The following is a 454,579-nucleotide window of genomic DNA, read 5'->3' as shown; positions in this document are numbered from 1 at the left end:
GCTCGCCCAGCGCGCCCACCCGCGCCTCTTCGTCCGTGCGGCCATAGCCGTTGCCGTGCAGCACGGAGCCCGGCCCGCCCCCCAGCGCCAGGCTGGCGGAGGCCACCGGAATCCCCAGCCGGTCGATGGGGTCGATGCGGAACATCTGCAGGGCGCCGGTGGACACGGCGTGGTGATACGCGTCGATGGCTCGGGCAATGCTCATGACAGTTCCTCCAGGGGAAGGGGACGGGTGTGCGGCATGCCCGAGAGCAGCCGGTCGAACAGCGCCAGCGCGTGCCGGCGGGTGACGCCGCGCGCGAACTCGAACGAGGTGAAGACGTTCTCGAACGGGAGCTCCTTGAGCACCGCGCGGTAGCGGCGCAGCTCGCCGTGGCTCAGCGGAATCGCGGCGTGGAAGCCCTTGTGGCACGACAGGCCCGTGGGCCTGCCCCGCGCGTCCAGGTCCACCTTCAGCGCGTCGCCGCAGAACAGCGAGCGGGTGCGCGCGTCGTACAGCACCATCTGGCCCTCGTAGTGGCCCCCCACGCAGTGCAGCGTCAGGCCCGTCGCCAGCTCGTGCTCGTCATCCACCGGCCAGCGCACCTGGAAGGCCTTGCTGTAGGGCACCGCGTCCCGGTGCAGCACGAGCAGCGGGTCGAAGTGCTCCTGCAACTGCCACAGCGCCCCGAAGCCGTGCGGGTGTGACGCGGACAGCCTGTGGATGCCGCCCATTACGTCGATGAACTCCAGCGCGGGCCGCGAGTACCAGGGCGCGCCCTCGAAGCAGACGTTGCCCTCCGGCCTGCGCAGCAGCCAGCCCGTGGAGCCCAGGCCGAAGGTCGGCGTGCAGGTGAAGCCCCAGACGCCGGGCAGCGTCTCCTCCCAGCGCGTGGTGAGCCGCTCCGACACCTGGCCCGCGGTCTGGAAGTCCCAGCCGTCGCGCGGCAGCGCGTTGCGCACGTCCAGGCAGGTGGGACAGCCCGTGGGCCGCTCGCGCGGGAAGCCCGGCTGCCACGTGCCGCAGTGGGTGCAGGCATAGCGGGTCAGTGGCATGACGGAAACGCCCTCCCTGCCTGCGTCGCCTGCGTGAGCAGCCCCACCAGCCGCACGTCGCGCTCCGGCGCGAACGGCTGCGGACGGCCCTCCAGCACGCACGCGGAGAAGTTCTCCACCTGGTGGAGGAAGGGGCTCCGGTCTTCTTCCGGCGAGAGGGGGACCCACGTCTCCTCGCCCGTCTTCGCGTCGGTGAGCGACAGGGAGCCGCCGGGCGTCTGGCCCATCGTCTTGTACGCCAGCGCTCGCGCCCGGGTGCCGATGAGCTCCAGCGTGCGCCGGGGGTACGCGTCCGGGCAGTTGTAGGCCACCTGCAAGAGGCCCAGCGTGCCGCTCTTGAACTGGCCCATCAGCACCGCGCCGTCGTCCACGGCGTAGCGGTGCACGCGCCGCTGGGTCATGGCGATGAGCGACTCCCACTCGTCGCCGAGCACGACCTCCAGCAGGTCCAGGCCGTGCGGCGCCAGGTCGATCATCGCGCCGCCGCCGGCCTGCTCCGGGTCGATGCGCCAGTTGTCAGGGGCCCAGTCCTCGGGCAGCCAGCAGGCGTAGTGGATGCGCGCCTGGGTGACGGTGCCCAGCACGCCCTCCTTCACCAGCGTGCGCAGCTTGCGGTGCGCCGCGTGGTGGCGCTGGTCGAACGCGGTGGCGTAGTGCACGCCCGCGCGCTGGCACGCGGACACCATGCGCAGGCCGTCCCGGGGCGTGACGGCCATGGGCTTCTCGCACAGCACGTGCTTGCCCGCGGCGGCGCACGCCTCCGTCATCGCCGCGTGCAGGTGGTTGGGCGTGGCGATGTAGACGGCCTGCACGTCCTTGTCCGCCAGCACCGACCCCAGCGCGGTGTAGCGCTTCACGTCGTCCGCCGGGATGCGCATCAGCGCCTCCGCGTTCGCGTCACACAGCGCCACCAGCCGCGCGTTGCTCGCGCCCTGGAGCGCCGGGATGACGTAGTCCCGCGCCACCCAGCCACACCCCACCACCGCCCAGCCCAGCCTCCGGGCCTTCGGCTTCGCCTCGAACATGGTCACCGCCTGTTGGGAAGGTTCAGGAATGGCCGCCCGCTCATGGCCACACCGCCGCGTCGCGCAGGACTGCGTTGCCGAACGTCTGGAGCGGGCCGGGGTGGATGAGCTCCAGGTCCTCCATCGCCTGGCGCAGGGTGAAGCCCGCCGCGCGGGCGTGGGCGTCCAGCTCCAGCACCCGGTCCAGCGCGTCCGCGGCGTTGAAGGCGCGCGCCTCCGCCGAGTCCACGTTGCCGGTGAGCGCCAGCGCCTGCCGCACGACCCCGGCCAGCCGCTCCGGCAGCGACGCCAGGGCCTTCTCCGTGAGGCGCTTCATGACGGGCTCCAGCAGGTCCCCCAGCAGCGCCTCGCCGCCGTAGCCCGCGTCCGGCAGCGCCGCGTTGAAGAGGTGGTGGGAGAGCCCCGCCACGAAGGGCAGGGCCGGGGACGCGCTGAAGCAGGGCGCGACGAGCACCGCGCCCACCGCCACCGCGTAGCAGTGGTCCGCGTGGCCCTCCTGCGGGGACACGAGGATGCGCGGCCGGCCGGGGAACGTGGCCCCGGCGCGGGGCTGGCGCACCAGCCGGTCCACGAACGCGGGCGGAGGCACGTGACAGGCCTCCTCCCGCGTCTGGGAGAGCGCCACGGCCAGCCGCTCCCGCAGGCCGGGGTCCAGCGGCCCGGCGACCGCCTCCAGCCCCCGGTGCAGCACCCGCGTCGCGTCCAGCGGGGACAGCCCCGCCCGCTGGAGGACGTCCATGTCCAGGCCGCCCAGCCGCACCGCCGCCAGCGCGCGCGCCGTCTCCTGCAGCGCCACGCCGCGAGGGTCCATGCCGGAGGCCAGCGCGGCCCACGCCCGGCGGAAGCCGTGCGCCGCCAGGCCGTCCGGATGGTCCGGGGTGCGCAGGCGCTTGAGGTCCATCAACTCCGACAGGAGCGGGCGGAGCTCCGCCAGACGGCTCGGGGAGGCCGTGTCACGCGCGGGTGCGTTCATGGCTTCAGCCCCTGATGCGTTCCGGCTGGCGCTCCACCTGCTGAGCGCGGCTCTTGCCCAGCCACGCCATCAGGCGGCGCTGCTGCTCCGGCATGGCGTGCTCCACGGGCTGGCCGTCCTGCGACATGGGGGCCTTGAAGAAGCAGCCCAGCGCGTCGATGACGCCGCACTCGCCCCGGCGCTTCGCCAGGTCCAGCGTGCGCGCCAGCTCCACGACGAGCGGCGCGGCGAGGATGGAGTCCTTGCAGAGGAAGTTGAGCTTCAACTGCATGGGCTGCCCCAGGAAGCCCGTCACGTCGATGTTGTCCCAGGCCTCCTTGTTGTCCCCGCGCGGGCGGTAGTACTGGATTTGAACGACGTGGTCCTGGACCTTGTAGCCGAGGATGCTGTCCAGCGCGGCGCCCTTGGTGTCGAGCTTGTTCTGCCGCGAGGCCGGGTCGTTGAGGGCCTCTCCGTCGCGGTTGCCCAGGATGTTGGTGGAGTACCAGCCGTCCACGTGCAGCGCGCGGTCGCGCAGCGCGGGGGCGAGCACCGTCTTGAGCAGCGTCTGCCCCGTCTTGCCGTCCTTGCCGGCGACGGGCGCGCCCGTGCGCTTGGCCAGCAGGAGCAGCGCGGGCACGTCCGCGGCGACGCTGGGCGTGAAGTTGGCGAACGGGATGCCGTCCACGATGGCCGCGTACGCGTAGAGCATCGCGGGGCCGATGTCCGGGTCGTTCGCGTCCAGGGCCTTCTCGAAGGCCTCCGGCGTGGCGAACTCCGGGCGGGTGAGGTCCACGGCCTTCTCCGTGGAGGCCAGGTTCACCACCACCACGCGCTCCAGCCGCTCCCGCTCCTTGAAGCGGGCCAGGTCGTCACGGATGGCCCGCACCTGGTCGCGCAGGGTGCGCGCCTTCTTCTCCGCGGTGCCCACGACGTTCTTGCAGAACTTCGCGTTGGAGGCCGCGGGCCACGGCCGCATGCGGCCCAGCGTGGGCGCCACCGCCTCCAACTGTCCTTCCGTCAGCACGGCGTGGTTGCGCGCCGCGTGCGCCAGGTCGTCCTCGAACAGGTCCCAGCCGCCGAACGTCAGCGCGCCGTACTCCACCAGCCCCATGCCCTGGGCGTCCGCCAGCGGCAGGCCCCGGGTGTCCACCCGTCCCCGGCGCAAGAGCTCCATGCCCGCCACCGCCGTGGTCGCCACCGCGCCACCCAGTCCCACCACCGCCACGCCCAACCGCTCATTGCCCGCCATGTGTGAAGCCCCTCCCCCACCGTTGTGCCCCGTGCTCTCGCGATGACACCTTGGCGGCGCCCCGGGGTGACGGGAGCCCCGTGGCTGGAAGCGCTTCCTGCGCCCACCCGCTGCGAGAGTTTCGGGAAAGTCCGCACTCCCGGAGGGCTTTCAACTCAGCCCCCGGACGGTGCGAACTGTCGGCTGGAGGAGGGTCGTCTCAGACGTGGCGCAGCTTCCAGCCGCCGCGCCGGAAGAGGGCGGCGCTCGCCAGCCCGAGCGCGCCGTAGGTGACGGCGATGGCGATGAACGCGCCCGAGGGCCCCAGGCCCAGGGGATGGGAGAGGACCCACGCGAGCGGCAACTGGAGGCCCCAGGAGAAGAGGGCGTTCACCACGGTGGGGGTGGTGGTGTCGCCCGCGCCGTTGAAGGCGTGGGGCAGCACGGTGACGAAGGCGTAGAGGGCCAGGCTGCAACTGACGATGCGCAGGCAGCGCACGGCGTGCAGGCCCACCTCCGGCTCGGTGGTGAAGCGGTGGATGAGGGGCTCCGCGAAGAGGAGGAAGCCCACCGCCACCACGCCCAGGAACGCGAGCGTGTAGAAGCTGGCGCGCCACGCGGCCCGCTCCGCGCGGTCGGTGTCGCCCGCGCCCAGGCTCTGGCCCACCAGCGTGCCCGCCGCGTGGGACAGGCCCCAGGACGGCTGCTGCGCGAAGAGCAGCACGCGCATGGCCAGCGTGTAGCCCGCGAGCGCGGTGCTGCCGAAGGTGGCGACGATGCGCATCAGCACCAGCCAACTGGACATGCCCAGCAGCGACTGGAGCGTGGCGCCTCCCGACAGCTTCAGCAGCGAGCGCAGCGCGGACGGCTCCACGCGCAGGTGGCGGCGGCGCAACTCCAGACGTCCGCTGCCCTTGAGCAGGCGGTACACCTGATACAGCACGCCGGTGGAGCGGCCCAGGGTGGTGGCCAGCGCGGCGCCGGTGACGCCCATGGCGGGCACGGGGCCCAGGCCGAAGATGAACAGCGGCGCGAGCACGATGTTCACGGAGTTGGCCAGCCACAGCGCGCGCATGGACGTGGCCGCGTCCCCCGCGCCGCGCAGGATGGCGCTGATGAGGAACAGCAGCATGATGATGGGGAAGCTGGCCAGCATCAGCCGCGTGTAGCCCGCGCCGTGCTCGACCACGCCGGGCGCGGCGCCCAGCGCCAGGAGCAGCGGACGCGCGAAGTAGCTGCCCGCGAACGCCAGCGGCACGGCCAGCGCGAGCCCCAGGCCCAGGGCCTGCACCGCGGCGCTCGCGGCGCGCTCCGGGTCCTTCTGCCCGATGCGCCGCGCGATGAGCGCGGTGGCGCCGATGGACAGGCCCAGCGGCAGGGTCTGCAGCAGCGTGAGCATGGACTCGGTGAGGCCCACGGTGGCGATGGCGTCCGCGCCCAGGCGCGACACGAAGAGCACGTCCACCAGGGCGAAGACGGACTCCATCACCATCTCCAGCACCATGGGCACGGACAAGAGCAGGAAGGCGCGGTCCACGGGCCCGGTGGCCAGGTCCTCGGTGGAGCCCTTCAGCGCCAGCCACAGGGAGGCGAGGAGGCCCCTGGCTCCAGCGGCAGGAGGGGCGGCGTCCCGGGCGAAGGTTTCAGGCGGGGGTTGCGTCATGGATTGCGCGTTGCAACGGGACACCTTCCGGCTTTCATCCCTCGCGGTTCCCCGCCTGCCGGCGCGCGCGGGCGGGTAGATTCAGGGCATGGCTTCCGGTCCCCGCGTCCTCCTCCTCGCCGAGCGCTTTCCCCCTGACATCGGAGGGCTCGCGCGCAGCGGGGCGCGCACCGCGGGCTCGCTCGTGCGGCTGGGCGCACGCGTGGACGTGGTGGCCTGGACGCGCACGGCGCGGCCGGGGGCGCTGGAGACGGCGCCGGACGCGGGGGACGTGTCGCCGTTCGCGAAGGGCGTCACGCTGCACCGGCTGGGGTTGTTCGGCAGCGCGGACCTGTCCATGCAGCACACGCTCGACGTGCTCGGCCACCTGCACTCGCGGCGCAAGTACGACCTGGTGTGGGGGCACTACCTGTACCCGCCGGGCTTCCTCGCGGTGGTGTTCGCGCAGAGCGCGGGGCTGCGCTCCATCCTCAGCGCGCGGGGCAATGACGTGGACCAACTGATGTTCCCGCCGGGGGACTTCGCCCGCCTGCTCTGGACGCTCCAGCGGGCGGACGTGCTCACCGCGGCCTCCGCGGACCTGGGCCGGAAGATGGCGATGCTGCTGGGCCGCGACCCGGGCGTGGAGGTCATCCCCAACGCGGTGGACACGGCGCTGTTCTCACCGGGCCCGGCGGACGCGGCCCTGCGGGAGCGGTTGGGCATCCAGCCGGGCGAGGCGGTGCTCGGCTTCTCCGGGGAGCTGCGCCACAAGAAGGGGTTGCCGTTCCTGCTGTCCGCGCTCACGGAGGTGCGGCGCGTGCGGCCCGCGTGCCTGCTGGTGATTGGCGAGGTGCGCGCCCGGGACGCGGAGCACCTGGTCGCCTACCGGGCGGAGCACCCGGAGGACGCGGCGCGCGTCCTCATCTCCGGCGCGCTGGAGTCCCCGGAGCTCATCGCGGAGCACCTGCGGTTGTGTGATGTGTATTTGCAGCCGTCGCTGTGGGAGGGCATGCCCAACGCGCTGCTGGAGGCGATGGCGTGCGCGCGGCCGGTCATCGCCAGCGACGCGGGCGGCATCCCGGAGGCGGTGGAGTCCGGGGTGAACGGCTTCATCGTGGAGAAGGCGCTGCTCAACCACCTGGGGCAGGCGTGCCTGGACGTGCTGGGCCTGCCCGAGGCGAAGCGCGCGGCGCTGGGGGCGGCGGCGCGCGCGCGGGTCGAGGCGGGCTTTCAGGCGGACGCGGAGGCCGCGGTGTTGTCGCGCGTGCTGACGCGCGCGATGCCCAGGTCGTCCGAGTAGGCGTTCACCAGCGCCTCCTGCGCGCGGCCCCAGGGGAAGTCCCGCTCCACGCGGGCGCGGGCGTTGGCGCTCAATGAAGCGCCGAGCGCGGGATGGGCGATGAGGTCCCTCACGGCCTCGGCGATGGCCTTGGGGGAGCCGGGGCGGATGCGGTAGGCCTCGGTGGCCTCCGCGAGCGCGCGGGTCACGGGCAGGTCGCTGACGACGACGGGCGTGCCGGTGGCCATGGCTTCGAGGAGCTTCAGCGGGCAGCAGCCCTGCACGCAGTTGCGGTCGTTCACGGGCAGCGGCACGAGCACGACGTCGCAGGCGTGGTGCAGCCGGGCGAGTTCTTCCTGGGGCAGGGGTTCGAGGATTTCGACGGCGCCCTGGAGCACGAGGTCGCCGCAGCGGTCCAGGAGGGCGCGGCGCGCGTGCTTGCGCAGGGGGCCCACGAGGGTGAGGGTCACCGGCAGGTCGCGGCGCAGGAGGCGGCAGGCCTCGATGGCGTGGTGCACGCCCTGCCACGCGGTCATGGTGCCGCTGTAGAGCATGCGAAAGGGGCGGCCCGCTTCGGGGGGGCGTGGGGGCGCGTGGCGGAACACGTCCAGGTCCACGCCGTTGGGGATGACGCGCAGGCGCTTCGGGTCCGCGCCGCGGGAGCGCAGGTACTCGGCGGTGACGGCGCTGGGCGTGACGAGGAGGTCCGCGGCCTGGAGGCAGGCCTCTTCCTGGGCGAGCAGCTTGCGCATCAGCTCCGCGTCATCCGCGACGTCGGGGTGGTGGTACTTGAGCTCGATGGAGGGCAGGCCGTTGACCTCGTAGACGAGCGCGTCGGTGAGGGCGGCCTTGCGCCGGGCGATGGGGTAGCCCTCGAAGATGGAGCGGACGTGGACGACCTTCGCGCGCGGCCGACCCCGCCACCACGCACCCAGGTGCGAGCGGAACGTCAGCGCCTGGGCGACCAGGTCTTTCCCGCGGGCACCCAGCGGGTGGTAGGTGACGTGGGAGCCCAGGGCAGGCGGGGGAGCCCCCGGCGCATCGCCGATGGCCACCAGGTCCACCGGGCCGAACGCGGCGCCCAGGGCCTCCACGAAGGCGCGGATGTGCACGGCGGCGCCCTTGGGCGCGGGGAAGCGGTCGAAGGACGCGTAGACGATGCCGGAGGTGCCCACGGCCCGGTGCTACCGCGACACGGGGCCGGCGGCAAACGGGGCACGTCCGCCGATTTCAGGGAAGCGAGCGTAGGCGCGCAGCAGGGCGTCGAGGTGGGCGGGGTCGTCCAGGTCGAGCGGTGCCTCCGTGAGCTGGACGAGCCACCCTCCGCTCGCGGTGCGCCGTGAGCGGGTCAGAAGCTCCGCGTCACGCGTCGCATCCGGGAACCCGAGCAGCCGCGCGGTGGCGGCGGACCAGTAGTTGAGCCAGCCGAGATAATGCGGAACGTCCGGGGAGCGGAGCTCCCAGGGGAGCTTGAGCGATGGCAGGCCCCGAGGGGGGGAATGTGGCTCATCCCCGCGGTGGTGGAACTGCCGCGCCACGATGAGGGCGAGACCTTCGGGGAGCACCCGTGCCCAGAACGCATCGGCCGCCTCCGATACCGAAACCAGCGCGTCCCGTAGCGATGAGGTGGTTGCGATGGCCGGCGGGACCTCTGCGTGGATCTCAAAGACGGGGAGGCCTCCCGGTGAGCTGCCCGCGGAGCCATCCAAACCGTAAAATGTAACGAGGGCGTCCTCGTCCCCATTGCAGAGCATGGGGAGCTCCATGCGCGCGGCGGCATCCGTGAGCCACGCATCACGTTGGGGAAGGGCGAGGACCGTCCCGTCGTCGGAAATCGTCCGGTCCAGGCGCAGTCCAGGAACCGCCCGCTCCATGGCATGGGTCGCGGCGAGCGTCCGACGGTCACCCCTCACGAGCGCGGGCGCATAGGCAATCAAGACGCAGGTCTTCCGCGGGTCCGCCATCTCAGCACCAATCCATGACCACGATATCGAGAGAAGCATCTTGTTCGAGAAGCGCGGCCGCATGCGCGGCGCTCCGAACACCGACCCGAAAGTCAAATCCGCAAGCCTTCGCGATATCGCGTTCCCGGCGCAGTTCGAGCAGTTGCTTCCCTACGACGATCTTCCGCAGCGCGGACGTGAACGTGTCGAAGTTGTCAGTCTTGATCTCCCACAGCACGCGCGCGCGGAGCTGCATCGCGTCGAAGCGCTTGCCGTTGATGAGCACATCCGAGCCGGCGAAGTCGTTCGAGGGCACCCGGTCCGCGCACTGGTTGTGCAGGGCATCACCGCCCAGGTGCGCCAAGGGCTGAGGCCGGCACTCCGGGCGTCGCTCGTGCGGGTCTCCCGAACTGGGAGGCCCTGGCGGAGGAAACCAGTCTCGTCCGGAGGCGCTCCCCTGGGGTTCCGGGCTGTGCTCCGCCACGGGCTGCCGCGCGAGAGGCCGTGTCCGGGGTGCATCTTCATCCGGATACGCGTGCCGCAGTTCATACGCCTCCAGCGCATCCGCGATGGCGACCGCCACGGCCACCGCGCCAATGACGACCACGGCGCCCACCGCGATCTCCGGCTGCGTCAGCAGGCAGACGCCCACCACCATTTGCAGACTCGCTGCGTCCGCCGTGGCCACGGGACATCGCTGCTCGACGTCCCGGAACCGGACCCGCCGCGTGTCCAGCGCGGGAAAGCACTGCTCCACCACTTCGGACCAGGGCCGGGATGCCTCCCGCACCACGCACCGCCCTTCGTCCCTCCAGGGCAGCGCCGCCGCGCGCTGGAGGTTGGCGAGCCTTGGGCTCCGGGACTCGGGCGGCTGCGTCGTCGCGCAGGCCGTGGCGACGAGGAGCAGCAGTGCGACGCAAGTGCGGAAACACATGGCCTGTCTGCCATAGCACCTCTTCCGTCACCTGGGACGTGACGAAGCCGCATGGCGCCTTCTCCCTGCTGGACGTGTTCCCGGAGAAGGAGGTCGTCAAGGCCCTCAAGGCGGACGGCTTCGTGAAGCAGCACGTCTCCGACGACGAGGCCTTCAAGAAGGCCAGGACCGTGGAGGCCCTGATGGAGAGCCTGGAGCAGGGGGACGACTGCGTGGGCTTCAACTCCTCCGGCACGGAGAGCATGAAGCGCTCCGTCGCGTTCCACCACGTCAGCGGCGACAAGGTCGCCGTGCGCATCGCGTTCAGCTACGACAACGAGTCCTGCCGCGGGAACATGTTCGTGGTGGGCGTGCTGCTGCCCATCCCCGCCTCCCTGAAGCCCGCCCTGGAGCGCGCCCGCACGCGCCAGGAGGGCTTCCTCATGAAGGACGCCAAATCCGTCAAGGCGCCCTCCATCCAGTTCGACTGGGAGGGCCACGCGCCCGACAAGCCCTGACTCAGGCCGGCCGCTCCACCTTGCCGTCCGCGTGCCGCGCGAAGCGGCCCTCCTCCCGCGCGTGCACCGGGTCGTGGCTGGGCCACGGCCAGCCGCCGAAGCCCGTGCGCTGGTAGTCCGCGAAGGCCTGTTGGATCTCCTGCCGCGAGTTCATCACGAACGGGCCGTACTGCACGACCGGCTCGCCAATGGGCTTGCCCTGGAGCAGGAGCAGCTCCGCCGTCTCCGGCCCGTTCTCCAGCACCACGTCCACGTCCGCGCGCAGCTCGACGGCGCTCCTCGCCGGCACCGCCCGGCCGCCCACCTTCATCCCCGCGCCCAGGAAGAAGTAGAGCATCCGGTTCGTGCCGCGCTTCGCGGCCGGCAGCGTCCAGCGCGCGCCCGGCTCCATCTTCAGCGTCCAGATGGCCACGTCCGCGTCCGGGTTCGCGGCCCACGACCGGGGCGGCGACGGCGGCGCCTGGAGGTCCCCCAGGTTGCCCGCCACCACGGTGACGTTCGTGACGCGGCCCGCGTCGTCCTTCGCCACGTGGCGCGGGATGACGTGGTTCCACAGCATGGAGAAGTGCGCGGGCACCATCTTGTTGGCGCGCGGCAGGTTGAGCCAGATTTGAAACAGCTCGATGTGGTTGCCCTGGTCCTGCTTGAGCAACGGGAACATCTCCGAGTGGTTGATGCCGCCGCCCGCGGTGAGCCACTGCACGTCGCCCTCGCCGAAGCGCGCCGCCGCGCCCAGCGAATCCGAGTGGTCCAGCAGCCCGTTGCGCACGATGGTCACCGTCTCGAAGCCCCGGTGCGGGTGCTGCGGGAAGCCCGGCACCACGGTGCCGTGGTACATGTTCCAGCCGTCCCGCCCCGCGAAGTCCTGGCCGATGTCCCGGCCCGCGAGCGACGCCCTGGGCCCCAGTTGCTCGTTGCCCTGGGGGTAGCGGTCGTCATGGTGCACGCAGAAGAGGAACGGATCCGGCGTGCGCCACGGGGTGGGGGACGGCCCCAGCGCGTCCACGCGGACCACGGCCTCCGGTTGCTGTGCCTGCTGCTGACCCATCTTCGACTCCTCCGCCTTTCCCGAGCCGCGTGAACACCCCGCGACGGTGGTGACACCCGCCGCCGCGATGAGCTTCAGCGCTGCCCTCCGGCTCACTTCATCCACGGTCCACCTCGCGCTCCATGCCGTTGGGGCCGCCCATTCTACCTAACGTCGCCGCCTTCCCGGCGCCCGGCCTGCCTGCATGGCCGGCGGTTCACCCCTGGTGGGACGCCCCGGAGGCCCCTACGCTCCCGCGCGGGTCCGCCCGACGGGCATCGCACGGAGTCCACCGCCTTGGCGGTCAACGTCAGCCGCTTCCACGAGGTCTTCCGCTACCAGTCCCGCGCGCCGGTGCCGGCGCTGCTCGAGGACCTGGAGGTCCTTGCCCACCTGGACGCCCGCGCGGAAGGGCAGCGGCGCGCCTTGCTGTGGGGCGGCGGGCTCGCCGTGATTCCCGGCGGGGTGATGGCCCTGCTGGCCTACGGCGTGTGGGCGGGCAACGTGGAGGCGGAGACCAGCGCCTCCGAGGCCGCGGAGCAGCTCCTGGCGCTCACGGGCGCGGTGGGCGGAGCGCTGCTCGTCGTGGGGCTGCTCCTCTTCCTGTGGCGCTACACCCTCAGGCCGCGCGACCTGGACAACCGGCGCTACGGCCTGGCCCAGGTGCTGCTCCGGCGCCTGGAGCTGGACCTGGCCCCGGACGCGCCGGTGCGGCTCAAGCTGGACCTGCGCCCGCCGGACGCGCTCGACAAGCGCGTGAAGCAGGACCTGGTGGGCTGGTGGAGCACGGACTTCTTCGTGGACCCGTGGTTCATGCTGGAGACCCGGTTGGCGGACGGCGCCTTCGTGCGGATCCGCATGGTGGAGCGGCTCCAGAAGCGCGAGCGCTCCAAGACGAGCGCCAGCGGCAAGACGAAGACGAAGACGAAGCGCAAGGGCTTCGCCCGGCTGGAGGTGTCCGTGCGCGTGAAGCCGGAGCGCTACCCCGGTCTGGAGCGGCTCAAGGTGCGCGCCACCGCCGCCACGCGCCTGCCCCGGAAGGTCGAGCTGGAGCGGGTGCGCGTCGCCGCGGGCCGGCTGTCCCTGCGCGCCCGGCTGTCCGACCAGTGGGTGGCGCGGGCCGGCCGCGAGCCGGGCTCGCCGGAGACGCCCGCCTTCTGGAAGCAGGCGCTGGAGCAGGACGACGCGTCCCGCACCGCGACGATGATGCTCCTGAGCATCTACCAGGTGCTGGGCTCCACCCGCGGACGCGCGAAGCAGCGGGCCGTGCTCCGCCGCCAGCCGGTTTGACCCGCCCGGGAGCGCCTCCTACGCTCGCGCGCGGCTTTCCCTGAACAAGGCTCCTCTCCCGTGGCGTTCGACCCCTCCGCGTTCCAGAAGACGTATGTGTACGAAGCCCGCGCCACGGTGCCGGAGGTGCTGGCCGACCTGAAGGCCCTGGGGGAGCTGGACGCGCGAGCGGAAGGGAAGCGGCGCACGCTGTGGATCGCCGCCTGGGGCCTGCTGGCCTTCAGCGTCGCCGGCTGCGCGCTGCTGTCCGTCGTGGTGGGACAGCTCTCGTTCGCCCGGCAGGACGCGCTGGCGGGGATGCCGTGGCTCGTGGGCGTGGCGAGCTTCGTCGCGGGCATCGTCCTCTTCATCGTCCGGGGCAGCACGAGCCGCACGGACCTGGACAACCGGCGCTATGGATTGCTGGCCACGCTGCTGAAGCGCTTCCAGGTGGACCTGGACGCGAGCGCGCCGGTGGACGTGAAGCTGGACCTGGCGCCCGTGGACGACGCGCGCAAGTGCGTGGGCAAGCGCAAGCGGGGCCGGTGGGACAGCGAGGACTTCACGGACACGTGGCTGTCTTTGCACGGGCGCTTCGCGGACGGCACGCACCTGCACCTGTCCGCCGTCGAGCACCTGCAGAAGCGCAGGCGCACCGGCCGTGGCAGCAGCGGCAAGACGAAGCTCAAGACCAAGCGCAAGGGCAAGACGCTGCTCCAGGTGGGGCTGCGCGTGAAGCCGGAGCGCTTCCCCGGGCTGGCGGAGCAACGCGCGAACGCGAAGAAGGCCGCGAAGCTGCCCCCGGGCGTCGCGCTGTCGCGGCTGGACGTGGCGCAAGACCGGGTGGCGATGCGCGCGGTGCTGGATCAGGAGTGGACCGTCCTGACGACGAAGCCCGCCCCTCCCGCCGGCACGACGCCCCAGGCGGGGAGGCTTCCGGCGCGCCAGGACGCGGCGCGCGCCGCTACGATGATGCTCTTGAGCCTCTACCAGGTGCTCAACCACTCCCGCTCCCGGAGCCAGCCCGGGAAATCGAGGTCCACGCCGTGAAGCTTCGTGTCCTGTTCCTCGTGGGCCTGGGAGTGCTGGGGGCCTCGGCGTGCCAGCAGGGAAGTGCCCCCGCCCCCGCGCCGCACACCCAGGCGATCCCCGCCAACGCCGCCGCTTCCGCCGCCGAGCCGAAGGAGGCGGGCGCCAAGCTCAAGTTCAAGGATGGCGATGACCGCGAGCGCTTCTCGCTCAAGCCCAAGGACGACGGCGCGAAGCTCGTCGACGGCTCGGACCAGGAGGTCGCCCGCTACAAGTGGAAGGGCGGCGAGCTCAAGGTGTCCGGTCCGGACGACACGGTGCTGGCCTATGTGACGGGCGGCCCGGACGCGTACCAGGTGAAGGACGCCGCGCGCTCGGCGGTGCGCTACACGCTCGCGCGCGAGGGCGCCGGGTGGAAGCTCACGGATGCGCAGGGCGCGGTGCTCTACACCGTGGCCCCTGACGGCGGCGGCGCGTCCGTGAAGGGCGCTTCCGGCGCGGAGGCGGTCCACGTGAAGGTGCGCGACGGCAAGCTGTCCCTGCGCGACCCCTCCGGCAAGACGGTGCTCGCCACCAAGCAGCCGGTGTCGCCGGAGGCCGCCGCGTGCCTCGGCTTCGATTCGCTGGACCTGCCCCTGCGCATGGCCCTGCTGTTCCGCCTCCAGACCCCCGCGGGCGCCGCGTCGCCCTGAGCCTCCCAAGCCATGTCCCCTTCCTTCGCTTCCGCAGAGCAGTGCCAGGAGACCTCCGGCTTCCTCTTCTCCCACCCGTGTGAGCGGGGGGCGACCACGCAGTGCATGCGCTGCCAGAAGGCCATCTGCCTGCTGCACATGCGCACGCTCGACGGCGAGGAGACGGTCTGCGTGACGTGCGCGCGCGCCGCCGACAACGGCGACGAGAACCGCGACCCCTCCGACACCTCCGACTACGACGAGGACGACCCCAGCTACTACTACGAGGACTACGGCTACTACGGCCGCGACGCGTGGCGCGGCTCCGGGTCCTCGTCCTCCGGCAGCGACCCCAACGACTTCACCGAGGCCGACGGCGAGAGCGTGCGGCGCGAGGACGACGCCTCCTTCGAGGAGGACCTGGGCGGGAGCTGAGCGTGGCCGCGCGACGCCGGCACTGGCGCCTCTACGCGCTCGGCGGAGGCCTGGGGCACCTGACGCGCGCCGCGGCCCTGGCCCGCGCGGCCGTGGCCCGGGGCCACGCGGTGGACCTGCTCACCAACAGCCCGTTCGCCCCCGGCCTGCCCCTGGAGTCGTGGCTGGGCCCCGGCGCCACCGTGCACCGCGTGGACGCGCGGCTGGACAAGGCCGCCACCGTGGCGGCGGTGGGCGCGTGGCTCGCGGAGTCCACGCCGGACGTGCTGGTGGTGGACACCTTTCCCCGAGGGCTCGCCGGGGAGCTGGTGGCGCTGCTGCCCACGGTGCGCGCGCCGCGCGTGTTGGTGCACCGCGACCTGAACCCCGTCTACGTGGAGCGCTTCGACGTGGCCCGCGCCGTGGACGCGTTCGACCTGCTCGTCGTGCCCGGTGAGGACGCGCCCTTCATGCACCACCCGCGCGCGGTGCGCACGGCGCCGTGGCTGCTCCTGGACGCGGACGCGTGCCTGTCCCAGGTGGAGGCCCGGCGGCGGCTGGGGCTGGATGACGGGGACTCGCGGCCCCTGGTGGCGGTGATGGGCTGTGGGCGCCCGGAGGAGGTGGCGGAGGCCGGGGAGACGGTGGCCCGGCTGCGCGCGTCGCTCACCCCCCATGCGGAGGTGCTGTGGCTCGTCCCCACTCCCCACGAAGGCGGGCTGACGGTCTGGCCCGCGCTCGAGGTGCTGCGAGGCGTGGACGTGCTGGTGGGCGCGGGGGGCTACAACACCGTGCAGGAGGCCCGGGCCACCGGGACGCCGCTGGTGGCCTGGGCGCGGCCCCGGCTCTATGACCGGCAGGCCCTGCGGTTGAAGGCGGCGGAGCGGGTGGAGGACGCGGCGGAGCTGGAGGCGAAGGTCTCGTCCCTGCTCCTGCACCAGGCCGGGCCCCCGCGCCCCTCGACCTGGGTCAACGGCGTCCACGCGGCGGTGGAGGCCATCGAGCGCGTCGCGCGCTAGTGCTTGAAGCCCTGGTGGCCGGTGGCCGGCTCGATGCCGTGGGCCATGATGAAGTGGTACATCACCTGCGGGTCCTCCTTGGGGCCGCCCATCAGCTCCACCAGGAAGTGGCCCGCCTGCGGATCCGCGTCCGGATCCGGGGAGATGGTGACCTCGGAGACCTCGCGGCCCACCATCACCATCTCGCCCACCAGGGACTTGCCCTTGATGAGCTGGAGGACGTGCTGGCGCTCCTCTTCCATCAGCATCCAGTGGAAGTCGTCATGGTCGAACAGGGTCATGTCGGGGGAGCCACACCGCAGGATGCAGTTGGTGTGCTCCTGGAGCCAGCGCCAGAAGGCATCGAAGTTCAGGGTGCGGGCCGGTGGTGCGAGCAGATCCATCGGGTGACCTCATCGAGAAGAGCAGGCGCCCGAGCGCCGGGTGCGCATCGGGCCGCGTGTCCGTGCTGACTAACATGGCCGGGCCTCGGGAGGCCGGCTCCTTTTGGGGGCCCCGTCCGGGGGCGGCGGCCCGCCAGCAGCCGGGGCGCGAATCCACGAAATCGGACGCTTGTTGCTTTCCTGGGAAGAGGGCGGCGACCAACTGGGTTGGCGCGGCCCGGAGGGAGGATGCGCGACCATGACGAAGCGGGACGCCAGCCGGAGGTTCGCGCGGAGGCCGCGATGAGCCTTCGCGCCTTCTTTTCCACCGTGGTGGGTGGGTTGGTCCTGCTCACGACGGTGTCCGCCACCCTGCTCGTGGTGCTGACGACCGCCCTGGAGCACATGGCTTCCACGCTGAGTGAATCCGTGGAAGGCGTCCGGCAGGCCGAGGAGCTGGAGGTGGACCTGCTCGTCCACTCGCGGCTGCTGGCGTCGCCGGGGACCCCCATGGTGGCGGACCCGTCGCGCGGGCGCTCGCCTCCCCAAATCGAGTCCGACCTGCGCCGCCAGATGGTGGAGATGCACGCCATCGCGTCCACGGACGAGGAGCGCCAGACCGTGACGGAGGTGCAGCGGCAGGTCTACGCCTACCTGGCCGCGCAGCATGCGCCGCTCGGTCCGGGGGTGACCGCGGCCCAGCACGACGCGTCCGCCATGGCCTCGCTGGACGCGGCGCTGCGCTCGCTGGAGCGCCTCATCCAGATCAACGTGGACCAGGCGCAGGAGGCCCGGCAGAGCGCGGCGCGCTGGAGCGAGATGGCGGACGTGCTGGGCCTGGTGCTGGGCCTGCTGGTCCTGTCGACGCTGGGCCTGGTGGTCTTCTGGCTGAGGCGCTTCGCGCTGCGCCCGGTGACGGCGCTGCGCAGCGCGATGGCCGGCTTCGGCCGGGGCGGGCGGCACCTGCGCGCGCCCGAGGAGGGCCCGCTGGAGATCCGCGACATGGCCCACACCTTCAACGAGATGGCGGACAGCCTGACCCACCAGCAGGAGCAGCAACTGGCGTTCCTGGCGGGCGTGGCGCACGACCTGCGCAACCCCCTGTCCGCGCTGAAGCTGTCCACCGCGCTGACGGGCCGCGGAGAGGTCACCCCGGAGCGGATGCAGCGCACGCTGGCGCTGGTGCGCCGTCAGGTGGCGCGCCTGGACCGGATGGTGGGGGACCTGCTGGACGCGACCCGCATCGAGGCCGGCAAGCTGGAGCTCCAGCCGGAGGTGCGCGACACGCGCGAGCTGGCGCGCTCCGTGGTGGAGCTGTACCAGTCCAACGACTCCGGGCACACGCTGGAGCTGGTGGTGCCGGACAGCCCGGTGCTGGTGCGCGCGGACCCCGCCCGGCTGGAGCAGGTGCTGAACAACCTGGTGAGCAACGCGCTCAAGTACTCCCCGTCCGGCAGCCGCGTGGAGGTGTCCGTGCGCGGAGAAGCGGAGCACGTGGTGCTGGCCGTGGAGGACCAGGGCATCGGCATGTCGCCGGACGAACTCCAGGGGCTCTTCATCCCGTTCCAGCGCGCGGGCAACGCGAAGCAGCGCGCCCCGGGCGTGGGGCTGGGGCTGTCGGTGTCGCGGCGGATCATCGAGGCGCACGGCGGCCGCATCGAGGTGCAGAGCCAGCCCGGCCAGGGCTCCGTGTTCCGCGTCCACATGGCCCGGGTGTCCGCCGGCCCGCCGAAGTCGCCCGTGCCCTCCGACGAGGAGGAGCCCGCCAGCGAGGGCCCTGGCGCGATGCACTGAAGGCCAGGGCAACCGTTGCCTGAAGCGGGCCCGGGTGAAGTGGAGGGATGCGCCCGGGCGGGGCAGGGCGTACCTTGCGGCCCCATGTCAGGAGCCGTCTGGATGATGAAGCGTTCCTACCGGGTCGTGCCGCTGGCCGCCGCCCTGCTGGTGCTGGGAGGGTGCGCGGGGCGCACGCGGACCGAGCCCCCCGTGTCCCCCGCCGCGCCCGTGCGGGAGGCGCCGTCCTCCGTCGTCCAGTCCCAGGAGGGGGGCTTCAGCGTGACGTTCCCCGGCCCCGTCACCGAGGAGCGGCGCGTGCAGCCCACGGACGTGGGCGAGGTGACGTTGCACACGTTCATCGCCGCGCGCACGCAGGAGGACACCGCCTACTACGTCTCCTATACGGACTTCCCGCTCGCGGCGGTGGCGCAGGTGCGCCCGCGCGACGTGGTGGACCGCGCCAGCCAGGGCGCGCTGGAGGCCCTGGGGGCGACGGCCATCAGCGCGAAGCCGCTGGAGATGGAGGGCGGCTTCCCGGGCCAGGAGGTGGGCGGCGTGTCCGGTTCGCGCCGCCTCCGGGGCCGCTTCTTCATGGTGGGCCCGCGCCTGTACCAGCAGCTCCTGCTGCACCCGGAGGGACGCGCGCCCGAGGACGCGGACCGCTTCTTCGACTCGTTCCGCCTGGACCCGGCCGTGGTGGGCCAGTTGAGTCAGCGCACCACCGGCGGCTGAGGGGCTCGCGTTTCTTCAGTGCAGCGGGTGCACGAAGCGGCGCACCCCGGCGAGCAGGGCCTCGCGGTCGAAGGGCTTGGAGAGCACCTCGCGGATGGCGGGGTGGCGCTCCTCGCTGGAGCTGATGGCCATCACGGGGAGGTCCGCGAAGCGGGGCTCGCGGCGCAGCGTGTCCAGCAGCCGCCAACTGTCCTTGCGCGGCGTCCACATGTCCACCAGCACCAGCGCGGGGCTCGGGTGCGCTCCCAGCCACGCGAGCGCCTGGTCGCCGTTCTCCGTGGCCGCGACGGTGTGCCCTTCGGCGAGGAGGATCTCCACGAGCGCGTCGCGCAGGTCGCTGTCTTCCTCGACGAGGAGGAGGGTGGGGGGCGCGCGGCTCATGGGCCCGACGCATAGGGCAATCGCGTGGGGAGTGACAGGGAACATCTGCCGGGTGTGACCGGCAGCGCACGGCGCGTGCTTCAGCGCTCGTCGAACATGGCCTGGAGCACGCGCCAGGCGAGCTTCAACTCGGAGCCGGAGCGGCACGCGAGGAAGTCGCAGATCTCCGCCACGCCGTCCGTGCGCTCCAGGTCGAACGAGTGGAAGAGCGTCTTGAGCGACACGTCCAACCCCACGGACAGCTTGCCCAGCGTGTCGAGCGATGGAGAGAAGGCGCCCCGCTCGATGCGGCGGATGGCGTCCACCGACAGGTCACAGCGCTCGGCGAGAGCCTCCTGCGTGAGCGCACGGCTGTTGCGCATGCCTCGCACGTGATTGCCAAACCGCCGGTGGAGCTTCGTCCACGTCGTGAGCCTGTTCTTCGCCATATTCGCGGCGGATAATTTGGGGGCGCGCCGCGCCATGTGAAGGGAGCATGTTCGCGGCCTGACCCTGCATTTGCACTGGGGTACGGGAAACCGGTTCTTCCACCGGGGGGGCTGGCCAGGACGTGTGCTCCCGGACGGATTCAATGTCCGGGAGGTCACGCCGGGGCGGCTCGCGAGGCGGCCAGGCGTGGGGTCCAGAACATGCGTGTCCCCGGGCTTTCGTCTACGCTCCCGGGCCACATGACGGTTCTCGATGTCTCGCGCGGGCGCTGGCGGGCGGGGTTGCTCGCTGTCCTGGCGGGGGCCCTGCTCCCCGGGTGCGAGTCCCGCACACCCCCTCACCGCTTCCCCCTGACGCTGCCGCCCGCGACGGACTCCGTGCCGCCGCCAGGAGCGGGTGTCTCGCGGCCCGCCTCCGAGGAGGCGCGACCTTCCGAGGCTCCCGGGTCCCCGGTGACGGGTGCGGCTTCGCCCCGGGTGGTGCCCGCTTCCGCGAGCCTGCCCGCGCAGGCTCCCAGCAAGGCGCGGCCGGTGGCGCGCTCCGCGTTCCGCGCGCTGCCGCCCACCACCGAGCGCGCCGGACACCTGCACGCGCTGGCCACGCGGCTGAAGGCCCCGGGCGGCGCGGTGGAGGACCCCTGTCTGGAGCAGGGGGACGCCGGCTGCGCGCGGTCCGCGCTGACGCCGTTCTTCACCGCGCTGGACGGGCTCGTCCAGGCTCCGGGGGCGGCGCCCACGGTCATCGCCGCGTTCGGCAACTCGCTCATCGCGGGGGACCGCATCGTGGACGTGGTCCGCGAGGAGCTGGTGGCGGGCTTCGGCGGCGCGGGGCGGGGTGTGCTGCTGGTGGACCGCATGGCCCCGTACGGCGGACGGGGGCGCACGGCCGCCGTGAGCCACGGCTGGCAGCCGCGCACGCTGGGCGAGCTGAAGGCGCCGCCGCACCCGTTCGGCATCACCGGCGTGTATCACCTGGCCACGGAGGACCGCGCCCGGGGCCGCTTCAAGCTGGAGGGCGAGCCGCGCGGGACGCTGTGGTGGAAGGACGTGAAGGGCGCGGGCCGCCTCGTCGTGTCCGTGGATGGCGCGGTGCTGACTCGCACGGAGCCCCAGGAGGACGGGGCCAGCCGCACCACGTCCTTCGATTTGCCCGCGGGCGCGAAGTGGCTGGACATCACCGCGGAGGGCAAGGGCGCCATCGTGCAGGGCGTGGTGCTCCAGAAGGACGGGCCCGGCATCGTGCTGGACATGCTCGGCGTGCCGTCCGCGGACGCCACGCTGTATGCCCGGCTGGAGGAGGACGCGCTGAAGGCGCAGCTTGCCCAGCGCGACCCGAAGCTGCTGCTCTTCTTCCTGGGCGGCAACGAGTCCAAGCGCCTGGAGTGGAAGCGCACGGACCTGCCCACCGTGCGCCAGGACCTGGCCGCGCTGCTGCGCCGCGCCCGCGCCGCCGCGCCCGGCAGCGCGTGCCTGGTGGTGGGCCCCATGGACGCGGTGCGGGACGGGCACGCGAAGGGCAAGCCCCTGACGCAGCGGCTGTTCCTGGTGGCCGCCATCCAGGCCGAGCGCGAGGTGGCGCTCGCCGAGGGCTGCGGCTTCTTCGACCTCTACGCGGCGATGGGCGGCGCGGGGTCGCTCGAGCGCTTCAACCAGGCGGGGTTCATGCACGATGATTTGGTGCATCCGCGGGGGCAGGGATTGGACCTGCTGGGGCAGGTGGTCTCGGACGCGCTGCTCGCGGGCTGGGTGAACGAGGGCGCGGTGCCGGCGCTCACGACCGCGAGTGAAGAGGCCGCGGACACCGGCGCGAGCAGCGAGACCGCGGAGGTGGTGCCATGAAGCGGCTCTTCGTCGCGCTGTGGGTGTTGCTGGAGGCGGGGCCCGCGTTCGCGCAGGCGACCGCCGTGAAGCCCCCGCTGGAGGCCAGCGCGAAGGCCGCGCCGGAGCCGGACGCGAAGGCCTCCGAGTTCCCTCCGGAGGTGCAGCGCGCGCTGGACGCGCTGGTGCGCGCGGACCTGAAGCAGGGCCCCACCGCGGGCCTGTCCGTGGGCGTGATGCGGGGCGGCCAGCGGTGGATGAACGGCTACGGCTACCGCGACCTGGCGAAGAAGCTGCCGGCCACGGTGCGCACCACGTACCGCATGGCGTCCATCACCAAGTCCTTCACGGCGGTGGCCGTGATGCAGTTGGCGCAGGCGGGCAAGCTGGACCTGGACGCGGACATCCACACGCTGGTGCCCGAGTACCCGGTGAAGCAGTGGCCGGTGACGGTGCGGCAGTTGCTGGGCCACCTGGGCGGGGTGCCCACCTACGACAGCCCGAGCGCCGGCAACAACACGAAGCCGGTGACGACGAAGGAGGCCATCGGGCTGTTCGCGGACCGGCCGCTCGTGTCGGAGCCGGGCACGCGCTACCTGTACACGACGTGGGGCTTCAACCTGCTGGGCGCGGCGGTGGAGACGGCCTCCGGCCAGTCCTACCGCGAGTACCTGCGCGACCACGTCTTCGGCCCCGCGAACATGAGCCACGCGGACGTGGACGAGATCAGCACGCGCGACGCGCAGCAGGCGGTGGGCTACCGGGTGTCGGGCGCCACGCTGAAGCCCTCGCGCTTCCTGGACGTCACCAGCCGCTTCGCGGGCGGCGGCACGCGCGCGACGGTGGAGGACCTGCTGGGCTTCGCGCGCGCGGTGCTGGACCACAAGCTGGTGTCGCGCGAGACGATGGGCCGCATGCAGGCGACGATGGTGACGCGCGACGGGCACATCACCGACTACGGCATGGGCTTCGCGACCTATCCGCTGCGCGGCCACTACATCGTCGCGCACGCGGGCGGGCAGCCGGAGACGACGACGCTGCTGGTGCTGCTGCCGGCGGAGGACACGGCCATCGCGCTCGCCACCAACGTGGAGGACGAGGCGAAGCGGCTGCGCCGGCTGTCCATCCGGTTGATGGAGACGGTGCTGGACGAGGGCGCGCCGGCCCGGGGCGGACACTTCACGGACCCGGTGGACGCGGTCGTCTACGAGGGCATGGGGCGGCTGGCGAGCTACGGGCTCGCGTACCACGACTGGGCCACGCGCGGGCCGGGCACGCTGCCGCCGGAGACGGACCTGGCGGGAGCGTTCGCGAAGGTGTCGTCGCTCTTCGACCGGGCGGCGATCGCCCGGGACGGCCGGGGCGCGATGGAGCGGATCCGCGGCGCGCACGAGCCGCGCGCGGAGTCGCTCTTCATCCGCGTGGGCGCGCATATGGCGGCCACGGTGGAGAAGGCGATGGGCGCGGAGCGGCTGCGCGCGTACCGGACGCAGGGCGCGGCGGGCTTCTTCGCGGACTACCTGTCGGCGTGTGAGACGCTGAAGTGTCCGGAGGCGGAGCGCTTCAGCCCGTCCGTGCGGAGCGACGTGGCGCGCTTCGTCGCGGGGTGGAGGCGCGCGGAGGTGCCGGCGCTGAAGCGCACGCGCCTGGAGGCGATGAAGGATCCGGAGCGGCTGTGGCCGGCGCTGAAGGAGGCGGCGGTGCGCGCCCCCGCCGTGCGACCCGACTACACGGACGAGCTGCTGACGCTGGCGGACCGCGCGAAGCGCAAGCCGGTGGACCGGATGCGCTGGTTGGAGCGAGCGACGGAGCTGCATCCGGAGTCGATGGACGCGCACCTGGCGCGGGCGGTGGGGTTGATGGAGGCGGACCGGGAGCCGGAGGCGATTCCCCACGTGCGTGAGGCGTTCGAGACGCCGGAGGGGTCGCTGGTGCTGTCGCCCACGGGGTTCCTGAAGCGGCTGTTGGACACGCGTTCGCCGAAGGTGGCGCGGGGCCTGTTGCGCGCGGCGGTGACGCTGCATCCGGACGCGCCGGAGCTGTGGGACGCGCTGGCGAAGCGCGAGCGGGCCCTGGGCGACGCGGGCGCGGCGAAGGCGGCCCTGGCCCAGGCGAAGCGGGCCCGTCAAGTCCGGGCCGCGCAGGAGGCCCGGGCCCCGAAAGCGCAGCCAGGCGTCGTGGCACCCGCGGGCAGCGCGCCGGCACAGGACAAGGCTGGGAGCACGTCCCCCACGGTGCCGGTGGATCCGGAGTCCGCGCCAGAGCCGTAGCGCCCGCGACCGGGCATCCCGGGACGGCACGACTCCCAAGCCTCCGGACACGGAGGTTGTCCCTGGCGCTGAGAAGGTGAGAGCCCTGCCGCGTCCACCCGGCGGAGGCGGGCCGTGGAAACCTGTCCGACAGTCGGACAGGTTTTGAGACCGCGCGGCCGGGAGCTCCGCTCCATCGGCTGTGCTCATGACGGGGTCCGAGCCGTGCGAGGATGCGCGGCGATGACGCCTTCCTGTCCTTCCTGTCAGGCCCCCTTCACCCCCGGCGCGGAGACGTGCGCGCGGTGCGGGGCCTCGCTGCTGGTGGCCCCGGCTCCCGGCGGCGCCGAGCCCGTCTGCGCCGTGCACCCTGAGTGGCTCAGCGTGGCCACCTGCCCTCGCTGTGGCGTGTTCGCCTGCGCCCGCTGCATTCGACAGGGGCCCGAGGGCACCGTCTGCGCCACCTGCCTTGACCGTGAACCCCTGGGCCAACTGCCCTGGGACCAGCGCGCGGAGCTGGGGACGCTCAAGGCCTTCTGGCGGACGTGCTTCGGCATGCTGATGCGGCCCACGGAGACCCTCCGGGGCGTCAACCCCGACGCGCCCGTGAGCAGCTCCATGGGCTTCGTGATGCTGTCGGCGATCGCCGGCTTCCTGTCGACAGGCCTCGTCTACACCGCGCTCATCGGCGTCATCATGGGCTTCATCCCGGAGACGGAGACGGGCGGGAGCGGCGCGGATCCAAAGACCGTCAAGCTCTGGATGACCGTCGGCATGGCGGCCTGGACCGTGCTCATGCCCGTGTTCAGCACCGGCATGACCCTGGTGAACGCGGGCCTGGACCACCTCATCCTCCGCATGGGCGGCGTGGAGCGCGGCTTCTCCGTGACCCTGCGCGCGCACGCCATGTCCCAGGCTCCGTACATCGTCGGCGTCATTCCCTTCGTCGCCGTGTACGCCGCGCCCTTCTGGGCCATGGGCCTGCGCGCCTTCACCTACCGCACGCTGCATCGCACCAGTTGGGGCACGGCGCTCGCGGGCGCGCTCCTGGTGCCCGTGCTCTCCTGCTGCCTCTGCGGTGGCGTCTACGGCGCCATCGTGCTCGCGGCCCTCAAGAGCACGGGGCAGATGTGAGGAGCGGCTCGCGCGCCTACGGTTGACCGGACGCCGCCGTGGCTCCGCGCGGCACCCTCGAGCCCGGCTCCGGCCAGAAGCGCACGCTCCGGAAGCCGTCGAAGGACGCCGCCAGGCGCCGCGAGCCCAGGTCGTAGACGCGCGCCTGCGTCTCGCCCGCGAGCAGCAGCAGGTCCCCGCGCGCCAGCGCCCGCACGGGGCTGTGGGCGGGCAGGGCGAGTCCCTCGGGCTCGCCCAGGTGGCCGTCCTCCACCTCCCAGCGCACCGGCATCATCAGCGCGGTCTGCTCACCCGCGGTCTGCCACGCGAACAGCGGACCGCCGCGCGACTCCACGCGCGCCCAGCCGCCGAACACGTCGTGCCCCCGCTCGGGCACCACCGCGTCCAGCCGGGCCGCGTCCTGACTGCCCTCATCCAGGCCCTGCGCCGCCAGCGCGTCCACGTCCCCGGCCACCGTGGACGACACCAGCATCTCCGTGGTCGCGAGCGCGAACACCGCGTCCGCGTCACCGCGCGTGGCCACCGTCTCGATGCGCTTCCACGCCCCCGCCTCCAACCGGTACGCGTGCGCGAGCCCCGCGCCCTCGTCCAGCTCCGGGATGGGGATGCGCCGGCCCTCGAAGAGGAAGACGTCGTCACGCCGCACCAGCTCGCCCGTGTGCGCCGTCAACGCCACCAGCCGCCCCACCGAATCAAACCCCACCGCGCCCGTCAGCCCCTCCTCCGGCAGGAGCTGCGCCGAGCCCTGTCCGGACGACAGGTCCACCATCCACACCCGCCCGGGCCCCCGAGCGCTGCCGGCCGGGTCGCGCACCGCCGCGTGCCTGCCGTCCGGGCTCCACGCGAGCTGCAACCCGTCGCACGCCGCGTCCACCGTGACGAGCGCCCTGCGTCTGCCGTCTGACTCCAACCGCAGCCAGGTACAGCCCGACGGCGCCACGTCCCGCAGCGCCGACAGCGAGAACGGCGCCACCTTCACCGGCGCGGCCACCGGCGCGGCGGCGGTCGCGGCCGGGGAGGCCTCCGGGGGCTTCTGGCAGGCGCTCAGGAGGAGCAGGGCGCTGAAGAGGCTCGAGGTGCGGACCATGTTGAACTCCTCCCGGAAAAAGATGACCTCCATGGAATATGCCAGAGCCCCGGGTGCATGCGGAAGGCACCCACGGCCCTCACAGTGAGGTCCGGCGTGAACCCATCAATTCCTCTCCAGCCCGGGTCTCCTCCCCGCAATCCCTCACCAGACGGCGTGGAATGGGGCCGTGTGACACCGGGTCTGGATTGACGTTGGCGGGTCCGGGCGGATGTGACTGACGCGGGCCGACAATTCCTTGCGTCAATCCAGCATTTCCCCTGTTTGAGTATATCTCATGGCTGTTATTGACTTGTGATTTGATGAGACTATTCTCGATATCGGCACGGCGCCATCGTGGCCCGAAAGCCAATCCAGGAGAGTCTCATGAACAGCACTTCGACGCAGCCGGCGATGAAGAAGTTCACCATCCGCGAGATGGAGACCGTGAAGACGACCGCCGCCTACTACGACATCTGGTGCATCCTGACGGGCGCCGGCGCCAACTAGTCTCTTCTGTGACCGGGATGGAAGGGTGGACCCCCATTCCTTCCATGCCGGGTTGGAGTTCCCTTTCGCGCTGCTCCACGGGGGCCGGGTGTGAGCCACTACGCCGCGACGTCGACGTTCATCGTGGCTGCCTTTACCCGGCAGCAGGAGGGCGGAGAGGTCATCATCGGCCTGCCGGCGCAGGGCGTCTTCCTGGCGCTTCCTCCGGATGCCGTGGAGCTCCTCGACCAGTTGCGCGAAGGAAGGACGCTGGCGGAGGCGGAGGCCTTCTACGTCTCGAAGTACGGCGAAGTGCCTGATGCGCAGGGGTTGATTGAAGCGCTGGAGCCGCGGGGCTTCCTGCGCGACGCGACGCGCGCCGTGACGGCGCAGCCGCCTCCGGAGTCCGCGCCGCGGACGGATCCGGTGCGCTACCACTTCGCGGGCTTTCCCCGGGGGCTCGCGCAGGCGCTCTTCGGACCGTGGGCGCTCGGGGCCTATGGCGCGCTCATCATGGCGGCGGTGGCCTCGGTGGTGCTGCGGCCTTCCATCCTCCCCGGCTGGTCGTCCCTGGCCGTGTCCCAGCACATGACGGTCACCCTGCTGGTGCTGCTGGCCCTGAACTACGGGATGCTCTTCCTGCATGAGATGGCGCACCTGGTGGCCGCGCGCGCCGTGGGCGTGCCGTGCCGGCTGGGCATCAGCCACCGGCTGTGGATCCTGGTGGCGGAGACGGACATGACCGGGGTCTGGGGCATCCCCCGGCGCCAGCGCTACCTGCCCTTCCTGGCGGGCCCGCTGCTGGACCTGGTCCTCATGGCCCTGTCGTTGCTGACGCTCTTCGCGCAGGCGCAGGGCTGGGTGTCCCTGGCCTTGCAGACGCAGTGGCTGCTGCGCGCGTCGCTCCTGATGCTGGCGTTCCGCGTGCTGTGGCAGTTCCAGTTCTTCCTCCGCACGGACATGTATTGCGTCTTCGTCAACCTGTTCGGGTGCAAGAACCTGATGGGGGACACGGAGGCGCTGCTCAAGCACCGGGTGCGCGGGCTGCTGCGCTCCCGCCCTCCAGAGGGGGACCCCCTGGAGGCGGTGCCCCCGGCCGAGCGCCGGGTCATCCATGTCTACGCGGGCTTCTGGGTGCTGGGGCGGCTGCTGGCCTTCGCCCTGCTGTTCGGCGTCCAGCTCCCCGTCGCCCTGGCCTACGTCCGCTCCATCCACCACGCGCTGGCTTCACCGGGGGACCACGTCTACGCGGTGGTGGACGCCCTGGTGCTGGGCACGGTGGGCCTGGGCACGCTGGGCGTGGGCCTCTTCCTGTGGCTGCGCGGCATCGCGCGGGACCGCTCCGGCCGCAAGCGCGCCGCGGCGGCGCTTTCCCAGACAGTGGCGCTGGAGTGACCATGACACGAGCGAACGACGTCTTCCCGGTGGTGATGGAGTCCCCGTCCGTGCTGCTGCTGGAGTGCGAGCCCGGTGCCCGGCGACAGGCGCTGCTGGCCCGGTGGGCCGACGAGGCCGGGCGCGGCGGCGCCCGCGTCTGGTCCACGAACGGCGACATGGCCTGGGGCGGCCCGTGGGCGGGCCTGCGGGACCTGCTGGCCGCGAGCATCCCCGCGCTCCGCGAGGAGGCGCCCGGGCTGCTCGTCCAGCACGACTACGAGCTGCTCGCGGTGCTGCCCTCCCTGCGCCGGGAGATGAAGGCGCGCCACACCACGCTGACGGACGGCGCGCTCAGCCACGAGAAGGTCCGCAACTTCCCGGCGGACCGCGTCTTCCGCATCTCCCACGGGCTCATCGACCTGATGGCCGCCTGGAAGCGGCACGCGCCGCCGGCGCCCTGGGTCATCCTGTGTGATGCGTTCGACCAGGCGGGGAAGCTGGTCCAGCACTTCTACCTGGAGCTGCTGCGCCGCCGCGCCGCGCCGCTGGGCCTGCGGCTGGTGCTCGCGGTGGCGCCGGGGCAGGCGGAGCCGCTGATGGCGCGGCTGCCGCGCACGGTCCCCATCCACCATGTGCGCGAGGACTTCCCCCGGGAAGCGGCGCCGGCCGCGCTGGCGCCGGACGAGGCCTCCCGGCGCGCGGAGGCGCTGGAGGCCGAGCTGCGGGAGGACCCCATCGCGCTGGAGATGCGCCTGCCGGAGCTGCTGCGGCTGTGGGAGGCGAGCGGCCGTGAGGCGCCGCTGTTCGAGGCCCGCGTGACGGCGTTCCGGCTGGCCAGCCACTACGGGCTGTACTCGGACGCGCTGCACTACGGCGAGCCCCTGCGCGAGCAGGCGGAGCGGATGGCGGAGGACGCGCCGGGGTCGTACTGGACGGTGATTGGCCTCTTGTTCAACAGCTACTCGGCCCACCGGAACACGGATGCCATCCTGGCCCTGGCGACGCGCGTGGGCGCCCAGCGGACCTCCCCGCTCATCCGCACCAAGCTCCACTACACGCTGGGCATGCTGCATGGGCGGTTCCTGGCCCGGCCGGACCTGGAGCGCGCCGAGCACTACCTGGACCTGGGCCTGGAGGACATCGACGCGGCGGACATCCCGGAGGAGGAGCGCATCTTCCTGCGCGTCTTCAACCGCAACGCGCTGGCGTTCGTCCGCCACCGGCAGGGCCGCTCCGAGGAGGCCATCGAGCTGTGCAGGGCCGGCTTCCAGCAACTGGAGTCGCACCTGCACCCGGAGCGCCACCGGCTCCACCGCTCCGTGCTGCTCTACAACATCGCGCAGGTGCTGGCGGGGCTCGGCTCGGACGCGCAGGCCATCGAGTACTACACCGCGGCCATCCAGATGGACCCGGACTACTCCGAGTACTTCAACGAGCGCGGGAGCCTGCTGATGCGCGGGCGCCGCTACGCGGAGGCGCTGGAGGACTTCCAGCGGGCGCTCCAGTTGAGCCCGCCGTACGCGGAGGTCCACATCAACCGGGGCCAGTGCCTGCGGGCCATGGGGCGCATGGAGGAGGCCGCGGAGGCGTACTCCACCGCGCTCGACCTGGAGCCCTCCCGGCTGCTCGCCCTGCTGGGCCGTGCCCAGGCCCACGAGGAGCTGGGGCGCGTCGAGGCGGCCATCGCCGACTACTCGGGGGCGCTCGCGCTCCAGCCGTCCCAGCCGACGGTGCTCGCCAACCGCTCCCTGCTCCACTACTCCCAGCAGCGGCTGCCGGAGGCGCTGGCGGACCTCAACGCGGCCATCGCCCTGGCCCCGACCGTCGCGGACTTCTATACGAACCGGGCCATCGTGCTCGCGGAGCTGAAGCGGCGCGACGAGGCGGCGTCCGACCTGCGCGCCTACCTGGACATGGCGCCGGAGGCGGAGGACCGGGCCAGCGTGCAGGAGCGGCTGGCGGCCCTGACGGCGTAGCGGGGGCGCGAGGCCCGGGGCCCGCGGCGCCTCACAGCGCCATGTACGCGCGGGCCGCGGGCACGGAGTAGAACCGCCCCTCCGGCAGGACGTACGCGGTGAGCTTGCCGCCGTAGACGCAGCCGGAGTCCAGGCCCACCGCGAAGGGGTGCCGCTGCAGGCCGCGCATGGCGTCGTGGCCGAAGATGACCAGCTCCGGGCCCTGCCACAGGCTGCCCCACGGCTCGCCCGCCTCCAGCCGCTTCGACGGTGTCCCGTCCGCCGCGATGCTGCGCAGGTTGAAGAGGAACTCCTCCCGCTGCTCCTCCAGCGGCACCCCCGGCACCAGCCCCGCGTGCACCGCCAGCGCGTTCAGGTCCGGGAAGCGCAGGTAGGAGGGCAGCGTCCCCATCCAGGCCCAGTCCGCCGCCGTCAGCGTGTCCAGCACCTGCCGGTGCTCCGGCTTGAGCTTCTTGCCCTTGGACGCGTGGCCCCCGTGCCAGCGCAGCACGTGCGCGTCGTGGTTGCCCTTCACCGCCTGGAAGCCGTGCTCGCGCGCCCGCCGCACCACGCCCGCGGAGTCCGGCCCCTTCGCCACCAGGTCGCCCACCAGCACCACCCGGTCGCCGGGCGTCCAGTCACACGCCTTCAGGAGCGCGTCCAGCTCGCTGGAACAGCCGTGCACATCTCCGATGAAGAGCGTTCGCATCTCTCCCCTCTTTAACGCACTGGCCCCGGATGCCCCGCCGGGATTCTCGGACGCCTCGCCTGGGGACGGGGCGTCGCGCGCCGCGTTACTCGGAGGGCGTGCGCAACAGCCGGCTCAGGCTCACGTCCAACTGGCTGGAGATGAGCCGCAGCACGCTGTCCAACTGGGAGCGCGTCAGCCGCAGCCGCTCCGTCAGCCGCTGCCGCGTCCCGTCCAGCAGCTCCTCCTGCGCGCCCACCACCCACCGCGCCGCCGTGGAGCGGTGCACGCCGTACAGCGCGCCCAACTGGTCGATGCCCAGCCCGTCCAGGTACTTCAGCCGCAGGAAGTTGCGCTGCCGCGCGGACAGGGCCGCCAGCGCCGCCTGGAACGACGCGCTGAACTCCGCGCGGTACGTCTGCTTGAGGTACGCCAGCTCCGGGTCGTCCCCCGGCGCCACCAGCATGGACAGGTCGCCGTCCTCCGACTGCGCCTGCCCGGAGCGCTGCCGCTGCCAGTCCAGCGCCAGCCACAGCGCCGCCGCGCGCACCCAGCCCGCCAGCGGCCCCGTGCCCGGGTACGCCGCCAGCCGCGCCGGGGCCTCCGCGCTGCCCACCAGCATCCGCTGCCGCAGCGCCTGCCGGACCTCGTCCAGCCCGGCCGGGGGCAGCTTCAGCCGCGCCACCGCCGCGTCCACCTCCGGCATCAGGCGCTCCTCGAACGTGGCCAGCGCCGCCGGCACCCCGTCCGCCGCCGCCCGGGCCAGGTACACGTCCGCCATGTGCAGCCGGCCCCAGGCGTCCTCGTGGCCGTCCGCGGGCACCAGCCGCGCCAGGTGCGCCGCGAAGCGCGGCCCCTCCAGGGGGATGTCCGGCCACGATTGACGGGCCGCGTCCAGGGCCTGGGCCAGCCGCTCCTGGAGGACGGAGAGGGCGCCTGCCGGCTCCGTCTTTCCTCGGGCGGTCATGAAAGCCTGGGCTAGGGGCAATTCAGGTGCGGCCACGGCAGGGAACACTACCACCGGCCCCTGTCGCGCCGCCGGGTCACCCGACATGTCGCGCGGAGGCTCCCACCCGTCAGGTGTCCCCCGGGACACGCTCCCTCGCCGCGCGTGTCCACCCGTGCACGCCCCCCTGGCCGTGCGGGGTGGCCCCCCTTTTTCCGCCCTCGTCCGCCCGAGTGGCATGCGGCCCCCGTGGCCCGCCGGCCACGGCCGCCCATGGCCCGCGCTTTGCTGGTAGAGGCGTCAGGCAACATGGGCAGGCGCGGAGGTGTGAACGTGGGAGAAGTCGGTGTGGGGCTCGGGGCCGGGCCTGGTGACGCGGTGTACTCCTCGTGGCTGGAGGTGAGCGCGTCCCACCTCCGGCACAACGTGGCGGCGTTCCGCGCGCTGGAGTCCACCGGCCCCACCCCCCGTGCGCTGGGCGCGGTGCTCAAGGGCAACGCCTACGGCCACGGCCTGGCCCAGGTGCTGCCCGTGGTGCACGCGGGCGTGGACGTCCTCTACTTCATCGCGCCGCAGGACGCGCTCACGGTGCGCGCGCACGAGTCCGCGCACGGCCTGCCCGCGCGGCAGGTGGTGGTGCTGGGCGCGGTGGCCCCGGAGGAGGCCGTCGTGCTGGCGCGCCAGGGCATCGACGTGGTGGTGGCGGACCGCTCCTGGGCGGACGCGGTGCCGGCCCTGCGCGCGGCGAACCTGCCGCGCCCCCTGCGCGTGCACGTGCACATCGACACGGGCCTGGGCCGCGAGGGCTTCACGTTGGATCAACTGCCGCGCGAGACGGCGTTCCTCGCGGAGGCGCCGGACGTGTTCGAGCCGGTGGGCGTGCTCAGCCACTTCGCGAACACGGAGGACGTGACGGAGCAGGCGTACGCGCTGGCGCAGTTGGACGCGTTCGAGACGGCGCTGGGGCACCTGGCCGCGCAGTTGAGGCCCGCGAAGCCGTTGCAGCGGCACATCGCCGCGAGCGCCGCGGCGCTGGTGCTGCCCCGGGCGCGCTACGAGGCGGCGCGCGTGGGCATCTCGCTGTACGGCCTGTGGCCCTCGCCGGAGACGCGGCTGTCCGCGCGGCTGGTGCTGGGCGAGCTGCCGGTGCTCAAGCCGGTGCTGTCGTGGCGGTGCAAGAGCCAGGTGGTGAAGTGGCTGCCGGCGGGCGCGTACGTGGGCTACGGCTGCACGTACCGGACCTCGGAGCCCACGCGCATCGCCGTACTGCCGGTGGGCTATTACGACGGCTACCCGCGCCTCGCGTCCGGCAAGGCGCACGTGCTGGTGAACGGGCGGCGGTGCGCGGTGCTGGGCCGCGTGATGATGAACCACCTGATGGTGGACGTGACGCGCGCCACCGCCGACGAGCGCCCGGTGACGGCCACGCTCCTGGGGCGCGACGGTGAGGAGTCCGTGTCCGCCGAGTCCCTGGCCGGCTGGGCGCAGACCATCCACTACGAGCTGGTGACGCGCCTGGGCGCGCACCTGCGCCGCGTCGTCGTGGAGTAGCGCGGGCTACTTCGGCGGAGTGCCTTCCGTGAGGCCGGGCGCGGGCGCCGTCGCGAGCGCCGGGGGCTGCACCTTCCAGCGGCGGTGCAGCCACAGCCACTGCTCCGGGTGGCGGCGGATGGCGCGCTCCAGCGCGGCGGTGACCCGCGCGGTGTGCTCGGTGATGGGGTCCGCGCACTCGCCGGGCGTGGGCGGGAGGATGGGGCCCTCCACCTCCAGCTTGTAGCGCGCGCCGGGGCCCGGAGGCCGCACGCCCATCACCACGAACACCGGCACGCCCGTGCGCTCGGCGGCCACCGCCATGGCGGGCGTCGTGGACGCGAGCCGGCCGAAGAAGGGCACGAACACCGCGGACTTCGCGGGCAGCGCCTGGTCCAGCAGCATGTACGCGGACTCGCCGCGGTTCACCGCGTCCGTAATCTCTTGAATCGCGCCCTTCGGGTAGATGAGCCCCGCGCCCGCGCCCAGCCGGTTCTCCGCGATGCGCGTGTTCAGCGCGCCCTTGAGCGGACGCACCAGCGCGTTGAGCGGGATGCCCCAGCGGATCAGCATCTGGCCCACCAGCTCCCAGTTGCCGAAGTGCGCCGTCACCAGCAGCGCGCCCTTGCCCGTGGCCACGTGCGCCTTCAGCGCCGCGAACGCCTCCTCGCCCTCGATGCCCTGCTGGTCCCAGTCCGGCGTCATCCGGTCCCCGGACGGCAGGGACTCCACCACCACGCGCGCCATGGTGAGGTACGCGCCCCGCGCGATGGCGTGGCGCTCGGCTTCACTCTTCTCCGGCATCGCGTGGGCCAGGTTGTCCAGCGCCACCTTGCGGCGGATGCCCAGCGTGTAGGCCAGGTTCGCCACGAAGCGAGCGAGCGCGTCCCGCGCCTTCGGTGACAGCGTGGTGAGCAACGCCCAGACGCCGCGCGTCAGGAACGCCACGAGGGGGCCCGGCGGCGAGCCGATGATGCGGCGCAGGTGCTCCGGCGGCCTTTTCCCCTCGGGAGGGGTGTTCGTTTGCGGTGGCAGCGGATGCGAGGAGAGGGGAGCGGACACGGCCGCGCACTCCACCGCGAACACGACCTGACAGCAAGGCCACGCACCGCGCGCGCGTCGCTACCTTGCCAGGCTGCTCTGGTCCACACTGCGCGGCCATGCCCAACCTGCTCCGTCCGGTGGCCCTGGCCACCGCAACCTTCCTTGCGGCATGTGGTGCCCGACAGGGCAACGCTCCCGCTCCCGGTGCCGTTGAAACGCCCCCCGTTGTCTCCGAGCTCAGTGCAGCCACCGCGCCCAAGCCTCCCGAACTGCGGCTGCCGGACGACGTGCGGCCCACGAAGTACGCCATCGTCCTGAAGATGGATCCGAAGGCGGAGGCCTTCGAGGGCACCGTCGACGTGACGCTGGAGGTGGCCCGGGCCACGAACGTCATCTGGATGCACGGCAAGGACCTGGCCGTGAAGGAGGCCACGCTGGAGCAGGGGGGCGTCACCCAGAAACTCAAGGCGTCCTCCGCCGGCGAGGACCTCCTGGGCCTGACGCTGGAGAAGCCGCTGGCCGTGGGCGGCGCGAAGCTGCGCCTCGCGTACACGGGCACCGCGTCCGAGCGCGAGAACTCCGGCGCCTTCCGCGTCAACGAGGGCGGCGACTGGTACATCTACACGCACTTCGAGCCGTTGGACGCGCGCCGCGCCTTCCCGTCCTTCGACGAGCCCGGCTTCAAGGTGCCGTGGCAGCTCACCTTCCACGTGCCGGAAGGCAACGTGGCCGTCACCAACACGCCGCAGTTGGCGGAGGAGAAGGGCGCGGACGGCTGGCGCATCTTCCGCTTCGCCCCCACGCAGCCGCTGCCCAGCTACCTCATCGCCTTCGGCGTGGGCCCGTTCGACTTCCTGCCCGCGCGCGACGCGGGGCAGAAGCAGGTGAAGACGCGCATCATCACGCCGCGCGGCCGGGCGAGCGAGGCGGCCTGGGCCGCGAAGGTGACGCCGGACATCCTGGAGCGCCTGGAGGCGTACTTCGGCATCCCGTACGCGTACGAGAAGCTGGACGTGCTCGCGGTGCCGCTGATGCCCGGCGCCATGGAGAACCCGGGCCTGGTGACGTTCAACTCGCGCCTGGCCCTGGCGAAGCCGGAGGAGGACGCCGTCTGGCGCCAGCGCGCGTTCGCCAACGTGCAGGTGCACGAGCTGGCGCACCAGTGGTTCGGCGACCTGGTCACCCTGGCGTGGTGGGACGACCTGTGGCTCAACGAGTCCTTCGCGTCGTGGATGACCCCGCGCATCGTGGAGTCCTGGCAGCCCACGTGGGACGCGCCGGTGGAGCGCGTGCAGGACCGCAACGGCGCGCTGGACGCGGACAGCCTGGTGGCCGCGCGCTTCATCCGCCAGCCCATCCAGGACGCGGGTGACATCGAGAACGCCTTCGACGGCATCACCTACGGCAAGGGCAGCGCGGTGCTGGCCATGGCGGAGACGTGGCTGGGCCGGGACGTCTTCCAGAAGGGCATCCAGCGCTACATCCGCGCGCACGCGGGGAAGAACGCCACCGCGAAGGACTTCCTGGACGCGCTGGCCGCCGAGTCCGGCAAGGACGTGGCCCAGGTGATGAACAGCTTCCTGGACCAGACGGGCGCGCCCTTCATCACCGCGACCCTGCTGTGTGACGGCGGCAAGCCGCGCGTGGCGCTCGCCCAGGAGCGCTACGTGCGCCTGGGCTCCAAGGCCCCGGGGGCGCAGTCGTGGAAGGTGCCGGTGTGCGTGAAGTACCCGGGCGCGGGCAAGGACGCCACCGCGTGCACGCTGATGACGGAGGCGAAGGCGGAGGTCGAGCTGCCGGAGGCGAAGGCGTGCCCGGCGTGGGTGTTCCCCAACGCGGACGGCGCGGGCTACTACCGCCTGCGCCTGGCGGACGACACGCGGGCCCGGCTGATGAAGTCCGGCCTGTCGAAGCTGTCGCGCGCGGAGCGGGTGGTGCTCTTGAGTGACTCGCTGGCGCTCGCGCAGGCGGGGCTGATGCCCGCGGCGGACGCGCTGCCGCTGCTCACCGGCGTGGCGCAGGACCCGGACCGGCAGGTGCTGGAGGCGGGCCTGGAGCTGATGGACCTGGTGTCGTCGCGGCTGCTCACGCAGGCGCAGGAAGCGGACCGCGCCCGCTACGTGCGCGACACCTTCGGGCCGCGCGCGCGCAAGCTGGGCTTCAAGCCGCGCGCCGGTGAGAGCGAGGACCTGCGCCTGCTGCGCCCCCGCCTGCTGGAGCTCGCCGGCAACGAGGGCAACGACCCGAAGCTCGTCGCGGAGGCGCGCACGCTGGCGGAGGCGTGGCTCAAGGACCGCAAGGCGGTGGCGCCGGACGTCGTGAGCGCGGTGCTGGCCATCGCCGTGGAGCACGGGGACGCGGCCCTGCACGGCAAGCTGATGGAGGCCCTGCGCGCGGAGCAGAGCCGCTACCAGCGCCAGCAGTTGCTGGGCGGCCTGTCCCACACCACGGACCCGGAGCTCGTGAAGGTGAACCTGGCGCTGCTGCTCGACCCGAAGCAGGACCTGCGGGAGAACCTGTGGCTCCTGATGGGCGCGTCGCGCGACCCGCGCACCCGCGACACCGCGGTGGAGTTCCTGAAGGCGCACTACGACACGCTGGTGGGCACCGACGGCAAGCCGGGCCTGCTGCCGGACGGCATGGCGTCCCGGCTGCCGTACCTGGGCGCCGGCTACTGCGACGCGTCCAGGCGCCAGGAGGTGGCCGCCTTCTTCGAGCCGCGCGTGGCCCGGGAGCCCGGCGCCGACCGCGTGCTGCGGCAGGTGCTGGAGATCGTCGACCAGTGCATCGCGCTGAAGGAGGCCCAGGGCGCCAGCATCGGGGCCTTCCTGTCCGGCAAGCCGGCCCAGACGCCGCAGGCGCCGCCCGCGCCCCGGTAGTCCGTCCCTGGAACGACACCGGGTCCGCGTGACAGGCACGCGGACCCGGGAGGGAGGCCTTCGTCGCGGCGGGGAGGGCTACTTCCGGCCGCGCGACATGAAGGACATGAAGGCCTCCCTGGCCTCGTCGGAGCCGAGGCGCTGGACGAACTCGGCGCCCTCGCGCTTGAGGGCGGCGTCCACCTGCTCGCGCAGCGGGCCGCGGATGAGCGCCTTGGTCACCTTCAGCGCCTGGGCGGGGCGCTGGGCCAGGGCGCGGGCGCGCTCGGTGGCCACGTCCTTCAACTGCGCCTCCGGGACGGCCTTGTTGATGATGCCGGCGCGCAGCGCGGTGGCCGCGTCGAACGGGTCCCCGAAGAGCAGCAGCTCCGACGCCAGCGCGAAGCCCGCCGCGCGCGGCAGGAGCAGGCTGCTGGCGCCTTCCGCGCACAGGCCCAGGTTGACGAAGGGCATGCTGAAGCGCGCCTTCTCCCCGGCCACCACGTAGTCGCAGTGCAGGAGCATGGTGGTGCCGATTCCCACCGCCGCGCCCTCCACCGCCGCGAGCACGGGCTTGCTCAGCCCGGCCAGGGCGCGCAGGTAGCGGAACACCGCGCTGTCCTCGCCCGTGGGCGGGTGCTCCAGGAAGTCGCCAATGTCGTTGCCCGCCGTGAACGCGCCGCCCGCGCCGGACAGGAGCACCACCCGCACGTCGTCGCGGCGCTCCGCCTCCTGGAGGGCGGCGGTGGCGGCCTCGTACATGGCGTGGGTGAAGGCGTTCTTCTTCTCCGGCCGGTTGAAGGTGACGGAGAAGACCCCTGCGTCGAGCTGCGTCAGAAGCGTGTCGGACATGGCCGGGCAGCCTAACGCGCGTCGGGCCGCAGTGCGCGCAAGAGCAGCGGGGCCAGCGTCACCACCTGGTGGGGGAAGGGCAGGTCCTCCCGGTGCTCCACACTGTCCGTGCTGAACAGCCGCTTCACGGGCACGCCGCGCAGGCGCTCCAGCGCGGGGCCCACCAGCAGGGCGTGCGTGGTGGCGAGGATGAAGTCGTCCACGCAGCCCTCGCCCTTCAGCTCCTTCGCCGCTGCGGCCAGCGTGCCGCCGGTGGACACCATGTCGTCCACCAGGATGGGGCGCATGCCGCGCACCTGGCCCAGGAGGCCCAGTGTCTCCACGTCCTTGCCGCTCAGCCGCGCCTTGTGCACCACCGCCCACGGGCGGCCGAGCAGCTTCGCCAGCGCCTCCGCCCGCTTCACCGCGCCCAGGTCCGGCGCCACCACCACGGTCGTGTCGGTGACGTGGGGGCGCAGCGCGTCCGCCAGCAGCGGCAGCGCGGACAGGTGCTCCAGCGGGGCGCCGAAGCAGCCCTCCAGCGCCGGGTTGTGCAGGTCCACGGTGAACACGCGCGTGAAGCGGCCGTGGGACACCATGTCGGCCACCAGACGTCCGCCCAGGGGCTCGCCCGGCCGCGCCCGCCGGTCCTGGCGCGCGTAGCCCACGTAGGGAATCACCGCCTCCAGCGAGGCCGCGCCCGCCCGCCAGCACGCGTCCGCGAGCAGCAGCAGCTCCATCAGGTTCTCCCCCACGGGCGGGGCGGAGGACTGGAGGATGACGACGCGGCGGCCGCGCACCTCCTCCGGGGGCACCTCGATGTGCAGCTCTCCATCCGGAAAGCGCTCCCGCTTCACTCCCACCGGCTCCGCGCCGAACGCCTGGGCGAGCGCACGGCCGAGGTGGGGACTGGCACTGCCGACGACGAGGGCGATGGGCGTCATGGGGGGACACCCTAGCGCGGGAGGTGCTCGCGGTGCCCTGGCCCCCCGGGCATGCCGACAGGAGAGCCACTGAACGTGCCTCCGCCGACACACTCCGGAGGGAAGACCACCTTCCGGGGGTGGAGGCTGGCCAATGCGTTTCCGGGACAGGGCGGAGGCGGGACAGAAGCTCGCGGGGGTGTTGACGCCCTACCGCTCCGGGGACGTGTGCGTCCTGGGGCTGACACGCGGCGGGCTGCGCGTGGCGTACGAGGTGGCCCGGGGGTTGAGGGCCCCCCTGGACCTGTGGGTGGCGCGCCGGCTGCGCGTGCCGGGGGGCCGCCTCACGCTGGGCGCGGTGACGGAGGGCGGCGGGCTGTACCTGGACCCCCAGGCCGTGCTCCAGGCGAAGCTGTCCGGGGAGATGCTCCAGCGCTTCGTGCGCGACGAGGTGGACGACGTGGAGCGGCAGGCGCGGCAGTTGCGCGGCGGCCTCACGCCGAGGATCCGCGGGTGCCTGGCGCTGCTGGTGGACGACGGGATGGTGACGGGCGCGACCATGGCCGCGGCGCTCCTGGCGCTCAAGCAGCAGGGCGCGCGCCAGCGCGTCGTGGCGGTGGGCGTGGCGACGCCGCGCTCGCTGGAGCTCATCCGGAGCCGCGCGGACGCGGTGCACGCGCTGACGCTGGACCCCGCGCTGCGCGAGGTCTCCGAGGCCTACGACAATTTCCCCGCGCTCAGCCAGGACGAGCTGCGGCGCTGGCTCACCCGCGCCCGGGAGGCCAGCCCCGCCCGGGCGCAGGGCCCGGCGCCGGACGTGGCGGGCGGGTGGTGGTTCTGACGCGGGGGCGTGGATTGGGAAGCAGGCGACGACGAGGACAGGAGGAGGACGTATGGACGTGGAGACCGTGCACGCGGAAGACCGCAGGCCCCGGACGCACTGGGAGCACTTCACGCACGATGAGCTGCTCGGGGTGCGGGGCGTGGGCCGCTCCATGGAGCAGGCCTTCGAGATGGCGGCGCTGGGACTCTGCGCGCTGGTGACGGACCCGCGCAGCGTGGAGGCGCACGAGGAGCTGGAGGTGGACTGCCAGTCCGCGGACCACGACCAGTTGCTCGCGGACTGGCTGCGGGCGGTGGTGGGCGCGATGGCCGGCGGACGGCGCCTGCGCTTCCAGTGCTTCGTGGTGCGCCTGGACGGGCTGAACCTCTTCGGCCACGGCTTCGGCGAGCGCGCGGGACAGGCGCGCCACGGCACCCACGTGGCGCTGACGGGCGCGTCGTTCACCCAGGTGTCCGTGCGCCAGGGGCCGGAGGGCGTGTGGACCGCCGAGGCGCTGGTGGACTTCTAGGGAGGCAGGCGGGCGCGGCGGGCGGATTCGTCCACGCGAGGGATGCACCGGGGCTCCGGGCTGCTATAGGGACGTTTCCCTCTTCGCGACCAGGACCCTTCCGGACATGGCTTCCCGTGACATCCGCTTCGTGTGGCTCGACCTGGAGATGACCGGGCTGGACCCCAATACCTGCGGCATCATCGAGGTGGGCATCATCGTCACCGGCCCGGACCTGCGGCCGCTGGGCGAGTTCGAGCGCGTCGTCTGGCAGCCGGAGGAGATGCTCCAGCGCATGGAGCCCGTCGTGCGGGAGATGCACACGAAGAACGGCCTGCTGGAGAAGGTGCGCGCGTCCACGTCGTCCCTGCGCGTGGTGGAGCGCGAGGTGACGTCCTTCATCGCGGACTACTGCGACCTGGGCGAGGGCATCCTCGCGGGCAACTCCATCCACACGGACCGGCGCTTCCTCATCGACCACATGCCCATGGTGGACCGCTACCTGCACTACCGCATGGTGGACGTGACCAGCCTCAAGGTGATTACGCGCGCCTGGTACCCGGCGCTGGTGGAGCCGCGCAAGCCGCCCAGCGGGCACACCGCGCTCGCGGACCTGCGCTCCAGCATCAGCGAGCTGCAGTACTACCGGGACGTCCTCTTCCGCGCGACGCCGGGCTGAGCGCCGTTCAGGCGCGGGCCTCGTCCGCGGGCAGTTGCTTCTGGAGGGTGCCCAGCAGGTCGTCCAGCTCGAAGGGCTTGGCCAGGAAGTGGGAGCTGGCGCGGCGCTCCTCGTCCGTGAGGCGGCCCGCGCTCATCACCACCACGGGCAGGTCGCACAGGTCCGGGTGGGCGCGGATGCGGCGCAGCAGCTCTCCGCCGTCCATCACCGGCATCATCAAGTCCAGCAGCACCAGGTCCGGCTTGGAGGCCAGGAGCCGCTGGAGGCCCTCGTCGCCGTTGTACGCGGTGACGATGTCGTAGCCCTCCAGGGACAGGATGTCCTCGAGCGCCTCCACGATGGCGAGCTCGTCGTCCACGATGAGCAACCGCTTCATGCGCGGCCCCCCTCCACCGCTCGCACGGGCCCCGGGACCCCCGTCGGCCCGGAGGCCCGGGGTGGGAGGGACGGGATGCGGGCGGGGTGGGACTTCACGCGGTGGCTCCATTTTCTCTCGCCGCAGAAGGTAGGTCCGCGCGCCAGTTCGGCCAGGGGCCGGTGTGGGTTCTGTTGGTCAGGTGGCGGTGGATGTGTCCTGGGCGCCAGCCAGGCGCTCCTTGAGGATGTGCTTCTGGACCTTTCCCAGGGCGTTGCGGGGAAGGGCGTCGGTGAAGACGACGCGGCGGGGCTTCTTGAAGGCGGCGAGCCGTTCGCGGCACCAGTCCACCAGGGCCTGGGCGTCGGTGGGGGCGCCGGGGTGGGGGACGACGACGGCGACGACCTGCTCCCCGAAGTCCGGGTCGGGGAGGCCCAGGACGGCGGCCTCGGCGACGGCGGGGTGCGCGGTGAGGACCTCTTCGACTTCGCGGGGATAGATGTTGAAGCCACCGCTGATGATGAGCTCCCGGGCCCGGCCGGTGATGCGCAGGAAGCCGTCCGGGTCCCATTCGCCCAGGTCACCGGTGCGGAACCAGCCGTCGGCGTCGAAGGCCTCGGCGGTGGCGTCCGGGCGGCGCCAGTAGCCGGTGAAGACGTGGGGGCCGCGGACCTCGATTTCGCCTGTCTCGCCGCGGGGCAGGGGCTGGCGGGAGCGCACGTCCACGACGCGGGCCTCCTGGCCGGGGAAGGGCATGCCCACGGTGCCGGGGCGGCGCTCGCCGTCGTAGGGCTGGGTGGTGTTCATGAGGGTCTCGGTCATCCCGTAGCGCTCCAGGATGCGGGCGCCGAAGCGCGCCTCGATGTCCAGGCAGAGCTGGGGGCTCAAGGGGGCGGAGCCGGAGACCCACAGGCGCAGGGGGTGCGGCGTCACGCCGGTGCGGCGGGACTCCTCCAGGAGGCGGCCGTACATGGTGGGCACGCCGAAGAAGAGGGTGAGGGACGCGTCGTCATGCAGGGCGGTGAGGGCCTCGGAGGCGACGAAGCGGCGGCGCAGGTCCACGCTGGCGCCGGAGAAGAGGGTGCCGTGCAGGCCCACCATGAGGCCGTGGGTGTGGAAGAGCGGGAGGGTGAGCAGGAGCCGATCCGCGTCGGTCCAGCGCCACGCCTCGGTGACGGCGCGCACGTTGGCGAGCAGTTGCCGGTGCTGGAGCATGGCGCCCTTGGAGCGGCCGGTGGTGCCGGACGTGTAGCCGAGCACGGCCAGGTCCTCCGCGCGGGGCAGGGGCAGGGCCGCGGTGGACGCGGCGCCCTGTGCGAGCACGTCCGCGAAGGCCACGGAGGGCAGTCCGGGAGGAGGCGGCTCCACGGTGATGAGCCATTGCAGGGAGGGGAGTTGGTCGCGCAGCGGCACCAGCTCCGATGCACCGGAGGTCCCGGTGACGCAGACCTTCACCTCCGCGTCGGAGAGGATGTGGGCCAGCTCGACCTGGCGGTAGGCGGTGTTGACGAGCACGGCGACGCAGCCCGCGACCTGGACGCCCAGCCAGGTGACGACGAACGCGTCGCTGTTCTCCAGGAAGAGCGCGACGCGGTCGCCAGGAGCCAATCCCCGGGCCTTGAGCCCGCGAGCGAACGCGGTGACCCGCTCCGCCAGTTGTCCGCGCGAGTACGTGGTGCCCTCGAAGGAGAGCAGCGGGCGCGAGGGTTCGTGACGGGCATGGTCCAGGAACACTTCAAGCAGGGAGGCCGGCATGGCGCGCGAGCCTACCTGGGACGGGATACGCCAGGCGCGGCGTTCCTCGACGCCTCAGAACAGCGACATGCCCAGCGTGACGCTGCACAGGAAGCCGCCGTGCTGGCTGGTTCCGATATCGAGCGCGTCGAGGAGGTTCGGGTCGCGGCCGTCCGACGTGTTCCAGTTGTCCTCACGCAGGCGGAAGCCCCAGCCCGCGCGCAGACCCAGGTACATGGGGCCCATCGACTGGCGCATGCCCACCGCCAGCGTCGCCACCGGCGTGAACAGCTTCTCCGTCGTGTACACCTCCGACTCGTCGCCAATCGTGAGCGTGGTCGTCGACGTCGTGCCCATGTTGAAGCTCATGCCCGCCTCCAGGAACGGGCTCGTGCGCACCTCGCCCAGCGGATACAGGCGCGCCACCGGACCCACGCGGAAGCCCCAGGCCCCCGTGCCCGCGCTCAGGTTGAGCCCCAGGATGGGCGCCACCCGGTACTCCAGCTCACCGCCAAAGATGCCGGACGGGCTGTTGAATCCCAACGCGAGGCCCAGGTCCAGGTTCGTCCGGCCACCGCGCCGGGGAGGCAGCCGCGGGCTCTCCGTCTCGCGCCCCATCGAGTCCCCGTCCATGCCCTCATAACGGGACGCGTCGTTGCTCAAACGCTCCGACACCAGCGAGTCCGAGCCCGCCGCGGCGGGCACCTCCGCCGCCGCCACCGGCGTCTCCTGGCTCGCGGCCTCCAGCTTCTGGGCCTCGGCCAGCACCGCCTGCGCCATCACCACCGAGCCCTTGTCGCTCAGGCTGGGATTGACGAAATCGTACGCCAGCGTCTTGGTGCGCACCGGCGTGTGCGTCGTGGCCAGTTGATACGTCAGCCGGTACTTCTCCCCGGCCCGCGTCACCTTCGCGCTCACCGTCACGTCGGGTGAACCCTCGTGCTGGGCGTCCAGCAGGATGGCCTCCGTGGTGGCGCTCTTCAGCGCCTCGCCAATGCCATAGCGCGTGCGCTCCGCCACGGTGCTCGCCGTCAATCCGCTGGCTTCCACCTCGCTGCCCACCTCCGTGAGCTGGAGGTACAGGGCATCGGCGAAGGCGGAGAAGGGCAGCAGCGTCGCGGCCAGCAGCATGCCGGCGCGCGTCCGCAGAGCGGTGGAGCGCATGAGGTGTTCCTCGAAATTGTGTGGGAATTGAACCGAGCAGCCAGACGGCCTGACGCTGTTTCTATTCAGCCCCAGCACACGCCTTCGCGGTGTCCGTTCCTGGGACGCGCGCTTCGCGCAAGCGGTCAACGCGGCCGGACAGCCCTCCGCCACCTTCGTGTTTCCAGGGGCTTGGCCCGGCTCGAAGCCCTGGCACACGGCTCGCTATGGCCCGGGGCGTGGACATCCCGAAGCCCCGCGCACCCCGCCGCAAACCCTACCTCCTGGCCGCCCTGGGCCTCGCCGCGCTCGTGGCGGTGACGGTGGGCCTGTCCCGGCTGCGCCCCGCCGCGCCCACCGTGGACCGGGCCTCGGTGTGGCTGGACACGGTGAAGCGCGGCCCGCTGGTGCGCCAGGTGAAGGGCACCGGCTCGCTCGTGCCTGAATCCATCCGCTGGCTCACCGCCGACACCGCCGGCCGCGTGGAGCGCATCCACGTCCGCCCCGGCGCCACCGTCACCGCGGGCACGCTGCTGCTGGAGCTGTCCAACCCGGACGTGCAGCTCCAGGCCCTGGAGGCCGAACGCCAGCTCGCGAGCGCCGAAGGCGACTTCCTGGAGCTGCGCGAGGTGCTCCAGACCCAGCGGCTGTCCCAGCAGGCCACCGTGGCCACCCTCACCGCCGAGTCCGCCGACGCCACCCGCCGCGCCCAGGCCAGCGCGGCCCTGTTCGAGAAGTCCTACGTCGGCGACTTGGAGACGCGCCAGGCCCAGGAGAAGGCCCGGGAGGCGGGCCAGCGTCTGGAGTTGGAGCGCCAGCGCCTGGACGTGATGTCCCAGAGCCTGCGCCAGCGCCTCGCGTCCCAGCAGGAGCAGGTGGAGCGGCTCAAGGCCGTGGCGCGCTTCCGCCGCCAGCAGGTGGAGTCCATGAAGGTGCTCGCGGGCGAGGACGGCGTGCTCCAGGAGCTGCCGCTGGAGCTGGGCCAGTGGGTGACGCCCGGCGTGCTCCTGGCCAAGGTGGTCAAGCCGGAGCGGCTCAAGGCGGAGCTGCGCATCGCGGAGACGCAGGCGCGCGACATCCTCCCGGGCCTGAAGGCGCGGGTGGACACGCGCAACGGCGTGGTGGAGGGCACCGTCGCGCGCGTGGCCCCCGCGGCCAGCCAGGGCACGGTGCGCGTGGAGGTGTCACTGCCGGACACGCTGCCCAAGGGCGCCCGGCCGGACCTCACCGTGGAGGGCACCGTGGAGCTGGAGCGGCTGGACGACGTGCTGTCCGTGGGCCGCCCCGCGGGCGCCCAGGCGGAGAGCACGCTGGCGATCTTCCGCCTGCTGCCCGGCGGCGACGAGGCGGTGCGCATCCCGGTGAAGCTGGGCCGCGGCTCGGTGAACGCGGTGGAGGTCGTGCAGGGACTTTCGGAAGGCGATCAGGTGGTGCTGTCGGACATGACCGCGTGGGATGCGGTGGAGCGCGTGAGGCTGCGATGATGACGACGATGACGAACGACGGCGAGGCGAAGGCCGTGGCCCCGGGCGCGGTGCCGGGCAGGGCGCTGCTCCAGCTCGACGGGCTCACCAAGGTGTTCGAGACGGAGGAGGTGGAGACGCACGCCCTCTCCAACATCCAGCTCACCATCCGCCAGAACGAATGGGTGGCCATCGTCGGCCCGTCCGGCTCCGGCAAGTCCACGCTGCTCGCGGTGCTGGGGCTGTTGGACACCGCCACGCGCGGCAGCTACCTGCTGGATGGCCGCAGCGTGCTGGAGCTGTCGCCCACGGACCGGGCGAAGGTGCGCAACCAGCACATCGGCTTCATCTTCCAGAGCTTCAACCTCATCGGAGACCTGACCGTCTTCGAGAACGTGGAGCTGCCGCTCACCTACCGGGGCCTGCCCGCGCAGGAGCGCAGGCAGCGCGTGGAGCGGGCCCTGGAGCGCGTGGGCATGGCGCACCGGGCGCGGCACCTGCCGGGGCAGTTGTCCGGCGGCCAGCAGCAGCGCGTGGCGGTGGCGCGCGCCGTGGCGGGCGACCCCCTCATCCTCCTGGCGGACGAGCCCACGGGCAACCTGGACTCGAAGAACGGCGAGGCGGTGATGCAGCTCCTGTCCGACCTGCACAAGGCGGGCTCCACCATTTGCATGGTGACGCACGACCCGGCGCACGCGCGCATCGCCACGCGCACGGTGAGCCTGTTCGACGGCCGCGTCGTGCAGGACGAACAGCTTCGCTGAAGGACGGGGGACACGGCCATGGAACACCTGCTCGGTGACTTGCGCTACGCGTGGCGCTCCCTGAAGAACGCCCCCGGCTTCGTGGCGGTGGCGGTGCTGACGCTGGCGCTGGGCATCGGCGCGAACAGCGCCGTGTTCAGCGTGGTGAAGGGCGTGCTGCTCACCCCGCCGCCGTTCACGCGGCCGGAGGAGCTGGTGCTTCTGGCCCCGAACTTCGACGCCTTCGGCCTGAAGGAGGTCTCGAACTCCGTCCCCGAGTACCGGGACCTGACCACGCACACGAAGGCCTTCGCGTCGCTCGCGGCCTTCCGGCCCGACGACATGACGCTCACCGGGGGGGACTCGCCCCGGCGCCTGCGCGTCGTCGCCGCCACGGCGTCGTTCCTGCCCACGCTGGGCGTCGCGCCGGTGCTCGGCCGGGGCTTCACGCGGGAGGAGGAGACGCCGGGCCTGGACGCGGTCGTCATCCTCACGGACACCGCGTGGCGCACCCTCTTCGCGAAGGACCCGGAGGTGCTGGGGCGGGCGCTGCGGCTGGACGGCGTGCCGCGCACGGTGGTGGGCGTGCTGCCGCCGGGCGGCGTCCATCCGGAGGACATGGAGGCGGTGCTGCCCTTCGCGCCCACGCCGGAGCAGCAGGAGGAGTCCCGGCGCGGCAACCGCTTCCTGAGCGTGATGGCGCGGCTCAAGCCGGGCATGACGCTGGACGCGGCGCGCGCGGACCTGGTGCGCATGGGCAACGCGCGCCCCGCGGACCTGGTGGACCAGTACCGGCGGTGGGGCTGGTCCATGAGCGTGAAGTCGCTGGAGGAGCAGGTGGTGGGCGGGGTCCGCGAGACGCTGTGGCTGCTCTGGGGCGCGGTGGGCTTCGTGCTGCTGGTGGCGTGCTCCAGCGTGGCGAACCTGCTGCTCGCGCGGGCGGTGTCGCGCGGCCGCGAGGTGTCCATCCGCGCGGCGCTGGGCGCGGGCCGGCTGCGGCTGGTGGCGCAGTTCCTCACGGAGAGCCTGGTGCTGTCGCTGGTGGCGGGCGCGGTGGGGCTGCTGCTCGCGCTGTGGGGCACGGACGCGCTGGTGGCCACGGTGGGGGACAGCCTGCCGCGCGCGCAGGACGTGAAGCTGGACCTGGCCTCCGTGTTCTTCACCCTGGGGGTGTCGGTGCTCACGGGCGTGCTCTTCGGGCTCGTGCCCGCGCTCCAGGCGAGCCGCGCGGACCTGCACGCGGCGATGCGCGAGGGCGCCCGCGCCACGGGGAACCACCGCACGGGCCGGCTGCGCGCGGCGCTGGTGGTGGCGCAGGTGTCGCTCGCGCTGGTGCTGCTGGTGGGCGCGGGCCTGTTCGTGAAGAGCTTCCTCGCGCTCCAGCGCGTGGACGCGGGCTTCGAGCCGGACGGCGTGCTCACCGGGCAGCTCGCGCTGCCCCGGGTGCAGTACCCGGACCGGGCGAAGCAGGCGGCCTTCCTCCAGGCCTTGCTGCCCCGGCTCCAGTCGCTGCCGGGCGTGGAGTCCGCGGGGCTGACGAACGTGCTCCCGCTGGGCGGCTCCACGGACAACAGCTTCGACATCGAGGGGCGTCCGCGCCAGCCGGACGAGCTGTGGAAGGCGGTGGAGTTCCGCGCCGTCACGCCGGGCTACCTGCGCGCGCTGCGCGTCCACCCGCGGCAGGGCCGGCTCCTGGAGGACTCGGACGGGCCGGAGGCGCCCTGGGCGGTGGTCATCAACCGCTCCTTCGCGGACCTCTTCTGGCCGAAAGGTGACGCGCTGGGGCAGCGCCTGAAGCTGCACGGCAAGGACATGCAGTGGACCACGGTGGTGGGCATCGTGGACGACCTGCGCGAGTGGGGCCTGGACGTGCCGGCGCGCCCGGCGGCGTACTATTCGCTGTCGCAGTTGCCATCCGTGTCCATGGGCCTGGCGGTGCGCGTGAAGTCGGGGAACCCGGAGGCCCTGCGCGCCCAGGTGGAGGCGGAGGTGCGCGCGGTGGACGCGGACCTGCCGCTGTTCGACGTGTCCTCGCTCACGCACCGGATGGACCAGTCCACGGGCCCCCGGCGATTGTCCGCGCTGGTGATGGGGCTGTTCGCGGGCGTCGCGCTGCTGCTCGCGGCGCTGGGCCTGTCGGGCGTCATCGCCTTCTCGGTGACGCAGCGCACGCGGGAGCTGGGCATCCGCATGGCGCTGGGCGCGGCGCGGGGGGACGTGCTGCGGCTGGTGCTGGCGCAGGGCCTGCGCCTGTCGCTCACGGGCGTGGGGGTGGGGCTGTGCCTGTCCCTGGGGCTGGCGCGGCTGTTGGGGTCGTTGCTGTATGGCGTGTCGGCGGCCGACCCGTGGACGTTCGGCGGGGTCGCGCTGCTCTTGACCGGGGTGGCGCTGGGGGCGTCGTGGCTGCCTGCCCGGCGGGCGACGCGCGTGGACCCCATCATCGCGCTCCGGGCCGACTGAGTTCCCTCCTTTCTGGCACAGTCCCTCACCGTGGCGTCCCCCGTGTCCGAACCCACCGCTCCCTCCCCGCGCACCACCCGCATCCTCGTGGCCGACGACCAGCCGGACGTGCTGGAGGCGTTGCGCCTGTTGCTCAAGCGCGACGGCTACACCGTGGTGAGCGCGCAGTCCCCCGCGGGCGTGAAGGCCACGCTGGACGCGGAGGACGTGGAGCTGGTGTTGATGGACCTGAACTACGCGCGCGATACGACCTCCGGGCGTGAGGGCCTGGACCTGCTGGGCGAGCTGCGCGCGCGGGACGCGCTCCTGCCCGTGGTGGTGATGACGGCGTGGGGCAGCGTGGAGGGCGCGGTGGAGGCGATGCGCCTGGGCGCGCGCGACTACGTGCAGAAGCCCTGGGACAACACGCGCCTGCTGGCCACGCTGCGCACGCAGGTGGAGCTGTCCCGGGCGTTGAGGCGCGGCCGGCGGCTGGAGGAGGAGAACCAGCACCTGCGCCGCGAGCAGGGCGGGCGCTCCCCGCTGGTGGGAGAGTCGCGGGCGATGCAGCCGGTGCGCAGGCTCATCGAGCGGGTGGCGCCGTCGTCCGCGCCGGTGCTGGTGACGGGGGAGCACGGCACGGGCAAGGAGGTGGTGGCGCGGCTCATCCACGCGGCGAGCACGCGCGCGGACCGGCCCTTCGTCGCGGTGAACTCCGGCGGCCTGTCCGAGGGCGTCTTCGAGAGCGAGCTGTTCGGCCACGTGAAGGGCGCCTTCACGGACGCGAAGACGGACCGCATCGGCTGCTTCGAGCTGGCGGACGGCGGCACGCTCTTCCTGGATGAGATTGGGAACATGCCGCTCACGCAGCAGGCGAAGCTGCTGCGGGTGCTCCAGACGGGGGAGCTGCACCCGGTGGGCTCGTCGCGGACGCGGCGCGTGGACGTGCGCGTGGTGAGCGCGACGAACGTGGACCTGGGCCGCGCGGCGGCGGAGGGCCGCTTCCGCGAGGACCTGCTCTACCGGCTCAACACGGTGGAGGTGCAGTTGCCGCCGCTGCGGGAGCGGCGCGAGGACATCCCTTTGCTCGCGACGCACTTCCTGGCGGCGCAGGGGCAGCGCTACGGCCGGCCCGGCATCCACCTGGCGCCGGGGGCCATGGAGGCGCTCATCGCGTATCCGTGGCCGGGCAACGTGCGCGAGCTGGAGCACGCGGTGGAGCGCGCGCTGCTGATGGCGGTGGGGGACCGCGTGGAGGCGGAGGACCTGCTGCTCAAGCGGATGGGCCCGCCGGGCGGAGCGGGCACGCGCCTGGAGGAGATGACGCTGGAGGAGGTGGAGCGCTACCTCATCGAGCGCTCCCTCGGCCGGCACGACGGCAATGTGAGCGAGGCCGCGAAGGCGCTGGGCCTGTCGCGCAGCGCGCTCTACCGGCGGCTCCAGTACTACGGCATCAAGGGCGCAAGGTGAGCCGCGGCGCCGCGCACGACAAGGACGCGCACGAACCGCGGTCCCTGGTGCCGTACGACCTGCGCGTGACGTGGCTCGCGGTCCTCGCGGGGCTGCCCGCGGTCGTCGTGACGCTCGCGCTCCTGTGGACGGGGGACTTCACCGCCAAGGTGCGCTGGACGCTGTCCGTGCTGGTGGTGGGCGTCCACGCCGGGGTCTGCCTGGCGCTCCGCGAGCGCGTCGTGCGGCCCCTGCACACCGTCGCGGGCCTGCTGGCCGCCCTGCGTGAGGGCGACTACTCCGTGCGCGGCCGGGGCGGACGCGCGGGGGATCCGCTCGGGGAGGTGCTCCTGGAGGTCAACGCCCTGGGGGACACCCTGCGCGAGCAGCGCCTGGGCGCGATGGAGGCCGGCGCGCTGCTGGGCCAGGTCATGGAGGCCATCGACGTCGCGGTGCTCGCCTTCGACGCCGCCGGCACCCTCAAGCTGGTGAACCGCGCGGGCGCCCGGCTCGTGGGCCTGCCTCGCGCGCAGTTGTTGGGCCAGCGCGCGGACGCCCTCGGCTGGAGCGACCTGCTGGAGGGCCCCGCCCCCCGCCGCCTCACGCGCGTCTTCGCGCAGCAGGACGGCGGCCCCTACGAGCTGTGGCGAGGCACCTTCCGCGAAGGCGGCCAGCCCCACCAGCTCGTCGTGCTCACCGACCTGCGTCTGGCATTGCGCGAAGAGGAGCGCGAAGCCTGGCGCCGGCTGGTCCGCGTGCTCAGCCACGAAATCAACAACTCCCTCACCCCCATCCAATCCATCGCGGACGCCCTCCGGGACACCGTCGCCCAGGTGCCGCGCCCGACGGACTGGGAGGAGGACACCCGTCACGGCCTGGGCATCATCGCCCGCCGCGCGGAGGCCCTGTCCCGCTTCATGTCCGCCCACGCGCGGCTCGCGCGCCTGCCGCCCCCCACCCCGGGCCCCGTCGAGGTGGAGCCCTGGGTGCGCCGCGTGGTGGCCCTGGAGCCGCGCCGCCCCGTCGCCGTGCGCCCGGGCCCCGTCCTCACCGTGTCTGGCGATGGCGACCAACTGGAGCAACTGCTCATCAACCTGGTGCGCAACGCCGTGGACGCGGTCCTGTCGGACGGGGGCGCGGGCGGTGTCTGGGTTTCCTGGGCGGTGCACGCGCCGGGCGCCGTGGAGGTCTGGGTGGAGGACGAAGGCCCCGGCCTCGCGGACACCGCGAACCTCTTCGTGCCCTTCTTCACCACCAAGCCCCAGGGCAGCGGCATCGGCCTGGCGCTCAGCCGGCAGATCGCCGAGGCGCACGGAGGCAGCCTGCGCCTGGAGAACCGCACGGACGGCCGGGGCTGCCGCGCGAGGCTCAGGCTCCCGCTGGACGCTCCGCGCGCGTGAAGCCCTTCTTGCCGGAGGCGGCCCCGGGCCCCGAGGGCGCGGCGGGAACGGCCTCCGGCTCCGGCAGGGGCGCGGCCAGCCGGTAGAGCAGCGCGGTCGCCGCCCAGAAGAACAGCACGGTGAAGCCCACGTGGATCCACCGCGCCCCGGACCACTGCTGGAGCGAGCGCGGCAGCGCCTCCAGCGCGACGAAGCCGCCCAGCCACTGCCCCAGCCAGCACAGCGCCGTCACCCACAGCACGCGCTGCCACGACGCCACCCGCGAGCGCCCGAAGGCATAACGGTGCAGGGCCCACAACAGCCCCACGGCGCAGCCCCACAGCGCCAGACGTGTCAGGGAAAGGCCCCGGTGCGAAGGACCCCATGGGTCCAGCTCCAGCACCCCGAAGCTCGGCGCCAGGATGAGCACCTGCACCAGCACCACCCGGCGCACCCGCTCCGTCAATCCCTTGAGGAGCTGCCCATACGTCCAGGTCAGCGCAATCATTGGAGCCCTCCTCGGGCACGAATGAGCGGTGCTGCAGGAGAAGAACGGTTCGCCCTTTATTTCTTGATTTATTTGTTTGGGATGAACTCCCGGGCTCCACCCCGTGAACAACTTCCGTGGGTTGGAGGGTCGCCCGCAATGACTATTCAAAGATGGACAATTCGGAGAGGGAATAGAACCCAGCGGGTGGGGTGGTGCCGTCGTAGGTAAGGGATTCCACGGAGAGCCGCACGAAGCGCACGGGCCCGTCGCCGTAAGGGGGAGTCTCCCCCCGGACGGCGGACCGCGAGGCGAATCCCGGGAGTGCCTTTTCACGCGATGTCCATGGGATGCGGCGCCAGGACTCGCGGGGCCTCACGAGACACCGCCATTGCCCTCGCGGCGCGCCACTCCGTCCCCAGGGGCGGCGCGCTGTGTGAACGCGCACGGCCTTCTGTCCCGAGGTGCCGCCCACTGGAGCCGCGACCTGGGCGGTCGTTACACTTTTTCATGTCGAGCGGAAGCCACGGCCAGGGTTTCGCGGGGAGGGCGCATGCGCACGCCGAAGGACGAACTGCTGCTCCGGGCGATGGACCATGCGTTGTCAGCGCGGACGATGGACGCGGTGGAGACGCTGGCCTCGCTCTATCGGTTGTTGGATGCGGAGCGCATCCCCGAGGACGAGAACTACGCGGTGTTCGCCACCGCGTTGTCGCGCCGGTTGGAGGGGGCGACGGGGGCGCTGCATCCGTACCGGGCGTCGGAGGTGGACGGCGGCGCGCCACAGATTGAGTTGTTCCGGCGGTTGATGAAGCACCTGCCGCTGGCGTCGGCGGCGGACGCGGTGGCGAACGCGCTGCTCGCGGACTTCCTGCGAGGACACGCGGAGGTGACGCTGCTGGACGTGGGCATCGGGCAGGGGCGGCAGGAGTGCAACCTGCTGCGAGCGCTGGCGAAGGCGGGCGCGCTGCCCCGGCACCTGACGGTGGTGGGGGTGGACCCCAGCGGCACGAGCCTGGTGGAGGCGCGCGACGCGGTGCTGGCGGTGGCGGAGGAGGTGGGGCTGTCGCTCGAGTTCGTGAAGCTGGAGTCGCCGGTGGAGGACCTGGACCTGGCGACGTGGGCGGCGCTGCGAGCGGTGCGCCGGCCGCTGGTGGTGAACGCGGCGTTCGCGCTGCACCACGTGGCGGAGAAGGAGACGAAGGGCCTGGAGGCGCGCGACGCGGTGTTGGAGCGGCTCGCGTCGCTGGGCCCGGTGGGCGTGGTGATGTGCGAGCCCCACGTGGATCATCACCGCGCACCGGCGCGTGAGCGGTTGAAGAACGCGTGGAATCACTTCTCCCGGGTGTTCCAACTGCTGGATACGCTGGAGATCCCGAGCGCGGAGCGCCGCGCCATCAAGCGGTTCTTCGGCCGGGAGGTGGATGACATCGTGGGCACGGTGAACGAGTCGGAGCGGTGTGAGCGCCATGAGCCGGCCCTGGCCTGGTGGGAGCGGTTGCGGCGCGCGGGCTTCGCGCCGCGAGGCGGGCTGTCGGCGGTGTGCCCCCGCGACGTGCACCCGGCGGTGGGGCTGTGCGTGGAGGAGGGCACGGTGGGCATCACGTTCCGGGGGGATGTGCTGGTGTCGGTGTTGGCGGCGGTGCCGGGGGAGGGCGCGTGAGCGACCTGGAGGCGTTGGCGCCGAAGGTCATCGCGAGGTGCCGTGAGGCCGGGGTGCGGCTGGTGTTGGCGGAGGCGTGCACGGGAGGGCTGATGACGGCGGCGCTGACGGAGGTGCCGGGGGCATCGGCGGTGGTGGAGCGCGCGTTCGTGCCGTATTCGAACGAGTCGAAGGGGGAGCAGTTGGGGGTGCCGCTGGCGTTGTTGCAGGCGCACGGCTCGGTGAGCGCGGAGGCGGTGGGGGCGATGGCCGCGGGAGCGCTGGAGCGTTCGTGGGCGGACTGGGCGGTGGCGGAGACGGGCATCGCGGGGCCCGGGGGCGGGACGGAGGCGAAGCCGGTGGGGCTGGTGTTCATCGCGGTGCAGCGGCGCGGGAGGGCCGCGGTGGTGGAGCGTCACCGGTTCCAGGGGGACCGGCGCCAGGTGCGGCAGGCCGCGGCGGCGCGAGGGCTGGCCCTCCTTTGGGAGCAGGTGGGAGTGGAGTCCTGAATAGGGGACTCATCCCGCCGGACGTTGGCACGCGCGGGGCGGATGGAGGAGAAGGTTTGACGCAGTCTCACGAAGGGGGCCTCGATGTATCGAATCGACGTGGACCGGGCGGAATCCATCGTGAGCTTCGCGCTGGAGGGCTACATCCGGCTGGAGGAGATGCAGCGCTTCGTGGAGGAGCTGCGCGCCGCGACGGATGAGGTGGCGGGGCAGCCCATCAAGATCGAAGCGGACCTGCGCACGTTCCGGCCGGCGTCGCCGGAGGCGGCGGACCTCATCCGGAGGGTGCAGGAGTACGGGTTGCGCTCCGGGGTGACGCGGGTGGCGGAGCTGGTGCAGAACCAGATCGTGGCGTTGCAGTTGAACCGGGTGGCGTCCGGGAGCGGGACGGACAAGATCCTCCGTCGTTTCTGGCAGGAGTCCGCGGCGAGGACCTGGCTGAAGCACGGAGACGCGGAGCTGGGCGTGGCGCTGCAAGGCTGAGCGGAAGCGAACATGCCAGCGCGCGGGTGGTGCGTGCTGTGGGTGTTGTTCGTGACGGGCTGCGCGACGTCACGAACGGTGCGGTTGGACACGGGAGAAGGCCGGGCGCGTGAGTACACGCCGCGCACGGACACGCGGCCCGTGACGCTGGAGTCGGACACCTTCGAGCAGGCGGTGCGGACGCTGGCGCGAGGAGCGCCGCCGGGAAGGGAAGCCCTCCGGCTGTTGAATCCCGGGACAGCGCGTCCGAGGACCTCCCTGGGCGTCGTGTCCGTGGACGACCCGAGCCAGGGGCGCGTCCGGGTGGCGCAAGGGAGCACGGAGCTGGAGGCCGCCTACGGACGCTGGTGTGAGCGCAAGCGGCTGTCCGGAGACTGTCTGCACCTGTTGGACCGGGGACTGACGCTGGATGAGGAGGGCAAGCGGACGCTGGCCTTCCGCATCGCGTTGGACTCGGTGTGGGAGGAGACGGCCGAAGCGCTGGAGGGGATGGTGGACCCCGAGGCGATGGTGTCCCTGCTGGTGACGACGGGAGCGGTGTACTTCAGCCTGTGGCTGGTGCCGGAGCCGCTGCTGACGAAGGGAGTGGCGGCGACGCTGACGGTGGCGCTGATTGCATACCTGGGCTGGGACACGGTGTGGAGTCTCATCCAGGGCTGGAGGGCGCTGGCGGCGGAGGTGAAAGAGGCAGAGACCTTCGACGGCATCCGGGACGCGGGAGAGAAGTACGGCGAGGTGATGGGGAAGCAGGCGGCCCGGGCCTTCGTGATGCTGGCGATGGCGGCGCTGGGCAGCACGGCGCAGACGCTGGCGAGCCGGGTCTCGACACTGCCGGGCTCAGCACAGGCCGCGCTGGTGGGAGCGGAGCAAGGAGGCTTCCGGCTGGTGGCCGCCGCGGAGGTCTCAGCCATCGCGGTGTCCGCGAGCGGCGAGGTGACGATTGCCCTGGCACCCAACGCGGTGGCGATGGGCACGAAGGGCCCGAATGTCCCAGCGCCGGTCGAAGTGCACGTGCACCACATCGCCACGAACAAGTGGTGGGAAGCGACGCGCGATGGTGGCCCCTGGTCGCCCCAGTTCCAGAAGCTCTTCGACCGGGCAGGGATGTCCCTCGATGACGAGGTGAACACCGTCCGTGTGCCCGGTCATAAAGGCCCGCATCCTCGGGAGTATCATGAGGCAATCTACGAACGCCTGAGCAAGGCGCTGGGAAGGTGCAGGAGCATTCAGGCGTGCAGCAAGGCGCTCGTGAAGGAGCTTGAGTCACTGGGAGCTGAGATCTCCACGCAGAACACCCACCTCAATTTGCTGGTCACGCAACCCTGACGCCCAGGAAGGCTCATCCCGATGAGGTACTTCAAACTTCTCGACGACATGGATATCCGTGACCGCTGGCTCCCAGGCGAAGCAACGAACGCCCAGGGGCAAGAGATCGATGACATCTGGCAGTTCGCGGATGGCTGCCCGGTCCAGGTCGATGAGCGTCTGACGATTCCCATTGGGCATCCGGGAGTGGTTCAAGACTTCTCAACGTCGAGTGTGGGAGGGACGCCTGTTGTCCACAGGCGCGTCGCGAATGTGTTCGCGGAACTGGCTCAGGACGACGTGCAGCTCATTCCCGTCGAGGTCGAAGGACAGTCCGAGCCCTACTTCATCCTCGTCGCGACGCGGACCGTCCGATGCATTGATGACGAGCAGTCCGCCGAGGTGAAGTACTGGCTGCCAGAGGATGACCGACCTGAACTGACAGGGACTTATCGAGCCGTCTACGGCATGCGCATCGATCCGACGAAGGTGGGCGATGCCAAGGTCTTCCGTCCCTGGGGGTGGACCGTTGCGCTCCTCGTCTCCGAGGACATCAAGGATGCGCTGGAGCGTTCAGGCGCCACGGGAATGGCGTTCAGAGAGGTTACCGGGCCCAGTGAAGTCACCCCGGAACAGCGCGAGCACAGTCGCAAGCTCAAGGTGCTCTACGACCGGACCGAAACGGCCCGCACCGCGTTCTGGCGCACCCTGGGCACGTTGGATGACAAAGCCATCCTCCCCATCGTCGTCGGAGGAGGCTGGCCCGCGAGGCGCCAGGTCTGGCGCGTCATCCACCGTCCCGAAGGGCGCACCCTCTTCGTGACGGACGGCCTCTCCGACTTCTTCGTGGACACCGTGGAGCCCTCCGTGGGCTTCGGCCTGGAGCTGGCGCTGGAAACCGACGAGCCGAAGGCCACCTGGCCCGTGACGTTGCTGGAACGAATCGCCAACGAGCTCGTGGGCCACGAACACCTGCGCGAACCCGCGAGGACCGGCATCCTCTCCATGGAAGTGGACGGAGAGCGCATGCCCGAGCCGCTCCTGACGAAAGAAGGCCGCGTGGCCGTGCTCCTGGGCATGGACACCCCAGCGCTCCCCAGCCACTTCACGATGCCGGACGGACAGGTCCGGCTCGTCACCGTGAAGACGCTGATGCCCCGGGAGCTCACGTACCTGCTGGAGCACGGCCGGGAGGAACTGCTCCACCGCTTCAACCGGACCCACCCCGGCCACCTGTCCAAGGCCTGGCGCCAGCCCGTGGTGTAGCTACCGCATCCCCAGCACCAGCCACACCGCCAGCGCTCCATACAGCGGCACGTTGAGCGCCAGCGTCAGCCGGTTGATGCGCCGGAACCGCTCCTGCTCCGCGTCCGCGAACCACACGCCGTCCTCGCCGGTGGTGCGTCCCTCCACGGCCTGGTGGAACAGCGCCGCGTACGCCACCTCCACCATCAGGCTCACCAGCACCAGGCCCACCAACGCCAGCGCCCACACATCGCGCCCATCGAGCACCCCGGCCCACTTCTCCCCGGTGTACACGAGCCCCGCCCCCACCAGCGCGACGCACCCCAGGTCATGGCCCACGCCATACGGCGGCCGCCAGTTGCGCGACACATAGAGCATGTAGAGCTCCGCCGCACCGCGCAGCCACATGGACACCGCGAACGCCCCCAGCACGAGGCGCGCCTCCACCGGCACGGACGCATCCAGCGCCACCAGCGGGCACACCAGGAACCAGAGGAACACCGCGTACAGCAGCCACGCCAGCTTCGGCCCGGAGATGCGCCCACCCCGGCCGCCCTGCGCGTTCTGCCGGCGCCGGAACCCCAGCGCCACGCTCGCGCACGCCAGCAACGCCACCACCAGGAACACCCGCGTCGACGAAGTGAGCATCAGGAGGAACGGGGCCGGGGATAGTGGTGGGGAAACCGCTCGACGTACCACGCGCGAAGCCGGGGCAGGTGCGTGAGGGACACCTGCGGGTGCAGGTGATGCACCACGTGCATCCCGATGTGCCGGGGCGCCAATGCCAGCCGCCCCCACCACCCGAGCCCATGGTCGCGGGTGCACGCGAACACATCCCCCAGCGTCCGCCCCTGTACGGGCGCGGCGGTGTGCTCCGCGAGCAGCCGGTACGCATTGAACCCGGACGCCACCAGCAACGGCACCCCATATCCCCACAGCACCGCCGAAGGCCACCGCACCGCCAGCGCCAGCACGCCCAGGTGGAACAGCACCTGCCCCGCCTCCGCCCGGGCACACGCCGCCACCTCCGCGTCGCGTGAAAGCACCCGCCCGGAGCGGTCCTGGAGGAACACGCGCCCATACGCCGTGCGCAGCGAAGGCAGCACCCACGCGCAGAGCCCCACCGGTCCCCGCAGCACCCAGCCGGGAATCACGCTCAGGAGCAGGAACCACCGCCACGCCGTGCGCAGCGGTCCTCCATCCGGAGGCTTGCGGTACGGATCCGACGGCAGCCCCGCGTCGCGGTGATGGCGAAGATGGTGGTAGCGCATCGCCGCCAGCGTGGACGCGATGGGATATCCCGCGACGGCCTCCAGCAGACACAGTCTCCATTCGCGTCTTCGCGAAGGCAGGTGGACCGCGTCATGAAGCAGGACGCCCAGGGCATGCAGCCGTCCCGCGACGGCGAGCACCGCCAACGGCCTCAGCACCGGAGGAGCCCAAGCCATGACCGCCCACCCCAGGGCCATCCCCGCCCACTCCACGGCCGCCAGGCGCAGCAGTCCGGGGGGCGTCGCGGGAACGAGCAGCTCGCGAGGCACCGCCGCGCGGCGAGGCAGGGAAGAGGACATCGGGTGCCAGGACTCCACGCATGGGCGCCGGACGCAAGCCCCGCGCGGATTGGACACCCGGAGACGGGCGCGGCACGCTCCGCGCGTGCACCGGGACGGTCAATCATGAGTGTGGATGTGCCGACGCAGCCGGCCCTCGCGGGCACGCGCGTGGAGTGGGGCGGCTGGGTCTTCCCCCGCTGGAACGACCCGCGGCTGCCCTTCGCGGCGCTGCTCACGCTCTACGGCGTGCTGGGCTTCACCTTCTTCGGCTTCAACCGCAGCCCCGGGCAGATGGCCTTCCTGGTCGTCTCCGGCACGCTGCTGGACGCGGTCCTGGGCCAGGTGCTCAAGCGGCGCAAGGAGCTGCCGCTCTCCGCGTACATCTCGTGCTGCTCGCTGGCGCTGCTCCTGAACTACTCGCACGCGAGCACGCTCTTGTGGCTGCCGGTGTGGCTGGCCATCGGCTCCAAGTACGTGCTGACCTTCCAGGGGCGGCACGTCTTCAACCCGTCGATGTTCGCGGTGGCCGTGTCGCTGCTCACCACGCGCGAGCTCATCACCGCCGCGCCCGCCTACCAGTGGGCCAACGGCGAGGTCGCGCTGTCGGCCTTCATCGTGATGGCGGCGCTGGTGCTGTTCTTCTTCCGCGTGGGGCGCGGCTGGCTGGTGGTGAGCTTCCTGACCTTCTACTCGCTCCAGACGGCGCTGCGAGCGTTCATCCTCCGCCACCACCTGCCGCCGGAGGTGCTGTTCCTGGGCACGCTGGGCGCGCCGTCGTTCTTCATCTTCGTCTTCTACATGCTCACCGACCCGGCGACGTCGCCCGCGACGCCGAAGGCCCAGGTGCTGGTGGCGCTGGCCATCACCTGCGTGGACCTGGTGCTGCACCTGAAGGAGAGCGTCTACACGTTCTTCTACGCGGCGCTCACCGTGGCCACCTGCCGCTTCGTGTTCATGCACGCGCGCGAGCTGTGGCGCACCCGGGGCGCGTCGCTGCGCCGGCTCCTGGCCCCGGACATGCTCAAGCGCGTGGGCGTGGTGGGGGGACTCGGGGCGGCGCTGGCCACGGGCTACTCGGTGTCGGCGGCGCAGGGGGAGCGTCAGGCGCCGCTCGCGTTCCACCTGGACGCGCAGGACCTCCAGCAGGCGGGCCTGGACTCGCGGATGGGACACACGCTGGAGGAGCTGGATCCGCGAGTGGCCCACGTCGCCAAGTGGCTGGTTGCCGTAGGCGACGCGGTGGCCACTGGCGACTTCGACGGGGACGGCAGGCTGGACCTGTTCCTCACGCACCCGCTGGGCACGCCGGAGCACCACGCGGGCCTGTACCGCAACCTGGGCGGGCTGCGCTTCGAGCGCGTCTCCGTGCCCGCGCTGGAGCGCTTCGCCACCCGCTACAAGGAGGAGGGGCTGGCGGGCGGCGGGACGTTCGTGGACTGGGATGGGGACGGGGACCTGGACCTCGCGGTGGCGGTGGCCTTCGGGCCGGTGCGCCTGCTGCGCAACACGCTGCGCGAGACGGGCACGGCGGGCTTCGAGGACGTGACGGAGTCCGCGGGCGTGACGGACCACGCGGTGAGCCTGGGGCTCACGTTCCTGGACTACGACCGGGACGGGCACCTGGACCTGCTGGTGCTCAACGCGATGGCCACGCACCTGCCGGACTACCCGGAGCCCGCGCCGCCGCTCAACCTCTTCAAGCTGCCGGAGCCGGAGTCCGCGGGGGACCGCCGCATGCTGCGCTTCATGCATGACGGCTGGCACAACGCGAGCAACGGCGGGAAGAACGCGCTCTACCGGGGCCGGGGGGACGGCACGTTCGAGAAGCAGGACGTGGACGCGCTGGGCCTGAAGGAGACGCACTGGTCGCTCGCGGTGAGCACGGTGGACCTGAACCACGACGGGTGGACGGACCTCTACGTGGCCAACGACTTCGGGCCGGACGACCTCTACCTGAACGAGGGCGGGCGGCACTTCCGGCACCTCGTGGGCGACCGCTTCGGGGAGATTGGCCGCGACACGTACAAGGGCATGAACGCGAGCGTCGCGGACTTCGACCGCAACGGTTGGTTGGACGTGTACGTGTCCAACGTGCACCACTCGCTCCAGGCGGAGGGCAGCCTGCTGTGGATGGTGGGGCCGGGCGAGGACGCCTTCGTGCCGCGCTTCCAGGACGAGGCCACCTTCCGGGGCGCGCTGAACGAGCGCCGCTTCGGTTGGGGCGCGGCGGCGGGGGACCTGGATGATGACGGGTGGCCGGACCTGGTGCAGGCGAACGGCATGGTGGACGCGCGCCTGGACGCGGAGAAGTGGCGCATCCCGGCGGGGCAGCGCAACGACTACTGGTACGTGAACCACAAGCTGATGCAGTCCGGCCCGGAGGTGCACACGTACGCGGACAAGTGGGGCGACATCCGGGGCCGCGTGCTCTATCCGAACGAGGCGCGCCGCGTGTACCTCAACCTGGGCGACGCGAGGCCGGGGCACTTCGTGGACGTGGCGAAGGAGGTGGGCATCGAGGCGCCGGACAACTCGCGAGGCGTGTTGATGGCGGACCTGGACGACGACGGCGACCTGGACGTGCTCATCACCAACCAGCACGCGCCGGTGTCGCTGTACCGCAACACGCTGCGAGCCAGCGCCACGGACGCGAAGCCGGACGCGCACTTCGTGGGGCTGTCGCTGGTGGGGGACGGGCAGCGCACGCACCGGAGCGCGGTGGGCACGCGCGTGGTGGTGTCCTACGAGGAGAACGGCCAGCGCGTGGAGCAGGTGCGCGAGGTGGGGCTGATGGGCGGGTTCTCCGCGTCGGCGGATCCGCGGCTGCACTTCGGTCTGGGGCGTCACGCGGGGCCGGTGAAGGCGGTCATCCACTGGTATGGCGCGCCGCCGCAGGAGGTGACGTTGGAGGCGGACCGCTACCAGGAAGTGCGCCAGCCTCCCGCGCCCACGGCGCTGCGGGGAGGGCCCTGAGGCGATGCTCTCCGCGATGAAGGGCACCACGGTGCGGCGGGAGGACCTGGACGCCGGCACCCGGGCGCGGATGTTGGCGCTGATGCAGTGCTGCTACGTGGGCGTGAGCGCAGAGCGCTTCCACGCGGACCTGGACGCGAAGCAGTGGGTGTTCCTGCTGCACGCCCGGCGCACGCGGGAGTTGGTGGGGTTCAGCACGGTGCGGGTGGCGGAGGAGGACGGGGCGGAGGTGCTGTACTCGGGAGACACGGTCATCCACCCGGACTGGTGGGGCCACAAGACGTTGCAGGTGGTGTTCGGGAGGTTGTTGCTCGCGCGCAAGCTGCGCCGGCCGTGGAGGCCGCTGTACTGGCTGCTCCTCTCGGGCGGATACAAGACGTACCTGTTGGCGGTGAACTACTTCCCGCGCACGCATCCTCGCCGGGACTGGACGCCGCCGGAGGGGCGCTCGGAGTTCCTGCACGGGCTGGCGACGCGGTGGTTCGGCGCGCAGTACGACGCGGCGAAGGGGACGCTGCGCTTCGATGGCGAGCACTACCGGGTGCGGGACGGCGTCTCGCCCATCGACCGCGACGCGGCGGCCCATCCGCACATCGCCTGGTTCGCGGAGCGCAACCCCGGCCACGCCGAGGGCGAGGAGCTGGTGTGCCTGGTGGAGATCCGCGGCTGGGACCTGGCGAGGGCGCTGGCACGAAGTGTCTGGGGCCAGCTCCGCCGCTGGGCACGCAAGGAGCGGGACACCTCGCGGGTCCGCGTGGGGACGTGACGTGCTGACCGCGACGATGGCTCGGCTGACACCGTCCGCGCGGCTCGCTGCTCCGTGCGGAGGTGAGGCGTGCTGACTTCCCGCGCGATGCTCTCCGCGACGATGGCGGCGCTGACGCCGTCCGCGCTGCGCTTCCGTCATGCGCTGCGCGAGCCCGAAGCCGCGCAGGCGGAGTGCCTCACACGCGTCCTCCGCGCCGTGGAGGGCACGGCACAGGCGGCGCGGGCGCCGCACTTCGGTCGCATCCGCACCGCTCGGGAGTTCCAGGACGCGGTGCCCATCGCCACGCCGGACACGGTGGCGGAAGACGTCGAGCGCGTCGCGCGAGGAGAAGCGCGGGTCCTCACGCGCGAACCCGTGCTGCGCTTCGAGCTGTCCGGTGGCTCCTCGGGCGCGTCCAAGCGGGTGCCGGTGACACAGGGCCTGCTGCGCGAGTTCCAGCGCGCGCTCGCGCCCATGCTGCACGAGGTCTTCCTGCGCCGTCCCGCCGTGCGCGAGGGCCCCAGCTACTGGTCCATCTCCCCGCTGGGCCGGAGACTGCACAGGACCTCGGGAGGCATCCCGGTGGGCTCGGCGGAGGACAGCGCGTGGTTCCCGCGCCCGTTGCAGCCGCTGCTCTCGCGCGTCTTCGCCGTGCCGGGCTCGGTGGGCCAGGCTCCCCACGTCGAACCGTGCCGTTACGTCACGCTGTGGTACCTCGTGCGGTGCACGAGCCTGTCGTTGATCAGCGTCTGGAACCCCAGCTTCCTCACGCTGCTGATGGACGCACTGGAGCGGCACGGCGAACGGCTCGCGGAGGACCTGGAGCGCGGCACGCTGCGGCCCCCTGAACATGACGCGGAAGGCGCGCCCGTGGGCAATGACCCTGCCTGGACAGCGCTCGTACAGGGGCTCCAGGGCATACGAGACATCCCGAGTGCCCAGCGACTGCGTGACGGACTGTCCTCCACACGCACGCTCTGGCCAGGGCTCGCGCTCCTGAGCATGTGGACGGACGCCCAGGCCTCGCACGCCGTGGCCGGCGCATGCCGCCGCTTCCCGGGCGTCGAGGTCCAGGGCAAGGGCCTGCTCGCCACGGAGGGTGTCCTCACGGTGCCCCTCTTCGAAGCACCCGCGCCGGTGCTCGCGGTCCGCAGCCACTTCATCGAATTCATGGATCCGGAGCACCCGGACGCACGCCCACTCCTGGCGCACGAGCTGACGGCGGGACGCACCTACGCGGTACTCCTCTCCACGTCCGGCGGGCTGCTGCGCTACCGGCTGGGGGACCTCGTCCGCGTGGAGGGCTTCGTGCACGCGACGCCCTGCCTGCGGTTCCTCGGCCGGGCGGATGCCGTGTCGGACCTCGTGGGCGAGAAGCTCTCCGCCGCGCGAGTGGGCACGGTCCTGGATGCCGCGCTGGGCCCCACACGTCCCGCCTTCGCCATGCTCGCGCCGGAGTGGGGGACACCGCCGGCCTACCGTCTGTTCGTCGAGACGGATCAACCCACCGACGCACTGGCCGCGAAGGTGGAGCGCGCCCTGTGCGAAGGCCATCACTACCGCTACGCACGGGAGCTGGGACAGCTCGGCCCGGTGCGCGCGGTGCGCGTGACACAGGGGGCCCGGCGTTACGAGGCCCGATGCATCCATCTCGGACAGCGCGCGGGCGACATCAAGCCCGTGGACCTGCACCGTCAGGCCGGCTGGGCGGAGTGGTTCGGAAGAGGGACGTCATGACGATGCCCACGGTGGATCTGGACGCGGAGGCGGACCTCGCCCGCTGCGGCGCGCTGAAGGACTTCTGGTACGTGGCCTGTCTCTCCACGGAGTTGCCCGCGAACAAGCCCGTCGCGCGCACCGTGTTCGGCACGGGGCTGGTCCTCTTCCGGGGACCCGACGGCGCCCCCTCCGCGCTGAGAGATCGCTGCCTCCACCGCAACGCGCGTCTGTCGAAAGGAGACGTCTTCGACGGACGGATCGGCTGCCCGTACCACGGCTGGGTCTACGACGCGTCCGGCGCGGTGGTGGAGATCCCCGCGCTGGGCCCGCCCCAACGCGGCGAGAAGCTGGACACGCGAGCCTGCGCGCACGAAGGGCTCAAGCCAGCGCCCTGTGACGTGGGACAGCTCGCGCGCTTCCCCACGCGAGAACAGGACGGGCTCGTCTACGTCTACCTGGGCAAGGACGTGACACAGGCCCGAGCGGAGCCCTTCCGGGTCCCCTACTGGGGTGAGCGCGGCTGGACCGTGTACTTCATGGTCACGCGCTTCGCGAACGGCGTGACGAACCTGGTGGAGAACTTCATGGACGTGCCGCACACGTCCTTCGTGCACCGGGGCTGGTTCCGCAATCCCACACGCAAGCGCGTCCCCTCCACCGTGAAGCGTCACGCGGGCCGGGTGCGCATGACCTACCACCAGGAGGAGGACGCGCTCACCGGCCTGGGGCGGTTGTTCAACCCGCGCGGCCTGCCACTCGTGCACACGGATGAGTTCATCGTCCCCAACGTCACGCGCGTGGACTACCAGTGGGGAGACAGCGGCTTCGCCATCAACTCACAGTGCACGCCCATCGGGCCCACGGACACGCTCGTGTACACGGCCATCAGCTACCGGCTGCCGGTGGACGTGCCGGGCGCATGGGTGGGCCGGGCGCTGACCCCGCTGGTGCGCTGGTACACGCGGCAGGTCATCCAGCAGGACGTCGTCATCATGGAGACGCAGCGCCAGGGACTGACGGACGGCCCCGGCGGCGGCGTGTACTCCAGCACGGAGGCGGACCTGCACCACGCGGACATCGAGGCGTACCGCCGCTGGCTGCGCGAAGGCGCGCACGGCCCCGGCCCCGAGGACGCGGAGCGCGACGTGGTCTTCTGGGTCTAGACCGTGCTGGCCTGCGTCTCCTCGGCCCCCGAGGACGGAATCAGGGCCAGGCAGTAGCCGGAGAAGAAGGTCGCGCCCAGGAAGACCCAGTGGATCAGCCCCAGGGTGAGCGGGAAGGGCATCGGCGGCAGGTGCTCATGCAGCCACATCAGCGTCGCCATGGCGTTGGACGCATGGCACGCCGCCGCCAGGCCCAGCAGCAGCGGGCCCGCGATCTCGATGAGGGAACTGACGGAATCCATGGCCGCGACCCTGCCAGAGGGCGCACGGCCGGTGCAAACCCTCTCACCCCATGCGCCGCAGGCCCGGCAGGTCCTCCGGCCTGAGCACCCAGCGCGGCGGCTCAGGCGGCGACGTGCGCGTGCCCACCTGCGCCGCGGGGAAGCCCTCCACCAGCGCGTAGTCCGGGAACACCGCGCGCGCCTTCACCAGGCTTCCGGCCGCCACGTGGCAGCCTTTGCCCAGGTGGCTGCCCTCGCAGAGGATGGCGCCGGGCTCCACCACCGTGCCCGCGCCCAGGTTGCACGCGTGCAGCACGCAGCCCGGGCCCACCACCACGCCTTCATCCAGCACCAGCATGGTGTCCGGCTGCAGGTGCAGCACCGTGTTCTCCAGGATCTGCACCCGCGCCCCAATGCGCACCGGGCCGTTCAGGTCGCCGGTGATCTTCACGCCCGCGCCAATGATGGCCCCCGCGCCGATGACCACGTCACCGGACACCTCCGCGGAGGAGAAGAGCGTGGCGGTGGGGTGGACGAAGGGGTGACGGTCGCGAAAGGCATACAACTGTCCCATGGGGGCGTCCTCGGCGCGGTCCCGCGCGGAGAAAGGAGTCAATGGAGCGGCGGGGAGCGACAGGTCACCGCCCCGTCGCTGCTGCAGGTGGGTCAGGTCCTCGGAGGAGAGCATCCGCAGGACCTGTCCCGGCCGGCCCAGCACCACGGATTGATCCGGCACCGTCATGCCCGGCGGCAACACCGTGCCTTCGCCCACCAGGCAGCGGTCGCCCAGCGTCACGCCGGGCATCAGGATGGCGCCGTCCCCGATGTCGCACAGGGACCCCACGCGCGCGCCCATCACCAGCGAGCGCGGACCGAGCAGGGTCTTCTCGCCAATGGATGTGGGCCGTTCGGGCGTGCCCACCACCACCGCGTCCTCGCGCAGCGTGGAGAAGGCTCCCAACGTCACGGAGCCCCCCACCGAGCGCACCACCGCGCCGCGGGAGATGATGGCCCCGGGCCCCACTTGCGTGGTGCCCAGCAGTCGCGCGGACGAGGCGAGGGTGAAATGAGGACCTACCGCGGTGGGCAGGAGAGAGGCGGTCGCGGATAGGGAACTCATCGGGATGCAGCAAGCTACTCCTGGCCCTCCCAAGGGCATGTTGTCCAAAGGCACGACGCCCCCGTCCAACAGCGGACGCTCGCCCGCCGGGCCGATGAGGGTGGGTGCGGCACCTTCAGATGTCAGGAGTGGGGAGCCAGCGGCGTAGGAAGCGGCGTCGCTGGGCGCCACGTGTGGGCGTTTCGCGGTAGGAAGTCCCCTCGCTCTCGAAAGGCCTCACCCCGTGGAAGAGACACCGCTGGCGGACCGCCACGCCCAGGCGCCCGAGCCCGTGGCCAGCCGCGACGCCGTGAAGCAGGGACTGGGGTCCCTGGTGAAGGAGGCCCTGCACGGCTCGGAGCAGGACCTGACCCGGCTGCCGCTCGGGAGGGCCATCTTCCTGCTGGCCGTGCCCATGGTGCTGGAGATGTGCATGGAGTCGGTGTTCGCCGTGGTGGACGTCGCCTTCGTCGGCCGGTTGGGCGCGGAGGCGGTGGCCACGGTGGGGCTCACCGAGGGCATCCTCACCATCATCTACGCGGCCGGCATGGGCCTGAGCATCGGCGCCACGGCGATGGTGGCCCGCCGCATTGGAGAGAAGGACGCGGAGCGGGCGGCGCGCACGGCGGTGCAGGCCATTGGCCTGGGCGTGGTCATCTCCACGGTGCTGGCCGTGGCGGGCATCGTCTTCGCCCGGCCGCTGCTGGCGGCGCTCGGCGGCTCGCCGTGGGTGCTGGAGCACGGCGTGGGCTACACGCGCGTGATGATGGGCGGGGTGGTGAGCATCCTGCTGCTCTTCCTCATCAACGCCATCTTCCGGGGCGCGGGCGACGCGGCCATCGCGATGCGCGTGTTGATGCTGGCCAACGGGCTCAACATCGTGCTCGCGCCGTGTCTCATCTTCGGCTGGGGGCCGTTCCCGGAGCTGGGCGTGGTGGGCGCGGCGTGGGCCACCACGCTGGGCCGCAGCGCGGGCGTGGTGTACCAGCTCTTCCGGCTGGTGCGGTCCAACGGCCGGCTCCAGGTGCGGCGCGAGCACGTGTCGCTGGAGCCCGCGACGATGCTCGCGATGCTGCGGCTGTCCGGCGCGGGCATGGTGCAGGCGCTGGTGACCACGTCCAGTTGGGTGGTGCTGGTGCGCATCGTGTCGACGTTCGGCAGCACGGCGCTGGCGGGCTACACCATCGCCATCCGCATCGTGATGTTCGCGCTGATGCCCGCGTGGGGCCTGGGCAACGCGGCGGCCACGCTGCTGGGACAGAGCATGGGCGCGGGGGACCCGGACCGGGGCGCGAAGGCGGTGTGGCTCGCGGGCAGGTACAACCTGATGGTGCTGGGCAGCATCGGCGTGGCGTTCTTCCTCTTCGCGCATCCGCTGCTGGAGGCGTTCACGACGGACGCGGCGGTGGTGGACGAGGGGGCCAAGGCGCTGCGCATCTTCTCCTTGAGCTTCCTGTCGTGCGCGTACGGCATGGTCATCACCTCCGCGTTCAACGGCGCGGGGGACACGCGCACGCCCACGCTCATCGACCTGGGGTGTCTCTGGGCGCTGGAGCTGCCGCTGGCGTGGGTGCTGGCCCATCCGGTGGGCCTGGGCTCGGCGGGCGCGTACTGGGCGGTGCCGGCGGCCTTCGCGTTGATGTCCGTGCTGGGCATCGTCCTGTTCCGGCGCGGGCGCTGGAAGACGCGCGTGGTGTGAGCGTCAGGGCAGGCAGATTTCGAAGCCGGTGCGTCCCCCGGGGAAGGTCCTCGGGGGGCGCGAGGCGGGCGTGACGGCGTAGAGGTGGAAGTCGAGCCTCCGCTGGATGAAGCCGTCGAACGCGGGGGCCAGCGGATCCCCGGCGTCCTGCTGCACGGTGAAGAAGTGGAAGCCCCGGCCGTGGAACGCGGCGTAGACGGCGTCCAGCAGCGCGCGCAGGACGGCGGGGTCCTCCGACGGGATGCTGGTGTTGCAGAGGTAGAAGTAGCGGAAGTCGCCGCCGGGCGCGGGAAGGCGGGGCGCGCCGGTGACGGTGGCGAGCGCGTTGAAGCCCCGGCGCACCCACCTCATGCCGCCCCGGTACGCGAGCACGCGGTAGCGCTTCACGGCGTCGGGGTTCCAGGCCGAAGTGCAGCCGGCGAGCCGCCCGGCGGAGTCGAACGCGAGGAACGAATCCTCCACGCGAAGCCCCGGCCAGTGCGCGAGCCGGTGCTCCAGTTCGCCGGTGTCGAAGCGGTAGCCGAAGGGGCGCGAGCGGTGGTCCGCGTCCAGCAGCGCGGCCATGGCGGGCACGTCCGCGGCGGTGGCCCGGCGCACGGAGTAGCGGCTGGGGCGCGGCTTGCGGCGCAGGACGAACTGGAGCGAGACGGCGGAGAACGCGCGCATCAGGTGGTAGTGCGGCTGCGCCTCCCGGGACGCGCCCCGGCGCACCAGGGCCTGGAGCGCGGCGGCGTTGGAGGCCATGACGGCGGTGAGGAACACGTCCACGCCATGGCGGCGGGAGGTCTCCTCCAACACGGGCCCATAGAACCGGGCCAGGCCCCGGGCGCGGCGCGCGGAGAAGCGGGTGCGCAAATCGCCCAGGTAGCCCACGCGGCACGGTCTGCCGTCCAGCCACCCGTCGCGGACGTGGATGGCGCCCATGCCATCCAGGCGGGACGGCTCCCCGTGGGCCCAGACCTCCGCGTCCCCGCGCTGCATGGCGAAGAGGCCGAAGTAGTCCGGCGAGCGCTGCGTGCTGAGCACCAGGTCCCCGGTCATGGGCACGTCGCCGAACAGGTCCAGCAGCGCGGCGTTGTCGTCCCGGGTGGCTCGGCGGAGGGGGCTCATGGGTCGCGCGGCAGCCTATGCGACGGGGTGGACTTCCGCCCCCGCCTCCCGTGCGCCACATTGCGGGCCAGTTCACACGCCGCACACGGAGGACGTCATGGGGCTGCTGGGGTGGATCATCTTCGGCTTCTTCGCGGGGCTCATCGCCCGGGCCGTGCTGCCCGGGAACCAGCGCCTGGGGTGCATTGGCACCACGCTCCTGGGCGTCGCCGGGGCCTTCGTGGGCGGCTTCCTCACGTCCGTCTGGCGGGGCACGAACTGGCGCGACCCGGAGCCCACCGGCTTCCTGGGCGCCATCCTGGGCGCCATCGTCCTGCTCCTGGTGTCCCAGGCCGCCTTCGGCGGGCGCTCCCGGTAGGTCCCCCTCCCGCCGGGAATCCCGGGACGTCCCACCGGTTGGGGGGCCGGCGGCCGGTTGTCCTACCTGCATGGACCCCCTTCCGGGGAAAGCACGGTTCCCAAGAGGATGCCGGGCACTTTCTGTAGTAGACCGCGCCCCCAGGCATGCAGCGGGGGGCGGTCGGCCGCCGCTGAGCCAAAGGAAAGGCGACGACATCATGATGAAGAAGACGATCCTGATCGCGGCGATGCTGAGCCTCACGGCCTGCCAGGGCCAGGGCGCGAAGCCGGGCGAGACCTCCGCCACCGGCACCACGACGGCGGGCGCCGCCGGTGCTCCCCAGACCGAGGAGCAGAAGACGCTGTACGCGCTGGGCCTGTCCATCGGCCGCAGCATCAGCGTGTTCGACATGACCCCGCAGGAGCTGGAGTTCGTGAAGGCCGGCCTCACCGCCCAGGTCACCGGTCAGAAGACCGACGTGGACCTGGAGACCTACGGCCCCAAGCTCCAGGACCTCGCGCGCGAGCGTTCGCTGCGCAAGGCCAACGCGGAGAAGGAGAAGTCCGCGAAGTTCCTGGAGGAGAAGGCCAAGGAGCCCGGCGCCGTGAAGACCGAGTCCGGCCTCATCTACAAGGAGACCCAGGCGGGCACCGGTCCCCAGCCCCAGGCCACCGACATCGTGAAGGTGCACTACAAGGGCACGCTCGCGGACGGCAAGGAGTTCGACTCCTCCTACAAGCGCGGTGAGCCCACGCAGTTCCCGCTCCAGGGCGTCATCAAGTGCTGGACCGAGGGCCTCCAGAAGATGAAGGTCGGCGGCAAGGCGCAGCTCGTGTGCCCCTCCGACATCGCCTACGGCGACCGCGGCGCGCCCCCGAACATCCCCGGCGGCGCCGCCCTGGTGTTCGAGGTCGAGCTGCTCGAGATCGTGAAGCCCCCCGAGGCTCCCCCGGGCATGCCCGGCGGCATGGGCGCCCCCCCGGCCCCCGGCGCGAAGCCGCCCCCGGCCGCCAAGCCGCCCCCGGCGACGAAGTAGTCACCCCCTCCCTCTCGCGGGAGCGGCGGTAACGAGGGCCGACGTGAGGGACACCCCCTCGCGCCGGCCCTCTTCGCGTCCGGGGCTCAACGCGCTGGCGCGTCCGCCTCCACCGCGCTACGCCCCCAGGGCACGCGGGGAGCGGCCCGGACTGCCCGGGCCCCGAAAGGACACGGACGATGAAGCCGGACATGAAGAGGCTCACGTGGGTGCTGGCGGCGGCGCTGATGCTGGGCGCCTGCGCGACGAGCAGTCCGGCGGAGGTGGCGCGCGCGCCGTCCGCCACGGGCGCCGTCTCCGAGGAGGAGTTCAAGGCCATGCACACCCTGCGCACGGACGCCGCCCCCGAGCGCAAGGGCCAGCCGGTGGAGCTGTCCGACGGCTCCAAGGCCTACCTGAGCCTGCCGCCGGGCGCGAAGGGCCCCCTGCCCGCCGTCATCGTCATCCACGAGTGGTGGGGCCTCAACGAGCACGTGCAGGCCTGGGCGGACCGGCTGGCGGCCGAGGGCTACGCGGCGCTCGCGGTGGACCTCTACCACGGCAAGGTGGCCACCACGCCCGACCAGGCGCTCGCGCTGGTGAAGGCCGCGGACGACGACGAGGCCACCAAGACGCTGCTGGCCGCGCACGCGTTCCTCAAGAGCGACCCGCGCATCCAGGCCCCGCGCACCGGCAGCATCGGCTGGTGCTTCGGCGGCGGCTGGTCGCTGCGCACCGCCATGGCCATCCCGGAGCTGAGCGCGGCGGTCATCTACTACGGCCACCCGGTGACCGACCCGCAGCAGCTCTCCACCATCAAGGCGCAGGTGCTGGGCATCTTCGGCACGAAGGACAAGTCCATCCCGCCAGCGACGGTGAAGGCCTTCGAGAAGGCGCTGGACGAGGCCGGCGTGCGCAGCCGCATCGTGGAGTACGACGCGGACCACGCCTTCGCGAACCCCTCTGGCGCCCGCTACGACGAGCGCGCCGCCGCCTCCGCCTGGGCGGAGACGTCCGCGTTCCTCGCGCGCACGCTCAAGCGCTGAGGCGGCACGGGGCCCTCAGTAGGGACGCTGGCCCGTGAAGTTGCCCGGGGGCGCGTAGTTGCACACCCAGAAGTCCCACGGGGAGGAGCCACCAAAGGGAGAGTTGGTGGTGCAGCGCTTCGTGGCGCAGCCCAGGCGGCGGGTGTTGCGCCACACCACCTGCGTGTAGTGGCCGCAGACCTCGCCCGCCTTGCAGGTGTTGCTCGCGTAGTCGTAGTCCGCCGCCTCGTCCACCCAGCCCTTCACCGCGCCCTTCGCGTCCCAGAGCCCCGGCGTGGCGGCGGCGATGTTCTCCCCCGCGTTGCCCCGGCCGTCGTTGTGCTTGAACTGGCACTGCTCCACCCACTTGCGGGCCGTCTCCTCCACCGAGGGGTCCCACGTGAGCGGCTCCAGCGCGGGGGACGGCGTGGGCTTCGCGGCGGCGCGGGCCGCGTTGTGGGCGTCCAGCATGTCGCGGGCGAACTGCGTCAGCTCCACGCCGCCGCCGTCCGCGCCGGTGCCCCCGTCCTCCAGGACGCCCGCGTCCTGGGGCGTGTCGTCCGGGTCCCCGTCGGGGATGCAGGCGAGCAGGAGGAACGGGCTGAGCAGGGACAGGGCGCGGAGGAGGGAAGGGCGTCGCATGGCGGGGATTATCCGCGCGCGGGTGGGTGTGCGGGCAAGCGGACAGGGGGGCCGCGAGGATGGGGAGGCGCGGGCGCCCCGTGATAGGGTCGGGGGCCGGTCAGGAGACGCGACATGAGCCACGATGAATCCCGCGCGCGGAAGATCCAGACAGCCCTTGAAGGGAACGATGAGTTCAGCACCTTCTCCATCGACCCGGACCTCAAGAAGCTGAAGCAGAAGCTGGACCTCCAGTCGGAGGCGCAGCACCAGCAGTCCGGCCGTCCGGAGACCGCCCCCAAGTCGGGCATGTTCATGCGGCTGTTCCACAAGATGTTCCGGGGTTGAGGAGCACGATGGTCAAGGAGTCCTACCGCGCGCAGTGGGAACGCTCGCGGGCGTATCTGGAGACGGGGGACCTGGGGCTCGCGCTCCAGGAGCTGCGGGACGCGCTGACGCTGGCGCCGGACGACGCGGTCCTCTGGGAGGAGATCTTCAACCTGTCGCTGCTCGGGGGCCTCACGCAGAACGCCCTGGCCGCCGCGCTGCGGCTGCGGCAACTGGCGCCGGAGAACCCCAACTTCATCGGCCTGCACGCCATGGCCGCGCTGCTCGCCGGCAAGCTGACGGAGGCCCTGCCCCTCTTCGAGGAGGTCCTCCAGCGCGACCCCGAGTCGGTGGAGGCCCGCCGGCAGCTCGCGCGCGCCCTGGACATCGCGGGCCAGCGCGGCCGGGTGCGCACGCTCCTGGAAGAGGCCGTCGCGCGGGCGCCCAAGGACCCGGGCGCGCCCAACGACCTGGCGGTGCACTACCTGGAGCACGTGCCCCAGGAGGGCCCGGCGCTCGCCGCGTCCATCCTGGCGCCGGTGCTGGAGGCGCACCCTCGGGACCCCACCACGCACTTCAACCTGGCGCTGGCGCTGCGCCTGGCGGAGCCGGCGAAGGCCCGTCACCACGCGCAGCAGGTGCTCCAGGGCGGTGACAAGGAGCTGAGCGCGAAGGCCCAGCAGTTGCTGTCCATGATCCCCGCCTGAAGCGTCAGGCCGCGCCGGGGCCCCCCGTCCCCGGCGCCATGGATTTCCAGAGACAGACCTTGAAGACCCCGGGCGCCGTGTCCTCCCTCTGCTGGAGCGGCGACGCCCTGGTGGACCCGGTGGGTGGCATGGTGCGCTACCACCTGGACGGCAGCACCTTCGACCCGCACCTCCGCTACGCCTACCGCTTCGACCGCGCGGTGATGTCCCCGGACGGCCGCTACGGCGTGCTGTACGAATCACTGGGGACGGCGGGGCTGTTGCTCGAAGGCACGCGCGTGGTGCGGCAGCTCACGCGCGACTTCTACCAGGCGCACGTCTACGACTACCCCGTGGCCCTGCACACGCTCCCCAGCGGACGCACGCTGCTGGCGCACTGCCCGGAGTCGTACTGCGTGGTGGAGCTGGAGGACGCCGCCACGGGCGAGCGCCTCACGAAGCGCGACAACACCCCGGTGGACATCTTCCACTCGCGGCTCCAGTTCAGCCCGGACGGGCGCTACCTGGCGAGCGCGGGGTGGATGTGGCACCCGGTGGACGCGGCGTCGGTGTTCGGCGTGCCCCGCGCGCTGGAGGAGCCCGCGTCGCTGGACAGCGCCGCGCTGATGGAGGGCGTGGAGAACGGCCTCTTCCTCACGGCCGTGGCCTTCGGCGCACGCGACACGCTCGTGTTCGTGCGGCTGGAGGAGTCCCGCGATGACGCCCGGTTCTTCCTGGGCACGTACTCGCTGACGGAGAAGAAGGTGCTGACGGAGGTGGCGCTGGAGGAGCCCGCGGGCCCGCTGATGGTCGTGGACGCGGAGCACGTGGTGGACTTCTTCGGCCACCCGAAGCTCGTGTCGCGCTCCACCGGCCGCGTGGTGCGGCGCTGGGAGGACCTGGACACGGGGCAGGTGCTGGCCAGCATCCGCCACCACCTGCCGCCCCCGCCGCCCTTCGCGCTGGACGCCGCGCACCGCCGCTTCGCCGTGGGCACGGCGAGCGGCATCGAGGTCGTCACGCTCGCGGCTCAGTAGGGCTTCTCGCCCACCCAGTTGCCCGGCGGCGCGTAGTTGCACACCCAGAGCTGCCACGTCTTCACGTCGCCGCCGAAGGGCGAGTTCTTCGTGCACAGCCGCGTCGCGCAGCCCACCGCCTTCGTGGTGCGCCACACCACCTGCGTGTAGTGGCCGCACATCTTCCCGGCCTTGCACCTGCCGGTGGCGTGGTCGTAGTCAGCGGCCTCGTCCGCCCAGCCCTTCACCACCTGCGCGGTGGTCCAGGTGTCCGGCGTCGCGGCGGCCAGGTTCTCTCCGAAGCGGCCCCGGTCCGGGTTGTGCTCGAAGCGGCACTCCTTCACGTAGGCCTCCGCCTTGCGCGCCGCCTCGTCGGACCAGGTGAGCGCGGGCAGCGCCGGCTTCGGCGTGGGACGCGAGGCCTTCGCCCGCGCCTCGTTGTGCGCGGCCACCATGTCGCGCTTCAGCTCCGCGGCGGACGGCACCGGCTTGCGCGTGCCCTCGGAGGGCGCGGGCGCGGGGGCCTTGCGCGCGGCGGCGGTGGCCGCGGCCTTCTTCGTGGAGGCGGAGACGGGCCGCTGCGCGTTCGCGCTGGAGCCACAGCCGAGCAACGGGGCCAGCAGCCACACGGCGAGCCCGCGACGGAACACAGGAGGTGCCATGCGCGGAATCATTCCGCACCCGGGCCCCGCGTGCTGGAGAACCGAACGGGGCAGGCGGCCCCCGGGGGGCCCGAGCCCCCTCCTGCCCTACGCCCCCAGTCCCGTCAGCGGCCCGGTGCCGTCGTCACCGAAGGTCGTCGTGGGCACGCCGAACATGTTCAGCAGCGCGATGTAGAGGTTCGCCAGCGGCTGCCCCCCGTAGCGGATGTGCCGGCCCGGGGCGAGGGCGCCGCCCGCGCGGCCCGCGAGCAGGATGGGCAGGTTCTTGTGCTCGTGCATGTTGCCGTCGGCGATCTCACTGGAGAAGTACACGGCGCTGTGGTCCAGCAGCGTCCCGCCCTCCTCCTGCACGCCCTTCATGCGCTGGAGGAGGTACGAGAACTGCTCCACCTCCCACTTGTCGATTTTGGCCAGCGCGTCGTAGTTGGCCTGGTCCCGCTGGTGGTGCGAGTACGTGTGGTGCTCGCCGGACAGCCCCAGGAACGAATACACGCGGGTGCTGCGCGCGTTGCCCAGCATGAAGGTGCACGTGCGGGTCAGGTCGCATTGGAACGCGAGCACGACGAGGTCCAGCATCGCCTTCGTCTTCTCGCGCACGTCCTCGTCGTCCGAGGGCGTCACGGCCGTGCCGCACGCGGGGCCGCCGCTGTCCATCGCGTTCACGCGCAGCTCCAGCTCGCGCACGCCGGTGAAGTACTCGTCCAGCTTGCGCCTGTCCGTGGTGCCCAGCTTCCCCTGGAGCGCCTTCGCGTCGTCGCGCACGGCGTCGATGATGCTCAGGCCGTACGCCTTGCGCTTCGCCAGCTCCGCCTGCGTGGCGTCCGGGTCGAAGTCCGCGAACAGCCGCTCGAAGGCCGCGCGGGGCTTCGTCTCCTTGGGCACGGGCGTGGATGGCCCCGCCCACGCGATGTTGTTCGCGTACGGGCACGCGTAGCCGGAGTCGCAGTTGCCAATGCCCTTGCCCTGGTCGATGCCCAGCTCCAGCGACGGGAAGCGCGTGGCCTTGCCCACCGCGTTCGCCAGCACCTGGTCCATGGAGATGCCGGTGCGGATGTTGGTGCCCTCCGTCTTGTGCGCCTTCACGCAGGACAGGAACGCGGCCGTGGCGGCGGCGTGGTGGCCGTCGCCGTCCGGCCTGCCGGGCAGGTTGTCCAGGCCGCTCAACACCAGCAGGTCGCCCTTCACCGGCGCCAGCGACGCGAGCGTGGGCGTCAGCGAGTAGTCCGCGCCCTCACCGCCGGGCGTCCACTTGGGCATGTGGATGCCGCAGGGCGTGTAGAAGGCCACGAAGCGGCGCGGGGCCGGCGTGGCGGCGCGGGCCGTGCGGGGGCGCATGACGTCCAGGAGCGGCAGCGCCATCAGCGCGCCCATGCCGCGCAGGAGCGTCCGGCGGGAGAGGGCAGGGGTTCTCATGGCTTCGTTCCCTCCGCTTCGCCACGCCGCTGCAGGAACGCGTCGCTGCGGACGATGGCGAGGATGTAATCGGTGAGCCGGCCGCCCCGGCCTTCCGCCTTCTGGGAGATGTCGCGCACGGTGCAGCGGTCCTGTTCCTCCGCGCCGCGCCCGAGCGCGTAGGTGAGCAGGTGGCGCGTCATGCACGCGGACAGGTCCGGGTCCTGCTTCACCACCACGCGCATCTCCACCACGCCGTTGAACGTCTTGCCCCCGGGCAGCTCGCCGCTGGGGTCCACCGCCGCGCCGCCCTCCTCCTTCGTGCGCCAGCGGCCCACCGGGTCGAAGTTCTCCATGCCGAAGCCCAGCGGATCCATCAGCGTGTGACAGCCCGAACAGGAGGGGTTCACGCGGTGCTGCGCCATGCGCTCCTTGATGTTGAGCGTGGGGTCCACCGCCGGGGCCAGCCCGCCCGCGTCGGGCGGTGGCGGGGGAGGGCCCTTGCACAGCAGTTGCTCCAGCACCCAGACGCCGCGCTTCACCGGCGACGTGCGGTCCGGGTTGGCGGTGACGGTGAGCAGCGCGCCCTTGCCGAACAGGCCCGCGCGCTCCGGGTGGTCCTTCAGCTCCACGCGCGTCATCGCCGTGGTGCCCGGCTTGCGCAGGCCGTAGTGCGAGGCCAGCCGGTCGTTCACGTAGGTGAAGGGCGCGTCCAGCAGGTCCTTGAGGCGGTGGTCCCCGGTGACGAACTCCTGGAAGACGAGCTGCATCTCCTGGCGCATGGCCTGGCGCAGCGGCTCGTCGAAGCCGTAGCGCGACTCCGGCTGGGCGAAGTCGAGCGCGCGCGTGTAGAGCCACTGGCCCGCGAAGTTGTCCACCAGCGCGTGGGCCTTGGGGTCCGCCAGCATGCGCCGCACCTGCGCCTCCAGCACCTCCGGCTCGTGCAGGTGGCCGGCCTCCGCGGCCTGCAGGAGCGCCTCGTCCGGCATGCTGCTCCAGAGGAAGTAGGACAGGCGGCTCGCCAGCTCCAGGTCGCTCACGGCGTGCGGCGCGGTGGACGTGGGCGCGGGGTCCAGCTCCACGCGGAAGAGGAAGTGCGGCGACACCAGCACCGAGCGCAGCGCCAGCTTCACGCCCACCTCCGGCGCGTCGCCCTGCCGCCGGGCCAGCGAGACGAACGCGACCAGCCGCTCGACTTCTTCCGGCGTGACGGGCCGGCGCCAGGCCTTGCGCGCGAAGGTCTTGAGCAGCTCGCGCGCGCACGCCTCCGGGCGGGCGGGGTCGAGCGCGCACGTGTTGAACACGCCTCGCGTCCACGCGGCCTCCACCAGCCCTTCCGCCGCGTGGGAGTACTTCTCCATCAGCAGCGGGGACATGCTGAGCACGTCCGCGTTGTTGTCGAAGCCGAAGCCGTGGTCGTCCGGCGGGAAGCTGCTCGCGGGCGAGCCCGTCTCGCCCAGGAGGTCGCGCACGGTGTTGTTGTATTCAGCGCGGTTGAGGCGGTGCAGCGTGACGCGGCCCGGGTCGCGCGCCGCCGAGCGGCACAGCACGTCCTGGGGATCCACGTTGCCGGGCGCGTCCGGCCCCGGCAGCACCCGCGCCTTGGGGGGAGCCTCGTTGCAGCCCGCGGCCAGCACCGCCGCCACCGCCGCGAGGCCCACCCTCCGCCATCTCCGACCGCAGGCCGTCACCGCGCGCACGCCTCCTCCGGGCCGTGAAAGGGCCCTGGCGAGCGCTCCAGAAGCAAGACGCTCACCAGCCGCGGCGTGACGACAGGCCGACGCCACGCTCCGTCCCCGGGGTGGAGATGGGCACGCGCGGGGGACCCGTGTGGAAGGGGAGTTCCGCGACCGGGCAGCGCCCGGGATGCGCGAGGGTACCGCGCGCGCCGACTCCTGCCCCGGAGGGCGGGTCAGGCGGCGCGGCGGGTCCCGGAAGCGGGCAGGAGCGACGCGGCCCGCCTCCGGGGAGACGGCGGCGCTACTTCGCGTCCTTCGCGGTGCCCGTCGTCTTCGCGGCGCCGTCGAGGTATGCGCGGTAGGCCTCGAAGCCGTACGGCCGGCCGAGGAAGTCCTTCACCTGCTCCGCGGCGGGCTTGGAGCCGCCGGGCTCCAGCACCGTCTTGCGGTAGTGCATGGCCGTGTCGCGGTCCAGGTAGCCGTTCTCCTGGAACTTGGACTCCAGGTCCTTCGCGATGACGGAGGACCAGAGGTACGTGTAGTACGCGGCCGAGTACCCATCCAGGTGCCCGAAGGCGAGCTCGAAGTGGGTGCCGTCGCGGTACTCGTGGCGGAAGGGGGACAGCTTCTTCTGAAGCTCGGACAGCACCGCGGACGTGTCGAAGCCCGGCGTGCGCGAGTAGTACTGGAGGCTGACCGCGGACAGGAACAACTGCCGGCGCGCGTACAGGCCCTGGCCGAACTCCTTCGACGCGCGCAGCTTCTCCACCAGCTCCGCGGGGATGGGCTCGTTGGACTCGTGGTGCTTGGCGAAGCTCTTGAGCACCTCCGGCTGCTCGGCCCACTGCTGCAGCAGCATGGACGGCGTCTCCACGAAGTCGCGCTCCATGGAGATGCCGGAGATGGGAGTCCACTTCTGGTGGCCGGAGAAGATGGTGTGCATCAGGTGGCCGAACTCGTGGAAGAACGTGCCCACCTCGTCGTGCGTCATCAGGTCGCCGGGGCGCGGGAAGTTGCACACCAGCACGCCCTCCGGCAGCCGCTTGTCCTGCTCACCCGTGACCAGGTCGAACTGCGCCGCGTGCTTGTACTTGTCGTCACGCGGGTGCATGTCCAGGTAGATGCGGCCCAGCGGCTTGCCGCCGTCCAGGACGTCATACGCCTCCACGTCCGCGTGCCACGTCTTCGCGTCCTTCACCGGCTGGAAGGCCACCCCCCACAGGCTGGAGGTGATGCCCATCACGCCGTCCTTCACCCGCGCGTACTCCAGGTAGGGCCGCACCGCCTGCGAGTCGAACCCGAACTTCTCCGCGCGCAGCCGGTCCTCGTAGTAGTCCTGGTCCCAGGGCTCCACCACGGTGGCGCCCTTCACGTCCTTCTTCTTGCGCGCCAGCAGGTCCGCCATCTCCTTCTTCGCGCGCGCCTCCGTGGCCAGCGCCAACTGGTCGATGAAGTCCGCCGCGGCCTGCTGCGTGCGCGTCATGCGCGTCTCGGTCGTGAAGGCCGCGTAGGTGTCGTAGCCCAGGAGCTTCGCCAGCTCGTTGCGCTTCTCGATGAGCTGCGCGAGCACCGCCTGGTTCTTGGGGAACGCGCGCTGGCGGTAGGTGCGCCAGAGCTTCTCGCGCGCCTTCGCGTTCTTCGCGTACGTCATGAACGGGAAGTAGTCCGGGTAGTTGCTGGTGATGACCACCTTGCCGTCCGCGCCCGGCGCGTGCGCCTTCTTGTAGTCCTCCGGCAGCCCGTCCAGGTCCTTGGGCGTGAAGGCCACGCTGCGCGTGTCCTCCGCGATGTTCTGCCCGAACTGCTGGCCCAGCTTCAAAATCTCCTCGTTGAGCGTCTTCACCTTCGCGCGCGTGGCCTCATCCCGGTCCACGCCCGCGCGGCGGAAGTCCAGCAGCGTGCGGTCCACCCAGTGGCGCGTGACCGCGTCCGCCTTGGACAGGTCCACCAGCGACAGCGCGTCGTAGACGCCGCGGTCCTGCGACAGCGCCACGTTGGCCGCGTCCACCTGCTGCTCGCACTCGCGGGACGCGTCGCGCATGGCGGCGTCCGGGTGCACCTCATGCGTGAGGCTGGAGCGGTTGGCCGCGTTGATGAGGGCCGTCTGCGCCTCGTCGTAAGCCTTGAGGACGCCCATGCCGTTCGTCTTGGGGTCCAGCTTCTTCAGCGCCGCCACCTGCGCCTGGGCGCGCTCCAGGTCCGCCTTGCACAGGGCCTTGAAGGCGTCCGGCGTGCCGGCCAGCGCCTCCGAGCCCTTCATGGGCGCCACCTGCGGCTTCGCCGCGTTGGCGGCGACGCGGGCCATGGCCTCGCGGTTCTGCGTGATGCTGCCGTTGGAGCAACCCGTCGCGGCGAGCGCCGCCACCACGGTGAGCGCGGGGATTCTCAAGGGGACTTCCTCCACATGGGGAACGACCTGCTTCGCGGGCCCGTCATGCCACATCCCCGCCCCTCCGCGCCCGTCCGCCGTGAACAGCCAGGCCGCCCTCCGGTGCAGGCCGGATGCTGGGAGGCCCTGGCTGACGCACCCCGCCTTGTTCCCCGTCCAGCCGCCCGGTAATCCCGCACTCGCCTCGAATTCTTGGAAGTTGTCCTGGCCGGAGGGTGAACACGGATGCGCAAGGCACTGGGTGGTGCGGTCGCGGCGTTGTTGCTGTGGGGCTGTGGCGGGGCGGGCACGGAAGCGCCCCCGGCGTCCGCGGAGGGGCTGTCACTCACCTCCGGCACGGGGCTCACCGAGGGCACCTGGTCGCACGACGGTCAGACGGTGTCCTTCGCCTCGCGCGAGGTGGAGCCCGGGGTGTACCGCCTGGAGGTGCGCATGCACGGCATGACGCTGACGGGCCTGATGGACCCGGCGTCGGGCGTGTCCACGCTGGACGGCTTCGCGGACGCGAACGTGCAGGACACGCAGGTGGTGGACGCGGACCGCCAGGTGCTGAGCGCGCTCTACGGCGCCCTCAACCAGGGGCTGCCCCAGGGTGACGCGGCGGCGCCGGAGGCCATGTACCTGCGCCGCGCGGTGGGCATGTGGGCGCAGCAGCCCACGAGCGTCACGCTCAAGCGCACGGTGATGGGCGAGCAGGGCCGCGGCTATACGATGCTGTGCAGCTACGCCAAGTGTGCCGGCAAGTGGACGGGCAGTTGTGGCGGCACGTACAACTGGTACTCGTACGCGAAGCACGACTGCAACGTGGGCGGCTTCGACAACGCTCGCAACCAGCAGATCGCCCAGTTGGGTGACCACACGACGTGCAGCGGTGACGAGTACTACCTCAACGGCAGCACCTGGGTGTGCGGCGAGCCGGACCACTGGTCGCGCCCCAAGGTGATGGGCAACTGCTTCGGCCGCTGCGGCGGCGGCTGCGGCGGCGACACGCAGTACACGCTGGACGCCACCAACCACGACGGTTGCGTGCGCAACGGCCACATGCTGGCCTCCGGCTACTGCGATGATCAGTTCATGTCCGCCACGGACGACGAGCTGTTCGCGCCCAACTGCTACTGAAGGCCGGATGGGACGACGCGCGGTGAGACACGCGGTGGGGGCGGCGGGGCTGTGGCTCGCCGCCGTGGGCTGCACGTCCACGACGTCCTCCAAGGCGGAGGCCGGAGAGGCGGCCGTGCGCCGCTTCTTCCAGGCCCTGCCGTCCGGGGACTGCGCGGTGCTGGGCCCCCTGCTCGTGACGGGGCAGGGCATGCCTTCGTGCGAGGAGACGGTGAAGGACCTGCATGAGCACGGCATGGGGCTGGTGGACGTGCTCGACGCGAAGGTGGATGGCCGCGACCCGGACGCGGTGGTGGTGCGGGCGCGGGTGTCGCAGGGAGGAAGGGAGCGCGCGGAGCCGTTCCTCTTCCGGGTGGAGCGCCAGGGTGACGGCTGGCGCCTTCGGTTGTAGGGGGCATGGACGATGCGGAACCGTGAGCGGGTGATGCTGGGGAGCGCGGCGGTGCTGGTGGCCGCGCTCATCGCCGTGGCGTTCTGGCCGTCGCGCGAGGCCTCTTCGCCCGCCGCGCCGCCTCCCGCGCGGAGCGTGGGCCCCGGCCCGGTGACGGCGGCCCAGGTGTCGCCGGAGCGCGCGGAGCCGGTGCGCACTCCGGACCCCGCGCCGCCCCACGCCACGGTGGTGCCGCCCTCGCCCGGGGACGTGCCGCCGGAGCCGGAGGTGGCCAACGCGCCGCCGCAGCCGAACGACGCCATCGAGGAAGAGAAGCCCCAGACGGCGCGCTGGAAGCTGGAGAAGACGGAGCACATCGCCACGCTGCTGGGGCGGGACGTGTCGCGGCTGGAAGGCGAGCGGCAGGAGGCGAAGTCGCGCGGGGACAAGGCCCGCGTGGAGCAGGTGGACGCGCTGCTCCAGCGCCACCGCGTCCGCCTGGACGAGCTGCGCGAAGAGGCCCGCACCCTGGCCGAGGCCGCGCGCGACGAGCCGCCGGAACCCTGACGGCTGGGGTTGCCCGCCTGGCTGCCCTCCGGCCGGAGCGCCGCGCCCGCTTCACGCGAGGACCCCGCCGCTTCGCGCTGGGAGTACAAGCGCTTCTGCCGGACGCGGCGCGGCCTTCACACATGCGTGACAGGCACGGTGCCGCGTGCGCATAGAAAAAGACGTGTCCGTTTCCACCGCGACCGCCTCCACCGCGCCCACGAGCACCCCGTCCACCCGAGGCTCCCGGCTGGCATCCATCGCGGTGGCCAGCGCGCTGTTCATGGAGTTCCTGGACTCCACGGCGCTGTCCACCGCGCTGCCCACGCTGTCCGTGGCGTTCGGCACCGACCCCGTCCACCTCAAGCTCGCGCTGACGTCGTACATCGTGGCCCTGGCGGTGCTCGCGCCCGCGAGCGGGTGGATCGCCGACCGCTTCGGTCCGCGCCGCGTCTTCATGACCGCCATGGTCGTGTTCCTCGCGGGCTCCGTGCTGTGCGGCTTCTCCCAGACGCTCGCGCAGCTCGTCGTCTTCCGCACGCTCCAGGGGCTGGGCGGCGCGCTGATGGTGCCCGTGGGCCGGCTCATCGTCGTGAACTCGGCGCCGCGCGAGAAGCTGGTGTCCGCGATGAGCTGGTTCACCATGCCCGCGCTGATGGGGCCGCTGCTGGGCCCGCCGCTCGCGGGCCTCATCCTGGGCGTCGCGGACTGGCCGTGGATCTTCTTCATCAACGTGCCGGTGGGCCTCCTGGGCATGTGGGCCGTGGCGCGCTTCGTGCCCCCGCTGAAGCAGCCGGACCCCGGCCCCTTCGACACGAAGGGCTTCGCCCTCGCCGTGGTCGCCATCACCGCGCTGATGGGCGCGGCGGAGACGGTGGGCATCGGCCTGGTGCCGTGGCCCGTGCAGGCGGGCATCACGTGGGTGGCTGTGGGGGCGCTGGTGGCCTACGTGCGGCACGCGCGGCGCACGCCGCGCCCGGTGCTCAACCTGCGCCTGTTCCAGGTGGACACCTTCCGCGCCAGCATGATGGGCGGCGCGCTGGTGCGCATCGGCCTGGGGGCGACGCCCTTCCTCCTGCCGCTGCTCTTCCAGGTGGCCCTGGGCTGGGGGCCGCTGGAGGCGGGGCTCGTCACCATCGGGACGGGGCTGGGGGCCTTCGCGTGCAAGCCGGTGGCGCCCGCGCTCATCCGCCGCGTGGGCTTCCGCCAGACGCTCATCGCCTCCAACCTGCTCACCGCCGCGCTGACGGCCGTGCCCGCCTTCTTCGGTGTCACCACGCCCATCCCGCTCATCATCGGCACGCTGATGTTCAGCGGCTTCATGCGCTCGCTGCAGTTCACCGCCACCAACACGATGGCCTACGCGGACCTCCCCCGGGAGTCGGTGAGCAACGCCTCCACCGTCGCGGTGGTGACGCAGCAGATGGCGCTGAGCGTGGGCATCAGCTTCGGCGGCCTGATGCTGCACGTGGCGCGCGGCGGCGGTGACGTGCGCCTCACGCCGGACCGCTTCCTCCTGCCGTTCCTCGCCATCGGCCTCGTGTCGTCGCTGGCCGGGCCGCTCTTCCGCCGGCTGCGCCCGGACGCGGGCGAGCACATCGGCGGCCGGGCCGCGGCGCGCGGCTGAAGCGTCCGGCGCGCGACACCGCCGCCGCTCCTTCGTAGGGCAGGCGGGCAGGCGGAAACCCTTTTTCCCACCTTCTTTCATCCCTCCCTCCCCACCAGTTTCCCGGCGGGGAATCCAACGGATGGGGGTGGGAATGGGTTGGGCTGCACTCACAGGACTGCTGCTCGCGGGCATGACGGCGGCGACGCCGCCCACGGCCATCCCGGTGCGGGGGGGCAACGCGCTGACGCTGCCCGCGCACCGGCACATCGTGCGCGTGTCGCGCAGCGAGGGCTCCGTGCTGCTCACGGCCGTGCAGCAGGGCGGACAGGACGGGCACGGCCTGCGCCTGTTCCGCAGCGACAACGGCGGCGGCACCTGGAAGCAGGAGGGCGTCATCCACGACGGCTCCACCTACGACCGCGCGGACCTGGTGGCGGTGGGCAGGGACGTGGCGCTCGTCTACGCGGTGGAGACGCCGGACAGCACGGGCATCAGCGGCTCCACGGCTCGCGACGTGTACTTCCAGTGGTGGCGCTACAGCGCGTCCAAGAACCACTGGCTCCCGGACAAGCCCGTGCGCGTGTTCGACTCCACCAGCTCCAGCACCGCGTACTACCGCGCGGAGCTGGCGCGCGACTCGAAGGGCCGGCTCTGGGTGCAGGCCTTCTTCCGGGAGAAGGACGCGAGCAACACGCTGGTCATCTCCGTGAGCAGCGACGGCGGCTCCACCTTCCGCACGCAGTCCGCGCTCGCGCGGGACATCCCGAAGCGCGGCGGCGGGCGGCTCATCAGCCTGGGCAGCCGGCTGATGATGCTGTGGAGCTCGCACGACGGCCGCGACACCACGCACTACCGCATCCGGGATGACAGCGCGTCCGTGTCCACCTGGTCCTCCACGCGCACCGCCTTCTCCGACGGCATCTACCACGGCGCCGCGATGAGCGCGGTGGCGGACGGGAAGGGCGGCCTGCACCTGGTCTACAAGGACAACTCCGAGCGGCTGAGGTACCGCCGCTTCGACGGCTCCAGCTTCGGCTCCGCGGTGAAGGTGCTGGAGGACGGGGACTGGGCCACGCAGCCGGCGCTCGTGCGCGCGGGCAGCAGCCTGTACCTCTTCTACAACCAGCCCCGGAGCGACGGCTCCGGCTACCGGCTGTGGGTCCGCGCGCTGTCCTCCAGCGGCAAGCCGGGCGCGGGCAGGGAGCTCGCGTCGGTGTCCGGCTTCGCGGGCTACCCGGCGGCGCCGGACGTGCTGCCCTCGGGCGTTCCGCTGGTGTGCTTCTTCGGCATCGAGCCGTCCTCCGGCTCCAGCTCCCGGCTGTCCTTCTTCTCCACCAGCGCGTCGTCGCTCAAGTCCCAGACCGTGGCGGCGAGGCAGGCCCCGGCGACGGAGGACGAGGACGGCGAGCGGTTCACCGCCACCGGCGGCCCGGCCGCGTCCCCGCCGCCCCAGGACCCTGGCGCGCTGGTGAGCGCCGCGACAAGCCCCTCCCAGCAGGCGATGGCCGCCGGGTGCGGCGGTGCCAGCGCGATGCTCGCGGTGGGGGTGACCTTCAGCCTGATGGAGTGGGGCCGCCGCCGGCGCGCCCCGGTCCTGCCCGGCTAGCAGGGCAGGCCTTGCGTCGCGGGCCGCGGAAACGAACGCGGGCGGTCTCCCCGGGACATGCTTCCCGAGGGGCACCGCCCGTGGGCGCGTCCCCCGGCGAGGGGAGACGCGAGCCTGCACGCGGCTACGTCGTCGCGGGCGCGGTGTCCGGCGCTTCGTCCGGCGTATCGTCGTCGGCGTCGCTGGCTCCGTCGGACTCGACCGGGGCCGTGGAGGCACCGTCCGCGCCGGGAGCACCACCAGCCGCCTGGGGCTTCTTGCCAGCACCCGGGGGCGGGGACTTGCGGGCGGCCGCCGCGGCCTGCCGCGCCTGTTCGCGCGCCTTCTGCGCGACCTTGGGCGTGGGGGCCAGGATCATGTACATCTGCCGGCCTTCCATGCGCGGCAACTGCTCCGCCACGGCCACGTCCTTCAGGTCCTTGATGACGTCATCGAGGATGGCGCTGCCCAGCTCCTTGTGCGTGATTTCACGCCCGCGGAACTGGATGACGACCTTGGCCTTGTTGCCCTCTTCGATGAACCGGCGGGTGTTGCGCACCTTGAACTCGTAGTCGTGCTCCTCCGTCTTGGGACGGAGCTTCACTTCCTTGAGCTGGATGACCACCTGGGTGCGCTTCGCGTCCGAGGCCTTCTTCTTCTCCTCGTACTTGAACTTGCCGTAGTCCATGATCTTGCAGACTGGCGGCTTGGCCATGGGGCTGACTTCGACCAGGTCGAGCGACTCGGAGCGAGCCCGCTCGAGCGCGGCCTCGATGGGCATGACTCCGAGCTGCGAACCATCGGAGCCCACGACACGGACTTCCCGCGCGCGGATGCGGCGGTTGGTTCTCTGGTCCCGGTTGGGACCGCGGCTGCTGTTTCTCTGTTCGCGAATGATGTGAACATCCTCCAAAAAGGGTTAGCGGACCCACCACCCGTGAAGATGTGGCGGACCCTCCAATGTGTCAGTCCCCTCCGGCGGAGAAGGCAGGCGGGCGGCCTTCCGCCCCTCGGGGCAGGGAGACGTGCAACGGACTCTATCCGGTTCACGTCCCCCAGGGGCAAGGTAACGCGGGGCACCCCCCATTCCCATGACCCCCTGTTGCCTATGATGCGCCCCATGGTGAAACGGTCCGCCGCGTCCGCCAGGGAGAGGACAGGATGCCGACCCTGGAGGGAGGTTGCGCTCGGGGCCGGGCTGGTGCTTGCCTGCCTGCCCGCCTGCGGGCCGGTGGACGGCGGCCCTGGGGGGCCCCCCACCCCTGACAGCGCCCGGGGCCAGGCCCTGGTCCAGGGCACGGACGCGCCTGGGGACCCGGCGGCGGTGGCGCTGGTGGCCCGGCGCGCGCGCTGTGGAGGGGAGGCGCCGGTGCTCCTCTGCTCGGGCGCCCTCATCGCCCCGGACGTGGTGCTGACGGCGGCGCACTGCCTGGCCGTCTTCGGGGAGGCGGGCCCCTACGAGGTCTTCCTGGGCTCCACGCTGCTCCCGGAGCCCGGCCCCGGCGGGCGGTTCGTGCGGGTCACCCGGGCGGTGGCCCACCCCGGGTTCGTCCCGGCCACGCACGCCTGGGACGCTGCGCTCCTGCGGCTGGCGGTGCCCGTGACGGACGTCCCGCCCTTCCGGCTCCCCCAGGCGGGGGACGCCCCGGTGGCGCCGGGGGAGCTCGTGCGGGCGGTGGGCTACGGCGACACGAAGGACGCGGCCCGGCCCGCGGGCCAGCGGCGACAGGGGCTGCTCCAGGTGACGGCCGTCACCGGCGGCGCCTTCCAGGCCGGCCCCGCCCCGGCCATGACCTGCGTGGGGGACAGCGGAGGCCCGGTGCTGGGCGGCCCGGCGGGGAACGAGGTGCTCCGGGGTATCACCGTCAGCGGGGACGTGGCCTGCCGCACGGAGGCGGTCCAGGTGCGGGTGGACGCGCTGGAGGACTTCCTCCGCCCCTTCCTGGAGGAGGCCCCGCCCCCCGCCCCCACCGGGACGCTCCCCCTGGACGCCCTCTGCGAGGAGGCCTGCGCGAGCGACGCGGACTGTCCCTCCGGCCTGCAATGCGTCACCGCCGGCGCGGCTCCCGCCCGGTGCCTCCTGCCCGCGCTCCAGGCCGGGACCTACGGCGCGGCCTGCACGGAGGACGCGGCGTGCGGCGCCCGGGGCGTGTGCGCCCGCCTGGAGGTGGACGGGGACGGCGCCTGCCGCTGCTTCACCCCCTGCGAGGCCACCGTCGACCCGCCAACACCGGACCTGGACCGGCCCGACGTCAGATGTGGCTGCGGCAGCGGCCCCGGCGCCCTGGGCGCTACACTCGCCGTCCTGCTGGGGCTGTTCTGGCGACAGTCCCCTCGCGGGCTTCCAGGAGGCCGGTTCCGGGTGTGACTCCGCGTGAAAGCGCCTACAGAACCGCAAGTGTAGGCGAAACTCCGCGAATCCATTTCCGAGAATCAGGCATACACGTTTTCGGCAATCGCGAAGGTCCTTCCCCCCATGGACTACAAGATCAAGTCGGGCGACACGCTGAGCGCGCTGGCCAAGCGCTTCAACACGGACGTGGATTCGCTGGTGAAGGCGAACCCGAACATCACCAACAAGGACCTCATCTACGCGGACGCGACCCTCAACATCCCGGGCAGCAAGGATGAGTTCCAGGCGCAGGGCGTGTCCAAGGGGCCGGACCTGACGGGCGGGGCGCAGCAGACGCAGGGCGCGCAGCCGGTGGGGGACGTGCCGCCGGGCCAGGTGGGGGACTGGATCAAGCAGGCCATGGACATCCTCAAGGCCAACGGCGTCCCCACGGACAAGATGAACCCCCAGGACATCGCGAAGATCATCCAGCACGAGTCCAGCGGGAACCCGAACGCCATCAACCTCTGGGACTCCAACGCCCAGAAGGGCACCCCGTCCATCGGCCTGATGCAGACCATCCAGCCGACGTTCGACGCGTACAAGCTCCCCGGCCACGACAACATCCGCAACCCGGTGGACAACATCATCGCGGGCGTCCGCTACTCCATCGAGCGCTACGGCTCCGTGTCCAACGTCCCCGGCATCCAGGGCCTGAACAGCGGCAGCGGCTACGTCGGTTACTGACCGGCGCTGACAGGGCCCGGACGCACCGCGCCCCGCGGTGGAAGACGGTCGTCGCCGTCTCCCACGCGGGGCGTCGTCATTTCCGGAAGCGGGCCGTCAGCCCCCGTGCAGCGGAGAGCGCTCCCGCGGGCCACCCGCGCTCTTGATGTGGATCTGGCTGGGCGCCTTCTTGCGCCCCCGGAGCCCCGTGCCCCGGTTGTTGCGCTTGGGGCCGTGGTCGCCAGCGGCGGGGCCCAGCGTCACGCGCTTCAGCTCCTTCTGCCGCAACAGCGCCGCCGCGTCGTCATGGGCCAGCGTCTTCCGCCCATTGCTGGCCTGCACACTCGCCTGGGCCGCATGGGGATCCACGCGCCGCCTGTTCTTGATGCCTGCCACTCGGGTCCGCACGGACATGAAGTCCTCCTTTGAGTTGAGGTAGGGACCCCGGCGGGGTGTTGCCATCCCTGGCGACGGGCGGGACAGGGGCCGCCCCGTGAGCATGCGGGACGCGGGCGCCCGGTGGCGCGGGATGACAGGGGGCACGCGGGCTGGCGGTCTCCCGGGAGCGGGAATCCCGCCTGGACCGCGCCGCGGCCTCAGGTCAGGTCTTCGTTGTCGCGGCGGGCGCGCTTCTTCGCCTTGGGCTTGCCAGGCCTGGCCGCCTTGGCCTTCTTCTTCTCCGTGGTCTCCGGCGGGAACAGCCAGCCGTCCTCGGGGCGGGGCTGGGAGGCGTTCACCGGCTCCAGGTGCTGGCCGCGGCAGCCCCGGCACCAGGACTGCGGACGGCGCTGGCCCTGGCTCATGATGCGGAAGCCGAAGTCCTGCTCCGTGGGCCCCACGTGGCCGCAGCGCGGGCAGCGCGTCATGGACGTGGTGCCCGTCTCCCGGGCCTTCTCCTTCCCGTGCTCCACCACCAGGGCGAGCGCGGCGGCGAACCCCAGCTTGCGCTCCGAGGGCACGTGGAACTGACGCGCGCGCTTGCGGGCGCCCCGGCCCATCACGGGCAGGAGGTCCAGGCCTCCCAGGAGGTTGCGCTGCTCCAGGACTCGCGACGGAGACGATGGCGGGGTCGAGTGGCTCACGCGATCATTTCTACGCGAGGGGTCTGACATGCCCGATTCACGCGCCGGGTCGCCAGGTCCCGCTCCATTCGGAGGTCTGGACACATGTTCAGTAACCCCTGGCATTTCCAGGGGATTCCCCCCGGCGGCCGGGTGGGGGTGGGGCGCCGGGGGGCGGGGCCCGCCTGCCTGCCGGGCGCGGACCGGGGTGGGGGTGCCCACCTTCCAGGAGGTCCCGTTCCCCCCCTTCACCCGCCGGAGGTGTGCCCATGGCCCAGGCCCACGACACCGAAACCGAGAAGCAGGAACGCCAGGCGCGGCGGCACGAAGCCCACGTGCGCTCCACCTACGCGGCGTTCATCCACCACCTGTGTGACTTGAGCGCCCTGCCGCCCGCGCTCGCGGAGTCCGCCGCCGTGTCGGTGCTGAGCGCGCTGGAGCGCCGGCTCATGCCCAACGGGGCGCGCAACCTGGAGTCGCAGTTGCCGAGGATGCTGGTGGAGTTCCTGCCGCCTCCGGAGGCGCGCCCCCCGCGCCCGCACCGCTTCGGCCGCGAGGAGTTCGTCGCGTCCGTGGCGGAGGACCTCCAGATGCCGGCGGACCAGGCGGAGCTGGTGGTCCGCGCGGTGCTGCGCGCCTTCCAGGACCAGATTTCAGAAGGCGAGGCGGACAAGGTCGCCAGCAACCTGCCCGCGGACCTGCAGGCCCTCTGGCGCCTCACGCAGTAGCCCAACGTGAGGCGCGTCCCTGGGGGCCCTTGGCTACTCCGCGGGGCCGCTGCCCGCGCCGTCCCCGGTGGTGAACACCGGGGTGCCGCCGGGGATGCTGGGGTCGTGCGGGAGGCTGCCGCGCGGGCTGCGCAGGTAGACGAACGGCGTGGCGAAGAGGAAGTTGCTCACGCGCGACGTGTAGATGTCCGCGTAGCGCTCCACCTGCCGCGCCAGGTGGCTCTTGTCGTTGCCGGCGCGGGTGAGCAGGCCCCAGTGCGGGTTGGACAGCTCGCTGGCCGCGCGGGCCATGGGGCCCAGCTCCGCGTCCAGCGCCTCCAGCTCCGCGCGCAGCTCCGTGAGCCGCGTCACCAGCTCGCCCTCCGTCACGTCCGAGCGGGGGCCGTACTGGTGCCTGCGCCGCTGGAGCTCCAGGCGCACCTGGCAGCTCTCCGCCTCCAGGCGCTCCTTCTTGAGCATGCGCTCGCCAATGCGCACCTCGGTGGCGCGGAAGGCGGCGATGGCGCGCACCTCGTCCTCCAGCTCGCGCAGGATGAGCGCGGTGCGCCAGCGCAGCACGTTCTTGCTGACGTGCACGTCGCCGAACATGTGGTCGCCCACGTAGAGGATTTCGTCGCCGGACAGGCCCAGGTGCCGCTCCAGCTCCAGCGCGCTGCCGCCGAAGTAGGGCTTGCTCTTGTCCAGCGGTCCGGAGTGCGGCCGCAGCAGCGCTTCACCATTCGCCTCCACCACCTCGAAGAGGGTGGAGCGGGTGGTGAAGAACTCGGGCTTGCGCGCGCTGACGATGACCACGTCGAAGAGCTGGCGCCAGGTCATGCCCTCGGGCAGGTGCCGGTCGAAGGCGAAGTGCATCATGGGCTCGGTGTAGGCCCACTCGCTGTTGGTGATGAGCAGCACCTTCTTGCCGGCGTTCTTCTGGTCCAGCAGCGCGAGCGGCGTCTCCGGGTCGTCGATGACGTAGCGCTCGGGGTCCGCGATGATTTCGGCCTTGAGGCGCCCCTGCATGTGCGTGGCGTCCAGGTTCTTGCGCACGTGCTCGTAGAGGTCCGCGTAGCCCATGGGGCCCGGGAGCTGGCCGGCGTCCAGGCGGTCCACGAGCTGCGCGTAGATGCAGGCCTCGGAGAGGGAGAACAGCGTGTTGAGGAACACCCAGCGCCGGTCCGCCAGGTCGATGACGGTGCGGGTATAGGCCTCGCGCTGGGACTCGAAGTCCATGGGGCGGCTGCCGTGCAGGGCCTTCTTCACGAAGCCGAAGCGGTTGGCCTTGAGGAGGTTGCCCTTGGCGGTGTCGATGATGAGCCCGCGGATGGCGAGCATCGGGTCGAACGTCAGGTCAGCGACGGGCCAGCCCTGCTCCACCAGCCGGTCGCGAATGTATTCGTACGCGCGGCGTTCCCACGCTTCCACGCGGTAGTGGATGAGCGTGTAGTCCATGTCGTAGCCCACGGCCTTGATGGCGCGCATGTTGAGGGTGCGGTTGCAGAACAGGCCGCGTTCGGGCGGGGGACCGGAGAAGTGAGGAGCCATGGGGGCAAGGCTTGCCAAGGCTTGCACGCAAAGTCGAGCGGCCCGTGTGCCCGGGTCGCCCCGTGGGCAGGCCCGGGGCGTCCGGGTGTCGGAAAGATGGGATACAGGTGACGCACGCGCCGCGAAGGCCGGGCACGCGCGGAACCAAAGGGCAGACACATGTCGGGAATGACGCGGCGCTGGGGCCTGGCCCTGGCGGTGGTGCTGGCGGCGGGCGTGGCGGGGGCTCAGGAATGGGAGACGGTGGCGACGAAGCCCTTCGTGATCAAGGTGCGGCCCCGTCCGGGGACGAAGGCGAAGGACATCTGGGCGGAGGGCGAGCTCAAGGCGAGCGCGGCGCAGATTCAAGCGGCGCTGGAGGACCAGGGCTCGTACCGGCTCTTCATGCCGTACGTGAAGGAGTCGCGGGTGGTGCGGCCCACGGATGACGGCGGGCGGCTCACGTACACGCGGCTGGACCTGCCGGTGGTGTCCTCGCGCGACTACATCTGTCACGTGGTGACGGACTCGAAGGTCGCGCCGGACGGGACGGGCGTGTACCAGCAGCACTGGAAGGCGGAGCCGGACGCGTTCCCCGCCAGGCGGGACGTGGTGCGCCTGCGGCTGAACGAGGGCAGTTGGAGGGTGGAGCCGAAGGGCGAGGGCACGTCCTGGGTCGTCTACAAGTTCACGGTGGACCCCGGGGGTTCCGTCCCCGGGTTCCTGGCCAGCGTGGGGCAGAACGACGCGGTGGTGGACACGCTGCGCGCGGTGGAGAAGCGGGCGAGGTCGCTGCCCGTGGAGCCGCCGCCCACGAAGTAGAGGTTGGAGGCGGAGGGGATGGAGGCAGGCGGCCCGGGTGTTCCTCCCGGACGCCATGGCTGACAACTCCAAGATTGAGTGGACGGACGCGACGTGGAACCCGGTGCGCGGCTGCGTGAAGCTGAGCCCCGGGTGCAAGCACTGCTACGCGGAGACGTTCGCGGAGCGGTTCCGGGGCGTGCCGGGGCACCCGTACGCGCAGGGCTTCGACCTGAAGCTGATCCCGGGGAAGCTCGCCGAGCCGCTGCGCTGGAAGGCGCCCAAGCGCGTGTTCGTGAACTCGATGAGCGACCTGTTCCTGGACGACGTCCCGGAGGCGTACATCGAGGCGGTGGCGCGGGTGATGGCGCTGGCGGACTGGCACACGTTCCAGGTGCTGACGAAGCGCGCGGAGCGGATGCAGCGGCTGTTGTCCACGCGGCTCGCGTTCGCGGCGAGGCTGCCCAACGTCTGGTGGGGCGTGAGCGTGGAGGACCGCAAGTACGGCCTGCCGCGAGTGAAGCACCTGCAAGCGGCGCCCGCGCGGGTGCGCTTCCTGTCCATCGAGCCGCTCCTGGAGGACCTGGGCCCGGTGGACTTCACGGGCATCGACGGCGTGATTGTCGGAGGCGAGAGCGGCGCGAAGGCGAGGCCGCTGGACCCCGAGTGGGTGCGCTCGGTGCGCGAGCAGTGTGACGCGGCGGGCGTGGCCTTCTTCTTCAAGCAGTGGGGCGGCAAGCGCAAGGCGGCGGCGGGGCGCGTGCTGGACGGGCGCACGTACGACGCGCTCCCCCGGAGCACGGCGGCCCCGTTCCCGGAGGACGCGCGGCGCCTGCGCCTGCTGGAGGAAGCCGAAGCCCTGGCCGCGCCGTGGCTGATGCCGCCCGGGGAGCTCAGCGCCGCCGCTTCAGCTTGAAGAAGTCGATGAGGGCCTTGAGCTTGGGCGCCACCTGGACGCGGCTGGGGTAGTAGAGGAAGAAGCCGGGGAGCGTGGCGGAGTACGGCTCGAGCACGCGCACGAGCCGCTTCTGCGCGAGCAGCTCCCGGACGCGGCTCTCCGGGACATAGGCGAGCCCCAGTCCGGCGACGGCGGCGTCCAGCACCAGCTCCGCGTCATCGAACGTCACGCGGCCCTCGACGGCGGCCTCGATGCGTTTTCCGCCGTCGCTCAGCCCCCAGCGGAGGAGCCCGCCGGTGGTCCGGCTGCGGTAGTTGATGCAGTCGTGGTCGCGCAGGTCGCGAGGGTGCTTCGGCTTGCCACGCGCAGCGACGTACGACGGCGACCCCACCACATGCATGACGATGTCACCGCTCACGGGGATGGCGATCATCTCGCGGTCCACGAGCTCCCCGACGCGGAAGCCCGCGTCGAAGCCCTGCTGGACGATGTCGACCAGCGCGTCCTCCAGGTGGATGTCCACGCGGATGTCGGGATGGGCGGTGAGGAACTCCGCCAGCCGGGGCCCAAGCACCTCCTGATAGCCATACCGGGGCAGGGTCAGGCGCAGGAGCCCCGTGGGCCGGTCGCGAAGCTCGCCCAGGGACTCGAAGGCGTCCTGCACGCCGTGCAGCGCGGGTTCGAGCCGCGACAGGAAGCGCGAGCCGGCCTCGGTGAGCCCCACGCTGCGGGTGGTGCGCTGGAGGAGCCGCACGCCGACGCGCTCCTCCAGGGCGCGGAGGCTCTGGCTCACCGCGGAAGGGGTGACCCCGAGCTCCGACGCGGCGGCGGTGAAGCTGCGTCTGCGAGCCACCGCGAGGAACGCCATCAGGCCGGAGAGGTCGTCGCGCATTCCTTAGCGTAGCTACAAAGTGCTTCCAGAGACGACGCGTTTCGGAGCGGAGGCCCGGGGCGTACTTCATGGGTCACGGAGGCAGTCATGAACGCACAGGGCAAGGTCTGGTTCGTCACGGGGTCGTCGTCTGGGTTTGGCCGCAACATCGTGGAGGAGGTCATCGCCCGGGGGGAGCGAGTCGTCGCGACGGCGAGAGACCCGCGCACGCTGGAGGACCTGGTGGCGAGGGCCCCGGACCGGGTGCTCGCGGTCCGGCTGGACGTGACGAAGCCGGAGCAGGTGCAGGAGTCCATCACGGCGGCGCTGAAGCGCTTCGGCGCCATCGACGTGCTGGTGAACAACGCGGGCTACTCGGTGTTGGGAGCGGTGGAGGAGACGAGCGACGCGGAGCTGCGAGCGGTGTTCGAGCCGCTGTTCTTCGGAGCGGTGGCGATGACGCGAGCGGTGCTGCCGCACATGCGCGAGCGGCGGACGGGCATCCTCGTGCAGGTCTCGAGTCTGACCGGGCTGGTCGGGTACCCGGGGGCGGGGGCGTACAGCGCGGCGAAGCACGCGCTGGAAGGCATCTCCGAAGCGCTGGCGAAGGAGGTCGCGCCCTTCGGCGTGAAGGTGCTCCTCGTGGAGCCGGGAATGTTCCGCACGAAGCTGCTGGGCCCCGGGTTCCGGCCGATGCCGGAGCTGCCGGCCTACGCGGAGTCGATGGGCCCCACGAGAGCCTGGGTGGCGCAGGCCGCCGGAGCGCAGCCCGGGGACCCGGTGAAGGCCGCGAAGGCCATCGTGGACGCGGTGGCCGCCGGAGCCCCGACGCTGCGCCTGTTCCTGGGGTCGGACGCCCCCGGAACCATCCGCGAGAAGCTCGCGCAGGTGCAGGACGACGTGAACCGCACGGAGCAGCTCGCACTGTCGATGGACTTCTGATCAGCGGGCCAGTGGCTCATCGTCCCATCCGGCGCGGGAGCGGCCCGCGTGGATGCGTCTGACGTCCATCCATGCAGGCGCGTTCCCACTATCAGGGGATGGGAGCGTGGCGCTCACCGGGCGATGAAGCACCAGAGGCGTACAGCCCAAAGACCCAGGCTGCCCAGGAGGCCCGGACGCAGTCTGGCCTCCCGGGGATTCACCGCATGGGTGTGTTCGAGGTCCGGACACAAGACGCCAGAACCTGCCGGACAGGCGGACACGTTCTCCAAGACCGCACCCGCCACTGGCCCATCGCACGCTCCACCGAGCGCGGAGGGGACCCCAGGTCTCTCAATGTCCCCAGAAGCCGGCGCAAGATCGCCCAGGTCCTGTCCTTCCACGCCAGGGCATACCTCCGGCCTCCCGTCTTGTGCGGTGGCTGGCGCGAGGCGGCCAGGGACGCATGCCTCGTCGTGAGGGTCCTCGGGGGATGCGTGGTGCTGGGGGACGGGGGCAAAAGCCTGCAACAAATGCTCATCGCACGCCTTCATCCGCGTCGGCAGCTCGTGCTGAAGCGCTCGCGTGTCGCGCTCCGTCAGGGCATGCATTGCACAGAGGGCCCACTCGCGCAGCGCCCCGCCGCCCATGAGGGGCTGCAGTCGGTCCGCGACGCCCAGGAAGGCCCGCTGCAGGGACTGAACGAGGAGCACGTACCCGGGACGCTCCGCCACGCGGGCCGCCAGTCGCAGCAACTCGAACTCCACCTGCGCGCACCAAGCCCCCGACTCCCAGCGCGCCACGTCCTGCAACTTGAAGCACAGGTCCGCCAGCCGGTTCAGGTCCCGCGCGGAGGCTTTCGCGCAGCAGTCAACCAGGAGCTCCGCCAGCACCTGCCGCTTGAGGCTGAAATAGCCCTCCAGGAGCCACCGGGCGTCCGGGGAGCGCACGTCATGCAGCGCCACGCCCAGGTTCTCCAGGGTCAGTGATTCATCCAGAGCCACCGCGCGCGTTCTGCGCCCTGCGCGTTGCACCACCAGCCCCCGCGCCGCCAGACGCCGCAGGGCCTCGCGGATGGTGCCCCGGCATACTCCATAGTGACGCGCCAGCTTCGCTTCCGAGCCGAACCCCCCGCTCGGGTGCAGCCGCCCCAGCGCGATGTCGCGCTCGATTTGCGCTTCCACGTAAGTCACGAGCCCGCCCCGTCCCATCCCCATCCCCTCCTCCGTTTCAGCATCGCCATCCAACCATGGGGGTCTGACACGGACGCGAGGCCCGCATCGCCCGCCGGGGGGGCGCCCCCCGGCCCCGGTCGATGAAAACCTGTCCGACAGTCGGACAAGTTCACGGCTTCGGGCTTCAGGCTGTTTGAACCTGTCCGACTGTCGGACAGGTTTCCCGGTTGCGCGCCCGGCGGGCGGCCTCCGTCCGTGGCGTTGCTTCGCGTCCGATGAGTCACTGAGAGGCGGAGGTGCCCTGCCCGGCGTAGGTTGATCAGATGGTGGGAAATCGCACTCCTGGCAGGACGAGCAGTTGTGTGCCTGCCGCGTCCTGGAGCTCCAACGTGTAGACGCCGCGAGCCTCCCGGAGCTGTGCTTCGGCTTCCACGATGATTCGCGCGGTTCTGGCTTCGGACCTGGGGGGCACCTCAATGACTTCCACGACCCGCAGGGTCTGATGATTCGAACCGCCGAGAATCGCCCTGGTGACCGTGCCGGGCAGGAGCGTACTTCCTGGGAACTCCAACTGCACTGCGACCCGTCGCGCGGAACGGAAGGTCCTGACCTGGAACCCTGCGTTGGAAGGACCCTCGAGCTGCAACGCCTGGACTCCCCTTTGCTCCAGGAGCGCCGCGGAGAGCATCGCCGCCAGTCCTACGTCGGGACAGACTTGCTCGGGAGGGGGGATGACCGCGTCGCCGGACGTGCCTCCATCAGCGACTGCCAGGAACGGAAGCAGGAACAGGAGCACTTGTCCTCCTATTCGTCGTATCGCCACACTCCCCGCACGGACATCATGTTGGGAACGACGGCGGTGTTCTCGTCTCCTCCCTCGCTGCGAGGAACGCCCCGCGTGCGGTCATCCAGGAACCAGAGCTCGATACAAACGGGGAGTGTTTCACCTGTTTTGTTCTGACGCAGTTGGGTGAAACGACCGTAGACCCGTTTGGAACCGACGTAGAGCGTGCCGGTCAACATGGAGCCGTGCCGCACCTCCCCCTCACTGCCGAGGGTGTAGACAGCGGCGCGTCCCTCACGGACGGTCACGAACTGGGAGTGTGTGTTCGGATCGAATTTGGCGGCCCACTGCATGCCCTCGATCTCCAGCTTCTGCATGGCCGCCTGCGCATCCAATGGACAGTCCTCGGCGGGAGGCGTGGGCCGGTCCACCAGGGGCGCGCTGGCGCAGGCCATTCCCGCCATGCAGGACGCAAGCGTCGCGGCCTTGAGCGCACGGACAGGTTTGGGAGACGGCGGGGCAGGGGGCTTGATCGTCACGGGAGTGTGTTCCTCTTTCTTCGCCGCCACGGGGGCGGCGACGGGAACACTGTGCGGGCGGTCTGGCGGACTCGCCAGTTTATGACCAACAGGGGCGGAAACACTCTCCGGGACCCGTGGGGTTGTATGGCGAGTCCAGCCCCGCAGCAGGACCTCCCAGGTCCGGGGGCCCGCGAGCAGCAACCCCAGGCAGGCCACCACTCCCACCCAGCCCCAGGCCGGGAACCGGCGCGGAGCCGCTGGCTCGGGCGCGGGCCGGGGCCTGGGCGCGGGCGTCAGGTACGGCTGCGCCGGCCACGCCGGACGGCGGATCTGATTCGGGGTGCCCGGAATCTCGTCGAAGAGGTGCGCCTCGAACGCCGCCGCTCCCCCCGAGAGCAGCCCCCGCATCAGCTCCGAGTGCGCCGCCTCCCCCGTGCGCGGGCGCTGCTCCGGCTCCTTCTCCAACAACCGCAGGATGGCCCTCGACAGGGGCTCCGGCACCTGGGGGTTGATGTCCCGGGGAGACGGCGGCAGCCGCTCCGTGATGGCCACCGCCAGCAGCTCCGGCTCCTGCCCCGGAGGGAACGGGTAGTGCCCTGTCACGGTCCGGTAAAGGCACACACCCAGGGCATACAGGTCATCCGACTCCCGGTATGGGTAGCGCAGCTCCGGCTGCCTCCAGTGACGCTGCTGGAAGCGGATGGCCTCCGGACTGCGCAGGTGCAGCGTCCCCGGGGGCAGGGTGGTGGTCGTGAGCGTCGCGGCCCCCGCCTGGTCCCCGGCCCCGAAGTCGATGAGCACCGGCACCTGCTCCCTCGCGCGGACCAGGATGTGCTCCGGCTTCAGGTCGCGGTGCAGCACGCCTCGCGCATGCAGCACCCCCAGCGTCATCGCCACCGAGCCGCCCACCATCGCCACCTGCCGGAACGTGGGGTTGACCGTCTCCGCCCAGAGGTGGAGCGCCAGCCCCTCCACGCAGTCCATGACGAAGTACGGCAGCCCCTCCACCGGATCCGGCCACCGCCCCGTGGCATGCACCCGCACCACGTTCGGATGCCACGCCCGGTCCAGCAACAGCGCCATCTCCCGCAGCGCCCGGGCCGGGTCCGGGTGCAGCGACAGCTTGAGCGCGAAGCCGCGCCCCGGCGCGGCCAGCGGCTCCACCCGGTAGACCGCGCCGTACCCGCCCACCCCCAGCGTCCCCTGCACCCGCCAGCCCCCAACCACCGCGCCCGGCTGGAGCGCCCCCGGGAACACCTGTGACCCGTCCTGACCCATGGACCCGGAGGGTCGCATGAAGGGTACTCAACCTGGAAGGTCACCCGGGGCCAGGTGCCGGAGCCAACCCTGCGTCTGTGTGTTCCTACGTCAGGAAGTCTCGCCTCATGGATCCGGACGGAATGGTCCCAGCGGAACTCAGGGGCAGTGACTGAAATGTGACAGGGAATCGGCGCGCATCAGGCCAGTGCTGTCAGACGGATTTGATGTATTAAGCCGCGCCTCATCGCAGCTCTCCCCCCATTCAGGAGTTCCTGATGCGTCGTATTGGCTCAGCCCTTCTTGCCGTGAGCATGCTCGTTGGTTGCGGTCCGGGTACCCAGGCGGAGACTCCCTCCGAGTCCGCCCCGGCCGCCGAGCAGCAGCAGCAGGCCCCCATCCTCACGACGACGAACGTCGACGTGGCCATCGAGTGCTCCGGCATCCTCGAGTTCGCGAACACGGCGTCGTACGCCATCCTGGACCGCTACCTGCCCAGCAACGTGGTCACCAACATCGTGAACCGCCGCGCCACCGCGCCGTTCACGTCGCTGGCGGACCTGTCCTCCGTGCCGCTCGTCGGCCCGACCCGGCTCAAGCAGTTGGAGGGCGGCGCCCGGACGCTGGACTACATCGACGCGGACTGTGTCGGCATCATGGATGGCCTGGCCATCTCCCGTGACGACCAGACCGCCATCGTCGCGCTGGTGAACAGCATCGACGACTCGGAGCTGCACGACGTGCTGCCGGACGCGTGGAACGGCGCCGTCAACCTGCTCAACACCCGCCCCTTCACCACCGCGCAGCAGATCGCCGACACGGCGGGCATCGGTGAGGTGAGCTTCCGCAACATCCGCAACTCCGCCACCCTGAGCCGTCCGCTGGAGGCGCTCTTCACCGCCATCAACGCCATCCCCTCCAACGGCTCGTATGGCGCCACCACGCTGCGCCACTTCGACTGGTGGAACATCGCGTCCGCCGGCCACTACTACCGTGACGACAAGACCTGCTTCGGCCTGGAGCCGAGCAGCGTCCCCTCCGGCGCCGCCATCCGCCCGAACCTGGCCGACGCCGCCGAGGTGCGCGCCGAGGTCCAGCGCGCCTTCGCCTACGTCAACGGCAACGGCCACATCTCCACCGCGGTCCGTGACGCGGGCTTCGCGAACCTGGACGCGCTGACCCAGGGCCGCTCCTTCAAGGGCTGCATCATCACCTACGAGAACGACCCCTGGAGCCGCAACACCGTCCACATCTACGTGGACACCGTGAACGGCTTCAGCGTGATGACCGAGACCTGGTGGGCGGAGTAGTCCTCCCCACCTGACGTCCCCGCCGTCCCGAAGCCCCGGGTTCCCGCATGGAGCCCGGGGCTTCGTCGTGTCCGGAAGCAGGCGGGCCCCTGGAGGGCAGGCGCCCGGCCAGCGCGTGGCCCGGGAAGGAAACCGTGCATCCCCGCGTGTCTATGGGTATAGACACGCCCCATGTGCCCCCTGGTGAACACGAAGGACCTGATTGACGCCCAGGAGGTGGCGGGCCTCCTGCGCCTGGCCCACCCCAACAGCGTCAGCACGTACCTGCGCCGGTACCCGGACATGCCCCGTCCGGTGCTCGACCTGGGCGCCGGGCGCCCGCGCCTCTGGCTCAAACCCCAGATGCTCCGCTGGGCCCGCGCCCGCCAGGCCGCCGCCACCACCGACACAAGCTCCCGAGGCTCCCGATGACCACCGCCACCCCCCGAACCGCCCCCGCCGTCCTCCCCGGGCCCAATGACGCCTGCTGGTGCGGCAGCGGCTCCAAGTACAAGAAGTGCCACCGCGGCGCGGACACCGTGGAGGCGCGCCGCAAGGGCTCCGACACCAATCGCAAGGGCGTCCGCCCGGGCATCGTCAGCCCCCGCCGCGTGGTGCCGCTCACCATCGGGCGGCCGGACTACGCGGACTCCGTGAGCGGCCGTCCCTCGCGCTCGCGCAACGAGCCGGACGTGAAGTCGCCGGACGTCATCGCCCGCATGCGCCGCGCCTGCCAGGCCGCCGCCCAGGTGCTGGTGGAGACCGCGCAGCACGTGCGCGAGGGCATCACCACGGACGAGCTGGACGCCATCGCGCACGAGGCCTACCTCAAGCGCGGCGGCTACCCCAGCACGCTGAACTACCACAAGTTCCCCAAGTCGCTCTGCACCTCCGTCAACGAGGTCATCTGCCACGGCATCCCCGACAGCCGCGCGCTGGAGGACGGCGACATCGTCAACCTGGACATCACCATCTACCTGGATGGCGTCCACGGCGACTGCTCGGCCACGTACCTGGTGGGCAACGTGGAGCCCCAGCACCAGCGCCTGGTGCAGATCGCCAGGGAGTGCCTGGACATCGGCATCGCCGCGGTGAAGCCGGGCCGGCCCATCAGCGACATCGGCCGCGCGGTGGAGGCCCACGCCGTGAAGAACGGCACCAGCGTGGTGCGCGCCTACTGCGGCCACGGCATCGGCGAGACCTTCCACACCGCGCTCCAGATTCCGCACTACTACGAGCCGGAGGCCGACACCGTCATGCAGCCCGGGATGGTCTTCACCGTGGAGCCGATGATCAACCAGGGCCACTGGGACCACCGCACGTGGAACGACGACTGGACCGTCGTCACCGCGGACGGCATGCGCAGCGCCCAGTTCGAGCACACCCTGCTCGTCACCGACACGGGCGCGGAGATCCTCACCGTCCCCTGAGTGAGGCCTCCCCCCTGAAACAGCTCGGGCCCCGGACGCGCTTCGCCTCCGGGGCCCGCTTCATTTCCAGACGGAGCCCTGAGCCCTTACGCGCGGCGGCGGCGCAGCTTCAGCGCCAGGCCGCAGAGCATCAGCAGGCTGACGGCGCCCAGCGGACCGGGCACCGTGCTCTGGCAGCCGCAGCCGTCGGACTCGTCCGGGTCCTGCGGATCCGGATCCGGATCCGGGTCCGTCGCGTCGTCGGTGACGAACACGGCGGTGCTGCGCGCGGGCACCGTGAAGCCGCCCGTGGCCGCGTCGTACGCGGACGTGCGCACCACCGGGTCCGTGGAGGCCTGCAACACCGGGTGCAGCTTGAGCTTCAGGGACTTGTACCCGTCCGCCTTGAAGGTCTGCGCGTCGTCCGTGCCGTTGAACAGCACGATGGCGCGCTTGCCCTCCGTGTTGGTGCCGTGGTCCTGCATGGCCATCACGATGAGGCCCGGGATCTGGTCCGGACCGGTGTTCTCGAAGCGAACCAATTGCTTCACCTCGTCACCGGTGCGCAGGCGGAACAGCCGCGAGCTCTTGCGGATGGTCAGCATCTCCTCGAAGTGGTCGCGCGCCCGGAGGATGTCCGCCGACGCGGGCTTGAGCGCCGCGTCCGCCAGCAGCGGCCCGAAGAGCCCCCAGTTGCCCTGGTTGTCCGCGGCGGGGGGCAGGCCCACGCCCCAGTTGTTGGACTGGTAGGTCCAGTCCACCTTGTTGAACCAGTCACCTGAGTTGTAGCTGTTGCGGTCCAGCGACTTGGAGCGCAAGAGCTCGTCACCCGCGTGGAAGAAGGGGATGCCCTGTCCCAGCGCCACCAGCGAGATGCCCAGGTTGTGCATGCGCACGCGCTCCGCCATGGGCAGGTCGCGGCGGGCCTTCAACTGCACCGCGTCGAACAGGGTCTCGTTGTCGTGCGCGGAGACGTAGGTGATGACCTCCTGCGGGTCCAGCGTGTAGCCGGCCTTGGCCCCGTTGTAGTCCACCCCTTCACCCGTGACGGTCGCGCCGGTGCGGTCCACCAGCGAGTAGTCCTTCAGGTTGCCGGCGAGGCCCACGCGGATCCAATCGCTGTAGCGCAGGAGCTTGTCCTTCTGCTCCGCCGGCGTGCCCTGGTTCGTGCTGTTGGGGTCGGAGAGCAGGCCCGTGATGAAGCCCTGCTCCTGCAGGCCGCTGAAGGGGCCACCGCCGCGAGCGCCGTCGCGCAGGCGGTCGTTGAACGAGCCGATGCCCGTGCCCGCCATGTTGGCCTGCGTGGCGTTGGTGCCGCGCGCGTTGCCGGCCACCTCGCCGAAGTCCCAGCCCTCGCCGTAGACGTAGATGGCCTTGCCGTCCACGCCGTCCTTCTCCAGGGTGAGCGCGTCCAGCGTGGCGCGCAGCTTCACCATGTTGGACTTCATGTGGTGGCCCATCAGGTCGAAGCGGAAGCCGTCCACCTTGTACGCCTTGGCCCACGTCACCACGGAGTCGATGAGCAGCTTCTCCATCATCGCGTTCTCCGACGCGGTGTTCTGGCAGCAGGTGCTCATCTCCACGTTCCCGTCGTCGCTGAGGCGGTGGTAGTAGCCGGGGACGATGCGGTCCAGCACGCTCTTGGCGTCCTGCCCGGCGGAGTTGGTGTGGTTGTAGACCACGTCCATCACCACGCGCAGGCCGTGCTGGTTGAGCGACTGCACCATCTCCCGGAACTCCACCGTGCGCGTCGTGCCCTGCGCGTTGGTGGAGTAGCTGCCCTCCGGCACCGTGTAGTGGAACGGGTCATAGCCCCAGTTGAAGCCGTCCAGGTCCGCCACGGCCTTCACCGCCGCCTGCTGCTGGTCGGAGTCCGGCGGCAGCGACACCAGGTCGCCCTGGGGGTGCTGCTGCGCCGCGCGGTCCTCGTTGATGGTCGCGATGTCGAACACCGGCAGCAGGTGCACGTGCGTGAGGCCCGCCTTCGCCAGCCGGGTCAGGTGCTTCATGCCGTCTGATTCGCGCGTGAAGGCCTTGAACGTGCCGCGCTCGTTCTCCGGCACCGTCAGGTCGTTGATGCTGAAGTCTCGCGCGTGCAGCTCGTAGAGGACGATGTCCTCCGGGGCCTCCAGCGCGGGCTTCGCCAGCGTGCTCCAGCCCTGCGGCGCGAGCGCCGGGTCCGTCAGGTCCACGAGCTGGCTCAGCTCGCTGTTGGTGGAGAGGGCCACGGAGTAGGGGTCGGTGACGCGGTTGGTGACGACCTTGCCCTCCTTGCGGGCGTAGACCTCCACCTCGTAGAGGAAGAAGCGGTCCTTCCACGACGCGTCGCCCGTGGCGCTCCAGACGCCCTTGTCGCCGGCCGTCATGGGCACGCGGGTGAAGGTGGACGTGGGGCTGCCGTCCGCGAACAGGAGCAGGTTCACGCTCTTCGCCGTGGGGGCCCACAGGCGCAGCGTGGGGATGCCGTTCTCGAACGTGGCGCCCAGCGGCCCGTCATACGCGTCCAGGTCGTCCAGCGCGCCCGCGAGCTGCGCGCTGGTGGCGTCCAGCATCACGCCCTCCGCGTTCGTCGCGGACACGGCCACCTGGCCCTTGAGCCACGTGGCCGCGTTGGCCACGTCCGCCGCGGCCAGCTTCAGCACCGTGCGGCCCACCAGGTGCGGGAAGCGCGCGGCCTGCGCGGCGGTGAGGCCCGCGGCGTCCACCGTCAGCGTCACGGAGGTGCCGCCCTGCACGCCGGTGCCGCCCAGCGTCAGGCCGCCCGTGGGCGACGTGTGCAGCTTGTACACCGTGCCAGCGGGCGCCGAGACCTCCGGACTCCACACCACGGTGTCGCGCGAAATCCAGTGCGCCCGGGCCAGCAGCAGGTTGCCCGCCGGAGCCCCCGCGGCCCGGATGGTCACCTTCTTGGACGTGCCGGAGTCGAAGGTGATGATCATCTCCTGGTTGTCCGTCTCCACCGTGAACGACGCGTTGCTGCCCGGGTAGGCGGTGGACCAGTTCTCGTCGAGCGCGACCTTGCACTCGTAGTTGCCCGCGGGCAGCGCCTTCGTGGTGAAGGTGTAGACGCCCTTGTCGTCCGGGTACTGCATCATCGAGCGCAGGCACTCCGGCTGCCAGTCACCGGGACAGCCCAGCTCGCTCTGGAACGAGCCCGCCACCGTGGCGATGACGCCGGAGCGGCTGCTCGTCACGTACAGCGAGGTCGCGTCGAAGTAGAACTTCACCGCGCCCGCCGTCGTCTGGTTCAGCACCACGTCCGCGCCGCCCGGGCCGCCGTACGTCTGCGACAGCGAGCCGTCCAGCGCGACCTTGAAGTGCCAGGTGCCCGCCGGGACGTTGAACGTGCCCTGCCACTTGTCGTCGTCCGCGTCGTACGTCAGCGCCGTCTGCGCGCAGGTGGGGTCGTTGTTGGCCGCGCAGCCGGCGGCCGTCTGCAGGTCGCCAATGACAGTCACGGACGTGGGCGCCGCCAGCGATGACAGTGGCACGAGCGTGGCCAACAGCCCGCTGAACGCGAGCGCTCGCGTCATGCGGGGAACCGCGAATGGAACTCTCAGGGGAAACCTCCAGGGGGGATGGAATCCCGGGCACGGTAGCAGCCGGTCCTGTCACGGAAACCCCTGGGGCATTTTCGCGGTTTGCCTGACCCGCTGGATGATCGCGTCGGGACCGGCGCATCCACCCCAGCACGTCGGATGGGGAAGGGCGGCCAACCAAGACGCGGTGCGGCAGGAACCACGCGCTCCGTTGAGTCCGCTCACGCCATGCGTCACACGGGTGTGCAGAGGAAGACATTGGGCACATGGCGCGTTGCGCCATCAGCCGATTGTTCCGACGGCCCTTCACCCCTTTCAAGACTGTTGGATACAGTGCCGCGCCCAGATGTCCTCCAGCCTCCCCTGCCCACAACCGAACGCTGTCTCCCACCGCGGTCGGTGGCGCCCGATGCTCCGGGGCCTTGTCGCCCTGTGTCTGGCGGGGTGCGCCACGGCCCCCACCCCGACGCAGCCCGCGACACAGCCCGCCGCGACACAGCCCGCCACGCAGGCGGCGCCGGCGCCGGCCCCCGAACCCGTGAAGGAGGCCGCGCCCGCGCAGCCTGCTCCGGCTCCGGCGAAGAAGGAGCCCGCGCGGCCCTGGGCGGATGAGGTCCTGTACTTCGTGGTGGTGGATCGCTTCGCGGACGGCGACCCCTCCAACAACGAGAAGGGGGACGTGAAGGCGCCGGGCACCTTCCACGGCGGCGACCTGAAGGGGCTCACCGCGAAGCTGGACGAGCTGTCCTCGCTGGGCGTGACGGCGCTGTGGGTGACCCCGCTCTTGAAGCAGATCCCGGGCTTCGTCACCGGCTCCGGCTTCCCGGACTGGGGTTACCACGGCTACTGGGCGGACGACTTCCACGCGTTGGATCCGCGCTTCGGCACGGAAGAGGACTTCAAGGCGCTGGTGGACGCGGCGCACGCGCGCGGCATCCGCGTGCTGCTGGACGTCGTCTACAACCACCCGGGCTACAACTCGCGCTACCTGAAGGACCACCCGGACTGGCTGCGCTCGGAGGACAAGGGCTCCTGCGGTTCGGATGACCTGACGACGTGCGTGGCGGGCCTGCCGGACTTCAAGACCGAGCGCCCGGACGTGGCGAAGTACCTGCTGGACGCGCAGATCGACTGGGCGAAGCGCTCCGGCGTGGACGGCTTCCGGCTGGACACCGTGAAGCACGTGTCCCACGACTTCTGGAAGGAGCACCGCCGCCGCACGCGCGCTGAAATCTCCCCGGACTTCTTCCTCCTGGGCGAGGTGTGGGGCGGCGACGTGCAGGTGCTGGAGCCGTACTTCACCCCGGACGAGATGGACGCCGGGTTCGACTTCGCCTTCCAGGGCAACGCGCTGGGCTTCGTCCAGGGCCGTGGCCGCGCGGTGGCGTTCGACCGCTATCTCCAGTCGCGCGCGAAGGTGACGCCGGGCCACCACCTGTCGCATTTCCTCTCATCGCACGACGTGGACGGGGCGCTGCATCAGTTGCAGGGCAACGTGCCCCTCTTCCGCCTGGCCGCCACGCTGCAGCTCACCACGAGCGGCATCCCCGTCATCTATTACGGCGAGGAGGTGGGCCGCGCGGGCGGTGACTGGCCGCAGAACCGCAGCGACATGCCGTGGGGCAAGCAGGCGGTGAAGCCTGGCGCGGGGAAGAAACGCGACGAGGCATTGCGCGAGTATTACAAGCGCCTCATCGCCATCCGCCGCGCGCACCCGGCCCTGTCGCGGGGCACGCACGCGCCGCTCTCCACCGAAGGTGATGTGTATGTCTTCCAGCGGCGCGACGAAGCGTCTGGCGACACGGTGGTGGTGGCGGTGAACCGCGGCAAGGCGAAGGGCACGGTGTCCGTGCCGTGGCCGGAAGCGTGGACGGGCGTCGGCGAGGTGGAGGACCTGCTGAACGGAGGGCGGACGAAGGCTGGCGCCACGCTGGACCTGGCGCTTGCGCCGCTGTCCGCGCGCATCCTCGGACGCGTGCCGTGAGGCACCCGGCGGTGCATGCGCAGAACCTGACCCGGACGTGCTGTTGTCACCGGCGCGAGCGGGGCTCTTGCTGGAGGGCCTGATGGCCGGCGTGTCGTTCAAGGACGTGGCGAAGCGGTACGGAGACGTGTCGGTCATCGAGGGGCTCAACCTCGATATCCGCGACCATGAGTTCATGGTGCTCGTGGGGCCGTCCGGTTGCGGCAAGTCCACGGCGCTCCGGATGATCGCCGGCCTGGAGGAGATTTCCGGAGGCACCATCTCCATCGGTGAGCGCGCGGTGAACGCGCTGCCCCCGAAGGACCGGGACGTCTCCATGGTGTTCCAGAACTACGCGCTCTATCCGCACATGTCCGTGCGGCAGAACCTGGAGTTCGGCCTCAAGATCCGCAAGACGCCCAAGCCGGAGATGGACAAGCTGGTGGACGAGGCGGCGGAGATTTTGGGCATCACGCACCTGCTGGACCGCAAGCCCAAGGCGCTCTCCGGCGGCCAGCGTCAGCGCGTGGCCCTGGGCCGCGCCATCGTGCGCAAGCCGGCGGTGTTCCTCTTCGACGAGCCGCTCTCCAACCTGGACGCGAAGCTGCGCGTGCAGATGCGCTCGGAGATCAAGAAGCTGCAGCACCGGCTCCAGGTCACGTCCGTCTACGTCACGCACGACCAGATCGAAGCGATGACCATGGGCCACCGCATCGCGGTGATGAAGGACGGCAAGCTCCAGCAGCTCGGCACCCCGCTGGAGGTCTACGAGAAGCCGGTCAACGTGTTCGTGGCGCAGTTCATTGGCACGCCGCCCATCAACATGCTCACCGCCACGCTGGACGCGGACGGCGCGTCGCTCACCGGTGACGGCTTCAAGCTGCCGGTGCCGCAGAAGCTGCGCGCGGCCACGGCGGGGAAGGGCGGGCGCAAGGTGAAGGTGGGCCTGCGCCCGGACAACGTCCTGCCCGCGGGCAGCGTCGCGCGCGGCGAGTCCGCCCCCGCGGAGGCGCGCGTGGAGCTGGTGGAGCCGCTGGGCAACGAGCTCATCGTGCACGCCCGCCTGGGAGACAACCCGCTGGTCTTCCGCCTGCCGCCCCAGGCCACCCCGGAGCCCGGCGCCGCGCTCCCCGTGACGGTGGAGCTGGAGTCCCTGCACCTCTTCGACGCTGAATCCGAGCTTCGGCTTTCCGTTTGATATCCCGGAGGATTTTCCCAATGACGCACCTGCGAACGCTGCTCGCGGCCCTCTGTCTGTGCGCAGTCGGCCTGTTGCCCGTCCCGTCCTTCGCCGCCACGGAGCTGGTGCTCTGGCACGCCTACCGCGCGGAGGAGAAGGCCGCGCTGGAGAAGGTGGTCGCCGAGTACAACAAGGCCAACGAGGGCAAGGTCAAGGTCACCACGCTGGCGGTGCCCTACGACGCCTACGCGGACAAGATTTCGGCCACCGTGCCGCGCGGCAAGGGCCCGGACCTCTTCATCTTCGCGCAGGACCGCCTGGGCGGTTGGATTGAAGCGGGCAACACGGTGGAGCCCATCGACTTCTTCCTGGATGACGCGACGAAGAAGCGCTTCATCCCCACGACGATGGAGGCGATGACCTACCGCGGGACGGCGTACGGCCTGCCGCTGAACTACAAGGTCATCACGCTCATCTACAACAAGAAGCTGGTCCCCACGCCGCCCAAGACGTCCGGCGAGATGGTGACGATGGCCAAGAAGCTCACGGACGCGAAGGCGGGCCGCTTCGGCCTGGCGTACGCGTACAACGACTTCTACTACCACGCGTCGGTGATGAACGGCTTCGGCGGCGGCGTGTTCGACGCGAAGAACGCCCCCACGCTGAACTCGCCCGCCAACGTGAAGTCGGTGGAGCAGGTCCTCAAGTGGAAGAACAAGGACGGCATCCTCCCCGCGGAGCCCTCCAGCGCGCTCATCACCTCGCTCTTCAACGAGGGCAAGGCCGCGATGGTGTTCTCCGGCCCGTGGTTCCTGGGCGAGGTGGCGAAGAACGTGGACTACGGCCTGGCGCGGCTGCCCACGCTGGATGAGAACAAGGGCACGCCGATGAAGCCCTGGATGACGGTGGAGGGCGTGTACGTGGCCGCCCCGTCGAAGAACAAGGAAGCGGCGTACGACTTCGCGAAGTTCCTCACCGACGCGGGCCCCGGCAAGACGCTGGCCCTGGAGGGCCGCCAGAGCCCCGCGAACCAGGCGGTGTACCAGGACGCGAAGGTGGCCGCGGATCCGCTGCTCAAGGCGATGAAGGACCAGGTGGACGTGGCGGTGCCCATGCCCAACCTGCCGGAGATGTCCATGGTCTGGACCCCGGCCACCAGCGCGATGAACACCGTGTTCAAGAACACCGCCACCCCCAAGGCGGCCCTGGACGCGGCCCAGAAGAGCGTGGCGAAGGACGTCGCCGGCCTGCGCAAGAAGTAAGTGAGGAGCTGAAGTGAGCCAGAACGCCCCCCAGCAGCCTCCTTCCGCGGCCGGCGCCCCCACGCCGGCCCGTGTCTCTCCGAACGGTTCAGCGCCGGATCCCTCGACGCCGGGAGCCGCTGGCCGCGCGGGCGGCTACCGGGGGCGCGTGCTGGTGGGGCTCGCCCTGGCGCTGGGCGTGTCCCTGTTCCTGGCGCACGGCCTGCTCCAGCGCGCCAACCAGGAGCGCGCGGCCGAGCGCGAGCAGCGCACGGCCACCGTGGCCCTGCTGGGGCTGACGGACCTGGTGCAGCGCGCGGGCGGCACGGGCGACGCCGTGAAGGCCGTGGTGGCGGGCTGGCCGGGCATGCCGGGCAGCTCCGTGCGCGTCATCGCCTTCAGCGGCATCCGGCTGGAGGCGTCCACCTTCCCGGATGACACCGGGGACAAGGCGGCGCCGCGCCGGCTGTCGCGCGACGAGAAGCCGCTGTACGACCGCGGCCAGCGCCTGCGCGCTGCCGTGGAGACGAACCGCGAGGAGGGCGGCGCGCGCAAGGCGGAGGTGGAGTCGGAGCTGCTCGACAACGGCGCAAGCCGCCTGTTGTCCGCGCCCGTGGAGGTGGACGGGCAGGTGGTGGGCTCCGTGGAGTCCCTCACCCCGGTGGTGGTGAAGGGCCAGGCGCCCTCCTGGACGCCGGTGCTGCTGGCGTTCCTGCTGCCGCTGGCGGCGTGCGCGGCGGCGGTGTTCGCGCTGTCGCGCCAGGGCGTGCGCGTGGCGGTGGCGGCGGCGCTGTTCCTGGCGGGCCTGGGTGGCTACACCGTCTATTCGCTGCGCGCGCTGGACGCGGAGCTGCGGCAGACGGAGGACGCGGTCAGCGCGGAGCTGCGCACGCGCGGCGAGAAGGCCCGGGCGCTCATCGCCGCCAACAACCTCAACGCGGAGCCCGCGCTCAAGCCCGGCGCGTGGGACGCGGACGCCATGCGCCGCCCGCTGGGCAAGCTGACGGAGTCCGGCGCGCCGGATGAAGCGAAGCTCGCGGCGGCGGGCGCGCAGGTGCGCGGCAACGCGAGCAAGGCGCTGGGCGCGCTGGGCGTGGTGGGGCTGGCGGTGCTGCTGTTCATCGGCCTGGGCGCGCTGCACCGCGCGGTGGCCACGGCGGTGGAGCACCGGCAGGCCTACGCATACATCCTGCCCGCCATGGTGGGCATGGTGGTGCTGGTGTTCTTCCCGTTCGCCTACGGCATCACGCTGTCGTTCACGGACGCCAACCTCTACAACAGCAGCCAGCCGCTGTCCGAGTTGTGGGTGGGCTTCCGCAACTACGTGGACATCCTGGGTGACTTCAGCTTCGCGAAGACGGCGGCGGACGGCTCGCTGGTCTTCAACTACCTGAACTTCTATTACACGCTGCTCTTCACCATCGTGTGGACGGTCACGAACGTGACCATCGGCGTGACGGTGGGCCTGCTGCTCGCGCTGGCGCTCAACGTGCCGAACTTGAAGATGCGGCCGGTGTACCGCGTGCTGCTGATTCTTCCGTGGGCCATGCCCAACTACATCACCGCGCTCATCTGGAAGGGCATGTTCCACCAGCAGTTCGGCGTGGTGAACCACGTCATCCGGATGTTCGGTGGGGACGGGCTGGCGTGGTTCGACTCGCCGCTCACGTCGTTCTTCACGGCGCTGGCCACCAACGGCTGGCTGTCCTTCCCGTTCATGATGGTGGTGTCGCTGGGCGCGCTCCAGTCCATCCCGGGTGAACTCTATGAAGCGGCGCGCGTGGACGGCGCCAACCGGTGGCAGCAGTTCACCGCCATCACGCTGCCCGCGCTGAAGCCCGCGCTGGTGCCGGCGGTCATCCTGTCGGTGGTGTGGACCTTCAACATGTTCAACATCATCTTCCTGGTGACGGGCGGCGACCCGGGCGGCTCCACCGAAATCCTGGTCACCCAGGCGTACAAGTTCGCCTTCGAGCGCTACCGCCACGGCTACGCGGCGGCGTACTCCACCGTCATCTTCGGCATCCTGCTGCTCTACAGCATGGTGCAGAACCGCGTGAGCCGCGCCACGGAGGCCGCGTAAATCCCATGGCGCTCTTCTCTGAACGTCGCGAGGGCATCCCCCACCTGCCGCTGCACGCGGTGCTGGTGGCCTTCACCCTCTTCACCATCTACCCCATCCTCTGGGTGGTGAGCCTGGCCTTCTCCGGCAAGCAGAGCCTGGCCATCGCCACGCTGCCGGAGAACCCCACCTTCTGGGACCGGCTGCGCGCGGTGACGCCGTGGCCGGAGACCTTCAGCGTCTCCAACTTCGCGTCGGTGCTGGCGGACCAGCCGTTCGCGAAGTGGATGCTCAACAGCGCCATCGTGGCCATTGGCACCACGGTGCTGGGCGTCTTCATGGCGTGCACGGCGGCGTATGCCTTCAGCCGCTTCAAGTTCCCCGGCCAGCGCGCGGGCATGATGGCGTTCCTGGTGTCCCAGATGTTCCCGGGCACGCTGATGCTGATTCCGCTCTACATCATCCTGGTGCAGTGGCTGGGGCTGGGCAGCAGCCGGCTGGGGCTCATCATCGTGTACGCCACCACGTCCATCCCGTTCAGCGTGTGGATGCTCAAGGGCTACTTCGACACCATCCCCAAGGACCTGGAGGAGGCGGCGCTGATGGACGGCGCGTCCCCGGGGCGCATCTTCTGGAGCATCATCCTGCCGCTGGCCAAGCCCGCGGTGGCGGTGACGGCGCTGTTCAGCTTCATGACGGCGTGGAACGAGTTCATCCTCGCGGCGACGTTCATGGACCAGGAAGCCATGTACACGGCGCCGGTGGGCCTGCGCTTCTTCGTGGGCGGCTTCAGCCAGCAGTGGGGCTACTTCGCGGCCGGCTCCATCATCGTGTCCGTGCCCGTCGTGTTCCTCTTCCTCTTCCTGCAGAAGTACCTCGTCTCCGGGCTCACCGCCGGTGGCGTGAAGGGTTAGTCCCGCGGTCTTTCTTCGCAGTCCTTCCGTCTGTCGTTGCAAGGAGCAAGCACCCCCATGATCAACCCCCGCATCGCAGTCCTCACCCTGGCCGCTTCCCTGTCCGCGGCGCCGGCCCTCGCCGAGAAGGTGTCCTTCAAGGACCCCACCGGCGACGACAAGGGCCCGGGCAAGTACACCTACCCGACGGACCCCGTGTACAAGCCGGGCTCGTTCGACCTGACCGGCTTCAAGCTGGACCAGGGCGGCAACAAGACGGACGTGGAGATCCAGCTCAAGGCGTCGCTGGAGAACCCCTGGAAGATGGCGGACGGCTTCTCCGTGCAGGAGGTCTTCATCTTCATCGACACGGACCACAAGGCCGGCAGCGGCTTCACGGACAGCCCCCCGGGCCTGAACGTCTCCTTCGCGCCGGAAGACGCGTGGGACAAGGTCATCATCATCTCGCCGCAGGGCTCGTCGCGCGTGCGCGCGGAGGCCAACAACAAGGCCGGCGCGATGAAGGGCGCCGTCGTGGTGCCCACCAAGGTGCGCGCCTCCGGCAACAAGATCACCGCCACGGTCATGAACTCCGACCTGGGCGCCGGTGACCCCTCCACCTGGGGCTACCAGGTCGTGATGCAGTCCAACGAGGGCTTCCCCGCGGACAACGACCTGCTCACCCGCCGCGTCAACGAGTACGAGGGCCAGCACCGCTTCGGCGGCGGCTCCGACTTCAACTGCGATCCGCACGTGATTGACGTGCTCGCGGGCCAGGGCAAGGGCGACAGCTCTGAAATCAAGGCCCAGTACGAGATGCTCGCGTACGAGTGCGCGGGTGACGGCTCCGCCACGAAGAAGGCCACGCTGAAGATGGTCTCCGGCCCGAAGCGCCCGGCGGCGCAGGGCAGCGCGGCGGCGGCTCCGGCCCCGGCTCCCGAGGCGGCTCCGGCGGCCCCGGCCCCGGCCCCGGCTCCGGCGCCCACGCCGGCCGCTCCGGCTGGAACGACGGTCGCTCCGGCGCCGACGACGGCCACGCCGACGAAGTAGTCGGCGGCGGACTGTTCAAAACAGTCCGTTTCAAGGTTTGATGCAACACGGGGAGGGCTGCCGTGGAGACCCCGCGGCGGCCCGGGAGAGGGGATGACCCCCCTCTGGTTCAAAAGCTTTCTGAGAAGGGTTTTCCGGACATCATGAAGAATCGCAAGAACGTGGTGCGGGGAGCGTGTGCGCTCACCGTTGCGGTCGGCCTCATTCCCGGGGCGGCCATGGCGCAGGACAGCGGCCCCAAGCTCACCATTGGTGGCACGACCTATACGAAGTACCTCTGGGGCACGCAGCGTGACCAGGGCGCGCTGTACAACTTCACCACGGTGCCCGGTGAAGGCTACGGCGACAACGGCATCGGCACGGAGCTGGAGCTGCTCCTGAACGCGAAGATCTCCCCGCAGGTGGAGGTCAACGGCCGCATCCACAGCCGCTTCAACCAGAACTTCTGGACGAACTTCGGCGGCTTCGGCGGCAGCAACACGGCCACCAACTGCACCGCGGGCGACTGCGGCGAGTTCGACCCGCGCTCCAACCAGTACATCAAGCTGCGCGGCATGTCCGTGACGCTGCGCCCGGGCTACCTCATCGACTCGGCGCTCATCGGCGCGACGGACCTGGGCCAGTTCGACCCGTTCGTCATCGGCCGCGTCCGTTACATCGACCGCGACAACGCGGCGGCCATCATGCTGCAGGGCTCCAACTTCGACCGGAAGCTCACGTGGGACGCGGCGCGCATCTCGCTGCCGCGCTTGTGGGCGGGCCCGAACTTCAGCACCGGCGCCTTCCACGCGCGTGACGCGGCGTACGGCTTCCAGGCGAAGGTCACCCCGAACGAGCTCTTCGACGTGGGCGGCATCTTCCAGTACGCCAACGACCAGGAGATCAACCCGGAAGACACCAACCTGGATGACGGCCGCGACCTGACGCCGCGCTACCGCAACGGCGTGGGCGGTCTGAAGGCGGGCCTGCACGTGGGCTCGTGGCTGGACGTGCGCGGCGCGGCTTACACGTCGTACTCCAACGCGGACCCGGTGCTGTCGCCCAAGAGCTTCGGCGTGGGCGGCTACAGCCCGGTGCTGGCCGGCCACCACACGGACCAGACGTACATGCTGAACGCGTCCATCAACGACCCGCTGGACGTGGGCCTGTCGCTGAACCTGCAGTTGTTCAGCATTGGCGCGGAGTACATGGCGGTCATGGCCAGCCGCCGCGAGGCGGACGTGCTCCTCACGGAGGGCCACGACGGCAGCTTCGCGTTCCCCGGCCCGTCCAACGCGGCCTACGGCGTCTACAAGGGCAACCCCACCCGCATCGGCTATGGCGGCTGGACGAGCGAGGCCCAGCAGGTCGCCACGCTCAACGTGGACAACGACTTCACGGACTTCGACGAGCCCATGGCGGAGACGGCCATTGGCTGGAAGGGCGTGACGGCGAACCCGGTCTACACGAACGGCGCGCTGGAGGTGGGCGGTGAGTATTCCTTCATCACCTACAACACCAACTGGCAGGCGTACGGCAACGCCGACCAGGCGCTGGGTGACAGCCAGTTCCCCGGCACGGAGCTGGACTCCGGCGTGGGCCACAACTTCCGCACGGCCTACCAGCCCTTCCAGGACAAGAAGACGCACCTGGTCGCGCTGCGCGCCAAGTACGTGGTGGACGTGCTGAAGGGCATCGATGTGTTCGGCAAGTTCAAGTACATCCATGAGACGGACAAGCGCATGAACGACCCGCGCTTCCTGCCGTACGCGTCCGGCTCGTGCGTGGGCGGTGGCGTGGCGTGCGACAACTCGCTCCGCAACGAGTACAGCCCCGGCAACAGCACCGCCGACCTCTACCGCAACCCGGACGTCATCACGAACAGCCAGGGTGACACGGGCTACGAGTTCAAGCCGTTCGACAACATCGCGGACGACGACCGCCTGCTGGACTACACGACGTTCACGGCCGGCGCGGGCTACCAGTTCACGGACGACCTGTACGTGTCCGCCAGCTACTCCAAGTTCTTCGCGGACCTGCTGGACGGCAACACGGCGTTCCAGGCGTACAACAACCACGAGATGGCGTCCGGCAAGCACAACAAGAACCAGGTGCTGGTGAAGGCGCGCTACATCCTGTCCGGCGTGGAGTTCGGTCTGGAGGGCCAGTACGCGTTCGGCTCGTTCCGTCCGGACTTCGGCGACGGCTTCGTGGTGCAGTACGCGGACGACACCATCGCGGCCGACCACGGCGTGGCGGTGGGTTCGCGCGGTTTCATCAACCGAAACAAGGGTTGGAACAGCCTGGAGGAGCGCAACTTCGAGCAGATGCGCGTCAAGGCGTTCATGAAGGCGCAGTTCTAGTCACCGCGCGCTCCGCTTCGGGCGGGGCACACGGTTGACGCAGTGGGAGCCCGGGGCGCCTGTGAAGGCACTCCGGGCTCCTTGCGTTTGGGGCACCGCGCGGTACACCTGGACGGGCCGTCCCTTCGTGCATGAGGTGCCCTTCCATGTCCGTGCGTTCCCGCGTGTCCGCGCTCCTGCTCGCTTCCTCCCTGGCCGCGTGTTCCGGCGGCAAGACGCGCGAGGACGCGCTGCTGTTCCGGCTGACGGATCCGGTGGGGGATGACCACGGCGACGGCGAGCTGGTGTATCCGCGCCGGGCGGACCTGGGGCGCGGGGACCTGGACGTGGTGTCGGTGGCGGCGTTCGCGGAGGGCGCGGCGACGCGGTTCGAGGTGACGTTCGCGCATCCCATCGCGAAGCCCTCGCGCGCGCAGGCGGTGGACCTGGAGGGCGCGACGGTCGCGGAGCGGGCCCGGCACGGCTTCTACACGTTCAACGTGGACCTGTACGTGGACCAGGACCGGGTGCCCGGCTCCGGACGCACGGACACGCTGCCGGGGCGCGGGCTCACGCTGGCGGCGGACTCGGGGTGGGAGAAGGCGGTGGTGCTGACGCCGCGTCCCTATGAGGCGCGCGAGGCGCTGCGCAAGGCCTGGCGGCAGGCGGCGCTGGAGGCCTACGAGAAGAAGGCCGGAGGGATTGGCGGCAAGGTGGAGGCGGAGCTCAACGCGGCCACGGAGCAGGAGCTGGAAGCGCGGGTGTTCTTCCCCACGGTCATCCAGGTGAGCGGGCGCACGGTGGTGTTCCAGGTGCCGGACCGCTTCCTGGGTGGGCATGCGAGCGCGGACTGGGGCTACGGCGTGGCGGTGACGGGCGCGACCCTCGACCGTCGCGTGGCGCTGGGGGGGATGTTCGGCGGGGACACGAACGCGAACCCGCGGTTGATGGCGATGGGCATCGTGCCCGGGGAGCCGCCGTCCGCCGACCGCTTCGGCGGTGGGCGGAAGGGAGATCCGTCACAGTCGCCGGTGGTGGACCTGCTGGTGGCGCCGGGGACGACGCAGGAGGCGGTGCTGGGGCCCTCGAAGCCGGCGTGGAGCGCGGTGGTTCCGTCGGGGAAGGCCGTGGCGGCTCCGGAGGCAGGCCCGGTGGAGGACGCTGGTGTGCCCGTGGAGGCGCTGGACGCGGGGAGCGTGGGTCCGTCGTCGCCTGCCCCGTGACGGCCGGTTCCCTCGCTGTGCGCGGGAGGTCCTGGTTGCGGTGAGTCCGCGAGGCCGAGGATGGGTGCCTGGGAGGCATCCATGTCTTCGTGCCGGAGCTGGGCGGTCGCGGTGCTGCTGGTGCTGCTGGGCACGGGGTGTTCAGCGACGCGCGGCGTCCGGCTGAAGACGGGGCAGGGGGCGCCTGTCGTCCATGTGCCTCGGGCGGAGGTCGAGCCCGTGGCGCTGGACGGCGATGCGTTCACGGACGCGGTGCGGACGCTGGCGGAGGATGCGCCGGTGTCCCCGCGTCCTCGTGAGGATGCGTATCGGCGGTTCGCGGGGACGTTCTCCTCGAAGGCCTATGCCCATGTGCGTGGACGCCTGGGGCTGGTCTCCGTGGAGGAGCCTGCCCGGGCTCGGTTGCTGGTCGATGATTCGGACCGGGAGCTGGCGAGCGCTTATGGGCGGTGGTGCCAGCGCAAGCAGACACCGGGTGACTGTCTTCAATTGCTGGAGGCGGGTTCCACGCTGGATGAGGACGGACGGCGCTCCTTGGCGTTCGCCATCGCGCTGGACTCGGTGTGGGAGGAGACGTCCGAAGCGCTGGCGGGGATGACGGATCCGCGGGCGGTGCTCACGACCATCGTCGCGACGGGCACGGTGTACCTGTCGCTCTGGTTGCTGCCCGAGCCCGTGTCGAAGGGCATCGCTGCGACGATGACGGTGGTGCTCATCGCCTACCTGGGCATCGACACGCTGTGGAACCTCATCCAGGGATGGATTGAGTTGTCCGAACAGGCGCAGGTGGCCCGGACGTTCGATGAGCTTCGAGAAGTGGGGGAGGAGTACGGCGAGGTGATGGGGAAGAACGCGGCGCGGGCGTTCGTGATGCTGGCGTTGGCGGCGGTGGGCAGCACGGCGGAGACGTTCGCGGCGAAGGTCGCGACGCTCCCGGGTTCAGGTCAGGCCTCGCTGGTGGCAGCGGAGATGGGTGGCTTCCGGCTGGGCGCGGCGGCGCAGGTGGAGTCCGCGGCCGTGTCCTCCGAGGGCGTGGTCACCCTGGTGCTGGCGCCGAACGCGGTGGCCATGTCCGCTCGGGATGACAGGGGGCCTGTCGCGAGTGGCGTGGATGCGGATGGCCCGGAGCACCACATCGCGTCCAACAAGTTCTGGACCGCCACGAATCGCGGCGGCCCGTGGTCACCGAAGTTCCAGAGGATCTTCGATAAGGCAGGGATGTCGCTCGACGATCCCGCGAACAAGATCCGCGTGCCAGGGCACAGAGGACCTCATCCGGAGGCATACCACCAGAAGGTGTTTGATGCTCTGGAGAGGGTGTCGAAGCGATGCAGGTCCATGCAAGACTGCCGGGCCGCATTGACGAAAGCCCTGCAGGGTCTTGCGAGATTGATCAACCAGAGAGGGACAGACCTGAATCGGTGGGTGACCGGTCTTGAGTGATGCGAGATGAGATACTTCAACCTTTTCGAGAACGTCGCAGAGGGGTTCTGGTGTCTGGGACACCCTCTCGATGGTCAAACGAGAGAGCTCGAAGACCCCTGGCAGTTCACGGTTGGAGAACCCGCGCGCTTCAAGGGCCCGATTCGGCTTCCGTTGGACGTGGAGGGAGTATCACGTGACTACTCCCACGCAGCGTTCAGCACCCCGGTCGTCAATGCGAGGCTCGCAGCTCTTTTCCAGGAGCTGGCCCCGAATGACGTCGAGTTGATCCCCGTCGAGATCGACTCTCACGCAGGGCCGTATTTCATCCTCAATGCCCTTCGCGCCATTCCGTGCGTCGACACCGAGGCGTCTTCGGATGTGGTGTATTGGTCCGAAGAGGATGGGATTCCGGAGAAGGTCGGCACCCTCAGTTTCATCTCGGAGATGCGCATCGACACGTCGAAGGTGGGCGATGCGAAGGTGTTCCGTCCCTCGGAATGGGACGTCGTCCTCATTGTCTCCGAGGACATCAAGGACGCGATGGAGCGCGCGGGCATCACGGGCGCGAAGTTCGAAGCGGTCACGGGGCCTCCGACCGTCGATCCTGTTCGGCGCGCGGAGACGAAGAAGCGGGGGGCCCTGTGGGACCAGGCACGCAGAGCCCGTGCAGCCGTGTGGCGAGGGCTCGGCACGATGTCCGACGACTTCTACATCCCGCCGGTCGTGGGCGGTCCATGGCCCGGCGAACGGCAGTGGTGGACGGCCATGCGCCGTCCTGACGGCGGCATGCTCATCGTCACAGACGGCCTGTCCGACCCGTTCAACGACATCCTGGACCGTCCCACTGCTGGCTTCGGGCTGGAGCTCGCCATCGAGACTCCGGAGCCGCTGGGGGAGGTGTGGAAGAGCTGGCCGGTGCACCTGCTCGAACGCGTCGCCTATGAGGTCGCCGAGTTCGAGAAGCTCCGCGTCTCCCTGGCCAACGGCACCCTGTCCATGGAGGTCGATGGCGTGGGCATGCCCGAAACCCTCGTGACCCCCGAGGGCCGCGTGGCCGTGCTCATCGGCATGGAGACGGACTCGTTGCCCCCGCGCTTCACGCTCCCCGGGGGCGAGGTCCGGCTGCTCACCGTGAAGGTGCTGATGCCCGCGGAGCTGAAGTGGCTGCTCCGTCAGGGCAGGGGCGCGGCGGCGGAGCTCATCCGCCGCTTCAAGGCCGCGGGAGAGACGCACCTCTCCCGCTCCTGGCGTCAGCCCGTCGTCAGCTAGCGCAGCCGCCAGATGCCCGTGGCACGCGCTGGGATGCTCGCCTTCCACGCTCCCGTGCCACCCGTGAGCTGCGTCACTCCCGGGTCCACGAACAGCGGCTCCGCCGTGGTCGCCTCCACGTCGAACGGCCCCACCGACTCCTGCGAGTTGGAGAAGTTGTGGACCACCAGCACCTGCTCGTCGTCCAGCGTCCTCACGAACGCGAGCGTCCGTGACACCCCCGTCGTCGCCGTGAACAGCCGCAGGCCCCCGTTGCGCAGCGCCTCCGAACCCTGGCGCGCGTGGATGAGCGAGCGGTAGCGCGACAACAGCGACCCCGGGTCGCGCCGCTGCGCCTCCACGTTCGCCGTCTCCCTGCCGCTGGAGAACGCGTACCACGGTGAGCCCGTCGTGAAGCCCGCGCCCGCCGCGCCGCTCCACGGCATCGGCGTGCGCTTGGACTCGTCGTTGTTGGCGTTGCCGTTCCCCAGGCCCACCTCCTCGCCGTAGTAGAGGAACGGCGCTCCCGGCAGCGTCAGCAGCACCGCCGCCGCCAGCCCCAGCTTCGCCCCGTCGTTGGCGAACTGCGTCGCCAGCCGCACCTGGTCGTGGTTGGTGAGGAAGGGCGCGTCCGCCACCCCGGCCGGATAGTTGTTCTTCATCTCCAGCAGCTTCGCCGCCACGCCCCCGCCGCTGCCCGCGTGGATGCCTTCAATCACCCGCGCGGACATGGGGAAGTTGAAGTTGAGCGGCAGCTCGTCCCCGCCCGGCACCGTCGCCGTGGAGCCGTAGTACTTCGCCACCGACGGCGTCTCGCTCCAGTTCTCACCCACCAGCACCGCGTCCGGCTTCACCGAGCGCACGTGCGCGGCGAACTCCTTCCAGAACGCGTGCGTCTCCGGCGTGTCCGCCTGCCCCGCGCCGCCGCCCGTCTCGATGAGGTAGCGCGCGGCGTCCAGCCGGAAGCCGTCCACGCCGCGCTGGAGCCACAGCGTCGCCAGGCGCTTCACCTCTTCGCGCACCGCGGGCGTCTGGAGGTTCAGGTCCGGCATGCCGCCCCAGAAGGCGCCGTAGTACCAGCCCGTGTCCCGCTGATGCCACGTGCCGGTCTGCGAGTAGAGGTCCCAGGGCTGCTTCCAGCCGGGGTCGCTCGCGCGCCACTGGTACCAGTCCCGCTTCGGCGACTGCGCCGAGGACGCCGAGTCCACGAACCACGGATGCGAGGAGCTGGTGTGGTTGATGACGAAGTCCAGGATGACGCGCATGCCCCGGCGGTGCGCCTCGTCACACAGCCGCTGCAGGTCCTCCAGCGAGCCGTACGCCGTCTGGATGCGCTCGTAATCCGTCACGTCGTAGCCGTGGTAGCTGGGCGACGCGAACACCGGCATCAGCCACAGCGCGTCCACGCCCAGGTCGTCCGTCGTCGCCGGGTCGCCGTCGTTCAGGTAGTCCAGCCGCGAGATGAGCCCCGGCAGGTCTCCCACGCCGTCCCCATTGGAGTCCTGGAAGCTGCGGACGAACACCTCGTAGAACACCGCGCCCCGGTACCACGCGTCTCCCGCGGGCGCGGCGAGCGTGATGCTCCCCGGCGCGACCGGAGCCGGCGCGGGCGTGGGCGAAGAACCGGCGCAGGCCGACAGCAGGGCCGCGCTGCAGAGGGAGAGTCCGCGGAGGGGTCGCATGGCCTCTTCCTCTAACAGCGAACGTTCCACGCGGGCCAGCGCGCCCCCCGGATGAAGCGCGCACCCCCGGACGGTAGGCTGGTGGCCAACATGTCTCACCCTCCGCGCCGCCTCCACTCCCTGCACATCCGTCAGGGGCACCCGGACTTCCTCGACCTTCCGTGGGAGCTGCCGCTGGAGGCGTGGCCGGAGCGTTCACCGCGCGTGGTGGAGGTGCCGCGCGGCCTGTCCCGTCACGTCGTCGTGTTCGTCTCCTACGGCGCCACCATCTACGCCTTCAAGGAGACGCCCGCGCGCGTGGCGCAGCGCGAGTACGACCTGCTGCGCGGCCTGGAGGAGCGCCGGCTGCCGTCCGTGGTGCCCGTGGGCCTGGCGGTCCAGACGGAGGCGGGACTGGAGGCCTCGCCCGGGGACAGGCCCGGGCTGCTCATCACCCAGTACCTGGCGTCGTCGCTGCCGTACCGCGCGCTGTTCATGCACCAGGGCCTGGAGCGCTACCGGTCGCGGCTGCTGGACGCGATGGCGGGCCTGCTGGTGCGGCTGCACCTGGGCGGCTTCTTCTGGGGCGACTGCTCCCTGTCCAACGTGCTCTTCCGCCGGGACGCGGGCGAGCTGCAGGCGTACGCGGTGGACGCGGAGACGTCCGAGCTGCACGAGCAGCTCTCCGCCGGCCAGCGGGAGATGGACCTGCAGATCATGGAGGAGAACGTCGCCGGAGGCCTGGCGGACCTGGCGGCTCGCGTGGAGCTGGCGCAGGAGCTGCCCCAGGAGCTGGAGGCCTGGCAGGAGACGGCCGCGAGCATCCGCCAGCGCTACGAGCGGCTGTGGGCCGAGATCAACCGCGAGCTCATCCTCCAGCCGCACGAGAGCTACCGCATCCACGAGCGGATCCGCACGCTCAACGACCTGGGCTTCTCCGTGGGCGAGGTGGAGCTGCTGGCGAGCGGGCAGGGCAGCCAGTTGCGCATGCGCACCATCGTCACGGACCGCGAGTACCACCGGCACCAACTGCACTCGCTCACCGGCATCGTCGCGGAGGAGCGTCAGGCGAGCCTGCTGCTCAACGAGATGCAGGAGATGAAGGCCACGCTCACGCGCAAGCTGGACCGCAGCGTGCCCCTGAGCGTGGCCGCGTTCCGCTGGCTGGACGAGCGCTACCACCCCACGCTGTCACGCCTGCAGAAGGAGCTGGGCCGCGCGGCGGACACCGCGGAGCTCTACTGCCAGGTGCTGGAGCACAAGTGGTTCCTGTCCGAGCGCGCGAAGCGCGACGTGGGCCTGGACGCCGCCGTGCAGGACTACGTGGCCCTCAGCCGCAAGCAGCCCGGCATCGCGCCGCTCCTGGAGGACACCTCGCGGTCCTCCGGGTAGCGTCAACGGCAGACGCGGATGGGCGGCTCGATGAGGAACGGCTCGGTGGCGTCCGGGTCATCCGGGTCGAACGCGGGCGACATGGGCCCCGCGCCGGTGGGCTTCCACCTGCGCGGCACGCGCTCGATGCCCACCGGGTAGATGGTCAGCGCCCCGTCCTTGCCAATGCGCATGCGCAGGAAGTTCTTCCAGTCCGGCAGCGCGAGCGACCCGAAGGCTTCATTCGAGTGCGCGCCGAAGAAGTTCACGCTCAGCCAGAGGTACAGGCCCGTGATGAACGGGCCCACGAGGAAGCCGCCCACGAAGGTGAACGCGCAGGAGAAGAAGAACTTGCCCGCCAGGTGCAGCCAGCCGTCCGCGCAGTGCGCGCCATCCGGTGACAGCACCGGACACACGCCCAGCTTGCTCACCGTGAAGTACGTGGCGCCCCAGGCGATGAAGAACGCCGCCACGATGTGCGCCACGCCGTGCAGGCCGCCCAGCAGCGCGCGCCACCTCCCGAGCGCCGCGTCCGCCAGCCCCGCGAGTCCTCCCACCGTCACCATGCCGAGGATGAGCGTCCACGGCCGGTTGACCATGCTGTTGGCCACCGCCGTCACCACCTCCGGCAGCCGGGAGAGGCCCAGCGAGCCCACCTCCGCGTAGGCCGCCAGCGCGAGCAGCAGGTACCACAGGCCGGTGATGAGCCCGAACAGCGGGCTGTAGCGGATGAGGAACAGGTTCTTGCGCGCGAGCTTCCGGGACGTGGCCTCGTCCGGGAAGCTCTTGCGCAGCGTGGAGCCGTCGCGCAGCACGGGCGCCGCGGGCGCGTGCGTGGGGTGCATGAACGCGCCGCCTCCGCCCGCGGTGATGCGGTGCTGGCCGGTGTCGTCCTCGTGCCGGCGGTAGTGGTGCAGGTCGCCCGCGAGGAACACGGCGATGCGCCGCCCGAGCACCTTCTCCTCCAGGTACTCCAGGTTGTTCTCCAGGTAGCTGCCCTTGGCGCGGCGCGCGGCCGCGGCCAGCACCCACGCGGGCTCCGCGTTGCAGAGGATGACGCGGTCGTCCGGGCCCATCTGCTCCGCGACGTGGCGGAAGTACTCCACCTGGGGCACGTCGATGTCGCTGTTGAGCTGCACGTCCGTGCCGATGAGCCACCAGTTCCGGGGCAGCTTCAGCGCGAAGTAGCTGCGGCTCTGCCGCGTGCGGCGCCCGGCCAGCCAGCGCTGCGCGCAGAACAGCCGCATGAAGGCGGACAGGCCGTCATACCAGTCGTGGTTGCCCGGGATGACGAACAGGTCCGGGTGGGGCGCCTGCGAGCGGCGCATGGCGGCCTCGTAGGGCTGCACCGTGCGCTCCTCGTACGTCTCGCGGCTGGCGCCCGGGTAGACCTCGTCCCCGCCGAACACCAGCACGCGGCCCCGGGGCGTGACGTGCGCCGTCCTGCCGTCCTCCTCCGGGAGCTTGAGCTCCGGCAGCGCCAGCAGGCGCGCCACCGCGTAGGTGGAGTCCCAGCCGTCGCCGATGTCGGAGACGTAGTCGAGCCAGAAGTCGCCGTCCGCGCCGGACTCCTCCGAATAGTCGAAGTAGGGCTGCTGCGGCCGCACCACCGCCTCGATGAGCCGGTGGTCCGCCCGCGCGCCGAACACCGTGGCCACCACCGCGTCCAGGCCCGTGCGCAGCACCTGCGTGGGGTGCAGCCAGCGCACCATGTCCGCGTGCTTCTGGGGCTTGGTGGCGGTGGCGCTGCCCCGCTCGCGCACCAGGTGCGGCGCGGGCGCGGGGCCCTGCTCGTCCCAGGGCGCGGGCGGGTCGTGGAGGCGGTCCTCCTCGGGCCGCGTGGGCTCACCGGCCATCGCGGGGACCCCGGACGGCGGAGGAGAGGGATGGGGCGGCGGGCGGCGCCAGCGTGGACCGGAGAGCCATGGACCCCTGGCTTAGCATGTCTGCCCGGGGCTCCTGGAGGGCAGGCAGGCGTGGTTTCCGTTCCCTGGCGGGATGGTCCCTGCGACCCTTGGGGGCATGTCGAGCGCCTCCCTGAAGGACTTCCCCGTCGTCGTGCCCTTCCCCGTGCACTGGAGCGAGATGGACGCGTACGGGCACGTCAACAACGCCCGCACGTTCACCTGGTTCGAGTCCGCGCGCATCGCGTACCTGGCCCGCATCGGGCTGGTGGGGCCGTCCGCCGCGGGCGCGGACATGACGACGGCGGACGGGGTGGGGCCCATCCTGGCCAACACGCATGCGGACTACCTCAAGCCGGTGGTGTTCCCGGTGAACCTGGTGGCGGGGGCGCGCGTCACGCGCGTGGGCAACGCCTCCATCACCTTCGAGCACGTGGTGGCGGGCGCGGACGACGGGGTGCTCTACACGCGCGGCGGCTCCATCGTCGTGACGCTGCGCTACGCCACCCATGAGAAGGTGCCGGTTCCACCCTCGGTGCGTGCGGCCATCGAGAAGCTGGAGGGGCGGGCCTAGACGGGAGGAGCCTCGTGCCGGGGGCCAGGACTTCACCCACGTGCGCGCTTCGCGTGGAGGTGCGCGGGGACGCCCATCCCGCCAGCGCGGCTGTTGATCAGCCCATGCCCAGCGGGTGCAGCCGCACCGCGCGGACCAGCTCCGCCACGCGCTCGGGGGTGGGGGGCACCGGGCCCACCCTCGCGAGCTTCCCCGCCGCGAAGGCCGTGCTCGCGCGGGCGCAGGTCTCCAGGTCCTGGCCCGCCAGCCTCGCCGCCAGCACGGCCGCGACGAGCGCGTCGCCCGCGCCCACGGTGCTCGCCACCTCCACGGGGGGCGGCAGGGCCCGCCACGCGCCGTCGTCCGACACGAACAGGGCGCCGTCCGCTCCCAGCGACACCACCACCAGCCCGATGCCTGTCGCGTGCAGCTCGCGCGCGGCGCTCGCGAGGTCGCCCGCGTTCCTCAAGGGGCGCGCTACCAGCTCCTCCAGCTCGTGCGCGTTGGGCTTCACGAAGTCCGGCTTCGCGGCCACCGCGTGGCGCAGCGGCGCTCCGCTCGTGTCCACCGCCACGCGCGCGCCCTTCGCGCGCAGGCGCTGCGTGAGCGTGGCGTAGATGGACGCGGGCACTCCCGCAGGCACGCTGCCCGCCAGCACGAAGCAGCCGTTCTCCTCCGCGAGCGCCTCCAGCGTCTCCAGCAGCGCGCCCAGGGCCTCCTCCGGCACGCGCGGGCCCGGCAGGTTCAGGTCCGTCACCGCGCCGCCCGTGCGGTCCACGACCTTGAGGTTCACGCGGCTGGAGCCCGGCAGCCGGAGGCAGCGGTCCTGGATGCCCCGCTCGCGGAACAGCGCCTCGAACAGCGGCGCCGAGTCCTCGCCCAGGAAGCCCGTGGCCGTCACCGGCCGGGGGCCTTGCGCGAGGAACGCCGCCACGTTGATGCCCTTGCCTCCCGGCGTGCGCGTCTCCGCCACCACGCGGTTCACCGCGCCCGCCGTGAACCCCGGACACTCCAGCGTCTGGTCGATGGCCGCGTTCAACGTGACCGTCACCACGCCCGGCTTCGTCGGCCTCACGCCTTCGCTCCCTTCCGGGCCAGCAGGCCGCGCACCAGGCCCCGCACCTCCGCGGCGCTGCCGCACTCCAGCGCGGCCCGGGCCACGGCTTCCGCGTCCGCCAGGGAGATGCTCCGCAGCAGCGCCTTCACCGCCGGGATGCTGGGGATGGCCACGCTCAGCTCCGTGACGCCCAGGCCGGACAGCACCACCGCGCCGGACGGGTCCCCCGCGATGCCGCCGCACGCGCCCACCCGGATGCCCGCCCGCCTCGCCGCCTTCACCGTGAGGTCCACCATGCGCAACACCGCCGGGTGCAGGCCGTCCGCCCGCGGCGCGAGCACCGGGTTGCGCCGGTCCATGGCCAGCAGGTACTGCGTCAGGTCGTTGGTCCCGAGGGAGAAGAACGACACGTCCCGCGCCAACTGCTCCGCCATCATCACCGCGGAGGGCACTTCCATCATGATGCCCGTCTCCACCGGCGCCGCGCCCACTTCACGTCGCACGGACTCGGTGATGGCGCGGGCCTTCGCCAGCTCCTCGGGCAGCGCCACCATCGGATACAGGATGCGGACCGGGCCCTCCATGGACGCGCGCAGGATGGCGCGCAGTTGCGTGCGGAACAGGTCCTCCCGCTCGAAGCACAGCCGGAGGCCGCGCACGCCCAGGAACGGGTTCTCCTCCGCCGGCAGCGACAGGTAGGGCACGTGCTTGTCCCCGCCGATGTCCAGCGTGCGCAGGGTGAGCGGCAGGCCGTCCAGCGCGCGCACCATGGCGCGGTACGCGTGGAGCTGCTCCTCCTCGCCGGGCGGCTCGTCGCGCCCGAGGAAGAGGAACTCCGTGCGCATCAGGCCCACGCCCTCGCCGCCCGCGTCCACGGCCTTGAGGGCCTCCGCGGCCTCGTTGATGTTCGCGGCCACCTCCACGCGCCAGCCGTCGAGCGTGATGGCGGGCTGGTGGCGCTTCACCTGCTCCTCTTCGCGCCGCAGGCGGATCCGCTCGCGCTGGTGCGCGGCCCGGGCCCGGTCCCGCGCCGAGGGCCCCACGACGAGCACGCCCGCGTCGCCGTCCAGGATGCAGTGCTGCCCGTCGCGCAGGTCCAGCACGGAGGGCCCCAACGCCACCACCGCCGGCAGGTCGAGCGAGCGCGCGATGATGGCCGTGTGCGACGTGGTGCCGCCGCCCGCCGTGCACAGGCCCAGCACCAGGGCGGGGTCCAGCTTCGCGGTGTCCGACGGCGTCAGGTCCTCCGCCAGCAGCACCACCGGATGCTCCGGGAAGGTGGGCTCGCCCTCCAGCACCCGGGCCAGGGGCCGCAGCACGCGCCGGCCCACGTCCCGCAGGTCCGCGGCCCGCGAGGCCAGCACCGGTTCGTCCATCGCGGCCAGCGCCTGCGCGCGGCTCTCGAAGACGCGGCGCCAGGACGCGCCCGCGCTCAGGCCGGTGTCGATGAGGCCGTGTGACTCGCGCAGCAGCTCCGGGTCGTCGAGCAGCTCCAGGTGCGCCTTGAAGATGGCGGCCCGCCGGGCTCCGGCCTTCTGGAGGAAGCCCTCGTGCAACTGGCGCAGCTCCGCCGCCGCTCCGGCCAGGGCCGACTCCAGCCGTTGGTGTTCCCGCGCGGCGTCCGCGGCCCGCTCCTCCACCTCCAGCCGTTCGCGCTGGAAGGCCCACACGGGCCCGGCCGCGATGCCCGGCGACGCGGACAGGCCCGCGACCAGCGTCCCCTCGTAGTCGAGCATGGCGGCGGGCTCGGGCTCCGGTGCCGGCGTGGGAGCGGCGGGAGGCTCCTCGCCCAGGCCGGCGTCGAAGGCCTGTTGCAGGGCGAGCAGCGCCGCCGCCGCGTCGTCCCCCGCCGCGGTGAGCGTCAGCGGGGAGCCGCCCCGGGCGCCCAGGCGCAGCAGCGACAGGAGGCTGCGGGCGTTCGCCTGCCGCCCCTCATGGTGGACGGTGACGTCCGCGCGGAAGCGGCGCACCACCTCCACCACCAGGGTGGCGGGGCGCGCGTGCAGGCCGTGCGGGGAAGGGGACAGGACCTGGCGCGAGAGGCCCTCGAAGGCGGGAGCGTCCTGCTCCGCCCAAGCGCGGGAGCCCTGGAGCGCCTGGATGATGGCGGCCGTGTCCAGGGTGGAGGCCAGGGCCACGGCCCGGGCCTCGTCGTCCAGCACGCCGGTGAGGTTGGCGAGCACCTGGAGGTGTTCGTCGGACCTGGCCGCGATGCCCACCACGAGGTGCGCGTGGCCGTCCTCGCTCCAGACGACGCCCGAGGGGAACTGCACCACGACGACGCCCGTCTGGAGCACGAGGTGGCGCGCCTCCGGCAGGCCGTGCGGGATGGCGATGCCGTGGCCGAGGAACGTGGCGGACACCTGCTCGCGCTTGAGCATGCTGTCGACGTAGCCGGGCGAGATGAAGCCCGACTCCACCATCACCTGCCCGACCAGGCGGATGGCCTCCGCCTTGTTCGTGGCAGACCATCCCAGGCGGACCTGTGACGGCGTCAACGACAGCATCGGTGCTCCTTGCCTCGGGTGCGCGCGCGCTTCACGCGGGGAATGACGGTGCATCCTGCCCGGTGTCCGCCCCGCCCGCGCGGGCTCGCCGAGCCCCGTCTTCCGGGTAACAGCTCCCAGAAGAGAAGACCTTCCGCCCGCGACATGACGGCCAGGCGACGCCGGGTGTCCTCGCGCGTGACGGCCCGCATGGGGGTGTTAAAGGGGAAGCCGTCATGTCTGACAGCGTCCTGGACTTCTACGAAGGGCTGGCCGAGGAGTACCACCTGCTCTTCGCGGACTGGGAGCAGTCGGTGGACCGGCAGGGCGCGGTGCTGGACGCGCTCCTGCGCCGCTCGGGCGTCGCGCCGCCGCGCCGGGTGCTGGACTGCGCGTGCGGCATCGGCACGCAGGCCCTGGGGCTGGCGGCGCGAGGCTACTCCGTGCACGCCACGGACCTGAGCCCCTCCGCGGTGGCGCGAGCGGAGCGGGAGGCCCGCGCCATGCACGTGAGCCTCACCACCGGCGTGGCGGACATGCGGATGCTGGACTGGCAGGTGCCGGGCACCTTCCACGTGGTGATGTCGTGCGACAACGCCGTCGCGCATCTGTTGGAGGACTCGGACCTGGAGGACGCCGCGAACGCGATGGCGTCGCGCCTGGTGCCCGGCGGCCTGCTGGTGGCGAGCCTGCGCGACCACTCCGCGCTGCTGGAGAAGCGGCCGCGCTTCACGGCGGAGCGCGTGCTGGACACGCCGATGGGCCGCCGCGTGCTGTTCCAGGTATGGGATTGGGCGGTGGATGAAAGGCAGTACACGGTGCGCCAGTTCATCCTGCGCCAGGAGTCCGGCATCTGGCACACGACCGAGCACACCGGCGTCTACCGCCTGCTCCAGCCCGTGGAGCTGGAGCAGGCGCTCACCCGGGCGGGGCTGGTGGATCCGCGCTGGTACACGCCGGAGGAGACCGGCTTCAATCAGCCGCTCATCACCGCGCGCAAGCCCTGAGCCGCATCAAGCGCGCGAGGTCCGCGAACCGCTCCGGGATGCCAGCGCTTCGTGCCACCACGACTCCAGCTCCGCGAGCACGAACGGCGCCGCGTGACGGCGCACCGTGACCGCGGCCTTCCACCAGACGCGGGCCGCGTGCTCCCCGGCGCGCAGCGTGTCCATCAGATGCGTGGGAGGTAGCAGCGCGAGCAGCAGGTAGAACGCCAGCAACCAGCCCAGGCCCTCCCGGAGCAACGGCGCGAGCGGCACCTGCTCCTGGCGTGCGTCAGGGCTCCCCTGTCCATGCGGCGGTCGGTCCACGGCATCCCTCCTGACGACAGTTGTAGTCATGAGCGGTATGCCATGGCTACAGTTGTAGTCAAGAGGCCTTGCCGCGAGGGAGGGCCCAGACGTCTTCCGAGGGCCGGTAGGCGCGGGCGTCCTTGCCGGCGGTGCCGTGGGCCTTGGTGTCGAGCAGGCCCGCGTGCCAGAGGTTCTGTTTGAGCTTGAAGACGGTGGACGGGTTGATGTCCGGGCCCCGCAGGCCGGGCTTCAGTGTGCCGGAGGGGTCCGCGAGGAAGAGGGCCGCGGCCAGCGCCGGGTCGTCGTGGCCCGCGGCCACGGCCAGCTCCGGCAGCGTGAGGCTTCCGCCGTGGGCGGTGAGGGTCCGGTGGATGAGGCGCACCGCGGGCTGACGGATGAGGACGAAGCGCGCCACGGCGGCGAAGGCCGCGTGCACGTCCAGCAGGCGCTTGCGCTTGTCGTAGCGGGCGTCGGGGTCGAACTGGAGCGCGGCCAGGAGGTCCGCCACGGTGCGGCCTTCGAGCGTGGGCCTCCAGTCCAGGTCCAGCAGCCCGAGCGTGTTGGCGCCCGTGGCCGCGTGGCGCCGGGAGCTGTCGCTCCCCAGGTCCTGCCAGTGCGCGGCGAGTGACTTCAGCAGCTCTCCGGAAGGCGCACCCCGGTCCGCGAGGAACGCGGCGGCGAGGTAGTTGAGCGGGTGGTTGAGCTGGAGGCTGCGCGCGGCGGGGACGCCTTCGAGCAGCGAGGAGGCCTGGGTGACGGCTCGCGGCAGTGGAGAGGGATCCGCGGGCGGAATGACCTCCACCCAGTGCTTCGCGTCCCGAGCCAGGATGCCGACCCCGATGCTCTTCGCCTGCGCCAGGGTGGGGGCGCGGAGGTCGGCGGCGGAGGCCGGCAGCGCGAGGTACGCGTGGTGGACGCCCGGGCGATAGCTGTGCGCCTGGCCCAGGCCCTGGACCCAATCCCTCTCGGAGGCCTTCACTTCGATGCCCGTGACGAGGACGCCCTCGGGCCGCGCCACGCTGCACAGGATGTCTGGCCTTGTGCCCTCCAGCGTGAGCCGTGTCATCGGCTCCAGCTCCCGGGCGAACGGGCTGCGGACATACGAGGGATGCGCGTCCACCAGCAGGTGCAGGACGCGCGATTCGCGCAGCCCATGCGTGAGCAGGTGGTGCTTCAGCTCGCGGACGACCCTGGCCTCGGCGTGGGGCATGCGGCTCAGGCGCGCTTCGCGTCCGCGGGGGCGTTGGGGTGGCGCGCGAGCATCATGCGCAGTGGCGGCTGCCGGCGGACCAGCTCCTGCTTGAGCAGGTGCGCGATGAGCGCGGGCGGCGCGGCGCTCCAGCGCGCGATGTTCTGCACCAGCATGGGGGAGCGGTACGTGCGCCCGCACAACAGCGACGTCGTCTTTCCGTCCACCGGCATGCCCACGAGCGCGCCCAGGGCGCGGCCCTCCGTGTTGAGGATGAGCTCCACCTTCTCTTCTGACGGACCGGTGGAGAAGCGCTGGCGGAGCAGCTCGCGCGCGGTGCGGCGGGTCTGCTCCGGGACGTCCCGGTCCACCGTGAGCTTGTGGTGCTCCATCAGGCGGCGCATCGCCCACAGGCGGCGGAAGAGGGCCGCCGGCAACTGCGGGTTGCGCACGAGGAAGCGGCGCACACCTGTGTCCGCGGCGAAGGCGGCCCGGGCCACCAGCGCCTCCAAACCCACGGGGTTGCGGTGGTGCCTCGCGATGAGCCGCGCGTGCGCGAGCCCCACCCGTGAGTTCTCCAGCACGGCCTTGATGACGGCGGGCACCGGGTCGAAGCACAGCGCGGACAGCTCCGGGTCCTCCGCCCCGTGCGCGAGCGCCACCCGCTGGTCCTCCGGCAGCGCGTGCAGCCGCGTCTCGAAGAGCTTGCGGTAGTCACCCTGGACCGTTTCGGGCACGTCGTCCGTGGCACCGGCGTCGTCTTCCGTGCTGTCGCCTGCCTCCGCCTCCGGCAGTGGCTCCGTGTCGCTCGCGTCGAGCGCTGGCGCCGGCGCTTCCGGTGGCCGCACCGTGTTCGCGGGGCTCGTGGCCGCCGTGCCCGGGAGCAGCGCGCCTTGCGACACCAGCCTCGTGAGGATGTCTCGCAGCTTGTCGGGGGGGAGCCCCGTCAGCGCGGGCAGGTCCTTCTCGCGCGTGTGGCCGTCCAGCCGCGACAGCACGAAGCCCTCCTCCGCGTTCAGCGGGAGCCGCCGCAGGTCCACCGCCGGGTTCAGCTTGGGCGTCCAGTCACTCATGCGCGCCCCGAGTCTTTCACGACACGCGAGGTTCGCGCCTCTCTCCAGCTCCGCCGTCCGCACCGGATTGTTCCCAACCGGTCCGAAAACGACGGGCCGCGTCGAGGACCGCCTGGCTGCCCTCCTGCCCTTGGTCCCCGTGAGCGGTGTCGCGGCCGGCACGAAGAGGGCCCGCATGGGTTGACGAGAGGCGGGCGGCTGGACACAACTTCACTTCATGTCCGACCGCATCCAGACCTATGCCGAGTTCTGGCCGTTCTATCTGCGCGAGCACTCGCAGGCGTCGACGCGCTGGTTGCACTTCGCGGGCACCAGCCTGGGCGTGGGCCTGGGCGTCACCGCCGCCGTCACCGGGCGCGGCGCGCTGATTCCCGCCGCCCTGGTGTGCGCCTACGGCTTCGCGTGGGCCAGCCACTTCAAGATCGAGCACAACCGCCCCGCGACCTTCAAGTACCCGCTCTGGTCGCTCATCTCCGACTTCCGCATGGCCGCGCTGATGCTGGCGGGCCAGTTGGGTCCGCACCTGGAGCGCGCGAACTCCGGCGCGCCTGCCGCCGGCACCCTGGCGCCGGCCCCCGTCGAGAGCCGCTGACGCTCGCGGCTCCGCGGGTCCGCTACCTCGGCGGTGGCGGACCGAAGCGGCCCGCGCGGTAGCCCGCGAAGGACCTCAGGATGTCCTCCTGGGTGTCCCCGATGAACGGCCCGTGGCTCACCAGCGGCTCGCGCTGCGGCTGCCCCGCGTACAGCAGCACCCGCGCTCGCGTCGTCCCTGTGACGTGGACGACGCTGTCACCGCCGGACACCGGCCGGTCCAGCCAGCCCACCTGCCCGGGCCTCAGCGCCCGGCGGTCCGGCCCCACCGCGACCTCTCCCTCCAGCACGTAGAAGAAGCCATTGTACGACGCGGGCAGGTCCTGCGCGATGGACGCGCCCGGCTCCAGCCGGAGCTCCGCCAGCGTGACGGGCACGTAGTTCTTCGTCGCCGACCGCACCGTCCCCGACGTGCCGCTGTACAGCCGCACCTCCACGCCCGGCTCACGCCGCACCGGCAGCTCCGCGTACGGCAGGTCCTGGTAGCCCGCGGGCACCCAGCGCTGCGTCTTCGGCAACGTGAGCCAGAGCTGGAGGATGCGCGCCTGGCCCAGGTCGCCCTCCAGGCCCTCGCCGTGGATGACGCCGCTGCCGGCCGTCATCCACTGCACGTCACCTTCACCCAGGCTGCCGCTGTCGTGGGTCATCCCGCCCTTCACCACGAGGGTCACCGTCTCGAAGCCCGCGTGCGGATGCGGCCCGCCAATGGGCTTGCCGTCGATGCGGTCGTCCATCAACAGGATGAACGGATCCGACCGCGCGTAATCCTCGGGTGAGATGACCGGCACCACCGTGTGGGCGGGCCCGAACTGCCCCTGCGTGGGTTCGGGCAGGTCGATGATCCGCTCCAGCCTTCGCTCCAGGACGTCCATCCGCTGCGTGCTCATGACGGCTCCCTCCTTTCCGGTTCAGCTCAGCGCCGGGTAGCTCGTGAAGCCCTTCTCCTCGCCCTGGAAGAAGGTCGACGTGTCCGGCGTGTTGAGCGGGGCGGACCGGCGGAAGCGCTCCGGCAGGTCCGGGTTGGCGAGGAACGGCACGCCGTACGCCACGAGGTCCGCCTCGCCGCGCTCGATGACCGCCTCACCGGCCTGCGCGTCGTAGCCGCCGTTGGCGATGACGACGCCCGGGAAGGCCTTGCGGAGATGCGGGGTGATGCGCTGCTCGGCGCTCACGGCGGCGGGGCCCGTGACGGCCTCGGTCACGTGCAGGTACCCCAGGCCCAGCCGGCCCAGCTCGCGCGCGATATGCGCGAAGGTCTCCACGGGGGTGGAGTCCGTCATGCCGCCGTAGGGGAAGTTCTGCGGGTGGAGCCGGTAGCCCACGCGCTCCGCGCCCCAGACCTCCGCCACCGCGCGCGCCACCTCCAGTGGAAAGCGCGCCCGGTTCTCGATGCTGCCGCCGTACGCGTCCGTGCGCTGGTTGGAGCCGTCCCGCAGGAACTGGTCCAACAGGTAGCCGTTGCTGCCGTGCAGCTCCACGCCGTCGAAGCCGGCCTCCTTGGCGTTCCGGGCGGCCTGGCGGAACTGCTCGACGACGCCGGGAAGCTCATGCGTCTCCAGGGCCCGGGGCGTCACCGCGCGCTTCTTGCCCTGGAACGTGAAGACGTCCTGCTCCACCAGGATGGCGGAGGGCGCCACCGGCAGCTCGCCCCCGTGGAAGTCCGGGTGCGACACGCGCCCCACGTGCCACAACTGCGCGAAGATGAGGCCGCCCGCCGCGTGGACCGCGTCCGTCACCTTCTTCCAGCCCGCCACCTGCTCCGGCGAGTGGATGCCCGGCGTGCGGATGTACCCGACGCCCTGGGGGCTGACCTGGGTGCCCTCCGTGACGATGAGGCCCGCGGACGCCCGCTGCACGTAATAGGTCACCGCCAGCGGGTTGGGGACGTTGCCGTCCACCAGCGCCCGGCTGCGGGTCATGGGGGCCATCACCAGCCGGTTCTTCAGTTCGAGCCGGCCCAGGCGGAGGGGGGAGAGGAGCTTGGATGTATTTGCCATGGCCGGTGAATGCTCCCGGCGCTATGGACGCGCCATGGCATCCAGTCCAAATAAATTGACCGATCGTCCAGAGTCGCTGGAGGCCCAGGGGGCGGATGTCCTGGCGGACGTCCTGGACACCCTGCGCCTGTCCACCCGGATGCACGGCCGCTTCGAGCTGTTCGCGCCGTGGGGGCTCCAGTTCGGAACCTCCCCGGGCGCGCACATCATCCTGGTCGCGCGCGGAGGGGCCCGGCTGGAGGTGGAGGGCGTTCCGGGAGCCCTGGAGCTGTGCGCGGGGGACCTGGCGGTGCTGCCGCATGGCGGAGGCCACACGCTGCGCGACGCGGAGGACAGCCCCGTTCATGTCCTGGCGCATGGGGCCTGCGCGAGCGCCCGCGGAAAGGGCTCCATCCGGCTGGGCGGCGACGGCGAGCGGACGACGCTGGTCGCGGCGTCCTTCCAACTGGGCGTCGCGCCGCGCACGCTGCTCTTCAAGGAGCTGCCCCGTGTCATCCACCTGGCCGCGGACGACGCGGCGACGGCGCCGTCACTGGCGTCCACGGTGCAGTTGCTGCTGACGGAGAGCGCGTCGTCGCATCCGGGGGCCACCGTCATCATGAGCCGGCTCGCGGACATCCTGCTGGTGCAGGCCTTGCGGGCGCACATCATGAAGTCGGAGGGTTCATGCCGGGAGAGCGGGCTGCGGGCGCTGGCGGATCCGCAGATTGGCAAGGCGCTCGCGCTCATCCACGAGCGCCCCGAGGAGCCCTGGACGGTGGAGAGCCTCGCGTCCGCCGTGGCGCTGTCGCGGTCCGGCTTCGCCGCGCGCTTCAGTGAACTCGTGGGAGAGCCGCCGCTGGAGTACCTGGTGGGGTGGAGGATGATCAAGGCCGCCCAGCTCCTGCGCGAAAGCGAGCTGCCCCTGAGCGAGGTCGCTCCGGCCATCGGCTACCAGAGCGAGGCGTCCTTCAACCGGGCCTTCAAGCGTTGGGACGGGACCGCCCCCGGCGCGTACCGGCGCAGCCACCGCCGGGCGTGAGGAGGGCATCGGAGGCCCGTGGTCCTTGTGCACCGTCACGAGTGTTGCGTCACGGGGGCGACTCGGGCTGGAGATCCTTCTCTGGAGACGCGGCGTCCCACCCCGACCGACAGTCGGACAAATCTTCCAAGGCCGCATCAGCCAAGCTCGTCTCTGAGCGTTCTGCTCGGGGCTCGCAGACGGAGTGCCTGTCCGGAGCGGCTGGAGGTGGTGGTTTCCCGCTGTCCTGCTTCATGACGAGGGCCGCAGAGTGAAGGGTGGGGGCAACCCCGAGCACTGCGTTGGCCTCGGCGGCTGTCGCGAGACGGCCAAGGCCCTGCCCTGTCTCTTTGGAGAGGGCTTCCGGTGGCGTGTCCTGCTCCGCGGCTGATCCGAGGCGCTCTTCCGAACAGAGGCGTGCCTTCAACGACTCGTCCTGACCAGGAGTTGACGTAGGAGCGCAAGAGTTGCCCTCCTCAGTGCTGGGGAGTGTCACCAGCGCAGCGTCCCGCGTGGTTGCTGATACAGGGGGCGTGAGGACGCACTCCTGTGTCAGGTGGGCCTCGGGTGAAGCCTGCTCATGAGGAGCGGGGGAGAAGGCATTCAGCACAAGCTCATCGCAAGCCTTCATCAGCGCCGGCAGCTCGTGCTGAAGCGCCCGTACGTCGCGCTCGTGGAGGACTGCCATCGCGCGGGAGGCCCACGCGCGCAGCGCGGCTCCGCCCAGGAGCGGCAGCAGTTCGGCGGCGCCTCCCATGAAGGCCCGTTGCAGGGACTGGACGAGGAGGACATGCCCGGGCCGCTCCGCCACGCGCGCCGCCTCCCGAAGCAACTCGAACTCCGTCTGGGCGCAAGCTGTACCCGACTCCCAGCGCGCCGCGTCCTGGAGCCGGAAGCACGCGCTCCCCAGCCGGTCCAGGTCGCGGTCCGAGGCCTTCGCGCAGCAGTCGACCAGCAGCTCCACCAGCACCTGCCGCTTGAGGCTGAAGTAGCCCTCCAGAAGCCACCGGGCCTGCGGGGAGCGCGCGTCATGCAGCGCCAGGCCCAGGTTCTCCAGCGTCAGCGACTCATCCAGGGCCACCGCGCGAGTCTTTCGCCCGGGGCGCTGCACCACCAGGCCCCGCGCCGCCAGCCGACGCAGCGCCTCGCGGATGGTGCCCCGGCATACCTCATAGCGACGCGCCAGCTTCGCTTCGGAGCCAAACTGCCCGCTCGGGTGCAGCCGCCCCAGCGCGATATCGCGTTCGATTTGCGCTTCCACGTACGCCACGAGTCCTCGCCGTTCCATCCCCATCCCCCTCCTCGTTCCAGCATCGCCATCCCACCACAGGGGTCTGACATGGACGTGCGGCCCACCTTCCGCATCGCGGACTTGCCGGGCCCGCCCCCGGGCGGCGGGCGGCGAAAACCTGTCCGACTGTCGGACAGGTTTTGAGGCAACCGGCCCCGGGCGGGCGCCTCTGTCCGTGCGTGCCCCACCCTGGCGGTCGCGCACGCACGGCGTCACGACTCATGCGGTGGAAGCGGGGCCGACAGTCGGACAGGTTTCGGGGGAACCGAAACCGGGCAGATGCCTCTGCCCGGTTTCCGCCCTGCTGTCCGTGCTCGCACCCCATCGCCGCGCTCCGTGAGGCGTGCGTCCTCGCGGAGAACTTCGGGTCGCGGGGGTTCTTCACGGACCGCTGGCGGCCTGGTGGGGCTCAGCCTTCTTCTTTGGGAGGCGGGCCGCGGAAGGCATCCAGCTTCTTCACGGCCTCCAGCTTCACGGCCTTTCCCTCTCGCGCGGAGTGGTAGAGCGCTTCAATGATGCGCATGTCCGCGAGGCCTTCCTCGCCTGGCGTGTGCGGGATGACGTTCTCCTGCACGCAGCGCGAGAAGTGGTCCATCTCCCTGGCGAACGGCTGGGCTGGCTGAAGCCGCGCTCCACCGTGTCGTTCGCCTTGGGAAGGACTTGGACTTCAGGCCCACGCGCAGGCGCAGCTCGCTGTAGGCGAAGCCGGGGTCCATGGACGCCCAGCCGTCCGTGTCCATCAGCCGCAGGTCCTTGGTCTCGTGCGTGCTGTAGTGGCTGGTGCAGTGCGCCTGGAAGCCGGAGGGGAAGCGCAGATGGAAGGCGAAGGACTCCTCCACCTCCTTGAAGCGCGGGTCGTTGGGGGGCTGTGGCTGAAGCCCATCACCTCCGTGGGCTCCTCGCCGCTGAAGTAGCGCGCGGCGGAGAGGCAGTAGATGCCCACGTCCGGCAGCGCGCCGCCGCCCGCGAGTGCCTTTTTGTGGCGCCACTGGTTGGGCTCGCCTTGGTTCTGGCCGTTGTTGGCGGTGAAGAGCTTGAGCGTGCCCAGTTCCTTGTCGCGCGCCATATGGATGACCCCGCGGTGGTGCGGTTCTTACTGGAGTCGGTAGGCGATGCCCCGCTTGCGGTCCGCCTTCTTGCAGGCGTCGATCATCTGCTGGCACTCCGCGGACGTGTTGGCCATGGGCTTCTCGCAGAAGACGTGCTTGCCCGCCTGCGCCGCGCGCACGGTGAACTCCGCGTGCATGCTGTTGGGCAGGACGATGTAGACGGCCTGCACCTCTGGATTGTCTTTGGTTTGATCAAACGACTTGTAGTCGTAGAGGCCTTCGCGCGGTCTCCGCTCACCAACGCTACCAGCCTGCCGCGCTTCATCTGTCCGAAGGCGGGAGGAGTTCCTCGAGCGACAGGTGGCCCAGGCCCACCACGGCCCAGCCTACGCGCTCGGGTTCGGGCTGCGGGTTGGGCGGGCCGGGACGCTCGCGCTCGGTCTTGGCGAAGGTGTCCGGCAGCTTCACCTGCGGCGCGGCGGCGAGCACCGGAGGCATCCACGCGCTCGCGGTGAGAAGTCCCCCGTGGCTCCCAGCATGCGCCTGCGGGTCCACAGCCGGGGGCGTCGTCCATCATGCGCGGGCCTCCTCCGTGCCTCGCGTCATGCCGCGAGGGGGGCGTCAGCCCATCGCATGCGATGGCACTGCAGGGCAGGGGAAGCTCAACTCGCGTGTGGTGCAGGACAGCGAGGAGGGGACGGGCGTTGAGAAGCAGGCGGGGCCCGTGTCCGGAAGACCGTGGGCCCCGTGCTCTGGCTCAAGTGCTGACGCTGATCTGGCAGCTCATGGTTGAGGGCTGGCGTCAGCCCTCATCGAAGACCGGGTCCTGCTCCGTTGGAACCAGGGTGAGTTCATGCATCGCGAGAGGAGCAGGCTGCTCGTCGTTGCTCCTGACAATCCCGATGACTTGCGCGGCGAAATGGATGCGGTCCGTCTTGCGGATCTGCATCAATCCTCGGTCCGCCCAGCTCGTTTCAGGGTTGTCCGCGGAGATGTCGCCTCGCCAGCTTCCGTCAGGGAGCACGGAGATGCGGACCCGCTTCATGGTGTAGGACTTCTGATCGATATAGTCGTTGTGGGCGAGGACGTAGATGCCATTGTTCTCGATGACGCCGGGCAGTGCGGAGTTCGCCTGGGCATCTGGTTCCTGCAGTGGATCCAGGAAGACCCTGTCGAGGAACTTGAGCGCCACGACGTCATTTTCCCGCAGCGTGTCCGCCATCGAGTTGCCCGTCACGAGCGCGAAGGCATCGATGCTCGTGCCGTCGATCGACTGAAGAGGTGTGTCCTGGTCAGGGCGGGGGGCGGCGTTCAGGCCTGCGGCGACGCGGAAGATCTGCTCCACCCGGCGTGCCGATTGAATGACTTCATTGGAGACCTTGAGCTCCTTGAGCCTGCTCCGGAGGTTGCGACGCCTGGGCCGATTGACTGGTGGGGGCGTGGCCTCGGCCGCGGTGTTCGCGACGGAATCCGGCTTCAAATCCGAGAGGGGTCGTCCCAGCGCGAACTCGAAGAACTTGAGGAGGCGCTCATTGCGTTCGGAGGATTCGGCGATTCGCTTGGTAGCGGTCCACGGTTTGTCGGTTCGCCAGGTCTCGCCGAAGATGAACTTCTCGAAGTTCGGCGCGTGGGTGAGGCTCGTACCGCCTTCCTTCAGTAACGCCTCGATCTGCGCATTCGCCAGGTTCGCCTGGTCTCCTTCATCCAGGTCGTAGATGACGCGGTAGTGGATGTCGAAGGCGTTGAGGACCTTCTGGAACGCGGGGATGGTCCACTTGCCACGGCAGTTGATGATCGTGGTGGCGCGTCTGGCCAGGAGGTACCTGGCCCAGTTGAGCTCCCCGGACTCGCAAAGCTTCCTGGCGACGGCGTCGATTGCCGCGAGTTCGCAGTCACCCTCGACCAGGCAGACCTTCTCCGAGAAGAAGGCCTCGTTCACGGCCGGATCGAAGTTGAGCAGCATCCTGAGTCGCGCGCGCTGTTCCTTGTCGGTGGCGGACTGGTCGAAGACGTCCTCGGTGCGTTGATAGGCCTCGGGATGACCCTCCTTCTTCCTCAGGATGACGATGCCATCGTGACGGTCCGCGAGGTCGAGGAAGACGGGCGAGTGCGTCGTGCAGAGAACCTGCCCGACACCGCTCTGCGCAATCTTCAGCAGGGTGTCCCGCATCCTCCGGCACATGCCCGGATGCAGGTAGATTTCAGGCTCTTCAATCAGGAACAACATGTGTTGGCGCTCGCGCGAAGCGCTCTGCCTGTTCTGCTCCACGTACAACTGGAGCAACGCGAGGACGATGGAGCGCTGGGCGCCGTGGCCCTGGTTGTCTGGTCGCGTGGACAGGGCGCCATCCAACACCCTGAACTCGGTGCTGCTCGCGAGGTCCGAGGTCACATCCGGAGTGGTGAACTTGAGCTCCGCACGGATGTCGATGAGTTCCTTGAACTTCTCCGTCAGCTTCTCCTCCATGGAGGCCACGATCCGGTGCTTGCCCTCGGTCGCGAAGAGTTCCTGAAGCTCATCCGCTGCTGACTTGAACCGGATGACGCATTCGTGATTCGCCAGTTGCTGGTCGAACAGGGCTTTGACGATCTTCCGGATCGCCGATTGCTTGGCGCCCACGTCCGTCTCCGCGCTGGTCTCGCGAAGCGCGGGGACATAGATGACGCTGGGGAGGGCCGCTTCGAGGGCGGTCGTGATGCTCCCCGGATGGAGCACCCATTCCTCCTGCTCGTGCACTTCGAGGAGGGGAGACTGGAGCTCACGGGCGGCGTTGAGGAGCTGCTCGAACGTGGGCTTCGCTGGGGCACCGTCCTTGAGGGCGCGCTCGATGACGGGCTTCCAGCGCTCGTCTTCCTTCTCAAGCGACTTGATGCTTTTCTTGCCCGACCACCCCGTGAGTTGGTGGTCCGGTGGACGGCCGGGGTTGTACGACCAGTTCTCCGCTGCGCCGTTGATCGTCTTCCAGATGCGCTTCAGCCGGTAACGCTGCTGGGCGCCGTCGAAGAAGGTGTTGTCCTTGAGGGCGTCGAGCTGGCAATCGTTGTCGGTCAGTTGGTCGAACTCGAGTTCGACCTCGATCGGTCCGTTACTGGGAGCGTTGCCGGGAAACTGTTCCTCGGAGGCCTTCATGCTGGCGCTGCATGCCAGCCGGATGGCCTCCAGGATGGAGGACTTCCCCGCGTTGTTCTCTCCAACGATGGAAAGGAAGTCCGCGGAGCCCTGCCGCTGCTCTTCCTTTTGAGGAATTCGCAGTTCGATCGACTTGATGGACTTGTAGTTCCGGATGGTGACTCGGTCCAACCTCATGGGCGCCCTCCCTCGCATCGCGGCGTGACCGCATTCGCGATGTCGGAGGTTGCCCGCGCTCCCAGGACGCAACCATACCCCCTGAGAGGGATTGCGGAGCGAAGGCTTGCGACCCGGCGGGGCCCGTGTCCGGAAGACCGCGGGCCCCGCTTGACGCAGACGTCAGGCGCTGACGCCCACGCCGATGGGGCAGCTCACGCCGGTGCCGCCGACGCCGCAGTAGCCGCCCGGGTTCTTCTGCAGGTACTGCTGGTGGTAGTCCTCGGCGTAATAGAAGGCCGGCGCCGGGAGGATTTCCGTGGTGATGTCTCCCAGGCCCTTCGCGTTGAGCGCGCCCTGGTACGTCTGGCGCGTCTCCTCCGCGGCGCGCTTCTGCGCGTCGTTCGCGTAGTAGATGCCGGAGCGGTACTGGGTGCCCGCGTCGTTGCCCTGGCGCATGCCCTGCGTCGGGTCGTGGTTCTCCCAGAAGACCTTCAGCAACTGCGCGTACGTGACCTTCGCCGGGTCGTACACCACGCGCACGACCTCATTGTGGCCCGTGAGCCCCGAGCAGACCTCTTCGTACGTGGGGTTCGGCGTCAGCCCGCCCGCGTAGCCCACCGCCGTGGAGTACACGCCCGGCACCTGCCAGAACTTGCGCTCCACCCCCCAGAAGCAGCCCATGCCGAAGACGGCTGTTTCAAAGCCCTCCGGCACCGGCCCCTTCAGCGGGGTGCCCAGCACGGTGTGCTTCTGCGGAACCGGCATCTCCTGCGGGCGGCCCGGCAGCGCCTCCTGCGGAGTGGGGAGCCTCAACTTCTTCGGGGACGTGAAGAACATGCTCTAGCTTTAGCCCCGGGCCTCCCCGTTTTCACGCCCGGCGCACGCCCGCCCACCCGCCCCCCTTCCCACCAGGAATGCCCCGTCCCCCCGACGGTTTCCCAGGCCTCCCATGCGCACCCGCCTCCTCGCCGCCCTCTGCCTCCTGGCCCCCTCCGCCGCCCTCGCCGCCAGGGACCCGCGCTGCGCCGGCAAGCCCGCCGCCCGCGCCGCCCGCTTCTCCGACACCGCCCTGAAGGGCACCTCCGCCGCGGAGCGTTACGCCGCCTATGTCCAGGCCTGTGCACTGGATGACGTGGTGGCCCTCACCCAGACCCTTGTCCGCTTCAAGACGGTGAGCAGCGAGGCCCCCGCCGCGAAGAACCCGGAGGTGGCCGCCATGGGCCGCGCCCTGGAGGCTTGGGCGAAGCAGCGCGGCTTCGGCTTCCGCACGGTGGGCGCCAACGAAGTCTTCGAGCTGTCCTGGGGCGAAGGCGAGCCGCTGCTGGGGCTCGTGTTCCACGGCGACGTCGTCCCCGCGCCCGCCCATGAGTGGAAGCGCGCGCCCTTCAAGCCGGTGGTGGAGAAGGGCCGCCTGTACGGCCGCGGCGTGGAGGACGACAAGGGCCCCATCGCCTCCGGGCTCGTCGCGCTGTCCATGGCGAAGGACCTGGGCCTCAAGCCGCAAGGCAAGGTGCTGGTCATCATCGGCAACGGCGAGGAGAGCGACTGGAACGGGATGAAGCAGTACGCGGACACGCAGCCCAAGCCCACGCATGTCATCTCCGTGGACTCCGGCTACCCCGTGATGGCCGCGCAGTCCGGCTTCGTCGCGTGGACGCTGGAGGCCCCCGTGGGCGCCGCGCTCGCCACGCCGAAGGAGGGCACCGTCGCGCGCGCCGTGGACGTGAGCGCGGGCGAGTTCCTCACCCAGGTGCCCGGCACCGCCACGTTGAAGCTCGAGCCCGTGAAGGGCCAGACGCCGGAGACGGTGCTCGCCGCGGTGAAGGCCGCCATCGCGCAGGAGTCCTCCTCCCGCAAGGACCTGAAGGCCGAGGCGAAGCGCGAGGGCAGCGCGGTGGTGCTCACCACCCACGGCGTGGCGGTGCACTCGTCCACCGCGGACGAGGGCCACAACGCGCTCTGGGACATGTCCGCCGTGGCCTCGCGTCTGTCATTGGAGGACAACGGCGTCGCGGCGCTGCTGCGCGTGGTGGCGAAGCGCTTCGACGGCGACCACCACGGCGAGAAGCTGGGCCTGAAGTACCAGGACGCGCTGATGGGGCCGCTGCTCGTGGCGCCCACCGTGCTGCGCGTGAAGGACGGCACCGTGTCCCTGGGCGTCAACATGCGCCGGCCCCAGGGCCAGGACGCGGCGGCCTTCAACGCGTCGCTGGACGCCGCCGCGAAGCGCGTGGGCGAGGACTCCGGCGGCCAGGTGAAGGAGGGCGCCGGCCGCTACCTGGGCGACCCGCACGTGGCGGACACGTCCGGCCCGCTGGTGAAGACGCTGATGGACATCTACCAGCGGCAGCGCAAGGCGCCGGACGCGGTGCCCGGCTCCATCCGCGGCGGCACCTACGCGCGGCTCTTCCCTCGCGCCGTGGACTTCGGGCCCGCGTTCCCCAACGAGCCCTACACCGGCCACGCCCCGGACGAGTCCATCGCGCTGGAGACGCTGGACCTGAGCACGCGCATGCTCGCGGAGGCCGTGCACACGCTCGCCATCGCGCCCACGTCCGAGGTGAAGGCCTCGCCCTGACGGCGGCTCACGGCTTCAGGTAGCCCCGGGGCGGGGGGACGCGGGGCCAGCGCACGGTGAAGGTGGTGCCGCCCCCGGCGGCGGTCTCCACGCGGACGCTGCCCCGGTGCACCTGGACGATCTCGTTCACGATGTAGAGCCCCAGCCCCAGGCTGCGGTGCTTGTTGCCCACCCGGGGCACGCTCGACTGCTTGAACGGGTCGAACAGGTGCGGCAGCAGCTCCGGCGGGATGGGCTCGCCCTCGTTGCGCACCCGCATCACCACGTCCGCGGCTTCCGCCGTGAGCGTGGTGACGACGGGCGTGTCGTTCCTCGCGTGTTGCAGCGCGTTCACCACCAGGTTGCCCAGCACCTGCGTCACCCGGTCCGGGTCCCAGTCCCCCCACAGGTCGTCCCCGTGCACCTCCAGCACCAGGGGCCGCTCCGGGTAGACGACCTGGAGCTCCTCCAGCATGCCCTGGCACAGCTCCTCCATGTTCACGTGCTGGCGCGTCACCGGGATGCCTCCGCCCAGGCGGCTGCGCGCGAAGTCGAGGATGTCGTTGATCATCCGCGTCATCCGCGCCGTGGCCTTGCGGATGCGGTCCACGGAGCGGAGCGCCGTCGCGTCCAGCCCGGGGACCTTCCCCAGCATGAAGGCGGACGCGTTCACCGCGTGCAGGGGGTTGCGCAGGTCGTGGCCCAGGACGGCGATGAGCTCCTCGCGGAAGTCGATGGCCTGCTGGAGCGCTCCCTCCGCGCGCTTGTGGTCGGTGATGTCCACCACCGTGGAGCCCACGCCGAGCAGCACCCCGTCCGGGGTGCGCACCGGGAAGTAGTCCGCGCGCCAGATGCCCGCGCGGCCCCGCACCGGATCCGGCCCTTCGAGCAGCACGTCCTGCACGGGCTGCCCGGTCTCCAGCACCTGCCGCAGCGAGTGCTCGATGGCGCCCACGGAGCGGGTGCGGACCATGTCGTGCAGCGTGCGGCCCCGGTGGTCCTCCACGGGCCTGCCGTTGAGCCGCGCGAGCGTGCCGTTGATGCGCAGGTAGCGCAGGTCCGGACCCAGGAACGCGATGCCCACGGGCGACGCCTCCAGGAGCGAGTCCAGCAGCGCCAGCGACCGCTCGGCCTCCTTGCGCGCCTCGTGCTCGCGCGCGTGCAGCTCCGTCTGGGCGATGTGCGCGGAGGCCCGCTGCGCGACGGCGTGGAAGAGCAGCACGTCCGAGTCGGAGAAGGCGAAGGCCGTGCGCGAGCCCATGTACGCCATGCCCAGCAGCCGCTCGCCGTCCATCAGCGGCAGGCCGTACAGCGCGCGCAGCCCCGCGCGGCGCAGCGGCCCGAAGAGCACGCGGGGGTCCGTGGCGGCCGAGCGGACGAAGAAGGGCCGCCGCTCCAGCGCCGCCTGCCCGCTCACGCCCAGGCCCACCGGCACGCGCAGGCCCATCACCTCGTCCGTGCTCAGGCCCACCGAGGCGCGCACCACCAGCGCGTCGCCCTCCAGCAGCATCACCGCCGCCGTGTCCACGGTGAGCGCGGACTCCATCAGCCGGGTGAGCAGGCGTCCCAGGAGCGTCTCCATGTCCGGGTCGTCCAGCGTCGCCTCGGACATGCGGTCCAGCGTCTGGAGGATGCGCTGCTTCATGTCCCAGAAGAGCGTCATCGTCCGGGTGACCACCCGGTCGAGCGTCTCCTCCAGCCGCGTGAGGTCCCCGGGCCGCAGCCGCTGCTCCTGCGCCTCCAGCCGGTGCAGGATGCAGCGGCGCAGGAGCGCGTACTCCCGGGCCACCTCGCCCAGGTTGAAGCCCGCGTCCAGCCGGGCCGCCGCGTGCGCCGCCTCCAGGCGCTCGTCCATCGCCTCCGGCCCCAGCTCCATCGCGTCCGCCAGGGCCGCGAGCAGCTCCGGCATGTGGTCGATGAGCCAGGGCTGGCGGGCGGGGTCCTGCCCGCTCAGGACCTGCGCCACCGCCTGATGCCAGTCCGCCAGCAGCCCGTCGTGATTCGCGCGCAGGAACTCCGCCGCGGACAGGCGGGGACCGCCACGCGCATGCTCGTCCACGGAGTGTGAATCCGGCTCCTGCATCGCCCATCTCCCCGGGCCCTCGCCCGGTCGCGCCGCCCCTCGCGAAAAGTCTGCGCATGGCGCCCCCAACGCGCTTCACCCCCGCGTCGGAGGGAGGCGCGCCACGAGCCCCCGGCCGCCGGCTCCAGGCCCCGGACGCACCGCCCGGCGCGCCGTTCACCTTCATGCGCTCGGCCGGCCGTGGGGATGTTCGCGCCCCAGGACATGCGCACGCTCGGGTAGGGTGGCCATCACAAAGCATGCGCACCCTCCTGCTCAACCGCTCCGCCGTGGCCCGCAACATCCAGGCGCTCCTGCTCCTGGACGACCTGCGCGAGGCCTTCCGCACCGACGTCCTGGCCCGCACGGTGGCCCCGCAGCGGGTGCGCGCGCCGCTGCACTCGGAGGGCACCGCGCTGGTGCTCTTCCCCGGCTGCGTGCCCGGCATCCCCGCGTACACGGTGAAGGTGCACGCGAAGTTCCCGGGCCAGAAGCCCGCCATCCAGGGCGTGGTGCACCTGCACGACCTGGTGACGGGGGGGCTGCTCGCGGTGATGGACTCCGGCCACCTCACCGCCGTGCGCACCGGCGTGGTGGGCGCGCTGGCCGCGGACGTGCTGGCCCGGCCGGACGCCACGCGCGTGGCGGTGATTGGCGCCGGCCGCCAGGGCGTGCTCCAGCTCAAGCAGTTGCGGCTGGTGCGCACGCTCAGCCAGGTGCGCGTCTATGACACGAACATCGAGCACGCGAACGCCTACGCGCGGCGCATGTACCAGGAGCTGAACCTGCCCGTGAGCGTGGAGACGTCCGTGGCGGAGGCCGTGGCGGACGCGGACATCGTGGTGACGGCGACGTGGAGCCACCAGCCCTTCCTGCACGCGGGCATGGTGCGGCCGGGCACGCACATCACCGCGCTGGGCGCGGACGAGCCGGGCAAGGCGGAGCTGTCCCAGGACCTGCTGGAGCAGTCGCTGTTCGTCTGCGACCACCGCGGCCTGAGCGTCTCCACCGGCGCGGCGGGCGCGGCGGGGCTCACGGAGGCCGCCATCCACGCGGAGCTGGGCGAGGTCCTCGCGGGCCTCAAGCCCGGGCGCACGTCCCAGGAGCAGGTGACGGTGTTCGCCGGGGTGGGCCTGCCCTTCCAGGACCTGGCCGCCGCCTGGCACGTGTATCAGGCGGCGACCGGCGACGAGGACGTGCCCACGCTCGACTTCGACGCGTAGCGCGGGCGCGGGCCTCCTCAGGCCCCGGACAGCGTCTTCGAGAGGCGCACGGCCTCCTCGTGCAGGTCGGTGTCCTCCGCCAGCGGCATGGCGAGCACCTTCTGCACCAGCTCCTTCGCCTTCTGCTCCTGGCCCAGGCGCGCCTGCGCGAGCGCCAGGTTGAGCAGCGGCTCCGGGCGGTCCGGGGCGCGGCGCACGGCCTCCTCCAGCACCGTCACCGCGCGCGGCAGGTGCGTGTCCGCCGGCTCCGCGGGGACGCGCAGGAGCAACTGGCCCAGGTTGTTCGCCGCGCGCCAGCCGTCCGGCGCCAGGCCCATGCCCTGCTCGTACGCGGCGATGGCCTTGTCATACGCGGGCGGCTCCTGCGACTCGAAGCAGGTGGCCTCGGCCATCTTCAGGGACTCGCTGGCGACGCCCAGCGACGCCATGGTCTGGCACAGGTGCCGGGCCTGCTCGATTTGACCGCGCGCCAGCATGAGCTGCGCCAGGTTCGCCTGGGCGTCCGCGTCCTTCGGGCGCTGGGCCGCGAGCGCGGAGGCCGCCTGGTAGGACGTGCGCAAATCACGCAGCGCCATGGACAGCACCGTCACGGACGCGAGCAGGCGCGGCTGGTTGGGCACCGCCTTGAGGCCCTGCTCCAGCACCTTGCGCGCCTCCACCAGCTTGTCCTGGGCGGACAGCGCGTGCGACAGGCTCAGGTACGCGGGCACGAAGCGCGGCGCCAGCGTGAGGACGTCGCGCAGCGTGGCGAGCCCGGCGTCCGCCTGGCCCGCCTCCAACTGCACCTGGCCCAGCCGGTAGCGGAACACCGGGTTCTGGGGCGCCAGCTTCGCGGCCTGGGACAGGGCCTCCAGCGCCTGGGGCGCCTTGTCCTGCTTGATCAGCATCATGCCCTTGCCGAAGTACGCCTCGGCGCGGTTGGGCTCCACCGCGAGCACGCCCTGGTAGGCCTTGAGGGCGGCGTCGAGCTGACCCTTCTGGGCGGCGATGTTCGCGCGCACGAGGCCGGTCTCCGCCGTGGCGCCCTGGGACTCCGCCTTGGCGAGCAGCGCTTCGGCCTGGGGCACCTTGTTCTCCACGAGCGCCAGCTTGGCCATCACCACCAGCGCGTCGCGGTGGTGGGGGTTCTTCGCGAGGAGCTTCTCGGCCTCGGCCCTGGCCTGGGCCACCTGACCCTGCGCGAGGAGGGTTTCCAGAGAGTTCATGATGGAAAGTGTCCCCCAGGGGGCGGGGGCTGTCGAGCAACGGGGAAAAAGGAAGGGCCTCGCCCGGATGGACGAGGCCCTGGGAAGAGCATCAGGTGGAAGGCGGCCGGACGCGGCCCGCCACTACCACTTGCTCAGCGCGTCCTTGATGCCTTCACCGACGTTCTTGATGCCCTCGCCGACGTTCTTGATGCCCTCGCCGACGTTCTGCACCGCGTTGCCCACGCCCTCGACGGCGGCCTTGGCGGCGTCGCCCACCTTGCCCACGTCGACGGAGAAGCCGAACTCCACGCTGGCGCCGATGCCCAGCGCCGCGCCCACGTCGAAGTTGGCGGACAGCTTGCCGTCCTTCAGGCCGACGTTGGCCTCGAACTCCACGCCGATGCCGGCGAAGGCCTCGGCGCCGGCCGTGACGGTCGCGGGGCCAATCTCCTGCGTGACCTCCGCGCTGGCGCGGGCGCCGGCGAAGGCCTCACCGTGCACGGAGGCGGCGGCCTGGCCGTGCAGCGGGTCCAGCACCACCTGACCCGTGGCGGTCGCCTCGGCGCCCACGTTGCCCTCGGCGCCCCACTCGGAGCGGCCCAGCGCGCTGTCCGCGTGGCCTTCCACGGAGCCGCGCACCAGGTCTGCGCGCGCGTCCACGGAGCCCTGCGCGCCAATCTTGCCGTGCAGCGGATCCACGGAGACGCTGCCCTGCGCCGCCACGTCCGCCGTCAGCGCCTGGCCTTCCACCGTGTTGTGGAAGCTGCCGTTCACGTCACCGGAGGTGTGCGAACCGGAGGCCGCGGTCCAGCTCTTGTTCCACTCACCGGAGGCCACCGTCTTGTCGAAGCGGCTGGTCTCCAACTGCTTCTGGATGTCCGTGGTGGTGCTGGGGTTGGCCTGGTTGCTGGTGGTGACGCGGTTGCCCTGCACGCCGCGGTTCAGGTCGATCGTCGCCTCGCCCTGGGCCCGGTTCTGCGTCTGGGCCTGCACCTCGCGCCGCACCTGCGTCCCGTTGGCCGGAGGCGTCGTCGTGGTGTTCCGGAACACGGGGCGGTAGCGGTTGGTCTCGATGGACATGGAGGAGGGCTCCGGCGGCGCGAGGCGCGGTGGGAAATCTTGTGACTTGAGAGAGTATCGGCGCCCCACCCAAGAAAGTTTCCGCGCCTCTTTTTTCTTTCTGATCCGCTCGCGCCCTCAGGGCTCGGATCTCCCGGGAGCCAGGATTCCCTCGGGATCGCACGCCGCCTTCAGCCGCCTTCGCACCTCCGCGGAGTCATCCCGCACGGGCGGTGCGGCGTCTTGCGCCTGGAGTCCGGCTCGGGTCAGGTGGTACCCGGCGTCCGCCAGTTCGCGGGTGAGGGCGCGGTAGCAGGCCTGGGCGCGGGCGTCCTCGCCGCGCACGTCCCGGTCATAGGCGAGCGCGGTGACCAGGTAGACGCAGCGCGGGGAGTGGGCGAGCAGCGCCAGGTTGGGCTCGAACCCGAAGAGGCGGGGGACGCGGTCGGCGATGTCCGTGGCGCGCTTCGCCTCCGGGCCGGTGAAGGGGACGGCGACGGAGCACCAGATGAAGCCGCAGCGGTCGCGGTCCGGGTTCGGATCCTCCGGCTTGGGGGTGCGCTTGCGCCAGTAGGCCATGGCGAGGTTGGTCTCGGTGGGGACGCCCTGGAGCGTGCCTTCCCCAAAGGGGGCCACCGGGCCGAAGGACAGGGGGCGGAAGGCGCCCTCCACGGCGCGCGCGAGCCGCTTCTCCAGCAGGGCGCCCAGCTCCGCGTCCGGGGCGGTGAGGGTGCCGCTGATGGCCCAGCGGCCGAAGCCCTCGCGCAGCTTCTCGCGGGCCCACTCGGGCAGCGGCGCGCGGCCCACGGAGGGGTAGGGGAACTGCTGGGTGATGCTGTACGCCTTGATGTCGTTCCAGAAGAAGAAGCTGCCCTTGAGCGTGCCGTCCAGGGCCAGGGCCTGGAGCCGGTCCACCATGTCCCAGAGCTGGGCGTCGTCGTTCACGGCGCAGAAGAAGTCGCGCAGCCAGGGCTGCTTGCGCGCCAGCCAGAACGTCATCCGCGTCACCACGCCCAGCGACGACTGGCTGAAGAGGCCGTCCAGCACCGGGCCCAGGCCCCAGCGGAAGACGGGGGCGGCGCGGGCGCCGGGGAAGCGCGCGTGGCCCGTCTCCACGCGCTCGCCCGTGGGGAGCACGGCCTCCAGCGCGCACACGTGCTGGAAGATGTCCGCGTTGGGGCCGGCCCCGTCGCCGCGCTCCAGCGCGTTGCCCACCATGCTCGCGTCCGGCGAACCGCCGATGGTGGTGATGAACGTGGAGGAGCCCTTGTCGCGCAGGTACGCATAGGCCTGGCGGAACGTCACGCCGGGCTCCACGGTGAGGTACGCGAGCTGCTCGTCGTGCGCGAGCACGCGGTTCATGCGCCCCAGGTCCAGCAGCACGCTGCCGTCGCCAGGAGGCACGCGCGAGCCGTAGCCCCAGTTGCGGCCGGCGCTCACCGGGTACACCGGCACGCGGTGCGCGGTCGCGACGCGCAGGCACGCCTGCACCTGCGCCGTGTCCGCCGGCCGCACGATGGCGGGGATGCGCTGGGTGGTGGCGAAGGTGGCCGTCTGGGCGGCCTCCAGCGCTTCGGGGTCCAGGATGACGTGCGCTTCGCCCATGGCCTCCCGCCACGCGGCCAGGGCCGCCTGGAGGTCCGGCGCCTTCGCTTCGGTCTGGTTCACGGCGCCGCAGTATGCCCGCGCGGGCGTGCCCCCGCTGGCCCCCCGGGCGGCGAGCGGGCGGGCGTGCCCCGGGCGGGGAGGGTCGCCGGGTGGACACCGGCCGTGGTCGCCCCCTGCCGCGTGTTCATCTTCGGCGTGGGGAGGTGTTCATGATCGGCTTCATCGCGTCGCGCAGCGGACGGTGGGTTCGGATTCTGGCGGGCACGGGCATGGTCCTGGGCGGACTTGGCGCGGGCACGGCCCGGGGCGCGGCGGTGGCGCTGACGGGCCTGGTGCCGCTGCTCGCGGGCGCGCTGGACCTGTGCCTCCTGGGGCCGCTCATGGGCCTGCCCCTGCGGGGCGCGGACCTGCGGCGCGCGCTGGGGCAGCCGGAGGACGCGCCGCTGCTCGACCTGGCGCACGACGGGGGGCGCTCTCCGTACGCGCCGCCCAGCACGCTGCTGCACTAGCTACTTCGTGCTCACCTGGAAGGGGATGGCGAGCGAACCGAACGGCTCGTCCGTCTGGGCGTCCACCAGCTTCACCTGGAGCGTCACCGCGTTCTCGCGGCGGGCCACGCCCTGGAAGTAGAGGAAGCCCTCCTGCGTGCCGCCGGGCTCCAGCGTGCCCTCTGGCAGCGCGTTGTTGAGCATGTCCTCGGTGGGCAGCGGCTGCTCGTAGTAGTACGGCGGGCCGTAGTAGGGCCCGTAGAAGGAGTTGCCCCAGCCCCAGGGGCCGTACCAGCCCGGTCCCCAGCCGCGGTAGGGCCCGTAGCCGTAGCCGCCGCCCACCCACACCCTGCCTCGGGGGTACATCGCCGGGGTGTAGCGCGCGGGCGCCTGGGAGTCCTCCGAGGACGTGGCCCGCCGCAGCGACAGGGGCGGCAGCGCGCTGTAGCGGAAGCGGGACTCCTGCCCCACCAGCGCGAAGTCCTTGTACTCGAGGCGGAGCGGGCGCTGCCCCTGGTTCTCCAGCCGGACGTAGACGGGGGTGACCCGGCGCTCCAGGTCGGACGGCGAGCCCTGCCACGCCGAGCCGTCCGCCGTGAGCCGCACGCCGTCCGCCTCCGTGATGGCGCTGCTCTTGCCGCCCTGGAGGACTCCCGCTTCCGGCACGGGCCGCAGCTTCGTCTCCGCCGCGCAGCCCGCCAGCAGCATCAGCCCCAGGGCCCCCACTCCCAATGCTCCACGCATCGCATGCCTCCTCGTCCTTCAAGGTAGGGCGTGCGGCGTTCAGGGGATGACATGCCCTGTGCTCCACCCCGGGCAGCGGGCGGGCGGGTCAGGGCCTCCAACCGCGCGCCCCTTCAGGGCTGGGGCGTCACCGGCTCGGCGGCGGTGGCGGGCCAGGCGGGCGCGTTGACGAAGTCCCAGTCCTGGTGGCGCGCCCAGGTCTCGAAGGTCTGCCAGCCCACGCGCGGGTGGCTGTTGCGCAGGGTGAGGATGTCCGCGTGGTAGCCCACGCGGTCGAGCCACTCGAACATGGCCGCCAGGTCCTCGCTCTGCCGCTGGAGCTGGTCCAGGGGAACCTGTTCGTAGTGGATGCGGTGGCCGCTCACCATGGAGAGCAGCGCGGCGGCCTGCTGGCCCGTCACCTCGTCGGAGGCGACCTCGATGCGCTCGCCGATGAAGCGCTCCGGGTCCCCCAGCACCTGCAGCGCGAAGCCGGCCAGGTCCTCCACCGCCACCATCTGCAGGCCGCGCGTCGCGGGCAGCGCCAGGGCCAGCCTCCCCTGCGCCAGCAGGTCGCGCGTGGGCGGGTGGAGGAGGTTCTCCATGAAGAAGGCGGGGCCCAGGATGGTGAAGGGCATGTCCCGCCGCCGCAGGTACAGCTCCACGGCGTGCTTGCTGTCGAAGTGGGGGACGCCGGTGAGCTCCGACGCGCCCGCCACGGACGAGTACACGAAGTGCCGCACGTTGGCGCGCTTCGCCGCGTCCGCCAGGTTCTTGCCGTGCTGGACCTCCGCGTCCACGCCGCCCGCGCCGAAGGGCGTGGCCATGGCGTAGACGGCGTCCACGCCGCGCATGGCGGCCTCCAGGGAGACGGGGTCGTCGAAGTCGCCCTGGGCCAGGGTGACGCCGGGCCTGCGCAGGGCGCGGGCGGCCGGGGCGTCCGCGTCCCGCACCAGCGCCACCACGTGGTGACCCCGGTCGGCGAGCTTGCGGAGGACGGCGCCGCCCTGTTGGCCGGTGGCGCCAGTGACGAGCACGGTGATGGAGAAATCCACGGGCATGGGTTCAGACCTCCGGACGCGACGTGTCACGGAAAACTGGAGACGCCCCCTGCCAATGGCGAGGCCTGGAAGCCGCAGTGTCCTCCCCCGAGCACAGGCTCCCGAGGCAGGCAGGCGACCTGAGGGGAGGGGCAGGCGGCGTGGCATCCTCCCGGCCCCATGAGCAAGCGTGACACGCCCCCGTCCTCCGAGCTGGTCTCCGCCGCCCAGGCGCTCGACGCAGAGCTGCTGCGCTTCGAGGCGCTGGCGGAGCAGTTGAAGGAGTCGCCCCTGACGTCGGAGAAGCACCTGGAGCGCGCGTCGAAGACGCTCAAGGACCTGGCGGACCTGGACGACGCGCTCCGCCTTCGCGTGGGCGCGCTGGTGCAGGCCATCACCGGGGTGCGCAACCGGCAGCAGGCGCAGGCGGACGCGGTCAACGTGTGCGCGCAGGAGCTGCAGCAGCGCACGGAGGTGTTCAAGGACCTGCTCACGCGCTACGGGGCGTTGGGGCAGAGCGCGGCGGACCTCAACGGGCGCATGCAGGAGTTCGCGGCGCTGCGCCAGCAGGCCACGCGCACGGCGGAGGAGGACGCGCGGCTGACGGAGGTCTTCACCTCGCTCCAGGCGCGCATGGCGGAGGTGGCGGACGAGGCGGCCACGCTGACGCGCGCGGCGGAGGAGGCGAAGTTCACCGACATCGGCCGGCAGGCGGAGTCGCTGCGCCAGCAGTTGCTCTCCGCGCGCAACAAGCTGGCCCTGCTGCACCAGGGTGTATCGAAGTGACGGGGCGCGCTCAGCTCAGGTAGGTGGGCTCGAAGTCGTCCGGGCTGTCGATGGGGCGGCGCCCGGAGAAGCCGGCCTTCAGGTCGTGCCAGTGCGCCACGGTGTTCTCGCCGAAGCGCCAGCAGAGGTACACGGGCTCTTCTCCGCGCCGCGCGTGGAAGTCCACCAGGCCGTCCGCGCCTTTTATCTCCAGGCCCATCTCCTGGAGCGGGCCCAGCTCGCCGCGGATCCGCTCCAGCAGCTCGTCGCGCTCCTCGCGGAAGGAGCGCACCTCGGGGGTGTCGGGCGGGGCCTCCGGACCGTCCAGCACCTCCGCCAGCTTCTGCACGCGCTCCACCCAGGGGCGCACGCGCCCGAAGGTCTTCGTCAGCAACGGCACCAGCCGGCTGGCCTCTTCCACGCTGAAAAAGCGCATCGGAGGGACAGCATGCAGTGTGCGCCCTCCGCAGGCCACTCCCTTCGGGGTGGAGGGGCGGGGCACGGCGGCCGTGACCTGTCCGGAACATGTCAACGGATGGGACGGGCGGTCACCCGCGCCGCAGCGATGACAGGTTTTCCAGGAGCCAGCGCCAGGCGGCCTCGCGCAGGGGGAAGGCGGCCTCGCGTTCCACGAAGGCGGGGGTGTGTTCCGCGGCGCAGCGGCCGGCGGCGTCGTGGGCGTCGGGGCCGGCGTCGGTGGCGGCGAGGTCCGCGTGCAGCAGGGCGTGGAAGACGATGAAGTCCACGACGAAGGCGGGCACGGTGGGGCGGTCCAGCGCGGGGTGGACGCGCACCTCGCGCAGGCGCGCGTCGTAGCCGCCCAGGTGGATGGAGCGGCGGGTGCGGCGCGCGGGGCGGCGGGCCCAGCCGACCTCCACGGCGTGCACGCGCCCGTCGAAGTACGCGGCGTCCAGCCGGGCGTGGACGGCCTTGAGGTCGAAGCAGCGGCCGCGCGTGCGCAGCGGGGCGCCGGGCCTGCGCTCGCGGCGCACCTGGCCGTGGTGGGCGTGGCTGAAGGCCTCCAGCACCTCGCGGGCGGCGGTGTCGCCGGACACGTAGAGGGCCAGGGCGCGCACCACGGTGTCGGGCGCGTCCAGGAAGAGGTGGTGCAGGCGCAGGCGCACGCCTTCGGGGAGGCGGCGGTAGCTCACCAGGGTGGCGCGGTTGTCCGTCAGGCGCAGGTGCACGGGCCGGCCCAGCAGGGCGGACACGCGCCGGGCCAGGTCCGCGGCCCGGACCAGCGCGTCCTCGCGGGACGGCAGCCGCGCGCGCGCCGGCTCACGCCCGGGCTCCGGGGCGTCGAACATCGCCAGTTGTCCGGGCGGCGGACGCATCGGGGCAAAGGTAAGCCCTGCCCCCGCCCGCTGGCCAGGAGGATGCGTGGCCCCGTGTCCGGCGCCCTGCGCGGGCCGTCAGGCCGTCGGAGGCGCGGGGTACCGCTTCGCGAGCGAGGCGATGACGGCGAGCAGCTCCCCGGGCTCCACCGGCTTGGGCACGTGGCTCTGGAAACCGGCGCGCAGCACGCGGGTGCGGTCCTCCGAGCGGGCGTAGGCCGTGATGGCCACCGCCGGGGTGTGGCCTCCCTCCTCCGCGGGCAGCGCGCGCACGCGCTCGATGAAACCGTAGCCGTCCGTGCCCGGCATGCCGATGTCGGAGACGAGCACGTCCGGCTGCTCCGCCTGGAGCACCTGGAGCCCCTCCATCGCGGAGCCCGCGGTCACCACGTGGGCGCCGTTGTCCTCCAGGAGCGTGCGCAACAGCTCCCTCGCGTCCTCCTCGTCATCCACCACGAGCACGCGCACGCCGCCCAGCTCCGGCGGGGGCGAGGGGCCGCGCTCCGCCACGGGAGGCTTCGGCGACGGCGGCATGGCGGGGTCTCGCCGCTGCGTGACGGACAGGGGCAGCCGCACGGTGAACGTGGCGCCCCGGCCCTCGCCCTCGCTGGCGGCGGTGACGGTGCCGCCGTGCATCTCCACGATGTGCCGCACGATGGACAGCCCCAGCCCCAGCCCGCCCGTCTTGCGCGTGCTGCCGCTGTCGGCCTGGCGGAAGCGCTCGAAGACGTGGGGGAGGAAGGCCTCGGAGATGCCCTGGCCGCTGTCCTCCACGGTGAGCTCCACGAGGGAGTCCCGCCGGCACACCACCAGCCGCACGTAGCCGCCCCTGGGCGTGAACTTCACCGCGTTGGACAGCAGGTTCCACACCACCTGCTGGAGCCGGTGCGAATCGCCCATCACGCTGCTGGAGGTGTCCACCGTGGCCCGCACCCCGATGTGGCGCGCGTCCGCCGCGGGCCGCACGGACTCGAGCGCCTGCTGCACCACCGCGGACAGGTCCACGGGCGCCACGTCCAGCTTGAGCTTGCCGGACACGATGCGGCTGACGTCGAGCAGGTCCTCGATGAGCTGCCCCTGCGAGCGCGCGTTGCGCTCGATGGTCTCCAGCGCGCGCTCCCGCCGGGGCGCGGGCAGGGTGCCGGTGCGCAGCAACTGCACCCACCCGAGGATGGCCGTGAGGGGCGTGCGCAGCTCATGGCTGATGGTGGCGAGGAACTCGTCCTTGAGCTGGTTGGCCTCCTCGGCCTCGTGGCGCGCGGCGCTCTCCCGCGCGAGCAGGGCCTCGCGCTCCACCTCCGCCTGCTTGCGGTCGGAGATGTCGATGACGCTGCCGATGTAGCCCAGGAAGTGCCCCTCCGCGTCGTAGCGGGGCGAGCCGGTGTCCACGGCCCACCGGTACGCTCCGTCCACGCCGCGCAGCCGGTAGTCCAGGCGGAAGGGCCGGCGGGCGGCGTTGGACTCCGTGAAGGTCCGCTGGGTGCGCTCCAGGTCGTCGGGGTGGATGGCGTCGAGCCAGCCGAAGCCCAGGCCCGTGGCCTCCGTCTGCCCGGTGAGCGCGTACCAGCCCCGGTTCAGGTACGTCGTGGAGCCCTGCACGTCCGTCACCCAGAGCATCACGGGCGCGTGGTCCGCCATGTTGCGGAAGCGCGCCTCGCTGTCGCGCACGGCCTCCAGCAACTGCTCGCGCTCCCAGGCCACGGTCTTCTGCTCGGTGATGTCGCGCGCGGCGGAGTAGAGGAGGCCCAGCTCGAGCACGGGGCGCGAGGCCCACGCGAGCCACCGGTAGCTACCGTCCCGGGTGCGGAAGCGGTTCTGGAAGCGCTGGGTGGGGATGCCGTGGGACAGCTTGTGCATCTCCTCGCGGGTGGACGCCTGGTCGTCCGGGTGGACCAGGTCCATGAAGGGGCGCTGGTAGAGCTCCTCCTCGCTCCACCCGAGCACGTTGACGAAGTGCGTGTTCACGCGCTTGAAGTACCCGTCCAGGCCCGCGACGCAGAACATGTCCGGGGACAGTTGGAAGAAGCGCTCGCGGTCCTCGGCCTCGGCGTGGCGGCGCTCGGCGCTGCCGGACGCGAACGGGATGACGGCCTGGGCGAGCGCGTTGTCGATGCATGCGTCGAGCACGCGCAGCAGCGGCAGCGGCACGTCCACGCCGGCGCGCTCGGCCCGGGCCAGGATGCAGTCGCGCAGGAGGCCGTATTCGCGCGTGAGCAGGGCCACGTCGGCGCCCAGGCGCAGGCGCTGCCGGCCGTGGGCTCCGGCGGCCTCGCTGTGCTGGAGCGGAGCGAGGCCATCCGCGCCCTCCTTCGCGTCCACGAGCGCGGCGTGGAGCCCATCGAGCAGGGCGGGCAGTGCGTCGACGAGCTGCTCGTGTGTCAGGCGCAGGGAGACGAAGAGGGGCGACGCCCGCGCGCACCAGTCCTCCAGGAGCGCCTCGCGGTCGGTGTCCAGCAGCTCGGCCAGGGACGCGGGGGAACGGCCCCGCGTGGGCACTGGCCCTTCCGGGGAAGGGCCCTGCTCCTGTGAACCCGACGAGGACATGAACGCCCTTGAGGTGCGGCGGCCGGGCTCGCATGGGCAGGGGCGGGATGCCCTGCGTCCCCCTCCTCGCCCGTGCACCGGCCGGACGGCTACAGCCCCAGGTACGTGAGCAGCGCGCCCAGGTCCGCGTCGGACAGGGCCTCCGTGCCGTAGAGCGGCATGTTGCCCCCCACGCCGAAGAACGGCCCGTGCCGTACCTTCTCGATGACCACCTGCGCGTGCGGGATGCCCGGGAAGGCCTCGTCGTAGTCGCGCGTCACCTCCGGCAGCACCGACGCCTGGTTCGTCAGCCGGCCCTCGCCCGTGTGCGTCGCGCCGTGGCAGCCCTGGCAGGCCGCCCGGTACACCGCCTCGCCTCGCGTGGCGTCGCCCCGGGGCACGTCCTGGATGTCCTTCACCACCGTGAACGGCAGCGCGGGCGCCTGCGCGTCCGGGCTGATGCGCGACAGGTACTCATACAGCGCGCGGGAGCGCGGCTCGTCCGCCTCCAGCTTCGTCACCCCGCGCATGAAGTTCACGTAGCAGAAGTTCACCGCGTCCAGCAGCCGCGTCTCGTTGCCGCCCCACCAGCTCGGCCGCGCCGCCACGTTGTACAGCGTGTGCCCTGAGTCGATGCGCCCGGCCGGCGCCGCCGGCGTCGTCACGTGGCACGTCGCACACGAGAACGGGTTGTACTCGCTCGGCGACAGCCGCGCGTCCTGGAACAGCGCCTCCCCGTAATCCGCCGCGGCCCGGGGCTCGTCCCCGCCGCCGCACCCGGCCAGCACGAGCAGCGCCGCCACGCCCGCGCACAGGCCCCTCATGGCTGCCCCCGCAGCAGGCTCACCGAGTCCGGGAAGCGGCCCAGCTCCACCGTGGACACCACGGTGCCCTCCGCCAGGTCCACGACGTGCAACGTGCCCGGGCCGATGTGGTCCCCTTCGCAGACCGCCAGGCCGTGGCGCTCGTCCGGCGTCAGCATGAACTGGTGCACGTTGAGGCAGCCCGCCTGCGACAGTTGCACCGTGCGCGACACCGTGGACGTCGCCGCGTCGATGACCGCCACCGCGTCCTCCTGTTGATAGGGCAGGTACAGCGTGCGCCCGTCCCGGGTGAACGCGCCGAACATGGGCGCGCCGCGCAGGTACACCGTGCGCTCCGGGTTCATCGCGCGCGTCCCGGGCTCCAGCACCTGCACCTGCCTGCTCGCGAGCGAGCTGACCCACACGTCCCCCGTCGTGGGCGACACCGTCAGCGCGTACGGCTGGTGGCGCGGGCTCACCGCCGTGCCCGCGCCCGCCGCCACCTTCACGCGCGTCACCGGCATGCCCGCCGCCGCCAGGTCCACCACCGCGACCTCGTCCGACCAGCACGCCACGTACGCGGTGCGCTCGTCCGCGGACAGGCGCACCGCGTGCGGCGCGGGGCACACCTTCACCCGCTCCTTCACCGTCATCGTCTCCGCGTCGATGATGGCCATGCGCGCGACCATGGCCTCCTCCGGCCCGCCCTTGCGCGCCACGTCCGCGATGCGCAGCAGGTCGAAGTGCGTCTGGTACAGCGTGCGTCCGTCCGCGCTGACGATGACGTCCCCGGGGTTGGGGTCCACGCGCGCGGAGGCCACGAGCCGGTGGTCCTTCGCGCTCAGCTTCAGGCAGTAGCCGTCCGCCGTCCCCGTGCCGTGCGCGCCATGCGGACCCGAGCCGCCTCCGGGCACGTAGTTGGAGATGCCCACGTAGTAGAAGTCGCCCGAGGGCGACACCGCCGTGTGGTGCGGCCCCTCCAGCTCCACCGGGTGGAGCCCCACCGGCACGCGCGCCCGCTCGCCCCAGCCCGGCGTCCCCAGCCCGTCCAGGTCCAGCAGGCTCACGGAGTCATCCAGGCTGTTGGTCACCAGCAGCCGCCCGGACGGCCCCGGGGGAGGCACCGTCGTCCCTCCCCGCGTCCACGGGGAGGGATCCGCGTACGTCAGCGCGGGCACGCCCGGGCCCGGCTCCGGCGCTCCGGCCTCCGTGCACGCGGCCAGCGCCAGCGCGCAGAGCCAGGCCGCGCGCCTCACCTGGCCATCCCCACCGTGAAGGGCACGCCGGACCCCATCGTGTAGGGGCCCTCCGTGATGCGGTTCTGCACCAGGTACGCGCTCACCACCTGCACGGACAGCTCCTGGCCCGCCGCGTCCTTCACCGCCTGCCAGGAGCCGTCATCCAGTTGCCACTGCAACTCCGACGTCAACACCTGCGCGATGGGGCACTCGCGTCCCGGCGCGGACACCTTCACCCAGTAGAGGTCGCCCGTGTACGGCGGCAGGTGGGCCTCCGCGGTGGGCAGCACCAGGTTTCCCAGCCACACGAGCACCGAGCGCTTCGGCTCGCGCGGGCGGCCCTGCATGAGGGGCGCCGTGCGGCCCGGGCGCTCCAGCGACGCGCGCAGCGGGGACGTCCACCGCCACAGCGGCGCGGACAGGTCCGTCCCGTACGCCTGGCCGGGCTCGGGCGACGTGAGCGTCACCGCGCGCGAGCTGTCCAGGGGCTGGTTGCGCGCATCCACCAGCGTGCGCCACGCCTCGTCCGTGGCGCCGCCCGCGTAGAGCGGCTCCTCGCACTCAGTGGCCTGGGGCTCGGTGTCGCCATCACACGCGCTCAGGGCGAGCAGCGCGACCGCGGCGGTGCTCCACGTCAGGGACGTCTTCAGCTTCATGGTCATGGGGCCTCGCGCCGCCGGCCGCGGCGCAGCAAGGGAAGCAGGAACAGGGGAAGCAGCATGCCCGCGGGAGCGGCGGTGCAGCCAGGGGACGGCTTCGGCCCGGGGGCCGCGGGCGTGCCCGCGTCGTCGCCGGAAGGCCGCGCGCCGGCGTCCGGCACGCCCGCGTCCGGAGCGCCATCCGGGTAGAGCGGCGCGCCAATCGTCTCCGCGAGCTGGGGCCAGCGCGACGGGCACAGCTCGCGCACGGGCGTGCCCGCCGGGCACTGATGGCTACCTTGAAGCTGCTCCAGGCTGAAGAGGGGCTCCCAGGTGGTGCCCTCGTCGCTGCTGCGCGCCAGCGACCAGTCGTGGAGCCACGGCGAGCCGCAGCCGTAGAGGACGTCCCCCACGCGCGTCACGCACGCGTTGCCGGTGGGCAGCGCCAGCTTGGAGAAGGGGCCGCCCTGCTGGCTGCGGAAGAAGGCGTTGTACGTGGACACCCACGCGGTGCCGCCGTCGGCGGAGACGTCCATGTTGATGAACACGTCGTCGATGCCGGCGCCCGTGCGCGCGGTGAAGGTGCGCCCGCCGTCCGTGCTGTGCAGGATGTGCGTGGAGCCCTGCGCGGACACGCGCGCCCAGACGCCGAGCGGCTCCACCGGGTCCGTCGCCGTCACCACGAAGTCGAACGGGCGCACCAGGTCCGGGAAGGACTGCGGGGTCTCCTCCCACGTCTCGCCCGCGTCGTCGCTGCGGAACAGGTACATGCGCGCCGTGTCCGACCCGGACACGTAGAGCGTGCGGGGATGGGCGGTGGACACGCGCACGGCGGAGAAGAGGACCCCCGCGCGCTGGAGCGGGAGCGCCCGCCACGTCTCCCCGCCGTCCTCCGAGCGGAACACCCCGTTCGTCGCCGTCGTGGAGCGGCCCGTGGCCACGTACAGCACCGCGTCATCCGTGGGGTGCGCCGCGAGCCCCGTCACCCAGGTGTCCTTGAACGCCGGGTGCGCCGCCCACGAGCACGCGCCGTCCTTCGAGGACAGGAGCGCGTTGCCGGTGGCCGCCAGCAGCGCCCCGGACTCGCGCCAGACGAAGGACTCCGGGCGCCAGCCGCCATACCCCATGGCATCCGGACACACCCAGCGCCACGTCCGCCCACTGTCGCGCGAGATGACCGCGCCGAAGGTGGCCCCCACGAAGAAGTCCTCGGGGTGGCCGCGCCGCAGCGTGACGTTGGACGTCTCCGGCAGGCCCGCGTGCCCCCACGCCGCGCCCGAGCCCACAAAGCCCAGGAGGCCGGCCACCGCCGCCCCCCGCCAACCCCCCGTGACTCGTCGCGTTCGCATCCGGCGCTCCGGGGCAGGCCTCATGGCCCCCCACGATAACGCCCGGCCCGCGCCTGCATAGCGGTGCGTGCGGCCCGGAGCCCGCCCCAGCCCGGAGCGCCCGGCAGGGGAGCGGGCGCGCGCTCAGCGCTCCCCGGCGGGCAGGTCCAGCACGGTGAGCGTGGCGATGCCCACGTTCGCCGTGAGGCCCGACGGCTGCACGCACGCCGCCAGCGTGGTGAGCGTGGGCACGGCGGTCACCAGGCGCACCCCGTGGCCCGCGTGGCGCCCGGAGTGGATGGTCCCCTCGGACGTGAAGACCTGCATCCCTCCGTCCACGAGCGCCTCCACGCGCTCCAGCGCCACGGAGGACTTCTCCCCGTTGGACCAGGTCACCGTGGCGGTGGACGCGCCGCCCGTGGTGCCGACGCAGGTCGCGCGCTTCAGGTGCTGCGTCTCCATCCCCACCGCCGTCATCACCACGCCGTCGTTGACGGGGCAGCCGCTGAACTGGAGCGACTCGCGCTGCATGGAGTTGCGAGGTGTGGTGAGCAACAGTCCGGGGCGGTAGGCCTGCTGGAGCGACCCCGAGCACACCACCACCGGCGCCTCCTCCAGCGTCCGCGCCGCGTCCGTCATCGACGCCGGCAGCTCCGCCTGCTCCAGCGCCTCCTCGCCCCACACCGCGTCATCCGCCGGGGCGGCGGCCCCCTCCGCGCCCGGCGCCGGAGCCTCGGCCTGCGCCGGGGCCTCGGGTTCGTTGGCGCGGGCCGCTCCCGACGCGAGCAGCAGCAGGAAGCCGCCTCGCGCCAGGAGGTTCAGCGCGCGGCGCGGGTGGGACGACTTCAGGACCTTGAGGAAGAGGACGGAAGCGGGGCGCGACGTCATGGGGGAGACACCTTGGGTAGGGGTCCCTGGGGCAGGGATGCTTGAAGATGGGGAATCCCTCTCAATCCAGACAGCCACCCTGAAGCGCAGGGTTCGCGCGAACCCCAACCTCTCAGGTTTTACGCATCTGATTCACGCGGTGGACACTCTGTCCGAGGCCCGCCGCTCTTCACCGCGCTGGCTGGCTTTCCCTGTTTCAGGGTGCTACGGAATCAAGGTCCGGACCCAGGCGTGGACCCCCTTTGTCCGCCAGGGCGTCCGGGAGGAACGACAAGGCCGTGACTCCAGACGATTCGAACGTGGGCGACGTGGCCGTGGGCCCTGGCTCCAGCGTCACGCGAGGGGTGTGGGCGCGGGTGCTGAAGGGCGCGGTGGAGGACGCGGTGCGCGCCTACGAGGCGATGGGGGCGGGGCAGCGCGAGCGGGTCCTGGAGGAGGCGCTGGCGGTGCCGGCCGACACGCGCACCCGGCTGGTGGAGGTGCTGCGGCAGGCGCGCGACTTCGCGGGCGCGGCGCGGCTGTTGGAGGCGGATGGGGACGACGGGGGCGCGGCGCCGCTGTACGAACAGGCGGGAGCGCCGCTCCTGGCGGCGGAGGCGTGGCTGAGGGTGGGGGAGCAGGCCCGCGCGGCGGCGGCCTTCGAGCGGGCCGGCTCGCTGGAGCAGGCGCTGTCGCTGTACCAGGCGCTGGGCGCGCGCGAGTCGCTGGCGCACCTGTTGGGCCGCATGCACCGGCCCCTGGAGGCGGCGCAGGTGTTCCGCGTGCTGGGCAACGCGCACGCGGAGCTGGAGATGCTGCGCGCGGTGCCCGCGGACGACGCGCGGCGGCCGGAGGCGGTGCTGCGCATGTGCGAGCTGCTGGACGCGGAGGGCGCCACGTGGAGGGCGCTGGTGCTCCTGGCGGACGGCATCAAGCACGCGACGGGGGCGGGGCTGCTGCTGCTCCAGGCGGAGCAGGCGCGGCTGCTCCAGCAGTTGGGGCTCGCGTCGGCGCCGGAGGGCGCGGCCGCGGCGGAGAAGGCGCAGCCGGTGGTGGATGGCTATGGCTATCTGAAAGCCATTCCCATCTTCGATGGTCTGTCCTTGGAAGACATGCGCGACCTGTACCGGCTGGCGCGGCCGGTGCTGGTGCCGGCGGGGACGACGGTGCTGGAGAAGGGCGCGAAGGGGATGGGGCTGGTGGTGCTGCTGGAGGGCATGGTGAGCGTGTCCACCGGCCCGGGCCGGGACGCGCGCCAGCTCAACATGCTGGGGCCGGGCGCGTTCCTGGGCGAAATCTCCCTCATCCTGGACGGGCCGGTGTCCGCGCACGTGCGCGCGCACACGGTGGTGCGCGCCCTGCGCGTCACGCGGACGGACTTCCAATACTTCCTGGAGACGCACGAGGCCGCGGCCCTGCGCATCTACCGCCTCTTCACCCAGAGCCTGGCGGAGCGGGTGCGGGACCTGAGCAGTTGAAGGTCGGGGGTGTGACAAGGGACACCCCGCCGGGACCTCCGAACGGATGCGTGCGCCGCGCGGCTGGGTTACAGAGGCGCGCATGGCGGACTCCCCACACGCACGGTCCCTGAAGGCCCAGGCGGCGACGCTCGCCGCGCAAGGGAAGCTGGAAGCGGCGCTGGCCGGCTACCAGGACGCCCTGCGCGCCGAGCCGGAGGACGCGGAGGTCCACCAGCGCGTCGCCGAGCTGCTGGAGTGGCTGGAGCGCAGGCCGGAGGCCGCCCACGCCTACGACGACGCGGCGCTCGCCTGGACCCGCGCGGGGGCGCTGCTGCGCGCGGTGGCCGCCGCGGTGTTGTCGCGGGGCCTGCGGGGCGCGCGTCCCAGGACGGTGCGCGCGCTGGCGGAGCGCTTCGCCCTGCCGCCCGGCGCGCTGGCCCCCACCTTCGCCTGGGTGCCCGACGGCAAGGACCCGGGCGTGCCCGTCCTGTCCGGCGTGGGGCGCGACGCCTTCGTGGCGCTGGTGGAGGCGCTGGAGGTGCGCGCCTTCTGGCCGGGCCAGCGCGTGGTGGAGGAGGGGCAGCCGGGCGACTCCATGTTCGCGCTGGTGGAGGGGCGCGCGGAGGTGACGCGCCGGGTGGAGGGCAACGCGCGCCAGGTCGTGGCCACGCTGGGGCCGGGGGACTTCTTCGGCGAGGTGGCGCTGGTGTCCGAAGGGCCCAGGCTGGCCAGCGTGGAGGTGCCTGAGCGCTCCGTGCTGCTGGAGTTCAAGCGCTCCTCCCTGGCCCGCGTCAGCGCGGCGCACCCGGAGGTGGAGGCGGCGGTGCAGGCCTTCTACCAGCGCCGGCTGGTGGACCACCTGCTGCGCACCAGCCCCCTGTTCACCAACCTGTCGCCCGCGCTGAAGCAGGCGATGTCGCGCGAGTTCGACCTGCGCGCCGTGCCCGCCGGCCAGGTGCTCCTCACGCAGGGGCAGCCGGGGGACGCCTTCTACCTGCTGCTGCGCGGCCAGGTGCAGTTGTCGCTGGAGCAGCCGGGCCGCATCGTGCTCCTGCCGGAGCTGCGCGAGGGCGACGTGTTCGGCGAAATCTCCCTGCTGCTGGACAAGCCCGTGTCCGCGACGGTGCGCACGAAGACGCCCTGTGTCGTCCTGCGCCTGGAGCGCGCCGCCTTCGAGCGGCACGTCGTGAGCCAGCCCGGCCTCAAGGGCCAGCTCATGCGCATGGGCACGGAGCGCCTCCAGCAGACCGCCAGGGCGCTCTTCGTCTGAAGCGGGGCCTCTCAGGCCTCCGCGTCCAACCGCACGGGGTGCTCGCGCAGCCAGTCCTGCGCGCGGCGGAGGCGGTCCGCGGCGGAGGCGCGGCCCTCCTTCTCCAGGAGCTGGCGGTACGGCTCCAACTGCTCCGGCGTCCACGCGGGCAGGGCCTTCAGGTCCGCGAGTGCCACCATCTCCTCCGCGCTGCGCCCCTTCGCCTCCTGCCGCGCGGTGAGCAGCGCCGCCAGCACCAGCCGCGCGGGCTCCGCCTCGAAGGCGATGGCCGCGTCGGTGAGCCACTCGCGCGTGGGCTCGTCCGCCGCCGCGTCCTTCGCCCCCGCGCGCATGCGCTCCAGCATGCCTTCGAGGAAGTCCGCGTCCACCGCGCCCTTCACGGCGCGCAGGAGCGCGGAGATGACCTGGCGCCGGCCTTCCGGGTCCTTGGGCTGGGACTTCATCGCGCGCAGCGGCTCCCACAGCACCACGGTGAGCCACAGCTCCTCTTCCGGGGAGAAGACGGACGGCGTGGCGGGGTCGCGCAGCTTCGCCTCCACCCGCTGCGCGCGCTCCTTCGCCTCGCGCGAGATGCGCTCCACCAGCGCCGGGTCCGCCTGCACGTGCTTCACCAGCGCGTCCAGCTCACCGGCCTCCGCCTTGCGCAGCGCCTCCGAGGCCTCGGGCGTGAGGGCCTCCGGCTCCATGTCCGCGACCAGGGACTCGTACTTGCGCACCACCTCCGCGTGCTTCTGGCTCCACTCGCGGAACTGCACGTCGAAGACGACGTCCAGCACCGGGTTGTCCTCCGGCCGCACCTTGCCCGTCTTCTTCGCCGCCGTGGCCAGCAGCGCGCCCACGCACAGCGCGCGCCGCTCCTCCGGCGTGCGCCCGCTCTTCGCCGCCTGCGCCAGCAGCCCCGCGCCCAGCTTCTCCTGGAAGCCGCGCGTGCCCAGCTCCCGCACCACGCCCACGCGCAAGGAGTTGCGCGCCTGCATCGCGTCCAGGCCTTCTTGCGCGGCCAGCTTCGCGAGCGCCTGGCCCACGTGGTCGCTGAAGGCCTTGTCGTCATAGCGCAGGCCCGGCTGGGGCCCGGCGGCCTGGAGCAGCACGCCCAGGTGCTCCAGCGCCTGGGACAGGCGGGACACGTCCGCGTCGCCCAGGAGCGACATGGCCGCCTCCAGGTCCTGCTTCAGCGGGTGGGCGGGGGCGGCGGTGGGAGGCGGCGCGGCTTTCGCGCGGTCCTCGGCGGCGTGACAGGCCTTGTACTTCTTCCCGCTGCCACAGGGGCACGGGTCGTTGCGGCCGGGCTTGGAAGGGCTCACGGCGCCGCACCGTAAGCGAAAGCGCCCGGCCCTTCCACGAACGGAAGGAGCCGGGCGCCCCGGTACTTCAGGAACGGTTCAGCCGGTTACTGCAGCGCGAAGCCCAGCGTCAGGCCCAGCACGTGCGCGGTGCCGGAGTACGTGCCCGGCATGCCCGGGGCCGTGCTCTCCTTGTCCGCCAGCGCGACGAACTGGTAGCCCAGGTCCGCGCGGAACGGCTTGAACTGGTAGCCCACGCCCGCGGACACCTTGAAGCGGTTGGCGTCCGGGAGGTCCGGCGTCAGCGTGCTGTTGGGGCTGGGGGTCGGGTCGTACGTCAGGCCCAGGCGCACCTGCAGCGCGTCCGTCACGCCGTACTCGCCGCCCAGCGAGTACTTCCACCGCGCGCGCCAGCGCTTGGGCAGCGGGTTGTCGATGGCGGGGTTCTCGAAGCGGATGGCCAGCTCCGAGAAGGTGGACCAGTCCACCCAGCTCGCGTCGAACGCCAGCAGCAGGTTCTGCAGCGGCCGGTACGCCAGGCCCGCCGTCACGGTGGACGGCAGGACGACGTCCGCGTGCGCCTTCTGGTCCGTCAGCCGGCTCTGGAACTCCACCGGGACGTTCTGGAAGTCCGCCTGGCCCTGGAACGCGATGTCGATGGCGCTGCGGTAGTGCAGGCCCATGTCCAGGTTGTCCAGCACCTTGGCCTGCACGCCGATGTTGAAGCCGGAGCCCCAGTCCGCGCCGCCCAGGTGGATGGAGCCCTCGCTGTTCACGAAGTCCAGGCCGCGCGTCAGCTCGATGGTGGCCCGGGCGATGTCCAGACCCGCGCCGAAGCGGAAGCGCGGGTGCAGCTCATACGCGAACGACGGGTTGATGTAGTACGTCGCCAGCGAGGACTCGTAGCCGCGGAAGCGGCCGCTGAAGCCCTCCTCCCAGCGGCTGCGCGCGCCGTAGGGCGTGAAGACGCCCACGCCGAACGCCGCCTTCTCGAACGGCTTGTAGACGACGAACAGGTGCGGGGGCGGCGACAGCGTGGTGCGCTGCCCCTCCGCCTCCATGCCCGGCCGCTGGAACGTGATGCTGGGGAGGATGCCCGTGTCGCCCAGCGTGATGTCCAGCGTCTTCACGCCGACCATGTTCGCCACGTTGTAATAGATGGAGGACGAGTCCTCCAGCCACGCCGTGGCGGCGCCGCCCACGCCGGTGGCGCGAGCGCCGTGGGTGTCAATCTGGAAGCCCGCGGCCTGGCTGGTACCGGCCGCCAGGAGCGCCACGAGGGAGAGTGTCTTTTTCATGGGTGTTTGATTCCTCTCTCAGTGGTTGCCGTTACTGCGCCACGGTGCCGGTCGACAGGAAGCCGATGATCTGGTCCTGGGCCGCGTTGCGCACGGACTCGGGGATCTGCGGGTTGTTGAGGAACGCGTGACGGCCGGCGGCCGGGATGGCGCCGATGACGGATTCCGGGAACATGTAGGAAGCCACCGTGCGCGGCGCGCCCGTGCGGTTGGCCGCGTTGATGAGCGCCAGCGTGTTCGCGTTCGGGATGACCTGGTCGCCCTCGATGTACTGGATGAACGCGCGGTGCACCTTGTCGTCCGTGCCGGCCGCCGCGTTGTTGTCCAGCAGGTACGCGTAGTTGCGCGCGTCCGCCGGGTCCAGGATGGTGTTCGCCAGGCCGATGAACGTGTCGAACGCCGCCATGCCCGGCTTGATGCCCGCCGAGGCGAGCGAGCCCAGGAACGCGGTGCGCTGCGCCTGGAAGGCGGGCGCGGTCAGCAGCACGCCGGTCAGGTTGCCACCGGCCACGTTGAGCACCGAGCGGCGCACGCGCGGGGACACCGCGGTGGACATGGTGCCCAGGATGCCGCCGAGGCTCTGGCCCACGTAGTCCACCTGGGCCGCGTTCAGGCCGCCCACGGCGTCGGACAGCTCCTTGCTGGCCAGCACGCGCAGGAACTGGCTGAAGTCCACCACGTGGTGGCGGAAGTTGTCGCGCGTGGTGAACAGGTTGCCCAGGTTCAGGAAGTTCCAGCCGGAGACGGCCGGGACGCCCTGCGCGTTGCGGAGGAAGTCACCGCCCTCGCACTTGTTGTCCGCCATGCACTGGCCCTGCGACGGGGACACGATGCTGGCGCAGTACACGTCCGCCGGCACGCCCGCCGGCAGCGCCGCGGCGCTGCAGTCCGCGCGGGCCGCGTCCGTGCGCGCCACGCAGCGGCCGTAGGAAGGCTTGGTGGCGTCGTCCTCGCAGCGCTGGGTGGCCGGGTCGGCGCACGCGGCGGAGTCGCCCGCCGGGTTCGGCGTGGGGAGCACCGCGGCGGCGCCCACGCAGCTCGTGCGCTCACCGTGGTAGACGGCGTCCATCGCGACCACCGCGTAGCCCGCGCCGGTCAGCTTGTTGGCCACGCCGAGCACCGCGGTGCGGTTGCTGGTCAGGCCGTGGCCGAACACCAGCACCGGCCAGCCGCCCGTGGGCGCCGTGCCGGTCGGCGTGAAGAGCATGAACGGGTAGCGCGTGGGGCGCGGCGCGCCGGGGTTCAGCGTGCCGAAGGGGCCCGTGAGCAGCCACGGCGTGTTGGCCCGCACCTCGTAGACCGCGCCGACGTTGGTGGACGCGAACCCGGCGCCGGCCATCGCCGCCTTCACCTGCGAGGTGATGGGGAAGATGGACGTGGGCGCCGTGGGCGTCCCGTAGACGCCGCCGGGCAGCGTGTACAACTGCTGCAGCACGGACGTGGTGCTCTGGGTGGTGAACGCCCAGCCCAGGGCGATCTTCGAGCGCGGCAGGCCGGCCTTGGCCAGCGCGTCGAAGAACGGCTTGTGCGCCGCGCGCACCGGCTCCAGCGCCTGCGCCAGCGAGTCCGGCACGGAGGAGATGGTGCTCTTCTTGGTGGCCGCGTCGTACACCGGGTTGGCCAGGCGCAGCAGCGCGAAGGCCGTGGCCGGAGCGACGTTGCGGCCCTTGGTGTCCTTCAGGTCCGTGGTCAGCACCGCGCCGTACTGGGTGGCGCCATCCAGCGGCGCCTTCGGGACGATCTGGAGCTGCTGCGGGACCTCGACGATGCCCGCCTCGCCCACGCTGGTGCCGCAGTCACCGGACTTCTCCACCAGGCAGGGCGTCACGTCCGGCTGGGTGCCCTTGTCCAGGTTGGACAGCTTGAAGAACTTCACGCCCGCGGCCAGCGACGCCGCGTCCACGCGAGGCGCCGGGCCGTCCGCCGCCACGCGGTACATGGTGCCGTCCAGCACGCCCTGCGCGTCGCCGTTCTCCGTGACGATGGCGCCCGTGGTGGAGAAGCCGTCCAGCGTGTTCAGGCCCGTGAACAGGTCCTGCTGCAGGCCCGGCGTCGTGGGGACGGGGAAGCTCAGGTGCGCCGGCGTGGTGGCCGTGGCCGGCACGCGCAGCAGGTCGTTGGGGAAGGGGATGATGGTGGGGACGCGGTCGGTGGCCGCCAGGTTGATGGTGGCCTCCGGCTGGTTGACGATGCTGAAGGTCCAGATGAGGACGATGTCCTCACGCTTGAACCCCTGCGGCGCCAGGGCCTTGTTGAACACGTCCGCGTAGCCGCGGCGCAGTTGCTCCAACTGCAGTGCGCTGGCGGTCTGGTCCGCCAGGCGCTTGGCCGGATCCGTCTCCGAGGAGGGGATGATCTCCGTGGCCGGGCCGCAGTCCGGCGAGGTCAGGTCCTCGCAGGTGACCAGCGACTTGTCGGAGTTGATGAAGGCCCACGTGGCCGACCCGATGATGGGCTGGCCCGAGTTCGTCTTCAGGCCGTTCTCACCGCCGACCAGCGCCACCGCGTAGCGCGAGCCCTTCGGCCACGCCGGCAGGCCCGTGTTCGGATCCACCGGGGGGATGATGTTGATGAGGTCCGTGTCCTCGTTGTACGCGATGGTCGGCGTCACCGGCTTCGTCGCCAGCGGCGTGCCCTGGTACAGGTCGATGAAGATGACCGTCTTCGCGGTCACCGTGCGCGGATCCAGGTCCTTGACCTTGGTGTTCGCGATGGCGGACGTGGGGAAGCCGTTGAGCGAGTTCAGGTAGTCGCGCGTGAACTCCTGCTCCGCCGGGGACGCCGCCGGGTTGATGGGCGCGTTCACCCGCTTCGTCTGCTGATTGATGGCCAGGTCGTTGGGGGAGGGAACCACGGCGGGAGACGCCGAAGGGTCGAACTCCGCGAGGCCGACGTTCAGGTTCGGAGCGTCCTGCGCGATCTCCGGCGTGCAGGCGACGGCTCCCAGGGCGATGGCCCCGAGGAACAACTGTTTCTTCATGGTGGGAATCCCCTCCAGCCCAAGGTGAACTGCTGGAAACAAGTCAGTGAGTAGCACGGCGTTCCCCGGTCACAAAGTGAGAGGGATTGACGCGGCGAGTCAGGTCTGGGGTGGCCTCGCGTGCACGCGGGTGGACGTCTCACGCGGCGTGCGCGCAGAGGGGGCGTGACGCGCGGAGGAACGCGGCTACGCTGCCGCCCCATGAAACGACTGCTGACTGTGTTGGCGATGACCGTGGCGATGGGCGCGAGCGCGGAGGAGGCCGGAGGGCTGACGTGGAGTGCGCCCCCGGAGTGGGCCGCCCAGCCTCCCCGGCCGATGCGCGCGGCGACGTACAAGGTGCCCGCCGTGAAGGGAGACGCGGAAGACGCGGAACTGGCTGTCTTCTACTTCGGGCAGGGGCAGGGCGGCGCGGTGGACGCGAACGTGAAGCGCTGGGTGGCGCAGTTCCAGAAGCCTGACGGCAAGCCCCTGGAGGACAAGGACGCGAAGACGAAGCAGGAGAAGGTGAACGGGCTGCCCGTCACCACGGTGGAGGTGAAGGGCACGTACGCGGGCGGCGGTCCCATGATGGGGCCCTCCACGCCCAAGCCGCACTTCAAGCTGCGCGGCGCCATCGTGGAGGGGCCGGAGGGCGCCCTCTTCTACAAGCTCACCGGGCCGGAGAAGACGGTGAACGGCGCGGAGAAGGGCTTCCGCAAGATGGTGGAGTCGGTGAAGCCCGCGCCGAAGAAGTAGGGGGCGGGCAGGCGGATCCGCGAAGGTCCCCGCGCCCTTCGCGGACGTCGGCAAGCGGATTGCTAAGGCCCTCCGGCATACGGCGCCCGAACGCCGAGCACCGGAGGCTTCACGTGTCGATGTGCCGCAGCCCTGAGTTCCAGAACCTCGTCACCCGCGCCATCACCCTGTTCCCGGAGGACACCGTCCTGGGAGCGCTCCAGCAGATGTACCGCCACGGCGTGCACGTGCTGCCCGTGGTGGAGGGGCATGGAGGCGACCTTCTGGGCGAGGTGACGGAGGACGAGCTGCACCGCGTGGCCCGCCGCCGCCCGCTGGCCCGGCTGGCTGAAATTCTGACCGTCAAGGCGCTGGCGGCGCCGGAAGAAACGACCGTGGAGACGGCCGCCCCGCTGCGGCTGGCGGCCTCCAGCGGCTGGCTGCACTGAAAGGCCCCTGGCCGCCCATCCGGCGCGGGGGAGGGGAAGCCCTCCGTCCCGTCCGCCTGACCGCTGGTGGACACCCGGCCTTGCCCAAAGGGCTGGCAGCGAACACCTGCTCGTGTGACTGGCGGCTGTCTGACGACTCGTACTGGCGGGCGGGCTGCAATCCCGGGAGGAGGTCAACAGCCTGTTGGCGGTGCCCCCGGCTTTTCGTCGAGGGCGAGGAGGCGGGTCATGAAGGCAGTGGCGATCATCCTGGCGGCGGGCAAGGCCCGGCGGATGTCCCACCCCAAGGCGCTCATCGAGCATGAGGGGGGCAAGAGCTTCCTTCAGTCGCTGGCGTCCACCTTCGGAAAGGCGGGGTGCGGGGTGCTGGGCGTGGTGGGCAGCGACGAGGCCGCGGTGCGCGAGCAGCACCCGAGCCTGGAGCTGGTGACGAGCAGGGACTGGGAGAAGAGCCTGCTGGCGTCGGTGAAGGCCGGGTTGGAGGCGGCCATGGCCGAGGACGCGGACGTGGTGCTGCTGCACCCGGTGGACATGCCGGCGCTGCGGGTCACCACCGTGAAGTCCATGCTCAAGGACATGGAGCGCGGCGGCGCCGAGGGCGTCATGGCGCTGCGGCCGGAGTACGACAACGCCACGGGCTGGCCGGTGGTGCTGTCGAAGGGGGCGGCGCGCAAGGTCCTGGAGGCGGAGGGCGAGGACCTGGAGGCGGTGCTCAGGGCCATCAATCCGCGCCGCCTCAACGTGAAGGACCCCGGCGTCATCGTGAACATCAACACGCCTGAAATCTACGGGCGCGTCTTCAGCATGGAGCCCAAGCTGGCCCCGCCTCCCAAGCGGCGCGTGAAGCGCGCGGGCGCGGCGTCCAACGGCTCCGGGGCGGAGACCACCCCGACGTCCTACGCGGCGTCGTCGGAGGAGTAGCCCCGGAACGAAGACTCCCGGGGCCCGCGCGGTGCGCTGGGGACCCCGGGAGTTTTTACTTCAGGCTTCAGGGCCTTCAGAACGACAGGCCCAGGCCCAGGTAGGGGCCGGTGAAGTTGTCCGCGTGCACCACGCCGTCCAGGTGGCCGCCGTCGCTGAGGTACAGGGTGCGCCAGCCGCCGCGCAGGTTGAGGGCGCCCAGGTGCAGCGCCAGGCCGGCCTGCATGTCCACCTGGCGGTGCGGGAAGGGCACCACCTGGATGCGCGCCTCCACGTCGAAGGGCGACGGGCCGATGCACGCCTCCAGCGACGCGGCCAGGCTGGGGCCCACGAAGATGGCGTCCGGGGCGTGCGCGCTGGCGATGCCGGCCTCCATGCGGAAGCGGCCGCGCTCGCTGGACCACGGCGAGAGGGTGAGGTGCGCGTCCAGCAGCGTCAGCCGGTCCGTGCCCGCCGAGCCGTCATCCGTCTCCAGCGCGATGCCGCTCACGCGCGCGTCCATGCCCCAGCGCTGGCCGTCCAGGGCCATGAAGAGGTCCAGCGCGCCGCCCACGTCGCCGAAGCTGTTGCCCTGCACGTTCAGGTGCACGAGCGGCGCGGGCCGGGGCGCGCGCTGGCCGCGGGGCACCTCCGCGCGCGCGCGGCGGTGGTAGCTGGCCGGCCCCGAGATGAAGAGGACGTCGAACCAGCCGGGGCCGACCCCGGAGGCGCGCACGCTGGAGCGCACCGGCGCGTCCGAGGCGCGGCCCACCGGCGTGGCGCGGTGCTCATGCTTGCCGTCCGAGTCGTCGGAGTCCTTCCGGTCGGAGGTGTTCGGCTTGGAGCGCTTGCCGAAGCGGGCCTCCGCGGGCGCGGACCCCAGCAGGACAGCGACGGCGAGCGCGGCACACAGCGTCTTCCAGAAGCCCACGGCGACCTCTCCTCTTCTTCAGGGGCCCACGGGAGGGGCCGCGGCATGTGGACGCCTGCTCGCCCGGAATATTCAACCCTCATCACCCCCGGTGAAACCAGCGCCCCGGGGAAGGGGAGCGGTGTCCGGAAGGGGGCATGTGCACCCCTGGACATGCGGGCGGCCCGGAAGGCCAGGCCGGCGCCCGCGTCGTCCATTCACGGGCGCGCCCCGCGCGTCAGCGCTGCGCCGTCTTCTGCGCCTTGGCCTTCGCCTGGCGCTTCATGGGGCGCGGCGGCTGCGTGAGCACCACGGCCGCGCGCTCCGGCGTCACCGGGGTGGGGGACAGCCGCAGCGTGACGCGCCGGTTGGTGGCGCGGTGGGGCGGGCTGTCGTTGGGCACCAGCGGCCGGTACGCGGCGTGGCCCGTGGCGCTCAGGCGCTCCGGAGCCAGCCCCTCGCGCTCGCCCAACTGCCGCACCACCACCACGGCCCGCGCGGCGGACAGCTCCCACGCGGTGGTGGCGGGAGCGCCGGGGAGCACCTCGTCGGTGTGCGCCTCCACCGCGACGCGGTGGTCGGCGAGCGGCCCCCGGAACACCGCCGCGGCCTGCTTCAGCACGCCGGCGCCCTCCGGCGTGAGCGACGTGGTGGCGGGCGCGAAGAGCAGCCGCTCGGACACCTCCACGCGCAGCGCGTCGTCCTCCAGCGCCACGGCCACGTCGCCCGCCTCGAGCGCGTCCTTCAGCGTCCTGCCCAGCGCCTCGAGCGCCGCCTCGCGCCGCGTGCGCTGCGCCTCCGCGCTCTTCGCCTGGAGCTCCGCCGCGGCGCCGCCCCACTCCTTCGCCTGCTGCTGCCGCTCCAGCGCGCGCAGCCGCTGCTCCATGGCCTGCCGCAGCGTCTGCAACCGCGCGACGTGGGCCTCCGACTCGGAGGCCTCGCGCTCCCACTGCGCGCTCCGGGCCTCCAGCGCGTGGAGCGAGCGCGAGCCCAGCCACGCGCCCGTGGAGGCCACCGCCACCGCGACGGCCAGGAGCCCCCAGGGCAGCCACCGCCAGCGTCCGAGCGCCGCTGTCGTCCGCGCGTCGTCCATGGCCCTGGAGGGTAATGGCTCCCCGGGGGTGGGCGGCAAGGTGGCGCCGTGCGACACGCGCCCGCCGGGGCCGCTCAGGACGGTTTCTTCCACCGGGGCAGGTGCAGCACGAAGCGCGAGCCGGGCCCGCCCTCCGGCGGCGCCTCCACGAACAGGTCTCCGCCGTGCGCGCGGGCGAGCTGCCGGGAGATGTAGAGGCCCAGGCCCAGGCTCGCGCGCGCGTGCTCGCCGCTGTTGCGCGTGAAGCGCTCGAAGATGCGCTCGCGCGCCTCCGGGGGGATGCCGGGGCCCCAGTCGCGCACGGCGATGATGGCCTTCTCCCCGTCGCGCTCCACGTACAGCTCCACCGGCAGGCCCGGCGCGTACTTCATCGCGTTGGTGAGCAGGTTCATCAGCACCTGCTCCACGCGCGGCCGGTCCGCCAGCGCCACCACCGGCGCGTCCGCGTGCACCACCGCCACGCAGCCCGCGGTGGCCAGCGCCTCCTCCATCCGCGCCACCAGCGCGTGCACCAGCGAGGACAGCTCCACCGCGCCCAGCTCCAGCGCCATCTGCCCCGTGCCCAGCCGCGCCACGTCGAACAGGTGCGCCACCAGCCGCGTCAGCCGGTCCGCCTGCCGCAGCGCCCCCTGCAGGCCCTGGCCCACCCGCTCGGACTCGTCCGACGGCAGCTTGTCCACCGTGCGCTGCAGCGACGACAACTGCAGGTGCAGCGCGGACAGGGGCGTGCGCAGCTCGTGCGTCGCCACCGCCACGAACTCGTCGCGCGCGGCCACGGCCTGCTCCGCCTGCCGGTACAGCCGCGCGTTGTCCACGGCCAGCGCCGCGCGCCAGGCCAGGTCCTCCAACTGGGACAGGTCCCGCGTGCTGAAGCGCCGCGTGGGCGAGCACGTCGCCGCGCTCACGACGCCCAGCGTGCGCCCGCGCGCCATCAGCGGGACGACCATCACCGAGCGCGGGCCCAGCCCCTCCAGGACCTCCCGGTGCGCGCCGTCGACGGCGAAGGCGCGCATGGCGGCCTCGTCCACCTCGGCCACCAGCTCCGGGCGCCCCGTCTCCAGCACCCTGCGCACGACGGTGTGGGCGCCGGGCCGCGGCGCGTAGGGCATGGACTTCTCCAACTGGGCCTGGAGTCTGTCGTCGCGGGCGCGGCGCTCCACGCGCTCCAGGTGCTCGCCGTCCTCGGCCAGCATGTCCACCAGGCAGTAGTCCGCGAGCTGCGCCACCACCAGGTCCGCCACGTTGCGCACGGTGGTGCGCCAGTCCAGGGACGTGGCCAGCCGGGTGGTGGCGTCCGTGAGGAAGCGCAGGTGCGTCTCCATGCGGCGCTGCTCGGTGATTTCGCGCACCACGCCGCCCACGCCCAGCAGCTCCACGCCGGAGCGCACGGGGAAGTACGTGGCCAGGAAGGTGCGCGGCTCCGGGCCCGCGACGTACTCCACCGGGTCGTCCACCACGGCCGCCTCCGACTCCAGCACCTGGCGCAGCAGGTCCTCGATGGGGCCGCCCGCCGGGCCCATCAGCTCGCGGGGCGTGTGGCCCAGGTGCTCCTCCAGCGGGATGCCGTTGTTCTCCGCGACGACCTTGTTGAGCCGCACGTAGCGCAAATCCTGGTTCACGAAGCCCATGCCCACCGGCGACGCGGCGAAGAAGGCCTCCAGCATGGCCGCGGACGCGTCGCGCTCACGCAGGGCCTCGCGGGCCTCGCGGTACAGCCGCGCGCTCTCCACCGCCAGGGCGGCGCGGCGCGCGAACTCCGTGGCGTAGCCCAGGTCCCGCTTCGTGTAGCGGCGCGCGGGCGACGCGGAGACCAGGTTGATGATGCCGAAGCGCCGCCGCCCCACCGCCAGCGGCAGCAGCATGGACGAGCGCGGCGCCAGCGCCTCCAGCAGCCGGCGGTGCTCGCTCGAGCGGGAGACCTGCTCCAGCCAGCCGGGCGTGATGTCGGAGATGAGCACGGGCCTGCCGCGCGCGAACGCCCGGGCGAGCGGCGAGTTCGAGCTGGGCTCCGGTGGGAAGGACAGCGCCTGGTCGAGCAGCGACTGGCGCCGCGGGTCCCTGGCGCTGAGCGCGAGCCGGTGCAGCGCGCCGTCCGGCCCCAGCACGTCCACCATGCAGTAGTCCGCCCACTCCAGCGTGGCCAGCCGCGCCACGGCCTTGAGCGTGGTCTCCCAGTCCAGCGACTCGGCGAGCAGCCGGCTCGCCTCGCTGACGAAGAACTCGGCGCGCTCGGTGGCCTTGCGCTCGGTGATGTCCACGTTGATGTTCACCGCGCCCACCAGCCGGCTCTCCGCCGAGTACAGCGGCGCGGAGGAGTTGAGGATGGTGCGGCGCGCGCCGTCCTTCCCGACGATGTCCACCTCCTCGTTGGAGACGGTCTGCCGGGTGCGCAGCGTGCGCGCCACGGCCCACTCCTCGCCGCGCAGGCGCCTGCCCGTGCCGGGCCAGTACGCCTCGAAGGTGCCGAAGTGCTCCAGCTTCATCCGCGCCAGCGCGGCCTGGCCCCACAGCGCGCTCGCGGCGGCGTTGGCGGCGAGCAGGCGGCCCCCCGTGTCCACGATGACCACCCCCACCGGCAGCAGTTGCAACACCGTGCGCAGCCACTCCTGCGGCACGGGCGTGGACTCCGCGAGAAAGGTGCCAGTCGGCTCGGACATGAGCGCGGAGCCCCCCTCCCCCGCGGGAGGCTCTACGGTGGGGGTGGCGGGGGCGTGGGACCACCCGACCCGGGTTCCATCCGGCTTTCCGGGAGTTGGCACCCGCCTCCGCCCGGAGGCAGGGCAGGGGGCTTGATTCGGGGCCGCCGACGGGGCGTCATTCAGGGCTTTCGTTCACGGCCGCGCTTCCAAGCGGCCGGGCTGCAAGGACAGGTGGATGGGAATCGCGTGCGTGGTGCTGGACTTCGATGGGACCTTCACGGACGTGCTGGCGGAGGGCGAGCCCTTCCTCAGGCACTTCCAGGACGCGCTGTACGCGGTGCTGGGGCAGGACGCGTCCCAGGCGTGGGCGGAGGAGGTCGCCGCGCTGCATGAGGGCGTGGACCAGTACGGCTGGGAGGTCGCGGGGCGCATCGTGGCGCCGGCCACCGCGGACCCCTACCTGACGGCCACCTGCACCGCGCACCGGCTGCTCAAGCGCTTCGGAAAGGGTGACGACGAAGCGCTGCGCACGGACACGGTGCAGACGCTGTACCGGGAGGCGTACCGGCACTCGGCCACGGCCTTCAAGGCGGAGGCCAAGGAGGTGCTGGAGGCGCTGCTCGCCACGGGCCTGCCCGTGTCCGTGGTGACCAACGCGCACACGGAGCTGGTGGAGGCCAAGCTGGACAAGCTGGCCCCCCGGGGCCGCGAGCGGCTGAAGGTCTTCGGCGACGCGCGCAAGTTCCAGTTGGAGGACGCGGAGCCGAAGGACGCGCGCTTCGACGCGCTGCCGGAGGCGCTCCACCTGGACGGCGTGCTGGGCCGGCCGGTGTACCTCAAGCGCGGGCGCTACTTCTCCGCGCTCAGGCGCATCTGGGACGCCACGCACACCGGCCCGGAGTCCACGCTCGTCGCCGGTGACATCTTCGAACTGGACCTGGCCATGCCCGCCGCGCTGGGCGCGCACGTGCAACTGGTGGAGCGCGCCAACGTGATGCCCTACGAGCGCGCCGCCGTGCAGCGCCTGGGCACGCGGGGCAGCGCGGACAAGAGCCTGCGCGCCATCCTGCCCCGGCTGCGCTGAAGGAAACGAAAAGCCCCGCCTCCCTTCTGAAGGGAGGGCGGGGCCGTCGTTACCGCCACCGCGCGTGGGGCGCGAAGACTAGACCTTGGAGCCCGGGGTCGCCTGGAACACGTCGTTGAACTCGGTCAGCGCCTTGTTGATGTTCGCCTTGATGTCGGCGGTCAGCTCGCGCTTGGCGACCAGGTCGGAGACGATGTTCGGGTACTTGCTGTCCACGAACTCCAGCATCTCCTTCATCCAGCGGACCACGTCACCCACCGGCACGTTGCGGATCCACCCGCGCTTGCCCGCGTCGTCCTTGTTGGTGGCGGCGTAGATCTGGATGACCTGACGCTCGACGGAGAGCGGCTCGTACTGGCCCTGCTTGAGCAGCTCCACCATGCGGGCGCCGCGCGCCAGCGTCTCCTGCGTGGCCTTGTCCAGGTCGGAGCCGAACTGGGCGAAGGCGGCCAGCTCGCGGTACTGCGCCAGCTCCAGCTTCATGGAGCCCGCGACCTGCTTCATGGCCTTGATCTGCGCCGCGGAGCCCACGCGAGACACGGAGAGACCGACGTTGATGGCCGGGCGGACGCCGGAGAAGAACAGGTCCGTCTCCAGGAAGATCTGCCCGTCGGTGATGGAGATGACGTTCGTCGGGATGTAGGCGGACACGTCACCCGCCTGCGTCTCGATGATGGGGAGCGCCGTGAGGGAGCCCGCGCCCTCCTCGTCGGACAGCTTGGCGGCGCGCTCCAGCAGGCGGCTGTGGATGTAGAACACGTCGCCCGGGTACGCCTCGCGGCCCGGCGGGCGGCGCAGGAGCAGGGAGAGCTGGCGGTACGCCACGGCCTGCTTGGAGAGGTCGTCGTACACGATGAGGCCGTGCATCTTGTTGTCGCGGAAGTACTCGCCGATGGCGACGCCCGCGTACGGCGCGAAGTACTGCATGGGCGCCGGGTCGGACGCGTTCGCCGCGACGACCGTCGTGTACTCCATGGCGCCGTGCTTGGTCAGCTTCTCCACCACCTGCGCGACGGTGGACTGCTTCTGCCCGATGGCGACGTAGATGCAGTAAACGCCCAGGCCCTTCTGGTTGATGATGGCGTCGATGGCGACGGCCGTCTTGCCCGTCTGGCGGTCACCGATGATGAGCTCGCGCTGACCGCGGCCCACCGGCACCAGCGCGTCCAGCGCCTTGATGCCCGTCTGCAGGGGCTCGTGCACGGACTTGCGCTTCACGATGCCGGGCGCCTTCACCTCCAGGCGGCGGTGCTCGGTGGCCTCGATGGGGCCCTTGCCGTCCACCGGCTGGCCCAGCGCGTTCACCACGCGGCCCAGCAGGGCCTTGCCCACCGGCACGGAGGCGATCTGCCCGGTGCGCTTCACGGAGTCACCCTCGCGGATGTCCTTGAACTCACCCATGATGGCGACGCCGACGTTGTCCTCTTCCAGGTTGAGGACCAGGCCCTGCACGCCGTTGGCGAACTCCACCAGCTCACCGGCGAGCGCGCCCTCCAGGCCGTACACACGGGCGATACCGTCGCCCACGGTCAGCACGGTGCCGGTCTCGGCGACGGTGACCTTCTTGCCGTAGTCCTTGATCTGCTCCCGGATGATTTTGCTGATCTCGTCGGCGCGGATTTCCATGGGCGTCTAGCGTCCTTGCGGAGGGGGCGGCCTTGAGGAAACGGGGATGGCCGCCGCGAATCTTGAGTACCGGGTGGCCCCCTATCACGGGCACCGGGACTCTCGCAACGCGCCACGCGCCGGGTCCTTCCCCCACCCCCGCACCCCTTTATCGCGCACGTAAGCCGGCGGCCCGGACACAGGGGGCCCCGCCCGCCCGCCCGGGGAGCCCGGCCTCAGGCGCCGGACAGGGAGGGGCCGTCCTCGCGGGGCAGCCACACGATGAAGCGGGTGCCGTCCGCCGCCCCCGACTCCACGGAGATGCGCCCGCCGTGGGCCAGGGCGATCTGCCGCACGATGAAGAGCGACAGCCCCAGCCCGTCATCCGCGGAGCACAGGGCGCGGTGCTTGAACGGCTCGAAGAGGGTGCCCTGGTACTCCGGCGGCACCCGGCAGTCCGGGTCGTGCACCTGCACCGTCACGCCGTCGAAGCGCCCCGTCACCTGGAGCACCACGGTCGAGGACACCGGGCCGTGGTGCAGGGCGTTGCCCACCAGGGAGTCCATCAACTGGAGCAGCCGCTCGCCGTCCCAGGAGCCCTTCAGGTCGCCCTGGACGACGAGCCGCAGGTCGCGGTCCGGGTGGGCCCGCTGCCGGTCCGCCACCACGCGCTCCGCCAGTTGCCCCAGGTGGACGGGGGCGGGGTGCACGGGCAGGCCGTTGGACAGCCGGGCGCGGGTGAAGTCCAGGAGCTGGCGGATCAGCCGCTCCACCCGGCGCACGCCGTGGCCCACCCGCCCTACCTGCTCGGTCAGGCCCTCCGGCATCGCCGGAGCGTGCTGGAGGGCCAGCACGTCGCACTGGAGCGTCTGGAGCGGGGCCTTGAAGCCGTCCCCCGCGGCGTCCAGGAACTGGTCGCGGAAGTGCTCCATCCGCATCAGGCGCTCCTCGGCGGCCTTGCGGATGCTCACGTCCCACACCGCGCCCATGCGCACCGCGCGGCCCTGGAACGTCGCCGACCGGCCCATGACCTCCACGGGGATGCGGCGGCCGTCGCGGTGGAGCACCGCCAGCTCGTACGGCGCCTCCAGGCCGCGCTCCATCACGTCGCGCGCGGGGGCGCGGAACTCCGGCGCCACGCAGTCCAGGATGCTCCGGCCGATCAGCTCCGCCGTCTCATAATAGCCCAGCAGGCGCCCCAGGCCGGGGCTGATCTCCAGGAACTGCCCGCGGTCGTGGAAGAAGTACCCGTCGCAGGAGACCTCCACGATGGAGCGCATGTGCTCCTCGCTCGCGCGCAGGGCCTCCTCCTCGCGAAGCCGCGCGGAGGTGTCCCGCAGGAGCAGGAGCACGCCCACCCCGGGGCCCGCCGGCATGGCGCTCACGGTCAGGTGGCGCAGCGTGCCCACCTCGCCGAAGCGGCCCGACACCAGCTCCTCCGCCACGCGCTCACCGGACTGCGCCCGCGCGAGCAGCGGCGACAAGGGAGGCGCCAGGCCCGGCCAGGCCTCCGACAGCAGGCGCCCCGCGAACAACTGCGCCGGGCGGCCGCACAGCGAAGCCAGCAGGTCGTTCATCCAGACGAGGCGGGAGGCCCCGTCCACCAGCGCCACCCCCCAACCTGGCGCGTTGAGCAACGCGCCCAGGAAGGGCAGGGTCTCCTCGGGAACCCCCGGGGTCGGAAGGGCTCCGGGAAGCCGTTGGAACACAGGCTGCGGCATGGGCGGGTCGTCTCGGAAAACGCGGGCTTGTCCGCGTTGACCAGAAGTATACCCATTCCCGGAGCCGACGGGAAATACAGGTTTGACTAGGACTGCGGGGCAACCCTGACAACCCGGCACGTTGGTCGTACCGGGAGTGGAGGCTGGGGTTACTTCAGCTCGCGGCGCATCTGCTCGAGCTGGGTGCGCAGGCTGCCGTCGTAGAGGGTGCCACCGACCTGGGCGGCCACGCCGCCGAGCAGCGCGGGGTCCACCTTGGTCTCCAGCACGACGTTGCGCTGGGTGAGCTGCTGGAGCGACTGCTGGAGCTGGGCGAGCGCGTCCGCGGAGAGCGGGACGGCGCTGGTGACCTGGCCCCGGACGCGGCCCGCGCGGGCGTCCGCCATGTCGCGGTAGAGCCGGGCGATGTCGGGCAGGTAGCCCAGGCGGTTGCGGTCCACCAGCAGGCGCAGCGCGTTGGCCAGCGCGGGCTCCGCGGGGGAGGGCATGGCCTGGAGCAGGGCCTCCACCACGCGGTTGCGCTGGGCGCGGCTGTAGGCGGGGTTGAGCAGCACGTCCGACAGCTCGGCGCTCTTGCCCACGACGGCGGCGAAGGCGTTGAGCTGCTCGGCGACGGCGTCGGTGCGGTTGCCTTCCGCTGCGACGTCGAGGATGGCGCGGGCGTAGCGGCGGGCGATGGAGACGTTCACCATGACGCTGGCGCCCTTAGCATGGGGCGTCCCTGGCGGCAATCATGCCGGCGCCATGCGTTGGGGCGCGTGGCCGCCCGGGCCTTCCAGGGGTCCAAGGGAACAGCGGGCGGGGAAGCGTGCACGGGTGGGCGCTCCGGGTGTGCGCTGGTGGCCGTCTGGAGGGCTCCAGGGGACCCCCGGAGGCAGGCCGGCGCCCGGCAATGGACGGCCCGGGTGCGACAGGACTTGGCGGAAGCGGGCGCTTACCCGTAGCGTGGGCCCCACCCTCGCCATGCAAGAACCTGTCATCGGCATCGACCTGGGCACCACCAACAGCGTCGTCGCGACCGTGGAAGACGGACGCCCGCGCCTCATCCCCTCGCGTTCGGGAGGGCGCCTCACGCCCTCGGTGGTGGGCCTCACCCGGGCGGGAGACCGCCTGGTGGGGCAGGCGGCCCAGGCGCTGGGGGAGGAGCACCCGGACGCGGTGGTGTGGGCCACCAAGCGCTTCCTGGGGCGCCGCTACACGCCGGAGCTGGTGCAGCAGGCCAAGGCGGTGGTGCCGTACCCGCTGGTGGCCGGCCCCACGGGCGACGTGCGCGTGAAGCTGTCCGGCCGCGTGCTGCCCGCGACGCAGGTGTCCGCCTTCATCCTGGGCGAGCTGCGCCTGGACGCGCAGGCGCACTTCGGACGGGACGTGCGCAAGTGCGTCATCACCGTCCCCGCCAACTTCGACGACAACCAGCGCCAGGCCACGCGCGAGGCGGCGGCCATCGCGGGGCTGGAGGTGGTGCGGCTGGTCAACGAGCCCACCGCGGCGGCGCTGGCGTACGGCCTGTCCCGCGGCTTCGAGGGCAGCGCGCTGGTGTTCGACCTGGGCGGCGGCACCTTCGACGTGTCCATCCTGGACGTGAAGGCGGGCGTCTTCGAGGTGAAGGCCACCGGCGGCGACCACGCGCTGGGCGGCGAGGACTTCGATCAGCGCATCGTCCAGTGGCTGCTGGCCCAGGTGGAGGACCCCTTCCAGGAGGCGGTCTCCCGGGACGCGCAGTCGCTGCGGCGCCTGAAGGTCGCGGCGGAGGCGGCCAAGCGCGAGCTGACGGAGAACGAGGAGGCCACCATCTCCGTGTCCGGCCTGGGCGACCACACGGCCGGCGTGAAGCGCTTCACCGAAATCAACACCGCGCTCACGCGCAGCTTCTTCGAAACGCTCTCCGAGCCGCTGTCGCGCCGCTGCCTGGAGGTCTGCAAGAGCGTGATGGCGGAGGCGCGGATGGATCCGCGCTCGGTGGACGTGGTGCTGCTGGTGGGCGGGATGACCCGCGTGCCGCTGGTGCGCCGGCTGGTGGCGGACTTCTTCGGCCGCGCCCCCTCCACGGACGTGCACCCGGACGAGGCCGTGGCGCTGGGCGCCGCGGTGCAGGCGGACGAGCTGGTCCGGCAGGCGGGGCAGGCGCTGCTGCTGGACGTGGCCAGCCAGAGCCTGGGCGTGGGCGTGATGGGCGGCCGCGTGAAGCGGCTCATCCCCAAGAACACGGGCGTGCCCGTGGTGGCGCGGGACATCTTCTTCCCGGGCACCTCCGGCCAGTCCGAGGCGCGCATCCCCGTGTACCAGGGGGAGAGCGAGTTCCAGGACGAGAACCACAAGCTGGGCGAGGTGGTCCTCAAGAACCTGCACGTCGCCAACCGCGGGGAGACGCCGCTGGAGGTCGTCTTCGAGCTGTCCGGCGAGGGCATCCTCGCGGTGAAGGCCACCGACCTGACCTCCGGCAACATGGAGCTGGTGCGCCTGGAGGCCCGGGCCGGCCTGCCGCAGGGCGAGGCCGAGAAGCTGGGCCAGGAGCAGTCCCATTACGCCCAGGCGCAAGGGGTGGTGGACGCGCGCAAGGCGGAGGAGACCTTCCGCAAGCTGCTGGAGCGCGGGGAGAAGCTCGCCCGCCTGCTCCAGCAGAGCGCCCGGGAGAACCCCAGCCCGGAGGCCGAGACGGCCGTGGGCACCGTGCAGCAGCTCCTGGTGGGCGGCAAGGACGCGCTGGCCGCCGGTGACGCCGCGCAGTGCGCCCAAATTGCCCGTCAGCTCACGAAGCTGCTGTCCGGCCGCGCGGAGCCCCGCGGCTGACGTCCCGCGGCGCACGCAACGGGCGTCCACCAGCGCACGTTGTGGCGCCGGGTCCGTGGTGCCTTCCCCGGAGTCCGCGTATCTCCGGGAGTCATGACGACCCCCGGCTTTTCTCCTCGCCCGAGAGATCTGGTCTTCGTGGTGGACGACTCGCGGACGGCGCGGGACGTGATGCGGCTGCACCTGTCGCGCATGGGCTGTGACGCGGTGGGGCTGGAGGGCGCGGATGCGTGCCTGGCGGAGCTTGCGCAGCGCACGCCGGCGCTCATCCTGATGGACCTGCACCTGGAGAAGCTCCAGGGGGACGAGGCCTGCCGTCTGGTCAAGGCGCACCCGGCGGGGCGCGACGTGCCGGTGGTGATGTTCACCGCGGCGGATGAACCCCATGAGGTGATGCACTGCGGGCGCGCGGGCGCGGACGACTTCCTGCCCAAGCCGGTGAGCCAGGAGGCGCTGGCGGCGAAGGTGGCCGCGGTGCGGTTGTCGCGCGAGCGCGCCTGGACGGGCCCGCCGCGCGGGCGGGGCGTGCTGCTGGTGGAGGGCGGCCGGTTCCTGCACACCTTCCTGGGCGGAGCGCTGGAGCACGAGGGGCTGCACGTGCTCTACGCCAAGGACCTGGACGACGCGGCGGCGCAGGCCACGGCCCACGCCGACCGGCTGGACGGCTTCGTGGTGGACGTGTCGCGGCTGCCGCGCGAGGCCCTGTCCCTGGCCACGCGCCTGCGCGAGCAGTTCGCGCGCAAGCCGCTGGTCCTGATGTCGCGGGTGGAGGAGGCGCCGGACGTGCTGGCCCGCGCGCAGGAGCTGAGCGGCGCGCCGCTGCTGCTCAAGCGGCAGTTGGGCGCGGACGAGCTGCTGGCGAAGGTGCTCGCGCGCCTGTCGCCGGGCACGGTGCCGCTGCGGGCCGCGGAGCGGGTGCCCTTCTTCACCGTGGTGGAGTTCAACACGCCGGGCGGCCCCACCCTCAGCGGCTTCAGCCACGACGCCAGCCCCCAGGGGCTCTTCGTGCGCACGCTCACGCCCGCGCGCGAGGGCTCGCGCCTGTCCCTGCGGCTGGTGATGGCCGGCCAGCGCACGCCCTGCGAGGCGCAGGCGGTGGTGGCGTGGTGCAACCCGCCCGGGATGGGGAGCGCGTTCCGCTCGCAGACGGGCATGGGCTTGAAGCTGGAGGGCATGGACGCGCAGTTGCAGCAGCGCTTCGTGCGCTTCGTGCCCCAGTCCCTCGGTTTTCCCACCGCGGGGCCCGTGCGCGCCTCAGGTTTCTGAGAGCGGTGGCCGCCCCCGCGCGCCTCCCAACCCCCCGCAATCACACACGGACGAGACGGGATTCTCCCCTGGCATGGGCGTGGCAAAGCGCCGAGCCCCGCGAGGCTTTCGAGGGAGGATTCACGGATGAGGCTGCGTCTTTTCGGAACGGTGGGGCTCACGCTCCTGGCGGTGGGGTGCGGTGACGGCGGGAACAAGGCCCCGGACGGGTTGGACAACGAACCGGTGCAGCAGTCGCTGAAGCTGGAGACCTTCAACGACTGCGCGGCGCTGGAGCGGTACATCGAGGACACCGCCACGAAGCAGATGCGCGCGAACCTGGAGCAGCAGAAGCCCGGGTACTGGGAGCGCTTCGGCCGGGGGACGCGCGGCGGCGTCGTCTTCGGGCCCATGCCCACGGAGGACTCGGCGGGGGGCGGCGTGAACGCCGGCGCCGGCGGCCAGGCGCCGAAGGACTCCACCGGCACCAACAACCAGGTGGAGGGCGTGCACGAGTCGGACTTCGTGCAGAACGACGGCACGCGCATCTTCGTGCTGTCGGGCAACCGGCTGTACGCGCACCGCTCGTGGCCCGCGGAGCAGCTCACGCTGGCGGCGACGCTGGAGGTGGAGGGCTGGCCCCGGGAGATGCTGCTCGACGCGCGGGACCGGCTGGTCATCGTCTCGCAGGTGGCCCGGTCGCTGCCGGGCACCCCGGCGAAGGTGGGCGGGGGCGGGGGCATGATGCCGGTCGCGGACATGGCCTGCTACGGCTTCAGTTGCGGCTACTACAACGCGGACAGCACCAAGGTGACCACGGTGGACGTGTCGGACGTGGCGCACCCCACGGTGGTGGATCAGGTCTACCTGCCCGGCGTCTTCACCCAGGCGCGCCGCGTGGACAGCAACGTGCGGCTGGTGCTGTCGGACGCGTTCCGCTGGCCGGAGGACGTGAAGTTCTGGGTGGAGTACTCGGAGGACCTCTACAAGGACGAGGGCAAGCTCACGAAGGCCATCGACGCGCTCATCGACCAGAACGCGAAGCGCATCCGCGCGAACACGCTGGACCAGTGGCTGCCCGCGGGCAAGCACGTGGACGCGGCGGGCGTGGAGACGGCGCTGCCCACGTCCTGCGGTGACTTCTACCGGAGCAACGCGCCGTCCTCGCTGGGCTTCGTGACGGTGGCCTCGCTGGACCTGGACGCGCGCACGGCGGCGCCGGGGCGCACCAGCCTGGTGGCGGAGCCGGGCACGGTGTACGCGTCCAGGGAGTCGCTGTACCTGGCGCACCCGCATTCCTGGTGGTGGCCGGAGCCGGGGCAGAAGGACTTCACCTACCTGCACAAGTTCGACCTGCGCCAGCCGGGCCGCGCGGTGTACGCGGGCTCCGGCACGGTGGAGGGCACGCCCGTCAACCAGTTCGCCCTGGATGAATACGAGGGCGTGCTGCGCCTGGCCACCACGGTCACCACGCGCATCCCGGAGCCGGAGCACGAGGACTGGTGGTGGGGCCGCACCACGACGTCCAGCCGCGTGACGACGCTGGGCGTGAAGGACGGGCGCCTGACGGAGCTGGGCCGCAGCGAGGACCTGGCCGAGGGCGAGCGCATCTTCAGCGCGCGCTTCGCGGGCCCCCGCGGCTACGTGGTGACCTTCCTCCAGGTGGATCCGCTCTTCACCTTCGACCTGAGCGACCCGGCCCACCCGCGCAAGGTGGGCGAGCTGAAGGTGCCCGGCTTCTCCACGTACATGCACCCGGTGGGGGACCACCACCTCTTGACCCTGGGCGTCCACACGGACCCCAACGGCGGCTGCTGCGGGACGCGCGCGCTGAAGCTGTCCCTCTTCGACGTGAGCGACCTGGCGAACCCGAAGGAGACCGCCACCCAACTGGTGGGCGAGGCCTACGGCTGGAGCGAGGCCCTCTACGAGCACAAGGCCTTCAACTACTTCGCGGCCAAGGGGCTGGTGGCCATCCCCTTCACGGACTACTCGAAGTACTACACGACCTACGACGACTACTGGCAGGGCTTCCGCACGGAGCTGCGCGTGTTCCGCGTGGACCTGGAGGCGGGCATCTCCCCGGTGGGCGCGGTGCCCATGTCGGACCTGTTCAAGACGACGAATCTGCCGCAGTGGAGCTACTACTACGCGCCGGAGGTGCGCCGCAGCGTGATGGCGGATGACTACGTCTACGCCATCAGCGACGCGGGGGTGCGCGTGTCGAAGGTGGACAGCCTCCAGACGCCGCTCGTCACGGTGCCGTTCCCGGTCAGCACGCCCTGACGCAGGCGGGCGGGCGGTCAGACAGGGTGGGGGGGATTGCGTCGCTTGCGCCAGCGCACTCCCTTCCCTATAGGCCCCGTCATGCCGCCCGAAGCCGCAGAGCCCTCCGTGTTGTCCTCCCCTCCGGCCCGCGGCGCCAGGGGGGAGCTTCGCGCCCTGCTGCGGCTGGCGCTCCCCCTCTGCATCGCGCAGGCGGGCCAGTCCCTGATGGGCGTGACGGACACCTTCATCGTCGGCCGGGCCGGCACGTCCGCCCTGGCGGCGGTGGGCCTGAGCCACGCCCTCTTCTTCGCCGTCAGCAGCTTCGGGATGGGGCTGATGATGGGCGTGGATCCGCTGGTGTCCCAGGCCATCGGGGCCGGCAACCCGCGCCGCGCGCGGGACGTGCTCTGGCAGGGAGTGTGGCTGTCCGCCTTCGTGGGCGTGGTGCTGTGGGCGGTGCTCATCACCGTTCCATCCGGCCTGCCGTGGGTGGGCGTGGCGGAGGAGCAGATCGTCCAGGTGCGCGCCTTCCTGCACTTCCGCGCCCCCAGCCTGCCCCTGATGCTCATCTTCCTCACGGTGCGCGCGTACCTGCAGGCCATCGGGATGCCCCGGCCGCTGGTGGTGGCCGCCGTGCTGGCCAACGTGGTCAACCTGCTGCTGGTGCCGCTGTTCGTCTTCGGCGGCCAGTCGCTGCCCGCGTGGGCGGGGCCGCTCACCCACGTGCCGGCCATGGGCGCGGCGGGCGCGGCGCTGTCCACGCTCCTGTGCACGGTGCTGGAGGTGCTCATCGTCGCGCGGGCGGTGCAGGGCATCCCCGTGCCGGGCACGCCGTCGCGCAAGCCGGTGAAGGCGGACCAACTGAGGGCCTTCCGGGTGGGGCTGCCCATTGGCCTGCACATCGCGGCGGAGGTGGGCGTGTTCGCGCTGGCGGGCGTGCTGGCCGCGAAGCTGGGGCCGGTGAGCGTGGGCGCGCACCAGATTGCCCTCTCCTTCGCCAGCCTCACCTTCACCATGGCGCTGGGCATCGGCAACGCGGGCAGCGTGCGGGTGGGCTGGGCCGTGGGCGCCCACGACACGCCGCAGGCCCGCAGGAGCGGGCTGATGGCCTTCGCCACGGGCGCGGTGGTCATGTCGCTGAGCGGGCTCGTGTTCGCGCTCTTCCCCCGGAGCCTGGCGACGCTGGCCGGCGCGCCGCCGGAGGTGCTGCCCCTGCTGCTGCCCCTCCTGATGGTGGGCGCCATCTTCCAGGTCTTCGACGGCGTGCAGGGCGTGGGCGCGGGCGTGCTGCGCGGCGCCGGCCAGACGCGCTTCACCTTCGTGGCCAACATCGTGGGCCACTACGCCGTGGGCCTCCCCCTGACCCTGCTCCTGGGCTTCCACCTGGGCATGGGCGTGCTGGGCATCTGGTGGGGCCTGTGCGCGGGGCTCATCACCGTGGCCGTCGCCGTGCTGTGGCGCTTCTGGCGCGTCAGCGCGGGCACCCTCCGGCCCCTGGAGGGCTGAGGCGGGAGGGTGTGGAGTTCCAGTGTGGGCGGAAACTCCAAGAATCTAGGAATCGGACGCAACCTGGATCAGGAAGACCCGACAATTGTCGCAGGAGCCTTCATGTCCAACTACCGCATCCGCCCTGGCGACACCCTCTCTGGCCTGGCCGCTCGTTTCGGCACCACCGTGCAGAAGCTGGCGCGCGACAACAACATCTCGAACCCGGACCTCATCATCTCCGGGCGGACGCTGCGCATCGGCCACTCCGGCCGTGACAGCTTCGACGCGGGCGGCGGTCAGGGCCTGCGTGGCGGGCGCGGCGTGGGTGGCGGCGCGGACGTGGGCGGCCCGATGGGAATCGCCCCCACCGGCGGGACCGCCACGGGGCGCCGGCTGGCGGAGGCGGCGCGCGCGGCGGCCATGGGCATGGGCGGCTACAACAGCCAGGGCCTGTGCGCCACGGGCGTGAGCCGGGCCATCCGCAACTCCATGGGCATCGGCGTGTCGGGCAACGGCAACCAGATCGACAACAACCTGCCGCGCGACAAGTTCCGCCAGGTGGACATGTCCCTGGAGGACGCGCTGAAGATTCCGGGCCTCGTGCTCACCTGGGAGAGCACCTCCACGCGCCTGGGCAGCATCTACGGCCACACGGCGGTGACGCTGGGCGACGGCCACTCGTCCGCCAGCGACTTCATCGAGCGCAACACGACGAACAACGGCCGCTCGGGCTTCAAGGTGTTCATGCCCATCGAGTAGCCCTCCCGGCTCCTCATGGCGCATCACGAAAAGCCTCCGGGTCCCTCCGACCGGAGGCTTTGTCGTGTCCGGCGTCCGGCTTCAGGCCGGCAGGTACTGGCGGATCATCCGCCGCCACACCGGCCAGTCGTGGGTGCCCCCGTCCCAGATGGACAGGTCGTTGCGGATGTCCTTCTGCCAGAGGAGCTTGGAGAGGTTCTCGTTGGAGGGGCGGCAGAAGTCGTGCTCGCCCACGGCCAGGGTCATCTCCACGCGGCGCAGGGCGGACAGGCGCCCGGGGTCGTTCAGGCCCGGCAGCCACTGCGGCGCGGTGTGGAAGTACACCTGTTCGTCGTGGTGGCCGTCCAGGAAGTCCTCCGTCTCGAACTTGCCGCCCATGGAGATGAGGCGCTGGAAGACGTCCGGGTGGCGCAGGCCCACGTTGTACGTGTGGAAGCCGCCCAGGCTGCACCCGGCGAGCGTGAGGCGGCCTCCGGAGGCGCGGCCCTTCGCGAGCGGCACCACCTCATGCAGCAGGTAGTCCTCCCACTGGGCATGGCGGGCCACGCGCACGGCGGGGGCGACGCCCTTGTTGTACCAGGACTCCTCGTCCACCGAGTCCACGCACACCACGACATAGCGGCCCGCGGCGATGCAGTCCGAGATGGCGCCGATGAGGCCGAAGTCCTCGGCCTGGAAGAAGCGGCCCTTGCTGGTGGGCACCAGGATGACGGGCTCGCCCGAGTGCCCGAACAGCAGCACTTCCATGTCCCGGTTCAGCCGCGGGCTGTGCCAGCGGTGGTATTCGCGGTTCATGGCCGCCAGATTAACCGGCGCATTCGCGGCGCGAGCGGGGCGGCCACACGGACGCGCCCGGCTCAGCCGCCAGTGAACACCTGCCGGGGTTGCTCCACACCTCGCCACGGGGTGAGAAAGGCATCCGCCTCCCTCGCGATGAGCTCCAACGAGGCGGTCAGCTCGTGCCCGTCGTCCACCTCCACCAGCCGGACGTGGCGTTTGCCTTTGGACCATTCGCGCGAGTAGCGCACGTCGCAGGTGTCGTCCTGGCGGCCGTGGATGATGAGGGTGGGCACGCGCACGTCGGGCCAGGGGCCGCGCTCCGCGTCCATGCGCTGGGCCTCCTCGATGATGCCGTGGTGCACGCGCGTGCGGCGCTTCTCCGCGTGGTCGTCCGTCTCCAGGGAGCCCGTGCGCTTCCACTCCGCCCAGTGATGGGGGCCCAGGCGGCGCTGGAGCTGCTCCACGAAGTGGAAGGCCGGGGCCAGCAGCACCAGCGCGCCCACGCGCGCGTCGGCTTCCGCGGTGCGCGCGGCGACGAGCCCGCCCAGGCTGGAGCCGATGAGGACGGCGCGGTCGTTGGGGGCGCCCAGCGCGTCCCGCACGGTGTCCAGCATGGCGTGCAGGCTCAGGTGCTCCAGCGACGGCACGCGCAGGTTGAGGCGCTCCAGGGGGATGCCCTGCTTCGCCCAGTATGCGTCCAGCCAGACGCCCTTGGCGGACAGGGGGCCGGAGGCGAAGCCGTGCAGGTAGAGCCAGCGGGGACCAGCGGTGGGGGGCGGCGCGTTCATGGGCGCGCACTGTACCCGCGCTAGAAGCGCAGCACGGGTCCGGCGACGATGCTCTGGAGCGGTTTGGCGCACATGTTCACGCTGACGCCCGCGCTGGCGCTGGTGTCGTCCGTGGCCTTCGTGAACTTCACGTCGCAGAACTGGATGGCGGTGGCCAGGGAGATGCCCCACCGGTCGGAGAACCACCCGTCCAGGCCCACGCGGAAGGCCATGCTGGTGACGTCGAAGTCCTCGCGGCGCAACTGGCCCAGGCTGTCCGGGGTGAAGGGCTGCGACCAGCTCTTGGCCAGGCGCGCGCCCAGCCACGGCGTCACCGGCTTGTCGCCGAGGAAGCGCAGGCGGGCCTCCAGCCCCACGGCGGTGTAGTCCAACTGCACGCGGCTCATCTCGGACGGGTTCTGGGCCTCGGCGAACCGCTGGCCCCAGGTCTGGGTGGTCTCGAAGACGACGCCCAGGGACAGGCCGGGCGGCGTCTCCACGCCGAGCCAGGCCTGGAGGGCGGGGCCCTTGGCGCGCCAGTCGCTGAAATGATCCAGGGTGACGCCCGCGCCCAGGGAGGCATAGCCATGCCACCCGTCCGCGACCGCTGGCCCCGCGCCCAGGACGCCGGCCAGGGTCAGCCACTTCCACTTCGTATCCATGCCGCCACTGTATGCCGGACCGGGGGCGAGGCTAGGCTCGCGGGCATGTCCGTATCTTTCGAGGTCGCGGCGGCCGAGGTCCGCGACGCGCTCACCGACGCGAGCCGGGGGCTGGTGGAGCGCGAGGCGATGGTGGAGTTGGTGGCGCTGTCGGCGGTGGCGGGCGAGCACCTGCTCGTGGTGGGGCCGCCGGGCACCGCGAAGAGCGAGGCGGTGCGCAGGACGGCGCGCGGCCTGGGCGGCTCGTACTTCGAGTACCTGCTGGGGCGCTTCACGGAGCCGTCTGAAATCTTCGGGCCGGTGGACCTGCGCAAGCTTCGCGAGGGGCTGGTGGAGACGGAGACGGCGGGCATGCTGCCGGAGGCGGAGGTGGCCTTCCTGGACGAGGTGTTCCTGGGCTCCACCGCCATCCTCAACACGCTGCTGGGCCTGCTCAACGAGCGCACGTTCCGGCGCGGCCACACGCGCATGCAGTGCCCGCTGCGGGTGTGCGTGGGCGCGTCCAACGCGCTGCCGGAGGACGACGCGCTGGCCGCGTTCGCGGACCGGTTCCTGGCGCGCATCTTCGTGGAGCCGGTGCCGGATCCCCGGCTGGAGGAGCTGCTGGAGGGAGGCGCGTCGCTGTGGGCGGACGCGGCGCCGCGAGTGGCGTCGCTCCAATCCCTGGACGTGGTGGCGCAGGCGGCGAGGCGCGCGGACCTGGGGCCGGTGCGGCCGCACCTGGCGCAGGCGCTGCGGACGCTGCGGGCGGCGGGCATCGCGCTGTCGGACCGGCGCGCGGTGAAGGTGCAGCGGCTGGTGGCCGCCGCCGCGGCGCTGGCGGGGCGGACGACGCCGGGCGTGGCGGACCTGTGGCCGCTCGTCTACGCGGTGCCCACGAAGGAGGCGCAGGCGCTGGCGCGCGACGTGCTGCGCGACGTGCTGTCCGCGTCGGAGAACCTGGCCCTGCCGGCCGCGGCGCTGGAGGCGAGCGCGGGGCCGCTGGCCCGGGCCCAGCGCATCGCGCAGGCGGGGCAGGTGCTGCTGGCGTCGCGGCCCGTGGACGGGGACGGGGACGCGGTGGCCGCGTGGCGGCTGAAGCTGGAGGGCGTGGCGCGCGAGATGGACGCGGGCTTCGCGCCGGAGGCGCTGCCGGAGGCGCTGCGCGCGCTGCGCGGCGAGGTGGCGGCGGTGCTGGAGGACGCGAGCACCCGCGCGGCGTGACACCTTCCGGAAGTCCTTCCGGAAATCCAATGGCCGCGGTGGCCCGTATGGGTTGCTGCCAGCGGGACGGCGGCGGTGGGAGCGCCGTGCCGACGGCAATCCATCCACGGGAGAACACTTCATGCGAAACACCTTCGCGGTGTTGGCTATTGCCTCGGCGGCGCTGCTCGCGGGCTGCGGCGACGATGATGACAACAACAACATGCCGGACGCGGGCACGGGCTACATGCCCACGGGCAAGGGCCCGGGCACGTCGCTGCGCTGCACGAGCAGCAACAAGAACGCGTGGGACACGTTCGGCGCGAACGCGTTCGTCGCGGTGAACAAGTCCATCGTCGCGAAGACGCTGGCGGAGCTGAACGGCCCCAACGGCACGGCGAACCTGGGCGAGTCCTTCACCCATATCGGCGACGCGAGCCAGGGCCCGGCGTACGCGGACGACGCGGCCACGTTCGAGGGCAAGCTGGCGGCGTTCCTCGTCTATGCCTATGGCGGTCCGGAGTCCATCCAGTACACGGATGGCAAGACGTACGCGGGCCCGCAGGACATGGCGGCGGCGCACCTGGGCATGGCCATCACCAACTCCCAGTACGACTACTTCATCGCGAACATGGTGGTGCCGGCGCTCACGGACAACGGCGTGACGTCCGCGGACGTGTCCTCCTGCTTCGCTCCCATCGTGACGGACGCCGCGTTCAAGGCGTCCATCGTCGGCAAGTAGTCACCGCTCCCGAGGGCTCCATGACTCGCATCGTTCTCCCGCGTGCCGTGCGCCGCGTGCTGGTGTCCACCGTGGGGGTGGGCGTGCTGTTCACGGCGGTGATGGGCTTTGCCCATACGCCGTCCGGCCGGCCGCTCCTGAAGTGGATGGGGATGTCCATGCCCCAGGCCGCGTCCGCGGCGGGGTGTCCGCTGGGGTACGACGTGAAGCAGAGCCCCGAGCAGAAGGAGGCCGCGAGGATGCGCTTCGCGGCCTCCTACCGGGGAGAGCGCCCCGCGCTGGCCCGGCCCGCGCTGGGGTTCGACCTGGAGCAGACGACGCGCGAGTCGCTGCTCGCGTGGGCCCGGGCGCACGGGGTGAAGTGCTCGGTGCCGCGCAGCCAGGGGGACCTGGACTGCGAGGAGGTGCCGGCGGCGCTGTTCCCGGGGCTGGAGCGCGAGGCCGCCATCCGGAACCTGTGGGTGACGTTCGGCGCGGATGACCGGCTGGTGTCTGTGATTGCCGTGAGCCGGGCCTTGGACCCGGCCCCCATCAGCGCGACGTTTCGCGCGGCGAACGCGACGCTCGTGACGCTGGCGGGGCCGCCCGTGAAGCAGGACGGGGAGGGCAGCGTGGAGGAGCTGCGGCAGGGGCTGCTGCGGCAGGCGAGCGCGGAGTACCGCTTCCAGGACTTCTACGCGCTCACCCGCGTCACCAACATGGGGGACGGGTTCGTGCTGACGGAGGAGTACCGCGCCCTTCCGAAGGTCGCGGCGCGGGAGCTGCCGTCACGTTGAGGCGGGGGACTCCACGTACTTCGCGAGCTTCTCCAGGGACATCCGCCAGCCGAGCGCGTTGTCGGCGGGCGGTACGCCGGGCGGCAGTCCTTCGTGCACGGCGAGGAGGTCGGTGCCCCCGTCCCGCGCGTCCGTGAGCGTGAACGTGATGCGCATCTCGCCTTGAAGCGTGGGGTCGGTGGTCTCGAACTCGGTGGTCTCGATGACCTGTTCGTCCAGCACGAGCTTCACGAAGCGGCCGTGGTGCGTGTCCGTGTGCGCGGTCGTCTTGCCGGTCTCCGTGGGGGCGTCGTAGGTGAGGGAGATCCGGAACGCGCCGCCCTCGCGCGGTTCGAAGACGTGGACCTGGCTCGTCATGCCGTCGGGCACCCTCCAGGTCGCGACGGCGCGGGCGTCAATCAGGGCGCTGTAGACGCGCGAGCGGGGGGCCTTCAGGTGGGAGTGGAGCCGGGTCGTGCTCATGCTCGGGAGCATGGGGAGGGGCTCGGGGCGCTGTACAGCGCGGGTCCGCCGGACTGTCGCGCGTCGTGCCCGGCGCGGTCTACAGTGCACGGGTGCTCAACGGGCGTGGGATGCGCGGAGGCAGGGCGTCATGAGGCCGCCTCTGGAGCCGGTCATCGCGGGCCTCCCCGTGCGCTGGTGTCCCCGGGCCCTGCCCCTGGAGCCCGTGGCCGTGGCTGGCGTTGGCCGCGTGGCGCTCGCGCTGGGACACCGCGCCGCGCGGGCGGAGGATGGGACGCTCGCATCGTGGACCGGTGTCGCGGGACGGGATGTGCTCGTGTTGCTGGGGACGGCCGCTTCGCTGCCCTGGGTGGATGGCGCGGTGTACCTGGGCCGTGACCCGCTGGCGCCCGCGCTGCTGCTGCCCTGCGCGCTGGAGCCGGAGGTGGCGCCTTCGCTGCTGGAGCGCGCGTTGCTCGCGGGGCAGGGCGATGCGCCGCTCGCGGTGCTGCCAGCGTCAGGGGTGCTCGTCTCCGTCTCGGCGGCCAAACCTGTCGCGCGCGCCTCGCTGAGCGCGTGGCTGTCCGCCCAGGCGTTGGAGGTTGCTTCGTGACGACCGCGTTGCCTCCCGAGGCGGCCAGGCTTGTCGCGCGTGCCTCGCCGTCCGCCCCGGGCGAGGAGGTTGCTTCGTGACGACCGCGCTGCCTCCCGCGCTGCGCCCCTGGGCGACGCAGTTGTCGCTGTTCCCGGAGGACCTGGCACGGCACCTGGGGCCGCACGTGGCGCGGCTGTCCGCGGCGGTCGGGACGCTGCGGCCTCGCGGTGAGTCCGAGGGCGGTGAGCCCCAGGGCTATGACGGGCTCTCCCGACGCGGGCCCTTCGACCGGTTGCTCGTCAGTGAGTGGCTCTGGGCGCTGGAGGCTCCAGAGGAGCTGGTGCGCCGCGCGGCGTTCGGTGAGCTGTCGTTCCTCAAGCCCGCGTTCCAGCAGCCGCGGGGGGCCCGGCGCACCGTGGTGCTGCTGGACGTGGGACCGGATCAACTGGGCCTGCCGCGCATCGCGCACCTCGCGTTGCTCGTGGTGCTCGCGCGCCGCGCGGAGGCCGTGGGCGCGGCGTTCACCTGGGGCGCGCTCCAGACCGAGCCTGCTCACGCCACCCATACAGGCCTGGGCGGCACGTCGCTCCTCGCGTGGCTCAACGCCCGCTCCACCACGCCCGCGTCCGCACGGCACCTGTCCGCGTGGCGCGAGGCCCTGGACCTCTCACGCGCGCCCGAGGACGTGTGGCTCGTGGGCTCCTCGCGCCTGGGGCGACTGGAGGGCGCGGAGGGGATGTCCCGCGTGGAGGTCTCCGAGCCGATGGAGCCCGGTGCGCACCGGCTCACCGTGGACGTGCGGCCCGCGGCCCGTGTTCCCCGCTCGGTGGTGCTGGAGCTTCCGCCTCCGGAGGATTGCGTGCGCCTGCTGCGCAATCCCTTCGCTTCCCATCCGCAGGCATCCGGGTGGATGCCGCGCAAGGCCGACCGGCGCATCGTTGGCTTCTCCTTCTCTGGCGATGGCCGGCGCGTGCTGCTGTTCTCCAAGAATGGCGCCGTGGAGGCCATGGCCGTGCCGCACTCTCCTCGCGCCACCGTGCCGAAGCCCCGGCGTGTCCTGGTGCCTTCCGGGCAGCAGGTGATCGCGGCGGGGTGGCGCTACTCGGGTGGGTTGCTCGTGCTCGCGAGCCACCTGGGGGGCTACGTGATGCACGGGCAGGTGCGCACGCCGGAGGGTTTCCGGAAGGTGCGCTATCACGCGGCGGATGACCGCGAACGACCGGCCCTCGCTCCGGGGACGCCCCCGTCCTGCCTCGTGAGCTGGGTGGATCCGCGCGGGCGGGAACACCTGTGGTTGAGGGACGGAAATGCCCGGCTGTTCTCGCTGGCGCCTCCCTCGTCGGTGGGGACCTCGGCGCTTGGCATGGAGGAGGAGGCGGCATCCGCGACGGCGGAGGTGAACTCACGACCGCTGTGTGTGCTGAGGCCCGAGACTGGAGAGACGAGCCGCGTGCGCATCTCACGGCTCAAGGTGCTGGGCGAAGGGCCGGATCGCATGAGCCCCATCAACGCGCGCCAGGGAGACGCATACTTCGGCTACGCGCCGTCCGGGGGGCATCCCGACGCGGGGCTGCTCGCGGTGCGCGACAGTGATTCGGACTGGCGGCTGTTCCTGGACACCGGTGGGTTGGTCATCACCGTGCCAGAGGGGCATCGCGTGGTGGGCGTGGTGCAGCCACCTGCTCCGTCCCCGCCTGGACTGGTCGCGCTGCAACCGGATCAACGCACCTTCTCCTTCTTCTCGAGTCAGGCGTCCCGGATGCTCGCGGTGGCCACGGGCCCCGTGGTGCAGGCCGCTGCGAGCCACGGGCAGCCGGTGTTGGGATGGCTGACGCAGGCGGGAGAGTTCGTGTTGTGGGACCTGATGGAGCAGGCGGTGTTGTACCGCGCCCTCCCGGAGGTCACGACGTGAGCGCCACGTCTGGAGCCGTGCGGCCTCGCGCCCAGGTGCACCGGGGCACCGTGGTGGCGGCGGCGTGGTGGTTCCATCCGGGGCTGCTGGGAGAGGCCGAGGCCCGCCGCCGCGTGCTGGCGGCCTGGAGGCCCGGCGCCACCGTCTGGGCGCTGGCCGGAGGCCATCTGCTGAAGCTGGCGGCGCCGTGCAAGAGCGCGGTGGAGGCCGCGCCCGGACTGCCGCTGGTGCTGGAGTCCGGAGTGCTCACCAGCGCGCCGCTGAGCCCGAAGGAGCGCGAGCGATTGGCGCCTCCGCCGGGAGCCGTCGTGCTGGTGCACGAGGGCATCGCACGGGTGTACGGGCCCGGAGTGCTGCGCCAGGTGGATCCGGGCACATGGCTGGACGTCTCGGAGTGGCGGCGCGTGCGCGTGAAGGGACTGGGCGCGCCGCCTCCGCCCCTGAAGAGCGCGCTGGAGCCGCTGCCTCCGCCCACGCGCGCGACGTTCGGACCGAAGGTGCCCGCGCTCGCGCCCGAAGCGGAGCGCATGCTGGCGCGCATGGCGGGGCGCGAGGTCCCGGTGGTGCGAGAGGGCTTCTTCGCGCGGCTGCGAAGGGCCTTCTCCCCGAAGGCCGGTGAGACGACGTTGACCGTCCGTCGCGAAGGCTTGTACGCGCGGCTGCGAAGGGCCTTCCGCACGGAGCCGCAAGGCACACCGGGCAACGCGTTGGCCCCGAGTCGCGCGGGATGGCTTGACCGTCTGCGGGGCGCCTTCTCCTCGGACACGGCGCACACCTCCGCCACGGGCACTGGCGGACGGGCCGGCTGGGTCTCACGGCTCCTCGCGGGAATGCGTGGCGGCGACGCCGCCAAAGCCTCACAGGGCTCCAGCCCCCCCACGCGTCCCCCCGAGCCCGAGGGCCCGGGCGCGCTCGAACAACTCAAGGAGTGGATGCTCCGGAACACGCCCCTGGGCCAGCTCGTGGGTCAGCGCAAGGGAGACTACCTGCGCCACCTCTTTGAACTCTTCGAACAGGGCAACCTCGACGAAGCCCTGCGCCACGCCATCCCCCTGGGCAAGAGCCTGGACGCACGCGCGAAGCTCGCGCTCGGAGTGCCCGGCCCGCGCGAGACGCTGCGCATCCAACCTCAGGGCCGGAGCGGCGCCGCGCAGTCGTTCGGCGGAGGCCCCGCCGTGTTCGAAGCGCTGCGCGAGCGTTACCGCGAGACCTTCCGCCGCCTGGAGCGCGAAGGCCGCATCGACGAGGCCGCCTTCGTCCTCGCGGAGCTGCTGGACGCGACCGAGGAGGCCGTGTCCTTCCTGGAGCGTCACGGCCGCTTCCAGCTCGCGGCGGAGCTCGCGGAAGGGCGCGGCCTTCCGCCGGGCCTCGTGGTGCGCCAGTGGTTCCTCGCGAAGGACGTGGAGCGCGCGGTGGCCATCGCACGGCGCTCGGGCGTGTTCGCGGACGCCGTGCTGCGCCTGGAGAAGACCCACCCCGCCGAAGCGCAGGCCCTGCGCCTCCTGTGGGCGGAGTCGCTCGCGGAGGCCGGAGACTGGTCGCGCGCGGTGGACGCCGTGTGGCCCGTGCCGTCCGCGCGCCACCTCGCGCGTGCCTGGGTGGAGCGGGGCATCCAGGCCGACGGCGCGGGCAGCGCGAAGCTCCTGGCGCGACTGGCGCTCGAGTTCCCGGACGGCTTCGGCGCCGCGCGCGAGGACATCCTGGTCCTGCTGTCGGACGAAACGCCGACGCGCGCTCCGGAGCGCCTGGCCTTCGCCACGGAGCTGCTGCGCGCGGAAGCCTCCGATGCCCGGAGCGTGCTCCTCGTCCCCGCCGTGCGCGCACTGATGCGCGACGAGGAGGTGGAGGCGCTCCCCTCCAACGCCAGGCTCCTCCAGCAACTGCATGCGCTCAATGCCCCGGCGCTGACCGCGCTGCGCGCCGACCTGCCGACGCCGCGGGCCTCCCAGCGGCGCCCCTGGGCCGAAGCGCACGACCTGCCTCCCGTGCGCGTGGGGATGGACCGCAGCCACGCGGGCGCCCACGCCGTGCATGACGCCGGAGTGCTGCCGGGCCGGCGCGTGCTGCTCGCGCTGGGGGAAGCGGGCGCGCGGCTGGTGGGCCCGGACGGACGCACGCTCGCGGGCTTCGACGTGCCGGCGTTCTCGCTGGTCCTGTCCGCGCAGGGGGACCGCGCCCTCGCGCTGGCGCGCCGGGGCGACGTGTGGCGCGTGTCCCGGCTGGACCTGGTGGAGCGCCGGGCCACGCACTGGTGCGACCTGGAGCTGGACTCGTGGGCGCCCACCTATGACGGGGAGCGGTGGTTCACCGCCATGCGCGACGCCGTGAGCATGGTGGACACGCTCGCCGCGGAGCCTCGCTCGCTGTGGCGCGTGTCGGAGGTGGGCGGCACCGTGCTCCGCATGGCCGTGGACGCGAAGCACCTGTCCTTCCTCGTCCTGCACCTCACCCCGGACCAGGGCTTCGAGCGGCTGGAGCGCTGGACCTACGAGCTGCACGGCGGCCCCGTCCTGCGCGGGCGCGCGGACATGAAGGGCCTGCGGGAGCCACCCGGCGCCCTCGCGCTCACCCCCGACGGCGAGGCGATGGCCGGGGGCATCGAGGTCCCCGGAGGCGCGGAGCCCGAACCCTGGTACTCCGTGGCCCCCATCGTCACGCGGCGCTTCCACTCCCCGGCCCGGTGGGCCGCGGAGCGCGTGGGCGAGGTGCTCTCTCCCGCGTGGCGCGTGACGCGCTTCCAGAAGGGCGAGCTGCACACGGCCCTCCTGTTCGGCATCACCGGCCACACCCGCGTGACGGTGGAGTCCTCCGGCACGCCGCCCCAGGTCGTGCGCCTCACGGAGGACTGGTGCGTCGTCCACGACCTGTGGGGCCGCGTGGCGTGGCTGGACCTGCGCTCCGGCGAGGTCCACCGCGTGCCGGTGGTGTGAGCCTTCAACGTCAGGCGCAGCGCATGTGGCTGGGCACGATGACGATGCTCGCCGTCAGCGCGCAGCCGGCGTCGTCCACCTCCAGCACCACGCGCACGCCCTCCACCGTCACCAGCAGCGAGGGCTGCTCGCTGTGCAGCGCCATCAACCACGACGACGCCAGGGGCAGCTCCGACGCCGCCATCTCCGCGGCGCGCAGCAGGTGCACGCGCACCGCGTGACGGACCGAGGCCGGCAGGGCGTGCAGCGTGTAGAGCGACGCGTCCGTCAGCCGCAGCGCGTACGGCATGCGCGGGGTTTCCTTCGGGCGCCCGGGCAGCTCGCGCAGCCGCTCGGCCAGGGCCCGCACCAGCTCCTCCGGCTGCGGCGGCTTGTGCAGGAAGCCCACCACCCCGTGCAGCGGCACGTCCGGCGTACCGCCCGCCGAGGACATCAGCATCACCGCCAGGTGCCGCAGCCGCGCGTCCGTGCGCAGTTGGCCGTACAGCTCCCATCCATCCAGCCGGGGCAACACCAGGTCCAGCAGGATGAGGTCCGGGTGCTGCGCGCGCGGGCGATGACGCAGCCAGTCCAACGCCTCCGCGCCGTCCGCCACGGACGACACCACGAAGCCCGCTTCACGCGCCGCGCGGCCCACACCCTCTCGCCATGTCCGATCGTCCTCGACGAGCAGCAGGTGGTGGACGCCCAGGGCCATCCCCCGATTCGACCTGTTTTTCCTCGGGTTCTTGAAGCGCACCCGGGTCTGACGGGAGCCCCAGCGTCACCTGCCCGACAGTGGGCCCGGGGGACTGTTTCCCCCTGACGCCCTGCGCGCGACGGCGCAAATCACCGTGTCGCTGTCATCTTGCAGTTGGGCTGTAGATGCACACCCTTGGCGGCGCGCATGGCCTACCGCTGCCAGTTGGAACCTCCCGTGGTGCGCACGCTCACGGCGTGTACGCCCGCGGTGCGTGCGCGGCTCCAGGCGGAGCTGGGGGCGCTCGCCAGCCGGATGCCGGGGCTGCCGGTGCCGCCGTCGGGGCGGGACGGGGCGACGGTGCTCGCCTGCGGCTTCCAGGTCCGCTACCGCGTGGAGCCTGGCGCGGGGCTCCTGCGGTTGACCGCCCTGTGCCCGCTGGGGCTGGTCCGTTCGCCTTCCTCCTGACACGTCGCCAGACGGTCCTTGTCGCATGGGAAACGGGGGCCTAAGTCGGAGGTGACCTCCACCTCCACATCCCGGACGCACCCCGGTCCCCTTCGCCCCGCGAGCCTCGCACCGTGTCCCTGCCCCTCGCCGACTTCCTCTTCCAGTCCCGCGACGTCCTGCAGGACGCGTGGCTCCACGAAGCTCCAGGCACTGGCGACACCTTCACGCACGGGCTGTCCGCGGTGGCGGCCCGGATGTCCAACCCGGACGCGCGGGTCTCCGACGCGCTGGCGCGCGAGCTGTCGCTGCTGGTGCAGGGCTCCGACGGGCACCCCACGACGACGAACTTCCGGCGCCTGCGCGACACGGTGCTGCGGCTGTGGCGCGAGCGGGGCGGCGGGGGCCCGGACGACGAGGCGCAGGTGGAGCGCTTCCATGACGCCGTGGACGCGGTGGAGGCCGCGGCGCTGGAGGCCCACGTCCAGGCGCGGATGCTCGCGTCGCGCCAGGCGGCGGAGGCGGCGCGTGAACAGGGCGCCCCGGACGCGTCCGGCCCCCAGCGCTGGGAGGACATCTTCACGCACCTGGGCGTGGGCGTGGCGGTGATGGGCGCGGAGGACAGCGCGTTCGTGGCGGCGAACCCCGCGCTCGCGCGCATGCACGGGCAGCCCGTGGAGGCGCTCCAGGGGCTGCGGCTGGAGGACCTGGTCGCGCCCGAGTCGCGCGGCGCGCTGCCCCGGCACATGGCCGCCGCCAGCTCCAAGCCGTTCCACGAATACGAAGCGCTGCACCTGCGCCGCGATGGCAGCCGCTTCCCCGCGTTCGTGCACGTGACGTCCTTGCGGGACGCCACGGGCCGCCGCGTGGGCCGCGCCGCCACGGTGCTGGACATCACCCAGCGCCGCAACGCGGAGGCGGAGCGGCAGCGCCTGCTGGCCACCATCGAGGCGGAGCGCGCGCGGCTGGCGGCGGTGTTGGATCAGCTCCCCGCGGGCGTGCTCATCGCGGAGGCGCCCAGCGGCCGGCTGCTGCTGGGCAACCGCGCGCTGGAGTCGCTGCTGGGCCAGCCCTTCCGGCCCTCGGCCAGCCTGGCGGACTACGAGTCGTCACACCAGATGTTCACCGCGGACAACCAGCCGCTGGCGGACGACGCGTGGCCCATGGCCCGCGCGCTGCGCACCGGTGAGACGCGCCAGGCGGAGCCGCTCCAGGTGCGCCGGCCGGACGGCACCACCGCGCACCTGCTGGGCTCCAGCGCGCCCGTGCGCGACCGGGACGACCACATCGTCGCGGGCGTCGTCACGCTGGTGGACGTCACCGAGCGCCGCCGCGCGGAAGAGGCGGCGCGGGAGGCGGCGCAGTTCGGCGAGCGGCTCATCGCCATCGTCAGCCACGACCTGCGCAACCCCCTCAACGCCATCCAGTTGTCCGTCACCAAGCTGCTGCACGGCGACGCGCTCCAGGAGCGCGACCGCAAGGCGGTGTCCCGCATCGCGCGCTCCGGCGAGCGCATGGCGCGGATGATTTCGGAGCTGCTCGACTTCACCCGCAGCCGGCTGGGCGGCGGCATCCCCATCGAGCGGGTGCCCGGCGACGTGCGCATGGTGGTGCGCCAGGCGGTGGAGGAACTGGAGGCGGCGTGGCCGGAGCGCTCGCTGTCGCTGAGCGTGGGCCCGGGCCGCTACGACGGCGTCTGGGACGCGGACCGGCTGCTCCAGGTGGTGAGCAACCTGGGCGGCAACGCGCTCCAGTACAGCCCGCCGGACTCCCCCGTGCGCTTCACGCTGTCGGACGCGGACGCGCACGTGGTGCTGGAGGTGCAGAACGGCGGAGACCCCATCCCGCCGGACCTGCTGCCCCGCCTGTTCGACCCCTTCCGGCGCGGCGCGGGCAGCAACACGCACGGCGGCCTGGGGCTGGGGCTCTACATCGTCGAACAGGTGGTGAAGGGCCACGGGGGCCGCATCGAGGTGCGCTCGCGCGCGTCGGAGGGCACCGTCTTCCGCGTGCTCCTGCCGCGCGAGCCGGCGGCGCAGGCTCAGTAGGCGGCGGCTAATTGCGACTGCGCGGAGGAGCGGAACGGCTCCAGCGCGCGCATCAGGTCGTCCAGGTCCAGCGGCTTGGGGATGGACGCCCGGATGCCCTGGGGCACGGGGCGGGTGGCGCCCGCGCCCGACACGACGATGACGGGCAGGTCCTTGAGGCGCGGCTCCTTCTGCACGCGCTCCATCAGCTCCCAGCCGCTCATCACCGGCATCATCAGGTCCAGCAGCATCACGTCCGGCGTGGGGCCCTTCCTCAGGCGCTCCCAGGCGTGCAGGCCGTTGCCGGCCACCTCCACGGCGAAGCCCTCCAGCGTGAGGAACTCCTCCAGCATCTCACGGCTGTCGACATGGTCTTCCACGAGGAGGATGAGGCTTCGCATGGCATCCGGGAGCCTCCCCCCGTCCGGCTCCATCCGAAAGACCCCGTGTCCAGGGAACGTCCAGCCCTGGACGATAGGCCATGGGCAATGTGCGGCCCGCGCCACTCCGGGTGCCTTGGAGGGCAGGCGGCCAGGGCCATCCCCCCGGAAGAACGGATGGGGCCTCCCCCTTCCGGGCCCCAGGGGGGCGGGAAGGCGAAGGCCCCATCGGGGACCGCGGGCGTCAGGTCTGTTCAGCCCCGGTACTGGTGCACGGACATGATGGGGTAGTTCATCGACGTGTAGCTGATGCGCTGCGAGCCGTCCGAGTTGATGTTGTTGGAGCCGATGAACTGGGGCTTGCCGTCCTTCCAGCCCGCGAACATCACCACGTGCTGGCCGCTGCCCACCTTCATGGAGACGACGTCGCCGGGCTTGGCGTCCTTCAGGCTCACGCGCTGGAAGTTCGGGTCGCGGTCCAGGTTCGCCTGGAGCGTCATCACGGACGCGCTGTGCTGGCTGTCCTTGATCTGCCCGGCCTGCTCCAGGCACGCGGAGACGAAGTTGGCGCAGTTGACGTTGTTGGGGACCCAGTCCTCCATGTCCGCGCCCACGCCGCTGCCCTCGAGCTTCAGCGAGCCGGCGTTCTTGCCCAGGTGCGACACCGCGATGTCGAACGGGCTGCCACCGGGGCCGCGCGTGGCCGGGCCCGCGCCACCCGGAGGCGCCGACACGTCACCCGCGCCGCTGTTGCCGCCCGCGCCGCCGCCGCGCACGCCCTGCGTGCCGGACTCGAAGCTGTCGCGCGAGCCGGGGATGTTCAGCGTCTTGCCCGCGTAGATGAGGTCCTTGTTGGTGATCTGCGGGTTGGCCTTCATCAGCGAGTCCACGGACGTGCCGTAGCGCTGGGCCAGCGCGGACAGGGTGTCACCCGACTGGATGCGGTAGCTGCTCATGGGGGGGCTCCTTGGGGGAGCAGTGACCCGGAGTGGTCACCGGCTGCGATTGTTTCCATTCTCGCCGTTCAAGAACCGGTGTTGCGTCCCCCACCTGCTTTTCACTCCAGGCGCGCACATGGGCGCGAACGGGCGTACCCGGAGCGGAATCCGGACCCTGGGAAGGGCGCGCAGCCGCGACAGGGCCCCCGGAGGGCCGCCCGGGGCGTCCCTGTCGCGGTGCGCAATTACCGGGGGATTCAGCGGCTCTGGGCGTCGTGCTTCTGGCGGGCGATGCGGCGGCTGAGGGCGTCCTGCTTCGCGTCGATGCGGGCGCGCTCGGCGGCGTCCAGGTGGCCGTCGTCCCGGCGGTCGCGGCGGATCTCGCGCTGGAGCGAGCGGTGCTGGCGCTCCAGGCGCACGGCCTCGCGGCCCGTGAGCTCGCCGCTCTTCACGCCTTCGTTGATGCGCTGCTGCTGGTTCACCTGGCGGCGGTCGGCCTCCGCGGCCACGGCCGGCAGCGCCACCGTCAGGCCCAGCACCGCCGCGAGCATCCCCAGTCCGTTGCGCTTCATGGTGACTCCTCCTGGGTGGGCGCGGGCGTGGGTGCCAGCGCGTCGTCCCTGGAGGCTTGAACCCGGGATTCGCGCGCGGGTTGCGGGGCGCTGTTCGTGACGGGGTGCGTCCAGGTGGGTGGCCCTTATGAAAGGGGAAACAATCCAAGGGGATGGCGAGGTGCTGCGCCCTTGAACGGAGGGGTGGGGCCCGCGCATGGTGGCGGGGTGACGACCATTGCTCATCCCGACTTCACGGCGGCGCGGTTCAGCGGTTTCCCGGACGCGCGCTTCACCCCGGCTCCGGCGGACGGCGTGCTGCCGGAGGGCTTCTTCACCACGACGAACCTGCCCACGTACGTGCGGGTGGACGGGCGGTGGCGGATGCCGCGCGAGCCGCGCATGGACGGCGCGCTGGTGCTGGACGCGCAGGGCGAGCTCTGGGTGCGCGAGGGCCGCCGGGTGCGCGCGGGCGAGCGCGTGGTGGTGGGCAAGGCCGAGGACGGCAGCGAGGGCGTCTACGTGAACATGGCCTACCTGGCGGAGGGCGGGGAGGGCGAGTTCAAGTTCATGACGAGCGAGGTGTCGCGCGAGAAGCCCATCGACTACGCGCACATGGCGCGGCTGCTGGTGGAGGAGCGCGAGCGGGGCGGCTATCCCATCTGGGTGACGGGCCCGGCGCTGGTGCACTCGCGGGCGCGCGCGGACATGACGTGGTTCGTGGAGAACGGCTTCGTGGGGGCGCTGCTCGCGGGCAACGCGGTGGCGGTGCACGACATCGAGGCGTCCATCTACGGCACGACGCTGGGGATGAGCGGCGCGGGCGAGGCGACGTCGGGCGGGCACGGGCTGCACATGCGCGCCATCAACCGGGTGCGGCAGGCGGGCTCCATCGCGAAGGCGGTGGAGGCGGGCGTCATCACCAACGGCATCATGCACGCGTGCGTGAAGCACGGGGTGCCGTTCGTGCTGACGGGCTCCATCCGGGATGACGGGCCGCTGCCGGACGTGGTGACGGACAACCTGGCGGCGCAGGACGCGATGCGAAGGCACGCGGTGAAGGCGACCATGGCGGTGCTCGTGGCCACGGCGCTGCACGCCATCGCGACGGGGAACATGCTGCCCGCGTTCGTGACGGGGCAGGACGGCTCCCTGAGGGAGCTGCCCACCATCTGCGTGGACTCGTCCGAGTTCGTGGTGAGCAAGCTGAAGGACCGGGGCACGCACCAGGCCTTCGGCGTGGTGACGAACGCGCAGGACTTCATGCACATCCTGCGGCTGTACGTGGAGCGCGAGCTGGCCGCGCGGTCTCAGCGCTGACTGAGAGCCGGAGCCGAGACGGCCTTCCAGGCCGCGCTCGACAGCCCGCCCTCGGTGCCGAAGAGGGCGGAGTCGCCGTCCGGAAGCACGGCGTAGACGCGCGGGTCGGCCAGCTTCGGCAGGGCCCGCGTTTGCCCCGTGGCCGCGTCGAAGTACGACGCGCCGAGCAGCGTGCCCACCAGCGCCCCGCCGGGCACGAGCGCGGCGGAGACGATTGCCGGGGAGGGCAGCCCGGGCGCGGCGCGCACGCGGGTCCACTTCGCGCCGTCGAAGTAGCTGAAGCCATCCTGGCAGGTGCCCGCGACGGCGCGCCCCTGCGCGTCGGTGGACAGCGCGGTGATCCAGTTGTCGGTGAGGTCGCGGCCGTCGTGGAAGCGCTGCCACGCCGCGCCGTCCCAGCGCAGCAGTCCCCGGTCCTCGCTGCCCATCCACAGGAAGCGGCCGGAGGCTTCACCCACGGACGGGTGCTTGCTCCACTCCTTCGGCAGCGGCACCCGCTTCACGAGCGACAGGGGCGCGGTGCCGGGAGTGACCAGGGACACGCCGCGGCCATCCACCAGCGCGACACCGTCATCCATCTGGGACACGTTGAGCACGGACAGCTTCCCCAGCGCCACGGGGTTTCGGGCCCCGTATGCAATCTGCGTCCACGTCTTCCCGTCATGGAAGCCCAGGCCATACGTGGTGGCGACGTAGAGGTTCGTTCCGTCGCTGGTGATGCCCAGCACCTGGTCGCTGGGAAGCGAAGGTGAACGGATGGTCCGCCACCGGCCGTCCTCGCGCTGGATGCAGGCGCCCCGGTCGAACGTGCCCACCACGAGCTGGCCCTGGTGCCGTGCGAGCGCGGTGATGTGATTGCCGCAGAGCTGCCCCGTGGGCGTGACGCGGCGCCACCCCTTGGGCCCAAGCTTGAACACGCCCGAGGTCCGCGTGCCCGCCCACTCCGTGCTCAACACGGTGGCGCCCTTGGGGACGCTCACGGCCTGGAGCGGCACGGACTCCGTCTCCCACGCGTGCACCTCACCGTGGCTGCCCACGATGCGCACGCCCTGCTCCGTCACGGTGAAGGACAGCGGCCCGGTGGGCACGTCGCGCAGCGCGGAGAGCCGGCCACTGGCGCTGATGGAGAACGCGCCCTCGGTGGTGCCCACGTCCACGCCGTCCTGCGTGTCGGAGATGAAGCGCACCGGTCCTGGCAGGGACCACGCGCGCTGGGTGCCCAGCTCGAACAGCCGTCCCTCCGCCGTGCCCGCGAAGCGCGGAGAGAACGCCGTGTAGGTCGCGCCCGGCGTCAGCACCGAAGCCAGTGACTCCAGCCGGCTCACGTAGTCCGGCGTGCTCGCGTCCTCGGAGGGAGGCAGGGCCTGCCAGCGCACGTCCAGCACGGGCGTCACCTGGAAGCGGGCGTCCAGCGACACGAGCCCTTCATCCGTGGCGACGAAGAGCCGGTCACCCGTGGACTCCAGCGCGCGGCAGTAGTGGCTGGGGAGTCCGTCCTCCACCGTGAGCACGCGCACCGGACGGCCGGCGGGCGTGAACAGCTCCAGGCCTCCTTCGGTGCACGCGACGACGTGGCCGCCGAAGGGCTTCAGGTCGTGCACGGTCTCGGTGTTGGTGACGGTGGCGGCCAGGGTCAGCGCGGTGAGGGTGGAGAGCATCATGCTGCCCCCTATTGCGAACCCCGGGCCAGCCCGGTGTGTGTCCCCGGAGCCGCACCCGAGGCCCCGGGCCAGGCGGACCCGTTGACCCTGTCGCCTTTCACGAACGATGGTCGCGCGGGGGGGATTGGGGCCGGGCCTCCGTGGGAGTCCAAGACATGCTGCGTTCTGCTTCTTCCCTGGCGATGGCGCTCGCGCTCGCCATCCTCTGCGCTTGTGATTCCGACCCGTGCGAGGACACCGACTGCGGTCCGGGCCAATGTGTGACGTCCTCCGGAGAGGCCGCCTGCGAATGCCCCCAGGGCTACGTCCCGGCGGACCTGTCCTGCAGGCGGGACGTGCGCGAGGGAGATGACCATGGGGACTACCTCGAGGCCGCGACCCCCGTGGAACTCATGGACCCCTCCTCCCAATGGGTGGACGCGAACCTGGACAACCTCGAGGACGTGGACCTGTTCTCGTTCCACGTCACGGCCGGTCGCATCTACCGCTTTAGCTGCAATGCATCTTTGTCTGACTACGCCCCGAGCTGCCGTGTCGAGCTCCTCGGCGCGGACGGGCTCACGTTGCCGGGCTCGGTGGGCACGGGGGCGCTCTCGACCTACCAGTCGGCCGTGCTCGCTACGCAGGATGGTCCCGTGTACGCCCGCGTGGAGCACAACCGCAAATTCACCTCCACTTTCGATCTTTCCTACAAATACTCGCTGCTGGACCGGGGGCCGGACGACTTCGCGAACACCCTCACGGAAGCCACCCCGGTGCCCATCGGCACCCCCGTCTCGGGGTACGTCGAGCCCGCTGGCGATGTCGACGTCGTCGCGCTGGACGCCGTCGCGGGCCGCGCCTACCGGTTGACGTGTCAGGGTGAATACTCCTCCCACATCTGCGGCATGCGAGTGCGTGGCCCCGGGGGCGAGGTGCTGTTCGAGTCGAATAGGTCCGATAGCCGGCCGAGGAGCGAAACGTTCGACCTCCAGGTGATGCAGCAAGGCCGTCATACGGTCGAGCTGTTCATCTTCTGGGGGGGCATCTCCTTCAACGCCGTGGGTGCCTACGCCTTCTCCGCCGTTGACCTGGAGCCCTGAGCGCACGCCCGGCACTCACCGGTCCGAAGGCCCGAAGGACATGTCGCTACCGTCCTTCGGGCCCCATCCGGCGGATGGCTAGAACGACTCTTCCGGCAGGTCCATCAGGTCCAGGTTGCCGTTCTCCACCATGCGCGCGGCGTGCGCGATGCCGGGCAGCACCTCATGGCAGTACCAGCGGGCGCTGGCCACCTTGCCGCCGTAGAACGCCTTGTCGCCGGGGTTGGTCTTCATCCGCTCCAGCGCCACGGCCGCGTGACGCACCAGCAGCCAGCCGATGATGACCTCCGCCACGGCGAACAGCACGCGGTTGCCCTGGAAGCCCACGTGGTAGACGGACTCGCCCAGCTTGCCCATCAGCGTGCCGAGCAGCGTCTGCAGGTGGCCCACCGCCTCGCCCAGCGCGGCGCGCTCGGTCTTCAGCTCGGGGCCGCCCTCGTCGCCGTCCGCCGTCGCGCGCACGCGCTCCAGCAGGCCCATCAGCGTCGCGCCGCCGTCGCGCGCCACCTTGCGCATCAGCAGGTCCAGCGCCTGGATGTGCGTGGTGCCCTCGTAGAGCGAGTCGATCTTCTGGTCCCGGATGTACTGCTCGACCGGGTAGTCCGTGAGGAAGCCCGAACCGCCGTGCACCTGGAGCGACAGGGACAACAGCTCATACGCCTTCTCCGAGCTGTACCCCTTCACCAGCGGCAGCAGCATGTCGTTGAGCACGTCCGCCTCGCCCGCAGCCGTGGAGCGGTGGCCGCCCTGGAGCTCCACCTGGTCCTGCACGGACGCGGTGAACAGGGCCAGCGCGCGCAGGCCCTCCGCGTGGGCCTTCTGCGCCATCAGCATGCGGCGCACGTCCGGGTGCTGGAGGATGTTCACGCGCGGCGCGGACTTGTCGCGCGCCTTCGCCAGGTCGCTGCCCTGCACGCGGTCCTTCGCGAACGACAGCGCGCGGAAGTAGCCCGCGGACAGCGCGGCCATGGACTTGAGGCCCACCGCCATGCGCGCGTTCTCGATGATGTGGAACATCTGCCGGATGCCGTCGTGCACCTCGCCCAGCAGCAGGCCGCGCGTGGGCTTGCCGTCGCCGAACGTCAGCTCGCACGTGACGGACCCCTTCAGGCCCATCTTCTTCTCCAGCTTGGTGCACACGACGTTGTTGTGCTCGCCCAGGCTGCCGTCCTCGTTCACCCAGTACTTGGGCACCACGAACAGCGACAGGCCCTTGGTGCCCGGCGCCGCGCCGTCCGGACGCGCGAGCACCATGTGGATGATGTTCTCCGCGATGTCCGACTCGCCGTTGGTGATGAAGCGCTTGACGCCTTCAATCTCCCAGACGTCGCCGTCCACGTGCCGGGCCTTGGTGCGCGCGGCGCCCACGTCGCTGCCCGCGTCCGGCTCCGTCAGCACCATGGAGCCGCTCCAGCGCTTGTCCAGGATGTGCGGCAGGAAGCGCTTTTTCTGCGACTCCGTGCCCAGCCGGTCGATGACGCGCGCGAGCAGGTTGCCCAGCGTGAAGAACGCCAGCGCGGGGTTGGAGCCCAGGAGCAGCTCGAACGCGGCCCAGCCCAGCGACGGCGGCGCGCCCAGGCCGCCCAGGTGCGGGGGCGTCTCCAACAGGTGCATGCCCGCGTCGTAGTAGGCGCCCATCGCGGCCTTGAGGCCGGGGGGCAGCTTCACCTCGCCGTTCTCCAGCTTCGGCGGGTTGTGCTCGGACTCGTCGAAGCTCTTCGCCAGCTCCTGCGTGCACAACTGCGCGAACGTCTGCAGCGTCTGCCGGGCCGCCGTCTCGTCCAGGTCCCCGAAGGGCGCCTTGCCCAGCGACGTGTGGCCGATGTCCAGGAACTCGAAGAGGTTGAACTCAATATCGCGGAGGTTGGGCGTGTAGTGCAGGGACGACGACATCGAAGGACTCCTCGCGGCCGGGTGCGAAAGCAACCAGCCCCGCGCCGGTGAAGGCGCGGGGCCGAAACGGGCCGCCAGGGTATCCGAGATTGATTCGCGGGTCAGTCACGCCGAGCGTGGATGACGCGCAGCGTCTCCCGGCGCTCGAAGCGGTTGCCGGCGGCGTCGCGGGCGACGAACACCAACTCGTAGGAACCGGCGGGCGTGCCCTCCGGGATGACCAGCGACTTCGTGAAGCGCAGGCCGTCCTGCGAGTCGAAGAGGTGCTGGTCCTCGCCGAAGAGGTCGCCGTACACGCTGACCTCCTGCGTGGCCTCCACCGCGTCCACGTCCAGCGTCAGCGTGTCACCGGCGGCGAGCTCCTTCTGGGAGAGGACGACGTCGAAGTCGTTGCCCTTCGAGTCCAGGCGGTAGCGCACCTCGCTGCGCTCCACGCGGCCGTCCGCCAGCTCCGCGATGATGAACACGGTGTAGTAGCCATCCGCGACGCCCAGCGGCACGAGGAACCGGCCGCGCCAGGAGCGGGTGAGGTTGTCGAACGTGAGCGGCTTCACCAGGCCGAAGGGGAAGTAGGCGGTGACGCGGCGGGCGTTGCGCGGGGCGCGCACGGAGATGATGGGGTCGCCGGGGGGAATCTCCTCGCGGCTGAGCGCGCCGGAGACCATGCCGTCGGGGAGCTGCACGGGGACCATCTCGCGGACCATCTCACCGTCGGGGTTCGTGCGGGCCACCTGCTCCACCGCGACGAAGGACGTGTAGCGGCTCATCAGGTGGTACTGGAGCGCGGTGTCGGTGATGCCCTGGATGATCTCGGGCGTCTCGCCACGGTAGCCCTCCACGGTGAGCTCCTCGATGCGCTGGCGGGCCCAGAGGCTCTTGAGCGAGTCGTGCTCCGGGGCCACTTCGGGGAAGTGCACGGGCACGTCGAAGTGGCGGACCTGGCCCCGCACGCGGCCGGAGATGCGGAGGACGCCGTCACCGGTGCCCGTGAACCTGCCCACGAGGAACAGTGGCTGGCCGGCGAAGAGGTCCGGCACGGACTTGGGGTACACGTCGCTGACGGGCAGGCCGTCCGTGTCCACGTGGACGGAGGTGAGGACGGGGCCGCGCATGCGCTGCTCGAACTCGCGGGCGACGTCCTCCTCCGGGCGGTTGAGGTTGACGAGCGTGGAGGCGCCGCGGCCCAGCTCGCCCATCTTGGTGATGAGGTAGCGGTTGGTGCTGGAGCCCACGCCGGCGGCGAAGATGCGCGTCTCTTCACGGAGGTGCTCCTGGAGCGTGCCGAGCACCTGCTCGTCACCGCCGATGAGGCCGTCCGTCATGAAGAGCACCATGCGCAGGCGGGCGGGGTCGTTCGGGGGCAGCATGGCTTCACGGGCGGCGATGTTCACGTCGGTGCCGCCACCGCCCCAGAAGTTGGCGACGTAGGGCAGGGCGTTCTGGATGTTCTCCGGCGTGGCGGGGACGGCGGTGGGCGCGAACTTGGTCACCTGCGTGTCGAAGTTGAGGACCTGGAAGGTGTCCTCCGGCATCAGGTGGTTGAGCACCTCCTTCGTGATGGCCTTGGACTTCTCGATGGCGAGGCCGGACTGCGAGCAGGACGTGTCGAGCACCATGTAGAGCTCGCGCGGGACGATCTCCCGCTGGGTGGGGGACAACTGCGGGTTGAGCATCACCAGGAAGTAGCCGTGGTCCGCGCCGGGGGCGCGGTGCATGAGGACGGCGGGGCGGATGAGCGCGTCGGCGACGACGTACTCGAGGATGAAGTCCTTGTTGGGGATGCGGTCATCGCGGCCCAGGCTCACGGTGGCGCGGGACGGTCCGTCGCGCTTCACGTCCACGCGGTGGGTGGTGGAGCGCAGCGAGTGGACCGGGAGGCCCGCGTCCAGGCGCACGGTGAGCTGGATGTCATGGCCGCTGCGCGTGTCGGTGAGGACGGGGGGCGTGATGCGGCTCGCGTCGGGGACGGAGGTGGTGTCGGGCTCCACGCCTTCGCCCTGGCGCGTGGGCAGCGGCGCGCCGCCGATGAAGCGGGGGGCCACGACCATGGGGAAGCTGAGGCGGTAGGTGCCGGCGTCGTAGGTGAGGCGCTCCACGTAGTGGATGCGCACGCGGATGGTCTCGCCGGGGAGGATGTTGGCGACGGACTGGGTGAAGATGTTGGGGCGCTCCTGGTCGAGCAGCGCGGCCGTCTTGCCCTCGGCCTTGGCGCGCTCGTAGGTGTCGCGGGCCTGCTCACGGGTCTGGATGACGCCCGTGATGACGCGCTCGCCGATGTGCATCTCCATGCCATCCACGGCGGCCAGCTCCGGCAGCGGGAAGACGTAGAGCGCTTCGAGGGGAGCGGAGTAGGGGTTCTCGAACACCTGCGTCACGGTGACGGAGGCGAGGAACCCGCTGACCTCCGCGGCCACCTCCGTGTGCTTGAGGCTGAAGGTGCGCGGCTCCGTGTCCGGGCACGCCGTGTCGGGCTGCGCGCGGAAGCGGGCCACCAGGGTGCCCTGGGCCACGCCCGCGGTGGGCGAAGCAGCCGGGGGACAGGGTTGCTGCGCAGCGGCCGGGGCGGCCAGAAGACAGACGAAGAGCGTGGCGAGCAGGACTCGCATGGTCGGGAACCTTGGTTTCAGGGTGTGCCCGGGGACATTGCAGCCCCCGGGCCAACCCCGGTTCCCCTCTGAGAAGACAGGCTGTGTGGCTGTGAAGCCACACAGCCGTGTGTGTCAGCCGCCCTTGAGCTGGAGCGTGGGCACCGCGCCCTCACCGAGCACGAGGTGCACCTGACCCACCTTCGCGGCCAGGTCCTTGTACGCCTCCAGTTCCTTGAGCCGCACGAGCAGCGGGTTCTCCGCGAGCACCTTCGCCGTCTGCGCCATGGAGCGCGTCGCCGCCGTCTCCTCGCGCCGCAGGATGACGTTGGCCTCCGCCTCCTTCTGCGCCTGGATGACCCGGTTGAGCAGGTCCTTCATCTCCTTCGGCAGCACTACGTCCTTGATGCCGAAGCGCAGCAGCTCCAGGCCCACGCCCTCCGCCCCCGACTTCACCTGCGCGTACAGCTCCGTGGACACGGCCTCGCGCGCGGTCAGCAACTCGTCCAGCGTGCGCGTGGACACGGCCTCGCGCGCCGCGAGCTGCATGGCCAGGTAGAGGATTTCATCCGGCGCCCGCGCCACCACCGCCAGCCGCCGCGCGTCCACCACCCGGTACGCCGCGGACAGGTTGAGCCGCAGCGTCACGCGGTCCTTCGTCATCACCTCCTGGCCGGTGACGTGGAGCAGCTTCTCGCGCAGGTCGATGACCGCGAACTGCACCTTGTGCGCGACCGTCCACGCCGCGTGACGGCCCGGCGGCAGCACGGCATCCAGCACGCCGTTCACGTACCGCAGCGCCACCGTGCCCTCCGTGGCCGTGGTCTCCACGTAGTCGCTGGCCGGAATCAGCGCGCGCACCTCGTCCCGCGGGGGCTCCGTCGCCACCCCGGACACGTCCACGCGCTCCACTCGCACCGTCGGCGTCTCCGGCCGACCGGTTCGACCGGGCAGCCGCTGCGCCGTCCACACCTGGTGCTGGCCCCGCCCCAGCCACCGCACCGGCTGGCCGTGATGGAAGACCACCGCGCGCTCGTCCGCGCCCAGCTCCAGCACCTGGAGGTCCTTCTCCGGCACCAGCGCGAGCTTCGCCTCATCCAGCCGGGTGACCGGTGGCTCCAGCGGCACGCGCTCGAAGCGGACGGTCTGGAACGGACGCACCACCCAGTGCCGGCCCGGCCCCAGGTACTGCTCCGCCTTCCCGTTCACCACCACGAACAGCCGCTCGTTCTGCGCCACTTCCACCCGACCAATGCCCATGACACGTCACCTCGACGACAAGAAAAGGAGTGCAGCCCGGCTGCTGGGAAGAGGACCCCGCCGCCCCACGGGCGCGTCGCGCGAACAGACCGTCCGGATCCGCGTTCAGCCTCCCGGGCTTCCGCACCGGATGCCGGTCACGGACGGCGACCGGAGCGCTTCCGCGAACAGCACGGAAGCCTCCAGAGGCCCTGGCGACCGGCCAGTGTGCGGCGTGGGGAGGAGGACGCGGTGGACTCGCGTTGGCACCAGCGACAAACGACGGGGTCCCGGGCGAACGAAGGATTCGAACCTTCGACACCGAGATCTTGAGTCTCGTGCTCTACCAGGTTGAGCTAGTTCGGTTTTTGCCCAGCAAAGGGCAGCCATGCGCGCCTCACGGTGGCGCGCGACCGGTACGGCCTTCGATAGCGGCAGGAACACCCGGCGGTGATGGCCGTGAGGAACGTCCGAGTGGCATGCCCTGGCGCAAAGCGCCCGCGCATGGAGTCGGACGCCTCGGGACAACCCCGTGCGCCCCCTGAAGTTCGCCGACGGGGCCACCAGACGCGAGCGTGCGGAAATCCTGACGGCACCCCTTCAGCCGCGCGTCACGTCCCACCAGCCGAACCACATCACGCGCTCCTCGGCCATCAGCTCCCAGCCGGGTCCGTGCACGTACCCACGCACCCGCAGGCCCGCGGACTCCACCGCGCGCGCCGTCTCCTCCGCGCTCCACAGGTGCAGCGTCACGTCCGTGTCCGCCGTGCGGGCCCGGCGCGTGGACGCCTCGTGCGCCTCCAGCCCGGGCCTGCGCTCCAGCACCGTGAACAACATCCGCGCGCCCGGCTTCAGCACGCGGCCCAGGTGCCCCAGCACGCGCGGCAGGTCGTCACAGAAGTCCAGACACCCAATCACCAGCGCGACGTCGAACGTGCCCAGGTCCTCCGGCACCGGCTCCATGTAGCTGTGCACGCGCCACGTGCCCGCGGGCCGCGCGCGCTGCGCCAGCTCCAGCATCTCCGGCGCCAGGTCCAGGCCCACCACGTCCACGGACGCGTCCAGGCCTCGCGTGTGCAGCGCCGGGCCGCAGCCCATGTCCAGCACGCGCAGGCCCGGCTTCATCACGTCCGCGAGGAAGCGCTCCACCCGGTCGCCGTAGCGATGCAGGGACGGGTAGAGCACCTCGTAGGCGGAGGCGATCTCCCCGTACACCCGCGCGACGGCGGCCTCTTCCCTCCTGCCGCCGTCGTCCTCGTCCGCCATGCCGTGCGCTCCTCGAAAACAAGGTGCGCACGCTCTATCACGCCGCGCCGTTGAACCCCGGTCCAGGCTTGCGGAACACCGCGAGCGACCGCCCGGCCATCTCGAACTTCCCGGGCTTCATCTCCTCGCCGCCGCGCTTGTCGTCCGCCGTGTACAGCTCCAGCCGCCACGCGCCGCCTTCGCCCGGCGGCGGCACCGTGAAGGTCACCGGCTCATGGTGCGCGTTGAGCAGCACGAGCAGCGAGTCGCCGCTGACGCGCTGGCCGCGCTCGTCCGGCGTGGGGATGGCGTCGCCCCCCAGCAGGAACGCCAGCGAGCGCACGAAGGGCTTCTGCCAGTCCTCCGCGCCCATCTCCGTGCCGTCCGGCCGGAACCACGCCAGGTCCTTGTGCTCGGACTCCCACAGGTGCTCGCCCTGGAAGAAGCGGCGGCGCTGGAGCACCGACTGCCCGTGGCGGAACTGGATGAGCTTGCGCGTGAACTCCAGGAGGTCCTGGCGCGTCGTGTCCAGGTTCCAGTCCACCCACGACAGCTCGTTGTCCTGGCAGTAGGCGTTGTTGTTGCCATGCTGCGTGCGGCCCATCTCGTCGCCCGCGACAATCATGGGCACGCCCGTGGACAGGAACAGCGACGCCAGCAGGTTTCGCTTCTGGCGCTCGCGCAGGGAGATGATGTCGGTGTCGTCCGTCTCTCCCTCCACGCCGCAGTTCCACGCCTGGTTGTCATCCGCGCCGTCGCGGTTGTGCTCGCCGTTGGCCTCGTTGTGCTTGCTGCTGTACGTGACCAGGTCGTGCAGCGTGAAGCCGTCGTGCGCGGTGACGAAGTTGATGGACGCCTGCGGACGCCGGCGCGCCGCCGCGAACAGGTCCGCGCTGCCCGTGAGCCGGTAGCCCACCTCCGCGGCCTGGTTCTCGTCGCCCTTCCAGTACTTGCGCAGCGCGTCCCGGTACTTGCCGTTCCACTCGTGCCACGGCGACGGGAAGCCGCCCACCTGGTAGCCGCCCAGGCCCACGTCCCACGGCTCCGCGATGAGCTTCACGCGGCCCAGCACCGGGTCCTGGTTGATGATCTGGAAGATGGGCGCGTTCGGGTCGTAGCCGCCCTTGCCGCTGCGGCCCAGCACCGTGGCCAGGTCGAAGCGGAACCCGTCCACGTGCATCTCCTCCACCCAGTAGCGCAGGCTGTCCACGATGAAGCGCGCCGTCTGCGGGTTGGACGCGTTGAGGCTGTTGCCGCACCCGGTGAAGTCCAGGTAGTGCCGCGCCTCCGGCATGGTCCAGTAGTACGACGCGTTGTCGATGCCCTTGAACGACAGCGTGGGCCCCAGGTGGTTGCCCTCGCACGTGTGGTTGTAGACGACGTCGAGGAGGACCTCGATGCCCGCCGCGTGCAGCGCCTTCACCATCGCCTTGAACTCCGCCACCGCGCCGCCCGGCGTCTTGCGGCTGGCGTAGTGCTGCTCCGGGGAGAAGTAGTTCAGCGTGCTGTAGCCCCAGTAGTTCGACAGGCCCTTGTCGTTGAGGAACGAGTCGTCCGCGAACGCCTGCACCGGCAACAGCTCCACCGCGGTGACGCCCAGCTTCTGCAGGTGCTCGATGATGGCCGGCGAGCCCAGGCCCGCGTACGTGCCGCGCTGGTGCTCCGGCACGCCCGGGTGGCGCATGGTGAGGCCGCGCACGTGGGCCTCGTAGATGACCGTCTTGCGCCACGGGATGTCCAGGCGCCGGTCGTTGCCCCAGTCGAAGAAGTCGCTCACCACCACGCCCTTGGGCATGCCGGCCGCGCTGTCGCGCTCGTCGCGCATCAGGTCCTTCTTCGGATGCTCCAGGGGGTAGCCGAACACCGGCTGCTTCCAGTCCACCTCGCCGTACAGCGCCTTGGCGTAGGGGTCGACGAGCAGCTTGTGCGGGTTGCAGCGGTGCCCCTTCTCCGGCTCGTAGGGCCCGTGCACGCGCAGGCCGTACAGCGTCCCGGGCTCCAGGTCCGGCACGTAGCCGTGCCAGACGAACTCGGTGCTCATCGGCAAGTCGAAGCGTTCGATCTCCTTCGTCGGGTCCGCCCGGTCGAAGAGACACACCTCCACGCGTGTGGCCACCTGCGAATAGACCGCGAAGTTGGTGCCCGAGCCGTCGAAGGTCGCGCCTCGCGGCCAGGGCTTGCCCGGCCAGATCTCCCGCTTGCTGCTCATGCGTCTCACTCGATTCCGTGGGGAAACTGCCGCCGGAATGTGGGTGCGACTGCGCTGTGCGGCAAGACGTCCGGGTGCGCTGACTGTCCACCGGGCGGCGCTCTGGCAAGTGGTCGGTGCTGAAACAACCTGCCCGTCAGGCCGCGACGGCGTGGTCCAGCGAACGCCAGGTGCCCAGGGCCCAGTCCTGCTCCTCGGGATCATCGAAGCTGACCACGCAGAGGGCGCGGCGGCTGCCGGAGCGGCACAGGGCCGTCAGCCGGCACTCGCCGGGGCCCATGTGCAGGGACGCGCGGCCGCTGACGCGGGCGCCGTGGTGCTCCAGCTCCAGGGCCTTGCGCTCCGGGCTGGTGGGCGCCAGTGGCTCCTCCGCGGAGTCCTCCAGGGGCACCACGCGCACGGTGCGGCGGTGGTCGCGGGCCACCCAGCTTCCGTCGCCCAGGCGCGCCTCCGCCAGCGAGCCGGGGATGCGAATCTCCCAGCCCTCCGGGAGCGCCACCTGCACGGAGCCCCGCCGGTAGCCGATGGACGGCCCCACGCCGGGCGACTCCAGGGCGCGGCGGTGGACCTCCTCCGCCACCGTCCCGCCCAGGCCCAGGTAGCCGAGCACCTCCTGCCACTCGCGCCACGGGTAGGGGAGCGAGGGGTCCTCGCGCCAGGCCTGCTCCAGCAGCCGGGCCACGTCGCGCAGGCGCTGGCGCTCCTCTTCCAGGAGCGGCGGGCGCCAGACGACGTCCGTCCACAGGCGGCACAGGGCGCGCGTGAAGCGCTCGCGCGCGTCCACGCCGGGGTTCCACCAGGGGAACACGTCCGTGCCCTGCCGCGGGTCCTCGTGCACGGTGCGCAGCCAGCGCTCGTCGCGAGGCCCCATGGGTGTGAGCAGCGCGCCCGGGTGCTGGAAGGTGTGGCCGAAGCGCATGGACAGCGCGAAGCCGGAGTTGCCCAGGCTGCGCATGCGCAGCACCTGACCCACCGAGTGCTGGAGCCAGCCCAGGAAGTGCTTCTCCACCAGGTCCACGTCGCCGCCGTGGAAGTAGCCCGTGGCGTCGCCCACGCCCACGTCCTCGTCGGGCGGGGCCCAGGAGATGCCGTACAGGTCGCCCAGCCCCTTGAGCAGGTCCACCAGGTAGCGGTGGTAGCCGGGCCCCGCGGCGCTGGTGTCCGCGGACACGACGACGCGCTCCTGGGTCGCCGCGAGCAGCATGACCTCCGCCGCGGCCGGGTGCAGGCGCAGGTGCAGCACGGGCGCGCCCTGCGGGCCGTCCTCGATATGGCTGCTCTCCAGCACGCCTTCAGCCACCTGCTGGAACCAGGCCTCCACGCGCTGAAGCCAGGGCAGGGACGCCTCCGGGGGGGCGAACAGCGGATCGCTTGCTCCTCGTCGGCCTGCCAGCAACAGCTTCATGCGTTGGACGCTTTCGGTGATGGGTGCGCGCTGCCTGGACCTCTTTGGATAAGCCCCCGCCCGCTCCCTGTCATCCAAGAGAGACGCATTCTGAGGCAGGGGACCATGCGGGCGGGGGGGCGCCCGGTGGCGCAATGCCCCCGCCCACCCCAACCTGAGAGGGGAAAGGAGGCGTTCGTCATGAGCAAGAGCAAGAAAGACGTGCTGCACATCCCCTTGGAGGACCTGCCTCCCGCGCGCGAGGCCGGGACGGAGGAGGAGCGGCGGGAACGCCACGTGCCGTCCACCTTCGACCCGGGTGGAGGTCCCGGCAACGGGCCGGGGGACAACGGGAGCCCGCGCATCATCGAACCGGTGGGCCAGCCCTTCTCGCCGGGCGTCAAGGTGACCTGAGCCTCCCAGGAACCGGTTGTCTCCAGACCCCGCTGACGCCACCGGGCGTCGGTGGGGTCTCGTTGTTCGCGCGCGAAGCGCCGCCGCTGGAAACGGCGAAGCGCCCGCGACCGTGAAGGCCGCGGGCGCTTCCAGGGACAGCCCGAAGGGGCCTAGCGCGTGGTGCCGTTGTTGGGCGCCATCGTGCCGGTGGAGTCCGGCACCGGCGTGGTCATGTTGCCCTTGGCGCCGGAGTTGTTCGGGTCCAGCGTGGAGTCGTTGGGCAGGTCGCTGTCGTCCGGGATGGCGCTGTCGTCCGTGTCCATGCCGGAGCCGCCCGTGCCCGGCTCGGTCATCTCGCCGTCGTGCACGCCGGGCTCGGCCTCGCCGGTGCCCGCGCCGCCCGTGCCCGGATCCATCGTGCCGTCGTCGTTCGCGGGCGGCAGCGTGGAGTCATCCGTCGTGCCGGAGCCGCCGGTGTCCATGTCCGACGGAGGCATCGTCGGGTCCTGCGACGTACTGCCTGTGTCGTAGCCGGAGCCGCCGCTGCTGGGCGGCGGCGTGGTGGTGGTGCCGGAGCCGGTCGTGTCCGTCCCCGTGCCGCTGGAGTCCGTGCCCATGGTGGAGTCGGAGGCCGGCGCCGGCTCGGTGCCGCGCGTCGCGGACTGGTCCGACTTACAGCCCGTGCCGAGCGCGAGAGCACCCGCGAGAACCGCCGCCACCGTGAGCTGGGTCTTCAGGAACTTCTTCATGTGGATTCCCCCGATAGGAGTCTGACTGCTTGAAAGGTCCTGGCTGCCTGCAGGACCGAAGGTGAGCAGGCCCCGGGGTGTGTGCAGGGGTGGCTCATCCGCCTGCCTGCTCGGGGGACGGCAGGGGCGGACGCGAGGGGTGGGTTGCGCGGAAGGGGGTTGTCCTGCGCGCGTCAGGCCCGGTGGCCTGGAGTGCGAGCCGGCGAGCCCGGGCCTCGGGGGCTCAGGGGCTCGGAGGCTGGGTCACGTTGCCGCCGCCAATGGGCGTCACGGAGTTGCTGGACGTGTTGCTGTCCGGCGTCAGCGTGTTGCCGCCCGGCGACAGCGTGGTGGTGGGCTGGGAGCCCGTGATGGTGGGCGGCGTGAGGCCGGTGGCCGGCGGCAGCACCGCGCCCGTGCTGGACATGGTGCCCGTCGGGGTCCCCGGCGTGACGACGCTGGTGGAGGCGCCCGGCGCCAGGGTGCCGGGGGTCGTCGTGGCGGGCGGCATCAGCGCGCCCGTGGTGGCGGTGGAGCCCGTGGAGCCCGCCACGGTGGAGCTGGTGCCGGGGGCCAGCACCGCGCCGGTGCCCGTCACGGTGGTGGCCGAGCCGGGCGCCACCACGGTGCCTCCGCCCGTCACGGTGGTGGCGTTGCCGGGGCTGGACGGCGCGGTGCCGGAGAGGGACGGCTGGGCGCTGTAGGGCTGCGGAATCACCGCGCCCGTGCTCGTGCCGGCGCCGCCGGTGCCCGTGTTCGCGCCGGTGATGTCTCCAATGGGCTGGGTCACCGGACTGGCCGACACGCCGCTGAGGGGGGCGGGGGTGCCCGCAGGTGCTCCGGGGTTCGGCTGGCTGGTGGTGATGGCGCCCGCGGAGTTCGGATCCACCTGCGCGTGCGCGGAGCCCAGCGCCAGGGTGCCCGCCGCCACGCTCATCCAGATCCATTGTTGGGACATCGCTCTACTCCTCGCGGGTATGGGGCCAGACGGGCGACACCCCGGCCTGATGGGAGGGCGTGGGCCGGTGAGGACCCTGGCCGTCCTCCATGAGTTGCTCACCCCGGAGCCTCGGGGGAACCGCACGGCGGCGGCGCTTGCGGTCGGAGAGCACCAGCAGCAACGCCGGGAAGGTCACCAGCATGATGAGCAGGTTCATCCCGAACCCCACGTTCGCCAGGGCGCCAATCGAGTTGAGGCCCGGGTGGTCCGCGAGCAGCAGCGCGCCGAACCCCACCGCGCTCGTGAGCAGGCCGCCGCAGATGGCCTTCCCCGTCTCCGAGTACACCCGCACGAAGTCGCTGCGCGGCGACGCGAGCCGCGTGATGAGGTGCACGCCCGCGTCCACCGTCGTCCCGATGAGCACCGGGATGACCAGGATGTTGAGGTAGTTGAACTCCATGCGCAGCAGCGGCATCACCCCCAGCACCGCGAACAGCGACACCACCGTGGGCATCAGGCACAGCAGCGCGAGGCGCAGGCCGCCCAGCGTCACCCACATGGCCAGCAGCACCATGAGCGTGGAGCCCAGCAGGATGAACGGCGCCTCGTGAGACACCAGGTTGAAGATGTCCGCCTGCACCATCGCCTCGCCGGCCACCACCGCGGGCCGGCCGTCCGGCAGCGTCATGCCGCGGACCTCCTTCGCCATCCGGCGCATGGCCCGTCCGTCGGACTGGTCCGCGGAGGGGTACACCAGCACGAAGCCCGTGCCCGGGCCGCCGCGCCCCTGGAACTGCTGCCGCACGCTGGAGGGCAGGTCCGCCTCCGTGAAGGGCTTCGCCCGCACCTGCCTGCGCAGCTCCGCCAACTGCCCGCGCTGCTCCGGGGTGAGCTGCCCTTCGGGCACGTCCTCCACCAGCTTCCCGATGTCCTTCAGGATGGCCTGCTTCTCCGCCTGCCGCTCCGGCACCAGGCTCGCGAGCGCCGCGACGAAGTCCACCGTGGAGTTCGCGCCCAGCCGCCGCTTGCGCTCCTGGAGCTCCCGCACGACCGCGGCCTCCTCCGCGCGGGAGCGCGTGAGCACCACCAGCGGGACCTGCGAGTAGCCGATGAGCTGGTTGACGGCGCGGTCCAGCACGAACGAGTCCAGGCGCTGGTCCTGCAGCGAGCCGATGTCGTAGTCGAACCGCAGGCGCGGAATCTGCGTGAGCAGGCCCGCCACGACGAGCGCGGACACCGCCGTGAGCAGCCCGCGCCGGCGGGTGATGACGCGGCCCAGCGGCGCCTCCGTCATCTCCGTGGCCTTCGCGCGAGGCCTCCAGCCCCAGCGCGCCCCCAGCCCCAGCACCGCCGGCAGCACCAGCACGTACGCCAGGATGAGCACCAGCATGCCCACGCCCGCGATGACGCCGAACTCGCGGAACGCCGTGAGCCTGGACGTGCCCAGCACGAAGAAGGTGAGCGCCGCCACCAGCGCGGACACCAGCGCCGCGCCGCCCGTGTGCATGAAGGACTCGCGCGTGGCCTGTTCGGAGGAGCACCCCTCTCCGCGCAGCGTGAGGTAGCGGCCCAGGAGGTGGATGCCGTGCTCCACGCCCAGGCCGCCCAGGATGGCGCCCAGGAAGGCCGTGAGCAGGTTGACGCGGCCGTACGCCACGCCCACCAGGCCGTAGGTCCACGCCAGGCCCGCGCCCACCGGCGCCAGCACCATCCCCACCGCGAGCACGCTGCGGAAGTGCAGGAACAGGTAGAGCAGCACCAGCACCGTGGCCACCGTGGAGGACACCGCCACGTCGCGGGTGATCTGCGCCTGCTGATCCATCTTCTTCTGGAACGAGCCGGTGATGGACGTGTGGAAGCCGGGGCCGTACTTCGACAGGTCCTCGCGCCGCAGGACGCCCCGCACCTCCTGGATGATGTTCGTGGAGAAGGTGAGGTCCGCGGACGACACCTCCGGCTTGGCCAGCACCACCACGCGGCGCGCGTCCGGGTCCAGGTAGTAGTCGCTGGGGTGGCTGGACAGGCGCGTCACCGCGCCGCCGCCGTACTTCTGCTCCAGGTCGGAGAAGTCCAGCGGCGGGGGCGGCTCATCGTCCAGCGACACGAAGAGCGGGTTGGCCCGCGCCTTCTCCCAGGTGAGGCGCGCGTCGATGCGGCGCTCCACCTCCCGCAGGTCCTCGGGCGACAGGAAGTAGAGCGCGTGGGCGCGGAAGAAGCTGCTGGGGCGGGTGATCTCCACGTAGCGGATGCCCGGCAGCGCCTCCAGCTTCGGCGCCACGTCCTCCGCGAACTTCTGGAGCTGCGCCGGGTCCCCGTTCTCTCCCACCACCACCACCCACCCCTGGGCGCCGAAGCGCTGCTCCAGGGTGTGGATGGCCTGCACGCTTTCGAAGGACCGGGGCAGCAGGTCCACCAGGTTCGCGTTGAGGGTCAGGTGGCGCGCGGACAGCAGCCCCAGCACGGACAGCACCAGCGCGCAGACGAGCGCCGTGAAGGGGCGGCGGTGGTTGTGCGCAGCCAGCGCACCCATCGCGCGCTCCACCCGGTGCATCCACGCGCGCTCCGCTGCTGAAGACGGGTTCGAGGCCATCGACCATGCCCCCCAGCGGCGCCTGCCTCCTGGCAGGGCCCATGTCGAAGCAGAAGCTGGCCACGCCGCGATCCTCCGACACGACGGCGCGAGGGGTCGCTCCGCCCGTCCGCCACGTCTGGAAGGGTGGGGCAAAATGCCTCAATCCCCAGAGGAGAAGCGGATCCCCTGGCGGGCTTCGCGCCCGGGCGGCATACATGGCGGCGTTCGTTGATGCGCCTCTTGTTCCCCAGGCCGGGCATGCGGCCAGTGGAGGCCCCGGGCCGATGCCTGGACGCACGGTGGCCCGAGGCATATACGCGTGAGCGGCCCGGTTCGTTCGGGCTCAAGGTTGTCCCCGGCCGTCAGGCGCGGGCTTTCAGCAGGAAATCACATCCATGAGTGAGACGCGGTGGTCCGGACGGTTCGAGGCGGCGATGGGCTCCCTGGCGGCCCGCAGCCACCAGAGGCCCTGGGTGGCGCTGTTCGTGACGCTGGTCCTGACGGGCCTCGGCACCTTCTTCGCGCGCGACCTGCGCCTCAACGCGGACCTGGCCAACCTGCTGCCCAAGTCGTTCCAGTCCGTGCAGGACCTGGAGAAGCTGCGCACGCGCTTCGGCGGCCAGGGCAACGTGGTGGTGGCCGGCATCGGCGCGGAGCCCGAGCAGCTCAAGCAGTTCGTGGATGACATGGCGCCGAAGCTGGCGACGCTGTCGGAGATCCGCTTCGTCAACGCGCAGCGGCCCAGCCAGTTCTTCGACGAGCACGGCCTCTACTACGTGGACCTGCCGGACCTGAAGACCATCGAGGAGCGCATCGACGCGAGGTTCGCGTGGGAGAAGGAGCAGGCCAACCCGCTCTTCGTGCGCCTGGAGGAAGAGGCGCCCCCGTCCCTGGACTTCAGCGACATCCAGAAGAAGTACACCGGCGGCGCGAACATGCGGCTCGCGGGGCAGGGCGGCCTGTACTACCTGGATCAGCAGGAGCGCATGGTGGTGATGCTCCTCAAGGCCCGGGGCTCGTCCGCGGACCTGGGCTACTCCAAGACGGTCATCGCCCAGGTGGAGGACTACCTGGCGAAGCAGGACCTGTCGAAGTACGGCCCCGGCTTCCGCACGGAGATCACCGGCACGTTCAAGAAGAAGATCGACCAGCAGGCGGTCATCACCGGCGACCTGGCGCGCGCGTCCACGCTGGCGCTGGTGCTGCTGCTGGCCTACCTCATCTTCCACTTCCGCAGCGGCCTGTCCGTGGGCCTCACCATGGTGCCGGTGGTCGCGGGCCTGTCGTGGACCTACGGCTTCGTGGGCGTCGCGTACGGGCAGGTGAACCTGCTGACGGGCTTCCTGGCGGCGGTGCTGGGCGGCCTGGGCGTGGAGCACGGCATCCACCTGCTGGGGCGGTGGGGCACGCTGCGCTCGGAGGGCATGACGTCGGAGGAGGCGGTGCGGGAGACGTTCCGGCACACGGGCTTCTCCGCGCTCATCTCCGCGCTGGTGGCGGCGCTCACGTTCCTCAGCCTGTCGTGGTCGGAGTTCAGGGCGTTCCACGAGTTCGGCGTCATCGCGGCGGTGGGCATGATGGTGAGCGTGGCGTCGTACCTGCTCATCCTGCCGGCGCTGCTGGGGCTGGTGTCGCGCTGGGGCTGGGTGCCGCGCGAGCACCAGTCGCAGTCCGGGCCCATGGCGATGCTGGCGCGCTTCCTGCCGCGCCGCTACCGCGCGGTGGCCATCGTCATCGGCGTGGCGCTGGTGGGGCTCATCAGCCAGGCGTACCGCGTGAGCTTCAACTACGACTCCACGAAGCTGGATGACGTGTCGCTGCCGAGCGTGCGGTTGGACCGGCGCATCGACCACATCCTGGGCTACTCGGCGACGCCGGTGGTGGTGCTGACGGACTCGGAGCCGATGGAGCGCGAGGTGGTGAAGCAGCTCCAGGCGCGCAAGGAGAAGTACGGCAAGGACTCCACCATCGACTTCGTGGGCGCGCTGGAGGACCTGGTGCCCCAGCACCAGGAGGAGAAGCACGCGCTGCTCCAGTCCATCCACCAGAAGCTCCAGCGCATCGACCCGGAGCGCGTGGACAAGGCCCAGCGTGACGACCTGGTGCGCGCGGTGAAGATGACGGGCGCGAAGCCCTTCACGCGCGAGGACCTGCCGGTGAGCCTGCGCCGCCAGTTCGAGCCCGCGGCCGGCCAGAAGGGCGGCGTGGTGCTGGTCTACGCGAACGTGAGCCTATCGGACGGCGCGGGCACGCGGCGCTTCACCAAGGAGGTGCGCAACCTCCAGATGCCGGACGGCAGCCAGGTGTCCGCGGCGGGCGAGGCGCTTATCCTGGCGGACATCCTGGACATGGTGGCCTCCGAGGGCCCGCGCATCCTGGTGGCCGCGGTGGTCAGCGTCTTTTTGGCCATGTGGCTGACGCTGGGCTCGCTGCGCAACGCGGTCATCTGCATGCTGCCCACGCTGCTGTCCATCGCGGCGCTGGTGGGCCTGATGTCCCTCATGGGCCTGCAGTTCAACTACCTGAACATCGTGGTCATCCCGGTGCTCATCGGCACGACGGTGGACGCGGGCGTGCACCTGATTGAGCGCCTGGGCGAGCCGGGCGCGGACTTCGTCACCGTCTACGCGGAGACGGGCCGGGCCATCACGGGCGGCCTGCTCACGAGCGCCATCGGCTTCCTGGCGCTGGTGTTCGCCAAGCACCCGGGCCTCAACTCCATTGGCGACCTGGCCAACCTGGGCTTCGCGGTGAACATGGTGGTCGTGCTGGTGGGCTTCCCGGCGCTCCTGCTGCTCGTGGACCGCTGGCGCAACAAGCACAGCAGCGCCACGTCCACCCCGGCGGCCGGCGGCGACGAAGGCCAGCGCCCCGCGGAGAGCTGAGGCGCCCGGGGAGGGCGGGGCCGGTCCGCAAGGCAACACCGCGGAGGGACGAACGGGCATGGGCACCCGGCGGTCCCCGGCCCCACCTTCGTCCTGTATGGGGCGCTCATACTTCAGGTATCAATCTGGCCGGATGTTCGAGAACGCCTTCCTCGAGGCGGCCTCGAAGCTACACCCCGCGGTGCCGGTCCTGCTCTACGGCCCGCTCACGCTGGGCCTGCTCGGGTGGGGGCTGTCAGGGGGACGGACGACGGTGGGGCGGGCCCTGCTGTTCATCCCGCTGGGCCTGCTGACGTGGATCCTCATGGAGTACTGCATCCACCGGTTCTTCTTCCACTGGGAGGGCAAGGGCCCGCTCAGCCGGCGGGTGCATGAGATTGCGCACGGCTACCACCACAAGTACCCGGACGACTCGCAGCGCCTGGTGATGCCGCTCATCGTCACCGTGCCGCTGTCCTCGCTCATCGGGGTGTCGCTGTGGTGGGTGGGCCGCCCGGCGGAGATGCTCCCGTACTTCGTGGGCATCGTCTGGGGCTACGTGACCTACGACACGCTCCACTGGGCCACGCACCACCGCACGCCGCGCACGGCCTGGGGCAAGGCGCTGCGCGCGCACCACATGGCGCACCACTTCGCGACGCCGGACCGCAACTTCGCCATCAGCAACCGGTGGATGGACGCGCTGATGGGGAGCGGCGGGCGGCGGGCCCCGCTGCCCAGGCCGCCTTCTCCGGAACGCCCGTCCACGCGGCCACGAAGTCCGCCAGACCGCGCAACTGCCGGTCGTTGAGCGTGGCCTGCCAGCGCGCGTGGCGCACCGCCCGGTACGCCTCCGGCGCGTCCCAGCCGCGCGCCACCATGACCGCCAGGCCCATCAGCGGGCCGCGCCCCACGCCGTGCTCGCAGTGCGCGTACAGCACGCCGCCCGCGTCCAGCCGGGGCAGCGCCCAGTTCACCCCTTGCGACAACTGCTCCACGGACGGCGGGTAGCGGTCCGTCACCGGCAGGTGGAGCAGCTCGATGCCCAGCGCCGCCAGCGCCTCGCGGTCGTCCCAGCGCTCCGCGCGCAGGTCGATGACACAGGTGATGCCCCGGGCCTTCAACTCGCCGTAGCGCGCGCGGGACACGCTGCCGCCCACGTGCAGCCACGGGTTCACCTGGGACACGTTGAGGGCGCGCTTGCCGGGCAGCTTGGTGGTCCACTCCACCCCGCGCGCCACCACCCGCAGCACCTGCTTGCGCACGAACCCCCGGACCCCGGGGACGTGATGCACCGACCGCAGCAACGACTCGCTCACGCTGAGAACCCCTGCTCCGCTACTCGCCTTCCAACGTCACTTCCATCAGGCCGTCCACCGGCGCCTTGCCCGGGCGCTCCATCACGCCCCGCAGCAGGTACGTCACCGGCGAGCCCACCATCGGCCGCACCAGCCCGCTCAGCACGCCCAGCGACTCCACCGGCGCGCTGCGCTGGAGCAGCGACGTGCCCTTGAGCGTCACGGCCGGCTTGCCGTCGCGGTCGGTGAACTCCGCCCGCCAGGTGCTCTTGTCCTTCGTCCCCGTCTGGTTGAGCGTGAAGGACTCCAACAGCCGCGCGTCCCCCTGGTCCTCCCAGAGGTACACCGGCGCGTAGTCGCCGCCCTGGCCCTCGCGCCCCAGCACCACCGCGTAGGGCGGCCCCTTGAGCGCGCGGAAGCGCACCCAGCGCTTCGCCACCTTCGCCGGCGCCACCGTGCTGCGCGAGTGGTCCACGTACCCGCCGCCCTTCAGCGTCACCGCCTCTTGCTGTGGCACGCGCAGCTTCACCGTCACCGGGCTGCCGGCCAGCACGACCTCATGGCGGTAGCGGTCCTTGCCGCTCTCCACCACGGAGCCGTCCGGCGACCACGGCTCCGGCTTGCGCGCGTACTCCAACTGCACCCGGCCGTTGTCCAGGGCCGCGTCCACCGTCAGGCCCGTGTCCGAGACCCGGGCGGTGCACTCCCCCAGGGTCAACTGGTCCAGGGCCGCGTTGTAGCTCCAGTCGTTCGCCCCCAGGCGCTTCTGCGGCGCCCAGGCGCGCTTGCCCGGCCGCAGGACCGTGGCGCGGCAGATGCCCGTGCGCGACCCCGGGCCGATGTTCGTCACCGTCAGGTTCACCGACACGTAGGTGCCGTCGTCCGCGTCCGCCACGAAGGTGAAGCTCTCGCCGTACCGGTCGCTGGAGTCGAAGGACACCTTCAGCACGCCACCCGCCGCCGCCACCCCCGGGAGCGAAAGCAGGGCCCCCACCAGCAGGGCCCTCAAGCCGCGGGCGAGCGCGTCACGCCGCATGGGGCCGCTGCTCCAGGAGCTCGTCCGAGGTGTCGTTGAAGACGTAGTCGCGCTGCAGCGGCAGGTTCCACGCGAAGTACACGACGCCGCGCACCACCCACCAGCCCAGCGTGTACGCCAGTTGCGGGTGCAGCGTGAGCAGCGCCACGCCGCCCGCGTTGAGCAGCGCGCTGGTGGCGCTCACCAGCGTGTAGCGCGCCAACTGCGGCGCCACCGCCCCCTGGCTGCGGAAGGTGATGACCCGGTTGATGGAGTAGTTCACCACGCCGCCCAGCACGCAGCCGGCCACCGTGGCCCACACCGGGGAGATGCCTCCCCACTCCACCATGCCCAGCACCGCCACGAAGTCCACCGCCGTGGCGATGGCGCCCGCCGCCGCGTTGAAGCCGAACAGCGCCACACCCGAGCGCTGCGTCACCGGCTTCTTGGGCGTCAGGGCCCGCACCAGCGTGCGGAAGCGCGACACCGCCGTGACGTTGCTCAGGATGGCCACGAATACCAGGCCCGCCACCGCCAGCCAGTGCATGGGGTGCTTCTGCTCCGGCCAGAACAGCGCCTCCAGGATGGGCGACAGCGCCGTGCCCACGCCCAGGAACAGCACCCGCTCCAGCCGCTGCATCGCGCCGTCGCGCACGCTCACGCCCAGGCCTTCCCCCTTGGCGCGCACGTACGGCACCAGCGAGGAGCCCATCAGCGCCCCCAGCGCGGGCAGCAGCACCCAGGTGTCCCGGTAGTACCAGGCCAGGCCCATCAGGATGGCGGAGTCCACGTACCGGTCCAGCACGGAGTCCAGCGCCGCGCCCGCGGGGTTCGCCTCCTTGCGGGTGCGCGCCACGCGGCCGTCCATCACGTCCAGCACGCCCGCGAAGAGGAACAGCCAGCCGCCCAGCGCGAAGCGGCCCGCCGCCACCGCCACGCCGGAGGACACGCCCAGCAGGCCCGACAGCATGGACAGCGCGTTGGCCGGCAGGCCCGAGCGCAACAGCACCGTCCACAGCGGCTGGATGACCCAGAAGAAGTAGTGGCGCAGGAAGAAGCCCACCAGCACCGACTTGCCGCGCGTCAGCGTCTCCGCGTCCCGGGGGATGCCCTTGATGGCACACCGGATACAGAAGAGCACCAGGCCCACGAGGAAGTACGCGACCGCGAACAGCGCGGGCGCCAGCGCGGTCCAGATGCGCGCCGAGGGGGACAGGTCTCCACTCAGCAAGGCCAGCACGTTGTCATGCACGGGTGTTCCCTCCAGACGGCAGGGTCATGGGCGCCACTCCCGGCGCTTCCACGGCCCGTCTTGCGAAGACAGCCCTCACGACGACGTAGGCCACGACCGCCGCGGTGGCTCCCGCGAGCACGTCGAGGACGTAGTGGTGCGTGAGATACACGGCGGAAAAAGCGACGAGCAGCGCGAACAGCCCGGTCCCCACCCGCCAGGCGGGGCCCTTGTGCCACATCACGAGCACCATCATCAGCGGGTAGGCCGCGTGCAGCGACGGCATGGCGCCGAAGACGTTGGGGTTGCGGCCGTAGAAGTTCGCGAAGTACTGGATGCCGAAGAAGGCGTCGAAGCGCGCGGTGCCCGCCGGACTGGGTGGCGCCGCCAGGTCCGCGAGCCCCGGCCCGTACTTCAGGATGTACCAGGGGGGAGCCGCGGGGTAGATGACGTAGGTGACCACGCCAATGGCGTTCACCACGAAGAAGGCCCAGCACAACTGTTCGAAGCGTGCGTCCTTCTTGAAGAAGAACCACAGCGCCACGAGGAAGACCTCGTAGATGTAGGCCGCGTAGGCCCAGCCGCACAGCAGGTCCAACGGCGTGTTCGGGTGACGCGACCACCACTCGGGCCAGTGCGTGCCGCCCGGGGCGGGGAACAGCAGCTTCTCCAGGTTCCACAGGTCGCCCGTGTGGATGGTGCCGCGCACCCCCAGCCACAGCGCCTGGCTGTCCAGAATCATGCCGGTGAGCCACAGCGGAAACGCGCCGCGGAGGAACCGCCGCGGGCCGGCGCCGGCCCAGGCCAGCACCACCAGCAGCAGGTCCGCCGCGACGTGCTCCCACCGGACCCTTCCGGTGGAGACGACCAGCGCGAAGTGGCCCGCCGCCATGACGGTGACGAGCCACTTGAACGCGGAGTCCTTCTTAGCGGGAGAGCGGGAGGTCATCCCCGTAGTAGTCCATCCCCAGGTGCGTGATGGGCTCTTCGCCCGCGACGACGCGCAGCGTGTTCTTCAGCTTGGTGAGCTGGATGAACAGGTCGTGCTCCACCGGCAGGCCCGGGTGGGCCATGGGGCTCTTGAAGTAGAAGGACATCCACTCCTGGATGCCCCGCCACTCCAGCCGCTTGGCCAGGTCCATGAACAGCGCGATGTCCAGGACGAGCGGCGCCGCCAGGATGGAGTCGCGGCAGAGGAAGTTGACCTTGATCTGCATCGGGTAGCCCAGCCACCCGGTGATGTCGATGTTGTCCCAACCCTCCTTCGCGTCGCCGCGGGGCGGGTAGTAGTGGATCGACACCTTGTGCGAGTACTTGTTGTACAGCTCCGGGTACAGGTCCGGCTGCAGGATGGTGTCGAGCACGCTCGACTTGGTCACTTCCTTGGCCTTGAAGGCCTGCGGATCATCCAGCACCTCGCCGTCGCGGTTGCCCAGGATGTTGGTGGAGAACCAGCCCTCCAGGCCCAGCATGCGCGCCTTGAGCGCGGGCGCGATGACCGTCTTCATCATCGTCTGGCCGCTCTTGAGGTCACGGCCCGCCACGGGCACGCCCTCCTGCTTCGCCAGCTCCTGCAGCGCCGGCGTGTCCACGCTGGCGTTCGGCGTCGCGTTGGCGAACGGCACGCCTTCCTTGATGGCCGCGTAGGTGTAGAGCGCCGTGGGGTTGATGTCCGGGCTGTTCGCGTCCAGCGCCTTCTCGAAGTTGGCCAGCGTCTGGAAGGCCTCCGGCAGCGGGCGGAAGGTCTCCACGCTGCTGCACACCACCATCACGGCGCGCTTGGCGTTGAGCTCCTTCTTGAAGTCCCGGATGTCCTGGCGCAGCGCCTCGATGCTCTCGCGGTGCGTCTTGGTCGCCTTGACGTGGTTCGCGGCGATCCGGCGCACGAACTCCGGATCATGCACGCCCGGCTTCGGCTTGATGCCCTGGAGGAAGGGCTTCACCTGCTCCAGGTGCTTGTCCGTCAGCACGCCCGAGCGCACGGCCACCTGGTAGGCGTCCTCGCTGATGATGTCCCACGCGCCGAAGACGACGTCATCCAGCGTGGCCAGCGGCACCAGCTCGTTGAGCTTCACGGTGCGGCCGTCGGTGCGCTTGCCCAGACGGGCCGTGCCCATCTGCGTGAGCGAGCCGATGGGGGCGCCCTTGCCCTGCCGCGCCAGCTCCACACCCGCCATCAGCGTGGTGGAAACAGCGCCCAGGCCCGGGATGAGCACCGCCAGCTTGCCCTCGGGCTTCGCGACCTTCTTCTTGTTCTCCATCGTCCTGATTCCTTCGAAAGGCGGGAAATCGCTCCGCCCAATGAGCGTCTCCGAGTCCGTCCATCCGGCGCCGGCAGGAATGCCGGACGGAAGGTGGAAAATCTCGAAAGCGGATGGTTGATACTCTAAACCGTCTGTCACTTCAACGTGATGTGCGGGACGGTGCCCGGCTCGTACCACGGCGGCGCCCGGCTGCATGACTCGGGCCGGGGCTGGGTTACAAGCCAGGACGAACGGCGCTGTCAGAGAAACAGCAACCACGGGACAAAAGTCTCACCCACCACGGCAGGCTCACTCGGGTGCGCCTGCCGGGTGGGCCGGAGTGGTACGGGTCTGAGCCTGTCCTGCTTTCACACACCCCCTGACACACGTGTCAGGTTTCAAGAGGGTGGGAGCCGCCGGTCTTCCGGCGGCCCTGTCCGGGTTCCCGTCAGTTGTGGCGGGGGGCGCCCCGGTCGAGCTTCTGGTTGTCACCGGGGTGGTACCTGTCGCCGGTGAGGACGGCTTTCACGAAGCCGACCAGTTGGACCATCTTGCTGTTGGGCGTGTCCCAGTACTCGGCCTTCTCGACGGAGACGCGCAGCAGGGCCAGGTTCGGATCATCCAGCCCCTGGGGGAACCAGGCCTTGAGGGCGGGGTTCCACAGCTCCTTCGCCTTGGCCTTGTCGCGGATCAGCGTGCAGCGGCCGCTGACGGACACGTACCGGTCGCGGGTGGGGTCGGCGTAGGCGAGGCTGACGTGGTGGTCCTTCCGCACCTCGTCCACCTTGTGGGTGTGGTCGTTGGTGAAGAACCACAGCTCCCCGTCGAAGTCCTTGTCGTAGGTCCACATCGGCCGGCTGCGAAGGCTGCCGTCGGTGTCCACCGTCGTCATCATCGCGACCTTGATGCCGTGGATGAGCTTGCCCAGGTGCTCCACCACGTCCTGCGGACTCTTCGTCGTCGTCATGTGCTCGCCTCCCTTGGCGGTTGAAGGTAGGCAGCGGTCGGGCGGCGAACATCGTCCGCGCCGCCGGGTCGGCACCCGGGCAGCCGGGCGTGTGATAGGGGGCGTTGCGGGCCCACTCGCTTGTTTCGTCCTTCGGAACGAGGCGTGACGGCCGGGAGCGACAAGGGATGCTGAAGACCGCGTGGAACGAGTGGAGCCTGAAGGCGCTGCAACTGGAGACGGCCCTGCTGGCGCTGGAGGAGATCGAGCTGCCGGACGCGATGCACGCGCTCCAGGACGCCGCCCAGCAGAAGCTGCTGGAGCTGGCGCGGGCGTGGCAGAAGACGCAGCCCGCGAAGGAGCCGCGCCAGTGGACGCGCGAGGAGAAGGCGGGCGGGGTGCCTCGCGACGAGGAGCTGGCGGACCTGGTGAAGGGCTTCCGCGAGGACGGCAAGACGTGGACGCTCTACCGCCTCACCAGCGACAAGAAGGAAGTGGTGGAGACGGTGGTGTCCGAGGGGCGCGCGTGCATGGCCGCGGGCGGCGAGTACTACCTGGGCCAGTGGGACGCGGAGGAGGGCGTGCTGGAGGTGGGGCGCGACGACGAGGCCGGCGAGCCCGGCACCGGGCTGGTGCTGGAGCCGGGCGGGGAGCTGCGCTACGCGCCTTCCCCCGAGCTGGCGGACCTGTAGTCAGGATTCGAAGAGCTTCACCATCCGCGCGCGCAGCTTGTCGTCCGGCAGCCGTCCGAAGCCCGCCTTCACGTTGTCCTCCAGGTGGGCGGGGTCGGACGTGGCGGGGATGGGGCAGTTCACGGCCGGGTGGCCCAGGATGAACTTGAGGAAGAACTGGGCCCAACTGGAGCAGTCGAACTCCGAGGCCCAGTCCGGCAGGGGCTTCCCCTTCATCTTGCGGAAGAGGTGGCCCTTGTCGAAGGGCTCCATGACGAGCACGGCCACGCCGTGCTCCCTCGCCGCGGGCAGCAGGCGCGCCTCCGCGTCGCGCATCGCGAGCGAGTAGGGCAACTGCACGAAGTCCAGCTTGCTGTTCTGGATGTGCTTCTCCAGGTCGTCGAAGGCGCCGCGCAGGTAGTGGGTGACGCCCACGTAGCGGATCTTCTTCGCGGCCTTGAGCTCCCGCAGCACGGGCAGGTGCACGTCCACGTCCAGCAGGTTGTGCACCTGCATCAGGTCCATGCGGCCGTGGCCCATCTTCTGGAGGGACGCCTGGATCTGCGCCGCGCCCTCGGCCTTGCCGCGCGTCCAGACCTTGGTGGCGAGGAACGGGGTCTTCTCCTGGCCGGACTGCTTCGGCGGGACATGGGGGGAGCGTAGCGGCCGGAGGCGCCGGGCACCGGGCTTCGTGAGGCGCGAAGACGGGCAGGTGACAGTTCTGGAGGGCCGCGGTGTTCCCTTCGCCGAATCCCTTTCGAGGAAGGTCCAGGCGATGAAGCGGAAGGTCGCGGTGTGTGTCGGGGTGATGGTCGCGGTGGCGGCGGGAGCGGCCGGGGCCGAGGAGCGGACGGAGGGGACCGCCGCTCCGGAGTCACACGCTGCTCCAGCGCAGGAGGCACCGGCGCCCACGGCCGTCGCGGTGCCGGTCTCCGCGCTGTCGCCCGCGCCCCTCGTGGAGGCGGCGACGGGCGGTGAGCCCGCCACCGTGGCCCGGCAGCGCTCGGACGCGGAGGAGCTTCACGTCCCGGTGGTGCTGATGGCCCTGCCGCACGTGAGCACGGCGGGCACGGCCACGGAGCGGCTGGTGACCACGTTCGCGCTGGGGGCGCTCGCGACGCATGCGAAGCGGGTGGACGGCGCGGCCATGTCGCTGGGCGCGAACTGGGTGGGCGAGGACCTGTCCGGCGTGCAGCTCACGCTCGGGGCCAACGTGGTGCGAGGCGCCGCGTCCGGCGCGCAGTTCTCCGTGGGCGGCAACATCGTCACGGGCGACCTGGACGGCCTCCAGGCCGCGGTGGGCCTCAACGTGGTGAAGGGCGCGGCGGTGGCCGGCCAGTTCTCCGTGGGCGGCAACGTGGCCGCCGGCGCGCTGTCCGGCGGCCAGTTCTCCGTGGGCGCCAACATCGCGGGCTCGGGCGGCGTGGGGGGCCAGTTCACGGTGGGCGCGAACATCGCGTCCGAGCCGTTCAAGGGCATGCAGGCCGCGGCGGGCGCGAACATCGCCCAGACGCTGTCGGGCCTCCAGGCCTCCTCGGGCTTCAACTACGCGGGCCGGATGGAGGGCGCGCAATTGTCGCTCCTCAACGTGGGCGGGGACGTGTCCGGCGCGCAGGTGGGGTTGATCAACGTGGCGGGCAAGGTGGACGGCCTCCAGTTGGGGTTGATCAACGTGGCGCGCGAGTCCCAGGGCGAGGCATTGGGCCTGCTCAGCTTCATCGGCAACGGCCAGGCGAACCTGCAGTTGTGGGCCAGCGACATCGCGTACACCAACGTCGCGGTGAAGTTCGGCGGCAGGCACTTCCACACGCTGCTCACGCTGGGCTTCAACCCGGGCACGGACACGCACCGGCGCCGTTACGTGGGAGGCATGGGCTTTGGCGCGCACATCCCCGCGGGGCCATTGTTCTTCGACCTGGATGTCATTGGCAGCGGCGTCCACACGGACAACCTCTTTCGCGATGGCGACGGCTTGAACGTGCTGGGACAGTTGCGGCTGGTGGCGGGCTGGCAGGTGGCGAAGCGGTTCGCGCTCATCGGCGGCGTCACCGGCAACACGCTCGTGACCTGGGACAACGGGGACCGTTGGGAGGAGCTGGGCATCGGGCCGGAGTGGCGCAGCGTCTCCGACGGGGGGCGCACCACCGTGCGCGTGTGGCCGGGCGTCCTGCTGGGCGTGCAGATCTGACGCGGCATCTGATTCGAAGGACGGGAGGGGAACATGTGGAAGCGCTTGGGATGGGCCGCGCTCGCGGCGGGGCTGATGTCCGGCTGCTACTTCACCGACGAACTCCAGGGCGACGGCAACACCGTCACGGAGTCGCGCATGGCGACCGGCTTCTCCACCGTGGAGAACCGGGGCTCGATGGAGGTGGTGATTCGCGAGGGCGAGGCGCCGGACGTGAAGGTCACGCTGGATGAGAACCTCCAGCACCGCGTGCGCACCTTCGTGTCGCCCGGCAACACGCTGGTCATCGAGACGGACGGCTCGTTCGCGCCCCGGGGCCCGGCGCGCGTGGAGGTCCTCGTCCCGCGCATGGTGGGGGCGACGCAGGACGGCTCCGGCTCCCTGCGCGTGGAGGGCTTCGAGCACGTGAAGGAGGACGTGAAGCTGCTGGCGAAGGGCTCCGGTTCGCTGCGCTTCTGCGGCGGGGTGCGCACCCTGGAGGCGAAGCTCAGCGGCTCCGGGAGCATGGAGCTGTGCGCGGCGGGCGAGGGCCTGGCCGAGTGGGTGGACCTGTCGCAGTCCGGCTCCGGCGACCTGAAGTTCGAGGGGGCCGCGAAGCACGTGCGCGCCCGGGTGGACGGCTCCGGCTTCATGACCCTCCAGGGCGTCACCAACCGGCTCGACGCCTGGCTGGACGGCAGCGGCGGCATTGGCGCCCCGGGCCTCCGGGCGGTGGACGTGAACATCTCGTCGCGAGGCTCCGGCCCGGTGGCCGCGTACGTGGACGGGGGCGGGGCGAGCATCGTGCTCGACTCCTCGGGGAACGTGGACCTGTATGGCCATGCGCTGTCGACCCAGCTCCGGGTCAACGGCAGCGGTCGCGTCGTCTGGCACTGACTAGCTTGTCCTCGACACCCGTGGAGGGCACGGGTGGGGAGGCAGGCGGGCCATGGCAGGGACGATGCGGGCGATGGTGCTCCACGCACCCGGACAGCGCCTGCGGCAGGAGGAGCGGCCCATTCCGGAGCCCGGGCCGGAGCAGGTGCTGTTGAAGGTGCACGCCTGCGCGGTGTGCCGCACGGACCTGCACGTGGTGGACGGAGAGCTGACGCGCCCGAAGCTGCCGCTGGTGCCGGGCCACGAAATCGTGGCCACGGTGGTGGAGGCGGGCGCGCGGGTGGAGGGCTTCGCCCCCGGGCTGCGCGTGGGCGTGCCGTGGCTGGGGTGGAGCTGCGGGCAGTGCCGCTTCTGCCGCTCCGGGCGGGAGAACCTCTGCGACACGGCGCGCTTCACCGGCTACGACATTGACGGGGGCTTCGCGGAGTACACCGTCGCGGATGCGCGCTTCTGCTTCCCGTTGCCGCCGTCGTACCGGGACGTGGAGGCCGCGCCGCTGATGTGCGCGGGGCTCATCGGCTTTCGCTGCCTGCGCATGGCGGGAGAGGGCCCCCGGCTGGGGCTGTATGGCTTTGGCGCCGCCGCGCACATCCTCATCCAGGTGGCGCGGCACCAGGGGCGCCGCGTGCATGCCTTCACGCGCGAGGGCGACGCGAAGGGCCAGGCGTTCGCGAGGGAGCTGGGCGCGGTGTGGGCGGGGGGCTCGGAGACGCCGCCGCCGGAGCCCCTGGACGCGGCCATCCTCTTCGCTCCCGTGGGGGCGCTGGTGCCCGCGGCGCTGAGGGCCGTGGACAAGGGCGGCGTGGTGGTGTGCGGCGGCATCCACATGAGCGACATCCCGTCGTTCCCCTACTCCATCCTGTGGGAGGAGCGCGGGGTGCGCTCGGTGGCGAACCTCACGCGTCAGGACGCCATGGACTTCCTGGCGTTGGCGCCGCGAGTGCCGGTGCGCACGGAGGTCCAGGCGTTCCCCCTGTCCGCCGCGAACGAGGCGCTCCATGCCCTGCGTGAAGGCCGCGTGCGAGGGGCCGCGGTCCTGGACATGACGCTGGCGGAGTAGGGCCGCGCTGGAGCGAGTGCCCGCGCGCCTGGCTGCCCGGATGCTTGGGGGCAGGGGGAGTGCACAGCTTTGGCGGCACGGAGGCTGTGCACCCCATGAAAGCGATTCAGGAGACGGGACCATTCGAAGGGTATGACCTGGAGAAGACGCACCCGCTGGGCTCGTACGCCATCTTGCTGGGGACCTTCAGCACGACCGTGCTGGGCTTCCTGGGCTGGATGGGGGCGTCGGGGCGGAGCCTCCCCGAGCGGTTCAGCGGCCCCGACCTCGCGCTGCTTGGCGTCGCCACGCATGTCGTGACCCGGGTGGTGGCGGCGGACAAGGTCACGGCGGTGGTGCGCGCCCCGTTCACGCGGTTCAAGGGCAACGCCAGCGCGGGCGAGGTGAGTGAGCAGGCCCGTGGCACGGGGTTCCGTCGCGTGATGGGCGAGCTGCTGGACTGCCCCTTCTGCCTGAGCCCGTGGGTGGCCGCGTCCTTCCTCATGTCCGCCACGCTGCGTCCCCGTCAGACGCGGTTCGTGGCCTCCATCTTCGCGCTGAGCGGTGCGTCCTTCTACCTCCACCGGGCCTATGAATGGCTGGGCGAGAGCCTGCACCGCACCCGTTCGCAGGCGCAGATGCTGGCGAAGCGGCAGCAGCGCGAGGCCGACGCCGACGTGCAGCTCCCCGGGCGGGGGCCGCAGGTGGTGGAGCCGGGCCGCGCGCCCATCCCGTCCCCGAGCTGACCTCCGGAAGGTGGACCGCGAGAGTGTTTGGCGTTTGGATGCCGCCCGTCCGTGATGACTGGCGCCGTCCGACAGCGATTGTGGGAAATGCTCCTGCTGCCGGGGCTGGTGTTGGCGTGGCTGGTTTTGATGGTGGCGCCGGTGTGGCTCCAGGCCGCCCGCTTCTGCTTCGCGAGCTATGACCTGGGCATCTACACCCAGGCCCTGGCGCGTCTGTCATTCCAGGAGCCGAATCCCTGGCTCAGCGTCCGGCAGGTCCACCTGTTCGCGGACCACTTCGACCCGGTGCTGTGGCTGGCCCGGCCGCTCGTCACGGTGCTGCCCGCGAAGTGGGTGGGGCTCGTGGCGGAAGGGGCCTTCGTCCTGCTGTCGCTCGCGCCGCTCGCGTGGCTCCAGGCGCGGGGGCTGCTGGACCGGGCCTCCACCGCGCTGCTGGGCGCGCTGCTGCTGTTCAACCCCGGGACGACGGCCGCGCTCACCTTTCCCATCCATCCCACCACGTGGGCCATGCTGCCGTGGACGTGGCTCGCGGTGGCGTATGGACTCGAGCGCACGGGGTGGATGCTGGGCGCGCTGGTGGTGCTGTTCGCGTGCAAGGAGGAGTTCCCCTTCGTGGGCCTGGTGCTCGCCGGAGGCCTGTGGCTGCGCGGTGAGCGGCGGGCCGCGCTGGCGGTGTTCGCGCTGTCGGCGGCGTGGCTCGCGTTCGTGTTCGTGGGGCGCTCGGGGTGGCTGGGGCAGACGGTGGACTACCGCTCGCGGCTGCTGCCGGAGCAGGGGCAGGGGTGGGGCGCGTACCTGCGGGAGCGGCTGGCCGGAAAGCAGGTGTCGCGCATCGGCACGCTGCTGGTGGGCTTCGTCCCCTTGAGCCTCTGGGCGTGGCGCCGCAAGTGGAGGCCGGATCCGCTGTGGCTGGCGCTGCTCCTGCCCATGCTGGCCATCCGCTTCACGGGCATGGCGTGGCGGTTCCAGTACGGCGCGCCCCTGATGGCCGCCGCGGTGATGGTGTTCCTTCCGCTCTTGCGCCAGCACCGCCCACCGGCCTGGGTGCTGCTGACGACCGGGCTGCTGCTCTACACGACCAACGACAACACCGCGCGCGCCGCGTGGCGCACCGCCTTCACCCCGGAGGTCTTCCCCGCGCACTGTCCCGCCACGGGCCCGCGCCTCGCGAGCGTCCGGCGCGCGCTGGACGTCCTCGCCGCGAATCCGGGCGGACGGGTGCTGCTGGAGGGCCACCTCGTCGCGGAGGTGGGGGCGCGGGACGACGTCTTCGCGGTGGGCGGGCCGCAGCCCGATGACCTCGTCTACGACCTGGTGCTGGTGGAGCAGCCGCCCGCTGGCAGCATCTGGCCGCTGCCTCCCGGACGCATGGAGGAGCTCATCGGCGCGTGGCGCTCGGGGCCGGACACCCAGGTGCTCCTCGACGACGGGCACGTCTTCCTGGCGCGAGGCCGCTTCACCGCGAGTCGCTGAGGCGCATTCGCAGGCAATGACCGCGCGGACCGCGCCGTAATAGGGGCATGTCTCTTCCCCTGCTCGTGGGCGCCCTGTTGACCGCGGCGGCCCCCTCTCCGTACCTGGACTCGCGGACCACCGGCGCCGCGTACTGCTACGACCCGGAGAGCCCCGTGCTGCGCGAGGCCTTCCGCCGCCCGAAGCCCACGCCCGACACGCGCATGGACAGCGCCGCGCTGGCGGAGGACGTGCGCTTCCTGCACCAGCTCCTGCGCACCACGTACTCCGGCTGGCCGGAGCTGCTCGCGCACCGCACGTTCGACCCGGATGCCTTCTTCCAGGACTGGAGCGCGAAGGTGGCCGCGTCCGGGCCCACCGTGTCCTTCCAGGATGGCGTGCTCACGCCCACCCTCGCCATCCGCGAGGCGCTGACGGACAACCACTTCGGCCCATCCGGCCTCTTGAGCACGCTGCGCGAGGAGCCACGGCTCGCCTTCCGCGAGTACCAGGCCGACGCGCCTCCGGGACTTCAGCTCGCGTCCTGTGACGCGAGCACCGTGGCGGGCGCGCAGACGGACACGCTGCGGGTGGCGCCGGTGCTGAAGCAGGATGGCTCCCGCGCGCAGCGGCTCACCGTGTCCGCGCGAGGCGGAGGCGACGCGCGGACGCTCCGGTGCGGTGACACGTCGCTGCCGCTCACGGTGCGCCCCTCGCGTCCGGGCCGGGAGTTCGCGCCGAAGGACACCTATACATACGAGCCGAAGGGCGACGTGGGCATCATCACGATCCGCCGCTTCTCCGGACCGCCCGAGGCCGAAGCCGGGCTGCGCCAGTTCGTCGCGGACGCGCCGAAGCACCGCAAGCACAAGCTGCTGGTGTTCGACCTCCGGGGCAACAGCGGCGGCAACGACGGCTATGTGTATGAATGGCTGGACACCCTGGTGCGCGGGCCGTGGTTCGCCTCCGGAGAGGTGTGGATGCACGGCGCCTTCTATCCGTGCTTCGAATGGAACTCGCGCGTGCAGCGTCAGGCCATGGATGGACGGCTGGACACGCCGGAGGCGAAGGCGGAGCGTGACGCCATCCGGGCGAAGTGGCCCGTGACGCCGGAGCCCTCGCGCCCCGTGTTCGACAGCGGCCGCGTGGAGGGCCACGCGAAGACGCCCTTCACGGGGCGCATCGTGGTGCTGGTGGACCGGAACTCCGCGTCCTCGGGAGAGAGCGGAGCCTACGCCCTGCACCGCGCCACGGGGGCGCCAATGGTGGGGGAGAGGACGGCGGGCTTGCTCACCTACGGCAACGCGCCGAGCTTCGTGCTGCCGCGCACGGGTTTCGCGTGGGTGGTGCCCACCAAGCGCAATTTTTTCGCCGACCCCGTGGAGGGCGTGGGACACGCCGTGCAGGTGTACCTGGACGCGGAGGACCTGGGCCGGCCCGTCGCGGAGCTGCTGCCTCGCCTGCGCAAGCTGCCGTGAGTCAACGTGCCCCACGCACCGGGGCGCGTGTCCCGTCATGCCCCGTTGGATGGGGGCCGTTATAGGTATTTCCGTGGGCCCGGGACGTTGGCAGGGCTCATGCAAATGCCTTGAATCCACACCGGCTCCAGAGCACGGAGCCCAACCCGAGGCGGACGATGAAGCGCGCACTGCGAATCACCTACCGGGGCATGGAGACGAGCGACACCCTCAACGAGCACATCCGCGACCAGGCGGACAAGCTGGAGCAGTTCTACGACGGCATCACCGGCTGCAACGTGGTGGTGGAGGAGCCGCACCGCCACCACGCCCAGGGGCACCGCTTCCACGTGCGCGTGGAGCTGCACGTGCCGGGCAGGGACATCGTCGCGGACCGGGAGCCGGCGGAGCTCGCGGCCCACGCGGACGCCTACCAGGCCGTCACCGACGCCTTCGAGGCCGCGCGGCGCCAACTGCAACACCACGCGGACCGCCAGCACGCGCACCACCGCTAGTCATTGCAGGCTGACCGTGGTGCGCAGGAGCGCCAGGTACGACCAGTCGCGCGTGGGCATCTCCACGGGCGGCGTGTCGTAGTGGTTCACGTAGCCCGCGACGCCGAAGCCCAGGAAGCGCGTGACCCACCAGCGCAACGCCAGCGCGCCGCCCGTGGTGCCTCCGGGCTCCACGTCCGGCGCGCCCCGGCCCAGCCACAGCCGCTCCACGCGCGCGGCCAGCTCCAGTGAGCCGGAGGGGATGCCCTCCGAGCCCACGCCCGCGAGCGCTTCCGGCCACCGCGCCCCCTGGCGCGGCATGCCCCGGATGACCCAGGACGCCTCCACGCCCAGGCCCTGGCTGCTCATCGTGGGCAGGGCTTCGCGAGGCGTGGCCGGGTTGCCGTCCGTGTCGCGCGAGCGGTGCTCCCACGCGGCGGCGGCCTGCACGTCCACGCGCACCGGCCCCGCGTCCAGCCGCCCGTGCGCCTCCGTCACGGTGCGGTAGCCGGACACCGGAGGCGGCCGGTAGAAGAGGAAGTTCTGCGCCCCGCGCCCGCCGATGCCGGGCCGGTCGAAGGCGTCCTCCACGTGCGCGCCCGCGCCCACGCGGACGCCACTGTGTTTCACATCCAGGCGCACGTCCACGGAGGGCTGGGCGTTGTCGTTGCCCAGCGGGCTGCCGGAGCCGTTGCCCAGCCGCAGCCAGCCTTCCAGGGGCAGCGACGCGGGCGTCCACTGCACCTCCGCGCCCAGGTCGCGGCGGGCCCAGAACGCAGCCGTCACCAGCGGCAGCTCCGGGATGGGCAGCGTCTCGATGCTCTGGTCGCGCCCCGCGGGGAACAGCGGCGTCTTCGCGTAGCCCACGGAGAAGCGCAGCCCGTCGATGACGAGGAAGTCCACGTACGCGTCCAGCAGCGCGGGCTTCTCCTGCGCCCACTCCGCCGTGCCCACGGCGACCAGCCAGGGCACGGGCTGGCCCCGCCCCCCCAGACGCAGGCGCGCGAGGTTGAAGCCGTTGTGCCCTTCGATGTCGTCCGCGTGGACGCGGTAGTCCACCTCGCCCACGAAGGTGGGGGTGAAGCGCGGGCCACTCTCCTCCTGCGCCAAGGCGCATCCCGCCGCGAGCAGGGCCAGCGTGAACAGGGAAGCGGACTTCATTCGAGCGGGATGATGCGCAGGGTGTGGTTCGTGCCGTCTTCCGGAGTGCCGTCATGGTCGGCGATGAAGAGGCGCTTGTTCTTCGCATCCCAGGCCAGGCCGTGCGGCTCCTGGAAGCCGCCGGCCACCACGCTCACCTCGCCCGTCTGGCGGATGCTCAGCACGGTGCCGTCGCGGCTGCCGGTGAGCAGCGTGTCGTGGGGCCCCACGGCCAGCAGGTCCGGGCTGTTCAGCGTGGCGAAGGCCACCAGTTGCGACGGCGCGGACAGCGGCGTGCGGTACACCTTGCCCGCGAGCTGGTCGCTGATGAAGAGCGTGTCCTTCACCGCGAGCACGCCCACGGGCTTCTGGAGCGCGCCCACCACCTCCGTCTCGGTGCCGTCCAGCGTGAGGCGCGCCACGCTGCCCACGTTCACGTTGTTGTTGCGCACGAAGTAGCCGTCGTAGAGCTGCCCGTCCTCGGTGACGGTGATGCCGATGCGGCGGCGCACCGCGGGCAGGTTGGGGACGATGGCGGACGTGCCATCCGGCCGGACGTAGACGACGTCGCCCGCGGTGCCGCCTCCGAAGCGCACCACCACCAGCGTGCCGTCCGGCAGCCGCACCAGGTCACCCAGGCCCGGGCCGTTCGCGGGTGCCGCGGGCAGGTCCGCCACCTTCGTGATGCCCTCGCCGTCGCGGTAGCTCAGCACGCGGTTGTTCTGGTCGTCGGCCATGTAGAGGGTCGCGCTCTCCGCGTCCCACCAGAGGCCGTTGGGGTCGCCGTCCAACGCGATGGTCTTGGGGCCCCGCTCGATGACGGGGTTCTCCGAGGGGCCGGGCACTTCGGGGGACGACGAGCAACCCACGGCGGCCAGCGTCATGCCCAGCAGGGCAGGGAAGAGGATTCGCATGGAACCCCCTCCTAGCGCAGGGGGAGGCCGGGAAATACAGGCACCGGACATTGACCCGGCCCTGGCGGGCGCGACGCCGCCGGGGCGTGTGCCGGTAGCGTCACGGTGGACGGACATCTCCCAGGAGTCGTTCGGAATGAACGGGTCTTCTACCCGGGGCTGGCTGATGCTCGCGGGGGCGCTGTGGTTGGGCGGAATCGTCACGGGCATCGTGGCGCTGGCCCGGTACGCGATGACGCCGGGCGCCGCGCCCGCGACGGCGGCGACGTGGCCGGAGGGAACGCGGCTGGTGCGCCAGGCCGGACGTCCGGTGCTGGTGATGCTGGCGCACCCGAAGTGCGTCTGCACGCGGGCGAGCCTGGCGGAGCTGGCGCAGGTGATGGCGCACGCGGGCGGGCGCGCGGAGGCGTTCGTCCTGTTCCTGCGTCCGGAGGGACTGGAGGACGGCTGGGAGCAGGGTGACCTGTGGCGCACGGCCGCGAGCATCCCGGGCGTCACGGTGCTACGCGACCCGGACGGAGTGGAGGCGAAGCGCTTCGGTGCGACGACCTCCGGGCACGTGGTGCTCTACGGCGCGGACGGGCGCCTGCGCTTCAGCGGAGGCATCACGGTGGCGCGCGGGCACGTGGGCGACAGCCCGGGACGCGAGGCGCTGGAGCGCGTGCTGCGCGAGGACGGCGAGGGCGGCGGCACCCCGGTGTATGGCTGCGCGCTGGAGACGCCGGAGGGGCGCTGAGGCGCGCGGATGTCCTGCGCTGGTCGAATGGGCGCGGGAGCGTGTCTGGCTTTGGACGTCCCGGGGGGGAGGGCGGTTGGCGCGGTGGAGGCGTCTGGGATTGGCTCCGCGCGCTTCTGGCGGCCGTGCCACGTTCATCCGCGGGGGAATCCAGTCCATGTCGCTCGACCACTATGTCACCCTGGGCCGCTCCGGCCTGCGCGTCAGCCCCTTCTGCCTGGGGGCCATGACGTTCGGCGAGGACCTGGGCTGGGGCAGCAGCGTGGAGACGTCCAACGCCATCCTGGACCGCTTCATCGAGCGGGGCGGGAACTTCATCGACACGGCGAACGCGTACACGTTCGGGCACTCGGAGAAGATCATCGGGGACCACATCGGGAGGCACCCGGCGAAGCGCGACCGGGTGGTCATCGCGACGAAGTTCTTCTCCAACCTGTTCGAGAAGGACCCGAATGGCGGTGGCGCGGGCCGCAAGTCGGTGATGGCGGCGTGCGATGAGTCGCTGCGCCGGCTTCAGACGGACTACATCGACCTGTACTGGATGCACGCCTGGGACGCGAACACGCCCATCGAGGAGACGATGCGGGCGCTGGACGACCTGGTGCGCTCGGGCAAGGTCCGCTACGTGGGCTTCTCCGACACGCCCGCGTGGAAGGTGTCGCAGGCGCAGGTGACGGCCTTCTTCCGGGGCTGGGCGCCGCTGGTGGCGTTGCAGATCGAGTACTCGCTGCTGGAGCGCACGGTGGAGGGCGAGCTCATCCCGATGGCGCGAGAGCTGGGGCTGGGCGTGACGCCGTGGTCGCCGCTGCGCAGCGGGGTGCTGAGCGGCAAGTACACGCGGGAGAACGCGGGCAGGCAGAAGGCGGACCGGGGCGCGTGGGCGGAGGCGTCGCTCAACGAGAAGACCTACAAGCTCATCGACGTGCTCCAGCGCGTGGCGAAGGAGCAGGCCACCACGGTGGCGCGGGTGGCGCTGGCCTGGGTGCAGGGCCGGCCGGGCGTGGCGTCCACCATCCTGGGGGCGCGCACGCTGGAGCAGTTGGACAACAACCTGGGCGCGCTGGACGTGAAGCTCACGCCCGCGCAGGTGAAGGCGCTGGACGACGAATCCCAGCCCACGCTCAACTTCCCGGCGGCCTTCCTCCAGGGCGCGCCGTCCTTCATGCACGCGGGCCTGCGCGTGAACGGAGTCCAGGCCCCGCCCAGCAACCTGACGCCCAAGGCAGGCACCCCCCGGTACTGAGGTGGAACGCCGTGTCGGGGCGTTCTGTATGATACGTACAGAACGTACGTTTCCCGGGGAACGGCCATGATGGAAGTCAGCATCACCGAAGCGCGCGACGACCTGGCGGAGCTGCTCAACCGGGCGGCCTACGGGAAGGAGCGGCTCGTCCTGACCCGGCACGGCAAGAAGCTGGTCGCGGTGATTCCCTTCGAGGACCTCCAGGCGCTGGAGGCGCTGGAGGACCGGCGGGACATCCAGAAGGCGGACGCCGCGCGCCGGGAGTCCGAGGGCCAGCCGCGCGTCGCGTGGAAGCAGGTGAAGGCGGAGCTGGGGCTCACGAAGAAGAAGGCGAAGAAACCGGCTAGCGGTAGATCTCCCGCCGGTGGCCCAGCTCGACGATCAACACCACGAGCCGGCCGTCCTCGACCTGGTAGATGACGCGGTAGTCACCGATGCGGATCCGCAGGTAGTCGCTGCCCTTGAGCTTCTCCGCGCCCACGGGCCGGGGCTCCGTGGCCAGGGCGTCGATCCGCTTCGCGATGCGGCGCTGATGGACCGGATCCACCGCCGCGAGCTGCTTCACGGCGGCCTGGAGGAACTCGACCGTATAGATGGCGGAGGGCTTCGTGCTCATTCGGGGCGGGTGGCCCCCGAGTGTCTACCTGCCCCTCCTGACATGGCGGGTTGGCAGTGGAAAGCCGAACCCTGTCGGCACACCGGCGCACAGTGTGGAGTGCGGGGCCGTACGTTTCGGGGCTCGGGCGGGGGCAAAGGGCCGCTGGAACGTTCACGGGCGGACGCTGGCGGTAGCGCGAACGGGGGTCGTTCCTAACATCGGCCCCCTGGCAGTGAGTCGGTGGTCGGGCGGTCTGGCGTGGTACGGGCGGCGGGGAGGGTGGCGTGAGCGAGCGACTGACGGGTGATGTGTCTTCGCGGGCGCAGGCGGGTGGTCCGGACTTCTCCCGCGACCCCGAGACCTTCGAAGCCGAGCTGGATGCGTGCCTCGAACGCGCCCTCTCCTCCGTGTCCTCCGAAGAAGAGGAGCTCGTGCCGGAGTCCTTCGCGACCGGCCCGCTGCGCACGCTGCTCGACCTGGCCTCCACGGAGGAGTCCTGGCTCCAGTCGCTGCCGCCGTCCTCCAACGACAACGTGGAGCCCCAGCTCACGCTGTCCGCCGAGGCCGCGAACGTCGTCATCCCGGAGTGGCTGCGCGCGGAGGAGTCCGCGTCCAGCACCTCCCAGGAGCGCTCCTGCGGCGCCGTGACGTCGTGGGATGCCCCGCCGCCGTCGCCCGCCTGGGCCACGCCCGGCTCTCCCGCCGAGGCCTACGCGCCGCAGCCGTGGAGGCCGTACGCCCCCGTGGCGCCCGAGCCTCCGCCGCCCGTCATCGCCGACGCCTCCACGCACATCCTCGGCATGAGCCCCATGTCCTTCGTCAGCGCCGTGGCGATGGGCGCGCTCGCCGCGGGGCTCCTCGTCGTCGCGGGCCTGCGGCTCACGTCGAAGGATGAGGCGCGGACCATGCCGCAAGCACAGGTCCTGACTGGCACCGTCGCCGCGCGAGCCGGCGCTCCGGGGACGCAGGGCTTCGCGACGACTCAGCCGAACACCCTGGCCACGCAGGGCTCCATGTCCGCGCAGGGCTTCTACGGTGTCCCCGGCATCCAGGCGGGCACGCCGGACCTCTCCCAGTCCATCGCGGGCGGCGTGAACACCCCCGCACTCACGGACGCGCAGCGCGCCGCGCAGGCCCTCACCCCGAACACGCCCGTCCTCGCGGGCCCCGCGAGCGCGGGCCTGACCACCGGCCTGCACACGCTGGCCCAGGACCCCTCGCCGTCCAGGCAGCCCGCTCCGGCGGCGCCGAAGAAGGCCCCCGTGGCCCAGCGCGCCGCCACGCTCGAAGCGCCCGAGGACACCGGCGAGGTCCGCGAGCTGTCCTTCGGCGGTGAAATCTCCGAGGAGGAGCTGGCCCGGGCCCGTCAGGCCGCCGCCGAAGCCGAGGCCGAGGAAGCCGCGCAGCCCGAATCCGAAATCGACGAGGACTTCGCCCGCGAGCTCGGCTTCACCGACGACGCGGAGGCCTCCGCCCCGAAGCAGACCCAGGAGAAGACCGTCTACATCCCGCCGGCCCCGACCTCCGAGCGCGAGCAGCTCGCGCCCTCGGACATCACCAACGTGGTCGTCACGAACAAGCCCGCCATCGCCGCCTGCGTCCAGAACTTCAAGGCCGGCACCGCGCTGGAGAACGGCGGACGCTTCCAACTGCGCTGGTCCGTGGACACCGCCGGCACCGTCTCCGGCGTCGCCATGGAGACCGAGGCCCTGAAGGGCTCCCCGCTCGCCGGCTGCATCGAGGACCAGGTGCGCGGCTGGAAGTTCCCCGTGCACCGCGTCGCCATGAACGCCCCCGTGCACTACCCCTTCGTCTTCTAACCCTCCTACTTCCCCCGCGACGCTCGACGAGGTGTGGGCGCTGGTTAGATTGGCGCATGACCGCGCGGGAGGAAGAAGACCCCATCGAGTTGCACCTGTGTCACCGTTGCCTGATGCGGCTGCCGGTGGACGCGGGCGGGGTGGACCTTCCGCGCCGGGTGCGTGAAGCGCTCAAGGCCCACGGCCTGGCGGACAAGACGCAGCTCATCCCTGCGTCCTGCCTGGGTCACTGCCCCACGGGGAAGGTCACCGTGCTCGTGGTCCCCGACGCCACGGCGCGGGGCACGCACGCGAAGCTCATCGACCCGAAGGAGGACGGCGAGGACCTCGCGAGGCACCTGTGCGACCGGCTCGCGCCGAAAGCCGGGCCGCCTTGAGCAGGGCCTCCATCATGGGCACGCAGCTCGCGGTCCCCGTGCCGGCGATCGCATAGGCGGTGCCGTGGTCCGGGGACGTGCGCGGCACCGGCAGGCCCAGCGTCACGTTCACCGTGCGCTCGAAGTCCAGCGCCTTGGCCGGGATGAGCCCCTGGTCGTGGTACATGGCCAGCACCGCGTCGTACTTCGCGCCGACCTCATCGGGCCGGGCGAACAGGCCGTCCGCGGGGATGGGCCCGTGCGCATCCACCCGCTTCGCCCGCGCGAGGCGGATGGCGGGCCCAATCACCTCCACCTCCTCGCGCCCCAGCATCCCGCCCTCGCCCGCATGCGGGTTGAGCCCCAGCACGGCGATGCGCGGCTTGCGGCCCACCACCGGCTGGAGGCTGCGCGAGAGCAACTGGAGCTGCGCCACCAGCTTCTCCACCGTCAGCAGCTTCGGCAGCGCGGAAATGGGGACGTGGTTCGTCGCCAGCGCGATGCGCACGCGCGGCCCGTCCATCATCATCAACACGTCCACGCCGAACGCGTCCGCCAGCACCTCCGTGTGGCCCATGAACGGGATGCCCGCGCGCGAAATCTCCTCCTTCGACACGGGCGCGGTGCACAGCGCGTCCACCGTCCCGGCGCGCATCGCGTCGATGGCGGCGCGCACGTACGCGTACTGCGCCTTGCCGCCCTCGCGCGTGGGCTTGCCCGGCACGCGGTGCTTCGCCGGCAGGTGCGTGACCTCCACCACCGCGGGCCCCTCCGTGTGGCCCAGCGCTTCCAGGGCCACGCGCGGGAAGCGGCGGAAGAGGGGGAAGCCGTCCAGCGTGGGCCCGTCACCGAACACGACGGGCACCAGCGCGCGGCGCACCGCGGGCTTCGCCAGCGCCAGGGCCGTCACCTCCGGCCCGATGCCGGACACGTCCCCCAGCGAGATGCCCACGCGGGGCCGCGCGTCCGCCGTGGCCACCGCGCTCACATCTTCACTTCGACGTTGGCCTTCGAGCGCAGCTCCTGGACGTACTGGTCCAGGAACTTCTCCGTCTTCTCGTTGAGGAGCTTGGACTCCAGCTTGGGCTTCATCTCCTCGAAGGAGGCCACGGCCACGTTGCGGCGCTCCTCCACCTTGAGGATGTGCCAGCCGAAGTTGGTGCGGATGGGCTCGCTGACCTCGCCCTCCTTGAGGTTGAAGGCGGCCTTCTCGAAGGCGGGCACCATCACGCCGCGCTTGAAGTAGCCCAGGTCGCCGCCGTCCGCCGCGCTGGGGCCCTCGCTGCGGGCGCGCGCCAGGGCCGCGAAGTCCATGCCCGGCCGGCGGGCCTCCTGCGCGATGCCCTCCGCCTTCTGCTTCGCGGCGGCCACCTGCTCCGGCGTGGCCTTGGGGTCCACCTGCACCAGGATGTGGCGGGCGTGCACCTCCACGTCCTCGGTCTCCAGGCGCGTGTACTGCGTGTACGCGGCCTTCAGGTCCTCCTCGGTGACCTTCACCTTGGGGCCCACCTTCATGCGCAAGAGCTTGTCGCGCACCACACGCTTGCGCAGCATGTCCTTGTAGCTGGCGAGCGTGAAGCCCTCGTTCTTGAGCAACTGCTCGAACTGGCTCATGTCGCTGACGTTGTTCTGCTTGAGCACGTCCTGCACCAGCTCATCCACCTCCGCCTCGGTGGTGGTGATGCCCAACTGCTGGACCTCCGCCTCCATCAGCTTCTCGCCGATGAGCGTGTCCAGCGCGGTCTTCATCAACTGCGCGCGGGCCTCGGCGCGCCGGTGCGGGTCGATTTCGGAGTTCACGCGCTGGAGCTCCGGCGCGGCGCGCTGCTGCACCTCCGACAGCGGGATGATGTCGCGGTTCACCACCGCCGCCACCTTGTCCACCAGCTCCGCGCGGGCGGACGTGGCCCCCGTGAAGAGCATCACCGCCGCCAGGAACGCCACCAGGTTCTTCATCGCAACGACCCTCTTGAACGCCATGACACCGGCGAGCCCAACCGCCCGGCCCCCGGAAAAGTCCTTCACTTCGCCGCCTGCGGCGCCGGCCGCCCGCGGATGGTCTGCAGCGTGGCCTCGTTCACCACCACCTGGGCCTTGTCGCGAAGGTCCTTCTCGAAGGACTCCTGCGCCGCCGCCCGCTTGGCCTCCAGGAGGCGCCCCTCCACCTTCGCGCGCACCTCCGCCAGCTCCCGCTTCCTCGCCGGCCTGCGCTCCAGCACCTTGAACAGGTGGTAGCCGTACTCCGTGGACACCACGTCCGAAACCTGCCCCACCCCCAGCTTGAATACCACCTCGTCGAAGGCCGGCGGCATCTGTCCCCGGGGGAAGAAGCCCAGGTCGCCCCCCACCTTGGCGTCCGCGCTGAGCGAATAGCGCCGGGCGAGGTCGGAGAACTTCTTGCCCGCCTTGAGCTGCACCTGGAGCCGGCGCGCCTCGTCCAGGCCCTTCACCACCATCTGCGCGGCGTGGACCTCCTCCGGCTCCTGGAAGTCCGCCTCGTGCGCCGCGTAGTACGCGCGCAGCTCCTCCTCCGTCACCGCCACGCGCGAATAGACGTGGTGGGTGAAGAGCTTCTCGATGGTGAGCCGGCTCGCCTCGCGGGCGCGCAGCTCCGCCATGGACAACTGCCCCTGGGCGAGCACTTCATTGAAGTTGCCCGCCGGGTAGTCGCCGGACAGCCGCAGCACGCCGCGGTCCACCTCCTCCGGCGTGACGGCGATGTTGTTCTGCTTCGCCGCCTGCAGGAGCAGCATCCGCTTCACGAGCGTGTCCACGAGCGCCCGCTTGAAGGGCTCCACCTCCTCGGGCGTGGGCTCGGGCCCCTCCGTGGTGGCCAGCTCCCGCGCCAGCTCCTGCTCGAAGTCCGCCCGGCTGAGCGACTCGCCGTTCACGGTGGCCACCACCGTGGGGTCCGGCCCCTCCTGGGCCTGCGGCCGGCAGCCCGTCAGCCCCAGCACGCCGAGGGCGAGGCCCAGGCTCAGGACGGCGGACCACGGCATCGGGGAGGCGCGGAAGGAAGCGGGACGCATGCGCGGAGGCCTCGGGGGAGGGGACGGGGGGCCGTCCACGGTGGTGCCGGGCCGCCGGGCTTTCAAGCGGGACGTCACGGCCGGGATGGGAAGCGAACGGATGGGCCCATGGGACGGCCTTCCGGGTAGCACGCCGGGCGGGCCCGGACAACCGGCGCCCCGGGAGGGGGCTGCCCCCTAGAGCGGCGTGGCGTTGGAGGCCAGGAAGGCCTCCACCTGGGGAAAGATTTCGTCCGGCGCCTTGCGGCCCAGAATCAGGTCCGCGTGGCCGTAGTCCGCCGCGAAGCCGTGGCCGCGCCCGGCGACCAGCATCTTCACGGGGCCGCCCAGGTGCTCCTTCGCCCGGGCCACCGCCAGCGGTGGCGCGAGCAGGTCCCGGCTGCCGGCGATGAGCAGGAAGGGAATCCTCACCCCGGCGAGCGGCTCGCGGTAGTCGAAGCCGCCATCGAACGTCGTGAACTGGCTGGTGGTGATCCACCGGGCGAACTGCCGCCCCACGCCCCCGGCCACGTCCGCCGGCACGTTGGCCAGCGCCCAGCGCACCACCTGCGGATCCATGTTGTCCGCCAGCATCATGTACCGGGTGAGCGGCCCCGGCGGCGCCCCGAAGAAGGCGATGCTGGTGACGCGCCGGGTGGGGATGACCTTGAGCTTGAGCAGGGGCTCCATCCGCTGCACGAACGCGCGCAGGCCCGGCTGCACCGCGAAGGTGAAGGGCGCCCCCAGGGACACCGCCGCCTTCACCGGCGCCTGGGGGTTCTTCGCCAGGTGGGCGTAGAGCATCAGGCCGCCCTTGGAGTGGCCCACCCACAGCACCTGCTGGGCACCGGTGGACATCACGGTGCGCAAAGCCGTTCTCACGTCATGCTCGGCCTGGTCGTCGAAGTTCCAGTCCGCGCACGCCCCGGCGAGCCCCCGGCCGCGCAGCTCGATGACCCAGGTCTCGAACCCCGCCCGCGCCAGGTAGCGCGCCAGGCTGTACTGCTCGTTGAAGTCCATGTGGAAGCGGTTGGCTCCCAGCCCGTGGCACAGGAGGACGGGCTCCGCGAACCGGCGCTCCCCCCGAGGGTGGTAGCGCCCCAGCGCGATGGCCGCTCCGTCGTCCGTGGGCACCCGGTACAGCTCGTCCGGCTTGAATGAGAGGGTCAGCAACCCCTCCTTGCTCCGCTCCACCGCCTTGGTGAAGAGGTCCGCCATCCGGCTCAACCGGGGTGCCGATGCCTGTCGTGATGTCACGCCTTCAGTCTATGCCCGTCGCCCGGCCGATGCCGGTGTGTCGCACAGGGCCGTGGATGGAACGGCAGGACAGTTGCAGGGGATGTGCGTCCATCGCGGGGAGGTCGTGGAAATGGGGCAGGGCCGGGGTTTCAGGGAAGTGTTGTCGTCCTTCATCGCCACAGTTTTTCCCACAGACACACTGCTGGGGGCCTTGAAGGTGATGGAGCGGCACCACGTGCAGGTGGTGGGGGTGGTGGGGGCAGGGGGCAGCCTGGTGGGCGTGGTGCACGAAACCCAGGTGCTGGCGGGGTGGCGGACGGATCCGCTGGCGCAGGTGTCGGACGTCATGGCGCGCGTTCGCAAGACGCACGCGGTGCGCACCCGGACGCGGCGGCTGGCGCGCCTGCACGGCAGGCGTGGGGGCGGGCAGAAGCCTTCCTGAGGGGCGCGGTCCTGGCGGTAGAGTGGGGCTCGCCGTGTCGGAAGCCCTGCCCACCGCCTGGACCGTGTACATGCTGCGCTGCCGTGACGGCACGCTCTACACGGGCGCCACCAACAACCTGGAGCGCCGCCTGGCCACGCATGGCCGGGGCAAGGGCGCCGCGTACACGCGGGCCCGGCTGCCGGTGACGCTGGTGTGGAGCGAGCCCGCCCCGGACCGGAGCGCCGCCCTGCGCCGCGAGGCCGCCATCAAGCGGCTGACGCGCGCGGACAAGTTGCGGCTGTTCGCGCGGCGCCCGGGACGGCGTTGACGCACGTCCCCCGGGCTTGTTGGCGGGAAGGGTTCCCTTCACGACGCGGGATGCGCGCCTCGCGACAGTTGGCGCGGCGCCCGCGGGTGTTTCATCGCCTGCTGATGAAACGGCCGGGGCCTCCGGGCGGGTGTACGGGACGCGGGGGGCCGAATTAGGGTGTGGCCGTTCCTAGCTGGGGGAAGATCATGTCGCGTTCTCGCTCGTTCATGTTCGCTTTGCTTGCCTTGGGTCTGGGGAGCGTGGGGTGCGGCGCGCCCAACCACCAGCCCGTCATCACCGCCGGACCGCGCCCGCTGGGCTCGCCGTCCACGCCGGGCGGGCTCAAGTTCGAGGAGGGCACCGTCATCCAGCTCCAGTTGGAGGTGACGGACGCGGACGACGACGAGATCTTCTTCCGCTGGACGCAGAACCCCTCGAACGCGGGCGGCGTGTTCAGCGACCCCAACATCGCCACGCCCACCTGGACGGCGCCCGCGCCGCTGGAGGACCCCAACCAGCCCATCCACCTCTACGTGGAGGTGGAGGACCACAACGGGGGCGTGCTGCTGGGCCAGTCGCCCGCGCTCTACATCCTGCCGAAGCAGCAGTAGCGCCGCCGGGCTTCAGGCGGCGGTGGCCGCGGGCGGCGGGGAGCCCGGACGCTGCTTCGCGCGGCTCCGGGCGCGCACGGCGAAGAGGATGGCGGCCACCAGCCCCACGCCCGCCCCGATGCCCGCGCCCATGAGCTGCGAGTGCATCAGCGACGCCGTCACGCTGCGCACCACCTCCGGCAGGTTGCACATGGTCTGCGTGGCGAGCGGCGTGCTGTTGTTCCACTCGATGTAGGAGGGAGCCGCCAGCGACGCGACGAAGGTTCCCAGCAGCGTGCCGGCCAGGATGAAGATGAGGAACGTCTTGAGCATGGCCATGGGGGACCTCCTCGGCGGGTGGGCGGCGGGCCGTCCTTAGTATGCGCACGTCCGCCGCGAAAGGGGCGAAGGCATGCTAAGGGGACGGGTGTGCCGCTCCTGCCACTCGCCATCCTGTTCGGGGTCGTCTCGCTCGTGTGCGCGGCCCTCCTGCTGACGCACGCCTTCCGCCGCAGCGTGGGCACGGGCGTCATGGTGCTGCTCATCCCCTGCTACATGCTCGTCTACGCGTTCAGCCAGTTCGAGCACCCGCGCAAGAACCTCATCGTCGCGGGCTTCGTGGCCAGCACCGTGCTGACGGCGGTGTTCCTGGGCATGGGCGCGCACGGCATCGCGGCGGCCGCGGCCCGGATGCCGCCCCCCGGCTTCTAGGCCTCCGCGCATGACCGCGAGCCCCACCGGTGCCCGCTGTGGGCAGCACCCGGACGCGGCCGCGGTGGCCCTCTGCGCGCGCTGCGGCGGCTACCTGTGTGGCGCGTGCACGGAGGTGCTGGAGGAGACGGCGTACTGCGCGCCCTGCGCCGAGCGGCGCTTCCAGGACACGCGCCCGTCGCGCGCGGTGCGGCTGGCGCTGGGGGCCAACGTCGCGGGCTTCCTGTTCCTCGGCGCGCCCGTGGCGCGGCTCTCGTGGTCCATCCACGGGACGCTGGACGGGGTGCTGGAGGTGCTGCTGGAGCTGGCGTGCACGCTGGCGGCGGCGGTGGCGGGCACCATCATCTCCACGCGCAAGCTGCGGCGCCGCGAGGAGGTGGGCGACCGGGGCTTCGCCCTCATGCTGCGCGTCCTGTCCGCGCTGAACCTGCTGGGGCTCCTGGCGTGGGGCGCGGTCACCGCCTTCGTGCTGTCCCCGGGGCGCTGAGGGCGCGCGCGTCACACGCCGCGCGCGTTGGGGTCCCAGAGGTACTTGTGCATCTGGAGCTGGAAGCGCACCGGCAGCCGGTCCTCGATGATCCACTCCGCCAGCTCGCGCGGGTGGAGCTTGTCGAAGATGGTGGAGAACAGGACGCCGTAGGGCTTCCTGCCCAACTGGTGCTCCTGCACGAGCGCGCGCGCCCACTCGTAGTCCACGCGTGAGCCGATGACGATCTTCAGCTCGTCGTTGGCGTTCATGGACGTGAGGTTGCGGTAGTCGTTGCGGTCGTACTCGCCGGACGACGGCGTCTTCATGTCCACGATTTTATGGACGGCCGGGGGCACGAGCCGCACGTCGATGGCGCCGCTCGTCTCCAGCAGCACCTTGAGGCCCGCGTCCAGCAGCGCCTCCATCAGCGGATACACGCCGGGCTGGAGCAGGGGCTCGCCGCCCGTCACCTCCACGGTGGGCGTGTTCCAGGCCAGCACCTTCTGGACGACCTCCGCGTTCTTCATGCGGCTGCCGCCGTGGAAGGCGAACTCGCTGTCGCAGTACGTGCAGCGCAGGTGGCAGCCGGTGAGGCGGATGAAGCCGCACAGCATGCCGGCGTGGGACGACTCGCCCTGGAGGGAGAGGTAGAGTTCCTTCACCACGACGGAGTCGGCGGTGGGGACGCGGCGGGGCTCGATGTGCGGGCGTGCGGCAGGCATGGCGTGCGAAGGGGCGCATCAAGCGCACCCTTGGGGGGAGGGGGTCAAGCCCGGCGGGCCTTCACCCGGTCGATGAAGGTGTCGATGAGGTGGCGCGCGATGCTCAGGCGGGGCGGGATGCGCGGCAGGTCGTCCACGCCGAACCAGCGCGCCTCGGCGATCTCCTTGCCGTCCACCACGACGTCGCCGCCCGCGTACTCGGCCATGAAGCCCACCATCAGCGAGCGGCCGAAGGGCCACGGCTGGCTGCCGAAGTAGGTGACGTTCCTCAGGTCCACGCCCACCTCCTCCTTCACCTCGCGCAGCACCGTCTCCTCCAGGGACTCGCCGGCGTCCACGAAGCCGGCGACGGTGCTGAAGAAGGGCTCCGGGAAGGACGCGTTGCGCGCGAGCAGCATCTCGTCACCCCGGGTGATGAGGACGATGACCGCCGGAGCGATGCGCGGGTAGAACGGCGTGTGGTCCACCGGGCAGCGGCGCGCGCGCTCGCCGGGCACCAGTTGCGTGGCCGCGCCGCACCTGCCGCAGAAGCGGTGGTTCAGGTCCCACTCGCAGATGGAGAGCGCGCGGCCCGCCACGGCGAAGGTCGCCTCGTCCACCTGCTTGTAGAGCGAGCGGGCGGGCACGAACCTCAGCCCCTCCGGCGGCGTGAAGTCCCCGGACGTGGGCGCCGCGTAGCAGTCCGTGTCGTCGAGCATGCCCAGGAAGTGGGCGCCCGCCGAGGCCTCCGGCAGGGCGGAGGCCCGGGGCAGCTCGAGGCGGCCCTCGTGCTCGGACACGAGCAGGTCCATGCCGCGCACGGCGAACAGGAGCGCGGCGTCGCGCGAGCGGGCGGGCGGTTCGTAGCCGGGCTGGAAGCGTTTGAGGGGGCTCACGGGGCCACCTTAACGGACGGCGCGGCGGGGCGCCGCGCGCTATGCTCCGGCCGCCAACCACCGGGCCCTGCCCGCCTGGGAGCCTCCGACCGTGAACGCCCTTGTCCTCCGCATCGTCTGCGGCCTGCTCTTCGCCGGAATGGTGCTGGGCGTGGTGACCCATCCCCCGCAGGACCTCACGCAGGGGCTGGGCATGATGCTGCCCGCGACGATGCTGCTGGGCGTGGCGCTGAAGGGGCCGAAGGGGCGCTCCACCATTCCCAGGAAGCGCTCGCCTCCGGCGCCACCGGCGTCCGGGGATGCGCGTCAGTAGACGTTCATCAGCTCCACGTCGAAGACGAGCACGGCGTCGCTGGGGATGACGGGCGGGGAGCCGCGTGAGCCGTAGCCCAGGTCGGAGGGGATGACGAGCCGGCGCTTGCCGCCCACGCGCATGCCGACGAGCCCCTCGTCCCAGCCCTTGATGACGTCGTCCTGGCCCACCACGAAGTCGAAGGGTTTGCCGCGCGCGCGGCTGTTGTCGAACATGGAGCCATCCGGCAACCAGCCCGCGTAGTGGACCACCACGTAGCTCTTGTTGACGGCCTCCTTGCCGGTGCCCACGACCAGGTCCTGCGTGTAGAGGCCGGACTCGCTCTTGTTCATCGCGGACAGGTCCACGCCCAGCGACTCGGCGTAGGTCACCTTCGCGGGGTCGCCCGAGCCGGAGGAGGAGTCACCGCCACAGCCCGCGAGGGCCAGCACCGCGCACAGCAGAAGGGAACGAAGCATGGCCCGCAGCCTGCCGCGCGCGGGCCCCGTGGGGAAGGGGGGCACGCATGGCCTGCCCGGCCGGACGGTGATGGGCGCGCACGTCCTGCTTGAAGCGCGTCCAGGCGGGGCATATCCGTTGCGCCGTCCGCCATGCAGACGCCTTCCGACCCCGCGCCCTCCGCTTCGCTCCGTCCCTCGCTCGTCTGGCTGATGGCGGTGGCCGGCGCCGTCACCGTCGCGAACCTCTATTACAACCAGCCCCTGCTGGGAGACATCGGCCGGACGCTGGGCGCGGACGGGAGCGCGCTGGGGCTGGTGCCCACGCTGACGCAGGTGGGCTACGCGGTGGGCATGCTGTTCCTGGTGCCGCTGGGGGACAGCCTGGAGCGCCGCAAGGTCATCCTCCTGTTGTGCGGCTGCGTGGGCGTGGCGCTGGTGGCCGCGGGGCTCGCCCCCAGCCTGAACGTGCTGGTGGCGGCGAGCTTCGCCATCGGCGTCACCACCGTGGTGCCGCAGATGATCATCCCCTTCGCGGCGCAGCTCGCGGCGCCCTCGGAGCGCGGGCGCGTGGTGGGCACGGTGATGAGCGGGCTGCTCATCGGCATCCTCCTGTCGCGCACGGCGGCGGGCTTCGTGGGCACGCACCTGGGCTGGCGCACCATGTTCTTCGTGGCCGCGGGCCTGATGGGGGTGACGGGCGCGGTGCTGCGCTTCACGCTGCCCTCGCAGCCGCCCGTGGCCTCCATGCCCTATCCGCGGTTGATGCGGTCGCTCATCCACCTGGCCCGCACGGAGCCGGTGCTGCGGCTGCACGCGCTGTTGGGAGGGCTGACCTTCGGCGCGTTCAGCGCCTTCTGGGCCACGCTGGCGCTCTACCTGCGCTCCCTGCCGGGGCACTACGACGCGCAGGTAGCGGGCCTCTTCGGCGTGGTGGGCGTGGCGGGCGCGGCCATCGCGCCGCTGGTGGGCCGCTTCGCGGACAGGGGCGCCGGCCGGCGCATCAACGCGCTGGCCATCGCCGTGCTGCTGGCGTCCTTCGGCGTGCTGTGGCTCTGGGGGCACTCGCTGTGGGGCATCGCGCTGGGCGTGGTGCTGCTGGACCTGGGCGCGCAGGCGAATCAGATCGCCAACCAGGCGCGGGTGTACTCGCTGCGGCCGGACGCCCGCAGCCGGCTCAACACGCTCTACATGGTGACCTACTTCGTGGGCGGCGCCGCGGGCGCGTGGGCGGGCATGGAGGCCTGGACGCGCGCGGGCTGGCCGGGCGTGTGCGCGGTGGGCGCGGCGATGTCGCTCACGGCGCTGGTCGTGGTGCTCTGGAGCGGCCGCCGGCTGCCCGCGGCCCACGCCCCCGCGACCTGAGGCCTCAGAGGTCGCGCTGCATGTTCCGGTGGGGGATGCCCACCTCTTCGTAGAGCTCGCCGTACTGCGCGTAGCCCAGGCGCTCGTAGAAGGGGACGACGGGGGCCCGCGCGTGCAGGTGCACGTGGCGGAAGCCGCGCGTGCGCAGCTCCTCCTCCAGCGCGCGCACCAGCTTCGCGCCCAGCCCCTTCTTCTGCAGGGAGGGGGACACCGCCATCTGGAAGAGCCGGCCGCCGTGCGCGTCCTCCGGGTGGAAGAGCACGCAGCCCAGCACGTCGCCGTTCGCGTGGGCCACCAGGTGGAGGCTGTCGTCCTCGAAGGGGAACTTCACGTCCTCGCGGGCATGGCCCAGCGGCTCGCGCAGCACGCGGAAGCGCAGCTCCAGCTCGCCCGCGTAGAGCGGATGGCGGGGGTCGATGAAGTCGAAGCGGAGGTCGTTCATGGCGCGCAAGTCTGTCAGAAGCTGCCGGTGAGCTGGAGGTTGAAGGTGCGGCCGTACTGCGGCACGGGCCCGGCCGACACGTCGTCGCTCACGACGAAGGTGTAGCGCGTGTCGAGCAGGTTGTTCACGCCCGCGAAGTAGCGCAGCCGGCCGTAGTCCCCGGACACGCCGAAGCCCACGAGCAGCGCCTCGCCGCTGTCCGCGCCCGCGATGCCGGGCACCCGGGCGCTCTGGTACGTGGCCTGCGTGGCGATGCGCATGTCGCCGTTGCCCACGGGCAGCAGGAAGCGCCCGGAGGCCAGGTGCGCGGGCGCGGCCTCCACCACGTCCTGCGAGGCGTTGCGCAGCGTCACGTAGGAGTAGCTCAGGTCCACCAGCAGCCAGCGGCCCGGCTGCCAGTGCAGCCCGGCCTCCGCGCCCCACGCCAGCGTCTCGCCGGAGCTGTTCGCGTACACCAGGCACTGGGTGGGCGCGCTCGGGGTGCCGCACGCGGGCGTGGCCAGGGACTCGGTGGTGAGCGTGACGAGCCGGGAGATGCGGTTGTGGTAGCCCGCCACCGTCACGCGCAGCTCGTGCGTCAGGTCGTGCGAGTGCTCCACCTCGAAGGTGGTGATGGTCTCCGGGTTCAACTGCTTCGCGGGGCGCTGGGTGAGGAGGTTGTCCTCGTAGAACAGCTCGTAGACGTTGGGGGCGCGGAACGCGCGGCCGATGACGAGCTTGGTGAGGCCCTGCTCGTACGGCCGGCCGATGACCGCGAGCCGGGGCGTGAGCGGCAGCGAGTCCAGGTCGGAGTACTTGTCCACGCGGAAGCCCAGGGACAGGCTCAGGCGCGGGTGCAGGCGCCACTCGTCCAGCGCGTACACGGACACGAGCGAGCGCGTCGGCGCGTTCAGCGACGCGGCCACCGCGGGGCCCACGCTCTTCTGGTCCACGCGCAGTTGGGCCTGGCCCTCCACGCCCACGGTGAGGCGGTTGGCCTCGGACAGGACCGCCAGCAGGCGGCCCTCGGCGGTGAGCCAGTCCGCGGCCCCGGAGTCGGTGTTCGTCTCCGAGGTGTCGCCGCCGTAGTTCCAGTGGCCCTTGTAGCGGCTCAGGTCCAGGGCGCCGCGCAGGGACAGCACGAAGCGCTCGGACAGGGGGCGCTCGTACTTGGCCTCGACGAAGCCGCGCACGTCCTGCACGCGCGTGCCCTGCGCGCCCACCACGGTGCCATAGGGCGCGGTGGGCACGTCCTTGCTGCGCCCGTGCAACTGGGCCACCAGGGACAGGTTGCCCAGGCGCGCGCGCAGCGAACCGGTGCCGGCCTTCTCCCCGTCCAGGCCGGTGACGATGGGCCCCGGGTCGCCCAGGCGGGTGGTGTCCGCGCCGTGGGACTTCATGCCCGCCAGGCTGAAGAGGACGGAGCGCTGGGGGTCCTCCCAGGACGTGGTGGCGTGCACGCGCGTGGCGCCCAGCGCGCCCACGGCGCCGGTGACTTCCAGCCGCCGGTCCAGGCCCAGCGACTCGCGCGGCACCACGTTGATGACGCCGAAGAACGCGCCCGTGCCGTACAGCGCGCTGCCGGGGCCGCGCACCACTTCAATGCGCTCCACCTCTTCCAGGTCCACGCTGAGGTCGTGCGCCGCGTAGCCCTGGCCGGCCCACACGTCGTTCATCGCGTGGCCGTCCCAGAGGATGAGGATGCGCGTGTTGAGGTCGCCCGGCGGCGAGAAGCCGCGCACGCCCAGGTACGTGTACGTCCGGTCGTCGGTGAGGAAGAAGCCGCGCACGCCCGCCAGCGCCTCCGCCAGGGTGCGCCAGCCGAACGCGCGCAGCTCCTCCGGCGTGAGCACGGTGGTGGAGGCGGGGGCCTCGTCCACGGCCAAGAGGCGCTTGGACGCGGCGCGCACCGGGGGCGGCTCGTAGCGCAGGGTGGCGTGGACCTTCACCTCCTGGTCGGGGACGACGGTGACCTTCTGGCGCACGGGGCGCACGTCGCGGCTCTCCACCTCCAGCACGTGCTCGCCTTGCGGCAGGGTGACGACGGTGGGGGTGAAGCCCGCGGGCCGGCCGTCCACGCGCACGGTGGCGCCGTCGTGGTTGGCGGTGACGACGACGCGGCCGCTGGGCGCCGTCTGGGCCGTCAGGGTGACCGCGAGCGGCAGGGTGCCTTCGGCGGGCACGTCGATGACGTACTGGCCGGGCGCGTGGCCGGGCGCGCGCACGTGCAGCACGCGCTGGCCCGGAGACAGGCGCAGCTTCGCGGGGATGCGGCCCAGGACGGGGCCGGTGGGGCTGTCACGCACCTCCGCGCCCTCGGGGGCGCCGGTGATGTCCACCATGCCGGTGATGAGGGCCAGGTCCAGGTCCACCGGCACCTCCCGGCCGCGGACGAGCGTGACGCTGGCCTCGGTGGGGCGGTAGCCGGACTTCTGGACCAGGACCTTGTGGCGGCCCGGCGACAGCGCGAGCGTCTGCGGCGAGCGGCCCCGGCTGCCCAGGTCCGCGCGGTCCACGAAGACCTCCGCGCCGCGGGGATTGGTGGTGACGCGCACCAGGGCGACCTTGGGGCGCAGCCGCTCCAGCGAGCGGGAGACCTCCGAGGCGTCCTCGGCCGGCAGGTCCTCGCCGAGCAGGTCGTTGTAGTAGCGGTACGCCTCGTTGAACTTGCCCAGGGCCTCGAAGCAGCGCGCGATGTTGAAGAGGACGTTGCGGTTGGGCACCAGCCGGTAGCTGGTGAAGTACGAGCGCAGCGCCTCCGTGTAGTTGCCGTGCGAGTACGCGTCGTTGCCCAGCTCGAAGGCGATGTCCGCCTCGTCCGCGTTGTTGTCCGCGAGCGCGGGACCGGCGGTGAGGAGCCAGAGGGACAGCAGCCAGGGGCCGAGGGGGAATGCACGCATGAGGACGCCTGCATTCTTCCCCCGATACGGTGTCAGGTCCATGACACTGGCCGGCCCTGACGTGCGCCGCACGCCCGGCGTGGGTCAGCGGGCGAGCGCCGCCGCCAGCCGCCGGGCCGCGGCCTCCAGCGTTTCCGGCGGAAGGTGCTCCGCCGGGGCCGCGTCGAAGGCGCCCCGACCCCGGAGGTGGGACGGGGTGTCCGCGAAGCGGGGGACGAGGTGCAGGTGGAAGTGGCGCAGCACGTCCCCAATGGCGAAGGCGTAGACGTGCTCGGCGCCGAGCACCTCGCGCTGGGCGCGCATCACCCGGGCGGCGAACGGGCCCAGCTCCCGCGAGGCCCCTTCGTCCAGGTCATACCAGCCGCGCACGTGCTGCTCGCTGGTGAGCACCACCCAGCCCGGGACGGGGCTGGGGGACGCCACCCCGTGGAGCACGAGCCCGGGCGCCCGCGCGAGCATGCCACCCGGTGGGTGGACCTCCCCGCGAACGATGGCGCAGCCCAGGCAGGGGTCGTTGATGTCTGACATGGCGAGTCATCCTAGTCCGGGGCGCTTGGAAGCCCTTGGGTAGAAATCACCCCACCTTGACGGCGTGGGGCTGGGTCGGGGAGTGTCCGATTTCCGCCCTTTTGGAGCGTCTGGGGCGTGAAAATTCCGTCATAAATTCAAGGTGGGGACGATGAAGAAGCATGTGCTGATGGCCGTGTTGCCGCTGCTGGCTTGGGGGTGCGGTGACCCGACTGACGCGGACAATGATGGTGTCGCGGACGGTATCCGGGACCCGAACAACGTGTCGGTGGTGGTGCCTTCCACGCCGAAGGGCACGGTGTCGGGCCAGGTGCTGAGCACGACGCTGCAGCCGATCGCGGACGTCACGGTCGCGATGACGATTGGCAGCCAGCCGACGGGCAAGTCGGCGACGACGGACGCCAGCGGCAACTTCGTGATGACGGACGTGCCGGCGGGCGCGCAGGTGCTGCTGACGTTCAGCAAGAGCGGCTACTCGACGCTGCGCGCGACCTCCACGGTGCCGTCGTCCGCGGGCACGGTGCCCATCAACAACGGCAACGCGAGCTTCGGCCCGGTGACGCTGACGCAGTTGAACGGCTCGCTGGCCGTCACGGTGGTGACGCCGCAGGGCCGTCCGGCGGTGGGCGCGAAGGGCGTGCTGGAAGTGGACCGGGCGGGCTCGGTCATCCTGAGCAACTACGACCAGGCCAACTCGGTGGTGAGCAAGGTCTACGTGGAGTCCACGGCGGACTCCAACGGCATCCTGACCTTCAACGGCATCCCCTCCGGCGTGGAGCTGGCGCGCCTGAACGGCTCGTACAACCTGTGGATCGCGCCGCTGGACACCAACGGTGACGGCGTGGTGGACACGGGCGGTTACACGAAGAGCTACTCGGGTGGCTCCATCGTGGGCACGCAGGCCACGACGCTGGCGCAGTTGGCCTACTCGAAGCCGTCGGGCGCGGGAGCGCTGACCATCGAGGGTGGCAACGTGTCCAGCCTGAAGGGCGCCGCGGAGGTGGATCCGCTCCGGAACATGGTGCGTCCTGGCGAGCCCATCTACGTGTACTTCAACCAGCCGGTGCAGCCGGGCTCGGTGTTCGTGCGCCTGACGGACGAGTACGCCAAGGAGTCCCTGCCGGTGACGGCGAATGTGAACGTCGGCGGTTACTCGGCGACCATCACCCCGGGCAACGGCATCGTGCAGGAGGGCAAGGAGTACAACATCTTCGTGCGCGCGGTGGCCGCCGAGGGTGGCAGCAACTACAGCCGCACGGGCTTCTTCTTCGGAGGCGACCAGTCCGCGCCGAGGGCGATCACCATCGCGGAGCTGCGGTACCAGGAGACCTCGGCCCCGCCCGCCGCCACCGCGACGCAGCTCAACAGTCTTGAAGAAGTGTTCGTGAACTTCAGCGCGCCCATCGCGAAGCAGGTCGGCCAGTCCGTCCAGGTCTTCTTCAACGCGGACATCGACAACAACGGCACCGTGGGCGGCAACTCCTTCGGTGAGGTCGGCAACTACAGCGGCCAGGGCTACCCCCTGGAGATCATCGAGCCGACGAAGCCCGTCCAGACGCGCACGCCGGCCGAGTTGCCCGTGTTCGGCATCCAGCCGTCCGGGTACAGCACCCGCTACTACTTCCGGTATACGGGCTCCGTTGCCCTCAATCCGAGCCAGATTCGTCTCGTCGTTTCGTTCAGCAGCCTGGCGCCTGTCCTGGGCACCAACGACGTCTACGAGTCCATCTGGGGCCAGCCGATCAACGCGGACCTGGAAGCGACGGGCATCGGCCAGCACCCCGCGCCGACCCCTGCTCCTTGATTCTGCCTGCGTCAGCCTGACGTAGGTGGTTGAAGCCACCTGGATGCCTCCGCGAAGCCACAGGCTTCGCGGGGGCATCTTCGTTTCGAGGTGTCCTTGCGGAGGGATCCTCCCGTCTTGAATGGAGACTTGGCTCAGCGTCGCTCGACGCGCAACATCCCGTAGATGCATGGGGAGCGAGTCCACTTCCGGATGGACCTCTTCTTGCTCAGTCGCGGCCTCATGAAAAACCTCGGTTCAGTCCTGTTGGCGATGCTGCTCATGCCCGCAGCATGCATCCAGATTCCAGACATTGAGGCCCCGCCCGACGAGCCTGACTGCAGTGCCGTGGGCGAGGAGCCGATCGGCATCCAATGGGTGTCACCCATGGAAGGGGCACAGGTCGGAAGCTCCGCGAGGCTCCAGGTCCATCTGACGGGCGACACACCGGAAGCCGTGGACCTGCTCGTGGATGGCACCGCGGTCGCGACCCTGAAGGAACCCTTCGTGCTGGATTGGGAGACCCAATCCGTCTCGGAAGGACCGCATGCATTCGTCGTCCGGGCGCGCCGATGTGGGCAGGAGTCTTTGAGCACCCAGCGCCAGTTGGTGGTGGACCGGACCAAGCCATCGCTGATCGCGCAGACTCCCCAGGACGGTGCGCAGTGGGTGTCCGTGCACCAGACGGTTCGCGCGGAGCTGTCCGAGCCCGTGGTGGCGGGCAGCGTGAACAACAGCACGGTCCGACTGCTGGCGGGACAGCGTGAGGTCTCCGCGGAGGTTTCGCTGTCGCAGGATGGCCGCGTCCTGACGCTTCAACCGCTTGAGCCACTGCCCGTGAGCGAAGTGATGCGGGTGGTGTTCGATCCGAGCGTGGCGGATACCGCAGGCAACCCCGTGTCGATGCCCTCCCAGGGGTGGTCCTGGCGGGTTCCTGCCTTCCTTCCCCTGGGGAACTCCCAGACACTTTGGCCCCGAGTGGACTTCTTCTCGTTCCAGGTGGACCGCGGAGGAACTCCACTGGTGGCTCGGTTGGGAACGGAGACGTCCGGCGTCCAGGTCGAACGATGGAATGGCGGGGCCTGGCAATCCCTGGGAGCCCCGCTCCAGGGCAGCACCGGAGACCCCCAGGCAACGGAGTGTGTTCTGCACCTCGACCCGTCAGACACCCCGCACGTAGCCTGGGTCCAACCCAAGCTCGATGGCAGCGTGGAGATCCATGTCCGGCGGTGGTCCGGAAGCGCTTGGACTGCCTTGGGGGCGCCCGTCATTCCTATCTTGACGCAAGCCAGTGTGACCGATTTGCGAATGAAGGTGGAAAGCTATGGGGGGGTCCCTGTCATTGCTTTCAAGGAAAGGAATGCCTCGGAACTCAGAGTCACTGTCTTCCGCTTTCAGGCAGGAGAGTGGCGATCAAACGTGGGGTCTGGCGCTCAGTCGGTCCCAAACCTCACTTCGCTGCACCTGGAGCTGAATCAATTGAATGAGCAGATCCTGGGTTGGAGCCGTACGGAGTACGGATTTCCTGGATGGGCGATCTATATTGTTCGAAAGGCGGGCGGGAGCGAACTGGGGTACGTTCCCTCCAGACATGCCGAGTCTCCCATGATGGCGATGACGGTGGGCGGGGATAATCGGATCGTCGTCGCCAGTCCAGTCCAGTCCAATGGCAGTCAGTCTGTCTTGGTGCAGGAGGTGTTGTTTGGAGCGGGGACATGGGAGCGCGTGGGAGACACCTACGATCGCGTCACCGGGAGGACGGATGCCTCCACCACCGCTCTCAAGTTCGACGCGCAAGGCCGGTTGATCATGCTGCTCGAAGAACCCGAGTCCGAAGCTTCGTCCTCCGTGCGAAGCCTGTTCATCCAGCGGTGGAACACAGACCACTGGGAGCCGCTCGGAGGCGCGCTGAGCGCCAATCCGGGTGCTACACCGGTGAGCCAATCCCAACTCGGCACGGACAAGAACGGGCGCATCTTCCTTGCCTGGAGCGAAGCCGACGAGCAGGACGCCACCCAGTCCCGGCTTCACGTCTTCCGCCCCAACGACTGAGTCAGGTGCATCGGGGCTCTTGGCGGAGCCCCCACCCCCAGTCCCTCCGCCCACCTACACTGTCGTCCGCTGTGTCCCTGTCGCCCGGCGGACAGCGGACCTACCCTGGGAGACGTCCAGGGAAAACTTGTGAGAACGGGCGCTTTTCGGTGGACGTGTTTAGATTCGCTCCGCCCCTCCCCTACATGCGAGGCCTCTGCTCCATGAAGAACGCGGTCCTGACATCTCCAGAGGGTGAGCCAACCGCGAGCGGTGGGCCCGCTCCCGTGAACGCCAAGCAGCGCGTCCTCGTCGTCGACGACTTCGACGACGCCCGCGAGATGTACGCCGAATACCTGGAGTTCTGCGGGTTTGAGGTGGACACCGCGAAGAACGGCCTGGAGGCCGTCGAGAAGGCCCAGGAGGGAGAGCCGGACATCATCCTCATGGACCTGTCCCTCCCCGTCATGGATGGCTGGGAGGCGACGCGGCGCATCAAGCAGGACACCCGCACCCGCGACATCCCCGTGATGGCCCTCACCGGCCACGTGCTCGCCGGCAACGCCGAGCACGCCCTGTCCGTGGGGGCGGACGAGTTCGTCGCCAAGCCCTGCCTGCCCCAGGACCTGGAGAACAAGATCCGCAACATGCTCAAACCCAGCAAGGCGAAGCCCCGCTCGGGTCAGGAGTAACCCCAGGCTGCTCCCCGCGGTGTCCATGGGTGGACATTCGGGCGCGGCACCCTGCGCCGGGGCGGGCTCCCGCGGGCCCCCCGGTTGACCCCTGGACGCGGGAAACGTAGGCAACCCTGGTGGGCTCTCCCGCCTCGTCCTCTCCGCCCGACGCGTGGACTCCTCCCGAGGAGTTCGACGAGTACCGCATCGTGCGGCCGCTCGGACGGGGGCGCACGGGCCGGGTGTACCTGGCGCACGACACGCTCCTGGAGCGCCCCGTCGCGGTGAAGTTCATCCCCGCGCTGGGCTCCAACGCGCTGGCGCGCTTCCTGGTGGAGGCCCGCGCCGCCGCCCGCATCCAGCACCCCAACGTCGTCACCCTGTACCGGGTGGGGCAACTGGAGGACCAGCCGTACCTCATCTCGGAGTTCATCCGGGGCGTCAGCCTGGACCGGCTGACCCGGCCCGTGCCCTGGGAGCGCGCGCTGGGCATTGGCCGGGACCTGGCCCGGGGCCTGGGCGCCGCGCACCGCCGGGGCGTGCTCCACCGCGACATCAAGCCCGGCAACGCCGTCCTCACGGAGGGCGGCGAGGTGAAGCTGCTCGACTTCGGCCTGGCCAAGCTGCTCGACCGCGCCGAGGCCGGTGAGTCCACCCCGCCGCGCGCGCCCCTGCCGCCGCCGGAGCTGCCCGCGGACTGGGACCCCGAGTCCAGCCCCGCGCTCGGCGCCCGCTCGCTGGACGGCGTCTTCCTGCCGTCCCTGCCGCGCGGCGCGCTGGTGGGCACGCCCTACTACATGTCCCCGGAGGCCTGGGCCGGCGAGGAGCTCACCGCGCGCAGCGACGTGTACTCGCTGGGCGTCGTGCTCTACGAGCTGTGCGCGGGCCGGGGCCCCTTCCGCGACGTGCCCTGGCGCGAGCTGTCCGAGGCCGTGCGCACCCGCGACGTGCGCCCCCTCCAGGAGGTGGCCCCGACGGTGGACCCGGGCTTCGCCGCCGCCATCGACAAGTGCCTGAAGCGCGACCCGGCCCAGCGCCACGCGTCCGCGGCGCAGTTGCTCGACTCGCTGGAGGCGCTGACGCGCGAGGAGCTCCCGGCCGCCATTCCGGAGGGCAACCCCTACCGGGGCCTGCGCGCCTTCGAGGCCGAGCACCGCGGCCTCTTCTTCGGCCGCCGCCGCGAGCAGCGCGCCGTGCTGGAGCGGCTCAAGGCGGAGGCCTTCCTGCTGATGACGGGCGACTCCGGCGTGGGCAAGTCGTCCCTGTGCCTGGCGGGCATCCTCCCCGCCGTGGCGGACGGCGCGCTGGAGGACGGCCGCCGCTGGCGCACCGCGCGGCTGGTGCCCGGGCGCAGGTCCGTGTCCGCGCTCGCCGTGGCGCTCGCGCCGGTGCTGGAGGTGGACGAGGAGCCCCTCGCGGAGACGCTGCGCCAGGACCCCACGTCGCTCGGCCGCAGGCTGCGCGCGAAGCTGGGCACGCAGGGCGGGCTGCTCGTCTACATGGACCAGTTGGAGGAGCTGGTGACGCTGTCCCCGCCGGAGGAGGCCGCGCTGGCGGGCGCCGCGCTGGGGTCGCTCACGGAGGCGGCCGGGGGCTTGAGGCTGCTCGCCACCGGCCGCAGCGACTTCCTCACCCGCCTCACCGCCGTGCCCGGCCTGGGCCCGGAGGTGCCGCACGCGCTGTACCTCCTGCGCGCGCTCACGCCGGAGGAGACGCGCGAGGCCATCGTCGGCCCCGCGCGCGTGAAGGGCGTGCGCTTCGAGTCCGAGGCCGTGGTGGACGCGCTCGTCGCCTCCACGGCCGCCTCCGACGGCGGCCTGCCGCTGCTCCAGTTCGCGCTCGCGGAGCTGTGGGACGCGCGCGACGAGTCCCGGGGCGTGATGACCCAGGCGGCGCTGGACTCACTGGGCGGCGTGTCCGGCGCGCTCGCCCGGCACGCGGACGCCGCGGTGGCCCGCCTGCTGCCCGACCAGCGCTCGGCGGCGCGCGGGGTGATGCTGCGCCTGGTGACGGCGGACGGCACCCGCGCGCGCAAGACGGACCGCGAGCTCGTGGGGGACGACCCGCGCTACCGCGCCGCGCTGGAGGCCCTGGTGCGCGCGCGCCTGCTCGTGGCGCGCGAAGGGGAGGGCGGCACCGCGTACGAGCTGGCCCACGAGGCGCTCCTCTCCGGCTGGGCCACGCTGGCGCGCTGGCTGGTGGAGGCGGGCGAGCGCCGCGAGGTGCAGGCCCGGCTGGAGGCCGCCGCCGCGCAGTGGGAGCGCCTGGGCCATGCGCGCGAGTCGCTCTGGGGCCCGCGCCAGTTGGCGGAGACGGAGCTGCTGGAGCCCTCCGAGCTCACCCGGCGCGAGCAGTCCTTCCTCCTCGCCTCGCGCCGCACCGGCGTGCGCAGCCGCCGCCTGAAGGTGGGCCTGGCGCTGGGCTTCCTCGTGTCGCTGGGGCTCGTGTACGCGGGCCTCCAGTGGCGCGAGCGCCGCGTCCTCGACGCGCGCGTGCGAGGCGAGCTGGCCTCGGCAGCGTCGGAGCTGGAGGCCGTGCGCCGCGAACGCGACGCGCTCCAGGCCGAGCGCGCGGAGGCCTTCCAGCTCTACGACACGGGCCACAAGGCGGACGGCGACCGGACCTGGGCGAAGGTGGCGGGGCATGGCGCCCAGTTGTCCCACCACTTCGACGCCGTGGCGGACCGGCTGGAGCGCGCGCTGGCGCTGGCCCCCACCCGCACCGACGTGCGCGACGCGCTGGCGGACTTCCTCTACGAGCGTGCCCTGTGGGCCGAAAGCGAGCACGAGCCCGTGCTGCCCGCGCTGCTCCAGCGCCTGCGCCTCTACGACCCCGACGGCGTGCGCTGGAGCCGCTGGAGCGCGCCCGCGCGGCTGTCCCTCCAGGTGGACGCGCCCGGCGCCTCCGCGGAGCTGCGCCCCGTCTCACGCGATGCCTCGGGGCCGGAGGTCGTGGGCGAGCCCCTGCCCCTCCCGGGCGCGCTCCCCTGGACCGGCCTCACCGTGCCGCCGGGGGCCTACCAGCTCACCGTGCGCGCCCCGGGCCACGAGGCGTCGGTGCAGCCGCTGCTGCTGACGCGCGGGGAGGCGCGCGACGTCGTCCTGCCGCTCGTCCGCGCGGGCTCGCTCCCGCCGGGGTTCGTGTACGTGCCCCCGGGGGACGTGCGCTTCGGCAGCGCCGCCGAGTCCAGCGTGCGCGACTTCTTCAACGCCACCCCGCTGCACACCGTGCCCGTGCAGGGCTTCCTCATCGCCCGCCATGAGACGACGTACGCGGACTGGCTCCAGTACCTGGCGGCCCTGTCTCCGGAGGAGCGCGCCTCGCGCCAGCCCCGCGTGGGCACGGGCGGGTACGCCGGAGGCCTGGCGCTGGAGCCGGACGGCAACGGCTGGCGCCTGCGCTTCCAGCCCGGCGGCGTGCGCTACACGGCGCGGACGGGGGAGCCCGTGCGGTACGCGCGGCGCTCGCAGCGCACGGAGCAGGACTGGCGCCAGTTCCCGGTGAGCGGCATCACCTTCGCGGACGCGGAGGCCTACGTGACGTGGCTGTCCAAGTCCGGCCGGGTGCCGGGGGCGCGGCTGTGCTCGGAGCTGGAGTGGGAGCGCGCCGCGCGCGGCGTGGACGGCCGCGAGTACCCCCACGGCAACCGGCTGGGCCCGGACGAGGCCAACGTGGACGTCACCTACGGCAAGGACCCGGGCGGCTTCGGCCCGGACGTCGTGGGCAGCCACCCCGCGTCCCGCAGCCCCTTCGGCGCGGACGACATGGCCGGCAACGTGTGGGAGTGGACGCGCTCGTGGCTGGAGCCCGGCCGCCCGGTGGCCCGGGGCGGCAGCTTCACCTTCAACGTGACGAGCGCGCGGTCCTCCAACCGCGAGCTGCCGGAGGCCTCGCTGCGCGACGTCACGGTGGGCCTGCGCGTGTGCGCGGACGCGCCCGCGTCCGGCGGTTGAGCACCACCGGACACTGAAACCCCCGGGAACCGTTGGCGTCACCCCGGGGGCTCCACCCACTGGAAGCCACTGGACGCTGCAAGTGCCCGGACGGGCCGCGCGCCGTTGCCGCTCCCGCCCACCGGACAGACCTTGTGCCGTGAAAGCGCGGTGCGGGTCGGGGTCGGGGTCGGGAAGGGGCATCCAGATGAGGACGTTGCAGCGAGTGGTCGCGGCGTGTCTCGCCGTCGTGGCGGTGGGCTGTGGCACGGAATCGTCGGAGCCCGAGGCTCCCTCCCTCCGCATGCAGGTGGCGGAGGTCGTCTCTCCCAACGGGCGCAACCTCAATGGGCGTAACCTCAACGGCCGCAACCTGAACAACAGCGAGCTGGGCGGCATGCTGGTGTCCGTGGCGTACGCGGGCGCCACCGCCGCCTCCGGCAACCCGCTGACCAACGTGCGGCTGCAGGGCTCCGTCTTCGTCGGCCTGGACGGCCCCAACCCCGTGACGGGCATGGGCTTCAACGGCGCGCGCTTCGTCGGCAACCTGGGCGACGGCTCCACCGTGCCCCTGCGCGTGGACGGCATCACCCAGGGCAGCGGCGTCGACAGCGACCTGTGGTCCTACCAGGTCTCCTACCAGGGCTCGGACGGCGGCTGGCGCGCCGTGTGCCAGGACGCGAACGGCGGGGCGCGCTCCGCCATCGCCGTGGCCGGCCGCTGGAACTACCTCCAGGGCGTGGCGGGCGGCGGCGCGAAGATTGATGACACCGCCGCCTTCACCTTCGCGTGCGAGGGCGCCGCCATCGCGAAGTGCATGCACTTCGGTTACAAGCCCTGGGCCACCGTCAACGGCCAGAGCCTCGCGGGCCACCACCAGGCCTGCACCCGCATGGTGCGCGCGGACTTCTGCGGCGACGGCGCGTCGCACACCACCGATGGCCAGTGGGTCAACCTCTACGACGGCGTGGGCGTCCAGGCCGACACCGAGTCCTGGAGCGTGGAGGCCGAGTGGAACGAGGCCGGCGCGCGCTGCTTCACCTCGCAGACCCGCGCCCACGAGCCCGTGACGTGCGCGGGCTTCAACCCCATCCCCGACTGCGGCAGCACCAGCCACTTCCAGTCCGGCACCCGCCTCATCAGCGAGTCGCCCTACGGCACCAGCGGGCTGTAGCCTGACAGGTTACAGCAATCCCAGACTTGTAACGGCTTAGGTTACAAAATCTGGAAGTCGATAAAAGTCAGTGTTTCATGTTATGAGAACGCTCCATTCGCCTCCGCGTCGCAAGGACCGGAGGCGCGTGGGGCGTTTTCCGCTTTCACGGAGGGGGACGGGGCCGGTGTGTCCGGGGCTCCGCGCACGGTGAGGGGGAAGGTGCCCCATCGCGAGGCTGTCGTCGCGGTCACCCCGTCGTGAGTGGCGCACTCCCCATGAAGCCCGAGCTGTCCGTGCTGTGGAAGCATTCCCGGAAGCGTCTGCCGTTCGCGCTGCTGGCCTCGTCGTTGGCGGTGGGCTGTGGCCAGCCCGCCCCGGAGACGTCCGGGACGCCCGCGCCCTCCGCGCCCCAGGTGGACGCGTCCGCCCGGGCGGCGGACCCGTCCGGCGACCTGGAGGTGGCGCTCGGTGCGACGCTGCAGGCCCTGGAGGGCGACGCGGCGCGCCCGGTGGTGGAGTCCCTGTTCGCGACGCCCCAGGCGGAGGTCAGCCGGTCCACGGCCACGGTGTTCCAGTTGAAGCTGGACCCGAAGCGCGCGGAGAACGAGGCGTTCCGCGGCGGGACGCTGGCGATGGCGGACGGCGCGCAGCAGTTGACGTTCCGCGACGACGGCCAGGGCGGCGACGCGGTGGCGGGGGACCTGCTCTTCACGGCCTCCGGCACGTTCGACTTCGTGGCGCTCCAGGCGGAGCAGCAGCGCATCGCCCAGGCGCAGTCCCAGTCGCAGACGCAGTTGACCACGGCCGTGTTCGAGAACCGCCAACTGGTGCGCACCGTGCCGGTGACGGCGCTGAACCCGCAGTTCCCGGTGGGCCAGCCCGTGCCCATCCAGCCCATCGGCCTGGCGTCGCTGGTGGATCCGGCGCGCTCGCTCATCATCCGGGCGCCCGCCGTCGTGAACGACGTGACGCGCACGTATGACCCGTGCACCGGCGCGGGCAACCCGACGGGCAAGTGGACGTTCAACTACCTGATGACGGAGATGGCCAACCAGCCCTTCACGGGCGTGGCCCCCACCACCTTCGTGCGCGAGTGGCTGCGGCAGTGGGAGCAGCCGCGCACCATCAACGGCTTCGTGAACCCGGCGCGCCCGTCCATCGCGTCGAACCTCATCGGGCCCTGGCCGAAGCTGGCCTCCGGTGAGCTGAACCTGGCGAAGTCGCCGTTCAAGCTCATCGCCATCGTGAACCGGCTGGACCTGGCCGGCAGCAACCCGGCCTACGGCGCCGGCAGCGCGGGCGAGGGGCGCTTCATCTTCGCGGCCACCGCGGGCACGGGGTCGAGCTGCTACACGGTGCCCTTCCTGGTCATCCTGGAGTACGGGGTGGACAAGAGCGGCTGCACGGCCATCAAGACCTACGCGCAGCAGTGGCAGGCCCTGTCCGGGCTGGCGCTGGGCAGTTCGGCGTACAACGCCGCGCTGGAGAACCTGACGGAGCAGTTCGCCAAGCGCGACCTGTCCCCGCGCAAGCCCAACCGCAGCTCCATCAACCAGGTGCGCACCAACGACGACTGGCTGGCCCACCCCTGGGAGCTGCGCGAGTTCCGCCTCTGGAACAGCACCATCAACCCGAACTCGTACTCCACCACGCCGCCCCCGGCGCTGGGGCTGCTCAACAGCCACACCGTGGCGCAGACGCCGGACCGCAGCCGGCAGACGACGCTGTTCCCGTCCTACGTGAACGCCAACACGGGGCCCATCCTCGCGGGCACGTACTCCGTCCCGCTGCCGTGGGCCGGCGGCACCTTCCGCGCGGGCCGCGCCATCGTGACGAACCCCGTGGCCGTCCCGCCCTTCTGGAGCCAGCCGGCGGCCGTCATCCCCAACCGTCAGGCGCGGCACGTCTTCTCGCTCAACACCTGCGACGGCTGCCACGGCGACGAGCTGGGCACGAACTTCACCCACGTGAGCTGGACCGGCGCGCTGTCGCCGTTCCTCAGCGGCGCGCTCACCGTGCCGGACCGCGCGGACGGCGCGCCCGTGCGCACCTTCAACGAGGTGCTGGCGCGCCAGACGTTCCTGGATCAGGTGGCCAACCAGAGCTGCCTCACCACGTCGTTCGTGGTCGCTCCCCCGAGCGTCCACTGAGCCCCGCTCGAACGTGAAGCCAGCGCGGCCTCCGTCCCCTCGCGTGGGACGGAGGCCGTCTTCCTTCCAGCCGGCGTCCGCATGCCCCTCCGCCTGCCCTGGGGCCAGGCCGGGTGTGTTCTCCAGGTTCACGGCCGGTGGTGGCACGACTTCCCCGGCCGGGGGGGCGGCACCACGTTTACCCGGCCCCGGGGACGCCCCCGGGTGGAGCTCCAGGGCCGCATGCCCCTGGGGGCCGGGGAGGCAGGCCGTGGGACGCACCGAAGAGACAACGGGGCTTCGAGCCCGGCGCACGGGTTCGAGGTGGGGCGCCGTGCTGGCCATCGTCTGGCTGGCTGGCGCCTGCGGGCAGCGCTCCCAGGAGGTCGCCGCGCCCATCGCGCCGACCGTGGTGTCGCTGGGCCCGGAGAACGTGGTGCGCGTGGAGCCCATGCGGCTGGAGAACGGCCCCGTCGTCTCCGGGACGCTCCAGGCGCGGCGGATGGCCAGCGTCCGCGCGGAGGTGGGGGGCAGCATCCTGGACGTGAACGCGGACCAGGGCCAGACGGTGAAGGAGGGGCAGCTCCTGGCGCGCGTGGAGGAGCACACGCTGCGCGAGCAGGTGCTGGCGGCCAGCTCCAACCTGCGCGTGGCGCGCAACGCCTTGCAGGTGGCGAAGGCGGATGAGCAGCGCAATCAGACCCTGGTCAAGCAGGGCGTCATCACCCGCCGCGACTTCGAGCGCGCGCAGTTGTCGCGGACGCAGGCGGAGGGCCAACTGGCGCAGGCTCAAGCGCAGTTGAAGCTGGCGCAGGACCAGTTGTCTCGCACGAAGGTGGCCGCGCCCTTCACGGGCGTGGTGAGCGAGCGGCAGGTGAACGCGGGCGACATCGTCCAGCCGGGCGCGCCCCTCTTCACGGTGGTGGATCCGGAGACGCTGCGGCTGGAGGCCTCGGTGCCCTCGGCGCAGTTGGGCCAGGTGAAGGTCGGCACGCACGTGGACTTCCGGGTGAACGGCTACGAGGACCGCGCCTTCAAGGGCGAGGTGGAGCGCATCAACCCGGCGGTGGATCCCGCCACGGGCCAGGTGCGCATCTACGTGAGCATCCCCAACAGCGAGCAGACGCTCCTGTCCGGCCTGTTCGCGCTGGGGCGCGTGGCGTCCCAGTCCCGGGAGGCGCTGGCCGTGCCGGTGGACGCGCTGGACACGCGCCAGGAGCCGCCCACCGTGCAGCGCATCTCCAACGGCAAGGTGGAGGAGGTGCCGGTGACGCTGGGCCTGCGGGACGACGTGGAGCAGGCCGTGGAGGTGCGCTCGGGGTTGAAGGCCGGGGACGTGGTGCTGCTCGGCTCCGCGCGCGACCTGACCAACGGCACGCCCGTGAAGCTCACCGGCACGCCGGAAGGTCCGAAGAAGCAGCGGCCCGTCTCTCCGCCGGAAGCCCAGCAGGGCGTGGGCGGCGCGGGCAACGCGTCCGGCGGCGGTGCCCCCGCGCGGGCTCCGGCCGCGGCCGGGACTCCCACGCCCCCGGCCCAGGCACCCGCGAAGTAGCGGCGAGGCGTCTCCACTTCTTGAAGCAGCACCGCAGGAGTCGTCCGTGTTCATCTCCGACTTCGCCATCAAGCGCCCCATCATCACCATCACGGCGATGGTGGCGCTCGTCGTGTTCGGCATCGTCGCGCTCATCAACCTGGAGACGGACGAGTTCCCGGACATTCAGCAGCCGGTCATCAACGTCACCATCGCGTACCCGGGGGCCTCACCGGAGACGGTGGAGCGCGAAATCGTGGAGCCCATCGAGGACGCCATCTTCGCCATCTCCGGCGTGGACGGGAAGAAGACCACGTCCAGCTCCACGGACAGCCTGGCGAACTTCACGGTCTTCTTCGACTTCGAGAAGGACGTGCAGGAGGCGTCCCAGGACATCCGCGACGCCATCTCCAGCAAGCGCGCGGACCTGCCGCAGGAGATGGAGGAGCCCATCCTCACGCGCTTCGACCCGTCGGACCAACCCATCGTGTCGCTGGTGCTGACGTCGGACGCGCTGGACGTGCCCGCGCTGTCGCTCATCGCGGATCCGATGGTGGTGGGGGATTTGCGCTCGGTGCCGGGCGTGGCGCAGGCCACGGTGGTGGGCGGCGTGGACCGGGAGATGACGGTGCAGGTGCGGCCCGCGGCGCTCCAGGCGGCGGGCCTGTCGGTGGCGCAGGTGGTTGCGGCGCTCCAGGCGCAGAACCTGGCGGCGCCGGTGGGCCGGCTCAACACCGAGCTTCAAGAACGCACCATCCGGCTCAAGGGCCGCCTGGAGACGCCGGAGGACTTCGCGCAGGTGCCCATCGCGGAGCGCAACGGACGCACGCTGCGGCTGGGGGAAGTGGCGGACGTGTTCGCCGGCACCGAGGAGCCGCGCACCCTGTCGCTCTACAACGGCGCGCAGGCGGTGGGCATCGAGGTCATCAAGGCCAAGGGCTACAGCACCACGGAGGTCGCGGACGGCGTGCGCGAGCGGGTGAAGACGCTCCAGCAGCGGCTGCCCGCCAACGCGAAGCTCGAAATCGTCCGCGACGCGGGCACGCGCGTGGAGAACTCCGTCGTCAACGTGCAGCAGGCGCTGATTGAAGGCGCGCTGCTCACGGTGCTGGTGGTGTTCCTGTTCCTCAACTCGTGGCGCTCCACGGTGATTACCGGCCTGGCGCTGCCCGTGTCCGTGCTGGCGTCGTTCGTGAGCGTGTGGGCGTTCGGCTTCACGCTCAACACGATGTCGCTGTTGGGGCTGACGCTGGCCATCGGCATCCTCATCGACGACGCCATCGTGGTGCGCGAGAACATCGTGCGGCACGTGGAGATGGGCAAGGACCACTACACGGCGTCGCGCGAGGGCACGAGCGAGATTGGGCTCGCGGTGGCGGCGACGACGTTCTCCATCGTGGCGGTGTTCGTCCCGGTGGCGTTCATGTACGGGGTGGCCGGGCAGTGGTTCAAGCCGTTCGCGCTCACCATCGCGTGCTCGGTGCTGGTGTCGCTGTTCGTGAGCTTCTCGCTGGACCCCATGCTCAGCGCGTACTGGCCCGACCCGCAGGTGGAGAAGGGCGAGCGGCGCAACTTCATCTCGCGCGGGCTTGCGCGCTTCAACCACTGGTTCGACCGGCAGGCGGACCGCTACAAGGGCGTCATCGCGTGGGCGCTGGACCACCGGCTCGCGATGGTGCTGCTGGCGGTGGGCTCGCTGGTGGGCGCGGTGGCGCTGCAGGGCGTCTTCGGCGGCGCGGGCTTCGTGCCGGTGAGCGACCGCTCGGAGATTGAGATGCTGGTGGAGACGCCCGCGGGCTCCAGCCTGGACTACACGCGGCGCAAGGTGGAGGAGGTGTCCCGCCTCACGCGCCAGCACCCGGAGGTCGCGTACACGTACACGACCATCGGCGTGCCGCTGCCGCTGCGCTCGCCGGGCGTGGACCAGGCGCTGGTGTACGTGCGGCTCAAGCCGAAGGCGGAGCGCAAGGCCAGCCAGGAGGTGCTGGGCAAGACGCTGCGTCAGGAGCTGCTCGCGGTGGGCGGCGCGAACGTGTCTGTCTTCACCAGCGGCTTTGGCGGGGCCATCAAGTCCATCCAGTTGGAGCTGCGCGGCCCGGAGGCCAAGGGGCTCAACCAACTGGCGCAGCAGGTGATGAAGGAGGTGAAGCAGGTGCCGGGCGCGGTGGACGTGGGGCTGTCCACGCGCGGCGAGAAGCCGGAGCTGGAGGTGGAGCTGAACCGCGGGGTCGCGGGCCAGCTCAACGTGACGGTGGGGCAGGTGGCGCAGTCCCTGCGTCCGGCCTTCGCGGGCCTGGACTCCGGAGACTGGGTGGACCCCATTGGCGAGACGCGCGACGTGATGGTGCGCCTGGCGCCCCGGTTCCGGGAGACGCCGTCCCAGTTGTCGCAGTTGCCGCTGGTGGTGGGCACCAGCGCCACGGGCGCGCCGGTGGTGGTGCCGCTGGGGCAGGTGGCGACCGTGAAGCAGACGGTGGGCCCGGCGCAGATCGACCACCTGAACCGCGAGAAGGTCATCAACGTGCAGGCGAACGTGGCGGGGCGGTCGCTGTCGGAGGTGATGGGCGACATCCAGACGCGGCTCAAGGCGGTGAAGGTGCCGCCGGGCTACGAGGTGTCCACGGGCGGTGAGTCCGCGGATCAGCAGGAGGTGTTCGGCCGGGTGTTCCTGGCGCTGGGCGTGGCGGTGATGCTGATGTACCTCATCCTCGTCATCCAGTTCGGCTCGTTCATCGACCCGCTGGCCATCCTGGTGTCGCTGCCGCTGTCGTTGATTGGCGTGGTGCTGGCGCTGGTGGTGACGGGGGACACGCTGAACATCATGAGCCTCATCGGCGTCATCCTGCTCATGGGCATCGTCGCGAAGAACGCCATCCTGCTCATCGACTTCGCCAAGTGGCAGCACGAGAAGGGGATGCCCTTGCGCGAGGCGCTCATCGAAGCGGGGCGCATCCGCTTGCGGCCCATCATCATGACGACCTTCGCGCTCATCGCGGGCATGGTGCCGGTGGCGCTGGGGCACGGCGAGGGTGGCGACTTCCGCGCGCCGCTGGGCCGCGCGGTGATTGGCGGTGTCATCACGTCCACGCTGCTCACGCTGCTGGTGATTCCGACGGTGTATGAAATCCTGACGGACGCCCGCGCGTGGACGACGGGGAAGCTGCGCCGGGTGTTCAAGCCAGGCGGCCAGACCCACGGGCCGGCGCACGGAGGCGGCGGCGAGCCCCGGCCCCAACCGCAGGCCCGGCAGGAGTGACGCGAAGGAGATGCTCGCGTCACCCTCAAGGAACGGTTGGCGCATCGCGCGGGGGGCCATAGGGTCCGGAGTGTGGAGCTCCCGTCCCCGCTGCCCGATTCGCACCGCTCGCTCGTCACCGAAGCCCTGGAGTCGCTGGGCGTCACCCGCTGGGTCCTGAGCATCCATGACCCCAGCTTCCCCGGCCTCCCCGGAGAGGACCTGGGGCGCGGCTCGCCGTACTCCGAGGGCGCCGCGCGCTTCCTCGCCTTCGCGCGCGACCTGGGCTTCACCGGCATCCAACTGGGGCCGCAGGGGCAGACCACCGCGTACAACCCGTCGCCGTATGATGGCACGTTGTTCTCCCGCAACACGCTGAACGTGGCGCTCGCGCCGCTCACGGATCCGCACGGCCCCTGGGGCGCGCTGCTGTCCCCGGACACCCTGGCGCGGCTCGTCTCCGAGGTGCCCGAGGCCGCGGGACCGGAGGCCCGGTACGCCTCCGCGTGCCGGGGCCAGGCGCGGGCGCTCCAGGAGGCGTGGGACACCTTCCGGCGCGAGCGGGACCGCGTGGATGCTCCCGCGTCCATCCTCGCGCTCATCCGCCGCTTCGCGGACTTCCGCCTGGAGCACCGCGAGTGGCTGGAGCGGGATGCGCTCTTCGACGTGCTCGCCGCCCGGCATCACACGCCGGATGACTGGCGCGGGTGGGCGGACTCGCTGGATGGGCGCCTGTTCGCGCCGCGCGCCGGCGAGGTGATGCAGGCGGAGGCGCGCATCCGGGAGCTGCTCACCGCCGAGGCGGACGCCGTGGAGCAGTACGCCTTCCGCCAGTTCCTCGTGCACGAGCAGCACGGGCTGCTGCGGGAGCTCGCGGGGGCGTGGGGGCTCAAGCTGTACGGGGACCTCCAGATTGGTTTCTCGCCTCGGGACACGTGGGCCCGGCAGGGGCTGTTCCTGGGCGCGTACCTCATGGGGGCTCCGCCCAGCCGCACCAACCCGGAGGGCCAGCCGTGGAACTACCCGGTGCTGGATCCGGAGCAGTACGCCGCTCCGGACGGCTCGGGCCCCGGGCCGGTGCTGAGCTACCTGGACGCGCGGCTGGGCAAGATGCTCTCCGAGTACGACGGGCTGCGCATCGACCATCCGCACGGGCTCGTGTGCCCGTGGGTGTACCGCGCGGGCTCGGCGGATCCGCTGCGCGCGGTGCAGGGTGGGGCGCGCCTGTTCTCCTCGCCGGACCTGCCGGACCACCCGGCGCTCGCGCGGTACTCCATCGTGGCCCCGGAGCAACTGGACCGCTCGCTGCCGCGTTACGCGGACGGGTGGGTGAAGGGACTCACGGAGGAGCAGGTGGGCCGGTACGCCCTCCTCTTCGACTCCGTGGTGCGCACGGCGCGCGAGCACGGCCGGGCCCGCGAGGACGTGCTGTGTGAGGTGCTGAGCACGCTGCCGTACGAGCTGTCCCGGGTGATGGCCCGCGATGGCCTGGGCCGCTTCCGCGTCACGCAGAAGGCGGACCTGAGCAACCCGGCGGACGTGTACCGCAGCGAGAACGTGGCCCCCGAGGACTGGGTGATGGTGGGCAACCACGACACGAAGTCACTCTGGCGGCTGATCTCCGAGTGGCAGTGGAGGCACGCGCTGTGCGCGCAGGCGGACTACCTCGCGGAGCGGCTGCATCCCGAAGCGGAGGGGCGTGAGGACTTCGCGCGTCGGCTGGCGCGGGACCCCGGGCTGCTCGCGCAGGCGAAGTTCGCGGACCTGTTCGCCAGCCGCGCGCGCAGCGTGATGGTGTTCTTCGCGGACCTGCTGGGCATGCCGGACACGTACAACGCGCCGGGCTCCGTGGACGCGCGCAACTGGTCCCTGCGCATCCCCACGGACTGGGCCGAGCACTACCAGCAGCGGCTGCGCGTGGGGGCCGCGCTCAACCTGCCGCAGGTGCTCGCGATGGCGCTGCGCGCGGGCGGAGCCGAGGCCCGCGCACGGCACGCGGAGTTGCTGACACGGCTGGATGAAGCCGCTTTCCGGCTGCGAAGCGGCGTGCGCTGAAGCGCGCCCCCCGGGAGCGACCGGCACGAACCTGTCCGACAGTCGGACAGGTTCTGGACGTCCGTGGCCGGAGGCTCAGGGGATGCGCCGCATGTCGAAGCGCGACTGGCGCTTCCATTGCCCATCGGCCTCCTGGACCTCTCCGAGCCAGGTGAAGCGGTCCGGCCCGATGTCGGAGAAGCTCCAGCGGATGGGCTTCCCGTGGTGCTCGCCCAGGAGGACGAGCCGGTCGCCGTCCCGTCCCCCGGCCAGCCGGTTGATGGCGCCGCCCGTGGGGCTGACCCAGGTGATCTGCCACTGGCCCGCGGCCCGGTCGAAGGTGCGCACCGTGGTGCCGTAGCGCTTGTTCGCGCCGGGGCCCGGCCGCGCGGCGGCGCGCCGCGACGGCACGATGAACACGTCCTGCAGGGCGCGTCCGTCCAGCACCCAGTGAAACCACCACTCCCCCGGGCTCTCGCGAACGCTCCCATCCGCATCATGGTCCTGGATGGTCCCCTCCCATCCGCCCACCAGCCACCCGAAGGTCGCCGCCGCGTCACCCAGCTCGCTGGAGGGCCCCGGGCTCACCAGTGCCTCCACGAACGCCTGCTTCGCGGTCACCGGCGCCGTGGGCCCCTCCGCGATCCTGCGCCAGAGGTCGGCGTAATCAATGGGCACCCCGTCCGCGTCCACGTCCAGCATCGCGTTGAAGTCGCTCTCCAGGCCCTCGTAGCGGTAGCGCGCGGGCCCTGTCCGCGTGTAGCCCTGCCGCGCGGGCACGACCTCCAGCTCGGGGAACCGCACCCACGCCGCGCGGATCTCCGCGCGGGCGCCTTCGGCAAGCCGCAGCCGGTTGATGGGCAGCGCATTGGTGGAGGGCGTCAGGCCCAGGTCCACGTCCGTGCAGCCCTCCAGCTCCTGCGCGACCTGCCCGTCCTTCCACCAGTGGCCCTGCCCGTCGTGCTCCAGCGTGAGCGCCCGGTGCTCACCGCGCCACGACTGCGTCACGCTGACCCGGCGCGTGCGCCAGGCGCTGTCACAGACGATGGAGTACTCCGCCCTCAGCGGCGCGCCCTGCTCCGCGACGAGGAGCAAGCCGGACAGCTCCGCGCCCTCGGGCCCGCGCCGCACGCGTGCATGCTCGAATCCCAGTTCATCCATCACGCGCCGCCAGATGAGCTCCCGCGTGACTGCCGTTGTCTCCGTCGCCATGATTCGGTCACCCCGCTTGAATGAATGGGGACAGGATGGAAGGAAGGCGCGTGGCCGACTTGGGGAAAGTGGACCTGACGACAGCTCGCCGGCTGGCGTCCGGAGACGGCTGGCGCGTGAGCGAGATCCTCTGCCGCTCCGGTCCCAGGGACCCCGTCTTCGAGGAGCAGCACACCTGGGTGTCCGTCTCCGCTGTCCTGTCGGGGAGCTTCACCTACCGCTCCCGGAACGGCCGCGTGCTGCTGACGCCCGGCTCGCTGCTGCTCGGGGAACAGCACACGTCCTTCTGCTGCGGCCACGAGCACGGCGTGGGCGACCGCTGCATCGCCTTCCACTTCCAGCCCGAGCTCATGGAAGAGGTGGCCCGCGACCTGTCCGGGGTGACACGCACGGACTTCCCCCAGCACCGGCTGCCGCCCCTCCAGCGGCTCGCACCGCTCATCGCGGATGCCTGGGCGCTGGCCGGGCAGCCTGGCTCGCGCGGCGCGGAGGAGCTGGCGCTGCGGATGGCGGGCGCCGCGCTGCGCGGCCTCCACGCGGGCCCCGCACGGCCCGTCACCGCCACCGAGGAGCGCCGCATGGCGGACGCGCTCCGGCTCATGGAGGACCGGCTGGTGGAGCCCCTCTCCCTGGGCGTGTTCGCGCAGGAGCTGGGCATGGGCCGCCACCACTTCCTGCGCACCTTCCGCAAGGTGGTGGGAGAGAGCCCCTACAGCTACATCCTGGGCCGTCGCCTGACACTCGCCGCTGAACGCCTGCGGACTGGCCGCGAGCGCATCGCGGACGTCGCCTTCGCGTGTGGGTTTGGCGACCTGTCTGAGTTCGTCCGCCGCTTCCGTGCCCGCTTCGGCGTCACGCCTTCCGCGTACCGCGTCCGTGCTCGACCCGGGTCGACCGGGACAGAGCGGGTCTAACCAGTCTCCTTGGAAAACCATGTTCTCGATGCTATCGGGTCTGGGCAATTCTTTGATCAGGGTGAGGCAAGGACCGCGTGGCGAAACATCGTGAGTGGGAGTTCGGAGCGCATCGCGCGTACTTCGAGGAGCCGGACCTGTTGGTGATGAAGTTCAACGGGCCCTCGAAGATGGAGGACTCGAAGAAGGTGTTGGAGATCTGCCAGGAGGTGTCGAAGAACGGACCGGTGTTCGTCATCTCCGACGTGTCCACCTCCAGCATCGACAAGGACTCGCGCGAGCTGCTGGTGGCGCAGGCCAAGGCCGAGTGGTTCCGCGGACACGTCTACCTGGGCACGGGCCCGCTGCAGCGCGCGGGCGCCAAGGCGCTGATGCTCGCGCTCTACTTCACCGGCAAGTGGACGGTGGACGTGGACTTCGCGGACTCGGAGAAGGACGCGCGCGAGCTCGTCGCGAAGAAGCGCGCCCAGCCGCCCAAGAAGTAGCCGGCGCTCCCGCCGCCTCAGTGCTGGACGTCCAGCACGAGGCGCGTGGGGTCCTTCAGCTCCAGCACGCGGAACGGGACGCGGCGCGCGGTGCCCAGCACCCACGTCACCTCGCCCTCGAAGTCGCACACGCGCTCCAGCCCCAGCAGGGACGGCAGCGCGGGCTTGAGCGAGCGCTGCGCCACCGTCGCCTGCCCCTGGTCGTCATGCGCCCGCGCCAGCGTGAAGCGCACCTCCAGCATGGCCTCCCCCGGTGTCTTCACGTCGTCGCCGGAGCCGCACTGCTGGGCTGACTTCACGTACCCCAGTTGGTAGCCCGGCAGGCGCGGCCCTTCGAACTCGAACACCGTGCGGTCGTAGTCCGCGTGCGTCCCCGTGCGCACCGAGCGCAGCGTGATGGCCGGAGGCTCGCCGCGCGGCTTCTGGACCGTCTCCGTCGTCCACGCCGCGCCCTCGGAGTCCGGCGCCGCCGTGGGCGCCGGCCCGCCCGCGTCCTCCTTCACGTCCAGCACCTGGTGCACCACCGGGGCGGTGGCGGCCGGTCCCTCGCGCGGCACGGTCCTGGCGGGCGGAGGCACGGCCGGCACGTCCATGGGGACGGTCTGGGGCTCCTGCTTCTGGCAGCCCTGGCCCAGCACTCCCAACACCACTCCCACCACATACAGCCCCTGTCGCAGGCGCATCCGGTTCCTCCCATCAAACCCCGTCAGCCGGGGACTTCCCGAGTCCTCGCACACCGCGCTCCCCAGGACCATGGAAGATGCGCCTTCCCGGCGCCGTTGCGTATAGGGTCCGACGGGCCGCGTCCCCCCGGCCCCCCTTCGTGCACTGGAGAGATCCGCACCATGGCCATTGATTTGACCTCCCTCCCGCGTCCCTCTCGCGACGACACCACCGTGAGCACCATGGTGCGTGGGCTCGTGGGCAGCGAAATCCTCCGCATCGCCGCGGAGATCCGCGAGCTCGTGGCCAGGGGCACGAAGGTGTGCAACCTCACCGTGGGGGACTTCAGCCCGAAGGAGTTCCCCGTCCCGGATGGCCTGCGCGACCAGATTGGCGCCGCGCTCCAGGCCGGTGAGACGAACTACCCGCCGTCCGACGGCGTGCTGGACCTGCGCCAGGCCGTGCAGCGCTTCTACGAGCGCTCCCTGGGGCTGAAGTACCCGCTGGAGGGCATCACCATCGCGGGCGGCGCGCGGCCCGTCATCTACGCCACCTACCGCGCGGTGCTCGACCCGGGAGACGTGGTCGTCTACCCGGTGCCGTCGTGGAACAACAACCACTACGCCCACATGCTGGGCGCGAAGAGCGTGGTCGTGACGACGGAGGCGTCCGCGGGCTTCATGCCCACGCTGGCGCAGTTGGAGCCGCACCTGTCCACCGCGCGCCTCCTGTGCCTGTGCAGCCCGCTCAACCCCACCGGCACCATGATTGACGCGGAGGCCCTGCGCGCCATCTGCCAGCGCATCGTGGAGGAGAACCGCGCGCGCGAGGGCCGCGGCCAGAAGCCCCTCATCCTGATGTACGACCACATCTACTGGGTGCTGAACTTCGGCAAGAAGCACGTCACGCCCGTGGAGCTGGTGCCGGAGATGGCGCCGTACACCGTGTTCGTGGACGGCATCAGCAAGGCCTTCGCCGCCACCGGCGTGCGCGTGGGCTGGGGCGTGGGCGCGCCCACCCTCATCTCCCGCATGCGCGACGTGCTGGGCCACGTGGGCGCCTGGGCCCCCAAGGCCGAGCAGGTCGCCACCGCGCGCTACCTGGACGACGTGCCCGCCACCGAGTCCTTCCTGACGACGATGCGCCAGCGCGTCGACCAGCGCCTGGAGTCCCTCTACAAGGGCTTCCAGCGCATGAAGGACGCGGGCCTGCCGGTGGAGGCCATCGCGCCGCAGGGCGCCATCTACCTCACCGTGCGCTTCAACGTGGTGGGCAGGGACGGGCTCGCGACCAACGACGCCATCCGCAAGCGCCTGCTGGAGAAGGCCCGCTTCGCCGTGGTGCCCTTCCAGGCGTTCGGCCTCCAGGAGGACACCGGCTGGTTCCGCCTCTCCGTGGGCGCCACCTCCGTCGCCGAAATCGAGGAGGCGCTGCCTCGGGTGGAGGCCACCGTGCGCGAAATCCTCGCGGCCCGGTAGCCTCTTTCCTCCACAGGCTGGCAGGCGGGGAATAGCCTGCCAGCCGTGGCGTTGGGAGCGCCGCCATCATGCTCAAGCGCTTCGTGGACGTCCGTGACGAGGAGGGAGGGGCGGTCCTCGGGGCGTTCGTCTACTTCTTCACGCTGATGTGCGGCTACGCCATCCTGCGGCCCATCCGCAACGAGATGGGCACCGCCGGGGACGTGAAGCACCTGCCCTGGCTCTTCAGCGTCACCTTCGTCGTGATGCTGCTGGCGGTGCCGGCCTTCTCCGCGCTGGTGGCGCGCTACCCCCGGCGGGTGGTGGTGCCGCGCGTGTACCGCTTCTTCCTCTTCAACCTGCTGGCCTTCTTCGCGCTGCTCAAGTGGGGCGTGGCGAAGGAGGGCGTGGCGCGCGCCTTCTACGTCTGGCTGAGCGTCTACAACCTGTTCGTCGTCTCCATCTTCTGGAGCTTCATGGCGGACGTGTTCGCCAGCGACCAGGGCAAGCGGCTCTTCGGCTTCATCGCCGCGGGCGGCACCACGGGGATGATCGTCGGCCCGTTCCTGGTGGGCAGGCTCGCGGAGCCGGTGGGGCCGGTGAACCTCATCCTCGTGTCCGCGGTGATGCTGGAGGTGAGCGCGCAGTGCGTGCGCCGCCTGGGCCACTGGGCCCGGGACGTGCAGCAGCAGCCCGCCACGCGCGAGGGCCCGGTGGGCGGCGGGATGCTCGCGGGCTTGCGTCTCCTGGTGACGTCGCCGTTCCTGCTCGCGCTGGGGATGCAGGTGCTGCTGTACGCGGCGACCTCCACGTTCTTGTACTACCAGGAGGTGCAGCTCGTCGCGTCGCTGGCGAAGGACGCGGCGTCGCGCACGGCGGCGTTCGCGGACATCGACTTCTGGGTGCAGGTGCTGACGCTGGCCCTCCAGACGCTCGTCACCGGGCGGGTCATCTCGCGTCTGGGATTGGGCGTGGCCATGGCGGTGGCGCCGGTGCTCACGCTGGTGGGCTTTGGCGTGCTCGCGTTCGCGCCGGTGCTGGCGGTGCTCATCGCGGTGAAGTCGCTCCGGGGCGCGAGCCACTACGCGCTGGAGCGCCCGTCGCGTGAAATCCTCTTCACCACGGTGGACCGCGAGGCCCGCTACAAGTCCAAGAGCTTCATCGACACGGTGGTGTACCGCGGCAGCGACACGCTGAGCGCGTGGCTGCAGGGGGGCCTGACCGCGCTGGGCCTGGGCATGACGGGCCTGTCGCTGGCGGCCGTGCCCGTGGCCGCGCTGTGGCTCGCGGTGGCCCTGTACCTGGCGCGCCAGCAGCGCACGCGCGCCGCCGAATCCATCCCGCAGACGACCCTTCCTGGAGGAACCACGGCATGAAGCTGTCCCGAAGAGGCGTGATTCAAGCAGCGGCCGCGCTGGGCGCGGTCCAGGTGTTGGGCTGTGCGTCGTCCCCCAAGGCGGGCCCGGGCCCAGGCTCGGCGGGGGACGGGGACAACGCCCCGGGCAAGCCCCTGAACCTCCTCATCCTGGGCGGCACCCGGTTCCTGGGCCCCGCGCTGGTGCAGGTGGCGCAGGCGCGCGGCCACACGCTCACGCTCTTCAACCGCGGCAAGTCCAACCCGGGCCTGTTCCCGGACGTGGAGAAGCTCCAGGGGGACCGCGACCCCAACAAGGGTGAAGGCCTGAAGGCGCTGGCGGGCCGCAAGTGGGACGCGGTCATCGACACGTCCGGCTACGTGCCGCGCATCGTGAAGGCGTCCGCGGAGCTGCTCGCGCCCAACGTGGGGCAGTACGTCTTCATCTCCAGCGTCTCCGTCTACAAGGAGATGACGAAGAAGAACCTCAGCGAGTCCGACGCCGTGGGCACCATCCCCGACGAGACGACGGAGGAGGTGGGCGAGGAGAGCTACGGCCCGCTCAAGGCGCTCTGCGAGAAGGCCGCGGAGGCCGCGCTGCCCGGCCGCACGCTGAACATCCGCCCCGGCCTCATCGTGGGGCCGGATGACGGCTCCGACCGCTTCACCTACTGGCCGCTGCGCGTGGCGAAGGGCGGCGAGGTGCTGGCCCCCGGCGACGGCGAGGACCCGGTGCAGGTCATCGACGCGCGCGACCTGGCCGCGTTCATCATCCGCAACGTGGAGCGCCGCACCGCGGGCATCTTCAACGTCACCGGCCCGGTGGAGCCCATGAAGATGAAGGGCATGCTGGAGACCCTGCGCGAGGCGACCGGGAGCGACGCGCGCTTCACCTGGGTGGACAGCGCGTTCCTGGAGCAGCAGAAGGTGACGGCCTTCGGGGACATGCCCGCGTGGGTGCCGCGCACCGGACCGGAGAGCGGCATCGGCGCGGTGAGCATCGCCAGGGCCACGCAGGCGGGGCTCGTCACCCGGCCGCTCGCGGACACCGTGCGCGACACGCTGACCTGGTTCCACGCGCTGCCGGCGGACCGCCAGGAGAAGCTGCGCGCGGGCCTGTCCGCCGAGCGGGAGAAGGAAGTGCTCGCCGCCTGGCACCAGGCGAAGGGCACCGCGAAGGCGGGCTGAGCCGCCGCGTCTCTGGCATCCGGGTGCCTGGCCGGGGAGCGGCCGGGCATCCGTCCCCCAGCCGCCGGGCAGGCGAGAGACAGCGGATGCTGGCCGGGCGCGTCATGCGTCCGCACCTTGTCCGCCATGGAACGCGACCAGGACAGCAGGCATCACGTGGTCCTCGTGGGGGCGGGCTTCGGCGGGCTTCAGGCCGCGAAGGCCCTGGGCAAGGCGGACAACGTGCGGGTGACGGTGGTGGACCGCTACAACCACCACCTCTTCCAGCCGCTGCTCTACCAGGTGGCGACGGCGGTGCTGAACCCGTCGGACATCTCCGCGCCCATCCGCACGGTGCTGCGCTCGCGCAACACGGAGGTGCTGCTGGCGGAGGCGAAGTCGGTGGACGCGCGCCGCAAGGTGCTCGTGGTGGAGGGCGGAGAGATTCCCTACGACTCGCTGGTGCTGGCCACGGGCGCGACGCACTCGTACTTCAAGCACCCGGAGTGGGCGCAGGTGGCGCCGGGGCTGAAGACGCTGGAGGACGCGGTGCGCATGCGCGAGCGCGTGCTGACGGCCTTCGAGGCGGCGGAGCGCGAGTCCGACCCGGAGCGCCAGCGTCAGTGGATGACCTTCGTCATCATCGGCGCGGGGCCCACGGGGGTGGAGCTGGCGGGGGCGCTCTCGTACATGACGCGGCACGGGCTGCCGAAGGACTTCCGGCGCATCGACACGCGTCAGGCGCGGGTCATCCTGCTGGAGGGCCTGCCGCGCGTGCTGAGCACCTATCCGGAGGAGCTGTCGGAAGCGGCGAAGCGCGACCTGGAGAAGCTGCACGTCGAGGTGCGCACCGGGGCCCTGGTGACGGGCATCGACGCGGAGGGCGTCACCTTCGGTGACGAGCACATCGCCACGCGCACGGTGCTGTGGGGCGCGGGGGTGGCGGCGTCGCCGCTGGTGCGCTCGCTGGAGGTGCCGCTGGACCGCGCGGGGCGGGTGAAGGTGACGCCGCTGCTGACGGCGCCGGGCCTGGATGACGTGTATGTGATTGGCGACGTGGCGGCGGCGGAGCAGCGCGGAAAGCCCGTGCCGGGCATCGCGCCGGCGGCGATGCAGATGGGGCGGCACGTGGCGAAGACCATCCGCGCCCGCCTGGCGAACAAGCCGCTGCGCGCGTTCCGCTACCACGACAAGGGCAGCTTCGCGGTGATTGGCCGCGGCTACGCGGTGGGGCTGCTCTTCGACAAGTGGCGCATGAAGGGGCTGCCCGCGTGGTGCGTCTGGGCAGGCGTGCACATCGCCTACCTCGTCGGCTTCCGCAACCGCGCCTCCGTGATGCTGAACTGGGGCTACACCTTCTTCACCAAGGGAGGCCGGGACATGCGGCTCATCACCGGCAACGTGGTGAAGCGCATGCCCGCCCTGGCGGCGTCCCTCCAGGCCCCCGCCGTGCCTCCTCCTCCGGTGCGTCCGGAGCTGCCGGCGTCGCGGCCCGCGCCGGTGCACTGAGGCAGGAAGACCTGGGACGTGGTGCGAAAAGTCGCCCCGGTGCCTGCTGGCGCCGGGGCGATTTCCGTTTGGATCCAGGCCGCCCCCACCCCTGATGCCCTCATGCCGGCCCCCTGGTGGGGGAGCGGGCGTGACGGAGCGGGACAGGGGGGCCCTGGCCATGTCAGCCTCTCGCGATAGGGAAGGGTAGGGACGCGCACGGTGGGGGGCCCGACCCCGCGGGTGGGCGGCCAGGGGCGGGGAGGGGACAGGTCATGAGGTGGGATGAGATGGGCGAGTCGCCCGGATGGGACAGGTCGGTGTCGCGGGACGCGAGCGTGGACGGTGGGACGGCTCGCGGTGGGCGGGGCTCCGTCCTCGCGGTGGTGGCGGAGAAGCCCGCCGTGGCGCGCGACATCGCCCGGGTGCTCGGCGCCACCGAGCGCGGCGAGGGCTTCCTGCGCGGCAACGGCTACGTCGTGACGTGGGCCATTGGCCACCTGGTGGGCCTGGCCCAGCCGCATGAGATGCGCCCCGAGTGGAAGAAGTGGCACCGCTCGCAGTTGCCCATGCTGCCGGGGGACTGGCCGCTGGTGGTGTCGGACTCCACGAAAGCCCAGTTCGAGGTCGTCCGCCGCGTGATGAACGCGCCGGAGGTGTCCGCCGTGGTGTGCGCCACGGACGCCGGGCGCGAGGGCGAGCTCATCTTCCGCTACATCTACGACGCCGCCGGGTGCCGCAAGCCGGTGCGGCGGCTGTGGGTGTCGTCGCTCACCGAGCGCGCCATCCGCGACGGCTTCCAGCACCTCAAGGACGGCAAGGCCTACGCGCCGCTGGCCGCCGCCGCCATGGGGCGCAGCCGTGCGGACTGGCTCGTGGGCATGAACCTGTCGCGCCTCTACACGCTGGCGAGCGGCACCTACGGCAACATGCTGTCCGTGGGGCGCGTGCAGACGCCCACGCTGGCCATGGTGGTGGAGCGCGAGCTGGCCATCCGCGACTTCGTGCCCCGGGACTACCTGGAGGTCGTGGCCACCTTCTCCCCTCGCGGCAAGGGCGCGCCCGTGGGGGCCCGCTACCAGGGCACGTGGTTCCGCTCGGGGCCGGACGGCAAGCCGGTGGTTCCGCCGGGCTACGAGGCCGTGCGCGAGGCGCGCCGGCTGGACGCGGACGGCGTGGAGGCGGGCCGGGTCATCGACCGCGTGCGCGGCGGCAACGCGGTGGTGGAGTCGCTGGACGCGGAGACCAAGCGGATGCCGCCGCCGCTGCTCTACGACCTCACGGAGCTCCAGCGCCACGCGAACCGGCTCTACGGCTTCAGCGCGCAGCGCACGCTGGAGGTCGCGCAGGCGCTCTATGAGAAGCACAAGCTCTTGAGCTACCCGCGCACCGCGAGCCGGCACCTGTCGGAGACGGTGGCGGACACGCTGCCGGAGGTGGTGCGCGCCATCGCCGCGCCCTACCAGGAGGACCTGGCGCCGGGCACGGGCGAGCGCCCGCTGGGCAAGCGCTACGTGGATGACTCGAAGGTGACGGACCACCACGCCATCATCCCCACGCCCATGCCGGCGTCCGGCGTGCGGCTGTCTCCGGACGAGCAGCGCCTCTATGACCTGGTGTGCCGGCGGCTGCTCCAGGCGTGGCACGAGGACCACGTCTGGAAGGTGACCACGGTCATCACCGCGGTGACGTCGAAGGGGGACGCGGGGCCCGTGGTGGACCGCTTCCACAGCGCGGGCACGCAGGTGGAGAAGGTGGGCTGGAAGGTCCTGGACGTGGGGGGCGGGCAGAAGGCGCCGCGTCTCAAGCCGGAGGGTAGGAAGGGCGCGGACAAGGACAAGGAGGAGGAGCCGGACGACGAGCCGCAGGACCTGCCCGCGGGGCTCGCGCGTGGACAGGCGCAGACGGTGGAGGACGTGGAGGCGGTGAAGAAGCGCACGCGTCCGCCGCCGTGCTTCACGGAGGCCACGCTCCTGACGGCGATGGAGTCCGCGGGGCGCACGCTGGATGAGAAGGAGCTGGTGGACGCGATGCGCGACACGGGGCTGGGCACGCCCGCCACGCGCGCCGCGACCATCGAGCTGCTGCTCGAGCGCGAGTACCTGACCCGCGAGGGCAAGCGCCTGGTGGCCACGGACAAGGGCATCCACCTCATCCAGGTGGTGCACCCGGACGTGAAGTCCCCCGTGATGACGGGGCAGTGGGAGGCGTGGCTCCAGCGCATCGAGCGCGGGCAGGGCGCGCTGGATGCGTTCATGAGCGGCATCGAGGCGTATGTGCGGGAGGTCGTGGGGCAGGCGCCCACGTCGCTGCCGCCCACGCCGGTGGCCGGCGCCGCGCCGCGGAACGAAGCCGCGGCTGCGAGCGCACGGTTCGAAGCCGCGAGGCCGCATCCCGCGAAGGCACCCACCGAGGAGCTGTTCCGGACCCGCGAGTCCGCGACCGCCACCGTCCAGGCCGCGGCCCGAGCCAACACCGCGCGCAATGAGGTCGGTGCCTCCGCGAGCATGACGGGAGAAGGCCCCCGCGCGTTCGGCCACGGCGCGGCAGGCGACGCACGTCACACGGGGGCATCCGGCCACGGCGGCTCCGACGTCCCCGGTGCCTGGCGTTTCGCGGTGGGCGCCCCGGCCCACGGCCTCCACGACGGCTCCGCGGGCGCCGCCGCACCGGCCGCGTCGCCGCGCGTGCAGGACCGTCCTCCCAACATCCCCTCCGCGGAGGTGCGCACCGCCTTCGTGCAGGCCTCCTCGGAGGGCTTCGGCCGGGCCAAACGCCAGCCTCAAACCGTGAACATGGGCGGCACCCGGCCGGAGCGCGTGCACCGCGCGCCCACGCCTCCGGACAAGCTTCGCGGTCTCCTCAAGGAGGCCTTCGGCTTCAACGACTTCCGCCCGTACCAGGAAGAGGTCTGCCGCGCGGCCACGTCCGGCGAGGACCTGCTGCTGGTGATGCCCACGGGCGCGGGCAAGTCCCTCTGCTACCAGCTCCCGGGCCTGGCCCGCGCGGGCACCACCGTCGTCGTCAGCCCGCTCATCGCGCTGATGGAGGACCAGGTGCTGCGGCTCCAGTCGCTGGGCTTCGCCGCGGACCGCATCCACTCCGGCCGCGACCGGGCCACCTCCCGGCAGGTCTGCGCCGAGTACCTTGAAGGGCGCCTGGACTTCCTCTTCATCGCCCCGGAGCGCCTGGGCGTCCCCGGCTTCGTGGAGCTGCTGGCCCGCCGCACGCCCTCGCTCATCGCCATCGACGAGGCGCACTGCATCTCGCAGTGGGGCCACGACTTCCGTCCGGACTACCGGCTGCTGGGCTCGCGCTTGCCGCTCTTGCGCCCCGCGCCCGTGGTGGCGCTCACCGCCACCGCCACGCCGGACGTGCAGAAGGACATCGTCCAGCAGCTCGGCCTGCGCGGCTCACGGGGCGGCGCCGCGCACACCTTCATCCACGGCTTCCGCCGCACCAACATCGCCATCGAGGTGCGCGAGCTCAACCCGGGCGCCCGCGGCGACGCCATCCTGTCCCTGCTCAAGAACCCGGAGCACCGGCCCGCCATCGTCTACGCGTCCACGCGCAAGCACGCGGAGCAGTACGCGGACCTGCTCGCGCACGACTTCCACACCGCCCCGTACCACGCGGGCCTCCAGCCCCAGGAGCGCGACCGCATCCAGGCCGCCTTCCTCAAGGGCCACCTGGAGGTCATCGTCGCCACGACCGCGTTCGGCATGGGCATCGACAAGCCGGACGTGCGCACCGTCATCCACGCGGCGCTGCCCGCCAGCCTGGAGGGCTACTACCAGGAGCTGGGGCGCGCGGGCCGCGACGGCAAGGACTCGCGCGCGGTGCTGCTCCACGCCTTCGTGGACCGGCGCACCCACGAGTTCTTCCACCGCCGCGACTACCCGGACCCCTCCGTCCTGGAGCGCATCTACCAGGCCACCTCCAACGAGCTGGAGCCCAAGGCCTCCATCCAGGCCCGCGTGCGCGGCGACCCGGAAATCTTCGACAAGGCCCTGGAGCAACTGTGGATCCACGGCGGCGTGGAGATGACCCCGGACGAGGACGTGCGGCGCGGCCGCGCGGGCTGGGCCGTGGCGTACATCGCGCAGCGCGAGCGCAAGCAGCTCCACCTGGAGCAGATGGGCCGCTACGCGGAGGCGCACGACTGCCGCATGCGCCACCTGGTCGCGCACTTCGGCGACGTGCAGGACTCCGGCGCCGCCTGCGGCCTGTGCGACGTCTGCGCCCCCGAGTCCTGCGAGGTGGTCCGCTTCGAGGAGCCCTCCGCCCTGGAGGCCCACGCGCTGGGCCGCATCCTGGAGGCCCTCCACGCCCGCGACGGACAGGCCACCGGACGGCTCCACCGCGAGCTCTTCGGGGAGCAGCTCCACCGCCGTGACTTCGAGCGGCTCGTGGGCGGGCTGGTGCGCGCGGGGCTGGTGCGCCTGGAGTCGGACTCGTTCGACAAGGACGGCCAGGTCATCCAGTTCCAGCGGCTGGCCCTCACGGACACCGGCCGCCGCGCCCGCGTCATCGCCCCCGGCCAGGTGGTGCTGCCCCAGGCGCGCGAGGTGCCCTCCAAGAAGCGCAAGGGCCGCACGGCGGCTGGCGGCACCAAGCGCGCGTCCCGCAAGCGCGCCGCCTCCAGCGCGGAGGCCTCGCCCCGGGGACGCGGCAAGGGCCGCCGGGGAGGCTCGGCGTCCTGGGCCCCGCGCGATGACGCGGACTTCAGCCAGGAGTCCTTCCCCGCGGAGGCCCCGCCGGCCCGGAGCGGCTGGAAGGCGCGCGCCACGCCGGACGCCTCGCCGGGCCCACGGGCCTCCTGGAACGCGTCCCGCAACGCGCCGCCCGACCTCGAGCCGCCCCCCGCCCTGGTGGCGACCCTCAAGGAGTGGCGCCTCACCGAGGCCCGCAAGCGCAAGGTGCCCGCGTTCCGCATCCTCACCGACCGCGTGCTGGACGCCATCGCCAGCGCCCGGCCCTCCAGCGGCGCGGAGCTGATGTCCATCCACGGCGTGGGCCCCGCCCTCACGGAGCGCTACGGCCCGCAGATCCTCTCGCTCGTGTCCCGCCGCCGCTGACCGCTGGCGGATCCGCGTGTCCGCCGGTGGACAGGGGCGGCGCGGATCCGCCCTGTCAGGGCAGCGGCGTGCCCCCGGACGCGAGCCCCGGGGGACAGCGTGGATCCGCCGTGGGGCGTGCTGTCCGCCGCGAACCCCCTGACAAGGGAAAGCCCTTTCCTGGGCCGCAGGCGCGGAGGGCTACCGGCCAGGCGTGAAGCATGTTTCCCAAGCTTGTAGGCAAAAGTCCGGGTGCCACCTTTTCGTCCACACGCGCAATGGGAGCGGCGTGAGGGGTTCAAGGGGGCGCGCAATGGAGCTGGGTTTCGAGACGATTGGCAACGCCACACTCATCTGTCACGACAACGGGCCGGTGCTGGTGACGGACCCGTGGACGGACGGAGACGCGTACTTCGGAAGCTGGACGCTGTCCCACGAGGTTCCGGAGGAGCAGCGCCAGTCCATCCTGGACTGCCCCTTCGTGTGGCTGTCGCACGGCCACCCGGACCACCTGAGCATGGCGTCGCTGGAGAAGCTGCGCGAGCGCACGCTGCTGGTCCCCAACCACGTGGGCGGCCGCATCCGGGACGACCTGCGCGAGGCGGGCTTCAAGGTCCAGGTGCTCCAGGACCGCGAGTGGACCCGCCTGTCCCCGCGCATCCGCGTGCTGTGCATCCCGGACGTGAACCAGGACGCGGTGCTGCTGGTGGAGGTGGGTGGCCGGCTCATCGTCAACCTCAACGACGCCGGTGACCGCGGCCAGGGCCGCTTCGTGCGCCGGGTCATCAAGGAGTACAGCGAGACGTACCTCCTGGCCCTGTCCGGCTACGGCGACGCGGACATGATGAACTTCTTCACCGAGGACGGGCGCCGCATCCTCCCGTACGCGGCGGCGAAGACGCCCGTGGGACAGACGATTGCTCGCATGGCGGAGACGTACGGCGTGCGCTACTTCGTCCCCTTCAGCTCCATGCACAAGTACCAGCGCGCCGACAGCGTCTGGGCTTCCGAGTACACCACCACGCTGCCGGACTACGCGCGGGGCTTCGCCTCCAACACCTGCGAGATGCTCCCGGCCTTCCTGCGCCACGACTTCACCAACGACGCCTCCGCCTCCATCCACCCGAAGGAGCGCGTCATCAAGCCGCTGGACCCCAAGGACTTCGGGGACGACTGGAGCGAGCGCCTGGAGGCGGACGAGGTGAAGCAACTGGAGCAGTACTTCCGCGCCGTCGAGCACCTGGGCTCCGTGCTGGACTTCCTCCGCTTCCGCGTGGGCGGCCAGGAGCACGTCATCGAGTTCAACAAGCGCCGCTTCCACAAGGGCATCACCTTCGAGGCGCCCCGCAACTCGCTGATGACCGCCGTGAAGTACCAGGTGTTCGACGACCTGCTCATCGGCAACTTCATGAAGACCACCGTGCACGGCGGCTTCGGCAAGGGCAGCCTCTACCCGGACTTCAGCCCCTACGTGGCCAAGTACGCGGACAACGGCAAGGCCCGCACGGAGGCCGAGCTGCGCAACTACTTCAACGAGTACCGCAGCCGCGACATGGTGGGCTACCTGCGCCACCAACTGGATGCCCACTGCGTGCGCCCCCTCCAGCTCCAGTCCGCGGAGCTGCTGCGCGTCCTGCTGCCCCCGGGCTCCAACACCTTCCGCATGGCCAAGGAGACCTACTGGAAGATGCGCCGCGCCATCCTCTAGGGATTCCCTGGAAAGCCATCCAGGGGTCTGACCGGAATCAGGGCACCTCGCTGTCTTTTTCTTGGGCAGCGAGAGGTTCCTGGAAAAACCTCTGTCTTTCAGGGGACTTGGGTTTGTAAACGTCACGTGAAGTGACGGTTGACGGGGCGGGGGCTGGAGCGGATGCGCTCCAGCTATCCCCGCGTTTCCTGTTTTTCTCCTGGAGAGGGCCGTTGGCCCGGCAGTTGCTCATTGGCCCGGCGCGCGGCGGACCGCGCCTGGCGGGAAGGCCAGGTGGTGGCCGCGCATCCCTCGAAGCACACAGGAAGAGTCCCCCAATGCTCAAGTTCCGCTCTGTTGCGATGCTGGCCGGCGTTTCGCTGATGCTCGGCGCGTGCGGTGGCCCCGAGTCCGCGCAGGAGTCCGAGGCGAAGCCCACGTGGGAGGAGTTCAAGGCCCAGGCGTACCGTGAGCCGTGGGAGGGCGGGAAGATCATCGTCAACGGTGACGAGGCCCTGGACTCCGAGGAGGAGCTGGCGGCCTACTTCCGCAACGTCGTCGAGGCGCAGTTGGGCAAGTCGCAGGACGGCCTGGCCGTGTACTACATCGGCGGCGACATCAAGTGGAGCAGCACGCAGAAGACGAACCTCACCTACTGCATCAGCAACAACTTCGGCACCAACAAGACGAAGGTCGTGAACGCGATGGCGAGCGCGACGGCGGCCTGGCAGGCCACGGCGAGCGTGAAGTTCGTCTACCTGTCCCAGTACGACAGCGCCTGCACCGCGTCCCAGACGGGCGTGCTGTTCGACATCCGTCCGGTGTCGGGCCAGTCCTACGTGGCGCGCGCGTTCTTCCCGAACTCCAGCCGCTCCGGCCGCAACGTCCTCATCGACAGCAGCGCCTTCGGCAACCTGTCGCCCTGGACGCTGACGGGCATCCTGCGCCACGAGCTGGGCCACACGCTGGGCTTCCGTCACGAGCACACCCGCTCCACCTCGAGCGGCTGCTACGAGGACAACCAGTGGCGCGCGCTGACCTCCACCTACGACCGCGCCTCCGTCATGCACTACCCGCAGTGCAACGGCACCCAGACGGGCGACCTGGTGCTGACCACCCTGGACAAGCAGGGCGCCCGCGCGCTGTACCCGTGATTCAAGCGTCACGCTCGTGAGGGGGCAGGGGCCGGTGGGAGCGTCTTCGCTCCCGTCGGCCCCGTGCCGTTTGGGGCGTCAGAAGCGGGCGGAGACCTCCTCGGCCTCCGTGGGGCGCTCGAAGAAGATGAGCGTCTTGCCGCCGCGCTCGCCAATCTCCAGGCACTCCAGCGCGCCCGTCTCTTCATCCAGCTCCGCGTAGACGTGGTCCGGTTCGAGGATGCGGTGGGTGATGCGCCCGTCCTCGCGGCCCACGATGATCTGCACGGCGCCGGAGTCGCTCCCCTTGCGCTCCAGGGAGATGTCCACCAGGGGCAGGCGGTCGGCCAGGGGCTGGTCGCCGGTCTCCGCGTCGATGGACTCCACGCGCACCCACTGGGTGGCGTCCTGCTTGCTGATGCCGGCGAGGTAGCTCGCCCACTGCTCCCGGGGGATTTCCTGGTTGATGTGTGCCATGGGCCGCCTCCGCGCCGCTTTTGTGTGCCTCAACCGTAAGGCGTCTGGCTCGCGGGTGAAGGACGGGCCCGGCTGACCGACGCTCCGGGGGCCCCGCGGACCGGGCCCCGGCGCGTCGGCTGCTCCCGCCGTCAGCCGCGCACGGCGCGCACGGCGTCGTCCTGGAGCACCAGGCGCACGGTGGCGGCCCTGCCGTGGCCGAAGTGCTCGTAGGCGGCCTGCTCCAGCGCGGGAGCCAGGGCGGTGCGCAGGCCGCGGGCGCCCGTCTCGCGCTTGAGGGCGCGGGCGACGATCCACTCGCGCACGGCGGGGTCCACGGTGAGCTCCAGGCCCTCGTGGGCGAACTCGCGCTCCCAGGTGCGCAGCACGGTGTCCTGGAGGATGTCCCCTAGCGTGGCGGCGTCCAGCGGGTCGAAGGACACCAGCCGGTTGAAGCGGCCAATCAGCTCCGGGATGAAGCCGTAGCGGGAGAACGCGGTGGTGTTCTCCAGGTGCTCCTCCGTGATGCGCGTGGCGATGGACTCCAGGTCCTTCTGGCCGCCCTTGCCGGGCTCGCGGCCGAAGCCCACGCGCTCCACGTGGTTCAGGGTCGCCGCCGTGCCCCGGAAGCCGCTGAAGGCGCCGCAGGCGATGAAGGTGATGCAGCCCATGTCCAGGGACTCGGAGCGGATCCGGCTGGTGAAGCCGAAGTCCGGCGGGAAGGTGGCCTGCGCCGCGGAGAGCAGGTGCAGCAGGCTGCGCTGCACGCCGAAGCCGCTGACGTCCTTGGTTGTCTGCTGGCCGGAGAAGCGGCTGTCGGAGCGGCTGGTGGCGAGCTTGTCGAACTCGTCCATGCAGATGACGCCGCAGGCGGCCCACGCCGGGTCGCGCTCGGCGGCTTCGTAGAGGCGGGACAGGAGGGTGCTGACGTCGTCGCCCACGTAGCCCGTTTCGGAGAACTGGGTGGCGTCCGCGAGCACGGTGGGCACGCCGAGGATTTCGCGGAACATCAGCTCCACGAGGAACGTCTTGCCGGAGCCTGTGGGGCCCAGGAAGAGGGCGTTCTCGCGGGTGCCGGGCTCGGGCTCCAGCCCCTCCAGGTAGAGCCGGCGGATGCGGCGCAGGTGGCGGTAGGCGAGCACGGAGGCCGCGCGGCGGGCCTCGGGCTGGCCCCGGTAGCCCAGGTCGCCCAGGCGCGCGTCAATCTCCTGGGGCGACAGCACCTCCAGCGCGGCCACGCGCTCCTGGATGGGCGGGCCTTCGGGGAAGGCGGAGGGTTCGACGCCGGAACGGGGAGACATCGCGGTGAACTCCAGGAGGGGCGGGCTCGGTGGCGCCCCATCATCCGGGAGGCCCCGGGGCGCGACAAGCCACCCTACCGGATGTCGAGGATGCGGCCCTTGCCGTCGATGAGATAGGTGGCGCCCGCGTCCAGGACCACGGCGTCGGGTGGCATCTCCTCGCAGCGGTCGAGGTTGGCGGAGAAGGCGATGACGTACAGGTCGTCGTTCACCTTCTGGATGCGGACGTCGAAGAGGTCCTTGCGCCCGAGGCAGCGGACCAGCCGTTCGTGATTGCCGCTGGCCTTCGCGCCCGGGGGGAAGAAGTCCTTCATCGCGGCCTGGAACGCGGCGAAGGTCGGACCATCCAGCTCGGTCGTCGTCTGGAACGCCTGCGGATCCCGGATGCGCGCCCCCTCTTCGGGAGGGATGCGTTCGGGCCGCTCGTATTTGTAATAGCCGAAGTAGCTACAGCCCTGGCTCAGGACACAGACCATGACGCCGAGGAGAAGGGGCGCCAGACGCTGAGGCCGCGTGCGCACGTTCATGGCGTCCAGTCCTGCCCTTCGTAGAGCTCGATGTTGCCCTGGTCGTCGCTGACCGAGCCGATGGGAACCCAGACGCCTCCACGAAGCGCGGCCACCTCGCGGTCGGCGTAGTCGAATTTGTAGGCACGGCACTCGCCCGCTTTCTCCCGGTAGAACAGCAGGAGATGCCGCCGGAGGACCTTGCCGGTCCGCGAGTCGGCGATCCGCGAGGGAACCCACTCGCGGTCGCGCCCCATGTCCTTCTGGGAGAAGCGCCGGTTGTGGGGATGGTTGTGGCCCCTCCCCAGGATGACGGCATCCAGGTGCCGCGGATCATCCAGCTTCGTGGGGACCAGACAGGACTTCGTGCGGCCAACGCTCGTGCCTTGGACGTCGGACAGATGGCTCAGGTAGTACGCGTCCTCCGCACCCGAGTAATAGACCAGCGCGCAGTACTCCATCCCGTAATCACCCGACGATGCCCCAGGCTGCCGGGTCATGATCTCACACGCGTTCCCGGCGAGCTCCTCCACCGTGGGAAAGGGGCCCGCGAGCGGACCGGTGACCTGGAGCTGTCCATCCGGAAGCTCACGGACGCGGACATCCGGGTTCGGTGTGGAGCACGCCACCATCAGCGCGGCCCATGCCCAGGGCACGGCCCAATGGCTTCGCTGAATCCCCATGCGCGGTGTCCTGGTTCGAGGGCGCTTTCCTGGGGCTCATTCATTAGCAGGTGAATTCGAGAAAAAGAAGACTAACTTTCCGAGTCTGACATACTTGGAATTGGGTGGAAAGTGACCCCTGGGGACTCCGGCATGTTACCTGTGGGGTCATGGGCTGACAACAGGATGTCAGGGGTTCAGCGAGACGCGGAAGCGGCATCCCGGGTCCGTCCTCCGGTCCGCACTCGTGGGCGCCCAGAGGTCGACCCGTGAACAGCGCCGCTCCCCGCGTGCGCGGGGTGCTCCCCGGAGCCGCGCGTGCGCATTAACACGGGCGCACATGGCTCAATCGATTGAAGCTCGGTCCCAGGCGCCCCGGCTGGGTGCGTGGGTGGAGGGTTCCTCGGTGCGCTGGCGCGTCTGGGCGCCCGGCCACCAGGGCGTGGACGTGGTCCTCTACGACGCGGAGGACCGCGTCCTGCGCAAGGTGCCGCTCACCCCCGAAGCGGACGGCTGCTTCGGCGGCGCGCTGCCGGACCTGGGCGAGGGCGCCCGCTACAAGCTCAGCGTGGACGGCGCGGATCCGTTCCCCGACCCCTGGTCCCGCTCGCAACCCCAGGGCGTCCACGGCCCGTCGGAGGTGGTGGGCTCCGACCATGGCTGGACGGACTCGCACTGGAAGGGACCGGATCCGCAGTCCCTGGTCATCTACGAGGTGCACGTGGGCACCGCCACGCCGGAGGGCACCTTCGAGGCGTTCATCCCGAAGCTCGCCCACCTGCGCGAGCTGGGCGTCAACACGCTGGAGCTGCTGCCGGTGGCCAGCTTCCCGGGCGCCCGCAACTGGGGCTACGACGGCGTGGACCTCTTCGCGCCGCAGGCCACCTACGGCGGGCCCAGGGGCTTACGCAAGCTCATCGACGCGGCGCACGCGCACGGGCTCGCGGTGCTCATCGACGCCGTCTACAACCACTTCGGACCGGACGGGAACTACCTGCGCGCGTACTCGCCGCACTACTTCACCGGCAAGCACCACACGCCCTGGGGCGACGCGGTGAACTACGACAGCGAGGGCAGCCGCTTCGTGCGCTCGCTGGTGCTCTCCAACGTGGAGATGTGGATCCGCGACTACCACGCGGACGGCCTGCGCCTGGACGCCGCGCACGCCCTGGTGGATGACGGCCAGCCGCACCTGCTCGCTGAAATCGTGGAGCGCGCCCACGCCTCCGCCCCCGGCCGCCGCGTGGTCGTCATCGCCGAGGACGAGCGCAACGAGCGCAAGCTCGTCACGCCCGCGTCCGAGGGCGGCTACGGCCTGGACGGCGTCTGGGCGGATGACCTGCACCACCAGCTCCGGCGCGCCTTCGCGGGCGACCACGAGGGCTACTACCAGGACTACACCGGCAGCGCGGAGGACCTGGCCGCGACGCTGCGGCAGGGCTGGTTCTACACGGGCCAGAAGTCGAAGAACCTGGGTCACGCGCGCGGCACGGACCCGAAGGGGCTGGGGCCGTGGCACTTCGTCCACTGCATCCAGAACCATGACCAGGTGGGCAACCGGCCCCTCGGCAACCGCCTGTCGGAGGACGTGTCGCCGGCCGCCTACCGCGCCATGAGCACGCTGCTCCTGATGTCGCCCTTCACGCCGCTGCTCTTCATGGGCCAGGAGTGGAACGCGCGCACGCCGTTCCTCTACTTCACGGACCACCACGCGGAGCTGGGCAAGCTCGTCACGGAGGGGCGCCGCAAGGAGTTCGCCGGCTTCTCGCGCTTCAAGGGCGAGGAGGTGCCGGACCCGCAGGCCCGCGACACCTTCACCCGCTCCACGCTGGACTGGGGCGAGCTGGACCACGCCGAAGCCGCGGGCGTGCACACGCTCTACAAGGAGCTGCTGCGCCTGCGCGCCACGGAGCCCGTGCTCACCAGCCGTCAGGGCACGCACGACGCCCGCGCGCTGGGGCCGGACGCGTTCGTGCTGGAGCGCCGCGCGGAAGGGGACACGTTCCTCATCTTCGTGAACCTGCGCGGCTCGCTGGTGCACTCGCTGAACCCGCACGCGAGCGCGGGCATCGTCATGTGGAGCGAGACCCCGCGCTACGGCGGCGCCGTGGAGGCGTCCCCGCTCACCGGCAACGTCGTGCGCCTGGAGGGCCCCTCCGCGGCGGTGGTGAAGCTGCGCGAGTAACCCGCACGCAAAGGCAGACACTGTTTCACGCGCGGCCCGTCACCCCGGAGGCAGGGGAGGCGGGCCGCGATATTTCCGGACAGTGAAACATGCAACGACAGGGAATGCCCTCGGGGGCTGGCCGGTACACGGCCCCCAGGAGGAAGCACCTTGTCTCAATCTCATCCATCGCCGTGGAAGCGGCACCTCACCACCGCGAGCGCGTTCCTGCTGCTCGGGGCCTCCGCGCCGGCGCTCGCCGCGTCCGGCTTCACCGCCGTCACCGCCAGCGGCAATGACGGCAACCTGCCGTCCGCCACCATCGACGGCAACCTCAGTACGCGCTGGTCCAGCGACGGCGTGGGGCAGTGGCTCCGGGGCGACCTGGGCAGCGTGCAGTCGCTGTCCGCGGTGGACATCGCCTGGCACCGGGGCAACGAGCGGACCAACACGTTCGTCCTCGCCACGTCCACGGACGGCGCCACCTGGTCCACGGCCGTGTCCACGACGTCGTCCGGCACCACCGCGAACTTCGAGCGCTACAGCTTCACCCCGCGCAACGCCCGCTACGTGCGCGTCACCGTCAACGGCAACTCCGTCAACACCTGGGCCAGCATCGCGGAGTGGGCCGCCATCACCGGCACCACCACGCCGCCGCCCACGCCGCCGCCCGCGCCCGCTCCCACGGTGGGCCAGGACCGCTTCGGCGTCACCATGCTCTACCCCTCGAAGTCCGGGGGCGAGGCGTGGACGCTGTCGGACAACGCGCTGGCGGATTCTCGCTTCGACCCGCAGGACACGATTACGCGCAACAGCGACGGCTCCTGGAAGATGAAGGACAAGCAGGTGCGGATGAGCGTCTTCACGTCCACGGGCTACGACGACCGGAAGATCCCCACCTACGACCGGGACGTGCTCGCGAGCCGCGGCTACATGCAGGCGCCGAACGACTGGAAGAACATCGAGATGACCGGCTTCGTGAAGGTCAACGCCGTGTCCGACGCGAAGGACAACTTCGCGTGGTACGCGCGCGGCGGGAAGCACAACGACAAGTACTCCGGCTGCGAGGGCAGCAGCTACAAGGCCGGCCTGCACTACGACGGCCGCGCCCGCTGGGAGAAGGAGACCTGGCACGTCTCCTATGACCAGACGCCCTACGTCACCGCCACCTCCGCGCTCAAGGGCCGCTGGGTGGGCTTCAAGGCCGTCATGCGCAACGTCACCGTCAGCGGCCAGACGGCGGTGAAGCTGGAGCTCTACGTCAACGAGAACGCGGACAAGGTGACGTGGAAGAAGGCCTACGACTACACGGACGCCGGCAGGTGGGGCGGCGACGCCCAGCACTGCGGCGGCGCCGTGCCCGCGGCGCCCATCACCTGGGGCGGCCCCATCGCGGTGTTCCGCTGGGACAACGCGACGGACGTGGACTTCAAGTGGCTGAGTGTTCGCGAAATCCAGCCCTGAACCCCGCGTGAAGCCAGGCTCGCGCGCGGTCTGACGCAGGACGGCAGGCCGCGCGCAGGGCGGGCGGGGAGGCCCCGGTGGGGGTGTCCCCGCCCCTGGGAGGCGGGGCTTTCCATCGACAGGGGGCGCCGGGGTGGGCAGCATGGCGCCGCCATGAACGTCGACCAAGCCCTCGCCTCGTCCGAGCGCATCTGGGAGCAGGAGATCCTCCCGGCGCTGGAGCGCTACATCCGCATCCCCAACAAGTCGCCCGCCTTCGACCCGGACTGGGTGAAGTCCGGCCACATGGAGCAGGCCGTCCAGCTCATCGCGGACTGGTGCCGCGCGCAGGCCACGCACCTGCCGGGGCTGACGGTGGAGGTGGTGCGGCTGAAGACGGCGGACGGCAAGGACCGCACGCCGGTCATCTACATGGAGGTGCCGGGCACGCGCGGTGACGACACCGTGCTGCTCTACGGGCACCTGGACAAGCAGCCGGAGATGACCGGCTGGCGCGAGGGCCTGACGCCGTGGACCCCCGTGCGCGAGGGCGACAAGCTCTTCGGGCGCGGCGGCGCGGATGACGGCTACTCCGCGTTCGCGTCGCTGTCCGCGCTGCGGCTGCTGAAGGAGCAGGGCGTGCCGCACGCGCGCTGCGCCATCGTCATCGAGGCGTGCGAGGAGAGCGGCAGCTACGACCTGCCCGCGTACATCGAGGCGCTGGCGCCGCGCATCGGCAAGCCGTCGCTGGTGGTGTGCCTGGACTCGGGCTGCGCGAACTACGAGCAGCTCTGGATGACCACCAGCCTGCGCGGCATGGTGGCCGGCAACCTGCGCGTGGACATCCTCACGGAGGGCGTGCACTCCGGTGACGCGACGGGCGTGGTGGCGTCCTCCATGCGCATCATGCGGATGCTGCTGTCGCGCGTGGAGGACGAGGCGACGGGCCACATCAAGGTGCAGGCCCTGCACACGGAGATTCCGGAGGGCCGGCGCCAGCAGGCGAAGGCCGCCGCCCAGACGATGGGCGACGAGCTGTTCTCGAAGTTCCCCTGGGTGGAGGGCGCGCGTCCGGTGACGACGGACGGCGTGGAGCTGGTGCTCAACCGCACCTGGCGTCCGGCGCTGGCGCTGACGGGCGTGGAGGGCGTGCCGGCCCTGGCGAGCGCGGGCAACGTGCTGCGCCCCTTCACGACGTGGAAGCTGTCCATGCGCATCCCGCCGCGCGTGGACCCCAAGGTGGCCGCGAAGGCGCTGAAGGACACGCTGGAGAAGGACCCGCCGTACGGCGCCAAGGTGTCCTTCGAAGGCGACAAGGCGTCGGTGGGCTGGGACGCGCCGCCGCTGGCCGGCTGGCTGTCCAGCGCGGTGGAGAGCGCGTCCAAGGCGTGCTTCGGCAAGCCCGCGATGGCGATGGGCGAGGGTGGCACCATCCCGTTCATGGGCATGCTGGGCGAGCGCTTCCCGGAGGCGCAGTTCCTCATCACGGGCCTCCTGGGGCCGGGCAGCAACGCGCACGGGCCCAATGAGTTCCTGCACATCCCCACGGGCAAGAAGCTGACCGCCGCGGTGGCGAGCGTCGTCGCGGACCACTTCAAGCGGTAGTGCCTCACCGGAGGACGGGGCCGCACGCGCCCCGTCCTTCCCGGACCTCCTGGAGCCCTTGTGCCGAGCAAGCCCCGCCGCACCGGCCATGTCCGTTCGCAGCCCCTCATCGCGGTGCGCGACGTGGAGGCGAGCAGCCGCTGGTACCAGGCGGTGCTCGGCTGCGAGAGCGGGCACGGCGGGCCCGAGTACGAGATGCTGCTGAACAACGGCGAGCTCGTGCTCCAGCTCCACGCGTGGGACCTGGACGAGCACGCGAACCTGATGGGGCCGGACACGGCGCCGCGAGGCCACGGCGTGCTGCTGTGGTTCGAGACCACGGACTTCGACGCGTGCGTGGAGGCGGCGCGGGCGCTGAAGGCGGAGTGGGTGGAGGCGCCGCACGTGAACCCGAACTCGCGCCGCTGGGAGTTCTGGGCAAAGGACCCGGACGGCTACGTGGTCGTCGTGGCCGCGGAGTCGCGAGCGAAGCGCTCCTGAAGCGCCTCACCCGGGCAGGGCTTGTCCGCCGGACCGGCGGCACGAAGAGGCGCCTCAGCGCCCCGTCTTGATGCCCAGCGACGACCCGGAGGGCGGCTTCTTCGGCTGGGGCGCTGGCCGCGCCGCCCGCTTCTGGAGCGCCACCGCCACCGCGGGCGCGTCCGCCGCGGACACCTGCCGCGTCACCGGCTCGTAGCCGTTGAGCGCGAGCGTCACCGCCACCGACGGCTCCCCGGGCACCAGCGGCAGCGCCACCGGCGTGATGCCGCGCTCCTCGCCCGCCACCTGCACCGTGGCGCCGGGCGGCTCGCTCGTCACCATCAGGTGCACCGGCTGGGGCGCGGGGGGCTCCGGCGGCGTGGGCCGCGGAGCCGTCTCCGGCGCTTGCTCCGGGGGCCGCGTGGCCACCACCACGGGGGGCGGCGTCACCGTCTCCGCGCCACCGCGCACCAGCACCACCGCCGCGCCGCCCACCACCAGCGCCACGCCGCCCACCACGAAGGGCAGCCACGGGCGGCGCTTCGGGGGCTCCGGCATCAGGGCCGCGGTGTTCCGCGTCTTCTCCGGCTCCACGCGCGTGGGCGGACGGGACGGCGGCCCCACCAGCTTCGACGCGCGCGACCCGGACTGCCCCCGCGCACCCGACGTGGGCATCCCGTCCCGCGAGGAGTTGGACTGCGCGTCCAGGTCCACGTCCTCGGCGAGCTGGTCCAGCTTCGCCGGGTCCGCCTCCGTGGCGATGCGGTCCGCGTACAGCTCCCGCAGGTACGCGGCCAGGTGCGCGCTGCTGGACGGCAGCCGCAGGTTGAGCGCCCAGTCCTCCAGCGCCAGGCGGAACGCGGCGCAGTCCGCGTAGCGGCCGTCCGGCGTGGGCGCCAGCGCCTTGAGGACGATGTCATCCAGGCCCGGCGGGAGCTTCGGGTTGAGCTGCGACGGCGGCGGCACCTGGCAGTCGCGCACCAGCCGCAGCGTCATCAGGTCCGTGTCGCCCTTGAAGAGGCGCTTGCCCGTGAGCAGCTCCCACATCACGACCCCGAGCGCGAACTGGTCGCTCCGGCCGTCCACCGCCATGCCGTTGGCCTGCTCCGGCGACATGTACGGGTACTTGCCCTTGAGCACGCCCGTCGCCGTCTGCTGGCCGCTGGTGGCCGCCTTCGCCACGCCGAAGTCGATGACCTTCACACCCCCGTCGAACCCGACGAGCACGTTCTGCGGCGACACGTCCCGGTGCACCAGCTTCAGCGGCTGGCCGTGCCCGTCCCTCGCGCCGTGCGCGTAGGACAGCCCCGCCGCCGCGTCCGCGATGATGCGGATGACCAGCCCCACCGGCAGCGGGCGCTCCTGCTTGCGCGCGAAGCGGTCCAGCCGGCGCACGTCCTCGCCCTGCACGTACTCCATGGCCAGGCAGTGCCGGCCCTCAATCTCCGTGAGGTCCAGGATGGTGATGAGGTTCGGGTGGGACAGCCGCGCCACCAGCCGCGCCTCGTCCAGGAACATCTCCAGGAACTCTTCGTCCTCGGCGAGGTGCGGCAAGATGAGCTTGAGGACGACCAGGCGCTCGAAGCCCGTCCCGTGCTCCCGGGCGAGGAACACCTGTCCCATCCCGCCCGACGCGATTTTTCGAAGCAGCTCGTATTTCCCGAAGACCACCGCCATGGGTGTCCGGGAGGATACCGCGCTTTCTCACCGGGCGGGAAACAGCCGACTTCCAAAAAGACAGAGGCCCTGTCCACCGGGGAGGGGCCCGCCTTCCTACCCGTGGAGGCGGCAGGCGGGGTGATGACGTCTAGGCCTTCATCTTGTACCCGGAGCGAAGCACCGCGTACGTGACGCCCGTCGCGACCGCCGCGGTGACGGCGAGGATGGCGCCCCCCACCAGGGGTGAAAACAGGCTGCTGCCGAGCATGCCGTAGCGCAGCCCCTCCACCATGTAGACCATGGGGTTGAAGAGGCTGATGTGGTTCCACGGCGAGGGCAGCTCGCGCACCGAGTAGAAGACGCCGCCCAGGAACGTGAGCGGCAGCATCACGAAGGTGGGGAAGAAGTTGATCTGCTCGAACTTCTCCGCCCACACGGCGGCCAGCATGCCCAGCACGCTGAACACGTAGCTGGACAGCAGGAGGAAGTAGAGCGTCGCCAGCGGGTGCTCCAGGCTGAAGCCGGAGAACACCGCCGCGACGATCCACGTGAGCAGGCCCACCACCAGGCCGCGCACCATGGCGCCGCCGATGAAGCCCACCATCAGCTCGCCGGGCCCCAGCGGCGCCACCAGCAGGTCCACCACCGTGCCCTGAATCTTGGTGATGAACAGCGACGAGGAGCTGTTGAGGAACGCGTTGTTCGCGATGCCCAGGAACACGAGGCCCGGCACGATGAAGTGCAGGTACGGGTGGCCCTCCACCTCGTGGATGCGGCCGGAGATCGAGTAGCCGAAGACGATGAAGTACAGCGTGGTGCTGATGAGGGGCGAGAGGACGGTCTGGCCCGGCACGCGCATGAAGCGCCGGACCTCCTTCGCGAACAGCGTCTGCATCCCGAGGACGTTCATGGGGTGTTTTTCGAAGGGGCGGGGTTTCAGGCGGCCTGCGAGGGGCGGCCACGGAGGATTTCGATGAGCACGTCTTCCAGGCGCGACCGGCGCGTCTCCACCTCCGCGATGGGCAGCCCGTCCGCGTAGAGCGAGCGGAGCAGCTCACCGGACGGCGCGCAGTTGTCGCGCTCCACGTAGGTGAGCGTGCGGCCGTCGGCGGAGAGGCTCGCGGCGAAGCGCGTGCCCGCGGCGGGCATGGCGGCCTGGGGCTGGGCGAAGGTGACGACCAGGCGCTTCTCCCCGAAGCGGCGCAGGAGCGCGGCCTTGTCCTCGGTCATCAGGAGGCGGCCCTCGTTGATGATGCCCACGCGGTCCGCCAGCTCCTCGGCCTCTTCCAGGTAGTGCGTGGTGAGGACGATGGTGGTGCCCTCGCTGGCGATCTTCTTCACGTACGTCCACAGGTCGCGGCGCAGCTCCACGTCCACGCCCGCGGTGGGCTCGTCCAGGAACACCAGCTTGGGCTTGTGGACCAGCGCCTTGGCGATGAGCAGCCGGCGCTTCATGCCGCCGGACAGGGCGCGCGTGAGGGAGTCCTTCTTGGCCTGGAGGTTCAGGGCGGTGAGGACCTCGTCGATGCGCGCGTCGTCGCGGGGCTGGCCGTAGTAGCCCTGCTGGATGCGCAGGGACTCCGCGACGGAGAAGAACGGGTCGAAGTTGATCTCCTGGGGGACGAGGCCCACCTGGTAGCGGGGGCCGGTGGGGTCCTGGTCCAGGTCCTTGCCGAAGACCTTCATGGTGCCAGCGGACTTCTTCACCAGGCCGCACACACTGCCGATGAGGGTCGTCTTGCCTGCGCCGTTGGGGCCCAGGAGGGCGAAGATTTCACCGGGACGGATGGTGAGGTCCACGGCGTGGAGGGCGGTGAACTTTCCGTAGGCCTTGGACAGGCCCTTCAGCTCGAGGGCGGGGGGCGTCGGCTCTGACATGGGGCGCTTCCTCTAACACCTTCGAAATGGGTTCGCTGGGCAGCGAGCAGGCGTTTTCGCTCCTGGACGCGTGACGCGCCCCGTCCAGCCGGACACGGGGACGGTGCAGGCGCCTTGAGCCGGATGGGGCTCCCTGCTATCCGCTGGCACCGCTTACGTTTCAGCGAATCCCGAGGAGGCCGCCATGGCCCAGAATTTCATCTTCACGATGCAGGACCTGCGCAAGGTCAAGAACGGCAAGGACATCCTCAAGGGCATCTACCTGTCCTTCTTCCCGGGCGCGAAGATTGGCGTGATTGGCCCCAACGGCTCCGGCAAGTCCACGCTCCTGCGCATCATGGCGGGGGTGGACACAGAGTTCTTCGGCATCGCGAAGCCGGACCCCACGGTGAAGGTGGGCTACCTGGCGCAGGAGCCGCAGCTCGAGACGAAGCTGGACGTGAAGGGGAACGTGGAGCTGGGCCTGAAGGAGATCCGTCAGGCGCTGGACCGCTTCAATGAGGTGAGCGCGAAGTTCGCGGAGCCCATGGACGACGCGGCCATGGAGAAGCTGCTCGCCGAGCAGGCGAAGCTGCAGGACTTCATCGACGCGAACAACGGCTGGGAGCTGGACCGCACGCTGGAGATGGCGATGGACGCCCTGCGGCTGCCCCCGGGCGACGCGGACGTGACGAAGCTGTCCGGCGGTGAGAAGCGCCGCGTGGCGCTCTGCCGCATCCTGCTGGAGAAGCCGGACCTGCTCCTGTTGGACGAGCCCACCAACCACCTGGACGCGGAGAGCGTGGCGTGGCTGGAGCAGGCGCTGAAGGCATACACGGGGACCATCGTGTGCATCACGCACGACCGGTACTTCCTGGACAACGTGGCGGAATGGATTCTGGAGCTGGACCGCGGCGAGGGGGTGCCCTGGAAGGGGAACTACTCCAGTTGGCTGGACCAGAAGCAGAAGCGGTTGGAGCTGGAGGAGAAGTCGGAGAGCCACCGTCAGAAGACGCTCAAGCGCGAGCTGGAGTGGGTGCGCGCGTCTCCGAAGGCCCGTCAGGCGAAGAGCAAGGCGCGCATCGCGGCGTACGAGGACCTGCTCAACCAGTCGCAGGAGAAGCGCGAGCCGACGGGCGAGGTGGTGATTCCGCCGGGCGAGAAGCTGGGCGGTCTGGTGGTGGAGGCGAAGGGGCTGCGCAAGGCGTACGGGGACCGGCTGCTCATCGACGACCTGAACTTCAAGTTGCCGCCGGGTGGCATCGTGGGCGTGATTGGTCCGAACGGCGCGGGCAAGACGACGCTGTTCCGGATGCTGACGGGCACGGAGAAGCCGGACGCGGGCGAGCTGCGCGTGGGCGAGACCGTGAAGATGGCCTACGTGGACCAGAGCCGCGACGCGCTGAACGGTGAGCATACGGTGTTCCAGGAGGTGAGTGGTGGCCTGGATCACCTGGACCTGGGCCGCGCGGGCCAGATGCCCAGCCGCGCGTACCTGGCGGGCTTCGCGTTCAAGGGTCAGGACCAGCAGAAGCGGGTGAAGGACCTGTCCGGCGGCGAGCGCAACCGGGTGCACCTGGCGAAGATGCTGAAGGAGGGCGGCAACCTGCTCTTGTTGGACGAGCCCACGAACGACCTGGACGTGGAGACGCTGCGGAGCCTGGAGGACGCGCTGCTCAACTTCGCGGGCTGCGCGGTGGTCATCAGCCACGACCGCTGGTTCCTGGACCGCATCGCCACGCACATCCTGGCGTTCGAGGGTGACAGCAAGGCGTTCTTCTTCGAGGGCAACTTCGAGGACTACGAAGCGGACAAGAAGAAGCGCCTGGGCCCGGACGCGCTGGAGCCGCACCGCATCCGCTACCGCCCGCTGACGAAGAGCTGAGATTTGGCGGTGCTGTGCTCCGCCCCGTGAGTGATTCCGGGGCGGAGGTGTCGTCGGGCTGTGGGGGCGCCTCGCGCGCGAGCCCAGGGTATCCTGGGTTCAAATGACAATTCCTCTCATGATGGTGGGGCATGTCCTGGCGCTCCTGTCCGGAGCAGCCCCCAGCAGTTGTGCAGCCCCGGAGCCTGCGCCGTCATGGGTGTCGAAGTTCGCCCCCACCGCCTCCGACTGCTCCATGGATTCGACCGTTCCCGGCCCTCAGTGGCTGCCTTTGACGGTGCGGCGCATCCCGGTCGTGGTCCATGTCGTCGCGGACATTGCTTGCACGAATGGCAACGTCTCGGACGCGCTGGTCCACAGTCAGATCGCGGTCCTCAATGAGGACTTCCGCGCGCTGGCTGGCACTCCGGGGGGCAGTGGGGTGGACAGCAAGATTGAGTTCTTCCTGGCCACCGTGGACCCCTCGGGCAACCCGACCACGGGCATCCAGCGCTATTGCAACACGACCTGGTACCAGGACACGGGCAACTACTGGCTCAGCACTTCCTGGGACCCGACGCGCTACGTGAACATCTACACCAACAGCGCCGGCGGCTCGCGAGGCTACGTGCCCTTCCTGCCCGCGGAGCCCACGGGCGCCGTCGGTCAGCCGCAGGACCGCGTGGTCATCAACTGGCTGGCCTTCGGACGGGTGGGGCCCGTCCCGCCGTACCACAACGGGCGGACCGTCACGCACGAGGTGGGCCACTACCTGGGCCTGTTCCACACGTACTACTCGGGATGCGGCACGGCCACCGCGCCGGACTGCTACACCACCGGCGACCGCATCTGCGACACCCCGCCCAATGCCACCTCCCACAAGGGGTGCACCGCGGGAATCACGAGCTGCGGCGGCGTGCCAGTCCCCATCCAGAACTACATGGAGCTGACGGACGACGCCTGCATGACGGGCTTCAGCGCGGAGCAGGTCCAGCGCATGCGCTGCACCCTGGCCACCTACCGTCCGGACCTGGCGCAGTAGCGTGTCACGCCAGTTGGCCGTCGAGGATCAGGCGCTTCGACGGCCGCAGGCCGGCATCTTGTTTGAGAATGGCGGGAGCGACGTCCTGGGACGGCACGAACGTCACCCGGCAGCACACGGGCATGTCCTCCGAGGATTCGAGGCCGGAAGTCCGCTCGCGGAACTCCATCTCGAAGAGCATCGCGTAGTTCCCTGCCGGCAGGTCGAACGGATGCACGCTCCCGTAGGACATGTCGCAAAGCTCGATGCCGCCTGCCGCCACTTCGAACGGAACGACGAGCGCGCGAAAGGCCCGAGGCGAGACTTGCAGCGTGTCCGCCAGGGCGACCTCGAAGGGCACGTCCCCGGCGTCTTCCAGCACCTCGAATGACACGTTGCCGCGACGCCAGGAGAATCCCTGGCCCATCGCCTGAGGCGTGAAGCGGTTGTGCCCGGGCTCGGGCAGTCCGCGTGAGCTGACCGTCACCAGCTTCTGCACCACGGCCATGACGAACCGCTGGGAGCGCTCGCGGTTCATCGGGACGGCCCGAGGCTTCGTGCTCTTGTCACCATTTCGTTCACCCCAGCGCTTCTTGAACGTGTCCCTCCGCGCGGACCACCAGTCGCGCCACTCCTTCACCGCAGCCTCCCTCTCTTCCCGCGGACCCGCGGGCTGGAAGTGGAGTCAGGTGGACGTCGCGTCCCTCAGGCACATCTCCGCCAGGAACCGTGTGCGGACGTCCTCGCTCTCCAGCAGGTCGATGAGCTCCGGGATGGTGTGCCTTCCCATCGCTTCCCGCGCCTGTGCGAACGCCTTGGAATCCTCCGCCATGCCGCGAGTGTTCCCGGTGCAGCCCCTTCGCGCGAGTGCTGCTGGTGGACAGTGTTCCCCACCGGGCTTCTAGGGCGCGGGCGGGGCCGCTATGGTCCACACCAGCGGAGGACTCGCCCGCCAGGAGCCATGAACTTCGTCTTCATCTCCCCCCACTTCCCCTCCCAGTACTTCCACTTCGCCACCGCCCTGCGCGAGCGTGGCGTGACCGTGCTGGGCATCGGCGACACCCCCTACGAGTCCCTCCGCCAGGAGCTTCGCGAGTCCCTTCGCGAATACTTCTTCGTCCCCAGCCTCACCGACTACGACGCCCTCCTGCGCGCCACCGGCTACCTCACCTGGCGCCACGGCCGCATCGACCGCATCGAATCCCTCAACGAGTCCTGGCTCGAAGTCGAAGCCCGCCTGCGCGAGGATTTCCATGTCGCGGGCCTCCAGCCCTCGGACATCCTCAAGCTGCGCTCCAAGTCCGGCATGGCCGAGGTCTTCCACGCCTCCGGCGTCCCCCACCCGGACCTCCTGCGCGTGCGCGACGCGGAGCAGGTGAAGGCCTTCGCCGCCCGCGTGGGCTACCCGCTCGTGCTCAAGCCCGACGTGGGCGTCGGCGCCGCCCACACGTTCAAGGTCGCAAGCGACGCGGAGGTGGACGCCGCGCTCGCCCACCCGCTGCCCACGTCCTATGTCGCGCAGCCCTTCGTGCGCGGCACCATCGTCACCTACGACGGCATCGTGGACCGCCACGGCGTCATCGTCTTCAACCTCAGCCACGAATACAGCGACGGCGGCATGGAGACCGTCACCGAACGGCGCGACATCTCCTTCTGGAGCCTCCAGCACATCCCCGCCGCGCTCGACGTGCTGGGCCGCCAGGTCGTCGCCGCGTTCGGCCTGCGCGAGCGCTGGTTCCACCTGGAGTTCTTCCGCCTGCCGGATGGCCGCTTCGTCGTGCTGGAGGCCAACCTCCGCCCGCCCGGCGGATTCATGACGGACATGATGAACTACACGTGCGACATCGACGTGTACCGGCTCTATGCCCGCGTGGTGACCGGCGACCCGGTGGCGGACTTCCAGTACACGCCGCGCCACCACGTCTGCCATAGCGCCCGCCGTCACGGCCGCCGCTACAAGCACTCGCACGCGCAGATCGTCGAACGGCTGGGCAAGTCGCTGCTCGTGCACCGCGAGCTGCCGCCCATCTATCACTCGCTGCTGGGGGAGGAGATGTACCTCACGCGCCACCCGGACCTGGAGTCCATGCGGGACGCGGTGCGGTTCATCCAGGCGACGTGAGCGGCGACCCGAGCTTCAGGGGTCCTGAATCCAGGTGAGCGCGTACGTGGAGCTGTCCCCGTCGTCGTGCACCTTCGTCACGCTGGGCGCCTTCGCGCCGCCCGAGGCCAGCAGCCCCTCGAAGAGGGCCTCCACGTAGCCGGGCGCGCCCAGGCTGGAGTTGAGGCTCAGCTCGAAGTGCGCGGGGCCGCGCTCCACGAGCGTCACCTCCGTGTAGTTGTCCGTGCCGCGCAGCACCTCCGGCAGCCGCTGCACCATGCGCCGGGGCCCCAGCACCCGCATCACGCCCATCACCGCGCGCCCCAGCAGCGTGGCCCCGTAGCCCTCCACGTGCGCCCGGGCGAGCCGGGTGTAGCCCTCCACCCGAGGCACGTCTGGATAGACCTCCTCCACGATGATCTCCAGGCACCGCGCCCAGACCGGCACGGGGTAGAGCGGCAACAGCGGCCGGTCCAGGTCCACGCCCGCATGACACAGCCGTTCGCGCAGGCGGGGCGACACCTGTCCCTTCAGGCCGTGCTGGAGCAGGCCCTCCACGACCTGCACGTAGACCTGCCGCTGTTCGGGCGGCACCGAGCGGGGCTGGCGTGTCACGAGAACAGGCTCACCCGAGCAGCCACTGCATGGCTCCCGGCAGCCGGCGCTGCCAGTCCTTCTCGTGGTGCTCGCCGCCGGGCTCCAGCACGAGCGACACCTCGTGGTCTCCGTAGCCCAGGCCCTGGAGGTGGTGGAAGAAGTCGCGCGTGCCCCGGCCGTAGTCCAGCGGCAGGCCGCCCGCGTGGATGAACTCCGTGGCGCCCGCGTCCAGGTAGATGCGCGTCCAGCGGCGGCTGTGCTCGCGCCACGCGTCGAACAGGCGGCCCTGGCTCCACATCACCGTGGGCGACAGCGCGCCGATGCGCCCGAACACCCGTGGGAACTTCCACCCCAAGTACAGCGAGATGAGCCCGCCCAGCGACGAGCCCATCACGCCGGTCCACTCGCTGCCCTGGCGCGTGCGGTACGTCCGGTCGATGTAGGGCTTCAGCTCCTCCACCAGGAAGCGCCCGTAGGCCTCGCCTCGCGCGGACACGCCGTTGCGCGGTTCGTCCCACGGCGAGTACTCCTCGAAGCGGCCGGGGCCCGAGTCCACCGCGACGATGATCCACGGCTCCATCCGCCCCGCCTGGACGTTCTCCTCCGCGACGCGGTTGGCGCACCACGTGTCGAAGACGGCGGACTCCGGATGCGCGAAGACGTTCTGCCCGTCGTGCATGTAGAGCACCGGGAAGCGGTGGTCCTTCCAGGCGTCGTAGGTGTCCGGCGTGTAGATGCGGACGGTGCGGTTGAACCCCTCCTGGGGAGAGGGGAAGTGGCGAAGGATGTGGACGTAGCCCATGCGCTGTTTCTGGGGCCGGACGGACCGGCCTCGCGAGGATGTCACCGCAGCATAGCCGCACCGCCCCATGGCCACCTGGAGGCGCGTGGACCTCCGTCCCTCGCCTGGACCCCAAGTCCGGGAAAGGGATGGACCGCGTGTCGCGCCTTCTCTGTAGGGAAGGGTGGTCCCGCTCCTGCAGAGGGCCCGCCGCGTGCGTTCCGTCCTCGTCCGCGTGTGGCTGTTCCTGCTGGGTCTGCCCTTCACGGCGCTCGCCGCGACGTATGAGGTAGACCCCGAGGACGTGGGCGAGCAAGCGCTGTTCGCGCTGCGGGAGGACGGCGCCATCACGGCCGAGACGCTGTCGGCGCTGCGGGTGCTGCGGCGCTCGGGGGTGGATCCGGCGAATGCGTCGCGCGCCTCGCTCTATGCGCTGCCGGGACTGACGTACGCGCGCGTGGATGGGTTCGCGGCTTCGGGAGGGCTGACGCCGGAGGAGCGGCGACGGCTGGCGCCCTTCCTGACGACCTCGGCGCCGGAGCGGGTGGCGGGGGATGCGCGGCTGCTGTCGGCGTTCGCCGCGTCGGATCCGGTGCTGCCTCCGCTGGCGCTCCAGGTGCGCGTGGCGGGACCGGAGGGATGGCGTTTGGGATTGCTCACGTCCCTCACCCGGCGACGGCTGGGCGCGGTGCACCGGGACGCGAACCGGCGGGCATTGGTGGCGGAGGCGCCCGGCGTGTCGGTGGTCGTGCCGAAGTTCTTCGGTCAGTGGACGGGCGAGCGGGCCTCCGTGCTGGTGGGCTCGTACCGGCTGGGCTTCGGTCAGCGGCTCACGTTGGACACCACCGGGCTGCCCACGCCGGAGGGCTTCCTGCCGGATGACGCCGTGCGGGTGCCGGGCGACGTGGAGCGCTGGTGCTTCCTGGGAGATGGCGCCTGCACCCCCGAGGAGCGCGCCGCGGACGTGACGCCGGACTTCCAATGGGACGAAGGCTTCCGGGGCGTGGTGGGCACGGTGCGGACCGCGTCGGGGGTGTCCGTGACGGGCTTCGGTTCGTATCAGTCCCGCTCGCTGCTCTCGCACGCGCTGATGGAACGGGCGTCCTGTGCGGGCACGGCCTGCAAGGCGCCCGCGGTGTGGCTCGCGGGAACAGGAGCCTCCACGGGACGAGTCGTGTCGCGCACGCTGCCCGGCGTGTTCCACGAGTGGGCGGGAGGTGGCCACGCGGCGATGGCGTGGACCCGGCGGGCACAGGTCGGAGTGACGGCCTGGGGCGCGCGGCCGGTGTGGAGCGTGGAGGGCGCGGCGCTCGATTTCCGCTCCACGGCGGGCTACCCGGCGGGCGGTGCCTTCGGCGCGGTGGGCGTGGATGGCGCGTGGGGGCTGGGGCCCGTGGACCTCTTCGTGGAGGCGGCGCGCACGTTCGATGCGGCGCCGGGCGGAGGCGGTGGCTACGGCGCGCTTCAACGCACGGTGGTGGCGGACACGTCGAAGGAGCTGGAGCTGTCGCTGCGTGCCTATGGGCGCGGCTTCGCCAATCCCTACACGGGCGCGATGTCCGGCCCGGACGAGTTGGAGGGCTCACGGGCCCGGAACGAAGTGGGCGCTCGCGTGCGCTACCTGCACCGCGTGGAGGGCGCGCTGCGGCTGCGCGGTGAGGTGGATGCGTGGACGCTGCCCTCGGATGGCACGGCGGTGGGCAGCGCCGGCACGGTGAACCTGCGGGGCTCGGCCCGGGTGGACTGGCGGGCGCACGCGCTGTTCCAACCGTCGCTGTGGGCCGAGTACCGGGACAAGGACGTCGGCGTCGCGGGGGACTGCTTCGACGGTTCGGGCGAGGACCCCTGCTCAGGGTCGCTGCTGCGCATCACGGCCCGGGTGAAGGCGGAGCTTCACGACGCGGTGTCCGTGGCCGCGCAGTACGCGCATGCCCGCGTGGATGATCCGGTGAACCGCGGCGTGCGGGAGGACGCGCACGCGGTGGTGGAGGCGCAGGTGCGGCCTTGTGACGCCTTGAGGCTGCGCGGCCGGGCCGTGTGGAAGGACGAGGACGTGTCGACTCGCGACCGGCTGGAGCAGGCCTTCCGGGCCACGCTCGATGCGAGCTGGACGGCGGACGCCGTGACGACGCGGGCCCGGTACGCGTGGGTCGTGGACTTGAAGGACGCGAGAGGAGCCCGGACGCCGCCGGATGCGCCCCGGCACCTGTTCGCGCTGGAAGTGGAGACGCGGTTCTGAAGGGAGCGGAGTGTGGCGGCTCGGGCAGTGCGGGGATGGGGTGTGCGGTTGGGACTGGGATGGATGCTGGGGTGGATGGGGGCGTGCGGACTGCCCACGTGGGAGGACGAGCCAGCGGCGTGTGAGGCGCTGGTGCCGGGGGACCTGATCATCACGGAGTACCTCAACGACCCCGTGGGCGCGGACACGGGGAAGGAGTACGTGGAGCTCCACAACCCCACCGGGCAGACCGTGGACCTGCTGGGCGTCACGCTCTTCACCGCGCGCGACGAAGCGGCACAGGAGCGCGTCTACACGTTCACCACGGGCCTGCCGGTGGACGCGGGGGCCTTCGTCGTGCTGGGCGACGTGCGTGACGGCGCGCTGCCCGAGCATGTGGACCAGACCTACGGGGATGCGCTCGGCGCGCTGGGCAACAGCGCGGGGCTCCTGGGCCTGCGGTGCGGGACGCGCGTGCTCGACTCGGTGGTGCTGGCCGCGCCACTGAAGTCAGGCGCGGCCCGGACCTATGACGGCCGGCTCGTGCCCGACGCGGAGGGCAACGACGACCTGTCGCGCTGGTGCGACGCTCCGGAGACCGGGCCGGGCGGAACGCGGGGCAGTCCGGGAAGCGCGAACGCGCCGTGTCCCGCATTGCCGGATGGCGGAGTCACCTCAGGAACGACGTGTCTGCCGCCGGGCGCGAGCGCTCCCCGGGACGTCCAGTCCCCGAGGCCCGGAGAGCTGATCATCACCGAGGTGATGGCCAACCCGCGAGGAGACGACACGGTGGGCGAGTGGCTGGAGGTCCGCGCCACCGTGCCCGTGGACCTCAATGGGCTGACGGTGGGAACGGACACGTCCGGCACGCGCCTGGAGTCGGAGCGCTGTCTGTCCCTCGCCGCCGGAGAGTCCGCGCTGCTCGCGCGCAGGCGGGAACCGGAGGTGAACGGCGGCCTGCCGGAGCCGCTGGCCACGTTCTCCGTGGACCTGCGCAACGCGGGCGGCGGGGTCGCCATTCGCGCGGGCAGCGTGCTCATCGACAGCGCGCTGTATGGCCCGGCCCAGGACGGCGTGGCCACCCAGGTGTCCGCGCCGCTCACCGCCGATGCGAAGAGCAACGACGTCACGGCGTCCTGGTGCTCCGCCACGGAGGCCTACGGTGACAAGGGCAACCAGGGCACGCCGGGCCGGACCAACCGCGCGTGCACCGGGGCGGATGCTGGCACGGCGCAGGCAGGCTGTATCGACCGGACCACGGGGCAGCCCCGTGCGCTCCGCGCTCCCACCGTGGGCTCGCTGGTGCTCACCGAGTTCATGGCAGACCCCGCCGCCGTCCCGGATGCGCAGGGGGAGTGGGTGGAGGTGCTCGCGCTGCGCGAGGTGGACCTCAACGGGGTGACGCTCGCCAACGAGTCGGGCAGCTCCGTCCTGGAGTCCCCGCTGTGCCTGTCGATGAAGTCCGGAGGCTTCGCGGTCCTCGCGCGTGGCGATGACGCTTCACTCAATGGCGGGTTGCCCTCGGTGCTCGGCACGTTCGCGTTCGGCCTGGGCAACGGCGCGGGGGCCCATGTCCTCAAGCTGTCGGCGCAGGGGAGCGTGCTGGACTCGGTGGCCTTCACGAACGCCGCGAGCCCCGGCGTGTCGTCGCAGTTGGACGCGCGCGTGCGGGACGCCACCGGCAACGACGCGGCCGGGGCCTTCTGTCCCACGCCCGCCGACGTGACCTTCGGCGCGGGCGACCGGGGCACCCCGGGCCGGGAGAACCGGACGTGCGCGCGATGAGGACGCGGGGGCTGGCGTGGCTGGTGCTGCTCACCGTCCTGTCCGCCTGTGGTGGCGGGGAAGGGGAGTGCGGCCCGAGCACGGGCGTGGTGACGAAGGTCATCGACGGGGACACGGTGGTGCTCCAGGACGGCGAGCGGATCCGCTACCTGCTGGCCGACACCCCGGAGACGACGCGGGGGCACGACGACTGCTTCGGCGAGGAGGCCGCGGCGTTCAACCGCTCGCTCGTGGAGGGCCGCACGGTGCGGCTGCGGGACGCGGAGGCGTGCACGGACCGCTTCGGGCGGCGGCTCGCGTACGTGTCCGTGGACGGAGAGGACGTGAACGCGCTGCTCGTGCGGCGCGGCTACGCGTGCACGCTGTTCATCCCGCCGGCCGGTGCCTCCCGGCGCGGCGAGTTCGAGGCCCTGGAGCTGGAGGCCCGGCGCGCACGCCGGGGCCTGTGGGGCCGCTGCCCGGCGCCGTGTCCCCGGGGACGGCGCCCACCCGCGTCCACCCTGCGGCAGCGTGTCCATCACCGCCCGGGACAGCCGCGAGTCCCGCGGCCAGGCCCTGGCGGAACTCGCGACCGGCCCTCGCCCGTCCGGACGTGGACCCGGGTCCACGTCCTGGAGGGCAGCCCCCTTGTCACCAGGGCATGCTCGCCCTGTCCGCCCGTCCTTCGTTCCGCGAGTGGCATGGCCCGCGGCCTCCCGTGTGCTCGGGAGTCCGTCTCCCCCAGGTCAATGATGCGACCCGGCGGTTCACGGAGGCCTCCCATGGCCGCCCGCCACGTCCCAGGGTTCAATCCCAGAGGTGGGCAAGCCACCCCACCCCATCCCGCAAGCCCCATCCATTTCGCGACGCGCGATGTGCATCTTCCCTCCACTCCGGCCACGTCCAGGGAGCAGGGGTACGGTGACACTCACTCTTCCCACAGCAGGCGGCCTGCCTCGTCCGACCGGTGCCTCCGGAGCGCCGGCATGAACCCGTTCGCGTCCACGACGGACTCGCTCGCGGACCTGGTGGAGGCGCGGCGCGAGGACATCCTCCGGCGCTGGGGCGCACGGCTGGACCCTCACCCTCCGGACATGGCCGCGCAGCTCCAGGACCGGCTGGCGGGGATGCTCAAGCTGTTGGACGCGCTGGTGCTCGTCCTCCGTCAGGGCGCCGTGGAGAACTGGTCCTCGGGGGCGGTCTGGGCCCATGCCCGGGAAATCGGGCAGCGGCGTTTCCAGGCCGGCGCTCGCGTGGAGACGCTGGTGGAGGAGTACGGCCTGCTGCGCGAGGCCATCCTCGAGGTGCTGGATGCGTCCCACCGGCCGCTCGGCACGAACGAGCTGCGCGCGCTGTGGCGCGCGCTGGACCGGAGCCTGACGGAGGCCGTGGCCCACTACGTCCACGAGCACGGACAGGCGCTGCGCTCGCGCGAACAGCGGCTGCAGGAGATCCTCGACCACGCCCAGGCCGCCATCTACGCGAAGGACGCCAGCGGGCGGTACCTCTTCATCAACCGCCCCTTCGAGGCCATCTCCGGCCACCCGCGCGAGTCGGTGCTGGGGCGCTCGGACCTGGACCTGTTCCCCCGGGAGACGGCGGAGCGCTTCCGCTACAACGACCGCCGGGTGCTGGCGTCGAAGACGCCGCTCGTCTTCGACGAGGAGGTGCTCCAGCCCGACGGGACGCACCTCTACCACACGATGAAGTTCCCCCTGCCCAGCGTGGTGCAGGGCGAGCCGTGGGCCCTGTGCGGCGTGTCCACGGACATCACCGCCACGCGCACGCTGCGCCAGGAGCGCGACGAGGCCCGCGAGCAGCTCCACCGCGTGCTCACGCAACTGCCCGTCGTGCTGTGGGCCTTCGACGCGCAGGGCGTGTTCACCCTCTTCGAGGGCGAGGGCGTGACGTCCACCTCCGTGCCCTCCCGGGTGATGCACGGACGCTCCGTCTTCGACGTGTTCCGGAACCGGCGGGACGTGCTGGAGGTCGTCCTGCGCGCGCTGGCCGGGGAGCGGCTGTCCACGGAGCTGTACCTCATGGGCGTCTGGTTCGAGGTCCGCCTCCTGCCGGTGTTCGACGCGGGCGGGCGCGTGGTGAGCGTGTCGGGCGTGTCGCTGGACATCACCGAGCGGCGCCGCGCGGAGCAGGAGCTGCGTGCGTCGGAGACGCGCTACCGGCTGGCCACCCTGGCCACCCGCGACATCATCTGGGACTGGGACCTGGTGACGGATGAAATCCACTGGAGCGAATCGGCGCCCCGCGTCCTCCGGCTGGACACGTCCCAGGGGCCGCCCGTCATGGACACGGCGTGGTGGACGGCCAGCCTGCACCCCGACGAGCGCGAGCAGGTGATGCGGGAGCTGCAGAGGGCCATCGACAGCCACGAGGGCCACTGGGAGGCCGAGTACCGGATTCGCCGGGGCGACGGGACGTGGGCCTTCGTCGAGGACCGGGGCCGCGTGGTGAAGGACCTCCAGGGCCGCCCGGTGCGCATGGTGGGCGCCATGCAGGACGTCACCGACAGGCACGAGGCGGAGGCCGAGGCGAGGCGCCGCGCGGAGTTCGAGCAGTTGCTCATCGGCATCGTCGGCCACGACCTGCGCAACCCCATCTCCGCCATCACCATGGCCGCCACGTCGCTGGCCAGGCGGGAGGACCCCGACCCGCGCGACCAGAAGGCCGTGGCCCGCATCCTCTCCAGCGCCGAGCGCGCGCACCGCATGCTGCGCGACGTGCTGGACTTCACCCAGGCCCGGCTGGGCGGCGGCATCCCCATGGCCCCGCGCGACGTGGACCTGCTGGACCTGGTGCGCCAGGTGCTGGACGAGGTGCAGCAGGCCCACCCGGAGCGGCGCCTGGAGGTGGCCGGGCGGGGCGTCACCCGGCTGTGGTGCGACCCGGACCGGCTGGCGCAGGTCATCACCAACCTGGTGAACAACGCGCTCGCCTACGGAGACGCCCACTGCCCGGTGCGCGTGCGGCTGCGGGGCCAGGCGGGGGGGGTGACGCTCGCGGTGAAGAACCAGGGGCGCCCCATCCCCCAGCACCAACTGCCGCACCTGTTCGAGCCCCTCAAGCGCGCGGAGCTCCGGGATGGCCAGCGCAATGCCCACGGGCTGGGGCTGGGGCTGTTCATCGTGAAGCACATCGTGGACGCGCATGGCGGCCGGCTGCGCGTGCGCTCCACCGCGCAGGACGGCACCACCTTCCTCGTGCAGTTGCCGCGCCGGCCGCCCGCCCGGGACTGAAAGGGGCCGCCCCTGCCCGGGGCGCGCTTGCCCTCCAGGGACGGCCCGGGTAGCAAAGGGGCTCCGGCGGCGGGCGGGCCCGTCCTTTCCGGAAGGAGAGCGGAGCAGCGCCATGAACAAGAAGTGGATCCTCGGGCTGGGGCTGGGTGTGGGCGGGCTGCTCCTCGTGGGCGGAGGCCTGGTCGCCACGGGGTACTGGGCGGACCGCCAGATGGACGGCGCCGGCGTGGCCGCGCTGATGAAGTCCCAGGAGCGCGCCCAGAAGACCGCGGAGCTCAACGCCCGCTACCCCTTCCAGCCGCCTGCCGCGGGCAAGGTGCTGAAGCTGGACGAGGCGCGGCTGGAGGCCTACCTCGCGGCGCGCGAGGCGACCCTGCCCGCCTACGACGTGCTCCAGAAGGAGTCCCTGGAGTTCGTCCAGAAGTACGGCAACGAGCTCAGCAACGGGAGCCGCAGCGCGAAGCTCCGGGCCGCGGGCGCCTCCCTGCGCATGCTGGGCAAGGCCCAGGCCTCCCTCCTGCTGAACCTGGAGGCGCAGCGCATGTCGCCCCAGGAGTTCGGCCGCCTCACCGCCGTGGTGTATCCGGAGCCCCAGGCCGCCGCGCCGGACGCGGGCGTGGCGATGGTGTCCCAGGCGAGCGACCCCGCGAACATCGCGCTCCTGGAGGAGCAGCTCGCCGCCATCGGGCCGCGGTTGGAGGACCCGAAGCTCAGCGAGGCGGAGCGGCTGCAACTGGAGCAGCGGCGCGCCGGGCTGCGCAAGTACATCACCCAGTTGGAGGTGGCCTCCGGCAAGGACGTCAAGGACGCCAACGCCGCCCTCCTGAAGAAGCACGCGGCGCGCATCGCGAAGGCGGCGAACCCCACGTTCGACCAACTGCTGACGAAGCCCCTGAGCCCCGGCGGCACCTGAGGCGTCTCAGGCCTCCACCTGGCGCACGGACCTGCGGTGCAGGAGGCTGGCGCCCACCGCCCCGCCAATCACCGCCACGATGATGGCCACGGACAGGAGCGGCGGGATGTGCACCCACGTCTCCACCACCATCTTCACGCCCGCGAACGCCAGCACCCCCGCCAGCCCGTAGTGCAGGTACTTCAACTGCCCCACGGCCCCGGCGATGACGAGGTAGAGCGCGCGCAGCCCCAGGATGGCGAAGGCGTTGGAGCTGTAGAGGATGAACGTGTCGGTGGTCACGGAGAACGCCGCCGGCACCGAGTCCACCGCGAACAGGATGTCCGTCACCTCCAGGCCCACCAGCGCCAGCAGCAGCGGCGTGGCCAGCCTGCGCCCCTGCTGCTTCACCACGAAGCGCGGCCCCTCCACCTGGTCCGTCACCGGCAGACTCCTGGCCAGCCAGCCGACCACGCGGTTGTCCTCCTGCTTGGAGGGGTCCTCGCGCAGGACGCGCCACGCGGTGACGAGCAGGATGGCGCCGAAGACGTACGACACCCAGCCCCAGCGCTGCAGCGCCGCCGCCCCCACGAAGATGAACAGGGCCCGGAACACCAGCGCCCCGAAGATGCCCAGGAAGAGCACCTCGTGCTGGTAGCGCTGGGGCACGTTCAGGCTGCGGAAGATGACGAGGAAGACGAAGACGTTGTCCAGGCTCAGGCTCTTCTCGATGAGCCACGCCGCCAGGTACTCGTGGCCGCGCTCACTGCCCAGCGTCGCCCACACGAAGCCGCAGAACCCCAGCCCCAGGCCCACCCACGCCAGGCTCCACAGCACCGCCGCGCGGCGCGACTGCCCCCGGCCTCCCCGGTGCGCGAGCAGGTCCACCACCAGCAGCGCCAGGAGCAGCGCCCAGAAGACGATCCAGGCCCAGGAGGGGGTGCTTTGCATGACCCCTCCAACCTAGGCATCCCCCCGGCTCCCGCCCCAGGGAAGGCTTCGTGCGGAGTCAAATCCCACCCAGATTGGCGGTCATGACACCCCTTGTCAGGGGGATGTGCTGGGGGAGGGCGAGCGTTGTCCTCTTCCCTGCTCAGGATGTGATACTTCCCAGGAAGCCCAGGAACATCATGATTCTCAACACTCCAAAGGCGGTGCGATGAACACGGTCATCTTCGCTTGTACGCACAACGCGGGTCGCTCGCAGATCGCGGCGGCCTTCTTCAACCTGCTGGCGGACCCGGCGAAGGCGCGCGCGATTTCCGCGGGAACGCAGCCGGCCGAGCGTCTGCATCCCGAGGTGCTCGCCACCATGAAGGAGATGGGCGTGGACCTGGGCGATGCGAAGCCGCAGCGCCTGACGCCCGAGCTGGCGAAGAGCGCGCAGATCCTGGTGACGCTGGGCGGTCTGCCGGACGCGCCGGTGGTGGCGGACCAGAAGCGCGAGGACTGGCCCATGGAGGACACGGTGGGCAAGTCCGCGGCGGACGTGGAGAAGATCCGCGACACGACGGCCGCCATGGTGTCGGACTTCGTGAACCGCCACGGCTGGGAGCGCCCGCAGTAGTCGGGTGCGGCAGGCAGGGCCCCTCTGACGCGTGACCGTGGGTGTCCGGGCCCGAAGGGCGGGCGGACGGACTCGCGAGGAGGGGAGGCGAAGGCCGCGACGTCCAGCGTCGCGGCGGGGGGGCTTCCCGGGCCATGGCGCCAGCGGGGGCCGGGTGGCTTGAAAAGGGGGAGGGGCTTGCCGCACGCTGTGTCTCTTCGCGGACACGCGGTTCGCGCGGCTCACCTCCAGGTTCGCAGGCTCCATCATGCTCTCCGTCCTTCTCGCCGGGCTGCTCTCGCAGACGGCGCCGCCGGTCTCCGCCCGCCAGCAGGGCGTGCCCATTGGCCGGGGCGACACGGTTCCCAAGGTGGTGTTGAGCGCGCCGTCCGGCGGGTGGACGGTGGACCGGATGCTGCAAATCGAGGGCACGGTGAGCGACGCCTCGGTGGATCCGGTGGTCGTGTCCATCAACGGCGACCGCTACCTGATGCGCACGCAGGGGGGGCGCTTCAGCCGCAAGTTCCCCGCGGCCAGCGGCAAGAACGTGGTGACGGTGATGGCCACCAACAAGGGTGGCACGGCGCGCGCGCAGGCGACGAGCTACGCGCAGGTGCCGCCGGTGCCGCTCAAGGCCATCCTCACGAGCGACACGGACGGCGTCTACACGGACCTGCACATCTACGAGCCCACGGACGCGAGCAGCGCGGGCGACACGCTGGACGTGACGTCCATGGCGCACGTGTACTGGGCGAACACGGAGAGCCCGTCCGGCGGCACGTTCTTCCTCAACGAGCAGGGCGGCGACTTCGACCAGCCGGCGTACGGCCCGTACCTCTACATCCACCGCGCGCCGCCCAAGGGCGTGTACCTGGTGGCGACGAACTACTGGCCCAGCGGTGACAAGGCGCACACGGTGGCCACGCTCAACCTGGCGCTCTTCGAGGGCACGCCGGGAGAGGTCCGCCGCCGCGTGCGCATCCCGCTGGCGACGCCGGGCACGACGCGCGTGCTGGCGTGGGTGAACATCCTGGGAGACGGGCAGGCGGAGGTGTACGTGCCGTCCGCGGATCCGAAGCCCAAGGGGAACGGCTGGCCCACGAACCTGGAGGAGGCGGTCAAGGAGCTCCAGAAGAGCGGGGACGGCGGTGGCGGCGGAGACGAGGGCTACTGAAGCGGCCGGCGCTCCCGGCTCGGCCCTGCCATGCGCGTCCTGATGCTCACGTTGCTGTTGAACGCCGCCCCGCCTCCGTCCGGGACGGCGCCCGTGTCCGCGCTGTCCTCCGTGGAGGCTCGGGCGCGGCCTGCCGCGTCCATCGCAGCGGAGCCCGTGGCCCCGGAGACGCGCGCGCGGCTGCTGCGCCGGGAGGTCGCGCAGGTGGCGCTCGCGCAGGTGAAGGCCTTCGACGCCGCGTGGCAGCCGGCGCAGCGCGACTGCGCGGGCCTCATCCGCTACGCGTACCGCACGGCGTACCGGCGCGTGGCCGCCGAGCGCCTCGCCTCCCCGCTGTGGCGGGACGCGCGCGGCGGACCCTCTGATTTCGCGGACGCGGAGACGCTGATCAGCCGCAGCTTCGCTCCGCTGGGCCGGGGCGAGGACGCGCGCGAGCAGCTCCGCACCGGGGACGTGGTGGCCTTCCGCCAGGAGCACGACGCGGGCCCCGTCTTCCACCTGATGCTCGTGGTGCGCCCGGAGGACCGGGCCCATGCCCCCGCGCGCGTCGTCTACCACCCCGGTGAGGCCGGAGCGCGCGTGCGCACCGGCGTCCTGGACTCCCTCGCCACCGAGGCGCCGCTGGAGTGGCGCCCCGTGCCGGCCAACGCCGCCTTCCTCGGCTTCTTCCGCTTCAAGGAGTGGATGTCATGACGTCTCCCGTGAGCCCGCCGCCCCCCGCTGGAGGCGGAGGCAAGGGCCCCTCGTCCGCCGCGCGCATCGCGCTCATCGGCGCCCTCGTCGTGGGCGTGGGCGTGGGGGCCTTCGTCCTCGGCCGCAAGAGCGGCGGCGGCGGCTCCGGCCCCGCCTTCTCCTCCGGTGAGCCCAAGGGCCCGCCGACCGCGGGCGCCACCGTGGAGGGCATGCCGGAGGTGTCCTCCTCGAAGATGGAGGTGCCCGGCGCCGCGGCGCTCCCCGCCCTCTGGGTGGACGTGCACTCGCCCGCGAAGGTGCGCGACGCGCTGGCGCGCAACGCGTGGCTGAAGTCGCAGTGGGAGAAGCCGCTGGGGCAGGGCTTCACGAGCGGCTGGGCCGCGTTCCTGGGCTCGACCGGCGCCGACCTCAAGGCGTCCTTCAAGGGCGCGGTGCTGGACGTCGTCGTCGGGCAGTTGCTCGACACGCCGTTCCGCACGGTGTGGTTCACCGGCGACGCGCGCGTGGGCACGCCCGCCCTCATCGTCCCCAAGGCGAACAAGACGGCGCGGGCGGCGTGGGACTCGCTGGACGCCGTGGCGAAGCGCGGGGAGCTGGTGGCGGACGGTTGCCCCGCCAGCACGGGGGAGGTGCCGGACGGCGGCTTCCACCTGTCGCGCTGGCTCGTCGCCGAGCAGACGGTGTGGGCGGCGCGCACGGAGGACCGGCTGGTGCTGTCGCGCCACCCGGTGGTGGTGCTCCAGGCGCTGTGCGCGGCGCTGCCGGAGCTGGATGGGGAGCTGGGCGTGGACGTGGAGGTGGGCTTCGACGCGAACGCCTACGGCCGCGAGGCGCAGCTCTTCACCCACGTGCTCGGCCTGGGCGAGGACACGCGGCTCCAGTTGGGCGTGGACGGCGACCGGCTGGTGGCGAAGGGCATCGCCGGGAAGGTCAGCGGGACGTGGGTGGCCACCGGCAAGCCCCTCTCCGACGACCTGCTCAAGCTGGTGCCCGAGGACACGCCGGTGCTGTTCGCGTTCCAGCTCATGCTGCCGGAGTCGCTGGAGCCCGCGCAGCTCAAGGCCTTCTGGAAGGGCGAGAGCCGGGCCCCGATGCGCGCGCGCCAGGTGGCCGTGGCGTGGACGCCGCGCGGCAGCGCGTCCATGGAGCCGGAGCTGGCCCTGCTGTGGGGCGACGAGAAGGACGCGGAGGGGCTGTCCGCGCTGTTCTCCGGCGGCGCGCGGACGCTGGTGCGCGCCACGCTGTGCAAGCACGTGGTGCTGGCCACGAGCCAGCCGGAGGTGGAGCGGCTCCAGAAGGCGTGCGAAGGCCGCGCGCCCAACATGCTCAACGCCGCGGGCCCGGTGGTCGCGGGGCTGCGCGCGCCCTCCACGGTGGTGCTGGGCGTCAACACGGGGCGGCTGCTCAGCGGGCTCGCCATGGACGGCTACACGTCCGAGGCGCGCGTGGACCGCTCGTCGCCCATGCCCAAGGCGCTGCCCCCTGAAATCGAAGCGGCCCGCCGCGACCTGGAGGCCCTGCCGTACCTGGGCTTCCGTGGCAACGCGCAGGGCTACGTCATGGCGTCGGAAGGATTTGGGACATGAAGACCTCCGTTCGTTTCGCGGCCCTGGCCGCGCTCCTGCTGTCCGGCGTGGCGCTGGCCAAGCCGCTCTACATCACCGTCCCGCGCTCCTACGGCAGCAGCGAGCCGGTGGCCGTGGACGTCGCCTTCGAGGACAAGGGGCCCGTGGAGCTGCGCGTGCTCCAGCCCGCGAACCTGGACGCGTTCATCCGCGCGCAGGGCGACCTGCGGCGCGCGTATGAGACGCCGCCCACGCTGCTCAACCCGGGCCGGGGCCTGAGCCGCGGCCTCAACGCGGTGCGCTCGCCGGGCCTGGTGCTGATGGAGGCGCTGTCGCCCGACTTCCGCCAGGAGGTGGGCGAAGCGCTGCCGAAGCCGCCGGCGGACTCCTCGTCCGGCGAGCCGCTGGCGAAGGTGGCGGAGGGGCCGGAGAAGCTGGTGGGCACGCCGCCGGGCTTCTCCGTGGTGCGCAGCCAGTGGCTCAACCTGGACCTGGGCGGCGCCAACCGCGACTTCAACGTGCCGGGCTTCGACACGGGCGACAGCGGCAGCGGCTTCCAGGAGCGCCGCGTGCTGCTCGCGCCGCTGCCCGCGGGCACCTACGTGCTCCAGTTGGTGCAGGGCCGGGTGGAGGGGCAGGTGGTGCTCGTCGTCAGCGACGTCACCGTGCAGCTCAAGCAGACGGACGGCCAGGTGCTGGTGCGCGTGGCGGGGCGCGACCAGCAGCCGCGCGCGGGGGCGCAGGTGCAGGTGTACCTGCCCACGGGCAAGGGCCCCACGGGCACCACGGACGACAAGGGCGAGGTGACGCTGGCGGTGACGGAGCCGCGCATCATCGCGACGGTGACGGCCGGCCAGGACACGGCCATCGTGGACACGGACTTCTACTCCGCGCTGGCGGTGGCGCCGGACGTGTTCATCTACAGCGACCGGCCCATCTACAAGCCGGGCAACGAGGTGAAGTTCCGCGGGCTCGTGCGTCAGCCGGACACGTTCCTTGCGCGGCTCTTCACGCCGAAGAAGCGCGACGTGCGCGTGAAGCTGGTGTCGCAGGAGGGCCGTGAAATCGTCACCCGCGCGGCGGTGGACGAGTTCGGCGCGTTCAACGGCACGCTGAAGGTGCCGGACGACCTGGGCACGGGCGTGCTGCGCATCGAGGCGGACCTGGACTCGCAGCCCCACCAGGGCGAGGCGCGCGTGCAGGACTACGTGAAGCCCACGTTCTACCTGGAGGTGCAGCCCGCGTCGGAGACGGTGGTGCCCGGCCAGACGGTGAGCGTGACGGTGCGCGCGCGCCGCTACGCGGGCGGCGTGCCCAAGGGCGCGAAGTACGAGGTGTTCCTCTACCGCAGCCTGCTGGACGCGCCCGCGTGGGTGGACGACTCCGGCCGCGGCGGCCAGGGCAGCGCGGTGACGTACGGCACCGCCTCCAGCAGCGAGGGCAAGCTGAGCGTGCCGGAGCGGCTGTACTCGTCCGTCGCGGAGCGCCAGGCCACGGACGACCCGTGGTCCTCCGCCAGCGAGTTCAACGCGGAGGGCGAGGCCCAGGTGGAGGTCGCCGTGCCCCCGCTCGGCCCGGGCGAGGACCGGCTGCCGTACCGCTACAGCCTCACCGTGCGCGCGCGGGATGATCAGGAGACCTTCGCCACCGGCACCGCCGCCTTCTTCCTGTCGAAGGTGGAGGTGCTGGGCGTGGCGCGGTTCTCGGACGCGGTGGTGCAGAAGGGCTCGGACGCGCAGGTGTCCGTGCGCGCCACCACGCTGTCCGGCAAGGCCTACGGCGTCACCACGGGCGAGGTGGACTTCACGCTGGTCCGCGCGGACGGCAGCGAGAAGGAGCTGGGCACGCAGACCTTCACCACGCAGCAGGACGGCACGTCCCGCCTGAAGGTGCCCACCTCGGACGTGGGCCGGGTGGTCGCGAGCGTGACGGTGAAGGACAAGAAGGGCGAGGCGTGGACGGGCGAGGAGTCGCTGCTCGTCATCGGCGGCGCGGACGAGCCCGTGGCGCAGGTGCCCAACCTCACGCTCGCGTCGCTGTCCGGCACGCTGGAGCCGGGCGACAGCGCGAAGCTGGTGGCGCTGATGCCGGACGGCTGGGGCCAGGGCGGCAGGGACGCGGGGCCCGTGTGGGTGACGCTGACGGGCGCGAGCCTGTACGGCACCACGGTGGTGCCGTTGAAGGGCCGCACGCTGGTGCACACGTTCCCGGTGGAGAAGCGCTTCGGCTGCGCGGTGTACGCGTCCGTGGCGTACCCCACGGCGACGGGCCGCTGGGAGGAGCGCACGGTGGCGTTCCGCGTGGTGCCGAAGGAGCGCACGCTCACGGTGGCGTTGCAGCCCCGCCGCGCGGAGGCGCTGCCGCTCACGGAGCAGGCCATCGACGTGCGCGTCACCGACAGCGACGGCAACGGCGTGTCCGCGCAGGTGTCCGTGGGCGTGGTGGACAAGGCCGTCTACGCCATCCAGTCCGAGTTCCGCCCCGGCGTGCTGGACTTCTTCTATCCGCCCGCGCGCGACAACGTGACGAGCTTCTACTCGGCGGAGTTCCAGGGCTACGGCTACGGCGAGCAGTTGGCGCGCAAGATGGCGGGGCTGCCCGACCACGCGTTCGCGTCCATCAAGCCGCCCAGCCGCAACGCGAAGGACCTGGAGAAGGACACGGCGCACTGGGACCCCGCGGTGGTGACGGACCGGGACGGGCGCGCGACGGTGCGCTTCACGCTGCCCTCCAACCAGACGCTGTGGGTGGTGACGGCGGTGGCGGCGGACACGTCCGGCCGCTTCGGTGAGGGCACGGCGGAGTTCGCCACGCGCGGCGGGCTCAACGTCTACGCGGCGCTGCCGCAGTTCCTGCGCGAGGGCGACGAGGCGCTCGCGTCCGTGCGGCTGGCTGCGGGCTCGAAGTCCAAGGGCAGCCAGGTGCTGGACGTGCGGTTGCAGCCGGGCGGCGCGCTCCAGGCGGACGCGCTCCAGCGCAAGGTGGAGCTGGGCGAGGGCGGTGAGCAGGTAGTGCCGGTGACGCTGCGCGCGGCGAAGACGGGCCCGGCGCAGCTCTCCGTGGACGTGGTGGGCGGCAAGGACCCGCTGCGCGACCTGAAGCGCTTCGACGTGGCGCCGGCCGCGGTGGAGGACGCGGTGCAGGTGAGCGCGTGGGGCGGGGGCGCGCTGTCGCTGGAGGCGCCGGAGGCGTCCGCGTTGACGCGCGTGGAGCTGGTGCTCCAGCCGTCCACGGTGGACGCGGCGCTCACCAACGTGCGCGAGCTGCTCACGTATCCGTACGGGTGTCTGGAACAGCTCGTCTCCACGACGGTGCCCAACGTGGCGGTGTACCAGGTGCTCCAGAAGGCGGGGGCGCTGGACAAGCTGGATCCGGACTCGCAGGCGCTGCTGGCGGAGGCGCGCAGCCGCTCCGTGCAGGGCACGGCCCGCATCCTGGGGCTCGCGGTGAAGGGCGGCGGCTTCACCTGGTTCGGCGGCTACAACGAACCCAGCCTGCCGCTCACGCTCATCGCGCTGGACGGCCTGGCGTACGCGTCCGAGGCGGGGCTGGTGGACCGCGACGACGCGCGCATCCAGGAGAGCGCGAAGTGGCTGGAGGCGCAGGAGGGCCTGCCGCCGGAGTACGACGCGACGCGCGCCTACGTGCTCGCGCGCCTGCAGGGTCCGCGTCAGGCGGCGCGGGTGCGCGCGCTGGTGGAGGCCGCGAAGCCGGGGGATTTGTATCCGCTGGCGCTCGCGGTGCTGGCCGCGGAGAAGGCGGGCGTGATGAAGGAGCCCGGCCTCCAGGAGCGCATCCAGGGGCTGGTGAAGGAGAGCGGCGAGGGCTTCGCGAAGCTCGCGGGGCTCCGGGGCGAGGCGGAGACGTCCGAGGCGTTCTACCGCTTCCCGCTGCGGCGCGTGGGGCTCACGGCCATCACCGCGCACGCGGCGTCGTTCGGGTCGCTGGACGTCACGCGCGCGCGCAAGCGCATCCTGGAGATGCTGAGCGAGCCGGGCTTGTCCACCTTCGACCGGAGCACGGCGCTCTTGCACTCGCTCTGGCTGGTGGAGCGCGACGCGAAGGCGTTCAAGGGCATGGCGCCGCCGGAGGTGAAGGGCGCGTCGGCGCCGGTGAAGTTCGCGGCGCGGGGCATGGGCCTGGTCGCCACGCTGCCGGCGGGGACGCGCGCGGTGGACGTGGGCGGCTTCGACGGCGTGGCCACGCTGCGCGCCGCCGCGATGACGCCGCTCAAGAGCGTGCAGCCGCGCGTGAACGGGATGTCCGTGGAGCGCGCGTACTACGTGCTGCGCGAGGGCGGGAAGGTGAAGCTGGACGCGGGCGCTTCCGTGAACCAGGGCGAGGAGGTCTACGTGGAGCTGACGCTGGATGCGCGCGGAGAGAGCCGGGCGCGCTCGGCGTACTACGTGGTGGAGGACGCGGTGCCTGCGGGCTTCGTTCCGCTCCAGGAGGACAAGGTCTTCCGCGGCCCGCCGCACTCGCTGCCGCTGGCCCCGGAGGCGCTCAAGCGCCGGCAGTTGGACCCGTCCCGCGCGACGTTCTTCTTCGAGGAGCCGGCGTGGTGGAGCGACAGCCCGCGCACGGTGGGCTACGTGATGCGCGCGCAGTTCGCGGGCACGTTCGCGGCGCCGCCCGCGACCATCGAGGACATGTACTCGGTGCGCATCCGGGGCCGCACGGCGTCGGACGTGTTGAAGGTGGTGCCCTCGAAGACGTCCGTGAGTGACCTGTAGCCCATGGGGTGGGCCGTCGCCGTCGCCGTGCTGTTGTCGGCCTCGCCCACCTTCGTCACGAAGGGCGATGTGACGCCCGAGGCGGACCTGCGCCGTGAGGCCCAGGCCGCCTGGAGGTCATTGGAGGCGCAATACGCGGCGCAGGCGGGAGGCCTTCCGGCGAGGGCTCCCGCCACGGTGACGCTCCAGAAGGGCACGTCGCTGACGCCCGAGCGCAACGCGCAGGGCCGGCCCGGCGTGGTGGAGCTGCGGCAGAACACGCCCGGGGTGCTGGACGCGAGGACGCGCACGGCGCTGCGGCACGAGCTGGCGCACCAGTTGCTGTGGTGGGCCTGTCCCGCGTCCAGCGAGGACCGGCTCTTCCACGAAGCCTTCGCGCTGACGGTGAGCGGCGAGCTGCCCGCGTGGCGCGACGGTCCCTATCAATCGCTGTCCAGCGCGGCGCAGGCGGTGGCGAGCGCGCCAGCGGTGGACACGCCGCGAGCGAGGAGGGGACTGGCCCGCATCCTGGGAGAGCACACGGGGTTTCCCGCCGCGCTGACGCGCCGGCTGCGCCAGTGTCATGACGGAGCGCGCTGGGCCGCGCCCCTGACGGTGGAGGAGCTGGCGGACGTGGCGGTGCTCGCGCCCGAGCCGGCCACGGTAGTGGTGAGCCGGCACTCGGGAGAGGTGCTGTTCTCGGAGGGAGACGTGCGCCGCGCGGTGCCCTACGGCTCCGCGCTCAAGCCGTTCCTGTACGCGGCGGGGACCGTGCTCGCTTCGCCGCGCGATGCCCGCGGCTCCGGCACCTCTTCGGAGGCAGCGGGGCGTGCTGCTCCGGACTCCAACGCGCCTCCGCTGCTCGCGCCGCGCAGGGGCGTGCAGGAGTGGGCTTGCGGCGCGGGGCTGCCTCCGAAGGTGGATGCACGGATGGCGCTCCTGCGCTCGTGCAACGGATGGTTCCTGGACTGGGAGGCCACGGGGCTCGCGCCCAAGGCCTTTGGTGTCTGGGGGCCGGTGCTGTCCTCCGTGGGCCTCACCGGTCTGCCCTCGGACATGACGGAGGCCATCGGGCTTCGCTCCGCGCATGGCCTGTCTCCTTGGGGCATGGCGCAGGCGTACCGGTTGCTCGCGGAGGCGCGGCCGGACGTGCTCGCGCTCCTCACCGGCAACGTGGACGAAGGCACGCTCAGCGGCCTCTCCACGTCCAGGGCGCTCAAGGGCGTCGCCACCAAGACGGGCACCGTGCGCGACGCCGCGAGCCGCCCCCAGTTCGGGTGGATCGCCGCCGTGGACGCGGACCTCGTCGCCGTCATCATGCGGCCCGGCAAGATGCCCCGGCACTTCGTGGATGAGCTCCCCGCGCTCCTCGCCCGCGTGCGCCGTCAGGCGGGACTGGACGCCGCGCGGGTGCAGGTGCTCGGCCTGCTGCCCTCCACGACCGTGGAGGCCCGCTGCGCGGGCGCGGGCTTCTCATTGGACGACGGCGTTCCTCGCGCCGCGCCACCGGACTTCTCTCGCCTGGACGCGCTCACCGCGAAGGGCCCCGCCGTCTGCCTGGGCAGCCCGTGGCGCGTGCGCTTCCCGGACGGCCCCGACGGTGGCCGTGACTACGCGGGCGTCTTCATCGGGTCCCCGCCTCCGCCGTACCGCCCGCCCCCCGGCGTGCCCACCACGCCCAGCGCGCTCAAGGCCCGGCGCGGCTCCGACTTCGTCTTCCGCACCACGCGCGTGCAGTACACCGCGGGCGTCGTCGCCGCCGAGGACGTCACGCTCCAGGGCGAAGCCCGCATCGCGCTGGCCCGCATCGCCGCGCACAACGAGCGCCACGCCGACACCCGCCACCCCGGCCGCGCCCTCTGCGACACCACCCACTGCCAGGCCTTCCGGGGCACCGTGCGCATCCGCCCGGAGGAGTCCCGCGCCCTCCAGCTCCCGGCCCTGAAGTGGGACACCTGGCTCACCTTCTCGCAGGGCGGCGACACCCCGTGGCGCGAGGTCCGTCCCCGCTCCGAGGTGGAGGCCCTGCTGGGCACGAACCTCGTCTCCCTGCGCTTCGAGTCCGGCCGCGTGCGCTACCTGCGCACCGAAGGCACCCCCGCCGCCCCCTACGAGGACGCGCGCTCCCTCCCGTGCGACACGCTGCGCGCCGGCCTGAAGCTCCCCTCCTGCCCCCAGCGCGCCTCCTTCGACGGCCCCCAGGTCCGCTTCGAAGGCCAGGGCCGGGGTCACGGCGAAGGCCTGGACGTGGAAGCCGCCAAGGCCAGCCCCGGCCTCTCCAGCGACGCGCTCCTGGAGCGCGCCTTCGGAGCCCGGGGCGGAGCCTCGACGCCCACCCCCTGAGGTCCCCCCGCCGTCCCCCCACCCAGACCTACTGGGTTTCCCATTACCCACTCGGGAAACCACGAAAAACGTGCTGACAAGGGCGGTGAATAACAGCTATCACGTAAGAATACCGTAGCGCTGTTTGGTGTGAGGGGCCCAATGGCGGAGGGAATGAGCGAGGCGGAGGCCACGCGGCGCGCGTTGGAGGCGTTGCCGGAGGGCCTTCGGGTGCGCTGGGTCCAGGAGGGCCGCGGGGCCTGGGTGCTGGGCTGCCAGGACTCGAAGCCGAACCTGCACGCCCCCCGGGGCGAGGACGTGCTCATCCAGGGTGAGCTGTGGCTGCTGGGCGCGCGCTACGTGGAGGGCGCGGTGCCGCGAGGCGCCCTGCGGGTGTGGCTGCTGGAGGGGCCCGTACGGCACGTGCTGGCCTCGCGCGTGGCGGTGGGCGGCGAGGACCTGACGCTGGGGCTGGGGCCTCCCGGGGCGCGGGTGCCGTCCGCGCGCGTGGTGTGTCAGCGCGTGGAGTGGCGGCCGTACTCGGTCGCGAACGCGGCGCCGCTGGCGGCGGCCTTCGTGGACCTGTGGCGCGGCCTGGGCCGGGGCTCGCGGCTGGAGCGGCTGGGGCTGGAGGTGGAGGGCACCGTGGAGGGCTGCGCGCGCGTGTCCCCCTTCGTGGAGGTGGAGCCGGACCGCAAGGGCAGCCGCCGCACCCCGACGCGCCACCCGCTGCCCCCCTTCGAGGCGGCCACGGCGGACGTGCTGCGCGACTGCCGCCTGTGGCTGCGCGCGATGGCGCACGCGCTGACCCGCGAGCCGCCCTTCCTGCGCGAGGTGTACCTGCCCCCGGGCGACGGCGAGCCCCTGGCGCTCCAGGCCACGGCCGCGGGCGGGTCGCTGAGCGCGCTGCTGGAGCGGCGGTTGCGATGGGCGGAGGGGTGGCTGTCTCCCTCCGCGCTGCTGGAGCTGGAGGTGTCGCGCACCGTGCCCGAGGGCGTGGGCGCCGGGGCCTGCTGGCTCACCACGCGCTTCGAGCAGGCGCAGACGGGCGGGATGGCCACCACCGTCACGCTGCTCGACACGCCCTGCTTCTCCTCGGAGGTGCTGGCGCTGCTGCGCGGCTGGGCCCAGGCCACGGCGCAGGGGCGCGGCGCGGTGGTGCGCGGCCTGTTGCCCGTGGAGTGACGCGGCCTCATCCCCCCCGGGCCTCGTACCCGGGGGGAGGGCGCTCGGCCAGGCGGCCCTGGCAACGGGCTCCCGCGTCCACACCTTGCCCCCGTCAAACGTGCATCCGCGAAGGCGGGGGAGGCAGGGACCATGAGCAAGACGAACTGGAAGACGCGGGCGGTGACGGCGGCGGTCATGACGGGGCTGATGGGCTTCTCCGCCCACGCCCAGGACGAATCGTCCAAGGAAGAGAAGCACGAGATGAAGCAGGGCAAGGCCGTGGGTGAGGCCGCCGCCAAGCGCGTGCAGTACGTGGGCAAGCTGGCCGTCTTCAACAACCGGCAGATCAAGCTGGCGCGGCTCGCGGAGCAGCAGGCCACGGACCCTCAGGTGAAGGAGTTCGCCACCAAGCTGCGCGAGGACCACGAGCAGAACCAGGAGCAGCTTCGCACCTGGGCCCAGCAGAAGAAGATGGAGGTGAGCGCGCTCACCGACACCAACATCACCTCCGAGGACCAGATGGGCACGGGCGGCTCCGGCGTGCAGCAGGGCTACCAGGAGAAGATGAAGGGCTCCGGCGAGAAGCTGGGCAAGGCCTTCGACAAGACGAACGAGGAGATCAACAAGCTCCAGGCCAAGCAGGGGCCTGAGTTCGACAAGGCCTTCCTGTCGCGCATCGCGGAGGACCAGAAGAAGGGCAAGGACATCCTCGAGGAGGGCCGCAAGGAGTACAAGAACGACGCCACCTTCCTGGCGCTCCTGAGCGACACCGAGCGCACCGTCCGCGGCAACGAGACGGAGGCGAAGAGCCTCGAGAAGCAGATCAAGAAGCAGTAACCGCGTGTGTAGCGCGGTGGGCGTCGGACCGACGGGCCGGTTGACTCGGCCGGGTCCGGCGCCTATCCCCTCGCGGATGCGCACGGCACTCGCGGTGATGGGGGTGACATTCGGGGCGCTGCTGAGCGCGTGTCTGGCGTCCGCGCCGGTGGCCCATGCGGTCCCCTCCGAGGGCGTGACGCCCGCGGGCCCCTTCGTCGAGGACGCGCGCGCCCTCTTCGACGGCTGCGTCCCCCTGCCGGACAGCGCCACGTCGCGCACGTACCGCTGCGGCGCGCTCTCCGTGTGGCTGCACGAACAGCCCGGGCTGAGCGAGCTCCAGGCCGTGGACTCCGGCCGCGCCCGCGTGCATGCCCGGCTGGGCCCAGGCCTCACGGAGGCCCGGGGCGAGCTGCCGCTCGGCGGACAGCCGCGCCCGTCCCTGCGCTTCGAGCGGTGCTCCGGCGAGGCCCCCTGCACGGTGGGCGGCTACGTCACGGCGGTGACGCCCTCCGCGGGCCACGTGCGGCAACTGGGCTGCGTGGCACGCGACGACGTCCGCGCGGGGCTGGGCCGGTGCCTGGAGCTGTTCGCGTACCTGGCCACGCGGGGCAACCCGGAGGGCGACACGCTGTCGCCGTCCGCGCGCGTCATGCCGCCCCGGCTGCCGTGGCGGGTGCTGTACGTGCCGGAGGGGTGCGAGGTCGCGGACTCGACGACGCGCGCGGGGCGGATCCGCTGCGCCGCGTCCACCTTCTCCTGGAGCGTCTTCTGGCCGGTGGCGCCGGGCGCGGGCCAGGTGGAGCGCTGGCGCGACCGGAGCACGGAGGAGCTGCGCGACGCGCTCCCGGGGGCCAGCCCGACGCAGGTGCGCGACTGCTACGTGGAGGGCCAGGCCACGCGCTGCGTGCGCTTCACCGCGCCCGCGCCGGAGGGGGGCGGTGACGTCCAGGTCTGGACCGGCGGCGTGGACCGCCAGGGCTGGGGCCTGTTCGCGGCGTGCAGCCTCCCGGCGGGCGCGCCCTTTCCCACCCAGACACTCTGCGACGGCGTGTTCGCCCCGCGCTGAAGGGACGTGGCGTTCGTGTTCCTCCTGGAAGGCGTGTCCAAGCGCTTCGGCGCCGCGCAGGCCCTGCACCCGCTGGACTTGAGCCTGCCGCGGGGCGCCACCACGGTGCTCATCGGCCCCAGCGGCTGCGGGAAGTCCACGCTGCTGCGGCTGCTCAACGGCCTGCTCCGGCCCGACACCGGCCGTGTCCTCTTCGACGGACGGCCCCTGCCTGAGGACGCGGACGCGCTGCTCGCCGTGCGCCAGCGCGTGGGCTACGCGCTCCAGGGCGGCGGCCTGTTCCCGCACCTCACCGGCGCGCGGAACGTCACCCTGATGGCGCGGCACCTGCGCTGGCCGGAGGCGCGGATCCGCGAGCGGCTGGAGCAACTGACGGACCTGACGCGCTTCCCGGCGGAGGCGCTGGAGCGCTTCCCGGGCGAGCTCTCCGGAGGCCAGCGGCAGCGCGTGGCGCTGATGCGCGCGCTGATGCTGGACCCGGACGTGCTGCTGCTGGATGAACCCCTGGGCGCGTTGGATCCGCTGGTGCGCCACGACCTCCAGGCGGACCTGCGCGGCATCTTCGAGCGGCTGGGCAAGACGGTGGTGCTCGTCACGCACGACCTGGCGGAGGCCGCCTTCCTGGGCCACGGCATCGTGCTGATGCGCGAGGGCCAGGTGGTGCAGCAGGGCACGCTGGAGGACCTGGAGGCGCGGCCCCTGGACCCGTTCGTCACGCGGTTCATCCAGGCGCAGCGCCCGCTGCCCCTGCGGAGGCCGGGATGACGCGCGCGCTGTCGCTGACGCTGCTGCTGCTCACCGTCGCGTGCACGAGCACCGAAGGCGGCGGGCCCCAGGTGCGCGTGGGGTCCAAGAAGTTCACCGAGTCCGTCATCCTCGGGGAGCTGGTGACGCAGGTGGCGAAGGACGCGGGCGCGCGGGCGTCGCACCGGCGCGAGCTGGGCGGCACCACCGTGCTGTGGGAGGCGCTGCGCCGGGGCGAGCTGGACGTCTATCCCGAGTACACCGGCACGCTGCGGCAGGAGCTGCTCGTGGGCCGCGCGCTGCCGGACGACGACGCGCTGAGGCGGGCGCTCGCGGACGAAGGCCTGCGGATGAGCGCGCCGCTGGGCTTCAACAACACCTACGCGCTGGGCATGAAGGAGGCGGAGGCCGAGCGGCTGGGCATCCGCCGCATCTCCGACCTGAAGGCGCACCCGGAGCTGCGCGTGGGCTTCAGCAACGAGTTCATGCAGCGGGGCGACGGCTGGCCCGCGCTGCGCGACGCGTACGGCCTGCCCCAGCGCGACGTGCGCGGCCTGGACCACGACCTGGCGTACCGGGGCATGGAGAGCGGCGCCATCCAGCTCACGGACCTGTACTCCACGGACGCGGAGATCGCCGCCTACGGGCTGCGCGTGCTGGAGGACGACCGGCACCACTTCCCCGCGTACGACGCCGTGCTCCTCTACCGCGCGGACCTGGAGCCGCGCGCGCCCCGGGTGGTCCAGGCGCTGCGCCGGCTGGAGGGCTCGCTGACGGAAGCGGAGATGGTCCGGCTCAACGCCCGCGCGCGGCTGGAGCACGTGCCGGAGGCCCGGGTGGCGGCGGACTTCCTCCAGGCCGCGTTCGGCCTGACGGCGGAGGTGCGCACGGACGGGCGGTGGGCGCGCGTCTGGCTGCGCACGCGCGAGCACCTGTTCCTCGTGGGCCTGTCGCTGGTGGCGGCCATCGCGCTGGCCATCCCGCTGGGCGTGGTGGCCGCGCGCCGTCCGCGCCTGGGGCAGGGCGTGCTGGGGCTCTCCAGCGTCATCCAGACGGTGCCGTCGCTGGCGCTGCTGGTGTTCATGATTCCGCTCTTGGGCATCGGCTCGAAGCCGGCCATCGCGGCGCTGTTCCTCTACAGCCTGCTGCCCATCGTGCGGAACACGGCGGCGGGGCTCCAGGGCATCCCGTGGGAGGTGCGCGAGTCCGCGGAGGCGCTGGGCCTGCCGTCCGGCGCGAGGCTGTGGCGCGTCGAGCTGCCCATGGCGGCGGCGTCCATCCTCGCGGGCATCCAGACGGCGGCGGTCATCAACGTGGGCACCGCCACGCTGGGCGCGCTGGTGGGGGCGGGCGGCTACGGTCAGCCCATCCTCACCGGCATCCGGCTGGACGACGTGGGGCTCATCCTGGAAGGCGCGGTGCCCGCGGCGGTGCTCGCGCTCGCGGTCAGCGGCCTCTTCGAGGCGGTGGCGCGCGTGCTGGTGCCACGGGGCCTGCGCGGCTGAGGCGCTACACCGGCTCCACGTGGGAGGCGGGCTCGGCGGCGGGCTCCAGGCGCGGCGCGTCCTCCGCGAGCCCCGCCGCGCACAGCCGCACCACGCACATCCACACGCAGTCCGCGAGCAGCAGGTGCACGAGCTGCATCGTCACGGGCGCCAGCAGCACCAGGTTGATGACGCCCGCGCACAACTGCGCGGCGTACACGCCGGTGAGCCACGCGGCGGCGCGCCGCACGTCCGGCGAGGGCCGCAGCCGCGCCACCTGACGGCCGCCGAACACCAGCAGCGCGCCCATGGCCACCGCGATGGCCGGGTGGAACACGCGCAGGCGCAGGAGCACGTGCGCCGTCTCCGACAGGTCCTGCTGGAAGCCGTGCGCGAGGCTGGTGGCGGGGAAGAGCGTGTCGCCCAGCGCGGCCACCGCGCCGCTGATGCCCAGCACCAGCATGCCCACGATGCTCCCGCCCAGCAGCGCGCCCACGGCGCCCTGGCCCCGGAGCGCCATGCGCGCGCGGCCCCTGGAGGCCCACACCACCAGCGTCTGCGCGCCCACCAGGAGGAAGGTGTTGGTCAGGTGCACGCCCATCCACACCGCGCGGCCCAGGCGCGCGTCCTGCGCCACGTACTTGAGCAGCACGATGCCCGCGCCCACCAGGCCCTCCGTGAGCATGAACACCAGCGCCCAGAACGCCGCCTTGCGGCCCGGGTGGCCCTTGGGGAACTCGCGGCGGCCCCAGGCGTAGAGCGCCACGGCGAGCAGCGTGGCCAGGCCGCTGGTGAGCCGGTGGGTGTACTCGATGAGCGTCTGGAGGGAGGGCGCGCGGGGCACCACCTCGCCGTTGCAGACGGGCCAGTGGTCGCCGCAGCCCGCGCCGGAGCCGGTGGCGCGCACGAACGCGCCCCAGAGGATGACGCCCAGGGTGTAGAGGAGCACGCCCTGGCTGAACCACTGGAAGCGGCGGGTGGCGGCGGTGGGAAGGGTCATCGTGCCCTCCCAGTACCGCATCCGTTCACAGGGGACCACCGCGCGCCCGCGTCCGGCCGCCCGCCGCGCGCCAATGGCTCAACACCTGCGCTTATGGGGCCACCCGCGACAGTCCCCAACCCCAGGGGAAGTTGTTAGCGTCACCTCGTGCCCCGAGACCGCGAAGCGCCCCCTGCCTCCTCGCCTCCCCACGACGCGGCCGAGCGCCTGCGCCGGCTGGAGGCGGCCATCGAGGAAGGCCGCGCGCGCAAGGACGCGGCCCTGGAGGCGTGGGTGCGCCGGATGGGCCGCCTGCCCACCGACAAGGAGCGCGACCGCTGGGAGCGGGAGTGGGAGCGCGGCGCGGAGCGGGAGCGCCAGCGGTGGGAGAAGCAGTGGGAGCGCGAGTCGAAGGACGCCCTGCGCCGCGCGGAGCGGCAGGCCAAACGCGACGCGTACCTCGCCCAGCAGCAGGCGCACCGGGAGGCGAAGCGCGCGGAGAAGGCGGCGCGCGAGGAGGCCTCGCGCAACCCGGTGGTGGGCGTGGGGCAGCTCATCGTCGCGCTGGCCTGCGTGGCCACGGTGGTGCGGCTGCCGCAGCAGTACTGGTGGCTGGTGTTCGTGGCGCTCGCGTTCTTCAGGGGCGCCGCGAAGCACCTGCGCCCGAGCAACAACCCGCTGCTGACGCGCGTGGAGGAGCCGTCCGCGCCGGCGCCGGCCCAGGCGAAGGCGCCGGAGGCGCCCGCGGATCCGCGCCTGACGCGCGTGGACGCCGTCTGCGAGAAGCTGCTCGCGGAGCTGCGCGCGGGCAGGGGCGTGTTGCAGGAGATGGTGCGCTCGCCGGAGCGCACCGTGCAGGACCTGCGCAAGAGCTGCCACGAGCTCGTCCGCCGCGAGCGCGAGCTGCGCACGGTGGCGCCGCCGGAGGACGTGCGGCGGCTGGCGGACGAGCGCCAGAAGCTGGAGACGCGCCAGGCCGCGGAGGAGGACGTGGTGGTGCGCGACCGGCTGCGCGCGGCGTTGCAGGTGCTGGACGAGCAGGTGCGCCAGCGCGCGGAGCTGACGAAGTCCGCGGACCGGCTGGAGGCCGAGTTCACGCGGCTCGCGTACACGCTGGAGAACCTCTACGCCCAGGTGCTGCGGGTGCGCTCGGCGGACGCGGCGGACGCGGACGTGGCGGGCGCGGGCCTGCGCCTCAGCGTGGAGCAACTGGGCGCGGAGGTGGACGCGGTGACGTCCGCGCTGGAAGAGGTGCACGGCGCGCCCGTGGATGGCCGGGTGCGCACGCGCTGACTATTCGCCCGCGTGCTTCGACGGCGGCGGGGCGCCGGACGCGCCGGTGATGCGGACGGTCTTGGCGTTGACGAACTCGCGGATGCCCAGGTCGGCCAGCTCGCGGCCGTGGCCGGAGTGCTTCACGCCGCCGAAGGGCAGGCGCGCGTCGGACGCGACGAGCGCGTTGACGAACACCATGCCGGCCTCGATGCCGTCGATGAAGCGGCGCTGTTCGTCCGGGTCCTGGGTCCAGACGCTGGCGCCCAGGCCGAAGGGGGTCGCGTTGGCCAGCTCGATGGCGTGCTCCAGGTCGCGGGCGCGCAGGAGCGTGGCCACGGGGCCGAAGAGCTCGTCATGGAAGGCGGGGGCCTTGGGCGGCGGATCCGCCAGGACGGTGGGCGGGTAGAAGTTGCCGGGGCCGCCCTGGGGCTTGCCGCCCAGCAGGAGCCGGGTGCCGGCCTTCACGCTCTCCTGCACCTGGGCGTGCAGCCCTTCGAGGATGCCGGGCGTGGCGAGCGGGCCCACGTCGGTCTTCGGGTCCATGGGGTCACCGACCACCACGGACTTCATGCGTTCGACGAAGCGGCGTTCGAACTCCTGGGCGATGGGCTCGGCGACGATGAAGCGCTTGGCGGCGATGCAGGACTGGCCGTTGTTGATGAGGCGCGCGGACACGGCGGTGTGCACGGCCTTGTCCAGGTCCGCGCTGGGCATGACGATGAACGGATCGCTGCCGCCCAGCTCCAGGACGACCTTCTTGATGGCGCGGCCCGCGGCGGCGCCGACCGCGCGTCCGGCGCCCTCGCTGCCGGTGAGGGTGACGGCCTTCACGCGAGGGTCTTCGATGACGCGGTTCACCTCCGACGTCTCGATGAACAGGGATTGGAAGGCGCCTTCCGGGAAGCCGGCGGTGCGGAAGAGTTCCTCGAGCGCGATGGCGCACTGGGGCACGTTGCTGGCGTGCTTGAGGAGGCCCACGTTGCCGGCCATGAGGGCGGGGGCGGCGAAGCGCACGACCTGCCAGAAGGGGAAGTTCCACGGCATGATGGCGAGGACGGGGCCGAGGGGCTGGTAGCGCACGAAGGCGGTGTCGCCATCCACGTCGATGGGCGTGTCGCGCAGGAGCTTCTCGGCGCGGGTGACGTAGTAGCGGCACGCGGTGGCGGACTTGATGGACTCGGCCTTGGCGGCCTCCAGGGGTTTGCCCATCTCCTCCGTCATCATGCGGCCGAAGCGGGGGGCCTCGACCTCGAGGATCTCAGCGGCGCGGCGCATCCAGCGGGCGCGGTCGGCGAAGGACGTCTCGCGGTAGGAGCGGAACGTGTCCGCGGCCCGTTGCAGCTTGCGCTCCAGCTCCGCGGACGAGAGCACGTCGAACGTGCGCAGCGTCTTGCCGGTGGTGGGGCTGATGGTGGCGATGGCCATGTGCGGGTGCCTCCCGGTGAGAACGTCACCGGGTGATAACAGGCCACACCCCCCTGACAATGTCCCGCTGGCCCGAGCGTCCAGGGGCGTACGCCGCGAGCCAGCGACCGCTCCATGGGCGAACGTTCTCACGAAGGCTGTTGCAACAAGAAGGACGGGAGGTGCTTGGAAGCGCGGAAGGTCCTCGATGGTGTCTGCCTTCGACTGGTCCTGGCGGGTCCGCCGAGAGACTCGAAGCTTCACGCCTCCCTGAGCACCTGGAGCCTGTCCGACACTCGCCGCGAAAAGCCCGTGGCCAGCCCGCACCCGCTGTCTTAAGTCACGGCCATGTCACGAGGGCCTTGGCGGTGGGTGTCGGGTTGGGATGCGATGGTGACGCGGCCTTTGGGGCTGCTCCTGCTCGTGGTCGCGTGCGTCCTGGGCTTCGTCTACCTGTCCGATGAGGTCCATGAAGGCGACACGCAGGACATCGACGAGCGCATCGTGCGCTCCCTGCGCCGTCCCGAAGACCCCGCGCTCCCCCGGGGCCCGTGGTGGCTCGCGGAGAGCGCGCGCGACGTGACGTCCCTGGGCGGCTTCCCCGTCCTGTCCATCCTCACCGCGGCCGTGTGCGGCTTCCTGGTCGTGGCCCGCCGCTACCGCACCAGCCTGTTCGTGCTGGCCGCCATCGTCGGCGGGTGGATGCTCAACGCGCTGCTCAAGGGCCTCTTCAACCGCCCGCGCCCCTCGGTGGTGCCCCACCTCACCGAGACCCTGTCCACCAGCTTCCCCAGCGGCCACGCCATGCTGTCCGCCATCACCTACCTCACGCTGGGCGCGCTGCTGGCCCAGTTCTCCGAACACCGCCGCGTGAAGGTCTACCTCCTCACCGTGGCCCTGCTCCTCTCCGTCCTCGTGGGCTGCACCCGCGTGTACCTGGGCGTGCACTACCCCACGGACGTGCTCGGCGGCTGGGTGGCCGGGCTCGCGTGGGCCCTGGCCGTCACCGTCGCCGCCCGCACCGTGCGCCGCCGCAGCCCCGCCCTTCAAGAAGAGGCCCAGCGCCCCGTGGAATGAGCCTTGCGCCCACGCCCCCCTCGCAGGATGAAGGGGGCACCACCCTCTTCCGGCCCGCCCCCGTGTCCCTCGTCCCCGTGAACGCCCGCCGTCCCCAGCCGCCCGCGAGGCGCGGATGATTCAAGCGTGGCTCTGGAAGCTGGGCCTGGGACGCGGCCGGGTGCACGTCTTCTACGACGAGGCCTACCGCCTGCCCCTGTCCGGCATCGAGTCCTCCGTGGGCATCGAGCCGCGCGGCACCGACTTCACCACCTGGTACCTGCTGGAGTCCGGCGTGGTGCGCGCCGCGGACGTGCGCCACCCCGTGCCCGTGTCCTACGCGCAGCTCGCGCGCGTGCACGACGCCCGCTACCTGGAGTCCCTCTCCCACCCCGCCACCCTCGCGCGCATCTACGCCACCGACCCGTCGGAGGTCCCCGTGGACGCGCTCCTGGACAGCGTGCGGCTGGTGTGCGGCGGCACGCTGGGCGCGGCCCGGCTGGCGCTCGCGCGGCAGACGCCCGTGGTCAACATGGCCGGCGGCTTCCACCACGCGCGCCCGGACAAGGGCGGCGGCTTCTGCACCGTCAACGACATCGCCGTGGCCGTGGCGGACCTGCGCGCCTCCGGCTTCGAAGGCTCCGTGGCCGTGCTGGACCTGGACGCGCACCCGCCGGACGGCACCGCCGCGTGCCTCGCCGGCCAGCCGAAGACGTGGATCGGCTCCGTGTCCGGCAGCGACTGGGGCGTGCTGCCCCCCGGCGTGGACGAGACCCGCGTGCCGGACGGCTGCGACGACGTCACCTACGTGCAGAAGGTGAAGGACCTGCTCGCGCGGATGCCCGCCTCCGACATCACCTTCGTCATCGCCGGCGGGGACGTGCTGGCCGGGGACCGCTTCGGGCGCGTGGGCATCTCGCTCCACGGGGCGCGCAAGCGCGACGTGGCCATCGCCGCCGCGCTGCGGGGACGCGCCAGCGTGTGGCTGCCCGGCGGCGGCTACCACGCCGAGTCCTGGAAGCTGTTCGCGGGCACCGTGCTGGTGCTCGCGGGGCTGGGCCACCAGCGCATCACCGCGCGCTATGATCCGCTGAGCGCGCGCTTCCAGCGCATCGCGCACCTGCTGGATCCGGAGAACGGCAACACCGCCGGCAAGGCGCCGCACTGGGAGCCCTTCTCGCTGGAGGACCTGGAGGGCCCGCTGCGGCTGGGGCCGGAGGTGCAGCCGCGCGTGCTGGGCCACTACACCGCGCAGGGCATCGAGTACGCCCTGTTCCGCTACGGCCTGCTGTCGTACGTGGAGCGCCTGGGCTACAGCCGCCTGCGCGTGCAGGTGGCCTCCACCGGCGGCACCGGCGACCGCATCATGGTGCTGGGCCACGCGGGCGGCCGCGAGCACCTGCTGTCGGACTCGGTGGTGGAGAAGAAGGAGCTCCAGGGGGAGACCTTCCTCTTCGCCAACTGGCTGTCCCTGCGCCACCCCCGCGCGCGCTTCAGCGAGACGCGCCCGCAGCTCCCCGGCCAGGAGGTGCCCGGCCTGGGCCTGTCGCGCGAGACGACGGAGGTGCTGCTCGCCATGGCCCAGCGCCTGGGGCTGGCCGGCGTGGCCTTCCGGCCCATGTGGTACCACCTGGCCGTCGTCGCGCGAGGCCGCTTCCACTTCTCCACCCCGGAGCGCCAGGGCCGCTTCGAGGCGCTGATGCGCGACCTGTCCGCGCTGTCGCTCGTGGAGGCCACGCGCGCCGTGGCCGAGGGGCGCGTGCGCCTGGACGGCCGGCCGTACCCGTGGGAGCCGGACGAGATGCTCTGCCGCCTGTCCCCCGAGCCCCTGGACGCGGAGGCCGTGGCGCAGGAGCGCGAGCGCTGCCACTTCACCGTGGAGCCCGCGCCGGAGCCCGGCGCCGCGCCCGCCGTGAAGCCCGAGCCCCTGTGACGCCGCGGCGCCCGGCGGACGCCGGGCCCGTGGTAGTCAGGGCGCGTGGACCTGGACGCGCGACGCCGTGAACAACACAAGCTGCGGCTGTCATGGATGCCGTGGCTGTACTTCAGCCTCAAGCCGCGCCACCGCGAGTGGGCGGAGGCCTGGCAGCGCGAGGTGCAGGACCGCCTGCGCGCGCTGGAGACCGTTGAAATCGCCGAAGGATGTTTCATCGCCCCGGAGGCGCGCATCTTCGCGGAGCCCGGCCGCACCGTGCGCATCGGGCCGGGGTGCAGCATCGGCGCGGACGCCTTCGTGCACGGGCCCGTGGAGCTGGGGCCGCGCGTCAGCCTCAACGCGCGCGTCAGCCTGGACGGCGGCGCGTGCGGCATCCGCATCGGCGAGGGCAGCCGCATCGCCACCGGCGCCACGCTCTACGCCTTCGACCACGGGCTCGCGCCGGACCGCCCCGTGCGCGAACAGCCCGTCACCTCGAAGGGCATCGTGATCGGCGAGGACGTCTGGGTGGGCGCCAACGCGGGCATCACCGACGGCGTCACCGTGGGCGACCACGCGGTGATTGGCATGGGCGCCGTCGTCACCCGCGACGTGCCCCCGTGGGCCATCGTCGGAGGCGTGCCTGCACGCCTGCTCGGGGATCGCCGTCAACGCCCACGTTCCGGAATTCCCGGGGGCTGGGAGCCCCCAGACTCCGAGGGAAACCCATGAGTCCCGGGTGGGTCCATTGACTTTGAAACATTCGAGCGCCCTATGCTTCGGGCCGCGGTGAGACGGAGAGAGGGCTCGGGCCTGGATGCACCGGGTGGGTTTCCCTCCAATCCAGGTTTCATTCCGTCTCATCCGTGATGAAGGAGGCCGCGGTGGCGCAGGAGCAACGCGAAACGGGGAGCGCCGCTGCTCTGGGGCAGTCATCCGGGGCGAGCGACCTCGTGGACACGCGTCGTTTCCAGCGCGCCGGGTCGCTGCTTCGCGAGGCGCTCTTCGAACTGGACGCCGCGGGCCGGCTCGTCCTGGCGACCCCCGCCTGGGAGCGCCTGGTCGGCGCGCCCGTGCACGCGTGGCTGGGCCGCTCGCTGGTGGAGCTGTTCCACCCGGAGGACCGGGACCAGGCGCGGGTGCTGCTGCGCACGGCGCTGTCGCGCACGGACGTGCCCTCGCGGCTGGAGCTGCGGCTGACGGGCGGCGCGCAGCCGCGCTGGGTGGAGCTGTCCGCGACGGGGGACCCGGAGCACCTGGGCGGCGTGCTGGGCACGCTGGTGGAGGTCACCCCGCGCCGCCTGGCGGAGGAGGCCGCCGCCACGCGCGAGCGCTACCTGGGCGCGATGGTGGAGGTGCAGCGGCGGCTGCTCACGCCGGAGTCCGCCGGGGACCTGTACAGCTCCATCCTGGAGCCGCTGGGCCGCGTCGCGGGCGCCAGCCGCGCCTACGTCTTCGAGTTCCACCGCGACGCCTCTGGCCGGATGCTCCAGTCCCAGCGCGCGGAGTGGTGCGCGCCCGGCATCTCGCGCGAGCTGGACAACCCGGACACGCAGGCGTGGCCCATTGATCAGGCCTTCACGCTGCCCCAGTTGGAGCAGCTCCACCGGGGCGAGGCCGTGCAGGGCTCGCCGGAGGACTTCGGCGCGGACAACGCGCCGGTGCTCCTGGCGCAGGGCATCCGGTCGCTGCTGGTGCTGCCCCTGCTGGTGCACGGCGAGCCGTTCGGCTTCATCGGCTTCGACAACTGCGACGACGCGCGGCCCTGGTCGCACGTGGAGGTGAAGCTGTTGTCCGGCGCGGCGGGCGCGCTGTCGCTGGCGCTGGAGCAGCACACCACCAACGCGCTGCGCGTGCGCACGGAGACGGCGCTGCGCCGCACGGAGGCCGGCTTCCACCTGCTCATCGAAGGGTTCCCGGACCCGGTGGTGGTGCACACCACGGACGGCATGCTCCTGTCGGTGAACCCGGCCATGGCCAACTACCTGGGCTACCAGGACCCGGCGGAGCTGCTGGGCCGGCACCTGCTGGGCCTGGTGCGGCGCGAGGACCAGGAGGTCGCGCGCCGCCACCTGGAGGAGGCGCAGGACGGGGCGCTGGCGGCCCGCTCGCACGAGGTGCCGCTGGTGCGCCGCGACGGGCAGGTGGTGAGCGCGGACCTGGTGACGCTGGGCGTGCTCTTCGACGGGGTGCCCGCGCGCGTGACGGTGGCGCGCGACTTCACCGAGCGCAAGCACATGCAGGCGCAGCTCATGCTGGGGGACCGGCTGGCGTCCATGGGCATGCTGGCCGCGGGCATCGCGCACGAGCTGAACAACCCGCTGTCCTACGTGCTCTCCAACCTGGAGTTCCTGCACCGCGCGCTGGGCCCCATGCCCCGGCCCCTGGCCGCCGAGGAGCTGCTGGAGTACCAGCAGGTGCTGGACGACGCGCGCGAGGGCTCCGAGCGGATGCGGCAGATCGTCCGCCAGCTCAAGGTCTTCTCCCGCGTGGACGACGCGCACGAGGAGGCGGTGGACCTGCACCGCGTGCTGGACTCCGTCGCGCAGATGGCGGCCAGTGAAATCCGGCCGCGCGCCCGGCTGGTGAAGCAGTACGGCGCCGTGCCGACGGTGCGCGCCAACGAGGGCAAGCTGTTCCAGGTCTTCCTCAACCTGGTCATCAACGCCGCGCACGCGATTCCAGAGGGCTTCACGGACGAGCACGAGATCCGGCTCATCACCCGCGTGGACGACGACGGCCGGGTGCTGGTGGAGGTGCGCGACACGGGCCGGGGCATCGCGCCGGAGCTGCTGCGCCGCATCTTCGACCCCTTCTTCACCACCAAGGCGCCGGGCCAGGGCACCGGCCTGGGCCTGTCCATCTGCGACACCATCGTGCGCGCGCTGGGCGGCACCATCGCCGCGGAGTCCACGCCGGGCCACGGCGCCACCTTCCGCGTCACCCTGCACGTCGCCGCGCGGCCCGCACTCGAGGTCTGAGCGGCTGGGCGTTCGCGCGTCCGTGCGGAGGAGCGGGCCGCCCGTCCGCTGCCGCGAAATGGACTGAATCCGCCGCGCTCCCGTGTTCGAGTGTGGAGCGTCGGACGGCCCGCCCTCGCGTGCGCTGCCCTCCAGGGGGCGGCGGCGGCACGCTGGGGCCCCGCCGCCGCAGGGGGCCTTCCCTTCCGGAAGGCCGTGGAGGATGCCATGCGCACGCTGAACGCCCGCCTCGCTCCCGTGCTCGGGTTGCTGCTGGGCTGCGTGCTGACGCTGGGCCCGGGCGCCGCCCCCCGGCTGTCCACGGCGGACGCGCAGGAGGGAGCGGCGCGGGCGGACGCGTGCGCGGGCTCCGCGAACTTCCTCATCGGCGCGGCGCGCTCGGACATCACCGGCCCCGCGGCGGAGGTGGGGATGATGGGCTACGGGCAGGTGGGCCAGAAGACGGAGGGCATCCACCAGCGGCTGTACTCGCGGGCGTTCGTCATCGCCTCGCCGTGCAACGGCCGCCGCGTGGCCTTCGTCAGCGCGGACCTGGGCATGGTGTTCCAGGCGGTGAAGCAGCAGGTGGTGGAGCGGCTGCGCTCGAAGCTGGGCGACACCTTCTCCGACGACAACGTGCTGCTCAGCGCCACGCACACGCACTCCGGGCCGGGCGGCTTCAGCCACTACACGTTCTACAACCTGACCACCTTCGGCTTCGTGCCCCAGAACTTCGAGGCCATCGTCTCCGGCATCACGGACTCCATCCTCCGCGCCAACGCGCGCCTGGCGGAGGGGTCGCTGCGGCTGTCCTCGGGCGACCTGCACGGCGCCAGCGCCAACCGCTCGCCGGAGGCCTACCTGCGCAACCCCGAGTCCGAGCGCGTCCGCTACCCCGGCAACGTGGACACGCGCATGACGCTGCTCCGGATGACGGGGGCGGACGGGCGCGAGCTGGGGCTCGTCAACTGGTTCGCCGTGCACGCCACGTCCTTCGGCAACACCAACCACCTCATCACCGGCGACAACAAGGGGCTGGCGGCGCACGCGTTCGAGGTGGAGCAGGGCGGACGGACGCCCGGAGGGCCGGACACCTTCGTCGCGGCGTTCGCGAACTCGAACGAGGGCGACGTCACGCCCAACATCCTGGGAGGCACCAACGGCGGCGGCGCGAACGACTTCGAGGACGCCGCCATCTCCGCGAAGAAGCAGTACGACTTCGCCGCGCACCTGTGGTCCCACGCCGCGATGCCGGTGATGGGCGGGGTGGACTACCGGCACACCTACGTGAAGATGGACGCGGTGGACGTCGCGCCCGCGTTCGCGGACGGCGGCGAGCACCGCACCTGCCCCGCGGCCATCGGCCTGTCCATGCTGGCGGGCGCGGAGGACGGGCCGGGCTTCGGCGCGGAAGGGGCCACGTGCGAGAACGTGCACGACCTGTGGAGCCAGTTCTCCTGCTCCGCCGTCACCACGCCCTGCCAGGGGGAGAAGCCCATCGTCCTGGAGATGGGCACCATGAAGCCCTACCCGTGGTCCCCGGAGGTGCTGCCCCTGCAGGTGGTGACGGTGGGGCCGCTGGCGCTGGTGGCGGTGCCCTTCGAGATGACCACCATGGCGGGCCGCCGGCTGCGCGACACGGTGCGCGCGCAGCTCCAGGGCCTGGGCGTGACGGACGTGGTCATCGCGGGGCCGGCCAACGCCTACTCGGGCTACGTGGCCACCCGCGAGGAGTACGCGCGCCAGGACTACGAGGGCGCGTCCACGCACTTCGGCCCGTGGACGCTGGCGGCGCTGCAGCAGTCCTTCGCGGGGCTCGCGGCCTCCTTGCGCGAAGGGGTGGCCGTGGCGCCCGGCCCCACGCCGCGCGACCTGCGCAAGGCGGTGGTGGGGCTGCAGCCCGGCGTGGTGTTCGACGACAAGTTGCTCTGGGTGGACTTCGGCGCCGTCGCGGAGGAGGCGAAGGCGTCCTACGCGCGCGGCGACACGGCGAGCGTCACCTTCTGGGGCGGCCATCCACGCAACGACCTGAAGACGGGCGGCACCTTCCTGCGCGTGCAGCGGCGGGAGCTGGACGGCACGTGGCGGGACGTGGCGAACGACGGGGACGGCGTCGCGCTGTACCACTGGCAGCGCGAGTACTGCGTGCCCACGCTCGCGTGCTCGCAGGTGCGCATCACGTGGCCCATTCCCCGGGACACGCCGCCGGGCACGTACCGGCTGGTGCACGAGGGGAACTGGAAGTCCGGCTGGGACGGGCGCATCCACCCGTACTCGGGGAGCTCGCGCCCGTTCACCGTGCGCTAGCGCGCGCCCTTCAGTCGCAGGAGCCGTCCGGGTTGCACCGCTTCTCGCACTTCTTGCAGGCCTCGCCGCCCTTGCCGCACTGGCCCTTGTTGGGCGCGGAGATGCAACTGTTGCCAGCGCAGCAGCCATTGCAGGTGGACGGGTCACAGCGGCACGCGCCGCCGATGCACGCCAGTCCCGGGCCGCAGGCGTTGCCGCTGTCGCAGTAGCACCGGCCTGCGTCGCAGCGGTTGGCGTTGGTGCCGCAGGCGGGGCCGGTGCCGCAGCCGCAGGCGCCGCGGTCGGTGCAGGTGTCGGCCCGGGCCGTGTCGCAGGCCTCGCACGCGACGCCGCCCACGCCGCAGGTGCGCGCGGTGCGGGAGGTGCACACGCCGTCGCGGCAGCAGCCGTCCGGGCAGTCCACGCAGAAGGTGCCGCCGTGGGAGGCGGTCAGCCGCACGGTGACCTCCACCTCGTAGCCGTCGCGCACGGTGGCGGTGGCCTCGCCGGTGGCGACCATGGCGTCGTCGCGCAGGCCGTCCACGCGGACGGTGGCCCGGGTGCCGTGGGCCGCGCCGTCCAGGAGGACGCGGAACGTCTCGCCGTTCACGAGCGCGCGGCTGGAGTCCTCGGGCAGCAGGGTCGTGGGCACGGAGGCGCCGTCCGCGGTGGCGGCGACGCGCAGCCGGGTGAGGTTGAGGGAGGGCTCGAACTCGGCGGTGACGAAGAGCGCGGTGCCCGCGGCGGCGGCGGGGTCCCGGCAGGCGGCGAGGGACACCAGCGCGAGCAGGCCGCTGCACAGGAGGAGCCGGGCAGGTGTCCGGCCGGGGGTTGCTCCCACGGAAGTCATGATGGCGTGGGAGGGTAATGGTTCCTCCGTCGTGAAGTGGAAGTCATCTGGGACGCGGGGGTGATGGCGTTGGACAGCGGACGCTCACCTCCGGTGTGTCACCGGCCGTGCATCTCGCGTGGCACGCGGAGCGGGAAGGCCGCAGCATGAGGGAGCGCGCGAGACCCGAGGGAGGCGGCAACGGCATGGTGGTCATCGTCATGGGGGTGTCAGGCACCGGGAAGTCCACGGTGGGCCGGGCGCTCGCGGACCGGCTGGGGTGGACGTTCGTGGACGCGGACGACCTGCACTCGGTGGAGAACCGCCGGAAGATGGCCGCGGGCACGGCGCTGACGGACGTGGACCGGCAGCCCTGGCTGGAGCTGTTGCGCGCGAGGATGGAGAAGGCGCTGGAGGCGGACGAGGACCTGGTGCTGGCCTTCTCCGGCCTCAAGGCCCTCTACCGCGCCAGGCTCACCGTGGATGCGACGCGCGAGCGCTGGGTGTACCTGCACGCGCCCGCGTCCGTCATCCGCGAGCGGCTCCAGCGGCGCGAGGGCCACTTCATGCCGGCGTCGCTGCTCCAGAGCCAGTTGGAGACGCTGGAGGCGCCCGGCGACGCGTTCACCGTGGACGTGACGCCGCCGCCGGAGGACGTCGTGCAGCACGTCCTGGACGGGTTGGCGCTGAGGCCTGGGGTGGGTGTGCGCGCGGGAAAGTGACCTGGTTGCTGAATGTCAGCAGGGGAGTGCAGAATGGCCGCCTGCTTACGCTTGACCACATCCCGGTCGTAGAGGGTGCTGGTTGTCGTTTCTGACGTTATATTGCTCTCGCCCATGTCGACTTCCGCAGCACTCCCTTCCGCTTTATCTCTGCCCAGTGGGCCCGGGCTTCTGGCGCTCGTGGAGCGGGTCATTGCTCTCGTGACGCGGGAGCGGATGACCGCTCAGGAGCGGGCGTTCATCGAGCAGATGCGTGAACTTGGGGGCACCTTCGGTGCCTATGTCCTCGAAGCTGAAGACCGGGATGACCTGATCACCCGGATCGATGCAGTGGTTGGAGACCCCCGGTTTTACGTGGCACAGCAAAACATCAGGGGAGGCGACGCCTTTGGAGGGCTTCCTGAACTGGTGGGTGAGTTCGAAGAAATAGTGGCGGAGGATGAGATCCCAGACGCGATGGTGCAGGCCTTGGGCCCTGCATCGACTCCTTTTCTGCGCGACCTTCATCGGAACCTCTCGGAAACCTTCAGATGCCTGGTGCACCTGATGGAAACCATGCCTCCGGACGCCGAGGCGCCTCCTGCTGTAGAGACGTTCGTTGATTTGAACGGGGATGGAGATCCGCTTGCGTTCATCAGCGCGCCAGATGTTCCAATCCCAGTAGCGGAGGCCCTGCTCGCATCAATGAGGCTCAACGCCCTCTTCTTGGCGTTGGTGGCTCTGTTGTTCAAACAGGGGGCGGCCGAGCCCTGGCTCAAGCTCGCTATTTCTGAATTGCTGGCCAGCTCAAGCAAGCAGTGGCTGGCGCTCACAGCAGCCATGTCCGGCGCCGAGGTTCCGGTTGATCTCCTGCCGATGGATGAGCGGCTCGACCTGACGGGGCTCGAACAGCATTCGAAGGCCGTTCAGTCGGCCTATGCGCGATTCAACATGGCCGCGGAGCGCTCGGGTGAGCCGGTATTTCCCTCCTCCTCCTAAGCCTCAATTGCGCAACCGTGGAGTGGTGATGGTGGATGTGGGTGGCAAGCCCCATCCCGCCATTGTCGTCCAGATTTTTCCTGACGAGGAGCGTGTGGTCGTTCTGTGTGGCACCGGGACCAAGCGCTATGAATTGGCTGGCATTGAGGTGCAGAGCAGTTCTGCCGCAGGCAAGGCCTTGAGGCTTTCCAAGGACACGTTCTTCTACGCCACGAATCTGCGCAGCGTTCGTCTGGGACATGCCGAGGTCAAAGAGGGCTCTTGCCCTCCTTCGCTCTTCCTGCAGGTGAGGTACTTGGTCGAAGGCGCGCTGAGAATCCTCACCTCAGCCGAGAAGGAGAAAGATCTCTCCGAGGACGCACGTCCCCGTCCTGCCGCGACCTCCGAGCAGACCTGAGCGCGGCGGACAATCCTCTGCTTGCTTCAGCGCACGGGCTCGACGGTGGCGCCCAGGCGCTCCAGCAGCTCGCGGTACCAGGTGAAGGCGCGCTCGGCGTGGCCCTTCAACTCCTTCGTGCCCCACAGCAGCGTGAGGGTGCGGCGCGTGGTGCCGTCCGTCTTGGTGCGCTGCGCGTCCTTCACCGCGTTGGCGCACGGGCCCTGCGCGTCGAAGAGGCACAGCAGGCCCTCCAGGTCGATGGTCTGCCCGGAGGCGTTGAAGACGTAGCGGTCGCCCTGGATGGCGGTGGAGACGCGGAACGGGGCCTGGGCCTTGTCCAGATCCACCACGCTGATGGGCAGGCCGCTGTGCAGCGACACGGCGTTGCACGCGTCCACCGCGGCGTTGATGGTGCCCAGGGTGCCGTCGCCGGAGGCCCGCACCAGGTACTCGGACGCGGGCTTGCCCCGGCCCGTGGGCTTGTAGCCGCCGTGGCGGAGCAGGTCGCGCACGGCGCCCCGGACGGCGTCGTCACTCTGGAGGGGCGCGGCGGCGCCGGGCTTCAGCAGGGCCTGCAGCCAGTCGGGCGCGGGCAGGTCCCCCAGGGGAGCGGGGAAGGTGGAGGTGAAGGCGACGAGGTCGAGGAGGGGATGGGGGTCGACGGTCAGCACGGCTGCACTCTACGTCACGCGCTGATAGGGTAGGGATTGCTGCTTTTCCCTCCATCACGACCTGGAGCATGCGCATGCCCACGCTCATCCCGAAGCCCATCCGTGTGACGGCCGTGGGCAACAAGCCGAAGCTCATCGACGAGTACGTGGGCCGGGTGAACTCCAAGACGTCCAACATCAGCGTGGCCCACATGCGCAGCCCCGGCGGGTGGGAGGAGCCCGGCCAGACGCCCGAGTTCCGGGAGATCACCATGGTGCTCGCGGGCACGCTGCGGGTGGAGCACAAGGGCGGGGTGATGGACGTCCACGCCGGCCAGGCGGTGGTGTGCGAGCCCGGCGAGTGGGTCCGCTACAGCACCCCCGACGAGGAAGGCGCGGAGTACGTGGCCATCTGCACCCCGGCGTTCTCCCCGGGCACGGTGCACCGGGACGCCTGAGCCTCACGTTTCAAGCCGGGCGGAATCCCGGGCGGGGGCCTGCCTGCCCGGTTGCGTGGAAGGACCTGGGGCCGTTGGGGGTTCGGAAGCATCCCTCCGGCGGGCGGCTCGTGGCATAAGGGCGCGCCGCCTGATTCCCCGGGCCTTTTCGGTACGCACATGATCCGTCTCGACAACATCGGCAAGCAGCACGGTCAGCAGCTCCTCTTCGTGGAGGCGTCGGCCGCGCTCCACAAGGGCGAAAAGGTGGGCCTGGTGGGCCCGAACGGCGCGGGCAAGACGACGCTGTTCCGGATGATGACCGGCCAGGAGTACCCGGATGAGGGACAGGTCTCCATCGACCGGGGCGTCACCATTGGCTACTTCAGCCAGGACGTCGGTGAGATGAACGGCCGCAGCGCGGTGTCCGAGGTCATGGACGGCGCGGGCCCGGTGAGCACCGTGGCGGCGGAGATGAAGGAGCTGGAAGCCGCCATGGGGGACCCGGACCAGGCGGACAACATGGAGAAGCTCGTCGAGCGCTACGGCGTCGTGCAGGGCCGCTTCGAGGAACTGGGCGGGTACGCGCTGGAGGGCCGCGCGCGGGAAATCCTCGCGGGCCTGGGCTTCAGCGAGGAGATGATGGACGGCGACGTGGGCAAGCTGTCCGGCGGTTGGAAGATGCGCGTGGCGCTGGCCCGCATCCTCCTGATGCGCCCGGACGCCATGTTCCTGGACGAGCCCTCCAACCACCTGGACATCGAATCGCTCATCTGGCTGGAGAGCTTCCTCAAGGGGTACGAGGGCGCGCTGCTGATGACGTCGCACGATCGCGAGTTCATGAACCGCATCGTGACGAAGGTGGTCGAAATCGACGGCGGTTCGCTGACGACGTACTCGGGCAACTACGACTTCTACGAGCAGCAGCGCGCGCAGAACGAGGCGCAGCAGCAGGCGCAGTACGAGCGCCAGCAGGCGATGCTCGCGAAGGAGATCAAGTTCATCGAGCGGTTCAAGGCCCGCGCGTCGCACGCGGCGCAGGTGCAGAGCCGGGTGAAGAAGCTGGAGAAGATTGAAAAGGTGGAGCCGCCCAAGCGCCGCTCCACGGTGCTCTTCGAGTTCCAGCCGCCGCCGCGTTCCGGTGACGACGTGGTGAACCTGAAGAACGTGTGCAAGGGCTACGGCAAGCGGACCATCTACGACGGCCTGGACTTCCTGGTGCGCCGCGCGGAGCGCTGGTGCGTGATGGGCGTGAACGGCGCGGGCAAGTCCACGTTGCTGAAGCTGGTGACGGGCACGACGCAGCCGGATGAAGGCACGGTGGCGCTGGGTGGCAGCGTGAAGATGGGCTACTTCGCGCAGCACGCCATGGACCTGCTGGACGGAGAGAAGACGGTCTTCGAGCAGTTGTCGGACGCGTTCCCCCGGGCAGGGCAGGGTTCGCTGAGGGCGCTGGCGGGCTGCTTCGGCTTCAGCGGCGACGAGGTGGAGAAGAAGTGCCGGGTGCTGTCGGGAGGAGAGAAGGCGCGTCTGGTGATGGCGCAGATGCTCTACGACCCGCCGAACTTCCTGGTGCTGGACGAGCCCACGAACCACCTGGACATGGGCACGAAGGAGATGCTGATCACGGCGCTGTCGCGCTACGAGGGCACGATGTTGTTCGTGTCCCACGACCGGCACTTCCTGGGAGCGCTGTCCAACCGCGTGCTGGAGCTGACGCCGGACGGCATCCACAAGTACGGCGGCGGCTACACGGAGTACGTCGCGCGCACGGGCCAGGAAGCCCCGGGCCTGCGGAGCTGATGTCACGGACGCCCAGGGCGTGAAGACGCTCTGGGCGTTTGTCTTTCAGTGGATTCCATTGCTGATGTCGAACTTCTCATGGGGAGAGAAGGACTTGATCGCCGTCAGGAGCATCCAGCCGGTTCCGCCGTCCACCGGGCTGGCTTGTCTGCAGCAGATGCGAATCGCTGAGTCACTGAGGGTCCAGTTCTCGCACTGCTTTCCTTCAACCTCACGAGCGGTGGAGGTGGGAGAACCCAATGCAGAAACTACCTCATCGTGGACGGCCTTGAACGCCGTTGCGCAGAGCGCTTCTCGGCGAAAGACCGAGAGCCCGAAGCTCTTAATCTGCTCATTGGAGGAAAACCCGTAGGTTACCTTCGCCGGGTATCCGCCCAGTGTGGCGCCTTGTCCGAGCGCTTCCGCTTCGGCTCGTGTCATGCCCTGGCGGAGTCGAGCGAACAGGGATGCATCCGGTGCGGCTGGGCTCGCCGAGCTCATCCAAAACCATGCACCTGACCACATCAGCATGCAGTGCCAGGCCCATCGCTTGTCGGTCGTCAGCCGGCCAGGTCGCGGCGGTGCGTTGTCGAAGCTCATTGTGCCTCCCATCCTATTCGAACAGCTTGCTCGCGAGCCGGGCCAGGCGCTGGGCCTTGCCCCGGTAGGGTGGGAAGAAGAGGTTCGTGAAGGCCGTGCGGCCCTGCCGCACCACCGCGCGCTCGTGGCTGAAGGCCTTGAAGCCCGCTTCGCCGTGGTACGCGCCCAGGCCGCTCTGCCCCACGCCTCCGAATGGCAGGTGCGGGTTCACGTTGTGCAACACCACGTTGTTCACCACCGTGCCGCCCGCGCTCGTCTCCTTCAGCAGGCGCTCCACCGTGTTCTCTTCGTGGCTGAAGACATACAGGGCCAGCGGCTTGCCCCCCGCGCGCACCTGCGCCACCACTTCATCCAGGGACTCGAAGCGCAGCACCGGCAACAGCGGCCCGAAAATCTCTTCGTCCATCACCGCGGACTCCGGCGTCACGTCCGCCAGCACCGTCGGCGCGATGTAGCGCGTCTCCGCGTGCACGCCGCCCCCCGCCACCACCCGCGCGCCTCCCGCCACGGATTCATCCAGCAGCCGGCACACGCGCTTGTACGCGCCGTCATCCACCATCCGGCAGAAGTCCGGCGTCGCCCGCCGCGCCTCCTCCGTCTTCCCGTAGAAGCGCTCCAGCGCGGACTTCATCCCGGACAGCAGCGCCTCCTCCTTCGACGCGTGCACCCAGACGTGGTCCGGCGCGATGCACGTCTGCCCCGCGTTCAGGAACTTGCCCCAGACAATCCGCTCCGCCGCCGCGTCGACGTCCGCTGACGCGTCCACGATGACCGGCGACTTGCCGCCCAGCTCCAGCGTCACCCCCGCCAGGTGCCTCGCCGCCGCCTCCATCACCCTCCGCCCCACGCGCGGCCCGCCCGTGAAGAAGAAGTGGTCGAACGGCAGCCGCAGCAGCGCCTCGCCCACCTCCGCGCCTCCCTCCACCAGCGCCACCTCGTCCTGCGGAAACACGTCCCGCAGCAACTGCGCCAGGAAGCGCGCCGTGCCCGGCGTCTTCTCGCTCGGCTTGCACAGCACGGCGTTGCCCGCCGCCACCGCCGCCACCAGCGGCGACACCAGCAGGTGGAACGGGTAGTTCCACGGCGCCAGGATGAGCACCACGCCCCTGGGCTCCGGGTGCACCTCGCTCTTCGTGCCCGTGAGCAGCAGCGGCGCGCCCACCCTGCGCGGCTTCATCCACGCCTTCAGGTGCTTCTGCACGTGCGCCAGCTCCAGCAGCACGGGCAATATCTCCGTCGCCTCCACCTCCGCGGGCGGCTTGCGGAAGTCCTCGTGCAGCGCGTCCGCCAGCTCCTCACGCCGCTCCAGCAGCAGCGCCTTGAGCTTCTCCAGCCGCGCGAGGCGCTCCTTCGGCCCTGTCTTCGCCAGCTCCCAGCGGCGCGCCTGGAGGCGGTCGAACACCGCCTGCAGGTCTCCCGGGACCAGGGCCTCCTCCACTGACACCACGCGCATGCCGGTTCCTCTCTCCCAGCCCGGGACCTACTCCAGCATCCGGGTCGCCTTGGAAGCCCATTCCTGGGTCTTTCCCCGATACGGCGGGAAGAACACCGCGGCCAGCGACTTCATCCACTGGACCATCACGGCCCGCTCGTGGCTGAACGTCTTGAAGCCGTAGTGCCCGTGGTAGTTCCCCAGCCCGCTCATCCCCACCCCGCCAAACGGCAGGTTCGGGTTCGCCACGTGGATGAGCACGTTGTTCACCACCACCCCGCCGGACGTCGTGTGCTGGAGCACCTCCTCCACCACCTTCGAGTCCTGCGAGAACACGTACAGCGCCAGCGGCTTCCCGCCTTCGTTGATGTGCGCGTAGACCTCCTCGCGCCGCTCGTACGTCAGCACCGGCAACACCGGCCCGAAGATTTCGGCCTCCATGATGGGCATCTGCGTCGTCACCCCGGACAACACGGTGGGGGCCACGTACCGGGACGGCCCGTCCGCCGTGCCGCCCGCCTCCACCTTCGCCCCCGCGGCGACCGTGCGGTCGAGCACCTCCTTGAGCCGCCTCCACGCCGCCGGGTCCACCACCCGCGCGAAGTCCGGGCTGGCCTGCCGCTCGGCCTCCGTCGCGCCGTAGAAGCGCGTCAGCACCGCCTTGAACGCCTCCAGGAACGCCTGCTGCTTCGACGCCGGCACGTAGATGTAGTCCGGCGCCACGCACGTCTGGCCCGCGTTGACGAACTTGCCCCACGCCAGCGCCTCCGCCGCCGCCTTCAGGTTCGCGGACTCATCGATGATGACCGGCGACTTGCCGCCCAGCTCCAGCGTCACGCTGGACAGGAACTTCGTCGCCGCCGCCATCACCTTGCGGCCGATGTTCGGGTTGCCCGTGAAGAAGAAGTGGTCGAACGGGTGCTGGAGCAGCGCCTCCGCCACCTCCGCGCCGCCCTCGAACACCGCCACCTCGTTCTCCGGGTACACGTCCCGCACCAGCTTCGCCAGGAAGCGCGACGTGTGCGGCGTCTTCTCACTGGGCTTGAGCATCACCGCGTTGCCCGCGGCGATGGCCGCGATGAGCGGCGCCGCCAGCAACTGGAACGGGTAGTTCCACGGCGACAGGATGACCACCACGCCCTTCGCCTCGAAGCGCACGTGGCTGGACGCGCCCTTGAGCGTCAGCGGCGTCGCCACCCGCTTGGGCTTCATCCACGCCTTCAGGTGCTTCACCGTGTGGTTCAGCTCCTCCAGCGTCGGGTGGATCTCCGTCAGCTCCACCTCCATCGCCGGCTTGCGGAAGTCCTGGTGGATGGCCTCCGCCAACTGCTCGCGCCGCGCGATGATGGCCTCGCGCAGCTTGCGCAGCCTCGCGATGCGCTCCGCTGGAGTGCTGCGCGACAGGTTCCAGCGGTTCGCGCGCTGCGACTCGAACACCGCGCGGATGCGGTCCACTTCGACCGAGGCCTGGGGAAGGAGGGACGCGACGGCTTCCAGCATGACAGGGCTCCGTTTCAGGAAATGCGCAAAGGGTCAGCGGGCCCCGAGCCCGCGAAGAAGGGTGGTGATGGCCGCCGTCAGCTCGGCGGTGAAGTCCACGCGCAGCGGCGCCATGTGCGGCAGCGTCAGCACCTCGCGCGCCACGGGCGCGATGTCCGCCATCTGCCGCAGGCCCGTCACCAGCGCGTGCACGTAGCGGATGAGCTGGCCCGCCGTCTCCGGTGTGAGGAAGGGCAGCCGCGCCTGGAGCAGCGCGGACGTCGTCCCCATGGACACGAGCACGCGCTCCTTGACGGCCTGGGCCTGCGCCACCGTCACGTTCTGCTCCAGCACGGTCTGCGCCAGCGCCAGCAGCCGCGTGAAGGTCTCCTCGCCCTCCAGCGACCCGGCCACCGTGCGCGCCAACTGGTGGGCCGTCCACGTGCCGCCCTCCGACAGGCGCCCGTTCAGCTTCGCGAACCACGCGGTGAGCAGGTCGTCCAGGAGCGCCAGGAACAGCGCCTCCTTCGTCGGGAAGTAGAGGAACACCGTCCCCTTCGCCAGGCCCGTGCGCGCCGCGACGTCCGCCATCTTCACCTCGGCGAACGACGTGGCCTCGAACAGCGCGCGCGCCGCGTCCAGCAGCTCCCGCCGCCGCGCTTCCTTGTCCTCGTCCCGCCGCGCCCGCAGCGGCACGACCCGCTTCGCGGCCAGTGCTCCCGCCATGACCTGGAGTTAAATGACCGCCGGTCATCGGTCAAGCCGGTGTCTGGGGCTCCTTCCACCGCAGGACGTTCGCCAGGGGAGGGGGATGGAATCGTGTAATCCCGTGTGCGACGCTGGGTGACATGATGAGGCCCATCGACGCGGAGCTGCTGTCGGGGAGCGCGCTCTACCAGGAGGTGGTGCTGCGCAAGCTGGCCCACGCGCGCGAGTCGGTGTGGATGGCCACCGCCAACGTGAAGGCCATGTACGTGGAGCGCTCGAAGGGGGCGTTCGTGCCGCTCCTGGAGGTGCTGGACGGGCTGGCCGCGCGGGGCGTGGCGCTGCGGCTGTTGCACGCGGAGCTGCCCAGCCGGCCGTTCCGGGCCGCGTTCGACGCGCGCTCCCGGCTGGTGAAGGGCGGGCTGGAACTGAAGGTGTGCCCGCGCGTCCACTTCAAGGCGGTGGTGGTGGACGGCGCCTGGGTCTACCTGGGGAGTGCCAACCTCACCGGCGCGGGACTGGGCGCCAAGGGCGATGATGTCCGCAACTTCGAGCTGGGGTTCGTGACGGAGGACTTCGACACCATCGACCGGACCACCGCCCTCTTCGAGGCCGTGTGGAGCGGCGCCGAGTGCCGGGGGTGCCGGCTCCGCGCGGTGTGTCCTGACCCCATCTTGCCCTCCGGCGGCGGACAGGCGAAGAAACGGGGACGGGACGCGGTGCGTTTGGGGAAGTCCCGCCGGCTGCGACGTCCACGGGAGGACTCGACATGACGCTGTACCTCGCGCCGCGCAACGCGCCCGGGCGGACCGGTCCGGGGTGACGCCTCCAACCTCCAGCGCGTGGGATGACGCGAACGCGGATGTCCGGGCCCGCCGGCGGGTCCGGCGGCGCACGTATTGGTGGTGCGCGCTGCTCATCCTGCTGGGCTCGCTGGCGCACCCGCTGGTGCTGGGCGGCTTCCGCGCGGACTTCCTCGCGGTGCACTGGGTCTGGGCCGCGGCGTTCCTCGCGCTGGGGACCCTGGTGGGCGCGGGGTGGCTGCGCCCGCCCTTCAGCGGCATCGCGGCGGGCACCGTCAGCCTGTCGGCGCTCACCGTGTGCATCCAGCTCACCGGGGGCCCGGAGAGCCCGCTGTTCCCGTCGTTCTACACGGTGCCCCTCTTCGTCGCCGTCTTCATCCCCGGGCAGCGGCTGCCGGTGTGGTCCGCCATCGGCGGCACGCTGGTGGCGGTGGTGCTGATGATGTGGCTGGCGCACGTGCCGTCCACGGCGTTCGTCAGCCAGTGCTTCAGCCTCCTCTTCGTGTTCGCGGTGTCCGCGCACGGCGCGGAGACCTTCCGCAAGCTGCGCGCGGCCGAGCGCAGCGCGCACCTGGAGCGCGTGGAGGCCCTGCGCCAGTTGGCTGAGAGCGAGTCGCGCCGCGCGCGCGTGGAGCGCCAGCGCGCGGACGTGGAGCGGCTGGTGGTGGTGGGGCAGTTGGCCGCGGGCGTGGCCCACGAGGTGAACAACCCGCTCGCGTACGTGAAGTCGAACCTGCACTACCTCCAGGAGGAATGGGCGCACGGCGCGCCCGACGACCTGGAGGACGTGCGGCGCGTGCTGGAGGAGACGCAGCAGGGCGTGCTGCGCATCCATCAAATCGTCACCGACCTCCGCCAGTTCTCCCGCGAGGCCCCCGACGAGCAGGAGTCCTGCGACGTCGCGCAGGCGCTGGCCGAGGCCCAGCGGCTGGCCTCGGTGCGCCTGCGCAGCCTGGGCGTGGTGGAGCGCGACGTGGCGCAGGGGCTGTCCCCCGCGCGCGTCACGGCCCGCCACCTGGTGCAGGTGCTGGTGAACCTGCTGCTCAACGCCGCGGACGCGCTGGAGGCCGCCCGCTCCAGCAAGCCCGCGCACGTGACGCTGCGCGCGCGCATGGAGGACGGCCGCGTGCGGGTGGAGGTGGAGGACAACGGGCCGGGCATCCCCGAGGCCGCGCTGCCGCGCCTCTTCGAGCCCTTCTTCACCACGAAGCCGCCCGGCAAGGGCACCGGCCTGGGCCTGGCGCTCTGCCGCGACTACGTGGCGCGCGCGGGCGGCACCCTGGACGCGGAGAACCGCGCCGAAGGCGGTGCGCGCTTCATCCTCCGGCTGCCCGTCGCCGGAGCCGCCTCCCCCCCTGTGCACCGCGAAGCGCCGGCGCCCGTGGACGCGAACGCGGAGCCCGCGGCCGAGTAGCCCCTTCCGTCAGCGCTCCAGCCCGCGCCTCATCGCTCCAGGGCGTGCGCCACCTGCCCCAACAGCCGCAGGCGCGGGGAGTCCAGCTTGCGCACGGTGCGCATCAGCCGCCGCACCTCCGGACGCTCGCGGTACTCCGGCGGATCCTCCGCGAGCTGCGGCGCGCCGTCCTCCGTCACCGCCGCCGTCGCGCTCAACCCGAGCAGCACGTCCGACGAGCAGCTCAGCACGAGGCACAGCTTCCGCAATGTCCGCACGCTGGGCAGCATGTGCCCGCGCTCCAAACGGCCGTACACCTCGGTGGCGATGCCGACGCGCTCGGCGACATCGGCCTGCGTCAGCTCCAGCCGCTGCCGGGCCACTCGCACCGCGTTTCCAATGAGGGTTGCCAGTCGCTGTTCCATGGCGTGCAAAACCTGTCGAAAGAGGAGCTTCTCCCCCCGCTTTTCAGACGGAGAGGTACCGGGGAGAAGTCGCTGCCTTGCGTGACCTCGTGAGACACAGATTACGAGTGGGGTCTGACATCCCCGGGCGTGCGGACAGGGCCCGCAAACCCTCGACAATCCGCCGTTTCCGCCGTTCCCACGCGCGCGTTTGGCAAGGCTTCCCGGGTGTTTTTTCGCGCGTGACACGCGCGCCGAACCGGGGTGGTAGGCGCTCGCGCCTCCGCCCCTCCCAAGACGTCACGGGAAGGCCGTGAGGGGTCGCCCGACGTGCCAGGTTGCTTCGTGCGATTCGCGACGGCCGCGAGGGTCCGGGCAGACCGCGCGCTTCCGGCGACAGGTGCCGGAAGCGGGGCTCGATGCCCGGGGGGGGGCTTCAGCGCTGCTTCAGGCTTCGGACGGCAGCGCGGCGCGGGCTTCGGAGTACTCGCGCACCATGCGCTCGACGACGGTGGCGGCGGGCAGCACGTCCTTCACGAAGGCCACGCCCTGGCCCGCGCTCCAGGTGTCCTTCCACGCCTTGCCCTGGCCCGCGCGGAAGCGCTCCAGCGCGCTCTTGATGAAGTTGCCGTGCACGCCGGTGACTTCCTTCGTGTACTCCAGGTCCTCGGGCCCCGAGTCCACCAGCGCCTGCTTGTAGTCGGGCGCGGCGCCGGCCTCCTCGGTGGCCAGGAAGCGCGTGCCCACGTACGCGCCATCCATCCCCAGCGCGAGCGTGGCGGCCAGGTGGCGCCCCGTGGACAGCGCGCCCGCGAGCACCACCGGCACGCCCAGCTCCGCCTTCAGCCACGGGCCCAGCACCAGGGGGCTCAGGTTTCCCGCGTGGCCGCCCGCGCCGCTGCCCACCGCGACGAGCGCGTCCACGCCGGCCTTCACGGCCTTCTCCGCGTGGCGCAGCGAAATCACGTCGCTCCACACCTTGCCGCCGTACGCGTGCACGCGCTCCACGATGGGCGTGGGGTCGCCCAGGCTGGTGATGACCAGCGGCACCTTCCGCTCCACCGTCGCGGCCACGTCCTCCTCCAGGCGCTCGGCCCACTTGAGGATGAGGTTCACGCCGAAGGGCACGTCCTGGGGGAACGTGTTCAGGAAGTCCCGGTACGCCTGCGCGGTGCGGTAGTTGAGCGACGGCACCGCCCCGATGGCGCCCGCGCGGCCGGCGGCCTCCAGGAGCGCCGCGTTGGACACCAGGAACATGGGGGCGGCGATGATGGGATAGCGGATGCCCAACATCCGGGTCACTTCGGTGTCGATGCGCGTCGGGGCCATGCGCCGCATTGGAGCATGCGTGCACGCGAGCGCGAGGCCGAAAAATCGGCCCGGGCGGCGTTGTCAATCATGGCGTGCCCCGGCGGGGGAAAACCCCTGGTGTTTCCGTGGTTTACGTAGCACGTAGGGCTGACATAAGGTGCCCGCCCCGGCGGCGAGCCGGGATACCGGGGAGTCCCTTCGGTGAAGCGAACCGGGGAGCGCCGCCGAGCGCCTTCGCGGGGAGGCCAGAGCCAGTCGTGAGTGACGAGCGTCCGGACGCGCTGCTCAAGAGCGCACTCGAAAAGATCGTCTACTTCGAGGCCCGTGCGCAGCAGTTGCATGGCGAGCTGGCGTCCACGCGCGACGAGCTTTCGCACCTCAAGGAGGACCTGGCGGCGGGGCACCAGCGGGAGCTGGACCTGCGCCGGGAGGTGGCCTCGCTGGAGGTGAAGAGCGCCCGCGCGCAGGCCGAGCGCGAGGAGCTGTCCCGGCTCAACCACGCGCTGCGGCTGGAGCGCGACCAGTTGATGGCGAAGCTGCTGGACGCGAGCCGGATCCACTCCTCCGGGCAGGCGCGCGCGGTGGCCGAGGACGACGCCGACGAGCTGGGGTTCGACCTGGCGTCGTTCATCTCGCAGTTGCGCAGCGAGGTCATCCTGCGCGGGGACGTGCCCGCGGTGCGCACGCCGTACAGCGGGCCCGCGGTGCCGCTGAAGGCCTCCGAGCCGAGCGTGCCGTGGACGGAGCGTCCCGCGCCGGCCATTCCGCCCCGGGCTTCGGCGGTGGCGTCGGATTCGGGGCTGTCGCCGGTGGCGCGCGAGGCGCAGCGGCTGCAGAGCGAGGGCCGCCTGCGGGTGAGCGCGGAGCAGATGGCGGAGCTGTCCGGGCACTCGGGCAGCACCACGGACGAGACGCTGTTCGGGTTCTCCGTGCGGGAGCTGTCGGCGGCGGACGCGGCGGCGCGGGTGCGGGCGGCGGAGCGGCTGAAGGCGCTGGCGCATCCGGCGGCGGCGCCCGCGTTGGCGGCGGCGCTGCACGCGGAGACGGACGCGACGGCGCAGGTGGCGCTGGTGCAGGCGTTCGCGGGGCTGTGCCGGGAGGAGGGCGCGTCGGTGGTGTCGCCGCTCCTGTCGTCGCCGGTGCCGGAGGTGCGCATCGCGGCGTTGAAGGCGCTGCTGGTGCTGGCGCCGAAGGACGCGGCGCCGCACCTGGCGCAGGCGATGAAGGATTCGGACCGGTCGGTGCGCCGGCGCGCGTCGCTCCTGGCCCTGGGGTTGGAGGGGGAGACGGCGCGGCGGCTGGGCGAGGACGCCATCCACGACACGGATCCGGAGGTCCGCGCGCTGGCGGCGCTGGCGCTGGGCGCGGGCCGGGGTGAGAACGCCCGGACGCTGCTCCTGGGCGCGCTGGACGACGGCGAGGCGCGCGTGCGCAAGGCGGCGGCGCAGAGCCTGTCGCGCATCCTGGGCCACGACGTGTCCGCGGTGGTCGCGCTGGATGATGCGCACCGGCGCCGGGAGATCCGCCGGCTGGCGACGCTGCCCGTGAAGCCCGTGCGCGCGACGCTGGAAGTGAAGCCCGCGCCCGTGGCCGCGGAGGTGGCGCAGCCCACGGCGGTGCAGGGCGCGCAGCCCGTCGCGGTGAATGCAGCGCAGCCGGTGGCGCAGGCGCAGACGGTGGCCGCGATGGCCGCTCCGGCCTCCGCGCCGCAGGCCCTCCCTTCGATTCCGGAGCACACCGCCGTGCCGGTGTCGCTCGCGGACGTCGCCGCGAACAGCTCGCAGTGGGCCGCGACTCCGATGGCCGCCCCCGCGCTCGCGGTCGCCACCGTGGGCGCGGCCCGCTCCGCACCGGCCGTGATGCACGGCGCGGCTCCTGTGCCTGCCCGGGTCTCGAACGGTGGGCCGGTGTCCTTTGCTTCGGGCCCCGTCGCGCCGCCGTCCCGCCCGGTGGCCCCCGCCGCGCCCGCGCAGCCCGCCGTGCGGCGGACGCCGGTGCAGGCCGCGCTGGTCGCCATGGGCGCGCCTCCTCCCGCCCGGGCCCCCGCGCCTTCCGCCGCGCCTCCGGTTCCTCCCAAGCGCGGCCCGTCTCCCGTGGAGGCGCTGTGTGGGGCGATGTTGCAGGAGGTGCGGGTCGCGGTCCGGGGACGCTCGCTCGCCGAGCTGACGTCCGGGCTGTCCGCTCCCGCGGAGCTGGCCCAGGAGGCTGTTGCCCTGCTGGTGGCCCGAGGGGCCATCGTGCGAAGGGGGCACAAATACTTCGCCGCTTGAGGCAAGGTGGGACTCGCCCAGGCCTCACACGTCATCCGAAGGGTCGTTCATGGAAGTGCCGACGTACAGCTCGAAGCAGGTAGCCGAGATGCTCGGCGTGACTCCGAAGTCCATCCCCGCGGAGCTGCGCAAGGACGCCTACGGCCCGGAAGACGTGTGGGAGCTGCGCACGACGCTCAACAAGTTCCCGCCCACCGCGGGCCTGCGCAAACAGCTCTTCCTCAACTTCAAGGGCGGCACCGGCAAGACGTCCCTCTCCACGTCCTACGCATGGCGCCTGGCGGAGCTGGGCTACGCGGTCCTCCTCATCGACCTGGACAGCCAGGGCCACGCCACCAAGTGCCTGGGCTACGAGGGCGAGGACTTCGAGAAGACGCTGCTGGACGTGCTGGTCCGCAAGACGCCGCTCGCGCAGGTGGTGCAGAAGTCCACCCTGCCCAACCTGGACTTCATCCCGTCCAACCTGAGCATGTCCACGGTGGACCTGGCGCTGATGCCCATGGCCGGCCGTGAGTTCAAGCTGCGCAACGCGCTCAAGGACGTGGAGGCGCAGTACGACTTCATCGTCTTCGACGCGCCGCCGTCCTTCGGCCTGCTCAACCTCAACGCGCTGATGGCCGCGAACGACCTGTTCGTGCCGGTGCTCGCGGACTTCCTGTCCTTCCACGGCCTCAAGCTGCTGTTCGAAACGGTGCAGAGCCTGGAGGAGGACCTGAACCACGTGCTGGACCACGTGTTCATCGTGGTGAACTCCTTCAACGCGACGTTCAAGCTGGCGAAGGAGGCGCTGGAGGCGCTCCAGACGCACTACCCCGAGTACCTGCTGCCCACCATCATCCGGCAGTGCACCAAGTTCGCGCAGGCCTCCAGCGAGGGCCGCCCGGTGTTCGTGGCGGACCCCACGTCCAAGGGCGCCAACGACATCCAGGCCATGCTGGACAACGTGCTGCCGCGCCTGGTGGCCGCGCACGCCGCGGCGGTGAAGGCCGGCACCGCGACGAAAGCCGGCTGAGATTTCCCCATGAAGAAAGCCTTCGAACAGAACGTGTCCCGCGCGAAGCCGCGCCTCCGCCTGGGGGCGCTGACGGGTGCCCTCGACCCGGCCGACCCCACGGGGACCGCCGCCGCCACGCCGGAGCCCGCCGCGCCGGAAGCGCCCGCGCCCGTCGCGGAGTCGCCGGACCTGTCCTCCGAGGTGCGCTCGCGCATCGAGCGCCGAGCCGGCCCGCGTCCCACCGCCGCCGAGGCGATGGAGGCCGCGCTGAACGCCCCGCCCCGGCACGCCGCGCCGCCCCCCGCCGCGCACGGGCTGCCGGCGGTGACGGCGCCCTCGTTCTCGCCGGTGTCCCACGCGCTGTCCGCGCTGGTGTCCCCGGAGGCCGCGCGCGTGGAGGAGGAGGCGCCGCCCGCGCCCTGGCTGGAAGCTGAAGCGCAGGAGACCGCGGCGGATTGGAACGTGGCGCAGGCGCCCGCGCCCGAGGAGTCCGTCTGGGACGCGGAAGCCGTGCCGCCGGTGTCGCACCGCGAGGTGGCGGAGGCCGTGGCCGCGTCCGCGTGGAACGTGTCCGTCGCGCAGCAGCGGGAGTCCGTGGTCGAGGCCTTCGGCCGGGAGCCCCTGGGCGCCGAGCCGACGCCCACGCACGTGGAGCCGCCCCCGCCCGCCGCCGCGCGCTGGGATGCGCTGACGGCGCGTCCGGAGGCCGCGACGCACGTGGACGCGACGCGCGTGGCGCCCCTGGCCCACGCCGGGACGCACACGGAAGCCGCCGCGCCGGTCACGTTCGCGTCTCCGCCCCCGGCGATGGCGCAGGCGGAGGCCCCCCGGGGGATGCCGGCCACCTTCGCGGGCCCGCCTCCCGGAGTACAGTTCGATGGACGGATGGGCGTTCAGGCCCTCCGCATGCCTTCCGAGGCCGAGCCCATGACGACGTACGCTGCCGTCCAGGCCTCCACCGTCACCACCACCGAGACGGTGGCCCGACAGGAAGCCGCGCCCGCCCCCGTCGAGGTGCAGACGCCCGCGCCTCCCCGCGAGGACGACTCCGAGTCCCGCCGGGAGAAGCTCAAGGCCCGCCTCAAGGCCGTGCGCGAGAACCCGCGCCCGGAGCCGCTGCCCGCCACCGTCGCGGAGGCCGGCCAGCGCGCCGTGGAGCGCATCACCCACCTCCAGGCGGAGCTCACCAAGCTCAAGGCGCTCAACCTCACGCTCACCCAGGACCTCGAGGTCGCCCGCCGTCAGGCGGAGAAGGCCACCGAGGAGGCCCGCCTGCGCATGGACGAGGCCCGCCGCCTGTCCGCGGAGATGGAGGGCCGCGTGAAGCTGCTCGCCGACCTGGAGCGCGAGCTGGCCTCCCTGGAAGGCGAGCGCGATGAGGCGCTCCTGTCCCTCCAGGAGTCCCGCCAGGCCCTCCAGGCCGCCGCGAAGGAGCATGAGGCGCTGGAGCAGGTCGTGACCAAGGGCAAGCAGGCCCTGGCCGACAGCCTGGCCGAAGAGGAGCGCCTCGCCGTGGAGCTGGAGGGCGCCAAGGACGAGTCCGCCTCCCTGCGCCGCGCCGTGGAGACGCTCCAGGGCGAGCGCGACGTGCTGGCCCAGCAGGTCGCGTCCCTCACCGCCGAGCGCGCCGAGTTGCTGGAGGCGCGCAAGGCCCTGGAGTCCGTGCACCGCGCCCTGAGCCAGGCCACGGTGCGCTGAAGGGCCCTCCCGCCTACTTCGCGTCCTTCGCCACGCCCGTGGCCTTCTTCACGGGCCCCACGACGGCGAAGGCCGCGGGCAGCGCCGGCCGGTGGAGCGACGCGACGTCCACCCGCGCGAGCGGATCCTCGGTGTTCCGCCGCGCCTGGAGCAGGTCGGCGATGCGCTCCTGGCGCTCCTCCTTCCTCGGGTGGTTCGCCAGGATTCCGCCGCCCCCGGTCGTCTGGCCGAGCAGCCGCGAGTACGCCTCCGGGTCGTAGCCCGCGGACAGCAGCAGCTCCACCGCGAGCGCGTCCGCCGCCAGCTCCTCGTCCCGGCGGTGGCCCTTGCCGGCCAGCTCCACGGTGCCTTCGACCATCTTCCCCATCAGCCCCGTGTCCGAGTCCAGGTCCAGGCGGCCGTCCGACCGGCTCGCGCCCACGACCTTCGAGGCCACCGTCGACACCACGGCGCCCGCCACCGCGGCGCCCTTGCACGTGCTCACCTTCACGTCGACGTACTGGTGCAGCGCGTGCTTGAGCACGACGTGGGCAATCTCATGCGCCAGCACGCCCGCGAGCTGCGCCTCGTCGTCCACGCCCTGGAGCAGCCGGCGCGTGACGAACACGTAGCCACCGGGCGCGGACAGGGCGTTGAAGCTGTCCGTGTCCTTGAGCACGCCGAACGTCCAGCCCAGCTCCGGCCGGGGGGACTGCATCGCCAGGTTGCGGCCCACCGTGTTGACGTAGGTGCTCAGCTTCTCCTCCGCCGCGCCGGACAGCATCAGCCCGCCGCCCTGGCGCGCCCAGTGGATGGCCAGCGCGCTGCCCAGCGCGTACTCCTCCTGGATGGCCGGCTCCACCTTCAGCTTGTCGCAGGACTGCACCTTCTCCGCCGCGGCCGCCACCCGGTTCGCGTCCTCCCCCAGGTTCGCGGCCTTCAACCCCTTGGCCATCTGGGCGCAGGACGTGAGGCACAGCCCCAGGCCCGCGGCCACCAGCATCCCCATGCGCGAGCGCATCACTTCACCGCCTTCTTCGCCTGGGGACCCAGCTTCGTGTGGGGCGCCACCACCGGGAACAGCCCGGCCTGCTTCACGTGCGCGTCAATCTCCACGGGCGTGACCTTGAGGGCCAGGCCCTCCAGCTTCTTGAGCTGGGTCACCGCGTCCGCGTAGCCGCCGCCCTTCTCCTTGCCGTACTTCTCCGCGCCCGGGCTCAGCGCCTTCACCGCCGCGCCGCTGGACACGAAGGCGGCGGGGTCGATGCCGCGCGCCTTGCCGTCCTTGGCGACCAGCTCCATGTCGGGCGGCTTCGTGGACAGGTTCGTCTGGAACACGTAGCCGGCCTTGCCTCCGGGCTCCGTCACCTGGTGCCACTGCGCGTTCTTCGGGTCCGCGCCCCTCCACGTCACCTGCTGCCCGGGCTGGAGCACGGCCACCACGTCCGCCGTGGGCACCGCGCTCTTGAGCACGCGCGTGTTGCGCGCCTTCACGTAGAGCTTCTCGTCCTTCTTCACCGCCCACGCGGCCGTCGCCGGCAGCCCCAGCGCCAGCAGCACGACGCCCCAGGTCCATCGTCTCATCGTCATCCTCCCCACCCTGATACGCCGTCACTTCTCCAGATTCGCGACGCCATCGAACTTCTCCGGAGGTGACGCCAGGTATTCGCGGCAGCGCTCCAGCAGCTTCGCCGTGGGCCCGTCCTCCGGCGACCGGGCGGCCTCCGCCTCCAGCACCGCCGCGGCCTCCGCGAAGCGCGCCTCGCGGTACAGCCCCAGGGCCTCGTGGTAGCGCGCCACCGTGTGCCGCGTGGACGCATCCCACTGGCCCTTGAGCGCGAGCAGCTCGTACACCGTGACGGCCTCCGTCTTGCCCGCCACCCGCACCCGGTCCAGCTCGCGCACCTCGATGTGCTCCTTCGCCAGCTCGTACGTGCGCGGGCCAATCATGATGACCGACCCGTAGGCCTTGTTCGCGCCCTCCAGGCGCGCGGCCAGGTTCATGCCGTCGCCAATGGCCGTGTAGCTGAAGAGCTGGTCGCTGCCGAAGTTGCCCACGAAGTTCACCGCGCTGTTCACGCCGATGCGCGTGTACACGTCCGGGAACCCCTTCTCGCGGAAGTCCACGCGCAGCGCGTCCACCGCCGCCTTCGCCGCCAGGGCGCCCCGGCACGCGCGCACGGCGTGGTCCTGCTGGGCCATGGGCGCGCCGAACAGGCACACCACCGCGTCGCCGATGTACTTGTCCAGGCACCCGCCCTCGCGCAGGAGCGCCCCGCTCACCGCCGTGAGGTACGTGTTGAGGATGCGCACCAACTGGCGCGGGTCCTCCTTGAAGCGCTCGCTGAAGGTGGAGAAGCCGCGGATGTCGCTGAAGAACGCGGTGATCTCCTTGTTCTCCCCATCCAGGCGCGGCAGTTGCCGCGAGCGGATCATCTGCTCCACCAGCTTCGGCTCCATGAAGCGGTGGAACGCCTGCCGGATGAACTGCGTCTCGCGGTTCGCCACCAGGTGGTTGAACGCCAGCGCCGCCACGCTCGCGCCCACGCCCGCCAGCGCGGGCATCGCCATCCGCACGTGCGTGTGCGCTGACTTCAGCAGCAGGCCCGTGAGCACGTGCAGCCCCAGCACCAGCGCCACCGGCCAGGCCACCTCCAGCGGCGTCCAGCGCGCCGTCATCAGCAGCACCGCGGACACCAGCGCGACGAGGAATGTCAGGCCCAGGTCCACGGCCAGGGGCGCGCGGGTGATGAACGTCCCCGCCAGCAGCGTGTCCACCACCGTGGCCTGCTTCACCAGCCCGGGCTGCGTGGCGGAGAAGGGCGTGGCCTTGATGTCGTTGAGGCCCACCGCCGTGCCGCCGATGACGACCACCTTGTCCCGGAAGAGGGCCGCGGGCAGCTCCGGCGCTTCCCCCTTGGAGCGGTGGATCCAGTCGTTCAGCACGGCGAAGAGGGTCACCATCTCGAAGCGCTCGGACAGCGAACCGCCGTAGTCCAGCGCGGCGCTCCCATTGTCGTCCACGGACCACGTGCGCTCGCCCAGGCGGAGCGTGCGGCCGGAGAACGTGACCTCCTTCGCGCCCAGCAGGTCCGCCACCATTCGCACCGGCAGCGTCACGTAGGTGTTGATGCCGTCCGTGTACGCGAAGGACGTGCGGCGCATGGAGCCGTCCCCGTCCGCCTCCGTGTCCACCAACCCGAACCCGCTCACCGCGCCCACCAGCGCGGGCGTCGGAGGCACCGGGTGGTGCCCTCGCGGGAGCGCCGGCAGCGCCCCACGTGTCTGGCTCGCCGGGAAGGCGAGCGCCCGAGCCAGGGCCTCGCGCGTCAGCACGGGGGGGGCGGGGGCCGGCGCGTCCTCGAACGCCTCGGGGAAGGATTCGTCCCCGGGAGGGCTGGCGGCGGGAGCGGACTCGGGGGCCTTCAGCGGCACGGAGGCCTGGAAGTCCGCGCGCGCCAGCGGCTTCGCGGAGGCGCTGCTCACCATGCCCACGTAGAAGGGGAGGCCGGTCTCCCGCAGCACCTGCGCGAAGCCCAGGTCGGCGGACGCGTCGGCCGTCCGCTCATCCATCACCGCGTCGAACAGCACGGCCCGGGCTCCCGCGGCCTTCAGCTCCTGCGCGACGCGCGCCCACAACGTGCGCGTGTACGGCCAGTTGCCGAAGTTGAGCTGGAGCTGCGCGTCCTGGCTGATTTCATCGAGGGTGCTCTGGTCGATGGCCACCACGACCACCTGCTGGGACTTCTCCCGGCCGCCGGTGAACCGGACCAGGGCCTCGTCGTAGGCGACGTGCTCCGTGCCTTCGAGTCCCCGCTCGCACGCCCACGCGGCGAGTGTGGCCACCAGCGCGATCCCCAGCATCACGCGTCCGTGATGGCGCCAGCGCTCCTGGAGCAACTTCCACGTCTCACCCGTCACGGCCCCTCCCCACGAGGTCGACGTCGCGACGCTACTCCGGGACCCGGCCCCCCGGCACGTGCGGGGCGTGACGGAAGTGGACCTTCATCCAGGAGGATCCCGAGAAACCCGCGCGCCCATGGACTCCGCGGCCGTCCCCGCGCAGCCCTGAGGATGGGCAGGCAGGCGGGCGGACATGGCAGGCCGTTGTGCGAGGACACAGCTTGTGGGCTCGCACGACGGCTTCGTCACGTCCGGGAGGAACGACATGCAGCTCAGCGAGCTGGGAGGCTCCGAGGGCCTGGAACACAACGCCACGCTCAACCGTGAATCGCTGGTGGCGCTGGGCGCCTTCGGCGCGCTCACGGCGGGCGCGGTCTACCTCGGCGCGCGCAGCACCCGCGAGGCCGTGGAGAGCCGCTGGTACAAGCACCTGGAGAAGCCGCCCTTCCAGCCGCCACGGCAGCTCTTCGGGCCGGTGTGGACGGCGCTCTACGGGCTCATCGCCGTCTCCGGCTGGCGCATCTGGGGCTCACCGGCGGGCGCCGAGCGCTCGCGCGCGCTGGGCCTGTGGTTCGTGCAACTGGGGCTCAACGCCGCGTGGTCGCACCTGTTCTTCCGCAAGCGCCAGCTCAAGGCCGCGGCGGTGGACAACTGGGCGCTGCTGGGCAGCATCGCGGCGTACACCGCCGCCGCCAGCCGCGTGGACCGCAAGGCGCCGTGGCTGATGGCCCCGTACCTGGGCTGGGTGTCCTTCGCCAACGTGCTGTCGACCGACATCGCCCGGCGCAATGCCTGACGCCGGGCGCTGCCTCCTCGCGCGCTAGTTGCGCAGGCGCGAGGGCGGGGCCGCGTTGAAGGCCAGCACGGCGGCGAAGTAGCGCGCCTGGTTCTCCGAGGTGCAGCGCACCTCCTGGATGCGTCCGCCGACCTTCACCCGGACCACCCACCCCTCGTTGTCCTGGCTGATGGGGGACTCGCTCGTCATCGTCATGTTCTCCATGGATCTGCTCCCTCCCGTGCGCCCGGGTAGAGCAGGGGGCGTGCCAGGGCGGGGAAGCGTGGGATTCCAGCCCTTTGCATGGAGCCTTTGTCGGGGGCGGAGAGGCGGGGGTGAAGTTCTTTCAGGCGGGGGCGGCGGGGGCTTCAGTGAAGGTGGCGATCCGGCCACACCTGCGGGAGGGAGGGCCGCACGGAGGCGAGCGTCGGCAGGGCGACGTAGAAGGTGGACCCCCGTCCCGGGACGCTCTCCACCCAGATGCGGCCGCCGTGGCGCTCCACGATGTCGCGGCTGATGTAGAGGCCCAGGCCCAGCCCGCCGTAGGAGCGGGTGGAGGCGTTGCGCGCGCGGAAGTAGCGGTCGAAGAGCTGCTGCTGCTGGTCCTCCGGGATGCCGATGCCCGGGTCCGTCACGGACAGCACCGCGACGTCGTCCGTCAGGGACAGCCGCACGCGGATGGTGCCGCCGTCCGGGCTGTACTTGAGCGCGTTCTCCAGCAGGTTGGAGACGACCTGCTCCAGCCGGAACGTGTCGCCGTGGACGGAGATGGGCTCCCGGGGGTGCTCGAATTCGAAGGTGTGGTTGCCCTTCTGTCCTTCCATGCCGGCGAGCGTGTGCTCCACCAGCAGGTCGAAGCGGGTGGACTCCGGGTGCAGGGCCAGGCGGCCGGCCTCGATGCGGGACGCGTCCAGCAGGTCGTTGATGAGGCCGGTGAGGCGCGTGAGCTGGTGGCGTGCGTGGCGCAGCACGCCGGGGTCCAGGTTCTCGCCGCGCTCCAGGCGGCGCTCCAGCGTGGCCAGGCGCAGGCTCAGGGGCGTCAGCGGCGTCTTCAGCTCGTGGCTCGCGATGGAGAGGAAGTCGTCGCGCACGCGGATGGCCTCCTGGGCCTCGCGGTACAGGCGCGCGCGCTCCTCCTCCGCGCGGCGGCGCTCGGTGATGTCCTCGATGAGGACGCCCAACCCCAGCACGCGGCCGTCGGGGGTGCGCACGGGGTAGATGTTGCTGCGGAACCAGCGCCGGGGGCCGGGGGCGCCCAGGTCCGTGTCGGAGAGGGTCTCCTGGTCCACCAGGGGCTCGCCGGTGCGCAGCACGGCCCGGGGCCCCTGCTCCGCGAGGGCGCCCGGCTCCCCGAGCAGCTCCGGCAGCGTGTGTCCCAGGTGGGCCTCCGCCGGGAGGCCGTTGATGCGCGCGAGCGTTTCGTTGACGCGCACGTAGCGCAGGTCCGTGTCCAGGAAGCCGATGCCCACCGGCGCGCTGCGGACCAGCAGGTCCAGCCGGGCCAGGTTCTCCTCGCGCTCGGCCTCCACGCGGCGGCGCTCGGTGATGTCCTCCACGATGCCGACGCCGCCCTCCACGGTGCCGTCCTCGGCGTAGCAGGGGGCGAAGCGCACGCGCACGGGCGTCACCTTGCCGGTGGTGAGCGCGCGGTAGTCGCCTTCGTAGTCGCAGGGGCGGCCCGCCAGCGACTCGCGCACGCAGGCCTTGATGCGCTCGTCGCGCAGCGTGAGCAGGTTCAGGCCCACCAGGTTGCGCTTCGACGTGCCGATGAGGTCGCAGAAGCGCTCGTTGCACGCGGTGACGACCGGGGTGAGGTCGAAGTGGAAGATGCCCAGCGGGGCGTTCTCCACGAGCAGCCGGTAGAGCCGGTCCGCCGTCTCCTGGTGCACGGCCACGCCGGGGCTGCCGGCCACGTGCTCCACCGGCTCCTCCAGCGAGTCGATGACCTCGTGCAGCCGGCGCAGCGTGAAGACGATGCGCTCATGCCCGTCCGGGCCGGTGGCGCCCACGGTGACCTCCACCTGAAGCTCCACGCCGTCGCGCCGCCGGGCGAAGACGCGCGTGGGCCGCCCGCCGAGCGCCTTGCGGCGTGACAGCAGGTAGCGCGGCAGGCTGAGGCCGTGGAAGTGGTGCAGGCGGGGCGGGAAGAGGTCGGTGACGGGCCTGCCCAGGAGCTGCTCGCGGTCCCAGCCCAGCAGCCGCTCCGTCGCCGCGTTGACGTGCAGGATGCGCTCATCCGGGCCGCACGCGATGAAGGGGTCCACCGCTGCGTCCAAGATGGTCTCCAGCTCCCGTGCGGCTCCTCCGGCCATGCCTCGCTCCTGGTGGGAACCGGCACGCGTCGTTCCTCCGCGTGGCGGCCCTGCCGGGCGGTGGGGGCTCCCCGGCGTTGGCGGGCGCGCGTCTTGGCGCCCGTGCGCGTTCCCTTTGCCTACAGGTACACACTGTGGGCCGGAGCGGCCCGGTGAAGCCGGAGGGCCGGGCGCTGACAGCCCCCCTGGAGGCCGGGCGGGCGGGCGGATACAGGAAGGAGCATGCGTGAACCCCGAACCGTCGCCGTGCTGCTCGCCGTGTCACTGCTGGGGATGGCCTGTGCGGGCACCCGGGGCGCGCCACCGGCGGCGCCCAGCCCGCTCGTCTACAAGAGCGAGGCGGTGGGCGCTCCGAAGCCCGAGGCGCTGCTCGTCGCCCTGCACTTCTCCGGCTCCTCGCCCGCGTTCTGGGACGAACCCATCCAATCGCTGGGCATCCCGGTGCGCACGCTGCTGCCCCAGGGCCCCAGGCCCCGCCGTGACGGCTTCACGTGGTTCCAGGCCGACCACGAGCAGAAGACGTGGGAGGGGAAGACGGAGGACGTGGAGCGCATGGCGGAGCGGCTCGCGGCGTTGATCCGCGAGGTCCGCGCGGCGCATCCGGAGCTCCGCCGCGTCGTGGTGACGGGGTTCTCCTACGGAGGAGACCTGGCGTGGATGCTGGCCATCCGGCACCCGGAGCTGGTGGACGCGGCGGTGCCCATGGGGACACGGCTGCCAGGCGACCCGGCGCGGGGGCTGCCCGCGTCGCGGAGGGTGTGGGTGCTCCAGGGAGAGCAGGACGCCATCATCCCCGTGGAGCACACGCGTGAGCGGGTCGCGGAGCTGAAGGGCCGGGGCGTCCCCATCGACGTGCGGACCTATCCGGACCTGGGCCACGACGTGTCGCCCGCGTTGCTCGAGGACTGGCGCGCGCTCCTGCGCCAGTCGTTGCAGGGACAGACCGACTGAAGCCGCGGCTCAGCGCCGGCGCTTGGGCGGCGTGCGGCCGCGCTTCGCCGCTTGTTTGCGCACGGGCTTTCGCGCGGGGGCGGCTGGCTGAGCGTTCAGCGTGAGCGTCTCCAGCTTCTCGCGCAGGGTGCGCGTCTCCTGCTTGAGCGCGTCCAGTTCCTCGCGCAGCGACGCGACCTCACGGGCCTGGGGCGCGCCTTCGCGCAGGGCGCGCACGGCCTCCCGGGCGTAGCGGCGGGTGCGCGGGTCGCTGAAGGTCGTGCCCTCCAGCGCGGGCAGCAGGCGGCGGTCGCCCAGCGTGGAGGCCGCGTCGCAGACCGCCAACTGCACGCGGAACTGCGGGTCGCGCAGGAGCTGCGCGAACAGGTCCACCGCTTCGCGCTTGCGGTTCGCCACCTCCGCCAGCTTCGCCACGGTGCTCACGGCCGCGCGGCGCAGGAACGCGGGCTGGCCGTACGCGGTGCGCGCCACGGCCACCGGGAACGCGGCGGGGTCCTGCGTCTCCGCGAGCCCGTCCATCGCGCCCGCGCCGATGACGTCCTGGAACGACGGCCTCGCGGCGGCGGCCTCCAGCAGGGGCAGCGCGTCCGGCGCGCGCACGCGGCCCAGCGCGCGGGCGGCCTCCGCCTCCACGAAGTAGCTGGCGTCTCCCGCCTTCAGCAGCGCGCGCAGGCTCCCGGCCGCCTCCACGTCGTGGCGGAACTCGCCCAGCGCGGCGACCACGGCGCGGCGCACGCGCGGGTGCCCGGTGGCGACCGCGTCCAGGAGCAGCCCGCGGGCCTCCGGCGTGCGGACGCGGCCCAGCGCCTTCGCGCACGCGGCGCGGGTGGCCCAGAACAGCTTCGCGTCCTTCAGCGCGCGGCCCAGCGCCTCCACCGACCGCAGGCCCCCGTCCTTGCCCAGCGCGTGCGCGGCCTCCGTGCGCGCGCGGGCCTCCGGGGCGTTCGCCAGCTCCTCGCGCCACAGCCCCACGGCCTTGTCCACGTCCAGCGTGCCCAGCACGTCGCGGCGTGGATCCACGCGCACCTGCGTGGGCGCGGCGGGGCAGGGCAGGTGGAAGCGGTGCTCCGCGTCCGTGAGCTCCAGCCGGTGGCGCGTGTCCTCGCCGTTCACCGTGACGGCCACCTCCAGCGGGAGCCGGAAGACGGGCGTGCCCGAGTCCGTGCGCTGCGTCTGGCGCACGGTGATGCGCAGGCGCGCGTCGTCCACCTCGTAGCGGACCTCCACCTTCAGCTCGGGGTGGCCGGGGGAGAAGACGTACTGGTCGAAGACGGGGTCCAGGTTGTGGCCGGTGGCCTCTTCAAAGGCGCGCGCCAGGTCCACCGTCTCCACCACGCCGTGGCGGTGGGACGCGACGTAGTGGCGCAGGGCGCGCAGGAAGAGGTCATCGCCCACGCGGCGGCGCAGCTCGTGGAGCACCAGCCCGCCCTTCTCGTAGAGGTGCCGGTCGAACAGGTCCATGGGGGCCTGGAACTTCCGGGCGACGATGGGGCGCGCGTAGCGCTCGCGCGTCTCGGAGAGGTAGGCCTCCAGGTCGAGCGCCCGGTGATGGTCGGCCTCGTCCCGGTTGTCGCCGCGCTCCTTCCAGAGCACCTCGAAGTAGGTGGCGAAGCCCTCGTTGAGCCAGCCGTGGGGCCAGTCGCGGCAGGTGAGCAGGTCGCCGAACCACTGGTGCGCCAGCTCGTGGGAGATGAGCGGCTCGGCGGTGTAGTCCAGGTGCGCCCGCGCGTCGTGCAGCACGGTGTCCACCAGCGTGGTGGCGGTCGTGTGCTCCATGCCGCCCAGGATGAACTCCGTGACGAACACCTGCGCGTAGCCGCTCCACGGGTAGGGCTCGCCGGTGATGGACTCGTACGCGGCAATCATCTGCGGCGTGCGCGCCACGCACCGGAGCGCGTCCTCGCGGCGGCCCTTGGGGAACAGGTAGCGCAGGGGCGTGGTGCCGGCGGTGTCGGTGGCCTCGTCGAACTCGCCCACCACCAGCGTGACGAGGTAGGGCGCGTGCGGCTGCGCCATGCGGTGGTGCTGGGTGCGCCGCTCGCCGCTGGTGACGTCGCTGACGAGCACGCCGTTGGACAGCGACGTCATGTGCGCCGGGAAGGTGGCGATGACCTCCGACGTGGCCTTCTGCGCGGGCGTGTCCAGGCAGGGGAACCAGCAGCGCGCGTCGATGTCCTGGCCCTGCGTCCACGCCTGGAGCGGGCGGTCGGGGTAGCCCGCGTCGGGGCCCCAGAAGTAGAGCCCGCGTCGGGGGCGGGCGCGGTAGGTGAGCGCGATGTCGCACGCCTGGCCCGCGTCGAGCGCGCGAGGCAGCTCCACGCGCACGTGCGCGCCGGAGTTGGAGAAGGGGACGGAGCGGCCGTCGACGCGGGCCTCCGTGACGTCCAGGTCCACGGCGTCGAAGGTGACGGTGGACACGGCGCGGACGGCGGACACGCGGGTGGTGCAGGTGCCGGCCAGGGCGCGCAGGGCGAAGTCCAGGTCCAGCTCGATGCGCACGTGCTCGGCGCGCACGGGGCGGGGCGCGGCGTAGTGCTCGGTGGCGCCGGGGAGGCTGAACGGATGCGGGTCGGAGGACCCGGCGGCGGCAGGGGCGTGGCGGTGGCAGCAGCGCATAGGAGGGGGTGACTCTTCCGCAAGGCCGCCCCGGGGTCGAGCCGCTTCGAACCGTGTCTTGTCGGAATTCCTTGAGGAGTAGCCCTGCGCCTAACGTCGGGTATCGACAAAATCAAAGGCGGGAAGGGACTTCAGCCCGTAGGCGACGAGCGCCAACTCATCCAGCTTGGCGAAGTCCCTCTGGCGGAAAGCCTTTCGGAGTGCATCCGACAACTTTCGGGGCAACTCCGTAGAGGAGGGAGTGCGGATGCGGCGGAGGTATTGCGCCTGGAACCGCAGGTACCCTCCACGCATCTTCACGGCGTATGCCCAGATGAAGAACAGCGCTACCTTGGAACTCAGCAATCCGCCGAGGACCTCCAGGTCCCAGTCCTCGGAGGTGATGAAGTAGAGATTGTGGTGCGGGTGATAGTGACCGGGCTCGAAGACGACCTCGTTCGAACCTGCGATATCAGGGATCAACAACTTGGGCCGCGTGACCAACTCCGGATAGACGCGGTCAATGGTCCGGTACCAGCCCGCCGTGTTGTTCTGGGCCACGTGGCGCCGCCGGAGGACCTGTTCGTGCGACTTGAGGTAGCGCGCCAGTCGCGGGTAGCGCTTCAGGTCAACGAGACGCCCCTCTGGGGTGAAGGTGTTGATGACGCAGCGTCGCGCGTCCGCAATGACACCACCCTGGATGTCCTCGCGCTTCACGAGCGGTACCATGCGGTCCCCCTCAATGTCCGCGTCCGCGGGAACAATGAAGACCTGGTCGCGCCCTGTGGCGACACCAATGCGAACCCGAGTCGACTCGCTCGCTTCGATGGGCTGGAATCGCGCCTCCAGCGCACGGAGCGCCTCCAGGTGCTCGGGTGTGCTGAGAACCCAGGGTTCGTCACCCTGGAACCAGCGGTCATAGGTGCTGACGAAAACCCCCGGGTGCGTGACGGGAAGCGCACGGAGAAGTTGGTCGCTCAGGGATTCGCACTCCTCCGGTGTCGCCCGCGCCATGGAGGCGACCGCCACCCGCTCCGAGCGTCCCGGGCTGATGGAGAAGATGGACGGATACGCAATGACATCGGACTCGAACGGCGACGCGCGGTGGAGATCGACGTAGGAGTGGACTCGAAACCGCTCCGTCAACTTCATGCGCAAGGGGGCGCCATAGCGGTTCAAGATCCATCGGTCCGCGCAGATGAATGACAGCCTGCCCTCGGGATTGAGCAGGTCAAGGCTTCGCTCGATGAACGCGACATAGAGGTCTGCCCTGTCGAAGAGGGAGACGTAACGCCGCCGGTACTCAGTCTGGAGTTCCTGGGACAGTTGCTCGATGCGGACGTACGGTGGGTTGCCGACCACGACATCGAAAGGCGCGAGTGGGGTCAGTAGGAAGTCCCCAACACGAACCCACTGCTCCGCCAGCCGCGCCGCGACCTTCATCGCGACGCCATGTCCCTTCAGCGCTTCACGCACATGGGCACGTGCGGCTTCGACATGCGACGGGTCGATGTCAAAGGACGTGAGCGCCGCTCCCAGCGTGGAAGCACGGATGCCGTGTCGATTCGCGGCGTCCATCAGCCGGTGAATCGCGGGGACCAGGAATGCTCCGGTTCCGACCGCAGGATCCAAAAGACGAAGCTCATGCAGGCAGCGGTCGCGCGTGTAGCCCGCGAGATCCAGGATGAGGTCTACGATGTGGGGCTTCGTCAGCACGACCCCATGCGTTTCGCCCGAAGTGCGCTTCCCATACTGGTACGCGTCCGGGCCGAAATGCGTTGGTAGATCCATCTGGAGTTGCATGTCGCTCTTTCGTCAATAGCGGCGGAACTGCTGAAGGTGATTCGCCAGGGAGGTCAGGAATGGCTTCATGGCCAGGTCCTGATGCGGCTCAGTGTAGAGCCCGGTCTGACCTGCGGTCCGAGTGCACATTAGCAGCGCCGTCGAGTCGAAATAGCGCTCCTCGACCAGCTTGCGGAAGAGCACGGCGAACCGGCCTGCGATGGATTGCTGTTGGAAGTCACGCAAGACAGGAAAGTGCGGCTCTTTGACCGAGGCGGTACGGGTGGATTCCACGCTGTCTTCCAGCAGCATCAACCACCCAATCCAGGGCCTTGCGCCTTTCCCCATAACGCCCTTCTTGAGCGCGAGTCGCATGTCGGCACCGGTCCCGATGGCCTCCTCGGCCCGGTTGTTGAAATTGTTCCCGAAGGAACCCGCCATGGATTTGAACTCCAATGCCGCGACGAGCTTCCCTTCGAAGACCACCACCATGTCCCATCGCTTGGTGGGCCGGAAATAGCCAGGGAGTTCCAGCTTCTGCTCGATGTGGATGTGCTCGTCGGTGAACCCGTTTGCGCGCAGCAGTTCACTGATGAGGTGGCAGAACCCGTTCATCTGCTTGCCACCCGTGACTGCGGATCGTTTGCCTCGGTCCGCATCGCCATCACGTTGACGGGTCCCTTGTTCTTGCAAGGTACTCCAATAGGAAGCCACAGCGCGTCGGGTAAGCTCCACGTGGTTGGTGGGAACGGTGCTCAAGAGATTTCCTCCAAGGCACATGGCGGCAGGGGCATCCCGACAGCCATCAGAAGCACTGTTCCCGTGTTGTCGCCCGCGCACGCCACCCTGTCCAAAGAACGGCCGCAAGCAGGTAGGCTCCTGAAGACCGTGCAGGCCGTTCTCTACTTCTCCGACAAGCAGGTCCGCGAGAAGCTCTTCGCGTTCGTGGACGCGGCGCAGGGGCCGCTGCTGGTGGCGGGGGTGCGCCACGGCGCGGCGATGACGCGTGCACCGCAGGCGCGCGAGCCCTTCGCGGCGCTGGATGACCTGTTCGGACACGTGCTGGCGCAGGTCATCGTGGCGGACGAGGGCACCACGGAGGGCATGTGGCGCGACCCGCTGGGGGACCTGGGCGACCGGCTCTATCCGGAGGACAAGAAGCGCGCCTACGCGGCGGCCACGGGCTACGTGCTGTTGGAGGGAGGCAAGCCGCGCGCGGTGGTGCGCAAGCACGCCAGCCCCGCGGAGGACCTGTGGTTCCTCCAGGAGGCCCTGAGCCGCCTCTCCTCGAGCATCCCCGCGCCCGACCCGGAGAAGCGCCCCGGCCACCGCCGCCCGGAGCCCGCGCCGAAAGCACCGCCCCGTTACGGCCCCGCGAGCGACAGCGGAGCGCCGGAGGAACCCGCCGACCCCTGGCGCCGCTCCAGCGCCCGCGAGGAGGCGTCCGCCCGCTCCGGCTCCGCCAGGGGCCGGGACCCCGGTGCCTCGGGCAGTGGAGGCCGCCCGGGTGCGTCGAGGGCCCGCGCGTGGCAGGCCGACGAAGCCACGCCCCCGCGCGGCAGCCGCGCCGTCGCGGCCGAGCCCGAGCCGAAGGACCCGTGGACGGTGCTGGGCATCGAGCGGGGCACACCGAGGGATGAAGCGCGCAAGGCGTTCCGCGCGCTCATCGCGCAGTACCACCCGGACAAGGTGGCCCACCTGGCGCCGGAGTTCCACGCGCTCGCCGAGCGCCGCACGCGCGAAATCCTGGACGCGTGGGAGGCGCTGGAGCGCGACGCGGATTAGTGCACCGTGCGGCGCGGCTTCGTCCGCGCGGGGCGCTTCAGCCGGGCCTCCAGGTAGTCCTTCAACACCACGGCGTTGTTGTGCTCGGTGTCGCGGGCGCCGTAGAGCAGGGTGACGCGGCCCTGGCGCGCGGCCTCCAGCAGCGGCTCCCACGCGTCGTGGTGCGCGTCCAGTTCGCGGGTGTACCGGCGCCGGAACTCGTCCCAGCGCTCCACGTCGTGGGCGAACCACCGCCGCAGCTCCGTGCTGGGCCCCACCTCGCGGGGCCAGCCATCCAGGTGGAGGTCCGCCTTCTTGAGCCCCCGAGGCCACAGCCGGTCCACCAGGAAGCGGATCCCCGCATCAGGGGCCGGGCCGTGCTCGTCATAGACGCGCTGGAGTCGAATCATCGTCGTGAGCCTCCACGGTCACGCTGCCCACGCGACGCGCGCGTGGGGAGCGCCCGGCGGGGACGCGGCGGCCCGCTGCTCAGGTCAGCAGCGTGGGCGCCGGAGCCTCCAGCCGGAAGCGCGCGATGAGCGGCACGTGGTCGGACAGGCCGTGGAAGCGGCTGGTCAGGTCTCCGAAGGGCCGCGTCTCCTCCGTGTCCAGCCAGCTCACGCCTCCCCCGGAGAACAGGTGGTCCAGGTGCATGCGCATGTGCATGAAGCCCGCGGTGGGGAAGGCGCGGGACAGGGCCGGGTTGATCTGCCCCACCGCCGCCTGCGCGCACGTCAGGTGCGCGTCCCCCGTGAGGTAGCGGAACACCGGCGACGACGGCGGCGAGTTGAAGTCCCCGCACACCACGAACGGCTCCTCCTTCGCGTGCAGCCCGATGAAGCCCGCGAGCTTCTTCGCCTCGTGGATCTGGTTGACGCCGCAGCCCATCTTGTCGCGCGTGGCCCAGAACTCGCGGGCGAACGGCGTGGGCAGGCTCAGGTGCGTGTTGAAGACGTGGAACGCGCGCTGGTCCGAGCGGCGGAAGACGCGCATGTGCGCGCAGATGCGGCTCTGCTTGCGCTCCTTCAGGCCCTGCACGTGGTGGTGCGTGATGTGCTCCGGCGCCGCCACGTTGTGCCGGTCCACCTGGAGCGTGCGCGTGTTGACGAGCATCGCCAGCCCCGTCGTGTACAGCGACAGCTCCCCCACCTTGTAGTGGTGCGCGCGGAAGTAGAACGCCTCGTAGGGCATGTCCCTCCCCTGGAGGGCGAACGTCTCCTCCACGCGCGTCATGAAGGCCTCCAACTGCGTCTCACCCGGGCGGGTGGGCCGGTGCACGATGTTGCTGCGCAGCGAGGAGGTCTCCACCTCCTGGAGGCAGACGATGTCCGGCAGCGGGTCCAGGGTGGCCAATGCGGCGGCCACCCGGCGCTTGGGGCCCACGGTGCTCGCGAGCCCCCTCAGCATGTGGCCGAAGTAGCGGACGTTGTACGTGACGATGCGCAGCGCTGACGGCTCCATGGTCCGGTCGCTACCTCCCCATGCCTCGCGGTGAAAGTGGGAAGCCCTGGGACGAACGTCCAGGCCTCCCCGCCCTCTTCACCATGGGATGCGCTCGCGCCATCCGCGATGCGCTGACAGGCGGACGAAGCCCCCGCCCGCCCGCCTGCTCACCCGGCGGGCTTCACCCGCACCATCGTGTCCAGCAGGTGCTCCAGCGCGCGCTCCGGGTCGTCACACAGGCCCGCGTGCACCGGGCCCGTCTGGAGCATCGTGCTCCGCGGGGCCACCAGCCAGTGCCAGCGCTCCTTCTGCGGCAGCCGTCCAATGGGCCCCGCGTCCTTCCCGCCCACGCACACGCGGCGGAAGCTCTCCAGGTGGCCCGCGAGCAGCTCCACGTCCGCGTCCGGCGACAGCGCCTTCAGCCGCGCCACGTCCAGCTCCACGCGCGCGCCCAGGTAGCGGTGCTGCACGCAGAAGAGGACCACGCCCACGTTGATGAACTCCTCGCGCTCCACGCGAGGCACCAGCCGGATGATGGCGTAGTCAAACGAGCTGGGCGTGGGCACGCGTCGCCTCCTCGATGAACGCCGGCGCCGCTTCCAGCCGGCGCATCAGCCACGTGACGTACGCCGCGCGGTGCTCCGCCGTGGACGCGAACGCGGGCTCCTGGCCCAGCCACGCCTCCGGGATGGACCCCACGATGCGCTCCACCACCTCCCGCGTCACCCGCGCCTGGAGCAGATCCCGAGCCTCCGCCAGCCCGTGCGCCCACGGCAGCAGCACGTGGTCCTTGATGGGCGCGAAGCGCGTCTGGCTGCGCTCCTCCCACCCGTCCCACGAGTGGTGGAAGTACAGCGCCGCCCCATGGTCGATGAGCCAGAGGTTGCGGTGCCACACCAGGAGGTTCGGGTTCTTCGGCGTGCGGTCCACGTTCGTCACGAACGCGTCGAACGCGACGATGGCGGACGCCACCTGCGCCTCCGGCACCGGCACCGCCAGCGGGTCGAACGTCACCGAGCGCGGCAGGTAGTCCAGCGCCAGGTTCAACCCCGCGCTCGACTTGAGCAGCTCCCGGATCTCGCTGTCCGGCTCGTTGCGCCCCAGCGACACGTCCAGCTCCACGAACACCAGCTCCGGGACGCGCAGGCCCAGCACCCGCGCCAGCTCCCCCGCGAGCAACTCCGCGATGAGCGCCTTGGCCCCCTGGCCCGCCCCACGGAACTTCACGACATAGAGCCCCGCGTCGTTCGCCTCCACGATGGCGGGCAGCGAGCCCCCCTCGCGCAAGGGCGTCACGTAGCGCGTGGCGGTGACCGTCCTCAGCATCCTTCGTCCTCGACAGTTCCCGGGCACTCCGGGGGTGGCGGCTGTACCACGGCCCTGCCCGACGGGGGAAACACCCTACACCTGACGACGCTTCCCCTCGCGCACCGCTGATTCAGTTGCGCACAATTGAATTGCGCACTACATATTCCTCATGTCGACGGATGACCTCCTCCGGCTGGACCTGCAGTTGTGCTTCCCGCTCTACGCGGCGTCGCGCGCGATGGTGCAGGCCTACACGCCGCTCCTGGCGAAGCTGGGGCTCACCTATCCGCAGTACCTGGTGATGCTGGTGCTCTGGGAGACGGACGGGGTGTCGGTGAAGGAGCTGGGGGAGAAGCTGTACCTGGACTCGGGGACGCTCACGCCGCTGCTCAAGCGGCTGGAGACGCAGGGCTTCGTGCGCCGCGAGCGCTCCAAGGAAGACGCGCGGTCGGTGACGGTGTCGCTCACCGCGCAGGGAAGGGGCCTGCGCCGCAAGGCCGCGTCCATCCCGGAGGCCATCGTCTGCCGCACCGGTTTGACGCTGGAGGAGCTGGCGCGGCTGCGCCGGGACATCCAGCGGCTGTTCGAGAAGGTTTCCTCACGCAGCGCTTGAGACACACGCCGTATCCACTCACGAAGGAGCAACACCATGGCCCCTGTCCAGATCTCCCCCCTCTACTCCACCACCGCCATCACGCACGGCGGCCGCAACGGCAAGCTGCTCGTGGAGCACAGCCCGCTGAACGGCCTGGAGCTGGCCATGCCGAAGCAGTTGGGCGGCTCCGGCAAGGAGACGGCCACCAACCCCGAGCAGCTCTTCGCCGCGGGCTTCTCCTCCTGCTTCGAGAGCGCGCTGCGCCTGGTGGCGGGCAAGGCCGGCAAGAAGCTGGATGAGAAGGCCGGCGTGAAGGCCACCGTCACCATCGGCAAGACGCCCGAGGGCGGCTTCGGCCTGGCGGTGGAGCTGCAGGGCATCCTCCCCGGCGTCCCCCGCGAGGAGGCGCAGCAGCTCATGGAGGCGGCCCACCAGGTGTGCCCGTACTCCAACGCCACGCGCGGCAACATCGAGGTGAAGGTCTCCGTCGCGGAGTAGCCCTCCACCCGGTCCCTGTCGCGAGCTCAGGCGGCGGAGTCGTCGCGGGCGCTCGCGGCGGGGGCTGGCAGCAGCGCCAGCAGGTTGTTCTGGATGTTCTGGCAGATGGTGTCGAGCGGCAGGTCGTTGTCGTCCGTGCCGAAGGGGTCTTCAATCTCGACGCCGATCTCCTCGATGCCAAAGAAGACATACGCGACGACGAACGTGGCCAGGACTGTCACCCAGCCAAACGTGTCCACCAGGGCGAAGGGCAGGGTGAAGCAGTAGAGGATGAGCGCGCGGCGCAGGTGCACCATGTACGCGAACGGCATGGGTGTGCGGTGGATGCGCTCACAACCTCCCAGGTAGTCGATGAGCAGTTGGACGTTCTGGTCCAACTGCATCTGGACGTACTCGGGATAGAGCCCCTGGCGGCGGCCCTCGTCCAGCACGGCGGTCATCCGGCGGGCCACGCCGAGCGGCACGTGCTGGGCCTTGAGCACCTCCGTCACCTCCCCGGAGGGCAGGGTGTCCGTGTGGGGCCCCACATGCCGCTGCTGGCCGCGCAGCCACGCGGCGGTGGCGAAGGGGAACGCGGCCGTCCAGCGGATGAGCGCGGTGTAGAGCGCCGTGCGGCCCAGGAAGGGCTCCGAGGCGCGGACCAGGTTGCGCGTCTCGTTGACGATGCCGCCCCACAGCTTGCGGCCCTCCCAGAAGCGGTCATAGGAGGCGTTGGTGCGGAACACGAGCAGGAGGCTCAGCGAGATGCCCGCCAGCGTGTGCACCGTGGGGGGCACGCCCACGTTGCGCACGTTCACGTGGAAGCCCACCACGGCCGCGGCCCAGACGACGCACAGCAAGACTCGGCCGACGATCTCCTTCACCATCGAACCGCGCAGGTAGTGGAAGTAGCTCCACCAGCGATGCGGGTCATACTCAACCATGCAGGGGATACCCTCCGGGACGGGGGGCGCATGCTAACCGCACCGCGTCGCGTCGCGAGGGGGGCTTTGCGAGATTGCGGATGCCGGACGTTTCGGGCGATGGCCGGGCGTCGGGGGCTTCAGCTAAGGAGGAAGGCGGTCCGCTTCATTCCTCGTCACGGAGGTGTCCTCCATGCGCCGTCACCTCAAGCCCCTGCTGATGTTCCTCGCCGCCACGGCGAGCGGTTGCAGCTTCATGCGCACGGACGTCCTGCTGGACACGCTCAACGCCCCGGACACCTCGAAGGCGGAGCCCCCGCCGGCCCGGGTGGCGGCGGTGGAGCGCGTGGCGGGGCTGACGCGCGCGCAGTTGACGGACTCCTACGTGGACCCCGCGCGAGCGGGCGCGTGGATGGAGGCGCTGGGCGCGTCCCCGGAGGCCGTGCTGGACATGGCGGCGTGCCTGGTCGAGCACGCGGGCAACAACTCGGCGTCCTGCTATGAGAACGACGCGCGCACGGGCTACGTCGACCGGACGGTGAAGGCGTCCGTGTGGGGCGTGCCGCTGCCGGCGCAGTCCTTCTCCGCGGCGGCGTCGGCGGACGAGGAGGTGGACGCGGAGCGCTTCCTGTCGAACGCGATGGGGATCGGGCCGTCCATCGCGGCCGTGCAGCAGTCGCTGGAGGTGCCGCTGACGCGCGAGGTGCTCGCGCAGGGCATCCAGCGGGGCGCGGCGTCCGCGGCGGCGTACGTGCGGGCGCGCTCGTGGCGCCGGGACCTGCAGCGGCCCAGCAACGCGGTGGTGCTGAGCGGCGGCGGGGCCAACGGCGCGTTCAGCGCGGGGGCCATGTGGCGGCTCCTGGGCATCCTGGAGCAGTGCCGGGGCAAGCCCGCGCCGGAGGGGTGCGGGGACGCGCGAATCGACCTGGCGGCGGGCACGAGCACGGGCGCGCTCATCAGCACGCTGGTGGACCTGTTCCACACGCCGGGCCAGGAGGCGAACGCGCGGCGGCTCCTGCTGGGCAACTACACGTGCACGGTGGAGTCGGACCTGTACTGCGTGAACTCCACGTGGCTGTGGAACCTGGCGGACGACACGCGGGGCCTGGTGAAGTTCGACGGCATCTATTCGAAGCTGGAGCAGTTCATCCAGCCGGAGATGCTGCACAACGGCACGGAGCTGGTGTCGGTGTCGGTGGACTTCCAGACGGGCGACGTGTTCAGCGTGAGCGACCAGGACCCGGCGGACTTCAAGCCGGGCGCGTCGGACAAGCTGCGCAAGGGCGGGATGGCGCACGCCATCGTGGCGTCCATCGCGGAGCCGGTGCTGTCGAACCCGGCGGGCATGCTGCCGTCCGCGGCGGGGGACCGCACGGGGACGTACTACGACGGCGGCGTGCGCTCCGGGCTGCCGCTGCTCCAGGCGGTGCAGCGCGGGGCGGAGCGCGTGCTGGTGATTTCGACGGGGGGGATGCACCCGTCACCGGCGATGGATCCGAAGAACGCGATGAGCGTGCTGATGCGCACGATTGACCTGTTCGTGGCGCAGCCGCGCGTGGCGGAGGTGCAGCAGGCGGAGCTGCTCGCGGTGACGCGCCGGATGGGCGAGTACAACGTCTGCACGCTGCGCGGCGCGACGGAGGACTTCTGCCGCCGCAAGGGCATGGGCTTCCATCCGCGCCTGGCGGGGCCGGGGGCGGGGCAGGCGGTGTGGATGGGCTCGGCGCGCTTCGACCAGGTGGCGAGCAGTTGGCGCAGCGCGTGGATGTTCAAGCCGGAGACGGGGCTGGCCTCGGCGAGCGGCTACTCGTTCACGCCGGAGGTGATGCAGCCGCTCTTCGTGGCGGGCGTGGAGTCCATGCAGAAGCGCTGCAAGGAGGTGCTGTCCCTGTTCGACATCCAGGGCACGCTGGCGGCGAACGAGTGCGCGCGCCAGTGGGTGGAGGTGTCGGACGAGGCGCGCGCGGCGCTCCCGTCCCCGGCGCAGTGCCGCGAGGACAAGCCGGAGCGCCGCACGTGTGACTGAGGCGCGCTACCGGCCTCCGTCGATGACCCACTTGCCCCAGCCGGCGAGCGCGGTGCCGTCCTCGGGCACGCGCTTGCCCTTCGGCGGGGCGCGGTAGACGGCGTCGGCGAGCGGGAGGAAGCGGGCCTCCTCCGCGAGCCCGTTGAGCGCGGCGCCCCAGGGGTCGGCGGCGTAGGTGGTGACCTGCACGCGGCGCTCGGCGCCCTCGCCCGCGGGCGCTTCCAGGACGAAGGCGGGGACGGGGTGCTGGGCGACGGTGAACGTCTCCCGGCGCGGCGGCGCGGTGCCGGCGGTGACGGGGGGCCACTGCTGCGGCTGGCTGACGGCCTCGCTGACGGCGGCGAGCAGGGCCTCCTCCAGGGGCTGGGCTTCCGCGTCGTGGAAGTCCGAGCAGGGGGCGTCGCCGGTGGGGCCGGTCAGCTCCTTGCGCAGGACGAAGCCGCGCTCGGCGCCCAGGCAGACGCGGCGCACGGAGGAGGTGCCGGACAGGTCCTGGCGCACGTCGTACCAGGTGCCCGGGCCCCAGGGCCGGTCGAGCACGGGCACGGCGCCCCCGGCGTCGGAGCCCTGGCGGAAGGACACGAGCGTGAGCTGCTGGCTGCCGCTGGCGCCGAACCCGGAGAGCGTGGTGCTGGCGTCGAGCAGGCCGTGGGTGAGGTACAGGGGGCCGGGCTCATTGGCGTAGAGGCGGTTCTGGAGGGGACCGTCGCTGGGGCGGCGGTCGTCCAGGAAGCGGCGGGCCTCCCAGGTGCGCCCGGCGGCGGTGGTCTGTTCGGCGGAGCGCTGGCCGCGGTGTTCTTCCTTCCAGGGCTGCGTCTCCTCCAGGCGCATGGGCAGCACGCGGGGCTGGGAGAGGCGGGGGTGGGCCAGGGGCCTGCCCTGATCATCCGTGAAGGTGACGGTGAGCCACGCCCACGGCGCCTGGAGGGCGACGACCTCCAGCACGACATGGCCCGCCACGCCCACGCCGGTGTCCGCGCCGGGGCGGCCCCGGTGGGCGGAGAAGGCGTACTCCACGCGGTCGCCCACGCGGGCGCGCTGCCACGGCGAGGGCGTGGCGGCGGTGTCCATGTCGGGAGTCCCCGCGTCCAGCATGGAGGCCTCGGCCGGGGCGGAGGCGTCGGGCTGCTCGGTGGCGGTGGGGGTGCCGTCGGAGGGGGAGACGGCACGGGGCTTCATGCTCTCGCAGCCGGTGCTCAGGAGGAGCGCGGAGCACAGCAGGAGGGGAGCGCGGAGGAGGGGGCGTCGCATGGGGCCGGTAGATACACGGAGCCCCGCGTGGAGCCGCTGCGAGGGTGTCCGCATGCGCGGCGTCAACGTGCGCTGGTCGACAGCTCGGGGCCTCAAGGCCACGGAGGCTACTCCGCGGAGATCTCCCGGTAGACGACGTCACTGGGGCCCAGCCGGTTCACGGTGTCGACGAAGCGCTCGGAGACGACGATGCGGGTGGTGTCTTCCACGCCGAAGAGGTCGAGCTCCGTGGGGATGGATTCACCGAGCAGCCAGCGCTCCGGTGGGAGCGAGAAGCCATGGCGTCCGCAGAGGTCGCAGGTGGGCACCCGGTCCCGGTCCTGGATGCACGCGGGATGCAGCTTCACCAGGGGGCGCGCTTCCAGTTCGTACTGGGGCAGCTCCTTCGTGCGGCGGTTCCGCAGCTCCGCCCGGACCGGGATGATGCCTTTCAGCCCCGCATCCTGAAGCGCCGCGAGCGCGTCCTCACGCACGAGGACCTGCCACGAAGGCATCGCGGTGACAGGGCCGAACCGGCCCATCGCCGTTCCCACGAGCGGTCCCAACCTGCATCCCGGCTCAAGCTGAATCTCCGGGGGAACGAAGGGGAGGACCAGGGCCTTGCGTCGCTCATACTCCTCACGCGTCTGCGGCCAGATGCTCTTCAGTTCATCCTTTTCGGGCAGGGTGGACAGGTCCACTGACGGGTACGCCGTCATGACTCCCCAGGTCTCACAGCGCTCGCAGAGGACGCTCGGCAGGCACCATTGGTGCTCGGCGCGGTAGGAACCACTCCAGTGGAAGGCGTCGAGGTCTTCGGGCTCGGTCAATTCGAAGTAGCGCACCCGTCAGTCCTCCACAGGGAGTGGAAGGAGATCCACCTGTTGCCAGTAGGTCATGCTCAAGCCAAAGAGACCGTACTTCTGAATCAACAAGGAGGCCTGTTCGAAGTGCGCTGACGCGGGCGCGCTGATGCCATTCGCCCGGATGTAGCGCAACCAGTCCTGGTTCCACGGGCCTCCATCTTTTCCGCGATGGATGCTCCTGTGCAGGTCCGCATCAATGGCGAGCACATACTGGTGGATGTTGATCTGCTTGCCGTCGAAGTGTTGCTTGAACGCCTGCGGGAAGATGTGGTGCCGCTCCTTCGGCCGCTTCGCCCACTCCTCCAGCGCCTTCTGCCGCTTCACCTCGCTGGGCAGCTTCTCGCGCGGATACCAGCGGAACACCATGACGGGCATCGCATCGCCCGGGAGCCCCTGGGCGCTGCCCCAGGTCCGCTGTGGCCCGCTGCCCGGCGCCACGAACACCGGCGGCGCGAGCGCTGCCCGCGTGCGCACCACGCGGCCCGGCTCCAGGTCCTCACAGCGGAACAGCGCGCAGGTCCCGTCCACGCACCAGGGCGCGAGGCACTGGTCCTCGTCCCCGTCCGCGCATTCACCTCCAGTCTCCGCCTCCGCCCAGACAACCTCCGGCGAGAACGCCGGAACGGAGGACGTCGACGCACAGCTCCACAGCAGCCCTACGAGCAGCCAGCACCGTCCGCGCATGCATCCCCCGGAAATGACGCTCCGTGCAGCATGCCAGCGTCGCCACCCCCACCCGGAGTGGAACCCTGTCCCCCGGCGCTGCTAGACCATGGCCCGCAGCCACACCGCCCCTGGAGCCCCGCGCATGCCTTCGCCCCTGTCCATCCGCCGTGTCGTCCTCTACAAGCACGGCGTCGGCTACTTCGAGCGCCGGGGCAAGGTGACCGGCAGCGAGACCGCGCACCTGGACTTCAAGGCGCGCGACATGAACGACGTGCTCAAGTCCATGACCGTGCTGGACCTGAACGGCGGCTCCGTGTCCGCCGTGAGCTACGACTCCACCAAGCCCCTGGAACAGCTCCTCTCCGAAGCCACCATCCGCATCCCCGAACACGGCAGCCTCACCGCGCTGCTCGGCCAGGTGAAGGGCGCTCGCGTCCGCGCCCGCGTCGGCGGCGCGCAGGTGGAAGGCGCCATCGTCGGCCTGGAGTCGCTGCCCGTCGTGCAGGGGGAGGCCAGCGTCGTGCGCCCCTTCCTCACGCTGCTCGTCGGCGCGTCGCTGCGCACCTTCGACGTGCTGGAGCTGGGCGAGCTCGAGTTCCTCGACGAGGCCGTGCGCAAGGACCTGGAGTTCTACCTGGCCACCGTCATGTCCTCGTACAAGAAGGACTCCAAGCGGCTGTCCATCCTCACCGCCGGAGAGGGCTCGCGCGAGCTGTTCGTCAGCTACGTGCTGGAGTCCCCCGTGTGGAAGACCAGCTACCGCATCCTCCTGGACGAGGGCCAGCCGCCCCTTCTCCAGGGCTGGGCCCTGGTGGACAACACCGGTGACGAGGACTGGGTGGACGTGGAGCTGTCCCTCATCGCCGGCCTGCCCGTGTCCTTCGTCCACGACCTCTACAACCCCCGCTACCTGCGCCGCCCCGTCGTGGAGGTCCGCTCGGAGACCGGCGTCGCGCCCGTCATCCCGGAGGAGGCCTACGAGCGCTCCGCCGAGCCCCTGATGGAGTCCGTGGACGGGTCCTTCGGCTCCTCCGCGGACATGGCATCCAACGTCATGCCCGCCATGGCCGCGCCCGCGCCGGCGCCCCGCATGCGCGCCAGGGGCGGCCCCATGATTGGCGGCACCGGACGCGGCGGCATGCGCGAGACGCTGGAGCAGAGCACCGCCGTGACGACGCTGACCAAGGAGGTGGGCGACCTCTTCGAGTACGCCGTGGACCGCCCCGTCACCGTGCACCGCAACCAGAGCGCGCTCGTCCCCATCCTGCACCGCCCCTTCGAGGGCCGCCGCGTGCTGCTCTACAACCGCGCCACGCGCGAGAAGAACCCGATGGCCTGCATCGAGTTCAAGAACACCACCGGCCTCACGCTGGAGGGCGGCCCCGTCACCATCACCGAGGACGAGACCTACGTGGGCGAGGCGATGCTCGACACCCTCAAGCCCGACGACACGCGCTTCGTCCCCTACGCCGTGGAGCTGTCCTGCGCCGTGTCCGTGGAGGAGGACCCGGAGGACGGCCCCGTGTTCCGCGCGCGGCTCAACCGGGGCACCCTGGTGGTGGAGTTCTTCCACCTGCGCCGCACGAAGATTCTCGCGCGCAACAAGGCGAAGCGCCCCCAGGTGCTCTTCGTGGAGCACCCGCGCACCGGCTGGGAGTTGAAGGACACGGTCGCCCCCGCGGAGACCACGGACGGCTTCTGGCGCTTCAAGCGCGAGCTGGCCCCGGGCACCTCCGACACGCTCGTCGTCACCGAGCGCACCAAGGGCCACCGTCAGTACTACCTGGGCAACCTGGGGCTGGAGGAGGTGACGTTCTTCCTCGACTCGCGCTACATCGACCCGCGCGTCGCCCAGGCCCTGCGTGACGTGGTGGCCCTGCGCGAGAAGCTGGCGCAGGTCATCCGCGACGTGCAGCGCCTCACCGAGGAGCGCGCCCAGCTCTTCAAGGACCAGGAGCGGATCCGCTCCAACATCGACTCGCTCAAGAGCGGCGCGTCCCAGCGCGAGCTGGTGGAGCGCTTCGTCACCAAGCTCAACGCGCAGGAGGACCGGCTGGAGAGCATCGGCCGGGAGCTGGAGCGACTCGAGCAGGAGCGCATCCGCCTGCAGGCGGAGGTCAACCAGCGCATCGAGTCGCTCTCCTACGAAGCGGACCTGTAGCTACTTCGCGTCCGCGCGGAACACCTCGCGGCCCGCGACCACCGTCAGCCGGACCTGCCCGGTGAGCAGGTCCGCCGGGGGCGCGCCCACCGGGTCCACCGACAGGGCCACGAAGTCCGCGTCCATGCCCGGCTTCAGCCGCCCACGCTGCCCTTCCGCGAAGGACGCATAGGCCGCGCCGGCCGTGAAGCCCTCCAGCGCCTCCTCACCGCTCAGGCGCTGGTCGGGGTGCCACCCGCCCGGGGGCTGGCCGCTGGCGTCCTGCCGCGTGCGCGCCGCGTACAGCCCCGCGAGCACGTCCGGCCGCTCCACCGGGAAGTCGCTGCCCAGCGCCAGCACGGCGCCCGCGGCCTTCAGCTTCTGCCACGCGTAGGCGTTCCGGATGCGCTCCGCGCCCACGCGCTTCTCCGCCCAGGGCATGTCGCTGGTGGCGTGCGTGGGCTGCACGCTCGCCACGAAGCCGTTGGCGCCCAGCCGCTGGATGTCCTCGGCCGTCATGATCTGCGCGTGCTCCACGCGGGGGCGCGCGTCCTTCGTCCCCGTGGCCGCCAGCTCGCGCGACAGCGTGTCCAGGAGCAGCGTGTTGGCGCGGTCGCCAATCGCATGCGTGGCCACCTGGAAGCCCCGGCCCACGAAGGCGTGCACGCGCGACGCGTACTCCTCCGGTGAGAGCAGCAGCAGGCCGCGGTGGCCGGGCTCGTCGCTGTAGGCCGCGCCCAGCGCCGCGCCCCGGCTGCCCAGCGCGCCGTCCAGGGTGAGCTTCACCGCGCGCATCGTCAGGAGCTTGCCCTGGAAGGGGCCGTCCTTCAGGTACTGCACGCGGTCGTCCGTCTGGCCATCCGCCATGGCGTAGACGCGCAGGGGCAGGGTGCCCGCCTGGTCCCAGGCCTGGAACAGGCGGAACGTCCGCAGGTCCATGCCCGCGTCGTGCACGCCGGTGAGGCCCACGCGCGCGCAGTGCTCCAGCGCCGCGCGCATGCGCGCCTCGTGCTGCTCCTTCGTGGGCTGCGGCAGCGCCTTCAGCGCCAGGTCCATGGCGTTGTCGATGAGCACGCCGCTCGGGTCGCCCCCCGGCAGCCGCAGGATGCTGCCGCCCTCCGGGTCCTTCGTGTCGCGGGTGATGTTCGCGCGCTGGAGCGCCGCGCCGTTGAGCCACAGCGCGTGCCCGTCGATGCGCCACAGCACCACGGGCGTGTCCTTCAGGGGCTCGCCCATGTCCGCGACGGTGGGGAAGCGCGGCGTGTCCCAGTCGTTCTGGTCCCATCCCTGACCCACCAGCCAGTCGCCCTGGTACGCGGTGGCCGGGGCCTTCTCCAGCCGCTGGCGCACCTCCGCCAGGGACGTGGTGCCCTCCAGCCGCACGCCCGCGAGCGCCTGGCCCAGGCCCGCCAGGTGCCCGTGCGCGTCCGTGAGGCCGGGCACGACCGTCGCGTCGCCCAGCTCCACCACGCGCGCGGTGGCGCCCGCGGCGGCGAGCACCTCCTCGCGCGTGCCCACGGCCAGCACCTTGCCGTCCCGCACGGCGAGCGCCTGGGCCTCCGGCTTCGCGGCGTCCAGCGTGCGGATGCGCTGGGCCACGTACACCGTGGGCGCGTGGGCGACCGCCTGCTCCGCGGGCGCTCCCTCCGGCACGCGCCGCGAACAGCCCGCGCCCGCACACAGGACCAGCGCCCCCAGCATCCAACCGAGACGTCCTCGCATCATCCGCGCACCCGCCATGACCGTTCGCCCGGGCAGGAAGGTCCCGGGACATCGCGCGCGGCACTCTGACGCACGCCCCGCGAGACGGCCAGTCCGGGATGCCTGCACGGCGGGCGTGGACCGGGCCCCGCCGCGACGCACAATCCGTGCACGCTCCGCGCGAAAGGGCGTATGGAACGGCGCGTGAGCACTGTGACCCCTCGCGGCATCTGCTTCGACCTGGACGGCACGCTGGTGGATTCGCTGCCGGACATCATCGACAGCTTCCTCCACGGCTTCACGCACCACGGCCTGCCCGCGCCCTCCGTCGCGGAGGTGCGCGCGCTCATCGGCCAGCCGCTGGAGGCCATGTACGCGCGCTTCGCTCCGGAGCACGCCGCCGCGCTCTGCGTGGCCTACCGCGAGCACTACCCGCTCCACTTCCACCGGCGCTCGCGGCCCTTCCCCGGCGTGGAGCGCGTGCTGCGCACGCTGCGCGAGCGGGGCTACCTGCTCGCCGTCGCCACCACCAAGCGCGGCGACATGGCGCGGCGCTTCGTGGACGCGATGGGGCTGGGCGGCCTGCTGCACCACGTGCAGGGCACGGACGGCTTCCCGCACAAGCCCGCGCCGGACGTCATCCACCACGCCCTGGAGGCGCTGGGCACCGGCGGCCTGTGGATGGTGGGCGACACCACGCTGGACCTGCGCGCGGGCCAGGCCGCGGGCCTCAAGACGTACGCCGTCACCTGGGGCACGCACGCCCACGAGGAACTGGCCACCGCAACCCCGGACGAGCTCCAGCCGGACCTGGAGCGGCTGCTGCACCACCTGCCGCCGCTCGCCTGACAGCGGGGCTGAACTGGAGGTCCTTGCGAGGAAGCGGCGGGAGTCGAGCACCTCCCAGCCGCGTCACCTCGACCCGCTCAGGGCCAGCGGTCCACGACGTGCCCCAGTCCTCGATTGCGCGCCTTCACCTTGCCATCCTTGAACTCAGCGACTCCCCCCTCAACGACGAAGCAGATCGGATAATCGGCCTGTCCCGGGAGCCTCACGCGGTCATACCGCACGACGAGCGCTGGCCCATCCGCACGTCCCATCTTGTCGGAGAGGTAGTACGCCTTGCCGTAGAAGCGTGTTCCAGGAGGAGCGACCGCTTCCGCCTCGGGGTCGTTGGAGTATTCCGGAATCACTCCCACCACTTCCGAGCCAGCGGTGAACCAGACATTCGCGTCCCCCTTCTGGCGATCGTCGAGTTGGAGGAGGAAGGTGTCGTTCCACGCCCAGTGGAGCTGCTTCTCCATCGCCTCTATCGCCCCATCCGGGCAGGTGAAGGACTCGGGCCGGATTTGAGCTCCCGGACAACCCGCAGCCAGCGCCGCGACGAGCGACAACGACGCGCACTCAATGGCGGCGATGGCCTTCTTCGGCATGCGGGGGGGGCGTCCTTGGGGCGAGACTTCGGGGGCGCGGGTCTTCAAGGCGGATCCTTCCTTCGGAGCAACGGCGATTGACGGCCCCGGGGCTGTCACGGGTGAGGGACTGGGGATGGACATAGCAGGAGGGGTCGTTTCGGGCGGTGTGGAATGGGGCGTGACGGGAGGGCGCGGGCCCGCGGCGATGCGCGGTTCGGCAGGGGCCCCGGCGAAACGCCAGACGAGCGCGGCGAGGACTATCGCGGCGATGCCGGCGAGGAGCGCACGCCATCGGCCCTGGCCTCGGTTGCGCTCAACCCGGGCGACGTGCCGCTGGAGCGAGTGGGGGATGGAGGGCGTCGCCAGCGCCTCCGTGGCCGGCCCGCCGTGGCGCTGTTCCGATGGCGGATGACCCGGCACGTCGAATTCGGCGGAAGGAGCGGTTCGGAGTTCGGCGAACTCACGGCGCAGCGCCTCGGTGTCGACCGGACGCCTCTTGGGGGCTCGGGCCAGGATGTCCTCGACGAGGCCGCTCAGTTCCTCTGGAACCCGCGCATTCACCCTGTGGGGCGCAGGCGGCGGCATGGCCGCGTTGTTCAAGTCGAAGCGCGGACGAAACTCCGTTGGTCGCGGGTCCGTCAGCAGTTCATGGAGCATGACGCCGACCGCGAAGATTTCGTCGGCGACCTGGAAGGCGTAGCGGGCCCTGCGCTCATCCTTGTGCTCGCGCAGGAACTTGAACTGCTCGGGTGCGCGGTAGCGGTCCGTGCCAGGGGGCAAACCCCCATCCGTCAGGTCTTCGGCGAGGGTGTAGGTCGCGCAACTGAAATCGATGATGACGGGCTCGCCGTCGCTCTTTCGGATGAGCACGTTGGACAGCTTCAGGTCCCGATGCAGGATGCCCCGGCCGTGCATGTACGACAGCGCACCGGCGAGCTTCTCGAAGACGCCGAGGATTTCGCGAACCGTCGGGTGCTTGCGTTCCGCCCACTCCGCGAGCGTCCAGCCCTCCACGTAGTCGAGCGCGAGGTAGACGTTCCCACTCTCCGCGAAGCCATGCCCTTGCGGCCGGACGATGTTCGGATGGTCCAGCATGAGCAGCGCCGTCAACTCCCGCAGCGTCCGGGCATGGGTCTGCTTGAGGTCGCCGCTGGACTCCCGGTGCTGGGCCACCTTGATGGCGCATTGCCTGCCGCTCTTTTCGCCCAGGAAGACGAACGCGAAGCCGCCATCGCCGAGTGCCTTGGCCACCTGCCATCCATCAATGAGCGAACCCGGAGGCAGCTTGAGCATCGCCGCGTTCATCTGGCATCCCCCGCGGCGGGCAGCGGAAAGCGCACGCCCGGAATCGTGAGTCGACGTCCCTCATCCCCGAGCACCTCCAGGGTGAAGACAAGGTCCGCGTTCTTGGCTGTCACTTCCATGGCCGCCAGGAAGCGCTTGGTCCTCCCAGGGGGAATCGGTCCCGGCTGCTTCGCGACGAGCCGCGCTAGCAGGGGCGTACCGCTCCTCCCCACGAACGTCGCCTCTCGGGGTGTCCATGCGGGCTGCTCAAGGCTATTCATGATTCTTACGTCCGCCAGAATCCAGTTCGTGCCTCGAAAGGCCACGAGCGACTCAAAGGAAAGTCCCTGCATCGTCTCCAGTGAGCCCTTTCTGCTGGACGTTGAGATGCCCTTGTCGTCCAGGTAGCCGAGCAGCACGAAGTCTTCCGGCTTCGGCGTCGGGGCTTGAGCGGTGGGTTGGCAGGTCTCGTTCGATGGCGCCGGACGCTGGACGTCAATCCGCGAGTCCACTTCAGCCGGGTCGGTGACGAGCCTGAAGGCGGCCCGGGCGGGTGCTCGGCCATCGTCGAAGAAAACGCCGATCTCCTGTCGCTCGCCGTCGCCAAGGTTGGCCACGGGCTGGATGATGACGGAGCGCTCGCCGGCATCCAGGACGCGGATCCGGGACTCATCGAAGGTCAGGGTCTTCTTCTGGATTGGCGAGGGAAAGAACAGCAGCGTCAGTGTGTCCTGCGCAACGCGGACGACGGGCAGCGGCTCCGCGGGCATGCGGGCGATGGTCACGGAGCGCTTGCGCTCGACGCGCGGTCTCGCGGCCGGCTGGGCCTGCGCGGCAGTTCCCCACGCGAGCATGAGCGACAAGGGAAGAGCCAATCTCAAAGGTTGGAGCAATGGTGCGTGACCTCCCGGATGGGCACGCTACCATCGCGATCGCTCAGGCCGTGGGGCTCTTTCCATCAGTCGAAGCCGCGTCCCACGCCCTTGAGAGCCAGACGGTACTCAGTGCTGTGTGTGCGACTGGAGCGCCTGCACCTGGCGCACCTGCTGGCGGCTGTTGAGCGGCAGGGCCGGCAGCGTGAGCTGATCCAACTCCCGCGGGCCGATGACCTGCACCACGTCCTTGTGGAAGAACAGGTCCAGCGTCCAGCCCAGGGCCACGCGCACCTTCGTCTCCAGCTTCGGCAGCTTGAACAGGTAGATGGTGCGCCACAGCACCCACGCGAAGGTGCCGGAGAACTTCAGCCCCAGGATGCGCGCCACGCCCGAGCGCCGGCCAATCGTGGCCAACTGCCCCAGCATCTTGTAGCGGAACGGCGTCCCCGGCTGACCGTTCAGCGCCGCGCGCACGTTGCGCGCCACCGCCACGCCCTGGCGGAGCGCGTGCTGCGCGGTGGGCGGACAGGGCTTGCCTCCGTTGGTGACGTCCGGCACCGACGCGCAGTCGCCCAGCGCCCACACGCCCGGGAAGCCGGGCACCTCCATGCGCTCGTTCACCTTGAGCCGCCCGCGCTCCTTCTCGCACGGCAGCGTGGACAGCAGGGACGGCGGCGTGACGCCCGCGGTCCACACCACCGTCTTGGTGGGCACCACCGTGCCGTCCGGCAGCTCCACGCCCGCCTCCGTCACGTCCTTCACGTGGACGCCGGTGCGCACCTCCACGCCGTGCTCGATGAGCTTCTGGCGCGCGTACGCGCCCAGGTCCTCGCCCAGCTCCGGCAGCACCTCCTGGCCGCCGTGCACCAGCATCACGCGCACGTTGGCGTGCTGGATGTTGGGATAGAAGGGCAGGGCGCCGTGGATGAAGTCGTTGATGGCGCCCGCCGTCTCCACGCCGCCGAAGCCGCCGCCCACCACCACGAAGGTGACGATGGCGTTGCGCTGCCCCGTCGTCACGCAGTCCGCGTCCGCCTCCTCCAGCCGGTCGATGAGGCAGTTGCGCAGCAGCATCGCGTCGCCCAGCGTCTTCATGGTCAGGCTGTAGTCGCGCGGGCCCGGCTTGCCGAAGAAGTTCGTCTCCGAGCCCATGGCCAGCACCACGTAGTCGTATTCCAGCGTGTGGCTGTGGCCGTCCAGCCCGCCGTGCGCCACCGTGACCCGCTTCGACTCCAGGTCCAGCCCGCTGACGTCACCCTCCACGAACGTCAGGCGCGGCAGCAGCTTGCGCAGCGAGATGACGATGGCGGTCGCGTTCAGGTCGCTCGCCGCCACCTCGTGGAGCATGGGCGTGAAGAGGAAGAAGTTGTCTCGGCTGACGAGCGTCACCTCCACGTCGTCCCGCTTCCCCAACTGCCGCTCCAGGTGCAGCGCCGCGTACATGCCGGCGAAGCCGCCCCCCAGGATGAACACCCGCTTGCGCCGCGGCGTGTCCACGCAGAGTCCTCCCAACGTCTTGTCCGCTCCCATGCCCGCCTCCTCGCGGCGCGAAGAACACCATCCTCCAATCTCGGGGTGCCCCGCCGCATCCGCATCCCAGGCCGGCGGGGGCCTGTCCGCCCGCTCGCCTCAGGGGTGGTTCGGGTGCATCCGGTGCCGCCACGTCGTGCGCTGCGACGTGTAGCGGGGGTTCTCGAAGAGCTTGATCAGCACCATGCCCGCCACGAACCCGCCGATGTGCGCCCACACGGCGACGCCGCCGGACACCTCCGGCCGCAGCGTCATCAACTGCGGCAGGCCGGTGATGACCTGGAGCACGAACCACCACACCAGCACGGCCCACGCGGGGACGGGGATGACGCGGATGAGGATGAAGATGATGAACAGCATGTTCACGCGCACGCGCGGGTAGAGCACCAGGTACGCGCCCAGCACGCCCGCGATGGCGCCGGACGCGCCCACCGTGGGCACCGGCGACGTGGGATCCACCGCCACGTGCGCCGCCGCCGCCACCAGCCCGCACACCAGGTAGAAGACGAGGAAGCGCAGGCGCCCCATGCTGTCCTCGATGTTGTTCCCGAAGACCCAGAAGAACAGCACGTTGCCCAGGAGGTGCCCCCAGCCGCCGTGCAGGAACATGGACGTGAGCGGCGTGAGGCGGTTGATGGACGCGCTGTCCACCACGCACGCGAGCCCGTCCCCCAGCGGCACCGCCTGCCCCAGCGGCGCGCGGCCGGTGAGCTCCCCGGGCACCATGCCCAGCTCGCAGATGCTGGTGGCGAGCCGCACCACGTCCAGGCCCGCGCCCTGGAAGAACACCCAGGTCAGCCCCAGGGCCGCGAGCAGGAGGTACGTCATCACCGGGGTGCGCAGGGTCGGGTTGTCGTCGCTGATGGGAATCATGTCCGCCCGCCAGCATGGCCCCGCCGCCGGCCCCCCGGAGAGCCTCGTGCGCACGGATGTGCGGCGCCGGACGCATCACCGGAAACCGGCCGGGCTCTAAGCCAAATGAAGGTTGCCTCTTGGAGGTGACCCTCTCCCGGAAGGGCCTGGACCTGGCTTCCAGGCCCGCCCCGGGCGACATTCCGCAACCGTCTTCCTTCTCATGGAGTCCGGAGCAATGAATCCCTCGAAATCGTCCCGCGCCTCGGCGCTGCTGGTGGTGTCCGTCCTCGCCCTCGCCTTCAGCGGCTGCGCCGCGCGCCGTCAGCAGGCGTACCTGGAGGACAAGGCCATGGGGCACGTCTACCGCAAGCCCATCGCGGAGGTGTGGCCGGAGGCCCTGGCCCTGCTCAAGGAGAAGGGCTTCTCCGTCACCAACGCGCAGACCGGCTTCGAGACCACGACGGAGTGGCTGATGACCAGCGCGCCCTCCTCGCTGGGCACCTCCTACGCCCGCTACCTGGTGCGCGGCTTCGAGCGCGGGCCCGGCCAGTGCGCCGTGGAGTTCCGCCGCCAGGACCGCTCCGAGTCCCGCGCCGCGGACGACACCGGTGGCCGCGGCAAGGACATGGGTGAGAGCGCGGTCGGCGCCGGCAACTCCCAGATGCGGCGCGACTCCGAGCTGGAGTGGGAGCTGCTCCAGAAGGTGGACCCCGACGCCGCCGCCGCCCTCAAGGCCGAGGCGACGAAGGTCGATTAGCCCGCCGCGCCGTGGCAGGGCCCGCCGCTCGCGCGACCCCGGACGTCAGTCGCGCAGCGGCAGCTCCACGGTGAGGCCGTCGTGAGCCACCTCCACCGGCCCCTTGAACGCCTCACGCGCCTGCGTGAGCAGCCGCCCGGGGTCGGTGTCGTGGCGGCTGGACAGGTGGGTGAGGATGAGCCGCCTGGCCCCCGCCTCCCGCGCCACCTGGGCCGCCTCCCGCGCGGTGGAGTGCCGCGTCTCCAGCGCGCGCGACTGCTCGTCGTCGGAGAAGGTGGACTCGTGCACCAGCAGGTCCGCGTCCTTCGCCGCCTGCACCAGCGCCGGGCAGGGCCGCGTGTCGCCGGAAATCACCAGCCTGCGCCCGGGCCGCGACTCGCCCAGCACGTCCTCCGGCCTCACCACCCGCCCGTCCGTCAGCGTGACGGACTCGCCCTTCTGCAGCTTGCCGAAGGAGGGCCCCTCCGGCACGCCCAGCTCCCGCGCCTTCTCCAGGTGGAACCGCCCCGGACGCCCGTCCTCCACCAGCACGTAGCCCAGCGCGTGGATGCGGTGGTCCACGCCCACCGCCTGCACGGTGTAGCCATTGCGGCGCACCGTGTCCCCGTCCTTCAGCTCGTGGATTTCGACCGGGAAGGCCAGCGACTCCAGCCCCAGGTGCACGGCCTGGTGCAACAGCCGCCGCGCCGGGGGAGGCCCGTACAGGTGCATGGGCGCGGTGCGGCCCATCATCCCCAGCGTGCGCAGGAAGCCGATGATTCCCAGGTAGTGGTCGGCGTGGAAGTGCGTGAAGAACGCCGCGTCCACGGTGAAGCCCGTGCCAAAGCGCACCATCTGCCGCTGGGTGCCCTCGCCACAGTCGAACAGCAGCAGGTCCGCGTGCGCCTTCACCGCCAGGCCGGAGAGGCCGCGATGCAGCGTGGGCTGCGCGGCGGAGGTGCCGAGGAAGGTGAGCCTCAGTAGGGACATGCCAGCGCTTCCCACGTCGAGAGTGGCCTCCTCGCACGCGCGGAGTCTGCCTGCGCGCGCGTGCGTTCCCGGGGCATTTACCAGGGTGCGAGGGGGCGTGCTATGCAGCCGGCCCTTTCGGACCCGCCCCCATGCCTGATTCCCTGACGGTCGGCCCCACGGCCGACCCCCGCCGAGTGAAAGCCCAGGACGGCCGCCTGCTCACCGTCCCTGACGGCTGGGCCCTCCTCCCCCCCGGCGACGCCGGCCTCACCCGCCGCGTGAAGGCCGCCGGCCCCTCCTGGACCGTGGTGGAGAAGGTGGGCCGCAAGCTCTTCTCCCGCGGCGTGTGGGCGCCGGAGGCCCACATCCTCCACGCCCGGGCCGCCCTGGAGGACGAGCGCGCCACCCCCGCCTACGCGAAGAAGCTGGCCCAGGGCCGCGAGCGCCGCGCGAAGGAGCAGGCCGAGTACGAGGTCGACTTCGCCAACGCCGTTTTGCGCTTCCTCGCCTTCAGCCCCGCGTGGCTCCCCCACGCCAAGCGCCTGGCCGTGATGGTCGCCGGCCACGCCACGCCCGTGGGCAGCGGCACCGTCGCCCGCACGGAGCGCATCCCCATTGAAAGGCGCGCGGAGGCCGCCGTCATCGCCTGGATGCGCCACCAGACCACCGGCTACGACCACATGCGCATCGAGCGCGTGAAGGGCGCCCGCCGCGAGGTGCGCCGCGAGCTGGCGGAGGTCTCCCGCGCCATCCTGGACCTGCACCGCCGGGACGCCCCCCACGCACCGCCCGCGTGTCCGCTCTGCTCCGCCCTCCTGCGCCCTCCGCCGACACGCCCCTCGGATTCCTGACCCGGCGTTCAGCAACGACTGTTCTATTCCTGACCGGCGGGTTAGGAATGCGTCCGCCATGCCCCGCCCCGCCGACCCCAAAGCCCGCAGCGCGCTCGTCGCGTCCGCGCGGGCGGAGTTCGCCCGGCGGGGCGTGAAGGGCGCGCGCATCAGCGACATCACCGCCGCCAGCGGCCTGTCCAAGGGCGCCTTCTACCTGCACTTCCGCTCGAAGGAGGCCCTCTTCGCGGCGCTGGTGGAGGGCTTCCTGGCGGCGCTGGAGCGGCTGGCCACGAAGCGCCTGTCCTGCATGGAGCGCTTCCGCGCCGACCACGGCGGCCTGCCGGGGCCCGGGGACGTGGCCGCGCGCTCGGAGCGCTACCGCGACTTCCTGCGCATGGAGGCCGCGCTGGACGTGGAGATGCTGGAGCTCATGTGGGAGCAGCGCGAGCTCGTCACGGCGCTCATGGTGGGCAGCCAGGGCACCGCCTTCGAGTCCGTCATGTGGGACGTGGTGGACCGCGAGGTGGAGCGCATCGCCGGGGAGTTCCACCACCTGCGCGGCCAGCACCCGGACACCCCGGACGTGGACCCCAGCCTCTTCGGCTCCTTCATCGTGGGCACCTACCTGCTGCTGGCCCGGCGCATGGGGCGGCTGACAGAGAAGCCGGACCTGGCCACCTGGGCCGTGGGCCTGCAACGTCTCATGCACGAAGGCTCGCTGCCCCGCGAGGCCGTGCCCGCGACGCACGCGGCCCTCGCGCGTCCCTCTTCGCCTCCTTCCACGCGCCGGCGCCACGCCCGCGCGGCCCACCCGCACCGCCCGCCAAGGAAACGCCCGTGAAACCGTCCACGAAGCCCTCCGCCTCCCGCGCCCTCACCGCCCTGGGGATGGCCGCCGCGCTCGCGCTCTCCGGATGCGACAAGGCGGCCGCGTCCGCGCCGCCCGCCGCCGCCGCGGCCCCCGGCCAGGACAAGCCCGCGCCGGCCGTGAAGGTCGTCTCCGCGCGCGGCGTGCAGGCCTCGCAGTCGGAGGAGGTGACGGGCACGCTGTACCCCGCCCAGGGCCTCCAGGTCGGCTTCGAGGTGGGCGGCCGGCTGGAGGCGGTGCGCGCCCACAAGGGCCAGGCCGTGAAGAAGGGCGACACGCTCGCCCAGCTCAACTCCGAAATCGTGGACGCGCAGGTGGCCGGCGCGGAGGCCGCCGTCGCCGCCGCGGAGGCCGGCGCCTCCATCGCGAAGGACGCCGCCGAGCGCACGGAGAAGCTCAGCACCGGCGGTGGCGTCAGCGACCAGCAGCACAAGAGCGCCGTGGCCGCCGCCGCGCAGGCCCAGGCGCAGGTGATGGCCGCGAAGGCGCAGCTCGCGCAGGCCCGCGCGGCGCGCCGCCGGCACGACCTGAAGGCGCCCTTCGCGGGCACGCTGATTGAGTCCCCGGACCAGACGGGCGCCACGGTGGGGCCGGGCGCGCCCCTCTTCACGCTGGAGCAGTTGGACACGCTCGTCTTCCGCACCACCGTGGCGGAGGGCGCGCGCGCGCTGCTCAAGCCCGGCACGAAGGTGCGCGTGGCGGCGCTGGGCAACGGCGCGTCCACCGACGAGGCCGTGGTGCGCACCATCCTGCCCTCCGCGGACCCCACCACCCGCCGCATCCCGGTGGAGATCGCCGTGCCCAACGCGGACGGCCGCTTCGTGGCCCACACCCTGGCGCGCGCCATGCTGAAGCTGGGCGAGACGCAGGACGCGCAGCTTCTGCCCACGACGGCGCTGTCCTCCTCCAACGGGGACCACGTCCTCGTCGTCAGCGACGGCACCCTCCAGCGCGTGGACGTGCAGGTGCTGGAGCGCCGCGACCGCGAGGTGGTGGTGCGCGCCGCGGCCGTCCTCCAGCAGGTGGTGGACTACCCCACGCCCACCCTGACCCCCGGCACCCGCGTCTCCGTGAAGTAGCCGCAAGCCGCCCCTTTTCGCCGAAGCCGTCCTTGAGGGCGGCCGCGGCGTGCGTGAGCTCTTCCCATGATTCTCAGTGACGTTTCCATCCGACGGCCGGTGTTCACGGCCATGGTGTCCCTGCTGCTCATCGTGCTGGGCGTGATGGGCCTCAAGCGCCTGGGCACCGACCTCTACCCGGACGTCAGCTTCCCCGTGGTGGTGGTCAACACCCTCTACAAGGGCGCGGGCCCGGGCGAAATCGAGACCCAGGTCATCAAGCCCCTGGAGGACGCGGTCGCCGGCATCAGCGGCGTGGATAAAATCCACTCCTTCAGCCGTGAGAACGTGGGCACCGTGGTGGTGTCCTTCACGCTCGGCACCGCGCTGGACACCGCCGTGCAGGACGTGCGCGACAAGGTGGGCCAGGCCGTCAACAAGCTGCCCACGGACGCGGACGCGCCCATCGTCAGCCGCGTGGACCTGTCCGCCGCGCCCATCCTCACCTACGCCATCTCCGCGGACATGAAGTCCCAGGCGCTGCGCAAGCTGCTGGATGACCGCATCAAGCCCGCGCTCGCGCAGTTGGCCGGCGTGGCGGAGGTGCGCATCACCGGCGGCGACACGCGCGAGATTCAAGTCGACATCGACCTGGACAAGGCCCGCGCGGTGGGCATCGCGCCGTCGCAGGTGTCCCAGCGCATCGCCATGGAGAACCTCAACCTGCCCGCGGGCCGTCTGCAGTTGGGGCCCAACGAGCTGACGGTGCGCGCCATGGGCGAGTTCCGCACCGTGGAGGAGCTGAAGAAGCTGCCCATCGCGCGCAGCGGCACCGGCGCGCAGGTGCGCCTGGAGGAGGTCGCCACCGTCACGGACGGCGTCGCCGAGCGCCGCACCACCGCGCGCCTCAACGCCCGCGACGCCGTGGTGCTCGAAATCGTGAAGCAGCCGGGCTCCAACACCGTGAGCGTCAGCGACGCGGTGAAGAAGACGCTCGCGGACATGACGCCGGTGGTGGGGCAGGGCTTCCAGGCCACGCTGCTCATCGACCAGTCGGACCTCATCCGCGCCAACACCCACGAGGTGTGGATCGCCCTCATCTTCGGCGGCCTGATGGCGGTCCTCATCATCCTGATGTTCCTGTTGGACCCGCGCGGCACGTTCATCTCCGCGCTCGCGCTGCCCACGTCCGTCATCGGCACGTTCTTCGTGATGTACGTGCTGGGCTACTCGCTCAACCAGATGACGCTCCTGTCGCTGTCGTTGGCCATCGGTCTGCTCATCGACGACGCGGTGGTGGTGCGTGAGGCCATCACCCACCGGCTGGAGCAGGGCGAGGACCCCATGAGCGCCGCGTACAACGGCACCAGGGACGTGGGCCTGGCGGTGCTCGCGACGACGCTGGCCCTGGTGGCGGTGTTCATCCCCGTGGCCTTCATGCCCGGCATCGTGGGTCAGTTCTTCAAGCAGTTCGGCATCACCATCTCCGTGGCGGTGCTCATCTCGCTGTTCATCTCCTTCACGCTGGACCCCATGCTGTCCGCGCGCTTCGCCAAGGCGCACACGCCGGGCGCGCAGCGCAACGAGCCCGCCGTCTTCCGCGCGCTGCGCCGCTTCCTGGAGGCCACGGAGTCCACCTACGCCCGCATCCTGGGCTGGGTGCTGCGCCACAAGTGGACCACCGCCGGCCTCACCGTGCTGGCGCTGTTCCTGTCCTTCGGCGCCGCCAGCCGCCTGGGCGTGGAGTTCATGAGCGCGGAGGACCGCTCGCAGCTCATCGTCGAGCTGCAACTGCCGGACTCCTCCAACCTGGCCCAAACGACGGAGCGCGCCGCGGAGGCGGAGGTGCTGCTCAAGAAGATCCCCGAAGTCACGGACATCTACACGACGGTCGGTCCCAACGGAGACGTCTACAAGGCGCGCCTGCGCGTGCTCACCGTGGGCAAGGACCAGCGCACCAAGAGCATCGCCGTGCTCAAGGACGAGGCCCGCGCGCTGCTGGTGCCCAACCTGGTCTCCACCGCCATCACCCTGTCGGACCCGCCGTCCATCGAAGGCCTGGGCGACTGGTTCCCCATCATGGTGCGCGTGGTGGGCCCGGACCTGAAGCGCGTCAACGAGGAGGCCGAGCGCGTGGCCAGCATCCTGCGCACGCTGGGCACCTCCGACGTGCGCGTGGACTCCAACCCGGCCAAGCCGGAGCTCCAGATCCAAATCGACCGCGCGCGCGCCGCGGACATGGACCTGTCCGCCGGGGCGCTCGCCTCGCAGTTGCGGCTGGCCATCGACGGTGACGTGACGGCCAAGCTGCGCGAGGGCACGGACGAGACGGACATCCGCGTGCGCCTGCGCGAGGAGGACCGCGCCACGCCGGAGCGCGTGCGCCAGTTGATGATCTCCACGCCCAAGGGCCTGCACCAGGTGACGGACGTGGCGGAGGTGTCGCTCAAGGACGGCCCCAGCGTCATCGAGCACGAGAACCGCGAGCGCCAGGTGGCCGTCGTGTCCCAGTTGGCCAAGGGCGCCGCGCTGGGTGACGTGGCCACGAAGCTCAAGGCCGCCATCGCGGAAAAGCCGCTGCCGCCCGGCTACGCCATCGTCTACGACGGCCAGATGAAGAGCCTGGATGAGCAGAACGACGCGTTCGGCATCGCGTTCGGCCTGGCCTTCGTCTTCATCTACATGGTGCTCGCCAGCCAGTTCGAGTCCTTCAAGCACCCCTTCACCATCATGGTGTCGCTGCCGCTGGCGCTCGTGGGCGCGCTGCTGGGGCTCGTCGTCACGAACTACCACGTCAGCATGGGCGCGATGATTGGCGTCATCCTGCTGATGGGCCTGGTGACGAAGAACGCCATCCTCCTCATCGACGGCGCGCTCCAGCACCTGCGCGAGGGTGACTCCGTGGACGAGGCCCTGCTCAAGGCCGGCCCCCGCCGCCTGCGCCCCATCCTCATGACGAGCGCGGCCATGGCCATTGGCATGGTGCCCACCGCCGTGGGCACGGGCATCGGCTCCGAGTTCCGCGCCCCCATGGCCATCTCCGTCATCGGCGGCGTCATCACCTCCACCTTCCTCACGCTGCTGGTGGTGCCGGTGGTGTTCGCGGCGATGGAGAAGCTGTCCTTCCGCAAGAAGCAGCCCCGCGCGCAGGGACCGCACTCCAAGCCCGCCGTGGACGCGTCCGCCGCGCACGACCGCGCGGCCTGAGGGCTGACGGCAGACACACAAAAGGCGCGGGTGACGGTGTCGTCACCCGCGCCTTTCATTTGAAACAAGGGGGATGAAACATTTCCCGGCCAGGCGTCCTTCCGCGGGGCCACCGGCTCCGGGCTTCGCCGGAGACGGGGCGTTCGCGGGCGTCCTGCCCGGAAGGAACAGCTCTAGCGAGCGGCCGAGAAGCCTTCGCCGTTGAGCAGGCGCACGCGCGCCTTGGCGAGCTGGTTCTGCGCTTCCTCCAGCGACACACAATCCACGGTGATGTCGTCGTTGGGGGATGCTTCCGACGCCACGCGGGCCGTCTGCAGCCGCGCGATGGTGGAGTCCGACACGTGCGCGCACATCGCGCAGCCGTTCTTGCGCCCGTGGTCGACGATCTCGGAGAACAGCTTCGCGGATTCCGGCTCCAGCGGGCGCAGGCCCCGCATGTCGGCCAGAACCAGGTGCCGCCCTCCGCCGTAGCTGTCCGTGGCCTTCTTGTAGACGGCCACGTACTCCTTCATTTCGTTGGGCCGCATGAAACCGCTCATGCGGGCAGTGATGGTCCGACGGCTGACATCGTTGGTGACTTCGAACATAGGTGCGCCCTCCCTCGCAGGATCAAAGCCTAACAGACGTCTTTCGGACTTTCACCAGCCCCCCCGTGATTCCCGGTGGGATGGAAGGTTTGAAAGGGATTGCGTGTTTTTCCTTCCCGGCAGGTTGTAAAAATGAAGAAGCCCGGCCCGCGCGAGCGGGACCGGGCTTCCGTGCTCTGGGTTTGACCCGGAGCGGGTTGTTATCCACCCACTGCGCGAACGTTCTGGGCCTGGAGGCCCTTGGGGCCGCGCGTCACCTCGAACTCCACCTTCTGGCCCTCGGCCAGGGTGCGGAAGCCGTCCATGTTGATGGCGCTGTGGTGGCAGAACACGTCCTCACCACCGCCGTCCTGCGTGATGAAGCCAAAGCCCTTCGCATCGTTGAACCACTTCACCGTACCAGTAGCCATGAATCGTCTTCTCTTTGTTGGGTGGGGCGCGGCACCCACCGCGTTCTGAGCGGTCGGCCCTCTCGAAATGTGAGGGCCTGAGTGCGAACGACAGTCTGCCCGGCGGAGCGGGGTGGGTGGAAGCCCCCTTGCTGAGCAGCCAACAGTTCGCGGGGTGGTCGCACTCCCCACCCATGGCGGGCGCAGGCAGGCGGGCGCGGGACAGGGGCCGCCCTGGCGCCCGGCTCTGGGAGCGTGGCTACCGTTCCTTCGCGAGGCCACGACGGCCCGCGGAGGAGTCACGTCATGTACGAGGTCCGAGGCCCCGAGCGCCTGCTGCCCCCAGTCCCTCCGCGCCCGGAGGGCGCCGTGCGCCGCGAGTGGCGCCGGCTGCGGGACCACAGCGCGGCGGCGGGCATCCTGTCGCGTCCGCTGTTCGGCCGGCTGCCCCTGCGCCGTTGGGTGTCGCAGGACCTGCACTCGGTGCTGGACTACGTGGGAGGCGCGGCGCTGGTGGCGGTGGGGAACGCGTCCGGTGACAGCAGGGCGAAGGCGGCCGGCTGGGCGCTGGGCGGGGCCGCGGTGGGCGTGTCGCTGTTCACGGACTACCGGCTGAGCCTCACGAAGCTCATCCCCATCGAGGCGCACGAGCTGGCGGACTACGCCTATGGCCTGGGCGCGGTGCTGGCGCCCTTCGTGCTGGGGTACGCGAAGCGCTCGCCGGTGGCGGCGGCGCTGCACGTGCTGCTGGGCGTGAAGGTGCTGGCCGCGTCGCTCGTCACGGACTACCGCTGCCAGACGGGCATGCACCTGGGCGGAGAGCTGGCCACGGACCCCGAGGGCATCGGGGCCTGACGTCAGGGGTGGAGCCTGAGCAGGAAGCCGTCCTGCAGCGGCCGTGACGGTCCGTCCTCCGGCACGGGCCGGTTGAAGCCACCGGCGAGCAGCACGCCGCCGGTGGCGTCCACGCTCACGCTCCGGGCCTGGGCCACGGTGCCGGGGCTCGCGAACCCGCGCACCCAGAGCGACGTGCCCTCTTCCGGCAACAGCTTCGCGACATACAGGCCCGGAGGCAGGGCGCCGCCGCCCAGGGCGAGGCCGCCGTCATGGCCGCCCGCCACCGTCAACTGGCCCGCGTCGTCGGTGGCCACCATCGGCGCGCCGGTGGGGAAGGTGCGCGCCCACCGCTGGCTCCCATTCGCGTCGTAGGCCAGCAGGAAGCCGTCGCGCGAGTCCGCGCGGTGGAAGGTCTTCTGGAAGTACAGCCGGCCGCTGAAGCCTCCGCCCACGAAGACGCGGTCCGCCCCCACGGCCACGGACACCGCCGTGCCGTCCGTGCCGCGCACGTCGTGGCTCCAGACGGGGTCGCCGTCCCGGGTGAGCTTCACCACGAAGGGCGTGTGCTGGCGCACGGTGACGAAGGTCGCGTCGCCAAACGACACCGCCCCCGCGTAGCCGCCCACCACGTGCACGTCGCCAAAGACATCCACCGCCACCGCCCGCGCGGAGACCTCGCCCTCGCCTGAAGGCATCCACACGCGGCTCCAGCGCTGCTCACCCCCGGGCCCCACGCTCAGCGCGAAGCCCGCGTGCCTGCCCTGGGGCGTGCGCTGCAATCCCTCTCCCAGGTCGCGCGCGCCGGCGAAGTCCCCCACCAGCACCGCGCCCCCATGGTGGTCGGACGTGACGCCGTTCACCGCCACCGGCCCCTCCCCCGGCAGCGAGCGCACCCAGTCCAGCGCGCCGCCGCCGTCCAGCCGGGCCAGGAACGGCCCCTCCGGCAGCGCGGCGCCTTCGCGGGTGAAGCCCGCGGACATGCCCGTGAGGAAGATGTTGTCGTGGGCGTCCACCGCCAGGCCGCCCACGCGGGCCCGCGCCTCGTGGTCGGGCGTCCAGCCCCGCGCCCACCTCAGCGTGCCCTCCGGCGAATACCGCGCCACCAGCAGGTGTGGCGCCACGACGTTGCGATTGAAGGGCAGGGGACCCGCCCCCAGGTCGATGGGTTCTTGGTAGGTCGCCGCCACCAGGACGTCCCCGTTGGAGGTCACCACCGCGTGCGGAGCCTGAGGGTCCCCAACCCTCAGGGTCCGCGACCACACGTGGCCCTCCACGCCCTCTGGCGCTCCCTGTCCACCCACCTCACCGAGTACCGGGATGCGCGGCGCCGTGGCTCGGGCTTCCTCGCACCCCACGAGGAAGAGCCCCCCCACGAACACCGCCATCCGAATCCACGCCACCGCCGCCCCCCGTCCCGGACCCGCCCCACCCAACCCCGACTCCCCCGCCCTTCAACCGCGCCCTGGCCCTACTGCAAGGGCGCGGCCAAAGGGGGATGGCAAGGATGTCCCCTCGGGGGCGCCCGTGGGGAGCCGGATGCGAGGGCGGGGGCGGTGTCCGTCAGCCGGTAATTCCTGCCGACCGCGGGGAGGGGAGCCGGTAAAGAAAGACGCCCGCGCGGGTCTCCCCGGCGGGCGTCGATGGATGTGTCGTGTCCTGGACGGGCTGAAGGACTACAGCACCTTCACCGGCACTTCCTTGAGCACCTGGTCGCCGCGCATGACGGTCACGGTCCACGCGCCGGCCTTGGGCAGCCGCACGCCGGTCCACTGACGCGCGCGCCAGCCCTCGCCCTTCACCTTCACGTCCTTCGTCTCACGCACGGTGGCGCCCTGCTTCACCTGCACCGTGATGTCGTCGATGGAGTCGCCCTGGGGCACCAGGTAGCTCTGCCACAGCATCACGTTGGTGCCCGCCTTGACGCCCTCGGGGCCCACCTCGGCGGTGCACTCGTACTTGTTGGGGCCGTCCTTGGCCACCTCCGTGCAGAGCTTGGCCTCCACCAGCACGGGACCCTGGCCCTGGCCCTTGTAGAAGTAGTTCCAGGTGTCGCGCACCGCGTCCGCGCTGGGGGCCTTCACCGGCTCCGCGGCCGGCGCCGCCGCCTCCTGCGCCCCCGCCACCGCCGCCACACCCAGCACCGCGCACAGCACGCTTCCGTTGAACAGGCTCTTCATGACTTGGGGTCCCCTCGTTGTCGTTGAAGGCGGCCGGCCCACGTCCGGCCGCTCGGTGTGCGTGTCTACCATGAAACATCCCGCGCCATTCCCCGAGTCCCGGATACCGGGGTTTCACACCGGGGACGCCGCGCCGCGCTACCCGAACAGGAAGAAGCCCAGCGTCACCAGCGGCAGGTACGCGAGGAAGGCCACCAGGAGGAAGCCGAGGATGTCCTTGAACTCCAGGCGGGCCACGGCCAGCAGCGGCAGCGCCCAGAAGGGCTGGATGAGGTCCGTGGCCATGTCGCCCCACGCGTACGCGAGCACCACCTTCTCCGGCGCCACGCCCAGCCGCCCCGCCGCGTCCAGCAGGTAGGGCGCTTCGATGGCCCACTTGGAGCCGCCAGAAGGCACGAAGTAGTTCACCACGCCGCTGTACAGGTACACGATGGCGGGGAAGGTCTTCTGCGTGGACAGCGACACGAAGAGCTCCCCGATGCGGTCCGTGAGCCCCGTGGCCTTGAAGATGCCGTAGATGCCCGCGTACAGCGGGAACTGCAGCACGATGCCGTGCAGCACGCTCGCGGCCTCCTCGCTCGCCTTGAGCAGCCGGGCGGGCGTGCCGTGCAGCAGCACCGCCAGCGTGAGGAAGGTGAAGTTCACCCCGTTGAGGTTGAGCGCCTTCCAGCCGCCGTTGAGCCACAGGTGCCGCGCGAACCACGCCAGGCCCAGCACGCCGAAGAGGACGTTGAGCAGCCACGCGTGATCCAACCACTCCGCGGGGCTCAAGCGCCCTGGCGGCTTCCCTGGCGGGACGAAGTCGCCCAGCTTCTCCAGCACCGCGGGCTCCACGCGCACCGTGCGCTCCGGTGAGGGATGCAGCGCCCACGCCAGCGCCGTGAGCAGCGCCACCGCGGCCAGCGTGAGGCCCACGTTGAAGGGGGAGAAGAGCGTCCGGTCGATGGGGATGACCCCCAACTGCTTCTCCAGGAAGTGCCCCGGCGTCGCCACCAGCAGCGGCGCGGAGGCGGACAGGCCCGCGTGCCACGTGGCGCCCAGGCCGAAGTAGGCGCACGCCACCAGCAGCCGGTAGTCCACGTCCGGGCGCCTGCGCGCGATGAAGCGCACCAGCATGGCGCTGGCGACGAGCGACAGGCCCCAGTTGAAGTACGCGAGCGCCATGGACACCGCCGCCATCAGCGCGGTGGCGCTCCGGGGGCTTCGGGGCAGGCGGGCCACCCCTTCCAGCAGCGCCTTCACCGGCGCGGTGAGCGCGAGCAGGTAGCCGGTGAACATCACCAGGGCCATCTGCATGGAGAAGGTGAGCAGCTCCCAGAAGCCCCCGCCCCACGCGTCCAGCACCACCGGCGGCGCGGCGCCCACCCAGCCCAGGGCCAGCGCCATGGTGAGCAGCGTGAGCAGCACCGCGATGGCGAAGGCGCTGGGGACGAAGCGCGCGGAGAAGCGGCCCAGGCCTTCGGCGAACCGGACGAGGGTTTCCACGGTGAGGGCTCCAGGGGGCAGGGGGCTCCGGCGCGAAACTCCCAGGGCGACACCCCGGGTTTTACGGTATGAGCGGTCGTCATGTCCCCTAGCGAGCAGCACCCCCCCGTCTTCGAGCGCATCGCGACAGGCGTGCCCGGACTGGATCCCATCCTGGGCGGTGGCCTGGTGGCCTCAGGCGTCTACATCGTGGTGGGGGAGCCCGGCGCGGGGAAGACCATCTTCGCCAACCAGCTTTGCTACTCGCAGGCGCGCCAGGGCACGCGCTGTCTGTACGTGACGCTGCTCGCCGAGTCGCACTCGCGCATGCTGGCGAACCTGCGCAGCATGGCGTTCTTCGACGCCTCCCAACTGCCCCAGCGCATCTACTACGTCAGCGGCTTCCGCATGCTGGAGGAGCAGGGGCTGCCGGGCCTGCTGGAGCTCCTGCGCCGGGAGATGCGCAACCACGGCGCGGGCATCCTGGTGCTGGACGGCCTGGTGCAGGCGCAGGAGGCCGCGGGCAGCAGCCGCGACTTCAAGAAGTTCATCCACGAGCTCCAGGTGTCCGCCGGCCTGTCGCGCTTCACCGCGCTCCTGCTCACCAGCAGCGTGGGCCCCACCGTGCACCCGGAGTACACCATGGTGGACGGCATCCTGGAGCTGCGCGAGCGCACGGCGGCCATGCGCTCGTGGCGTGAAATCCAGGTGCGCAAGTTCCGCGGCAGCGCCAGCCTCAACGGCGCGCACCACTTCCGCATCTCCGAGGCGGGCCTGGAGGTCTTCCCCCGCCTGGAGACCATGGTCAGCCGCGCGCAGCCCCCGGACTGGGGCACCCAGCGCGTGCGCTTCGGCGTGCCCACGCTGGACGCCATGATTCCGGAGGGCATCGCCGCGGCCTCCACCACGCTGGTGATGGGGCCCCCGGGCTGCGGAAAGACAATCCTCGGCGTCAGCCACCTGGCGGAGGGGCTGCGCCTGGGCGAGCCCTGCCTGATGGTGAGCTTCTACGAGGGGCCGGACCGGCTGATGCACAAGGCGGCCAACGTGGGGCTGTCGCTGGGCAGCGCGGTGAAGGACGGCCGGCTGGTGCTCCAGTGGAACATGCCCGCGGAGTGCAACCTGGACCTGGTGGCGCACACGCTGGTGGAGGACGTGCGCAGACGCGGCGTGAAGCGCCTGTTCGTGGACGGGCTGAGCGCCATGGTGGAGACCACCCACGAGCCGGCGCGCATCAGCCCCTTCTTCGCCGCGCTCACGCAGGAATTGCGACGCCACGGGGTGACGACCGTCTTCACGCTGGAGACGCCGCGCCTCTTCGGCCCGGACATGGACGTCCCCCTGGGGACCGGCCTGTCCGGCGTGGCGGAGAACCTGCTGTTCATGCGCCACCTGGAGCTCAACGGCCGCCTGCGGCGGCTGCTGTCCATCTTCAAGCTGCGCGACGCGGACTACGACCCGACGCTGCGCGAGTTCGTCATCACCTCCCAGGGAATCGAGATCCAGCCGCCCTTCCAGCCGTCGCCCGAGTTGCTGCTCACCGGCATCGCCCGCGTTCCGGGCAACCACTCCTGACCTCAGAGGCTCCGTGGTTCCCGCGACCGAGACCGTGCTGGTGGTGGACGACGAACAGGGCATCCTGGAAGCGCTCGCGGACCTTCTGAGGGAGGAGGGCTACCGCGTGCTCACGGCGTCCCATGGCCGCGAGGCCCTGGAGCGCATGGCGGAGGTGAAGCCGGACCTGGTGCTGACGGACTGGATGATGCCCGTGCTGGACGGCCCCGCGCTCATCGCGCGCATCCAGGAGGACCCGCTCCTGCGCCACATCCCCGTGCTGGGCATGAGCGCCGTGGACGTCAACGGCCTCAAGCGCCTGCACCCGGGCATGGAGTTCCTCCAGAAGCCGTTCGACATCCGGGCCCTGATGAAGCAGGTCCGCAGGTCCCTGGACGCGAATCCCCGCGCCCGGGGAGGGTGAGGCGCACCGCCCGCGTGCCCGGAGGGTCCGCCATGTTCCACCTGCTCAAGCTGGGTCCCGTGCCCCTCTCCGTGGGCACCACCGGCGTCTACCTGCGCATCGGCGAATCAGGGGACCCGTCCCCTCCCGTCTTCGAACAGACGGACCTCGCCGGCGTGCGCGCCCTCACCGCCGGCCTGGAGCCCTCTCAGGTCGCGTGCGAGCCCGCCCTGGCGGACGCCGCCGCCGAGCTGGGCCTGTCCGTGGCGCCCCCGTCCCTGGCGGCGCTCTCCGCCCGGGCGGCCATCGCCACCTTCCTCGCGTGGGGCCAGTTGGGCGTGTCCGGGCTGGGCAGCGACAAGGCGCTGCTCTTCGTCCAGGCCGCCACCGAGTTCTGGGACGCGAAGCCCTGGATGCACTGGGATGACAGCCAGGCCTTCACCGTGGACGTGACGGGCGCGCACGAGCACACCTACGAGGGCTGCGTCTTCCACGGCGAGGACGAGGGCCCCTCGGGGCTGGCCCTCTACCTGTCCCCCGGCTCGCTGGGGCGGCTCCTGGAGCTCCAGGTGCACGGCGCCGACAGGGAGGCGCAGGCCCTGCCCGCCATCACCGTGTCGCTGGAGTCCCGCCCCGCCTACGCCGTGGACGCGCTGTCCGCGGCCGGCCGCGCCCCCCGGCTGCCCCTGCCCGTGAAGGCCGGCCCCCAGGGGCTGTCCGTGCCCTCCAGCCTGGAGTCCCTCATCCTGGTGGCCGCCCTGCGCGCCGTGGCCCGCCTGTCGCCGTCCCAGCCGGAGGCCCTGAGCAGCATGGTGGCCGGCGACGCCCGCATGGACGTCCGCGTCCGCGCCCCCGCCCCGCGCGTGCGCAACTAGGCGGAATCAGGCGCCCCCTGGCGTGACGCACCCAGAGCAGGCAGGCCGACAGGCTCGTGTGGGACTGTGAACAACCGCCCCTACCGAAAAGGTTGATTCACAAAGTATCTGGGTTCATAGGTGGAGACGTGACTGACGCCGGCCTCGCACCACGGGTCCAGCGCTTCCTCACGACGCACATCGATTCCATCGAGAAGCTGGAGGTGCTCCTCCTGCTTCGCGCCCGGACGGAGCGGGCGTGGACGGCGCCGGCGGTGGCCCTGGAACTGCGTATCACCGAAGCCTCCGCGGCCCGCCGGATGGCGGAGCTGAAGACGGGAGGGCTGCTGCTCCAGGATGGGGTGGAGGCGGACGCCTACCGCTTCAGCCCCGGCCGCTCGGAGGACGTGCAGGCCACGGCGGAGCTGGCGGCGGCGTACGCGTCGCGCCGGGTGAGCGTGATTTCATTCATCTTCTCACGTCCCATGGACCGGGTGAGGGGCTTCGCGGACGCGTTCGTGCTCAAACAGGACAAGGACGGCGACGGACATGGCTGAGGCGGTCTACATCCTGTGCGCGTTGACGAGCGCGGCGTGCGCGGTGCTGCTGCTGCGGGCGTGGCGGCGCACGCGGATGAAGCTGCTGCTCTACAGCGGCCTGTGCTTCCTGCTCTTCACCGTGAACAACATGCTGCTCTTCGTGGACCTGGTGCTGATTCCCGCGGGCGACCTGTCGCTGGCGCGCACCGTCACGTCGCTGGCGGGCGCCAGCGTGTTGCTGTTCGGCCTCATCTGGGACGTGTCCTAGGGGGGGACACCATGTTCAAGATCCTGCTCGATGGCGCGGTGTTGATGGCGTACCTGGCGTGCGCCCTGTTCTTCCTGCGCTTCTACCTCCAGTCGAAGGACCGGCTGTTCGCGCTGTTCTCCCTGGCCTTCACGCTGATGGGGGTCCACAGCCTGCTGGGCACGCTGGTGGCGCCGGACCTGGACACCGAGCGCCTCCACTACCTGTATGTCGTCCGCCTGATGGCCTACCTGCTCATCCTGGGAGCCATCTGGGACAAGAACCGCGCGGGGCGTGGCGCGCGGTGAGATGCTGTGCTCCTCCTTGTCCCACGGGAGGACTCCTGCATGAGCACGACACCGCTTCCCCGCTTCACCCCGCGCCGCGCGCTCGGGCGCACGGGCTTCACCGCGACGGCGGTGGGCATTGGCGACCTGGCGGACCGCACGGTGCCGCGCGAGGAGCTGGTCGCCACGCTCGCGCGGGCGCTGGACGCGGGGCTCAACGTCATCGACACGGCGCCCGGCTACGAGGACGGCCTGAGCGAAGAGGTGGTGGGCGAGGCGCTGCGCGGCCGGCGTGAGGGCGTGTTCGTCATCGACAAGGTGGACGAGCTGGACGCGCCGGTGGCGCCGCAGGTGGAGGCGTCCCTGCGGCGGCTGGGCCTGCCGTCGGTGGACCTGTTCGCGCTGCACGCGGTGAAGTCGCTGGCGCAGTGGGAGGAGCTGGCCCGGCCGGGCGGCGCGCTGGCGCAGTTGGAGGCGTGCGTGGCGAAGGGGCAGGCGCGCTTCAAGGGCATCTCCTGCCACCACCCGGACGCGCTGGTGGCGGCGGTGCGCTCCGGGCGGTGCGACGTGGTGATGTTCCCGCTGGGGCCGTTCGTGGACGCGCGCTACGTGGAACAGGTGCTGCCCCTGGCCAGGGCCCACGGCGTGGGCGTGGTGTCCTTCAAGACGTTCGGCGCGGGCAAGCTGCTGGGGGACACGGAGGGCTACGGCCGGCCGCTCCAGGCGCGCCCGCGCGGCAAGGTCGGCTCCGGCGGAGCGGCGCCGGGCACGCCGCTGCTGCCGCACCTGTCGGTGGCGGAGTGCGTGCGCTACACGCTGACGTTGGAGCCGGACGTGATGTTGATGGGGATGGGCTTCCCGAACGAACAGGACGCCGCGCTGCACGCGGCCTCCGCCTTCCAGCCCCTGGACGCCGCGGGGATGCGGGCGGTGCGGGAGCGGGCGCACGCCGCCATCCAGGGGAAGGGGGCGGTGTGGTGGAACCCGCCTCCACCGGACGTGGCGGCGGGCTGAGCCGCCGCGCACGGGCGGGCCGGGCGGGTTGCCTGCCGGACACTCGCCAGGAGTTCCGCGCCCCTGGAGGCTTGTCGCCCGCCGGGGACCGTCATTATCGGAGCGTCCCTTTGGTGGGGCGTCATCCCCGTGACGCCATGACCCGCGCTCCATGCCCGAACCATCTCACGAGTCTTCGACCGAACCTCCCGGTGAGCCCCCGCCGCCGTCCGCCGTGACGGCGAACGGCGCGGCGGTGTCCGTGTCCGGAGAGGGCGTGCCGCCGGGAGCGCCGGCCATCACGCGCGAAGGCAACACGGTGGAGGCGGTCGCGCCCCTGGCCGGTGCTCAAGAGGCCCCGGCCCCCGCGGAGGAGGGCCGCTTCGCGTTCCTGGCCCGCGCGGGCGAGGTGTTGTCGTCGTCGCTGGATGAGCCCACGGTGCTGCGCCAGTTGGCGGAGCTGGTGGTGCCGGCGCTGGCGGACTGGTGCACGGTGGACGTCGTCACGCCGTCCCTCGCGGTGGTGCGCCGGGCCGCGGCGCACCGCGACCCCTCGCTCGTGCCCACCGTGTATGCCATTGCCGAGCGCTGGGCCCTGCGGGACAACGGCTCCCAGGGCGTGGCCCAGGTGCTGGGCACCGGCCAGCCCCGCCTCATCCGGGAGGTGCCCGAGCAGGACTTCCTGGCGCTGGCCCGGGGCAACGAGGCCCTGGAGGAGACGTGGCGCCTGGGCTGCCGCTCCGTGATGCTGGTGCCGCTGGTGGCGCGGGGGCGGGTGCTGGGATGTCTGTCATTGATGTCTGGCACGGCCGGCCGCTTCGGTGAATGCGACCTGGAGCTGGCGCGCGAGCTGGCGCGCCGGGCCGCGCTGTCGCTGGACAACGCGCTCCTGTATGGCGAGGCCCGTCAGGCCCAGGCGCGCACGGCGCGGCTGCAGGCGGTGACGGCGGCCCTGTCCCGCGCGGCCACGGAGGACGCGGTGGCGCAGGTGCTGGCGCGCGAGGTGTGGGAGGCGAGCGGCGCCACGCGCGTCGCGGTGCTGGCGCTGGAGGAGGACGGCCTCGTGCGCCCGCTGCGCGTGCTGGGGTACCCCGAGGACGCGCTGGCCGCCTTCAACCGCCCGCCGAGCGGCGCCGCCCGGAGGGGGCTCCAGGACCTGCGGCGCGAGTCGGGGTGGTTCGGTTCGCTGGAGGAGTTCCTCGCGCGCTACCCGGAGGACGCGGAGCTCGCGCGCCGCCTGGGGCCGGGGGCCCGCGCGGTGGTGCCGCTGTGGGGAGACACCCGGGCGCGGGGCCTGCTGCTGCTCGCGTGGCCGGAGCCGCGCGTCTTCCCGGTCGCGGAGCGCGCGTTCCTGGAGGCGCTGGCGCACCAGTGCGCGCAGGCGCTGGAGCGGACCGCGCTCTACGAGGCGCTGCGCGAGCGCACGGAGCGGCTGCGGCAGGCGCTGGTGACGGGCGACATGGGCACCTGGCGCCTGGACCTGGTGCGCGGCAAGGAGCTGCGAGACGCGGCGCTCAACCACATGCTGGGCCTGCCGGCGGTGGACTCCTCGGTGCGGGTGGGGGACATGCTGGAGCACCTGCACCCGGAGGACCGGCCGCACGTGGAGGCGGAGTTCCGCCGCCACCAGCGCGGGTCGCCGGGCTTCTTCGAGCTGGAGTTCCGCGTGATGCGCCGCGGAGGCGGCGTGCGCTGGCTGCACAGCGTGGGGCAGTCCTTCGCCGGACCGGACGGGAAGGTGACGGAGCTCACCGGCGCCATGGCGGACATCACCCGGCGCAAGGAGGCCGAGGAGCGGCTGCAACTGCTCCTGGACGCGAGCCGCGTGCTGGCGCTGCGCCTGGACGACGTGGAGGCCGCGCTGCCGGAGGTGGCGCGGCTGGTGGTGGACCACGTGGCCACCGGCTGCCTGGTGGACCTGGCCGCGCCGGACGGCACCCTGCGGCGGGTGACGGCGGCCCACCGCGTGCCCGAGCACGACGAGCGGCTGCACGCCGCCCTGGCCGGAATGGACCGGGGACCGGCGCACCCGGCGCTCCAGTGCTTCCGCACGGGCGAGGTCTGCTTCCTGTCGCGCCTGGACTTCAAGTGGTGCGGCGCCGTCTCCGCCAGCGACGCGCACCGGGCGCTGGTGGACAGCCTGGAGCCCACGTCCGTGCTGGCGGTGCCGCTGCGCGCGCGGGGCCGCACGCTGGGCGTCATCACGCTGTTCACCGCCGAGCCCCAGCGCACGCTGGTGGCCGCGGACGTGAAGATGGCGGAGGAGCTGGCGCTGCGCTTGAGCGTGGCGCTGGAGAACGCGCGCCTGTTCCACGACGCCCAGTCCGCGGTGCGGCTGCGCGACGAGTTCCTCTCCGTGGCGAGCCACGAGTTGAAGACGCCGCTCACCAGCCTCATCCTCCAGCACAACCTCATCGGCCGGGCGCTGGAGACGGCGGGCACGCCCGGGCCCGTGACGGGGAGGCTGAACACCGCGCGGCGGCAGGTGCTCCGGCTGACGGCGCTGGTGGACAACTTGCTGGACGTGAGCCGGATGTCCCTGGGCAAGCTGGCGCTGGAGCGCGCGGAGGTGGACCTGGCGGAGCTGACGCGCGACGCGCTGGAGCGGCTGGGGGACGTGTTCACCCAGGCGGGGTGTTCCCTCCGGCTGGAGCTGCCGCGCACGCTGACGGGCCAGTGGGACGCGCTGCGCCTGGACCAGGTGCTGGTGAACCTGCTCTCCAACGCGGCGAAGTACGGCGCGGGCCACCCGGTGTCGGTGCGCGCGGGCGTGGACGCGCGCGACGAGGCCTGGGTGGAGGTGCGCGACGAGGGCATCGGCATCGAAGCGGACGCGCTGCCGCGCCTCTTCGGCCGCTTCGAGCGCGCCGTGAGCGAGCGGCACTACGGCGGCATGGGGCTGGGGCTCTACATCAGCCGCCAGATCGTCGAGGCGCTGGGCGGCCGCATCGACGTGGACAGCCAGCCGGGGCGGGGCGCCACCTTCACGCTGCGGCTGCCCCGGAACGCGGGGGAGGCGCGGCCCCCGCCTGCCCTGGAGCCGTGAGGGAGGCTCCAGGGCGCGGCCTTCAGTGCTGGGGGCCCTGGAGCGGGGGCCCCGCTTGTTCGAGCGCGCGGTGCTCGTCGTCCGTGAAGAGGCGTGAGCGGATGAGGAAGCGCACGCCCTCGGGGGCCTCGACGGAGAAGCCGCTGCCGCGGCCGGGCACCACGTCCACGGTGAGGTGGGTGTGGCGCCAGAGCTGGAACTGCGGGCCGGACATGTAGAAGGGCGTGCCGGCGATTTCACCCAGGTACACGTCCTCCTGTCCCACGCGGAAGTCGCCGCGCGGGAAGCACATGGGCGCGCTGCCGTCGCAGCAGCCGCCGGACTGGTGGAAGAGGAGCGGACCGTGAAGGCCCTGCATCTTGTGGATGAGGGCCTCGGCGGCCGGCGTGGCCTCGACGCGCGGCACGGACATGGGCGGCCTAGAAGAAGCCCATGGGCTTCGGGTCGTAGCTGACGAGCAGGTTCTTCGTCTGCTGGTAGTGATTGAGCATCATCTTGTGCGTCTCGCGGCCGATGCCGGACTGCTTGTAGCCGCCGAACGCCGCGTGCGCCGGGTACAGGTGGTAGCAGTTCACCCAGACGCGGCCCGCCTGGATGCCGCGGCCCATGCGGTACGCGGTGTTGGTGTCGCGCGTCCACACGCCCGCGCCCAGGCCGTAGAGCGTGTCATTGGCCATGGCGAGCGCGTCCGCCGCGTCCTTGAACTTCGTCACCGCGACGACGGGGCCGAAGATCTCCTCCTGGAACACGCGCATCTTGTTGTTGCCCTCGAAGATGGTGGGCTCCACGTAGAAGCCCTCCGCCAGCGCGCCGGGCAGGGCCTTGCGCCCGCCGCCGGTGAGCACCTTCGCGCCCTCCTTCCGGCCGATGTCCAGGTAGCTGAGGATCTTCTCCAGTTGGTCATTGGACGCCTGCGCGCCAATCTGCGTGGCGGTGTCCAGGGGGTTGCCCTGCACGATGCGCTTCGTGCGCTCCACCGCCCTGGCGATGAACGCGTCGTAGAAGCGCTCGGCGACGAGCGAGCGGGACGGGCAGGTGCAGACCTCGCCCTGGTTGAGGGCGAACATGGCGAAGCCCTCCAGCGCCTTCTGGGCGAAGTCGTCGTCCTGGGCGAAGACGTCCTCGAAGAAGATGTTGGGGGACTTGCCGCCCAGCTCCAGGGTGACCGGGATGATGTTCTCGGAGGCGTACTGCATGATGAGGCGGCCGGTGGTCGTCTCACCCGTGAAGGCAATCTTGGCGATGCGCTTGTTGCTGGCGAGCGGCTTGCCGGCCTCGATGCCGAAGCCGTTCACGATGTTGAGCACGCCGGGGGGCAACAGGTCGCCCACCAGCTCCGCGAACTTGAGGATGGTGACGGGGGTCTGCTCCGCGGGCTTGAGCACCACGCAGTTGCCCGCCGCGAGCGCGGGGGCCAGCTTCCACGCGGCCATGAGCAGGGGGAAGTTCCAGGGGATGATCTGCCCCACGACGCCGAGCGGCTCCGTGAAGTGGTAGGCGACCGTGTTGTCATCCAACTGGCTGAGCGAGCCCTCCTGCGCGCGGATGCAGCCGGCGAAGTAGCGGAAGTGGTCGATGGCGAGCGGCAGGTCCGCGGCGAGCGTCTCGCGGATGGGCTTGCCGTTGTCCCACGTCTCGGAGACGGCGAGCATCTCCAGGTGCTGCTCCATGCGGTCGGCGATCTTCAGCAGGATGTTGGCCCGCTCGCCGGGGGCGGTGCGGCCCCACGCGTCCTTCGCCTTGTGCGCGGCGTCGAGCGCCTTCTCGATGTCCTCCGCCGTGGAGCGGGGAATCTCGCAGAAGGGGCGGCCCGTGACGGGGCTGGGGTTCTCGAAGTACTGGCCCTTCACGGGCGGGACGAACTCACCGCCGATGTAGTTGCCGTAACGGCTCTTGTATTCGACCTTGCTGCCCTTCTGACCCGGAGCTTCATAGACCTTCGACATGAGGACTCCCTGCGTTGGGTTTTGACGCACTCCCGTGGGGTTTGACGCGGGACAGACCATAGGCCGGTGACGCTCCGCGTCGCGCGCAGGGAGTCGGAGGTAAATGTTTGTTAATGGTTGATCGCCGAATCAGGCGCGAAGTCACTCGGGCGTGATGGGAGCGGGCGGGCAGGGTGCCCTTGCTGCCACCCGGCACGTCTTCCACCTCAAGGAGGAGGACGTCACTGGGGGCACGTCATGCAATTGTTCAGAGACCGCGTCGAGGCGGGCCGCGCGTTGGGCCAACGGCTCCGCGACCTGCTTGGTGGAGGCGGGGACCTGTTGGTGTTGGCGCTGCCGCGGGGCGGGGTGCCGGTGGGCTTCGAGGTCGCTCGAATCCTCGGGGTGCCGCTGGACGTGTTCGTGGTGCGCAAGCTGGGCACGCCGGGGCACGAGGAGCTGGCCATGGGGGCCATCGCCACGGGGGGCGTCACGGTCCTCAACGAGGGCGTCGTGCGGAGGCTGGGGATTCCCCGGTCGGCCATCGCGGCGGCGGCCGAGCGTGAGGCGCGGGAGCTGGTCCGGCGGGAGCAGCTCTTCCGCGACGGCAGGCCGCCCGCGCCCGTGGAAGGGCGGACGGTGGTCCTGGTGGATGACGGGCTGGCCACGGGCTCCACCATGCGGGCGGCGCTCCGGGCGCTGCGGCAGCATCAGCCCGCGCGCATCGTGGTGGGAGTGCCGGTGGGCGCGCCGGAGACGTGCGCGGACCTGGAGCGCGAGGCGGACCTGCTCGTCTGCCTCCAGACCCCGGAGCCGTTCTACGCGGTGGGGCAGTGGTTCGAGGACTTCACGCAGACCACCGACGACGAGGTGCGCGAGCTGCTGGCGCGCGCGGCGCACGGTGAGGGGATGGCCCCGGAGGCGCCGTGAAACCAATGGAGGGTTGAGACATGGCGGAGCGACGAATCTCGGAGCACGCGGTGCGGGTGGAGGGGGAGCCCGGCGTGTGGTTGGACGGAACGCTGAGCGTGCCGGAGGCGGTCTCGGGCGTGGTGTTGTTCGCGCACGGCAGCGGCAGCAGCCGCTTCAGCCCGCGCAACCGGTACGTCGCGGGAGTGATGCAGCGGGCGGGGCTGGCGACGCTGCTCATGGACCTGCTCACGCCGGAGGAGGAGGAGGCCGAGCGGTGGACGCGGCACCTGCGCTTCGACATCGAGCTGCTGGCGCGGCGGCTCGTGGGGGCCACGCGGTGGCTGGCGCGGGTGCCGGGGCTGGAGGGGCAGCCGCTCGGGTTGATGGGTTCGAGCACGGGGGCGGGAGCGGCGCTGGTGGCTGCGGGGCGGATGCCCGAGGCCGTCCAGGCGGTGGTGTCCCGGGGCGGCCGTCCGGACCTCGCGGGCGCGGTGCTGCCGGCGGTGCGGGCGCCCACCCTGCTCATCGTGGGGGGGGATGACACCGAGGTCATCGCGCTCAACCGGCAGGCATTGGAGGCGCTGCGGACGCACAAGTGGCTGGAGATCGTGCCCGGGGCGACGCACCTCTTCGAGGAGCCGGGGACGTTGGAGCAGGCGGCCCGGTTGGCCCGGGACTGGTTCCTCGAGCACCTGGCCACGGCCGCGCGGGAGCGCCCGTCCGGCGAGGCTCCGCCATGAAACCGCGCATCGTGGTGGTGGGGGGCGTGGCCACGGACTACCTGGTGCGCGGGCCGTCACTGCCGGAGCCGGGAGGCAGCGCCGAGGGCGACGTCTTCCAGGAGGCGCTCGGAGGGAAGGGGGCGAACGGCGCGGTGGCCGCCGTGAGGTTGGGCGCGCGGGCCTCGCTGGTGGCGCGGGTGGGGACGGATGGGCGCGGCCTGAGGCAGGTGGCGGGGCTGGAGCGGGAGGGTGTCGCGCTGGAGGGGGTGGTGCCGGATCCAGCCGCGCCTTCGGGCGCGGTGCTGGTGATGGTGGATGGACGTGGGAGGAAGCAGACCCTCTTTTCGCCGGGCGCCAATCACAGACTTTCCATCCGGGATGTGTTGCGGAGCGCGGAGCGGATCGCCACCGCGAAGGTGTTGCTCGTGCAGTTGGAGGTGCCGCTGGAAGCGGTCCAGGCGGCGGTCCGTCTGGCGCGAGCGGCGGGTGTCCGGGTGGTGATGGATCCCGCGCCGGCGATGCCGTTGCCAGAGGTGTTGCTGGAGGACGTGCACGTGCTCCGGCCCAACGCCTTCGAGGCGAGGGCGCTGACAGGCATCCGGGTGCATGACCGTGCGTCCGCGCGGAGAGCCGCCAACAACCTGCTGATGCGTGGAGTGGGGGCGGCCATCATCGCGGCGCCCGGAGGCAGTCTGCTGGTGTCGAGGGAGGAGGAGGCGTGGCTGCCCGAGCTGCCAGTGGACACGGTGGATACGACCGGAGCAGGGGACGCGTTCTCCGCGGCGCTCAGTGTCGCCCTGGCGGAAGGCCAGCCGCTGCTCTCCGCCGCGCGCTTCGCGCACGCCGCCGCCGCCATCGCGACGACGCGGCTGGGAGCACAGGCGGGGCTGCCGTACCGGGATGAGGTGCTCGGGTTGCTCACGGATGTAAAGCCAGACGTCCAGCTCGCGCCGCCGTAGCGGAGATGGCGCCCGATCCGGCTGCGCTCCGCCTCCGGAGTCTTTCCGCCCGCTTCCACGAAGGATGGACCTTCGTCGGATCCCGGGGCGAACTCGCGGAAGTTCCCTGCGGACTGGAGCGGCATGCTCCCTACCTCCCAGCGCGAAGCAGTTCCGCGCATGGCGGAGATCGCCCCTCCAACCCGCGTCCCCACCGCACGCAGCCGCGTCCCGCCAGAAGCCCGGAAACCCCCGCCATCCGTGCAGGACTCTTCATCCCAGGCCGATTTGTCGGCCTCACGACACCGTCGGATCCGTACGTTCCTCGTGCGCCACAGGGCCTTCCCGGCTCCCGCCGCCAGACACGCAATCACGGCTTACTTCGAGACTGAACGAGATGTTTTCCAGTCTGGATGTTCATGTCGCTGCGCACTGGAAACCCGCACGGCGTGCTGTCATCTTGAAGGAACTTTCGCGGCGCGGCAGGACGGTTGAAGGGAAGGCAGTGCGGAAGTCGTCCAAGGTCTTGCGGGCTGAACGTATTGGGATGTGCTGGACGGAAAACGGTTCCGTCCCGGGGCTGTAAAAACTCCCCGAAAGCGAGGGGTGTCTGTCCATGAGCTGGGACCCAGGCCGCATCCGAGTGTCGCAAAGGCGAAGCGGATCAACCGGTTGGCGCACCCGTCCGCGCGAACCGGAAAGCCCCGGTTCCTGGCACACCGCTCGCATTGGCCGCTGACGCTGTCCGCATCCCCACACCGCATTCCCCTGGTTACCGGTCCCTCGTGCTCGCCCCGTCGCCTGTCATCTGCTCCTGCGGTCAGCCCCACTCGGACGCGGAGGCGTGTCCCACGCTGATGCGCGGGCTGGACCTCAACGGCGGCACGATGCTCTACGCCGGCACGCCGCCGCCCGGGCCCGCGTCGGCGCTGCCGTCGCCGCCCACGCCCATGTCGTCTCCCACGCCCGTGGTGCCGTCGCTCGTGGGCCAGGAGTTCGGCCGCTTCCGCGTCGTGCGCGAGCTGGGCCGCGGCGGCATGGGCACCGTGTTCCTGGCGGAGCACACGCTCATCCAGAAGCGCGTGGCCATCAAGGTGCTCCACGCGCACCTGGCCCAGGCCCCGGAGCTGGTCGCGCGCTTCCTGTCCGAGGCCCGCACGCTCACGCTCGTGCAGCACGAGAACGTCGTCACCCTCTACGACCTGGACTCGCGCGACGGGCGCCCGTACCTCGTCATGGAGTACCTGGAGGGGGACAGCCTGGCCAGCTTCGCCCGCGGCCCCATGGCCCCGGCGCTGGTGGTGGAGCTGATGGCGCAGGTGTGTGACGCCCTGGGCGCCGCGCACGCGCACGGCATCGTCCACCGCGACCTGAAGCCCGCCAACGTCTTCCTCGTCCCCAGCCCCAGCGGCAAGCAGCGCGTGAAGCTGCTCGACTTCGGCATCGCCAAGCTCCTGTCGCGCCCCGCCGGGGAGATGACCACCGAGGTGGGCGTCCTGCTGGGCACGCCGGAGTTCATGGCCCCCGAGCAGTGCGGCGACGGCATCGTGGACGCGCGCAGCGACCTGTACGCGGCCGGCGTGCTCGCGTACCTGCTGCTCACCGGCCAGGTGCCCTTCCACGGCCGCACCGCCGCCGAAATCCTGGTGGGCCACCTGCAGAAGGACCCCGTCCCGCCGCACGAGCTGAACCCCACCGTGCCGGAGGCCCTGTCGCGGGTGCTGCTGCGCGCGCTGGCCAAGCGGCCCGAACACCGCTTCGCCTCCGCCGCGGAGCTGAGGGCGGCCCTGGAGGCGTCGCTCGCGCCGCCGCCCGCGCCCACCGCGCCGCCGCTCACCGCGCTCCTGCGCGGCCCGGGCGCGCAGGCCCCCGTGGAGCTCAAGGGCGAGTGGGTGGGCCGCTCCGGCCTCTTCTTCCAGTCGCTCGCGCCGCCGCCCGCGCTCCTGTCGGAGGTGTCGCTGGTGCTGCGGCTGCCCGGCGGCGAGCTGCCATGCACCGCGCAGGTGGTGCGCCACGTCACCGCCGAGCAGGCCCAGGCGTGGAACATGCCCCCGGGCTTCGGCGTGCAACTGCGCGACGCCAGCCCCGCCTTCCAGGCCCAACTGGCCCAGCTCCGCAACGCCGCGCGCGCGACGTCCGCGCGGAGCGCCGCCACCGCCGCCATCCCCACGCCCGAGGACGCGCAGGCGGAGGCCGTCCTCCAGGGGTTCCGCCGGCGGCTCGCCGGGGACCCGTACGCCGTGCTGGAGCTGCCGCGCGACGCCACGCTGGAGTCCGTGCGCACCGCGGCCCAGCGCGCCCGCGGGGCGCTGGAGCTGCTCAAGGCCCGCCCGCTGTCGGAGGGCCAGCGCGCCCAGGTGGAGCGCGCGCTGGAGCGCGTGGCCGGGGCGCTCCACACGCTGGGCCACGTGGAGCGGCGCGTGGAGTACGACGCCACGCTGGGCAACGTGGAGGGCATCGAGCGGTGCCTGGCCGCGGGCCTCACCGCCACCATGCTGGAGCAGTGCCGCCGCCGCTTCCTCGCGGGCAACACCGGCCGCGAGGGCCGCGCCGCCGTCCACCGCCTGTCCGGTGACGCGCTCGCGTCCGTGGGCCGGTTGGAGGAGGCGCTCGCCGCCTATGAGCTGGCGGTCCGCGCGGACCCGCTGGACCTGGAGGGGCTCAAGCGCTGGCGCTTCCTCCGGGCCCGGGTGCGGGGCTCGGCCGCCCCCCGGTAGGGGAGCCGGGCTCGCATCCACCCTGGGGGCGTCTTGCGTATGGGAGGGGAGTCTTCGTTAATCCTCTGCTCTCCCATGGCTTCCGAACCCGACGACAAGCTGCCGCCCCAGGGGCGCTTCAACCGCCTGCGCAAGCTGGCGGGCCTCTCCATGCACGTGGGCTCGGAGGTGCTCAAGGCGGGCGCCAAACAGCTCTCCGGCGGCAGCCCCTCGGACCTGCTCAGCCTGGGCACCGCGGAGAAGCTGGTGGCCACGCTGGGGGAGATGAAGGGCGCGGCCATGAAGCTGGGCCAGGCGCTCTCCATGGACCCGGACCTGCTCACGCCGGAGGTGCGGCAGATGCTGGCCCGGCTGCAGAACCAGGCCCCGGCCATGTCCTACGCGCAGGTGTCGCGCGTGATTCAGCAGGAGCTGGGCGCGCCGCCGGAGGCGCTGTTCAAGGAGTTCTCCCCGGACGCGCTCGCCGCCGCGTCGCTGGGCCAGGTGCACCGCGCGGTGCTGCATGACGGCCGCGCCGTCGCCGTGAAGGTGCAGTACCCCGGCATCGACGCGTCCATGGGCCACGACATGGACAACCTGGGGCTCGTCGTGAAGACGGTGTCCAAGACGTCGCGGGTGATGGACGGCACCGCCTACTTCCAGGAGTTCCGCGACGAGCTGATGCTGGAGCTGGACTACCGCCGCGAGGCGAAGCTCGCCCAGGGCTTCGCGAAGAGCGTGGCGCGGCTGCCGGACCTCTACGTGCCCCAGGTCATCGAGGAGCGCAGCGCCCACCGCGTGCTCACGCTGGAGCTGCTGGAGGGCCAGACGCTCAAGGACTGGGTGACGACGTCGCCGGACCCCGCCGAGCGCTTCCGCGTCGCGCGCCAGCTCATCCGCGCCACCTACGGGCCCTTCCTGGACGCGGGTGAAATCCACGCGGACCCGCACCCCGGCAACTTCATGGTGATGCCGGACGGGCGCATGGGCCTCTTGGACTTCGGCTCCATCAAGCGCTTCAGCCCGGGCTTCGTCGCGGCCAACCGCCGCATGTTCCAGCAGGCGCTGCGGCTGGAGACGCTGGACGTGCTGGGCCTGTGCCGGGAGGTGGGCTTCTCCGTGGAGCTGCCGGAGGCGGAGGCGGAGCTGCTGCTGCGCGAGGTGCTCCACATCGCCGGGCGGCCCATGCGCGCGGCGCCGTATGACTACGGCACCTGCGACATCAACCGCGACATGCGCAACCACTTCACGCGCAACGCCGCGCGCATGATGCGCATCCGGCCTCCCCCGGAGGCGATGATGTTCTTCCGCGCCACCGGCGGTCTGGCCCAGAACCTGCGCCTCGTGGGCGCGCAGGGCGACTTCCGGCAGGTGTTCCTGGAGGTCGGCGCGCTCGTGGGCGAATAGCCCGCGTCCCGTCAGGTGCCGGCGGCGACGCGCGGGCGCTTGTGCAGCCGCTCCAGCTTGCGCGCCAGGTCCGCGCCCTGCGTGCTCTTGGACAGGTAGCCGTCCGCGCCCGCCGCCAGCGCCAGCGCGCGCAGCTTCGACTCGTCGGAGGCGGAGTAGAGGACGAAGCGGGTGTTCTCCGGCGCCTGCTGCCGGGCCAGCGCCAGCACCTTGTCGCCGCTCAGCGCGGGGATGTTCACGTCCAGGAGCACCAGGTCCGGCGCCGTGGTGCGCACCAGGTTGGAGACCCCCAGGGACGAGCGGTGCGTCCGCACCTCGAAGTTGTACGAGGACAACGAGCGCTCCGTCAGCGCGAGCTGGTCCGGGTCATCGTCCACGATGAGGACGCGAATCTTGGTCTCCGACATGGTGGCTCCCCCTGGAACCGACAGTTGGGTGCCCCGGTCGGCAGGATGCCGCCCCAAGGAAGACAGTGACCCGGGCACTTCCCGAGTATCACCCACCCCTCTCCCTCCTGGCCAGCTTCCCTGGAATTTTCTGGAGACTTCCGATGGGAACCACACGTCTCGCCCTGGCGGGTGGGCAGCCTGGAGGCTCGTCCCCAGCCTTGGGGTGAACACACGTCGTGCGGCAGGTGGGTGGCCGCCCGACCTGGAGGACCCCGATGGCATCCCAGCGGAAGGCGGAGGAGGCGGACTCGCGGGAGCGCGCCCTGGAGGTCCGCGCGGACGCCCGGCGGCGGGAGTCCCTGGCGGCCCTGGAGCAGGCGGAGGCCTACGCCGCGCTCTCCCGGGCCTGCGCGCGGCGGGCCCGGGCGCTGAAGGCGGTGTGCCTGGCGGATCAATCCGTGGCCCGGCTGGGCGGGAGCGAAAACGAGCGGACCTGGGCCTGGCATGACGGCCGGCGGGCCGGGACCCACGCGGAGCTGATGGACCGGGAGGCCTCCCTCCACGCGGCGCAGGCCCGCCGGGCACAGGCGGAGGCGGGGCGGGCGGAGGCCGAGGCGCAGGTGTCCTCGCGGAAGGCGCGCCTGGCCTCCATCGAGGGGCCCCCCCATCCGGCGCGCACAGGGAGATGAGCCACATGCAACGTCGCGACATCATCGTCATCGGCGCGTCCATGGGGGGGCGTGGAGGCGCTGACCGCGCTCGCGAAGCAGCTTCCCCGGGACCTGGCCGCCTGCGTGCTGCTGGTGCTGCACGTGCCGGCCCAGCACCGCGGCTACCTGCCGGACATCCTCTCCCGCTCCGGTCCGCTGCCGGCCCACCATCCCCGGGACGGGGAGGAGCCCCTGGAGCCGGGCCGCATCTACGTGGCGCCCAATGACAGACACCTGCTGGTGGAGCCGGGCCGCGTGAGGGTGCTGAAGGGCCCCAGGGAGAACGGGCACCGGCCGGCGGTGGATCCGCTGCTCCGCTCGGCGGCGAGCACCCATGGCCCGCGCGTGGTGGGCGTGGTGCTGACGGGCGCGCTGGAGGAGAACGCGTCCCTGTCTCGCCGGCTGGCCACGCGGGCCCGGGAGCGCGGCCATGACCATTCCGCGCTGCGCTTCGTGGAGCGCGCCCGCACGGCCGAGGCCCAGGTGGCGCTGCTGCGCCAGGCGGTGCTCGCGGCGCCTCCGCCCGGCGCGGCGTCCCCAGTCTCCGGGGACTCCGACGACTCCGACGACTCCGAGCAGACAGGCTGAAGGGGCGCGGCTCAGCGCGCTCCGCCGCGCGGCGGGGCCTTCAGCGCGGGGAAGGTGAGCGTGAACACCGCGCCCCCTTCCGGGCGGTTGGCCGCGGTGAGCGTACCGCCCGCCTGCGTCACCACGCCGTGGGCCATGGACAGCCCCAGGCCGGTGCCCTTGTCGCCCTTGGTGGTGAAGAAGGGCTTGAAGATGTTGAGCAGGTGCTCCTCCGGGATGCCGGTGCCCTCGTCCTCCACCGTGAGCCGCACCGCCTTTCCGAACCGGAAGGCCTTGATGCGGATGGCGCCGCCCCGGGGCATGGCGTCGCGCGCGTTGATGAGCAGGTTGATGATGACGTAGCGCAGCTCCATGGCCGAACCGGACACCAGGGGAAGCCCGTTGGGCAGCTCCACGTCCAGGCGCAGCGCGTGCCCGGCCTGGCGCGCCTGTTGCTCGATGCCGCCCCGGACGATCTCCACCGCGTCGCGGACCACGTCCATCAACTGGACGCGCTCCAGGGCGGTTTCGGGCTTGCTGCGGGAGAAGTCCTGGAGCCGGTCCACGCGCGCCTCCGCGTCGGACACGACGCGCGTGAGCGCGTCCAGGTGCTGCTGGCCCTGGCCGGAGGGCTGCACGCTGGGCTGGAGCATCTCCAGCCGCAGCCGCATGGCATTGAGCGTGGCGCGCAGGTCATGCGCGATGCCCGCCGCCAGCTCCCCCAGGGCGCGCACCTTCTCACGCTCCAGCAGGGTGGCGCGCGCGTTGGCCAGCTCCGCCTCGGCGCGCGCCTGTTCGGTGATGTCGCGCGCGAGCACCAGCACCTGCCCCTGCATGTGGCCGGCGACGCGCTCGGCGCGCACCTCCAGCACCCGGGGCTGGGGCTCGCGCGCCTGCCGGTAGCGGGTGATGCGCGTGCCTTCGGGGACCGCGAGCACCGCGGCGGCCTCCGCCTGGCCCACGTCGCGCAGGGCCATCCGCTCCGCGCCGTCCTCCTCGCGCCGCCAGGGGCCGCGCAGCCGCCCCAGCACGTGCCAGCGGCTGTTGGCCAGCACCACGCTGGTGGCGTTCATCACCGCGAGCGCGCTGTCGTTGGTCTCCAGCGCCCAGCGTGACAGCTTGAAGGTGATGGCCTGCCGCCGGGTGTGCTCCCCCAGCTTGCGCACCAGGGCGGTGTGCTTCTTCATGAGCTCGCGGTACTTGCGCAGCAGACCCTGGGCTTCCCGGACGCTCGGGCCCGGGACGGCGGAGGGCGGAGGCGCGCGGCGCTGGCTCATGCCTTGAGCTTCTCCCTCAGGGCGCGGTTCTCCTCCAGGAGGGCGGTGGCCCGGGTGGTGTCCTCGAAGAGGATGATGGAGCCCAGCACGTGCGTGTCGGTGATGAGCGGCGTGGCCACCAGCGTGGCGCTGCCCTTGCCCCCGTGCGGCAACTGATAGGGCATGCCCTCCATGCGCAGCGAGCGCTTCTCCTTCAGATGGCGGCGCAGCTTGAGCAGCAGCGCGCGCTTCAGCGCGGGCACGTGCAGGGACCACAGGACCTGACCCACCGTCTCGCGCTCGGTGAGGCCCAGCAGCCGCTCCGCGGCCAGGTTCCAGGTGGTGATGCGGCCGTCGCCGTCCAGCACCAGCACCGCGGTGGACAGCGTGCGGATGATGGTGCGCTGGCGGAAGGTGAGCGCGTCCATCTCCAGCGTGCGGTGCGCCAGCTCGCGGTTGGTGGCGTCCAGCTCCGAGTTGGCGGACTGGAGCTCCTCGTTGGTCGTCTCCAGCTCCTCGTTGGTGGACTGGAGCTCCTCGTTGGTCGTCTGGAGCTCCTCGTTCGCGGACTGGAGCTCCTCGTTGGTCGTCTCCAGTTCCTCGTTGGACGCGCGCAGCTCCTCCGTGGAGGACTGCATCCGCAGATGCATGGCCTGCAGCTCCTCCTGCGCCGCGCGCAGGGACTGCTCCACGCCGCGCTGGTGGGTGAAGTCATGCAGGGCGTACAGCAGGCCCTGGCGCTCACCGTTCGCGTCGCGCAGGGGGACCACCTGGGTGCGCAGGGCGATGGGCTCTCCGGAGACGGCCTCCAGCACCCCGTCGGCCACCTCCCGCTCGGAGGCGCCGCCGCGCACGCGCTGGCTCTGTTCGATGAGCAGGTCGCCGCTGAGGCCCGCCAGCCCCAGCGCCGCCAGCTTCTTGCCCAGCACCTCGCCCTCGTTGCGGTTCCACAGCCGGGCCGACGCGCGGCTCCAGAGCGTCACCGTCCCGTCGTTGTCTGTCGCGATGTGTGGGCATGGGTGCGAGTCCAGGATGGTGCGCAGCAATGCGCGCTCGAAGGACTGGCTGGGTTCGATGAGGCGCGGCAAGTTCGTGGGCTCCGGGGGCAGCCGGTCCTGCGTCGTGCTGGTGACCTCCGCCTGACCGTCCTTACGGTAGATGCGCCGGGCCAGATCCATGGGCCGGAAGAGCCGGGCCGCGAAGGGGATGAGCTCCGAGCGGCCCAGCACCATCAGGCCGCTGCGGCGCAGCGCGAACTGGAAGCGCGCCAGCACCCGCTTCTGCAACTCCGAGTCCAGGTAGATGAAGACGTTGCGGCACAGGATGATGTCGATGCGCGACACCGGCGCGTCCGACACCAGGTTGTTCACGCCGAACACCACCGCGCGGCGGATCTCCTTGCGCACCGTGTAGTTGTTGCCGGTGCGCACGAAGAAGCGCGCCAGCCGCTCCGGGGAGACGTTCTCCACCTGCTCCGGCGAATAGATGCCCCGGCGCGCGGCGGCGATGGCGTCCTCGTCCACGTCGGTGCCGAACACCTTCAGCTCCGCGCCGGGGTAGCCCGGGCCCAGCGCCTCCGCCGCGATGATGGCCAGTGAGTACGCCTCCTCGCCGGTGGCGCAGCCCGCGCTCCAGATGCGCAGCTCCGTGTCCGGCCGCTGGCGTACGAGCTCCGCCACGCTCTGCTCCAGCGCCAGCCAGACCTCCCGGTCCCGGAAGAAGGTCGTCAGCTTGATGAGCATGGAGGAGACCAGCGTGCTCACCTCGGCGGGGTCCCGCTCCAGCAGCGCCAGGTAGGCCGCCCGGCTCCGGCAACGCGTGGCCTGCATCCGCCGCTCGATGCGCCGCTGCAGCGTGGCCCGCTTGTAGTTGCGGAAGTCGAAGTTCCGCACCTGACGGATCTTCTCCAGGATGGCTTCGAGCTCGCTGTCGCGTGGGGAACGGGTCGCCATGCGACGGACGTAGCCCGGAGGGCTTGAACGGGCAAGAACCGGATCTCCTGCTCGCCAGCGCACTGTTGGCGGCCCTCCGCGTCAGGGTCGCGGACGACGCAACGTTCGCTGCGCTTCGTCCGCGCCGTCCCCGTACTGGGAGCGGTTTCACGAGGCTGGGCGGGATGGCGTACGGTGAATGTCTCTTCCCAGGGGGTGCTGACCAAACGATGGGAAGATGAGGTGTCATCCATGGATCTGAACTCAACGGAGCGCGCGATCCGCGTCGCGCTGCTCGAGGATCAGCAGGTGTTCCGTGAGAGCCTGGTGGCCCTGCTGGAGGGGGCGGGGATGAAGGTGGTGGCCCGGTGCGCGGAGACAGGCTCGTTCCTGTCCAACGTGCGCGCGGCCGCGCCGGACGTGGCGGTGGTGGACCTGCGGCTGGAGCACGTGGGCCGCGAGGGCGCGGAGGACGGCTTCAACGCGCTGAGGTACCTGCATGACTTCCATCCGCAGGTGCGCGCGCTGGTGCTGTCCGGGCACCGGGAGCCGGACGTGGTGGAGCGCTGCTTCCAGGCGGGCGCGGCGGGCTACCTGTGCAAGCTGAACGCGGGCGTCGATGACGTGGTGCGGGCCGTGCAACGCGTGGCCCGGGGCGAGCGGCTGCTGCCCGTGGACATGCTCCACGCCAGTGCCATGCACCTGGACGACCTCCACATGCCGGCCTCCGCGCTGTCACGGCTGACGCTGCGCGAGCGTGAGGTGCTGGGCTACGTGGCGGCCGGCGCGGACAACCTGAAGATCGCCGCGCACCTGGGCATCACCGAGCGCACGGTGAAGGCCCACCTGACGAGCATCTACCGCAAGCTGGGGCCGGAGAACCGCGCCCAGCTCGCGGTGATGGCGTGCGAGCTGGGCGTGACCCGCCCCGTGCTGGCCTGAGCCATTCGCCTCAGGGCGGCGCGGCTTCGCGTGCGCCGTCCCGGGGGGCGCCCAGGTGCTGGAGGAACCACTCCCCGGCGAGCTCGGCCACCTGCTCCAGCTCCGAGTCCTCCTGGAAGTGGTGGGTGGCGCCCGGGATGATGTCCATGCGCTTGTCGGCGCGGAGCGCCTCGTAGGCCCGGCGGTTGATGTCCAGGCCCAGCGTGTCCGCGCCGCCCACCAGCAGCAGGGTGGGGGCCTGCACCTTGGGGAGCACCGCGCCGGCCAGGTCCGGGCGGCCGCCGCGCGACACGACGGCCTCCACCTGGTCGGGCCGGAAGGCCGCGGCCGACAGCGCCGCGCCCGCGCCGGTGTGCGCGCCGAAGTAGCCCACGTTCAGGCCCGCGGTGGGGCCCTCGCGCTTGAGCCACCGGGCCGCGCCCGCCATGCGCATGCCCAACAGGCCCACGTTGAAGCGCAACTGCCGCGTCCTGCGCTCCTCCATCTCCTCGCGGGTGAGCAGGTCCATCAGCAGGGTGCCCAGCCCCATCGCCTGGAACAGGCGCGCGGTCTGCGCGAGCCGTGGACTCTGGAGGCTGCTGTCGCTGCCGCGCGCCAGCACCACCACGCCCCGGGCCCCCGAGGGCACCGCCAGCCGCCCCCGGACGAGGACGGCGTCATCCACCGGCACCATCACCTCGCGCTCCAGGTGCGTGCGCGCCGCCGGTCTTCCACCCCGTGGCGCTTCAGGCTCCCGCGCCTCTTCCCACCGGTGGTCCTGCCCTACCGCATTCAACCCCGTTCGTGACCGGGGACCTGGCATACAGGCTCCTCCCGTCTGCGTGTGGCTGGTTACCGCGTCTGGCCAGGACACAGTCTGAACATCCCCCCTCCCGTTGTGACCTGGAGGAGGGGGTCAGGTGTCCAGCGTAGGACAGGGCCCGCAGGGCAGGCCAGGACGTCCCGGGGAGGCTCAGGGCTTCGTGGCCACCACCAGCTCGAAGGGGCCGGGGAGCACGTGCGCGTGCGTGAAGCCCGCGGCGGTGAGCGCCTCCAGGTAGAACTCCACCTCGCGCAGCCGGCTCACGCACGTGTCCACGCCGATGAGGAAGTAGGACCAGAAGAACTGGGCCGCCAGCCGCTCCGGGGTGCGGAACTCCTCGCAGATGAGCACGCGTCCGCCGGAGGGCAGGGCGGTGAAGGCGGCCTGCATCAGCGACCGCGCCACCTCCGCGGGCCAGTCATGCAGCACGCGCACGAACGACAGCGCGTCGTAGCCCGTGGGCAGGGGCTCCTTCAGGAAGTCTCCGCCCACGAAGCCCATGCGCTGCGCGGACAGGCCCGCGCGCTCGCGCGTGCGCGCTACGAGCGCCTCCGTGGCGGGCAGGTTGTAGACGTCCACGGCGAGCGCCGGGTGCTGGCGCAGCAGGGCTTCCGCGAGCGTGCCGTCCCCGCCGCCCACGTCGAGCAGCCGGGACTCGGAGGGCCACAGGGTGCCCGCGTGCGCGCGGAACGTCTCCAGGATGGGGCCCAGGCCCGCGGCCATGCTGGCCTCGAAGCCCTCCACCTGCTCGGGCGTGCGCGGAGGCCAGTCGAACGACGCGGCGGACATGGAGTGCTGGCCGCGCAGCGTCTCCGGCAGCCGGCCGTGCAGCGCCTTCCAGTCGTACTTCTCCCGGTCGCGCTCCAGGGACTTCGGGCCCAGCACGGCCTCCGCCGCCGCGCGCAGGCCGGGCGCGCCGCGGTAGCGCGCCGCCTCCAGCGCGTCGCTGGGCTGCTCGCGCTGCACCAGGCCCAGGCTCTCCAGGCAGTCGAGGAACTTGTAGAGCCGCTTGGGGACCAGGCCGTGCTTCGCCGACAGCTCGCCCAGCGTCACCGGGCCGGGCTCCAGCGCGTCCAGCAGGCCCAGGCTGAGGGCCGTCTCCACGATGTCCAGCGCGCGGGCGCCGTTGAACAGCAGGTGCAGGAGGGCGCGGGGCGAGGGCGCCTCGCGGGTGGGGGGAGGCATCTGGCTCATGCGACCTCCTTGCGCTGCTCCTCGAGGAGCGCGTCCATGAAGGCGTCCACTTCCTCGGGCGTATTGTAGAAGTGCGGCGCGGCGCGCAGGAAGCCCCGGTGGCTGCAGATGAAGCCGCGCGCCACCAGCCGCTGGGTCACCCGGGCGTCGCCGGGGAAGCTCAACGCCACCACGCCGCCGCGCTGGTGCGGCTCGCGCGGCGTCACCACGCGCAGGCCCGCGGCGTCCGCGCGGGCCATCAGCCGGCCGGTGAGCTTCAGCGAGTGCTCGCGCACGGCGTGGATGCCCACGCCCTTGAGCAGCTCCAGTCCGGGCTGGGACAGCAGGACCATCAGCGGCGCGGGCGTGCCGCCCATCATCCGGCGCGCGTCCGGGGCGTAGTCCGTCGTCTGCTGGAAGCCGAGCGGTGAAGCTCCGGCCAGCCACCCGGTGGCCGCGGGCCGGAGCGTGGGCAGGAGTCCCGGGCGCACGTACAGGAAGGCGGCCTCGGAGCCGCCCAGCCACTTGTGCGCGCCGCCCATGAGGAAGTCCACGTCCAGTTGGCGCACGTCCACGGGAACGGTGCCCACGGTCTGGTACGCGTCCGTGGCGATGAGGGCCCCGGCCGCGTGCGCGGCCCTGGCGATGCGCGCGACGTCCAGCACGGCGCCGGTGGCGAAGGCGCCGTGCGCGACGCAGACGATGCGCGTGCGCGCGTCGATGGCCGCCTCCAGAGCGGCTTCGTCCACGCGGCCGTCCTTCGACGGGACGACGACCAGCTCCGCCCCGTAGCGCGCGAAGCCCTTCCAGATGAAGGGCACGGTGGGGAACTCCAGGTCGGTGACGACGACGCGGCGGCGCTCTCCGGAGAAGTCCAGGCACGAGGCCAGGCGCGACAGGTGCGCGCTCAGGTTGGTGTCCAGCGCGACGGAGCCGGCGGGCGCGCCGATGAGGTCCGCCACGCCGTCCGCGTAGGCCTGCATCTGGGACAGCCAGGTGTCCCAGGTGTCATCGCGCCACGCGCGCATCGTGTTCCAGTACTGCGCCAGCACGCCCTCCACGGCCCGGGGCAGCGCCCCGGTGGAGTTGCTGTTGAGGTACGTGCAGGTCTGGAGCAGCGGGTACTCCGCGCGCAGGGCTCCCGGGAGTGCCGCCACGGTCACGACTGGCTCCGCAGCTCCTGGGCGTGGGCGTACGCCGACACATGCGCGGCATGCGAGTGCGCGTGAGGCCCGTGAGGTGCCGGAGCATGGGGCACCGCCGCATGCGGCCCGTGAGCCACCGGCGCATGGGGAGCGGGCGCGTGCGGGGCGTGGGCCACCGGAGCATGTGCCGCCGCGTGCGGAGCATGGGGCCCATGCGGGGCCGGAGCCGGCTGCGCGTGCGCGGCCGGAGCATGGGCCACCGGAGCGTGCACCGCGTGGACCGCCGGAGCGTGGATCGCGGACGCGTGCGGAGCATGGGCCGCCGCGTGCGGCGCATGGGGCACGTGTGAAGCCGGAGCCGGATGCGCGTGGGCGGCCGGAGCATGGGCCACCGCCGCGTGGGCCGCAGCCGCGTGGACCGCAGACGCGTGCGTCGCCGGAGCGTGGACCGCGGACGCGTGCGTCGCCGCCGCGGACGCGTGCGCCGCCGGAGCGTGCACCGCGGACGCGTGCGCCGCCGGAGCGTGCTGGGCGTGCATGGCGTGCATCGGGCAGCCGCCGCCGGTGCGCGCCTCGTGCGCGTGGGCCGGGGCCGCGTGGGCCACGGGCGCGTGGTGCGCGTGCGCCGCCGGGGCGTGCGCCTGGGCCACCGGCGCGTGCACCGCCGTGTCCTTCATCGCGTTCATCGCGGCCATCGGGCAGCCGCCGCCGGTGCGCGACTCGCCGGGCGCGTAGCCACCCTCGCGCTTCCAGCCCGCGGTCAGCTCCACGCGCACGTCCCACAGCGCGCGGAACAGCGGCAGCGTCATCCGCGCCTGCAGCACCTGCGAGGGCAGCCCGTCCAGCGCCTTCACCGTGCGGTCGATGCCAATCGTCCGGCGCACCAACTGGTAGTGCGCGTACAGCCACCCCTGGAAGCTCTCATCCACCGTCAGCAACTGCTCGCAGACGTGCTGCAGGTCCTTCGGCCCCCCAGCCGAATAGACCTGGAACAGCGTCAGCCCGCGGCGCGCCAGCATGCGCTCCATCGCGGCCTCCAGCCCGTCCGCCGCGTGGCGGAGCGTGTTGTAGCCCGGCGACTCCTGGCCGCTGCCGTTGCCCAGGCTGCGGCGGATGACCTGGTACTCCGCCGGCGTCATCGTCTCCAGGATGGCCATCTCCGCGCTGATGCCGGCGATGATCTTCTGCACGCGCGCCAGCCGGGCCACCACCGCCCACAGCGCGTCGCGGTCCATCTCCGCCACCACCTCCACCATCTCCCGCGACGCCAGCTTCAGGTACAGCTCCTGGGACTGGTGGACGATCTGGAACATCAGCTCGTCATGCGAAACCAGCTCCCCCTCCGGCGACTGCAGCGACAGCAGGGTGTCCGTGTGCAGGTAGCGCTCGTAGTCCAGCTCGCCCTTGCCCACCCACTTCTTCAACATCACGTTGAACAAGGGTTGAGTCAGCTCCTGCTTCAGCTTTTCCGCATGGCTGTAATCAGTCGACGTATGCAAGGTGCCTCCGGGGGGACGCAGGCAGTACATGGTGGGTGAGGCGCGCCCCAGTCAGGAGGAACAGTGAGCGCGTAAATCTCTAGAAGCGACTACCTTACAGCCCTTTTGGTGAACTTCAAGTCATACAGGGCTTGCGGGTTATCGATTTTTGAGATTCCCATCCGTCCGGAGTACGGGGTGGCCCGAGGGGTCGGGCTCACCCAGGGGGCGGGTCAGCTCTCAACCGGTGAGGGATTCCGGTTGGGCGACGCCGGGCGAGGCTTGAGGCGCATGGCGTTGAGCTTCTGCGCCAGCTCCGCGCCCTGGACGCTCTTGGAGATGTAGCCGTCCGCGCCGGAGGCGATGGCCAGCGAGCGCAGCTTGGCCTCGTCCGAGGCGGAGTAGAGGATGAAGCGGGTGCCGGGGGGCGCGTACTGGCGCGCCAGGCCCACGACCTTGTCCCCCTTGAGGGCGGGGAAGTTGACGTCGATGAGCACGAAGTCCGGCTCGGAGGCGCGCACGATGTTGGACACGCCCAGGGCGGACGTGTGGGTCTGCACATCGAACCCGTACGCGCTCAGCGAGCGCTGCACGAGGTCGAGCAGGTCCGGATCGTCGTCCACGACAAGGACGCGCGGTTTTGCTTCAGCCATGGCTTCTCCCTAGGTACTGACGAATCGTCTCGATGAGCTGATCGCGGTCCAGGGGCTTGGTCATGTAGGCCGTGCAACCGGCCGCCTGCGCCTTGTCCTGGTATTCGCGACCCGCGTGCGCCGTGACGGCGATGACGGGCACGTTCTGCCCATCCGGCAACGCGCGGAGCCTGCGGGTGACTTCCCAGCCGTCGAGCCGCGGCAGGGACAGGTCCATGAGGATGAGGTCCGGCGCGTCGTTGCGGGCCCGCTCCAGCCCCTGCTCGCCGTCCTCCGCCTCGATGAGGTCATACAGTCCGCCAAGATACCTGCGGACGATGTCGCGGTTCTGCTCGCTGTCCTCCACGTACAGCACGCGGGGCAGCTTGCCCGCGGACGCCGCCCGCTGGGACATCAGCAGGCCCTTCGCCTGCGCGATGACGTCCTCCAGCGCGTGGCCGCCCTTGCGCACGAAGCCCGCGAAGCCGTCGCGCAGGAGCGTCTCCTCTTCCTTGGACAGCGTCTTGCCGGTGAGCACCACCACCGGCACGGACAGCTTCTCCGCGCGCAGCCGGCGCAGCACCTCGAAGCCGTCCAGGTTCGGCATCATCAGGTCCAGCACCACCAGCGACGGCGGCGACACGCGCGCCTTGAGCAGCGCGTCCTCGCCGTTGCGCGCCTCGTTGGTGGAGAAGCCCGCGCGGCGCAGGTTGCGGCTGACCAGCTCGCGCGTGGCCGCGTCGTCGTCCACCACCAGCACGTCGCCCGTGGCGGCGGAGGCGCCCGCGGAGGCCAGGCTCTTCTGCACCACGTCCACCAGGCGCTCCGGCTCCACCGGCTTCACCAGGTACTCGCACGCCCCCAGGCTGAAGCCGCGCGCGCGCTGCTCCTCCACGGAGACCAGGATGACCGGGATGGCCGCCAGCGCCGGGTCGCTCTTGAGCTGGCTCAGCACGGACCAGCCGTCCATGCGCGGCAGGTGGATGTCCAGCAGGATGGCCTGCGGCTTCACCTCGCGGGCCAGCTTCATGGCCGCGATGCCGTCATTGGCCGTCACCACCCGGAAGCCCGCGGGCTCCAACTGGCCGGTGACGAGCTGCTGGATGAGCACGTCGTCGTCCACCACCATCACCGTGCTGCCCGGGCGCGCCATGGGCGCCAGCTTCTGGGCCACGTCGTGGAAGGGGACCAGGCGCTCCGTGGCGTGCGGGCTGTCCGCGCCCACCGTGGTCGCCAGCACGTCCGGCAGCCGCACCGTGAAGGTGGAGCCGCGGCCCAGCGTGCTCTTCACGTCCACCGTGCCGCCCAGCACGCGGGTCAGCTCGCGCACGATGGCGAGCCCCAGCCCCGTGCCGCCCACCTTGCGCGTGGTGGTGCCGTCCACCTGGCGGAACTTCTCGAAGATGAAGGGGAGCTGATCCGACGGGATGCCCACGCCGGTGTCCTCCACCGTCATCAGCAACTCGCCGCCGCCCGCGGGCACCACCGTGAGCGCCACCTCGCCGGTGTCCGTGAACTTGGCCGCGTTGCTCAAGAGGTTGAGCATGATCTGCCGCAGCTTCAGCGCGTCGGTGCGGATCTCCTTCGCCTCGGTGTCCACGTTCACCGTGAGGGCCACGTCCTTGCCCTTCAGGTACTCCTTCACGGTGGCCATGCACTCGTCGGCCAGCTCCTGCACGTCCACCGGCTCGGTGACGACCTCCACGCGGCCCGCTTCGATCTTGGACAGGTCCAGGATGTCGTTGATGAGCGCCAGCAGCGTCTTGGCGTTCGTCTTCACCACGTTGAGGTCGCGCCGGCCGTGCGGCGTCAGGCGGCTGCCCTCCTCGCGCATGAGCAGGTCGCAGTAGCCGATGATGCCGTTGAGCGGCGTGCGGATTTCGTGGCTGAAGTTCGCCAGGAACTCGCTCTTGAGGCGCACGGCGCCCTCCGCCTCGCGGGCGCGCTCCTCTTCGTTGCGCTTGGCCACGGAGAGCTCCTGGGCCAGCCGGTCCAGGTCCTCGTTCTGCTGGCGGATGATCTCCATCTGGAGCGCGCGCTGCTGGTAGCTCGCCAGGGAGCGGGCGGACACCGCGCGCGTCTTCTTGATCTCCTCCAGGCTGGCGGCGAGCTGCTTGTTGGCGGCCTCCAGCTCATCCCGGGAGGCGCGCAGGGCCTCCTCGTTCTGCTTGCGGTCGGAGATGTCCTCCGTGACGCCCAGCACGAAGCGCGCGACGCCCTGGTCATCCAGCAGCGGAATCTTGCGCGTGGCGAAGATGCGGTCCACGCCGTCCGCGCGGGCCACCTCCTCGAATGTCTTCATCCTGCGCGTCTCGAGGATCTCCGTGTCGATGGCGATGAACGAGTCCGCCTGCTCCTTGGGGAAGTAGTCGTGGTCCAGCTTCCCCAGCAGCCACTCCTTGGTGACCTTGAAGGCGTCCGCGAACGTCTTGTTCACCACCACCAGGCGGCGCGTCTCCGCGTCCTTCACGAACAGCACGAAGGGCAGCGCGTCGATGATGTTGCTGAGCAGGTAGTTGGTGCGCTTGAGCTCCACGCCCGTCATCTGGTGCTGGGCGCGCTCGGCGTGCAGGCGCAGCTCCCGCGCCACCACGAAGGGCAGGTGGCCGTAGCGGTCCTCGCAGACGTAGTCGCGCGCGCCGGCGCGCATGACGGCGGCCAGCGTGTCCGCGCTCCAGGTGGGCGCGCTCACCACGAAGGCCGTCTCCCGTCCGCGCTTCACCCAGGCGGCCTGGACGTCCTCCCAGCCCATGCCCGGCAGCTCGGAGCCCACCAGCACCAGGGCCCAGGGGCGCTCCAGCGCCTGCTCCAGGGCCTCCGGCGTGTTGGCGGGCTCCAGCGTGAGCATGGAGAGGATGTCCTCCCGCTCCAGCGCGTCGCGCATGGCGCGCGTCTCACGCTCGCTGCCCACCAGGAGCAGGGACAGGGTGTAACCGAGGGGCGCCTCGGCGTGGGCCACGTCGAACGGGTGCTGGGCCATGGTCTGGTGACTTAGTTGGAGCCGAACGCGAGCACGGTCAGCGTGGTGTTGATGTGGAACCCCGAGTAGATCTCGAAGTGCACGTTCATCCCAGCGGCGGAAGGCGCGAGCTTCATGGCCTCGGAGAGCTTCGGCACCGTGCCAGTGGCTCCCGCGTACCACATGCGTCCGCTGCAGTGGAACAGGAGGGCGGCCTGGGGGTTCTGTACCCGCCTGGGCAGCTCCTCCTGGAAGAAGTCCCGCGTCATGGCCGCCAGGTCGCCGGCCTTCATCAGGTCCAGCTCGCTGCCCTCCTCCAGGAGGTTGGCGAACAGGATGGAGCCGTCCTCCAGGGGACGCCAGGCGGCGCGGATGAAGTACTCGCGGCCCACCTTCAGCGCGGTGGGGCGTGACGCGAAGCCGCCCGGCCGCCCGAACTCCAGGTCCGCGATGTTCTCCACGCCCAGGATGTCCGCGTAGCGCCGCGCCGCGGGCTTGCCGTCAATCTCCAGCGCGCGCGTGTGCGTCTCGTCCACCTTGGTGATGGTGAGCCGCTCGCCGGTGGGCACGTACCAGTGCGAGCGCAGCGCGGCCCAGGGGGCGTTCGTCTTGAACAGGGCCACCAGCACGCCGTCGCCGGCCACCTCGCCATCCACGTGGATGAGCGCGGACTGGCGCGCGGGGTCCGTCTCCGAATCGCTGGCGCCGCCGCCCACGAGCACCAGGGTCTGGTTCTTCTCCAGGATGCCCAGCAGCAGCTCTTCCTTCTTGTAGCGGAAGCCGTCGTCAATCACGAGGCCCACGTACCGGCGCGCGTCCAGGTCCTGCTGGCGCACGCCCAGCTCCTCGCACGCGCGCTTGATGGCCATGGCGCCCGCGGCGATGGCGTCCCCGGCCAGGCCGCTGCCCAGGCCCAGGCCCACCTCGAAGTCGCCGGACAGCGCGCCCATCACCACGCTGTTCTCGTGGATGCCGTTGTTGTCCAGCTCCCCGGCGGTGGTGGCGCCCACCAGCCGGGTGTCCTTGGGCAGCCGCTCCCGCAGCGCGCGGTTGAGGGCGCGCTGGTCCCGCTGGCGGGCCGCGAACAGCGTCACCAGCTTCGGCGGGGGGCCGTGCAACTGGCGCAGGAGGTCCTCGGCGACGGCGACCGGATCCGTGAGGGTGGAACGAGCCGTCTGCATCTTCACGTGCGCCATGAGGACCTCCGTGCGAACCGGCGGCGGCTAGAAGCCGCTGCCGGGGTGTGTCTTGTGACAACTGCCGGTGCACTGCTGGAACGACTCGCGGCCCCCGCCGACGTACATGGACTCGATGGGGCCGAACCTGGCCACGTGGCTCTCCGGGTAGCTCTTGTGGCACGACAGGCACGCGGCCTTGCTGGTGCGCTGCGTGGTCTCCTGCTTCAGGTGGCAGGACGAGCACTTCTCCAGGGGCGCGTCGAAGCGGTTGGAGCGCGAGTGGATGAAGTGCGTGCGCACGAAGATGGGACCTTCCAGTTCGAAGCCCAGCGGAGCATGGCACGACGAGCACGCCGCGCGGTTGTCGTTCGCATGCAGGACTTCACCCAGCTCGCCGCCCTTGCTGTGGCAGGTGTTGCACGGACCCGTGGTCAGCACCGCGCTGGTGTGCGTCTTCGTCCCCACCTGGATTTCGATGGTGCGCGACGCCGGCACGTCCTCGCCCATGTACACGCGGCGCGCCTTGGCGGTCACCAGGTAGGTGCCGGGCTTCACGTCCGCGGGCAGGGTGTAGGTCCAGGTGTCGCTCACGGGCGCGTCCCAGCGGCCGTCGTTGGGGAAGAAGGCGCCGCCGAACAGCTTGTTGGACGGGGGGAAGGTCATGAACTGCGCATA

The 454,579-nt window shown here is 71.5% G+C and carries 385 protein-coding genes and 3 pseudogenes (2 of these 388 cut by a window edge); 204 read left to right on the top strand and 184 right to left on the bottom strand.

Annotated elements, in window-relative coordinates:
- The 6 genes from K8556_RS09650 to K8556_RS09625 all read right to left on the bottom strand — a co-directional run.
- Positions 1 to 205, bottom strand: the start of a protein-coding gene (locus K8556_RS09650; RefSeq protein WP_304503948.1) for a YcaO-like family protein. 1,271 nt of this gene lie to the left of the window's left edge; 205 of the gene's 1,476 nt are visible here — the first part of the coding sequence; its start codon is at positions 203 to 205; its stop codon lies off the left edge, out of view.
- Positions 202 to 1,035, bottom strand: a complete 834-nt coding sequence (locus K8556_RS09645) for an MBL fold metallo-hydrolase (protein ID WP_223739730.1) — start codon at positions 1,033 to 1,035, stop codon at positions 202 to 204. The genes K8556_RS09650 and K8556_RS09645 overlap by 4 nt, the downstream gene beginning before the upstream one ends.
- Positions 1,026 to 2,060 (bottom strand): Gfo/Idh/MocA family protein, encoded by a 1,035-nt coding sequence (locus K8556_RS09640; RefSeq protein WP_223739729.1) that lies wholly within the window; start codon positions 2,058 to 2,060, stop codon positions 1,026 to 1,028. The genes K8556_RS09645 and K8556_RS09640 overlap by 10 nt, the downstream gene beginning before the upstream one ends.
- Positions 2,061 to 2,100: 40 nt before the next feature.
- Positions 2,101 to 3,033: a hypothetical protein gene (locus K8556_RS09635; RefSeq protein ID WP_223739728.1), complete on the bottom strand. Its 933-nt coding sequence runs from the start codon at positions 3,031 to 3,033 to the stop codon at positions 2,101 to 2,103.
- Positions 3,034 to 3,037: 4 nt separating this feature from the next.
- Complete coding sequence (locus K8556_RS09630) at positions 3,038 to 4,264, bottom strand: inositol-3-phosphate synthase (RefSeq protein WP_223739727.1); 1,227 nt, start codon at positions 4,262 to 4,264, stop codon at positions 3,038 to 3,040.
- A gap of 199 nt (positions 4,265 to 4,463) precedes the next feature.
- Positions 4,464 to 5,906, bottom strand: coding sequence for an MATE family efflux transporter (locus K8556_RS09625; RefSeq protein WP_223739726.1), 1,443 nt, complete (start codon positions 5,904 to 5,906; stop codon positions 4,464 to 4,466).
- Between the two features lie 88 nt (positions 5,907 to 5,994).
- Here K8556_RS09625 and K8556_RS09620 point away from each other — a divergent pair, with 88 nt between their 5' ends.
- The gene (locus tag K8556_RS09620; protein ID WP_223739725.1) at positions 5,995 to 7,188 is read left to right on the top strand and encodes a glycosyltransferase; all 1,194 of its coding nucleotides are present in this window, start codon (positions 5,995 to 5,997) and stop codon (positions 7,186 to 7,188) included.
- Here K8556_RS09620 and K8556_RS39725 read toward each other — a convergent pair.
- The 3 genes from K8556_RS39725 to K8556_RS09605 are packed head-to-tail and all read right to left on the bottom strand — an operon-like array spanning position 7,119 to position 10,044.
- Entirely contained in the window at positions 7,119 to 8,342 is a 1,224-nt protein-coding gene (locus tag K8556_RS39725) for a glycosyltransferase family 4 protein (RefSeq protein ID WP_223739724.1), read from the bottom strand. The two genes, K8556_RS09620 and K8556_RS39725, sit on opposite strands and share 70 nt — an antisense overlap.
- Positions 8,343 to 8,351: 9 nt before the next feature.
- Complete coding sequence (locus K8556_RS09610) at positions 8,352 to 9,194, bottom strand: DUF5953 family protein (RefSeq protein WP_370639905.1); 843 nt, start codon at positions 9,192 to 9,194, stop codon at positions 8,352 to 8,354.
- On the bottom strand, positions 9,133 to 10,044 hold the full coding sequence (locus K8556_RS09605; RefSeq protein ID WP_223739723.1) for a DUF6310 domain-containing protein: 912 nt from the start codon (positions 10,042 to 10,044) through the stop codon (positions 9,133 to 9,135). The genes K8556_RS09610 and K8556_RS09605 overlap by 62 nt, the downstream gene beginning before the upstream one ends.
- A 38-nt stretch (positions 10,045 to 10,082) precedes the next feature.
- On the opposite strand from K8556_RS09605, the gene K8556_RS09600 reads away from it, so the two are divergent.
- A complete protein-coding gene (locus tag K8556_RS09600) occupies positions 10,083 to 10,541 on the top strand; it encodes a hypothetical protein (protein ID WP_223739722.1) in 459 nt (152 codons plus the stop codon).
- A gap of 1 nt (position 10,542) precedes the next feature.
- Here the strand turns inward: K8556_RS09600 and K8556_RS09595 are convergent, their stop codons facing one another.
- Entirely contained in the window at positions 10,543 to 11,589 is a 1,047-nt protein-coding gene (locus K8556_RS09595; protein WP_223739754.1) for a pirin family protein, read from the bottom strand.
- Positions 11,590 to 11,865: 276 nt separating this feature from the next.
- Here K8556_RS09595 and K8556_RS09590 point away from each other — a divergent pair, with 276 nt between their 5' ends.
- Genes K8556_RS09590 through K8556_RS09570 form a run of 5 tightly spaced genes read left to right on the top strand, consistent with a single transcriptional unit; the run spans position 11,866 to position 15,970 of the window.
- A complete protein-coding gene (locus K8556_RS09590) occupies positions 11,866 to 12,858 on the top strand; it encodes a hypothetical protein (RefSeq protein ID WP_223739721.1) in 993 nt (330 codons plus the stop codon).
- Positions 12,859 to 12,918: 60 nt separating this feature from the next.
- A complete protein-coding gene (locus K8556_RS09585; protein ID WP_223739720.1) occupies positions 12,919 to 13,887 on the top strand; it encodes a hypothetical protein in 969 nt (322 codons plus the stop codon).
- Positions 13,884 to 14,558, top strand: coding sequence for a hypothetical protein (locus tag K8556_RS09580; RefSeq protein WP_223739719.1), 675 nt, complete (start codon positions 13,884 to 13,886; stop codon positions 14,556 to 14,558). The genes K8556_RS09585 and K8556_RS09580 overlap by 4 nt, the downstream gene beginning before the upstream one ends.
- A gap of 12 nt (positions 14,559 to 14,570) precedes the next feature.
- Entirely contained in the window at positions 14,571 to 14,972 is a 402-nt protein-coding gene (locus K8556_RS09575) for a hypothetical protein (RefSeq protein WP_223739718.1), read from the top strand.
- A gap of 2 nt (positions 14,973 to 14,974) precedes the next feature.
- On the top strand, positions 14,975 to 15,970 hold the full coding sequence (locus K8556_RS09570; RefSeq protein ID WP_223739717.1) for a hypothetical protein: 996 nt from the start codon (positions 14,975 to 14,977) through the stop codon (positions 15,968 to 15,970).
- Here the strand turns inward: K8556_RS09570 and K8556_RS09565 are convergent.
- Positions 15,967 to 16,353 carry a serine/threonine protein kinase gene (locus K8556_RS09565; RefSeq protein ID WP_223739716.1) on the bottom strand — a complete coding sequence of 129 codons (387 nt, stop codon included), beginning with the start codon at positions 16,351 to 16,353 and terminating at the stop codon, positions 15,967 to 15,969. The two genes, K8556_RS09570 and K8556_RS09565, sit on opposite strands and share 4 nt — an antisense overlap.
- 228 nt (positions 16,354 to 16,581) lie before the next feature.
- Between K8556_RS09565 and K8556_RS09560 the strand changes: the two genes are divergently transcribed.
- Complete coding sequence (locus K8556_RS09560; RefSeq protein WP_370639904.1) at positions 16,582 to 18,126, top strand: ATP-binding protein; 1,545 nt, start codon at positions 16,582 to 16,584, stop codon at positions 18,124 to 18,126.
- Positions 18,127 to 18,228: 102 nt separating this feature from the next.
- Positions 18,229 to 18,840, top strand: coding sequence for a hypothetical protein (locus K8556_RS09555; protein ID WP_223739715.1), 612 nt, complete (start codon positions 18,229 to 18,231; stop codon positions 18,838 to 18,840).
- Between the two features lie 15 nt (positions 18,841 to 18,855).
- Here K8556_RS09555 and K8556_RS09550 read toward each other — a convergent pair whose 3' ends face one another.
- Positions 18,856 to 19,221 (bottom strand): response regulator, encoded by a 366-nt coding sequence (locus tag K8556_RS09550; protein ID WP_223739714.1) that lies wholly within the window; start codon positions 19,219 to 19,221, stop codon positions 18,856 to 18,858.
- Positions 19,222 to 19,301: 80 nt separating this feature from the next.
- Positions 19,302 to 19,649 (bottom strand): helix-turn-helix domain-containing protein, encoded by a 348-nt coding sequence (locus K8556_RS09545; protein WP_223739713.1) that lies wholly within the window; start codon positions 19,647 to 19,649, stop codon positions 19,302 to 19,304.
- A gap of 453 nt (positions 19,650 to 20,102) precedes the next feature.
- On the opposite strand from K8556_RS09545, the gene K8556_RS09540 reads away from it, so the two are divergent.
- From K8556_RS09540 to K8556_RS09530, 3 genes are all read left to right on the top strand, one after another.
- A complete protein-coding gene (locus K8556_RS09540) occupies positions 20,103 to 21,488 on the top strand; it encodes a GDSL-type esterase/lipase family protein (protein WP_223739712.1) in 1,386 nt (461 codons plus the stop codon).
- A complete protein-coding gene (locus K8556_RS09535; RefSeq protein WP_223739711.1) occupies positions 21,485 to 23,737 on the top strand; it encodes a serine hydrolase domain-containing protein in 2,253 nt (750 codons plus the stop codon). The genes K8556_RS09540 and K8556_RS09535 overlap by 4 nt, the downstream gene beginning before the upstream one ends.
- Positions 23,738 to 23,959: 222 nt before the next feature.
- Positions 23,960 to 24,850: a zinc ribbon domain-containing protein gene (locus K8556_RS09530; RefSeq protein ID WP_223739710.1), complete on the top strand. Its 891-nt coding sequence runs from the start codon at positions 23,960 to 23,962 to the stop codon at positions 24,848 to 24,850.
- A 16-nt stretch (positions 24,851 to 24,866) separates the two neighbouring features.
- Here K8556_RS09530 and K8556_RS09525 read toward each other — a convergent pair whose 3' ends face one another.
- Entirely contained in the window at positions 24,867 to 25,937 is a 1,071-nt protein-coding gene (locus tag K8556_RS09525; RefSeq protein ID WP_223739709.1) for a hypothetical protein, read from the bottom strand.
- Between the two features lie 366 nt (positions 25,938 to 26,303).
- Between K8556_RS09525 and K8556_RS39085 the strand changes: the two genes are divergently transcribed.
- From K8556_RS39085 to K8556_RS09515, 3 genes are all read left to right on the top strand, one after another.
- Positions 26,304 to 26,426 carry a hypothetical protein gene (locus K8556_RS39085; protein WP_255651485.1) on the top strand — a complete coding sequence of 41 codons (123 nt, stop codon included), beginning with the start codon at positions 26,304 to 26,306 and terminating at the stop codon, positions 26,424 to 26,426.
- 90 nt (positions 26,427 to 26,516) lie between these two features.
- On the top strand, positions 26,517 to 27,800 hold the full coding sequence (locus K8556_RS09520) for a hypothetical protein (protein WP_223739708.1): 1,284 nt from the start codon (positions 26,517 to 26,519) through the stop codon (positions 27,798 to 27,800).
- Between the two features lie 2 nt (positions 27,801 to 27,802).
- Complete coding sequence (locus K8556_RS09515; protein WP_223739707.1) at positions 27,803 to 29,758, top strand: tetratricopeptide repeat protein; 1,956 nt, start codon at positions 27,803 to 27,805, stop codon at positions 29,756 to 29,758.
- Between the two features lie 31 nt (positions 29,759 to 29,789).
- Here the strand turns inward: K8556_RS09515 and K8556_RS09510 are convergent, their stop codons facing one another.
- Entirely contained in the window at positions 29,790 to 30,446 is a 657-nt protein-coding gene (locus tag K8556_RS09510) for a metallophosphoesterase (RefSeq protein ID WP_223739706.1), read from the bottom strand.
- An 85-nt stretch (positions 30,447 to 30,531) separates the two neighbouring features.
- A complete protein-coding gene (locus tag K8556_RS09505; RefSeq protein ID WP_223739705.1) occupies positions 30,532 to 31,392 on the bottom strand; it encodes a sigma-70 family RNA polymerase sigma factor in 861 nt (286 codons plus the stop codon).
- Positions 31,393 to 31,680: 288 nt separating this feature from the next.
- On the opposite strand from K8556_RS09505, the gene alr reads away from it, so the two are divergent.
- Positions 31,681 to 32,922, top strand: coding sequence for an alanine racemase (gene alr / locus K8556_RS09500; protein ID WP_255651484.1), 1,242 nt, complete (start codon positions 31,681 to 31,683; stop codon positions 32,920 to 32,922).
- Positions 32,923 to 32,928: 6 nt separating this feature from the next.
- On the opposite strand, the gene K8556_RS09495 is transcribed toward alr, so the two are convergent.
- A complete protein-coding gene (locus K8556_RS09495; protein ID WP_223739703.1) occupies positions 32,929 to 33,963 on the bottom strand; it encodes a lysophospholipid acyltransferase family protein in 1,035 nt (344 codons plus the stop codon).
- Between the two features lie 269 nt (positions 33,964 to 34,232).
- Between K8556_RS09495 and K8556_RS09490 the strand changes: the two genes are divergently transcribed.
- Positions 34,233 to 36,824 (top strand): M1 family metallopeptidase, encoded by a 2,592-nt coding sequence (locus tag K8556_RS09490; protein WP_370639903.1) that lies wholly within the window; start codon positions 34,233 to 34,235, stop codon positions 36,822 to 36,824.
- Between the two features lie 78 nt (positions 36,825 to 36,902).
- Here K8556_RS09490 and K8556_RS09485 read toward each other — a convergent pair whose 3' ends face one another.
- Both K8556_RS09485 and K8556_RS09480 read right to left on the bottom strand, forming a co-directional pair.
- Positions 36,903 to 37,655, bottom strand: coding sequence for an enoyl-CoA hydratase (locus K8556_RS09485; protein ID WP_223739701.1), 753 nt, complete (start codon positions 37,653 to 37,655; stop codon positions 36,903 to 36,905).
- Between the two features lie 11 nt (positions 37,656 to 37,666).
- Positions 37,667 to 38,578, bottom strand: a complete 912-nt coding sequence (locus K8556_RS09480) for a ribose-phosphate pyrophosphokinase (RefSeq protein WP_223739700.1) — start codon at positions 38,576 to 38,578, stop codon at positions 37,667 to 37,669.
- A 133-nt stretch (positions 38,579 to 38,711) separates the two neighbouring features.
- On the opposite strand from K8556_RS09480, the gene K8556_RS09475 reads away from it, so the two are divergent.
- From K8556_RS09475 to orn, 3 genes are all read left to right on the top strand, one after another.
- Positions 38,712 to 39,398 carry a phosphoribosyltransferase gene (locus K8556_RS09475; protein ID WP_223739699.1) on the top strand — a complete coding sequence of 229 codons (687 nt, stop codon included), beginning with the start codon at positions 38,712 to 38,714 and terminating at the stop codon, positions 39,396 to 39,398.
- A gap of 52 nt (positions 39,399 to 39,450) precedes the next feature.
- Positions 39,451 to 39,909, top strand: coding sequence for an archease (locus tag K8556_RS09470; RefSeq protein WP_223739698.1), 459 nt, complete (start codon positions 39,451 to 39,453; stop codon positions 39,907 to 39,909).
- Positions 39,910 to 40,015: 106 nt separating this feature from the next.
- Positions 40,016 to 40,567: an oligoribonuclease gene (gene orn, locus K8556_RS09465; RefSeq protein WP_014393105.1), complete on the top strand. Its 552-nt coding sequence runs from the start codon at positions 40,016 to 40,018 to the stop codon at positions 40,565 to 40,567.
- A 7-nt stretch (positions 40,568 to 40,574) separates the two neighbouring features.
- Here orn and K8556_RS09460 read toward each other — a convergent pair whose 3' ends face one another.
- The 3 genes from K8556_RS09460 to K8556_RS09450 form a co-directional block, all read right to left on the bottom strand.
- Entirely contained in the window at positions 40,575 to 40,943 is a 369-nt protein-coding gene (locus tag K8556_RS09460; protein ID WP_223739697.1) for a response regulator, read from the bottom strand.
- Positions 40,944 to 41,120: 177 nt separating this feature from the next.
- Positions 41,121 to 42,677 (bottom strand): AMP-binding protein, encoded by a 1,557-nt coding sequence (locus tag K8556_RS09455; protein WP_223739696.1) that lies wholly within the window; start codon positions 42,675 to 42,677, stop codon positions 41,121 to 41,123.
- A 54-nt stretch (positions 42,678 to 42,731) separates the two neighbouring features.
- Positions 42,732 to 43,820, bottom strand: coding sequence for a hypothetical protein (locus K8556_RS09450; protein ID WP_223739695.1), 1,089 nt, complete (start codon positions 43,818 to 43,820; stop codon positions 42,732 to 42,734).
- Between the two features lie 218 nt (positions 43,821 to 44,038).
- Here K8556_RS09450 and K8556_RS09445 point away from each other — a divergent pair, with 218 nt between their 5' ends.
- Genes K8556_RS09445 through K8556_RS09425 form a run of 5 tightly spaced genes read left to right on the top strand, consistent with a single transcriptional unit; the run spans position 44,039 to position 51,293 of the window.
- Entirely contained in the window at positions 44,039 to 45,283 is a 1,245-nt protein-coding gene (locus K8556_RS09445; RefSeq protein ID WP_223739694.1) for an HlyD family efflux transporter periplasmic adaptor subunit, read from the top strand.
- A complete protein-coding gene (locus K8556_RS09440) occupies positions 45,283 to 46,026 on the top strand; it encodes an ABC transporter ATP-binding protein (protein ID WP_370639906.1) in 744 nt (247 codons plus the stop codon). The genes K8556_RS09445 and K8556_RS09440 overlap by 1 nt, the downstream gene beginning before the upstream one ends.
- 18 nt (positions 46,027 to 46,044) lie before the next feature.
- A complete protein-coding gene (locus K8556_RS09435) occupies positions 46,045 to 48,465 on the top strand; it encodes an ABC transporter permease (RefSeq protein WP_223739692.1) in 2,421 nt (806 codons plus the stop codon).
- A gap of 42 nt (positions 48,466 to 48,507) precedes the next feature.
- Positions 48,508 to 49,914 (top strand): sigma-54-dependent transcriptional regulator, encoded by a 1,407-nt coding sequence (locus tag K8556_RS09430; RefSeq protein ID WP_370639902.1) that lies wholly within the window; start codon positions 48,508 to 48,510, stop codon positions 49,912 to 49,914.
- A complete protein-coding gene (locus tag K8556_RS09425) occupies positions 49,911 to 51,293 on the top strand; it encodes an ATP-binding protein (RefSeq protein ID WP_223739690.1) in 1,383 nt (460 codons plus the stop codon). The genes K8556_RS09430 and K8556_RS09425 overlap by 4 nt, the downstream gene beginning before the upstream one ends.
- Here K8556_RS09425 and K8556_RS09420 read toward each other — a convergent pair.
- Positions 51,262 to 51,780, bottom strand: a complete 519-nt coding sequence (locus tag K8556_RS09420) for a hypothetical protein (RefSeq protein ID WP_223739689.1) — start codon at positions 51,778 to 51,780, stop codon at positions 51,262 to 51,264. The genes K8556_RS09425 and K8556_RS09420 overlap by 32 nt on opposite strands.
- A gap of 532 nt (positions 51,781 to 52,312) precedes the next feature.
- On the opposite strand from K8556_RS09420, the gene K8556_RS09415 reads away from it, so the two are divergent.
- The 5 genes from K8556_RS09415 to K8556_RS09395 all read left to right on the top strand — a co-directional run bounded on the left by K8556_RS09415 (position 52,313) and on the right by K8556_RS09395 (position 56,964).
- Positions 52,313 to 53,422: a GRAS family protein gene (locus tag K8556_RS09415; RefSeq protein WP_223739688.1), complete on the top strand. Its 1,110-nt coding sequence runs from the start codon at positions 52,313 to 52,315 to the stop codon at positions 53,420 to 53,422.
- On the top strand, positions 53,419 to 53,910 hold the full coding sequence (locus K8556_RS09410; RefSeq protein WP_223739687.1) for a CinA family protein: 492 nt from the start codon (positions 53,419 to 53,421) through the stop codon (positions 53,908 to 53,910). Before K8556_RS09415 ends, K8556_RS09410 begins: the two co-directional genes overlap by 4 nt.
- 84 nt (positions 53,911 to 53,994) lie before the next feature.
- A complete protein-coding gene (locus tag K8556_RS09405) occupies positions 53,995 to 54,393 on the top strand; it encodes an STAS/SEC14 domain-containing protein (protein WP_223739686.1) in 399 nt (132 codons plus the stop codon).
- Positions 54,394 to 54,405: 12 nt separating this feature from the next.
- Complete coding sequence (locus K8556_RS09400) at positions 54,406 to 55,719, top strand: AHH domain-containing protein (RefSeq protein WP_223739685.1); 1,314 nt, start codon at positions 54,406 to 54,408, stop codon at positions 55,717 to 55,719.
- 21 nt (positions 55,720 to 55,740) lie between these two features.
- Positions 55,741 to 56,964, top strand: a complete 1,224-nt coding sequence (locus K8556_RS09395; RefSeq protein ID WP_223739684.1) for an imm11 family protein — start codon at positions 55,741 to 55,743, stop codon at positions 56,962 to 56,964.
- Here the strand turns inward: K8556_RS09395 and K8556_RS09390 are convergent, their stop codons facing one another.
- Both K8556_RS09390 and K8556_RS09385 read right to left on the bottom strand, forming a co-directional pair.
- Positions 56,965 to 57,591, bottom strand: a complete 627-nt coding sequence (locus K8556_RS09390; RefSeq protein WP_223739683.1) for a hypothetical protein — start codon at positions 57,589 to 57,591, stop codon at positions 56,965 to 56,967. It lies immediately after the preceding gene.
- Entirely contained in the window at positions 57,591 to 58,514 is a 924-nt protein-coding gene (locus K8556_RS09385) for a fatty acid desaturase (RefSeq protein WP_223739682.1), read from the bottom strand. Before K8556_RS09385 ends, K8556_RS09390 begins: the two co-directional genes overlap by 1 nt.
- Positions 58,515 to 58,619: 105 nt before the next feature.
- Here K8556_RS09385 and K8556_RS09380 point away from each other — a divergent pair, with 105 nt between their 5' ends.
- The 4 genes from K8556_RS09380 to K8556_RS09365 all read left to right on the top strand — a co-directional run bounded on the left by K8556_RS09380 (position 58,620) and on the right by K8556_RS09365 (position 65,099).
- Positions 58,620 to 61,469 carry an FG-GAP-like repeat-containing protein gene (locus K8556_RS09380; protein ID WP_223739681.1) on the top strand — a complete coding sequence of 950 codons (2,850 nt, stop codon included), beginning with the start codon at positions 58,620 to 58,622 and terminating at the stop codon, positions 61,467 to 61,469.
- A 4-nt stretch (positions 61,470 to 61,473) separates the two neighbouring features.
- Positions 61,474 to 62,235, top strand: coding sequence for a hypothetical protein (locus K8556_RS09375; protein ID WP_223739680.1), 762 nt, complete (start codon positions 61,474 to 61,476; stop codon positions 62,233 to 62,235).
- A gap of 87 nt (positions 62,236 to 62,322) precedes the next feature.
- A complete protein-coding gene (locus K8556_RS09370; RefSeq protein ID WP_255651537.1) occupies positions 62,323 to 63,954 on the top strand; it encodes a GH3 auxin-responsive promoter family protein in 1,632 nt (543 codons plus the stop codon).
- Positions 63,951 to 65,099, top strand: coding sequence for an aromatic ring-hydroxylating dioxygenase subunit alpha (locus tag K8556_RS09365; protein WP_223739678.1), 1,149 nt, complete (start codon positions 63,951 to 63,953; stop codon positions 65,097 to 65,099). Before K8556_RS09370 ends, K8556_RS09365 begins: the two co-directional genes overlap by 4 nt.
- On the opposite strand, the gene K8556_RS09360 is transcribed toward K8556_RS09365, so the two are convergent.
- Together K8556_RS09360 and K8556_RS09355 are read right to left on the bottom strand one after the other, a co-directional pair.
- Positions 65,096 to 65,341, bottom strand: a complete 246-nt coding sequence (locus tag K8556_RS09360; protein WP_223739677.1) for a hypothetical protein — start codon at positions 65,339 to 65,341, stop codon at positions 65,096 to 65,098. The two genes, K8556_RS09365 and K8556_RS09360, sit on opposite strands and share 4 nt — an antisense overlap.
- Before the next feature lie 43 nt (positions 65,342 to 65,384).
- A complete protein-coding gene (locus tag K8556_RS09355) occupies positions 65,385 to 66,440 on the bottom strand; it encodes a DapH/DapD/GlmU-related protein (protein ID WP_223739676.1) in 1,056 nt (351 codons plus the stop codon).
- Between the two features lie 223 nt (positions 66,441 to 66,663).
- On the opposite strand from K8556_RS09355, the gene K8556_RS09350 reads away from it, so the two are divergent.
- Positions 66,664 to 68,118 carry an MATE family efflux transporter gene (locus K8556_RS09350; RefSeq protein ID WP_223739675.1) on the top strand — a complete coding sequence of 485 codons (1,455 nt, stop codon included), beginning with the start codon at positions 66,664 to 66,666 and terminating at the stop codon, positions 68,116 to 68,118.
- 3 nt (positions 68,119 to 68,121) lie between these two features.
- Here K8556_RS09350 and K8556_RS09345 read toward each other — a convergent pair whose 3' ends face one another.
- Positions 68,122 to 69,228 carry a hypothetical protein gene (locus tag K8556_RS09345; protein ID WP_223739674.1) on the bottom strand — a complete coding sequence of 369 codons (1,107 nt, stop codon included), beginning with the start codon at positions 69,226 to 69,228 and terminating at the stop codon, positions 68,122 to 68,124.
- A 97-nt stretch (positions 69,229 to 69,325) separates the two neighbouring features.
- Between K8556_RS09345 and K8556_RS09340 the strand changes: the two genes are divergently transcribed.
- The 3 genes from K8556_RS09340 (at position 69,326) to K8556_RS09330 (ending at position 71,629) form a co-directional block, all read left to right on the top strand.
- Positions 69,326 to 69,586, top strand: a complete 261-nt coding sequence (locus K8556_RS09340) for a GlsB/YeaQ/YmgE family stress response membrane protein (RefSeq protein WP_223739673.1) — start codon at positions 69,326 to 69,328, stop codon at positions 69,584 to 69,586.
- Between the two features lie 202 nt (positions 69,587 to 69,788).
- On the top strand, positions 69,789 to 70,604 hold the full coding sequence (locus tag K8556_RS09335; RefSeq protein WP_223739752.1) for an FKBP-type peptidyl-prolyl cis-trans isomerase: 816 nt from the start codon (positions 69,789 to 69,791) through the stop codon (positions 70,602 to 70,604).
- 191 nt (positions 70,605 to 70,795) lie between these two features.
- Complete coding sequence (locus K8556_RS09330; RefSeq protein ID WP_223739672.1) at positions 70,796 to 71,629, top strand: dienelactone hydrolase family protein; 834 nt, start codon at positions 70,796 to 70,798, stop codon at positions 71,627 to 71,629.
- Positions 71,630 to 71,644: 15 nt separating this feature from the next.
- On the opposite strand, the gene K8556_RS09325 is transcribed toward K8556_RS09330, so the two are convergent.
- Positions 71,645 to 72,250: a CAP domain-containing protein gene (locus K8556_RS09325; protein ID WP_223739671.1), complete on the bottom strand. Its 606-nt coding sequence runs from the start codon at positions 72,248 to 72,250 to the stop codon at positions 71,645 to 71,647.
- A gap of 114 nt (positions 72,251 to 72,364) precedes the next feature.
- Here K8556_RS09325 and K8556_RS09320 point away from each other — a divergent pair, with 114 nt between their 5' ends.
- From K8556_RS09320 to K8556_RS09310, 3 genes are read left to right on the top strand one after another with little or no spacing between them, the layout of a single operon-like run.
- Positions 72,365 to 72,577 (top strand): hypothetical protein, encoded by a 213-nt coding sequence (locus tag K8556_RS09320; protein ID WP_120552358.1) that lies wholly within the window; start codon positions 72,365 to 72,367, stop codon positions 72,575 to 72,577.
- A gap of 8 nt (positions 72,578 to 72,585) precedes the next feature.
- A complete protein-coding gene (locus tag K8556_RS09315; RefSeq protein ID WP_223739670.1) occupies positions 72,586 to 73,263 on the top strand; it encodes a tetratricopeptide repeat protein in 678 nt (225 codons plus the stop codon).
- Positions 73,264 to 73,322: 59 nt separating this feature from the next.
- Positions 73,323 to 74,279 carry a hypothetical protein gene (locus K8556_RS09310; RefSeq protein WP_223739669.1) on the top strand — a complete coding sequence of 319 codons (957 nt, stop codon included), beginning with the start codon at positions 73,323 to 73,325 and terminating at the stop codon, positions 74,277 to 74,279.
- Here K8556_RS09310 and K8556_RS09305 read toward each other — a convergent pair.
- From K8556_RS09305 to K8556_RS09290, 4 genes are all read right to left on the bottom strand, one after another.
- Positions 74,273 to 74,920, bottom strand: a complete 648-nt coding sequence (locus K8556_RS09305; protein ID WP_223739668.1) for a CAP domain-containing protein — start codon at positions 74,918 to 74,920, stop codon at positions 74,273 to 74,275. The genes K8556_RS09310 and K8556_RS09305 overlap by 7 nt on opposite strands.
- Before the next feature lie 87 nt (positions 74,921 to 75,007).
- A complete protein-coding gene (locus K8556_RS09300; RefSeq protein ID WP_223739667.1) occupies positions 75,008 to 76,333 on the bottom strand; it encodes a DUF1552 domain-containing protein in 1,326 nt (441 codons plus the stop codon).
- Entirely contained in the window at positions 76,330 to 77,973 is a 1,644-nt protein-coding gene (locus K8556_RS09295) for a DUF1592 domain-containing protein (RefSeq protein ID WP_223739666.1), read from the bottom strand. The genes K8556_RS09300 and K8556_RS09295 overlap by 4 nt, the downstream gene beginning before the upstream one ends.
- Before the next feature lie 319 nt (positions 77,974 to 78,292).
- Entirely contained in the window at positions 78,293 to 80,434 is a 2,142-nt protein-coding gene (locus K8556_RS09290; protein ID WP_370639901.1) for a M3 family metallopeptidase, read from the bottom strand.
- Between the two features lie 171 nt (positions 80,435 to 80,605).
- On the opposite strand from K8556_RS09290, the gene K8556_RS09285 reads away from it, so the two are divergent.
- The 5 genes from K8556_RS09285 to K8556_RS09265 all read left to right on the top strand — a co-directional run bounded on the left by K8556_RS09285 (position 80,606) and on the right by K8556_RS09265 (position 85,630).
- A complete protein-coding gene (locus tag K8556_RS09285) occupies positions 80,606 to 81,499 on the top strand; it encodes a hypothetical protein (RefSeq protein ID WP_223739665.1) in 894 nt (297 codons plus the stop codon).
- 7 nt (positions 81,500 to 81,506) lie between these two features.
- Entirely contained in the window at positions 81,507 to 81,890 is a 384-nt protein-coding gene (locus tag K8556_RS09280) for a hypothetical protein (protein ID WP_223739664.1), read from the top strand.
- A 12-nt stretch (positions 81,891 to 81,902) separates the two neighbouring features.
- Positions 81,903 to 82,436, top strand: coding sequence for a hypothetical protein (locus K8556_RS09275; RefSeq protein WP_223739663.1), 534 nt, complete (start codon positions 81,903 to 81,905; stop codon positions 82,434 to 82,436).
- 244 nt (positions 82,437 to 82,680) lie between these two features.
- Entirely contained in the window at positions 82,681 to 84,042 is a 1,362-nt protein-coding gene (locus K8556_RS09270; protein ID WP_223739750.1) for an MFS transporter, read from the top strand.
- Between the two features lie 133 nt (positions 84,043 to 84,175).
- Positions 84,176 to 85,630, top strand: coding sequence for a sialidase family protein (locus tag K8556_RS09265; protein ID WP_223739662.1), 1,455 nt, complete (start codon positions 84,176 to 84,178; stop codon positions 85,628 to 85,630).
- A gap of 124 nt (positions 85,631 to 85,754) precedes the next feature.
- On the opposite strand, the gene infC is transcribed toward K8556_RS09265, so the two are convergent.
- The gene (gene infC / locus K8556_RS09260; protein ID WP_223739749.1) at positions 85,755 to 86,507 is read right to left on the bottom strand and encodes a translation initiation factor IF-3; all 753 of its coding nucleotides are present in this window, start codon (positions 86,505 to 86,507) and stop codon (positions 85,755 to 85,757) included.
- A 303-nt stretch (positions 86,508 to 86,810) separates the two neighbouring features.
- On the opposite strand from infC, the gene K8556_RS09255 reads away from it, so the two are divergent.
- Positions 86,811 to 87,977, top strand: a complete 1,167-nt coding sequence (locus tag K8556_RS09255; RefSeq protein ID WP_223739661.1) for a trypsin-like serine protease — start codon at positions 86,811 to 86,813, stop codon at positions 87,975 to 87,977.
- A gap of 108 nt (positions 87,978 to 88,085) precedes the next feature.
- Positions 88,086 to 88,688: a transglycosylase SLT domain-containing protein gene (locus K8556_RS09250; protein WP_223739660.1), complete on the top strand. Its 603-nt coding sequence runs from the start codon at positions 88,086 to 88,088 to the stop codon at positions 88,686 to 88,688.
- A 96-nt stretch (positions 88,689 to 88,784) separates the two neighbouring features.
- On the opposite strand, the gene K8556_RS09245 is transcribed toward K8556_RS09250, so the two are convergent.
- Both K8556_RS09245 and K8556_RS09240 read right to left on the bottom strand, forming a co-directional pair.
- The gene (locus K8556_RS09245; protein WP_223739659.1) at positions 88,785 to 89,081 is read right to left on the bottom strand and encodes a hypothetical protein; all 297 of its coding nucleotides are present in this window, start codon (positions 89,079 to 89,081) and stop codon (positions 88,785 to 88,787) included.
- Between the two features lie 182 nt (positions 89,082 to 89,263).
- A complete protein-coding gene (locus tag K8556_RS09240) occupies positions 89,264 to 89,779 on the bottom strand; it encodes a hypothetical protein (protein WP_223739658.1) in 516 nt (171 codons plus the stop codon).
- 218 nt (positions 89,780 to 89,997) lie between these two features.
- On the opposite strand from K8556_RS09240, the gene K8556_RS09235 reads away from it, so the two are divergent.
- Entirely contained in the window at positions 89,998 to 90,456 is a 459-nt protein-coding gene (locus tag K8556_RS09235) for a DUF2267 domain-containing protein (RefSeq protein ID WP_223739657.1), read from the top strand.
- Between the two features lie 33 nt (positions 90,457 to 90,489).
- On the opposite strand, the gene K8556_RS09230 is transcribed toward K8556_RS09235, so the two are convergent.
- Positions 90,490 to 91,983, bottom strand: a complete 1,494-nt coding sequence (locus K8556_RS09230; protein ID WP_223739656.1) for an HAD-IG family 5'-nucleotidase — start codon at positions 91,981 to 91,983, stop codon at positions 90,490 to 90,492.
- 159 nt (positions 91,984 to 92,142) lie between these two features.
- Between K8556_RS09230 and K8556_RS09225 the strand changes: the two genes are divergently transcribed.
- Positions 92,143 to 92,784, top strand: coding sequence for an SRPBCC family protein (locus tag K8556_RS09225; RefSeq protein ID WP_223739655.1), 642 nt, complete (start codon positions 92,143 to 92,145; stop codon positions 92,782 to 92,784).
- A gap of 55 nt (positions 92,785 to 92,839) precedes the next feature.
- Complete coding sequence (locus tag K8556_RS09220; RefSeq protein WP_223739654.1) at positions 92,840 to 93,679, top strand: DUF5131 family protein; 840 nt, start codon at positions 92,840 to 92,842, stop codon at positions 93,677 to 93,679.
- Here the strand turns inward: K8556_RS09220 and K8556_RS09215 are convergent.
- Positions 93,657 to 94,553, bottom strand: coding sequence for a LysR family transcriptional regulator (locus K8556_RS09215; protein WP_223739653.1), 897 nt, complete (start codon positions 94,551 to 94,553; stop codon positions 93,657 to 93,659). The two genes, K8556_RS09220 and K8556_RS09215, sit on opposite strands and share 23 nt — an antisense overlap.
- Before the next feature lie 87 nt (positions 94,554 to 94,640).
- On the opposite strand from K8556_RS09215, the gene K8556_RS09210 reads away from it, so the two are divergent.
- Positions 94,641 to 95,474 carry an oxidoreductase gene (locus K8556_RS09210; protein WP_223739652.1) on the top strand — a complete coding sequence of 278 codons (834 nt, stop codon included), beginning with the start codon at positions 94,641 to 94,643 and terminating at the stop codon, positions 95,472 to 95,474.
- A gap of 113 nt (positions 95,475 to 95,587) precedes the next feature.
- On the opposite strand, the gene K8556_RS09205 is transcribed toward K8556_RS09210, so the two are convergent.
- From K8556_RS09205 to K8556_RS09195, 3 genes are all read right to left on the bottom strand, one after another.
- A complete protein-coding gene (locus tag K8556_RS09205; protein WP_223739651.1) occupies positions 95,588 to 96,670 on the bottom strand; it encodes a FadR/GntR family transcriptional regulator in 1,083 nt (360 codons plus the stop codon).
- A 277-nt stretch (positions 96,671 to 96,947) separates the two neighbouring features.
- On the bottom strand, positions 96,948 to 97,424 hold the full coding sequence (locus tag K8556_RS09200; protein WP_223739650.1) for a DUF2381 family protein: 477 nt from the start codon (positions 97,422 to 97,424) through the stop codon (positions 96,948 to 96,950).
- Between the two features lie 8 nt (positions 97,425 to 97,432).
- Positions 97,433 to 99,229 carry a serine/threonine-protein kinase gene (locus tag K8556_RS09195; RefSeq protein ID WP_223739649.1) on the bottom strand — a complete coding sequence of 599 codons (1,797 nt, stop codon included), beginning with the start codon at positions 99,227 to 99,229 and terminating at the stop codon, positions 97,433 to 97,435.
- A gap of 239 nt (positions 99,230 to 99,468) precedes the next feature.
- On the opposite strand from K8556_RS09195, the gene K8556_RS09190 reads away from it, so the two are divergent.
- From K8556_RS09190 to map, 3 genes are all read left to right on the top strand, one after another.
- The gene (locus K8556_RS09190) at positions 99,469 to 100,500 is read left to right on the top strand and encodes a hypothetical protein (protein ID WP_223739648.1); all 1,032 of its coding nucleotides are present in this window, start codon (positions 99,469 to 99,471) and stop codon (positions 100,498 to 100,500) included.
- Positions 100,501 to 100,671: 171 nt separating this feature from the next.
- Positions 100,672 to 100,911 carry a hypothetical protein gene (locus K8556_RS09185; RefSeq protein ID WP_120560747.1) on the top strand — a complete coding sequence of 80 codons (240 nt, stop codon included), beginning with the start codon at positions 100,672 to 100,674 and terminating at the stop codon, positions 100,909 to 100,911.
- A complete protein-coding gene (map, locus tag K8556_RS09180; RefSeq protein WP_223739647.1) occupies positions 100,908 to 101,909 on the top strand; it encodes a type I methionyl aminopeptidase in 1,002 nt (333 codons plus the stop codon). The genes K8556_RS09185 and map overlap by 4 nt, the downstream gene beginning before the upstream one ends.
- 86 nt (positions 101,910 to 101,995) lie before the next feature.
- Here map and pulA read toward each other — a convergent pair whose 3' ends face one another.
- Entirely contained in the window at positions 101,996 to 105,421 is a 3,426-nt protein-coding gene (gene pulA / locus K8556_RS09175) for a pullulanase-type alpha-1,6-glucosidase (protein WP_223739646.1), read from the bottom strand.
- 415 nt (positions 105,422 to 105,836) lie between these two features.
- Between pulA and K8556_RS09170 the strand changes: the two genes are divergently transcribed.
- The 10 genes from K8556_RS09170 (at position 105,837) to K8556_RS09125 (ending at position 120,054) form a co-directional block, all read left to right on the top strand.
- A complete protein-coding gene (locus K8556_RS09170) occupies positions 105,837 to 107,411 on the top strand; it encodes an alpha-amylase family glycosyl hydrolase (RefSeq protein ID WP_223739645.1) in 1,575 nt (524 codons plus the stop codon).
- Positions 107,412 to 107,493: 82 nt separating this feature from the next.
- Positions 107,494 to 108,588, top strand: coding sequence for an ABC transporter ATP-binding protein (locus K8556_RS09165; RefSeq protein ID WP_223739644.1), 1,095 nt, complete (start codon positions 107,494 to 107,496; stop codon positions 108,586 to 108,588).
- Positions 108,589 to 108,608: 20 nt separating this feature from the next.
- Positions 108,609 to 109,832, top strand: coding sequence for an extracellular solute-binding protein (locus tag K8556_RS09160; protein WP_223739643.1), 1,224 nt, complete (start codon positions 108,609 to 108,611; stop codon positions 109,830 to 109,832).
- A gap of 13 nt (positions 109,833 to 109,845) precedes the next feature.
- Positions 109,846 to 111,894: a carbohydrate ABC transporter permease gene (locus tag K8556_RS09155; RefSeq protein WP_223739642.1), complete on the top strand. Its 2,049-nt coding sequence runs from the start codon at positions 109,846 to 109,848 to the stop codon at positions 111,892 to 111,894.
- Positions 111,895 to 111,899: 5 nt separating this feature from the next.
- Entirely contained in the window at positions 111,900 to 112,787 is an 888-nt protein-coding gene (locus tag K8556_RS09150; RefSeq protein WP_223739641.1) for a sugar ABC transporter permease, read from the top strand.
- A 57-nt stretch (positions 112,788 to 112,844) separates the two neighbouring features.
- Complete coding sequence (locus K8556_RS09145; RefSeq protein WP_223739640.1) at positions 112,845 to 113,816, top strand: glucodextranase DOMON-like domain-containing protein; 972 nt, start codon at positions 112,845 to 112,847, stop codon at positions 113,814 to 113,816.
- 143 nt (positions 113,817 to 113,959) lie between these two features.
- Positions 113,960 to 116,158, top strand: coding sequence for a hypothetical protein (locus K8556_RS09140; protein WP_223739639.1), 2,199 nt, complete (start codon positions 113,960 to 113,962; stop codon positions 116,156 to 116,158).
- Positions 116,159 to 116,304: 146 nt separating this feature from the next.
- Positions 116,305 to 117,360: a glucodextranase DOMON-like domain-containing protein gene (locus K8556_RS09135; RefSeq protein WP_223739638.1), complete on the top strand. Its 1,056-nt coding sequence runs from the start codon at positions 116,305 to 116,307 to the stop codon at positions 117,358 to 117,360.
- An 81-nt stretch (positions 117,361 to 117,441) separates the two neighbouring features.
- Entirely contained in the window at positions 117,442 to 118,803 is a 1,362-nt protein-coding gene (locus tag K8556_RS09130) for an AHH domain-containing protein (RefSeq protein ID WP_223739637.1), read from the top strand.
- A 6-nt stretch (positions 118,804 to 118,809) separates the two neighbouring features.
- On the top strand, positions 118,810 to 120,054 hold the full coding sequence (locus K8556_RS09125) for an imm11 family protein (RefSeq protein ID WP_370639900.1): 1,245 nt from the start codon (positions 118,810 to 118,812) through the stop codon (positions 120,052 to 120,054).
- On the opposite strand, the gene K8556_RS09120 is transcribed toward K8556_RS09125, so the two are convergent.
- The gene (locus K8556_RS09120) at positions 120,051 to 121,715 is read right to left on the bottom strand and encodes an alpha-amylase family glycosyl hydrolase (protein WP_223739635.1); all 1,665 of its coding nucleotides are present in this window, start codon (positions 121,713 to 121,715) and stop codon (positions 120,051 to 120,053) included. The genes K8556_RS09125 and K8556_RS09120 overlap by 4 nt on opposite strands.
- A gap of 90 nt (positions 121,716 to 121,805) precedes the next feature.
- Here K8556_RS09120 and K8556_RS09115 point away from each other — a divergent pair, with 90 nt between their 5' ends.
- Positions 121,806 to 123,086, top strand: a complete 1,281-nt coding sequence (locus K8556_RS09115) for a DUF4032 domain-containing protein (protein WP_223739634.1) — start codon at positions 121,806 to 121,808, stop codon at positions 123,084 to 123,086.
- A 2-nt stretch (positions 123,087 to 123,088) separates the two neighbouring features.
- Here K8556_RS09115 and K8556_RS09110 read toward each other — a convergent pair whose 3' ends face one another.
- Positions 123,089 to 124,921 carry a metallophosphoesterase gene (locus tag K8556_RS09110; RefSeq protein WP_370639899.1) on the bottom strand — a complete coding sequence of 611 codons (1,833 nt, stop codon included), beginning with the start codon at positions 124,919 to 124,921 and terminating at the stop codon, positions 123,089 to 123,091.
- A 166-nt stretch (positions 124,922 to 125,087) separates the two neighbouring features.
- Here K8556_RS09110 and K8556_RS09105 point away from each other — a divergent pair, with 166 nt between their 5' ends.
- Positions 125,088 to 125,543 carry a thioesterase family protein gene (locus K8556_RS09105; protein ID WP_223739633.1) on the top strand — a complete coding sequence of 152 codons (456 nt, stop codon included), beginning with the start codon at positions 125,088 to 125,090 and terminating at the stop codon, positions 125,541 to 125,543.
- Between the two features lie 97 nt (positions 125,544 to 125,640).
- Here the strand turns inward: K8556_RS09105 and pfkB are convergent, their stop codons facing one another.
- Complete coding sequence (gene pfkB / locus K8556_RS09100) at positions 125,641 to 126,597, bottom strand: 1-phosphofructokinase (protein ID WP_223739632.1); 957 nt, start codon at positions 126,595 to 126,597, stop codon at positions 125,641 to 125,643.
- Complete coding sequence (gene ptsP, locus K8556_RS09095) at positions 126,594 to 129,086, bottom strand: phosphoenolpyruvate--protein phosphotransferase (RefSeq protein ID WP_223739631.1); 2,493 nt, start codon at positions 129,084 to 129,086, stop codon at positions 126,594 to 126,596. The genes pfkB and ptsP overlap by 4 nt, the downstream gene beginning before the upstream one ends.
- A gap of 215 nt (positions 129,087 to 129,301) precedes the next feature.
- Here ptsP and K8556_RS09090 point away from each other — a divergent pair, with 215 nt between their 5' ends.
- On the top strand, positions 129,302 to 130,072 hold the full coding sequence (locus tag K8556_RS09090; RefSeq protein WP_223739630.1) for a bifunctional 2-polyprenyl-6-hydroxyphenol methylase/3-demethylubiquinol 3-O-methyltransferase UbiG: 771 nt from the start codon (positions 129,302 to 129,304) through the stop codon (positions 130,070 to 130,072).
- A gap of 6 nt (positions 130,073 to 130,078) precedes the next feature.
- On the opposite strand, the gene K8556_RS09085 is transcribed toward K8556_RS09090, so the two are convergent.
- From K8556_RS09085 to K8556_RS09075, 3 genes are read right to left on the bottom strand one after another with little or no spacing between them, the layout of a single operon-like run.
- Positions 130,079 to 130,375, bottom strand: coding sequence for a hypothetical protein (locus K8556_RS09085; RefSeq protein ID WP_223739629.1), 297 nt, complete (start codon positions 130,373 to 130,375; stop codon positions 130,079 to 130,081).
- A 58-nt stretch (positions 130,376 to 130,433) separates the two neighbouring features.
- A complete protein-coding gene (locus K8556_RS09080; protein ID WP_223739628.1) occupies positions 130,434 to 131,567 on the bottom strand; it encodes a hypothetical protein in 1,134 nt (377 codons plus the stop codon).
- A 5-nt stretch (positions 131,568 to 131,572) separates the two neighbouring features.
- Complete coding sequence (locus K8556_RS09075; RefSeq protein ID WP_223739627.1) at positions 131,573 to 132,619, bottom strand: hypothetical protein; 1,047 nt, start codon at positions 132,617 to 132,619, stop codon at positions 131,573 to 131,575.
- A gap of 217 nt (positions 132,620 to 132,836) precedes the next feature.
- On the opposite strand from K8556_RS09075, the gene K8556_RS09070 reads away from it, so the two are divergent.
- A complete protein-coding gene (locus K8556_RS09070; protein WP_223739626.1) occupies positions 132,837 to 133,211 on the top strand; it encodes a DUF962 domain-containing protein in 375 nt (124 codons plus the stop codon).
- A gap of 22 nt (positions 133,212 to 133,233) precedes the next feature.
- On the opposite strand, the gene K8556_RS09065 is transcribed toward K8556_RS09070, so the two are convergent.
- Positions 133,234 to 134,097: a pirin family protein gene (locus tag K8556_RS09065; RefSeq protein WP_223739625.1), complete on the bottom strand. Its 864-nt coding sequence runs from the start codon at positions 134,095 to 134,097 to the stop codon at positions 133,234 to 133,236.
- 21 nt (positions 134,098 to 134,118) lie between these two features.
- A complete protein-coding gene (locus tag K8556_RS09060; protein WP_223739624.1) occupies positions 134,119 to 135,207 on the bottom strand; it encodes an alkene reductase in 1,089 nt (362 codons plus the stop codon).
- A 55-nt stretch (positions 135,208 to 135,262) separates the two neighbouring features.
- Here K8556_RS09060 and K8556_RS09055 point away from each other — a divergent pair, with 55 nt between their 5' ends.
- On the top strand, positions 135,263 to 136,228 hold the full coding sequence (locus tag K8556_RS09055; protein ID WP_223739623.1) for an AraC family transcriptional regulator: 966 nt from the start codon (positions 135,263 to 135,265) through the stop codon (positions 136,226 to 136,228).
- A gap of 49 nt (positions 136,229 to 136,277) precedes the next feature.
- Here K8556_RS09055 and K8556_RS09050 read toward each other — a convergent pair whose 3' ends face one another.
- The 7 genes and pseudogenes from K8556_RS09050 to msrA form a co-directional block, all read right to left on the bottom strand.
- Positions 136,278 to 137,501, bottom strand: a complete 1,224-nt coding sequence (locus K8556_RS09050; protein WP_223739622.1) for a FadR/GntR family transcriptional regulator — start codon at positions 137,499 to 137,501, stop codon at positions 136,278 to 136,280.
- A gap of 406 nt (positions 137,502 to 137,907) precedes the next feature.
- A complete protein-coding gene (locus tag K8556_RS09045) occupies positions 137,908 to 138,093 on the bottom strand; it encodes a Gfo/Idh/MocA family oxidoreductase (RefSeq protein WP_223739621.1) in 186 nt (61 codons plus the stop codon).
- A gap of 333 nt (positions 138,094 to 138,426) precedes the next feature.
- Positions 138,427 to 138,564, bottom strand: a pseudogene (locus K8556_RS39720) (gfo/Idh/MocA family oxidoreductase); the annotation flags it as partial.
- 27 nt (positions 138,565 to 138,591) lie between these two features.
- Positions 138,592 to 138,813, bottom strand: a pseudogene (locus tag K8556_RS09040) (Gfo/Idh/MocA family protein); the annotation flags it as partial.
- Between the two features lie 55 nt (positions 138,814 to 138,868).
- Entirely contained in the window at positions 138,869 to 139,045 is a 177-nt protein-coding gene (locus K8556_RS09035) for a hypothetical protein (RefSeq protein ID WP_223739619.1), read from the bottom strand.
- Positions 139,046 to 139,349: 304 nt separating this feature from the next.
- Positions 139,350 to 141,854 (bottom strand): AAA family ATPase, encoded by a 2,505-nt coding sequence (locus tag K8556_RS09030; protein WP_223739618.1) that lies wholly within the window; start codon positions 141,852 to 141,854, stop codon positions 139,350 to 139,352.
- Between the two features lie 162 nt (positions 141,855 to 142,016).
- Positions 142,017 to 142,673: a peptide-methionine (S)-S-oxide reductase MsrA gene (gene msrA / locus K8556_RS09025; RefSeq protein ID WP_223739617.1), complete on the bottom strand. Its 657-nt coding sequence runs from the start codon at positions 142,671 to 142,673 to the stop codon at positions 142,017 to 142,019.
- Positions 142,674 to 142,785: 112 nt separating this feature from the next.
- On the opposite strand from msrA, the gene K8556_RS09020 reads away from it, so the two are divergent.
- Entirely contained in the window at positions 142,786 to 144,414 is a 1,629-nt protein-coding gene (locus tag K8556_RS09020) for a Sapep family Mn(2+)-dependent dipeptidase (protein WP_223739616.1), read from the top strand.
- A gap of 7 nt (positions 144,415 to 144,421) precedes the next feature.
- On the opposite strand, the gene K8556_RS09015 is transcribed toward K8556_RS09020, so the two are convergent.
- On the bottom strand, positions 144,422 to 146,452 hold the full coding sequence (locus K8556_RS09015; protein WP_223739615.1) for an ATP-binding protein: 2,031 nt from the start codon (positions 146,450 to 146,452) through the stop codon (positions 144,422 to 144,424).
- Positions 146,453 to 146,715: 263 nt separating this feature from the next.
- On the opposite strand from K8556_RS09015, the gene K8556_RS09010 reads away from it, so the two are divergent.
- Positions 146,716 to 147,678: an ornithine cyclodeaminase family protein gene (locus K8556_RS09010; protein ID WP_223739614.1), complete on the top strand. Its 963-nt coding sequence runs from the start codon at positions 146,716 to 146,718 to the stop codon at positions 147,676 to 147,678.
- 17 nt (positions 147,679 to 147,695) lie between these two features.
- Here the strand turns inward: K8556_RS09010 and K8556_RS09005 are convergent, their stop codons facing one another.
- From K8556_RS09005 to K8556_RS08995, 3 genes are all read right to left on the bottom strand, one after another.
- On the bottom strand, positions 147,696 to 148,883 hold the full coding sequence (locus K8556_RS09005) for a tetratricopeptide repeat protein (RefSeq protein ID WP_223739613.1): 1,188 nt from the start codon (positions 148,881 to 148,883) through the stop codon (positions 147,696 to 147,698).
- Between the two features lie 123 nt (positions 148,884 to 149,006).
- Complete coding sequence (locus K8556_RS09000; protein WP_223739612.1) at positions 149,007 to 149,945, bottom strand: hypothetical protein; 939 nt, start codon at positions 149,943 to 149,945, stop codon at positions 149,007 to 149,009.
- A 117-nt stretch (positions 149,946 to 150,062) separates the two neighbouring features.
- Positions 150,063 to 151,592, bottom strand: a complete 1,530-nt coding sequence (locus K8556_RS08995; RefSeq protein WP_223739611.1) for an FAD-binding oxidoreductase — start codon at positions 151,590 to 151,592, stop codon at positions 150,063 to 150,065.
- A 149-nt stretch (positions 151,593 to 151,741) separates the two neighbouring features.
- Here K8556_RS08995 and K8556_RS08990 point away from each other — a divergent pair, with 149 nt between their 5' ends.
- Positions 151,742 to 152,041: a hypothetical protein gene (locus K8556_RS08990; RefSeq protein WP_223739610.1), complete on the top strand. Its 300-nt coding sequence runs from the start codon at positions 151,742 to 151,744 to the stop codon at positions 152,039 to 152,041.
- Here K8556_RS08990 and K8556_RS08985 read toward each other — a convergent pair whose 3' ends face one another.
- Together K8556_RS08985 and K8556_RS08980 are read right to left on the bottom strand one after the other, a co-directional pair.
- The gene (locus tag K8556_RS08985; protein WP_223739609.1) at positions 152,042 to 152,764 is read right to left on the bottom strand and encodes a hypothetical protein; all 723 of its coding nucleotides are present in this window, start codon (positions 152,762 to 152,764) and stop codon (positions 152,042 to 152,044) included. It abuts the gene before it with no gap.
- Between the two features lie 113 nt (positions 152,765 to 152,877).
- A complete protein-coding gene (locus K8556_RS08980; protein WP_223739608.1) occupies positions 152,878 to 153,804 on the bottom strand; it encodes an NmrA/HSCARG family protein in 927 nt (308 codons plus the stop codon).
- Between the two features lie 159 nt (positions 153,805 to 153,963).
- Here K8556_RS08980 and K8556_RS08975 point away from each other — a divergent pair, with 159 nt between their 5' ends.
- On the top strand, positions 153,964 to 154,569 hold the full coding sequence (locus K8556_RS08975; RefSeq protein WP_223739607.1) for a hypothetical protein: 606 nt from the start codon (positions 153,964 to 153,966) through the stop codon (positions 154,567 to 154,569).
- 10 nt (positions 154,570 to 154,579) lie between these two features.
- On the opposite strand, the gene K8556_RS08970 is transcribed toward K8556_RS08975, so the two are convergent.
- From K8556_RS08970 to K8556_RS08935, 8 genes are all read right to left on the bottom strand, one after another.
- Positions 154,580 to 154,984 (bottom strand): DUF2203 domain-containing protein, encoded by a 405-nt coding sequence (locus tag K8556_RS08970; RefSeq protein ID WP_223739606.1) that lies wholly within the window; start codon positions 154,982 to 154,984, stop codon positions 154,580 to 154,582.
- A 112-nt stretch (positions 154,985 to 155,096) separates the two neighbouring features.
- Complete coding sequence (locus K8556_RS08965) at positions 155,097 to 155,855, bottom strand: hypothetical protein (protein WP_223739605.1); 759 nt, start codon at positions 155,853 to 155,855, stop codon at positions 155,097 to 155,099.
- Positions 155,856 to 155,960: 105 nt separating this feature from the next.
- Positions 155,961 to 158,378, bottom strand: coding sequence for a PAS domain S-box protein (locus tag K8556_RS08960; protein WP_223739604.1), 2,418 nt, complete (start codon positions 158,376 to 158,378; stop codon positions 155,961 to 155,963).
- A 137-nt stretch (positions 158,379 to 158,515) separates the two neighbouring features.
- A complete protein-coding gene (locus K8556_RS08955) occupies positions 158,516 to 159,229 on the bottom strand; it encodes a c-type cytochrome (RefSeq protein WP_223739603.1) in 714 nt (237 codons plus the stop codon).
- On the bottom strand, positions 159,226 to 160,464 hold the full coding sequence (locus tag K8556_RS08950; protein WP_223739602.1) for a hypothetical protein: 1,239 nt from the start codon (positions 160,462 to 160,464) through the stop codon (positions 159,226 to 159,228). Before K8556_RS08950 ends, K8556_RS08955 begins: the two co-directional genes overlap by 4 nt.
- Entirely contained in the window at positions 160,461 to 161,108 is a 648-nt protein-coding gene (locus K8556_RS08945; RefSeq protein WP_370639898.1) for a hypothetical protein, read from the bottom strand. Before K8556_RS08945 ends, K8556_RS08950 begins: the two co-directional genes overlap by 4 nt.
- On the bottom strand, positions 161,105 to 162,433 hold the full coding sequence (locus K8556_RS08940; RefSeq protein WP_223739601.1) for a hypothetical protein: 1,329 nt from the start codon (positions 162,431 to 162,433) through the stop codon (positions 161,105 to 161,107). The genes K8556_RS08945 and K8556_RS08940 overlap by 4 nt, the downstream gene beginning before the upstream one ends.
- Positions 162,434 to 162,556: 123 nt before the next feature.
- Entirely contained in the window at positions 162,557 to 163,300 is a 744-nt protein-coding gene (locus tag K8556_RS08935) for a hypothetical protein (protein WP_223739600.1), read from the bottom strand.
- Between the two features lie 278 nt (positions 163,301 to 163,578).
- Here K8556_RS08935 and K8556_RS08930 point away from each other — a divergent pair, with 278 nt between their 5' ends.
- Positions 163,579 to 164,757: a cyclic nucleotide-binding domain-containing protein gene (locus tag K8556_RS08930; RefSeq protein WP_223739599.1), complete on the top strand. Its 1,179-nt coding sequence runs from the start codon at positions 163,579 to 163,581 to the stop codon at positions 164,755 to 164,757.
- Between the two features lie 82 nt (positions 164,758 to 164,839).
- Positions 164,840 to 166,009 (top strand): cyclic nucleotide-binding domain-containing protein, encoded by a 1,170-nt coding sequence (locus K8556_RS08925; RefSeq protein ID WP_223739598.1) that lies wholly within the window; start codon positions 164,840 to 164,842, stop codon positions 166,007 to 166,009.
- 11 nt (positions 166,010 to 166,020) lie between these two features.
- On the opposite strand, the gene K8556_RS39450 is transcribed toward K8556_RS08925, so the two are convergent.
- The 3 genes from K8556_RS39450 to K8556_RS08910 all read right to left on the bottom strand — a co-directional run bounded on the left by K8556_RS39450 (position 166,021) and on the right by K8556_RS08910 (position 171,570).
- Positions 166,021 to 167,313: an SEC-C domain-containing protein gene (locus tag K8556_RS39450; protein ID WP_223739597.1), complete on the bottom strand. Its 1,293-nt coding sequence runs from the start codon at positions 167,311 to 167,313 to the stop codon at positions 166,021 to 166,023.
- Between the two features lie 86 nt (positions 167,314 to 167,399).
- Positions 167,400 to 168,590, bottom strand: coding sequence for an OmpP1/FadL family transporter (locus K8556_RS08915; RefSeq protein ID WP_223739596.1), 1,191 nt, complete (start codon positions 168,588 to 168,590; stop codon positions 167,400 to 167,402).
- A 31-nt stretch (positions 168,591 to 168,621) separates the two neighbouring features.
- Entirely contained in the window at positions 168,622 to 171,570 is a 2,949-nt protein-coding gene (locus K8556_RS08910; RefSeq protein ID WP_223739595.1) for a hypothetical protein, read from the bottom strand.
- 201 nt (positions 171,571 to 171,771) lie between these two features.
- On the opposite strand from K8556_RS08910, the gene K8556_RS08905 reads away from it, so the two are divergent.
- The 3 genes from K8556_RS08905 (at position 171,772) to K8556_RS08895 (ending at position 173,657) form a co-directional block, all read left to right on the top strand.
- On the top strand, positions 171,772 to 172,308 hold the full coding sequence (locus tag K8556_RS08905; RefSeq protein WP_223739594.1) for a hypothetical protein: 537 nt from the start codon (positions 171,772 to 171,774) through the stop codon (positions 172,306 to 172,308).
- Positions 172,309 to 172,427: 119 nt separating this feature from the next.
- Positions 172,428 to 172,736 carry an HPP family protein gene (locus K8556_RS08900; protein ID WP_223739746.1) on the top strand — a complete coding sequence of 103 codons (309 nt, stop codon included), beginning with the start codon at positions 172,428 to 172,430 and terminating at the stop codon, positions 172,734 to 172,736.
- A 228-nt stretch (positions 172,737 to 172,964) separates the two neighbouring features.
- Positions 172,965 to 173,657, top strand: coding sequence for an NTP transferase domain-containing protein (locus K8556_RS08895; RefSeq protein WP_223739593.1), 693 nt, complete (start codon positions 172,965 to 172,967; stop codon positions 173,655 to 173,657).
- A gap of 76 nt (positions 173,658 to 173,733) precedes the next feature.
- On the opposite strand, the gene K8556_RS08890 is transcribed toward K8556_RS08895, so the two are convergent.
- The 3 genes from K8556_RS08890 to K8556_RS08880 form a co-directional block, all read right to left on the bottom strand.
- Complete coding sequence (locus tag K8556_RS08890) at positions 173,734 to 174,567, bottom strand: hypothetical protein (RefSeq protein ID WP_223739592.1); 834 nt, start codon at positions 174,565 to 174,567, stop codon at positions 173,734 to 173,736.
- A gap of 217 nt (positions 174,568 to 174,784) precedes the next feature.
- Positions 174,785 to 175,639 carry an OmpA family protein gene (locus tag K8556_RS08885; RefSeq protein ID WP_223739591.1) on the bottom strand — a complete coding sequence of 285 codons (855 nt, stop codon included), beginning with the start codon at positions 175,637 to 175,639 and terminating at the stop codon, positions 174,785 to 174,787.
- Positions 175,640 to 175,713: 74 nt separating this feature from the next.
- Positions 175,714 to 178,296 carry a PAS domain-containing protein gene (locus tag K8556_RS08880; RefSeq protein WP_223739590.1) on the bottom strand — a complete coding sequence of 861 codons (2,583 nt, stop codon included), beginning with the start codon at positions 178,294 to 178,296 and terminating at the stop codon, positions 175,714 to 175,716.
- Positions 178,297 to 178,513: 217 nt separating this feature from the next.
- On the opposite strand from K8556_RS08880, the gene K8556_RS08875 reads away from it, so the two are divergent.
- Positions 178,514 to 179,362 carry an HAD family hydrolase gene (locus tag K8556_RS08875; protein ID WP_223739589.1) on the top strand — a complete coding sequence of 283 codons (849 nt, stop codon included), beginning with the start codon at positions 178,514 to 178,516 and terminating at the stop codon, positions 179,360 to 179,362.
- A 78-nt stretch (positions 179,363 to 179,440) separates the two neighbouring features.
- On the opposite strand, the gene atpA is transcribed toward K8556_RS08875, so the two are convergent.
- From atpA to atpH, 3 genes are all read right to left on the bottom strand, one after another.
- The gene (gene atpA, locus K8556_RS08870) at positions 179,441 to 180,988 is read right to left on the bottom strand and encodes a F0F1 ATP synthase subunit alpha (RefSeq protein ID WP_223739588.1); all 1,548 of its coding nucleotides are present in this window, start codon (positions 180,986 to 180,988) and stop codon (positions 179,441 to 179,443) included.
- A 215-nt stretch (positions 180,989 to 181,203) separates the two neighbouring features.
- Positions 181,204 to 182,688 carry a PAS domain S-box protein gene (locus K8556_RS08865; protein WP_223739587.1) on the bottom strand — a complete coding sequence of 495 codons (1,485 nt, stop codon included), beginning with the start codon at positions 182,686 to 182,688 and terminating at the stop codon, positions 181,204 to 181,206.
- A 149-nt stretch (positions 182,689 to 182,837) separates the two neighbouring features.
- On the bottom strand, positions 182,838 to 183,380 hold the full coding sequence (atpH, locus tag K8556_RS08860; RefSeq protein ID WP_223739586.1) for an ATP synthase F1 subunit delta: 543 nt from the start codon (positions 183,378 to 183,380) through the stop codon (positions 182,838 to 182,840).
- Between the two features lie 271 nt (positions 183,381 to 183,651).
- Between atpH and K8556_RS08855 the strand changes: the two genes are divergently transcribed.
- The 5 genes from K8556_RS08855 (at position 183,652) to K8556_RS08835 (ending at position 191,238) form a co-directional block, all read left to right on the top strand.
- Entirely contained in the window at positions 183,652 to 185,478 is a 1,827-nt protein-coding gene (locus tag K8556_RS08855; RefSeq protein ID WP_223739585.1) for an Hsp70 family protein, read from the top strand.
- A gap of 93 nt (positions 185,479 to 185,571) precedes the next feature.
- Positions 185,572 to 186,744 (top strand): TIGR02266 family protein, encoded by a 1,173-nt coding sequence (locus tag K8556_RS08850; RefSeq protein WP_223739584.1) that lies wholly within the window; start codon positions 185,572 to 185,574, stop codon positions 186,742 to 186,744.
- 126 nt (positions 186,745 to 186,870) lie between these two features.
- The gene (locus K8556_RS08845) at positions 186,871 to 189,009 is read left to right on the top strand and encodes a beta-propeller domain-containing protein (protein ID WP_223739583.1); all 2,139 of its coding nucleotides are present in this window, start codon (positions 186,871 to 186,873) and stop codon (positions 189,007 to 189,009) included.
- Positions 189,010 to 189,090: 81 nt separating this feature from the next.
- Positions 189,091 to 190,497 (top strand): MATE family efflux transporter, encoded by a 1,407-nt coding sequence (locus K8556_RS08840; protein ID WP_223739582.1) that lies wholly within the window; start codon positions 189,091 to 189,093, stop codon positions 190,495 to 190,497.
- A gap of 102 nt (positions 190,498 to 190,599) precedes the next feature.
- On the top strand, positions 190,600 to 191,238 hold the full coding sequence (locus K8556_RS08835; protein ID WP_223739581.1) for a LysM peptidoglycan-binding domain-containing protein: 639 nt from the start codon (positions 190,600 to 190,602) through the stop codon (positions 191,236 to 191,238).
- Between the two features lie 81 nt (positions 191,239 to 191,319).
- On the opposite strand, the gene K8556_RS08830 is transcribed toward K8556_RS08835, so the two are convergent.
- The 3 genes from K8556_RS08830 to K8556_RS08820 form a co-directional block, all read right to left on the bottom strand.
- Positions 191,320 to 192,033, bottom strand: a complete 714-nt coding sequence (locus K8556_RS08830; protein WP_223739580.1) for an esterase family protein — start codon at positions 192,031 to 192,033, stop codon at positions 191,320 to 191,322.
- Positions 192,034 to 192,095: 62 nt separating this feature from the next.
- Positions 192,096 to 192,806 carry a YqiA/YcfP family alpha/beta fold hydrolase gene (locus tag K8556_RS08825; RefSeq protein ID WP_223739579.1) on the bottom strand — a complete coding sequence of 237 codons (711 nt, stop codon included), beginning with the start codon at positions 192,804 to 192,806 and terminating at the stop codon, positions 192,096 to 192,098.
- Between the two features lie 20 nt (positions 192,807 to 192,826).
- A complete protein-coding gene (locus tag K8556_RS08820) occupies positions 192,827 to 193,447 on the bottom strand; it encodes a hypothetical protein (protein ID WP_223739578.1) in 621 nt (206 codons plus the stop codon).
- A gap of 45 nt (positions 193,448 to 193,492) precedes the next feature.
- Here K8556_RS08820 and K8556_RS08815 point away from each other — a divergent pair, with 45 nt between their 5' ends.
- The 3 genes from K8556_RS08815 to K8556_RS08805 all read left to right on the top strand — a co-directional run bounded on the left by K8556_RS08815 (position 193,493) and on the right by K8556_RS08805 (position 196,147).
- On the top strand, positions 193,493 to 194,650 hold the full coding sequence (locus tag K8556_RS08815) for an AAA family ATPase (protein WP_223739577.1): 1,158 nt from the start codon (positions 193,493 to 193,495) through the stop codon (positions 194,648 to 194,650).
- Positions 194,651 to 194,771: 121 nt separating this feature from the next.
- Positions 194,772 to 195,371 (top strand): hypothetical protein, encoded by a 600-nt coding sequence (locus K8556_RS08810; protein WP_223739576.1) that lies wholly within the window; start codon positions 194,772 to 194,774, stop codon positions 195,369 to 195,371.
- Positions 195,372 to 195,391: 20 nt separating this feature from the next.
- Positions 195,392 to 196,147, top strand: coding sequence for a hypothetical protein (locus tag K8556_RS08805; protein WP_223739575.1), 756 nt, complete (start codon positions 195,392 to 195,394; stop codon positions 196,145 to 196,147).
- Here the strand turns inward: K8556_RS08805 and K8556_RS08800 are convergent.
- Positions 196,139 to 196,609 carry an SRPBCC family protein gene (locus K8556_RS08800; RefSeq protein WP_223739574.1) on the bottom strand — a complete coding sequence of 157 codons (471 nt, stop codon included), beginning with the start codon at positions 196,607 to 196,609 and terminating at the stop codon, positions 196,139 to 196,141. The two genes, K8556_RS08805 and K8556_RS08800, sit on opposite strands and share 9 nt — an antisense overlap.
- A 130-nt stretch (positions 196,610 to 196,739) precedes the next feature.
- Here K8556_RS08800 and K8556_RS08795 point away from each other — a divergent pair, with 130 nt between their 5' ends.
- The 3 genes from K8556_RS08795 (at position 196,740) to K8556_RS08785 (ending at position 202,025) form a co-directional block, all read left to right on the top strand.
- Entirely contained in the window at positions 196,740 to 197,201 is a 462-nt protein-coding gene (locus K8556_RS08795; protein ID WP_223739573.1) for a hypothetical protein, read from the top strand.
- A 76-nt stretch (positions 197,202 to 197,277) separates the two neighbouring features.
- Positions 197,278 to 199,095, top strand: coding sequence for a hypothetical protein (locus K8556_RS08790; protein WP_223739572.1), 1,818 nt, complete (start codon positions 197,278 to 197,280; stop codon positions 199,093 to 199,095).
- Entirely contained in the window at positions 199,092 to 202,025 is a 2,934-nt protein-coding gene (locus K8556_RS08785; RefSeq protein ID WP_223739571.1) for a bpX6 domain-containing protein, read from the top strand. The genes K8556_RS08790 and K8556_RS08785 overlap by 4 nt, the downstream gene beginning before the upstream one ends.
- A gap of 10 nt (positions 202,026 to 202,035) precedes the next feature.
- Here the strand turns inward: K8556_RS08785 and K8556_RS08780 are convergent, their stop codons facing one another.
- The gene (locus tag K8556_RS08780; RefSeq protein WP_223739570.1) at positions 202,036 to 202,722 is read right to left on the bottom strand and encodes a response regulator; all 687 of its coding nucleotides are present in this window, start codon (positions 202,720 to 202,722) and stop codon (positions 202,036 to 202,038) included.
- A gap of 189 nt (positions 202,723 to 202,911) precedes the next feature.
- On the opposite strand from K8556_RS08780, the gene K8556_RS08775 reads away from it, so the two are divergent.
- Positions 202,912 to 203,172 (top strand): hypothetical protein, encoded by a 261-nt coding sequence (locus K8556_RS08775; RefSeq protein WP_223739569.1) that lies wholly within the window; start codon positions 202,912 to 202,914, stop codon positions 203,170 to 203,172.
- A gap of 113 nt (positions 203,173 to 203,285) precedes the next feature.
- Positions 203,286 to 205,199 carry a PAS domain-containing sensor histidine kinase gene (locus K8556_RS08770; protein ID WP_223739568.1) on the top strand — a complete coding sequence of 638 codons (1,914 nt, stop codon included), beginning with the start codon at positions 203,286 to 203,288 and terminating at the stop codon, positions 205,197 to 205,199.
- On the opposite strand, the gene K8556_RS08765 is transcribed toward K8556_RS08770, so the two are convergent.
- From K8556_RS08765 to K8556_RS08755, 3 genes are all read right to left on the bottom strand, one after another.
- Positions 205,193 to 205,579, bottom strand: coding sequence for a response regulator (locus K8556_RS08765; protein WP_223739567.1), 387 nt, complete (start codon positions 205,577 to 205,579; stop codon positions 205,193 to 205,195). The genes K8556_RS08770 and K8556_RS08765 overlap by 7 nt on opposite strands.
- Before the next feature lie 233 nt (positions 205,580 to 205,812).
- Complete coding sequence (locus tag K8556_RS08760; protein WP_223739566.1) at positions 205,813 to 206,514, bottom strand: LysM peptidoglycan-binding domain-containing protein; 702 nt, start codon at positions 206,512 to 206,514, stop codon at positions 205,813 to 205,815.
- Positions 206,515 to 206,753: 239 nt separating this feature from the next.
- Positions 206,754 to 207,068 carry a hypothetical protein gene (locus tag K8556_RS08755; RefSeq protein WP_120575710.1) on the bottom strand — a complete coding sequence of 105 codons (315 nt, stop codon included), beginning with the start codon at positions 207,066 to 207,068 and terminating at the stop codon, positions 206,754 to 206,756.
- A 207-nt stretch (positions 207,069 to 207,275) separates the two neighbouring features.
- On the opposite strand from K8556_RS08755, the gene K8556_RS08750 reads away from it, so the two are divergent.
- Entirely contained in the window at positions 207,276 to 208,367 is a 1,092-nt protein-coding gene (locus tag K8556_RS08750; RefSeq protein WP_223739565.1) for a hypothetical protein, read from the top strand.
- Here K8556_RS08750 and K8556_RS08745 read toward each other — a convergent pair.
- Positions 208,358 to 210,028 carry a hypothetical protein gene (locus K8556_RS08745; protein ID WP_223739564.1) on the bottom strand — a complete coding sequence of 557 codons (1,671 nt, stop codon included), beginning with the start codon at positions 210,026 to 210,028 and terminating at the stop codon, positions 208,358 to 208,360. The genes K8556_RS08750 and K8556_RS08745 overlap by 10 nt on opposite strands.
- Before the next feature lie 155 nt (positions 210,029 to 210,183).
- Here K8556_RS08745 and K8556_RS08740 point away from each other — a divergent pair, with 155 nt between their 5' ends.
- Entirely contained in the window at positions 210,184 to 211,110 is a 927-nt protein-coding gene (locus K8556_RS08740; protein WP_223739563.1) for a hypothetical protein, read from the top strand.
- Between the two features lie 78 nt (positions 211,111 to 211,188).
- Here K8556_RS08740 and K8556_RS08735 read toward each other — a convergent pair whose 3' ends face one another.
- The 6 genes from K8556_RS08735 to K8556_RS08710 form a co-directional block, all read right to left on the bottom strand.
- Complete coding sequence (locus tag K8556_RS08735) at positions 211,189 to 213,003, bottom strand: acyl-CoA dehydrogenase (protein WP_223739562.1); 1,815 nt, start codon at positions 213,001 to 213,003, stop codon at positions 211,189 to 211,191.
- A 101-nt stretch (positions 213,004 to 213,104) separates the two neighbouring features.
- Positions 213,105 to 215,609 carry a VIT domain-containing protein gene (locus K8556_RS08730; RefSeq protein ID WP_223739561.1) on the bottom strand — a complete coding sequence of 835 codons (2,505 nt, stop codon included), beginning with the start codon at positions 215,607 to 215,609 and terminating at the stop codon, positions 213,105 to 213,107.
- A gap of 114 nt (positions 215,610 to 215,723) precedes the next feature.
- On the bottom strand, positions 215,724 to 216,848 hold the full coding sequence (locus tag K8556_RS08725; protein ID WP_223739560.1) for a slipin family protein: 1,125 nt from the start codon (positions 216,846 to 216,848) through the stop codon (positions 215,724 to 215,726).
- Between the two features lie 579 nt (positions 216,849 to 217,427).
- On the bottom strand, positions 217,428 to 218,093 hold the full coding sequence (locus K8556_RS08720; protein ID WP_223739559.1) for a class I SAM-dependent methyltransferase: 666 nt from the start codon (positions 218,091 to 218,093) through the stop codon (positions 217,428 to 217,430).
- A 37-nt stretch (positions 218,094 to 218,130) separates the two neighbouring features.
- On the bottom strand, positions 218,131 to 220,281 hold the full coding sequence (glgX, locus tag K8556_RS08715) for a glycogen debranching protein GlgX (RefSeq protein WP_223739558.1): 2,151 nt from the start codon (positions 220,279 to 220,281) through the stop codon (positions 218,131 to 218,133).
- Between the two features lie 136 nt (positions 220,282 to 220,417).
- On the bottom strand, positions 220,418 to 221,686 hold the full coding sequence (locus K8556_RS08710; RefSeq protein WP_223739557.1) for a hypothetical protein: 1,269 nt from the start codon (positions 221,684 to 221,686) through the stop codon (positions 220,418 to 220,420).
- Between the two features lie 180 nt (positions 221,687 to 221,866).
- On the opposite strand from K8556_RS08710, the gene K8556_RS08705 reads away from it, so the two are divergent.
- Positions 221,867 to 222,079 (top strand): hypothetical protein, encoded by a 213-nt coding sequence (locus tag K8556_RS08705; RefSeq protein WP_223739556.1) that lies wholly within the window; start codon positions 221,867 to 221,869, stop codon positions 222,077 to 222,079.
- A gap of 152 nt (positions 222,080 to 222,231) precedes the next feature.
- Here the strand turns inward: K8556_RS08705 and K8556_RS08700 are convergent, their stop codons facing one another.
- From K8556_RS08700 to K8556_RS08690, 3 genes are all read right to left on the bottom strand, one after another.
- Positions 222,232 to 222,810, bottom strand: coding sequence for a hypothetical protein (locus K8556_RS08700; RefSeq protein WP_223739555.1), 579 nt, complete (start codon positions 222,808 to 222,810; stop codon positions 222,232 to 222,234).
- Positions 222,811 to 223,033: 223 nt separating this feature from the next.
- Positions 223,034 to 223,747: a hypothetical protein gene (locus tag K8556_RS08695; RefSeq protein WP_223739554.1), complete on the bottom strand. Its 714-nt coding sequence runs from the start codon at positions 223,745 to 223,747 to the stop codon at positions 223,034 to 223,036.
- 4 nt (positions 223,748 to 223,751) lie between these two features.
- Positions 223,752 to 226,319 carry an RND family transporter gene (locus tag K8556_RS08690; protein ID WP_223739553.1) on the bottom strand — a complete coding sequence of 856 codons (2,568 nt, stop codon included), beginning with the start codon at positions 226,317 to 226,319 and terminating at the stop codon, positions 223,752 to 223,754.
- 377 nt (positions 226,320 to 226,696) lie between these two features.
- On the opposite strand from K8556_RS08690, the gene K8556_RS08685 reads away from it, so the two are divergent.
- Together K8556_RS08685 and K8556_RS39715 are read left to right on the top strand one after the other, a co-directional pair.
- Entirely contained in the window at positions 226,697 to 229,186 is a 2,490-nt protein-coding gene (locus K8556_RS08685) for an RND family transporter (RefSeq protein ID WP_223739552.1), read from the top strand.
- A gap of 58 nt (positions 229,187 to 229,244) precedes the next feature.
- Positions 229,245 to 229,820, top strand: a pseudogene (locus tag K8556_RS39715) (sterol desaturase family protein); the annotation flags it as partial.
- A gap of 25 nt (positions 229,821 to 229,845) precedes the next feature.
- On the opposite strand, the gene K8556_RS08675 reads toward K8556_RS39715, so the two are convergent.
- From K8556_RS08675 to K8556_RS08650, 6 genes are all read right to left on the bottom strand, one after another.
- On the bottom strand, positions 229,846 to 230,484 hold the full coding sequence (locus K8556_RS08675) for a phosphatase (protein WP_223739551.1): 639 nt from the start codon (positions 230,482 to 230,484) through the stop codon (positions 229,846 to 229,848).
- Between the two features lie 19 nt (positions 230,485 to 230,503).
- A complete protein-coding gene (locus K8556_RS08670) occupies positions 230,504 to 231,499 on the bottom strand; it encodes a hypothetical protein (protein ID WP_223739550.1) in 996 nt (331 codons plus the stop codon).
- Positions 231,489 to 232,730: a GtrA family protein gene (locus K8556_RS08665; RefSeq protein ID WP_223739549.1), complete on the bottom strand. Its 1,242-nt coding sequence runs from the start codon at positions 232,728 to 232,730 to the stop codon at positions 231,489 to 231,491. Before K8556_RS08665 ends, K8556_RS08670 begins: the two co-directional genes overlap by 11 nt.
- The gene (locus K8556_RS08660; RefSeq protein ID WP_223739548.1) at positions 232,723 to 233,658 is read right to left on the bottom strand and encodes a phosphatase PAP2 family protein; all 936 of its coding nucleotides are present in this window, start codon (positions 233,656 to 233,658) and stop codon (positions 232,723 to 232,725) included. The genes K8556_RS08665 and K8556_RS08660 overlap by 8 nt, the downstream gene beginning before the upstream one ends.
- Entirely contained in the window at positions 233,636 to 234,970 is a 1,335-nt protein-coding gene (locus K8556_RS08655; protein WP_223739547.1) for an inositol-3-phosphate synthase, read from the bottom strand. Before K8556_RS08655 ends, K8556_RS08660 begins: the two co-directional genes overlap by 23 nt.
- A 430-nt stretch (positions 234,971 to 235,400) precedes the next feature.
- Positions 235,401 to 235,919, bottom strand: a complete 519-nt coding sequence (locus K8556_RS08650) for a pyridoxamine 5'-phosphate oxidase family protein (protein ID WP_223739546.1) — start codon at positions 235,917 to 235,919, stop codon at positions 235,401 to 235,403.
- A gap of 167 nt (positions 235,920 to 236,086) precedes the next feature.
- Between K8556_RS08650 and K8556_RS08645 the strand changes: the two genes are divergently transcribed.
- Positions 236,087 to 236,590, top strand: coding sequence for a hypothetical protein (locus K8556_RS08645; RefSeq protein ID WP_223739545.1), 504 nt, complete (start codon positions 236,087 to 236,089; stop codon positions 236,588 to 236,590).
- On the opposite strand, the gene K8556_RS08640 is transcribed toward K8556_RS08645, so the two are convergent.
- Positions 236,591 to 237,346, bottom strand: a complete 756-nt coding sequence (locus tag K8556_RS08640) for an aldo/keto reductase (protein WP_223739745.1) — start codon at positions 237,344 to 237,346, stop codon at positions 236,591 to 236,593.
- Between K8556_RS08640 and K8556_RS08635 the strand changes: the two genes are divergently transcribed.
- The 7 genes from K8556_RS08635 to K8556_RS08605 all read left to right on the top strand — a co-directional run bounded on the left by K8556_RS08635 (position 237,345) and on the right by K8556_RS08605 (position 244,842).
- The gene (locus tag K8556_RS08635) at positions 237,345 to 238,757 is read left to right on the top strand and encodes a hypothetical protein (RefSeq protein WP_223739544.1); all 1,413 of its coding nucleotides are present in this window, start codon (positions 237,345 to 237,347) and stop codon (positions 238,755 to 238,757) included. The two genes, K8556_RS08640 and K8556_RS08635, sit on opposite strands and share 2 nt — an antisense overlap.
- A 33-nt stretch (positions 238,758 to 238,790) precedes the next feature.
- Positions 238,791 to 239,633 (top strand): GIN domain-containing protein, encoded by an 843-nt coding sequence (locus K8556_RS08630; RefSeq protein ID WP_223739543.1) that lies wholly within the window; start codon positions 238,791 to 238,793, stop codon positions 239,631 to 239,633.
- Positions 239,634 to 239,685: 52 nt separating this feature from the next.
- Positions 239,686 to 240,693, top strand: a complete 1,008-nt coding sequence (locus K8556_RS08625; protein ID WP_223739542.1) for a zinc-dependent alcohol dehydrogenase family protein — start codon at positions 239,686 to 239,688, stop codon at positions 240,691 to 240,693.
- 95 nt (positions 240,694 to 240,788) lie between these two features.
- Entirely contained in the window at positions 240,789 to 241,418 is a 630-nt protein-coding gene (locus K8556_RS08620; RefSeq protein WP_223739541.1) for a DUF1360 domain-containing protein, read from the top strand.
- An 87-nt stretch (positions 241,419 to 241,505) separates the two neighbouring features.
- Positions 241,506 to 242,891, top strand: coding sequence for a DUF2079 domain-containing protein (locus K8556_RS08615; protein ID WP_223739540.1), 1,386 nt, complete (start codon positions 241,506 to 241,508; stop codon positions 242,889 to 242,891).
- Between the two features lie 47 nt (positions 242,892 to 242,938).
- The gene (locus K8556_RS08610) at positions 242,939 to 244,348 is read left to right on the top strand and encodes a S41 family peptidase (protein ID WP_223739539.1); all 1,410 of its coding nucleotides are present in this window, start codon (positions 242,939 to 242,941) and stop codon (positions 244,346 to 244,348) included.
- Positions 244,349 to 244,506: 158 nt separating this feature from the next.
- A complete protein-coding gene (locus tag K8556_RS08605) occupies positions 244,507 to 244,842 on the top strand; it encodes an HPF/RaiA family ribosome-associated protein (RefSeq protein WP_223739538.1) in 336 nt (111 codons plus the stop codon).
- On the opposite strand, the gene K8556_RS08600 is transcribed toward K8556_RS08605, so the two are convergent.
- Both K8556_RS08600 and K8556_RS08595 read right to left on the bottom strand, forming a co-directional pair.
- The gene (locus K8556_RS08600; RefSeq protein ID WP_223739537.1) at positions 244,843 to 245,982 is read right to left on the bottom strand and encodes an OprO/OprP family phosphate-selective porin; all 1,140 of its coding nucleotides are present in this window, start codon (positions 245,980 to 245,982) and stop codon (positions 244,843 to 244,845) included.
- Positions 245,979 to 246,875, bottom strand: coding sequence for a hypothetical protein (locus K8556_RS08595; protein ID WP_223739536.1), 897 nt, complete (start codon positions 246,873 to 246,875; stop codon positions 245,979 to 245,981). The genes K8556_RS08600 and K8556_RS08595 overlap by 4 nt, the downstream gene beginning before the upstream one ends.
- Before the next feature lie 136 nt (positions 246,876 to 247,011).
- Here K8556_RS08595 and K8556_RS08590 point away from each other — a divergent pair, with 136 nt between their 5' ends.
- The 3 genes from K8556_RS08590 to K8556_RS08580 all read left to right on the top strand — a co-directional run bounded on the left by K8556_RS08590 (position 247,012) and on the right by K8556_RS08580 (position 249,274).
- A complete protein-coding gene (locus K8556_RS08590; RefSeq protein WP_223739535.1) occupies positions 247,012 to 247,611 on the top strand; it encodes a RedB protein in 600 nt (199 codons plus the stop codon).
- A gap of 157 nt (positions 247,612 to 247,768) precedes the next feature.
- Positions 247,769 to 248,854, top strand: a complete 1,086-nt coding sequence (locus tag K8556_RS08585; protein WP_223739534.1) for an aldo/keto reductase — start codon at positions 247,769 to 247,771, stop codon at positions 248,852 to 248,854.
- A gap of 66 nt (positions 248,855 to 248,920) precedes the next feature.
- The gene (locus K8556_RS08580; RefSeq protein ID WP_223739533.1) at positions 248,921 to 249,274 is read left to right on the top strand and encodes a type II toxin-antitoxin system Phd/YefM family antitoxin; all 354 of its coding nucleotides are present in this window, start codon (positions 248,921 to 248,923) and stop codon (positions 249,272 to 249,274) included.
- On the opposite strand, the gene K8556_RS08575 is transcribed toward K8556_RS08580, so the two are convergent.
- Entirely contained in the window at positions 249,198 to 249,470 is a 273-nt protein-coding gene (locus K8556_RS08575) for a type II toxin-antitoxin system RelE/ParE family toxin (RefSeq protein WP_223739532.1), read from the bottom strand. The genes K8556_RS08580 and K8556_RS08575 overlap by 77 nt on opposite strands.
- A gap of 266 nt (positions 249,471 to 249,736) precedes the next feature.
- Here K8556_RS08575 and K8556_RS39710 point away from each other — a divergent pair, with 266 nt between their 5' ends.
- Both K8556_RS39710 and K8556_RS08565 read left to right on the top strand, forming a co-directional pair.
- Entirely contained in the window at positions 249,737 to 251,272 is a 1,536-nt protein-coding gene (locus K8556_RS39710) for an AgmX/PglI C-terminal domain-containing protein (RefSeq protein WP_223739531.1), read from the top strand.
- 56 nt (positions 251,273 to 251,328) lie between these two features.
- Positions 251,329 to 251,649 (top strand): hypothetical protein, encoded by a 321-nt coding sequence (locus K8556_RS08565; protein ID WP_223739530.1) that lies wholly within the window; start codon positions 251,329 to 251,331, stop codon positions 251,647 to 251,649.
- On the opposite strand, the gene pdxA is transcribed toward K8556_RS08565, so the two are convergent.
- The 4 genes from pdxA to K8556_RS08545 form a co-directional block, all read right to left on the bottom strand.
- Positions 251,570 to 252,616, bottom strand: a complete 1,047-nt coding sequence (pdxA, locus tag K8556_RS08560; RefSeq protein ID WP_223739529.1) for a 4-hydroxythreonine-4-phosphate dehydrogenase PdxA — start codon at positions 252,614 to 252,616, stop codon at positions 251,570 to 251,572. The genes K8556_RS08565 and pdxA overlap by 80 nt on opposite strands.
- The gene (locus K8556_RS08555) at positions 252,613 to 253,608 is read right to left on the bottom strand and encodes a peptidylprolyl isomerase (protein ID WP_304503947.1); all 996 of its coding nucleotides are present in this window, start codon (positions 253,606 to 253,608) and stop codon (positions 252,613 to 252,615) included. Before K8556_RS08555 ends, pdxA begins: the two co-directional genes overlap by 4 nt.
- 41 nt (positions 253,609 to 253,649) lie before the next feature.
- Entirely contained in the window at positions 253,650 to 254,657 is a 1,008-nt protein-coding gene (locus K8556_RS08550) for a peptidyl-prolyl cis-trans isomerase (protein WP_223739527.1), read from the bottom strand.
- Positions 254,658 to 254,834: 177 nt separating this feature from the next.
- Positions 254,835 to 255,854, bottom strand: coding sequence for an alpha/beta hydrolase (locus K8556_RS08545; RefSeq protein WP_223739526.1), 1,020 nt, complete (start codon positions 255,852 to 255,854; stop codon positions 254,835 to 254,837).
- A gap of 121 nt (positions 255,855 to 255,975) precedes the next feature.
- Here K8556_RS08545 and K8556_RS08540 point away from each other — a divergent pair, with 121 nt between their 5' ends.
- From K8556_RS08540 to K8556_RS08530, 3 genes are all read left to right on the top strand, one after another.
- Positions 255,976 to 256,317 carry a CBS domain-containing protein gene (locus tag K8556_RS08540; protein ID WP_370639897.1) on the top strand — a complete coding sequence of 114 codons (342 nt, stop codon included), beginning with the start codon at positions 255,976 to 255,978 and terminating at the stop codon, positions 256,315 to 256,317.
- Between the two features lie 70 nt (positions 256,318 to 256,387).
- Positions 256,388 to 256,627 (top strand): GIY-YIG nuclease family protein, encoded by a 240-nt coding sequence (locus K8556_RS08535; protein ID WP_223739743.1) that lies wholly within the window; start codon positions 256,388 to 256,390, stop codon positions 256,625 to 256,627.
- 188 nt (positions 256,628 to 256,815) lie between these two features.
- The gene (locus tag K8556_RS08530) at positions 256,816 to 257,220 is read left to right on the top strand and encodes a hypothetical protein (protein ID WP_223739525.1); all 405 of its coding nucleotides are present in this window, start codon (positions 256,816 to 256,818) and stop codon (positions 257,218 to 257,220) included.
- Between the two features lie 12 nt (positions 257,221 to 257,232).
- Here the strand turns inward: K8556_RS08530 and K8556_RS08525 are convergent, their stop codons facing one another.
- Positions 257,233 to 257,538: a hypothetical protein gene (locus K8556_RS08525; protein WP_223739524.1), complete on the bottom strand. Its 306-nt coding sequence runs from the start codon at positions 257,536 to 257,538 to the stop codon at positions 257,233 to 257,235.
- A 90-nt stretch (positions 257,539 to 257,628) separates the two neighbouring features.
- On the opposite strand from K8556_RS08525, the gene K8556_RS08520 reads away from it, so the two are divergent.
- Positions 257,629 to 257,910 (top strand): hypothetical protein, encoded by a 282-nt coding sequence (locus K8556_RS08520; RefSeq protein WP_120562529.1) that lies wholly within the window; start codon positions 257,629 to 257,631, stop codon positions 257,908 to 257,910.
- A gap of 10 nt (positions 257,911 to 257,920) precedes the next feature.
- Positions 257,921 to 258,397 carry a hypothetical protein gene (locus K8556_RS08515; protein WP_223739523.1) on the top strand — a complete coding sequence of 159 codons (477 nt, stop codon included), beginning with the start codon at positions 257,921 to 257,923 and terminating at the stop codon, positions 258,395 to 258,397.
- An 11-nt stretch (positions 258,398 to 258,408) separates the two neighbouring features.
- Here K8556_RS08515 and K8556_RS08510 read toward each other — a convergent pair whose 3' ends face one another.
- Together K8556_RS08510 and nudC are read right to left on the bottom strand one after the other, a co-directional pair.
- Complete coding sequence (locus K8556_RS08510; protein ID WP_223739522.1) at positions 258,409 to 259,101, bottom strand: radical SAM protein; 693 nt, start codon at positions 259,099 to 259,101, stop codon at positions 258,409 to 258,411.
- Between the two features lie 44 nt (positions 259,102 to 259,145).
- Positions 259,146 to 259,976 carry an NAD(+) diphosphatase gene (gene nudC / locus K8556_RS08505; protein ID WP_223739521.1) on the bottom strand — a complete coding sequence of 277 codons (831 nt, stop codon included), beginning with the start codon at positions 259,974 to 259,976 and terminating at the stop codon, positions 259,146 to 259,148.
- Positions 259,977 to 260,067: 91 nt separating this feature from the next.
- Here nudC and K8556_RS08500 point away from each other — a divergent pair, with 91 nt between their 5' ends.
- Positions 260,068 to 260,289: a hypothetical protein gene (locus tag K8556_RS08500; protein ID WP_223739520.1), complete on the top strand. Its 222-nt coding sequence runs from the start codon at positions 260,068 to 260,070 to the stop codon at positions 260,287 to 260,289.
- Here the strand turns inward: K8556_RS08500 and K8556_RS08495 are convergent.
- On the bottom strand, positions 260,283 to 260,747 hold the full coding sequence (locus K8556_RS08495) for an FKBP-type peptidyl-prolyl cis-trans isomerase (protein WP_223739519.1): 465 nt from the start codon (positions 260,745 to 260,747) through the stop codon (positions 260,283 to 260,285). The two genes, K8556_RS08500 and K8556_RS08495, sit on opposite strands and share 7 nt — an antisense overlap.
- Positions 260,748 to 260,879: 132 nt before the next feature.
- Between K8556_RS08495 and K8556_RS08490 the strand changes: the two genes are divergently transcribed.
- Positions 260,880 to 262,091: an MFS transporter gene (locus K8556_RS08490; RefSeq protein ID WP_223739518.1), complete on the top strand. Its 1,212-nt coding sequence runs from the start codon at positions 260,880 to 260,882 to the stop codon at positions 262,089 to 262,091.
- A gap of 4 nt (positions 262,092 to 262,095) precedes the next feature.
- Here K8556_RS08490 and K8556_RS08485 read toward each other — a convergent pair whose 3' ends face one another.
- The 3 genes from K8556_RS08485 to K8556_RS08475 form a co-directional block, all read right to left on the bottom strand.
- A complete protein-coding gene (locus K8556_RS08485) occupies positions 262,096 to 262,533 on the bottom strand; it encodes a GNAT family N-acetyltransferase (protein ID WP_223739517.1) in 438 nt (145 codons plus the stop codon).
- A 14-nt stretch (positions 262,534 to 262,547) separates the two neighbouring features.
- A complete protein-coding gene (locus K8556_RS08480) occupies positions 262,548 to 265,412 on the bottom strand; it encodes a TonB-dependent receptor domain-containing protein (RefSeq protein WP_223739516.1) in 2,865 nt (954 codons plus the stop codon).
- 84 nt (positions 265,413 to 265,496) lie between these two features.
- Positions 265,497 to 265,940, bottom strand: a complete 444-nt coding sequence (locus tag K8556_RS08475; protein WP_223739515.1) for an HIT family protein — start codon at positions 265,938 to 265,940, stop codon at positions 265,497 to 265,499.
- Between the two features lie 151 nt (positions 265,941 to 266,091).
- Between K8556_RS08475 and K8556_RS08470 the strand changes: the two genes are divergently transcribed.
- The 9 genes from K8556_RS08470 to K8556_RS08430 all read left to right on the top strand — a co-directional run bounded on the left by K8556_RS08470 (position 266,092) and on the right by K8556_RS08430 (position 284,466).
- A complete protein-coding gene (locus K8556_RS08470; protein WP_223739514.1) occupies positions 266,092 to 267,744 on the top strand; it encodes a carboxypeptidase-like regulatory domain-containing protein in 1,653 nt (550 codons plus the stop codon).
- A gap of 192 nt (positions 267,745 to 267,936) precedes the next feature.
- Positions 267,937 to 269,775 carry an Ig-like domain-containing protein gene (locus tag K8556_RS08465; protein ID WP_223739513.1) on the top strand — a complete coding sequence of 613 codons (1,839 nt, stop codon included), beginning with the start codon at positions 267,937 to 267,939 and terminating at the stop codon, positions 269,773 to 269,775.
- A 203-nt stretch (positions 269,776 to 269,978) separates the two neighbouring features.
- Positions 269,979 to 270,446 (top strand): response regulator, encoded by a 468-nt coding sequence (locus K8556_RS08460; protein ID WP_171421672.1) that lies wholly within the window; start codon positions 269,979 to 269,981, stop codon positions 270,444 to 270,446.
- Between the two features lie 119 nt (positions 270,447 to 270,565).
- Positions 270,566 to 274,381: an SUMF1/EgtB/PvdO family nonheme iron enzyme gene (locus tag K8556_RS08455; protein WP_223739512.1), complete on the top strand. Its 3,816-nt coding sequence runs from the start codon at positions 270,566 to 270,568 to the stop codon at positions 274,379 to 274,381.
- Between the two features lie 187 nt (positions 274,382 to 274,568).
- Positions 274,569 to 275,534 carry an ADYC domain-containing protein gene (locus K8556_RS08450; RefSeq protein WP_223739511.1) on the top strand — a complete coding sequence of 322 codons (966 nt, stop codon included), beginning with the start codon at positions 274,569 to 274,571 and terminating at the stop codon, positions 275,532 to 275,534.
- 257 nt (positions 275,535 to 275,791) lie between these two features.
- Positions 275,792 to 277,666: a hypothetical protein gene (locus K8556_RS08445; RefSeq protein ID WP_223739510.1), complete on the top strand. Its 1,875-nt coding sequence runs from the start codon at positions 275,792 to 275,794 to the stop codon at positions 277,664 to 277,666.
- Between the two features lie 250 nt (positions 277,667 to 277,916).
- Positions 277,917 to 279,197 (top strand): efflux RND transporter periplasmic adaptor subunit, encoded by a 1,281-nt coding sequence (locus tag K8556_RS08440; protein ID WP_223739509.1) that lies wholly within the window; start codon positions 277,917 to 277,919, stop codon positions 279,195 to 279,197.
- Positions 279,198 to 279,243: 46 nt separating this feature from the next.
- Entirely contained in the window at positions 279,244 to 282,432 is a 3,189-nt protein-coding gene (locus K8556_RS08435; RefSeq protein WP_223739508.1) for an efflux RND transporter permease subunit, read from the top strand.
- 72 nt (positions 282,433 to 282,504) lie between these two features.
- Positions 282,505 to 284,466: a 4-alpha-glucanotransferase gene (locus tag K8556_RS08430; RefSeq protein WP_223739507.1), complete on the top strand. Its 1,962-nt coding sequence runs from the start codon at positions 282,505 to 282,507 to the stop codon at positions 284,464 to 284,466.
- Between the two features lie 75 nt (positions 284,467 to 284,541).
- Here the strand turns inward: K8556_RS08430 and K8556_RS08425 are convergent, their stop codons facing one another.
- On the bottom strand, positions 284,542 to 285,657 hold the full coding sequence (locus K8556_RS08425) for a putative glycolipid-binding domain-containing protein (protein WP_223739506.1): 1,116 nt from the start codon (positions 285,655 to 285,657) through the stop codon (positions 284,542 to 284,544).
- Between the two features lie 50 nt (positions 285,658 to 285,707).
- Here K8556_RS08425 and K8556_RS08420 point away from each other — a divergent pair, with 50 nt between their 5' ends.
- Complete coding sequence (locus tag K8556_RS08420) at positions 285,708 to 286,571, top strand: AraC family transcriptional regulator (protein ID WP_223739505.1); 864 nt, start codon at positions 285,708 to 285,710, stop codon at positions 286,569 to 286,571.
- Positions 286,572 to 286,648: 77 nt separating this feature from the next.
- Positions 286,649 to 287,056 (top strand): hypothetical protein, encoded by a 408-nt coding sequence (locus K8556_RS08415; protein ID WP_223739504.1) that lies wholly within the window; start codon positions 286,649 to 286,651, stop codon positions 287,054 to 287,056.
- A gap of 17 nt (positions 287,057 to 287,073) precedes the next feature.
- On the opposite strand, the gene K8556_RS08410 is transcribed toward K8556_RS08415, so the two are convergent.
- Positions 287,074 to 287,739 carry a hypothetical protein gene (locus K8556_RS08410; RefSeq protein WP_223739503.1) on the bottom strand — a complete coding sequence of 222 codons (666 nt, stop codon included), beginning with the start codon at positions 287,737 to 287,739 and terminating at the stop codon, positions 287,074 to 287,076.
- 162 nt (positions 287,740 to 287,901) lie between these two features.
- On the opposite strand from K8556_RS08410, the gene K8556_RS08405 reads away from it, so the two are divergent.
- From K8556_RS08405 to K8556_RS08375, 7 genes are all read left to right on the top strand, one after another.
- A complete protein-coding gene (locus K8556_RS08405; protein ID WP_223739502.1) occupies positions 287,902 to 289,197 on the top strand; it encodes a pyridoxal phosphate-dependent aminotransferase in 1,296 nt (431 codons plus the stop codon).
- A gap of 68 nt (positions 289,198 to 289,265) precedes the next feature.
- A complete protein-coding gene (locus K8556_RS08400; RefSeq protein ID WP_223739501.1) occupies positions 289,266 to 290,552 on the top strand; it encodes an NTP/NDP exchange transporter in 1,287 nt (428 codons plus the stop codon).
- Complete coding sequence (locus tag K8556_RS08395) at positions 290,549 to 291,718, top strand: NAD-dependent epimerase/dehydratase family protein (RefSeq protein WP_223739500.1); 1,170 nt, start codon at positions 290,549 to 290,551, stop codon at positions 291,716 to 291,718. The genes K8556_RS08400 and K8556_RS08395 overlap by 4 nt, the downstream gene beginning before the upstream one ends.
- A 126-nt stretch (positions 291,719 to 291,844) precedes the next feature.
- Positions 291,845 to 293,206 carry an NAD(P)/FAD-dependent oxidoreductase gene (locus K8556_RS08390; RefSeq protein WP_223739742.1) on the top strand — a complete coding sequence of 454 codons (1,362 nt, stop codon included), beginning with the start codon at positions 291,845 to 291,847 and terminating at the stop codon, positions 293,204 to 293,206.
- A gap of 254 nt (positions 293,207 to 293,460) precedes the next feature.
- Positions 293,461 to 298,263: a DNA topoisomerase 3 gene (locus K8556_RS08385; protein WP_223739499.1), complete on the top strand. Its 4,803-nt coding sequence runs from the start codon at positions 293,461 to 293,463 to the stop codon at positions 298,261 to 298,263.
- A 292-nt stretch (positions 298,264 to 298,555) separates the two neighbouring features.
- Positions 298,556 to 299,950, top strand: a complete 1,395-nt coding sequence (locus K8556_RS08380; protein ID WP_223739498.1) for an MBL fold metallo-hydrolase — start codon at positions 298,556 to 298,558, stop codon at positions 299,948 to 299,950.
- 317 nt (positions 299,951 to 300,267) lie between these two features.
- Positions 300,268 to 301,083: a matrixin family metalloprotease gene (locus K8556_RS08375; protein ID WP_223739497.1), complete on the top strand. Its 816-nt coding sequence runs from the start codon at positions 300,268 to 300,270 to the stop codon at positions 301,081 to 301,083.
- Positions 301,084 to 301,161: 78 nt separating this feature from the next.
- Here the strand turns inward: K8556_RS08375 and K8556_RS08370 are convergent, their stop codons facing one another.
- The 4 genes from K8556_RS08370 to K8556_RS08355 form a co-directional block, all read right to left on the bottom strand.
- Positions 301,162 to 301,539, bottom strand: a complete 378-nt coding sequence (locus K8556_RS08370) for a DUF5335 family protein (RefSeq protein WP_223739496.1) — start codon at positions 301,537 to 301,539, stop codon at positions 301,162 to 301,164.
- A gap of 131 nt (positions 301,540 to 301,670) precedes the next feature.
- Positions 301,671 to 302,819, bottom strand: a complete 1,149-nt coding sequence (locus K8556_RS08365; protein WP_223739495.1) for an AAA family ATPase — start codon at positions 302,817 to 302,819, stop codon at positions 301,671 to 301,673.
- A 74-nt stretch (positions 302,820 to 302,893) separates the two neighbouring features.
- On the bottom strand, positions 302,894 to 303,346 hold the full coding sequence (locus K8556_RS08360; protein WP_223739494.1) for a hypothetical protein: 453 nt from the start codon (positions 303,344 to 303,346) through the stop codon (positions 302,894 to 302,896).
- Entirely contained in the window at positions 303,343 to 304,008 is a 666-nt protein-coding gene (locus K8556_RS08355; RefSeq protein WP_223739493.1) for a hypothetical protein, read from the bottom strand. The genes K8556_RS08360 and K8556_RS08355 overlap by 4 nt, the downstream gene beginning before the upstream one ends.
- A 319-nt stretch (positions 304,009 to 304,327) precedes the next feature.
- Between K8556_RS08355 and treZ the strand changes: the two genes are divergently transcribed.
- The 4 genes from treZ to K8556_RS08335 all read left to right on the top strand — a co-directional run bounded on the left by treZ (position 304,328) and on the right by K8556_RS08335 (position 309,679).
- Complete coding sequence (gene treZ, locus K8556_RS08350; protein ID WP_223739492.1) at positions 304,328 to 306,172, top strand: malto-oligosyltrehalose trehalohydrolase; 1,845 nt, start codon at positions 304,328 to 304,330, stop codon at positions 306,170 to 306,172.
- Between the two features lie 150 nt (positions 306,173 to 306,322).
- A complete protein-coding gene (locus K8556_RS08345) occupies positions 306,323 to 307,615 on the top strand; it encodes a discoidin domain-containing protein (protein WP_223739491.1) in 1,293 nt (430 codons plus the stop codon).
- A 153-nt stretch (positions 307,616 to 307,768) separates the two neighbouring features.
- Complete coding sequence (locus K8556_RS08340) at positions 307,769 to 309,199, top strand: M20 family metallopeptidase (protein WP_223739490.1); 1,431 nt, start codon at positions 307,769 to 307,771, stop codon at positions 309,197 to 309,199.
- A gap of 60 nt (positions 309,200 to 309,259) precedes the next feature.
- The gene (locus K8556_RS08335; protein ID WP_223739489.1) at positions 309,260 to 309,679 is read left to right on the top strand and encodes a VOC family protein; all 420 of its coding nucleotides are present in this window, start codon (positions 309,260 to 309,262) and stop codon (positions 309,677 to 309,679) included.
- Positions 309,680 to 309,733: 54 nt separating this feature from the next.
- Here the strand turns inward: K8556_RS08335 and K8556_RS08330 are convergent, their stop codons facing one another.
- From K8556_RS08330 to K8556_RS08320, 3 genes are all read right to left on the bottom strand, one after another.
- Positions 309,734 to 311,335 (bottom strand): serine/threonine-protein kinase, encoded by a 1,602-nt coding sequence (locus K8556_RS08330; protein WP_223739488.1) that lies wholly within the window; start codon positions 311,333 to 311,335, stop codon positions 309,734 to 309,736.
- Between the two features lie 130 nt (positions 311,336 to 311,465).
- Complete coding sequence (locus K8556_RS08325) at positions 311,466 to 312,227, bottom strand: ABC transporter permease (RefSeq protein WP_014393340.1); 762 nt, start codon at positions 312,225 to 312,227, stop codon at positions 311,466 to 311,468.
- Positions 312,228 to 312,253: 26 nt separating this feature from the next.
- Complete coding sequence (locus K8556_RS08320; RefSeq protein ID WP_223739487.1) at positions 312,254 to 313,195, bottom strand: ABC transporter ATP-binding protein; 942 nt, start codon at positions 313,193 to 313,195, stop codon at positions 312,254 to 312,256.
- 184 nt (positions 313,196 to 313,379) lie between these two features.
- Between K8556_RS08320 and ettA the strand changes: the two genes are divergently transcribed.
- Together ettA and K8556_RS08310 are read left to right on the top strand one after the other, a co-directional pair.
- Positions 313,380 to 315,059 (top strand): energy-dependent translational throttle protein EttA, encoded by a 1,680-nt coding sequence (gene ettA, locus K8556_RS08315; protein ID WP_223739486.1) that lies wholly within the window; start codon positions 313,380 to 313,382, stop codon positions 315,057 to 315,059.
- Positions 315,060 to 315,258: 199 nt separating this feature from the next.
- Positions 315,259 to 316,080, top strand: a complete 822-nt coding sequence (locus K8556_RS08310) for a zinc metalloprotease (protein ID WP_223739485.1) — start codon at positions 315,259 to 315,261, stop codon at positions 316,078 to 316,080.
- Between the two features lie 4 nt (positions 316,081 to 316,084).
- On the opposite strand, the gene comJ is transcribed toward K8556_RS08310, so the two are convergent.
- Together comJ and K8556_RS08300 are read right to left on the bottom strand one after the other, a co-directional pair.
- Entirely contained in the window at positions 316,085 to 316,597 is a 513-nt protein-coding gene (gene comJ, locus K8556_RS08305; protein WP_223739484.1) for a competence protein ComJ, read from the bottom strand.
- Between the two features lie 147 nt (positions 316,598 to 316,744).
- Positions 316,745 to 316,891, bottom strand: coding sequence for a hypothetical protein (locus K8556_RS08300; protein ID WP_158616640.1), 147 nt, complete (start codon positions 316,889 to 316,891; stop codon positions 316,745 to 316,747).
- Positions 316,892 to 317,020: 129 nt separating this feature from the next.
- Here K8556_RS08300 and K8556_RS08295 point away from each other — a divergent pair, with 129 nt between their 5' ends.
- Positions 317,021 to 318,181 carry an acetyl-CoA carboxylase biotin carboxylase subunit family protein gene (locus K8556_RS08295; protein WP_223739483.1) on the top strand — a complete coding sequence of 387 codons (1,161 nt, stop codon included), beginning with the start codon at positions 317,021 to 317,023 and terminating at the stop codon, positions 318,179 to 318,181.
- A 15-nt stretch (positions 318,182 to 318,196) separates the two neighbouring features.
- On the opposite strand, the gene K8556_RS08290 is transcribed toward K8556_RS08295, so the two are convergent.
- Both K8556_RS08290 and K8556_RS08285 read right to left on the bottom strand, forming a co-directional pair.
- The gene (locus K8556_RS08290; protein WP_223739482.1) at positions 318,197 to 318,775 is read right to left on the bottom strand and encodes a DUF2378 family protein; all 579 of its coding nucleotides are present in this window, start codon (positions 318,773 to 318,775) and stop codon (positions 318,197 to 318,199) included.
- Positions 318,776 to 318,785: 10 nt separating this feature from the next.
- Positions 318,786 to 319,559 carry an alpha/beta hydrolase gene (locus tag K8556_RS08285; RefSeq protein ID WP_223739481.1) on the bottom strand — a complete coding sequence of 258 codons (774 nt, stop codon included), beginning with the start codon at positions 319,557 to 319,559 and terminating at the stop codon, positions 318,786 to 318,788.
- A gap of 193 nt (positions 319,560 to 319,752) precedes the next feature.
- Here K8556_RS08285 and K8556_RS08280 point away from each other — a divergent pair, with 193 nt between their 5' ends.
- The 4 genes from K8556_RS08280 to K8556_RS08265 all read left to right on the top strand — a co-directional run bounded on the left by K8556_RS08280 (position 319,753) and on the right by K8556_RS08265 (position 327,684).
- Positions 319,753 to 321,777 (top strand): hypothetical protein, encoded by a 2,025-nt coding sequence (locus K8556_RS08280; protein WP_223739480.1) that lies wholly within the window; start codon positions 319,753 to 319,755, stop codon positions 321,775 to 321,777.
- Positions 321,778 to 321,852: 75 nt separating this feature from the next.
- Positions 321,853 to 323,541: a lamin tail domain-containing protein gene (locus K8556_RS08275; RefSeq protein ID WP_223739479.1), complete on the top strand. Its 1,689-nt coding sequence runs from the start codon at positions 321,853 to 321,855 to the stop codon at positions 323,539 to 323,541.
- Positions 323,538 to 326,771 carry a PAS domain-containing protein gene (locus K8556_RS08270; protein WP_223739741.1) on the top strand — a complete coding sequence of 1,078 codons (3,234 nt, stop codon included), beginning with the start codon at positions 323,538 to 323,540 and terminating at the stop codon, positions 326,769 to 326,771. The genes K8556_RS08275 and K8556_RS08270 overlap by 4 nt, the downstream gene beginning before the upstream one ends.
- A gap of 112 nt (positions 326,772 to 326,883) precedes the next feature.
- Positions 326,884 to 327,684 carry a hypothetical protein gene (locus K8556_RS08265; RefSeq protein WP_223739478.1) on the top strand — a complete coding sequence of 267 codons (801 nt, stop codon included), beginning with the start codon at positions 326,884 to 326,886 and terminating at the stop codon, positions 327,682 to 327,684.
- 6 nt (positions 327,685 to 327,690) lie between these two features.
- On the opposite strand, the gene K8556_RS08260 is transcribed toward K8556_RS08265, so the two are convergent.
- Positions 327,691 to 328,614: a TerC/Alx family metal homeostasis membrane protein gene (locus K8556_RS08260; RefSeq protein ID WP_223739477.1), complete on the bottom strand. Its 924-nt coding sequence runs from the start codon at positions 328,612 to 328,614 to the stop codon at positions 327,691 to 327,693.
- Positions 328,615 to 328,822: 208 nt separating this feature from the next.
- Between K8556_RS08260 and K8556_RS08255 the strand changes: the two genes are divergently transcribed.
- The 11 genes from K8556_RS08255 to K8556_RS08205 all read left to right on the top strand — a co-directional run bounded on the left by K8556_RS08255 (position 328,823) and on the right by K8556_RS08205 (position 344,976).
- A complete protein-coding gene (locus tag K8556_RS08255; RefSeq protein ID WP_223739476.1) occupies positions 328,823 to 329,230 on the top strand; it encodes a low molecular weight phosphatase family protein in 408 nt (135 codons plus the stop codon).
- 247 nt (positions 329,231 to 329,477) lie between these two features.
- A complete protein-coding gene (locus tag K8556_RS08250; RefSeq protein WP_223739475.1) occupies positions 329,478 to 330,383 on the top strand; it encodes a DUF2135 domain-containing protein in 906 nt (301 codons plus the stop codon).
- Between the two features lie 30 nt (positions 330,384 to 330,413).
- Positions 330,414 to 331,076 carry a DUF1175 family protein gene (locus tag K8556_RS08245; protein ID WP_223739474.1) on the top strand — a complete coding sequence of 221 codons (663 nt, stop codon included), beginning with the start codon at positions 330,414 to 330,416 and terminating at the stop codon, positions 331,074 to 331,076.
- On the top strand, positions 331,073 to 332,662 hold the full coding sequence (locus tag K8556_RS08240) for a hypothetical protein (protein WP_223739473.1): 1,590 nt from the start codon (positions 331,073 to 331,075) through the stop codon (positions 332,660 to 332,662). Before K8556_RS08245 ends, K8556_RS08240 begins: the two co-directional genes overlap by 4 nt.
- Positions 332,659 to 337,374 carry an MG2 domain-containing protein gene (locus tag K8556_RS08235; RefSeq protein ID WP_223739472.1) on the top strand — a complete coding sequence of 1,572 codons (4,716 nt, stop codon included), beginning with the start codon at positions 332,659 to 332,661 and terminating at the stop codon, positions 337,372 to 337,374. The genes K8556_RS08240 and K8556_RS08235 overlap by 4 nt, the downstream gene beginning before the upstream one ends.
- 3 nt (positions 337,375 to 337,377) lie before the next feature.
- The gene (locus K8556_RS08230; RefSeq protein WP_223739471.1) at positions 337,378 to 339,696 is read left to right on the top strand and encodes a hypothetical protein; all 2,319 of its coding nucleotides are present in this window, start codon (positions 337,378 to 337,380) and stop codon (positions 339,694 to 339,696) included.
- Positions 339,697 to 339,837: 141 nt separating this feature from the next.
- On the top strand, positions 339,838 to 340,860 hold the full coding sequence (locus tag K8556_RS08225; protein WP_223739470.1) for a hypothetical protein: 1,023 nt from the start codon (positions 339,838 to 339,840) through the stop codon (positions 340,858 to 340,860).
- Positions 340,861 to 340,992: 132 nt separating this feature from the next.
- Positions 340,993 to 341,679, top strand: a complete 687-nt coding sequence (locus K8556_RS08220; RefSeq protein ID WP_223739469.1) for a DUF4142 domain-containing protein — start codon at positions 340,993 to 340,995, stop codon at positions 341,677 to 341,679.
- 76 nt (positions 341,680 to 341,755) lie between these two features.
- Positions 341,756 to 342,727: a hypothetical protein gene (locus K8556_RS08215; RefSeq protein WP_223739468.1), complete on the top strand. Its 972-nt coding sequence runs from the start codon at positions 341,756 to 341,758 to the stop codon at positions 342,725 to 342,727.
- Between the two features lie 15 nt (positions 342,728 to 342,742).
- Positions 342,743 to 343,492, top strand: coding sequence for an ATP-binding cassette domain-containing protein (locus K8556_RS08210; RefSeq protein ID WP_223739740.1), 750 nt, complete (start codon positions 342,743 to 342,745; stop codon positions 343,490 to 343,492).
- Positions 343,489 to 344,976: a glycine betaine ABC transporter substrate-binding protein gene (locus tag K8556_RS08205; RefSeq protein WP_223739467.1), complete on the top strand. Its 1,488-nt coding sequence runs from the start codon at positions 343,489 to 343,491 to the stop codon at positions 344,974 to 344,976. The genes K8556_RS08210 and K8556_RS08205 overlap by 4 nt, the downstream gene beginning before the upstream one ends.
- 4 nt (positions 344,977 to 344,980) lie before the next feature.
- Here the strand turns inward: K8556_RS08205 and K8556_RS08200 are convergent, their stop codons facing one another.
- The gene (locus K8556_RS08200; RefSeq protein WP_223739466.1) at positions 344,981 to 345,955 is read right to left on the bottom strand and encodes a COX15/CtaA family protein; all 975 of its coding nucleotides are present in this window, start codon (positions 345,953 to 345,955) and stop codon (positions 344,981 to 344,983) included.
- Between the two features lie 147 nt (positions 345,956 to 346,102).
- Between K8556_RS08200 and K8556_RS08195 the strand changes: the two genes are divergently transcribed.
- Positions 346,103 to 347,227, top strand: coding sequence for a hypothetical protein (locus K8556_RS08195; RefSeq protein WP_223739465.1), 1,125 nt, complete (start codon positions 346,103 to 346,105; stop codon positions 347,225 to 347,227).
- Here K8556_RS08195 and K8556_RS08190 read toward each other — a convergent pair whose 3' ends face one another.
- Positions 347,228 to 348,634 carry an NAD-dependent succinate-semialdehyde dehydrogenase gene (locus K8556_RS08190; protein WP_223739464.1) on the bottom strand — a complete coding sequence of 469 codons (1,407 nt, stop codon included), beginning with the start codon at positions 348,632 to 348,634 and terminating at the stop codon, positions 347,228 to 347,230. It abuts the gene before it with no gap.
- A gap of 327 nt (positions 348,635 to 348,961) precedes the next feature.
- On the opposite strand from K8556_RS08190, the gene K8556_RS08185 reads away from it, so the two are divergent.
- The 5 genes from K8556_RS08185 (at position 348,962) to K8556_RS08165 (ending at position 356,851) form a co-directional block, all read left to right on the top strand.
- Positions 348,962 to 349,690 carry a phosphatase PAP2 family protein gene (locus tag K8556_RS08185; protein ID WP_223739463.1) on the top strand — a complete coding sequence of 243 codons (729 nt, stop codon included), beginning with the start codon at positions 348,962 to 348,964 and terminating at the stop codon, positions 349,688 to 349,690.
- Positions 349,691 to 349,805: 115 nt separating this feature from the next.
- Complete coding sequence (locus K8556_RS08180; protein ID WP_223739462.1) at positions 349,806 to 351,602, top strand: histone deacetylase; 1,797 nt, start codon at positions 349,806 to 349,808, stop codon at positions 351,600 to 351,602.
- A gap of 45 nt (positions 351,603 to 351,647) precedes the next feature.
- A complete protein-coding gene (locus K8556_RS08175; protein WP_223739461.1) occupies positions 351,648 to 352,316 on the top strand; it encodes an acyltransferase in 669 nt (222 codons plus the stop codon).
- A 221-nt stretch (positions 352,317 to 352,537) separates the two neighbouring features.
- Positions 352,538 to 354,565: an ATP-binding protein gene (locus K8556_RS08170; RefSeq protein ID WP_223739460.1), complete on the top strand. Its 2,028-nt coding sequence runs from the start codon at positions 352,538 to 352,540 to the stop codon at positions 354,563 to 354,565.
- Between the two features lie 207 nt (positions 354,566 to 354,772).
- On the top strand, positions 354,773 to 356,851 hold the full coding sequence (locus K8556_RS08165; RefSeq protein ID WP_223739459.1) for a neutral/alkaline ceramidase: 2,079 nt from the start codon (positions 354,773 to 354,775) through the stop codon (positions 356,849 to 356,851).
- Positions 356,852 to 356,861: 10 nt separating this feature from the next.
- On the opposite strand, the gene K8556_RS08160 is transcribed toward K8556_RS08165, so the two are convergent.
- Positions 356,862 to 357,671, bottom strand: a complete 810-nt coding sequence (locus tag K8556_RS08160; protein WP_223739458.1) for a hypothetical protein — start codon at positions 357,669 to 357,671, stop codon at positions 356,862 to 356,864.
- Positions 357,672 to 357,865: 194 nt separating this feature from the next.
- On the opposite strand from K8556_RS08160, the gene K8556_RS08155 reads away from it, so the two are divergent.
- The 3 genes from K8556_RS08155 to K8556_RS08145 all read left to right on the top strand — a co-directional run bounded on the left by K8556_RS08155 (position 357,866) and on the right by K8556_RS08145 (position 359,756).
- Positions 357,866 to 358,381: a gluconokinase gene (locus tag K8556_RS08155; RefSeq protein WP_223739739.1), complete on the top strand. Its 516-nt coding sequence runs from the start codon at positions 357,866 to 357,868 to the stop codon at positions 358,379 to 358,381.
- Positions 358,382 to 358,495: 114 nt separating this feature from the next.
- Complete coding sequence (locus tag K8556_RS08150; RefSeq protein ID WP_223739457.1) at positions 358,496 to 359,359, top strand: hypothetical protein; 864 nt, start codon at positions 358,496 to 358,498, stop codon at positions 359,357 to 359,359.
- A 28-nt stretch (positions 359,360 to 359,387) separates the two neighbouring features.
- Positions 359,388 to 359,756 carry a hypothetical protein gene (locus K8556_RS08145; RefSeq protein WP_223739456.1) on the top strand — a complete coding sequence of 123 codons (369 nt, stop codon included), beginning with the start codon at positions 359,388 to 359,390 and terminating at the stop codon, positions 359,754 to 359,756.
- 26 nt (positions 359,757 to 359,782) lie between these two features.
- On the opposite strand, the gene K8556_RS08140 is transcribed toward K8556_RS08145, so the two are convergent.
- Entirely contained in the window at positions 359,783 to 360,409 is a 627-nt protein-coding gene (locus K8556_RS08140; RefSeq protein WP_223739455.1) for a phenylalanine--tRNA ligase beta subunit-related protein, read from the bottom strand.
- A gap of 74 nt (positions 360,410 to 360,483) precedes the next feature.
- On the opposite strand from K8556_RS08140, the gene K8556_RS08135 reads away from it, so the two are divergent.
- Positions 360,484 to 360,846 (top strand): cupin domain-containing protein, encoded by a 363-nt coding sequence (locus K8556_RS08135; RefSeq protein ID WP_223739454.1) that lies wholly within the window; start codon positions 360,484 to 360,486, stop codon positions 360,844 to 360,846.
- Positions 360,847 to 361,005: 159 nt separating this feature from the next.
- Positions 361,006 to 362,628 carry an ABC-F family ATP-binding cassette domain-containing protein gene (locus K8556_RS08130; RefSeq protein ID WP_223739453.1) on the top strand — a complete coding sequence of 541 codons (1,623 nt, stop codon included), beginning with the start codon at positions 361,006 to 361,008 and terminating at the stop codon, positions 362,626 to 362,628.
- A 45-nt stretch (positions 362,629 to 362,673) separates the two neighbouring features.
- Here K8556_RS08130 and K8556_RS08125 read toward each other — a convergent pair whose 3' ends face one another.
- The 4 genes from K8556_RS08125 to K8556_RS08110 are packed head-to-tail and all read right to left on the bottom strand — an operon-like array spanning position 362,674 to position 366,844.
- Positions 362,674 to 363,207 carry a hypothetical protein gene (locus tag K8556_RS08125; protein WP_223739452.1) on the bottom strand — a complete coding sequence of 178 codons (534 nt, stop codon included), beginning with the start codon at positions 363,205 to 363,207 and terminating at the stop codon, positions 362,674 to 362,676.
- 13 nt (positions 363,208 to 363,220) lie between these two features.
- Complete coding sequence (locus tag K8556_RS08120) at positions 363,221 to 364,660, bottom strand: aldehyde dehydrogenase family protein (protein WP_223739451.1); 1,440 nt, start codon at positions 364,658 to 364,660, stop codon at positions 363,221 to 363,223.
- 27 nt (positions 364,661 to 364,687) lie between these two features.
- A complete protein-coding gene (locus tag K8556_RS08115) occupies positions 364,688 to 366,139 on the bottom strand; it encodes an aldehyde dehydrogenase family protein (protein WP_223739450.1) in 1,452 nt (483 codons plus the stop codon).
- Positions 366,140 to 366,172: 33 nt separating this feature from the next.
- Complete coding sequence (locus K8556_RS08110) at positions 366,173 to 366,844, bottom strand: TetR/AcrR family transcriptional regulator (protein ID WP_223739449.1); 672 nt, start codon at positions 366,842 to 366,844, stop codon at positions 366,173 to 366,175.
- Between the two features lie 125 nt (positions 366,845 to 366,969).
- On the opposite strand from K8556_RS08110, the gene K8556_RS08105 reads away from it, so the two are divergent.
- Together K8556_RS08105 and K8556_RS08100 are read left to right on the top strand one after the other, a co-directional pair.
- Entirely contained in the window at positions 366,970 to 367,596 is a 627-nt protein-coding gene (locus K8556_RS08105) for a phospholipase D-like domain-containing protein (RefSeq protein WP_043322562.1), read from the top strand.
- Positions 367,597 to 367,642: 46 nt separating this feature from the next.
- Entirely contained in the window at positions 367,643 to 369,040 is a 1,398-nt protein-coding gene (locus tag K8556_RS08100; protein WP_223739448.1) for a HAMP domain-containing sensor histidine kinase, read from the top strand.
- A gap of 29 nt (positions 369,041 to 369,069) precedes the next feature.
- Here the strand turns inward: K8556_RS08100 and K8556_RS08095 are convergent, their stop codons facing one another.
- Entirely contained in the window at positions 369,070 to 369,444 is a 375-nt protein-coding gene (locus tag K8556_RS08095; RefSeq protein WP_014393392.1) for a helix-turn-helix transcriptional regulator, read from the bottom strand.
- 426 nt (positions 369,445 to 369,870) lie between these two features.
- The gene (locus tag K8556_RS08090) at positions 369,871 to 370,752 is read right to left on the bottom strand and encodes a nitronate monooxygenase family protein (RefSeq protein WP_223739447.1); all 882 of its coding nucleotides are present in this window, start codon (positions 370,750 to 370,752) and stop codon (positions 369,871 to 369,873) included.
- 239 nt (positions 370,753 to 370,991) lie between these two features.
- Here K8556_RS08090 and K8556_RS08085 point away from each other — a divergent pair, with 239 nt between their 5' ends.
- Genes K8556_RS08085 through K8556_RS39445 form a run of 3 tightly spaced genes read left to right on the top strand, consistent with a single transcriptional unit; the run spans position 370,992 to position 375,696 of the window.
- Complete coding sequence (locus tag K8556_RS08085; protein ID WP_223739446.1) at positions 370,992 to 373,004, top strand: HEAT repeat domain-containing protein; 2,013 nt, start codon at positions 370,992 to 370,994, stop codon at positions 373,002 to 373,004.
- Between the two features lie 49 nt (positions 373,005 to 373,053).
- Positions 373,054 to 374,016, top strand: coding sequence for a ParA family protein (locus tag K8556_RS08080; protein ID WP_223739445.1), 963 nt, complete (start codon positions 373,054 to 373,056; stop codon positions 374,014 to 374,016).
- 9 nt (positions 374,017 to 374,025) lie between these two features.
- Positions 374,026 to 375,696 carry an extensin-like protein gene (locus tag K8556_RS39445; protein WP_304503946.1) on the top strand — a complete coding sequence of 557 codons (1,671 nt, stop codon included), beginning with the start codon at positions 374,026 to 374,028 and terminating at the stop codon, positions 375,694 to 375,696.
- Between the two features lie 13 nt (positions 375,697 to 375,709).
- Here the strand turns inward: K8556_RS39445 and K8556_RS08070 are convergent, their stop codons facing one another.
- The 3 genes from K8556_RS08070 to K8556_RS08060 are packed head-to-tail and all read right to left on the bottom strand — an operon-like array spanning position 375,710 to position 379,596.
- Positions 375,710 to 376,696, bottom strand: a complete 987-nt coding sequence (locus tag K8556_RS08070) for a M48 family metallopeptidase (protein ID WP_223739444.1) — start codon at positions 376,694 to 376,696, stop codon at positions 375,710 to 375,712.
- Positions 376,696 to 377,259, bottom strand: a complete 564-nt coding sequence (locus K8556_RS08065) for an SH3 domain-containing protein (RefSeq protein ID WP_223739443.1) — start codon at positions 377,257 to 377,259, stop codon at positions 376,696 to 376,698. Before K8556_RS08065 ends, K8556_RS08070 begins: the two co-directional genes overlap by 1 nt.
- A gap of 27 nt (positions 377,260 to 377,286) precedes the next feature.
- A complete protein-coding gene (locus tag K8556_RS08060) occupies positions 377,287 to 379,596 on the bottom strand; it encodes an adenylate/guanylate cyclase domain-containing protein (RefSeq protein ID WP_223739442.1) in 2,310 nt (769 codons plus the stop codon).
- A 175-nt stretch (positions 379,597 to 379,771) separates the two neighbouring features.
- Between K8556_RS08060 and K8556_RS08055 the strand changes: the two genes are divergently transcribed.
- Positions 379,772 to 380,374, top strand: coding sequence for a TspO/MBR family protein (locus K8556_RS08055; RefSeq protein ID WP_306799729.1), 603 nt, complete (start codon positions 379,772 to 379,774; stop codon positions 380,372 to 380,374).
- Between the two features lie 24 nt (positions 380,375 to 380,398).
- Here the strand turns inward: K8556_RS08055 and K8556_RS08050 are convergent, their stop codons facing one another.
- Together K8556_RS08050 and K8556_RS08045 are read right to left on the bottom strand one after the other, a co-directional pair.
- A complete protein-coding gene (locus K8556_RS08050) occupies positions 380,399 to 380,578 on the bottom strand; it encodes a hypothetical protein (RefSeq protein WP_223739441.1) in 180 nt (59 codons plus the stop codon).
- A gap of 143 nt (positions 380,579 to 380,721) precedes the next feature.
- Positions 380,722 to 382,665 carry a PAS domain S-box protein gene (locus K8556_RS08045; protein ID WP_223739440.1) on the bottom strand — a complete coding sequence of 648 codons (1,944 nt, stop codon included), beginning with the start codon at positions 382,663 to 382,665 and terminating at the stop codon, positions 380,722 to 380,724.
- A 222-nt stretch (positions 382,666 to 382,887) separates the two neighbouring features.
- Between K8556_RS08045 and K8556_RS08040 the strand changes: the two genes are divergently transcribed.
- Positions 382,888 to 383,616: an alpha/beta hydrolase gene (locus tag K8556_RS08040; RefSeq protein ID WP_223739439.1), complete on the top strand. Its 729-nt coding sequence runs from the start codon at positions 382,888 to 382,890 to the stop codon at positions 383,614 to 383,616.
- A 9-nt stretch (positions 383,617 to 383,625) separates the two neighbouring features.
- Here K8556_RS08040 and K8556_RS08035 read toward each other — a convergent pair whose 3' ends face one another.
- From K8556_RS08035 to K8556_RS08025, 3 genes are all read right to left on the bottom strand, one after another.
- The gene (locus K8556_RS08035) at positions 383,626 to 386,232 is read right to left on the bottom strand and encodes a M1 family aminopeptidase (protein WP_223739438.1); all 2,607 of its coding nucleotides are present in this window, start codon (positions 386,230 to 386,232) and stop codon (positions 383,626 to 383,628) included.
- Positions 386,233 to 386,322: 90 nt separating this feature from the next.
- Positions 386,323 to 388,014, bottom strand: coding sequence for an Eco57I restriction-modification methylase domain-containing protein (locus K8556_RS08030; protein ID WP_223739437.1), 1,692 nt, complete (start codon positions 388,012 to 388,014; stop codon positions 386,323 to 386,325).
- A 12-nt stretch (positions 388,015 to 388,026) separates the two neighbouring features.
- A complete protein-coding gene (locus K8556_RS08025; RefSeq protein ID WP_223739436.1) occupies positions 388,027 to 388,752 on the bottom strand; it encodes a PaeR7I family type II restriction endonuclease in 726 nt (241 codons plus the stop codon).
- Between the two features lie 129 nt (positions 388,753 to 388,881).
- On the opposite strand from K8556_RS08025, the gene K8556_RS08020 reads away from it, so the two are divergent.
- On the top strand, positions 388,882 to 389,778 hold the full coding sequence (locus K8556_RS08020; RefSeq protein ID WP_223739435.1) for a J domain-containing protein: 897 nt from the start codon (positions 388,882 to 388,884) through the stop codon (positions 389,776 to 389,778).
- On the opposite strand, the gene K8556_RS08015 is transcribed toward K8556_RS08020, so the two are convergent.
- From K8556_RS08015 to K8556_RS08000, 4 genes are all read right to left on the bottom strand, one after another.
- Positions 389,775 to 390,167: a DUF488 domain-containing protein gene (locus K8556_RS08015; protein ID WP_223739434.1), complete on the bottom strand. Its 393-nt coding sequence runs from the start codon at positions 390,165 to 390,167 to the stop codon at positions 389,775 to 389,777. The genes K8556_RS08020 and K8556_RS08015 overlap by 4 nt on opposite strands.
- Before the next feature lie 79 nt (positions 390,168 to 390,246).
- Positions 390,247 to 391,218, bottom strand: coding sequence for an endonuclease/exonuclease/phosphatase family protein (locus tag K8556_RS08010; RefSeq protein WP_223739433.1), 972 nt, complete (start codon positions 391,216 to 391,218; stop codon positions 390,247 to 390,249).
- A gap of 149 nt (positions 391,219 to 391,367) precedes the next feature.
- Positions 391,368 to 391,766, bottom strand: a complete 399-nt coding sequence (locus tag K8556_RS08005; RefSeq protein WP_223739432.1) for a DUF3037 domain-containing protein — start codon at positions 391,764 to 391,766, stop codon at positions 391,368 to 391,370.
- Positions 391,744 to 392,526 (bottom strand): HipA family kinase, encoded by a 783-nt coding sequence (locus tag K8556_RS08000; RefSeq protein WP_223739431.1) that lies wholly within the window; start codon positions 392,524 to 392,526, stop codon positions 391,744 to 391,746. The genes K8556_RS08005 and K8556_RS08000 overlap by 23 nt, the downstream gene beginning before the upstream one ends.
- A 151-nt stretch (positions 392,527 to 392,677) precedes the next feature.
- Here K8556_RS08000 and K8556_RS07995 point away from each other — a divergent pair, with 151 nt between their 5' ends.
- Together K8556_RS07995 and K8556_RS07990 are read left to right on the top strand one after the other, a co-directional pair.
- On the top strand, positions 392,678 to 393,121 hold the full coding sequence (locus tag K8556_RS07995) for a MarR family winged helix-turn-helix transcriptional regulator (RefSeq protein WP_223739430.1): 444 nt from the start codon (positions 392,678 to 392,680) through the stop codon (positions 393,119 to 393,121).
- A gap of 36 nt (positions 393,122 to 393,157) precedes the next feature.
- Positions 393,158 to 393,601, top strand: coding sequence for an organic hydroperoxide resistance protein (locus K8556_RS07990; protein ID WP_223739429.1), 444 nt, complete (start codon positions 393,158 to 393,160; stop codon positions 393,599 to 393,601).
- A 26-nt stretch (positions 393,602 to 393,627) separates the two neighbouring features.
- On the opposite strand, the gene K8556_RS07985 is transcribed toward K8556_RS07990, so the two are convergent.
- Positions 393,628 to 394,524, bottom strand: a complete 897-nt coding sequence (locus K8556_RS07985; protein ID WP_223739428.1) for a bestrophin family protein — start codon at positions 394,522 to 394,524, stop codon at positions 393,628 to 393,630.
- A gap of 172 nt (positions 394,525 to 394,696) precedes the next feature.
- Between K8556_RS07985 and K8556_RS07980 the strand changes: the two genes are divergently transcribed.
- On the top strand, positions 394,697 to 396,529 hold the full coding sequence (locus K8556_RS07980) for a patatin-like phospholipase family protein (RefSeq protein WP_223739427.1): 1,833 nt from the start codon (positions 394,697 to 394,699) through the stop codon (positions 396,527 to 396,529).
- A 6-nt stretch (positions 396,530 to 396,535) separates the two neighbouring features.
- On the opposite strand, the gene K8556_RS07975 is transcribed toward K8556_RS07980, so the two are convergent.
- The 3 genes from K8556_RS07975 to K8556_RS07965 all read right to left on the bottom strand — a co-directional run bounded on the left by K8556_RS07975 (position 396,536) and on the right by K8556_RS07965 (position 399,309).
- On the bottom strand, positions 396,536 to 397,780 hold the full coding sequence (locus K8556_RS07975; RefSeq protein ID WP_223739426.1) for a DUF6068 family protein: 1,245 nt from the start codon (positions 397,778 to 397,780) through the stop codon (positions 396,536 to 396,538).
- A gap of 107 nt (positions 397,781 to 397,887) precedes the next feature.
- Complete coding sequence (locus K8556_RS07970) at positions 397,888 to 398,604, bottom strand: double-CXXCG motif protein (RefSeq protein WP_223739425.1); 717 nt, start codon at positions 398,602 to 398,604, stop codon at positions 397,888 to 397,890.
- Positions 398,605 to 398,607: 3 nt separating this feature from the next.
- Entirely contained in the window at positions 398,608 to 399,309 is a 702-nt protein-coding gene (locus tag K8556_RS07965) for a TIGR02269 family lipoprotein (protein ID WP_223739424.1), read from the bottom strand.
- Between the two features lie 124 nt (positions 399,310 to 399,433).
- Between K8556_RS07965 and K8556_RS07960 the strand changes: the two genes are divergently transcribed.
- Positions 399,434 to 401,452 (top strand): hypothetical protein, encoded by a 2,019-nt coding sequence (locus K8556_RS07960; RefSeq protein ID WP_223739423.1) that lies wholly within the window; start codon positions 399,434 to 399,436, stop codon positions 401,450 to 401,452.
- Here K8556_RS07960 and K8556_RS07955 read toward each other — a convergent pair whose 3' ends face one another.
- Positions 401,453 to 403,156 (bottom strand): amidohydrolase, encoded by a 1,704-nt coding sequence (locus K8556_RS07955; RefSeq protein ID WP_370639896.1) that lies wholly within the window; start codon positions 403,154 to 403,156, stop codon positions 401,453 to 401,455.
- A 168-nt stretch (positions 403,157 to 403,324) separates the two neighbouring features.
- On the opposite strand from K8556_RS07955, the gene K8556_RS07950 reads away from it, so the two are divergent.
- The gene (locus K8556_RS07950) at positions 403,325 to 403,981 is read left to right on the top strand and encodes an HAD family hydrolase (RefSeq protein WP_255651466.1); all 657 of its coding nucleotides are present in this window, start codon (positions 403,325 to 403,327) and stop codon (positions 403,979 to 403,981) included.
- A 77-nt stretch (positions 403,982 to 404,058) separates the two neighbouring features.
- On the opposite strand, the gene K8556_RS07945 is transcribed toward K8556_RS07950, so the two are convergent.
- The 4 genes from K8556_RS07945 to K8556_RS07930 form a co-directional block, all read right to left on the bottom strand.
- Positions 404,059 to 405,852 carry a serine/threonine-protein kinase gene (locus K8556_RS07945; protein WP_223739421.1) on the bottom strand — a complete coding sequence of 598 codons (1,794 nt, stop codon included), beginning with the start codon at positions 405,850 to 405,852 and terminating at the stop codon, positions 404,059 to 404,061.
- Positions 405,849 to 406,724, bottom strand: coding sequence for a DUF2381 family protein (locus K8556_RS07940; RefSeq protein ID WP_223739420.1), 876 nt, complete (start codon positions 406,722 to 406,724; stop codon positions 405,849 to 405,851). The genes K8556_RS07945 and K8556_RS07940 overlap by 4 nt, the downstream gene beginning before the upstream one ends.
- 108 nt (positions 406,725 to 406,832) lie before the next feature.
- Positions 406,833 to 408,236: an NAD(P)/FAD-dependent oxidoreductase gene (locus tag K8556_RS07935; protein ID WP_223739419.1), complete on the bottom strand. Its 1,404-nt coding sequence runs from the start codon at positions 408,234 to 408,236 to the stop codon at positions 406,833 to 406,835.
- 99 nt (positions 408,237 to 408,335) lie between these two features.
- Positions 408,336 to 409,109, bottom strand: coding sequence for a rhomboid family intramembrane serine protease (locus tag K8556_RS07930; RefSeq protein ID WP_223739418.1), 774 nt, complete (start codon positions 409,107 to 409,109; stop codon positions 408,336 to 408,338).
- Positions 409,110 to 409,326: 217 nt separating this feature from the next.
- Between K8556_RS07930 and K8556_RS07925 the strand changes: the two genes are divergently transcribed.
- Positions 409,327 to 409,848: a hypothetical protein gene (locus tag K8556_RS07925; RefSeq protein ID WP_223739417.1), complete on the top strand. Its 522-nt coding sequence runs from the start codon at positions 409,327 to 409,329 to the stop codon at positions 409,846 to 409,848.
- Positions 409,849 to 409,893: 45 nt separating this feature from the next.
- Here K8556_RS07925 and rnz read toward each other — a convergent pair whose 3' ends face one another.
- Positions 409,894 to 410,817 (bottom strand): ribonuclease Z, encoded by a 924-nt coding sequence (gene rnz, locus K8556_RS07920; RefSeq protein WP_223739416.1) that lies wholly within the window; start codon positions 410,815 to 410,817, stop codon positions 409,894 to 409,896.
- A gap of 131 nt (positions 410,818 to 410,948) precedes the next feature.
- Here rnz and K8556_RS07915 point away from each other — a divergent pair, with 131 nt between their 5' ends.
- From K8556_RS07915 to K8556_RS07900, 4 genes are all read left to right on the top strand, one after another.
- Entirely contained in the window at positions 410,949 to 411,650 is a 702-nt protein-coding gene (locus K8556_RS07915; RefSeq protein ID WP_223739415.1) for a DUF2293 domain-containing protein, read from the top strand.
- 58 nt (positions 411,651 to 411,708) lie between these two features.
- Positions 411,709 to 412,473: a TetR/AcrR family transcriptional regulator gene (locus K8556_RS07910; RefSeq protein ID WP_223739414.1), complete on the top strand. Its 765-nt coding sequence runs from the start codon at positions 411,709 to 411,711 to the stop codon at positions 412,471 to 412,473.
- Positions 412,470 to 413,579 (top strand): efflux RND transporter periplasmic adaptor subunit, encoded by a 1,110-nt coding sequence (locus K8556_RS07905; protein ID WP_223739413.1) that lies wholly within the window; start codon positions 412,470 to 412,472, stop codon positions 413,577 to 413,579. The genes K8556_RS07910 and K8556_RS07905 overlap by 4 nt, the downstream gene beginning before the upstream one ends.
- A gap of 66 nt (positions 413,580 to 413,645) precedes the next feature.
- Positions 413,646 to 416,765 (top strand): efflux RND transporter permease subunit, encoded by a 3,120-nt coding sequence (locus K8556_RS07900; protein WP_223739412.1) that lies wholly within the window; start codon positions 413,646 to 413,648, stop codon positions 416,763 to 416,765.
- 173 nt (positions 416,766 to 416,938) lie between these two features.
- On the opposite strand, the gene K8556_RS07895 is transcribed toward K8556_RS07900, so the two are convergent.
- Positions 416,939 to 417,292 carry a hypothetical protein gene (locus K8556_RS07895; RefSeq protein ID WP_223739411.1) on the bottom strand — a complete coding sequence of 118 codons (354 nt, stop codon included), beginning with the start codon at positions 417,290 to 417,292 and terminating at the stop codon, positions 416,939 to 416,941.
- A gap of 260 nt (positions 417,293 to 417,552) precedes the next feature.
- Positions 417,553 to 417,762, bottom strand: a complete 210-nt coding sequence (locus tag K8556_RS07890) for a cold-shock protein (protein WP_223739410.1) — start codon at positions 417,760 to 417,762, stop codon at positions 417,553 to 417,555.
- 285 nt (positions 417,763 to 418,047) lie between these two features.
- Between K8556_RS07890 and K8556_RS07885 the strand changes: the two genes are divergently transcribed.
- Positions 418,048 to 418,596 carry a hypothetical protein gene (locus K8556_RS07885; RefSeq protein ID WP_223739409.1) on the top strand — a complete coding sequence of 183 codons (549 nt, stop codon included), beginning with the start codon at positions 418,048 to 418,050 and terminating at the stop codon, positions 418,594 to 418,596.
- A gap of 2 nt (positions 418,597 to 418,598) precedes the next feature.
- Here K8556_RS07885 and K8556_RS07880 read toward each other — a convergent pair whose 3' ends face one another.
- From K8556_RS07880 to K8556_RS07870, 3 genes are all read right to left on the bottom strand, one after another.
- Positions 418,599 to 419,792, bottom strand: coding sequence for a hypothetical protein (locus K8556_RS07880; RefSeq protein ID WP_223739408.1), 1,194 nt, complete (start codon positions 419,790 to 419,792; stop codon positions 418,599 to 418,601).
- Positions 419,793 to 420,251: 459 nt separating this feature from the next.
- Positions 420,252 to 420,755, bottom strand: coding sequence for a hypothetical protein (locus K8556_RS07875; RefSeq protein ID WP_223739407.1), 504 nt, complete (start codon positions 420,753 to 420,755; stop codon positions 420,252 to 420,254).
- Positions 420,756 to 420,893: 138 nt separating this feature from the next.
- The gene (locus tag K8556_RS07870; RefSeq protein ID WP_223739406.1) at positions 420,894 to 422,240 is read right to left on the bottom strand and encodes a TIGR00366 family protein; all 1,347 of its coding nucleotides are present in this window, start codon (positions 422,238 to 422,240) and stop codon (positions 420,894 to 420,896) included.
- Positions 422,241 to 422,321: 81 nt separating this feature from the next.
- On the opposite strand from K8556_RS07870, the gene K8556_RS07865 reads away from it, so the two are divergent.
- The 8 genes from K8556_RS07865 (at position 422,322) to K8556_RS07830 (ending at position 430,142) form a co-directional block, all read left to right on the top strand.
- On the top strand, positions 422,322 to 423,794 hold the full coding sequence (locus K8556_RS07865) for an ATPase domain-containing protein (RefSeq protein ID WP_223739405.1): 1,473 nt from the start codon (positions 422,322 to 422,324) through the stop codon (positions 423,792 to 423,794).
- Positions 423,795 to 423,807: 13 nt separating this feature from the next.
- The gene (locus tag K8556_RS07860) at positions 423,808 to 424,197 is read left to right on the top strand and encodes a response regulator (RefSeq protein ID WP_223739404.1); all 390 of its coding nucleotides are present in this window, start codon (positions 423,808 to 423,810) and stop codon (positions 424,195 to 424,197) included.
- 32 nt (positions 424,198 to 424,229) lie between these two features.
- A complete protein-coding gene (locus K8556_RS07855) occupies positions 424,230 to 425,051 on the top strand; it encodes a hypothetical protein (RefSeq protein ID WP_223739403.1) in 822 nt (273 codons plus the stop codon).
- Between the two features lie 128 nt (positions 425,052 to 425,179).
- Positions 425,180 to 425,587: a hypothetical protein gene (locus tag K8556_RS07850; RefSeq protein WP_223739402.1), complete on the top strand. Its 408-nt coding sequence runs from the start codon at positions 425,180 to 425,182 to the stop codon at positions 425,585 to 425,587.
- Positions 425,580 to 425,837, top strand: a complete 258-nt coding sequence (locus K8556_RS07845; protein ID WP_223739401.1) for a DUF5985 family protein — start codon at positions 425,580 to 425,582, stop codon at positions 425,835 to 425,837. Before K8556_RS07850 ends, K8556_RS07845 begins: the two co-directional genes overlap by 8 nt.
- An 11-nt stretch (positions 425,838 to 425,848) precedes the next feature.
- Positions 425,849 to 426,124, top strand: a complete 276-nt coding sequence (locus tag K8556_RS07840; protein ID WP_223739400.1) for a DUF5985 family protein — start codon at positions 425,849 to 425,851, stop codon at positions 426,122 to 426,124.
- A 39-nt stretch (positions 426,125 to 426,163) separates the two neighbouring features.
- Entirely contained in the window at positions 426,164 to 427,117 is a 954-nt protein-coding gene (locus K8556_RS07835; protein WP_223739399.1) for an aldo/keto reductase, read from the top strand.
- Positions 427,118 to 427,268: 151 nt separating this feature from the next.
- The gene (locus K8556_RS07830) at positions 427,269 to 430,142 is read left to right on the top strand and encodes an ATP-binding protein (RefSeq protein ID WP_223739398.1); all 2,874 of its coding nucleotides are present in this window, start codon (positions 427,269 to 427,271) and stop codon (positions 430,140 to 430,142) included.
- A gap of 22 nt (positions 430,143 to 430,164) precedes the next feature.
- On the opposite strand, the gene K8556_RS07825 is transcribed toward K8556_RS07830, so the two are convergent.
- Together K8556_RS07825 and adh are read right to left on the bottom strand one after the other, a co-directional pair.
- On the bottom strand, positions 430,165 to 430,554 hold the full coding sequence (locus K8556_RS07825; RefSeq protein ID WP_223739397.1) for a DUF779 domain-containing protein: 390 nt from the start codon (positions 430,552 to 430,554) through the stop codon (positions 430,165 to 430,167).
- Positions 430,555 to 430,561: 7 nt separating this feature from the next.
- Positions 430,562 to 432,088, bottom strand: coding sequence for an aldehyde dehydrogenase (gene adh / locus K8556_RS07820; RefSeq protein WP_223739396.1), 1,527 nt, complete (start codon positions 432,086 to 432,088; stop codon positions 430,562 to 430,564).
- Positions 432,089 to 432,325: 237 nt separating this feature from the next.
- On the opposite strand from adh, the gene K8556_RS07815 reads away from it, so the two are divergent.
- From K8556_RS07815 to K8556_RS07795, 5 genes are all read left to right on the top strand, one after another.
- Positions 432,326 to 432,997: a phosphoribosyltransferase gene (locus K8556_RS07815; protein WP_223739395.1), complete on the top strand. Its 672-nt coding sequence runs from the start codon at positions 432,326 to 432,328 to the stop codon at positions 432,995 to 432,997.
- Positions 432,998 to 433,017: 20 nt separating this feature from the next.
- The gene (locus K8556_RS07810) at positions 433,018 to 433,719 is read left to right on the top strand and encodes a dienelactone hydrolase family protein (RefSeq protein WP_223739394.1); all 702 of its coding nucleotides are present in this window, start codon (positions 433,018 to 433,020) and stop codon (positions 433,717 to 433,719) included.
- Positions 433,716 to 434,660, top strand: a complete 945-nt coding sequence (locus tag K8556_RS07805) for a ribokinase (RefSeq protein WP_223739393.1) — start codon at positions 433,716 to 433,718, stop codon at positions 434,658 to 434,660. Before K8556_RS07810 ends, K8556_RS07805 begins: the two co-directional genes overlap by 4 nt.
- A 764-nt stretch (positions 434,661 to 435,424) precedes the next feature.
- Complete coding sequence (locus K8556_RS07800; RefSeq protein WP_223739392.1) at positions 435,425 to 437,356, top strand: serine/threonine-protein kinase; 1,932 nt, start codon at positions 435,425 to 435,427, stop codon at positions 437,354 to 437,356.
- Positions 437,357 to 437,431: 75 nt separating this feature from the next.
- Positions 437,432 to 438,742 carry an AarF/ABC1/UbiB kinase family protein gene (locus tag K8556_RS07795; RefSeq protein WP_223739391.1) on the top strand — a complete coding sequence of 437 codons (1,311 nt, stop codon included), beginning with the start codon at positions 437,432 to 437,434 and terminating at the stop codon, positions 438,740 to 438,742.
- Positions 438,743 to 438,753: 11 nt separating this feature from the next.
- On the opposite strand, the gene K8556_RS07790 is transcribed toward K8556_RS07795, so the two are convergent.
- Positions 438,754 to 439,149, bottom strand: a complete 396-nt coding sequence (locus tag K8556_RS07790; protein ID WP_120548103.1) for a response regulator — start codon at positions 439,147 to 439,149, stop codon at positions 438,754 to 438,756.
- Positions 439,150 to 439,406: 257 nt separating this feature from the next.
- On the opposite strand from K8556_RS07790, the gene K8556_RS07785 reads away from it, so the two are divergent.
- Positions 439,407 to 439,820 (top strand): hypothetical protein, encoded by a 414-nt coding sequence (locus K8556_RS07785; RefSeq protein WP_223739390.1) that lies wholly within the window; start codon positions 439,407 to 439,409, stop codon positions 439,818 to 439,820.
- Between the two features lie 51 nt (positions 439,821 to 439,871).
- The gene (locus tag K8556_RS07780) at positions 439,872 to 440,429 is read left to right on the top strand and encodes a chemotaxis protein CheB (protein WP_223739389.1); all 558 of its coding nucleotides are present in this window, start codon (positions 439,872 to 439,874) and stop codon (positions 440,427 to 440,429) included.
- Between the two features lie 11 nt (positions 440,430 to 440,440).
- Here the strand turns inward: K8556_RS07780 and K8556_RS07775 are convergent, their stop codons facing one another.
- Both K8556_RS07775 and K8556_RS07770 read right to left on the bottom strand, forming a co-directional pair.
- Positions 440,441 to 441,685, bottom strand: coding sequence for a sensor histidine kinase (locus tag K8556_RS07775; RefSeq protein ID WP_223739388.1), 1,245 nt, complete (start codon positions 441,683 to 441,685; stop codon positions 440,441 to 440,443).
- Positions 441,682 to 443,616, bottom strand: a complete 1,935-nt coding sequence (locus K8556_RS07770; RefSeq protein ID WP_223739387.1) for a CheR family methyltransferase — start codon at positions 443,614 to 443,616, stop codon at positions 441,682 to 441,684. The genes K8556_RS07775 and K8556_RS07770 overlap by 4 nt, the downstream gene beginning before the upstream one ends.
- A gap of 231 nt (positions 443,617 to 443,847) precedes the next feature.
- Here K8556_RS07770 and K8556_RS07765 point away from each other — a divergent pair, with 231 nt between their 5' ends.
- The gene (locus K8556_RS07765) at positions 443,848 to 444,537 is read left to right on the top strand and encodes a response regulator transcription factor (RefSeq protein WP_223739386.1); all 690 of its coding nucleotides are present in this window, start codon (positions 443,848 to 443,850) and stop codon (positions 444,535 to 444,537) included.
- 10 nt (positions 444,538 to 444,547) lie between these two features.
- Here the strand turns inward: K8556_RS07765 and K8556_RS07760 are convergent, their stop codons facing one another.
- The 8 genes from K8556_RS07760 to K8556_RS07725 all read right to left on the bottom strand — a co-directional run.
- Positions 444,548 to 445,312 (bottom strand): dienelactone hydrolase family protein, encoded by a 765-nt coding sequence (locus K8556_RS07760; protein WP_223739385.1) that lies wholly within the window; start codon positions 445,310 to 445,312, stop codon positions 444,548 to 444,550.
- 177 nt (positions 445,313 to 445,489) lie between these two features.
- Positions 445,490 to 446,533: a methyltransferase gene (locus K8556_RS07755; RefSeq protein WP_223739384.1), complete on the bottom strand. Its 1,044-nt coding sequence runs from the start codon at positions 446,531 to 446,533 to the stop codon at positions 445,490 to 445,492.
- Complete coding sequence (locus K8556_RS07750) at positions 446,530 to 447,669, bottom strand: aminotransferase class V-fold PLP-dependent enzyme (protein WP_223739383.1); 1,140 nt, start codon at positions 447,667 to 447,669, stop codon at positions 446,530 to 446,532. The genes K8556_RS07755 and K8556_RS07750 overlap by 4 nt, the downstream gene beginning before the upstream one ends.
- Before the next feature lie 2 nt (positions 447,670 to 447,671).
- The gene (locus tag K8556_RS07745; protein ID WP_223739736.1) at positions 447,672 to 449,087 is read right to left on the bottom strand and encodes a tryptophan 2,3-dioxygenase family protein; all 1,416 of its coding nucleotides are present in this window, start codon (positions 449,085 to 449,087) and stop codon (positions 447,672 to 447,674) included.
- A gap of 281 nt (positions 449,088 to 449,368) precedes the next feature.
- Positions 449,369 to 449,788: a response regulator gene (locus K8556_RS07740; protein ID WP_014393466.1), complete on the bottom strand. Its 420-nt coding sequence runs from the start codon at positions 449,786 to 449,788 to the stop codon at positions 449,369 to 449,371.
- Complete coding sequence (locus tag K8556_RS07735) at positions 449,781 to 452,747, bottom strand: response regulator (RefSeq protein WP_223739382.1); 2,967 nt, start codon at positions 452,745 to 452,747, stop codon at positions 449,781 to 449,783. The genes K8556_RS07740 and K8556_RS07735 overlap by 8 nt, the downstream gene beginning before the upstream one ends.
- Before the next feature lie 11 nt (positions 452,748 to 452,758).
- A complete protein-coding gene (locus K8556_RS07730; RefSeq protein ID WP_223739381.1) occupies positions 452,759 to 453,922 on the bottom strand; it encodes an FIST signal transduction protein in 1,164 nt (387 codons plus the stop codon).
- A gap of 27 nt (positions 453,923 to 453,949) precedes the next feature.
- Positions 453,950 to 454,579, bottom strand: partial view of a cytochrome c3 family protein gene (locus K8556_RS07725; protein WP_223739380.1) — the 3' portion only. The gene runs 1,242 nt beyond the window's last position; the window shows 630 of its 1,872 coding nt (coding positions 1,243-1,872); its start codon lies off the right edge, out of view — the gene reads right to left on this strand; it ends in the stop codon at positions 453,950 to 453,952.

The organism is Corallococcus sp. AS-1-12, assembly GCF_020036995.1.
GTDB lineage: Bacteria > Myxococcota > Myxococcia > Myxococcales > Myxococcaceae > Corallococcus.
Note: the sequence above shows the minus strand (reverse complement) of the source record. Positions and strands in the feature narration are given on the sequence as shown.

Coding starts and splice junctions, on each gene's coding strand:
- K8556_RS09645 (WP_223739730.1), bottom strand. CDS start 1,035: ATGCCACTGACCCGCTATGCCTGCACCCACTGCGGCACGTGGCAGCCG.
- K8556_RS09640 (WP_223739729.1), bottom strand. CDS start 2,060: ATGTTCGAGGCGAAGCCGAAGGCCCGGAGGCTGGGCTGGGCGGTGGTG.
- K8556_RS09635 (WP_223739728.1), bottom strand. CDS start 3,033: ATGAACGCACCCGCGCGTGACACGGCCTCCCCGAGCCGTCTGGCGGAG.
- K8556_RS09630 (WP_223739727.1), bottom strand. CDS start 4,264: ATGGCGGGCAATGAGCGGTTGGGCGTGGCGGTGGTGGGACTGGGTGGC.
- K8556_RS09625 (WP_223739726.1), bottom strand. CDS start 5,906: ATGACGCAACCCCCGCCTGAAACCTTCGCCCGGGACGCCGCCCCTCCT.
- K8556_RS09620 (WP_223739725.1), top strand. CDS start 5,995: ATGGCTTCCGGTCCCCGCGTCCTCCTCCTCGCCGAGCGCTTTCCCCCT.
- K8556_RS09610 (WP_370639905.1), bottom strand. CDS start 9,194: ATGCGGCCGCGCTTCTCGAACAAGATGCTTCTCTCGATATCGTGGTCA.
- K8556_RS09605 (WP_223739723.1), bottom strand. CDS start 10,044: ATGTGTTTCCGCACTTGCGTCGCACTGCTGCTCCTCGTCGCCACGGCC.
- K8556_RS09595 (WP_223739754.1), bottom strand. CDS start 11,589: ATGGGTCAGCAGCAGGCACAGCAACCGGAGGCCGTGGTCCGCGTGGAC.
- K8556_RS09575 (WP_223739718.1), top strand. CDS start 14,571: ATGTCCCCTTCCTTCGCTTCCGCAGAGCAGTGCCAGGAGACCTCCGGC.
- K8556_RS09565 (WP_223739716.1), bottom strand. CDS start 16,353: ATGGATCTGCTCGCACCACCGGCCCGCACCCTGAACTTCGATGCCTTC.
- K8556_RS09560 (WP_370639904.1), top strand. CDS start 16,582: ATGCGCGACCATGACGAAGCGGGACGCCAGCCGGAGGTTCGCGCGGAG.
- K8556_RS09555 (WP_223739715.1), top strand. CDS start 18,229: ATGATGAAGCGTTCCTACCGGGTCGTGCCGCTGGCCGCCGCCCTGCTG.
- K8556_RS09550 (WP_223739714.1), bottom strand. CDS start 19,221: ATGAGCCGCGCGCCCCCCACCCTCCTCCTCGTCGAGGAAGACAGCGAC.
- K8556_RS09545 (WP_223739713.1), bottom strand. CDS start 19,649: ATGGCGAAGAACAGGCTCACGACGTGGACGAAGCTCCACCGGCGGTTT.
- K8556_RS09535 (WP_223739711.1), top strand. CDS start 21,485: ATGAAGCGGCTCTTCGTCGCGCTGTGGGTGTTGCTGGAGGCGGGGCCC.
- K8556_RS09530 (WP_223739710.1), top strand. CDS start 23,960: ATGACGCCTTCCTGTCCTTCCTGTCAGGCCCCCTTCACCCCCGGCGCG.
- K8556_RS09525 (WP_223739709.1), bottom strand. CDS start 25,937: ATGGTCCGCACCTCGAGCCTCTTCAGCGCCCTGCTCCTCCTGAGCGCC.
- K8556_RS39085 (WP_255651485.1), top strand. CDS start 26,304: ATGAACAGCACTTCGACGCAGCCGGCGATGAAGAAGTTCACCATCCGC.
- K8556_RS09515 (WP_223739707.1), top strand. CDS start 27,803: ATGACACGAGCGAACGACGTCTTCCCGGTGGTGATGGAGTCCCCGTCC.
- K8556_RS09510 (WP_223739706.1), bottom strand. CDS start 30,446: ATGCGAACGCTCTTCATCGGAGATGTGCACGGCTGTTCCAGCGAGCTG.
- K8556_RS09505 (WP_223739705.1), bottom strand. CDS start 31,392: ATGACCGCCCGAGGAAAGACGGAGCCGGCAGGCGCCCTCTCCGTCCTC.
- alr (WP_255651484.1), top strand. CDS start 31,681: ATGGGCAGGCGCGGAGGTGTGAACGTGGGAGAAGTCGGTGTGGGGCTC.
- K8556_RS09485 (WP_223739701.1), bottom strand. CDS start 37,655: ATGTCCGACACGCTTCTGACGCAGCTCGACGCAGGGGTCTTCTCCGTC.
- K8556_RS09480 (WP_223739700.1), bottom strand. CDS start 38,578: ATGACGCCCATCGCCCTCGTCGTCGGCAGTGCCAGTCCCCACCTCGGC.
- K8556_RS09475 (WP_223739699.1), top strand. CDS start 38,712: ATGCGTTTCCGGGACAGGGCGGAGGCGGGACAGAAGCTCGCGGGGGTG.
- K8556_RS09470 (WP_223739698.1), top strand. CDS start 39,451: ATGGACGTGGAGACCGTGCACGCGGAAGACCGCAGGCCCCGGACGCAC.
- orn (WP_014393105.1), top strand. CDS start 40,016: ATGGCTTCCCGTGACATCCGCTTCGTGTGGCTCGACCTGGAGATGACC.
- K8556_RS09460 (WP_223739697.1), bottom strand. CDS start 40,943: ATGAAGCGGTTGCTCATCGTGGACGACGAGCTCGCCATCGTGGAGGCG.
- K8556_RS09455 (WP_223739696.1), bottom strand. CDS start 42,677: ATGCCGGCCTCCCTGCTTGAAGTGTTCCTGGACCATGCCCGTCACGAA.
- K8556_RS09450 (WP_223739695.1), bottom strand. CDS start 43,820: ATGCGCTCCACCGCTCTGCGGACGCGCGCCGGCATGCTGCTGGCCGCG.
- K8556_RS09440 (WP_370639906.1), top strand. CDS start 45,283: ATGACGACGATGACGAACGACGGCGAGGCGAAGGCCGTGGCCCCGGGC.
- K8556_RS09435 (WP_223739692.1), top strand. CDS start 46,045: ATGGAACACCTGCTCGGTGACTTGCGCTACGCGTGGCGCTCCCTGAAG.
- K8556_RS09420 (WP_223739689.1), bottom strand. CDS start 51,780: ATGATTGCGCTGACCTGGACGTATGGGCAGCTCCTCAAGGGATTGACG.
- K8556_RS09415 (WP_223739688.1), top strand. CDS start 52,313: ATGCGCACGCCGAAGGACGAACTGCTGCTCCGGGCGATGGACCATGCG.
- K8556_RS09405 (WP_223739686.1), top strand. CDS start 53,995: ATGTATCGAATCGACGTGGACCGGGCGGAATCCATCGTGAGCTTCGCG.
- K8556_RS09400 (WP_223739685.1), top strand. CDS start 54,406: ATGCCAGCGCGCGGGTGGTGCGTGCTGTGGGTGTTGTTCGTGACGGGC.
- K8556_RS09395 (WP_223739684.1), top strand. CDS start 55,741: ATGAGGTACTTCAAACTTCTCGACGACATGGATATCCGTGACCGCTGG.
- K8556_RS09390 (WP_223739683.1), bottom strand. CDS start 57,591: ATGCTCACTTCGTCGACGCGGGTGTTCCTGGTGGTGGCGTTGCTGGCG.
- K8556_RS09385 (WP_223739682.1), bottom strand. CDS start 58,514: ATGTCCTCTTCCCTGCCTCGCCGCGCGGCGGTGCCTCGCGAGCTGCTC.
- K8556_RS09380 (WP_223739681.1), top strand. CDS start 58,620: ATGAGTGTGGATGTGCCGACGCAGCCGGCCCTCGCGGGCACGCGCGTG.
- K8556_RS09375 (WP_223739680.1), top strand. CDS start 61,474: ATGCTCTCCGCGATGAAGGGCACCACGGTGCGGCGGGAGGACCTGGAC.
- K8556_RS09370 (WP_255651537.1), top strand. CDS start 62,323: ATGCTCTCCGCGACGATGGCGGCGCTGACGCCGTCCGCGCTGCGCTTC.
- K8556_RS09365 (WP_223739678.1), top strand. CDS start 63,951: ATGACGATGCCCACGGTGGATCTGGACGCGGAGGCGGACCTCGCCCGC.
- K8556_RS09360 (WP_223739677.1), bottom strand. CDS start 65,341: ATGGATTCCGTCAGTTCCCTCATCGAGATCGCGGGCCCGCTGCTGCTG.
- K8556_RS09355 (WP_223739676.1), bottom strand. CDS start 66,440: ATGAGTTCCCTATCCGCGACCGCCTCTCTCCTGCCCACCGCGGTAGGT.
- K8556_RS09345 (WP_223739674.1), bottom strand. CDS start 69,228: ATGAGCCCCCTCCGCCGAGCCACCCGGGACGACAACGCCGCGCTGCTG.
- K8556_RS09340 (WP_223739673.1), top strand. CDS start 69,326: ATGGGGCTGCTGGGGTGGATCATCTTCGGCTTCTTCGCGGGGCTCATC.
- K8556_RS09335 (WP_223739752.1), top strand. CDS start 69,789: ATGAAGAAGACGATCCTGATCGCGGCGATGCTGAGCCTCACGGCCTGC.
- K8556_RS09330 (WP_223739672.1), top strand. CDS start 70,796: ATGAAGAGGCTCACGTGGGTGCTGGCGGCGGCGCTGATGCTGGGCGCC.
- K8556_RS09325 (WP_223739671.1), bottom strand. CDS start 72,250: ATGCGACGCCCTTCCCTCCTCCGCGCCCTGTCCCTGCTCAGCCCGTTC.
- K8556_RS09320 (WP_120552358.1), top strand. CDS start 72,365: ATGAGCCACGATGAATCCCGCGCGCGGAAGATCCAGACAGCCCTTGAA.
- K8556_RS09315 (WP_223739670.1), top strand. CDS start 72,586: ATGGTCAAGGAGTCCTACCGCGCGCAGTGGGAACGCTCGCGGGCGTAT.
- K8556_RS09305 (WP_223739668.1), bottom strand. CDS start 74,920: ATGGCACCTCCTGTGTTCCGTCGCGGGCTCGCCGTGTGGCTGCTGGCC.
- K8556_RS09300 (WP_223739667.1), bottom strand. CDS start 76,333: ATGAGAACCCCTGCCCTCTCCCGCCGGACGCTCCTGCGCGGCATGGGC.
- K8556_RS09290 (WP_370639901.1), bottom strand. CDS start 80,434: ATGTGGCATGACGGGCCCGCGAAGCAGGTCGTTCCCCATGTGGAGGAA.
- K8556_RS09285 (WP_223739665.1), top strand. CDS start 80,606: ATGCGCAAGGCACTGGGTGGTGCGGTCGCGGCGTTGTTGCTGTGGGGC.
- K8556_RS09280 (WP_223739664.1), top strand. CDS start 81,507: ATGGGACGACGCGCGGTGAGACACGCGGTGGGGGCGGCGGGGCTGTGG.
- K8556_RS09275 (WP_223739663.1), top strand. CDS start 81,903: ATGCGGAACCGTGAGCGGGTGATGCTGGGGAGCGCGGCGGTGCTGGTG.
- K8556_RS09265 (WP_223739662.1), top strand. CDS start 84,176: ATGGGTTGGGCTGCACTCACAGGACTGCTGCTCGCGGGCATGACGGCG.
- K8556_RS09250 (WP_223739660.1), top strand. CDS start 88,086: ATGGACTACAAGATCAAGTCGGGCGACACGCTGAGCGCGCTGGCCAAG.
- K8556_RS09245 (WP_223739659.1), bottom strand. CDS start 89,081: ATGTCCGTGCGGACCCGAGTGGCAGGCATCAAGAACAGGCGGCGCGTG.
- K8556_RS09240 (WP_223739658.1), bottom strand. CDS start 89,779: ATGTCAGACCCCTCGCGTAGAAATGATCGCGTGAGCCACTCGACCCCG.
- K8556_RS09235 (WP_223739657.1), top strand. CDS start 89,998: ATGGCCCAGGCCCACGACACCGAAACCGAGAAGCAGGAACGCCAGGCG.
- K8556_RS09230 (WP_223739656.1), bottom strand. CDS start 91,983: ATGGCTCCTCACTTCTCCGGTCCCCCGCCCGAACGCGGCCTGTTCTGC.
- K8556_RS09225 (WP_223739655.1), top strand. CDS start 92,143: ATGTCGGGAATGACGCGGCGCTGGGGCCTGGCCCTGGCGGTGGTGCTG.
- K8556_RS09220 (WP_223739654.1), top strand. CDS start 92,840: ATGGCTGACAACTCCAAGATTGAGTGGACGGACGCGACGTGGAACCCG.
- K8556_RS09215 (WP_223739653.1), bottom strand. CDS start 94,553: ATGCGCGACGACCTCTCCGGCCTGATGGCGTTCCTCGCGGTGGCTCGC.
- K8556_RS09210 (WP_223739652.1), top strand. CDS start 94,641: ATGAACGCACAGGGCAAGGTCTGGTTCGTCACGGGGTCGTCGTCTGGG.
- K8556_RS09205 (WP_223739651.1), bottom strand. CDS start 96,670: ATGGGGATGGGACGGGGCGGGCTCGTGACTTACGTGGAAGCGCAAATC.
- K8556_RS09195 (WP_223739649.1), bottom strand. CDS start 99,229: ATGCGACCCTCCGGGTCCATGGGTCAGGACGGGTCACAGGTGTTCCCG.
- K8556_RS09190 (WP_223739648.1), top strand. CDS start 99,469: ATGCGTCGTATTGGCTCAGCCCTTCTTGCCGTGAGCATGCTCGTTGGT.
- K8556_RS09185 (WP_120560747.1), top strand. CDS start 100,672: ATGTGCCCCCTGGTGAACACGAAGGACCTGATTGACGCCCAGGAGGTG.
- map (WP_223739647.1), top strand. CDS start 100,908: ATGACCACCGCCACCCCCCGAACCGCCCCCGCCGTCCTCCCCGGGCCC.
- pulA (WP_223739646.1), bottom strand. CDS start 105,421: ATGACGCGAGCGCTCGCGTTCAGCGGGCTGTTGGCCACGCTCGTGCCA.
- K8556_RS09170 (WP_223739645.1), top strand. CDS start 105,837: ATGCTCCGGGGCCTTGTCGCCCTGTGTCTGGCGGGGTGCGCCACGGCC.
- K8556_RS09165 (WP_223739644.1), top strand. CDS start 107,494: ATGGCCGGCGTGTCGTTCAAGGACGTGGCGAAGCGGTACGGAGACGTG.
- K8556_RS09160 (WP_223739643.1), top strand. CDS start 108,609: ATGACGCACCTGCGAACGCTGCTCGCGGCCCTCTGTCTGTGCGCAGTC.
- K8556_RS09150 (WP_223739641.1), top strand. CDS start 111,900: ATGGCGCTCTTCTCTGAACGTCGCGAGGGCATCCCCCACCTGCCGCTG.
- K8556_RS09145 (WP_223739640.1), top strand. CDS start 112,845: ATGATCAACCCCCGCATCGCAGTCCTCACCCTGGCCGCTTCCCTGTCC.
- K8556_RS09140 (WP_223739639.1), top strand. CDS start 113,960: ATGAAGAATCGCAAGAACGTGGTGCGGGGAGCGTGTGCGCTCACCGTT.
- K8556_RS09135 (WP_223739638.1), top strand. CDS start 116,305: ATGTCCGTGCGTTCCCGCGTGTCCGCGCTCCTGCTCGCTTCCTCCCTG.
- K8556_RS09130 (WP_223739637.1), top strand. CDS start 117,442: ATGTCTTCGTGCCGGAGCTGGGCGGTCGCGGTGCTGCTGGTGCTGCTG.
- K8556_RS09125 (WP_370639900.1), top strand. CDS start 118,810: ATGAGATACTTCAACCTTTTCGAGAACGTCGCAGAGGGGTTCTGGTGT.
- K8556_RS09120 (WP_223739635.1), bottom strand. CDS start 121,715: ATGCGACCCCTCCGCGGACTCTCCCTCTGCAGCGCGGCCCTGCTGTCG.
- K8556_RS09115 (WP_223739634.1), top strand. CDS start 121,806: ATGTCTCACCCTCCGCGCCGCCTCCACTCCCTGCACATCCGTCAGGGG.
- K8556_RS09110 (WP_370639899.1), bottom strand. CDS start 124,921: ATGGCCGGTGAGCCCACGCGGCCCGAGGAGGACCGCCTCCACGACCCG.
- K8556_RS09105 (WP_223739633.1), top strand. CDS start 125,088: ATGTCGAGCGCCTCCCTGAAGGACTTCCCCGTCGTCGTGCCCTTCCCC.
- ptsP (WP_223739631.1), bottom strand. CDS start 129,086: ATGCTGTCGTTGACGCCGTCACAGGTCCGCCTGGGATGGTCTGCCACG.
- K8556_RS09090 (WP_223739630.1), top strand. CDS start 129,302: ATGTCTGACAGCGTCCTGGACTTCTACGAAGGGCTGGCCGAGGAGTAC.
- K8556_RS09080 (WP_223739628.1), bottom strand. CDS start 131,567: ATGCCCCACGCCGAGGCCAGGGTCGTCCGCGAGCTGAAGCACCACCTG.
- K8556_RS09075 (WP_223739627.1), bottom strand. CDS start 132,619: ATGAGTGACTGGACGCCCAAGCTGAACCCGGCGGTGGACCTGCGGCGG.
- K8556_RS09070 (WP_223739626.1), top strand. CDS start 132,837: ATGTCCGACCGCATCCAGACCTATGCCGAGTTCTGGCCGTTCTATCTG.
- K8556_RS09065 (WP_223739625.1), bottom strand. CDS start 134,097: ATGAGCACGCAGCGGATGGACGTCCTGGAGCGAAGGCTGGAGCGGATC.
- K8556_RS09060 (WP_223739624.1), bottom strand. CDS start 135,207: ATGGCAAATACATCCAAGCTCCTCTCCCCCCTCCGCCTGGGCCGGCTC.
- K8556_RS09050 (WP_223739622.1), bottom strand. CDS start 137,501: ATGGGGATGGAACGGCGAGGACTCGTGGCGTACGTGGAAGCGCAAATC.
- K8556_RS09045 (WP_223739621.1), bottom strand. CDS start 138,093: ATGGACCACTTCTCGCGCTGCGTGCAGGAGAACGTCATCCCGCACACG.
- K8556_RS09035 (WP_223739619.1), bottom strand. CDS start 139,045: ATGCCTCCGGTGCTCGCCGCCGCGCCGCAGGTGAAGCTGCCGGACACC.
- K8556_RS09030 (WP_223739618.1), bottom strand. CDS start 141,854: ATGAGGTTGGACCGAGTCACCATCCGGAACTACAAGTCCATCAAGTCG.
- msrA (WP_223739617.1), bottom strand. CDS start 142,673: ATGTTCTTCACGTCCCCGAAGAAGTTGAGGCTCCCCACTCCGCAGGAG.
- K8556_RS09020 (WP_223739616.1), top strand. CDS start 142,786: ATGCGCACCCGCCTCCTCGCCGCCCTCTGCCTCCTGGCCCCCTCCGCC.
- K8556_RS09010 (WP_223739614.1), top strand. CDS start 146,716: ATGCGCACCCTCCTGCTCAACCGCTCCGCCGTGGCCCGCAACATCCAG.
- K8556_RS09005 (WP_223739613.1), bottom strand. CDS start 148,883: ATGAACTCTCTGGAAACCCTCCTCGCGCAGGGTCAGGTGGCCCAGGCC.
- K8556_RS09000 (WP_223739612.1), bottom strand. CDS start 149,945: ATGTCCATCGAGACCAACCGCTACCGCCCCGTGTTCCGGAACACCACG.
- K8556_RS08990 (WP_223739610.1), top strand. CDS start 151,742: ATGATCGGCTTCATCGCGTCGCGCAGCGGACGGTGGGTTCGGATTCTG.
- K8556_RS08985 (WP_223739609.1), bottom strand. CDS start 152,764: ATGCGTGGAGCATTGGGAGTGGGGGCCCTGGGGCTGATGCTGCTGGCG.
- K8556_RS08980 (WP_223739608.1), bottom strand. CDS start 153,804: ATGCCCGTGGATTTCTCCATCACCGTGCTCGTCACTGGCGCCACCGGC.
- K8556_RS08975 (WP_223739607.1), top strand. CDS start 153,964: ATGAGCAAGCGTGACACGCCCCCGTCCTCCGAGCTGGTCTCCGCCGCC.
- K8556_RS08970 (WP_223739606.1), bottom strand. CDS start 154,984: ATGCGCTTTTTCAGCGTGGAAGAGGCCAGCCGGCTGGTGCCGTTGCTG.
- K8556_RS08965 (WP_223739605.1), bottom strand. CDS start 155,855: ATGTTCGACGCCCCGGAGCCCGGGCGTGAGCCGGCGCGCGCGCGGCTG.
- K8556_RS08955 (WP_223739603.1), bottom strand. CDS start 159,229: ATGAGGGGCCTGTGCGCGGGCGTGGCGGCGCTGCTCGTGCTGGCCGGG.
- K8556_RS08945 (WP_370639898.1), bottom strand. CDS start 161,108: ATGACCATGAAGCTGAAGACGTCCCTGACGTGGAGCACCGCCGCGGTC.
- K8556_RS08940 (WP_223739601.1), bottom strand. CDS start 162,433: ATGCGAACGCGACGAGTCACGGGGGGTTGGCGGGGGGCGGCGGTGGCC.
- K8556_RS08935 (WP_223739600.1), bottom strand. CDS start 163,300: ATGACGTCGCGCCCCGCTTCCGTCCTCTTCCTCAAGGTCCTGAAGTCG.
- K8556_RS08925 (WP_223739598.1), top strand. CDS start 164,840: ATGGCGGACTCCCCACACGCACGGTCCCTGAAGGCCCAGGCGGCGACG.
- K8556_RS08915 (WP_223739596.1), bottom strand. CDS start 168,590: ATGAAAAAGACACTCTCCCTCGTGGCGCTCCTGGCGGCCGGTACCAGC.
- K8556_RS08910 (WP_223739595.1), bottom strand. CDS start 171,570: ATGAAGAAACAGTTGTTCCTCGGGGCCATCGCCCTGGGAGCCGTCGCC.
- K8556_RS08905 (WP_223739594.1), top strand. CDS start 171,772: ATGAAACGACTGCTGACTGTGTTGGCGATGACCGTGGCGATGGGCGCG.
- K8556_RS08900 (WP_223739746.1), top strand. CDS start 172,428: ATGTGCCGCAGCCCTGAGTTCCAGAACCTCGTCACCCGCGCCATCACC.
- K8556_RS08895 (WP_223739593.1), top strand. CDS start 172,965: ATGAAGGCAGTGGCGATCATCCTGGCGGCGGGCAAGGCCCGGCGGATG.
- K8556_RS08885 (WP_223739591.1), bottom strand. CDS start 175,639: ATGGACGACGCGCGGACGACAGCGGCGCTCGGACGCTGGCGGTGGCTG.
- K8556_RS08880 (WP_223739590.1), bottom strand. CDS start 178,296: ATGTCCGAGCCGACTGGCACCTTTCTCGCGGAGTCCACGCCCGTGCCG.
- K8556_RS08875 (WP_223739589.1), top strand. CDS start 178,514: ATGGGAATCGCGTGCGTGGTGCTGGACTTCGATGGGACCTTCACGGAC.
- atpA (WP_223739588.1), bottom strand. CDS start 180,988: ATGGAAATCCGCGCCGACGAGATCAGCAAAATCATCCGGGAGCAGATC.
- K8556_RS08865 (WP_223739587.1), bottom strand. CDS start 182,688: ATGCCGCAGCCTGTGTTCCAACGGCTTCCCGGAGCCCTTCCGACCCCG.
- atpH (WP_223739586.1), bottom strand. CDS start 183,380: ATGGTGAACGTCTCCATCGCCCGCCGCTACGCCCGCGCCATCCTCGAC.
- K8556_RS08855 (WP_223739585.1), top strand. CDS start 183,652: ATGCAAGAACCTGTCATCGGCATCGACCTGGGCACCACCAACAGCGTC.
- K8556_RS08850 (WP_223739584.1), top strand. CDS start 185,572: ATGACGACCCCCGGCTTTTCTCCTCGCCCGAGAGATCTGGTCTTCGTG.
- K8556_RS08845 (WP_223739583.1), top strand. CDS start 186,871: ATGAGGCTGCGTCTTTTCGGAACGGTGGGGCTCACGCTCCTGGCGGTG.
- K8556_RS08840 (WP_223739582.1), top strand. CDS start 189,091: ATGCCGCCCGAAGCCGCAGAGCCCTCCGTGTTGTCCTCCCCTCCGGCC.
- K8556_RS08835 (WP_223739581.1), top strand. CDS start 190,600: ATGTCCAACTACCGCATCCGCCCTGGCGACACCCTCTCTGGCCTGGCC.
- K8556_RS08830 (WP_223739580.1), bottom strand. CDS start 192,033: ATGAACCGCGAATACCACCGCTGGCACAGCCCGCGGCTGAACCGGGAC.
- K8556_RS08825 (WP_223739579.1), bottom strand. CDS start 192,806: ATGAACGCGCCGCCCCCCACCGCTGGTCCCCGCTGGCTCTACCTGCAC.
- K8556_RS08820 (WP_223739578.1), bottom strand. CDS start 193,447: ATGGATACGAAGTGGAAGTGGCTGACCCTGGCCGGCGTCCTGGGCGCG.
- K8556_RS08815 (WP_223739577.1), top strand. CDS start 193,493: ATGTCCGTATCTTTCGAGGTCGCGGCGGCCGAGGTCCGCGACGCGCTC.
- K8556_RS08810 (WP_223739576.1), top strand. CDS start 194,772: ATGCGAAACACCTTCGCGGTGTTGGCTATTGCCTCGGCGGCGCTGCTC.
- K8556_RS08805 (WP_223739575.1), top strand. CDS start 195,392: ATGACTCGCATCGTTCTCCCGCGTGCCGTGCGCCGCGTGCTGGTGTCC.
- K8556_RS08800 (WP_223739574.1), bottom strand. CDS start 196,609: ATGAGCACGACCCGGCTCCACTCCCACCTGAAGGCCCCCCGCTCGCGC.
- K8556_RS08795 (WP_223739573.1), top strand. CDS start 196,740: ATGAGGCCGCCTCTGGAGCCGGTCATCGCGGGCCTCCCCGTGCGCTGG.
- K8556_RS08780 (WP_223739570.1), bottom strand. CDS start 202,722: ATGGCCCTGGGCGTCCACCACCTGCTGCTCGTCGAGGACGATCGGACA.
- K8556_RS08775 (WP_223739569.1), top strand. CDS start 202,912: ATGGCCTACCGCTGCCAGTTGGAACCTCCCGTGGTGCGCACGCTCACG.
- K8556_RS08765 (WP_223739567.1), bottom strand. CDS start 205,579: ATGCGAAGCCTCATCCTCCTCGTGGAAGACCATGTCGACAGCCGTGAG.
- K8556_RS08760 (WP_223739566.1), bottom strand. CDS start 206,514: ATGAGCAGCTACCGCATCCAGTCGGGTGACACCCTGTCCGCGCTGGCC.
- K8556_RS08755 (WP_120575710.1), bottom strand. CDS start 207,068: ATGAAGCGCAACGGACTGGGGATGCTCGCGGCGGTGCTGGGCCTGACG.
- K8556_RS08745 (WP_223739564.1), bottom strand. CDS start 210,028: ATGATGCTCTCCACCCTCACCGCGCTGACCCTGGCCGCCACCGTCACC.
- K8556_RS08740 (WP_223739563.1), top strand. CDS start 210,184: ATGCTGCGTTCTGCTTCTTCCCTGGCGATGGCGCTCGCGCTCGCCATC.
- K8556_RS08735 (WP_223739562.1), bottom strand. CDS start 213,003: ATGTCGTCGTCCCTGCACTACACGCCCAACCTCCGCGATATTGAGTTC.
- K8556_RS08730 (WP_223739561.1), bottom strand. CDS start 215,609: ATGCGAGTCCTGCTCGCCACGCTCTTCGTCTGTCTTCTGGCCGCCCCG.
- K8556_RS08725 (WP_223739560.1), bottom strand. CDS start 216,848: ATGGGCATTGGTCGGGTGGAAGTGGCGCAGAACGAGCGGCTGTTCGTG.
- K8556_RS08720 (WP_223739559.1), bottom strand. CDS start 218,093: ATGGCGGACGAGGACGACGGCGGCAGGAGGGAAGAGGCCGCCGTCGCG.
- glgX (WP_223739558.1), bottom strand. CDS start 220,281: ATGAGCAGCAAGCGGGAGATCTGGCCGGGCAAGCCCTGGCCGCGAGGC.
- K8556_RS08710 (WP_223739557.1), bottom strand. CDS start 221,686: ATGAAGCTGTTGCTGGCAGGCCGACGAGGAGCAAGCGATCCGCTGTTC.
- K8556_RS08705 (WP_223739556.1), top strand. CDS start 221,867: ATGAGCAAGAGCAAGAAAGACGTGCTGCACATCCCCTTGGAGGACCTG.
- K8556_RS08700 (WP_223739555.1), bottom strand. CDS start 222,810: ATGAAGAAGTTCCTGAAGACCCAGCTCACGGTGGCGGCGGTTCTCGCG.
- K8556_RS08695 (WP_223739554.1), bottom strand. CDS start 223,747: ATGTCCCAACAATGGATCTGGATGAGCGTGGCGGCGGGCACCCTGGCG.
- K8556_RS08690 (WP_223739553.1), bottom strand. CDS start 226,319: ATGGCCTCGAACCCGTCTTCAGCAGCGGAGCGCGCGTGGATGCACCGG.
- K8556_RS08685 (WP_223739552.1), top strand. CDS start 226,697: ATGAGTGAGACGCGGTGGTCCGGACGGTTCGAGGCGGCGATGGGCTCC.
- K8556_RS08670 (WP_223739550.1), bottom strand. CDS start 231,499: ATGCGGCGTGACGCGCTCGCCCGCGGCTTGAGGGCCCTGCTGGTGGGG.
- K8556_RS08660 (WP_223739548.1), bottom strand. CDS start 233,658: ATGACCTCCCGCTCTCCCGCTAAGAAGGACTCCGCGTTCAAGTGGCTC.
- K8556_RS08655 (WP_223739547.1), bottom strand. CDS start 234,970: ATGGAGAACAAGAAGAAGGTCGCGAAGCCCGAGGGCAAGCTGGCGGTG.
- K8556_RS08650 (WP_223739546.1), bottom strand. CDS start 235,919: ATGACGACGACGAAGAGTCCGCAGGACGTGGTGGAGCACCTGGGCAAG.
- K8556_RS08645 (WP_223739545.1), top strand. CDS start 236,087: ATGCTGAAGACCGCGTGGAACGAGTGGAGCCTGAAGGCGCTGCAACTG.
- K8556_RS08635 (WP_223739544.1), top strand. CDS start 237,345: ATGAAGCGGAAGGTCGCGGTGTGTGTCGGGGTGATGGTCGCGGTGGCG.
- K8556_RS08630 (WP_223739543.1), top strand. CDS start 238,791: ATGTGGAAGCGCTTGGGATGGGCCGCGCTCGCGGCGGGGCTGATGTCC.
- K8556_RS08625 (WP_223739542.1), top strand. CDS start 239,686: ATGGCAGGGACGATGCGGGCGATGGTGCTCCACGCACCCGGACAGCGC.
- K8556_RS08620 (WP_223739541.1), top strand. CDS start 240,789: ATGAAAGCGATTCAGGAGACGGGACCATTCGAAGGGTATGACCTGGAG.
- K8556_RS08615 (WP_223739540.1), top strand. CDS start 241,506: ATGCTCCTGCTGCCGGGGCTGGTGTTGGCGTGGCTGGTTTTGATGGTG.
- K8556_RS08610 (WP_223739539.1), top strand. CDS start 242,939: ATGTCTCTTCCCCTGCTCGTGGGCGCCCTGTTGACCGCGGCGGCCCCC.
- K8556_RS08605 (WP_223739538.1), top strand. CDS start 244,507: ATGAAGCGCGCACTGCGAATCACCTACCGGGGCATGGAGACGAGCGAC.
- K8556_RS08600 (WP_223739537.1), bottom strand. CDS start 245,982: ATGAAGTCCGCTTCCCTGTTCACGCTGGCCCTGCTCGCGGCGGGATGC.
- K8556_RS08595 (WP_223739536.1), bottom strand. CDS start 246,875: ATGCGAATCCTCTTCCCTGCCCTGCTGGGCATGACGCTGGCCGCCGTG.
- K8556_RS08590 (WP_223739535.1), top strand. CDS start 247,012: ATGAACGGGTCTTCTACCCGGGGCTGGCTGATGCTCGCGGGGGCGCTG.
- K8556_RS08585 (WP_223739534.1), top strand. CDS start 247,769: ATGTCGCTCGACCACTATGTCACCCTGGGCCGCTCCGGCCTGCGCGTC.
- K8556_RS08580 (WP_223739533.1), top strand. CDS start 248,921: ATGATGGAAGTCAGCATCACCGAAGCGCGCGACGACCTGGCGGAGCTG.
- K8556_RS08575 (WP_223739532.1), bottom strand. CDS start 249,470: ATGAGCACGAAGCCCTCCGCCATCTATACGGTCGAGTTCCTCCAGGCC.
- K8556_RS08565 (WP_223739530.1), top strand. CDS start 251,329: ATGACCGCGCGGGAGGAAGAAGACCCCATCGAGTTGCACCTGTGTCAC.
- K8556_RS08555 (WP_304503947.1), bottom strand. CDS start 253,608: ATGGCGTTCAAGAGGGTCGTTGCGATGAAGAACCTGGTGGCGTTCCTG.
- K8556_RS08550 (WP_223739527.1), bottom strand. CDS start 254,657: ATGCGTCCCGCTTCCTTCCGCGCCTCCCCGATGCCGTGGTCCGCCGTC.
- K8556_RS08545 (WP_223739526.1), bottom strand. CDS start 255,854: ATGGCGGACCTCTTCACCAAGGCGGTGGAGCGGAGCAAGGAGGGGTTG.
- K8556_RS08540 (WP_370639897.1), top strand. CDS start 255,976: ATGTGCGTCCATCGCGGGGAGGTCGTGGAAATGGGGCAGGGCCGGGGT.
- K8556_RS08535 (WP_223739743.1), top strand. CDS start 256,388: ATGCTGCGCTGCCGTGACGGCACGCTCTACACGGGCGCCACCAACAAC.
- K8556_RS08530 (WP_223739525.1), top strand. CDS start 256,816: ATGTCGCGTTCTCGCTCGTTCATGTTCGCTTTGCTTGCCTTGGGTCTG.
- K8556_RS08525 (WP_223739524.1), bottom strand. CDS start 257,538: ATGGCCATGCTCAAGACGTTCCTCATCTTCATCCTGGCCGGCACGCTG.
- K8556_RS08515 (WP_223739523.1), top strand. CDS start 257,921: ATGACCGCGAGCCCCACCGGTGCCCGCTGTGGGCAGCACCCGGACGCG.
- K8556_RS08510 (WP_223739522.1), bottom strand. CDS start 259,101: ATGCCTGCCGCACGCCCGCACATCGAGCCCCGCCGCGTCCCCACCGCC.
- K8556_RS08495 (WP_223739519.1), bottom strand. CDS start 260,747: ATGCTTCGTTCCCTTCTGCTGTGCGCGGTGCTGGCCCTCGCGGGCTGT.
- K8556_RS08490 (WP_223739518.1), top strand. CDS start 260,880: ATGCAGACGCCTTCCGACCCCGCGCCCTCCGCTTCGCTCCGTCCCTCG.
- K8556_RS08485 (WP_223739517.1), bottom strand. CDS start 262,533: ATGAACGACCTCCGCTTCGACTTCATCGACCCCCGCCATCCGCTCTAC.
- K8556_RS08480 (WP_223739516.1), bottom strand. CDS start 265,412: ATGCGTGCATTCCCCCTCGGCCCCTGGCTGCTGTCCCTCTGGCTCCTC.
- K8556_RS08475 (WP_223739515.1), bottom strand. CDS start 265,940: ATGTCAGACATCAACGACCCCTGCCTGGGCTGCGCCATCGTTCGCGGG.
- K8556_RS08470 (WP_223739514.1), top strand. CDS start 266,092: ATGAAGAAGCATGTGCTGATGGCCGTGTTGCCGCTGCTGGCTTGGGGG.
- K8556_RS08465 (WP_223739513.1), top strand. CDS start 267,937: ATGGACCTCTTCTTGCTCAGTCGCGGCCTCATGAAAAACCTCGGTTCA.
- K8556_RS08460 (WP_171421672.1), top strand. CDS start 269,979: ATGAAGAACGCGGTCCTGACATCTCCAGAGGGTGAGCCAACCGCGAGC.
- K8556_RS08450 (WP_223739511.1), top strand. CDS start 274,569: ATGAGGACGTTGCAGCGAGTGGTCGCGGCGTGTCTCGCCGTCGTGGCG.
- K8556_RS08445 (WP_223739510.1), top strand. CDS start 275,792: ATGAAGCCCGAGCTGTCCGTGCTGTGGAAGCATTCCCGGAAGCGTCTG.
- K8556_RS08425 (WP_223739506.1), bottom strand. CDS start 285,657: ATGGCGACGGAGACAACGGCAGTCACGCGGGAGCTCATCTGGCGGCGC.
- K8556_RS08410 (WP_223739503.1), bottom strand. CDS start 287,739: ATGCGCCTGCGACAGGGGCTGTATGTGGTGGGAGTGGTGTTGGGAGTG.
- K8556_RS08405 (WP_223739502.1), top strand. CDS start 287,902: ATGGCCATTGATTTGACCTCCCTCCCGCGTCCCTCTCGCGACGACACC.
- K8556_RS08400 (WP_223739501.1), top strand. CDS start 289,266: ATGCTCAAGCGCTTCGTGGACGTCCGTGACGAGGAGGGAGGGGCGGTC.
- K8556_RS08395 (WP_223739500.1), top strand. CDS start 290,549: ATGAAGCTGTCCCGAAGAGGCGTGATTCAAGCAGCGGCCGCGCTGGGC.
- K8556_RS08390 (WP_223739742.1), top strand. CDS start 291,845: ATGGAACGCGACCAGGACAGCAGGCATCACGTGGTCCTCGTGGGGGCG.
- K8556_RS08385 (WP_223739499.1), top strand. CDS start 293,461: ATGAGGTGGGATGAGATGGGCGAGTCGCCCGGATGGGACAGGTCGGTG.
- K8556_RS08380 (WP_223739498.1), top strand. CDS start 298,556: ATGGAGCTGGGTTTCGAGACGATTGGCAACGCCACACTCATCTGTCAC.
- K8556_RS08375 (WP_223739497.1), top strand. CDS start 300,268: ATGCTCAAGTTCCGCTCTGTTGCGATGCTGGCCGGCGTTTCGCTGATG.
- K8556_RS08370 (WP_223739496.1), bottom strand. CDS start 301,539: ATGGCACACATCAACCAGGAAATCCCCCGGGAGCAGTGGGCGAGCTAC.
- K8556_RS08365 (WP_223739495.1), bottom strand. CDS start 302,819: ATGTCTCCCCGTTCCGGCGTCGAACCCTCCGCCTTCCCCGAAGGCCCG.
- K8556_RS08360 (WP_223739494.1), bottom strand. CDS start 303,346: ATGAACGTGCGCACGCGGCCTCAGCGTCTGGCGCCCCTTCTCCTCGGC.
- K8556_RS08355 (WP_223739493.1), bottom strand. CDS start 304,008: ATGGGGATTCAGCGAAGCCATTGGGCCGTGCCCTGGGCATGGGCCGCG.
- treZ (WP_223739492.1), top strand. CDS start 304,328: ATGGCTCAATCGATTGAAGCTCGGTCCCAGGCGCCCCGGCTGGGTGCG.
- K8556_RS08340 (WP_223739490.1), top strand. CDS start 307,769: ATGAACGTCGACCAAGCCCTCGCCTCGTCCGAGCGCATCTGGGAGCAG.
- K8556_RS08330 (WP_223739488.1), bottom strand. CDS start 311,335: ATGGCGGTGGTCTTCGGGAAATACGAGCTGCTTCGAAAAATCGCGTCG.
- K8556_RS08325 (WP_014393340.1), bottom strand. CDS start 312,227: ATGAACGTCCTCGGGATGCAGACGCTGTTCGCGAAGGAGGTCCGGCGC.
- K8556_RS08320 (WP_223739487.1), bottom strand. CDS start 313,195: ATGTCAGAGCCGACGCCCCCCGCCCTCGAGCTGAAGGGCCTGTCCAAG.
- ettA (WP_223739486.1), top strand. CDS start 313,380: ATGGCCCAGAATTTCATCTTCACGATGCAGGACCTGCGCAAGGTCAAG.
- comJ (WP_223739484.1), bottom strand. CDS start 316,597: ATGAACCGCGAGCGCTCCCAGCGGTTCGTCATGGCCGTGGTGCAGAAG.
- K8556_RS08300 (WP_158616640.1), bottom strand. CDS start 316,891: ATGGCGGAGGATTCCAAGGCGTTCGCACAGGCGCGGGAAGCGATGGGA.
- K8556_RS08295 (WP_223739483.1), top strand. CDS start 317,021: ATGAACTTCGTCTTCATCTCCCCCCACTTCCCCTCCCAGTACTTCCAC.
- K8556_RS08285 (WP_223739481.1), bottom strand. CDS start 319,559: ATGGGCTACGTCCACATCCTTCGCCACTTCCCCTCTCCCCAGGAGGGG.
- K8556_RS08275 (WP_223739479.1), top strand. CDS start 321,853: ATGGGGGCGTGCGGACTGCCCACGTGGGAGGACGAGCCAGCGGCGTGT.
- K8556_RS08270 (WP_223739741.1), top strand. CDS start 323,538: ATGAGGACGCGGGGGCTGGCGTGGCTGGTGCTGCTCACCGTCCTGTCC.
- K8556_RS08265 (WP_223739478.1), top strand. CDS start 326,884: ATGAACAAGAAGTGGATCCTCGGGCTGGGGCTGGGTGTGGGCGGGCTG.
- K8556_RS08260 (WP_223739477.1), bottom strand. CDS start 328,614: ATGCAAAGCACCCCCTCCTGGGCCTGGATCGTCTTCTGGGCGCTGCTC.
- K8556_RS08255 (WP_223739476.1), top strand. CDS start 328,823: ATGAACACGGTCATCTTCGCTTGTACGCACAACGCGGGTCGCTCGCAG.
- K8556_RS08250 (WP_223739475.1), top strand. CDS start 329,478: ATGCTCTCCGTCCTTCTCGCCGGGCTGCTCTCGCAGACGGCGCCGCCG.
- K8556_RS08245 (WP_223739474.1), top strand. CDS start 330,414: ATGCGCGTCCTGATGCTCACGTTGCTGTTGAACGCCGCCCCGCCTCCG.
- K8556_RS08240 (WP_223739473.1), top strand. CDS start 331,073: ATGACGTCTCCCGTGAGCCCGCCGCCCCCCGCTGGAGGCGGAGGCAAG.
- K8556_RS08235 (WP_223739472.1), top strand. CDS start 332,659: ATGAAGACCTCCGTTCGTTTCGCGGCCCTGGCCGCGCTCCTGCTGTCC.
- K8556_RS08230 (WP_223739471.1), top strand. CDS start 337,378: ATGGGGTGGGCCGTCGCCGTCGCCGTGCTGTTGTCGGCCTCGCCCACC.
- K8556_RS08225 (WP_223739470.1), top strand. CDS start 339,838: ATGGCGGAGGGAATGAGCGAGGCGGAGGCCACGCGGCGCGCGTTGGAG.
- K8556_RS08220 (WP_223739469.1), top strand. CDS start 340,993: ATGAGCAAGACGAACTGGAAGACGCGGGCGGTGACGGCGGCGGTCATG.
- K8556_RS08215 (WP_223739468.1), top strand. CDS start 341,756: ATGCGCACGGCACTCGCGGTGATGGGGGTGACATTCGGGGCGCTGCTG.
- K8556_RS08205 (WP_223739467.1), top strand. CDS start 343,489: ATGACGCGCGCGCTGTCGCTGACGCTGCTGCTGCTCACCGTCGCGTGC.
- K8556_RS08200 (WP_223739466.1), bottom strand. CDS start 345,955: ATGACCCTTCCCACCGCCGCCACCCGCCGCTTCCAGTGGTTCAGCCAG.
- K8556_RS08190 (WP_223739464.1), bottom strand. CDS start 348,634: ATGGCCATCGCCACCATCAGCCCCACCACCGGCAAGACGCTGCGCACG.
- K8556_RS08185 (WP_223739463.1), top strand. CDS start 348,962: ATGTCACGAGGGCCTTGGCGGTGGGTGTCGGGTTGGGATGCGATGGTG.
- K8556_RS08180 (WP_223739462.1), top strand. CDS start 349,806: ATGATTCAAGCGTGGCTCTGGAAGCTGGGCCTGGGACGCGGCCGGGTG.
- K8556_RS08165 (WP_223739459.1), top strand. CDS start 354,773: ATGCGCACGCTGAACGCCCGCCTCGCTCCCGTGCTCGGGTTGCTGCTG.
- K8556_RS08155 (WP_223739739.1), top strand. CDS start 357,866: ATGGTGGTCATCGTCATGGGGGTGTCAGGCACCGGGAAGTCCACGGTG.
- K8556_RS08150 (WP_223739457.1), top strand. CDS start 358,496: ATGTCGACTTCCGCAGCACTCCCTTCCGCTTTATCTCTGCCCAGTGGG.
- K8556_RS08145 (WP_223739456.1), top strand. CDS start 359,388: ATGGTGGATGTGGGTGGCAAGCCCCATCCCGCCATTGTCGTCCAGATT.
- K8556_RS08135 (WP_223739454.1), top strand. CDS start 360,484: ATGCCCACGCTCATCCCGAAGCCCATCCGTGTGACGGCCGTGGGCAAC.
- K8556_RS08130 (WP_223739453.1), top strand. CDS start 361,006: ATGATCCGTCTCGACAACATCGGCAAGCAGCACGGTCAGCAGCTCCTC.
- K8556_RS08125 (WP_223739452.1), bottom strand. CDS start 363,207: ATGAGCTTCGACAACGCACCGCCGCGACCTGGCCGGCTGACGACCGAC.
- K8556_RS08120 (WP_223739451.1), bottom strand. CDS start 364,660: ATGCGCGTGGTGTCAGTGGAGGAGGCCCTGGTCCCGGGAGACCTGCAG.
- K8556_RS08115 (WP_223739450.1), bottom strand. CDS start 366,139: ATGCTGGAAGCCGTCGCGTCCCTCCTTCCCCAGGCCTCGGTCGAAGTG.
- K8556_RS08110 (WP_223739449.1), bottom strand. CDS start 366,844: ATGGCGGGAGCACTGGCCGCGAAGCGGGTCGTGCCGCTGCGGGCGCGG.
- K8556_RS08105 (WP_043322562.1), top strand. CDS start 366,970: ATGAGGCCCATCGACGCGGAGCTGCTGTCGGGGAGCGCGCTCTACCAG.
- K8556_RS08095 (WP_014393392.1), bottom strand. CDS start 369,444: ATGGAACAGCGACTGGCAACCCTCATTGGAAACGCGGTGCGAGTGGCC.
- K8556_RS08090 (WP_223739447.1), bottom strand. CDS start 370,752: ATGGCCCCGACGCGCATCGACACCGAAGTGACCCGGATGTTGGGCATC.
- K8556_RS08080 (WP_223739445.1), top strand. CDS start 373,054: ATGGAAGTGCCGACGTACAGCTCGAAGCAGGTAGCCGAGATGCTCGGC.
- K8556_RS39445 (WP_304503946.1), top strand. CDS start 374,026: ATGAAGAAAGCCTTCGAACAGAACGTGTCCCGCGCGAAGCCGCGCCTC.
- K8556_RS08070 (WP_223739444.1), bottom strand. CDS start 376,696: ATGCGCTCGCGCATGGGGATGCTGGTGGCCGCGGGCCTGGGGCTGTGC.
- K8556_RS08065 (WP_223739443.1), bottom strand. CDS start 377,259: ATGAGACGATGGACCTGGGGCGTCGTGCTGCTGGCGCTGGGGCTGCCG.
- K8556_RS08055 (WP_306799729.1), top strand. CDS start 379,772: ATGGCAGGCCGTTGTGCGAGGACACAGCTTGTGGGCTCGCACGACGGC.
- K8556_RS08050 (WP_223739441.1), bottom strand. CDS start 380,578: ATGGAGAACATGACGATGACGAGCGAGTCCCCCATCAGCCAGGACAAC.
- K8556_RS08045 (WP_223739440.1), bottom strand. CDS start 382,665: ATGGCCGGAGGAGCCGCACGGGAGCTGGAGACCATCTTGGACGCAGCG.
- K8556_RS08040 (WP_223739439.1), top strand. CDS start 382,888: ATGCGTGAACCCCGAACCGTCGCCGTGCTGCTCGCCGTGTCACTGCTG.
- K8556_RS08035 (WP_223739438.1), bottom strand. CDS start 386,232: ATGCGCTGCTGCCACCGCCACGCCCCTGCCGCCGCCGGGTCCTCCGAC.
- K8556_RS08030 (WP_223739437.1), bottom strand. CDS start 388,014: ATGCAACTCCAGATGGATCTACCAACGCATTTCGGCCCGGACGCGTAC.
- K8556_RS08015 (WP_223739434.1), bottom strand. CDS start 390,167: ATGATTCGACTCCAGCGCGTCTATGACGAGCACGGCCCGGCCCCTGAT.
- K8556_RS08010 (WP_223739433.1), bottom strand. CDS start 391,218: ATGGAGCCGTCAGCGCTGCGCATCGTCACGTACAACGTCCGCTACTTC.
- K8556_RS08000 (WP_223739431.1), bottom strand. CDS start 392,526: ATGCTGAGGACGGTCACCGCCACGCGCTACGTGACGCCCTTGCGCGAG.
- K8556_RS07995 (WP_223739430.1), top strand. CDS start 392,678: ATGTCGACGGATGACCTCCTCCGGCTGGACCTGCAGTTGTGCTTCCCG.
- K8556_RS07990 (WP_223739429.1), top strand. CDS start 393,158: ATGGCCCCTGTCCAGATCTCCCCCCTCTACTCCACCACCGCCATCACG.
- K8556_RS07985 (WP_223739428.1), bottom strand. CDS start 394,524: ATGGTTGAGTATGACCCGCATCGCTGGTGGAGCTACTTCCACTACCTG.
- K8556_RS07980 (WP_223739427.1), top strand. CDS start 394,697: ATGCGCCGTCACCTCAAGCCCCTGCTGATGTTCCTCGCCGCCACGGCG.
- K8556_RS07975 (WP_223739426.1), bottom strand. CDS start 397,780: ATGCGACGCCCCCTCCTCCGCGCTCCCCTCCTGCTGTGCTCCGCGCTC.
- K8556_RS07965 (WP_223739424.1), bottom strand. CDS start 399,309: ATGCGCGGACGGTGCTGGCTGCTCGTAGGGCTGCTGTGGAGCTGTGCG.
- K8556_RS07960 (WP_223739423.1), top strand. CDS start 399,434: ATGCCTTCGCCCCTGTCCATCCGCCGTGTCGTCCTCTACAAGCACGGC.
- K8556_RS07955 (WP_370639896.1), bottom strand. CDS start 403,156: ATGATGCGAGGACGTCTCGGTTGGATGCTGGGGGCGCTGGTCCTGTGT.
- K8556_RS07950 (WP_255651466.1), top strand. CDS start 403,325: ATGGAACGGCGCGTGAGCACTGTGACCCCTCGCGGCATCTGCTTCGAC.
- K8556_RS07945 (WP_223739421.1), bottom strand. CDS start 405,852: ATGAACGCGGCGATGCTCAAGCTGCCTCCGGGTTCGCTCATTGATGGA.
- K8556_RS07935 (WP_223739419.1), bottom strand. CDS start 408,236: ATGGGAGCGGACAAGACGTTGGGAGGACTCTGCGTGGACACGCCGCGG.
- K8556_RS07930 (WP_223739418.1), bottom strand. CDS start 409,109: ATGATTCCCATCAGCGACGACAACCCGACCCTGCGCACCCCGGTGATG.
- K8556_RS07925 (WP_223739417.1), top strand. CDS start 409,327: ATGAATCCCTCGAAATCGTCCCGCGCCTCGGCGCTGCTGGTGGTGTCC.
- rnz (WP_223739416.1), bottom strand. CDS start 410,817: ATGTCCCTACTGAGGCTCACCTTCCTCGGCACCTCCGCCGCGCAGCCC.
- K8556_RS07915 (WP_223739415.1), top strand. CDS start 410,949: ATGCCTGATTCCCTGACGGTCGGCCCCACGGCCGACCCCCGCCGAGTG.
- K8556_RS07910 (WP_223739414.1), top strand. CDS start 411,709: ATGCCCCGCCCCGCCGACCCCAAAGCCCGCAGCGCGCTCGTCGCGTCC.
- K8556_RS07900 (WP_223739412.1), top strand. CDS start 413,646: ATGATTCTCAGTGACGTTTCCATCCGACGGCCGGTGTTCACGGCCATG.
- K8556_RS07895 (WP_223739411.1), bottom strand. CDS start 417,292: ATGCGGCCCAACGAAATGAAGGAGTACGTGGCCGTCTACAAGAAGGCC.
- K8556_RS07890 (WP_223739410.1), bottom strand. CDS start 417,762: ATGGCTACTGGTACGGTGAAGTGGTTCAACGATGCGAAGGGCTTTGGC.
- K8556_RS07885 (WP_223739409.1), top strand. CDS start 418,048: ATGTACGAGGTCCGAGGCCCCGAGCGCCTGCTGCCCCCAGTCCCTCCG.
- K8556_RS07875 (WP_223739407.1), bottom strand. CDS start 420,755: ATGAAGAGCCTGTTCAACGGAAGCGTGCTGTGCGCGGTGCTGGGTGTG.
- K8556_RS07865 (WP_223739405.1), top strand. CDS start 422,322: ATGTCCCCTAGCGAGCAGCACCCCCCCGTCTTCGAGCGCATCGCGACA.
- K8556_RS07855 (WP_223739403.1), top strand. CDS start 424,230: ATGTTCCACCTGCTCAAGCTGGGTCCCGTGCCCCTCTCCGTGGGCACC.
- K8556_RS07845 (WP_223739401.1), top strand. CDS start 425,580: ATGGCTGAGGCGGTCTACATCCTGTGCGCGTTGACGAGCGCGGCGTGC.
- K8556_RS07840 (WP_223739400.1), top strand. CDS start 425,849: ATGTTCAAGATCCTGCTCGATGGCGCGGTGTTGATGGCGTACCTGGCG.
- K8556_RS07835 (WP_223739399.1), top strand. CDS start 426,164: ATGAGCACGACACCGCTTCCCCGCTTCACCCCGCGCCGCGCGCTCGGG.
- K8556_RS07830 (WP_223739398.1), top strand. CDS start 427,269: ATGCCCGAACCATCTCACGAGTCTTCGACCGAACCTCCCGGTGAGCCC.
- K8556_RS07825 (WP_223739397.1), bottom strand. CDS start 430,554: ATGTCCGTGCCGCGCGTCGAGGCCACGCCGGCCGCCGAGGCCCTCATC.
- adh (WP_223739396.1), bottom strand. CDS start 432,088: ATGTCGAAGGTCTATGAAGCTCCGGGTCAGAAGGGCAGCAAGGTCGAA.
- K8556_RS07815 (WP_223739395.1), top strand. CDS start 432,326: ATGCAATTGTTCAGAGACCGCGTCGAGGCGGGCCGCGCGTTGGGCCAA.
- K8556_RS07810 (WP_223739394.1), top strand. CDS start 433,018: ATGGCGGAGCGACGAATCTCGGAGCACGCGGTGCGGGTGGAGGGGGAG.
- K8556_RS07805 (WP_223739393.1), top strand. CDS start 433,716: ATGAAACCGCGCATCGTGGTGGTGGGGGGCGTGGCCACGGACTACCTG.
- K8556_RS07795 (WP_223739391.1), top strand. CDS start 437,432: ATGGCTTCCGAACCCGACGACAAGCTGCCGCCCCAGGGGCGCTTCAAC.
- K8556_RS07790 (WP_120548103.1), bottom strand. CDS start 439,149: ATGTCGGAGACCAAGATTCGCGTCCTCATCGTGGACGATGACCCGGAC.
- K8556_RS07785 (WP_223739390.1), top strand. CDS start 439,407: ATGGCATCCCAGCGGAAGGCGGAGGAGGCGGACTCGCGGGAGCGCGCC.
- K8556_RS07775 (WP_223739388.1), bottom strand. CDS start 441,685: ATGAGCCAGCGCCGCGCGCCTCCGCCCTCCGCCGTCCCGGGCCCGAGC.
- K8556_RS07770 (WP_223739387.1), bottom strand. CDS start 443,616: ATGGCGACCCGTTCCCCACGCGACAGCGAGCTCGAAGCCATCCTGGAG.
- K8556_RS07765 (WP_223739386.1), top strand. CDS start 443,848: ATGGATCTGAACTCAACGGAGCGCGCGATCCGCGTCGCGCTGCTCGAG.
- K8556_RS07755 (WP_223739384.1), bottom strand. CDS start 446,533: ATGAGCCAGATGCCTCCCCCCACCCGCGAGGCGCCCTCGCCCCGCGCC.
- K8556_RS07740 (WP_014393466.1), bottom strand. CDS start 449,788: ATGGCTGAAGCAAAACCGCGCGTCCTTGTCGTGGACGACGATCCGGAC.
- K8556_RS07735 (WP_223739382.1), bottom strand. CDS start 452,747: ATGGCCCAGCACCCGTTCGACGTGGCCCACGCCGAGGCGCCCCTCGGT.
- K8556_RS07730 (WP_223739381.1), bottom strand. CDS start 453,922: ATGGCGCACGTGAAGATGCAGACGGCTCGTTCCACCCTCACGGATCCG.